The following is a 461,373-nucleotide window of genomic DNA, read 5'->3' on the forward strand; positions in this document are numbered from 1 at the left end:
TCGGCATCCGTTTGCATTTTGTCGTGCGGGAGACCGAGGCGGAAGCCTGGGACGCGGCCAACCGCCTCATCAGCCGGCTGACGCCCGAGATCATCGCGGCGGCGCAGGCCCGCATCGCCAAGCGCGTCGAGCAGTCGGAAGGCCAGCGCCGCATGGTCGAGCTGCATGGCGGCAAGACCGACAAGCTGGAGATCAGTCCCAATCTGTGGGCCGGCATCGGGCTGGTGCGCGAAGGCGCGGCCACGGCGCTCGTGGGCGATCCGAAGACCGTTGCCGAACGCCTGCGCGAATATCAGGCGCTCGGCGTCGATACCGTCATCGGATCGGCCTATCCGCATCTTGAAGAGGCCTATCGGGTCGCGGAGCTGCTGTTTCCGGCTCTCGGTCTGGGAGCCGGCGCCGCCACCGTATTCTCGAACGTCGAGAGGGCCCGCTCCGCGGGCTGAGGGTGTCGCGCCTAGCGTCGCGCGTGCGGGTCGTTGTCCGGACAGTCGGCGTCGTAGCCGTGCCATGGATGCAGCCGGGCGCGGTCGCCGGCCGCCGTCTCGTGGTGAGCCGCGTCGTCGCCGCCGCCATAGGCGCGGCCATAGCCGTCGACCCAGCCGCCGCCGTGCACCGCGCCGCCGCCATCATAAGCGCCGCCTCCGGCATAGGTGTGACCGCCGGTGATGTAGGAATGGCTGTCGCTGCGATAATCGTAGGTTGCGACCGAAATTTCGGAATACTCGCGCCGCCAGGCGTAGCCGTGCACGCCGTCATAGGCGTAACGGCGCCGGTGCCAGCGATGGCGATGGGTCGGCGGCGGCGCATAGTCGGGTTCGCCGGCGGTCGGCGCAGGCGGCGTCGCGACGGGCGGCGGCGTGCAGTTGCAGCCGACCTTCGCGTCTTTCGGCGTGCCGGTATTGACGTCGCAACCGGCGACCGTGAACACGGCCAGGGTCGCGGCCGCGGCCAGAAAAATCCGCATGACAGCATCCTCAACGGCGCGGGCAAACGCTCTTGTTCACCGCGATTATGCAGGAGGAGCCGTGCCGATGGCGCGCAAATCGCGTGATTGGGTTAACGCACGGCCTCGACGCGGACGAAATCGGCTTCGCGCCGCGCCAGGCTGGCGAGCTGGCTCGGCAGCAGGCGCAGATCGTAATAGGCCCGCACCATCTCGCGCTTGACGAGACGCCAGCTGAAGTCGCGCTGGCCGGCCCGCCATTCGTCGATGTCGGTCTGGCCGCCGATGTCCTCGGACTGCCGCGCGATCGCGGGCGTCAATTGATACGGGCGCAGGCGTTCCGTCAGCGGCGAATTGTTCGGATTGAACAGCATATGGTCGACCGGCAGGGTCCAGGGTTCCTGCCAGGCCAGCAATTGTGCGGCGACCGCGCGCGAGAGGATGTAGGCCGCGGCGCCGGTATGGCGAGACCTGAGCCGGCCGATCAATCGGCCGCCGCCCGCGTCCACGACATCGTCGAGCAGCACGCGCTGGTTCTGGGGGCCATAGCGCTCGATCTTCAACAGTCCGACGCCCTTCGGGATCCAGGAGGCATCGCTCAGCAAGGGTGCGGCGTCGCCGTCGATCGCGACGTCGTCCTCGAGGATCAGGCCGTGGCTGTCGCCGGTGGAGAGGAACATGCTCCAGGCGCGCATATGGCTGAGCGTGCAGCATTTGTCGCCTTTGGGAATGGGACCGAGCGGGCCGTCGCTCGCGAAGTTCCGGTCGGCGACGGCGTCCGGCATGTTCCGCGCGTCGATCGCGGCAACGAACTGGGCCGGTATCGCGAGGTCCGACAACTGCTTGGACATCTTGAGCAAACGGTCGGGACGGCGCGCCAGATTTATCAGATATGCTTGCATGAAATTGCGATACCTCTGACCCCGATTAGCAGAAGTCTCTTGTACGGTTCGGGTTCCTCAACCCTTCACGCGGATTTCGACATTTTGTATGTCGGCTTAATGTTGCGACAACTCGCGACAAAAACCTTTTCGGAATCGCATAGGGTTAGGGGAATTGGCGCGTCAAAAGGCACCGGCATACCTTTCCGGCCGGCCGGAATTGCAACCGTTCGCGAATCGCCTCTCTCACTCTCGACCCTGAAGACCGCATGCGCGTGACACGAACCATCACTTCTGCCGACATAAAGACGGCCCGCCGCACCGACCGCATCGCCATCTCGACTCCGGGCGACTTCCTGACATCCGTCGTCCGCCCGTTCGACGGCGCCGAAGGATTGTTTCCCTATTGCCTGGATTTTTTCCGGCGACGTTCGGTCTATGTCGGCGGCGTCGACGCCGAGGGTGCCCAGTCGGCGCCATTCTACTATCTGTACCTGCGCCGCAACGCGACGCGCGTGGTGTCGGTGCCCTGGGAGGCGGGGGCGCTCATGCCCGGCGCTCCGCGCGCGCCGATCTTCCTGTTCTCGCCGGGCCGCTGCGGCTCGACCTTGCTGAGCCGGCTGCTGTCCGGGGGCGGGGTCGCCAATGTGTCGGAGCCGGACTTCTACACCCAGGCGACCACGGCCGCCTGCGCGAGTCCGCTCAATCCGTTTCGCCGGACGGTCGCGGCGGCGGCGGCGGCGATGGGCGCCGATCTCGCCGCAACGCTCGATCCGGCGCAGCCGCCGGTGGTGAAACTGCGCGCCGAATCCTGCCGCGCGCCCGATCTGCTCATGCGTCCGCAAGAACGCCGTACGATCTTCATGACGCGCGGCTTCGAGGCCTGGGCGCGTTCCAACGGCCGTGCCTTCCGCAACGGGGCGCGAAAATCGGTGCGCAAATACCTGACCGCCATGTCGGGTTACGCATGGCTGAAGCGCAACGGCCTATGTCATGTCGTTCGCTACGAGCGGCTGCTGGCGGATCCGCTTGCCGAAGCCGCGTCGCTCGCGCGGTTTCTCAGCCGCGACATCTCGGCCGAAGCGGTTGCGGCAATAATGAAAGAAGATTCACAAGAAGGTACGCCGTTGCAGCGCGGCGCGCGGCCCGATCTTCCGGGATGGGAACGCCGGTTCGATGAGACTATGGCGCTGTGGAATTCTGCTAAAGTGCGGCGCGCGCGCGAAGCCCTTGGCGCCGAAGACCTTTGCACCGGCTGAAGGGCCGGATTTGAGCAGGAATTGCTGTGGCGGACAGTTCGGTCGATTCTGACGCGTTCGCCGGAATCCAGGCCGCGCATCCGCTCGCCGCCACGCCCGAGGACAAGCAGCGCAACCTCCGCCGCTCCATCGCCGGCAGCGCCGTCCTTCTGGTTCATGTCCTCGCCCTCCTGATCGTGGCCTACAGCGTCCACACGCCCATCGTGGAGCGCATCCGCGAGACCATCCCGGAAGCGATCCTGTGGGTCCCCGTGGCGGAACCCTTTCATCGGCCGAAAAAGGTCGAGCCGCCGGCGCCGGTCGAAACCTTCCCGTTCGTCACCGCCCCGATCACCTTGCCCCCGGAACCGAAGAAGGCCTTGCCGCCGCCGCCGACCGGCGGGCTGGAAGGCATCGGCCGCTCGCTCGCCTGCGGCGCCTCGAGCTATGAGAACCTGTCGGCCGCCCAGCGCGAGACCTGTCTTCGCCGCCCCTGGGCTTTCATCAAGCGCCCGGACGGAACGATCGTGCTCGACGTGCCGAAGGAAAAGCCGCCGCCGGCCTTCACCGCCGCCGATGTCACCCGGCATCAGATGGAAACTGCGCCGCCCTGTCCCTTGCTGGCGAATGTGCCCTGCTTGAGCAAAATCCTGCCGAATCACGACCCGGTCACCGGCGGCGGGCAATAGCCGGCCGCCTGCGGCGCGCCCGCCTTTGACGCCGCCCCGCCCCCCCGGCATTGTCCGGCCCATGAGCAATCCGGACTTCGAGGCGGCGCGCCTGACCGTGCGGTTGGACGCGATCGTGGCGAATTATCGCCTCTGCCAGCGGCTGGCCGGTCCCGCCGCCGTGGCGGGCGTGGTGAAGGCCGACGCCTATGGCATGGGCGCCGCACCGGTCACCCGGGTGCTGGCAGCCGCCGGCTGCGACACCTTTTTCGTGGCCCGCCTGGACGAGGGAATCGCCCTGCGCGCGGTCGTTCCGTCGGCCCGCATCTTCGTCCTCGATGGTGCCGCGCCCGATACGGTGCCGGCGCTGATCGGCCATCGCCTGACGCCGGTGCTCAATTCGCTGGCCGAGATCGCCGGCTGGCAGGCGGCGGCGCGCGAGACGCGCACCGTGCTCGAAGCCGCGATCCACATCGACACCGGCATGAACCGCCTGGGCCTTCCCGGAGACGAGCTTTCGGCGCTGTCGTCCGACTGGCGCCGGCGTCTCGAAGGCCTGCGCATCGTTCTTTGGGTCAGCCATCTCGCCTGCGCCGACGATCCCGAAGCGAAGATGAACCGCATCCAGCTCGACCGCTTCAAGACCGCGCTCGCCATGCTGCCGCCGGCGCCGGCGAGCCTGGCGTCCTCGGGCGGCGTCTTGCTCGGCAAGGACTACGCCTTCGACATGGTGCGGCCGGGCATCGGCCTCTATGGCGGCAATGTGCAGCACGCGCCGCAGAACCCGTTCGCCGTCGCCGCCGTCCTGAGCGCGCGGGTGCTCCAGATCCGCCGAATTGACAGGGGGGAGAGCGTTGGATACGGAGCCAGCTTCCGGGCGAAGCGGCCGACGGTGATCGCCACCGTGGCCTTGGGGTATGCGGACGGGGTGATGCGGGCCATCGGCAATCGCGGCGTTGCGGCCATCGCGGGCGTGCGGGCGCCGGTCGCCGGCCGTGTCTCGATGGACCTGGTGACGCTGGACGCGACCGACGTGCCGCTCGCCGCGCTGTCGACCGACGCGGAGGCCGAGTTCTTCGGCGACACGATCAGCCTCGAAGAGGTTGCCGGCGCCGCCGACACCGCGGCCTATGAAATTCTCACCGCGACCGCGCCGCGCGTGCCGCGCCGCTACACGGGGCAGGCGACATGAACATCTTCGCACCCATCGGCCGCGCCGTTCTCCTTCTCCTGGCGCAGATCGGCCGTCTCACCCTGTTCACCTGGTCGGCGGTCACCGGCATCTTCCGCCCGCCGATCTACTGGTGGCACATCCTCCAGCAGCTCCTGCGCATCGGCTATTTCTCGCTGCCCGTGGTGGGCCTCACCGCCTTCTTCACCGGCGGCGCGCTGGCGCTGCAGATTTTCCTCGGCGGCAACCGCTATGGCGCCGAATCCTTCGTGCCGCAGATCGTGGTGCTCGGCATCACGCGCGAGTTGGGGCCGATCATCGCCGGCCTGATGGTGGCCGGCCGCGTCGCCGCCGCGATCGCCGCCGAGATCGGCACCATGCGCGTGACCGAGCAGATCGACGCCCTGACCACGCTCGCCACCAACCCGATCAAATATCTCGTCGTGCCGCGGCTGATCGCGGCGGTGATCTCCATGCCGATCCTGGTCGCGGTCGCCGACATCATCGGCGTGATGGGCGGCTATGTCGTGGCGACTGAGACGCTCGGTTTCACCGGCGGCATCTATCTCAAGAACACCGTAGACTTCATGACCACGCAGGACGTGATGAGCGGGCTCTACAAGGCGGCGGTGTTCGGCTTCATCATCGCGCTGATGGGCTGCTACAACGGCTTCCATTCCAAGGGCGGCGCCCAGGGCGTCGGCGCGGCGACGACCAACGCGGTGGTGTCCGCCTCGATCCTGATCCTGGCCGCCAACTACATCCTCACCTCCATCCTGTTTCAGAAATAGTCCGCGATGACTCCCAAGATCGAACTGCGCGGCGTGAAGAAGAGGTTCGGACCCAAGGTGGTGCTGGACGGCGTCGACCTCGTGCTCGAGCCCGGCCAGTCGCTGGTGGTGATCGGCGGCTCGGGCACCGGCAAATCGGTGACGATCAAATGCGTGCTCGGCATCCTGACGCCCGATGCGGGGCAGATCTTCGTCGACGGCAAGGAGGTCACGCGCCTCTCCGGCCGGGCCCGCGACCGGATGCTGAAGAAGTTCGGCATGCTGTTCCAGGCCGCGGCGCTGTTCGACTCGCTGACCGTCTGGGAGAACGTCGCCTTCGGCCTGATCCAGGGCCGCGGCATGGCGCGCAAGCCGGCGCGCGACATCGCCATTCAAAAGCTCGCCAAGGTCGGCCTCGGGCCCGAGGTGGCGAACCTCTCGCCGGCCGAATTGTCGGGCGGCATGCAGAAGCGCGTCGGCCTCGCCCGCGCCATCGCCGCCGATCCGGAGATCATCTTCTTCGACGAGCCGACGACCGGCCTCGATCCCATCATGGCCGACGTGATCAACAACCTGATCGTCGACACGGTGAAGGACGTCGGGGCGACGACGCTGTCGATCACGCACGACATGGTGAGCGCGCGCAAGATCGCCGACAAGATCGCGATGCTCTACAAGGGCAAGATCATCTGGAACGGCCCGACCGCGCAGATCGACAGCAGCGGCAATCCTTACGTCGACCAGTTCATCCACGGCCGCGCGGAAGGGCCGATCAAGATGGAAGTGAAGGCCTGATGCTTTTCCTCCCCCGCGCTCGCGGGGGAGGTGGCACGCCGAAGCGCAGCGGAGGCGTGACGGAGGGGGCCCCCTCCGCCTCGCTGCGCTCGGCACCTCCCCCGCAACAGCGGGGGAGGAAAAGCAAAGCCTGAACGCCTCGCTTGACGCGCCTGCTATACTCGAATCATGGCCCGCTCATCCCCCTCCTTCGTCTGCCAGTCCTGCGGCGCCGTCCATTCCAAATGGTCGGGGCGCTGCGAGGCGTGCGGCGGGTGGAACACCATCACCGAGGAAGGCGCTCCCGTGCCCATCGGCGCCGGCGCCACCAAGCGCGTGCGCGGCCGCAAATTCGCGCTCGAGGACCTGAAGACCGAGGACGCCGCGCCGCCGCGCCGCGTCACCGGCATCGCCGAGTTCGACCGCGTCACCGGCGGCGGCATCGTGCCGGGCTCGGCGCTCTTGATCGGCGGCGATCCGGGCGTCGGCAAGTCCACGCTCATCCTCCAGGCGCTGGCCTCCTTCGCCGCGAAAGGCGGCAGCGCGGTCTATATCTCCGGCGAGGAGGCGATGGCGCAGGTCCGCCTGCGCGCCGCCCGCATGGGCGTCTCGCACGTGCCGGTCGCGCTCGGCGCCGCCACCAATATCGAGGACATCCTCGCCACGCTCGAATCCGGCAAGCGCCCCGACATCGTCGCCATCGATTCCATCCAGACGATCTGGACCGGCGCGCTGGAAGCTGCCCCCGGCACCATCGCGCAGGTGCGCACCGCGTCTTTCGATCTCGTCCGCTACGCCAAGGCCTCGGGCGCCGCCGTCATCCTGGTCGGCCATGTCACCAAGGACGGTCAGATCGCCGGCCCCAAGGCGGTCGAGCACCTGGTCGACGCGGTGCTCTATTTCGAGGGCGAGCGCGGGCATCATTTCCGGGTCCTGCGCGCGGTGAAGAACCGTTTCGGGCCGACCGACGAGATCGGCGTATTCGAGATGACCGGCAAGGGCCTCGCCGAGGTCGCCAATCCGTCGGCGCTGTTCTTAGGCGACCGCAATTCGACGTCGCCGGGCACGGCGGTGTTCGCGGGGCTGGAAGGCACGCGGCCCTTGCTGGTCGAGATCCAGGCGCTGGTCGCCGCCGCCGGCTATGGCAGCCCGCGCCGCGCCGTGGTCGGCTGGGACACCGGGCGCCTTGCGATGATCCTGGCGGTGCTCGACGCGCGGGGCGGCGTCGGCGTCAGCGCCTCGGACGTCTATCTGAACGTCGCCGGCGGCCTGAAAGTCGGCGAGCCGGCGGCCGATCTCGCCGCCGCCGCGGCGCTGATCTCGTCCCATGCCGGCCGGCCGCTGCCGCGCGAAACGGTATTTTTCGGCGAAATCAGCCTGTCGGGCGACGTCAGGACGGCGCCGCAATCCGAACTGCGCCTCAAGGAAGCCGCAAAGCTCGGGTTTTCTACCGCCGTGGTGCCGGCCGGCACCAAGCTCGAGGGCGCGGGCCTCGCCCTTCGCCCCGTGCGGGACGTTGCGGAGCTGATTGAGCTGGTTGGTACAGCGCCCGCATCCCCGCGCCGTGATAGAATGGGTGTATGAGTCTCGCCTTCTCCTTCGTCGATCTTCTGGTCGTGCTCGTGATCCTGGGATCGGCGGCCTATGCGGCCTGGCGCGGCTTCGTGTCGGAGACGCTCGGGATCGTCGCCTGGGCGGCCGCCGCCTTCGCCTCTCTCTATCTGGGGCCTTGGGTGGGGCGGCTGGCGCTGTCGCTGATCGCGACGGCCTGGATCGCGACCATCGTCGGCTATGCGATCGTCTTCGTCGCCATCTTCATTCCCATCCAGTTCGCGAGCCACCGCTTCTCCGAGGGCGTCAAGCGTTCGCCGGTCGGGCCGCTCGACCGCGTGCTGGGTGCGACCTTCGGCATCGTGCGCGGCCTCGCGATCCTCGGCATCGCCTATCTGGTGTTCACCGCCTTCGTGCCGATCCATTCCCAGCCGCGCTGGCTGACCGAGGCACGCTCGCTGCCGATGATCCAAAGTTCCGCCGAAGTGCTTCTCGCCCTGGTTCCCGACCGCGACCGCGCGTCGGTCACGCCCGTGGGAGAGCCGAAGCCCCGGAGCATCGACGATCTGCTGCGCACGCCGCCGCGCACCGTCCATCCGCCGGCCCATCCCGTGCCGAAACCGGACGGCCGGAAGAAGCACAAAAAGGGCTATGGCGCCCAGGACCGCCATGCGCTAGACCGACTTTTCGAGGCGACTGGCAGCAACGGTAGCGGCAACCGATGACCGGCCTTCCAAAAGGCGAAGCAGTTCAAGACGATAAGCTCCACGAAGAATGCGGCGTGTTCGGCGTGTTCGGCCACCCCGATTCCGGTGCGCTGACGGTTCTGGGCCTGCATGCGCTCCAGCATCGCGGCCAGGAGGCGGCGGGCATCGTCACCTATCATGACGGCCATTTCGTCTCGGAGCGGCATCCCGGTCTGGTCGGCGACATTTTCGGTGGCAAGAACGCGGCGCGCGCGCTCAATCTCAAAGGCTCCTTCGCCATCGGCCATAACCGCTATTCGACGGCGGGCGGTTCGGCGCCGCGCAACATCCAGCCGATGTTCGCCGACCTGACCGGCGGCGGCCTCGCGCTCGCGCATAACGGCAATCTCACCAATGCGCGCACGCTGCGCGCCGAGCTGGTGGGCGAGGGCCGCATCTTCCAGTCGACCTCCGACACCGAGGTCATCATCCATCTGGCGGCGCGCAGCCGCTACAAGCCGATCGTCGACCGGCTGATCGACGCCTTGAAGCAGGTCGAGGGCGCCTATTCGCTCGTCGCGCTGACGTCGAAGAAGCTGATCGGCGTGCGCGATCCCTGGGGCGTGCGCCCGCTGGTGCTGGGCAGGCTCGACCAGGCCTATATCCTGGCGTCGGAGACCTGCGCCCTGGACATCATCGGCGCCGAGCTGGTGCGCGACGTGGCGCCGGGCGAGATGATCGTCATCACCAAGGACGGCATCGAGAGCTATTATCCCTTCCAGAAGCAGCCGAACCGCTTCTGCGTGTTCGAATACATCTATTTCTCGCGGCCCGATTCGGTGGTCGAGGGCCGCAACGTCTACGAGCTGCGCAAGCGCACCGGGGCGGAACTGGCGCGGGAAGCGCCGGCCGGCGCCGACATGGTGATCCCGGTGCCCGATTCCTCCATTCCCGCGGCGATCGGCTACGCGGCGGAGGCCAAGCTGCCCTTCGAGCTCGGCATCATCCGCAACCATTATGTCGGGCGCACCTTCATCGAGCCGACCGACGGCATCCGCAATTTCGGCGTCAAGAAGAAGCACAATCCCAACCGTGCCACCCTTCAGGGCAAGCGCGTCGTGCTGATCGACGATTCCATCGTGCGCGGCACGACCTCCAAGAAGATCGTGCAGATGGTGCGCGACGCGGGCGCCGCCGAGGTGCATTTCCGCGTCGCCAGTCCGCCGACGGCGCATTCCTGTTTCTACGGCGTCGACACGCCGAACACCGCGGATCTCCTGGCGCACCAGATGGACGTGGAGGGCATGCGCCGGCTGATCGGCGCCGACAGCCTCGCCTTCATCACCATGGACGGGCTCTACCGCGCGATGGGCGAGGGCCGGCGCAACACCGCCGCGCCGCAATTCTGCGATGCGTGCTTCTCGGGCGCCTATCCGATCGAGCTGACCGACATCACCGGCGGCGCCGGCCGCGGGCAGCTCTCGCTGCTGGCCGACGTGGCTTAGAGACCTCCGCTGTCATCCCCGGCGGGCCGCGCGCAGCGTGGTGAGGGAAGGGGACCCAGGCGGTTCAACATTCGGAATGCCGGCATTTGATCACAGCTTGATTTTCAACAGCGCGTTGGTGTTTAGCACCTGGGTCCCTTTCCCCTCGCATCGCTTCGCGATGTTCGGCCGGGGATGACAGCAGTGGATCGAACGAACATGACCAAGCCTCTCGAAAACAAGATCGCCCTCGTCACCGGCGCCTCGCGCGGGATCGGGTATTTCGCGGCCCTGGCGCTGGCCAAGGCGGGCGCCCATGTCATCGCGCTCGCCCGCACCACCGGCGGGCTGGAGGACCTCGACGACGCGATCCAGAAGGCCGGCGGCTCGGCGACCCTGGTGCCGCTCAACCTGCGCGACTTCACCGCGCTCGACCGCCTCGGCCAGTCGATCCATGAGCGCTGGGGCCGGCTCGACGCCTTTCTCGCCAATGCCGGCACGCTCGGCGTGCTGACGCCGCTGTCGCATCTGGAGCCCAAAGTGTTCCAGGAACTGGTCGAGACGAACGTCATCGCCAATTGGCGGCTGATCCGCTCGCTCGATCCGCTCTTGCGCGCCTCCGATGCCGGGCGCGCGCTGTTCGTCTCCTCCGGCGCGGCGCGCAAGCACACGCCGTTCTGGGGCGGCTATGCGATGGCGAAGGCGGCGGTGGAATCGCTCGCGCTCACCTATGCCGCCGAATGCGCGACGACGAAGGTGAAAGTGAACCTGCTCAATCCCGGTGCGATGCGCACCGCGATGCGCGCCAAGGCGATGCCGGGCGAGGATCCCGATTCGCTGCCGCGGCCGGATGCGGTGGCGCCGCTCATCGTCGAACTCCTGTCGCCGTCGAACGCGAAGAACGGCGAGCTCGTGGCGTTCCGTGCCTAATCCTCCGCGTACGGATTCTTCCCGCCGCGCATCAGGAACCGCAGTGCCGTGCCTTTGAGGCCGAACCCCTCGCGCAACCCGTTGGTCAGGTAGCGGATGTAGTCCTCCGGCAGCGACTTCAGCTGGTTGCCGAAGAGGGCGAAGGTCGGCGGCCGCGCCTTGACCTGGGTCATGTAGCGGATGCGCACGCGGCGGCCGCTGATCGCCGGCGGGGCGTGGCGCTCCAGGGCCTTCTCCAGGAAGCGGTTCAGCGCCGAGGTGCTGATGCGCTTGGTCCAGGCGGTGTAGGATTCGATCACCGCCGGCACGATGCGGTCGAGGCCCTCGCCGGTGAGCGCCGAAATGCCGACCAGCGGCGCGCCGGTGAGCTGCGGCAGCGAATGGTCGAGGCGGTCGCGCAGATCGCCGACCGCGCCGGCGCGGTTCTCGATCAGGTCCCATTTGTTCGCCACGAAGACCACGGCGCGGCCCTCGCGCTCGATGAGATCGGCGATGGTGAGGTCCTGCTTCTCGAAGGCCTGGGTCGCGTCCAGGAGCACGATCACGCAATCGGCGAAGCGGATGGCGTCGAGCGTCGACGCCACCGACATCTCCTCCAGCGTGTGCCCGGCGGTGCGCGCCTTGCGCCGCAGTCCCGCCGTGTCGTGCAGCACGAAGTCGCGGCCGTCGGCGTGCCAGGCCGCGGCGATGGCGTCGCGGGTGATCCCGGCCTCGGGCCCGGTGAGCGTGCGCTCCTCGCCGAGAAGGCGGTTGAACAGGCTCGACTTGCCGACGTTGGGCCGGCCCACGATGGCAAGACGGATCGGCCGCGCCAGGGCTTCGTCGTCGGTCTCTTCGTCGGGCGCGTCTTCCTCGCCGTCCTCGGGATAGAGGGTGGGCGCGATATATTGCGACAGCGCTTCCTCCAGCGCGCCGAAGCCGAGCGTGTGCTCGGCGGAGACCGCGACCGGCTCGCCGAAGCCGAGGGCATAGGCCTCGTTGTAGCCGTCGTCGCTGGCGTGGCTCTCGCATTTGTTGGCGACCAGGATCACCGGCTTGCCGGATTTGCGCAGCGCCTGGGCGACGGCTTCGTCGCCGGTGGTCACGCCGGCCTTGGCGTCGATCACGAACAGCGTCGCGTCGGCGTCGGCGATCGCGGCCTGGCTCTGGGCGGTCATGCGCCCGGCCAGGGTCTCCGGCGCCTCGTCCTCGAAGCCGGCGGTGTCGATGACGCGGAAGGCGAGCGCGCCCAGCGACGCGTCGGCCTCGCGGCGGTCGCGCGTCACGCCCGGCGTGTCGTGCGTCAGCGCGAGCTTGCGGCCCACGAGCTTGTTGAACAGCGTCGACTTGCCGACATTCGGCCGGCCGATGATGGCGAGGGTGAAGGACATGGCGCCCTTGTAGCGCCCGCCCTAGCGCAATGCCACCAGTTGCGCGTCCGCGGTGTAGACATAGAGCGTGCCGTCGGCGACCACGGGCGAGATATAGGTTCCCGCGGGGATCGCCATCCGCCCGATGAGCTGGCCGGTATAGGGCGACAGCGCCGCCGCGACGCCGTTCGAGGACACCGCGATCAGCCGGTCGGAGACCAGCACGGGCCCGGCCCACACGATCGCGCCGTGCTTGTCCTCGGCATCCTCCCAGCGCTGGAGCTGGTGGATCCATTTCACCTTACCTTCCTTGCGGGTCAGGCAGATGATCTGCTCGTCGGTGGTCAGCACATAGACATAGTCGCCGGCGACCCAGGGCGTCTGGATGCCGCCGATGTCGCGCGACCACAGCCGGTCGCCGCTGTTCAGGCCGATCGCCGCCATGATGCCCGAATGGCTGATGGCGAAGACGATGTCGCGGTCGACCACGGGGCGCCCCGCGATGTCGTCGAGCTCCGACAGCGCGGTCGGCGCGCCGGAATGGGTCAGCATGTCGTTCCAGGCCGGGCGGCCGTTCTGCACCCTGAGGGCGTAGATCTCGCCGGAGGAGTAGGGCGCCATGACGTATTCGCCGGCCACCGCCGCGCTGGTGCTTTCCAGGATCGCGGCCGATTCCGAAATGCCCTGATGGTCCCACAGCCGGCGTCCTTCGGCCTGCGCCAGCGCGAAGAAATGGTTGTCGTAGGAGGAGACGAAGACGCGCCCGCCATTGGCCGTCGGCGCGTTGACGATCGGCACCGCGAGATCCTGCTTCCACAGCACCTTGCCGCTGCGCGCGTCCATCGCCACGACCTCGCCGAAGCCGCTGGTCGCGAAGACCTTGCCGTCGTCATAGGCGACGCCGCCGCCGAAGCCCTTGGACGGATCGACCTTGTTGCCGGCGCCGAAGATGCCCCACATGTTGAGCCAGTTGTAGTCGCGCTCGACCGGCGCGATGGAGCGGTCCCACAGGGGATTGCCGCTCTTGGCGTCGAAGGCGAAGACATGCGCCGCCGAATCGATGACATAGATGCGCCCGTTCGCAACGATAGGCGGCGCCGTCAGGCGCGACGAGGTGTCGGAGCCCTTGCCGGCGTCCTGCTGCCATTGCACGCGCAGCGGCCCCGGCGCATCGAGGTGATACATCGCGTTGGAGGCATAGCCGCCCGGCTCGGGCCAGTCCGCGTTCTTGTAGGGCGGCGGCAACACCACCGGCACCGTCTTGAGCGAATCGTCGATGCGCAGCGTCTCGTCGGCGGTCATGACCGAGATGCGCTCGCCGCGCAGCTTGGATTTCTTGCCGCCGGTGTCGAACCAGTTGCTCACCGTGTCCATGACCGTGCAGCTCGAGGCGAGCAGCGCGATCGCCAGGACGAGGGCGACGGTGCGGATATGTCTGGCGGTCATGGTTGAGGTGCACCGGTTGGCGGCGGCGCCGGGCCGCCGGCCGGCGGCGCGGCCGGCACGGGTTCGGGCACGGTGCCGAAGTTTCGCATGCCGCCTTCCTTGAGGAACGCCGCCATGGCGGCGGCGCGGCGGCGCATCGGCTCGGTGGCGTCCTTATCGTCGGCGATCGCCTGGAACTGCTTCTGCGCGGCGCCGATCTCGCCGGAATGATAGTCGGAGAAGGCCAGGATCTCCGCCGCCGCATGGCGCCAGGGATTGGCCGGATCGGTGAGGGGCGCCAGCAGGGTCGCAAGATCGTGCCGCGACATGGACTCGACGCTGGCCCAGCCGGCGCGGATCAGCGCCACGCCGCGCAGCGGGCCCGAATCCCCGGCGGCGACCGATTTGTAGATCTCCACGGCCTCGCCGCGGCGGCCGGCGCGCACCAGCGCGCCCGCTTCCGACAGGCGCGCCATTTCGGCATAGCCCCGGGGCGCATCCTTGGCGACGACGGCGAAGGCCGGGTTGGCGCGGGCGAAGTCGCCGCTTTCCGCGAGGTCCTGGGCCGCGATCAGGGTCTCGGACGCCTTCAGGCTCTGGTTCTGCTCGTAGCGCTGCCACAATTCGAAGCCGGCGATGGCGATGACGACCAGGGCCACGCCCGCGATCACATAGTCGCCGTACTGCTTCCAGAGCTGGGCGAAGCGTTCGCGGCGGACTTCCTCCTCGACTTCGCGGAAGATGTCGCTCACTGGGAAATCCTCGTTACGGGGGCGGCCGGCGGGCCGAAAAGGCCAAGATATTGACCGCGCGGGATGATTTAGCCGCTCGGCGCCGTGCGCGCAACTTGCCTGTTTTTCACCTCCCCGCATGCGGGAAGGCGCGGTCAGCCCGTCTTCTTCATCGTGTAGACGTTTTCCTTGCCGGGGAAGGACCGGTCGCGGACATCGGCGGCATAGGCCTTGACCGCCCGCTCGATCTCCGGCCCGAGATTGGCGTATTGGCGCACGAATTTCGGCGGGTTGGGGTTCAGCCCCAGCATGTCCTCCATTACCAGAATCTGGCCGTCGCAGCGCGGCGAGGCGCCGATGCCGATGGTGGGGATGGCGATCTGGCCGGTGATCTTGGCGGCGAGCGGCTCGGCCATGCCTTCGAGCACGATGGCGAAGGCGCCGGCTTCGGCAATGGCCTTGGCGTCGGCCTCGATCGCCGGCCATTCCGCCTCGGTGCGGCCCTGGGTCTTGAAGCCGCCGGTGACGTTGAACGCCTGGGGCGTCAGCCCGATATGGCCCATCACCGGAATGCCGCGCTCGGTCAGATAGCGCACGGTCTCGGCGAGACGGGTGCCGCCTTCCATCTTGATCGCGGTGCAGCCGGTTTCCTGCATCACGCGGGCGGCGTTGCGGAAGGCGATCTGCGGGCTCTCCTCATAGGAGCCGAACGGCATGTCCACGACGACGAGGGCGTGGCGGCTGCCGCGCATCACCGCCTTGCCGTGCGCGATCATCATGTCGAGGGTGACGCCGAGCGTGGTCTCCATGCCGTGCATCACCATGCCCAGGCTGTCGCCGACCAGCATGAGGTCGACGTGATCGTCGAGCAGGCGCGCCGTGTGGGCGTGGTAGCAGGTGAGGCAGACGACGGGCTTGGCGTTCTTGTGGGCGCGGATTTCCGGAACGGTGACGCGCTTGGTCTGGGCGACGACGGACATGGACGCGATTCCTCGATGGAAGGATGGGCTTTTCGGGAATGGGCCTGTCCACGACGCTGAGCGTCAGGTGGACGGCGGCGGTCCTTGACCGGTCGCGACGACTATAGCGGAAACCGGGTCGCGAGACGACGGCAATCTTGCCCGTCCGGGCAGTGCACCGGGCCGCGAGTTCCCCAACGCCGGACGTTTACCAGTTTCGCGGGATACCGATTGATGGACGCGATTACACGTTGCATGGCGCGCCCTCGTATAGGTTCGCCCCGATCCGCGAGGGCAAGGCGGGCAGAGGAATGCCTGTTGAACACATTTGTACTCGGACTTCTGGTCGTCATCGCACCGGCGATCCTGACCGCCCTGATCGTGCTCAGCGCCCGCCAGTTCCTGCATGAAAAGGTCCGCGAAGGGCACAACGACGTCCTGGTCCCGCTGTTCCTGACCGCGGGCACGATCTATGCGGTGATGCTCGGCTTCCTCGTGGTCGTGGTGTGGGAGGCCTATGGCGACGCGAAGGAGAATGTCGCGCTCGAAGCCTCGACGCTCACCACCATGTACCGCCAGACCAACGGCATGCCGGCGGACGAAATGAAGGCCATGCGCGAGCACATCCGCGGCTACACCGAGGCGGTGGTGAGCACCGAATGGGAGATCCAGGCCGCGACCGGCGGCGCGGCGCCGGAAGCCCGGCGCCAGATCGCGAACATCTACCGCGAATATGCGCACATGCCGCCCGACGTCGCGAACTCGTCGATCAACCGCGAATTCCTGTCGCAGTTCTCCCTCGTCACCGCGGCGCGCAACAAGCGCACGCTCCAGGCCGGCGAGGCCGTGCCGTGGGTGCTGTGGCTCGGGCTCATCGGCGGCGCGACGATCGTGGTGGCGATGAGCTGCATGCTCTACATGGATACGTGGTGGCCGCATGTCGTGACCTCGGCCGTGCTCACCCTCATGATCGGCATGCTGCTGTTCATCACCATCATCCTGAGCAAGCCGTTCCAGGGCGCGTTGGCGCTGGAGCCCGGACCATTCGAGCACTCGCTGTCGGTCTACAAAGCCGTCGACGGCGGAAATTAGGAACAGACCGATGCGCGTCAGCACTTTGCAGCACAAGGAGCCGAGCGACGTGGAGCTTGGCGTCGTCTATGCCAGCGTCGAAGGGGTGAATGACGCGTCGTACGACGAAGCGGTGCACGAATTGAAGGAGAAGGGCGCGAAGCTGGGCGCCACCGCGCTCATCGGCCTGCAACTGGTGCAGAGCCAGTTCCAGTGGAACCAGCGCACCAGCCTGATCGCCACCGCGATCAAGTAGCGCTTGCCGCGGCCGCGCGGCGGGTGCATGGACCGCCGTGCCCCAAGACGCGGATGTCATGCCCCATATCGCGCACGTCGCTCTCCTGGTTCGCGACTATGACGAGGCGCTGGCCTGGTTCACGGGCAAGCTCGATTTCGGGGTGCTGGAGGACACCGATCTGGGCGGCGGCAAGCGCTGGGTCCTTGTGGCGCCGAAGGGCGGCGGCGTCGCGTTGCTTCTGGCAAGGGCGGCGACGCCGGAGCAGGCGGCTTTCATCGGCAAGCAGGCCGGCGGGCGGGTCTTCCTGTTCCTGGAGACCGAGGATTTCGCGCGCGACCACGCAGCCTTCACGGCGCGGGGCGTGACATTCCTGGAAGCGCCGCGCCACGAACCCTACGCCACGGTGGCGGTGTTCGAGGATCTCTACGGCAACAAATGGGATTTGCTGCAGAGCGCGAAGCGGTCCTGAAACGAAAAGGGCGCGCCTCGGGGGCGCGCCCTTGGTTCGTTGACCGGTCGGGAGGATTACTCCGCTTCCGCGGCCTCTTCCTCGCCTTCCGGCTTGGGCGCGGCGCCTTCCTCGAAGAGCTCCTCGGCGGCGACTTTCGCTTCCTCGGCTTCGGTGCGCTCGGCGAGCACGTCCTCGCCGCGGGCCTGGCGCTCGGCCTCGTCCTCGCTGCGCGCGACGTTGATCGTCACCGAGACGCGGACTTCCGGGTGCAGGCGGACGCCGACCTTGAACAGGCCGATGGTCTTGATCGCGGTGTCGAGCGGCACCTGGGTGCGGTCGACGCTGACGCCGCCTTCCGAGATCGCGCTCGCGATGTCGCGGGTCGAGACCGAGCCGTAGAGCTGGCCGCGGTCGCCGGCCTGGCGGATCAGGACGAAGGTCTTGCCGTCGAGCTTCTTGCCCACGGCCTCGGCTTCCTTCTTCTGTTCAAGGTTGCGGGCCTCGAGCTGGGCCTTTTGGCCCTGGAAGAATTCCCGGTTGGTCTTGTTGGCGCGCAGCGCCTTCTTCTTCGGCAGCAGATAGTTGCGCGCGAAGCCGTCCTTGACGCGCACCTCGTCGCCCATCTGGCCGAGCTTCTCGACGCGTTCGAGCAGGATCACTTGCATCGTCGTCGCCCCTAGTTCAGCACATAGGGAAGCAGCGCCATGAACCGCGCCCGCTTGATGGCGTTGGCGAGGATGCGCTGCTTCTTGTTGGACACCGCCGTGATGCGCGACGGCACGATCTTGCCGCGCTCGGAGATGAAGCGCTGGAGCAGTTTCACGTCCTTGTAGTCGATCTTCGGCGCATTGGCGCCCGAGAACGGGCAGGTCTTCTTGCGGCGGAAGAAGGGACGGCGCTGTCCGCCCTCGCCGCCGCGCCCGCCGCCTTCGCGTCCGCCGCCCTCGCGGCCACCGCCGCCGGCACGATCACCACCATACGACATTATGCGGCCTCCTGCGTTTCGGCGCCTTCCGGCTTGCGCTCGCCCTCGGGGCGGTCATCGCGGCGGGCCTTGTTCGAGGAGACCTCGAACTGATCGACCTTCACGGTGATGTAGCGCAGCACGTCCTCGTTGATCTTGAGCTGGCGCTCGAGCTCGACGACGGCCTTGGACGGCGCGTTGATGTTGAGGAGCACGTAATGCCCCTTGCGGTTCTTCTTGATGCGATAGGCGAGCCCGCGCAGGCCCCAATATTCCTGCTTCTCGACCTTGCCGCCTTCGCCTTCGACGATGGTCTTGAGGTGGGTCGCCAGCGCGTCCACCTGCTGCGCGCTGATGTCCTGGCGCGCGATCAGGAGATGCTCGTAGAGAGCCATGTCCGTCCTTTCCTGGGCTTGCGGAACAGATCGGGGCGGACACCCGTCACTGCCTCGGATCGGCCGGAATACGCACCATGCGCACACCCGCCCCCATCTTCGATTTGAAAGAGGGCAGGTTCCGGCGACCGCAGCCGCTATGAAGGCGGGGCTTATAGGCGAAGGGGCGGGGGGAGGCAAGGGTGGTCGTCGAACGATCAGTATGGCGTTGAGTTCATCAACTAAGCGGCTTATTATAACAAGTAAGCCGCCTACTAAACCAAGTGAGGTCCATTTGGCAACGCCACGTACAGCTGAAGACTGGGATAGCCTCAACTATGAGGCGACAATGCTGTTTACGCCCTCTGCGCCTATCGACGAAAGCGATCTTTTTGCGGGACGGCAAACACAAATCCGCCGGCTCATTGAGGTCGTGCTCGAACGCGGCAAGCATGCCGTTCTGTACGGCGAGCGCGGGGTCGGAAAGACCTCGCTGGCGAAAGTCTTTCCCATGCTGTTCCCCAGCATCGTGAAAAAGGTCCTGCTGTTTCGAGAGCAAATCGACCCCACCGACAACTTCTCCTCTGCCTGGATGAAGGTCTTCAAGGACATTCCGGTGCAGGACATGGATGGGGGGACGCGGCATTTGGCCGACAACTACCAGACGCAGCTAACACCCGATGACGTAAGGCGGGCCTTGGAGCATGCATTCAAGGCATCCGATATTCCAGTCGTGGTGATCGACGAATTCGACAAATCCGAAGAACCGGATTTAAGGGCTCTGACAGCGAATGCGATCAAGAATCTCTCCGACTATGCCGTCAACGTCACCGTCATCATTGTCGGTGTCGCTGATGACATCGGCGAATTGATCGACAAGCATGAATCCATAAGCCGGTGCATCGAGCAAATTCCGATGCCGCGAATGTCCAACGACGAGATGAAGGAACTCTTGCAAAAGCGACTGCCTAGACTTGGGATGAAGATCGAGGCGGACGCTTTATGGAAAATAATCACGCTCGCACGCGGACTGCCTGCTTATGTACATCTTCTCGGCCTCCACGCCACGCAGGATGCCATTCGTCTTCGCCGTACGGTTGTCACCGTCTCGAATGTTGACTCCGCAATCCAGCGCGCCTTGGCCAAGTCTCAGGAATCCGTTCAGCGCGAATATGCTACGGCAACGCACACAAACAGGTCCGATACGCTCTTTCGGGAAGTGTTGCTGGCTTGCGCATTGGCGCAAACGGACGAGCGCGGATTATTTACACCCAACGCTGTCGTCGGACCATTGTCGAGCATTTTGAAGAGAGATATCGCGATCGCGAATTTTCAGAACCATCTCAAGAAATTCATCGGCGACGAACGCGGGAAAATCCTCATACGTCGTGGAAAGGAGCGCGCATACAAATTCCGCTTTCGGGATCCCATGATGCAGCCCTATGTCATCATGAAAGGCGTGGAGGCGGGCCTTATCCAGGCGAACGCGCTTGAGGTTCTTTCCGCGCCCGAGCAGCCCCAATTGCAGTTTCCGAGTACGCAACGGCCCGCCGGAAAGAACGGCGATGGCTGAATTGTGCCGAGATCAGCAACACGCTATTTGATTGGCGTCTCTTCGACCTGGGGTCGGATCGGCGTCAATTGGGGATGGTCCATGAAGCGCGTTCCACAAGCCTTGTTGATGACCGTGATGTGCGCGGTTGCAACTGCTGCCGCCACCATTCCCGCAGCCCCGCCGACCCCGGCGGGGAACACGGTCGACGTCGTGCAGGGCACAAGCGTCCTCGATCCCTATCGCTGGCTGGAGGACTGGAACGATCCCAAGGTCAAGACGTGGAGCGATGCGCAGAATGCCCGCACCCGCGCCTATCTCGACGCGCTGCCCTATCGCGGCGCGGTCGCGGCCCGGCTCGCCAAGCTGATCAAGGCGTCGTCGCCGGCCTATTACCATCTGGAGGCGCATGGCCCCCATGTCTTCGCGCTCTATTCCGATCCCGCATTCCAGCAGCCCATGCTGGTGACGCTGAACGCGGCGGCCGATCCCGCCTCGCGCAAGGCGCTGATCGATCCCAATGCGCTCGACAAGAAGGGTTTGACGTCGATCGACTGGTTCGCGGTCTCGCCCGACGGGACGAAGGTCGCCGTGTCGCTGTCGCAGAGCGGCAGCGAGGACGGCACGCTGCATGTCTACGACGTCGCGACGGGCAAGGAGATCGACAAGCCGATCGCCGATGTGCAGTTCCCGACCGCCGGCGGCAGCGCCGCCTGGACCAGGGACGCCACCGGCTTCTGGTACACCCGCTATCCCGGCGCGGCCGCGCCGGAGGCGGACCGCCATTTCTTCCAGGCGGTCTATTTCCACAAGCTGGGCACCGACGTGGCGAAGGACCCGCTGGTGCTGGGGCCGAAGAACGGCCTCGAGCGCGTCTCGGAAATCTTCCTCGACACCCGCTACGGCCGGGAGGAGGGCTTCGTGCAGGTGCAGCGCGGCGACGGCAACCAATGGGCGTTCTACGTCCTGCCCAGGTCCGGCGCGCCGATCCAGATCGCGACCTATGACGACCATTTCGCCTTCGCGACGCTGGGGCCGGACGGCGCGGTCTATGCGATCAGCCGCGACGGCGCGCCGAACGGCAAGATCGTCAAGCTGAAGCCGCCCTTCGCGCCGCTGGCGCTGGCCAAGGCGCCGGTCATCGTGCCGGAGAGCAATGTTGCGATCCTGTCGGGCGGGGCGGAAGCCCAAGAGCTCGACCTGGCGCTCAGCCGCGACCGGCTGTTCGTGCGCGACATCGTCGGCGGCCCGAACGAGGTCCGCGTCTTCGCGCTCGACGGCAAGCCCTTGGGCAAGCTGCCGCTGCCGGAGATCGCCGGCAACACCGAGATTGCGCCGCTCGGCAATGGCGACGTGCTGTTCAACGTCGCGACCTATTTGCGGCCGACCTATTACGCGCTCTGGCATCCTGCGACCGGCAAGGTCGAGGAGACGGGCCTGAAGATCACCTCGCCCGTGTCCTATGACGATGCGCAGGTCGTGCGCGGCTTCGCGACCTCGAAGGACGGCACCAAGGTCCCGGTCAGCATCATCGCCCGCAAGGGCGCCAAGCTCGACGGCACCAATCCGACGCTGCTCTACGGCTATGGCGGCTACGGCATCTCCTCGACGCCGTATTTCCTGGGACCGATGTGGCGGCTCTGGCTGGACGCCGGCGGCGTCTATGCGGACGCCAATATCCGCGGCGGCTCGGAATATGGCGAGCGCTGGCACACGCAAGGCATGCTGCTCAAGAAACAGAACGTGTTCGACGATTTCGCCGCCGTCGCGCAGTACCTGATCGACAAGAAGTACACCTCGCATGAGCGCCTGGCGCTGCTCGGCGGGTCGAATGGCGGGCTGCTGATGGGCGCGGAGATCACCCAGCATCCGCTTCTCGCGCGCACGGTGATCTCCGCCGTCGGCATCTACGACATGGTGCGGTGGGAGAACGATCCGAACGGCGCCTTCAACACCTCGGAGTTCGGCACGGTCAAGAATCCGGAACAGTTCAAGGTGCTCTACGGCTATTCGCCCTATCACCACATGGTGCGCGGGACGTCCTATCCGTCGGTGCTGCTGATGACCGGGGCGACCGACGGGCGGGTCAATCCGATGCACTCGCGCAAATTCGCCGCCGCCCTGCAGGCCGCGAGCGGTTCGGGCCTGCCGATCCTGCTCAGGACCTCGGCGAATTCGGGCCACGGCATCGGCAGCTCGCTGGACGAGCGGATCGCCGAGCGCACCGACGAGCTGACCTTCCTGTTCGACCGGATGGGCGTAACGCCCAAACCTTGAAACGATGGGCCCTGAACGGCAGGCCCTGAAAAGAAAAGGGGGCGCGAAGCATGGCTTCGCGCCCCGATCGAACCGATGTCCGGTGCTTACCAGCCCCAGCCGCGGCAATAGCGGTCATGGTGATGGTGATGCCAGCCCCAGCTGGTGCAGTGGCGGTGGCCGTGATGATGGCCGCCCAGATGGATCGTCAATGCGGCGGCCGGCATGGCCGAAGCGGCCAGCAGACCCAATGCGAACGCGGAAGCGATGATCTTCTTCAAAGTAATAATCCCCCTTTAGGAGTTGAACGGACTGTTACCAGCCCCAGCGACGGCACCAACGGTCGCGATGATGATGGCGCCATCCCCATGTTACGCAGTGGCGGTGGTGATGCCAGCCGTGAGGACGAGCGTCGGCCGCGGTGACCGAAATGCTCATGAGGCCAGCGGCGAGCACCGCCGCGGTAAGCAGAGTTTTCATGATGACTCCCTCTTGCAATGTTGGAAGCACGACAGGGTAAACGTACCTGCGCGCTTCGAAGTTCCCAACCCCTCGCAACCCGATGTTCCAACCTTTTTCCTGAACGCAGGATGAATGACGGGTGTGTCACGACGGTGGGAGGACAACTTTGCGATTGCACGCCGGCCCGTCATAGTCCGCCGAATACCGGGGGATTTGCATGGAACGCGCGGTGTTTGCGAAGGCCACATGGCGGCTGATGCCGTTCATGGGGCTGCTCTATGTTGTCGCCTATCTCGATCGGGTGAATGTCGGCACGGCGGCGCTGACGATGAACAAGGACCTCGGCCTGACGCCGGAGGTCTACGGCTTCGGCGCCGGCATCTTTTTCATCGGCTATTTCCTGTTCGAAGTGCCGTCCAACGTGATTCTCGCGAGGATCGGGGCACGGATCTGGATCAGCCGGATCATGCTGACCTGGGGCGTGGTCTCGATGGCGAACGCCTTCGCCACGGGTCCGGTCAGCTTCTACGTCGTCCGCTTCCTGCTGGGCCTCGCGGAAGCCGGCTTCTTTCCCGGCATGGTCCTCTATCTCACCTACTGGTTTCCCTCGCCGCACCGGGCGCGGCTGATCGCGCTGTTCCTGGCGGCGGTGCCCTTCGCCAACGTCATCGGCAGCCCCCTGTCGGGCGCCATCCTCGGGATGGAGGGCCTGCATCGCCTGCACGGCTGGCAGTGGCTGTTCCTCCTGGAAGGCGCGCCGTCGGTGATTCTCGGGCTGGCCGTGCTTTGGCTGCTGCCGAACGGACCGGCCGAGGCGAAATGGCTGAGCGACGACGACCGCGCCGAGATCGCCGGATCGCTCGACGCCGAACCGGCGCATGTCCACACCAAGCTCATGCCGATGTTCGCCGACCCCCGGGTCTGGCTGCTGGCCATTCCCGATTTCGGCATCGTGCTGGCGCTGTACGGCGTCAATCTGTGGCTGCCCCAGATCGTGCATGAGATGGGCTATTCGATCCTTCAGACCAATCTTGTCGTCGCCTTGCCCTATCTCGCGGCGGTGTTCGTGATGATCCTGTGGGGCATGTCGAGCGATGCGCGGCACGAGCGCATCTGGCACGTGGCGGTCGCCTCGCTGGTGGGGGCGGGCGGATTGCTGGCGGCGGCGCTGTTTCATTCGCCGCTGGCCGTGCTGCTGTCGGTGGGGGTCGCGGTGTGCGGCGTCTATGCGGCGCTGGCGGTGTTCTGGACCCTGCCGCCGTCCTTCCTGGGCGGCACGGCCGCGGCGGGCGGTATCGCGCTGATCAATTCGATCAGCAATCTCGGCGGCTTCTTCGGCCCGGCGATCATGGGTTTCCTCAAGGGCCATACCGGCGGGTTCACGGCGGGGTTCGGCGTCCTTTCCTTCGGCATGGTCGTGTCGGCGGTGCTGGTGGTGGCGGTCGGCCGCACCATCACCTTCGCCGGCCGCGCCGCGGCGCTGGAGCGCTATACGCGGCTGAATGCGTGACGTAGCGGCAGGCCCGCCTTGCGCGGCGGGTCCGCCCCGCTATCTTTCGCCGCCGGGAACGGAGGACGCGATGGGCGCGATCGAAGTGCGCAAATACGAAGGCGGCTGCGGTGCGGAAGTGCTGGGCGTCGATCTGCGGGCCTTGCGCGAATCCGACATGGCGGCGCTCGAGCGTGCCTATGCCGAGCACGGCGTGATCTTCTTCCGCGACCAGAATCTCACCGAGGACGACCACATCGCCTTCGCCAGGCGCTGGGGCGAGATCGACATCAACAGGTTCTTCCCGCACATCGAAGGCTATCGCGAGATCGCCGCCGTGAAGAAGGAGCGCGAGCAGAAGACCAATATCGGCGGCGGCTGGCACACCGATCACTCCTACGACCAGATCCCGGCGATGGGCTCGATCCTGGTGGCGCGCGTGCTGCCGCCCAGCGGTGGCGACACCATGTTCGCCGACATGGTCGCCGCCTACGCGGCGCTCGACGATGCGACCAAGGCGGAGATCGCGGACCTCAAGGCGGTGCATTCCAACGCCCATGTCTTCGGCTCGAAGGCCTATTACGACAATCCCGAGCGCCGGGAATTCGCCAACGACGCGGCGGTCGGCAAGGCGCTGCATCCGGTGGTGATCACCCATCCGCTGTCGGGCCGCAAATCGCTCTACGTCAATCCGGGCTTCACCATCCGCTTCGATGGACAGTCGACGGAGGAGAGCCGGCCCCTGCTGCACAGGCTGTTCGCGCACGCGATGCAGCCGCGCTTCCACAGCCGCTTCCAATGGCGTCCCGGCTCGGTCGCGTTCTGGGACAACCGCGCCACCTGGCACTTCGCGCTGAACGACTATCACGGCGAGGAACGCCTGATGCACCGCATCACGGTCAAGGGCGTGGCGTTACAGTAGCCCGCGCTGTCATCCCCGGCCGAACGTCGCGAAGCGACGTGAGGGGAAGGGGACCCAGGCGGCGAAGCTCACTCGATCTCGAAAATTAGCGGTGAAAGTAGGCTCGACTGATGACCTGGGTCCGCTTCCCCTCGCTTCGCTCGGCCGGGGATGACACGTTGAATCAATCCGTTCAATTCCAGCAGTTCCGGCACCAGACCGCGCAGCTTCTTGAGCAGCGATTCGAAAGATTTCGATTCGGTCGCCAGCCCCGGTACGTCGTCGCTCGGGGCGACCCAGACGCCGGCCTCGGCGTCCCAGATCGCCTTGACCAGGAATTCCTTGTCCGGTGCGCGGCGCATGCACCTGCTATGCGGCGGCGCCGTCGAAATATCAATTTGGCCGCGCGCCTTGACTTGGCCGTGCCCTTGGTCTTTTTCACCGCGCCATGACACGCGCGTTCATCTTTCCGGGGCAGGGCTCCCAGGCCGTCGGCATGGGCAAGGCGCTCGCCGAGGCCTTCGCCCCCGCCCGCGAGGTCTTCCAGGAAGTCGACGACGCGCTGAACCAGAAACTCTCGAAGCTGATGTGGGAGGGGCCGGAAAGCGACCTCGTCCTCACCGAGAATGCCCAGCCCGCGATCATGGCCGCCTCGATGGCCATCGTCCGCGCCTTGCAGAAGGACGCCGGACTCGATCTAGCGAAACACGCCCGACTCGTCGCCGGCCATTCGCTCGGCGAGTACACGGCGCTGTGCGCCGCCGGGGCCTTCACGCTGGCCGATGCGGCGCGGCTGCTGAAGGCGCGCGGGCAGGCGATGCAGTCCGCCGTGCCGGTCGGCGAGGGCGGCATGAGCGCGCTGCTCGGCGCCGAGATCGAACAGGCCGAAGAACTCGCAAGGCAATGCGCGGCGGCGGGCGGCGGCGTGTGCGTCGTCGCCAACGACAACGCGCCGGGCCAGGTCGTGGTCTCCGGCTCCAAGGCTGCGATCGACAAGGCGCCCGAGATCGCCAAGGCGCTGGGCATCAAGCGTGCCATGGCGCTCAACGTGTCGGCGCCGTTCCATTGTCCGCTGATGCAGCCCGCCGCCGACAAGATGGCCGAGGCGCTTGCGGCGGTGACGATCCGCCCGCTCGCCGTTCCGGTGGTCGCCAATGTGACGGCGGCAGAAACCGCCGAGCCGGAAACAATCCGCCGCCTGCTCGTTGAACAGGTGACGGCGCGCGTGCGCTGGCGCGAAAGCGTGCTGGCGTTCAAGGGCTACGGCGTCACGGCGACGGTCGAGTTCGGTGGCGGCAAGGTGCTCACCGGCATGGTCAAGCGCATCGACAAGGATCTTACGACCGTCACGCTCGACGCGCCGGCGGATATCGAAGCTTTCGTGAAAGGCCTCTGATGTTCGACCTCTCAGGAAAGACCGCGTTGGTCACCGGCGCGTCCGGCGGCATCGGCGGCGCCATCGCCAAGGCGCTGCATGCCCAGGGCGCCGGCGTCGTGCTCTCCGGCACGCGGGCCGAGGCGCTCGAAGCGGTGAAGGCCGAGCTCGGCGGCCGCGCCTTCGTCGCGACCTGCGACCTGGGCAACAAGGAATCGGTCGAGGCGCTGGTGAAAGCCGCGGAGGCCGCCGCCGGCGCGCCCATCGACATCCTGGTCAACAATGCCGGCATCACCCGCGACAACCTCTTCCTGCGCATGAAGGACGAGGAATGGGACCAGGTCATCGCGGTGAACCTCACCGCCGCCTTCCGCCTCTCCCGCGCCGTCCTGCGCGGCATGATGAAGAAGCGTTGGGGCCGCATCGTCTCGATCACCTCGGTGGTCGGCGCCACCGGCAATCCGGGGCAGGGCAATTATGCCGCCGCCAAGGCGGGCCTGGTCGGCATGACCAAGTCGCTGGCGGCCGAGGTCGCGTCGCGCAACATCACGGTCAACGCCGTGGCGCCCGGCTTCATCGCGACCGCGATGACCGACGCCCTGACGGACGCCCAGAAGGAGGCGATCTCGGCCCGCATCCCGGCCGGGCGGATGGGAACCCCGGCGGAAATCGCCGCCGCGGTGGTCTATCTCAGCAGCGAGGAAGCGGCCTATACGACCGGCGAGACCATCCAGGTCAACGGCGGAATGGCTATGATCTGACAATAAGTTCAAAGGCTTAACCGTGTTGTGGCGGGCGGCGAGCCTTTGTGTTACGAAACCCGCCGACCCCACATGCTTTATCAGTGAGGGCCCAACCTGCGGGCCGAAACCCAAACCCCGGCAGGCTATCCAAGGAGAGGCTTACAATACCATGAGCGATACGGCGGAACGCGTTAAGAAGATCGTCGTCGAACACCTCAACGTCGAGGCCGACAAGGTCACCGAGAACGCGTCCTTCATCGAGGACCTCGGCGCGGACAGTCTCGACACCGTCGAGCTGGTGATGGCGTTCGAGGAGGAGTTCGGCATCGAAATCCCGGACGACGCGGCGGAATCCATCGTCACCGTCGGCGATGCCGTGAAATACATCGACAAGTCGGCCACCGCCTGACGTCCCCCTCCTCACCCACCAGCATGCGTAGAGTCGTCGTCACCGGACTTGGCCTCGTCACGCCGCTCGCCTGCGGCGTGGAGGAGACGTGGTCGCGCCTGCTCGCCGGCAAGTCCGGCGCGCGGCCGATCACCAAGTTCCGGACCGACGACCTCGCCACCCGCTTCGCCGCCCAGGTGCCGCGCGGCGACGGGGCGGACGGCACGTTCAACGCCGACCAATGGGTGGACCCCAAGGAACAGCGCCGGATGGACGATTTCATCGTCTTCGGCCTGGCCGCCGCCAAGCAGGCGGTGCGCGATTCCGGCTGGGAGCCGAAGACCGAGGAGGAGCGCTACCGTACCGGCGTGCTCATCGGCTCGGGCATCGGCGGGCTTCCCGGCATCGAGGAAGGCGCGCTCCTGGTCGAGACCAAGGGTCCGCGCCGGCTCTCGCCGTTTTTCATCCCGGGGCGGCTGATCAACCTGATCTCCGGCTATGCCTCGATCGAGCACGGCTACAAGGGCCCGAACCATTCGGTGGTCACGGCCTGCGCCACCGGCGCGCACGCCATCGGCGACGCGGCGCGGCTGATCGCGTTCGACGACGCCGATGTGATGCTGGCGGGCGGCGCGGAGGCGGCGATCAGCCGGCTCGGCATCGCCGGGTTCAATGCCTGCCGCGCGCTGTGCACCGATTTCAACGATGCGCCGGAGAAGGCCTCGCGGCCTTACGACAAGGACCGCGCCGGCTTCGTGATGGGCGAGGGCGCCGGCGCGGTGATCCTCGAGGAATACGAGCACGCCAAGGCGCGCGGCGCGAAGATCTATGGCGAGGTGAAGGGCTACGGCCTTTCCGGCGACGCCTTCCACATCACCGCCCCGTCGGAAGACGGCAATGGCGGCTACCGTGCCATGCAGATGGCGCTGAAGCGCTCGGGCCTTGCGCCGTCGGACATCGACTATGTCAACGCCCACGGCACCTCGACCATGGCGGACTATATCGAGGCGGGCGCGGTGGAGCGCTTCCTCGGCAACGCCGCGGCCAAGGTCTCGATGTCCTCGACCAAATCCTCGATCGGCCATCTGCTCGGCGCCGCCGGCGCGGTGGAGGCGATCTTCTGCCTGCTCGCGATGCGCGACGGGATCGTGCCGCCGACCATCAATCTCGACAATCCGGACGGCCAGACCCAGCTCGACCTCGTGCCCAACACGCCCAAGAAGCGCGAGGTGAACGTCACGCTGTCGAACTCCTTCGGCTTCGGCGGCACCAACGCCGCGCTGATCTTCACCCGCGCGGACTGACGTGCGCGTCCTCGGCCGCCTCCTCGTCGTCCTCATCCTGCTGGCCGGTCTCGCCGGCGGCGCGGCCTTCTGGGAGGAGACCAATTTCGACGCGCCGGGGCCGGCGGCGAAAGCCGGCGCCGAGACCGACGTCGTGATCAGGCCCGGCATCGGGCTGCGCGGCATCTCCGACGCGCTGACGGCCGCCGGCACGATCGACAATCCCGACCTGTTCCTGTGGGGAGTCCGCCTGCGCCGCACCACGGCCGCGCTCAAGGCCGGAGAATATGCGATCCCGAGCCGCGCCAGCATGCGCGACATCATGGACATCCTGATCGCCGGCAAGTCGATCGAGCACAAGATCACCGCCGCCGAGGGCCTCACCAGCGACATGATCGCCAAGCTGATCAACGCCGATGCCGAGCTCACCGGCCCGCCCGTTGCGGTGCCGGCGGAAGGCACGCTTCTGCCCGAGACCTATCTCTTCCTGCGCGGCGCCACCCGGCAGGACATCCTGGACCGCATGGCGGCGGCGCAGAAGAAGCTGATCGCCCGGCTGTGGCCCAGGCGCGATGCCAACCTGCCCTACAAGACCGTGCGCGAGGCGATCATCCTCGCCTCCATCGTGGAGAAGGAGACCTCGCTGCCCGCCGAGCGGCGCCACATCGCGGCGATCTTCGTCAACCGGCTGCGCCTCGGCATGAAGCTGCAATCCGACCCGACCATCATCTATTCGCTCACCGGCGGCTATCCGCTCGGCCGCGGCATCCGCATGAGCGAGCTCACCCGCGTGACGCCCTACAACACCTATGCGGTGGCGGGGCTGACGCCGACGCCGATCTGCAATCCGGGCAGGGACGCGATCGCCGCGGTGCTCGACCCCGGCACGACGAACGACCTCTACTTCGTGGCGAGCGGCACCGGCGGGCACGTGTTCTCCCCGACCGTGGCCGACCAGAACCGCAACGTCGCCGCGCTGCGCGCCCGCGAGCGGCTCGAGAAGCTGAAGCCGGCGATGCCCGAGCCGACGGTTCCGCATTTGTGAAAAAATAACCGTCATGGCCGGGCTTGACCCGGCCACCCATCCGGCGCGCGTCTGCGCGCCGAAGAGAGTCTCATGCGCCCGCAGGCGCGGGCGCGATGGATGGGCGGCTCAAGGCCGCCCATGACGGGTGGAGGTATGAGAGCAGCGTTTCCGGCCTTTGCCGGTTGATCCCGCCGGGTCTATCTTCCGGACGGATTGGAGTCGCCATGACCATCGTCAGCATGACCGGATTCGCCGAGGCGCATGGCAGCCGCGACGGCACGCGCTGGCGCTGGGAGGTCAAGAGCGTCAACGGCCGCGGCCTCGACGTCCGCCTGCGCACGCCGCAGGGCTTCGACGGACTGGAGGCCGCCGCCCGCACCCTGGCCGGCGAGCGCTTCAAGCGCGGCTCGCTCCAGGCGGCGCTGACCTTCGAGCTCGGCGAGAGCGCCCGCGGCCTGCGCGTCGATCCCGCCGCGCTGGCCTCCGCCATCCGCATCGCCCGCGAGGTCGCGGCCGAGACCGGCCTGGCGCCGGCGCGCATCGACGGGATCCTCGCGCTCAAGGGCGTGATCGTGCAGGACGATGTCATCCCCACTGACGAGCGCGAGCGCGCCGCGCGCGACGCCGCCATCCTGGAAACGCTGGCGACTGCCCTGGACGCGCTCGCCCGCGCCCGCGCCACCGAAGGCCACAAGCTCTCCACCGTGCTGTCGGGCCAGATCGACGAGATCGCGCGGCTGACCGGCGAGGCCCGGGCGCTCGCCGCGGCGCAGCCGGCGGCGCTGCGCGACAAGCTCGCGGCGCAGGTCAAGGACATGCTGGCCGGCGGCACGCTGTCCGACGACCGGCTGGCGCAGGAGGTGGCGCTGCTCGCGGTGAAGGCCGACATCCGCGAGGAGCTCGACCGGCTCTCCGCCCATGTGCAGGAGGCGCGCGCGCTGATGGCGTCCGGCGAAGCGGTGGGTCGTAAGATCGATTTCCTGGCGCAGGAGTTCAACCGCGAGGCCAACACGCTGTGCAGCAAGTCGTCGGACATCGCGCTGACGCGGCTGGGCCTGGCGCTCAAGGCGGTGATCGACCAGTTCCGCGAGCAGGCGCAGAATGTCGAATAGGCTTGGCGAATGAGCGAGATCGCGCGGCGCGGCCTGATGCTGGTCCTGTCGTCGCCGTCGGGCGCCGGCAAGACGACGCTGGCGCGCCGGCTGCTCGAAAGCGATCCGGGCATCTTCATGTCGGTGTCGGCGACGACGCGCGCCAAGCGGCCCAGCGAGGTCGAGGCGCGGGACTATTTCTTCGTCGCGCACCCGCAATTCGAGGAGATGGTGAGGGCCGGCGACTTTTTCGAGCATGCGACCGTTTTCGATCACCGCTACGGCACGCCGAAGGCGCCGGTGATGGCCGCGCTCGACAGGGGCCGCGACGTGCTGTTCGACATCGACTGGCAGGGAACGCAGCAACTGGCGGAGCGGGCCCGGCAGGATCTCGTCAGCGTCTTCGTGCTGCCGCCGAGCCACGACGAATTGGAGCGCCGGCTGAAGGCGCGCGCCCAGGATTCCGACGAGGTCGTGGCGAAGCGCATGGCGAAGGCGGCGGCCGAGATCAGCCACTGGCCGGAATACGACTACGTCATCGTCAACCGCGAGGTCGACAAGGCGCTGTCGCAGGTCAAGGCGATCTTGGACGCCGAACGCGCCCGCCGCACTCGCCTCGTCGGCGTTGGCGATTTCGTTGCGGAGCTGACGCGATAGGACACCTCTCCCGCTTGCGGGAGAGGTCGGAAATGCGAAGCATTTCCGGGTGAGGGGAACCTCGCAACCGCTCGCCGGTTACCTCGTCATGTCCCTCATCCCGATCATCGGCACCCTCGCCGCGCTGTGTTCCACAATCAGCTTCGTGCCGCAGGCCTGGAAGATCATCCGCACGCGCGAGACCAAGGACATCTCGACCGGCATGTATCTCCTCACCGTGGTCGGCTTCGCGGCGTGGACGAGCTACGGCGTGCTGCTCGCGCAATGGCCGCTGATCGCCGCCAACAGCATCTGCCTGGTGCTCTCCGCCTTCATCCTCGCGATGAAGCTGCTGCCGGGGCGCGACAAGGATGCGGTCGCGGACCGCATCGAAGACGTCGTTCCGTAGCGGCGATCACCGCCGCATTTCGTGCGTCCAGCCTTCGGCCGCGACGCGCTCGAACGCCATCGCGTCCCAGAACTCGCCCGCGCCGGGCGGCACGGCGTTGCAGGTGAGGCGGCCGGCGGTTTCGAATCCGCGCGCGATCATGGCCTGGGCAAGCAGCCGCCCGACGCCATGTCGCCGCGCGTCGCGCAGGACATAGAGCCGGCGCATGCGCATCGCGGGGACGGCGGGCTCGATCTTCACGCAGCCGACGCCGACCAGCCGGGCGCCGTCGAAGGCGCCGAACAGGGCTTCGCCCGGCTTGCCGTAGCGTTCCGCGCCGCTCCGCCAGTCGGCGACCAGGATGCCCATGTTGCGGATTCCGTCCGCCGCCGCCTCGCTGCGCAGGATCTCGATATCCGGCGGCAGGTCGGTCAGGCGGCGGATGGCGATCATGCGATGGCCACGCGGTACACCCGCTTGGCCGTGCCGCCGAACAGCGCGGTCTTCTCGTCGGCCGAATAGTCCTTCGCCAGCCGCTTGAACGCGTTCCACAGGCTGGCGTAGTCGCAGCCGAAGCGGTCGACGGGGAAATTGCTCTCGAACATGCAGCGGTCGGCGCCGAACGCGGCGACGGTCGTCTCGACATAGGGCTTCCACTGCTGCGCCAGGATTTCCGACGGCGGATCGTCCTCGCGCATGCGCTTCTTCCAGCCGGCGAAGGGCATCGGCAGGCCGCCGACCTTCACCACCACGTTCGGGCAGGTCGCCAGCGCCTGGACGTTCTGCTTCCATTCGGCGAAGCGCTCGCCGCGCTTGCCCTCGAAGCGCCCGATGCCGAGCGGCGTGCCGACATGGTCGAGCACGATGGTCGTCTCGGGAAAGGCGCGGGCGAGATCGATCAGGTCGGGAAGCTGCGGCTCCAGGAGCCAGGCGTCGAAGGAGAGGCCGAGCCTGTGCAGCACCGCGAAGCCCTCGCGGAATTTCGGATCGAGGTAGAGCCCCGCCGTGTTGCGGCCCGACAGCGGCCCCAGCACGTTCGCGTCCTCGTCATAGGATGCCGAGTGGCGGATGCCGCGGAAGCGTCCGTGGCCGGCCGCGATGTGGCTGCGCAGCACGTCCTCGGCCGCGTCGGCGCCGATCCGCAGGTCGACATGGCCGACGATGCCGGCGCAGGCGCGGACCTCGCCATAGAGGCCGCTGGCGCTCATCGCCGCGACGCCGTTGACGAATTCGGTCTCGCCGACGCATTTCAGCTCCTGCGGCCCGTCGGCGCGGTACATCGCGCCGCACTCCATATAGACCGTGCCGCGGATGTTGTGGCCGCTCTTGAGGTCCTTCAGGAGCTCGTCGAACAGATAGCGCGGGATGTTGCGGATGATGTCCATGAAGCCGTGCTCGGACGGCGGCAGGTTCTGCAGGATCGCGGTAGGCCGGTCCCACAGGTGATGATGCGGATCGACGATCGGCAGATCGGGTTCGAGGATTGGTTCGCTGGGCAAGGCAACCTCCACCACTGTCATCCCCGGCCGAGCATCGCGAAGCGATGCGAGGGGAAGGGGACCCAGGCGTTGACGCTGCCCGGGTGCCGCCAAGTTATTCCGATCTCTTCGGCGAGACTATCCTCGTCATCGCCGCCTTCCCTCGGTGCGCTGGCGCGCACCTCGCCGGGATGACAGGCGGTGCTACGGCGTCAGCACCACCCGACCCGTGATCTTGCCTTCGCGCAAGTCTTCGAGCGTCTGGTTCGCGGCGCTCAGCGGCCGCTTGGAATAGGGGATCGGGTCGACCTTGCCGGCGCGGACAAGCTCCATCATCTCCTTGGTCTCGCCCAGGCTGCCGGTCATCGAGCCGCCGATGGAGATCGTGCGGAACGGGAACATCGGCAGCGGCATCTGCATCGCGCCGCCGAACAGGCCGACGATGATCACCTTGCCGCCGCGCCGCACCGCCTGGCTGGCGAAGGCGAAGCTCTTCTCCGAGCCCACGAAATCGACCACCGCGTAGGCGCCGCCCTTGGTGTCGGCCACCAGCTGCTTGGCCGCGCCGTCCACCTTGGTGTTGTAGACGGACGAGGCACCGGCCTTCTTCGCCGCTTCCAGCTTGGCGTCGTCGATGTCGGCGGCGATCGGTCCCTTGTGGAACATCGCCTTGGCGAACTGCACGCCCATCATGCCGACGCCGCCGACGCCCAAGACCAGCACCTGGTCGTCCGGCCCGAGCGCGCCGACGCGCTTCATCGCCGAATAGGCGGTCAGGCCCGAGCACATATAGGCCGCGCCCAGCGCCGGATCGGTCTTGCCGTAGTCGATGAGGTATTTGGGATGCGGCACCAGGACATGCGTCGCGTATCCGCCGGCCACGCCCGACGAGCAGCCGAGCTGGCGCGGGCCGCCGATGCACAGATTCTCCTCGCCGCGCAGGCAGGACGGGCATTTGCCGCAGCCGATCCAGGGGAACGCCGCATAGCGCACGCCGATGTCGACGCCCTTGGCGTCGGGGCCGACGGCGACGACTTCGCCCTCGATCTCGTGACCCAGCGTGTGCGGCAGCTTCATGTTCGCCATGGGAAGCTTGGCGCCGCCGCCCATGTCGAAATAGCCGTCATGGATGTGGACGTCGGAGTGGCACACGCCGGCGTTCAGGACTTTCAGCAGCACCTCGGTGCCGGTCGGCACGGGGGTCGGCGTCTCGATTTCCTGCAGCGGCTTGCCGAATTCGGTGATGGCCTGGCTCTTCACGCGGGCTCTCCCTTCGATTTCTGGTTCTGACTGGTTGTCAGTGTGGCATGGGCCCAGGGGTCGCCTCAACCGCAACCGGTGTCCCACCCTCCTTTGCGGAAACTGCGCCGCCTTCGACCGTCCGATGTCACGAGGCGGTTTCAACCCGCTCGGTTCGATGCCAACCCGATCGGAGCCATGACCGGACGCGCCCGATATGCGTTTCGAACGCGAGATAGAAGACGTAGCCCGCGAGCATGGCGATGGCGACGCGTCCTGCCAACAGGGCGCAATTGGCGAAGTCGATCCTGTGCACCGGCGGCAGATAGCGGCCGAGCACCAGCAGGACGGGATAGTGAATCAAATAGAGACTGTAGGAAAACGCAGCGAGGCCGCCGCCGAGGCGGACCAGTCGCGGCGACGACAAATCGCGGTTTGCGAGTTGGGGAAGAAGAAGCAGGCAGCCGGCGGAAAAACCCGTCGCACCCAGTATGGTCATCGGACCGAGAAAACTGCTTCGTGCGAAAGCCTGCGACATCGTCAGAAACGCCAGGGCGATCGCGGCTCCCGCGAAACCGCTGCGTCTGGATGCCAATCCCGTATTCGTCAGAAACGAAAGCACGCCCAAATACCAGCAAAAAAGGTATTGGAGCGCCAGAAACGAGAATGCGACCAGCGACGCCATCAGGAACCCGAAAGCGATGATCCGAACACCGCGCGACGGAAGCAAGAGGGAAAGCACGGCGCCGTGAAAGACATAAAACCACATCTCGTATCGCAACGACCAAAGCGGCACGTCGCTGAGCAGCGCCCCGGTCGGAAGTCCGAGCATCGCGGAAACGGGGTCCTGGAATCGGATCGGAATGCCCAGCCAAATCTGCAGAACGCTGCACAATGCGATTGCTGGGATAAGCGGAACGAAAATTCGCGCCGCCCGATCTAGAGCATATCCGCGGGGATCGAAGCGCCCCTCCAGGAACCGCTTCGTCGCCAGCCCGCCGACGAGGTATCCGCTCAGAACGAAGAATATCAGGACGCCGTGCTTTCCGAATCTCATAGTCGCGAAGATCAGGACGGCCGCTACGGTTCCCTTCGCGTGCGGGTCCAGATCTTGGTAGGAGCCGAAGGTGAACTGCCTGGCGTGGTCGAGGACGACCAGCAGGGCGGCGAAAAAGCGAAGCCAATCCAGCAGAGGCCAGTGCGACGTCTTGAGCATGGGTCGACAAGGCCCCCCCCCGGATCGACAGGTGTAACACGCGCCAGCAAACGCGGCGACCGGGGAGGCCCTGCCGATTTCTCCGGAACTCCAAGCACCTGTGCAGAAACCGTCCCGAACGTAAGGGGTCGCTGCCTCAGCGGGGAAGGGCATTCGCGAGCGCCGCGAACTCCGTCACGGAAAGGTTTTCCGCGCGGTTCGTCGGGTCGATGCCGGCGGCGCGGATCAGGCTTTCGGCATCCGGGCCGAGGCTCTTCAGGCTCTGGCGCAGCATCTTGCGGCGCTGGCCGAAGGCGGCCTGGGTCACGCGCTCCAGATCGGCGAGCCGCGCCGGCGCGACCGGCTCGGCCAGCGGCTCCAGCCGCACGATGCTGGAGGTCACGTTGGGCGGCGGCACGAAGGCGCTGCGCGACACGTCGAACAGGATCTTCGCGGTCGTCCGCCACTGGGCCAGGACGGACAGCCTTCCGTAGTGTTCGGTGTCCGGCCTGGCGACGATGCGCTGCGCGACTTCTCTCTGGAACATGAGCGTGAGGCTCGCCCAGAAGGGCGGCCAGGTTTCGCGCGTGAGCCACTTCACCAACAAGGCGGTGCCGATATTGTAGGGAAGATTTGCCGCGATGCGCACCGGCCCGGCGACGCCGCTATCGGCCAGCAGACGCGCTTCGTCGATCTCCAGCGCATCGGCGGAAACGACCGAAAGCCGATCCGGATAGGCGTCCGATATCTCCGCCAGCGCCGGCAGGCAGCGCTCGTCGCGCTCGACCGCGATCACCCGGCCCGCGCCCTCGGCCAGCAGCGCGCGGGTGAGCCCGCCCGGACCCGGGCCGACTTCATAGAACACGCCGCCTTCGTTCGCCCCCGCCGCGCGCGCGATGCGGCGCGTCAGGTTGAGATCGAGCAGGAAATTCTGCCCGAGCGATTTCTTGGCGCGCAGGTCGTGCGCCGCGATCACCTCCCGCAGGGGGGGCAGGTTATCCGGCCCGGGCATCGGCCATCTTCGCGGCCAGCCGGATCGCGGCGATCATGCTGCGGGCGTCCGCCTTGCCGGTGCCGGCGATGTCGAACGCGGTGCCGTGATCGGGCGAGGTGCGCACGATGGGCAGGCCGAGCGTGACGTTCACCCCGTCCCAGAAGGACAGCGTCTTGATCGGGATCAGCGCCTGATCGTGATACATGGCGAGCGCCGCGTCGTAGCGCGCCCGGGCCTCGTCGTGGAACAGCGTGTCGGCGGAAAGCGGCCCGCGCACGTCATGGCCCTTCGCCTTCAAGGCCGCGACGGCCGGCGCGATGACCGCGCTGTCCTCGCCGCCCAGCACGCCTTCCTCGCCGGCATGCGGGTTGAGGCCCGCGACCGCCAGCCGGGGCGCCGCGATGCCGAAGTCGCGCTTCAGCGCGGCCAGGATGATTTCTCCGGTCTCGACGATGGCGGCGGTCGTGATCGCGCGCGGCACCTGCGCCAACGGCACATGGATCGTCAGCGGCACGACGCGGAGCGCATCGCTCGCCAGCATCATCACGGCGCGCGGCGCGCCGGTCAGGGCCTGGAGGAATTCGGTATGTCCGGGATAGGGGAAGCCGGCGGCGGCCAGCACGGCCTTGTTGATCGGCGCGGTGACCACCGCCGCCGCGTCGCCGCGCTGCGCCATCGCCACCGCGGTCTCGATCGCCTCGATGACGGCCGCGGCGTTCACGGCATCCGGCTTGCCCGGAATGCGGCGGGCCCGCGCCTTGGTGGCGAGCGTCCCGCCGTCGAAACCGCAATCGGCAAAGACGCCGGGATCGCCGATGAGCCTGAGGGGATGACCGCCCGCCTTGCCCGCGAGCGCCTTATAGGCGGCGACCGCGATCTCCGGCCCGATGCCGGCGGGTTCGCCCATCGTGATCAGGATCGTCGCGGCGTTACTTGGTCTCGACATTGGCGTTGCGACGCAGATCGCGGATATAACGCCGCGACAGCATCGTGATCTGTTCGTCGAACAGGCTTTCCTCGACCTGTTGACGGCTCGGCAGGTTGAACTTGTGCTGTTCGGGCGCGCGCTTGTCGCAGCGGACCATCATCTCGATGCCGGCCGGGGAGCTGAAGGGCGGCGTCGCTTCGCCGGGGCCCGCCTTGGCGATGGCGGCCTGGATGTCGGGACTGAGATCGGTGATCTTCAGGCCCATCTTCTGGAGGTCCTGATAGACGAGGCCGCGCACCTGTTCCGCCATCTTCGGCAGGGTATCGCAGCCGCTGACGTGATCGTGGATCTGCACCGCCAGCTTCATGGCGTTTTCCTGATACGGCTTGGGCGCGTTGGGCGGCAGCGGCAGGAGCACGCGCGCCACGGTGAGCGGGCCGACCGGTTTCAGCGTCGCCGGATCGGGCAGCACGGCATTGGCGCCCAGCGCCTTGTCGCGCAGGCCCACGATGTAATAGCCGCCGGCCGAGCGGATCGGCTCGCTGACCTGGCCGATTTCCATCTTCTGCAGCGCCGTGTCGATCTCGGCGGGAAGCTGGCCCTGATACACCCAGCCGAGATCGCCGCCGGCCGCCGCCGTCGGGCTCTGGCTGAACTGGCGCGCCACGGTGCCGAAATTGGCGCCGCCGACGAGCTGGGCATGGATGTCCTGCGCGTCTTTCAGCACCTTGGCGTCGACGTCGGGATTCTCGACGCCGAGGAAGATGGAGGAGACGAGGAAGTGCGTCTTGTTGGCGCCTTCGTTCAGGCGCGCGATCTCCGCGTCGATGTCCTGCGGCGTGATGTTCACGCGGTCCTGGAACTCGTCCTGCACCGCCTTCTGCCAGGCGATCTGCACCGCGATCTGGGCGCGCAGCGTCGACATCTGGACGCCGCCCTTGGCGAGCAGTTCGGCGAGCTGGTCCTTGGTCATGTGGTTGTCGCCCACGATGCGGTCGATCGACTTGTCGACGTCGGTCGGCGACACCGTGATGTTCTTGCGCCGCGCCTCCTGGATCTGGAGCTGCTCGGTCTCGAGCTGCGCCAGGATCTGCGGCCGGAGCTTGACCAGGATGTCGGGCGTCGTCTGCTGGCCCGAGGTCGAGGCGTAGAGAAGGATGCGCTGGCGCAGATCGTATTCGGTGATGATCGCGTCGTTGACGATGGCGGCGACGCCGTCGCTCGGTCCCAGATCGGGCTGGAGCACCGCGCCGGGCGGCGGATTGGGCGGCGTTGCCGGCGGGGTTGCCGTCGCGGGCGGCGTCGACGGGGGCGTTCCGCCGGGCGGGCCGGAGAGATTTTGCGCCGGAGTCGGGACCGCGAGGAGCGCGGCGAACGCCCCGATGACGACAAGGTAAGCAGCTTTCCTGGACAAAGTTCGGACCTTCGGCAGCAATCTCAATGGTTTACGCGCCCGCCCCCGAACCGGCCGGGAGCATAAGCGAAAATGCTTTGGTTTCAAGGATGCGAGAACACGTCTTGTGGAAACAAGCTAAACGGCTCGATGGCCTGGTCCCCGGTTTTCAGGTTGAAGCGCAGGATGATGGAGGTCGAGGGCGGCACGTCGCGGTCGGTGGTGAATTTGCGCCGGTAGGCGACGGAGATGCCCAGGCATTCGTCCTCATAGCCCAGGCCGAGCTCGGTATCGAGCATCTGGCCCTGCAGGAGGTCGCGCCGCAGCGCGCCGAAGGCCTGCCAGTTCTCATAGAAATTGACGTCGGCCTGGGCGTTGATTTCCTCGCGCTGATCCAGCCCCAATGTGGCGGTTTCCGCCGGAAGCTGGACATAGCTCACCTGGACCGAGGTGCGCCCGAAGATGCCGGTCAGGTAGACCTCGTGCCGGCGCAATGTGCCGTTGGCGCGGTCGATGTCGATGCGGTCGGTGAGATCGATATAGGGCAGGAACTTCACGCTGACGCGCCCCACGATGTCGGACGCGGTTCCCGACTGGGGGGAATCCGGAGCGAAGATCGGATCGGGCTTCAGCCGGTAGGTCTCGCCCAGGACCGCATCGACCGAACCGGAGGCGAACACCGCGCGCGCATGCAGGCCGACATTCAGGCGCGGCCCGCTTTCCACCAGGTCGTAGCCGGGAAGCTGGTCGAAGGAGAGGATGTTGTTCTCGTCGAGCTCGAAGGCGGCCGAATCCTCGTCCGGGATGCCGGCGGGATTGCCGCCATAGGGCTGCGCGATGGCCTGCACGATCGGTTCGAGGATCAGCGAGCGGTCCTTGGTGAGGTTGGAGATGAACGGCCAGCGCCAGTCGAGCGCGGCATAGGGAATCCCGCGGCTGATGAACTTGTCGCCGCTGCCGGGCGTCCCCGGGTCGCTCACATGGTAGACGTCGCCGCGCGCGTCGAGCTGGAAGGTCAGGAGCTGGCCGCCGGGCAGCACGGTCGGCCAGCGCATGCGCGCCTCCATCGTGGCGCGCTGGTCGTTCTCGCCGACATTGCGGGTCAGCGCGATGGTGTTGAAGTCGAGGCGGAACTGGCTGCCCAGCACCTTGTTCAGCGGGATATAGTTGAACTCCACCAGCGGCAGCGCCAGCGGGATGATGCCGGGCGTGTCGGTCGCGCGCAGGCCCTGGAAGAAATAGCCGGTGACGGCGAAGCGCGTGCGTCCGCCCGTGCCTTCGACGAACACGTCGTTCACCAGGCGGTCGAGCAGCGTGAAGTCGTAGCGCTTCAGATAGGTGTCGTTGTTGGTGAGCTGCGCGTCGTAGCCGGTGCGCCACACCGTATCGATCGGAATGCGTCCCGAGCCGAACAGGCTCGAATAGAACTGGCCCTGGTGCCCGCTGAGGCCGCCGTCCGAATTGTAGCCGACGCTGCCCTGCAGCCACATGCCGCCGTTGTCCCAGCGTTCGCGGTATTCGCCGGCGATGACGTCGCCGCCGCGGCTGGAGATGATCGGCGTGATCGTGGCGTCGCGCGACGGCGACATCGAGATGTAGACCGGCAGGCGCAGGAAGTAGCCGATATTGGTCGAATTGCCGACATCGGGCGTCAGGATGCCGCTGGAATAGCGCACGGTGGGATCGGATTCGCGCAGATAGGGCGTGTAGAACAGCGGCACGCCGAAGAATTCGAGCCTGGCGTCGTGGAAGATGATGCGGTGGTTGAGCTGGTCGTAGCGCACATGCTCGGCGCTGACCTGCCAGACCGGCGTGCGCTGGCCGGGCTGGTTGCAGATCTTGCAGGGCGTGTAGCTGGCGTCGAAGGCCTCGATGAAGCGGCCCTGGCTGCGCGTCGCGCTGGCCGCGACCATGCGGCCGTTCTTGCCGATCAGCGCCGCGAAGCTGCGAAGCGCCCCGTCGCGCATCTTGTCGCGCAGGTTGACGTGGTCGGCGAAGGCGACGTTGCCCCTCTCGTCGGTCAGGCTGACATGGCCGCTCGCGGTCATCGTGTCGTGCACCTGGTCGTAGGCGACCTGGTCGGCGAGCAGGATGCGGCCGTCGCTGTCGATCTCGACATGGCCGCGCGCGGTGACGATGTGGGCGTCGACGTCGTAGTCCATCTCGTCGGCCTGGAGCAGCACGTCGCCCCGGACCGTCAGCGCCGGCGCGGCGGAGGCCGATGCGGCCGCGAACGCCGCGAGCGCCGCGATGAGGACGAGGCCGCGCGGCGGGATCATCCGTCCTCCTGGTTGAAGACGAGGGTCATGCCGATCAGGATCGCGGCGGTGGCCGGCGCGCCGGCCGCGAGCGCCACGGGCAGGATGCCGGTCTGGCCGAGCGCGCGCGCGAATTCGCTGAAGAAATAGATGCCGAAGCCGGAGAGGGCGCTGATCAGGACGACGCGGAGCATCCCGCCGCTGCGCCCCAGCCGGACCGAGAAGCTCGCGGCCATGAACACCATCGCGGCGAACAGCGCCGGCATCGCGAGCAGGGTGTAGAAATAGAGCTCGTAGCGCACCGCCGAGAAACCCGCATTCTGCGCCGCGTGGATGAAGCTCGGAAGCTGCCAGAACGACAGCGTGTAGGGCGGGGCGAAGCTCTCCTGGATCTGCACCGGCGTCAGCGTCGTGGTGAGATCGTAGGTCGCGTGATGCGCCGGCGAGCCGTCGGCGCCGCTGACCCAGGCGTCGGTCATCTTCCAGACGCCGCCCGCGAGCTCGGCGGATCGCGCGTCGACCCGGCCGGTGAAGCGGTCGCCGGCGCCGTAGAGGAACACCACGACGTTCTCCAGATGGACGCCCTGGTTGGTGACGCGCAGCGCATGGATGATCGATTGCTGGCTGGCATCGCCCTGGCGCAGGTAAAGGCCGTTCGGCGAGACCGAAAGCTGCGACGCCTCGCCCTTGATGTATTTCGCCTCCAGCGCGGCGAACTGCGCCAGCATCCGCGCCGAGATCGGCGTCACGATCAGGACGACGACGAAGCCGAGCCCGGCCGCCACCGCCAGCGGCGGCAGGAGGAAGTCCCAGGCCGACATGCCGGCGGCGCGCACCGCGACCAGTTCCTGGTTGCGCGACAGCCGCGCGAAGGAGAATACGCCGCCGAGCAGCACCGCGAAGGGCATCATCTTCTGGCCGAGATCGGGAAGCTGCAGCAGCGCCATGCCGATCACCACCAGCGTGCTGACATTGTGGCTGGCGGTGCGGTTGGTGAGATCGACGACGTCGATCGAGAAGGCGAGCATCAGCAGGGTGCCGTAGACGATGGCGATGCCGATGAAGAACTGCATCGCGAGATAGCGGTAGAGCGTCCAGGACCAGCTCATGGCAGCGCGTCCGCCGCGATCGGCCGCCGGAACCACGCGATCGGGTCGATGCCCGCGAGATTGCCGAGCGCCAGGCCCGCGCCGACGAGCGGGATCGCGTAGAACAGCGCGTTCAGCGCCGGATTGCCGATCGCCAGCCCCTGCACGCCATAGCCGGCGATGCGCACCGCCGCCACCGCGACGATGGCGAAGGTGATGCGCAGCGCGTTGGCGCCGCGCGCCCGGGAGCCGCGCAGGATCGCGGCCAGCGCGATCAGCGCGAACACGATGCAGTAGAGCGGCTGCGCCAGCCGGTTGTGCCCCTCGGCGACATAGGCGTTGCGGATCTTGGGCGCGAGGCCGGGATCGGGATGGAACAGCTCGGAGAGGTAGCGCTCGCTCGTGGCGCGGTCGGTGGCGCGCGCCGGGCCCGAGAACTGGTCGAGGTCGAAGACGTAGCGCTGGAACTTCAGGACCTGCAATTGCGCGCCGCCGCCGCTGGCGACCTCGATGGTGCCGTCGTCCATGATGAGTCGCGCGCCGACCGGGGTCTGGGCGAGCTGGCCGCTCTCGGCCAGATAGGTCACCGGATGCGCCTTGTTGCGGTTGTCGTGCACGAAGACGCCGCGGATCGTGCCGTCGGAATTGAGTTCGCGAATAAAGACGGTCAGCCCGGTCGCCGGCGTGTTGAACTCGCCCTCGTTGAGCAGCGCCGCGCCGATATCGGCGCGGATGTCGACCACCTTGTCCTTCATCGCCCGCTGGCCCGCCGGCATCAGATAAAGGCCGCAGGCATAGGTCAGCGCCATGATGATCGCGGCCGAGATGAAGACGGGGACGGCGATCTGCAGCCGGCTGAACCCGGCCGCCGCCATCACCACCAGCTCGCTGTCGGTGTTGAGCTTGGAGAGCGCGAACAGCGTCCCGGCGAAGAAAGCGATGGGCAGGATGATGACCAGGAGGCCGGGCAGGACGAGGAGGGTGAGGTAGAGGAAGGTCGGCGCCGACTGGCCGCGGTTGATCACGAGGTCGAGCAGCCGCAGCGACTGGCTGAGCCAGATCACGGCCGTCAGAAGGAAGGTAAAGAGCGCCGTCGGCCCGATGAGCTGGCCGAGCAGGTAGAGCGAAAGTCTGGGGAGTCTCACGCCTGGCAAGCCCTATGGCGCAGGGTCTTAAACCCTTTCGCCCCTTCCCTGATTCGACCTAAACTAGCATTCCCGCGCGGCGGCGCGGCAACCCCGCTGGGGCCGCCGCGCCCGATCTCGCATCCAGGCTCAATACCTCTTAAAGACACCGCAGCACCAGACCGGGAGAACCCTTTATGCAACTGTCCTTTACCGCGCCGGGCGATGTGCGTTCCGGCGCCTGGGTCGTCGGCGCATCCGACGGCGCGGTCCTCACGCCCGCCGCGCAGAAGGCCGACAGGGCCGCCGGCGGCGCGCTCAGCCGCGGCCTGAAGGTCAGCAAATTCGCCGGCAAGAGCGGCCAGGTGCTCGAAGTGCTGGCGCCGGCCGGCGTCGCGGTCTCCCGCATCGTGCTGGCCGGCCTGGGCAAGGGCTCCGAGTTCGGCGCCACGGCGGCCGAGAATCTGAGCGCCGCCGTCAACGGCCGGTTGAACGGCGCGGGTGAAACCGCCGTAACCTACGAGATCGACCTGCCCAAGGGTTCCAAGCTGAAACCCGGCGAGCTGGCGGCGCATCTGGCGTTCGGCGCGCGGCTCAAGAGCTACGGCTTCAACCACTACCGCACCAAGAATCTGGACGAATACGAGCAGCGGCTCCAGACCGTCGCCATCGCGACCCCCGCCCTGTCCGACGCGAAGAAGAGCTGGGCCGCGCTCGACGCCGTGGCGGGCGGCATGTTCTTCGCCCGCGACCTCATCAACGAGCCGCCCAACGTCCTCTTCCCGGCCGAGTTCGCGCGCCGCGTGAAGGCGAACCTGTCGAAACTCGGCGTGAGCGTCGAGATTCTCGGCGAGGCGCAGATGAAGAAGCTCGGCATGGGTTCGCTCCTGGGCGTCGGCCAGGGCAGCGAGCGCGAAAGCCAGCTCGTCGTCATGCAGTGGAATGGCGGCCGCAAGAAGAGGGACAGCCCCGTCGCCTTCGTCGGCAAGGGCGTATGCTTCGACTCAGGCGGCCTCTCGCTCAAGACCGGCGCCGGGATGATGGGCATGAAGGGCGACATGGGCGGCGCGGCCGCCGTGGTCGGCGCGATCCAGGCACTGGCGGCGCGCAAGGCGCGGGTCAACGCGGTCGGCGTGATCGGCCTGGTCGAGAACATGCCCGACGGCAAGGCGCAGCGCCCCGACGACGTGGTGCGGTCCATGTCGGGCCAGACCATCGAGGTCTTGAACACCGACGCGGAAGGCCGCCTCGTCCTCGCCGACGCGCTCACCTATACCCAGCGCACCTTCAGGCCGAAATTCGTGATCGATCTCGCCACGCTGACCGGCGCGATCATCATGGCGCTGGGGCCGGAGCACGCCGGCCTGTTCTCCAACGACGACCGCCTGGCGCATCGCATCGGCGAAGCGGGCAGGGCGGTGGGCGAGCCGGTGTGGCGCCTGCCGATGGGTCCCAATTACGACAAGCTGATCCGCTCCAAGATCGCCGACATGAAGAACATCGGCGGGCCGAACGCCGGCTCGATCACCGCGGCGCAGTTCCTCAAGCGCTTCGTGGAGGACGACCGCCCCTGGGCCCATCTCGATATCGCCGGCGTCGCCTGGCAGGACGGCGAGCAGAAGGCGCTGGCGCCGAGCTGGGGCACCGGCTGGGGCGTGCGCATCCTGAACGAACTGGTCGCGGCGCACTACGAGGATTGATGACGGAGACGCTGTTCTACCACCTCGAACGCCGCGCGCTGGACGAGGTCCTTCCCGGCCTCATCGAGAAGACGCTGGAGCGCGGCTGGCGCGCCGTGATCCGCACGGAATCGTCGGAGCGCGCCGATGCCATCGACAACCTGCTCTGGACCTACAACGACCAGACGTTTCTGCCCCATGCACAATCCGGCGACGGCAATCCCAAGCGCCAGCCTGTGCTGATCACCGTCGAGGACGAGAACCCGAACGGCGCCAACGTCCTGTTCTGCGTCGGCGGCGCGATGCCGGGATCATGGGACGCGGTGAGCGCTCTGACCCGCGTGGTCCTGATGTTCGATGGGCGCGACGAAGCCGCGCTCGGCAAAGCCCGCGCCGCCTGGAAAGACGCCAAGGCGGCGGGACATGACGTGACTTACTGGAAAGAATCCCCAAGCGGGAAATTCGAAAAGCAGGGCTAATGGTGCCGCGACGGCATGTCGGGACATATGAGCAGCCTCTTGGCGAGCTGCTCCAGATCCTCCGCGCCCCGGATCAGCTTGTCCGCAAAACCGGGCATCGTCGCGTGCGTCGCGTCGAGTCGCAGCGCCGCCGCAAGACGGCAGCACTTGTTCGACGTCGATTCGTTCGTCGCTATATGTTCCATGCAGAGGGAACGGACTGCGACAGCCGACGTTCCCCTAAGTTGCGTTAATAGATGGGGCCACACGGGCCGGGCTCAGTCTTTGCCCTTGCGGGCCGCCATCTTCTTCAGCAGCACGACCTGGCGGTGCCATTGCTTGACCGGCTGCGCCGGATAGCCGCCGACCGTCTCCCCCGCCGCCACGTCCTGCGTCACGCCCGCGCGGGCGGCGAGGCGCGCGCCGGCGCCGATATTGAGGTGATCCGCGATGCCGGCCTGGCCGCCGATCATCACGCCGGGGCCGATGGTGGTCGAGCCGGCGATGCCGGCCTGCGCCACCACGATGCAGAACTGTCCCATCTTCACATTGTGGCCGACATGGATCAGCCCGTCGAAGCGGCAGCCGCGGCCGATATGGGTGTCGCCGATGGCGCCGCGGTCGACGACGCAATTGGCGCCGAATTCGACATCGTCCTCGACGATCACGCGGCCGAGCTGCGGCACGCGCAGGAGGCCTTTCTGACTCGGCACGAAAGAGAACCCGGCATTGCCGATCGAATTGCCCGGCCCGAACACCACGCGGTTGCCGATCAGGGCATGGGTGATCGTGCAATTGGGGCCGATGATGCAGTTGTCGCCGATCTCGACGCCCTTGCCGATCACGACATTGGGGCCGATGGCGCAGTTGGCGCCGATCTTCGCATGGGCGCGGATCTCGCCGCCCTGGGCGATCTGGGTGCCGGCGCCGATGCGCGCGCTCGGATGCACCGGCAGGACCGGTTCGAGACCCTCATGCAGGGGCGGCGCGGGATAGAACAGATGGCCGACCTGCGCGAAGGCGAGCCGGGGATTGGCCGACAGCAGCAGCCAGGTGCCGTTGTGCTCATGCGCCGCCAGCTTGCGGTCGGTGATCACCACGCTGGCGCGCGTGCGGGCGAAGGCGGCCGCGTATTTGGCGTCGGAATAGAGGCTGATCTCGCCGGCCTCGGCGGTGTCGAGATTCGACACGTCGCGGACGGGAAAGTCCGCGGCGGAACTGTTGTCCATCTCCGCCCCGATATGAGCGGCGATTTCGCCGAGCGGGAAGGGTCCCGCCCGTTCGAAGAACCTGTCGTCCGTCATGCTCGTCCGCTGTTCGCCTGTCCTCGCTGGGCATCGCCCGAAGGGGCAAAGAGCCACAACTTCGCGCACGCCGCAAGGCGATGCCCGCGCCGCGTGCCGGAACCGGCGTTAACGCTTCAGGATTTCTTGTGGCCGGCCAGCTTTTTCAGCGCCACGGTCTGGCGGTGCCATTCGCGCACCGGCATGGCGGGATAGCCGCCGACCGTCTCGCCCGCCGCGACGTCGCGCGTCACGCCGGCCTTGGCGGCCAGCCGCGCGCCGGCGCCGATGGTCAGGTGATCGCTGACGCCGACCTGTCCGCCCATCATCACATAGGGGCCGATCGTGGTGGAGCCGGCGATGCCGACCTGTCCCGCGATCAGGCAGTGATGGCCGATCTTCACATTGTGGGCGATGTGCACCAGGTTGTCGAACATCGTGCCCTTGCCGATCACCGTGTCGCCGATGGCGCCGCGGTCGATGGCGCAATTGGCGCCGAGCTCGACATCGTCCTCGATGATCACGCGGCCGAGCTGCGGCACGCGGAGCAGGCCCTTGCCGCTGGGCACGAAGCTGAAGCCGGCGCTGCCGACGGTGACGTTGGGCGCCAGTGTCACGCGGTCGCCGATCAGGGCGAAGGCGATCACGCAATTGGCGCCGATCACGCAATCGTCGCCGATCACCGTGCCCGGGCCGATCACGGCGTTGTAGCCGATGGTGCAGCGCGCGCCGATCCTGGCATTGGCGCCGACCACGGCGCCGGAGCAGATCTGGGTGCCGGTGCCGACCAGGGCGCTGGCATGGACGGGGGTGAGGGCGTGCACGCCGGCGATGGGCGCGTCGGGCGGATAGAACATGTGGCCGACCTGCGCGAAGGCCAGGCGCGGATTGTCGGTCAGCAGAAGCCAGGTCCCGTTGTGCTCGTGAACGGCGAGCCTGCGGTCGGTGATCACCACGCTGGCGCCGGTATGGGCGAAGGCCTTGGAATATTCGCCGTCGCTGAACACGCTGATGTCGCCGCCGGCGGCGCTTTCCAGCGCCGCGACGTCGCGCACCAGGAAGTCCGACGACGAATTGTTGTCCATCTCCGCGCCGATATGCGCGGCAATGTCGCCGAGCGGGAACGGTCCCGCGCGGTCGAAGAATCTGTCATCGGTCATGAACGTTTCCTGGGAGTTTGCGCAGTCTAGCAGAAAAGACGCAAAGGACACACCCGGGGCTGGAGACAAGGTAACCGGGACGAGGTAACCGAAAGTCTGGTTGCATGATGTCGCGGCGCTGGGTATGGCGGTGCGGGATCGGGGCACAATCCCTGACTTTGCCGGGAAATATACGACGTGTTCGATCTGATCATCACGCTCCTGCCGCTCGCCCTGATGGTCGCATGCGTGGTGCATGCGATCCGCAAGGGGAACATCTTTCCTTGGATTTACGTCATCGTGCTGCTGCCCGGCATCGGCAGCCTGATCTATCTGTTCATGGAGATTCTGCCGGAGATGGCGCGCAGCCGTGCCGCCGCCAAGCTCGGCTCCAATGTCCGCCAGATGGCCGATCCGCATCGCAGCCTGCGCGAGGCGCACCGCGCCGCCGAGATGGTGGGCTCGGTCGATGCCAAGCGCCAGCTTGCCGAGGAATATATCGCGCGCGGCGCCTATGCCGACGCGGTCGAGCTCTACCGCGACGCGGCGCAGGGCCAGTTCAAGGACGATCCGGCGCTGCTTCTGGGACTTGCCCGTGCGCAGTTCCTGAACGGCGACCCGGCCGGGGCGCAGGCGAGCCTCGATGCGCTGCAGGCCGCCGATCCGAGTTTCGTGTCCGCCGACGCGCATCTGCTCTATGCCCGCGCGCTGGAAGGGCAGGGCAGGACGGACGACGCGCTCGCCGAGTACCGCAAGCTGGTCGGCTATTATCCGGGCGAGGAGGCGCGGGCGCGTTTCGCGATGCTGCTGGAGAAGACCGGCGCGCGCGACGAGGCGATGGAGGTCTACCGCCAGATCCTCAAGCTGCTCGATGGCGCGCCCGCGCGCTACAAGAAGGCGCAGAAGGAATGGGGCGACATCGCCCGGCGGGGGGCGCGGTAGTGTCCTGATTTAGAAGTTCGCGCTGCTTGGTGTCATCCGCCGCGAATGCGGCGGACCCAGGTGAAATCTGCACCACTGGAGCCGATTTCACCTGAGTGGCCGCAGTCGCGGCCGTGACATCTTTGTTTTGAATTCAACGAACTTCTGGCTCAGGACACCAGCGCCGGCGCGGCTTCAGGCGCTCGCCAGCGCGGTCTCGCATTCTTCCTGCATCTTGATCCAGCGCGCCTCGACGTCGGCGAGCTTTTTCGCCGCGTCGGCGCGCCGGCTGCTTGCCGAAGCGCTGCGGTTTAAAGAGCGGACCGTGAAATCAAATGAAGGCCGATCGTGCCGTCGTATTTGGCGAGCGAGATCGCGATGAACACGGCCCAAAGAATGCTGGTTAGCGAGCCGATCAGAAAATACTCGGCTGAAAGTTGTTCGTCGAGTTCCTTATAGCGGGCTACTGTCTTTAGCGCGATTACCGCGGTGACGATATCCCAGCTGTTCATCAATAGGCCGGCGACGATCAAGGACCTCTCCAAAAGCCCGATGTACCGGCCGGCCCGGGGGCTGACTGACGGGAGCGATGTCGGAGGATGGGCCTTCTTGGGAGTTTTCGGCACTCCGCTCCAAACCAGCAGGACGCGAACCACCTCATTGCCCGTTTGCCACAACAGTGGGACGGCAAACAGATAGATCAAAATCTGAAGTGCCGGAATCATGCCGCTCCGTTCTCCTGGTCCAATGATGAGAGCGCGAATTCGATCGCTTCTTTTTGTTTCTTGTAATACGCCCATTTTGCGGCCTCCAAGACTTTGTATACGGAGCGTATGCCGACCCCCATGTCTCTCGCCGTCTTGCCGATCGAGCTTCGTCGGTTGAGGCGAATGTACCGGCGTTGCGTCGGAGTCCATTCCTCCTCGATTGCCGTAAGCGAGAGCCCGACCGCGTCAAGGAGCCGTTGGCGTGAAGGATCGTCATAAAGGGAGAAGCGGTAGACGTTCGGCTCGCGCTTATCGTTGAGTTTGCTGCGCGCTTGCGCCAAGCCGTCGCCCATCATGTTCCACGCGTTCTCGGTGTTTATCTTTGTATCCAGTCTCGCGATCCCGAGCACAAACCGGCAATTGACGCTCTTTTCGAGTAGGTCGGAACGCAGTTTTGTAATTATCTCGAAGCCTTTGGCCATCTCCCTTACAAGCCCTTGAAACTCGTCGCCCAATGTTATGGTCAGGGGTGAAAGCAGGGCGGCGCGATACTTCTTGTTGGCGGCTCTTATGGCGGAATTGAATTCCCTGCTCAGGTCGCCGCCCGCTCGTTGGCCTTCGCTGTCGATGATGTCGCCCATGACGACCGCGAGCGTTTGGCGCGCGGTTCTCGATGTCGTTGCGCGCGCCATGGCTTGTCGTGCCTGTCCCGATAACGGTTCGTCGTGCAATATTGTACCAGTATTGGGTCATTTTACAACCGCCCGCAGTATGACCTTATATTGGGTCATTCGGCCGTGATGAACCGTTATTGGGACAAAACGAGGAGCGGCCGATTTAAGCCAGCGCCAGCGCCGTCTCGTACTCTTCCTGCATTTTGAGCCAGCGTGCTTCGACGTCGGCGAGCTTCTTCGCCGCGTCGGCGCGCTTCTTGGAAACCGCCCTGCCCTTCGCGGGATCGCGGGTGAAGAGCAGAGGATCGCTGAGCGCCTTGTCGAGCTTCGCCAGCTCGGCGTTCAGCTCGGCGATCTGGTGCTCGGCGGCGTCGACCTTGTCCTTCAGCGGCTTGAGCTGGCGCCGCCGCTCGGCCGCCTCGCGGCGCTGCTCGTCCTTCGACTTGACGGGCGCGGCTTGCGCCTTGATCGCTTCCGGCGCCGGCTCGTCCGCCAGCAGGAAGCGGCGATAGTCGTCGAGATCGCCCTCGAACGGGTTCACCTCGCCATTGGCCACCAGCAGCAGGCGGTCGGCCGTCGCTTCGAGCAGCCGGCGGTCGTGGCTGACCAGCACCACCGCGCCGTCGAAATCGTTCAGCGCCGAGAGCAATTCGCCGCGCGCGTCGATGTCGAGATGGTTGGTCGGCTCGTCGAGGATCAGCAGGTTCGGCTTGTCGAGCGTCGCCAGCGCCAGCATCAGCCGCGCCCGCTCGCCGCCGGAGAGGTTGCCGACCAGCGTGAGCTGCTTGTTGGCCGAGAAGCCGAAGCCGCCGAGCTGGGTGCGCACCTCCTGCACCGTCAGCCTGGGCCGCAGGTTCTGCAAGGTCTGGATCGGCGTGATGCCGCCCTGCAATTCCTCGAGCTGGTGCTGCGCGAAATAGCCGGGGATCATCTTGCGCGAACGGACGATCTCGCCCGCCATCGGCTCCAGCTTCTCGGCCAGGAGCTTGGCCAGCGTCGACTTGCCGTTGCCGTTCTTGCCGAGCAGCGCGATGCGGTCGTCGGGATCGAAGCGCAGCGAGATGTTGGAGAGCACCGGCTTGCCGGGCTCGTAACCGATGGCGACGCGGTCCATCGTGATCAGCGGCGGCGCCGCCTCGACCGCCTTGGGCAGGCGGATGGGCGCGACATGCTCGTCGAGCGGAATGTCGATGCGCTCCATCTTGGCGATCATCTTCATGCGGCTCTGCGCCTGGCGCGCCTTGGTCGCCTTGGCGCGGAAGCGGTCCACGAAGCTCTGCAGGTGCGCGCGCCGCGCCTCCTGCTTCTTCTGCGCCGCGGTGTCGAGGGCGCGCTGCAGCGCGCGGGTGTCGACGAAGGTGTCGTAATTGCCGGTATAGAGCTTCAGCTTGCCGTGCTCGAGATGCAGGATGAACTCGGCCGCGGTGTTGAGGAGGTCGCGGTCGTGGCTGACGATCAGGACCGTGCCGCGATAGCGCAGGAGGAAGTTCTCCAGCCACATCACGCCTTCGAGGTCGAGATAGTTGGTCGGCTCGTCGAGCAGGAGCAGGTCCGGGGCGGAAAACAGGATGGCGGCGAGCGCCACGCGCATGCGCCAGCCGCCGGAGAACTCCGCGCAGGGGCGAAGCTGGTCGGCCGCCGAGAAGCCGAGGCCGGCCAGGATCTCCGCCGCTCGCGCCGGCGCCGTATAGGCGTCGATGGCGTCGAGCCTGTGATAGATGTCGCCCAGCGCGTGCGCGTCGGCCTCGTGCTCGGCCTGGGCGAGCAGCCGCGTGCGCTCGGGATCGGCCGCCAGCACCGTGTCGATCAGGCTGACCTCGGTGCCCGGCGCCTCCTGCGCCACCGCGCCGAGGCGCCAGGCGCTCGGCCAGCTCACCTGGCCGTCGTCGGGATGAAGCTGGCCGAGGATGACCTTGAGCAGCGTCGATTTGCCCGCGCCATTGCGTCCCACCAGGCCGATGCGCCGCCCGGCGGGGAGGCTCGCGGTCGCCCCGTCCAGGATTTCGCGGCCCGCGATGCGGACGATGAGGTTGTCGATGCTCAGCATGGCGGCGGGCGTATAGCACGGCTTGCGCCCTAGCCAATCCCACGGCATAAGGCCCGCGATTTTCACGCATCCGGAGACGTCCATGGCCGTCGAGCGCACCCTTTCCATCATCAAGCCGGACGCGACGCGCCGGAACCTGACCGGCGCCATCGTCGACCGCTTCGAGAAGGCCGGCCTTCGCGTCATCGCGTCGCGCCGCATCCGGCTCTCCCAGGCCCAGGCCGAAGCCTTCTACGGCGTGCACCGCGAGCGGCCGTTCTTCGCCAGCCTCGTCACTTTCATGACCTCCGGCCCGGTCGTGGTGCAGGTTCTGGAAGGTCCGAACGCCATCGCCAAGAACCGCGAAGTGATGGGCGCGACCAATCCGGCCAACGCCGCCGCCGGCACGATCCGCAAGGATTTCGCCGAGTCGATCGAGGCCAACTCGGTCCACGGCTCCGACGCGCCCGAGACCGCGGCGCAGGAGATCGCGTTCTTCTTCTCCGGGCTCGATATCGTCCCCTGACAGGCAGCCAATGCCGGCGTGCCGCGTTCCCTACCGTCCAACCATGTGAGGGAATGCCATGTCCGTCGCCGCCGCAGCCGAGCTCGCCGAAGACCTCGAAGCCGACGCCTACGAAGCCATAGACGAAACCAAGGACGCGGTGATCCAGTTCGTCCGCGAACAGCCGATGACCGCGCTGATCGTGACCTTCCTGGTCGGCGTGCTGATCGGCAAGGTTATCCTCTAAGCCACGCGACAAGCCCTCCGCCAGGCGCTAGCCTCCCGCCATCCTGCGGGAGGACGCGCATATGCAAGGCAAGACCATCGTCGTCACGGGCGGCACCTCCGGCATCGGCGAGGTCGCCGCGATCCGGCTGGCGCAGCAGGGCGCCCGCATCGTCCTCGTCGCCCGCGACCGCGCCCGCGCCGATGCGACCCTCGCGAAGCTGAAGACGGCCAATCCCGCCGCCGCGCACACGGTGCATCTCGCCGACCTCTCCGCCATCGCCGAAATGAAGCGCGTCGCGGGCGAGATCGCGGCCGCCGAACCGGCCATCGACGTGCTGATCAACAATGCGGGGGCCGTATTCACGACGCGGCAGGAAAGCGTCGACGGGCTGGAGATGACCTTCGCCGTCAACCACATGGCCTATTTCGTCGTCACGAATGTCCTGTTGCCGAATCTGAAGGCGACGTCGGGCGCGCGCATCGTCTCCACCGCCTCCACCGCGCATCGCGCCGCCAAGCTCGATTTCGCCGACCTGCAGCTGAAAAAGGGCTTCAGCACCTTCCGCGCCTACGGCAATTCGAAGCTGTGCAACATCCTGTTCACCCGCGAACTCGCGCGGCGGCTGGACGTCACCGGCGTCACCGCCAATTGCCTGCATCCCGGCGGCGTCAATACGCGCTTCGGCTCCAACAATGGCGGCGTCACCGGCGTCCTTTTCAAGATCGCCATGGGCATTTTCGGCATCTCGCCGGAAGAGGGCGCCAAGACCATCATCCACCTGGCTTCGTCGCGCGACGTCGCGACGATCAGCGGCGAATATTTCTACAAGTGCAAGGTCGCCGAGCCGACCTTGGCGGCGCAGGACGACGACGCCGCGAAAAGGCTGTGGGACGTGTCGGCGAAGCTTGCCGGCCTGTCCTAGTCCCGCATCAGGGGGATCAGGCCGCGCAGCGCGGGCGAGCGCAGGAACAGCCCGCCCCAGACGAACAATCCGAGATAGACCCCGAACAGCACATGGGAGAACAGCGGCGCCTTGTGCTGAAGCTGCACCGCGATGGCGCCGCCGAGATAGCCGGTGACCAGGATCGCGCCCAGCAGCGCGGTGCGCGGAAAAGCATAGAGCAGCGTCGCGACGAGCAGGATCGCGCCCAGCGTCGTGACCAGCGCCGGATCGAAGCCGAGCCCCGCCGTCGCCTCCACCGAAACGCGCGCGCCCGCCACCTTCATCCCCGCATCCATCAGCAGGAACAGCACCGCCAGCGCGCTCAGCACATAGCCGGTCCAAAGCATTGCCGTGTTGTTCAACGGATCCCCCTAGCGACCAAGATAGATGTCGAGCCGGCCGAACGTGCTGCCCCAGCCATAGGTATGGCCCTCGGCGCTCGCGTCCGATTTGAGGCCCGTCTGCGTGAATTCCATCCGCGTGCGGCCATCCGCGGTCTCGCGCAGCACCACCGTCACCAGCGTGTCGACGCCCGGCCCGTCGGGATGGTTGGTGCCTTCCCAGCGGAAGCTGAAGACCAGCCGCTCCGGCGGCTCGACCGTGTGATAGCGGCCCGATTGCCAGAGCATCTCGGTGCCGCCGGCGGCGCGCAGCCCGGCCCGCCAGGCGCCGCCCGGCCGCACATCGGCCTCGACCTCGGCGGCCGGCCATTCGATCGGCCCGAGCCATCGCACGATGGCGCGCGGATCGGTCCATGCCGCCCACACCACGTCGCGCGGCGCATCGAATTCGCGCACGATCCGCAGCTCAGCGCCCATCGCGGCCCTCCTTGCGCGTGCGCGCGAGATAGGCGTCGAGCCGGTCGAAGCTGCCGCCCCAGAAGATGCGGTAGCGGTCCATCCAGGCCGCGATCTCCTTGAGCGCCGCCTTGTCGACGCGCGCCGGGCGCGTCTGCGCCCGGCGGCCGCGGCTCACCAGGCCGGCGCGCTCCAGCACCTTGAGATGCTTGGAGACGGCGGGCAGCGTCATGTCGAACGGCTTGGCCAGTTCGCTCAGCGTCGTCTCGCCAAGGGCGAGCCGCGCGAAGATCGCGCGCCGCGTCGGATCGGCGAGGGCCGACAATTTTGCGCTGAGAAGGTCGGCCAAGGATCAACCGATCGGTTTATTTACCGCAAGGTTTGGTAAGGGATGCGGCGAAACCTGTCAATCGCCGCCGTCATCGGTGCGGATTTCAGAGGCGGATCGCGCGGCCGTCGCGCAGCACGACCTTGCCTTGCGCCACCAGCTTCAGCGCCCGCGGATAGAGCTTGTGCTCCTCGCCCAGCACCCGCGCGGCCAGCGTCTGCGGCGTGTCGTCCGGCAGCACCGGCACCGCGGCCTGGGCGATGATCGGCCCCGCATCCAGTTCGGGCACGATGAAATGCACCGTGCAGCCGGAGATCGTCACGCCCGCCGCCAGCGCCTGCTCATGCACCTTCACGCCCTTGAATGCCGGCAGCAGCGACGGATGGATGTTCAATATCCGCCCCTCCCATTTGCGCACGAAGCCTTCGGAATGGATGCGCATGAAGCCGGCCTCGCAGACGAGGTCGATCTTCGCCACCACGAGCGCCGCGTCGATGGCCGCGTCGAAATCCTCGCGCGAAGCGAACGCCTTGTGCGAGACGACCTTGGTGGCAATGCCCGCGGCGCGGGCGGTTTCGAGGCCGCCGGCCGTCTCGACATTGGAGAAGACGAGCGCGATCTCGGCGGGATAGTCCGGCGCCTTCGCGGCCTCGATCAGCGCCGCCATGTTGCTGCCCCGGCCCGAGATCAGGACGGCGACGCGCGTCCTGGCGCTCACAGCTTGAGCGATCCGCGATAGGCGACCTTCGCCTCGCCTTCGCCGGCAACCAGCGCGCCGACGCGCCAGGCCTTTTCGCCGGCCTCCTGGAAGGCGTCGATGACATGGCCGGAGAATTCCGCCGCCACGATCGCCATGAAGCCCAGGCCGCAATTGAAGGTGCGCAGCATCTCGGCATCCGCGATCCCGGCGGTGCGCGCCAGCCAGCCGAAGACGGGCGGCGGCGTCCAGCAGGACAGATCGATCTGCGCGTCCAGTCCATCGGGCAGGGCGCGGGGCAGGTTCTCGGTGATGCCGCCGCCCGTGATGTGCGCGAAGCCCTTCACGCCGCCGGCATGGATCGCGGCCAGCCCGCCCTTGATGTAAAGCTGCGTCGGCGCCAGCAGCGCCTCGCCCAGCGAATGTCTGGCGTCGAACGGCGCGGGCGCGTCGTAGGAGAGGCCGGCATCCGCCACCACGCGCCGCACCAGCGAATAGCCGTTGGAGTGCACGCCGCTGGAGGCCACGCCGATCACCACGTCCCCCGCCTTCATCGCGCGCATATGAGGCAGGACATGGCCGCGCTCCACCGCGCCGACCGAAAAGCCCGCGAGATCGAAATCGCCCTTGGCATAGAGGCCGGGCATCTCGGCCGTCTCGCCGCCGATCAGGGCGCAGCCGCACTCTTTGCAGGCGCGCGCGATGCCTTCGATCACCACCGCCGCGTCGTCGACGTTCAGCTTGGCGCTCGCATAATAGTCGAGGAAGAACAGCGGCTCGGCGCCCTGCACCACGAGGTCGTTGACGCACATCGCGACCAGGTCCTGGCCGATGCCGCCGAGCCGCCCGGTGTCGATGGCGATCTTGAGCTTGGTGCCGACGCCGTCGGTCGAGGCGACCAGGACCGGGTCCTTGAAGCCCGCCGCCTTCAGGTCGAACAGCCCGCCGAAGCCGCCGAGGTCGGCGTCGGCGCCGGGCCGCCGCGTCGCCCTGGCCGCCGGCGCGATCCGCGCGACCAGCGCCTCGCCGGCGTCGATGTCGACGCCGGCATCCTTGTAGGTCAGTCCGTTGCGGGTTTGCGTCATCGGAATCGCGCTTCGCGCCTCTCGGCTCCGTTTACGCACGAGCCCTCGCGGCAGGCAAGCAATGGCGCCCGCGTCTTGCCGTTTTTCCGTGTAAGACAGGCGCTTTCGCGGGCAGGCTGCGCCCTTTATACTCACGGCGCTCATACAAGGTTCCAAATGTCACAGGCTTTTAACCGGCTCGTCCTGGCGCTGGCCCTCGCTTTGCTGTTGCCCGCCGCCGCCCGGGCGGTGGACCTGACCTATACGGTCAGCGGCATCCATGTGGACGCCACGGCCGCCTCGGCCAGCGCCGCGCAGGCCATCGCCATCGACCAGGGCCGGCCGAGGGCCTGGGACATCCTGTTCAAGCGAATCGCCAAGCAGCCGGACTGGCCGAAGGAGCCCAAGCTCGACACCGACGCCCTGCGCCGGCTGGCGCGCGGCTTCACCGTCGCCAACGAGAGACGCTCGACCACGCGCTATGTCGCGGACGTCACCTACAATTTCAGTCCCGAGGCCGTCGCCAAGGTGATGGCGACGATCTCGCCCTCCTATCGCCTCGCCAGCGGCGCGCGGCGCATCCTGCTCATCCCCATGGCGCCCAATTTCGACCGCGCCTCGGCCTGGACCAGCGCCTTCTCCAGCCCGCGCTTCGGCGCCAGCTCCGTGCCCTTCGCGGTGCCGACCGGCGACGCGCCCGACGTGGCGGCGCTGAGCCGGCTGCAGTTCGACGCCACCAACTGGGCCGATGTCGAGATCGTGGCCGCCCGCATCCATGCGACCGAGGCGGTGCTGGCGCTCGCCATTCCGCTGACCCAGGGCGGCACCTCCATTACCGACAAGATGACCGGCAAGGTCCAGGTCTGGCTGCGGCGGATCGGCGTCGCCGAGACGCCGAGCAAGACTTCCATTGACGTGCCCCTGATCAAGAACCCGGCGCAGACCTATCCGCTGGCCGCCGATGCCGCGGTGCACGCCATCGAGGTGATGTTCCAGCAGAAGCCGCCGATCGATTTCGGCCCGCGCGGCACGCTGAGCGCCGACGTGCACATCGACTCGCTGCAGCAATGGGCGGCGATACAGAATTCCTTCGGCCTCGTGGCCAATGTCCTGGCGGTGCAGATCGTCGCGATGGATATCGGGCTGGTGCGCATCAACCTGACCTATCAGGGCTCGACCGACCAGCTCCACGACGCGCTGGTGCCGGTCGGCATCGCGCTGTCGCGGGACGGCGACGCCGGCCAGTGGCAGATGGGCTATGCGCCGCCGCCCAAGCCCAACACGACGGCGTCCGCGCCGTGACCCCGCTGCTGCGCCAGATCCCGAACCTGCTGACGGCCTTCCGCACCGTGCTGGCGCCGCTGACGGCCTATCTCATCCTGCTCGACCGCAACCTGGCGGCGCTGTTCGTCTTCGCCTTCGCCGGCGCGAGCGACGCGCTGGACGGCTTCCTGGCGCGCCGTTACGGCCTGGTCTCGCGCTTCGGGGAGTATCTCGATCCCGCCGCCGACAAGCTCCTGATGCTGGCGTCCTTCGTGACGCTGACGATGGTGCACCAGGTGCCGCTCTGGGTGACGGCCATCGTGATCGGCCGCGACGTCGCCGTCGTTCTGGGCGTCGGGCTGGCCTGGGTGCTGACGCTGCCGCTGAAGGTCGAGCCGCTCGCCATCGGCAAGGCGAACACGGTGGTGCAGGTCGTCTATGTGGCGATGATGCTGTTGCTTCTCACCCTGAACGTCGACCTGCCGGCGCTGGCGATGACCGGCGCGGTGGCGGCGTCCGGCTTCGCGCTGGCCTCGCTCGCCGCCTATGGCCAGCTCCTCCTGCGCGCCTTCGCGCTCCGCCGCCGGCCGGCTTAAAAATAAAGTCATCATGGCCCGCGAACGCGAACCATGCCAAGACAAACGCTCCCTATAAATGCGGGGGAAGCGGAATTCCGCAACAATAACAACCCGTTAAAGAGTTGAGGAACGGATGCGATGGTTGACAATTCTCTTGTGGCCACTACATAGTGGCGTAGCTCGTTGGTGCTAATCGTTATGGATTGGCTTACCGTTTACGGTTCCAGCGAGCGACCAGAACAGCCCCGGCAACGGGGCTGTTCGTGTATTTGCACCATCTCAATTCGTTAGTGTAGATGCCCTCCTATGAGCACTTGGGCGCTTTATCTTGATGAATCCGGCGATGCTTACCCGCATCCATTGCCGCTTATCGGTCATTGCCCCGTCTTCACACTAGCGGGAGTTGCGCTTCCTCTCTCGGAATGGCGCAATTATCACAACGACTATAGCGCGTTAAAATTGCAATTTTTCCAGAACGAAATCGACAAATCTTCCAAAACCCAGCATCAATGGGAATACAAAGGCAATCGAACAATTGCGCCGAGAAATGCCGATTCCAAGCGCCTTGCGGATTTTACGCACAAGACGCTCGACCTAGCTGAGAACTACGCTGGCCGACTTTTTTCGGTTTCGTTCTTGAAGAGTCCATCAAATCCCACAAGCCATGCTTCTATGTATACCAAGGCGCTCCAAATTCTGGCGGAGACGTTCGACATCTTCTTGAGAGAAAAGTCGGATGATGCGCGCGGGATCACAATTTTGGATTCTCGCATGGCCCACCTTCAGAAAGGTTCGGGGCTTGACTACATCGTTGCCCTCAGTCTTCTCACTTACGTTTTCGGGAACGAGCAGGGGCGCCAGCTCAAGCGGTTACAAGAGGCTCCGCTCTTTGCGGATTCCACCATTATTAGCGGCGTGCAAATTGCCGATATCGTTGCTGGACTAATGTATGCGAACGCCTATCGGATGAATCTTTCTCCCGATGGAACGGATAAAGGTTGCGGATATCTCAACTACACTCACGTGGAGCGGTATTGGGCACATTTGGCGAAGCTAAAATTCCAAAGCAAGTCATTGTACAACGGGTATTACAAATCCGGCTTTCGCGTATTCGATCACCGCAAGGAAAAACCTTCCAACAATGACACAGAGATTGAAATCAAAGGCTAGTCGCAAAGTGCCAGATCATTTGTCTCTGTCGCAAACGCCCTGAGTGCGATCCTGGATGTAAAGACGTTCGACGCTAAGCTTGGGAAAATTGCGAAGGCGACGGATAAGATAAAAGGGAAATGAAGACGCTATACGAGTCGCCCAAATAAGGGTTCGAATTTGCCGTCGCAGTTGCCACTTCCGCTTGAATCGAACCCCGCCCTCGGCCGCGCCGACTTCATCGTCGCGCCGGCGAATGCGGAGGCCGTCGCCTTCGTCGATTCCTTCCCGCGCTGGGCGGCGCCGGCGGGGGCGCTCTACGGGCCGTCCGGCTCCGGCAAATCCCATCTCGTCGGCGCCTGGGCGAAGGCGGCGGGCGCGCTGATCGTCCCGGCCGCGGCGTTGACCGAGGGGTTCGTCGCTCTGCTCGAACAAGGGCGCGCCGTCGCGGTCGAAGACGTCGATTCGGGCGTGGACGGTCGCGCGAGCAATGCGCTGTTCGCGCTGTTCCACCATCCCGGCCCGCTGCTGCTGACTGGCCGGGAGCCGCCTGCCGCCTGGCCGGCCGCGCTGCCGGACCTCAAATCCCGCTTCGCCGCGCTCCTGGCGTTCCCGCTCTGGGCGCCGGACGAGGCGCTGCTGGCGCAATTGACGCGCAAGCTGTTCACGGACCGGCAACTCACCGTGCCCGATCCTGTGATCATGCGGATCCTGCGCTCCGTCGAACGCTCCCCCCGCCGCCGTCCGCGATTTCGTCGCCCGGGCGGATGCCCGCGCCCTGGCGGAAAAACGCCCGGTTTCCGTGGGCCTGGTCGGCGAGTTGCTGGCCGAGGACGGGCTGTCATGACAGAGTCTTGCGCCTGCGCTAGGCTGGCCAACTACAGGACAAGCGTTTGATGTCGAACCCGATTTTGAGCGAGGACACCGCCGCGGAGCTGGAGCATCTGCCGCCCGCGCCGGCGATCGATCCCGCCTCGCCCGACCGCTTCGTCAACCGCGAACTGTCCTGGCTTGCCTTCAACCGCCGCGTCCTGGAAGAGGCGCGCAACCGGCGCCACCCGCTGCTCGAGCGCATGCGCTTCCTGTCGATCTCGGCGTCCAACCTGGACGAATTCTTCATGGTCCGCGTCGCGGGCCTCAAGGGCATGGTCAAGGAAGGCGTCGCCACCCATTCCGCCGACGGGCTGACGCCGGCGCAGCAGCTCGCCCAGGTCGATGCGATGGCCAAGAGCCTGATCGAGGACCAGCAGGCGGTGTGGACGCCGATGTGCACCGAGCTGCGCGAGGCCGGCATCGCGGTGATCGAGGCCGACGAGATCACCGACGCCGACCGCGAATGGCTCGACGCCCATTTCCGCGAGCAGATCTTCCCCGTGCTGACGCCGCTCGCCATCGATCCGGCGCACCCTTTCCCGTTCATCCCCAATCTCGGCTTCACGCTGGCGGCGCGGCTGACGCGCACCGGCGACGGCAAGACCGTCACCGCGCTGGTGCCGATCCCGCCGCAGCTTCAGCGCTTCATCCGCCTGCCGGATTTCGGCAAGGCGGTGCGCTTCCTGCCGCTCGAGAAGGTCGTCACGCTCTATCTGCAGAAGCTCTTTCCCGCCCATGACGTGCTGGGCGCCGGCGTGTTCCGCGTGCTGCGCGACAGCGACGTGGAGGTCGAGGAAGAGGCCGAGGACCTGATGCTGCTGTTCGAGACGCTGCTGAAGCAGCGCCGCCGCGGCAGCGTCATCCACATGAAATGCAGCAAGTCCATGCCGGACGACCTGCGCGAATTCCTCATCGACCAGCTCGACCTCGACACGCCCGACCTCGTCATCATCGACCGCATGCTGGGGCTCTCCGACCTGCAGAAGCTGATCCTCGACGAGCGCCGCGACCTGCAATTCAAGCCCTATGTCGCGCGCTTTCCCGAGCGCATCCGCGATCACGGCGGCGACTGCTTCGCCGCCATCCGCGAGAAGGACATCATCGTCCACCATCCCTTCGAGAGCTTCGACGCGGTGGTGCAGTTCGTCCGCCAGGCCGCCGCCGATCCCAACGTCGTGGCGATCAAGCAGACGCTCTAACCGCACCTCCTCCGACTCGCCGATCGTCGCGGCGCTGGTGGAAGCCGCCGAGGCCGGCAAATCCGTCACCGCGCTGGTCGAGTTGAAAGCCCGCTTCGACGAGGCGGCGAACATCAAATGGGCCCGCGACCTGGAACGCGCCGGCGTGCAGGTGGTCTACGGCTTCATCGAGCTCAAGACCCACGCCAAGGTGAGCCTGGTGGTGCGGCGCGAGAGCGGCCAGCTCCACACCTATGTCCATTTCGGCACCGGCAACTATCATCCCAACACCGCGCGCATCTACACCGACCTGTCGCTGTTCAGCGCCGATCCGGCGCTGGGGCGCGACGCGGCGCAGCTCTTCAACTACATCACCGGCTATGCCGAGCCGTCCTCGCTGGAGAAGATCGCGGTGTCGCCGATCAGCCTGCGCGGCCGTCTGATCGACGCGATCCAGCAGGAGATGCTGCACGCCAAGGCCGGCCGCCCCGCCGCGATCTGGATCAAGCTCAACGCCCTCGTCGACCCGCACATGATCGACGCGCTCTACAGCGCCAGCCAGGCCGGCGTGAAGATCGACCTCGTGATCCGCGGCATCTGCTGCCTGCGCCCCGGCGTGCCGGGCCTGTCGGACAACATCCGGGTGAAAAGCATCATCGGCCGTTTCCTGGAGCATGGCCGCATCGTCTGCTTCGGCGCCGGCCACGGCCTGCCCTCGGCCCAGGCCAAGGTTTATATTTCCTCCGCCGACTGGATGCCGCGGAACCTGGACCGCCGGGTCGAGGCGCTGGTTCCCATCGAGAACCCCACGGTTCATCAACAGGTTCTGGACCAGATCATGGTCGCCCTGCTGAAGGACCAGGCCCAGACCTGGCATATGGCAGCAGACGGGTCCTATGCCCGCGATCCGGAGGCCTCGTCGCCGGACGCCTTTTCGGCGCATACTTACTTCATGACGAATCCGTCCCTCTCCGGCCGAGGCCGGGCGCTGAAGATGCAGTCTCGTCCGGTCACCGTCGTCGCGCGGCGGACCTGAATGACCGGCACCCAGGCCCCGTCCGCGGAGGTGCGCGCCCCGCAGCCCGCGCGCGCCCGCCCGCGTCCGCGCGGACCGGTCGCCGTGGTCGATATCGGCTCCAATTCGGTGCGCCTGGTCGTTTACGAATCGGAGACGCGCGCGGCGGCGACGCTGCACAACGAGAAATCGATCTGCGCCATCGGCCGCGACATGGTCACGACCGGGCGCCTGCACGCCGAAGGCTGCGCCATGGCGCTGGAGGCGCTGGCCCGCTTCAAGATGCTGGCCGACGGCCTGAACGTCGCGGTGCGCGAGGCGGTGGCGACCGCCGCGGCGCGCGACGCGACCAACGGCGCCGAATTCGTCCGCCGCGCCGAGGCCGCCTGGGGCGCCCCGGTGCGCGTGCTCTCCGGCGAGGAGGAGGCCCGCCTCGCCGCCGAAGGCGTGGTCGCGGGCATCCCGGCCGCCGACGGGCTGGTGGCCGATCTGGGCGGCGGCAGCCTCGACATGGTGAGCGTGCGCCAGGGCCGCACCGGCGACGCCTTCACGCTGCCGATCGGCCCGCTCCGCCTGATGGACGCGGCGCGCGGCGACGCCGACAAGGCGCGCAAGCTGGTCGACGAGGGGCTGGAGAAGCTGCACCTGATCGGCCTCAAGGACCGCGCGCTCTACGCCGTGGGCGGCATCTGGCGCAGCTTCGCCCGCGTCGACATGGAGGAGACCGCCTATCCGCTCCATGTCCTGCAGGAATACGAGATCCCGCGCCGCCGCGCCCTGCGCCTGTGCGAGGTGCTCGCCAACCTGTCGCGCAAATCGGTCGAGCGCATGAAAGTGGTCTCCAAGCGCCGCGCCGAATCGCTGCCTTACGGCGCCATCGTGCTCGAACGGCTGCTGCTCGCCTGCGATCTCAAATCGGTCGTCATCTCGGCCTATGGCCTGCGCGAGGGTCTGCTCTATGCCCGGCTGTCGCCGGAGGAACGGGTGCTCGATCCCCTGCTCGAATTCGCCGAGGCCGCCAACGGGCGGGCGGCGCGCGAGCCGGGCCATGCCGTGGAGATGTTCGCCTGGATGGCGCCGCTTTTCGCCGAGGAGACCGCCGAGCTGCGCCGGGTGCGCCAGGCCGTCTGCCTGTTCTCGGACGTCGCCTGGCGGCGCCATCCCGACGACCGCGCCCTGGGCGGCTTCGGCCAGGTCCTGACCGCGCCCTTCGCCGGCGCCAGCCACCGCACCCGCGCGATGATCGCCTCCGGCGTGTTCCACCGCTATTCCGGCGACGAGGATTTCCCGCGCGACATCGCCAATGCCGACCTGCTCGACCGCGACGACGAGGCCCGCGCCCTCGTGATCGGCCTGACCTGCCGGCTCGGTTTCGCGCTGTCGGCTTCTTCGGCGGGCGTGCTGCCGCTCTATCGCCTGCGGATGACGCCGGCCAAGATCGTGCTCGACCTGCCGCGCCGCCACGAGGCCATCGCCGGCGAGCCGGTGCAGAAGCGCCTGGGTGCCCTGGCGGCGGCGCTGGGCCGCAAGGGCGAGATTTTGATCGGCTGACCTGCGTTTCCTCCCCCGCGTTTGCGGGGGAGGTGGCACGCCGCAGCGCAGCGTAGGCGTGACGGAGGGGGCGGCCGCCCCGCACAAGCCCCCTCGCGCGTACGCTGACGCTACGCGCCGCTCCGCTCGGCACCTCCCCCGCCAAAGCGGGGGAGGAAACTCGGCGTGCTTGCGCTATCCGCCCCGAAAGGTCTTTAAGGGGCGCGACCGGGCTCTGGCCCGACCCGTTCGAGCGGGGAGAAGGAGAGTTTCATGGGTGGCCTCAGCATTTGGCATCTCCTGCTGTTCGCGGCGGTTGCGCTGCTGCTGTTCGGCGGGCGCGGCAAGATTTCCGACCTGATGGGCGACGTCGCCAAGGGCATCAAGAGCTTCCGCCAGGGCCTGAACGATCCGGAGGACGCCAAGACCATCCCCGGCACGCCCAACCCGCCGCCCGCGTCCACGCCGGCCAAGGACCAGACGACCGTCGGCCATTAGCGTCGTGAAAATCGCCGCACCGAAAACCAGGTGTCATGGCCCGCGAATGCGGGCCACCCAGTTGACGCCTGCGCCGTCCGTCTTGAAGGCCGTTAAGCCATGCTCGATCTGAGCTGGAGCCATATCCTCATTCTTCTCGTCGTGGCGCTCGTCGTGGTGGGGCCGAAGGACCTGCCGCGCCTGATGCGCATCGTCGGCCAGTGGATGGGCAAGGCCCGCAAGATGGCCGACGAATTCCGCAAGAGCTTCGACGACATGGCCCGCCAGTCGGAACTGGACGAACTGCGAAAGGAGATCGAGAATCTGCGCCATGAGCGCCCGCTGGCCGACGTCGAACAGGAGCTGAACCGGTCGATCCTGCCCGACGACATGCGCGCGCCCGTGATGACGCCCAAGGTCTCGGTCGAGGCCGAGCCGATCGAGATCGAAAGCGCGCCCGGGAGCGCGGACACGTCCTTCATGCCCGACCCGCATGCCGAGGAGGTCGTCCCGGCCGAGCCCGCCCAGCCTATCGCCGCCGGCGGCCTGCACCCGCCCGCGCCATGATGACGATTTCTGCAATCCTCCTTTCTGTCATGCCCGCGCAGGCGGGCATCCAGAGCCGCGCGCCCCTGGATGCCCGCCTGCGCGGGCATGACAAGTCTGGAATTGCGGCACGCGCGGACGCGCCCCGCCCATGAACAAGCCGACCGACGACGACGAAGCGGCCATCGAGGCGACCAAGGCGCCCTTGATGGATCACCTGATCGAGCTGCGCCGGCGGCTGATCTGGTCGATCCTCGCCTTCTTCGTCTGTTTCTGCCTCTGCTTCTTCCTCGCCAAGCCGATCTACGCCTTCCTGACGCAGCCGCTGTCGGCGGCGCTGCCGGTGGGCGACAGCCACCACCTCATCGCCACCGGCCTCGCCGAGACCTTCTTCACCTATGCCAAGCTGGGCGCCTTCGGCGGGCTCTGCCTCGCCTTCCCGATCATCGCGGCGCAGCTCTGGCTGTTCGTCGCCCCCGGCCTTTACAAGCACGAGCGCAACGCCTTCCTGCCCTTCCTGCTGGCGACGCCGTTCATGTTCGCGCTCGGCTTCTGCTTCGTGTTCTACGTGATGCTGCCCAACGCCATCCGCTTCTTCGTCAGCTTCGACACCCAGGGCACGGCGCAGACGCTCGGCATCCAGCTCCAGGCGCGGGTGAGCGAATATCTCGACTTCGTGATGACGCTGATCATCGCCTTCGGCCTGTGCTTCCAGCTTCCGGTGCTGCTGGCGCTGCTCGGCCGCGTCGGGATGATCACGTCCAAGCAGCTCCGCTCCATGCGGCGCTACGCCATCGTCGGCATGACGGCGGTGGCGGCGGTGCTGACGCCGCCCGACGTGTTCTCGATGGTGAGCCTGCTGGTGCCGCTGGTCGCGCTCTACGAGGTCTCGGTCCTGATCGTCTGGCTGATCGAGCGCGACCGGAACAAGAAAGACGCGGCGGCGGGCGCCGGCACCTAGGGTCCAAACCGCCCCGGCGTACGTTATGGTGCGGTAGCCGCCGGTGACACGCGCCATGCGCTTGCCGATTTTCGCTCTTGCTGCCTTTCTGCTGTGCACGCCCGCCGTGCAGGCAGCGCCGACCTGTCACGACCGGGTGGGCGACACGATCCGCTGCGGCGACCCGGCCGCGATGCCGGTGGGCTGGACCCCGGCGCCCGAGGTTCTGCTGGCGAAGAAGAACGCGGCGCCGGACGACACCGCCAACGCGCTGAGCGCGGCGGTCTTCGTCGCGCTGTTCCTGGCCCTGATCGCGCTCCTCCCCGAATTCGACGGCACCAAAGCCACCGACTGGGACCGGCAGGAGGGGGACGAGGAATAATTTCCTCCCCCATTGTTATGGGGGAGGTGCCGAGCGAGCCCCTTCGCGAGCGAGGCGGAGGGGGCCCGCCGTCTCGCTCAACCGCCCGGCAACGCCAGGGCCCGCCAGATCCCCTCCAGCACGCCGTCGAGGTTTTTATAGACCTCCAGATTGGTGACTCGCACCACCCGCCACCCGCGCGCGGTCAGGAACGCATCGCGCCGGCGGTCATAGTCCGCTTCATGCGTATCCCCATCGACCTCGACGACAAGCCACGCCTTCACGCAAGCAAAATCCGCGATGTAAGGACCGATGGGATGCTGTCGGCGGAATCGATTGACGCCATCGAACGATTTCCGCCGCAGCCGCGACCAGAGGATGAGTTCGGCCTCGGTCATTTTTTTGCGAAGCTGTTTGGCGAACGGTCTGGACCGTCTTTCGCTTTGACGCACCGCGGGCCCCCTCCGCCTCGCTGTCGCTCGGCACCTCCCCCATAACAATGGGGGAGGAAACCATATGACTTGCACTACCTTTTTCCTCCCCCGTGTTTACGGGGGAGGTGCCGAGCGAGCCCTTCGCGAGCGAGGCGGAGGGGGCCCGCCGCCCCGCACCACCGCCGCGCTTTGACGCCTCCCGCACCCCATGCCATTACCCGGCGCACAGGAGCGGTCCATGCACGACATCCGATTCATCCGGGACAACACCGACGCCTTCGTCGCCGCGCTGGCGCGGCGGCCGGCTTACGCGGACAGCGCGAAGTCCGAGACCCGTAACATCCTTTCCGCCGACGAGGACCTGCGCACCCTCCTGACCGAGCTGCAGCAGAAGCAGGCCCGCCGCAACGAGGCGTCGAAGCTGATCGGCCAGGCCAAGGCGAACCTCGCGCTCAAGCAGCGAAGCGGTAGCGCCACAAAAGAGGACGAGGCGGGCGCCGCTGCGCTGATGGCCGAGGTCGCTACCATCAAAGACGCGATCCAGGCCGGCGAGGCGAAGCAGCGCGCACTCGAAGAGGCCCTCAAGAACCTCCTCGCCGTCCTGCCGAACCTCCCGGCCGAGGACGTGCCGCAAGGCGAAGACGAGCACGCCAACGTCCCCGTCCCCGAGCGCGGCTTCAAGGCGGCGCATATCCCGGCCTCCGGCATCAACCAGCCGAAGGAGCATTTCGAGCTCGGCGAGAAGCTCGGCCTGATGGATTTCGAGCGCGCCGCGAAAGTCTCCGGCGCGCGGTTCGTCTATCTGAAAGGCGCTCTGGCGCGTCTCAATCGCGCCCTGGCGAGCTTCATGCTCGACAGCCACACGACGAATTACGGCTACGAAGAAGTCGTGCCGCCGATGCTGGTGCGAAACAGCGCCATGTTTGGTACTGGCCAATTACCAAAATTTGCTGATGACCTGTATCGGGTCTCCGGAAGCACCACGCTCGATCAAGTTACGCGAATAGAAACGAATGATCTTGATGCCCGAATAGAGAAGGGGGGCGCACAAGAAATTGTTGAGCTATATTGGCTCATCCCCACCGCCGAAGTCCCGCTGACCAACTACGTCAACGGCGAAATCCTCGCCGAAGCCGAATTGCCGATCCGCTTCACGGCCTACACGCCGTGCTTCCGCTCCGAGGCCGGGGCCGCCGGCAAGGACACGCGCGGCATGATCCGCATGCACCAGTTCGACAAGGTCGAACTCGTCTCCATCACCGCCCCCGAACAATCCAACGCCGAGCACGAGCGCATGACCGATGCGGCGCAGGCGATCCTGAAGGCGCTCGACCTGCGCCATCGCGTCGTCACGCTGTGCACCGGCGACATGGGCTTCGGGGCACGCAAGACCTACGACATCGAGGTCTGGCTGCCGGGACAGAACCGCTATCGCGAGATCAGCTCCTGCTCCAACTGCGGCGACTTCCAGGCGCGGCGGATGAACACGCGCTATCGTGGGCAGGACGGCAAGGTGAAGGGACCGATCCACACGCTGAACGGTTCGGGCCTCGCCATCGGCCGCACCCTGATCGCGATCCTGGAGAACTACCAGGACGCCGATGGCGCCATCGCCATCCCCGATGCGCTCAGGCCCTATATGGGCGGCCTCGAAAAGATCGCGGCGCGATGAGCGCGGTGGAGAAACTCTTCTCCTACGGCACGCTGCGCGAGGAGGCCGTGCAGCGCGCCGTCTTCGGCCGCCCCGTGCCGGGCACGCCGGACGCGATCCTCGGCTACCGGCTCGTGCCGTTCACCATCCGCGCCGCCGGCGCCATCGCGATCAGCGGCCATGCCGACCACACCATCCTGGATGCGACCGGCGATCCGTCCGACCGGATCGAGGGCCTGGTCCTCGCGCTGACGCCCGAAGATCTCGCGCGCGCCGACGCCTATGAGGATGCCGGCTACAAGCGCGTCAAAGCCGAGCTGCGCTCCGGGGCCGGCGGCGCCTGGGTTTATGTCCGCGCCTGACAAATCCTGGGCAAATTTCGAAAGGGGCGGCCTTGAACGGTCTGCTTTCGTTCCCATTTCATTGGGGTTCTGTGACATCTTGAATCCGGGCCCCGGCGGGCGGTTATCCCTGATGATCGCGCCGCAGAATCAGCTACTTGTCACACGGTTCGCCTATTCGAACCGTGATTTTTGCTTCCAATCTCCGCCCGCCGGTTAGGACATGACCATGCGCATCCTTGTGACCAATGACGACGGCATCCACGCCCCCGGCCTGATCGCCGCCGAGAAGATCGCCCGCGCCCTCTCCGACGACGTCTGGGTGGTCGCGCCCGAGACCGAGCAGTCCGGCGCCTCGCACTCGCTGACGCTCACCATGCCGCTGCGCCTGCGGGAGATCGAGAAGCGGCGCTTCGCCGTCACCGGCACGCCGACCGATTGCGTGATGATGGCGTGCGCCCATGTGATGAAGGACAACCCGCCGACGCTCGTCCTGTCCGGCGTCAATCGCGGCTCCAACATGGCCGACGATGTCACCTATTCGGGCACCATCGCGGGCGCGATGGAAGGTTGCGCGCTCGGCATTCCCTCCATCGCGATGAGCCAGTCCTACGGCCTCATCGAAGGCACGGAGGTGCGCTGGGATTGCGGCGAGGTCCAGGGACCGCCGCTGATCAGAAAGCTGGTCGATATCGGCTGGCCGGACGACGTGCTGATGAATATCAACTTCCCCGACGCGGCGCCGGGCGAGGTGAAGGGCATCGATATCTGCTCCCAGGGCAAACGCGACCTGCAGACGGCGGCTCTGGAGCGGCGCATCGACGCGCGGGGCAATCCCTATTTCTGGATCGGCTTCAAGCGCGTGCGCTCCAATCCGCCGGAGGGCACCGACCTGCACGCGATCTACAACAAGCGCATCGCGGTGACGCCGCTGCATCTGAACCTCACCGAGTTCGCGGTGCTGGAGAAAATGAAGCAGAAGTTGGGCAAGCTCCCGCCGGCGTGAGGTGCAGTGCCGTGACCGATCCGCGCCAGATCCAGCTCATCATGGAGCTTCGCGGCCGGGGCATCTCCGATCCCCGCGTGCTCGATGCGGTCGAGCGCACGCCGCGCGATCTCTTCGTCGACAAGCCGCTGGAATACGCGGCCTACAACAACACGGCGCTCCCCATCGCCTGCGGCCAGACGATCAGCCAGCCCTATGTCGTCGCCTATATGACCCAGCAGCTCGACGTGAAGCCGAACATGCGGGTGCTCGAGATCGGCACCGGTTCCGGCTACCAGGCCGCGGTGCTGAGCCCGCTATGCCGCCGGGTCTACACGATGGAACGCCACAAACCCCTGCTCGAGCAGGCGCAGGGGCGGTTCAAGGCGCTGAAGCTCCACAATATTGCGACGAAACTCGGCGACGGCTACCAGGGCTGGTCCCAGCAGGCGCCGTTCGACCGTATCTTGTTGTCCTGCGCGGTCGAAGCAGTGCCGCCGGTCCTTATCGAACAGTTAAAAATCGGCGGCATTCTTGTGGCGCCTGTAGGTAATGTTCCGCAAACGGGCGGAGAAGGCCGTCCGGAAAGGATTTCTCAACAATTAACGAAGATGATCCGAAACGAGACAGGCGTGACGGAAGAACTCCTCATCCCCGTCTTGTTCGTCCCGATGCTGTCGGGACTGCCTTGAGATGCGAGACTTGAGATGGATCGGAAATCCTCGTTGCAGCGGCTGGCCGCGGCCATCGCTTTTGCCATGATGTCATCCTTCGCCCTGTCCGGCTGCGTCGCCGATACGCCGAGGACCCATCTCGACTGGTTTCCGCAAACCGCCGTCCATCCCACGCCGAAGCCGCGCCTCGCCGAACGCGCGCCGCCGGCGCCGCGTCATGCGCGTCCGCGGCCGGTGCAGACCGCCTCGCTCGATTGCCCGGTGCCGCGCGCCAAGCCCACGACGCCGGCCTGGTACTCCAGCACGACGCCGCCCCCCGCGCAGCCCGCGCCGGTGCAGCCCGCGAGCTACACGCCGACCTTCGGCGCGCTCGCCTTCTCCTGGCCGCTCAACGGTCCGGTCGTCGCCGATTACGGCACATCGGTCAGCGGCCAGCGCAATGACGGAATCAATATCGCGGCGCCGTTCGGCACCCCGATCCATGCCGCCGCCGCCGGCCAGATCAGCTATGCCGGCAACGAATTGCGCGGCTACGGCAATCTGGTTCTCATCAAGCACGACGACGGCTATGTGACGGCCTACGCCCACGCCGAGCGCATCGTGGTCAACCGCGGCGACTATGTGCAGAAGGGCCAGATCATCGGCTATGCCGGCCAGACCGGCGACGTGACGAGCCCGCAGCTCCATTTCGAGATCCGCAAGGGCGTCGCTCCGGTCAACCCGCACACGCTGCTGGCGAGCGTGCGGGCGGCGTCCTAAAGCGTCTTCCCCAATTCGCCGCTCAGGTCCTGGATGAACTGCCAGGCGACGCGGCCGGAGCGGCCGCCGCGTCCCGCGGCCCAGGCCAGCGCCTTGGCGTAGAGTTCGTTCTTCTCCACGGCCAGGCCGTAATACGCCGTGTAGGCGTCGATCATCGCCAAATATTCGTCCTGGCCGCAATTGTGGAAGCCGAGCCACAGGCCGAAGCGATCCGAAAGCGAGACCTTCTCCTCGACCGCCTCGGACGGATTGATCGCGGTGGAGCGTTCGTTGTCCATCATCTCGCGCGGCATCAGATGGCGCCGGTTGGAAGTCGCGTAGAACAGGACGTTCTCGGGCCGGCCCTCGAGCCCGCCCTCCAGCGCCGCTTTCAGCGATTTGTAGCTCGTATCGTCCTTGTCGAAGGAGAGGTCGTCGCAATAGAGCAGGAAGCGCCGGCCGTCGCCGCGCAGGATACGCAGCAATTGCGGCAGGCTGGCGATTTCCTCGCGGTGGATCTCGACCAGCGCCAGACGGTCCTTGCCCTTCGCGCCGCGATTGACCTCGGCGTGCACCGCCTTCACCAGCGAACTCTTGCCCATGCCGCGCGCCCCCCAAAGCAGCGCGTTGTTCGCCGGCAGGCCGCTTGCGAAGCGGCGCGTATTCTCCAGCAGCGTGTCGCGCGATGCCTCGATGCCCTTGAGCAGCGACAGCGGCACGGCCGAGATCTTCGCAACCGCGATCAGGCCGCCATGCGCCGGCTCCCAGACGAAGGCGTCGCCCTCGGTCGGGGGGCTGGCGGGCAGCGCCGCCGGCGACAGCCGCTCGAGCGCCGCGGCGATGCGCTCCAGGATGGCCGTTTCGGCTTTTCCAGCGGGGGTCTTGGGTGGCGTCGCCATCGGCTAAATCCTTGTTTTCCCATGGTTGCAAAGGAGGGAAGCGTAGCTATATTCCCGCCCGATAAGCCGCGCCTTCGCGTCGCAACAGCCGTTTCGGACACAAGATGCAAGACCTTCTGGCCAATCCGCTCGTCATGCTTATCCCGATGGGGCTGATCTTCTATTTTTTGGTCATGCGTCCGCAACAGCAGCAGGCCAAGCAGCATCGCCAGGCGATCGACAATCTGCGCCGCGGCGACACGGTGGTGACGGCGGCGGGCATCGTCGGGCGCGTCGCCAAGGCGCCAGTCAAGGAGGATCCCGAGATCACCGTCGAGATCGCGGACAACGTCCAGGTCAAGGTGGTCAAGACGACCCTGTCCGAGGTGCGGGCCAAGACCCAGCCGGTCGATACCAAGTCCGACAAGAGCTGATCGGCCATGCTGCAGGTCTCCGCCTGGATCCGCGTCGTCGTCTGGACGATCATCCTGGCCGGCGCGGTGATCGCGCTGCCCAACGCGCTGCCGGATTCGGTGCTGGCGAAATTTCCCTCCTGGCTCCCGACGCGGGCGGTGTCGCTCGGCCTCGACCTGCAGGGCGGTTCGCATCTTCTTCTGGAAGTCGAATTCGACCAGGTCTCCAAGGACAAGCTCGAGTCGCTGACGAGCGACATCCGCCGCAGCCTGCGCAAGGCGCGCCCGGCGATCGGCTACAGGTTCCTGACGCCGCGCGCGGATTCGATCGCGGTGCAGATCACCGACCCGGCGCGGCGCGACGAAGCGCGGTCGCTGATCCAGGGGCTCAACCCGTCGATCGGCGGCGGCGTGCTGGCGGTGGGCGCCAAGGCCTATGACTTCGCCGACAACGGCCAGGGCCAGTTCACGCTCAAGATGACCGATGCCTACAAGGAGCAGACGCGGCAGGATATCCTCAGCCAGTCGATCGAGGTCGTGCGCAAGCGCATCGACGAGATGGGTACGCGCGAGCCGACGATCGAGCGGCAGGGCGACGAGCGGATCGTCGTCGAAGTGCCGGGCCTCAGCGATCCGCAGCGGCTGATCGACATCCTGGGCAAGACCGCGAAGATGACGTTCCAGCTCGTGGACGAGGCCGCCGACCGCAGCGGCGCGGCCCAGCGCGGCGTGGCGCCGATCGGCGACGACATCCTGCCCATGACGAAGGGCAAGAACGGCCTGCCGATCGGGCCGCCCGTCGTGGTCGAGAAGCGCATCATGGTCGCCGGCGACCGCCTGGTCGACGCCCGGCAGGGCTTCGATCCGCGCAGCGGCGAAGCGGTGGTCGAATTCCGCTTCGACAGCACCGGCGCCAAGCAGTTCGGCGACGTGACCAAGGCCTATCCGCCACAGACCCAGCGCTTCGCCATCGTCCTCGACAAACAGGTCATCTCCGCGCCGATGATCAACGAGCCGATCCTCGGCGGATCGGGCCAGATCACTGGCTCCTTCAGCGTCGAAAGCGCAAACGATCTGGCGACCCTGCTGCGCGCCGGCGCGCTGCCGGCGCCGCTCAAGGTGATCGAGCGCCGCACCGTTGGGCCGGGCCTCGGCGCCGACCAGATCAAGGCCGGCCGCTATTCGGCCCTGGCGGGCCTCGTCCTGGTGGCGCTGTTCATGGTCGCGCGCTATGGCCTGTTCGGGCTGTTCGCCGACATCGCGCTCGCCCTGAACGTGGTCCTGCTGCTGGCGGCGCTCACCCTGTTCGGCGCCACGCTGACGCTGCCCGGCATCGCCGGCATCGTGCTGACCATGGGCATGGCGGTCGACGCCAATGTGCTGATCTACGAGCGCATAAAGGAGGAGCAGCGCAACGGCCGCAGCATGCTGGCCTCCATCGATCAGGGCTTCCGCCGCGCCATGGCGACCATCATCGACGCCAATTCGACCCATCTGATCGCCGCCCTGATCCTGTTCCAGCTCGGTTCCGGACCGGTCCGCGGCTTCGCGGTGACGCTGGGCGTCGGCATTCTCACCTCCTTCTTCACCGCCGTGATGGTGACGCGGCTGGTTGTGGTGATGTGGCTCAACATCCGCCGCCCCAAGCGATTGGCCATTTAGAGAAAAGGGCTGAAATGCCCGAGAATTAGAGTAAAGTTCCGGCCGGACTCATACGGGAGGGACGGCCATGGCGGCCTTTTTTGGAAATCTGCGCAATGTGGTGATCGCCGGCTTCGTGCTGGCGCTCATCGTGCTCGTGATCCGCATTTCGCTCGGAAATGTGGACTTTGGAAGCGAGCTGTTCTGGGCCTTCATCATCCGCTGGGCGCATATCATCTGCGGCGTGATGTGGATCGGTCTTCTCTGGTACTTCAACTTCGTCGCCACGCCGACCATGCCGAAGATCCCCGACGAGCTGAAGCCGGCACTCGGCCGCTTCATCACGCCAGCGGCGCTGTTCTGGTTCCGCTGGGGCGCGATGGGCACGATCGTTTTCGGCATCCTGCTCGCCGGCATGAACCACTATCTCGTCCAGGCCTACACGCTGGATATCGTGGGCGATCCGGCCGGCGCCTTCGCGACGCCGTCCTGGCTGCTCATCGGCATCGGCATGTGGCTGGGCACCATCATGTGGTTTAATGTCTGGTTCGTGATCTGGCCGAACCAGCAGAAGGCGCTGAACATCGGCGGCAAGGGCGAAGGCCTCGACGCGGCGGTCAAGGCGGCTTCGGCCAAGACGGCGGGCATGTTCAGCCGCATCAACACGATGCTTTCGATCCCAATGCTGTTCTGCATGGCGGCGGCGTCGCACCTGCCCTGAAGGGTCTCGCGCAAAGGCATGCGACGGGCCGCCGGATCGCTCCGGCGGCTCTTTCGTTGGAGAGAGGATGAGCGGCGAAACGATCGCGGAACTTGTGCGGCGCGCCGATCCGGACCGCTATCTCTCGGCCCTGTTCGCGCCTGCGCAAAAGCGGCCGCTGCTGCACGCGCTCTATGCCTTCAACATCGAGATCGCCCGCGTCGCCGACACGGTGCGCGAGCCGATGATGGGCGAGATCCGGCTGGAATGGTGGCGCGAGACGCTCGAAGGCGCACGGGCGGGCGCGCCGCGCAATCACGCCGTGGCGCGGGCGCTGGCGGAATTGTTCGCCGCGGCCGAGCTGCCGGCTGAATTGTTCGAGGCAATGGTGGCGGCACGGACATTCGACTCGTCGTCGGACGTCTTCGCGGACCGCGCGGCGGTCGAAAGCTACTGCGATGCGACGAGCGGCAATCTGATGCGGCTGGCGGCGCGCATTCTTGGGCGGGAAAACGACGCTTTGGCGCGGGAAGCAGGCGCCGCTTATGCGCTGGCCGGCATCCTGCGTTCGATCCCGCATCAGACGGCGCGGCACAAGGCCTTTCTTCCGGCGAGCCTGATGCAGACCACGGGCTTGACGAAGGATGCCCTTTTCATCACTCACGAGCGCGATAAGGTGAAGGCTATCGCGGCGCAGATGGCGATCTGGGCGCGCGAGCATCTCGTTAAAGCGCGCACGCTGCGCACGGGTCGCGAGGAATTGCCGGCCTATCTTCCCGCCGCACTGACGCCGCTGTTTCTCCGGGGGGTAACGAAGCGCGGCTTCGATCCGCTGCACCACGCACCGCAGGTGCCGATCCACCGTCGCCAGATACGCCTGCTGGCGGCGGCGATGCGCGGACGGATCTGACTACTCCGCCGCTGCCTTCGAAGGATTCAGCCAGGATTCGAGGTCGGCCAGCGCGCGATGCGATTGCGCCCGCTTGCGGTCCTTGCCCTTGGTCTTGGGCGGCGGCTCGGGAAAGAGGCCGAAATTCACGTTCATCGGCTGGAAGGTCTTGGCGTCCGCGCCGCCGGTGATGTGGCCGAGCAGGGCGCCCAGTGCGGTGGTCGGTGGCGGCGTCACGACCTCGCCGCCGATGAGTTCGGCGGCGGCGAAGCGGCCGGCGAGAAGTCCGATGGCGGCGCTCTCGACATAACCCTCCACGCCGGTCACCTGTCCGGCGAAGCGCAGCGACGGACGCAGTTTCAGCCGTAATTGGCCATCCAGAAGACGCGGCGAATTGATGAACGTGTTGCGGTGCAGGCCGCCGAGCCGCGCAAAGGTCGCGTTCTGAAGACCCGGGATCATGCGGAAGATGCGCGCCTGTTCGCCATGCTTCAGCTTGGTCTGGAAGCCGACCATGTTCCACAGCGTGCCGAGCGCATTGTCCTGGCGAAGCTGCACGACGGCATAGGGGCGCTCGGTCTTGCGCGGATCGCTGAGGCCGACCGGCTTCATCGGGCCGAAGCGCAAAGTCTCAGGACCGCGCGACGCCATGACCTCGATCGGCAGGCAGCCTTCGAAATAGGGCGTAGAGGTCTCCCACTCCTTGAAGTCCGTCTTTTCGCCGGCGAGCAGGGCGGCGATGAAGCCTTCATACTGCTCGCGGTTCATCGGGCAGTTGACGTAGTCGGCGCCGTCGCCCTTGTCGTAGCGCGACTGCATCCAGCAAGTATCGAAATCGATGCTGTTGCGGTTCACGATCGGAGCGATGGCGTCGAAGAAGGACAGCGACTCTTCGCCGGTCAGCATGCGCACCGCTTCCGCCAGCCGCGGGGAGGTGAGTGGGCCCGTGGCAAGGATGGTCGAGCGCCAGGTCTCCGGCGGCAGGCCAGCGACTTCCTCGCGGACGATTTCGATATTGGGGTGATTGGAAAGCTCGCGCGTGATCGTTTCGGAGAACGGCACGCGGTCGACCGCCAGCGCACCGCCGGCCGGCAGCCGGTGCGAATCGGCCGTTCGCATGATCAGCGACCCGGCGCGGCGCATCTCCTCATGCAGCAGGCCGACGGCGTTGTTCTCCCAATCGTCGGAGCGGAAGGAGTTGGAGCACACCAGCTCCGCAAGTCCGTCGCCGACATGCGCCTCGGTCCCGCGGACCGGCCGCATTTCGTGGAGGACGACCTTCGCGCCGGCCTGCGCGGCCTGCCAGGCAGCTTCGCTTCCGGCCAATCCGCCGCCGACGATGTGCATTTTTTCATTCATGGCGCTGTCGATAGCATCCCGCTAAGCCCCTGAAAATACTGGACCGCCGCGTGCCCAGGTCGATTTTCTTGACATCAAGGCATCACATATTTGATGCTTTGATGCCATGGATAAGAAAACCGGCCCCAAGCGTCGAAATACGCTGACCATCGACGACGACAATGCGGTGCGGCTTGAACGCCTGCGCAAGGAGCGCGATCTCAGTTTCAAGCAGATCGTCAACGATGTGCTCCGTCGCGGCCTGAACGAAGCGGAGAAGCCGTTCCGGCCGGCCGAGCCATTCCGGACGCGGGTCTATGATCCGGGTCCACCGCTGAGACCCAATGTGAAGCCGGACGAAATATTGGACGAGCTGGATTTGGAGTACGCGCGCAAGAAGAAGCTCATTCCGGAATGATATTGGTCGATGTCAATCTTCTGGTCTATGCGCATTTCAGCAGCTATGCGGAGCATGAGCGGTCACGCGCATGGCTGGATGCGCAATTCTCCAACGGCATCCGCATCGGACTGCCTTGGGCCAGCCTGCTGGCGTTCCTTCGCCTGACGACCAGTCGCCGCATCTTTCCCAAGCCACAATCGATCGGAGGCGCTTGGTCCCAAGTGTGTTCGTGGCTCGAACATCCTTCGGCGTGGATACCCGAGCCGACCGAACGGCACGGCCTTGTCCTGGGCCGACTTCTGACGGAAACGCCCGCGACCGGCGATCTTGTCGGCGATGCCTATCTGGCGGCACTGGCAATCGAGCACGGACTGACCTTGTGCTCCAACGATCGCGACTTCCTCAAATTTGAGGGCTTGCGCTACGAGAACCCGCTCGCGTCCTAGTTCCAGATCGGCGGCTTGCGGTCGATCCAGGGCCGCGCCTGTTCGAGCTGGGCGGCGAGGCGGAACAGCGTCGCCTCGTCGCCATGGCGGCTCGAGAACATCATCGCCAGCGGAAGCCGGTCGCCCGACAGGCCCATCGGGACCGACATCGCCGGCTGGCCAGTCAGGTTCGCGATCGGCGTCAAGCCGAAGGTCTGGCCCTGGCGGCGGTTGAATTCGCGGGCGCGCACATTCATCGGATCGAGGAAGCCGAGCGGCGGCGGCGGCGTGATCTGGATCGGCTGCAGCAGCACGTCGAACTCGCGATAAAGGCCGAGGATCTGACGGCCGACCACGCGGATCGTCTGCAGGCCCCAGGCAACATCGCGCGGCGCCATTTCCTTGGCGGCGCGATAGCCGACCAGCGCCAGCCATTCGAGCGTCGAGATGTCGATCGGGCGCTGCATCCTCTCGGCCCATTCCTCGTAGCCGACGACCGCCACCGCGCCCGAAACGAAACCTTGGGCCTTGTAGAGCTTGCGCAGATTTGCATCGAGCGCCTTCTTCTCGATCATCGTGTGACCGAGTTCGGCGCATAGCTTCACGGTGTTCTCGAAGGTCGCCTGCACGTCGGGATGCAGCGGCGTGTCCTGGATCGTCTGGGCGCAATAGGCGATGCGCAGCCGGCCGGGTGCGGTCTGGATTTCGTCCATGTAAGGCCGCGCCTTCGGCACCGGCGCATAGGGCGCGTCGTCTTCCGGATAGCCGGTCCAGTCGAGCATCGCGGCGCTGTCGCGCACGGTGCGGGTCACGACGTGATCGACGATCAGGCCGTGGGCGCGGCCGCGGTCATCCGAGCCGCCGGGATTACGCGACTGCGTCGGCTTCAAGCCGAAGAGGCCGCATTGCGCCGCCGGAATGCGGATCGAGCCGAGGCCGTCCGAGGCATGCGCCATCGGCACGATGCCGGCCGCGACCGCCGCCGCCGCGCCACCCGACGAGCCGCCGGTGCTGTGGTCCGGATTCCACGGATTGTGGCAATTGCCGAGGAAGCGGCCCTCGGTTGTGCCCGGAATGCCGAATTCCGGCGTGTTGGTCTTGCCGGCGAGCACCATGCCGGCGGCGCGGTAGCGCTTCGTCAGCTCGGAGTCCTGCGGCGAGACATAGCCGGCGAGCAGCGCGCTGCCGTTCGTCATTGGCCAGCCGGCGACCTCCATGCCGATATCCTTGATCAGGAACGGCACGCCTTTGAACGGACCGTCGGGCAGTTTCGCCGCCGCTACGGCGCGCGCCTCGTCATAGGCCTTGTGGACCACGGCATTGAGCGTCGGATTGCGCTTCTCGATGCGCGCGATTGCTTCTTCGAGAAGCTCCAGCGGCGTGACTTCTCCCTGGCGCACGAGATGGGCCAGGCCCAGGCCGTCGAAATCGGCATATTCGGAAAACGCCATCGTCAGATCCTCGGTTTGGAATAGCGGTCGGCCCAGGGTGCCGCCTTTTCGAGTTCGGCGGCAAGCTTGAGCAGGACCATCTCGCCGCCGGCGCGGGCGGTGAATTGCACGCCGATCGGCAGGCCCGCCTTGCTCCAGTTGAGCGGCAGGTTGATGCCGGGCGTGCCGGTGGCGTTCTGCATGGAGGTGAACGGCACATAGCCGAAATTCGGCGCGAAGCCCTTCTGCACGTCGGTCTCGTCGATGTCGATCGTGCCGAGCTTCATCGGCGGCCGGCCGAGCGTGGCCGTCAGCCATACGTCGTAAGTCTTGTGCCATTGGGCGACGGCGCGCCCGGCCCGCACCATGGCCTGACGCGCCTCGGTGAGCTCCACCGCGCTGACCTTCAGGCCCATCTCGTACAGGCCGAAGGTGAGTCCCTCGACGACATCCAGCGACGGCGCGATGCCGGTCAGCCGTTCCAGCGCCTTGAGGCCATAGGCCACGTTGGCGCACCAGATCGTGGAGAAGGCGCCGACGAGCTCGCCGGCCTTCAGCGGCGGATCGGTCTCTTCGACGATGTGGCCGAGGCTTTCGCACAGCCCGGCGGTCTTCTTCACCGCAGCCGTCACCTCCGGATCGTGCGGCTTGCCGTTCAGCATCCTGGTGCTGACGGCGATCTTCAGACGCTTGCCCTTGCGCCGGATGCCTTCGAGGTAGGAACCCTCCGGCGGCGGCGCGAAATAGGGGTCGCCATAGTCGATGCCGCAGAGCGCATCGAGCGCCGCGGCCGTATCGCGGACGCTCTTGGTGACCACGCCGTCGATCGAAAGGCCGCTGGTCGCGTCGCCCGCTTCCGGCCCCTGGGTGACACGGCCGCGCGTCGCCTTGAGACCGACCAGGCCGCAGGCGGAAGCCGGGATGCGGATGGAGCCGCCGCCATCGGTGGCGTGCGCGATCGGCACGATGCCCGCGGCGACTGCGGCGGCCGAACCGCCCGACGAACCGCCGGTCGAATGCGCCGGATTCCAGGGATTGTGCGCGGGACCGTATAGCCTGCTTTCGGTGGTCGGCAGGATGCCGAACTCCGGCACATTGGTCTTTCCCATCGGCAGAAGCCCGGCCGCCTTGAAGCGCGTGACTGTCGTGGATTGTGCGGTCGCCGGCGTCGCCGGCACATAGTGCGAGCCCGACCGCGTCGGCCAGCCGACGACGTTGGCGCGCATGTCCTTGAGCAACATCGGCACGCCGGCGAAGGGGCCCTTGGCGAGCTTGCTCCGGGCGGCCGCGCGGGCGCCGTCATAGTCCGCGAAGACGATGGCGTTGAGCATGGGATTCAAGCGTTCGGCCTGCGCGATCGCCGCGTCCATCACCTCGGACGGCTTGACCTTCTTGTCTTTGACCAGCGCGGCGAGACCCAGGGCGTCGTAGGACGCATACTCCGTGAAGTCCATCTTCGGTTCCTGCTGTCGCGCAAGCCAATTTATCCGAGGCGTCTCGAATATGTCACGGCTTGCTTCGCGGTATTGCAACATGCCTTTACGTCAATTGCCGCGACAGGGCGCGGGCCCTAGTATGGCTTCGCAGCGGTGGGGCAGGCCATGAAAATTCCGTTCGAGCGTACGATCGCGGGTGCCTACCGTTTTGCTTTTACCAATGTGCTGTCCATCATCGGCATCGGCTGGTTTCCCTACCTTGTCGTAACCGCGCTTGGCGTCGGACTGGCTGTCCTCCTCTATCCGAGTGTCCATGGGCTGTGGCTCGACGATCGCAAGACGATAGACACCGCGAAGCTGATGACGACCATCGTCCCGCTCATCGGTGCCGTCCTGCTGGTCCTGCTGGCGCTCCTCGTCGCGCAGGCGATGGTGACCGTGGGCTTGATGCGCAAGGCCCTGGGACAGCATCCCGGCCCGGTGTTCATCTTCTTCTCCTTGGGCGGCCAGGTCTGGCGGCTGATCGGGTCTTATATCTTGATGCTGCTGCTCCTCTGCGGCGGCGTCATGCTGGCGGCATTGGCGATCGGCGTGGTCGGCGCCGTGCTCAACCAGTTTGCCCAGAAGGTGCAGCCCCTGGTGCTGGGCGTGCTGATCTTCGTCGCGGTCCTCGGTTACTTTTATTCGGTCGTGCGGCTGTCCTTCTTCATCCCGGCCGTCGTCGTCGCGGAGGACCACATCGGCCTCCGGCGGTCCTGGCATCTGGGCCGGGGCAATTTCTGGCGCATTTTCGGCATTTCGCTCATCGTCAGCCTGCCGATCCAGCTCGCGGTGTCGACGATCTCGTCGACCATGATGCAGATCGCGATGGTGCCGGGCCTGGACCTGCAGCCCGGACCGATGACGGACGCGCAGAGCCAGAAGTTCGTGGCCGACCTGTTGGATGCTTTGCGCCGCGTCGGGCCCTATTACGCCCTGCTGCAGATACTATATCTTGCCCTGCTGTCGGGTCTTACGACCGGGGCGGTGGCAAACGCGTACAAGGCAGTGACCGGCGACGGTTCGGCGGACACGAAAGCGGTGGCATGAACAAGATACCGGTCGGCGAGACCATCCGCTTTGCCTATGCGTTCACCTTCGGCGAAATCGGCACCGTCATCGGGCTGGTGTGGATTCCGCTGGTGATCAACGCCGTCGGAGCCTTCCTGGTCGAGCGCGGCTTGGGCGACGCCGAGCCCGCCGCCGGCGCGGCGCTCCCGCCCGGCTTCGGCTATTTCGCGCTCTACAGCGTCCTCGCGGTGTTCCTCGTCGCCATGGTCGCCGTCGCCATCACGCGACAGGCCCTGGGACTGCGCCAGGGACCCGCCATCGCCCATGTCTCGTTCGGCACGGCGGAGCTGCATGTGTTCGGCGGGATCGCAGGGCTTTATCTATTATTCTTCATTTTCGCGATGGGATTGACCCTGGCGGTGGTCGTCGTCGGCGGACTTGCCGCGACGCTCCTGCCTTCGAAGGCGGTGGGCGAGGCGGTGGCCGCGGCGGCGGGGTCGCTCGCGGCGTTGGCCGGGCTAGGCGCGATCTTCTATGCCCTGGTCCGTCTCAGTTTCCTGTTCGTCCCGTCCTGCGTCGGCGGCGGCGGGTTCGGTCTGTCGCGCAGCTGGGAGCTGACGCGGGGAAATTTCTGGCGCATCGTGGCGGTCGGCGCGGCGACCGCGCTGCCGGCGATGCTCGTCGTCTTCGTGGTCAACCTTCTGATATTGGGGCCGGATTACATCTCCAGCATCGCCGCGATGTTTCGCGATCAGGGGCATCTGGCGAAATACGCCGCCGAGCAATCGCGGATGACGTCGGCCAAGATGCCGTTGCTTCTCGGCGTCAGCCTTGTGCTTTCGCCGATAACCTACGGACTCCTGTTCGCGCCGGCCGCTTTCGCGTATCGTGCGCTGGCGGGCAAGAACGTCTTGCCGGGCTAGCGGTCGACATTCCTCGCGGCGGAGTTGCCGCATCCCGGAAACAGGGGTTTGCGCAATTTCCGCCTGATCCTGGTGCTGACGGTCGTCTATATCGACATGCTGGGCGTGGGACTGGCCTATCCCGTGCTTCCCAAGCTCGTGCAGCAATTCTTGCATGGGGACGTCGTGCACGCCTCCTATGCCTTCGGCCTGCTGGTCTCTGCATTTTCGCTCGCGCAGTTCTTCTTCGCGCCGCTGTTCGGTGCGCTGTCGGATCGCTATGGGCGTCGGCCGTTGATCCTCGCCTCGCTGGGCGGCTCCGCCTTGTCCTATCTGCTGATGGCCGCGGCGCCCGGTCTGGCGGTGCTGGCGGTGGCGCGGCTGCTGGCCGGCGTGATGGGCGGCTCCTTCACCACCGCGGGCGCCTATCTCGCCGACATCACCCCGCCCGAGAAGCGGGCGCAAAGCTTTGGGCTGATCGGCGCGACGTTCGGCTTCGGCTTCATCACCGGTCCGGCGATCGGCGGCGTTCTCGCGGGCATCGATCTGCACCTGCCGTTTCTCGCCGCCGGCGCGCTGTGCGCGGCCAATCTCCTGTTCGGGTTGTTCGCGCTGCCTGAATCGCTCGCGCCAGAGAACCGCAAGGCGTTCCGTTTCGTGCACGCCAATCCGATCGGGGCGCTGCGCGAGGTTGGACGCTATCCGTCCATCGCCGCGCTTCTCGCGATCTTCGTGCTGGCGACCTTCGCCAATCGCGTGGCGGAGATGATCTGGGTGCTTTACACCGCCTACCGCTTCCATTGGGGGACTACGGAGATCGGCATCTCGCTCGCGGTGGTCGGCGTGATCTTCGTCGTCGGGCAAGGCTGGTTCACGCGGGTCCTGATCCCGCGCATCGGGGAGCGTGGCGCCATCCTGACCGGACTGGCCGTGAGCGTGCTGGTGAGCGTCGGCTATGGCGCGGTGACGCAGGGATGGATGATATATGCCGTCATGCCATTCGCGATCTCAGGCTGGACCGTGGCCCAGCCCGCGGTCCAGGGGCTGATGTCGCGTGCCGTGCCGGCGAACGAGCAGGGCCTGCTGCAGGGCGCACTGGCGAGCGTGACAAACCTCACCAGTATCGGCGGGCCCCTGATTTGGACGGGTTTATTTGGTTACTTTGTAAGCGCTGACGCCCCGGTCGTCATTCCGGGGATGGCGTTCTACGTTTCCGCCGGGCTGTTTCTGATCTGCCTGCTTCTGGCCCTGCGCTGGCGTCACGAACGGGTCCCACAACCGGCTGTTGCATAAGCTTGCTCAGGACTTTTCGGTCTGTCGTATCGACTTCACGTGGCCGATATAGGATGAATCGTTGGCGGCCCGCAGGGCCGGGGTGTGGGGGTTTGGGATGAGCAAGGTTCCGGTCGGCGCAAGCATTGCGCACGCCTACGGGTTTTTGTTTGGCCGTTTTTTCCAGATCATCGGCACGGCCTGGGTGCCGGCGCTGCTGTACGGGCTGGGCTATTACGTCCTGCTGAGCGCGCTGCAATTCGCCAAGCCGATGCCCGGAAGCGCGGCCCTGGCGGCGGTCTCGGCGCTTGCCGGTTTCGCGTTCTTCATCATGATCCGCTCGGTGCTCGGCATTTCGCTGACGCAGGAAGCGCTGGGCGTGCGCAAGGATCTGACGCTGGCCCATTTCGTGATCGGTCCGCGCGAGCTGCGGCTGTTCTTCGGCTATCTCCGCTACTACATCGTCTTCATTCTTCTCTACGTCGCCGTACTGGCCGTGAGCTTCGGCGCGGTCTTCGCCGCGAAAAAATTCGGCGCGGGACTTCTGCCGGCGATGGCAGTAGGCGGCACGCCGATCGCGGTGGTCGCCGCCCTGGCCCTGACGGTCATCCTGGCGATCTGGTTCGTGCTGTCCATGCTGCGGCTTGTGTTCCTCCTGCCGCCCATTGCGTCCGCCGAGCATCGCACGCGGCTCGTGCGCGCCTGGGCGCTGACGCGCGGCAGCTCGTTGCGGATCCTCATCGTTCTCATCGGAACCTTCCTGCCGGCGGTGATCGTATTCGGCGCCGCTGCCTATTACCTGATCGGACCGGCGGACTTCGCGGCGCTCGGCCAGGCCCTCCATAATTTCAAGCCCGGCACGCCGCCGCCGCTGACGGCTTTTTTCTGGGCCCATGCCGACAAGCTGTCGCTGCTGACGGCGATCGGGACGGCGGTCAACGGCGCGCTGCTGGCGGGCGCCTCCGCCGCGGCCTATCGCACGGTCACCGGTCACGAGGACCCCGAACTGGAAGACGATGCCGCCCTCGTCGCGCCGCTGCTGGCGCCGGTCGAGGAGCACGGCCACCACGAGGAGCCGGCGGATCACGGCCATCATGAGGACCACGGCCACGGCGGGCACGAAGAGCCCGCCGGCCATGACGATCACGGTCACGGCGATCACGGACATGACGATCATGGTCATGGTGGACATGAGGACCACGGCCATGGCGGCCATGAAGAACCTGCCGGCCATGACGATCATGGACATGGCGGCCACGACGACCATGGTCATGACGACCATGGGAATGGCGGCGGCCACGGTCACGAGGACCACGGCCATGGCGGTCACGAGGATCATGACGATCACGGGCACGGCGGCCATAACGACCATGGCCATAGCGACGATCATGGCGGCGGCCACGACTCGCATGGCGATCATGGCGGGCATGGGCATGACAGCCATGGACACGACAACCACGGGCACGATCACGGCCATGGCGATCATGGACATCACGCCCATGGCAGGGCAGCCGCCGAATAGTGCGTCGATTACAAGCCGGACATCCGCGCAAACAACTTGTCCTGGGCGCGGCCGCGATGACAGTCCGCGACAGATTGCGCGCGCTTAACTGGCCCGGACGCGCCCGCCCGCCGATACCGGTGCTCGCGGAATTCGCGGGCGCGCTGCATGTCGTTCGAGCTCGATGCCGATGCGATAACGGCGCTGTTCACGCTGCCGCGCAGCGACGGGGCTTTCGATCCCGATCACACCGCCTATCTGCGTGCGCTCGGACGCCGCCGTCCGTCCGTCCTGCTCGCCTTTCCGCCCAAATGCGCCGGCACCTTCCTGCGCACCGCGGCGATCCACGCGGTTGACGGCCAGCTGGCGCGCGTCGTGCACGCCCAGGGTGGGCGGGATGCCACGCCGTACCTGCCGGTGTTCATCCGCTATCTCGCCGGCGGTTATCCGCCCGATCCGCTCGTGACGCATGTTCACATGCAGGCCCTCCCGGCCAACCGCCATTTCGTCGAGGCGCTGGATCTGAAGCCCGCGATCATGCTGCGCAGCGTGCCCGACATGCTGGTCTCCTATCTCGACATGCTCGATACCGAGCCGGCGAGTTCGAACCATTGGCTCAACATCGCCATTCCGCCGGACTTCGCGGCGATGAGCCGGACCGCGAAGGCCGATTTCCTGATCGACACGGTCATGCCCTGGTATGCGAGCTATTACGCGACCTGGCTCGCCTACGCCGCCGAGGCGCCGCAGCGCGTCCTGGTGCTGCGTTATGGCGATCTGCGCCGCGATCCCGCGGCCGTGCTGGGTGCGGTCTTGGAGCATGCCGGCCTGCCGCGCCCGGAGGAGATGTGCGAACTGGCGGTCGCGGCGGCGTGGCACAATCGCGCGGAGAACCGGTTCAACAAGGGCGAGGAGGGGCGGAGCGCAAGCCGCTTCACCGCCGAACAGCGAGACCGCATCGCGCGGCACCTGGGCTATCACCGCGAGCTGGAGAGCCTGCGAAGCGAACTCCTGCCCCCATAGCCGGGCGGCGGTCCCGGCACGACTCTTATTCCGCCGCCTTCAGCTTCTTCGCCGCGGTCTTCTCCGGCACGCGGTTCTTGAGCAGCGGCTTGAGATATTGGCCAGTATAGCTCCGCGCCACCTTTGCGACGTCTTCCGGCGTGCCGGATGCGATCAGCTCGCCGCCGCCGTCGCCGCCTTCGGGGCCGAGATCGATGATCCAGTCGGCGGTCTTGATGACCTCCAGATTGTGCTCGATCACCACCACCGTGTTGCCGTTGTCGACCAGTTCGTGCAGCACTTCGAGCAGCTTCTTCACGTCGTGGAAATGCAGGCCCGTGGTCGGCTCGTCGAGGATGTAAAGCGTGCGCCCCGTGGCGCGACGCGACAATTCCTTCGATAGCTTCACGCGCTGCGCCTCGCCGCCCGACAGCGTCGTCGCCTGCTGGCCGACCGAAATGTAGCCGAGGCCGACGCGGGTCAGCGTGTCCATCTTCTCGCGGATCGAGGGCACAGCCTTGAACAGGTCGGCCGCCGCCTCCACCGTCATGTCGAGCACGTCGGCGATCGATTTGTCGCGGAACTTCACTTCCAGGGTCTCGCGGTTGTAGCGCTTGCCCTTGCAGACATCGCACTGCACGTAGACGTCGGGCAGGAAGTGCATCTCGATCTTGAGGACGCCGTCGCCCTGGCACGCCTCGCAGCGCCCGCCCTTCACGTTGAACGAGAAGCGCCCCGGCTGATAGCCGCGCGCTTTGGCCTCCGGCAGTTCCGTGAACCAGTCGCGGATCGGCGTGAAGGCGCCGGTATAGGTCGCGGGGTTGGAGCGCGGCGTACGGCCGATCGGGCTCTGGTCGATGTCGATGACCTTGTCGAGATATTCCAGCCCCTCGATGCGGTCGTGCGGCGCGGGATGCTCGCGGCCTTGGTTGAGCTTGCGCGAGGCCGCCTTGAACAGCGTCTCGATGGTGAGCGTGGACTTGCCGCCGCCCGACACGCCCGTGACGCAGGTCAGCGTGCCGAGCGGGATCGAGGCGGTGACGTTCTTGAGGTTGTTGCCCTTGGCGCCGACGATCTTGAGCCAGCGGTCGTGCATCGCCTTGCGCCGCCGCGCCGGCACGGCGATCTGCTCCAGGCCGGTGAGGTATTTGCCGGTCAGGCTGTTGGGATTGCGCATGATCTCGTCCGGCGTGCCCTCGGCGACGATCTCGCCGCCATGGATGCCGGCGCCCGGTCCCATGTCGATGACATGATCGGCGGTGCGGATCGCCTCCTCGTCATGCTCGACCACGATGACGGTGTTGCCCATGTCGCGCAGGCCCTTGAGCGATTCGAGCAGCTTCTCGTTGTCGCGCTGGTGCAGGCCGATGGAGGGCTCGTCGAGGACGTAGAGAACGCCCGTCAGGCCCGAGCCGATCTGCGACGCCAGCCGGATGCGCTGGCTCTCGCCGCCCGACAGCGTGCCGGAGGCGCGCGCCAGCGTCAGGTAATCGAGGCCCACATTGTTGAGGAATTTCAGCCGCGCCCGGATTTCCTTCAGGATGCGGGCGGCGATCTCGTTCTGCTGCTTGTTGAGCTTCCTGTCGATGTCGCGAAACCAGGCGTCGGCGTTGCGGATCGACTGCTCGCAGACCTGGCTGATGTGCAGCCCACCGATCTTCACCGCCAGCGCTTCCGGTTTCAGGCGATAGCCCTTGCAGACGTCGCAGGGCGAGGTGTCCTGGAAACGTTCCAGCTCCTCGCGCACCCAGGCGGAGTCGGTCTCCTTGAAGCGGCGGTCCATGTTCGGGATGACGCCCTCGAAGCTTTTCTTCGTTTCGTAGCGGCGCAGGCCGTCATCATAGATGAACTTGATCTCGTCCTCGCCCGAGCCGTGCAGGATGATCTCCTTCGCCTTCTTCGGCAGATCGTCCCAGGCCTCGTTGAGCGAGAATTTGTAATGCCGCGCCAGCGCTTCGAGGGTCTGAAGGTAATAGGGCGAGGAGCCTTTCGACCATGGCGCGATGGCGCCCTTGCGCAGGGTCAGCGAGCCGTCGGGGACGACCAGGGCCGGATCGAAATAGAGCTGGGTGCCGAGCCCGTCGCAGGCAGGGCAGGCGCCATGCGGATTGTTGAACGAGAACAGGCGCGGCTCGATCTCCGGGATGGTGAAGCCGGACACCGGGCAGGCGAATTTCGACGACATAAGAAGCTGCTTCGGCGAGCCGTCCTTCTCCTTCTCGTCGGCGAATTCGGCGATGACGAGGCCGTCGGCGATGCCGAGCGCGGTCTCGATGGAATCCGGCAACCGGTTGCCGAGATCCTTCTTCACCGCGATGCGGTCGACCACGACTTCGATGTCGTGCTTCAGTTTCTTGTCGAGCGCCGGCACGGCGCCGATCTCGTAATACTTCCCGTCGACCTTGACGCGCTGGAAGCCCTTCTTCTGCAGCTCGGCGAATTCCTTGCGGTACTCGCCCTTGCGGCCGCGCACCATCGGCGCCAGCAGATAGAGGCGTGTGCCTTCGGGCAGGGCGAGGATGCGGTCGGCCATCTGGCTGACGGTCTGGCTCTCGATGGGAAGACCGGTCACCGGCGAATAGGGCACGCCGACGCGCGCGAACAGCAGGCGCAGATAATCGTAGATCTCGGTGACCGTGCCGACGGTCGAGCGCGGATTGCGCGAGGTCGTCTTCTGCTCGATGGAGATCGCCGGCGACAGGCCCTCGATGTGATCGACATCGGGCTTCTGCATCAGTTCGAGGAACTGGCGCGCATAGGCCGACAGCGATTCCACATAGCGGCGCTGGCCCTCGGCATAGATCGTGTCGAAGGCGAGTGAGGATTTGCCCGAGCCGGAAAGCCCCGTCATCACCGTCAGCGAGTCGCGCGGAATCTCGACATCGACGTTCTTGAGGTTGTGCTCGCGGGCCCCGCGGATGGAAATGTTCTTCAGCATCGGTCTTTCATCGGCCTGGTCTTGGCGAAACGCGCACTCTGGCTGGCGGGCTTCGCACCCGCAACCGCGTGCCTGTCATGATCCCCTGGAGTCTCCGCAGCGCCGGACAGGCCCGGGAGCGGGCTTATCTGGGTACGGAACCCGCAAAGCGCAAGCGCCGTGGGAATCTTCCGGAACATAACAGGAACACGAAGCCTGCGCCAGCATAACCCGTCCGTGGTCAGGAATTTGGCAGCAGCCTGCCCGCGCCCACAGGCGCTCAGATCACGCTCTGGGCGTGGTGGAAGAGGTTCTGCGGGTCGGCCTTCGCCTTGATCGCCTGCAGGCGCGGCAGGTTCTGGCGCCAATAGGCCTGCTGCCAATCGGCGAGTTCGAGGTCGCAATAGTTCACATAGGCGCCGCCGGACCAGGGGCGCAGCGCGGCGTAGAGGCGTCTCAGATCCGCGAGGCGGCGCAGGCCGGCGGCCGGGCTTTGCCAGCTCGTGTAGTACTGGATGCAGAACTCCGTGCCCGCGCGATAAGCGAAGGCAGTGTCGTCGCCGCCGACCCGCGCGATGGCGCCGCCATAGGCGTCGCAGATCGCGATCACTTCGTTCGCGGGCAGGGCGGCGATGCCGCCGAGCAGGGCCTCGATGCCGGCATCGTCGAGCGGCCTCACGATGTAGTCGGACTTTCCTTTCGAGTATTTGGACTCATAGCCCCAGCCTCCCGAGAAATGGTTGACGGCGGCGAGAAAGTTCATCGAGGAGAGGGTCGGGCCGTTCGCGGGCTCGGCGGCATCCGTCAGCGCGCGCAATTGACGCCGCAGGTCCGCGATGGACCCGGTCGATTGCCCGGCGGCGTGCAGCGCGATGCGTCCGTCGCCGCGTTTGGACAGTTTGAAAATACCCGTGATCGTGTCGGGCGCGCGCGGTGCCCAATCCTGCCAGGCCTTGAACAGGGAGACGGCGCGTGGAAGAGGCAGCGCCCAGGTCGCGGCATAGATTGCGATCGGGCCGATCGGCCGGACCGCGAAATGAAGCTGTGTCGCCGCGCCGAACGTGCCGCCGCCGCCGCCGCGACTGGCCCAGAACAGATCGGGGTTCGCGGATGCGTCGGCGCGCACGGTTCCCGCATCGGCGTCGACGAGATCGATGCCTACAAGGTTGTCGCAGGCCAGTCCGCGCTCACGCCCGATTAGGCCGAAGCCGCCGCCCATCGTATGGCCGGAAATCCCCACGGTCGGGCAGGAGCCGCCAGGAAATCCAAAACCGCGCGGGCCGACGAAGCGATAGATGTCGCCCAGCGACGTGCCGGCGCCGACCGAGAGCACGCCGGTCTTCGCATCGAGCGCGATCGCCTTCATCAGCCGCGTGTCGATGACGATGCCGGTGCTCTGCGAGAAACCCTCGAAGCTATGGCCGCCGCTGCGCAGGGCGAAGGGAAGGTTCTTCGCGCGGATCCAATCGACCGCCTGCGCCACGCCGCGCGCCGTCTTCGGCAGGATGCGCAGCGCGGGCTTCAGCTCGGTGCGAAGATTGTAGGCGGGCAGGGTGCTGTCATAGAGCGCCGTGCCTGGCATCGCCAAAACGGCATCGTCCGCCGCGATGGCGGGAAGCGGCGGGGGCGCCGCGCGCGCCCTGCGCAGGATGGCGGGCGCCGCGATCAAGGCAGCGGCAACGGCTCTTCGGCTCAGCATCATGCGGGAGCGGTGCTCGGTATCTGGTCAGCGCACGTCGAGTAGCGGCAGCACATGATCGCGCGTCAGCGGCGCCGGCGCCAGCACGGAGCCACATCAGGTATGATCCACGTAACCTCCTCGATCTCAGCGACCGGTTGAACCGGGACGGCAATTATGCGGGGAGGATGCCCCCTTGCTCAGGAACAAACCACGAACTAAGATGTGCACAGGCTCTGAGAACCGGCCCGATGGTTCTTGCGGGCATAGCGGCCTAGGTTCGGCCCAACGAGAAATGGAGACGGGTCATGGCGGGCAGCGTCAACAAGGTCATTCTGATCGGCAATCTGGGCAAGGACCCGGAAACGCGGCGCATGACGAGCGGCGATCCGATCGTGACGTTCTCGCTCGCGACCTCGGAATCGTGGCGCGACAAGTCGAGCGGCGAGCGCAAGGAAAAGACCGAGTGGCACCGCGTCGTCATCTTCAACAAGAACCTGGCCGAGGTGGCGGGGAAATATCTGCGCAAGGGCTCCAAAGTCTATGTCGAAGGCTCGCTGCAGACGCGCAAATGGACCGACAAGGACGGCGCGGAAAAATACACGACCGAGGTCGTGCTGCAGAACTTCCGCGGCGAGCTGACGATGCTGGACACGCGCGGCGAGGGTGGCGGACGCGAGCGCATGGGCGCCAGCGAGGCGCCCGCCAGCTTCCAGCGCGAAGAGATGGACGACGAGATTCCGTTCTAGGCCGGTCCGTCGGATGCGATTTTCAAGGGCGGCCCTATTCGCCGTGCTCGCGCTCGGCGGATGCGCCACGGGCTCGGGCGAACAATCGGCGAGCTTCGTCAATCCTGAAGTGGGGCGCGCCTACATTCCGCTCGAAGGCCGCAGCTATGTGGTGATGGAGAGCCGGGGCGCCGCCTTCATCATGGCGCCCGGTATCGCGGTTACCAATGCTCACAATAGCGATTTTCTCGGCGATGTTGCGGTCATCGGCACCTCGCGCAACTATGACCTGCTGTTCTTCCGCGTCGGTCGCGCGGCTTCGCCGGTCTATGGCACGCCCTCGGCCGGCGGGCGCGTCATTGCGTACGGCCAGGGACCGCATGGCGAGGTGCGCGAGGCGCGGGGCGTGATCAGCCTGCTCAATCGCGCGGTGGAGGCGCGCTGCGAAACTTGTGTCGTGCAGGATGCCTTTATATACGAGGGTAATGCCGGTCCGGGCTTCAGCGGCGGACCGGTCGTCGACGCGATCAGTGGCGCGATCGTCGGCATCACATTCGGCTACAACGACGAGAACGGTCATCGACTGATGTACGCCTATCCCATGAGCCGCGTGCGCAACGAGCTGGCGACGATCCAGGGCCGGCTTCCCACCGAGATCGACGGAGCCAGGTGATGGGCCGCGCGTTGCCGGTGTGCGGCTGATTGTCCATGGCGAACATGCAGCGAGGAACCACGACGGCGGCCGGCGCATCCAGCGCGCTCAGCCTGTTCCGTTTCTCGCTCGCCCTGATGGTGATGTCGGAACATCTGTCGGGAATTGTTCCGGCGCAGACCGGCCGGCTGGCGGTCGAGGCGTTCTTCTGCATCAGCGGGTTTTTGATCTCCATGGTCGCGACCACGCTCTATGCCGGCCGGCCGGCGGCGTTCCTCGCCAACCGGTTTCTGCGCATCTATCCGACCTACTGGGCGTGTCTCGCGGTCGGCGCCGCCGTCGTGGTGCTGGTGCCCACGAGCACGGCGCTGCATCCTTCGCTTCTCCTGCCGGCAACGACCGCCGACTGGTTCGCCAATCTCGCGGTGTTCGGACTGACGCAACAGACCGCCAGCCGGCTTCTGCCCGCGGCGTGGTCGCTGCACACCGAATTGTGGTTCTATCTCGTGGTCGGGCTGGTGACGGCGGCGCGGCCGCGGCTCACCTATGTCCTGCTGCCGGTGTCCCTTGCATTTTCCGCCTATTGCGCCTTCTGGTGGTCGCCGATCTCGTTCTACGGCACGCCGGTCGGCAACGCGGATGCCTTCTTCATCGGCTCGGGGGTGTTTCTGCTGCGCGATCGCCTGAGACCCGCGCGGCCCCTGCTGGTCGCGGGAACCGGTTTTTGCCTGTTCGAACTGCTCTCCTGGGGCCCGTTCATCGGATCGCAGACCGTCAATGAGTTCCTCGGTGCGCCCGCGGCCGGCATCCTCATGCTCGGCCTGTGGAACAGCCGGCTCGACGACGTGCTGCGGCCCATCAAGGGCCTGGCCGGCGCGCTCGGGCGGCTGTCCTATCCGCTCTTCCTGCTGCACTGGCCGCTGGGGGCGCTGACGATCCGGATCGCCGGGGTGGGGCAGAGCCTGGAATTGCTGGTGCTCGCCGGCACGCTGTCGCTTCTGGCATCGCTTGCGGTGCTCAAATTCGTCGAGGACCCGCTGGTGCGCGTTCGCGCCACGATCCGCAAATCGCGTCGGGAGCCGGTTCTTGCCGAACCCATGCAAGCGATCAGCGACTGACCGCATTTGCGAACGCTGCTATACAGGCGGCGCGCACGAGGTAGCGTCATGCGCTCGCAGAGCAACATGTGAAAGGTCCGCTGACGTCATGCGCCGCGCCACAGTCTTGATCGCCTTCGTCCTCCTGGCGCTTGCTCCGGCCGGCGCGGCGGCGCTTCCGAACGAGACCATCACCATCCGGGCCCGCAACGGTCCGCATGTCTTTCGCGTGGAAGTCGCGGCCGACGATGCCTCCCGCGAATTGGGCCTGATGCACCGGACCCATTTGGCGCCCGATGCCGGCATGCTGTTCGACTTCGGCGTTCCCGTGATGGCGACGTTCTGGATGAAGGATACGCCGCTGCCGCTCGATATGCTTTTCGTCCGGCAGGATGGGACGATCTCGACCGTTGCCCCCAATGCCGTGCCGTTTTCGACCGCCGAGATTGCGGCCGCCGAGCCGGTGCGGGTGGTCATCGAGATAAATGGCGGCCTTGCGAAGAAACTCGGGATCGGTCCGGGCGACCGCATCCAGGCGTCGATCTTCCCGAAGGTCCGATAGGTCTCGCGGCGCTTTTTATGGGACCGGCGCATCGTCGGACAACGTGCCGTCCATCATGCAAACGACCCGGTCGCACAGGGCGAGCGTTTCGGCGCGGTGGGCGATCATGACGATGGTGGGCCGCGGACGGACCTCCAGCAGGCGTCGCAGCAGGCTGCGTTCGCCGTCGACGTCGATCGCATTCGTCGCCTCGTCGAGGACGAGAAGCCTGGGTTTGCGCAGGAGCGCGCGGGCGAGCGCGATGCGCTGACGCTCGCCGCCGGACACCAGCGTGCCGCGCTCCCCGACGACGGCGTCGAGCGCGCCGTCCATGCGCTTCACGATGTCGTCGGCGCCCGCCAGCGCAAGCGCCTCCCACATGTCGCCTTCGCTTGCATCCGGCTTCGCCCAGAGAAGATTGCGGCGGACGGTGTCGTGAAACAGGAACGGATCCTGCGAAACGTAGCTGAGTTGGGAGCGCCAGGCCGGCAGCGTTGCCTCGTCGAGCATGGTGCCGGCCACCAGGATGCGGCCGGCCTGCGGGCTGAGCAGTCCGACCAGAAGATCGGCAAAGGTCGTCTTTCCGGTGCCGGACGACCCGGCGATACCGAGCACCGTCCCGGGCGCGACCGTCAGGGTCACCGCCCGCACGCCCTGCGACTGGCGTTCGTCCGCCTGCGGATGCCGGTAGGTCACGGCCTCGAATGCGATCGGACCTTCCGGCGGGTCCCGCCGCGCCACGCGTTGCGTGCCGGGACGAGGCCGCAGCTCGCCCAGAAGTTCGGTGATGGATTCGAAGGCCGGCAGGCCGTGCGCGAGTTGCTGGAATCCCTGCTGGATCTGCATCGCCGGACCGCTCATGCGCCCGATCACCAGCAGGAAGGTGATGAGCACGGGCGGCGACAGGTTCAACACGGTGAAGCCCACAAGGACGACGATCATCCCGACCAGCGCCGAAATCGTGACGAGGGCGGACCGCGCCGCCGACTGCCTGCTGAAATATTCGAGCTGAACGGACGAGAGATCGGCGAGCGTCGCCCGGAATTCGGATACGAAGCCGCCCTGCAGGCCCTGGCTGACGGCCAGCTTGAGGCCATTCAGAAACTGGCTGGCATTGTCGATCAGGGTCAGATTGGTGGCGCCGACGAAGCGACCCATCCTCCGGGCATGGCGTAGCGCCGGTATCATCGCGATCGCGCCGCCGACGAGAAGCGCCAAGGACAACAGCGCGAGCAGCGGCGACAGCGCAAAGGAAATCACGCACTGCGACAGCAGGATCACGCTCGCGATGGTGCTTTGGAGCAGGAAATTCAACGCGCCCGCGATGCGCTGGATGTCGTTGCTCATGACGGTAAGGACCCGCGCATGGCGCAGTCGCAGGACCTGGTCCCAGCCGGCTCCGGCGAGGGCCAAGGCGACTTCGCAGCGCAGATGCTCGACGAAGCCGATCTGCAGGGACATGACGGTTCGGTCGCGCAGCGCGATCACGACGCCGCGCACCACCATCAGGACGGCGAACCCGCCCATCAGGACCGCAAGCCGGCCCGAGGCCGTGGTCGTGCCCAGGACGCCGAACATCCCGGCGATCAGATGCTGAAAGCCGCCGGCGCCGCCGCCCATGCCCATGACGAGCGCCAGAAACGGAATGAGGAGAAGAAGCCCCACGCTCTCGAACACCGCGCCCAGCCCGATATAGAGCAGGGCGAGCAGACCCTTTGCCCCGGCGAAGCCGGCAATCGCGCGGACGAGCGACAAAAACGCGCGACCGCCGGCGCGTGCCGATGCGGGGTCTGTTTCCATGGCTCTATGGCGGTTCAAGGTCGCAGTGGAACAGTATACAGCGGACGCCGCGCGCGGAAGGGTTTGGCCACCGGCCCCGCCAATACCTTTGACACCGAGAGATCGCGTGGCGTAGGTCGGGCCGCCCCGTCCCAGCCGCCTTTGGATTGTCCGAGATGGATGTCGCGCAGTTCGATTTCGACCTCCCGCCCGAGCGCATCGCGCTTCGCCCGGCGACGCCGCGCGACTCCGCGCGCATGCTGGTGGTCCATCCCAACGGCCGGTTCGAGCATGCGCTGGTCCGGGACCTACCAGCCTTCCTGCGCGCGACGGACGTTCTGGTGGTGAACGACACCAAGGTGGTTCGCGCGCGGTTGCGCGGCCGCCGCAAGGGCCGCGGCGAGGCCGACCCGAAGGTCGAAGTGCTGCTGCACAAACGCGTCGCTCCCGACACCTTCCTCGCCTTTGCCCGCCCGGCGCGCAAGCTCGCAGCCTCCGATCTCCTGGTCTTCGGCAGCGACCTCGTGGCGCGAGTCAAAGGGCGGGGACCGGGCGGCGAAATTGAACTCGGCTTCGAAAAATCCGGCACGGCGCTCGACCTGGCGATCGCGGCGCAGGGCGAAATACCGCTGCCGCCTTACATCGCCGGCAAGCGGCCGGCCGACCGACTCGACGATGCGGACTATCAGACGATGTTCGCCGCGCAGGAGGGGTCGGTTGCCGCTCCGACCGCCGGACTGCACTTCACGCCGCGGCTTGCCGCCGATCTGCAGTCCAAGGGGATTTCGCGGGAGTCCGTGACGCTCCATGTCGGGGCGGGGACGTTCCTGTCGGTCAGCGCCGACGATACCGCGGATCACCGCATGCATTCCGAATGGGCGGCGCTCGACTTGGATACGGCCCGCCGCCTCAACCGGATAAGCGCGGACGGCGGCCGCATTGCGGCGGTCGGCACGACGTCGTTGCGGACGCTCGAAAGTGCCGCCGATGCCGATGGCACGATCCGTCCGCTCGAAGGCGAGACCGACATCTTCATCACGCCCGGCTATCGCTTCAGGACGGCGGACATCCTTCTCACCAATTTTCACCTACCGCGCTCGACCCTGTTCATGCTGGTCAGCGCCTTTTGCGGCCTGGACAGGATGCAGGCCGCATACGCGGAGGCGATCCGCGAGCGCTATCGCTTCTACTCCTATGGCGACGCCTGCCTGCTTTTCCGCGCCGCGGACGGTGGCCATGCCGCAAGCTGACGATGCGCCCATGACGGAGTTTTCCTTCGCGCTGCAGGCGACGTCCGGCACCGCCAGATCGGGCGTCATCCGCACGCCGCGCGGCGCGATCCGCACGCCCGCCTTCATGCCGGTGGGCACGGCGGGTACGGTGAAGGCGATGCTGCCGCAAAGCTTGCGGGAGACCGGCGCCGACATTCTTCTGGGCAACACCTATCACCTGATGCTGCGGCCGGGGGCCGAACGCATCGCCAGGCTCGGCGGTCTTCACAAATTCATGGACTGGGAGCGCCCGATCCTTACGGACTCCGGCGGCTTCCAGGTCATGTCGCTCTCGAAGTTGCGGAAGATCACCGAAGAGGGCGTGCGTTTCGCCTCGCATATCGACGGCCATGCGGAATTTCTTTCGCCCGAGCGCGCCATGGAGATCCAGCGCCTGCTCGGCTCGGATATCCAGATGGTGCTGGACGAATGCCCGGCGCTACCGGCGGCCCACGCAGACATCGAAAAGTCGCTGGCGCTCTCGATGCGCTGGGCGCGGCGGTCCAAGGCGGCATTCGGCGAGCAGCCGGGACGGGCCTGCTTCGGGATCGTGCAAGGCGGAACCTTCGCCGATCTGCGCGCGCGCTCCGCGCTCGAACTGACGACGATCGGATTCGGCGGCTACGCGATCGGCGGGCTCGCCGTGGGCGAGCCGCAATCGGCGATGTTCGAAACGCTCGAGGCGACGGAGCCGTATCTGCCGGGGGACCGGCCGCGCTATCTCATGGGGGTGGGGAAGCCCGACGACATCGTCGGCGCGGTCCTGCGTGGGGTCGACATGTTCGATTGCGTGATCCCGACGCGCTCGGGCCGCAACGGCCAGGCGTTCACGCGCCAGGGTCCATTGAACTTGCGCAATGCACGGCATGCGGACGATCCGGCGCCGCTCGACGCGTCGTGCGGATGCCCCGCTTGCCGCCGGTTCAGCCGCGCCTATCTGCATCACACGGTCAAGGCGAACGAGATCATCGCCTCCATGCTGCTCACCTGGCACAATCTGACCTTCTACCAGGACATGATGCAGGGTCTGCGCGACGCCATTGCGCGGGACGCCGCCGCCGGCTTCGCGGCGCGGTTTCTGGATACGTATAAGGGCTGAAAGCGCCCTCGAACCATCCGGTTCGGTTCCGTTCCGTTCGCCGTCGGCTCGTCAGCCGCTCAGGCTGCTCTGCACGGAAATCGTTGCCGGCGCTTCCTGGCCGTCCTCCAGCCAGGCATCGGTCGCGTCCCAAAAATGAAGCTCGCCGCATTCGGTGCAGCCGACGGCGTTCTTTCCGGCCAAAATCGCGCCCGGATCGATGCAAGATGCAAAGCGGCCGGTGAAGATCGACCGCGACGATTGAGGACACAGAATCATGACCCGTTTTATTGGCCGGTTCCCCATACAATTCCCCGCCTATTACCCAGGGGAAGACTATCAGTCCGGGTGTGTTTCGCCGGCAACGTTTTGTTTTTTTTGCGTTTGTTCGTCGGTCAAACGAAGCGGGGCGGATCGAATCATGCGCGCGATTCCGGTTGCGCAAACGGATGGGATGATGCACGCAGGCCTTGCCGCGTGAAACTATCGATCCGCACCGGTGCTGCGCGGGCGTTATTCGCGGCCATTAACCAGTCCGCGCGCCGAGGTCGGAGAGCGCCGGGAAGAAGCAACGTGGACCCGACTTATTGTCGCAGATGACACCGCTTTCAGCCGAATTCCGCCTGGTGGCCGCGTGCTGCATCTGGCCGCCGTCGCCGCGGCGGGACGACGCCATAGCAGTGGCGATGTCGACTGGTGTCGACTGGCCAAAGGTGGTCCAGGTCTCGAACCGGCAGCGGGTCGAGGGGCTGGTTGCGGACGGACTGAGAAGCGTGGGAGACGCGGTTCCGGCGCCGATCAAATCCGCCTTGGACGCAAGCGCCGCCGAGAATGCCCGCCTCAGCCTGTTTCAGGCCGCCGAATCCCTTCGTCTGCAACGGCTGTTCGAAGCGGCCGGCATCGGACTGACCTTCATCAAAGGCACGGCGTTGGCGCTTCTTGCCTATGGCAATATCGGCATCAAACATTCCTGGGACATCGACATCGTGGTGGAGGACGCCAACGTCCTTGCGGCTGCGGCGCTGCTCCGCACGGTCGGCTATGTCCGCGAGATACCTGATGAAGGCCTCGACGACGGGCGATTCCTGGAATGGTCGACGTTTGCGCATGAGTGCCTGTGGAAGCACCCCAGCCGCGGTTTGTGCGTGGAATTGCACTGGCGGCTGACGCAAAATTCTTCTCACCTGGCACACGTCTTCGCCTCGCGCCGCGTAGCGGTCTTGGACGGGCAGTTCATAAGCACCCTCGGCGACGAGGATCTCTTCGCCTATCTTTGCCTCCATGGCGCCCGGCACGGCTGGTCGCGGCTCAAATGGCTCGCCGATCTGGCGGCGTGGCTGGTCCAAATGCCGCCCCAGGACGTGGAGCGTCTCCATCGCGTGGCGCAATCGGCCGGGGTCGGCCGGGCCTCGGCGCAGGCGCTGCTCTTGTGCGAACGCTTGCTGGAATTTCCGCTCGCGCCCGGCTTGGCCGACGAGCTTCGGTCGGATCGCTCCACGCGTTGGCTTGTCGCGATCGCGCTCCATTCCATGGCCGGCGACGACAGGATGCGCCAGATCGAGGAACGACTGGCGAGCGAGGCCATGATACAGTTTTCGCACTTTCTGCTCGCGCCCAACCCCGGCGCCTGGGTCAAGGAATTGCAGTCGAAGTCGATCGGCTGGAACGAATTCAGCCGCGTGCGGCTGCCGCGGCCCCTGTATTTTCTCTATCCGCTGATGCGCATTCCGTCATGGCTATGGCGCCGCATTGCGCGGCTCGTAGGGCGGCCGTGAGGCGTCCGCCGGCTCGTGTCTTTTCTCCCGAGCGACCGGGACGGCACGAGTCGTCCGCAGCCTCAATACCGTCGGGGAACGCCCTGCGAAGGAACCTGTAAACTCTTTCTGCACAAGGGAAATTTCGCCCCGGGCGCGGCGACGATTTCCTGTGCGAATCGGGGCGCAAAATGCTACCTAGCGGGTCGGAATTGGGTCGCTCCTGACCCTGGATCAAGGAACCGGTTTTGAGCGATACAGTCCCGCCAAGCGGCGCGCAGCCGGGCGGCTCCAACATCAGCCCCATCGCGATCGAAGACGAGCTGAAACGCTCCTATCTCGACTATGCGATGAGCGTCATCGTGCAGCGCGCGCTGCCCGATGTGCGCGACGGGCTGAAACCCGTGCATCGCCGGATCCTCTATTCGATGCACGAGAACGGCCGCGACTGGAACAAGCCCTATCGCAAGTCGGCGCTGATCGTCGGCGACGTGATGGGCAAATACCATCCGCACGGCGACCAGTCGATCTACGACGCGCTGGTCCGCATGGCGCAGGACTTTTCGATGCGTGTCCCGCTGATCGACGGACAGGGCAATTTCGGCTCGGTCGACGGCGATTCGCCGGCGCAGATGCGCTATACCGAGGTGCGCCGCGCCAAGATCGCGCACCAGCTCACCGAGGACATCGACCAGGATACGGTCGAATGGAAGGACAATTACGACTCCTCCGAAAAGGAGCCGGTCGTCCTTCCCGCGCGCTTTCCCAACATCCTCGTCAACGGCGCCGGCGGCATCGCGGTCGGCATGGCGACCAATATCCCGCCGCACAATCTGGGCGAGGTGATCGAGGCCTGCCTCAAATACCTCGACGATCCGTCGATCGGCCTCGAGGAGCTGACCGAAATCGTGCCGGGTCCCGATTTCCCGACCGGCGCGCTCCTCATCGGCAAGCAGAATGCGCGCGCGGCCCTCGCGCGCGGCCGCGGCTCGCTGCTGATGCGGGCACGCTGCCATATCGAGGAACTGCGCAAGGATCGCGAGGCGATCATCGTCACCGAGCTGCCCTACCAGGTGAACAAGGCACGGCTTCAGGAGAAGATCGGCGAACTGGTGCGCGACAAGCGCGTCGAAGGCGTCTCCGACATCCGCGACGAGAGCGACCGCCACGGCATGCGCGTGGTGATCGAGCTCAAGCGCGACGCGTCGTCGGACGTCGTCCTGAACCAGCTCTACCGCTTCTCCGAACTGCAGACGACCTTCGGCGTGAACATGCTGGCGCTGAACGGCGGCCGTCCGGAGCTGATGAACCTCAAGGCAATGATCGGCGCCTTTACGACCTTCCGCGAGGAAGTGGTGACGCGGCGAACGCGCTTCGAGCTCGGCAAGGCGCGCGACCGCGGCCATACGCTGGTCGGCCTCGCTATCGCCGTCGCCAATATAGACGAGGTCATCTCACTGATACGCGCCGCGGCGGACGCCGCGACGGCGCGCGAGCAGTTAATGGCCCGCGACTGGCCGGCCCGCGACGTCGAGCCCCTGATCAAGCTCATCGCCGACCCGCGCCATCTGATCCGCGAGGACGGCACGATCCGCCTATCGGAGGAGCAGGCCCGCGCCATCCTCGATATCCGGCTGCAGCGCCTGACGGCGCTCGGCCGCGACGAATTGGGCGAGGAGGTCAAGAAGCTCGCCGAAGCGATCGCCGACTATCTCGACATCCTGCGTTCGCGCCCGCGCGTGCTGGAGATCGTACGCAACGAATTGAAGGCGATCCGCGACGAATTCGCCACGCCGCGAAAGACAGAACTGGTCGATGCCGATGTCGAGGTGGAAGACGAAGCGCTGATCGAGCGCGAGGATGTCGCGGTCACTGTCACCCATGGCGGCTACATCAAGCGCACGCCGCTCGACGAGTACCGCGTACAGGGCCGCGGCGGCAAAGGCCGCTCCGGCATGGCGACGCGGGAGGAGGACTTCGTCACTTCCCTGTTCGTCGCCAACAGCCATGCCTGGCTGGTATTCTTCTCCTCCACCGGCATGGCCTATAAACTGAAGGTCTGGCGCCTGCCGGAGGCCCGCATCCAGGGCAAGGGCAAGGCGATGGTGAACCTCCTGCCGCTGGCCGAAGGCGAACGCATCACCACCATCTTGCCGCTGCCGGAAGACGAGACGCAGTGGGACAAGCTCAATATCGTGTTCGCGACCAAGTCCGGCGACGTGCGGCGCAACGAGCTGTCGGATTTCGCCAGCATCAACCGCAACGGCAAGATCGCGATGAAGCTCGAACCCGGCGACGGCATCGTCGGCGTTCAGACCTGCACCGACGGCGACGATGTGCTGCTGACCACGCACAACGGCAAATGCATCCGCTTCGGCATGTCGGACCTGCGCGTCTTCGCCAGCCGCGCCTCGACGGGCGTCCGCGGCATCAGGCTGGCGCCGGGTGACGAGGTCGTGAGCCTGGCGCTGCTCCGGCATACCGACATCACGCCAGCCGAGGCCAGCGCCTATCTGAAGCAGTCGCGCGCCGCGCGGCGGGCCGCGCTGGGAGACGACGGCGACACCGACGCCCCGATCGACGATGCCGAGGACGGCGAGGAGAGCAAGGAAGAGATCGCACTCACGACGGAACGCTATTCCGAACTCGGCGCGCGCGAGCAATTCGTCCTGGCGGTGTCGGAGAGCGGATTCGGCAAGCGCACCAGTTCCTATGAGTACCGCGTGATGGGTCGCGGCGCGCAGGGCATCTGGGCGATGAAAAAGAACACCGCGATCGTCGCCGGTTTCCCGGTCGATGAGAGCGACGATCTGATGCTGATCTCCAACCAGGGCCAGACGATCCGCGTGCCGGTGTCGTCGATCAGCGTCCAGGGCAGGGGATCGGGCGGCGTCACCGTGTTCCGCGTGGACGAGGGCGAGCGCGTTGTCTCGGTCGAACGGATCGAGGACGTCTCGGGCGAAGGGGGCGAGTGACGTGAGCGAGTTGATCAGAAAGCCGCGCGTGGGTCTCTATCCGGGGACCTTCGATACCGTCACGCTTGGCCATCGCGACATCGCCAAGCGGGCGCTGAAGCTCGTCGACCGGCTGGTGATCGGCCTCGGCACGGGCGCGGGCAAGAAGCCCTTGTTCTCGCTCGAAGAGCGTATCGAGATGTGGCGCTTCGAGGCGAAGGATCTTACCGAGGACGGCGCCGTGATCGACGTCATCCCGCTTGCCGACAAGCTCCAGGTCGAACTGGCCCGCGAAGTGGGGGCGGCGATCATCGTGCGCGGCTTGCGCGCCGTGTCGGACTTCGAATACGAATTCCAGATGGCGGCGATGAACCAGCGCCTGGCGCCGGACATCGAGACCGTCTTTCTCATGGCGGACCCGCGCAACCAGGCGATCGCCTCGCGGCTGGTCAAGGAAATCGCCATGCTCGGCGGCGACGTGCGGGCCTTCACCAGCCCGCATGTGTCCGATCTTCTCGTGAAACGATGCAAGGAACAGGCAAAAAACTGATGGCCCGCGACAAGGAAAATACCCTGATCATGGAATTGAAGACCGGCCCGGTCGTGATCGCGCTGCGGCCCGATCTTGCCCCCGGTCATGTGGCGCGCATCAAGGAATTGACGCGCAAGGGCTTCTATGACGGCGTCGTCTTCCATCGCGTCATTCCGGACTTCATGGCGCAGACCGGCGATCCGACCGGCACCGGCTCCGGCGGCTCCGACCTGCCCGACCTGAAGGCGGAATTCTCGAATGAGAAGCACAAGCGCGGCACGGTCTCCGCCGCGCGCACCAACAATCCCAACAGCGCCAACAGCCAGTTCTTCGTCTGCTTCGCCGATGCGCCATGGCTCGACCGCCAGTATTCGATCTGGGGCGAGGTCGTCGAAGGCATGGAGCACGTCGACTCCATCAAGAAGGGCGGCGATCACAACAACGGGCAGATCAGCGGCACGCCCGATAAGATCGTGAAGATGCGCGTCGAAGCGGACGATTGAGCAGACGCGGATCGGTTGCGAAAAAAGTTGCAGCGCGGAATCGGCGCGGGCGGGAAGGCCCGCCCGCACCTGACGCAATCGGCAATATTTGTTGTTTCGCCTGTCTTTGCTCCACGGGGCTAGAACGCCTCGCTCTATTCGAGGCGCCGGCATGACCGCTCCCATTCCGTTCATCGATCTTCAGGCCCAGCGTCGCCGGCTCGGCGAGCCGTTGAACCGGGCCATCCAGGCGGCGGTGGAGGGCGGTCAATGGATATTGGGTCCGCAGGTCGCGGATCTCGAACGGCGCCTCGCGGCATTCGCCGGCGTGAAGCACTGCATCACATGCGCCAACGGCACCGACGCGCTGCTGCTGGTCTTGCGCGCCTGGAACATCGGTCCCGGCGACGCGGTCTTCGTGCCCGCCTTCACCTTTGCCGCGTCCGGCGAGGTCGTCGCCCTGGCCGGCGCCACGCCCGTCTTCGTGGACGTGCTCGAGGATACCTACAACATGGATCCCGCGAGCCTGGCGGACGCCATCGCACTCGTGCGCCGGCAGGGAAATCTGAACGCCCGGGCGGTGATGCCCGTCGACCTGTTCGGGCAGCCGGCGGATTACCGAGCGCTCGAGCCGATCGTGCGCCGCGCCGGACTGAAGATGCTGTGCGACACCGCGCAGGGCTTCGGCGGCCGTCTCGACGGTCGGGTGACCGGTTCGATCGGCGACGCGGCGGCGACGAGCTTCTTTCCGGCCAAGCCGCTGGGCTGCTTCGGCGACGGCGGCGCGATCTTCACCGAGGACGACGCGCTTAAGGACTTGCTTCTGTCCCTGCGCATGCACGGGCAGGGCGCGGATCGGTATGAAAATGTCCGCATCGGGATGAACTCGCGGCTGGACACGATCCAGGCGGCCATCCTGATCGAGAAACTCGGCATATTCGCCGACGAGATCGAAAAGCGCGACGCGATCGCGGCCCGCTACAGCAACAGGCTGGGCGCATCCAATCGCATTCGCGTGCCGCGCCCGATCGACGGTGCGCTGTCGACCTGGGCGCAATACACGATCCAGGTTCCGAACCGCGATGAATTGCAGACGGAATTGAAGGCGAAAGGCATTCCGACCGCCGTCTATTACCCGATACCGCTGTCGCACCAGAAGGGCTACGCGGCCTATCCGTCGGTGCCGATTCCGGTCAGCGAGTGCATCGCCAAGACGGTGGTGAGCCTGCCCATGCATCCCTACCTGGATGCCGCAACGCAGGATCGCGTGATCGACGCCGTTCTCGCCGCCGTGGCCTGAGCCGGTCGGGCGTATGGGCGGTTGACCCGCTCATGACGACCTTTTCGCATTTGAAGTGCGTACGGACCTAATAGGCGCCGTGGCCTGAAAAGACGATCCAGGCCGTCTGGATGAGAATGACGATGTCATTCCAGAACGTCCAATTCAGGATGTACCACTCGTCGAGCGTGACACGCTCGGCCAGGGTCGTTTCGTTTCGGCCGCTGACCTGCCAGAGCCCCGTCAGACCAGGCCTGACGCGGACATAGAGTTCGGCGGCGACGCCGTATTGCTCGCGCAGTTGCTGCTCGGGGATTGGACGCGGGCCTACAAGGCTCATTTCGCCGCGAAGGACGTTGATGAGCTGCGGCAGTTCGTCGAGGCTCGTCTTGCGAAGCCAGCGGCCGGGGCCGGTGATCCTGGGATCGTCCTTCAATTTGTACGACAGCAGGAACTCCGAATAGAGCTCCGGTTTCTCCTTGCGCCAGCGCTCAAGCCGCTCGTCGGCGTCCTGTTCCATGGTGCGGAACTTCATGCACTGGAACTGCTTTCCGCGCCGCCCGGTGCGGCGCTGCGAATAGAACACCGACCCCCCGTCGTTCCGCTTGATCGCGATCGCGATAACCAGGAACAGAGGAGAAAACATGATCAGAAAGCCGATCGAGCCCACGATGTCGAAGGCACGCTTGGCGAAGCGATGACGCAGCGCGCGCAAATTGTCCCGCATTTGAAACAGCAGGATGTTGCGGCCCAGAAAATAGCCAGACGTCATGCCCGCCAGAGGCAGGCGCCTGAGCGAGGGCACGAAGGCCACGCCCATATTGGCCTCCATCAGGCGCTGGATCATGTCCGAGACGGCCGGTGCCTGGATGTCGTCCGTGGCAATGACGGCCTGGACGCAGCCGCTGGCCCCCATCTTCAAGGCAACGTCTTCGGGATCGGGCAGATAGGCCACCTTGAGGTGCGAGAGCGACTCGGGAACCTCGTAGTCGTATTGCTCCAGCACCAGCCATTGTATGTCGAACCCGAGAGCGAGCGTGCTGCTCAACGCCGGATAGAGGTCGAGGGCGATGTTTCCCTTCGCGACAAGGGCCGTCGGGATCTGCCAGATGCCGGCTTTGCTCAAGGCAAAGCGCGCCAACTGCCTGAAGCTGGGAATGGCGAACAGGAGGTAGATCCAGCAGCCGATCGGCCAGAGCGCGGCGTAGCGGTTCCACCCCGCCACGAGGACCAAAATATCGGGGATGGAGGCGACAATCAGGGATACCGTGGTGGCGCGGGCACCGTCCCAGAAGGATTGCCGCTTGCCGTAGTCGCCGCTGAGGAGCCGGACGATCAAAAACAAGCCGGCAAGGATATAAAACAGGTCGATCGGCGCGGCGGCCTGACCGTTGCCGTAAAACGCGATCGAAGGCACGTCGCGCCCGGTCCGGAAGAGCAGCTCCGCGCTGCCCAGAGCGGCGATGTCGGCGAACAACAGCACCGCGATCGCGAACCAGTAGCGAAAGTTGCGCCGAGACGTCTTCGTGGCGATGCCATACCGCACCGCGCTGGAATTGGTAGCCGTCGTCCCCTCGTTCATCCCAGCCGCTCAGTCATAAGGAATATTCTCAGTCAGGCTGAAGCGCACCTCTTGGGAAGCATTGCTACCCAAAATTGGTTCCCCCCAGCCGACACCAGTGTAGACCGGATAGCGGGTTCAGATAACAGTATTTTGACTTTAACGGACGATGCGGCGAACTCCGCAACGGACGATGCGGCGAACTCCGCCGCGTGGGCGCCGAATCCGCCGATTAACCTTCTGCGCATTGCGAGCCCCGACGGTTTTTGGAGCATCCGAATATGTTCTCCCCTCGCCGCGCGTGCGGGCGGCGACGCGCCGTGAACGAGGACTGAAACCGGCAGAAATCCACGACTTGTTGCTGCTCTCTCGATTCAAGCATTTTTGCGGTGCCGCGGTTTTACCCCCAATTCGAGGCTGCCCCGATCATCCGAGCAGATAGCCCGTTGTAAGCCTGCGATCCCCCAACCGTCCTCGGCGATGTTCTAATCCCTATGCCCCGACAGTTCCGCCCAAGCAATCAGTGGGACGAGAGCGATGATTTGCCGCGGAGGACATACTCGGCCCGGAGATCAGCAAGTAGGCAATTTCTGAAATCTCAGCCAGTTCTTTGATCAATTCGGGCGCGGCCCCTACAGTAGAACCGAACGCCGATCCGATTCTGGGCGGGCTTCGGTCGCCGAGAGAATCCCGTGGACAGCGCGACGATGTCCCCGCCGCCTGCGCTAATGTCCATCCGCGAAGGCTGTTTCGTTCATGCGCTGTATGATGCGAACGGCGTTCTGCTTATACCAGCTTACGATGTGCGGCAGCTCCTGGCGCAGGCTCAGCTGCGGACGCCATCCCAGCTTGCCGATTTTTTCCCACGATATTGCATAGCGACGGTCGTTGAACGGCCTGTCGTTCACGTACTGTACGGCATCGTCGAATTTCGCGCCGAACTCCTCGCAGATGAACCGGACGACATCGACATTCGCGTATTCGTCCGGCGAACCGACATTGTAGATTTCGTTGATCACGCCGCGTTCGGCAAGCAAGGCTAGTGCATTGGCGAAATCCCGCGCCGCCAGATAGTGGCGGACGTTCTTGCCGCTGCCGTGCAACGGAATCTTGTTTCCCTGGATGAGCGACATGATGGCGCGCGGGATGAGCTTTTCGGGATACTGCCGGATGCCAAACACATTGTTGGCGCGAACGATGATCACCGGCAGCTTGAACGAGTGCCGGTATCCGTTGACGATCATTTCGGCCGCCGCCTTCGACGCCGAATAGGGATTTGTCGGGTTCATGGCGCCCGTCTCGTCGCATTCCTGCTCGAGAACCTCTCCATAGACCTCGTCGGTGCTCACATGAATGATGCGCGGAACCTTGGCGTCGCGGCACGCTTCCATGATCGTGTGCGTGCCGAGCGTATTGGCCTCGGTGAAACGAATGGAGGTGTGAAAGGAGCGGTCGACATGACTTTCTGCGGCCGCATGGACGACGAGATCGCATCCCTCAAGCGCGTTGCGGCAGAGGTCGTAGTCGCAGACGTCGCCGACGACGAGCTGGATTCGATTTGATGAAAGCAGGGGCAGCAGATAGTTCACGTCGGCCGCATAGGTCATCTTGTCCAGCACGACGACGTGCGCGTCGGGAAATGCCTCGCACATGCGTTCGGTGAAATGGGAGCCGATGAATCCGCTCCCACCGGTGATCAGAATTTTACGCATTGCAGATTTTGCCCCAAATCAAAGCAGTATTTCCGAAGTTGACCGGCTACTAATAGCGACCCGAAGAGGCCGTTCCAAGCCTCGGCATTCAAATAGAATTCATCGCGGATTTCGGGAACGTCAACCAAGAGATCCCCTCCGCCGAAGCCCTCTCGGAGCCAGTCGGCGAGCAGCCCGCAGGGCGTACCCACGCCGCTACCCAGATTAAGGACGCCGGTGGCGTCGGCGCGCAGCGCGCGGACCAGGGCGGACGCAAAGACCTCGGCGGGGAGAAAGTCCCGCCGGGTGTCGGGGTGCATGTCGAACCGGATGACGTTCTCTTCCTTCAGTGTACGAAGCATCCGTCCGAAGAAAGTACCGCGGCCGCTGCCGGGCCGATACTCCGGACCGAAGATGTTGGCGAGCCGGAAGATGGCGGCGTCCGGCGCCAGTGCGCGCACCGCCTGCTCGGTCCGGGCCTTGTTTCGGCCGTAATGCGTCTCGTCTCCGGTGGCGAGCGCGTCCTCGCGCGCGTTCCAGCGCGCTTCGGCGGGGTAGACGCGCCGGGTGCTGAGCATGACCACCCGTGCGCCGCACCGGACGGCCTGTCTTGCGACGGAGAGATCGCAATCCGCGTCCTCGCTATAGGGGCCGCTCTGATAGCCCGGACTTATCGCGAAATTCACGACGCGGTCGCCCGGCCGCAGATGGGCCGACATATCCTCGCTGCGGCCGAGCCACAGTGTCTCCACGCCTTCGGAAGCTGCTGCCTGGGAGACGTAACCCGCGAGGAAGCTCGTCCGACCGACCAGAACCAGCCGCATGTTCAAGGCATTTCCAATCGCGTGGGGGAACACGCCACCTAAGCGGCCGCACCGGCGATACGGGCAGGCCGTGCGGTGAAACAGCCGCCATCACCGCGTCGCTGTTCGAAAACGCTCAAAGCCAGATCGCAGGCGGTCATCGGCGTCAAAGTATTGTGGTCCCCAATTCTCTATCCATCTTGCACTCCGATGGGTTGCATTGCCAAGAGGCGGCCTCGTTTCACACCGGAGATCCCTATCGCCAGTGTGCGATGGCTAAGCTGCCGTCTCGCCGAAGGCGATCATTGTCGTGACGTCGGCTCCGCCGTGGAACATACCCTCGCCGATCAGTTGAAATGTCGGCTGTTTCCGGCCGAAGCTTTCCGAATACCAGCCTTCGATCGGGTCTTCGGCGCCTCTTGCGACGCGCCAATGCAATTGCGCCGGAAGCTCGACGGTTGCATGTCGGGCGCCGCCTTCCGCCATCCAATCCAGCAGCGCGGTGTTTTCGCGCAGCCGGCATTCGACGTGCGGTCCCAGAAGGAATGACAAGCGCCCGGGCGCATCGCCGCCCGAAATCGTATCGACGATGACAAGGCGCCGCGCGGTCCGGTCGAGACGGACGGTACGCCGATGAATCAGCGGCGCGTAACCGGAATGTTCGGCCGTCCAGGCCGCGACATTTCCTCCTTCGAGGCCGTCCAGAGCCAGCAGGCGGCTGACGGTGTGCTGGGACCACATAAAAGGTCCGCTCTGCGCCGCCTGATCCTTTCCGGCCAATGCGATCGTGTTGTGGGCCGCGGTCGAACGGAAGTAGCGCCGCCAGGGCGGGTCGGTGTGATAGCAATAGGTACCGGCGTCGGCGAATATCTCCACGCCGCCCGCGCGCAATTCGATGGACAGCGCATCGGCATGGGCGTGTGCCGCGGTGGACAGGAAGCCATGCGGGCCGCTGTCGCAGCGGCACCATATCTCGTCGCTGCCGCTGCCGGTTCGCAGGATCGCCATGCCCGCGTCCTGCGCCAGCGCGGCGAGCGGGTTCGGTCGCGGCGCGGCAAGCTCGGGCGCGTGCGCCAGGGCCGCCATCAAGCCGGTACGGGCGTCTTTCGTGCCCGGCGTCGGCCACCAGCCGGCAGGCCCGAAAATCCTGGTGCCGGTATGCAACAGGGATGAGCCGTGATCGAAGTCCGGCGCGTCGACCAGCAGTCCGATTCCGTCGTCGGCGTCGCCCTGCCGCGGCGGATGATTGTGGGCGTCGACGATGGCGGCCAAGGCATCCATCATATTGCGCAAGCCCAGCCAGAAATTGTCGGTGAGCGGATGAGAGGCGGCCTGACACTCCAGCGCCGCGACAAGGCCGAGGTCCAGGACGAAGCCGTGATATTCGGTCGCCAGTTCGCGGTTCAGCCCTGACGGAAAGGTCTGAAGCGCGAATTCGCGCTCGAGCAGCGCCGCCGACGTTCGCCGCCACGTCTCGGACCGGTCGAACAACGGAAAGGCGCACGCCGCGGCGAGCTGACCGGCGGCTTCCGCGAGGACATGGTTGTTGGCGGACGAATGCCCGCTGCGAAAGGCGTGAAGATATTGCTGATGACGGTAGAGCTGAATCTGAAAATCCGGATTGGCCTCGAACAACGCGGCCGCGTCCGGCCAGCCGTCCAGCAGCCGGCGGCACCACACCCACGCGATCAGCCGCAGGCCCAGCTCGATTCCGCTCAGCCAATGCGGGCCGGAGAGAAACGGATTGCGGCGCCACCAATCCTTCAGATCGGACGCCACGCGTTGCGCGAACCGATCGTCCTTCGTCAGGAAATAGGCGGCGGCGAGAACGGTCAGATGCTGGTGGCGCGATGCCTCCCAGACATATTTGAGATTTCCCACCCGCGCGGGATCGCGGTGCGGATATTTGAACGCGAACAGCGCGTCGGGGGCGCGGATTTGCGTCGCCGGATCGAGAAACCAGTCCGGGGATCGAAAATCGTCGCGCGCGATCGCAAAAGCCTGCCAGCGGCCCTGCAGCAGCCCTTCGGCCGCTGCGATGAGCGCCGTCTTCGCGGCGGGATCGATGTCCGCCACCGCGCCGAGCGGATGCGGGAAGGCCTGGCGCGTCACCGGCTCGGGAAGCCGGTCGGGCTCGCCAGGCCGGACCCATTGCCGGGACCAAGCCGCCTTTAGAGCGGTATCGCGCGCCCTGCTGGCGACCTCTGCCGGCGACATGCGGCCGAGGCGGCGGATATACCAGCCGAGCTGCATCTTATTGGGCGGCGTCCGCGAGGGCGGGCGAGGGCTGTGTCGCCAGGGTGAAATGCGTGGTCGCGACCAAGCTCTCGAACGCGATCGGCATCGGGCCGCCGGACTTCACGGCCGCGACAAAGGCCTCGACTTCGTTCTTTTGCCCCTTGTCGATCGCCCCGGCCTTGCCGCGCACGATCTTGCCGCCCTTCCACACCGAAAAGGATTCGAAATTGTGCAGCACCGCGTTGCGCGACTCTCCGGAAACCTCGATCAGTTCCTTCGGATAGTTCGAGGCGCCTCCGGTCAGGTAGGAAATGACGGCGACCGAATGATCCGGATAGGTGTACGTCGCGACGACGTCGTCGGGATCGCCGATGCCTGCGTAGTTCGTGACCGAAACCGGATCGGCGCCCATCCACCACGACAGCGTGTCGACGAAATGGCCGCCTTCGCCGGCGAAGCGCGAGCCTTCGCCCATCCGGTCGAGGTACCACGAGCCTTTTTCGAGCGCGCCCGCGTTGATGCGGTAGTTCACGACATGCGGTCCGCCGCGCGGGCCCCATGCGGCTTTCATCTCGTTGAGCAGGGGCGCAAAGCGGCGGTTGAAGCCGACCATGAGACGGGAGTTTCCGCTCTCGCGAGCCGCGGCCTGGACCGTCTCGATGCCGACAGCATCGAGCGCCAGCGGCTTCTCGACGAACACCGCCTTGTTGGCTCGGAGCGCCAGAGCCGCGAGTTCGGCGTGGCTGCTGTGGCGGGTGCCGATCACGACCGCATCGACGTCGGGATTGTCCAACACCGAACGCGCGTCGGTGGAGACGGACCGGAAGCCGAATTTGCGTTGGGCCTGGGCCGCCGACAGGCCGGTGTTGGTGACAACCTCCACAAGCTCGACGTCGGCGTTGCGGACAAGGTGCGGCATGAGCATCGAGGAGGTGTAGTTCCCGCACCCGATGACCGCGAGCCGCACTTTCGACTTCGCCGCCGCCACCTGGGTCGGCGTGGTTCGGATCGTGCGCGTGACCGCCGTGCCATCGCGATAGCGGAAGACGAAGCCGGTGCCCGCAAGCTCTCCCTTCCGCAAGGACTCGTAGGTCCCGAGCGCGTCCTCGAAGGCGATCTCGGCGGAGATCAGCGGCGCCAGATCGAGCTTGCCTTGTCCGATCATGTCGACCACGCACGCCATGTTGCGACGTTCGGTCCAGCGCACATAGCCGATCGGATAGTCGATGCCGTATTCTTCGTAGAGCGGATCGTACCGCCCCGGTCCGTAGGAACGCGAAAAGCGGACGTCGAGTTCCTTCTCGTAATAGGCGTTCCACGGCAGGTCGAGCTTGGTCTTGCCTACGTCCACCACGCGCGCGCGGTCGCGCGCCAGATCCGCGGCCATCTCGACCGGTTCGTTGGACTGGGTGCTGCTCGCCAGAAAGATGCAGTCGGCGCCGGCGCCCGCCGTGAGATCGCGCAGGGCCGACCGCAGGCGGACCATGTCCGCGCCGGCGGGCGTGGCGCCGCACGCCGCACCCATTTGCTCGGCCAGGCGGCACCTGGATTCGGATATATCCACTCCGACGACGTTGACGCCCGCCGCGCGCAGCAATCCGACGATGATCTGGCCCAGCAGGCCCAGACCGATCACGCAGGCCGTCTCGCCCAGATGGATTTCGGACTGGCGCACCGCCTGCAACGCGATGGCTCCCACCGTGGCGAACGCCGCCTGCTGCATGGGGACGGTTGGCGGCACGAGGACGCAGAGATTTTCGGGAACCCAATTGAATTCGGCGTGCAAGGCATATTTGTTGCCCGCGCAGGCGACGCGGTCGCCGACCTTGAAGCTGCTGACGCCCTCGCCGACTTCGATGACCTCGCCGGCCACCGAATAGCCCAGCGGCGTCAGCGAATCGAGCCGGTTCATCACCTTCTGATAGGTCGCGACCAGGCCCTGCTGCTGCACCGTCCGCAGGACTTTTTGAACCTGGTCGGGGCGGGCTCGTGCTTTGCCGACGAGAGACAGGCGGCTCTCCTTAACCTTCATGATCTCGGTGCCCGTCGAGATCACCGAGTAGGCGCTGCGGATAAGAACGCCGCCCGGCTGGCACGCCGGAACCGGCACTTCGAGAAGCGACAGTTCGCCGGATTTGTAGTTTTGCGCCAGTTGCTTCATCGGAAATTCGCGTTCTCGATTGCCCGAACCCGTACTACCCGGAAAGTCGCGGAGGAAACAATAGGCCCATCGACCGCAAGCGGACGGCTCGACAACAGTGTCGGCGACGATCGAATTCTTGAGAAAAGTTGACGAGAAAGGAGCGGTCTGCTCAATTGCCGACGTGTCGTTGGTTCATCGGCGAACATGAAATCCGGCGGGCCTTGGCAGGGGAAGGTGGTCGGCCTCGGATTGATCTGGCTGTCCAGCCCTGTTAGCTCACCGTGCTAGTACTCCCACAAAGTCGGGAGAACCGCCGTTGGCCGTGATACACGCGAAAGTCCAGTGCCAGAGATGGTAGACGCTCCCCACGACGCATCGGTCGAGTCCGGTACACCGCGCCAGACCGTGCGCATGCTCCAGGCAAATCCGTTTCAGAACCGCGAACTGAACAGGGAGGTCAAGCCGGCCGGTCGGTCGCCGTTGACGGGCCATATCCTGGAGGCGTTGAACCTCGTCGTCGTCTGGAAGGGATGGTTGGCGCTCGCGCTGCTGGTTGGCCTCGGGCTTGGGATTTTATACCTAAACGTCACGCCGCACACCTACCGGGCAAACATGGTGTTCGGTCCGGAGACCAACGACACCAATTCGCTGCTGCAGGCCATGAGCGGCTCTCCTCTCGCCGCTCTGGCGCGGGGTCCTCTCGGAATGGGCGGCCAGACCACGCCCTTCACGGCCTTTCGCCAAGCATTGATTTCGCCCGAGGTTGGCCAAGCGCTCCTAAACGATCCCGAAATCGCGGGTGAGATTTTCAACGCGGGCTGGTCGCCGACCGAGCGCAAATGGCATCAATCGCAAGGCCTGTCGACCACCGTCATCAACGGACTGCGCGGTGCGTTGGGGCGCGATCCGTGGGCTCCGCCCTCGGCGGAGACGATGATGACCTACATCGCGCAAAATGTGACCGTTTCGGAGATCGAAGAGACCCAACTCTATACGATGAGCTACGCGTCGGGCTCTCCCGAATTCGCGAAGAAGTTTCTTTATGCGTTGTATCGAGCGACCGACGGGACCATCAAGCATCGGGACCTCGACAAGGCCAATGCCTATATCAGTTATCTGGAAAATCAGATCCAGACCGTAACCAATACCGAGCAGCGCATGGGTCTCATCACGCTTCTGTCCGAGCAGGAAAAGAACCTGATGATGACGAGCGTCAATGTGCCTTATGCGGCCAAGATCATCAGCGAGCCGTCCGTTCAGACTTCGCCCGTTTCTCCGAGCATCATGACGGGGCTGCTCCAGATTCCCCTTGTCGTCGTGCTTCTGACGTTCGCCGGCTTGTACGTTTTCCGGATCTATCTGCCGCGAATGCGGCGCGGCGGGACATAAACCGTCCGCGCCGTCCGACGGCACCGCCCTATCCCGATGGACGATCGAATCCGTTACGAGTTGCGCCCGGCGGCGCGAATGCGCATGACGATCCGCGCGGCGCCGCGAAAATCATCGGCGCGAAAATCCGGCGTCGCGGTGCCGGCCTTTCCGTCCGGCTCGGAAGATTTCACCTGGATCGTGCGCACGCCGGCGTGCTGACCACTTTCGATGTCGGTGTCCCGATCCCCGATCATCCAGCATTCCGCCTTGGACAGCCCGTGTTCGCGGATCGCGGTTTCGATCAAGTAGGGGCTCGGCTTGCGCCTGTGGGCGTCTCCGGCAAGCGCCGGCACCACGCCTTTGGGATGCGAATAGGCGTAGAACGACCCATCCAATTCTACCCCGGCCGCCGCGAGCTGGCGCAGGAATTCGTCGTGCACGGCCTCAAGATCTGCAATCGTGCACTTGCCCAAAGCGGCGCTCGGTTGGTTGGAAACCACGAAAAGTCTGTACCCGTCAGCCGCCAGCGCGGCGAGGCCGTCCGCCGCACCCGCGCACAGGCGCAGGTCGGACGGATGAACGGGGGACTCCCATTGATCCGTCGAAGGATTGAACCAGTTGTGATTGAGGACGCCGTCGCGGTCGACGAATACGGCTCGGGACGCTACTTCGTCGCTTCCCATTTCATCTCGTTCTGCTTGAGCCCGGGATGAGAGACGATGAGGTGCCAGACCACGGCCTGGAAGGCCTCGGTGTGCGGCGTCACCGTATCCGAGCTCATCGTCGGAATCACTACGCAGGCGTCGGCGACCTTCTTCGTGTAGCCGCCGTCGCGGCCGACGACGCCGATGACCCGCGCGCACTTTTCCTTCGCGAGCTGGAGGGCGTTGACGATGTTCGCGCTGATGTTCTTCTCGAGATTTCCGCCGCCGACCGAGAAGACGAATACCGTATCGTCCTTGTCGATCTTGCTCACGCGCAGAAACGCGGCAAAGACCGTCTCCCATCCGTCGTCATTGGTTCGTGCGGTCAACTCCGACACGTTGTCCGTGGGAGCATACGATTCGATACCGGCAATCTTCCGGAAGTCGTTAACGGCATGCGCGCAATTTCCCGCGCCGCCACCGACGCCGAGGAAGAATATTCTGCCGCCTGTGTTGCGGGTGTCGGCGAGGATATCGACCATGCGGTCGATCTGTTCCTGGTCGATCTCGCCGCAAATCTTCGCGGCTTCGATCATGTAACGTGCCGTATAGGCCGTGGAACTCATTGCATCCCCATAGCGCGCGAGCAAAGTCCGATGCACATATTTAGACATGCCGACAACACCAGGGCAAGGGTAGTGGCAAGCCCAGACGCCGCAGTCGCGAGGCTCAGAGGCGGCGCAATTCCGCTTCCTTCTTCGCGCCTTCGGTCGTGCGTGCGGGATGATCCAGCACATGCATCGCGTACATCTGCCTGATCCAGACGGCGTTCTTGATGATGCGTTTTTCGCGTAAAAAGGTGTACAGCGAGATCTTGCGCATCGGCCACCGGTCGTTGAATTCGCGGATGACGAGCCGCTCGCCCGCCCATTCATTGTGCGCATCCAGGAAAACGTCGTCGAAATATAGCGGCGTGACCGGCAGGTAGTTCGCGCTCTGTTTTTCCAGAAGCTCCATGCAGGCCACTGCGGAGGAGTAGTAGTCGACGTCGATCGAGACGAATCCGATCACCCCTTCATAGGTCGCGGTGAATTGCGGCACCGTCTCGGAGACGTTTCCGAGGATCAGCTGCGTATGCGCGGGCAGGCGCTTGCGGAGGCCTTCCTGATCCATCGGGTAGTCGCCGGTCGAGTAATATTCGGGATGATCGCGGTAATCGACCGGCGGCGGCATGCCGCCTCCGGTATCGAAGCCGAAGACATCGATTCGCACGCCGGTATCCTTCGCGACCGCGGCCGCGATACGGCTCATCGACAGCAAGCCGTTGCCGGACGCCACGCCGAATTCGACGACGCCGATCCGCGGTATGCCGAGCTGCTTGGCCATGTCCGCCGCCGCCAGTATGCCGAACGCATAGGGGCGCTGCTCGAACATATCGAACGCGATCTTCGTGCGGGGGCTGCCGAACACAAGCGCGCCGAAGGCCAGAAGGTTGATCAGAAAGGGCTCGTTGAGACGGTCGGATAGATGCTTGTACCAGAAATGACCTGAAAGAAGTTTGGAAAACCGCGACACGCCCGTCCCCGCTGAAACAAATTGCGGGGGGATTATCAAGATTATCCTACAACTTACCAGCCCTCAGAGCCGGGAGCCAGCGGAGCGAGCCGAGCGGCAGATCGTACGATGGAGGAACGGCAAGGGCGGGCGTAACGACGATTTCCAAAGCGGATGACATGGCATAGTCTCGGCGTGAACGGTATGGAAAGCCGAGAAGCTTGCGGAATCACGGATGTCGACGTTTCGACAGTTGAACTCGGTTCAGTACCTGCGGGCCATCGCCGCGTTCGGCGTACTGGCCTATCATGCCTCGATATCGTTGCTCGACACGGTCGCGCGGATTCCGCTCTGGATCGGCTTGGGCGGCGTTGACCTGTTCTTTGTCATAAGCGGCTTCATCATGGCCTGGACGACATATGACGAGCCGCTGCCGCCGCAAGAGTTTTTTCGACGGCGCTTGATCCGTGTCGTTCCGCTCTACTTCATTTTGACGACCGTCTTTTTCGCGATGGTGCGCGTTTTCCCGTCTCGAAGCACGTCGGCAAGCGTGGTCGCTTATGCTCAATCCATACTATTCATCCCGTTTTATAACGACAAAGTGCATCTGGTATCGCCCGTGCTCGGGCAAGGGTGGACACTCAATTTTGAGATGTTCTTCTACGTCATATTCGCCGTCGCGCTTGCGCTTCCGCGTCGCGTGCGCCTCATCGCCGTTGTCCTATGCCTTGGGACTTGCGCGCTCGCCGGAGCGGTTTTCCACTTCACCAACGCGGTCGCCGTGACATATACGAGCCCACTGCTGCTCGAATTTTGCTTTGGTATTGGTATCGCATCGGTCGCACTAAGGTTCAGGGACGGCCGCTTACCTCACCTTCCGGCAATGCTGGTCGCCGCGTGGGTCGTCGTCTTGTCGCTCGCAGCCTCTATGTACTGGTTCACGGGCAGCATGGTCGACCACCGGGTCATTGAGATCGGACTGCCGAGCGCCATGCTCCTTCTGACGGCGGTATGGGCGGAGATGTCCGGCGTCCAGTTCAAATCCCCAACCATCCTTTTACTCGGTGCCGCGTCCTACAGCCTGTATCTGATGGACGGGTTCACGTTGGCCTTCATGCGCCGGGCATGGACTCATACTTTTGAGATCCAATCCTTATTATCCCACGCCGGATTCATCTGTGTGTCGCTGGCACTGGGCGGTATCGTGGGAATTGCGATCCACAAAGGCGTGGAACGGCCAATAACGAAATTATTCTCGCGGAAGCGGCACCATTCGCAGCCGTCAAATGAAGTGCTGAATAAATTGGCGCTCTGATGGATCAGTCTGCAACGATTGCTGCGCGACCGCAAGGATGCGCCTGTCCATCTGTTTTTGATCCGAAAGTCTCGCAGGCAGGTTCAAAAGCTCTGGTCGCAACCGTTTGCTGAGACACAAACGATCGCTGTTCCCGGCTTGTAGCCTCAGCAAGCTCTCCTCGCCGCCAACGGCTTGACGATCAAAAATGCCAACGCTAGCCTAATGCGCGTCGCGACGATGGCCGCCATGGCGCAGCGCCCTCTTCGCTTTGACGCTATGACCGACAAACCCAGCCCGATCGTACTCCACATGACATCGCCGAGCAGGCAATCGCACATCACCAGGCGACAATTCGGCGTAACTCAAGGGCCGGTTGCCTGATGGCCTGGAGACCTGATGCAAGAGCCGCGCAAATTCCATTCGGCCGTCCGGGCTATGTGCGGCATTCCGATCGGCAGAACAGCGGCGGCAACGCCTAACCCCACAACAACCCGCGCAATCGATTTTATCCCGCGCGCACGAGAGGATGACTGGAATGCCCACCTATGAATTCGATGGCCCTGTAGTTATCGCCGACACTCCCGGAACCTTTCCCGTTGGTAACTCGGCCCTTGTTCAGGCCACGACGAGTGCGGCATCTGGCGGTACCGGAACATTCGCACAGGGGCTGGCGGTCAGTATTACGATGACGGGCTCGTCGTCTCACGATGGCGATCTCATCGGAATTCAATCCGGAGCGACTTACTCCGGCACCGGAACGTGCGACGAGCTCCTGTGCATATTGAATTCCGCGGTTGCCAATAGCGGCAATACCGCCAAGGTTTTTGTCTCGGAGAATCAGCTCTACGTCTCTAACGGCGCAACAGTCGGCACCGCTTATATGTACGAGGCCAGAGCGCCCATCATCTCGGGCACGGGAACCGTTGCTGCAACGGGTGCTTTTCACGCCCCTCCGATGAAGCTTGCCGGCGTCACCACCGGCTATGGAATTCTTTGTGAAGGGACCGCCGACTACAACATCCTCGCCGGGTCGCTTAAAATTGGGGCCCTCTCCAATCCCGCCGCCGGCTATGCGCTGGATGTCACCGGGAACGTAACGATCTCGGGGGCGATCGGATCGGGCATTCACACGCTGGTGACCTCGAGCGATAACACCCCGCTCCTGGTTTTAAGCTGCTCGAGCGCTAACAGCATTGGCGTTAGCGCGACGATCAATAAGACCGGGGTCACCGGTCTGGCAACCAAAAACCTTGTTTTCGCCACCAGCAGTTCCATGGCGGACATCGTGATAGGTCCATCCACGGCGGCTCCTTTGGCCTTGGTCGTGAAGGGCAACGGCAATATCGGCATCGGCGTGACGACGCTCGGCACTTCCGCAGCCCGCGTCATCGGCATCGCCAATGGTGTCGCGCCCACCAGCAGCCCGGCGGGAATGGGACAGCTGTACGTCGAAAGCGGTGCACTGAAATATCGCGGCAGCAGCGGCACGGTAACGACGGTCGCGCCGGCGTAGACGGCGCTTCCCGCATCGACAGCAAGGCAAACTCCGTGAAGCACATAAGACTGGACGGCATCGTGAACGAGGAAACCGGCGAGCCCGTCGATGCGGGGGCCGTCATCGTTGAGGCCATCACGAAGACGCCGGCGGCCGGCAGCCAAGGCATCAATCCCATGGAGCAGCTACAGCGCATCCGCATCATCGACGCTGTGCTGAAGAGGAAAGACAGGGGAAGCCTCGACCTGGAAGACGCGGATTACGACCTCCTGGTGTCGATCTGGAAGGTCGTGCCCTTCCTGACCGTGCAGCGCGCGATCATCGAGCTGACGCGGCGCATCCTGGCTCCGGATGGGGCCTCATAAAGCTGGCTCTCGTTGAATGAACTGACGAAAGGCGTTCGGCCGATGGGCCGCCAATGCGCACCGTCGAAGTCAGGGATTTAACATCCTGGGCGCGGCCCGTCGCGCCCAAGATGCGAACGCTTCGGCGACCTTGCGACTGCCAGGCTCGGACAAGTGGGAAATGTCCCGCATATAAAGATCGGGCCCCGCAATCATCCGGCAGACGCCGGAATCGCAAAACACCGGCACGGGGTCGAAGACGCCCATGGCGGGATGCCTCAACTTGAGTCGTTCTACCAGCCTTCGGAAGGACGACTGCTCCCCGAGGACCGCTGCCGTCGAGATGAGGCAAGTCTCGGCCGGCGGCTCGAAGGGACGGGCCATGCACTTGCGGACGTCGTAGGCCAAATGCGGTGTGTCATAGAACAAGACCACTTTTACGCCACGGCGCTCGATAAAGGTGATGGTCCTGTCCAGGCCCACTTCGTAGGCCCGTTCGAGCGACAAACCCTTTGTTCCCGCTATGGACATGAAATCGTCCGGCATCATGCTGCCGTCGGTCCAATCGCGCCTATGCCCCTGTGCGTCCCAGATGGGCCACAATGCGCTGATGATGACGAGCCGCAGGTTCGGATCGTGTTCGACGATGCCTTGCCACATCGCCTGCTGCTTCGCGATCAGTTTTCCGGCGCACGGATTTTCGGCCAGGTCGACGCCAGGCAGCCGGGCAATGGCGTCGGTCAATGGTTCGCAAGTTCCGATATTGAGCACGGTCTCCTTCGGAAAGACCGCCGCCATGCCCGGATAAAGATGATTGGCGTGGCTGTTTCCCAGCAGAAGGATCGTTGGGGGGCGTGGCGAACTCTGCATGCAGAACCACCAGCCGCCCACCTCTGGCCAGGGGTGGACCGCCTTGCAGGTGTCGTTGGTCAAGTTCGCCCAGTTCAATTCGATGTTGGAAGGCGTCCTGGCGAGGCGTTGATAGGGGTAAGGCATCGCGACAGCGGCTACGGCGAGGCAAGCCGCCGCGGCTGACAGCGCGCCAATCACGCGCCGATGCAGCCATCGCCGGCGTACCGGCTTTTCGACCAGCTCGTAGGTGGCCGCGGACAGCGCGACGGCCAGCAGGACGAGGGCGAGCTTCAGCCAACGATTGGTATCGATGTTGAATGCTTCGATCCGCGTGAGCACAAGCAACGGCCAATGCCACAGATAGAGCGGATAGCTGATGCGGCCGATATAGGTCGCGAGCCGGTTCGAGAGCAGAAACCGGCTGGGCCAGGATGCCGGTCCGGCCGCGATCACGAGCGCCGCCCCTGCGGTCGGGAGTACGGCGTACCAGCCCGGAAAGGCGATCTGGTCGGAGTAAAGAAAGGCCGGAACCAGGATCAGCAGAAGGCCCGACGAAGCGGCGATGGCGGCCCGCGTGCCGGCGTGCGGCGCGGCCGCGTCGACGCGGCGATTGGCGAGAACCGCGCCCAGCACGAATTCCCAAAGCCGTGTCGCCGGAAGGTAGAACACCGCCGTCGAATAGGCGTGCACAAATTCGACATTGAGGGCGAAGGACGCCAGACCGACCAGCAGCATGATCGTCCAGCGCCGCTTGCGGAACCACCACAGCAGGAGCGGCCATACCGCATAGAATTGCTCCTCGACGCCCAGCGACCATAGATGCAACAGCGGCTTCAGATCGCGATCGATGTCGAAATAACCCGCGTCCAGCCAGGAGGTGATGTTCGGCACGAAAAACACCGCCGCCAGGACGTCGCGCTTCAGCCGGGCGAACTCATCGGGCAGGAACAGGATCGCGCCCGCCACGAACACGGCAGCGAGTACGATCAGCAGCGCCGGAAGAATGCGGCGGGCGCGGCGCAGATAGAACTCGCGCGCGCGGAAAGTGCCGTCGTCCACGCCCTCAATGATGATCTTGGAGATCAGGAAGCCGGAAATGACGAAGAAGACGTCGACGCCGATGAAGCCGCCGGGAAAACGGAACGGTACGGCATGATAGCCGACCACCAGCAGGACGGCCAAGGCACGCAAGCCATCGACGTCGGGCCGATAATGCAGCGCCGGCGCGCGGGACGCATCCATCTGTGTGGGTTCAGACAAATTCACCCGATGGCGATTCGGTCTTCCATCGCCGCAATCCCTCTTCCAGGTCTGTCTCGAAGCTATAACCAAGTTGCGTCAGGACGCTGGGTACGATGTTGGTGGAGCGGAAAAGCTTCATTACCCGTCCGCGATTGACCGATGTCTTCATGCCGATCGCCGCCAGCACTTCGAATGCGAGGCCGCCGAGCAGCATCAGCCACATCGGCACGATCAGGCGCGGCATCCGGTAGCCCGCGACGGCGGCGAAGGCCGCGCAGATGTCGCGTGTCGTATAGCGTGCCGGATAGGCGAGATTGTAGGTCGTTTCCTCGCGCCCCAGGTCGCGCACGAAGCCGATCGACCGGACCAGCTCGCCGACATAGGCGCAGGACTTCACGGTATCGGTGCGGCCGGGATAGACGAACCGGCCCCCTTTCAGCAGCGCCGCCATGCGGGTGAAATTGCCGCGCTCGCCCGGGCCGAATATGACGGCCGGGCGGACGATGACCAGCTGGCGCCCGGCAGCGACCCGCCGCCAGGCCCGATGAATTTCCTCGGCCTGGTATTTGGAGCGGCCATAGGCGGACTCCGGACTGAGCGTCCCGTCCTCGTCGAGCGGAGCTTCCGTCGGCCCATAGACCGAGATCGAACTCAGAAAGATCATCCGGTGCGCGCCGATCGCATCGGCGAAGGCGCAGATGCGCAGGGCGCCCAGCACGTTGGTCCAGAAATACTCCCAATCCTCGTGACCGGGCGTGGTGTGGACTGCGGCCAGGTTATAGACCTCGGCATCGGGGAATTCGCCCGGGATCGCGATCGGCTGGCGGACGTCGGCGCGGACATATTCGACGCCCTCCACCTTGCGGGCGACGTCGTTGAGGTCGGCCGAGACCAGCCGGCCATACTGGCCGGATTTGACCAGTTCGGAGAGAAGGCGGGTTCCGATAAACCCGGCGCCGCCGAACACGATCGCGGTTTTCGATGATCCTGGAGCCGGCACTTAGTCCCCCAATCGGCGCGGAATGATCAAGTTGCGCCACCAAACGTCATGTATTCGATAGGCCGCCGGATGAAAAGCGGTTCGCGCAGCGGACCTGTCCGCAGCGCCGCGGATCGCGTTTTAAGGCTCCATCGCCGCACCTCGGACCAGGTACATGCCACATCGCGGCTTGCAGATGACGGGGGTTTCGTAGGAAAAGAACAGCACAATCGAAAATGTTGGCATCGGGCGCCGGAGGCCCAGTCGTATGAGCATTCGTGGCGTGAAACACCCTGCGGCGTTCCTCGACTATCTGGCCGGGACCAAGTTCTCCGGGATGGACCGGATGGATTTCGACTTCGCACCGCCCGCTGACAGAATAAAGGTTATCGAAGATCTGGTTCGCGGGAAGTCCTGCCTGCACATAGGCTGTTGCGATCACATTCCGGCCATTCGGGAGAAGATCCAAACCGGTGAGTGGCTGCATGGGCGCCTCACCAAAGCGGCGTCATATTGTCTCGGCGTGGACATCAACGCGGAATCGGTCGCCATCGCGAAGAAGGAATCCGGTCTCGACAACATGATCATTGCCGATATCACAAACCCGACCCCGGTTGTCGAGATCGCCGATCGGCATTGGGATTATGTGGTCTTCGCCGAAGTCCTGGAGCACATCGGCAACCCGGTCGCTTTCGTACGGACATTTCTGGAAACCTATCGCGGCAAGGTGGACTATTGCGTGTTCACGGTGCCCAATGGCTTCAACGCCGGCAATATCCGCGGTGCATTCTCGGGCTCCGAGACGAACAACACCGATCATCGATTCTGGTTCACGCCCTTCACCATTTCGAAGGTCGCCTACGATGCGGGACTCGATCCTTTGTCCATCGAGCCCGCTTGCATCATCAAGCCCAACCCGATCAAGCGCGCGATCCTGGCGCTGTTTCCGATGCTGGCTTCGACTCTCATTTTCGTGGGCGCGACGAAGCAGCCGTGACGTCGGGCCGGTTTCGGACCAGGGGCAGAGTTGATGGCCGGTATCGCGGCGAGAGCCAAGGAATGGGGGATGCGGCAGCAATTCCTCCCCGGGCCGCTCGGCATTTTCGTCAACCCAGGCTATATTTCGCGACGCGGACTGCAATTGGCAATCGCGAAATATGCGCCGCAATTCAAAGGCCGTTTGCTCGATCTGGGTTGCGGCCGCAAACCCTACCGGCCGCTCTTCGCCAACGTTTCCGAATATGTCGGCGTCGATGTCGAGGTCTCCGGTCACGAGACCAAGCGCATGGAAGTCGACGTCTATTACGACGGCAAGACGCTGCCCTTTCCGGACGATCATTTCGACGGAATATTCAGCTCGGAAGTGTTCGAACATGTCTTCAATTTGCCCGCGATCCTGAACGAACTTCATCGGGTGCTGCGTCCCGGCGGAATCATGCTGATCACCGTTCCGTTCGCGGTCGAGGAACACGAGGTTCCCTACGATTTCGGTCGCTATTCGTCTTTCGGGCTCAAGCACATCCTCGAGACGGCGGGATTCGAAATCCGCATCCAGGAAAAACGCGGGACCTTCATCGCGGCGCTCACGCAATACGTGGTGTCCTATCTCGCGCGGCGCTGGCCCCTGTCGAAGAGCACCGCCGTGCGGTTGATCGTCACGCCGATCCTGTTCGCGCCGATCAACGCCATCGGCATGCTGTTCGCTGCCATCCTGCCGAAGGACCAAAGCCTATTCATCAGTAATGTCGTGGTGGCGTCGAAGCCGGGATGACATAGCGGATCGCATAGAGTAATGGACCGCCGGTTTGGGCGCCGTATTGCGATGCCGCTTTGCAGATTTCCTCAGGGGCTCAAGTCTTTGACTTCCCGGGCGCCGGTTTGTTATCGTGCTGGTGCATACCCCCACGAAATTCTCTGTCGAGCCGGCGGAGCTCGCTGTCGGACCGGATAAAATTGATGAACGTTGCCATCTTCGGCTTGGGTTATGTGGGCGTGGTTTCCGGAAGCTGCATCGCACGGGACGGGCATCGCGTCATCGGCGTCGATCCGGTCAAGGAAAAGGTCGACGCGATCAACCAGGGCCGCTCGCCCATTGTTGAGCCCGGCCTGGGCGAGTTGATCCAGACCTTGCGGCAAAGCGAGATGATATCGGCGACGCAGGACGTGCTGTCGGCCGTCAAAGCCTCCGAGCTGATCATCGTCTGCGTCGGCACGCCCAGCATGGTGAACGGCAATCTCGACCTCCGTTACGTGCATGCCGCCCTGGCGGAAATCGGCCGCGCGCTCGCCGAGGTCGATGCCTATCGCGTCGTCATGGTTCGAAGCACCGTTCTGCCCGGTACCGTACTCGGCGAGGCACTGGCGATTCTCGAGCGCGAATCCGGCAAGCGCGCCGGCGTCGATTTCGGCCTCTGCTTCAATCCGGAATTCCTGCGCGAAGGCACGGCGATCCAGGACTATCTGTCGCCGCCCAAGACCGTCATCGGCGCCATGGAAGGCGACGAGCGTTCGGTGGCCGTGGCCAAAGCGCTGTACGAGGGCCTCACCGCGCCCCTGATGGTCGTGACCATTCCGGTGGCCGAGATGGTCAAGTACATGGACAATACCTGGCACGCGCTCAAGGTGGCATTCGGCAACGAAGTCGGCTCGATCTGCAAGAAGCTCGGCATCGACAGCCACGAGGCCATGGCGATCTTCGTGCAGGACACGAAGCTGAACCTGTCGCCCTATTATCTGTGGCCGGGCTTCGCGTTCGGCGGTTCCTGCCTGCCGAAGGACGTGCGGGCGCTTACCTATCGCGGGCGCAGCCTGGATCTGTCGCTGCCGCTCCTCGAAAGCCTGTTGCCGAGCAACCAGTTTCATATCGACCGCGCCTTCGACATGATCGCGGCCGACGGGCGCCGTCGCATCGGCGTGTCGGGACTTAGCTTCAAGGCCGGCACCGACGATTTGCGTGAAAGCCCGATCGTGCAATTGGTCGAGCGCCTGATCGGCAAGGGCTATGAGCTTCGTATCTATGATCCGGACGTCCGCCTCGCCTCCATCGGCGGCGCCAACCAGCGCTATATCCTCGAACACATCCGGCACATTTCGCGCCTGATGGTGGACACGCCGGAAGATCTCGTCCGGGATTGCGACATCCTGATCTTGTCGAAAAAGGACGAACACACCGCGAAAGTCGTCGATCTGGCGCGTGAGGGCCAGGCGATCGTCGATCTCGTCCGGGCGGCGCCGGGACGGCGGCACGAAGAAAGCTATCATGGCATCTGCTGGTAAGCGCCCCGGCGTTCTGATCATCGTACAGAATCTGCCGGTGCCGTTCGACGCGCGCGTCTGGCAGGAATCGACGACATTGACCGCCGCCGGCTACGACGTCAGCGTCATCTGCCCCAAAGGCAAGGGCTATACCGCGGCCCACGAAGTGCTCGACGGCGTGAACATCTATCGCCACGACATGCCGTTCGAGGCCAACAGCGCGGTCGGCTTCCTAGTCGAGTACGCCGTGGCGCTGTTCCACGAGACCCGTTTGGCGTGGCGCGTTCTGTTCCGGCACGGCTTCACCGTGGTCCACGCCTGCAATCCGCCCGACCTGATCTTTCTGGTGGCGCTGCCCTTCAAGCTGCTCGGAAAGAAATTCGTGTTCGACCAGCACGACATCGTGCCGGAATTGTTCGAGGCGAAGTTCGCCCGGCGCGGCTTCTTCTATTGGCTGCTGCGGATGTTCGAGCGGATGACCTTCGCTTGCGCGAACATTTCGATCGCTACCAACGGTTCCTACCGCGAAATCGCGGTCGGCCGAGGCGGGATGAAGCCCGATCGCGTCTTCGTGGTCCGCAGCGGACCCAAGCTCGAGCGGTTGCGGCTCATGCCGCCCGATGCCGCACTGCGTCGCGGCCGGCGGTATCTGGTCGGCTATCTGGGCGTCATCGGAACCAGCGAGGGGCTTGACGGCCTGCTGCAGGGCATCGACCACATCGTCAACAAACGCGGCCGGAAGGACGTGCAATTCGTCATTGTCGGCGGCGGCCCCGAACTCGAGAATATCCAGCGCATGGCGGGCGAGATGGGTCTGGCGGACGACATCATCTTCACCGGCCGGGTATCGGACGAGGAGCTCCTGCGCTGGCTGAACACAGCCGATGTCTGCGTCAACGCGGACGCCGTGAACACGATGAACGACCTGTCGACCATGAACAAGATCGTCGAATACATGGCGCTGGGAAAGCCGATCGTGCAGTTCGATCTGCGCGAGGGACGGGTTTCCGCCGGCGAGTCCTCGCTCTACGCGAAGGCGAATGACTGGGAGGATTTCGGCGATAAGGTGATCGCCCTTCTGGACGATCCGGCCAAGCGGGAGGCGATGGGCGCGTTCGGCCGTCGCCGGGTCGAAACCGAACTCGCATGGCAATACGAAGCGCCGAAGCTGCTCGCGGCTTACGCGCGCGTTGCGCCGGTCGCGGGAACCGCCCGCACCCCGGAGCAACCCGGCCCTATCAAGAGTGAAGTGTCATGACCGCATCGGAAGCCGCCAGCAAGACCGCCGCCTATTTCGACAGCGAGTCGCCGACCTGGGACGACCGCTATGTGCGCCAGAGCCATTTTCGCACGCGCCTGGAGACCTTGCGCAATTGGCTGGCCGCGCTGCCGCCCAATCTGAGCGTGCTGGATTTCGGCTGCGGTACCGGCGTCGCATCGGCGCAGCTCGCGAGCTTGGGCCATCGCCCGACCGGCGTGGACATTTCCGAGAAGATGGTCGAGACCTCCCGCGCCGCGCTGCAGCGCTCGGGCATTCCCGAAGACCGGTTCACCTTCGAGCATATTTCGCCCGACGGCCGGGGCGCGTATCTCGAGAAGACCTATGACGGCATGGTGAGCCTCGGGGTCTTCGAATATACCGACGATCCCGCCGCGCTGCTGAAGCTGCTCACCACTCGCATCAGGCCGGGCGGATTTCTGATCATGTCGGGTCCGAACCGCCGCAGCCCGGTGCGCTGGATGGAACATTTCGTTTTTCGCCATCCGCGCTATTTCGCGGTGATCCCGGGGCTCAAACGGCTCGCCTCGCCGGACAGCTACAAGCACTATCAAAAGCACCAATTCGTGGCCGGCGAACTCGCCGCCTTGCTGGACAGTTGCGGGATGACCTTGGAGCGGACCTTCTATCACGGCGGTCCGTCGGTCCTGGGAGGGCTCGAGCATACGCCGTGGCTGGGCATGACGATGATCCTGCAGTTCAAGAAGCGGCCCTGATGGATCTGGCGGCTCGCCACGCGCCGCCGCCGGTTCCCGCCCGGCCTCTGTTGCAATGCGGTGGCCATTTGCTAATTAGAGGCCTTGTCTGGGGTGTTGGGGCTCTTGGGCCTAGGACGCGGCGCCGGAAGGTTGTCCAAATTCTCTTGCGTGGGCGTGAGGGATTGCTGCGCCGGCCGTCGCGCCGATCGCGGCCTTACGCCGGCGGCGCGGGTAAAAAGGGGTTTTGATGAAAGTCTTCATAGCGGGCGGAGCGGGCTTCATCGGAAGTCACTTCGTTGATCATTTCATGAATTCCACGGACGCGACCGTTACCGTGTTCGACAACTTCACCTCCGGCCAGATGTGGCATTTGAAGGCGCATGAAGGCAGCTCGCGTCTGCGCGTCGCGCGCGGCGACCTCAAGGAGCGCGAGCAGATCGTCGAAGCCTCGGCGGGCCACAATATCGTCTATCACTTCGCCTCCAATCCCGACATCGCCAAGGCGATGGCGCATCCCGATGTCGATTTCTGGGAAGGCACCTATCTCACCCAGAATCTGCTGGAAGCGATCCGGATCAACAAGATTCCCGCCCTGGTCTATGCGTCGGGCAGCGGCGTCTATGGCGACACCGGCGAAAAGTCGGTGACGGAGGACTATTCGCCGATGCTGCCGATCTCGCCCTATGGCGCGAGCAAGCTTTCATGCGAGGCGATGATCCACGCCTATTGCCACATGTTCGGATTGACCGCGCATGTGTTCCGGTTCGCAAACGTCGTCGGACCGCGGCAGACGCACGGCGTCGGCTTCGATTTCGTCAGGCGTTTGCAGAACGATCCGAGCTGGCTGCGCATCCTGGGCGACGGCACGCAGAGCAAGTCCTATATCCACGTCTCCGATATCGTGGCGGGCATCCAGCACTTCGCGGCCCGCGATCGGGAGAAGTTCAACTATTACCACCTCGCGACGGGCGATTATATCACCGTGAACGAGATCGCCGATCTCGCTTGCGAGATCATGGGCATCAGCAATGTCCGCTACGAATATTCCGGCGGCAACCGCGGATGGTCCGGCGACGTGCCGATCGTGCGGTTCGATCTCTCCAAGACGCATGCGCGCGGCTGGGATGCCAAATTCGGCACGCGCGAGGCGCTGCGGCGCTCCATCCTGGCGATGCTCGACGAGATCGGATTCAAGAGACAGGCCTGATGCAAGTCGCAATCCTCGCCGGCGGACTCGGCACAAGGCTCTATCCGTTGACGCAGGATATCCCCAAGGCGCTGGTGCCGGTGCTCGGCAAGCCCTTCCTGGTGCATCAGCTCGAGCTCCTGCGGCGCAACGGCGCCACGGAGATCGTGATGCTGGTGGGCCATTATGCGGCCCAGATCGAGGAATGTCTCGGCGACGGCGCGGCTCTCGGCCTCAAGGTGACCTATAGCGACGAAGGCGATTTGCGGCTGGGCACCGCTGGAGCGGTGAAATACGCCGAGTCCAAGCTGGCCGACCGCTTCTTCCTGCTGTTCGGCGATTCCTATCTGCCGGTCGATTATCAGGCGATCTGGAACGACTTCGAGAGTGCCGGCGCGGATGCCATGATGACCGTGTACCGCAATGAGAACGCACACGACACCAGCGATATCGCCGTCGAAGGCGGCTATGTGACGGCGTACCAGAAGACCCCGCCCTTGCCGAACGCGATCTACATCAACTACGGCCTGATGGCGCTGAAGCGCTCGACGTTAAGCGGAATGGTTCGCGGCCAGGCCGAGTCGCTCGAAGCCTTTCTGAAGCCGATCATCGCCGCGCATCAATTGAAGGCGCATGAAGTCGATCGGCGCTTTTACGAAATCGGTTCGCCGGCGGGACTGAAGGATTTCGAATCCTTTTTATTGGGCAATGGAGGAAACTCGCGATGATCATCGTCCGCGCGCCGCTCAGAATTCCATTGGGAGGCGGGGGAACAGATCTTCCCTCCTATTATGAGAAGCGTGGCGGTGCCCTGATCAGCGCCGGCATCAACAAATACGTCTACGTCTCGGTGAACAAGCGGTTCGAGCAGTCGATCCGCGTGAGCTACTCCAAGACCGAGATCGTCGACAAGTTGGACGAGATCGAGCATCCGATCGTTCGCGAGGCGCTGCGGCTTCTCGGCCTCGACCGGCAGATCGAGATCACGACCGTGGCCGACATTCCCGGAAATTCGGGCATGGGCTCGTCCAGCACGTTCGCGGTGGCGCTGCTCCTGGCGCTGCACACCTACAAGCGCGAGCATGTCGATCCGCGGCGGCTGGCGGAAGAAGCCTATCATATCGAGCGCGAGATTCTCCACGAGCCCGTCGGCAAGCAGGATCAGTATCTGGCCGCATATGGTGGCATCACCACGATGGACATCGGCCGCGACGGCGAGGTCGAGGTCGGCAATGTGGTCATGTCCGAGCAGACGCATGACGATTTCGAAAGCAATCTTCTGCTGTTCTACACCGGCATCCATCGCAAGGCGTCGGAAGTGCTCGCGGCGCAGGACAAGGGCGCCAAGGAAAGCGACGAGGCGATGTTGCAGCGCCTCGATACGATCAAGGACATCGGAATGAAGATCCGGTCCTGCGTGACTCAAGGAGACATACGCGGGTTCGGCGCGCTGATGCACACGCATTGGGAGATGAAGCGCAAGCTGTCCTCGAAGGTCTCGAATGCGGAGATCGACGAATGGTACGAACTTGCGAGGCGGAATGGCGCCCTCGGCGGCAAGCTGATGGGTGCCGGCGGCGGCGGGTTCCTGCTGATCTATTGCGACTCCGAAAAGGCGAGACTTCGAAGCGCATTCGCCGCGGCAGGGCTGCGCGAAGTCCGGTTCCATGTCGACTGGGAAGGCGCAAAAGTGCTGGCAAACGTCATATAGTATAGGATAGTCGGCTGCCGAGTTTGGGGTGCGACAGGCCGTTTTTCGAATTTGATTGACTTAGGGTGAGCCCCGCCGCAATGACTATTCAGGTGGGCATTTCCTTTTAGGGGACGGTGAGCAATGTCGCGTGTTCAGAATCTTAAGATTAAGATTTTTGCCGACGGGGCGAACCTGCAGGGCATCAAGGACCAGTCCGCCAATCCGATCGTGAAGGGATTCACCACGAATCCGACGCTTATGCGCGGGGCGGGCATCACCGATTACAAGGGCTTCGCGCTGGAGGTCCTCAAGGTCATTCCGGACAAGCCCGTGTCGTTCGAGGTCTTCGCCGACGATTTCCCCACGATGGAAGAGCAGGCGCGGGAAATCGGCTCCTGGGGCAAGAACGTCTATGTGAAAATCCCGGTCAGCAACACCAAGGGTGAATTCGCCGGTCCGCTGATCCGCACGCTCTCCCATGCCGGCATCAAGCTGAACGTGACGGCGATCATGACGCTGGATCAGGTGTCGAAAGTCGGCGACGCGCTGGACGAAAAAACGCCGGCCGTCGTGTCGGTGTTCGCGGGCCGCATCGCAGACACCGGCCGCGATCCGGTGCCGCATATGCGCGACGCCGTCGGAATCCTGAAAGGGCGCCCGAAGGCCGAGCTGCTGTGGGCAAGCCCGCGCGAACTGCTGAACATTTTCCAGGCCGACGAGATCGGCTGCCACATCATCACGGTCACCAACGACGTCATCAAGAAACTCGCTCTGGTCGACAAGGACCTCGACGAATATTCGCGCGAGACCGTCCTGATGTTCTACAAGGACGCGACGGCGGCCGGATACACCATTCCGACAACTGTGCCAGCCGCTTCTTGACAGGGATTTATGTCGAATGGCGCGGTCTATGACGTGCCCGGAGTGTGCGTCTTTGCGCCTACCGTTTCTCGGATCGGAATGGGCGCTGGGCGCAGGCCCGCGGCGCGTCCGATGACGATCCGGACGGCGAACGATCCGGCCGCTCCCGAATGAAGCCAAGAATTCTAATCGTCCATACCTTCTACCAACAGAAGGGTGGCGAAGATAAGGCTTTCGACCGGACTATCGAGGTGCTGGAGTCGCTTGGGTTCGGCGTCGAAACGCTCAAGTTCGACAATTACGACATGGACCCCCTGTCGAATTTCGACCGGTTTCGCGTCACGGTCTGGAATGCGCAGGCGGCGGCCCGGGTCGAGGCCGTGTGCCGTTCGGCCAACATTGCCGCGGTGCACTTTCACAACACCTTTCCCCTCGCATCTCCGGCGGTCTATGCGGGCGCACGCCGGGCGGGCGCCAAAGTCCTCCAATGGATTCACAACTATCGTCTGCTGTGCCCGAACGGCGCCTTCTTCCGGGACGGTCACGTCTGCGAATCCTGCCTGAACAAGACCTTCGGCTGGCCGGGGATCGTTCATGCCTGTTATCGCGGGAGCCGCGCGGCGACGACCGCCGTCGCCACGATGCAGTTCGTTCATCGCGTGAGAGGCACCTATCGGAACGACGTCGACCGCTATCTGGTCTATACCGACTTCGTGCGGGACAAGCTGGCCGAGGGCGGCATCCCCGCGGAGCGCATTCGGGTGGTGCCCAATCTGGCCCACCCCGATCCCGGGGCCGGTCCGGGCGGTGGTGGTTACGGCCTGTTCGTGGGCCGGCTCGCCTTCGACAAGGGCATATTGCTTCTTCTCGAAGCCTTGAAGCTCACGGCGTTCCGCCCCTTCAAGATCGTCGGCGGCGGGCCATATGCCGACCAGGTCCGGGCCTTTGCCGCAAGCCATGACGGCATCGAGTTCATCGAGAACGCCAGCGACGAGTCGGTTCGCGAGGCGATGGGCGCCGCGGAATTTCTGGTTCTTCCGAGCCTCTGGTACGAGGGCGGCGGCCCGCTGACGGCGGTCGAGGCCTTGGCCCGAGGCACGCCGATGGTCGTCCCGCGCCTCGGCAATCTGCCTTACTATGCGCCCGAGGGCACGATCGGCGTGCACTTCAAACCTGCAGATCCGGCGTCGCTGGCTGCTGCCATGGAATCGATGATGGCCGACATGGAGAAACGCGGCCGCATGCGGCACAATGCGCGAATGCGCTATGTCAGCACGTTTACGCTTGAAGCGCAGAAACAGGTCTTGCAGGACATCATGGGCGAGCTTCTTTGAAGGCGCGCCTGCGGGTCTTCGGCGGCCGGACCGGTTGCCGAAATACTGTTGATGGGGAAGCCAACGAATGGACAACGCCGTGACAGATACCTTTTCCGGACGCCAGATCATTGTGACCGGCGGCGGACGCGGCATCGGCAAGGCCGTCGCCCTTGCCTTCGCCAAGGGCGGGGGGGGCGTCCACACGATCTCGCATTCGGCCAATGCCGTCGCCGCGGCCGACGAGATCGCGGCGGCGGGCGGACGAGCGCACGGCCATGTCGGGTCGGTCGCCGACGAGGCTTTCTGCAAATCCGTCGTCGAAGGGATCGAGCGCGAGGCCGGCGCGGTCGATATTCTGGTCAACGCCGCGGCCATGCTTGGCCCGCACGGCAATTTCGCCGGTCTCTCGATGGACGATTTCCGCGACGTGCTGATGACCAATCTGATGGGCACTTGCAATCTCATGCGCTGGTGCCTGCCGGCGATGACGCGCAAGGGCTTCGGCCGCATCGTGAATTTTGCCGGCGGCGGTGCCGCCTATTCCTATCCGGAATTCAGCCCCTATGGGGTGTCCAAGGCGGCGGTCGTCCGCCTCACCGAGACTGTCGCCGATGAGGTGGCTGCCACCGGCGTCACGGCGAATGTGATCGCGCCGGGCGCCGTGGCCACGGACATGCTGACGGAAGTAAAGCGCCGCGGCGGCGAGGTCCGGACCGTCGTCGGCATTGAGGAGCCCGTCAATCTGGTTCTGTTCCTGGCGGGACCGGATGCCGGCCACATCACCGGGCGGTTCATCCACGCACGCGACAATTACCGCGACGCCACGCTCTTCGAAACCAAAGACATGCTGAAACTGCGCAGGACGGAACGGCGATGAGAGTCGGCTTCATCGGCCTGGGCCTGATCGGCGCCAGGCGGTTCAAGATCGTGCGCGCGCTGGGGCATGAGGTCGCGTTCGCGGTCGATCCGAAGCCGCCGGCCGATCCGGCACTGGCGCTGCACGAGCACCGGGTGGTCGACCGGCTGGAGGCTCTCACGCCGGACGATCTGGCGGGCGTCAAGGCGCTGTTCATCGCGGTGCCGCATGACATCGCCGCCTCCTATTGCCATTGGGCGATCGATCACGGGATGCATTTTTTCTGCGAGAAGCCGCTGGGCATTTCGCAGGCGGAGGCCGAAGGTGTGCAGCAGTCCGCCGAGGCAGCCGGGCTCACGACCTGCGCGGGATTCAACTACCGCTTTCTTCCCGCGATATCGGAACTGCGCAATATGCTGCGAGCGGGTCGTTTCGGCGATCTCTACCGTGCCAGGCTCCTGATGGGCCATGGCGGACGGCCGGGGATGGAGACTGAATGGAAGCTCAAGAAGGCCCGTGCCGGCGGCGGCGCCCTGATCGACCCCGGTATTCATCTTCTCGACCTCGTGCGTGATCTGTTCGGCGAGCCGGGCGAGGTCTCCGGGCGGCTGCAGAAGCGCTTCTGGGAAACCGACGTCGAGGACTATTGCTTCGTTTCCATGCTGTGCGGCGGTGCCGACGTCACCGTCGAGGTGAGCCTGACGAGCTGGAAAAACGAGTTCTCGATCGAAGTGTACGGCTCCGAGGGAATGGCCGTGCTCAAGGGCAGGGGGGGCAACTACGGCGCCCAAACCCTGGAATTCACGAACCGCTGGTTCTGGCGCGACGGCGACCATCGCGCGAGCGTGGATTTCGGCCAGGCCGATCCCTCCTTCGATGCGGAGACGCAGGCCTTCCTCCAGAAGGTGGAGACCGGGCGCAGCGATACGCCGCTTTCCACCGCCGAGGACGGCGTGAAGGCCTTGCGGATCGTGTCCGCGCTTTATGCCGCGCAACCCCGATAGGCCGGCATTGCTGCGGCTTGAGGCGGCGCGGTAGGATGAGATCCATTTCGAATCCGCCGACACGGCAGGAAGCTGGATGAGCGTTACCTATTCGGGTGAATTCGGGAACGCGCAGGCGAAGGGCGCGGCGATCAACGCCCGTTATATGACCCTGCTCTATTTCGTGCTTACCGGATACGCGGTTGCTGGCAAAGGCTTCGCCTATGTCGGTATCAAGCCCCTCTTCATCGGCGACGTGACGATGGTGATCGGAATCATCGTTTTTCTGCGCACAGCCAACCTGCTCGACCTGCTTCGCGACCGTCTTTTGCTATTCATCGCCCTTTACATGGCTTGGGGTGCATGGCGGACGATACCGGGCCTGCATTTCGGAATGGACGCGCTTCGCGATTCCGTCATCTGGGCATATGGGAGTTTCGCCTTCATCGTAGCCAATGCGTTGGCTTCGCATGAAAGAGAACCGCGTCGGCTGATCGATTATTTTCAGAGGCTCGCATATATTGCCATCTGGGCGTTTCCGGTCGTGTTCGTTTGCACGCAGTTCCTCCTGCCGGTGCTGCCGCAATGGCCCGGGACAGACGTTCCGATCATCTTCGCCCTCTTCGACCAGGAAATGGTCCATTTCGTCGGACTTTCCGTGTTCCTGATGGGGGGTGTCATTTCGCTCTCGCCCGCTTATGTCGTGGCGATCGTCATGTTTGCCGTGGCTTGCGCCGCGGAGTTGCGAGCGGCCGCCGTGGGAGCGATGGCGGCTCTCAGCCTCACGGCCGTGCTGGCGCCGGTACGGCGGCACATCATGAAGGCGGTGCTTCTTCTGGCCGCGATCATCGCCCTGCTATGGATTACGGACGCAAAAGTCACGCTGATCAACCGTCGCGAGATTTCCGTTGACGCCTTCGTGGCCCAAGTGACTTCGATCTCGGAAGGCTTCCACTTCGATTTGCGCCATATAAGCAGAGAGGACCGTAACAGCGGTTCGATTACTTGGCGCTTGATCTTCTGGGCCTTCCTCGTCGACAAAGTATGGACGGACGCGCCGGTTAACGGGCTGGGTTTCGGCGAGACCCTGGCGCTCAAGGGCCTTCCATTCAAGGTGGAAGAAGATCGAAGCCCCCATAATGGCACCGTGACGATCCTCGCGCGGATGGGCTTCGTCGGATTGGCTCTTTGGATCGCGATGCTGGGGGTGTGGTTCCACGGGATCATTTCCGCGCAACTGCGGGCGGTGCGCGAGCGGCGGTACATATGGGCATCGATTTTCATGGCTTTAGCCGCCTATGTGCTGGCGAGCCTTGCTTGCGCGTCGCTCGGTGTCTTTCTGGAAGGTCCCATGGGGGGTATCTGGTTTTGGTGTCTGATCGGAATGGGCGCGGCGATGCGCAGATGGTATTTGGCCTGGCCGGATTACTGGACGGAATCGGAGGCCGAAAGCGCCTAGGCCGCGGCGCCGTTGCAACGACACTGTCGGGTGGATTTCATCTCGCCGTCGCGGACTGTGACAATGCGGGCAGTCAGGCTGGACGGATTTCCGCCCCGGCCGTACCGATCGGACGTCGATGACCTCATCCAGCCGCATCCACCGCAACACGATCTGGCTTTTCGCCGGACGCACGATCTCCGTCGGGTCGCTGTTTCTGACATACGCCATCGTCGCGCGGCGCTTGGGTCCATCCGGATTCGGTATCGTCGCTTTCGCCATGGCTCTGTCGGCCTTTTTCATCGCGCTCGTGGCGCAGGGCTTTGAGGTCTATGGCACGCGCGACGTCGCGAAGGATCTGCCGAACGCGCATCGCACGACCGGGCAAATCCTTTCGGCCCGCATTCCGATCGCCCTGTTCAGCCTGCTGCTCTATGCGGCGATCGGTTATGGAAAAACGCGGACCTCGGGGTGGGAAGACGTTGCGGTCTTAAGTGTCTATGCGCTCACGATCTTCGGAGCCGTCATCAATCTCACTTTCGTGTACCAGGGCACGGAGAAGATGCGATTCCTGGCCATGCGCGAAGCCGGGGCTGCGCTTCTGTCGCTGTTCGGAGCCGCGCTTTTCGTCAGGTCCGCCGGCGACGTCGTCGTGACGGCCGTCGTTCTCGTCGCCGCCCAGGTCGTCAATTGGGGCTGGCTCTTTCTGAGCTATGTCTTCGAGAACGGGCCGCCCCGCATCACGCTTCGCGGTTCCATATTGCTGCAAATCTGGCGGCAGGCGCTTCCATTCATCGCCTCCACGTTTTTGATCTCGATCTATGCCGGCATCGACACGACCATATTGGGATTCTTCGCAGATCCGGCCACTGTCGGCCTTTACGCATCCGCCCTCAGGGTTCGCCTGTTGGTGAACACGACCATCGTCATTATTTCCGTAGCCTTTCTTCCCACGCTGGCCCGCAGCAAGGGCGATCGCGAACAAATGCAGGACGCCAGCTTCGCCTATGCCAGGACCATGAACCTCGTCGCAGTGCCTATGATTCTGTTTGTCTGGGTCTTTGCCGATGACGTCCTCACCTTCGCGTTCGGATCGGCTTTCGCCGGTGTCGCGACCATCCTTAGAATTCAGATTTTGGTCGTCTTTTTCGCTTCGCAGAATTTGCTCTACGGCAATCCGTTGCCGGTTTGGGGCAAGGAAAAGATTTATGTGACGCTGATCGGCATGGCAGCCGTCTTCAACACCGCGGGCAATTTGGTGGCGATATACTTTTTCAAGGGCGTGGGCGCCGCGGTGATCGATCTCGCAACGGAGGCTCTTCTGACCGCTTGTTACATCGTGCAATGCCGCAAGCTCGGCCTGCGAATGAATGCCGCGCCGCTTGGCCTTGCATTGGGCGGCGGCCTGGTCGCCGTGATCGCCGCACGACTGGCGGTCTTGCACCTGCCTTTCATGGCGTTATCCTTCACGCGCCTCGCGGTCGGAGGTTTGCTGGCTTGCGCCCTCTATTTGGCCGTGGCGCAGGGCATCGGGTTGCTCGATCTTCGTCAGGTCGGGGCCGTCGTGCGAAACCGCGCCAAAGAGAGGTAGCAGGAATGTCATTGCACCGAGCCCGCGCGAAGGCCGTAAAATATTACGGGACGAAGCCGAGCATGTTGCTCATGCTGTTGGCGCAGTTCGGCCTGATGCTTTTGCCTGCCTTACCGGCGTCCGCTGCTCCACCGTCTTCGTCGTATCTGCAATTATCCGATATTTCCAGCCTGCGATCGCCGGGCGTGGCTGCCGGCCCCGTCCAATTTGCCCATGTGGCATCCTACATGCCGGGCCGAGGCGTCGGCGGCGGAGACTTTCGCTTCGATCCTGCGTCAACCGCCCCACCGGATCGGTGCAATGTCTTCGCGCCGTCGGCCGGACCGGGGCGCTGGACCAGAGAGCAGGTCCAGCGGGGCGTCCAGCCGATCGAGAATTGTGGTGCCGACCCAACCGGGGAAGAGGACAGCAGCGTCGGCATTGCGGCAGCCGACACCGTTGCCGCCGCCGAATCGGGCGGCGTATATGGCGGGGCGGTCACGGCCGGAAGGGGAAGGTTCCGGCTGGACAGAGCCATATGTCTGCACAACAACGTCACGCTATCCGGCGTCTCGATGACGGCGACGCAAATCTTCGGCGGCCCGTCGCTCAACGCCGTCGACATGATCTCCAATTGCGCCGCCGGCCAGGAATTCTTCGCCCTGCGCGACATCGACATCGTCGGTGGCGGCAGCGTGTCGGACGCGCTCGTGCGGATGAATTCGGTGTTCGCAAACAGCAGTCTGCAGAACGTTCTTATCTATGCGTCGCCGGCCGTGGGCCTGCGAATCCACAACGCCAATGGCGGCGTTTCCGAAGGGATGGGGCCGATACTGTTCACGAACGTTTGGGTGAACCGCAGCGCCAGAGAGAACGTTCTGATCGACGAGGACCGCTCGCCGCGCAGTTCGGCCGCAAGTTTGAACTTCTTCCACTTGACGGCTGAGAACCAGGGCCTCGGCTATGCGAATATCGCGATCCGCGGGCAGCGCGATCTCGCGACTGTCGCCTTCTTCGGCCTGCACGAGGAGATGCAGGGTTGCGGTCCCAGGAATGCCATCGGAATCGATGTGGATGGCGTCTCCGGCCTGACCATCGAGGCGTGGGAATTCAGCAGCACCTGCGCGGATACAATCGGAATCCAGATCGAGGACAATCCGAACAATCAGCGCATCGCCATCCACAACGCAAAGAACTGGAACGGCGTCAAGGCATTCATAAGCGATCGACAGAATGGCTTTTCGACATACAGGAACATCGATTATCAGACGCCCGACCTGGGGGTCCTCGATCGCGGTCCCTTCAATTTGATCTTCGACAGCGCAGTAGTTTTCGATGGCGCGCAGGGAAGCTATGGAATTCTCGCGGTTCTCGATTCGAAGCCGATGGTACTGGCGAACCCAACGAACGTCTTGCCCGGTCAGAAGATTTACTTCGAGATCGTGAACGCTTCGAACGGATCGATCGGCGCAGTGACGTTTGGAACGCACTTTCTTTATGGCACCGGCTCGATTGTCTGGCCGCCCCGCGGTATGCGCACCGTCTTGACATTTTTCGATCGCGACAGGACAGGAAATCTGGTGTTCCTCGGGCAGAGCCCGGCATCCTGAGATCGCGGAGCGGGCCGCGTTCTGCCGAAGATGCGATCGACGGGCCGTCATTGCGCCGACAGGGGCGGTCGCAGGATTTCGATCTCCAAGGCTTCCATGCCGGGATGAACGTGCTGGATGGACCGCCACACCCAGCCCGTCGACCGGCTGACCCAATAGGTGTTGGCGTAAGACCAGCCGATGGCGTCGCTCCTGCACGTCTCGTCGACCCGAACGGTGTCGAGCGGCGCGCCGAGAATGGAAATCGTCTCGCGCTGTCCCGGCGTGTCCGTGCAATCGATCCGGACCGAATACTGCCCCATGTCCGCCAGATCCGCATGCCAGGCGAATGTTCGCGGCACGAGCCAGGAGTCCTGGTGATCTGCCGTCGTGTAGGCCGTCAGATTCCTCGGAAGGCCGGCGGTCGCCACAATGCGGCCGCGGCGCGTGCTGATGGCAACTCTCGACGACGTGGTCCAGAGCTGCTCGCCGTCGGTGTCGGTGGCAAGCACGAGCATTTGTTCGGGGTCGTCGCCGATGCGCACACCCATGGTCGCGTAGGGAATGTCCGCCACCGTGCTTAGCGGCAGGTGCGAATGGTCTTCCCAGGAGCTGCGGGCCAGTTCGAACAGCCTCGACCAATCCCCCGCGCCTTCGGAACTGCACGCGCCCAGCAACGCGCAGACGGCGATCGCCGCGCCGGGAAACGCGCGCCGGTGCGACCGCCGACCGGATGCTTTACGGAGCGATGACGTCGTCGGACTGGCCAAGGATTTCTCCATAACTGGTCGCGAGCGTCTCATCGTAGAGCGAATCGTCTCCATCGAGCCGCTGGCCGCCGTCGCGGGTGAGCGACCGTAGCGTCAGATTGTAGGCGGACTGGCTATAGAATGGCAGCGCCCATTCGAAGGGTATCTTCAAGATGAGGCCCTTGTCGAAACTTCCCTCTCCGAATTTGGAGAACGGCACGTTGGTGAAGGTCGCGAAGGCCCCGATCTCGACCCCGGTGTCGAACCGGCGCGTCACCTCGAACGTCGCGCCGTAGTCTCCGGCGAGGTAGCGGCCCATATGCACGTTGAAGTTCAGATCGTGCCACGGCGATTGGTAGTACACATTCACGCTGCCGGTAACCACATGATAGTCGTCCAGGCCGTAGAGGCGATCGAAATTGCGTTTCCAGACCTGATAGATGTCCGCACCGATGGAGAAACGCTCGCCGTCGGGCCGCCACAGCATCTGCAGACCCGCGCCCGCGAACATGCTCTCGAGATAGCCCACCCGCGCCTCGAAGTAGATGTCTCTGGCGAGACGCCGATGATAGTCGGCCTCGAGCTGCGCGATTCCGTTGATGCCGTGGCGATAGTACTGGACGATGTCGGTGCGGACATGCGGCAGCTGGCTGTCGGCAGGCGTCGTGAGATCGAAATTGTTGTAGACGTTGGCTTCGATGCTGCTCTGGAGCGTGATGGTCGGCGTCACGTCCAACGCCACGTTGAGCGCGGCAAAGACCTGAACCTCGAGCGGTCGGTTGGGATTGAATACGCTCTGACGCAGGCCCGGGCCGATCGCCCAATGAAGTCTGGGGTAGGTATCCTGCTGGCCGAGCGCCAGGATCGGGTTGGCGAGCGGCGGCGCCTGGAGACTGAGCGCGTGGCCGAGCTCGACGGAGGAGCCGTAGGTCGCGATCGCCCGCTCGAGGCTCGAGCGTGCGATCTGGAAGTCGCGTTCCGCCTCTCCGCGCTTGACCGAGACGATGTGAAACACTTCCACGTTTGGCGGAGCGTCCGCCATCAATACGCGCGCCATCCGGCCGACCGCCTCGTCCTCGACCCGATAGGTGTCGTTCGAGAAATACAGCCAGACCACCGAGCGCTCGACCGAAAGCGCTTCGACCCTGATCGCCTGGAGCGCCACATGCTCGCGGATCGCTCTCTCGGACTGGCCCGCGCCCGATGGCAAGGGACCGTCGTCGTCGATATCGCCGTCGGCGCGCTGCAATGTTCTGGCAAGCCGGCGGTAATCATGCGCGACCGCGCAGATGGTTACGTCGGCGCCGCCGTTGCCGAGATTCGTGACCGCCACGGAAGAGACCGGAACCTGGAAGTTCGCCGCGATCAGCGAATAGCGCTCGCACTGGCCGCCGAACGACCGGCTGTCGCGCGAGTCCACCATGAGGGTCTTTCCGACGACTTCAACGTCGTGAACCGATCGGTTTTCGCTGATGATGGCGCTCGTCAGCGCGGCGTCGTCGCGGTCGGCTGTCGCCGGAAGCTTCACCCAGGGAGCGCCCGCCGCGACGCCGGCGGGCTGCCGTGTCCGAGCCAGAAGCACGTCGAGGGCGCGGGCCTGATCCATGTCGGAGCGTATCGCCGGCGCGGGTACCTGCGGGCCGACTCTGAAGGGCGAAGCCGGTATCGCCGGATCCATGCTCAGGTTGACCGTCACGCCATAGGTCGTCCCGTAGAACCACCCGGCGGAAATCGTCGAAACGTCGAAGAGGTGATAGGCAAAGCCCACATTGACCGGGCTGGTCGCGTTCACGACGGTTTTGTGTTCGAGGGCGTAATTGTCGGAACTGTATTCGAGCAGGAAGTCCAGGTCGTCGATCGGCGTTTTCCAGACCACGCCGCCGAACAAGCCGACCTTCGGGCCGTGGAAGAATTGACCGAAGGCGACGGTGCCAGTGAGTGTGTTCAGGTTTTGTCGGACATTGAAGGATGGAAAGATGGCGCCGAACGGATTGTTGAACGCGGCGCGCCCGGCAAAACGCCCCCAGCCGGCGCCCAGCGTGAATTCGAGATCGTTGAAATGCTTGGAGGCGACGAGGTACTCGCCGCTGTAGATGCCCGTTCCCAACGCATCGCGGAAGCCGAGCGAAAGTTCGGGCAAGGACTCGGTCTCGCGCGAAAGCCTGACCTTGAAGCCGAAGCTTCGATCGTAATAGGCCGATGTCGAGCCGGGGAGCTTGCCCGCACGGCTGTAGCGGAAGGACACGTCCAGCCACGGCAATACCTGAAAATCGCCGTTGAAGTGTTGGATTCCGTTTCCGACCGCCGACAGCGTCAAAGACAGCTTGCCGTCATCGTCCATGAAGGCGCTCGGCATGTCCAATATGCCGACTTCGCCGAACGTGGTGCGCGTTGTAAAATCCCGCGACTCCGCCGCAGCGGACGCGCAATACAGGCAGTTTGCCGATAATCCCGCGGCGATGGCGATGGTCAGCCCGATCGCGCCGCGTCCTCTGGCGGGCCGGCGACGCCTCTGCCTTCGACGCGATTTCGATGGTTGCCGGCGGAGCGGATGTCCGATCGGCGCGCGCGCTCCCTTGGATCCAGTCACGTCTGGGATCGCTCCTCCGGAGGGCATCTTGGCGTGAGCAATCGTTGCACGCGAATCGCTAGTCCCAGGTTCAAATGACAACAGGCGGCCGCCGATGAGCCTAGTCAGGGATCGTCGACAGCGCCACATTGCGCGCAGTTGGTACTATGAATTCGAAAAAAAAGGCGACGGCAAACTTGATGCGATCCGGCTGCAAGCTACCATATCGGCTTGACAATTTGCTTGCGAATGGGCCCGCTCGTCAGTATGACTCACGCGCGCAATTGCAATAAGCTCGGCACTGGGGCGGGCACGTCGCGGGCTGTAGCTGCATGTTGAAGGTATTCATGATTCGGCTGAGGCGAGGCCGGGGCGTGTTGGTGCGTCCGGTGTCGGTCGTAGCCGCGATCGCGGCAATTTTGGCATTGCAGATTTTTCAGATTGCGGTGGCGCAGGACGCCGGCGCCGGCTTAAGTTCCGACGATCTGCGCGCCCTGCAACATCTTCCCTCGCGTGGTTCGACCGCGGACGAGCCGCCCAGGCCCGAGGTCCGTACCTACCAACCGGTCATTCCGCTCCAGCCGTCCTCGCCCCCTTCGCGTCTCGAAGAGTTGTATTCCAACCGCGCCGGCCGTCCCATGGTGCAATTCGGGTACGATTTTCTGGGTGTGCCGTCGCAAGTGTCGATTGCGCAGACCGGCGCGGTTTCGGACGACTTCGTTCTCGGGCAGGGAGACCGGCTTGAAATCGCGCTCCGCGGCCAGGAGAACGATAACTTCAAGGTCTATGTCGATCGCGACGGGCGGGTTCTGCTTCCAAAGCTTCCGCCCATCATGGCCGCCGGGCGGTCGTTCGGCGATTTTCGGCGCGATCTCAAGGAACTCGTCTCGCGTGCCTACATTTCGACGCAAGTCTTCGTGTCTCTCGGGGAATTGCACCAGTTCTCGGTCGTCGTCACCGGCGATGTGCGCTCACCGGGTCCCAGGATCGTGAATTCGCTTGCGACGCCGCTCGACGCGATCCTTCTCTCGGGCGGCATCGCAAAGACCGGCAGCCTTCGCAATGTGCAATTGCTGCGAAACGGCACGCGGCGGATTATCGACCTATACTCCATCATCGCGCAGGGATCGGCCGGCGGGCTCGGCCGCCTGATGGACGGCGACCGCATCTATGTTCCTCCGCTCGGGCCCACTGTCGGCATAGCGGGCTATGTCCGCAAGCCCGGCATCTACGAACTTGCGGGCGGAGCCGCGGGCGCGAGCGCGCAGGCGCTCGTCCGGCTGGCGGGCGGGGTCGAGATCAGCGGCTCCTTCGACCTGTCGAAGACCAGCCTTGACCGCGACGGCAGCACGACGCTTATCCCTGTGCAGCAGGGATCTTTCGTGCGGAGCGGCGAAGTACTGTTCGTCGAACTGGGCAGGAATGCCGGGCTCGGCAGGGTGATGCTCAGGGGAGCGGTCACCTTGGAGCAGATCCGTCCGATATCGTCGGCGCGCACCGTGTCGGATCTCGTCACCAGCACCAACGATCTTATGGCGAATGCATACGGACCGTTCGCTGTTATCGTGCGCCGCGAGCCGGTCACGAACGCGACAAGGCTGTTGCCGTTCTCTCTCATCGGCGCCATCGCCAGACGAGATTCGATCGCGCTTCAGTCATCGGACATGGTGTACGTCTTCACCAATGAGGATGTCAGGGCGCTCGCGCGAGAGGCCACGAAGAATTTAAATTCCGGATTCGATCCCTTCGCCAATCTGGACAATCTTCCAGGGCGTGCGCCCAACGCGGCTGGCGGCCGTGCGGTCGCACCGGCGACGCCAGTCACCCCGCTTCCCCCGACGACAACGGGCGGTCCGCCGTCGGCAGCCCGCGATTCCGACAGATCTTTGACCTTGTCGCCGGAGACGGCGGCAATCGCTCAGGCGGCGGACATTCAGCGCAAGCAGGGCGGCATAGATACGGTCACGACCGAGGAGCGCAGCGAGACGCCCGCGCAGGTCGCCCTGCGCCTGGCGAAGGCGCTGGGCGTCACATCCGCTGAACTGGTCTCATTGGCGGGCGACAACCTCGTCTGGGTGCTCGATCAGGTATACGCACCGGGGCCTTATCTCGCCGCCAAGGGCACGACGCTTTCGGACATGATCCAGAATGGCGGCGGCGTGACGCAGCGCGCGGATTTGTCAGCCGTCGAAGTGACATCCACGGAGGTGGACCAGCTCCAGGGGCGCACCCAAACGACCAGGCAGCTGCTTGCGATGAACGATGTGACATTCGCGAACACGCGCGTCCGGCCGATGGACGTCATACGTCTTCACCCGATCTTCTCCGATCGCGATAGTGGAACCGTCACCGTATCGGGGCAGGTGCGCTTCCCCGGTGTGTTCGACATCACGCGCGAGGAGCGGCTGTCGTCCCTGCTGCAACGCGCGGGCGGGTTGACCGAAGTTGCCTATCCCTATGGCGCCATTTTTACGCGCAAGCAGGCGGCCATAACGGAGCGTCAGGGAAACGACCGCGCCGCACGTGAAATCGAGAGCCAGTTGGCCATCTTGGCCACGTCGCCGAGACAGCAGCAGCAGCAGGATACGTCCACGGATCTCAACTTCCTGATTGAGCTCTCGGACCGGCTCCGCAACACTCCGACCCTGGGGCGCATCGTGGTGACGGCCGACCCGACGGTGTTGGCAGCCAAGCCCGAACTGGACGTCATCTTGCAGCCGGGCGACGCGCTCTTTCTGCCGAAGCGGCCGTCAAGCGTGACGGTATCCGGAGAAGTTCTGAACTCCGGTTCGTTCCAATACCAGTCGGGATTGACGGTCGACGAGTATATCCGGATGGCTGGCGGCACCACGCAGTCGGCGGACGCGGGCAGCACGTTCATCGTGCTGCCGGATGGGAGTGCCACGCCTCGCGGGGACAGCTGGCTTTCCTTCGGCAATGGCGGGCGCATACCGCCCGGTGCCACGATCGTCGTTCCCCGCGACCTGCGCCCGTTCGATTGGACAGAGGTCCTGAAGGATATTACCCAGATTACCAGTCAGTTGGCTGTCACGGCGGCGTCGCTCTCGATTCTGGGCAACAACAATTAGATTTGGCCGGCGTCGGCAAGCGGCCGGCAATTCGAACAGTGTCTGGAAAGATTGCTTGCCTGATTGCTCTCGTGGCGCTTCGCTGAGCCGGGCAGGCAGTGTCTTTTCCGGTTATCAGGGCGACGGACCCGTTTGCCGATGGGCTTGATCAGCCAGGAAGCTTGAGCGCCAGGCGCAATGCCGGCGCTATGTCCGGTCGGCTCAAGCCGACTTCGATATTGGCCTGCAGAAAACCGACCTTGTCGCCGCAGTCGTAGCGGGTGCAGCTTGTCTTCGCGGCATGGACCGGGACGCGGCCGATGAGGCGCACCATCGAATCCGTCAGCTGAATTTCGCCCCCGGAGCCTTTCTTGCGGCGCTCCAGCTCGGTGAATATCTCCGGCGGCAGGATGTATCGGCCGATGATGCATAGCTGCGACGGCGCCTCGGACGGCTTCGGCTTTTCGACCATTCCCTTGACCTCGACCGCACTGCCCTTAACCGCGCCGGGCGCGATGACGCCGTAGCGCTGGGTCTCCTCGAGCGGTTTCTCCTCCGCCGCCACGACGATGCCACCACCCACCTCGGAATAGACTTTCAGCATCTGGCTGAGGCCCCCCGGGGAGCCGACCAACAGATCGTCCACGAGCAGGACGGCGAACGGCTCGTCGCCGACGAGGTGGCGCGCGCACCACACCGCATGCCCCAGTCCGAGCGGCTTTTGCTGCCGCGTGAACGATACGGCGCCGCTGCTGGGCAGGCTCTCCAGCAGTCCCTGGAGCTCCTTGGTCTTGCCGCTGCCGCTCAACAGGGATTCGAGCTCGTATGCGTGATCGAAATGGTCCTCGATAATGTGCTTTCCGCGTCCGGTAACGAAGATGAACTGTTCGATTCCGGCCTCGCGCGCTTCCTCGACGGCGTATTGCACGACCGGCTTGTCCACCACCGGCAGCATCTCCTTGGGCACGGCCTTGGTGGCGGGCAGAAATCGGGTCCCTAGACCGGCCACGGGAAATACTGCTTTGCGAACAGGCTTGAAGCTTGCCATCTGGCACCGGACTCCGAGAGCTGATGTGGTAACCTTCTTCGCACAGAGTATTGGGAGCGTCCATATTTGCGGTTCTGGAATGCTGCCCACTGCGGCGGTTCGCCCGCCGGGGAGGAGTGCCAATGGGCGCGGCGCTGACGACTTTCGCGTCGGCGCCAAAGCGGGTGTTTGACCGGGGGTGAGAACCGAACGCGCGACGTGTAACCGCACGCTGTTTCAGCGGTGCCGCGCTTGAACCTGCCGTCTCGTTGCGACATCGTTGTTGATATTGCCGGTCTCGCTTGCCGTCCGTCGCGAAACCATCACGTGCACCCAAAGAATATGCCGTTCAGACTTTTTGTGCACTGCAGGATCGGTTAGGATCGCGGCATCTTGCGAATTTGGGGTTCGGAGAAGGGCGTGATGCGCGGAAATCATTGGCTCGTGCCCGTTTGCCTGCTTGTCTCCATTTTTACGGCCGTAGCGTCCCAGGCATCGCCCTGGGCCGAAGTCGGCGATTCCCAACTTCGTTCGGATATCGAGATATTGTCGGCGGCGCATGTCATCGACGGTATCACGACGCAGTGGCCGCTTCCCTGGGCCAGCATCCTGACGCGGCTGCGCGATTCCGATACGCTTGCGGATATGCCGGATTTTGTTCGCGATGCCGCGGATCGCGTGTCCCATGTGGCGCAAGCGCAGATGCGCTTCGGCGAAGTACGGTTTCAGGCTGACCTGGATGGAACGAACGATCCCAGCGTGGTGCGCGGGTTCGATGGGCTCGGACGCGAAACGGCCGTCGGGCAGTTGTCCGGCGAATACATGGATTCGACCACGGCGATCAGACTGTCGGCCGGCGCGGAGCTGCACGCGCACACCGGCCGCACCGCCTTTGTCCCGGACAACAGCTATATCGCCCAGAAGATCGGGGGCGCCGTCGTCTATGGGGGCTATCTGACCCATTGGTGGGGGCCGGGCTGGACGTCGGCGCTGTCGCTCTCCAACAACGCGCGCCCCATACCGCAGATCGGCATCGCGCGCGACGAGACCAGCGCCTTTGAATCGCCCTGGCTGTCGTGGATCGGACCGTGGCAGATGGAGTTTTTCGTGGGCTGGCTCGACGACAGCCGTATCGCGACCAACACGCTCTACAATGCGCTGCGCGTCACCTTCAATCCGCTGCCGGGTCTGGAAATCGGGCTTTCCCGCACCCAGGAGCTCTGCGGTGAGGGTCATCCCTGCGTCCCCTTGAAGTACTATTTCGAATTCTCAAACGACAACACCCATCTCAACCACACCAATGACGAGGGCGTTATCGACATCAAGTATAGCGGACTGCTGGATCGGTCGCCCTACGAAGTCTACATGCAGTTGATGAACGAGGATTCGAATCCGATCACGCACTCGACCACGAGCCACCTGTTCGGCGCCAGTTACTGGCTTCCCGTTGCGGGCACCACGGTTCGGCTGACCGCCGAATATGCGGACAGCGTTCCGACCTTGAACATCTTCAGTTTCGGCGACGTCGAACATGGCTTCGCTTACAACAACGGGGGCTATCCGGACGGCATGCGGTACCGCGGGCGGACGCTCGGCTTCAGCCTCGACAGCGACTCGACCCTGCTGACCTTGCAGAGCGCCTGGCGCGATTCCGACGGGTGGGACTACACGGTCTCGTTCCATCATGCAGCGGTGTCGAACCCCAACAACACCCTGGGCAATGTCGTGACGTCCGCACCGGTTCACATCAATTTGGGCGAGGTCCGCGTTGCCGTGCCGTTCCGCAATGTCGATTTCGTCCTGGCCGGTCGGCTCCAAGACGACCAGCCGAGGCCGGATCGCGGGTTCGAGGCTTCCATCGAACTCGCCGTCAGCTACGCGCTATAGGGACGAAATGTCCGTTTTTGGTTAAATCGAGCCACAATACGGCGTTCGTCGCCGCCGATTTCGCGATATGATATGAAAGGGCGCGCTTTCGGAACGGGCAAATGAACTCTGTCGTATCCCTATTTCCAGTCATTCTCTCTGGCGGCAGCGGCACCCGGCTTTGGCCGCTGTCCCGTGCGGCGCTGCCCAAGCAGCTCCTGGCGCTCAACGGCGCGCGCACGATGATCCAGGACACGGTCCTGAGGGCCCAGGTTCCGAACGCCCAGCCGCCGATCCTGCTGTGCAGCGAGGGTCACCGCTTCCTGGTGGCCGAGCAGATGCAGGTCATCGGCGTGGCGCCGAAGGCGATCGTGCTGGAGCCTTTCGGACGCAATACGGCGCCGGCTGCGGTGATCGCGGCGCTTCTGGTCTCGGCGGAGGATCCGTCCGGTGTGGTGCTTCTTCTCGCGTCCGACCATGTGGTTACCGACGAGGAAGCGTTTCGCGCCGCCGTGGCGCGCGCCGCCGAAGCCGCCCGCCAGGGCAGCATCGTCACCTTCGGCGTGACGCCTGAAGGTCCCGAAACCGGATACGGCTACATCCAGAGGGGCGAACACATCGCCGCCGGCGTCGACGCGGTCAAGCGCTTCGCCGAGAAGCCGGATCGCGAAAAGGCGCTGAGCTATCTCGCCTCCGGAGACTATCTGTGGAACAGCGGCATGTTCATATTCCGAGCCGACGTGCTGATCGCGGAGATGCGGCGTCTGGAGCCGGGGCTCGTCGAATCCTGCGAGGCCGCACTTGGCTCCGCCGGCCGCGATCTCGATTTCGTGCGGCTGGGAGCCGACGCGTTCGAGAAGGTCAAGGACATCTCGCTGGACTATGCGGTCATGGAAAAGACCGACAAGGCCGCGGTGGTGCCGTGCTCGTTCGGCTGGAGCGATGTCGGCGCGTGGTCGTCGCTTTGGGCGCTGCGCAGCCGCGACGAGAACGGCAACGTCCTGCAGGGCGATGTCCTGGTCCATGATGCTCGCGATTCCTTCGTGCGTAGCGAAAAGGGCCTGACCGCGCTCGTCGGCGTGAAGGACCTGGTCGTGGTCGTCACCGAGGACGCGGTCCTTGTCGCGGACAAGCGCCGGGCGCAGGACGTGAAGGCGATCGTCGATCAGATGAAGCTGGCCGATCGCGCCGAACTCCACGAGCACAAGGTCGTCTACAGGCCCTGGGGGAGTTATCAGGGCATCGACGCCGGCGATGGCTATCAGGTCAAGCAGATAATCGTGAAGCCGGGCGGCAGGCTTTCCTTGCAGAGCCATGCCAAGCGCGCCGAACATTGGATCGTGGTCCAGGGCACCGCAAAGGTGACCTGCGACGACAAGGTATTCCTTCTGCAGGAAAATCAATCGACCTTCATTCCGCTCGGCGCCAGGCATCGGCTCGAAAACCCGGGCAGGCAACCGCTCCGTCTCATCGAGGTTCAGTCGGGCTCTTATCTCGGCGAGGACGATATCGTTCGCTACGACGACGCCTATGGCCGCGCAGCCGACAGGCCGGCGGCGAATTCGTGAGCGTTCTCGTCACCGGCGGCGCCGGCTATATCGGAAGCCATACGGTCTTCGCACTCCTGGATCGCGGCAACGATGTCGTGGTTCTCGACAATCTTTCGACCGGCCTGCGCAGCCATGTCGGCGATGGCGCGACCTTCGTGCAGGGCGAAGCCGGCGACCAGGCGCTGGTGCGTGACCTGATCGCAACCCACAGGGTCGATTCCGTCATCCATTTTGCGGGCTCGATCGTCGTGCCGGAGTCTGTTTCCGAGCCGCTCTGGTATTACAAGAACAATGTTGTCGCCTCGCGCGACCTGCTCGAAGCCTGCGTCGCCGGCGGCGTGACGTCGTTCATCTTTTCCTCGACCGCAACGGTCTACGCGGACGATGCGGCCCAGCCGCTCGCGGAAGACGAGCGCAAGGCGCCGATCAGCCCCTATGCGCGCTCCAAGCTGATGATGGAGTGGATGCTCCAGGATGTCTCGCGGGCCACCGGCCTGCGCCACATCGTGCTGCGCTATTTCAACGTCTGCGGCGCCGATCCGGCGGGCCGGACCGGTCAGGTGTCGCGCGTGCCGACCCATCTCATCAAGCGCGCCTGCATGGTGGCGCTCGGCCGTATTCCTCATCTCGACATCTTCGGCACCGACTATCCCACGTCCGACGGCACCGGGGTGCGCGACTACATCCATGTCACCGATCTCGCCAGCGCCCATATCCTGGCGCTGGATTCCCTTAGGAGCGGGGCGGCGTCGACGTCGTACAATTGCGGCTATGGCCGCGGCCGCAGCGTGCGCGAAGTCGTTGCCGCGGTGGAACGGGTCACCGGTGCAAAGCTTCCGGTACGCGAGGGCCCCCGCCGGGCCGGCGATCCGCCCACCCTGATCGCCGATCCCACCCGCATTCGGACCACCCTCGGCTGGACGCCGCAACACGACGATATCGAGGAAATCGTGCGGTCGGCACTCGCTTGGGAGCGGCGGCTAAACAATTGACCCGTCATGTGGGACTGGGAAAATCGTTCCAAATCGTGGCGACGGCCAATGGAAATTCCGCATCTGTTGCACTGCCGCAACAGCCAAACTGGCGTTTAATGCGTTGATTTGATTGACTCACATCCGGGGTCACGGTATCCATTTATCACCTTTTGGTGGAGGACGGTTCATGTCGCAGAAGCTGGGCACTTTGGCACTGGCAGCAGCACTTCTTGTTTCCAGCTCGGTCGGTGCATTTGCCGCAGGCGCGGACCATCCTGCTCTCGCGCCGGGCAAGGCGGCGGGCGTCAAGGAAGCCGCTCTTCGCGCGCCTATTTGGGTCTGGGTTGCCGGCGTCGGTTTCGTGGCGCTTGGCGTTGGCCTTGTGGCGAGCGGCAATGGAAATGGCTCGTCGAGCAGCACGACGACGGCGACTCACCTCTGAGCCAATCGAATTCGTTTTGCGAGGGCGCGCGTCCGACATTATTGGCCGCGCGCCCTTTGCATTTTGAAACTCTCGGCCCGAAGATTTGATCTTGGGGCAATCCGGCGGAACCGCTGCCGGCATTCGTCGAAATGGGCCAGACGCGCAATTCCGACGACGGCAGCCGGCCGCGGCTTTCCGTCGTGCCGATGCAGCCGATCAAGACCGTCATCGCCTTTGCCCATCAGTATGAGCGGCATCTGTCGGCCGCGTCGCTGGTCGGCGGCTTTGCCTTCGACAGCTACAGTTTCGGGCGAATCGATCACGCGTCGACGCACATCGTTTTCCTTGCCTATCTCGCGGTGGCAGGTGTCGCGATTGCAACCTCGCATGCTCTCGAGTCGCGCCCGCCGGAGCGTCAGCCCTCCGAACGGACTCGCACCGTCCTGACCGCCGTCACGCAATTCGCGCTCGGCTGTCTGTTGAGCGGGTTCTGCGTCTTTTACCTGCGCAGCGCGTCGCTATGGGCCTCCTGGCCCTATCTTCTGGTGCTGGCGGGCATCTTCATCGGCAATGAGGTTTTCAAGCAGTACGCGACCCGCTTCGCCCTGTCGTTGCTGCTCTATTTCTTTGCGCTGCTGTCCTACGCGATCCTGCTCGTGCCGGTGGTGATCGCGACCATAGGAACGGTCCCCTTCATCGCCAGCAGCGTCCTGGCGCTCGCCACGTTCTGGTTCTACGCCGACGTCCTGCGCTGGCTCGGCCGCGACCGCTGGCGGTCCGTGCGCCTCTACGTGGCAGGCGGCGTGCTTGCCGTGACGGCGGCCGTCAACCTGTTCTACTTCGTGAAGATCCTGCCGCCCTTACCGCTCGCGCTCGCCGACGCCGGCATCTACCATTCGGCCAAGAAGGTCGGGAACGCCTACCAGGTCATGGAGGAGCCACAGCCCTGGACGACCTATTGGGGGGCGCCACCGATGCTGCATCTGACGCCCGGCGAAAAGCTCTACCTCTATGCCGCCGTCTTCGCGCCCGGGCGGCTCCAGACCACCATCGTGCATCAATGGGAATGGTTCGATCCCGTGAAGCGCCGCTGGATCCCGCTCTCTAGGGTCAGTTTTCCGATCCATGGCGGCCGGGATGCTGGCTATCGCGGCTATTCCATCAAATCCAAGCCTCGGGCAGGGGACTGGCGGGTCAACATCACGACCGGCGACGGGCGGTCGGTCGGCCGCATCCGCTTCGCCGTCGCGCTGGAATCGCCGCCCGAGCCGCTCCAGATCAAGACGCTGAATTAGGCGCCCTTGCTTTGGCGTCGCGCGCGGCATATTTCACACCAACTCCTTGGGGTCCAAGTTTTTGTCCACCAATATGCCTGTAATATCCCATTTGCGCCGCCTCGAGGCCGAGAGCATCCACATCATGCGGGAGGTGGCGGCCGAGTTCGCCAATCCGGTGATGCTCTATTCGATCGGCAAGGACTCTTCGGTGATGCTGCATCTGGCGATGAAGGCGTTCTATCCCAGCGTGCCGCCCTTTCCGCTGCTCCATGTCGACACGACCTGGAAATTCCGCGAGATGATCCAGTTCCGCGACGAGACGGCGAAGCGCCTCGGCCTCAAACTGCTCGTCCATGTCAACGAAGATGGCGTAAAGCGCGGCATCAATCCCTTCGATTCCGGCTCGTCGCTTCATACCCAGGTGATGAAGACCGAGGCCTTGAAACAGGCGCTCGACAAATACGGTTTCGACGCGGCATTCGGCGGCGCGCGGCGCGATGAGGAGAAATCCCGCGCCAAGGAGCGCATCTTCTCTTTCCGCAACGCCAATCACGCCTGGGATCCGAAGAACCAGCGCCCCGAGCTTTGGCGCGTCTACAACACACGCATCAACAAGGGCGAGAGCATCCGGGTTTTCCCGCTGTCGAACTGGACAGAGCTCGACATCTGGCAATACATCATGGCCGAGCGCATCCCGATCGTGCCCCTCTACTTCGCCAAGAAGCGTCCGGTGGTGGAACGTGACGGCACGCTCATTATGGTCGACGACGATCGGATGAAGCTCCGCAGCGGCGAGGAGGTCCAAAACCGGCTCGTCCGTTTCCGCACGCTGGGCTGTTATCCGCTGACCGGCGCGATCGATTCCGGCGCCGACACCCTGGAAGGCATCGTCACCGAGATGTTCACCGCGCGCACCTCGGAACGGCAGGGCCGGCTGATCGACTCCGACGAGAAGTCGTCGATGGAGAAGAAGAAGAAGGAGGGGTACTTCTAGTGAATACCCCCACCGACCTTTCGCAGTTTCTCGCCGCCCAGGAAAAGAAGTCGCTTCTGCGCTTCCTGACCTGCGGCAGCGTCGACGACGGCAAGTCCACGCTGATCGGCCGGCTGCTCTACGATTCCAAGCTGCTGTTCGAGGATCACCTCGCGACGCTCGAGAAGGATTCGCGGAAGCACGGCACCACCGGCGACGACATCGACTTCGCGCTGCTGGTCGACGGGCTCGAAGCGGAGCGTGAGCAAGGTATCACCATCGACGTAGCCTATCGCTTTTTCGCCACCGACAAGCGGAAGTTCATCGTCGCCGACACGCCGGGCCACGAGCAGTACACGCGCAACATGGCGACCGGCGCGTCGAACTCCGAGCTCGCGGTCATCCTGATCGATGCGCGCAAGGGTGTGCTGGTCCAGACCCGCCGCCACGCCTATATCGCCTCGCTGCTGGGGATCCGCCACGTGGTCCTGGCGATCAACAAGATCGACCTTGTCGGCTTCTCGAAAGAGAGGTTCGACGCCATCGTGCGCGAATTTTCGCTGTTCGCCGAACGCCTCGGTTTTTTCACCGTCGTGCCGATCCCGATCTCGGCGCGCTTCGGCGACAACGTGATCGCCAGAAGCGCGAACACGCCCTGGTACGACGGTCCCGTCCTGCTCGATCACCTCGAAACGGTCGATGTCGACACCGCGCTCACGGCCAAGCCGTTCCGCTTTCCGGTGCAATGGGTCAACCGCCCCAACCTCGATTTCCGCGGCTTCGCCGGCACGGTGGCGAGCGGACGCATCGCGCAGGGCGATGCCATCGCGGTCGCCAAATCGGGCCGCACCAGCACCGTCAAGCGCATCGTCACCATCGACGGCGATCTGACGGAGGCGATAGCGGGCGCGGCGGTTACGCTCGTCCTCGACGACGAGGTCGACATCTCGCGCGGCGACGTGCTGTGCGCTCCGGCGGCCCGGCCGGACGTGACCGACCAGTTCGCCGCCCATCTCCTCTGGATGGCGGAGGACGAATTGCTGCCCGGCCGCCAATACCTCCTCAAGCTGGCGACCACGATGGTTCCCGTTACGGTCACCACGCTCAAGCACAAGATCGACGTCGATACGCTCGATCAGCACGCCGCCAAGACGCTGCAGCTTAACGAGGTCGGCTACGGCAATTTCTCGACGTCGCAGCCTATCGCGGTTGATCCCTATCGCGACAACCGCGACATGGGCGGGTTCATCCTGATCGATCGCTCCACCAATGCGACGGTGGGCGCCGGCATGATCGATTTCGGCCTCCGGCGCGCCACCAACGTCCATTGGCAGGCGCTCGACGTCGACAAGCTCGCCCGTGCCGGCCAGAAGGGCCAGAAGCCGGCCGTGCTGTGGTTCACCGGCCTCTCGGGCTCGGGCAAGTCCACCATCGCCAACCTCGTGGAGCGCGCACTGTTCGTCGAAGGGCGCCACACTTATCTGCTGGACGGGGACAATGTCCGTCACGGCCTCAACCGCGATCTCGGCTTCACCGATGCCGACCGCGTCGAAAACATCCGCCGCGTCGGGGAGGCGGCGAAGCTGTTCGTCGACGCCGGCCTTATCGTCCTGGTCTCGTTCATCTCGCCCTTCCGCTCGGAGCGGCGCATGGCGCGCGAGCTTGTAGGCACCGGCGAGTTCATCGAGGTCTTCGTCGATACGCCGATAGAGGTGTGCATGCAGCGCGATCCCAAGGGCCTCTACCAGAAAGCCAAGGCCGGCGAGATCAAGAATTTCACCGGCATCGACAGCCCCTATGAGGCTCCGGAGAAGGCGGAACTGCACATCGAGACCGTGACCGGCGAGGCCGCGGCGCACGCCGCGGCGATCGTGAGCCATCTGCGCGAGCGCGGCTTCCTGACCTAATAGATGCGGGGCAGAAGCCGCGCCGTCCTGTCCCGGTAGGCGGAATAGGACGGGTAGGTTCGCGCGAGGATGTCTTCCTCGAAGGACATGCGGCGGATTTGAAGCACGATGGTGGCGAGCACGATCATCGCTGCCCAGGGCTGGCGAAAGCCGAGCATGATTCCGAGCATCGAGACGATCTCCGCCAGGTACAGGGGATGACGCACAAGCCGGTACGGTCCCGTGGCGACGAAGCCGCGAGCTTCCGGAAAGATGGCGAAGCCGCGCCCGAGCCAGGCCAGCACCGCGAAAGAGCCCACTATGCCGGTCATCGTCAGCGCGAAGGAAAGGCCTGCCCAGCCCGCGCCCAGTGCGACGTGGGGCAACAGTAGCAAGGTGAAATTGAAATTCGCTCCAAGGACCGCGACTGCGCGGGGCCAGAAATCTCGGGTCTTTGCGACGGGCAGCCGGCGGACGAGGAACAGGAACGCCTGAAGTCCGAAGAACAGCGAAGTCGCGACTTCGTTGGCGATCAGGAGCCCTTCGGTCGCCCCTTTGACGTGCGGCCATTGGCGCGCGACCAAGATGGCGTTTCCGGCCACCGCAAGGGCATAAAACATGGCCACCGGCGCGGCAAAAGCGAGGTCGTAGGCCCGCGAATGCGCGAAACCTTCGGCCGGAGCCGGTTCAGGAGCCGGTGGTGGCGCGCCCGACGCTGACATAGGTGAAGCCCGCTGCCGCCATCTGGGCGGGATTGTAGATGTTGCGGAGGTCGACCATAAGCGGCCGCTTGAGCAAGGATTTCATGCGGCCGACGTCGAGAGCGCGGAATTCGTTCCATTCGGTCAAAATGACGACGCCGTCGGCGCCGTCGAGCGCGTGATACGCGTCGTCGCACAATTCGATATTGAGCAGCTTGTGAGCTTCGCGCCCGCCCTGGGGATCGAAGGCGCAGATCGTGGCGCCCGCCTTCTGGAGCCAAGGAACGATGACGAGGCTCGGCGCGTCGCGCATGTCGTCTGTGTTCGGCTTGAAGGTCAGGCCCAGCACGGCGATCGTCTTGCCGGCGACTCCCGAGAACGCCTGCTCGATCTTTTCCGCCATCGCGAACTTGCGCGCGTCGTTCACGGCGACTACCGCCTCGACCAGGCGCGACGGCGCGCCGGCTTCCTGCGCCGTCTGCAGCAGCGCCAGCGTATCTTTCGGGAAGCATGAGCCGCCGAAGCCGGGTCCGGCATGGAGGAATTTGTTGCCGATGCGGCCGTCCAGGCCGATGCCGCGGGCGACATCCTGCACGTCGGCACCGACCTTCTCGCACAACGACGCCATCTCGTTGATGAAGGTGATCTTTGTCGCGAGGAAAGCGTTGGCGGCGTATTTGATGAGCTCGGAGCTTTCCCGGCTGGTGAATAGCATCGGGGTCTCATTCAAGTAGAGTGGCCGATAGACTTCCCGCATCACCTGACGCGCGCGATCGGTGTCGCACCCGACCACGACGCGGTCCGGTCGTCGGAAATCGTCGATCGCCGCGCCCTCGCGCAGGAATTCGGGGTTTGAGGCCATGTCGAACGCCGCCGCCGGATTGATGCCGCGGATGATCTTTTCGACCTCCCGGCTAGTGCCGACCGGCACCGTCGATTTCGTCACCACAACGGCATAGCCGTCGAGCGCGGCCGCGATCTCCCGCGCGGCAGCGTAGACATAGGACAGATCGGCATGGCCGTCGCCGCGCCGGCTGGGCGTTCCGACTGCGATAAACACGGCATCGGCACCCTGCACGGCAGCGCCGATCTCAGTCTCGAATTTGAGCCGACCGGCCCGGACATTGGCCTCGACCACATGCTCCAGGCCGGGCTCGAAGATCGGGATCTCGCCCCGCCTCAGTGCTGCGATCTTTTCCGCCACCTTGTCGACGCAGGTGACGTCGTGGCCGAATTCGGACAGGCAGGCGCCGGAAACCAGACCCACATAACCGGTGCCGATCATTGCGATGCGCATCGTTTACCTTTTGCTAAGCGACCAAATCCCGGGATGGAGCGCTATTATACCCGCCCCGGCGACAATTAGACGGCAATTCGAAGCTTTCCGGAACCACTTGTTAAGCACGTTTGGGGAGACTGCAAAGGTCGAAGAGGACCTTTTGCCATGAGCAAGCCTGCCGTCGCGCTGGCGCGCACGCAGATATCCCACGAAAGCCCGGCGCTGGCGGCCGAGCCTTCGGTAGCGTTCCGCGATTTCACCCAGCCCTGGCTCGATCTGAACGACAAGTCGGTGCTCGTCACCGGCGGCACGGGGTCGTTCGGCAAGCACTTCATGAAGACGGTCGTCGCCCGCTACAAGCCGCGGCGGGTCATCGTCTTTTCGCGCGACGAACTCAAGCAGTCCGACATGCAGCTCGAATTCCCGATGACGCAATATCCGTTCATCCGCTATTTCATCGGCGACGTGCGCGACCGCGACCGCCTCGACATGGCGCTGCGCGATGTAGATTACGTCGTGCATGCCGCGGCGCTCAAGCAGGTCACAACCGCCGAATACAATCCCTTCGAGTGTATCCGCACCAATGTATTCGGTGCCGAAAATATCGTCTACGCGGCGCTTCGGCGCAACGTGAAGAAAGTGATCGCGCTGTCCACCGACAAGGCGGCCAATCCGGTCAACCTTTACGGCGCGTCCAAGCTCGCCTCCGACAAGATCTTCGTCGCGGCCAACAACCTGGCCGGTTCGGACGGGACCAAGTTCTCGGTCGTGCGTTACGGCAACGTCTTCGGCTCGAGGGGCTCCGTCGTGCCGTTCTTCCGCAAGCTGGCCGCCGACGGCGCCGACAGCGTTCCGATCACCGATCCGCGCATGACTCGCTTCTGGATCACGCTGACCCAGGGGGTGAACTTCGTGCTGTCGAGCATGGAGATGATGCGCGGTGGCGAGATCTACGTCCCCAAGATCGCCTCCACGACCATCACCGACCTGGCGCGCATCATCAGTCCCGCGCTGGCGCAGAAGATCGTCGGGATCCGCCCAGGCGAGAAGCTGCACGAAACCATGATCCCAGCCGACGATTCGCATTGGACCGTCGATATGCAGGACCGCTACGTCATCCTGGCGAGCTTCGCCACGGCGGCGCGCGAGGCCTATCTGTCACGCGGCGCGGTACCGGTGCCCGAAGGCTTCTCCTATTCGAGCGACACCAATCCCGAGGCGCTCGACGTACGTGGCCTGCAGACGCTGCTGCAGATGGCCTACGCCTGAGCCTTACCAAAGCGACGGCGTCAGGACGACGTCGTCATCCAGCGCGCAGGCGGACCAATCGATGGCCGGTGCGGGCCGGGCGGCCGCGTCCAAAATTTCCTCGAATTCCCGTAACGATGTGACGCCGACCAGCGCGACGTCGATCTCCGGACGGCCGAGCGCAAAGGCGAGGGCGGCCGCCAGCGGGGTCGATCCTGCGTCGGCGATCCGCGCCCGTAAACCCGCCAGATGCGGCGCGGCGGCGCGCAGCTTCGGCGGGAACTTCTGGTCGCCAAGAAACAGCAGGCCCTGCAGGAAGATCGAGCGGGCGTGGATTTCGACGCCCATATCCTTGATGGCTGCCAGTGCGCCGGTAAGCAGCAGGCGCTGATCGAGCAGGCTGAACGGTATCTGCATCGCCGCGGGGTGGAAACGCCGCGCCAGCGCCACCGGGTCGTCCGAAACATAGGCGGAGATTCCGACCCCGCCGAACAGGCCTTCGTCACGCAGGCCGAGCAGAGCGCTCCACAGCGCGTCGCCGTCGGCACCGGCCAGATCGGCCGCCGCATGGACCAGAAGCAGGTCGACCGGCCTGCGCCGCAACTTATCGACCGATTGCCGCGCGCGCGCCACGACGGCATCGAGGCCGTTCTTGAGCGAGATCGTCTTTGTCACGATCCGCAGCGGCACCGCCACGTCCGCGAGCGCGCCGAGGACGCCCTCCGCTTCGCCGTAGCCGGCTGCGGTGTCGAGCGTGCGAAGGCCCGCTTCTGCCGCCCGGCGCAGGATGGCGGCGACGTCGTCGGCCGATACGCGGCCCGCCGCGTTGGATATCCCGTAAGCTTGACCGAACTGCACCGTGCCCAGTCCCAGTCTTTCGAAGATGTCGGCGCGAGTCATGCCGCTATTCCGTCATATTGACGCTCGATATGATAGGTCTTGTCCGTCTCCTGGGAATCGCGTTCGTCCATGATCGAAGTCGAGGACCTCGTCTACGAATACCCGACCGCGCGCGCCTTGAAGGGCGTATCGCTGAAGGTCGCCGACCGTACGATCACCGCCCTGGTCGGGCCCAACGGGGCGGGCAAGACGACGCTTCTTCGCTGCTTGGCGGCGCTCGAATACCCCTATTCGGGGCGGGTCCTGGTAAACGGCCTGGAGACGACGCAGGCGCCTCGCGACATCCACGCCGCCATGGGCTACCTGCCCGACTTCTACGGCCTCTACAACGACCTCACGGCTCGCCAATGCCTGACCTACGCGGCGCGCTCGCACGGCATCGCATCGGCGCTGACCGCGGCGGCGGTCGAGAAGGCCGCCGGTCGCGTCGGGCTGCTGGATCGGCTGGAATCGCGCGCCGGCGAGCTGTCGCGCGGCCTGCGCCAGCGGCTCGCCATCGGCCAGGCTATCGTGCACGAGCCCAAAGTCCTTCTATTGGACGAGCCGGCCGCCGGCCTCGACCCGCAGGCACGGCGAGACCTTTCCGCCCTGCTCATCGCGCTGCGCGACACGGACATGACGCTCGTCGTGTCCTCGCACATCCTGGCCGAGCTCGAGGATTACTGCTCGGAAATGATCATCATCGAGAACGGCCTGATCGCCGGCGGCAAGGCGATCAAGGTGCGCGACGACGCGCGGCCGCGCTACATGATCGAGCTCGCCACCGCGCGCAGCGACCTGAAGGACTTCCTTATCGCCAAGGGTGCCGACGTCGTCGAGGCCGACCAGAACCATGCGCTGATCGCCTTTACCCGCAACGCAGGGGCGCGCGCCAAGCTGCTGCGCGAGCTGGTCGGTGCGGGCTTCGATGTCGCCTCGTTTTCCGAATCGAGCAAGGCGCTGGAAGACGCCTATTTCGCACAAGTGGGCCGGACATGAACCCCGAATTCGAACGCAATGTCTGGCTCGAACTGACGCCTCGCCGCGTCCTTCTGATGATCGGATTGCTGGCATTGATCTTCTTCGCCGCGGCGCTGGTCGGGGACAACTGGACGCCGTCGGCGGCTGCATCCTGGCTCTACTATCTGATCGTGGTGGTGTGGGGCTCGCGCAGCGCCGCGCTGAGCGTGGTCGGCGAGATCCGCGACCGCACCTGGGACGGCCAGCGCCTCTCCTCCCTCGGCGCCGGGACGATGACCTGGGGCAAGCTGTTCGGATCGACGATCTACAACTGGCTCGGCGGCGCGATTTGCCTTGCGCTCATCCTCGTCAATGTTGTGACGCATCTGGGCCTCGTGACGGCCGTTCTGGAGCTCGCCTACTATCTGGGCATCGGCATCATCGCCCAGGCGGCGGCGCTTCTCGCGAGCTTGGTGGCGGTCGGCCGCGGCCAGAGCCATTCCCGCTTCGAGATCTTCGTCTACCAGATGGTCGGCCTCATCGCCGCGGCAGCAGTCTATTGGGTGTGGAGCGCGGCCGATCCTGTCGCCGCCTTGCTGACGCACAAGTCGGCGGTCGACTTCATCCTGTGGTGGGGCACCGGCCTCGATGCACGGGCTTTTCTGCTTGTCTCCGTCGCGATCTTCGCCGGCTGGACGCTAATCGGCTGCTACCGCGAGATGCGGCTCGAGCTCAAGATGCGCAACGGGCCCTTGGTGTGGCTGGCCTTCCTTCTGTTCATGGGCATCTATGTCGCCGGCTTCGACGCCTGGCTGTCGGCAGACATGGCGAACTGGGACGCGGTGGCGCTCCGGCTTCTGCTCGCCGCCTCGACCTTCGCCGTCCTGACCTATGTGATGGTGCTGCTGGAGCCCAAGGATCGCGTGCACTATCGCTGGATGGCGGCCCAGTTCGCGCAAGGCCATGTCGCCAACGCGCTGTCGGGCCTTCAGGCCTGGATGATGAGCTATGGCACGGGCGTCCTCATCGCGATCGGACTTTCGCTCTGGCTGCTGCGCGATCCTCTGACCGCGGCCTTCGGCCAACCGCTCGTAGTCGCGACCGCTGGCTTCGTGACCCGCGATGTCGCCCTGTTCGTGCTGATGCAGACGCTGCCCGGCAAGCGCCGGGGCGATTTCGGGGCGCTCGCGATTCTGTTCGCGCTCTATGTGCTGACACCGGCGATCCTGACGGGTCTGCACGCGAACGCGCTGCTGTTCCTGTTCTATCCGCAGATCCAATCGCCGAACTGGATCGGCGCGGCTGCGGCCTGGATCGAAGGCTTGGTTGTTGCGGGCCTCGCCGTGGGGCGGCTGGCACTCCCCGAGCGGGAAGCAAAGCCCCTCCTCGCCTAGTCGGCCAGAAAGCGCTTCAGCCCGCCATAATTCGGCTGGTCGATCACCACCTTATCGCGGGTCGTCAGGGCGAGATGCTCGGCGAGGCCGGGCGTCTCGAGCCCGACGCGTCCGTCGCGGATTTTCTTGCACAATTCGCGGTTCAGCGCGTCCAGCGCGCCGTCATGGCCAAGAAGAGACGCCAGTCGCGCGCGCTCCGCCTCGCCCGACACAGTGCCGTGCTCCAGCTCGCGCGCCACGATGCCCAGCGCATTTGCCGCCACCCGCGCATGGAAGGCGGTGTGGCCCTTGAGTTCGGGCATGGCGCGCTGCTCGATGAAATCGCGCACCGCGCTGACGAGTTCGAGCATCGAAGGCTGGTCCATCATGGCTCAGATCTTTCCGCGGATAATGAGGTTCACCAGATCGATTTCGTTCTCCGACGCACGCCGGCCGATCGCGGCGCGCTCGACCGAACGGTCGCGCACAAAGCCCTGATACATGCTCATGCACATCACGCCCCATTTGAGCGAGCCGTAGACGATCCAGGTACGGGCTTCTTCTTCCGTCACATGACCGCCGCCCGCGGCTTCATAGCCGGCGAGCAGATCGGCGAGGTCGCCGAAACCGCCGACAACCTTTTCCTGTATGCCGAAGCGCCAGGAATTGGTGCAGATCCAGCCGATGTCCTCCAGCGGATCGCCGATATGGACGAGTTCCCAGTCGAGCGCGGCCTCCACGCCCTTGGGCGAGATCAGGAGATTGCCGTGTCGGAAATCGCCATGGACCAGCGTCTGGCGGCGTGCGCCCGACATCCGCGGCTCCAGCCATTTAAACGCCATCTCGAACACCGGATGGGGATAGTCGTAGACATCGTAGGTGTCGCGGTAGCGGCGCAGCTGCGTGGGGCCATCCGTCACGGGAAGTACTTGGCGCAGCGCCGCCGTGAGTTCGACGGCGTGGATACGCGCGAGCGTTTCGCCGCATTGCCGCGCGAGGTCGGGGCGGACGGCATCGAATTCCTTGTCGCGCAGAATCTTGCGGGCGATCGTCTCGCCGGGCAGCCGGTCCATTACATAGCCTTCGCCGATGCCGTCGGACTCCTTGAGCACATAGCGCACACGCGGCGCGGCGACACCCGCCGCCCGGGAAGCTTCGATGGCAATGGCCTCGGTCTCGAGGGGTACGGACGTCGACGTCTCGCCCGCCGCGCGCGGTGCGCCACCCGGCGTCCGGCGCAAGATCAGTGGAACTATCCCGGCGCCGCATTCGGCATCCAGCGACCAGGTTTCCTGGCTTGCCCCTCCGGAGAGTCGCGTCAAGCCGGTCAGCCCGACAAAACCCGGAAGAACCGGGCGCAACGCTGCTTCCAATGCAGATGTAATATTGTTCATGGAGCGAATCCTACATCGTGTCGCCGCGTAACCCGCAATGGGTATCCGCGATTCATCGCACCGGCAATTCCGCGTTACTTCCCCTGCGTCATTGGATAGACTGCCGCTCGTCGAGGGGTCGACAGGGTATTCTTTTGAACAATATTTCTGCGTATGGCGTAGCGTCCGCGCGCCGTACAATCTTTTGTTTGCTGGTGATGCTCCCGATCGCCGCTGCCGATGGCGCGCGAGCGGACACCTTTGGCCGGCCATGGTCGGTCACGGTCTATGTCGGCCCGGCGACGACGAAATTCTTTGGTGCGGTATTCACCTCCGGCCGGATGCAGCCCAACGCCGTCATGGTGGGCTTGGCCGGCGATACGAGGCTGCTCTATCTCGGCCAAGGCGTCTCGCTGGGCGTCGAGGCGGAGATTACGCAATATGGCTTCGGCCATGCGAACACGACCTTTTCTCTCGGCTTGGGCTTTCAGGCCAACGCGCCATTCGGTCTCGAGCACACGCGCTTCTCGGTCTATGATGGTCCATCCTACGCGCTCGATCCGCCCTATACGTCGATCGGCTATCGCAGCGTCGTCTACAATTCCTGGCGCAAGAAGTTCGAGAATTACGTGACCCTCGAATACGCCGTCGCCCTGTCCAGCCGGTCCAACTGGGACGGCGTGATCCGCCTGTTCCACCGCTCCGGGGCCTGGGGCCTCTACACCGAAAGCGATGACGACGGACTGTCCTTCGGCCTGGGATTGAAATACGAGTTCTAGGCACGGCGCAGACCGCGTCACCGATCCGGGCGCGGGGCAATCCTTTCGCCGGCAGATCGGTTTCTGCCGTGGGAGCCAGAAGTTGACAGCAGGGCGCTAGGTTCGCCCAATTCAGGGAACCTGTGTTGTCGTCGGAGCGAGCGTCTGGTGCTGGGATATCCTATCGGGTTGAAGCTGATGGCCGCTATTGCGCTTTGCGCCGTGGCCCTGTCGCCCGCGGGCGCCGCGCCGCCGCCCGATGCCGTGTCGGCCGCTCTGCATGCGGGCAATGCGTCCGACGCGTTCGCACTGGCAACCAAGGCGCTGGACGACAAAACGCTGTCGCCGCGCGCCCGGGCCCGCGTTCTCATCGAACGCGGCCTCGCGCGCGAGATGCTGGGGGAAAGGGACGAGGCGCTGCTGGATTTCACCGAGGCTCTCGGCAGCCACGCCCTGCCGCCGTCGGAGATTGCGCTTGGCCTTTACGATCGCGGCGTCACGCTCGACGAGTTGTCGCGGACAGAGGATGCGATCGGGGACTACTCCGCGGCGATCAGGATCGAGCCGAACTTCCCTGCCGCCCTGAACAACCGGGCCAACGGGTTTCGCAGACTTGGGAAGCTCGAAGAGGCGCGCCGGGACTACGAGGCCTCCATCGCGGCCGGCAATCCCAATCGCGAATATCCCGATTTCGGGCTTGGCCAGGTCGCGGAGGCCTCCGGAGACATCAGGGCCGCGCGCAGCTATTACCGGGCGTCGCTCGCCGCCAATCCGAATTTCGGACCCGCCAAGGATCGGATGGCGGCGCTCGGCGCGGAGCCCGATGCCGGCGACGCGCCGATCGTGCTTCGTCCGCCGACGCAGGGCATCATTCACCTGAGGCCGCCAAGAGCCGGGCATCGCTCCGCGCCCGCTGCGCCGGACGCCCAGGCGCTTCCGCTGCGGTCGGCGCTGACCGAGGGCGCGCCGGGCGGAGCGGCGGGGATCGTCCAACTCGGCGCCTGGCGCAGCCAAGGCGAAGCCGCGATCGCTTGGAGTAGAATAGGGCGCGTCGCGGGTTCCGACCTGGCCGGGCTGACGCCGCAAGTGATCGCAGCCGATCTGCCGGGACGGGGTCGCTACTACCGGCTCCGGGCCGACTCCGGCGCCAAGGGTGCCGCCGCCCTTTGCGGTGCGTTGCGGGCGAAAGGACTTGCCTGCATCGTCGTCCGGGATTGACCACGGCTCGCGGCGCAAGGCTGGCGCGGCCGTTGTCGGCAGCGCGGTTCGGGTGCATCGTTGTCCAAAGCCGATCTGAGGGGAGCGAAGATGCCCTATGTCACGGGCCGCATTGTCCACGATGCGGATTCCCATCTGATGGAATTGCCCGACAGCCTCGACGCCTATTTCGACCCGAAATTCCGTCCCGCCTACGATGCGCTTCCAAAGCTCAAGAACAATCCGCGCGATGCGGGCTGGGTGCGCAAGGCGCGCGCGTTGCACGAAGACGCGCAATTCCGCTCCGGCGCTGACGACCAGGTGCTCCTGCGCAAGAACTACGAGGCGCATGGATCGTTCCGCCGCGAGGACCGGCCGCGCACCGTCGACAATCTCGGCTTCGCGAGCCAGCTCGTCTTCACGACCTGGTGCCTGGGCAATTTCGGACTGGACGAGAGCGGCCCGGCGGATCTCGCCTATGCCGCGGCGCAGGCCCACAACCGCATGATGGTCGATTTCTGCTCGGTCGATCGGCGGCTGCTGGGCACCGGATATGTCCCGCTGGTCGACTTCGAGATGGCGAAGCGGGCGGCGCGTGAGGCGATCGATCTGGGATGCAAAGCACTGCTCATCGCGTCCAAGCCGCCCAAGGGCCATGCGCCGAGCCACATCGCGCATGATCCCGTCTGGGCCATGGCGCAGGAGGCGGGTTTGCCGATCCTATTTCACGTCGGCGGCGAGCGGAAGCTCGACGCCGATTATTTCGAAAACGGCCTGCCGCGCGTGAAGGACTTCCACGGCGGCGAGGAGAATTTCACCTCGGTCAGCTACATACCCATCCCGCACTCCGTCGAGCTCACGCTGGCGGCGATGATCTTCGATGGCGTTCTCGACCGGTTCCCGAGGCTCAAATTCGGCGCCATCGAGCTTGGAGCGTCCTGGGTGCCGGGGTGGATGCGCAATATGGATTCGGCCGCCAAGGCTTTCGCCAAGAACGAGGAGCGCCTTCAGAAGCTCTCCATGGCGCCGAGCGACTTCGTGAAGCGCCAGGTGCGCGTGACGCCTTACCCGCATGAGGACACCGGCTGGATCATCCGCAACAGCGGCGACGGGATATGCCTGTTCTCGTCCGACTTCCCCCATGTGGAAGGCGGGCGCAATCCGCTGAAGCGGTTCGGCGAGTCGCTCGTCGGCTGCACACAGGAACAGATCGATCGCTTCTATTGCGACAACTTCATCGACCTGATGGGCGAAGGGTTGGCCGCGGATTTGCGGCGCCCGGCGCATCTGGCGGCCGCCTAGCCGGCGCGCAGATAGCGTACCGCCTCGTCGCGGCCGAACAGATAGAGCAGGGTGCGCAGGCGCTGGCCGCGCTCGCCTTGCAGATCGGGATCGCGCACCAGGACGAGCTGGGCATCGTCGCGCGCCGTCGCCAAGAGATCGGCATGGACGGCGAGATCGGCCAGGCGAAACTCCGGCATGCCGCTCTGGCGCGTTCCGAGCAGTTCGCCGGCGCCCCGCAGGCGAAGATCTTCCTCTGCGATGACGAAGCCGTCGTCTGTGTCGCGCATCGTCTTCAGCCGCGCCTTGGCGGCCTCGCCGAGCGGGCCGTGATAGATCAGCAGGCAACTCGACCGGCCCGAGCCGCGCCCGACGCGCCCGCGCAATTGGTGAAGCTGGGCGAGGCCGAAACGCTCGGCATGTTCCACCACCATGATGGTCGCCTCCGGCACGTCGACCCCAACCTCGATGACAGTGGTGGCGACGAGAATGGAGAGCCCGCCCGCCTTGAACCTCGCCATCTCGGCGTCGCGCTCGGCGCCTTTCATGCGGCCATGCACCAGGCCGACCGAGGGACCGAGCACGCGTTTGAGCATGCCGGCACGTTCTTCGGCGGCGGCGAGGTCGATCTTCTCGGACTCCTCGACCAGCGGGCAGACCCAATAGGCGCGGGCGCCGTTGGCGGTGGCCTTGCGCAGATGCTCGACGACTTCGTCGAGGCGCTCGTCGGAGATCGTCCGGGTCTCGACCGGCTTGCGGCCCGGCGGGCGACCGGTCAGGCGCGAGACGTCCATGTCGCCATAGGCCGTCAGCGCCAGGGTGCGCGGGATCGGCGTCGCGGTCATCACCAGCACGTCGGCGGGGCGGCCGCCCTTGCCCTGGAGCGCCATGCGCTGGTGCACGCCGAAACGGTGCTGCTCATCGATCACGGCGAGGCCAAGATCGGCGAAGGCGACGTCCTCTGAGAACAGCGCATGCGTGCCGACCAGGATGTCGATCCCGCCGGCGGCGAGCGCCGCCAGCGTCGTGTCGCGCCCGGAGCGTTCGCGGCCGGTCAACAGCGCCATGCGGACACCCGTCGCCGTCGCGAGCGGTGCAAGCGAAGCCATGTGCTGGCGCGAGAGGATCTCGGTCGGTGCCATCAGCGCCCCCTGGGCGCCTGCTTCCACCGCGTTCAGCAGCGCCAGGAAGGCGACGATGGTCTTGCCGGCGCCGACATCGCCCTGGAGCAGGCGCAGCATGCGACTGGGCGCCGCGATGTCGGCTTCGATCTCGGCGAGCGCGGCCAGTTGCGGCTCGGTCAGCGCGAAGGGCAGGGCGGCGATGGCTTTGGCCTTCAGCCGTCCGTCACCTTGCAGGGCGCGGCCCTTCTTGGTCTGGCGCATCTGGCGGCGGATCAGCAGCAGGGCAAGCTGGTTCGCCAGCAGCTCGTCATAGGCCAGGCGCATCCGGGCCGGCGTTTCGAGACCGAGATCGGCCTCGCTTGCGGGTGCGTGCGCGGCGAGCAGGCTTTCGTGGAACGGCTTCCAGCCGTGGGCTTTCAGGAAAGCCGGATCGTCCCATTCGGGAAGGTCCGGCACCTTGTCGAGCGCGCCGCGGATCGCCTTGGCGAGCGGCTTGTTGGTGAGCCCGTCGGTGAGCGCATAGACCGGCTCGTGCCGCGGCAGGCTTGCCTCATCTTCCGGTGCCACGATGTGATCGGGATGGTTGATCTGCAAGGTGTCGCGAAAGCGCTCGATCTTGCCGCTTACGATGCGCCGCGCCCCGACCGGGAGCATGCGGAGCAGGTAGTCGGCCTGGCCGTGGAAGAAGGCGAGTTCCAGCATCGATGTCTCGTCGGAACAGGTCACACGATAGGGCTGGCGCCGGTTCGGCGGCGGATGGTGGCTGAGCACGTTCACCGATACCGTCGCGATCCGCCCGATCTCGGCGCGGGCGAGCTTGGGGCGGTAGGAGCGGTCGATGAGCCCCACCGGCAGATCGAAGGCGAGATCGACCAGCCGCGGCCCCACCAGCTTCGAGATGAGCTTCTCCAGCTTGGGCCCGACGCCGGACAGCGTGCGGATTTCGGCGAAAAGCGGGAACAGAATCGCAGGGCGCATGGCACGGAAACAATATGGTCGCGGCCGGTTGTTCTCAACGGAAGCCATGCTATATCGCACCCCATGACGAGCGATGAAAACGGTGGGTCTTTCGGGGCCCGCCGCAAACGGCTTTTGTTCCGGGCCCAGCGGCGCGGCTTCAAGGAGGTCGACCTGATCTTCGGCGCCTTCGCGGCCGAGGAGCTGGCGACGCTGGACGACGCCGAACTCGATCAGTTCGAGGCGCTGCTAAGCGCGCCGGACCAGGAGGTTTATGCCTGGCTGCGCGGCCATACTTCACCGCCCAGCGAATTCGACACGCCGCTGTTCGGCCGCCTCAAGGCGGTCTGCGGCCGCAAAGATCCGAAATGGAACGTGTAGATTACATCGCCAGGCAGCCGGGCCGCTTCGCGGTCACCGGCGCGCCGTCGGGCTACGACGCCTGGCTCGGTGTCGAGGTGGCGCGGCGGACCGATGGCCTCGTCGTATTCGTAGCATCGGACGACGTGCATGCCGCGGCGGTGATGGAAGCGGCGCGGTTCTTCGCGCCCGACTTGGCCGTGCTGTCCTTTCCGGCCTGGGACTGCCTGCCTTACGACCGCGTCTCGCCGAAGCCGGACATCGAGAGCACGCGGCTGGCGACGCTGGCGGCGCTGGCGCGCGACGACGGCCCGCGCACGGCGCTGGTGGTGACCACGGTCAACGCGGTGACGCAGCGCGTGCCGCCGAAGGACTGGGTCGCCCGGGCAAGCTTCTTTGCCCGTGCCGGCCATGCGGTCGACCGCGAGCGCATGGTCACGTTCCTGGCCGGCAACGGCTATGTGCGCGCCTCGACGGTGCGCGAGCCGGGCGACTTCGCCCTGCGCGGCGGCATCGTCGATCTGTGGCCGCCGGGGATCGCCCAGCCGCTCAGGCTCGACTTCTTCGGCGAAGAGCTGGAGGCGATCCGCCGCTTCGATGCGGAGACCCAGCTTTCCAACGACAAGATCGACGCGATCGAGCTTCTGCCCGCCAGCGAAGTGCCGCTCGGCAAGCACGAGATCAGTCGCTTCCGCGCCGGCTATGTCGCGGCCTTCGGTCCGGCCAATGCGGACGACGTGCTGTACGAAAGCGTCAGCGCCGGGCGCAAGCACCCGGGCATGGAGCACTGGCTGCCGCTGTTCTACGAGCGGCTCGATACCTTCTTCGATTTCGTGCCGCGCGCGCTCGTCATGCTCGGCCACGAGACGGAGGAGACCAAGAACGCCCGCCTCGAACTGGTGAAGGACTATTTCGAGACCCGCGAGCAGTTCCGCCGCGCCGCGCGCAGCGAAGAGAAGACGGCGATCCAGGCGCCGCCCTACAAGCCGCTGAAGCCGGAAACGCTTTATCTCACCGACAAGGAATGGGCCGAGGCGCTGGCGCGGCACAAGGTGCGCGACCTGTCGCCGTTCCAGGCGCCGGAATCGACCAAATCCGTCGATGCCGGCGGCAAGCAGGGCCGCGACTTCCAGCCCGAGCGGGCGACGGGCAAGACCAATGTGTTCGAGGCGGCCGTCGCACATATCGATGCCTTGCAGGCGGCGAAGAAGCGGGTCGTGGTCGCCTCATGGAGCGCCGGCTCGTCGGAGCGCATGGGCGGCGTGCTGTCCGATCACGGGCTGGCGGCGATCCGGTCGGTGGCCAACTGGCCCGATGCGCAGAAGCTGCACGACGAAGCGGTCGGCATCGCGGTGCTGGGGCTGGAACGTGGCTTCGAGGCGCCGGATTTCGCCGTTCTCTCCGAACAGGACATCCTGGGCGACCGCATGGTGCGGGCGCAGACCCGGGCAAGGCGGGCGCAGAACTTCCTGACCGAGGCGTCGGCGCTGGCACCGGGCGATCTCGTCACGCATATCGAACATGGCGTCGGGCGCTATCTGGGCCTCAAGACCATCGATGCGCTGGGCGCGCCGCACGATTGCCTCGAACTGCAATATGACGGCGGAAAGCTGTTCCTCCCCGTCGAGAACATCGAACTCCTGACGCGCTATGGCGCGGAGGACAGCGGGGCGCAGCTCGACCGCCTCGGCGGGGCCGGCTGGCAGCTGCGAAAGGCGCGCGCCAAGGAGCGCGTGCGCGAGATCGCGGCCGAGCTGATCCGCATCGCCGCGGCGCGCGAGTTGAAATCGCTGCCCTCGGTCGATCCGCCGTCCGGCCTTTATGACGAGTTTTGCGCCCGCTTCCCCTGGCAGGAGACCGACGACCAGGAGAAGGCCATCGCCGACACGATGGAGGATTTCGCGCGAGGCCGCCCGATGGACCGGCTGGTCTGCGGCGATGTCGGCTTCGGCAAGACCGAGGTCGCGCTGCGCGCCGCCTTCGTGATCGCGATGAGCGGCCAGCAGGTCGCCGTGGTGGTGCCGACCACGCTCCTGGCGCGGCAGCATTTCCGCAATTTCTTCGAGCGGTTCCAGGGCTTTCCGGTCACGGTGCGCCAGCTTTCGCGGTTCGTGGACGCCAAGGAGGCCAAGCAGACCCGTGCCGAACTGGCGGACGGCAAGGTCGATATCGTGGTCGGCACCCATGCGCTGCTCGCCAAGTCCATCAGCTTCAAGAATCTCGGCCTGGTGATCGTCGACGAGGAGCAGCATTTCGGCGTCACCCACAAGGAACAGCTCAAATCGCTCAAGGCCGACGTGCATGTGCTCACCCTCACCGCGACGCCGATCCCGCGCACCTTGCAGCTTGCGCTGTCGGGCGTGCGCGACCTGTCGCTGATCACCACGCCGCCGATCGACCGCCTCGCGGTGCGCACCTTCGTCACGCCGTTCGATCCGCTGGTGGTGCGCGAGGCCCTGCTGCGCGAGCATTATCGCGGCGGCCAGAGCTTCTATGTCGCGCCGCGCATCGCCGACCTGCGCGAGGCGGAGGAGTTCCTGAAAGCCACCGTGCCGGAGGTCAAGGTCGCGGTCGGCCACGGCCAGATGTCGGCTTCGGTACTGGAAGAGGTCATGACCGCGTTCTACGAGCGCAAGGTCGACGTCCTGATCTCCACCAACATCGTCGAGAGCGGCCTCGACATCCCGACCGCCAACACCATGATCGTGCACCGCGCCGACATGTTCGGCCTGTCTCAGCTCTATCAGTTGCGCGGGCGCATCGGCCGCGCCAAGCAGCGCGCCTATGCCTATCTCACGACGCCGGCCGACCGGAAGCTGACCGACACGGCGGCGCGGCGGCTCGAAGTGCTGCAATCGCTCGACCAGCTCGGCGCCGGATTCTCGGTCGCGAGCCACGACATGGACATCCGCGGCGCCGGCAATCTCCTGGGCGAAGAGCAGTCGGGCCATGTGCGCGAGGTCGGCATCGAGCTCTATCAGGAGATGCTGGAAGACGCCGTCTCGCAGATGCGGCTGGGCGAAGGCGCCGCCGAGATCGCCGACCAGTGGTCGCCGACCATCAATATCGGCGCCGCGGTCCTCATTCCCGAATCCTATGTCGCCGATCTCAATGTCCGCATGGCGCTCTACCGCCGCCTCGCCACCATCGAGAGCCGCGAGGACATCGACCGCTTCGCCGCCGAACTGATCGACCGCTTCGGGCCTTTGCCCGACGAGGTGAAGCACCTGTTCGACATCGTCGCGATCAAGCAGCTCTGCCGCATCGCGCTGGTCGAGAAGATCGACGCCGGGCCGAAGGGCGGCACCATCGCGTTCCGGGGCGGGCAATTTCCCAATCCGCTGGCGCTGGTGAAGCTGATCAGCGCGCACGCCGGCACGATGAAGGTGCGGCCCGACCAGAAGGTCGTCGTGACCCGCGACTGGCCGTCGCCGGAGAGCCGGCTGAACGGGGTGAAGAATTTGATGAACCAGCTCGCCAAGCTCGCCGCGGCGGCGTGATTCGAACTGAAAATGCGGTTCGAATAGCGGTTTGCGGCTACGCGCGTCGCGTAAGGGCTTGGCGCGGCAGCGTTCTCCGCGCGGGCGCGGCATGGATAGCGGCTCCATTCGGGTCTTCCGTCTGTTCGTGGCGAATATTTTTTGCGGCGCCGGTGCGCCTGCCCCGCTCCAAGGCAAAAGCCAAGGAAGCGGCGCCTCTTTCGAGGGCCGCTTCGGCCTGCCTACACCTGTGGGGATTTAGCGGAAATGGTGCTTGGACCGACTCGGTTCAAGGGGCGGTAGTGCCCTAATTTGAATTCCGCCGCAGTCTGCTCACCTGATCCTCAAGTTCACTGACTCGATTTTTCCAGTGTGTCCTAATTTGACGGCGCTTCTGACTTCTTCTTCGGTTCGATCTTGCGGGACCTGTTGTAGGCGATCAGGGCCACACATGTAATTAACGCTCCCATGATCGCGGAGCCGGTATCACGACCAGCCTGTTCCACATGGTTTGCGATGGGGTGAGGGCCGGTGAATACCGAATAGGCAAACCCGATCACGAATCCCACGGGCGTGAAGACAAAGACGCTCCAATATCTCCTGAACCACGTAAAAAATCGCCTAGCGCGAAGTCTGCTCAACCAATTCCGTCAGTGTTCACAGCCTGTCTGAAACACCCGCGGGACAGTGGAAGATTTGCAATCGACTCTCGAACAATCTCTCCCGCTTGCGGGAGGGGGTCCGTAACGACGGCGTGCGGATAGGTGCGGCGAGCGGGTCGCCAAGCTTCGTCCCCTCACCAGCAAAAGCTAAGCACTTAGCTGCGCTTCGCTCCGCTAAGTGCAAGCTTTTGCGTCCTCTCCCGTAAACGGGAGAGGTAAGTCCCGCACGCTCAAAACAGCGCCCCCGCTTGAAATCGGCCGCGCGTTCCTTTATCAGCGCGCCTCGAAACCTCAGCCGGGAGCACGCATTGAATATCGTCGAATGCATCCCGGGTTCGCTCCGCGACATCTAAGGCTGTCCGGGGCCGACCCGGAATTTCCTTCAGATCCTTATCCATAGCGCCGGTCCGCCGGCGTTTGAGGCATTCCATGTCTTCGCAAATGCTGCGCGCGTCCCCGCGCGCGGGCGCGCCTTTCTTCGCGCGCATCCAGGCCATCGGCCGGGCGCTGAAACGCTTCGGCCGCAAGGCGCAGCCTGCCGCCGTCGCGCTCGCGCGGCGGCATCCGCGGCTGGCCGATCTCAGCGTCAGCTTTCCGGCGCTGCTGGTCGCGCTCGCCTGGCCGAACGGCCGCGCCGCGGCGCAGGCCGTCATCGACGGCGCGATCGCCGGGGCGCCGCTGGCGTCGCTGGCCGCGGCCGCGCGCGTACCGCTCTGGCTGCGCCGAATGGCGCCCGAGATGCTGCCCGCGCCGCTGCCGGAACTGCCGGACGGCGCCTTCGTGCGCCATCGCATCGCCAATCATCTTCCGACCCATGCGAAATTCGCGCCGCAGTGGTTCGAGGCCGTTGCCTTCGCGCATCGCTGGGCCGACCAGGATTTCGTGCTGTGGTGCGCGCGTGAGTTCGCGCACGCGCCGTCCGATAAGCGGAAGCGGCGCGACCGGCGGCGGGCGAACCGCGCGCGCCGGATACACCGGCTTGAACTGCTCGGCCTCTGGGCGTGGTTTTCGGCGCGGCCCGACACCTATGCCGCGTCGCTGATCCGCCGGCCCTGGCGGCCGCAGATGCCGTTGCAGGCGGCCTGGCGCCATGCCGACGACTGGGCGACGGCGGTCGAACTCGATCTCAACCTCGGCGGCCGGCCGATCCGGGATTGCTGGCTGAGCCTGCGCCGCTGGGAGGGTTACGAATTCGCGCCGCTGGCGAGCGCGGCGGAGATCGCGGCCGAGGCCGATGCCATGCGCAATTGCGTGCGGACCTATAGCGACGGGCTGGTCCATGACCGCCTCCGCCTGTTCGGCTTGCGCCGCGACGGCGCGCGGCTGGCGACGGTGTGCGTCGGCTGGGAGAACGGCGATCCTTATCCGGCGATCACGCAGCTTGCGCTCGCCGGCAACAAGGATGCGCCGGACGCGCTGTGGTGGGCGGCGCGGCAATGGCTGAACGCGCACGACCTGTCGGGTCTCGCCAAGCGCGACTTCGATTGGAGCTCCGTGCCGATCGATCGCAGCGCCTGGACGCGGCTGTGGAAGCCCTATTGGCTCGCGAAGGGCAAGGCGCCGCGCTGGCTGCCGCTGACGCCGTCGCGTCACGCGCTGCGGGATTTGTGAGCGTGCCCTTCACCAGCGAAAACTAAGCACTTGGCTGCGCTTCGCTTCGCCAAGTGCAAGTTTTCGCATCCTCTCCCGCAAGCGGGAGAGGAAAAGTCTCAAAACAGCGGCTTGCCCGTCGCCTGGGGCAGGGGGACGCCCAGAACTTTCGCCAGCGTCGGCGCGATGTCGATCATGTCGATCTCGCCCAGAGGACCCTTCTTCGCGATGCCGGCGAGAATGAACGTGGCGCGCATCTCCGGATGCGTCGGGAAATAGCCGTGCGTGCCCTTGTTGCTGCCGGCGGTGACAAGCGGGCCGGTCGTCTTGGAGCCGGTCTCGTAGCCGAGCTTGAAATCGAGCCAGAACGAGGGCTCGACGCCGCCGCCGGCCCTGGCGATGCCGGCGCGGTCGATCACCGCGCCGATGCCGTTCGCCGGATCGGCCGCGAGCCGGTCCAACAACGCCTTGACCTTGGCCTGCAGCGCCGCATCCTCCGGCCGTGCCAGCATGACCGCCGCCGAGCCGCCGGCATTCCACGGCTCCGCCTCCCACGCGGTCGGCTTGTGCGTCTCGGGATCGAGCGTGACCAGCCCCGCCTCGGCGAAGGCCGGCATCAGGTTCACGTCATGCTCGACCGAAGCGAAGCCGTGGTCGGAGACGAGCGCGATGACGGTGTCGGGCGCGGCGCGGCGCGCCGCGGCGACGACCTCGCCGATCTGGGCGTCGAGCTTTTCGAGCACGGCGTTCGCCTCCTTCGAGCCGGGGCCGTATTTGTGCTCGTTGTGATCGAGCGCGGTCAGATGCAGGGTCATGAACTTCGGATGCTTCAGCGCGAGCAGCGCCACCGCGATATTGGTGCGGGCCTGGTCGTTCTGCGGCTCCTCGCCGATGAGCGCTTCCTCGGGCGTGCCGCCGACGCGCGACAGCTCGTCCAACAGGCCGCGGGTCGACACCGCTTCGAGCAGCTTGGCGTCCTCCGGCGGATAGAAGGTGCGCCAGAACTCGGGAACGTTGTAATCGATGAAGTCGTCGCCGACGGTCACCGGCCAGTTGACGCTGGCCGTCTTGAAGCCGGCTTTGTGCACCTCTTCCCACAGGCCCTCGACCTTGACGTCGCGGGCGTACCAGTACCAGCCCTGCATGTTCTTCTGCAGCGGATCGAACACGGTGTTGCTCGTGACGCCGTGGACCGCGGGCCAGGCGCCGGTCACGAGCGTGGTGTGGTCGGGATAGGTCACGGTCGGCAGCGTGTTGCGCACGCCGCCGGCCCAGGCGCCGTCCGCCATCAGGGCGCGCAGGTTCGGCACCTGGAGGCCGCGCGCCGGTGCGTCGATGACATCGGCGGGACGCAGCCCGTCGATCGAGATCATCAGGACCGGCTGGGCCGCGGCGGGCATGGCGGCGGCGAGGAGCGCGCAAAAGGCGAGGGCAACGAGACGCATGGGCGAATCCGTTCGAGAGGCGCCGCATATCGGACCGCGAATGTGACCCTGCCGTGAAGGGCGGCGGAATTTCCAAGCGTGGAAAGGTCTTGCGGCGCTCGGCAATTGCCTCTCGCCTTGAGGTCAGTGCGGATTTGTCGCCGGCCGGGCCGCGGAACGGTCCAGCACGCCGGGCCGCTCCCAGCATCCTTCCGGGCGCAGCAGGATCATCGGATCGCTGTGCAGGTTGAGTTCGGTGTCCAGGGGTTCGAACTCGGCCAGCATCTCGCAATATTCATGATCGGAAAAGCACAACGTCCTGTTCTGGCCGGCAGGGCGGAAGCCGAGCCGTTCCCAGAACGGCACCAGCCGCTTCTGGACATGGGCATAGAGCCGCGCAAATCCCTTGTCGCGGCACAGATCGATGCCGAGCCGCGCGATCTCCAGACCCGTCCCGGTCCCCCGATAGGCCGGCAGCACGGCAAGCCGTTCGATTTTCGCGAAGCTCCCGAAATACCTGATCCTGAGCGACCCGATCGGCTCGCCGCCGGAGCGCGCGAGGATCTGCGTGGCGGTGAAATCGTTGCCGTCGAATTCCTCGTCGTGAGGGCAGCGCTGTTCGCCGCAATAGACGCGCGCGCGAACGGAGAAGACCTGCGCGAGTTCGTCGAGCGTCCGGACGACCGAGATTTCAAGGCTCATGCCGCCTTGCTCCGGATCCGGAACAAGGTGCCGATGGCCGGCGGGTCCATCGCTTCGGCGCCCGCGGACAATGCCTTCAGTCCGCCCATGCTGCCGGCGCGGCCGACGACCGGCAATCCGCCATAGGGGCCGGAATCGAAGCCTTGCGAAATCATGGGGAAGGTGACGCCCAGCATCTTCCGCGCGACGATGGCCCACATATAGACGAGCGCGGGCCGTTCGCCGGTCGGCACCAGATATTCCGGCGGCGGGTCGGTCGCGTCGAAGCTGCGCGTCTCGATGGCGCGGGCGCCGAGGGCATTGAGGAACAGGAAGGCATAGCAGCCGGCGATCTCGTCCCGGCCGTCGCGCAGGCGCCGGCGGACGATCGTCCAGAAGCTGTCGCGGTTGATCTCGCTCGCCCGGACCATGACGGGCAGGGAGGCGACTTTTCCGCCGATCTCCCGGGCGATGAGCGCGTGCAGCGTCGTTATCTCATGGGCAGACGCCCGGCGCAGGCAAACCGCGGTCTCGTCGTCCAAGCGGCCCCAAAGCTCCGTCTTCTCAGACGCCGGCACCGATGTCATCCTCTGTCTCCTTGTGCTTTCCTTCGCGACGCGAAGGTTTCATTCCGCGACCAATTTTTCTTTAAGGTTGGGCCGCGGGCCCGCGTCGGGGACAGTGGCGAAAAGAGAGACGGCATGAGCAAATTCGAGACGGCGGCGATCGATCCGGACCTCTGGCGGCTGCTGATGCGGATGCTGGCCGTCGCGGAAGCCGGAAGCCTGCGCAAGGCCGCGGCGCAGGTCGGAACGTCGCGCTCGACCTTGAGCCGCGAGATCCAGCAGGCCGAGCGGATATTGGGCAGCCGCCTGTTCGAGCGCGAAGCCGACGGCCTGGTGGTGACCGAACAGGGCGCCAAATTCCTGACCGATGCGCGGCGCCTGCGCAGCGCGACGGATCCCGTGCTGATGCGCGTGGCGCGCAAGGTGCGGGCCTATGCCAAGTGCAGCCTGGCCATGGGCGACGGCATCGCGACCTATTGGCTGCCGCGCTTCCTGGCGCAGTTCTATCGCGAGCATCCCGAGATCGAGCTCAGGCTGCTCTGCCAATACGAGCGCGAAATCGTCCGCGGCGAGCAGTTCGACATCGGCATCATGTACCGCGAGCCCGCCAATCTGGACCGCCTCGGCCGCAAGGTCGCGAGCCTGCACATCGTTCCGATGGCGACCGAGGACTATCTCGAGCGCTGCGGTATGCCGAAGACGGTTTCCGATCTCACCCAGCACAACGTCTTCGAGCTGCTTCAGTACACCGCGGCGGGCGGATCGTGGCTCGCGCTGTGCGAGGGCGGCAGCGAGGTCCGCACGCGGCTGTTCACCAACCAGAGCTCCGTGATGGTGGAGGCGGTGCGCAACGGCGCCGGGATCGGACTGCTTCCGACCTATGTCGCCGCGATCTATCCGAGCCTGGTGATGATCCCGCTGATCGAGCCCTGGCCGCTTCCGGTCTGGCTGAGCTATTCGCGCGAGGCGGCGCGCGAGGAGCATGTGCGCAAGACGATCGATTTCCTGGCCAGGCACGTCTTCGCGCCCGAGACGATGCCGTGGTTCTCCGACAGATTCGTCCGTCCGCAATCGGGCTGGGCCGAGCGCCGGACGGCCGCGCGGCCGCCCGCGGCGTGACGGCCCGACGGCGCGGGCCGGGGCTTGACGGCCGGCCCGTTTTGTCCGATATTTCTGTCATGACAGAAATAACAGTTTCCAACGACCTGCCGCCCGCGATCCGCCGCTTCGTCCTGCAATGGGGCGACATGGGCGGGCAGTGGGGGGTCAACCGCTCGGTCAGCCAGATCCACGCGCTGCTCTACCTCGCGGAAAAGCCGCTGACCGCGGAGGAGATCGCCGAGACGCTGGCGATGGCGCGCTCCAACGTGTCCAACTCGCTGAAGGAGCTGCAGGGCTGGGGCCTGGTGCGCCGCGTTCCGGTGCTGGGCGACCGGCGCGACCATTTCGAGGCCGACACCGACATCTGGTCCATCGCCGCCAAGATCGCGGCGGGGCGCAAGGAGCGCGAGCTCGATCCGGCGATCGCGGCGCTGGAGGCCTGCGTCGCGGAGGCGGCGGGCGATGCCAGGCTGTCGGCGACCGCGGCAGCGCGGCTGAACGCGATGCTCGATTTCACCCGCACCATGACCGGCTGGTTCGACCAGATGAGCAAGCTGCCCAAGCCGACCTTGATGGCGCTGATAAGGCTCGGGGCGCGGATCGCGGGCTTTCTGCCGGGTAAGAAAAGCAGATAGGGGAGGGCGGCATGGCGCGGCTGAACGTTCTGGAACGGACCCCGACGCCTTCGCCGGCCCTCGGCGATCTCAGGTTCCGCGCGCTGCTGACGCCGGAGGACTGGGCGGCGCTGCCGGCGCCGGTGCGGGCGCGGTTCTCCAAGCGGCTGAAAGGCGGCGACAGCGTCGTCTATGTCGGCGAAGTGGCGCAGACGCGGATCGCGCCTATGGGATGGCTGTTCGCGCAGGCCGCGCGGCTGATCGGCGGGCCGCTGCCGCTGTTCGACGAGGTGGGCATCCCGGCCGTCGTCACCGTGACCGAGGATGGCCCGAGTGGCGGGCAGGTGTGGACGCGGATCTATGCGCGCCGCCGCGGCTTCCCGCAGGTGATCCATTCCGCCAAGCGCTTCGCGGGCGACACGGGGCTCGAGGAATATGTCGGCTGCGGCGTCGGCATGGCGCTGACCGTGCATGTCGAGGAGGGCGTGCTCCTGTTCCGCAGCGCGACGTACTTCGTGCAGATCGGCGGCGCGCGGCTGGGTCTGCCCGCGTTTCTCGTGCCGGGCGCATTGACGGTGACGCACAAGGAACTGGGCGAGGGCCGGTTCCTGTTCGCGCTCGACGTCGTGCATCCGGTGTTCGGGCCCATCATCCACCAGACCGCCATCTTCCGGGAGGCAATTCCATGACCTCGACACTTCTGTGGACGCTCATCGCCGCGCAGGTCGCGCTCGGCGGCTTCGACACGCTCTATCACCACGAATTGACCGAGCGGCTGGCGTGGCGGCCGTCGCAGCGGCGCGAATTGAAGCTGCACGGCGTGCGCAACCTGATCTATGGCGCGCTGTTCGCGGCGCTGGGCTGGAGCGAGGTGCATGGCGCGCTGGCCTGGGCGGCGATCGCGTTCCTCGCCGTCGAGATCGTCATCACGCTCGCCGACTTCGTGGAGGAGGATGTGAGCCGCAAGCTGCCGGCGACGGAGCGCGTGACGCATACGCTGCTGGCGCTGAACTATGGTGCGATCCTTTATGCCCTGCTGCCGGTGCTGCTCGGCTGGGCGGGGCAGGAGACCGGCATGGTGCCGGCGTTCCATGGCGCGTGGAGCGTGCTTGCGGCGGCGGCGGCGCTCGGCGTGGCGGTGTTCGGGCTGCGCGATCTCGCCGCCTCGGCGCGCGCGGCACGGCTGGTGCCCAAGCCGGCGGCGGCGCTGGTGACGGCGCTGCCGCGCCATCGCAGCATCCTGGTGACGGGCGCGACCGGCTTCGTCGGCGCGCGGCTGGTCGAGGGGCTGACGGCGGCCGGTCATGACGTGATCGTGCTGACGCGCAAGGCGGAGAAGGCGCTGGCGCTCAGGCCGCCCTTCCGGCTGGTGACCGATCTCGAACAGATCGACGGTGCGACGCGGATCGACGCCATCGTCAATCTCGCGGGCGAGCCGGTGAGCGGCGGGCTGTGGACCGCGGCGCGCAAGCGGGCGATCGTCGAGTCGCGCCGGAGCATGGTGGCGGGCCTGCTGCGGCTCGCAGCGCGGCTGGAGCAGCGGCCGGCGGTGCTGGTCGGCGCCTCGGCCATCGGCTGGTACGGTTTGCGCGGCGACGAGGAGCTGGCGGAAGACGCCGCGCCGGCGCGGGATTTCTTCAGCCACGACTCCTGCGAGATCGTGGAGCGCGAGACGGCGAAGGCGCGGGGGCTCGGCCTGCGGGTGGTGGCGCTGCGCATCGGCCTGGTGCTGGGGACGGAGGGAGGCCTGCTGGCGCGCCTGCTGCTGCCGTTCGAGTTCGGGATGGGCGGGCGCATCGGGTCGGGCCGGCAATGGATGAGCTGGATCGCCCGCGACGACCTCGTGCGGCTGATCGCGCACGCGATTGCGAACGAGGAATTGGAAGGCCCCGTCAACGCGACGGCGCCGGCGCCGGTGCGCAATGCGGATTTCGCGCGGGCGCTCGGCCATGCGCTGCATCGCCCGGCGGCGATGCCGCTCCCGGCGCTGCCGCTGCGGTTGCTGGGCGCGTTCGGGAGGGAGTTGCTGCTGGGCGGCCAGCGCGTGGTGCCGAGGAAGGCGCTGGCGAGCGGGTTCGCGTTCGCCTATCCGACGCTGGCGATGGCGCTGGAGTCGATGCTGGGCGCGAAGCCTGCTCGCGAGCACGTCGCCCGCGCCGAAGCGGCGCATCGGCTGAGATTGGGCTAGTACGCGTGTCCCGACGCTTCGGTGACTACGCTCAGAAGTTGTTTCGCCAAAAGACGCTCAAGCAATGCTTCCATAACGTCGAGGCTTATCGTGTTGTCGAGAAGGCCGGCATCCGCCGCCTCCAATGCCGCGTAGTACGGTTCACGGTTCGTCGTGATTAGCTCCGGTATCGTCGGATCGCCGGGAATTTTCATCTTGAGACGCGCCGACAGAACCAAATACGACACTGCTCTGGCCGTGCGCCCGTTCCCATCGGTAAACGCGTGAATCCAGTTCATGCGCCACATGACATAGGACGCCAAGTGCGTGGCTCTTTGGGATTTCCAATTGTCGTTGACGTAGTCATACCAACGGCCTCAGTGGTTGACACATTTGGCCCATGATCTTTGGGTTATCGAGGCGATATTGTCTGGGTTTCTGAGGAAGCTTCGCCAAGCGTCGCAACAAGCATCGAGGATGGCGTCGTAGTCTTTGAAGACGCGGTTTGCGAGATGGTTCTGGCGCAGGAACTGCCAGACATTCTCGACCGGGTTGAGTTCGGGGGCGTATGCCGGCAACGTCAGCAGCGAGATGTTGGACGGCAGGTGGGTGATGGCTTTCTCGTGATAGCCAGCGCCGTCCATGACCAGGACAGCATGGGCGCCTGGCCTGACGGCCCGGCTGATCTCCTTGAGGTGCGCCGTCATCGCCCTGGTATTGGCGCAAGGAAGAACCAGACCGGCGGCACAGGCGCGCTCGGGACAGACCGCGCCGAAGAGGTAGGCCCACTTGTAGCGCTGATCGCGCGGCGCGGTGGGGCGTGTCCCGCGCCGCGCCCACATTCTGGTCAAGCTTCCCTTCTGGCCGATCCGGGCTTCATCCTGGAACCAGATCTCGACCGGCTTGGTTTTGGCGGCATCCGGCAAGGCGCGATCGACAAGCTGCGCGAAGTTTTTTTGAACGCCTCTTGGGCATCGGCGTCTGCTTTGGGATGGCGCGGGCGAACCGACATATGGCTGAAGTTGAGACGATCCAGCACCTTGCCCACGGTGCGCTCGTGAAGCGCAACGCCAAAGCGCGCGGCGATCACGTCGCGAAGATCGACGCGGCGCCAGCGCACCATACCGTCGTTCGCAAGATCGGGACCTTGCTCCACAATCTGGACAAGTTCAGCCTCCTGCTGCTCCGTCAGCCGGGGCGTTGGGCCTGGAGCCTTGCGGTCGACAAGACCATCGATGCCTGACGCATTATAGCGATGCACCCAGTCGCGCAGCGTCTGGCGATCCATGCCGCACGCCGTTGCCGCGTCCGTGCGAGACGTGCCTTCCAGCACCAGTGCCAGCGCCAGCAACCGGCGAGCCTGATCGGCGTGCCGCGTCTTGGCCGCCTCCCGCCGCAAATCCGAAGCACTGTGTTCCGAACGCAAAATCTTGATCGCCATCGCCGATCCCCTTCGCGAATCACCTCGCAAAGCGAATCACAGACAGCGGCCGCGTTGAATCCTCACGAGTCAGAAACTAAGGCCGTTGGTATCACACATATCCTCGACGAGCTGCGGAACCAGATGTGCGGCCGGCGGCTGATGCTTGCTTCCGGATATCGCTATCGATCCCGGCCGCCAATTTCCCGCAAAAGCATCGAGTCCTTCGATTGCCAGTCGATTCAATTCAAGAACTATCGAGGGGCGAAGACGAAAGGACGGTCGTTTTCCGCCGCCCAGTACTCGATCATCTCGATGACGCGCGCCGCTTGAACGAGAGCGTTTGCTGCTTCGCGTTCGGCGCGTTGCTGTTCCGAAAGGATTACATTCGGCGCCTCCGCCTTACTGTGGCGAACGCGACCGGTCTCGTCTCCCGTCATTTGTCGTGCTTGAGCTTTTCAGCTTCCTGCTCGACCATTTCCTTTGTGATCAGCGGATTTTCAAACGCGGCATTGCCGTAAGCAAAACTCTTGCGTTGCGCTTCGGTCTCGCTCGGGGTCATCTTGATGTTCCGCGCGAGCTCAATCAGGCGATCCAGCTCGGCCATGACATATCCTCGAAAAGGGTCGTTGCATCTATCGACTCGAGTGTAACAAATCCTGAACGTCGCGGAAGATTAATTTTTTCGCCGGCTTGACCGGAGTGCAACTTCGTTTCCGCTATCCGGCATGCGGTTCAGCGGCATGGGTCATGCGGGAACATTTCCACTCCGCCACAACGATGGGGTTTGTCGTCTTCTGTGGTCTATCGCCACCGCAAATACAACTTGTGCCCGCGAAACTCGAAGGACTGCATCCTTCGCAGGAAGGCCATGCCGAGCAGCGAGCCGTCCATCGGGGCTTGATTGACCGAGACCCGCAGGTTCTCGAAATGGATCGGGCCGAGCGTGAGGCTCGTCACCGTCGCGTCCGCGGTGTGGCCGATGCCGTTCGCGGTGCCGGTGTCGTGGATGTAGCTGAGCGCGCTCGGGTCGATGCCGGCGCGGCGGGCGTCTTCGGGCGACAGCACGATGTCGCTCGCGCCGGTGTCGATGGCGAAGCGGACGCGCACGCCGTTCACCGCGCCGGTGGCGCGGTAGTCGCCGGCCTCGGTCTCGGTCAGCACCACGGTATGCGCGTTGGCGGCGACCGGCTCGGTCGGGAGGAATTCGGCGCTCACGCGGTCGCGCACGGACATGAACGCGTCGCGGTAGCTGTAGCCGAGCACCAGGACGGCGGCGACGCCGAGCCAGATGGCGATGTTGCGGACGATCTCGCGGGCGCGGAAGCGGCGGCCGAGCAGGATGGCGCTGCTCGCGAGCGCGAGAACGCCAACCAGGCGCAAGAGCCAGGCGGCGTCCATGTCCGACAGCGAGACTTCCGGGAAGAGATGGAACAGCGCCCAGATGCCGACGCTGCACGCGATCAGGAAGCCGAGCCAGACATAGACCCGCGCCGGATGCGGCGGCGGACGCGGATTGCGCTCGCGCGCCCAGGGATCGTCATGGGGCATCAGAATAATGCCGCGTTGCTTCGCGGCATTCCCCGATTGGTATTCGCGCGAAGGCGGGCGTCCGGTCTCGCGGCCAAGACTGGCTGCCCGCCTTCGCGGGCATGACAATTCTCTTTACAATTCTCTTGCAGTTGGCGACGAGCCACGACGTCCGGCGCCTACTCGAACGCCATCACCGTTTCGCTGCCGGCCTGGATGCGTTCCAGCAGCATCGGGCATTCGGGGATCAGGCGCTCCATCCAGTATTTCGCGCAAACGATCTTGCCCTTGTAGAACGCCGCGTCGCCCTGGCCGGCCGCGAGCCTGGCGTTCGCCACCTTCGCCATGCGGCCCCACATCCAGCCCGTGACCACGATGCCCATCATGCGCAGATAATCGTAGGCGCCGGCACCGGCATTGTTCGGGTTGGCAAGGCCGTTCTGCGCCAGCCACAGCGTGGCGTTCTGCAGGTTCTCCAGCCCGCGCTTGACGCCCTTCACATAGGGCGCCATCGCCTCGTCCTTGGCGTTCTCCTTCAGCCAGGCGTCGATCTGGCCGAACAACGCGAAGGGCGCGGCACCGCCTTTGCGGCCGAGCTTGCGGCCCACCAGGTCCATCGCCTGCACGCCGTTGGCGCCCTCATAGGTCTGGTTGATGCGGCCGTCGCGCACGAACTGCTCCACGCCGTTGTCGCGGATATAGCCGTGGCCGCCATAGCACTGCATGGCGAGATTCGCCGCCTCGAACCCCATGTCGGTGCAGAACGCCTTGAGCACCGGCGTCATCAGGTCGGCGAGCAGGCCGGCGGCTTCCGCCTCCGGCCGCGCCGAGCGCGCGACGCCCATGTTCACCGTCGTCCACATCGCCAGCGCGCGGGCGCCTTCGACGAAGGCCTTGGCATGCAGCAGCATGCGCTTGACGTCGGGATGCACGATCTCCAGGTCGGCGGACTTGTCGGGCTCCTTCGGGCCGGTCAGGGCATGGCCGACGCGCCGCTCATGGGCATAGGCGTAGCCGTTCTGATAGGCGACGTCGCCGATGGCGATGCCCTGGATGCCGACGCCGAGGCGGGCGGCGTTCATCATGCCGAACATGCCCGCCATGCCGGCGGAGGAATGGCGTTTTTCGCCGGGCTTCGGCGGCGTCGGCTTGGGCCCGAGGCGCCAGGCCGTCGCCTCGTCGAAATTGAGCACGCAGGTCGCCTGCGCCTTGATGCCCATCTTTTTTTCGATGCCGCCGGTCGTCACGCCGTTGCGCGCGCCCACTGTGCCGTCCTCGCCGACGATGAATTTGGGCACCATGAAGAAGTTCACGGTCGACAGGTCGTCGTGGATCTGGCCGTTCTCGTCGGGGATCTTGGCGATGACCATGTGGATGATGTTGTCCGTCAGGTCGTGGTCGCCGCCGGAGATGAAGATCTTGGTGCCGGTGAGCTTGTAGGTGCCGTCGGGCTGCTCCACCGCTTTGGTTTTCATCAGGCGCAGATCGGTGCCGCAGCCGGGCTCGGTCAGGCACATCGTGCCGCTCCATTCGCCGCTGATCATCTTGGCGGCGATGTGCTCGCGCATCCAGGGCAGGCCGAGGCCGGCCAGCGCGCCATAGGCCGCCATGGTGAGGCCCGGATACATCGCGAAGGACTGGTTGGCCGCCATCGCCATCTCGCCGACCGCCATGGTCATGGTGATCGGCAGGCCGGCGCCGCCGAGATCGGCCGGCGCGCCGAGGGCGCCCCAGCCGGCCTCGGAATAGGCCTTGTAGGCTTCCTTGAAGCCCTTGGGCGTGCGCACCACGCCGTTCTCGAAATGCGCGCCCTCTTCGTCGCCGGACTGGTTGATCGGCTGAAGGACCTCCTCGCAGAACTTGCCGGCGTTGACGAGGATGTCCTCGACGAGGTCTGGCGTCAGCTCGGCATAGCCCGGCAGGTCGCGCTGCTTGTCGATCTCCAGAAGCTCGTTGAGGACGAAACGGTAATCGTCGAGCGGCGCGCGATAGATCGGCATGGAAGGCTCCAGAGCGAATAGCGGAATAGCGGGTAGCGAGCAGGGATAGTAAGCCAGCGGCCCCCTACTCGCCACTCCCTATTCGCCATTCGCTAGATCTGGTCGCGCAGCGTCACCGTGACCGTCTTGCCGCCGGCGAGCGTCAGCACGACCGGCGTGCCGGGCTTTTCGTTGCGCAGGCGCTGGCGGACGTCGGGCAGCAGACCGGGCTCGACCGGCTTGCCGTCGATGGCGGCGATGACGTCGCCGACCTTCAGCCCGGCGGTGTCGGCGGGGCCGCCCTTGGTGAGGTCGATCACCTTGTAGCCGCCGGTGTCGATGTTGAACCAGGCGCCGAAGCGGTCATAGGTGTCGAGATCGGCGATCGGGCCCGCGGCCGGCTTCAGGTACATCGTGTTGTTGGCGTAGTCGAAGGTGACGACGAAGCGCTTCAGGATGCCGCCGCCGATATTGCCGGCGATGGAGGGATCGGCGAAGGCGCCCGCCTTGTCGGTGCCCATGCCGACGACCGGATTGTCGACCTCGATGGACGGTCCGATCTTGAGCACGCCGCCGCGCAGGACGCGGCTGCGCGAGGGGCCGCCGACGCCCCAGCCATCGACCGCCTCGACCGTCTTGGTCGCGCCGTCGCCGATATGGTTGGCGGCGACGAAGGGCGCGTCGAGCGTCAGCGCGCTGCGCGCGCCGGTGTCGATCTGGAACTTGCCCGGGACGCCGCCATAGCTGCCGTCGACGATGACCGCGTTGCCGTTGAAGGCGATGCGGAGCGGGGTGCCGGCGATCTTGGGATCGAAGAATTTCGGATCGGTCAGCGTGATCGTCTTCGCGCCGTAGTCGACCGTCGTGACGAAGCGACGGAAGACCTCATAGCCGATCATGCCGGGCATGTGCGTGCCGTCGGCGGGATACATCGCGTCGAGATCGAAGGCGATGAAGAGCTGGTTGTCGACGGTGGCGCCGCCGATGTCGACCTTGTCGACATGGGTGAAGCTCATGTCCACCGTGCTCTCGCCGGCGCCGCGGCCTTCCGTGTGGCCTTCGATCTTCAGGCCTAGCGTCTTGGCCAGTTCCGGCGTGACGATGTTCACGCCGCCGGTGTCGAAGATGAATTCGTAGGGCCCGGTGCCGTTGATCTTCACCTTGGCGTGGATGTGGTTGGCGATGAGATCGAAGGGCAGCGTCACCGAATGGGCGCCGCCGGCGATGGCGAAGTCCGCCGCGGCGGATTTCGGCGGCGTATAGAGCGTGGGATCGGACTTGGCGAGGAACTCGACCTTGGTCAGCGTCAGGTGCTGGTCGTATTTGGCGTCGCCGGTGCTGGTGACGGTGTCGACCGGCTGCTGCACGCCGTCGAAGGCGCGGTAGTTCGAGAAGGTCGAGATGTTCGTCACGCCGCCCTGCACCTCGTCGATGCGATGCAGCAGGTGGGACTTCGCGTCGAACCAGGCGTCGAACGGCTTGCCGCCCTTAGGGGTCACCGTCAGCACGTCATAGACCGTGCCGTTCTCGGTCTTCTGCGGATCCTCGACGATGGTGGCGCCGCCGTGATCGGGCAGCCACCACAGATTGGCGTTGCGGTAGGCGTTGTTGACCGCGAGCGGGACGGCGTCGCCCGCCTCCTGCAGAGTCACGATGCCGGAATTGTCCTTGCTCCAGACATGCGCGCCGTCATAGCCGTTGGCGCCGGTCATCGGCCCGACCGCGAAGTGCTGCTCGAAGCGCCCGTCGGTCAGGTCGCTTGTGCCGTTGGCGGTGCCGGTGAGGCCATTGCCGGCATAGTCGAATTGCATCACAACGGCCGCCTTGCCCCGCGCGGCGTCGGCGCCGGTGGCGGCGCGGTTGGCGGCGAGGATTTCGTCCGGCGTGGCGGCCAGGGCGGTGGTGCAGGTGAGCACGAGGGTGAGCGCGGCGAGAGCGGATCGCATGGATTTATCCCGTATTGGCACGCGGCAGATAGGCGCTGCGGCGCGGCTCCGCAAGGGAGCCGGCTTCACGATGGCGTGCCGGATCGCGTCGGCCGCGCTAGTATTTTTCTGCACTAGCGGAAGTGTTGCAGCGGCGCCGCAGCGTGTCGTTTCGACCAACCTGTGCGCGGACGAATATGTCTTCCGCCTTGTGGATCGCAGACATATTGCTGCGCTGTCCTTCGAGGCGGGCGACCGCCATCCGGTGGTCTCGACCATCGCGGACAAGGTCGGCGGGATTCCCCAGATCCGCCCGTCCGCCGAGACGGTGCTGAACTACCGCCCCGACCTGGTGGTGCTGTTCGCCGGGACCCTGCCGAGGCTTCGGGCTGCGCTGGACGACCTGCATGTGCCGGTGCTGGAAGTGCCCTATGACGATTCGCTGGCGGCGATCCGGCGGACGACGCGCCGGCTGGGCGAGGCGCTCGGTGCGCAGGACAGGGCGGCGGCGCTGCTGGCGCATATGGACGGCGAGTTGGCGCGGGCGCGCCGGACGGCGCCCAGGCCGTCCGTCCGTACACTGATCTATGAGCCGAACGGCTATGCCACGTCGGGACCGGTGACGGAGGAATTGATGGCGATCGCCGGCCTCGCCGACGCGGCGCCGGGCTATGCGCCGACGCGCAGCGGGCGCATCCCGGTGGAGGAGGTGATCGCGGCGGCGCCGGAGCTGCTGATCTACAGCGGCCAGCGCGACGTCGCGGACGCGCGGGCCAATCTGGTGCTGCACCATCCGGCGCTGGCGGCACTGGACGGGCGCACCTATGCGGCGTGGGATCCGCTGGTGCCGCTGCTCTGCGCCGGGCCGTGGTCGGCCGACGCGGCGCCGGTCTTCGCGGCGCTGGGGCGCAAGGCGCGCGCGCTTGCGCGGCAGGGCCGCCGCCCCTAAAACCGACCCGACGCAACGGACAAGGGAACGCGGCCAGAGCCGCGGCTGCCCCCGCAACTGTGAGCGGCGCATACGCGCATCCTTCGTGCCACTGGGAAACCGGGAAGGCGGGTGCGCCAGCCGCGAGCCAGGAGACCTGACCGGGGCGTGTCGTCCGACGGGCGCCGGGGTTGGCGCACGGCATGCGAAGACCGCAAGCGGCGACTCGAAGGAGTGCGGCCGCGTGGACGGATCGGTTTTGGCGGTGACGGGCGTCGGAAGGGCGGCGCGTGCGCGCGCCACGACCTTCGTGCTGTTCGCGATCCTCGCCCTGGCCTTCGTCCTGTCGCTGCTGCTGGGGCCCTCGGACTTCACAGCCGGCGACATCGTCAGGGGCCTGTTCGACGGACAGGGCGCGGCGGGCATCGTCGCGCGCGAGCTGCGGCTGCCGCGCGCGGGGCTGGCCATCGCCGTCGGCGCGGCGCTGGGCGCGAGCGGGGCTGCGCTCCAGGGCCTGTTCCGCAATCCGCTGGCCGAGCCCGGCGTCACCGGCGTGACGTCCTGCGCCGGGCTCGGCGCGGTGGTGGCGATCTATTTCGGGCTCACCGTCGCGCATGCCTTGCTGCTGCCGCTGTTCGCGATCGGCGGCGCGCTGGTGTCGGCCGGCATCCTCTATCTGCTGTCGCGGCGGGGGGCTGGCGCGACAGCGCTGGTGCTGGCGGGCGTGGCGGTCGCGAGCCTGGCGACGGCGCTGACGGCGCTGGCGCTGTCCTTCGCGCGCAATCCCTATGCGATGAGCGACATGGTGTTCTGGATGATGGGATCGCTCAAGGACGCCAAGCCGGCCGATCTGTATTTCGCCGCGCCGCTGACCCTGATCGGCATTCTGCTGCTGCTGAGCGCCGCGCGCGGGCTGGACGCGCTGACGCTGGGCGAGGAGGCGGCGCGGAGCCTGGGCGTCGACGTCGGATCGGTGCGCGGACGCGTCGTGATCGGCGTGGCGCTGGCGACCGGGGCGGCGACGGCGGCGGCGGGCGCGGTCAGCTTCGTCGGCATGGTGGTGCCGCATGTGCTTAGGCGGTTTTACGGCTACGAGCCGTCGCGGCTGATCCTGCCCTCGGCGCTGGGCGGCGCCGTGCTGGTGACGGTGGCGGACGTCGCGATAAGGCTGGTCGCGCCGGACGGCCAGCTCCTGCTCGGCGTCGTCACCGCGATGCTGGGCGCGCCGTTCTTCTTCTGGCTGATCCTCCGCCTACGGAGGGAAGCGTGAGCGCGGCGGTCGTTTACGAAGCGGTGTCGGCGACCTATGGCGCGCGCCGCGTGCTCGACGGGGTGAGCGCCGGCTTCGCGCGCGGCGCCGTCACCGGGATCGTGGGGCCGAACGGCGCCGGCAAGACGACGCTCCTGCGCGTGGCGCTCGGGCTGATGAAGCCTAGCGGCGGGCGCGTGCGCGTCCTGGACCGGCCGCTCGAGGACTGGTCGCGCGGCGCGCTGGCGCGCACGCTGGCCTATCTGCCGCAGCAGTCCGATGCGCATTGGCCGGTGCTGGCGCGGGAGCTGGTGCGGCTCGGGCGCCTGCCGCATCGCGCGCCCTTCGCGCCGGTCTCGGACGCGGACGATCGCGCCATCGATGCCGCGCTGGAGCGCTGCGACGCGCGCGGCTTCGCAGGGCGCCGGATGGACGAATTGTCGGCGGGCGAGCGCGCCCGGGTGCTCTTCGCGCGGGCGCTGGCGACGCAGGCGCCGGTGCTTCTGGCCGACGAGCCGGCGGCCTATCTGGATCCCGCGCATCAATTGAGGCTGATGGGCCTGCTGCGCGAGGAGGCGGCGCGGGGCAGCGCGGTGGCGGTGACGCTGCACGATCTTTCGCTCGCCTCGCGCCATTGCGATGCGATCGTGGTGCTCAGCGGCGGCCGGGCGGCGGCGCAGGGCGCGCCGGAGGCGGCCTTGTCCGACGCGACGCTGGCGGAAGTCTTCGGCATCGCCGCGGAGCGGGGCGCGAAAGGCGCGGTCGGCGCCATCCGGCTCCTGTGACTTGCCCCGGCGGGGCTTCGCTCGTCTAATCCGCGAGCCGGAAGGGAACGCCCATGACCAAGCCGAAGATCGACAAGCGCGACTACAGCCGCGAGCTTCGCGAGCTGCAGATCGAGCTCGTCAAGCTGCAGCGGCACCTCTTGAAGGAGAATGCCCGCGTGCTCGTCATCGTCGAGGGACGCGACGGCGCCGGCAAGGACGGCACGATCAAGCGGCTGGTCGAGCATATGAGCCCGCGCGACACCCGCGTGCACGCGCCGGGCAAGCCCTCCGACCGCGAGGAGACGCAGTGGTATTTCCAGCGCTTCGTGCCCTTCCTGCCGAGCGCGGACGAGTTCGTGGTCTTCAACCGCTCCTGGTACAACCGCGCCGGCGTGGAGCGCGTGATGGGCTTCGCGAGCGGGGAACAGGCCGAGGAATTCCTCGAAGGCGTCGTGCCGTTCGAGAAGATGCTGGTGCGCGACGGCATCGCGCTGCGCAAATACTATCTCGACATCTCCAAAAAGGAGCAGAAGAAGCGGCTGGAGGCGCGGCTCGACAATCCGCTCAAGCAATGGAAGTCCTCGCCGATCGACGCGCAGGCGACGCGGAAATGGCACGCCTATTCGAAGGCGCGCGACGTGATGCTGGCGCGCACCAGCCACGCCAACGCGCCGTGGCGGATCGTGCGCAGCGACACGAAGAAGATCGCGCGGCTGGCCTTCCTGCGCGACCTGTTGGGATCGTTCGACTATCCCCACAAGGACAAGGCGCTCGCGCGGGCCGATCCGGAGGTGCTGTTCGTCTGGTCCGCGGACGCCAAGAACGACGGGAAGATCGCCAAATGAAAACGGCCGGCGCCAGGCGCCGGCCGCTGCCAGGTTCTGGCGGTCTTAGTGGCCCGCGTTCGGGTCGGGCGTGGTCGTCGACCCCTGGTCGCCCTTGTTGTCGGTCGGAGCCGGAGCAGGGGTGCTCGGCGCCGGCGCGGTGGTGGTGTCGGTCGAGGGCGGCGGCGGCGTCGAGGTGCTGGAATCGTCCGCGAAGGCGGGCGCGACAACCGCCATTGCTCCGGCGAACGCGACGGAGGCCATAGTCATACGAAACATGCGCATGGGATATTCCTTGTTGATGGTTGCAAGACCAGGCGCTCCGCCGCCGATTGTGCACGCGACGGCGGCCGAGACAAATTTTTTTTAACCGCGCCGTCAGGAAAATGCCGCTGACAGTACTTACTTATCGTTCCGTGCACGGATGAGCGGAACAATTCGTTCGCGAAATTTCGCGAACGTGCATTCTCAAGAAACTTGGCGACGAATGGACGGCAGGATGTTTACGGGCCGCCGACGGCGGACATCCGCCGCGCACCGCGCGGCCGCCGAATCGGCGAGCGCTGCGCCGGAGCGATGACGGCGGCGACTGGGTCTCGGACCGGACGTTCACAATACTCGATGTCATCCGCCGCGAATGCGGCGGACCCAGGTGACATCTTGTGGATCAAGCGTCACCTGGTTGGCGGGCATGCGCGGGCCATGACAACCCTTTTTGAATCCTGCGAACTTCCGGTCAGGTCGCCAGGGCCTTTCGGTCGGGCGACCCAATTTGGCCGCGAGAAAGACGGGTTGCCCGGACAAGCCGGGCCATGACGACGCTTATGTGGGTTGCGTCAGGTCGAACGATTCCGGGGCCACATTCGGCGACGGCGCGGGCCGCGCCGAAATGGTCCGTCTACGGATGATGCAGCGCCACGACGTTTGCCGTCCGCGGCGGCCGGCTGCGGGAGGCTTCGAGGAATTCCGCCACGAAGGGCGTCGCCGGCTTGGCACGCAGCACGGCCGGAGTGGCGACCTGCTCGATCCGGCCTTCGTTCATCACCGCCACGGAATCGCCGAGCTCGAGCGCCTCGTCCTGGTCGTGGGTGACGAACACGGTGGTCAGTCCCAGCCGCTCGTGCAGGCCGCGCAGCCAGCCGCGCAACTCCTTGCGCACCTTGGCGTCGAGCGCGCCGAACGGCTCGTCGAGCAGCAGCATGCGCGGCTCGATGGCAAGAGCGCGGGCGAGCGCGACGCGCTGGCGCTGGCCGCCGGAGAGCTGGCTCGGATAGCGCTTGCCGAGGCCTTCAAGCTGGACGAGCGAGAGCAGCTCCTCGACCCGGCGCCTGATCTCGGCGCGGGAGGGGCGGCTGCGGCGCGGCCGCACGTCGAGGCCGAAGGCGACGTTCTTGGCCACCGTCATGTGCTTGAAGAGCGCGTATTGCTGGAAGACGAAGCCGGCGCGCCGCTCGCGCGCGGGCAGGGTCAACCAGTCCAGCCCGGCGAAGGCGACATGGCCGAGATCGGCATGCTCGAGGCCGCCGAGGATGCGCAGCAGGGTCGTCTTGCCCGAACCCGAGGGGCCGAGCAGGGCGAGGAAGGTGCCGTCCGGCACCTCCAGGCTGACGCCGCGCAGCGCCTGGAAGTCGCCGAAGCGCTTCTGTATTTTTTCGATCACAAGCGACATTCGGAACTCCGTCAATGACGATGCGTCGCGGCGATCTCGTCCGCGTAGCGCCATTCCAGAAAGGATTTGAGCGTCAGCGTCACGAGCGCGAGCAGCGCGAGAAGGGCGGCGACCGCGAAGGCCGCAGCGTAGTGATAGTCGTTATACAGCGCCTCGATCTGCAGCGGCATGGTATCGGTCAGGCCGCGGATATGCCCGGAGACGACCGAGACGGCGCCGAACTCGCCCATGGCGCGCGCGTTGCACAGAAGCACGCCGTAAAGCAGGCCCCATTTGATGTTGGGCAGGGTCACGCGCCACAGCGTCGCGAAGCCGCCGGCGCCGAGCGAGACGGCGGCCTCCTCCTCGTCGCGGCCCTGGTCGGTCATCAGCGGGATGAGTTCGCGGGCGACGAAGGGGAAGGTGACGAAGATGGTCGCCAGCACGATGCCGGGCAGGGCGAAGATGATCTTGATGTCGTGCCCGGCCAGCCAGGGGCCGAGCCAGCCCTGGAGCCCGAAGATAAGGACATAGACGAGGCCGGAAACCACCGGCGAGACCGAGAAGGGCAGGTCGATCAGCGTCAGGAGGAAACCCTTGCCGGTGAAGTCGAACTTCGCGATCGCCCAGGACGCGGCGATGCCGAAGACCGCGTTCAGCGGCACCGCGATCGCGGCCGCGACCAGCGTCAGGCGGATGGCGGCATGGGTTTCGGGATCGGCGATAGCTTCGCGCGCCGCCTTCCAGCCTTCGCCCAGCGCGCCGTCGAACACGGTGACGAGCGGCAAAACGAGGAAAAGGCCGATGAAGCCGAGCGCGAGCAGCGTCAGCGTCCAGCGCATCAGGGGATGGTCTTCCGTCGGACCGCGGGTATGGACCGATGCGCTCATCGCCGCGACGCCGTCCAGGCCTGCAGGAGGTTGAGCGCGAGGAGCATCGCGAAGGACGCCGCCAGCATGATCACGCCGATGGCGGCGGCGCCGGCATAGTCGTTCTCGTTCAGCTTGATGACGATGAGGAGCGGCGCGATCTCCGAGATGCCGGGCAGGTTGCCGGCGATGAAGATCACCGAGCCGTATTCGCCGACCGCGCGGGCGAAGGCCATCGCGGTGCCGGTCAGCAAGGCCGGGGTGAGGGCCGGCAGGACGACGCGGCGGATCGCCTGGAAGCGCGTGGCGCCGAGCGTGGCGGCGGCTTCCTCCGCGTCGCGGCCGAGCTCGGCCAGGATCGGCTGCAGCGTGCGCACCACGAAGGGCAGGCCGATGAAGGTGAGCGCCAGCACGACGCCGGCGGGGGTGTAGGCGATCTTGATGCCGGCCGCCTCAAGGGGGGCGCCGAGCCAGCCATTGCGCGCGTACAGGGCGGAGAGCGCGATGCCGGCGACGGCGGTCGGCAGGGCGAAGGGAAGGTCGACCACCGCGTCGACGATCCGCTTGCCGGGGAAGCGGTAGCGGACCAGGACCCAGGCGACGACCAGGCCGAACACGGTGTTGATCGCCGCCGCGATGGCCGCGCCGCCGAAGGACAGTTTCAGCGCGTGCAGGACCCGGTAGTCGCTCAGGAGCTCGGCGAAGCCCGCCCAGCCGATCTGCCAGGGCCGGATGACGAGCGCCGCAAGCGGCACCAGAACGACGACCGACAGGTAGAAAAGCGTAAATCCGAGCGACAACCCGAAACCGGGTAGTGCGCTCGGATTACGCCATCGCCGAACCGGGAGGGAGGCGGCGATGCTGCTCATCACTGACCGGGCTTGTAGATCTGGTCGAACACGCCCTTGTCGGCGAAGTAGGTCGACTGCGCCTTCTGCCAGTCGCCGAACGTGTCCGAGAAATCGTAGAGCGTGATCTTCGGGAAGTCGGCGGCGTGCGCCGCCAGCACGCCGGCGTCGCGGGGACGATAGAAGTTCGCCGCTTCGATCTCCTGGCCCGGCTTGGTGTAGAGGAAGTTCAGATAGGCGGTCGCGACGTCGCGGGTGTGGTGCTTGTCGACATTGCTGTCGACCAGCGCCACCGGCGGCTCGGCCTGGATCGAGACCGGCGGATAGACGATCTGGAACTGGTCGCCGCCCTCTTCCTTCAGCGCCAGCCGCGCCTCGTTCTCCCAGGAGAGCAGCACGTCGCCGATGCCGCGCTGCGCGAAGGTCGTGGTCGAGCCGCGGGCGCCGGTGTCGAGGACCGGAACGTGCTTGTAGAGCGCGGTGACGAAGGCCTTCGCCTTGTCGGCGTTGCCGCCGGGGGCTTTGAGCGCATAGGCCCAGGCCGCGAGGAACGACCAGCGCGCGCCGCCCGAGGTCTTGGGGTTGGGCGTGATCACCTGGACGCCGGGCTTGATGAGATCGGGCCAGTCCTTGATCTTCCAGGGATTGCCCTTGCGCACCAGGAACACGATGGTCGAGGTGTAGGGCACCGAGGCGTTCGGCAGGCGGCTCGCCCAGTTCTTGGCGGTCAGGCCCTTGGCGGCGATCGCGTCGATATCGTAGCCGAGGGCGAGGGTGACGACGTCGGCCTCCAGACCGTCGGTCACCGCGCGCGACTGCGCGCCGGAGCCGCCATGGCTCTGGTTGATGGTGACGGTGTCGCCATGCTTGGCCTTCCAGTCGGCCGCGAAGGCGGCATTGACCGCCTTGTACAACTCACGGGTGGGGTCGTAGCTGACGTTCAGCAGCGTGATGTCGGCGGCCTGGGCCGTGCTGCTCACAAACAGGGCAGCCGCGGCCAGGGCGGTAAGGAGGCGCTTCATGAGGGGGAACTCCCTTTCCAATGGGGTGAACGATTTAGAGCGACAATTGGGTGCGCAGGGACACGGCATCCAGTTTGGCATCCAGGGAACCGCCGGCATTGTTCAGGCGCGACACCTCCGTGTGCTGGAAGTCGAGCACGAGACGGATGGCGTTATTCGGATACCAATTGAGGCCGACCGTCCAGATGCGCTGGTCGCCGCCGCGGATGCCGCTGGCCGTTTTCGCCGTGCCGGGCGCGCCGGCGTCGTAGTCGAGGTTAAGGTCGCTGTAGCGCGCCGCGACTTCCCAGGCGCCGATGCCGGGCTTGTCGAACCGGAACGCGTCGGTCGGCTTGGGAAGGGTGTAGCTGCCGGTGGCGGGGTTGTAGGCCTTGGACTCGCCGGTCAGGACCCAGCTTGCCTGGATATACCAGCCGTCGAAGGAGGGATCGAGCAGCGGCCCGGTGCGGCGGTCGACCTGATAGTTGAAATAGCCGCCCTGGGCATAAAGGTTGTGCCAGTTGCCGGTTGCCTCCAGGCCCCATTCCAGCAGGTCGCTTGCGTCCAGCGTGCCGGTGTCGACGAGGCGCAAGCCTTCGCTGTCGACGTTCAGTTCGGGGCGCTCGCGCAGACGGAGCGCGGTCGGCGAATTGGGGCCGGCCACGGTGTCGGCGGCCTTGAAGACATAGGTCGAGTCCGCGCCGACGGCGAAGTTCACGTCCGGCGCGAGGATGAAGCGATAGGCGGCGCGGTCGACGATCGCTTCCTGCTGGTCGAACACGGCGGCGTCGCCGACGAGGCCGCCGGTATAGGCGACGGAGACGAAATAGTTGTCGTCATAGGCGAAGATCGCCGCGGCCTTGCGCCCGTCGGAGCCGGCGATGGTGCGGGCCAGGTCGGTCGGCTGCGCCCGCTCGAGGAACAGCAGGTCCGATGCCGAGGTCGTGTCGTCGAAGCTTTCGGGCGGCGGGAAGGCGCCGGCCTTGATGTGCACGGGGCCGAGCCCGTTGTACTGGATGAAGGCCGAGCTGATGGTCGCGGCTTCGATGCCCGAGCCGCCGAAATCGTAGATGAACTGGTACGACCAGTCCTTGAACACGGTGCCTTCGACGCCGATCCGGGCGCGGCGGAAATCGGTGCCGCTGGAGAAATCGGTGCCCGCCGGCACATGGCCCTGGGCGTAATAGGCCGAGTCGAACTGGACCAGCGAGCGGATCGCGAGGGTGAATTCGCCGTCGGGCGTCGCGAAGGTCGGGCGGCCGTTGGAGAATTTGAGCGTCGGCAAGGCGGCGAGCTGGCGATTGCCGTCGTCGTATTGGCTCGACTGGCTGCGCTTCAGGTCGACGAGCTGCGCGTTGACGTTGGCGAGCTCGTCCTCGAGCGCGCGCAGGCGGTCGTCGGTGTTGCTGGCCGGCGCCGCGGCGGCAAAGGCCTGCGGGGCGGCGAGCGTCGCCGCGCCGGCGAGAAGTGCGGCGCCCAGGGCGCGAAGACGGATATTCATGCGGCTGTGTCCCTCCATTGCGGCGCTGCCCGCGCCGTGTCGGCGGAATATTGTTCGTAATATCTACCTAGTCAATAGAGATTATGTAGAATAACCACAGGCGGCGTGGGGAATCGCGGCGGCGACGGGGAATTCGGGTCGTGTCCGGTTCGAGATTTCGCGGCGTACGGAAAGCCGTTGCGCTATCCTGGATGCCGCAAGGCGGCATCCGCCGGGGGCCGGTCGATGGGCATCAGAAACTATCTGATCGAGGGCGTTTCCGGTGCCGGCAAAACCACGGTGGCCGAAGAGCTGCAGCGGCGCGGTTGTCACGTCATCCACGGCGACCGCGAGCTGTCGTATCGCGGCGATCCCGAGACCGGCGAACCACTCGACAGGCACGCCCGGGAGCGGGCGACGGACAGCGTCGCATGGGGACACGAGCACTGGATTTGGGATGTGGACAAAGTCAAATCCTTGGTCGCCGATCGACGCCATGCGGCCACCTTCTTCTGCGGCGGCGCCAGAAATTTCCGGCAGTTCATCGATCTGTTCGACGCGTTTTTCGTTCTCAGCGTCGATCTCGACACGCTGAATCGGCGGCTTGCCGGGAGGCCGGAAGACGAGTTCGGCGGAAAGCCGCGCGAACGGGAGATGATCCGGCGATTGCACGCGACGAAGGAAGACATCCCGCAGCGCGGCGTCGCAATCGACGCCACCCAGCCGATCGAACGCGTCGTGGATGCGATCCTGGAAAAGTGCGGCAGCGGGTCGCCCGCATAAGCGGGGCCGTCCCGGGCGCTACGCCCAGCCGGCCTTGCGGGCGTTGGCGGCGGCCTGGGCCAGGTTGCGGGATTCGAGCACGTCCGCCGTTGCGTCGCGCGCCGCCAGCAGCACCTTGCGGATCGAGCAGGTCGCCTCGTCCACGCAATCCTCGCATTTGTGATAGGCGGTGACCGAGACGCAGGGCGCCAGCGCCAGCGGCCCGTCGATGGTGCGGATGACCTCCGCGAAGCTGATGTCCTTGGGCGCGCGGCCGATGAAATAGCCGCCGGCGCGGCCGCGCTGGCTGCGCACGATGCCGCGCTTTTTGAGATCGACCAGGATCTGTTCGAGGAATTTGCGCGGCACCCGCGCCTCTTCCGCGATCGTGGCGATCTGCATCGGCTGCTCGACGGAGTGCTCGGCCAGGACGATCAGCGCGTGAAGCGCGTAGCGCGCTTTTTGCGACAGCATGGGGTTACCCGCGAATGCCCATTTGGCTTACGGAGTTTGGAGGGATTCCGTCAAGGCCCCGGATCGGCGGCCTTGGGGCGCGGGCGGCCAAGCTGTGTTAGACAGGGGCGGGGACAAGACCGATTTGAGCATGCGCAAGGGCACACTGGCCCGTCTCGAGATTTTCGTCAGCCTCGCCGTGGTCGCGCTGTTGCTGGTTCTGGCGGGATACGGGCTGGTGTCGGCGCTGGCCGACCGGCTCGACCCGAAGGTGCGCGCCTGCGTCGAGCGCAGCCTGCAGACCGCCGCAAACGGCGGACGGCCGGCGGATCGAGGCTATGCCGTCCGGCTCTGCAAGCATCTGGAAGAGATCGGCGCCTTGCCCTGACGGGGGCGGATTTTGCGCAATTGCCGTCTGGCTTTTGGCACCCCCGCCACGGTAACGTGTTTGTGTCCCCCGGGCGCCGCCCCAGGTGCCTATAAGCCTCTCCGACCAAACCGGGAATCATGATGCACCGTCTTGTGAAAATCGCCCTTGCCACCACTGCGCTCGGCGCGGTCCTCGCCGCCTCCAGCGCGGCTCCCGATGCTCCGGCCAATCCGTTCTCCGTGCCCAGCACGCTGCCGCTGCAGGCGCCGCCCTTCGACAAGATCAAGGACACCGATTACGAGCCGGCCTTCATCGAGGGCATGCGCCAGCAGCGCGCCGAGATCGACGCCATCGCGAACGATCCCAAGCCGGCGACCTTCGAGAACACCGTCGTGGCGATGGAGCGGTCGGGCCGGATGCTGGAGCGGGTCGGCATGGCGTTCGGCGCCGTGGTCGGTGCCAATACCAACGACACGCTGGACAAGGTGCAGTCCGCCGTCGCGCCCAAGCTGGCCGAGCACCAGGACGCGATCAGCCTCAATCCCAAGCTGTTCGCGCGCATCAAGGCGCTCTACGACAAGCGCGACACGCTCAAGCTCGATCCGGAATCGCTGCAGCTCCTGAGCGTCTATTACCTGCAATTCGTGCGGGCCGGCGCCAATCTTTCCGACGCCGACAAGAAGACGCTGATGGCGATCAACCAGCGCGATGCGACGCTGGAAACCGATTTCCAGCAGAAGCTGGTCGCCGGCACCAAGGCGGGCGCCCTGGTGGTCGACACCAAGGAGGAACTGGCCGGCCTCAGCGATGCGGAAATCGCCGCCGCCGCGTCGGCCGCGGAAGCCAGGGGCCTCAAGGGAAAATATCTCATCCCGCTGCAGAACACGACGCAGCAGCCGCTCTTGGTGTCGCTGTCCGACCGCGCCGTGCGCGAGAAGCTGTTCAACAATTCCTGGACCCGCACCGAGAAGGGCGACGCCAACGACACGCGCGCCATCATCTCGGAGATCGCGCAGCTGCGCGCGCACAAGGCCAAGCTGCTCGGCTTCGCGACCTATGCCGACTATGTGCTGTACGACCAGATGGCGCACACGCCGCAGGCGGTGCAGGCCTTCCTCGGCCAGCTCGTGCCGGCGACGGCGGCCAAGGCGGCGGACGAGGCCAAGCAGATCCAGGCGGCGATCGACAAGGACGGCCCGCATTTCGACCTCAAGCCCTGGGACTGGGAGCGCTATGCCGAGCAGGTGCGGCGCGAGAAATACGATCTCGACCAGAACGAGCTCAAACCCTATTTCGAGCTGAACAACGTGCTCGAGAACGGCGTGTTCTATGCCGCCACCCAGCTCTACGGCATCACCTTCAAGGAGCGGCACGACATCCCGGTCTACCAGCCGGACGTGCGGGTGTTCGACGTGATCGACAAGGACGGCTCGCAGCTCGGGATGATCTATTTCGACTACTTCAAGCGCGACAACAAGAACGGCGGCGCCTGGATGAGCAATTTCGTCAACCAGTCGCATCTGCAGGGCACCAAGCCGGTGGTCTACAACGTCGCCAACTTCACCAAGCCGGCGCCGGGCCAGCCCGCGCTGATCAGCTTCGACGACGTCACGACGATGTTCCACGAATTCGGCCATGCGCTGCACGGGCTGTTCGCGAACCAGCGCTACGAGACGCTGTCGGGCACCTCGGTGGCGCGCGACTATGTCGAGTTTCCCTCGCAGCTCAACGAGCATTGGGCGCTCTATCCCGACGTGCTGAAGCACTATGCGGTGAACTACAAGACGCATGAGGTCATCCCCCAGGCGCTGGTCGACAAGATCAAGGCGTCGCAGACCTGGGACCAGGGCTATGAGCTCGGCGAATTGCTGGCGGCGTCCGAGTTGGACCTGCAATGGCATGCGCTGCCGGCCGATGCGCCGCGGCAGGACGTCGACACATTCGAGACCCAGGCGCTGGCCGCGACGCACACCGACTTCCCCAACGTGCCGACGCGCTATCGCTCGAGCTATTTCCTGCACATCTGGGGCAACGGCTATGCCGCCGGCTACTACGCCTATCAGTGGACGGTGATGCTGGACGACGACGCCTTCGCCTGGTTCACGGACCATGGCGGGCTGACGCGGGCGAACGGCGACCGCTTCCGCGACCTCATCCTGTCGCGCGGCCATACCGAAGATTATGGCCCGATGTTCCGCCGGTTCTACGGCAAGGATCCCGATATCGGGCCGATGCTCGAGCATCGCGGACTGGTGCCGCCGCCGAAGTGATTTCCCAACCGACCGCAGGAAAGGTGCACAGGCATGACGCGCGAGAATATTGGGCGGTGGGCGACCATCGCGGCGGCCCCTGTGGTGGCCGTGCTGGTGGCGATGGTGGCGTTCGCGGCGGACAAGCCGACGCCGCCGGACCGCACGGACCAGTATTCCGGCAAGTTCTTCAAGGCGGAAGAGTCGGTCACCGAGGGATCGGCGAACGGGGTGCCCTATCAGGCGATTGCCGGCACCATCGTTGTCCATCCCGACGACTGGAACGACGCGGCGCAGAGCGGCGGCGCGAAGAACCCCGATGCGAAGGCCGACGAGTCCTCGCCCGAGGCGTCGATGTTCTTCGTCTACTATGCCAAGCGCGGCGCGGCCGCCGAGCAGCGGCCGATCACCTTCCTCTACAATGGCGGTCCCGGCTCTTCGACGGTGTGGCTGCACATGGGCGCGTTCGGGCCCAAGCGCGTCGTCACCAATGACGACACCCACACCGCCGCGGCGCCCTACAGCCTGATCGACAATGCCTCGACCCTGCTCGACGCCAGCGATCTCGTCTTCATCGACGCGCCGGGCACCGGCTTCAGCCGCATCGCCGGCAAGGACAAGGAAAAGGCGTTCTACGGCGTCGACGTCGACGCCAAGGCCTTCGCCAATTTCATCAAGCAGTTCCTCGCCAAGTACAGCCGGTGGAATTCGCCGAAATACCTGTTCGGCGAGAGCTACGGCACGCCGCGCTCGGCGCTGGTGGCGAACTATCTGGAGTCGAACGACAGCATCGACCTCAACGGCGTGATCCTCCTGTCGCAGATCCTGAACTTCGACCTGTCGGTCGACGGCGCGGAGGCCAATCCGGGCATCGACCTGCCTTACGAGCTGGCGCTGCCGACCTATGCCGCGACGGCGTGGTATCACCACAAGCTGCCGGGCAAGCCGCCCGCCGACCTCGTGCCCTTCGTGCAGTCGGTCGAGCGCTTCGCGATGGGCGAATACGCCTCGGCGCTGTCGACCGGGCTCAGCCTGTCGCCGCAGCGCCGCGCCTATATCGCCAGCAAGCTGCACGACTATACCGGCCTGCCGGTCGCCTACATCCTCAAGGCCAATCTGCGCATCGAGGGCGGCGAGTTCGAGAAGACCCTGCAGGACGACAACGGGCTGACCACCGGGCGGCTCGACACCCGCTTCTCCGGCCCCTCGCTCGATCCCCTGAGCAAGGAGTCGGAATACGATCCGCAATCGGCGGCGATCAGCTCGGCCTATGTCTCGGCGTTCAACGACTATGTGCGGGCGAAGCTGAACTACGGCCTCGGCAGGCGGTTCCTGCCGGGGATCGACGTCTTCAAGTTCTGGGATTTCAAGCACCAGCCGGCGGGCGTTCCCTTCCCGCTGCCCAGCGCGCCCAACGTCATGCCCGACCTCGCCAGCGCGATGAAGCAGAACCCGAACCTGAAGGTGATGGTGAACGGCGGCTATTACGACCTGGCGACGCCCTATTACGAAGGCTGGTACGAGATGCATCACCTGCCGATGCCGACCAATCTGCAGGCGAACATCACCTATCACTACTTCCCGTCGGGCCACATGGTCTACGCGCATGAGGAATCGCTGAAGGCGCTGCACGACGCGGTGGCGGACTTCATCCGGCAGACGGACAATTTGAAATAGGCCCGCCTTAAGGCGCCGGACGCTTCCGGCCGTTCGAGGGCGCGCGCGGCGCCCGCGGCTTGCGCACGCGAGTCCGGGCGCGGCCGCGGCCCGTCCGCAGGAGCGGTTCGCGCGACAGGATCTCGTAGAAGAGCGCGACGCAGATCTCCAGGACGCCGGCCTCGCTGGTGCGGCCGCCCTGCAGCCAGCCCAGCAGGATCTCGCCCTGGCAGCCGAGCCAGGCGCGGCCGAGCAGCAGTTCATGTTCCGTCGGCGGATCGGGCGAGAAATAGCCGAGGACTTCGCGGACGCCGGCCATGCGGACCACCTCGGCTTCCGCCACCAGCTTCGCCGGCGCGCCGCCGCGCAGGAGCAGGACATGCGACCACGGCCATTCGCGCAGATGGTTCATGTGGAATTCGACGAAGCGGCGGAGACGCTGGTCGGGCGTGCCGCGGCGGGTGACCTCGGCGCGGCGGCACCGCATGTCGTCGCGGTCGACGTGAAAGACGTAGAGATAAAAGTCGAGCTTGGACTTGAAGTAGTGGAACAGAAGACCGTGCGCCACGCCGGCCTCGTTCGCGATGTCGTCGATCGCCACCTCGTCATAGGGCTTGGAGGCGAACAGCTTCTTGCCGGCCGCGAAGAGCCGGTCTTTCGTCGGATTGCCGTCGGCGGACCTGCGTTTCATCGGTGGAGAAACATCGCGATAGACGGCATTGGTCAAGATGCTGTGGAAATCGACGATGTCGTAACAAATCCCGTGCCGTCTTAGTAGGGACAGGGGCTTGTTTTTTTGAATACGCGTCGCGAATACTGGTCGCGCGCATATCCGTCGCATGCTCGGCCCGCGCCGACGCGACGCCTTCGCGGTTCATGGGATCAGCAGCAGCTTGCCGGTCGTGGCGCGGCTTTCCATGTCGGCATGGGCCTTCGCCGCATCCGCCAACGGATATTCGCCGCCGATCCTGATCTTGAGCTTGCCGTCGACGATCCAGTCGAAAAGCCGGGCCGAACGGGCGCGGAACAGCTCGGGCGTGTGAATGTGATGGAAGAAGACGGCGTATCCGATCTTGATGCTCTTCGGGAGCTTCAGGATGTCGAGCGGGCCGGGACCGCCCAGGACGGGACCGTACCAGCAAAACGCGCCTGATACCCGGAGCGCGTCCAGCGAGCCCTGGAAGGTCTTGGGGCCGGAGCCGTCATAGACGACGTGCACGCCTTCGCCGCCCGACAGGCGAACCGCTTCCTCGGCGAACCGGCCTTCGGTGTCGACGATGACGTGATCGGCGCCGGCGTCCTTCGCCGCGGCGATCTTGTCGGCCGAGGAGACCCGGCCGATGACATGGCCGCCCCGCAGCTTGACGATCTGGGTGAGCAGCAGGCCGACGCCGCCGGCCGCCGCATGGACCAGCGCGATGTCGCCCGGCTGCACGGGATAGAAATCCGTCGCGAAATGGCTGGCGGTCAGTCCCTGCATCATCACCGACGCCGCGGTCCGGTCGTCGATCGCATCGGGCACCGGCACGAGCGCGGCGGCCGGGATCGCGACCTTCTGGGCATAGCTGCCGGGCGCATAGACCCAGGCCACGCGCTGACCCGGACGGAAGCCGTCGACGCCGTCGCCGACCGCCAGAACGCGGCCGGCGCCTTCGACGCCCAGGATCTTCGGATCGGGAATCTCGCGCCATGCCATGCCTTGCCGGACGCCGACATCCATGAAGTTCACGCCGGCGAAGGCGACCTCGACCAGCACCTGGCCGGGGCCCGGCACGGGGTCCGGGCGTTCGACATACGCGATCACCTCGGGCCCGCCGGTTTTGGTCATTGCGATGGCTTTCATAGAGAGTCTCCTAATTCTTGAACGGACATTCCAAAATTGGGCAAGAACCTACCGCAAGGCCCGCAGGGCAAGGCGGCCCAGGGCGCGCAACTCCGCGTCGCCGGCGCCGCCGCGCGCGGCGAGCCGGATCGCGGCGACGTTCGCGAGGAGGAAGCCCGCCGCCTGTTTCGGATCGAGGTCCGCCGCCACATCGCCATCGGCCTGCGCCTCCCGAACCTTGGCGATGACGGCGGCCCGCAGCGCGCGGCCGGCGGCGTCGCGCGTCTTCGCCAGATCCTTGCGGCCGTCGCCGAATTCGCCGATCGAGCCGACGCCCAGGCAGGGCTTGCGCGCCGCCGCGACCACGCGTCCGATCATCCGGCGCAGAGCCTCGATCGCGGTCGCACCGCTCCGCAAGGCGGCGAGATGCGCCTGCATCTCCGCCACGCCGTAGCGCTCGACCGCGGAGCAGTAGAGCTGCCATTTGTCGCCGAACGTATCGTAGAGGCTCTGCCGCCCGATCTTCATCGCATCGGTCAGCATGTCCGCCGACGTGCCGGCGAAGCCGTGCGCGCCGAACACGCCGATCGCCGCCGCGAGCGCCTCGTCCCTGTCGAATTCCTTGGGCCTTGCCATGGGGGCTAGCTATGCATTCTGGAACGAAGAGTCAAGAACGGCTTGCGGCGCGGTCCGCCGACGATACTCTCGTCCGACATAGGCGTTCGACGGCTGTCGTTTCCGAACCCATAAGCCGGCATGCGCCGGACACTTGCCGCCTTTTCGGGCAGTGTTTCGATGGGATGGGCGGCGAATGCGGGGGCGGACGAACCGCGATGCCGCGCCCAACGCGCAACCGGCGCGAACGTTCCGGATGGATGACGACGGAGGCGGCGAAATAAGCCTTGTAGGCCCCGCAAAACGGGCCGATAGCTCGGGTCCGGATCGTCGTGGCCGGCAACGAAGGTCGGGAGCCGAATGCGCACCGGATTGGCAAATTCAAGCTAGACCGCCTCGCGGATTCTTTCGTTTCCTCCCGCTTCGTTCGTATCCCGACGCCCGACGCGAACGTCTTTCGATTAGCGCCCAAAGATGAGTCAAACCGATCAAGAGGAGCCAGGCACATGCAGATAGGAATCATCGGACTCGGGCGGATGGGCATGGGCATCGCCCGCCGCCTGTTGCGCGGCGACCACGCATGCGTGGTCTATAACCGCCATCCCGAACCGGTCGAGACATTGGCGAAGGACGGAGCCGCCGCGGCCAAGGACATCGGCGATCTCGTCCGCCAGCTCAAGGCGCCGCGCGCGGTCTGGATCATGCTTCCGGCCGGGCAGGTGACCGAAGAGACCATCCTGGCGGTGAGCGCTCTGCTCAGCCCGGGCGACACGATCATCGACGGCGGCAATACGTTCTATCGCGACGATATCCGCCGCGCGAAGGCGCTGAAGGACAAGGACATAAATTATGTCGATATCGGCACGTCGGGCGGCGTCTGGGGTCTCGAGCGCGGCTTCTGCATGATGGTCGGCGGCGACAAGCGCGCCGTCGACGCGCTCGATCCGGTTCTGAAAACCCTGGCGCCGGGCGTCGGCACGATTTCCCGCACCAAGCGGGCGACGGACGCCGATCCGCGGCCCGAAGCGGGCTACATCCATGCCGGTCCGGTCGGCGCCGGGCATTTCGTCAAGATGGTGCATAACGGCATCGAATACGGATTGATGCAGGCCTATGCCGAGGGCTTCGACATCCTGCGCAACAAGGATTCGAAGGATCTGCCGGAACACGAGCGCTTCACGCTGAACATGCCCGATATCGCGGAGGTGTGGCGGCGCGGCAGCGTGATCTCGTCCTGGCTGCTCGATCTTGGCGCATCCGCATTGGCGACCGATCCCCAGCTCGACAGCTTCACGGGCTTCGTCCAGGATTCGGGCGAGGGCCGCTGGACCGTCGAGGCCGCGATCGAGGAGGCGGTGCCGGCGAATGTGCTCACTTCGGCGCTCTACACACGTTTCCGTTCGCGGCAGCAGCACACGTTCGGCGAAAAGATGCTGTCGGCCATGCGCTTCGGCTTCGGCGCGCATGTCGAGGGCGGCGGGCCCGCCGAACCGAAATCGAAATAGGCTGCCGATACGCATCTCGCGCCGCGGCGGACTCGAAAGTATCTTGCGGTCGGCGGATCGTTGCAGGCCGGATCGTAGTCCTTGTGGAACGAGCCCGCGCTTTACAGCGGCGCGTTCACGGTGCCGTCCACTTCCAGGATCTTGAGCGTGGCGATGAGCGCGACGATATTCGGCATCGGCGAGTTCAGCGCGAATGGCGTGCCGCGTTCCCTGCCGCTGACGGTGCCGTAGCCGGCCTGCAGCGCCCAGCGCGGCGCCTAGCCAAGGCCTCCCAACAGGACGTATTTGGTTTCGAGATAATCCTCGATGCCGTATTTCGAACCTTCGCGGCCCAGCCCCGACTGTTTCATGCCGCCGAACGGCGCGACTTCCGTCGAGATCAATCCCTCGTTCACGCCGACGATGCCGTATTCGAGCCGGTCGGCCACGCGCATCACCCGCGCCATATCGCGCGCATAGAAATAGGCGGCGAGACCGTATTCGGTGTCGTTGGCGATTCGAACGGCCTGATCCTCGCTCTCGAAGCGACAGACCGCCGCCACAGGACCGAAAATCTCCTCGCGCGCGATCGTCATCGCGACCGTGGCGCCGGAAATCACCGTCGGCTCGAAAAAGGTGCCGCCGCGGGCATGGCGCCGGCCGCCCGTGACGATCCTGGCCCCTTTGGACGCGGCGTCGGCGATCAGCCGTTCGATCTTGTCGACCGCCTTGGCGTTGATCAGCGGCCCCTGCAGGATGCCGGCATCGAAGCCGTTGCCGACCGGCATCGCGGCCACGTGCGCCGCGAGCTTCTCCACGAACGCATCGTGGATGCCCGCCTGCACCAGGAAGCGGTTGGCGCAAACGCAAGTCTGCCCCATGTTGCGGTACTTGGAGATCAGGGCGCCGGCGACCGCGGCGTCGATGTCCGCGTCGTCGAACACGATGAACGGCGCGTTGCCGCCGAGCTCCAGCGAGACCTTCTTCACCGTCCCGGCGCACTGCGCCATCAACTGCCGCCCGATCGCGGTCGAGCCGGTGAACGAGAATTTCCGCACCAGCGGATCCTCCGTCAGCACGCGGCCGACCGCCGCCGGCTGTTTCGACGGAACGACATTGAACACGCCTTTCGGCACGCCCGCCCGATGGGCGAGCTCGGCGAGCGCGAGCGCGGAGAGAGGCGTTTCCTCGCTCGGCTTGATCACGATGGCGCAGCCCGCGGCGAGCGCCGGGGCCGCCTTGCGCGTGATCATGGCATTGGGAAAATTCCACGGCGTGATCGCCGCGACGACGCCCACCGGCTCCTTGAGGACAAGGATGCGCCTGCCGGGCTGCGTGGCGGGGATGACGTCGCCATACACGCGTTTTCCTTCCTCCGCGAACCATTCGATGAAGGCGGCGCCATAGGCGATCTCGCCGCGGGATTCCACGAGCGGCTTTCCCTGCTCCGCCGTCATGAGGGCGGCCAGGTCGTCCTGGGCCTGCATCGTCAGCTCGAACCAGCGCTTCAGGATCGCGGCGCGTTCCTTCGCCGTCCTGGCGCGCCATTGCGGCTGGGCCCGGGCTGCGGCATCCACCGCGCGTCTGGCATCGGCATCGTCGCAATCGGCGACGCGCGCGATGGTTTCGCCCGTCGCGGGATCGTCGACCGCGAAGGTCCGGTCGCCGGCCGCGGCCATCCACGCGCCGTCGACATAGGCGCGGCTCTTCAAGAGCCCATCGTCGCGTAGTTTCACGAGAATATCCGGGAGGTCAGGCGGCGGCGAACGATGGCGGCTTGCGCTGCGCCCAGGGCTGGGCCGCTTCGAGTTGCCCGGCCAGGCGGAAGAGCAGGGCATCGTCGCCCGTGCGGGCCGCGAACTGGATGCCGATCGGCAGGCCGTCCCTGCTCATCGCCAGCGGAACCGACATCGCGGGCTGGCCCGTCGCGTTGAAGACCTGCGTATTGGGCGCGAAATTGGCATGCTTTGCCGCCAGCGCTTCGATGTCGGAGATCCCGTCCTTCAAAAGTCCGATCGGGATCGGCAGATCGCCCAGCGTCGAGAGCAGCAGCACGTCATAAGGCTCCATCCACCTGGCCATGATCCGTCCGGCGGCGTGGGTTGCCTGGATCGCCTGCGCGTATTGCACGCCGGTCATCGTCTTGGCCTGTTCCAGCACCATGCGCGTCAAAGGCTCGACCTCGCCGTCGGCGATGGCGCGTCCCCGGCGGTCCGCCTCGCGCTGCAGGTTCGCGGCAACGGTCGTGGCGACGATCACCATCGCGGATTTCAGAAGATCGCCGATGGCGACCGGCAGCGTCGCTTCCTCCACGCTGTGGCCCAGCGACCGGCAGAGCTTCGCCGCCTCGCGCACCGCCGCGGCGCATTCGGGATGCTGCACGCTGCCGTTCAGGTTGCCGACGATCGTGGCGATGCGCAGCTTGACCGGCGTGCGCCCGGCTTCTTGCAGGAACGGCGTTTGCGGCGGCGCGAGATAGTAGGGGTCGCCCGGAACGGGCCGGCAGCTCGCATCGAGCAGGGCGGCGCTGTCGCGCACCGAATGGGTGACGGCGTGCAGGACCGTCAGCCCGCCCCAACCCTCGCCCTGCGGTGCCATGGAGACGCGCCCGCGCGACGGCTTGAACCCGAACAGCCCGCAGCACGCCGCCGGAATGCGGATCGAACCGCCGCCGTCGCTCGCCTGGGCAGCCGGCACGATGCCGGCCGCGACGGCCGACGCCGATCCGCCGGACGAGCCGCCGCAGGTGCGCTCCAGATTCCAGGGGTTGAGGGTCGGCCCCCACAATTCCGGTTCGGTGATGCCCGCCAGGCCGAATTCCGGCGCGTTCGTCTTGCCGAAGATCACGAGGCCGGCCCGCTTATAGGCGGCGACCAGCGCACTGTCCTCGAGCGCGACGGCGTTGGCGAACAGACGCGAGCCGTTGGTCGTGATCGTGCCCGCCATCTGCGTCGTCACGTCCTTGAGAAGATAGGGAACGCCGGCCAGAGGCCCCTCCGGCATGCCCTGCGCGATCGCCGCGGAGGCCTCGTCTTCGAGGAGGCGGACGACCGCGTTGAGCTTGGGATTGACCTCGCGAAGGCGGGTGAACGCCGCCTTCAGCAATTCGGCGGGCGTAACGTCCCGCCTGGCGACGAGTTCGGCGAGGCCCACGGCGTCGTAACGCAGATATTCCGAGACTTGCATTGTTCGTAGATCCTCTCGGCGCCGTGGGCCCCGTTTTACCAGCTATAGTTGACTTCGATGCGCCAGTTTCGCGGCTGATTGTAGAGATGCATGTAGCTGCCGGCGCTGTCGCGCGTCGCCACGGTCCAGAAATGCTCGTCGGTCAGGTTCTTGCCTTCGAGCGCCAATTCCCATCGGCTTGCAGTGCTCGCCAAGGACAGGCGACCGTCCAGAGTCCCGTAGCTCGGGATATGGTAGATCGCGTAGGTGACCGCGCTGTTGGCCGCGTAGTTGAGCGCCGGATTGGGCGAGCGCCGCCAGGCATAGTTGAGCGAGATGGCGCCGATGAGGTCGTCGGTGACGGGATGCTCGTAGCGGGCCGAGGTGGTGTAGCTCCACATCGGCGCGTTGATCGGCAGGCCCTGGAGCGAATAGAGCGTGCCGGTGATCGTATAGGACGTCGCCGTCGAATCGACGATCTGGCCCGTCAGATAGGCCGGCGAAAAGCCCAGCGTGAGGCCCGGCACCGAGGGCGGCGACCAGTCCAGATCCAGTTCGCCGCCCTTCATCGCGACGTCGCCGACATTGCCGAGGCGCGCGACCGGCGTGAAGGTGATCGGATTGAGGATGTTCAGATAGCCCTGGCGGTCCGAATAGTCGTAGTAGAACGCCGCCAGATTGGCCACGAGCTGGTCGGCCCAGACCGATTTCACGCCGACCTCGTAGGACCAGATCGATTCTTCCTTGTACGGAAGAAGATCGACCGGATCGGCGGCGATGCCGCCGAAGAAGCCGCCGGACTTGTAGCCCCGCGTCGCCTTGGCATAGAGCATCACATCCTTGGTCGGATGGTAGTCGACGCCGGCGTCGCCCACCCAGTGGGTGTGGAGGTTCAGCGTCTGGGTGACGTTCTTGAAGAGATACAGGTTGATCGCCGGAATGAACGCATAGGCGTCGTTCATCACCTTGTGCTCGTCGGTATAGCGGATCGAGCCGTGGATCTTCACCTCATCGGTCAGGTTGTAGCCCGCGCTGGCATAGACCGCCCAGGCGCGGGTGGATTGATGATAGCCGCGCCTGACGAAATTGACCGGCGGCGGCGCCGCCAGCGTGTTGTCGGCGAAGTCGAAGGTGCGCGCATCCGCTATGAAATCCGCGTTGTACGATGCGCCGGCCAGCCAGGTGAACGGCCCGTCGTCGTCCGACACAAGCCGCAGCTCCTGCGACCACACGTCGAACTTCACGCGGCTGCTCTCGTGGCCGAGCACGAGCTGCGAGCCGTCATAGTCGAAGGGCTGGCGGTCGAGATAATGCATCCAGCCGGTGATGGAGGTCAGCGTGGCGAAGCCCAGATCGGCGCTTGTCTGCAGGTTGAAATCGTACCAGCTGTTGTCGAGCTTGTTGATCGGATTGGAAAGCACGACGCTCGCGCTGTCCGACTGGTTGATCGCGCTGGGCGAGGGCGCATGGCCATGCAGGATGTTGTTGCGGTCCGCCCAGGTGCCGCAGCTTGCGTCGTCGAGATGGCCGGACAGCACCGCGGCGCAATAGCCGGACGGCGCCGCGAGATTCTCGGTGCCGACCGCACGCCCAAGCTCGGTCTCCGATCCGTCATGGCCCCATTCGGCCTTGAACAGGACGTCGATCGAATCGCTCGGCTTGAAGCGGATCTGGCCGCGCACCGCGGTGAAGTCGTGATCGCCCCAATGGTCGTTCTTCGCGGTGGCGAGGCTGTCCTGCCATCCGCCGCCGCGGTCGATCATGCCGGCGAAGCGCACGGCGACCGTGTCGCTCAGGGGAATGTTCACCGCGCCTTGCGCCTGGGTGCGATCCCAACTGCCGTAGAAGCCGTCGACCGAGCCGGAAAATCCGTCGAAGTCGGGCGTGTTGGACAGCACGCGCACGGCGCCGCCCGAGGTGTTGCGACCGTAAAGGCCGCCTTGCGGCCCCTTCAGCACCTCGATGCGCTGGATGTCGTAGAGGCCGACGCCCGCCAGTTCGTTGGACGGCAGATAGAACTCGTCGTCGAACACCGCCGCGGTCGGCGTGTTGTTCGGATTGAAATCGGCCAGGCCCACGCCGCGGATGACCCAGGTCGGCTGCCCCGCGCCGCGATCGTCATAGAGCGTGACGTTCGGTATGTCGCGAACCAGGTCCTCGAGGCGGTCGGCGCCGAGCTCGCGGAGCTTCGTCTGGTCGAAGGTCGCCGCCGCGATCGGCACGTCCTGGATCGATTCGGCGCGGCGCTCCGACGTCACGATCACGGTTTCGATCGTGCTGGGCGCCTGCTGGGCCCAGGCTGCGCCGCCCCCGGCGGTCAGGGCCGTCGACGCGAGAAGCGCCGTCAGAAAAAATTCGCGAATCCGGCTATGCCCTTGGATAGTTTGAATATTCATTGATTGGTTCCCCTCTTACACACCCGCACACCCCGGGCCGACACATAAGCGACGTGATCTTTGATCAAAACGAGTTGACTTTTGATCACGAATTCCAGAGAAACGCAAGACGGTCGCGAAGCCGGCCGAGAGGAGACGACATGCCAGACGTGCTGAAACGCCCGTTATCGGTTCTGACATTCGAGGATCACGCGGCGGAAGGCGAACTCGGCGCTCTCGCACCGGTCGAACGCGAGACCTTGCAGGGCCAGGTTTATTTGCAATTGCGCGAGGCGATCATGGCCGGCCGTTTCCGGCCCGGTCAGACGCTCACGCTGCGCTCGGTGTCCGAGGCGCTCGGCGTCAGCCACATGCCGGTGCGCGGCGCGCTCCAGCGCCTGGAGGCCGAAGGCGCGATCGGCAGCCCCGCCAACCGGCGCACGCTCGTGGTGCCGGAATTGCGCGTCGGCGAGCTCGACGAATTGCGCGACATCCGCGTCGAACTGGAAGGGCTGGCGGCCCAGCGTGCCGCGGCCCGCGTGACGCCCGAGGAACTGCTCACGATCGGCAAGCATGCCCGGCTGATGCAGGACGCCGCGAATGCCGGCGACGTGGAAGCCTATATCCGCGAGAACTGGGCGTTCCACACCGCGGTCTACAAGGCGAGCCGCATGGAACGCCTGTTGTCGCTGGTCGAGATCCTGTGGCTGCGGATCGGTCCCTATGTCCGGCTGATGATGCCAGACCGCGCGGCGATGCTCGAATCGATGCCCAACCATCACGACGTGTTCGAAGCCTTGCAGCGCCACGACTCCAAGGCCGCCCGCAAGAGCATCGCAGCGGATATCGCCGACTCCGCCGATCATCTTCGAACCGTGCTGCGGCCCTGACGCGGCGCGGATGTGGTTTTCGGCCGACCATGTGTCTATCGCTTTGATCGAGAAACGAGAGGGGCCGTTCACGCCCCTTCCATCCGCCCGGATCGTTCGCATGCCCTTAAACGTCAATCCATCCGGTAGTTCTTCTCTCATGTCCGACGCAGCACCCGTCTCCAACGAGCAGGCCTCCCGTCTTGCTGAAAAGCTTTTCGGCGCGGCGGGCTCCGCGCAGCCGCTGAAAAGCGAGCGCGACCAGAATTTCGTCATCCGCGGCGACGAGGGAAAATTCGTTCTGAAGATCACCAATCCGGCCGAAGACCGCGGCGTGACCGATTTCCATACCAAGGCGCTGCTGCACATCGCGCAGGTCGATCCGTCGCTGTCCGTTCCGCGTCTGCTGCCGACCCGGGAGGGCGGCTATGAGGCGGAGTTCGTCGACGGCGACGGCCGCACCCGCGTCGTCAGGCTTTTGTCGTTCCTGCCCGGCGTCATGGCGGCGAGCCTGGAGCCGTCGCGCGATCTGCGCACCGGCATAGCCCGGGTGCTCGCGCGCTTCGACCGCGCGATGGCCGATTTCACGCATCCCGCGGCGGATCACGAAATCGCCTGGGACATCACGCACGCCGCCAATCTGCGCAAGCTGCTTCCGGAGATCGCCGACGCCGCGAACCGGGCGCGCGCGGAACGCGCGCTCGACCGTTTCGACGCGGTTGCGCCCCTGTTGGGGAACTTGCGCCGGCAGGTGATTCACAACGACCTCAATCCGTTCAACGTATTGTTCAGCGAAGACACGCCGTTGCGCGTTCTCGGCGTGCTCGACTTCGGGGACATGGTGCGCGCGCCCCTGATCAACGATCTGGCGATCGCGGCGTCCTATCACGTCGGCCCCGCCGCCGACCCGCTGCAGCCCTTGTGCGAAATGATCGGTGCCTATAACGAGGTCGTTCCCATCGAGGCGGCCGAATGCGATCTGATCGCCGATCTGATCGCGACGCGCCTCGCCATGACGGTGCTCATCACCGAATGGCGCGCCGGCCTCTTCCCGCAGAACCGGAGCTACATCCTGAAGAACCATCCGGCGGCGACGCGCGGCCTCGACCTGCTGGCCGGCATTCCCCGCGACAAGGCGCAGCGCCGTTTCCGCGGCGCCTGCGGGCTGGAGCGCTGAGATGGCGATGATCAACGCCTATGCCGGCAAAGGCGCGGTCGCGGCCGAGGACCGCAGGCTGATCGCGCGGCGCGAGGCGGTGCTGGGTCCGGCCTATCGCCTGTTCTACGAAACGCCGGTCCATTTCGTGCGCGGCGAAGGCGTCTGGCTCTACGACAGCAACGGCGACGCCTATCTCGACGCCTACAACAATGTCGTTTCCGTCGGCCATTGCCGGCCCGAGGTCGTCGAGGCGATCGCGCGGCAGTCCGCCGTCCTGAACACGCATACGCGCTATCTGCACGACGGCATCGTGGCGTATTCGGAGCGTCTGCTCGCGAAATTCCCGTCCGAGCTCTCGCATGTCATGTACACCTGCACGGGCAGCGAGGCGAACGACCTGGCGCTGCGCATCGCCAAGAACGTCACCGGCGGCACGGGGTTCGTCGTCACCGAACTCGCCTATCATGGCGGCACCGACCTGATTGCCGGCCTGTCGCCCTCGCTGGGCCCGGCGGTCGATCTCGGCGAGCACGTCCGCACGGTTCCCGCGCCCGATACGCTGAAGGTGCCGGCCGGCAAGCTCGGCTCCTATTTCGCCGACGGCGTGCGCGCCGCCATCGCCGATCTGAAGCGCCATGGCATCAAACCCGCGGCGCTGCTGGTCGACACGATCTTTTCCAGCGACGGGGTCTATTCCGATCCGCCGGACTTCCTGCGCGAGGCGGTGGCCGCCGCCCGCGATGCCGGGCTGCTGTTCGTCGCCGACGAGGTTCAGCCGGGCTTCGGCCGCACGGGCGATGCGATGTGGGGCTTTCTCCGCCACGACGTGGCGCCGGACATCGTCACGCTCGGCAAGCCGATGGGCAATGGCTATCCCATCGCCGGACTCGCGATCCGGCCGGAGGTGGTGGAGGCGTTCGGCCGCTCCTCGCGCTATTTCAATACCTTCGGCGGCAGTCCGGTGGCTTGCGCCGCGGGCATGGCGGTGCTGGACGTCCTCGAGAAAGAGCGGCTGCAGGAGAATGCGCGCGAGGTCGGCGCCTATCTGCGTTCGCAGGTAAAGGGGCTGTCGTCCAGCTTCGTCGCCGATGTGCGCGGCGCCGGCCTCTTCATCGGCGTCGAGATCGCCGCGAACGACAAGTCGCGCACCGACGGCGAGATCACCGCGCGGATCGTCAACGGCTTGCGCGAGCGCCGCGTCCTGATCAGCGCCACCGGGCCGAAAGCCAATGTGCTCAAAATCCGTCCGCCGCTGGTCTTTTCGAAAAACAATGCGGACCAGCTCGTCGACGCCCTCCGCGCCGTCCTGAATTCGCTGTGACCCGAGAGGCTCCATGACGTTCGAGGAATATGCGAAATACGACGCCGTCGGTCTCGCCGAACTCGTGGCCAAGCGTGACGTGACGCCGCGGGAACTGCTGGACGCCGCGCGCACGCGCCTCGCCGCGGTCAATCCCGCCATCAACGCCGTCGTCACGATGCTCGACGCGCAGGCCGAAGCGACGCTGGCCGATCCCTTGCCGCAAGGGCCGCTGGCCGGCGTGCCCTATCTGCTCAAGGACATCGGCGCCCTGATGAAGGGCGAGGTCACCAGCGCCGGTTCACGCCTTTTCGCCACCGCGCGCGCGGAAGACGACAGCGCCATCGTCCGCGCCTATCGCAAGGCCGGTCTCGTCGTCTTCGGCAAGACCAACACGCCGGAATTCGGCCTCGCGGCGACGACAGAGCCCGTCCTGTTCGGTCCGGCGCGCAATCCATGGAACCTCGAACGCTCGACCGGCGGCTCGTCCGGCGGCGCGGCCGCTTCCGTCGCCGCCGGCATCGTGCCGGCCGCCCATGCCAGCGACGGCGGCGGCTCGATCCGCACGCCCGCCTCGTGCTGCGGCGTCTTCGGCATGAAGCCGTCGCGCGGCCGCGTCTCGATGTCGCCGGCGGGCGAGGGGTGGGGGAGCCTCTCCGTGCAGCACGCCGTCACCCGCACGGTGCGCGACAGCGCGGCGCTGCTCGATGCCGTGTGCCGGCCCGAGCCCGGCGATCCCTATTGGGCGCCGCCGCCGGAGCGGTCCTTCCTCGAAGAGACGCGGCGCGAGCCGGGCCGCCTGCGCATCGGCTTCACCACTGCGGCGCTCACCTGGGGCGTCCTGGATGCCCCGAATTTGCGCGGCGTGCGCGATGCGGCGCGGCTTTGCGAGACGCTCGGCCACGACGTCGAAGAAGTCGTGCTGCCCGGCAATTTCCAGATGATGGCGCTGGCGGTGAACGTGCTCGTCTCCTCCAACATCGCCGCGATGCTGGAACGCGAAGCCGAGCGCCGCGGCGCCGCGATCCGCGAAGACGAGATCGAGAAGCTGAGCTGGGCCAGCTACCAGGAAGGCAAGCGCCAGACCGCGACCGCCTATGCCGCCGCGATGCAGACCGTGCACGCCTTCGGGCGGACCTTCAGCAAGGCGTTCTCGCGCCACGATGTCGTACTGTTGTCCACCAACGCCAAGCCGGCGCTTCCGCTGGGCTGGATGGACACCAACGCCGCCGATCTCTCCAGCTATGGCGAGCGCCTCTACAGCTTCATGCCCAACACCCAGCCCTTCAACGTGAACGGCTCTCCCGCCATGTCGATGCCGCTGGCGTGGAGCGACGAGGGGCTGCCGGTCGGCATCCAGTTCGCCGCGGCGCACGGCAACGAGGCGGTCCTGTTCCGCCTGGCGGCGCAGATCGAGCAGGCGCGACCGTGGCGCGACCGGCATCCGGCGATACCGAAGAGCTGACCTTCATGCACCCGCGGAGCGAACGATGACTGCGACGGACACCGCCTTCGAGCCGGCCGCCGCGGCGGCGCCCGCTCCCTCCGGAGACGCCAAGTCGAACCCCGCGCCCGACGTCTCGAATTGGCGCCTGGCGCTCTATGCGCTGCCGTCGCTGCCGATCGCCTTTCTCTATCTGCCCGTGACGCTGATGATGCCGGCCTTCTATGCCAGCGCCCTGCATCTCAGCCTGACCGCGATCGGCGGCTTCCTGCTGATCTCGCGCGGCGTCGACGTCGTGCTCGATCCCATGATCGGAAAATGGTCCGACGGCACCCGCTCCGCCATCGGGCGCCGCAAGCTCTGGATGCTGGGGGGCACGCCGCTGCTGATGTTCGGCGCCTATCTTCTCTTCATGCCGCCGCTCGAGCCGAGCGGATGGTATCTTCTGATCGCATCGTTCGTCATCTACGCCGGCGGATCGAGCGTGGGTCTTCCCTATTCGGCCTGGGGAACCGAGATCACCGAGACCTATCACGGCCGCTCGCGCATGGCGGGCTTCCGCGAGGCGGCCGGCGTGATCGGCGGCCTGTCGGCGGCGATCATCCCGGCGGTCACGGGCCTCTACGGCCATGGCGTCGACCGTTTCACCATGAGCCTCATGGGCCTGGCGATCATGATCCTGACGCCGCTGACCGTGCTGATCGCGGTCACGACGGTGCCCGAGCCGCCGCAGCGCGCACATGTGACCGTGCGCTGGCTGCCCGCCGTGCGCGATCTGTTCCGCAACGGACCGTTCCGCATATTGTGCGGCGCCTATGTGCTCTTCAACATCGGCGGCAGCGTCGTCAACGCGACGATGGTCTTTTTCATGAGCGACTACCTGAAGATGCCGACGATCGTGGGCATGGCGCTGCTGACCTCGGCGCTGACCACCGTCGCGGCGGTGCCGGCCTGGCTCTGGATCAGCCGGCGGATCGGCAAGCACCGGGCGATCTCTCTTTCGCTCGTTCTGGCGGTCGGCATCTTCGCGGTCGTGATGCCCTGGATCGGGCCCGGCCAGCAGGCGGTCTTCCTGGCGCTGATGTGCGTGCTGGGCGCCGCCAGCTCCGGCTATGTCACGCTGCCGCTCAGCATCATCGGCGACGTCATCGACTTCGATACGCTGAAGCACCGCATACCGCGCGGCGGGCTCTATTGGGGCGTGTGGTCCTTTGCGCAGAAGGTGACGCCGGCCCTCGCCATCGCCGTCACCATGCCGCTGCTCAAATGGATGGGCTTCAATCCCGGCGGCCACAACAGCGTCGAAGCCCTAATGGTCCTGAAATACACGTTCTGCTTCGGGGCCGTGCCGTTCTTTCTCGCCGGCGGCGCGCTCCTGCTGCTGTTCCCCATCAATTCCCGGCGTCACGCGCTGATCCGGCGCCGTCTCGAGTCGCGGCAGCGGCGGAACGCGGCCTGACCGGGCGCCGTTTCAGGCGCGGGGCGCGATTCCGTTCGTCACCAGCGTGACGAAGGCATCGGCGATGTCGCTTGCCGACGCCGCATTCCGCTCCAGCAGCTGCGGCACGCAGCGCAGCGCATTGATCGCGAAATTGTAGACCAGGACGGGATCGCACGCGCCGACCGATCCGTCCGCGATGCCGCGCCGCAGAATGGCGGCCGCCATTTCGATGACGGGTTGTCCGGCTTCGACGAAATCCTTGCGGACGTCGTCCGGAAGCTGGTGCGGATAGACCGTGAACAGGCAGGCGCCCACGTCATCGCTGATCACGCGTATGCACCGCCGCAGGAAACGCTCGAAGCGCTGCGCGCCGCTCAGGCCGTGCGTCTCGGGATAATCGTCCGGATGGTCCCCCGGATCGAGCATCCGCGCGACCGCCAGCTTCATCAGCTCGCGGACGATCTGTTCCTTGTTGCGGAAGTAGTAATAGACGGTGGGCTTGGCGACGCCCAGATCGACGGCGATGTCGGCCAGCGACATGGAATCGTAGCTGCCGTTGCGCAGCAGGCGCGCGGCGCTCAGCAGCACCGCCTGCCGCTTGAGCTCGAATTTCTCCTCGCGATTCTGGAAGCTCGCGCCCCACGCCCGCGGGTTCATCGGCAAGGTCCTGCGTCGTCTCGAATCATCGCGGGAAGCATATTTCAATCGCGGTTGCGCCGCAGGCGCCGGCGGCCTCAATTCACCTGCCGCTCGCGGCCCTCCCAGAACGGCTTGCGCAGTTCGCGCTTCAGGACCTTGCCCGTGGCATTGCGGGGCAGGGCGGCGACGAAGTCTATGGATTTTGGCATCTTGTAGCCGGCGATGCGGGTGCGCGTGAAATCGAGGATCGCGGGCGCGTCGGGCGCGGCGCCCGGCTTCAGCACCACGATCGCCTTGACCGCCTCGCCCCATTTGGCGTCGGGCACCGCGATCACCGCGACCTCGGCGATCGCCGGATGGCCGTACATCGCGCTCTCGACCTCGGCGGGATAGATGTTCTCGCCGCCCGAGACGATCATGTCCTTCACGCGATCCTGGATATAGACATAGCCGTCCTCGTCCATGTAGCCGGCATCGCCCGAGCGCACCCAGCCGTCGGCGGTCATCGTGCTTGCGGTGGCATCGGGCAGGTTCCAATAGCCGTTCATGCTGGTGTCGGAGCGTATCCAGATCTCGCCCTCGCCGCCGGGCGGAACGGCGCGGCCTTGCGCGTCGCGGATTTCGATCGTCGATCCGGTGATCGCCTTGCCGGCCGAGCGCATGCGCTTGAGGCTTCGCGGACCGTGATCCTCCGCGGGCAGATAGGTCACCGCACCGGCGGTCTCCGTCATGCCGTAGAGCTGGATGAAGCCGCATTTGAACATCTCGACCGCCTCCTTGAGCAGGTCGAGCGGGATGGGCGAAGCGCCGTAGAGCAGGAACTTGATCGCCGAGAAATCCGTCTTTTTGCAATTGGGATGCTGCAGCAGCATCTGGATCGCCGCCGGCACCAGCACCAGCTTCGATACGCGCTGACGGTCGATGGTATCGAGCACGAGGCCCGGCTCGAACTGCGCCAGGACGATCGATTTCGCGCCGTTGTAGAGCCCGACAATGCCCCAGCCCGTGCCGCTGATGTGGAAGGTCGGCATGGTCACGAGGCTGACGTCGTCGGCGTCCCATTCGTTCCAGGTGAGCTGGGGATCAAAGCGGTCCGTCAGCAGCGCGCGGTTGCGGTCGTGCGCATAGAGCGCGAAATGCGAAAGCTCCACGCCCTTCGGAACGCCCGTGGTGCCGGAGGTGTACATCTGCACGATGGTGTCCCGGGGCGAGCCGCGGAAATCGGGATCGGCGTCGCTTTGCGCGCCCAGCCATTGCTCGTAGGACGGCCAGTCCGCCGTGCGGCCGTCGGTGACCACGACGTGTTCCAGATGCGGCAGCGCCCCGAGCAGAGGGCGCAGCAGATTCTCGAATCCCTTCCCGACGAAGCATATCTCGGCGCGCGCATCGTCGAGGATATAGGCGATCTCCGGCGGCGCGAGGCGCCAGTTCACCGAGACGAGCACGGCGCCGACCTTGGCGGCGCCGAACAGGATCTCGAAATAGCGGTCGGAATTCTGGTCGATCGCCGCGATCCGGGTGCCCGGCTTGGCGCCCAGCGCCAGCAATCCGTTGGCGACGCGTGCCGTCCGCTCCTGGAAGCGGGCATAGGTCGAAACGCGATCGCCGTCGATCATCGCGATGCCATCCGGCCGCACCCGCGCGTGATGCCTCGCGACGTCCGCGAGCGTCTCGATCTGCGGAATGAACGTCATGTCGCCACCCTGGTTTGTCGTCTTCTGTTATTCCGCCGCCATGCGCGACAGGCGCCGCACCTGGCTCCGCCGCGCCTGTTCCGTCGCAGGCAGGCGCGAATCGAGCACGTCCAGCCTGGGATCGCGGTCCATTCCGGGGTCGGTCAGCAGGGAACGGCAAATGTGTTTGCCCTTGCCGACATGCTTCTCGACGGTCGAGACCGACAGGCGCATCGATTTCGACATCTGTTTGAAGGAAAGCTCGTCCACCACGCGCAGGACGAACGCTTCGCGGCAACGCGCCGGCAGTTCGTCCAGCAGGCGCCGGCAGGCGGCGGCTTCCTCCGACGCGATGATCTGCTCTTCCGCCGTCGGATCGTGGCGCTGGAAGGCCTCGTCGATCCGGGTCCGCGCCGCATCCGAATTGCGCACCTTGCCGTTGCGGACGTGATTGAAGGCGAGATTGCGCGCGGCGCGGAACAGAAAGGCGCGCGGACAATCGATCGCGCCGCTTTCGAGGGCCGACCAGGCGCGCAGGAACGTCTCCTGCACGATGTCTTCCGCATCCGATGCATTGCCGACGATTCGCCTGACGAATAGCAGAATGGCGCCGGCTTCCTTGCGATAGAGCCGATCGACCGGGCTTGCTGTGGCGAGGGAAACCCCCGCGGCGGCCGGGCGGGCGGGGGAAACGCTCCGCGCCGCACAGGCCCGCTTCGGTTCGAATTGTCCCCCCATTGTCGCTGGCAATGGATCCCTCGCGTTCGCCCGGAAAATCCTTGGCTTTTCCGGTTTCGCCGGCTATTACTACTGACTAGTCAATCATTCGTCCGACTAGTAAGTCATATGCTTATGCGCCGGTTCGACCAAGTCAAGCGGGAAGGCAGAAATGGCGGATACCGCCGATCGACAGCAGAAGGGGCCGATGCGTGCTACCAAACGGCAGCCGCAGTCGGGGAGTGCGGAGGGCATGCAAAAGTCGATTTGGCGGGGCGCGATCCAGACCCAGAACGACCAGTTCGAGGCCAAGCGGCAGGTCGTGCTGCGCACCGCGGCGCGAATCTTCAGCCGGCAGGGCTTCCATCAGACGACCCTGGCCGACGTCGCCAAGGCCCTGAACGTCTCCAAGCCGACCCTCTACCACTACTTCAAGAGCAAGGACGAGATCCTGCTGGACGTGCAACAGGCGGCGATCGACCAGATTCTCGACGCGCCGATCGACACCGGTGCTTCCGGCTACGACCAGCTCGTCGCGTTCCTGCGCCGCTATGTCGAGATGATCGTGGACGATTTCGGGACCTGCCTGATCACGACCGGCGTGCTGCCGCTGGAGGCGGAGAACCAGAAGCTGGTCCGCAAAGGCTCCAAGCGGATCGAGATGCTCCTGCGGGAGATGCTGAAGCAAGGCATCGCCGACGGGTCGGTCGTGCGCTGCGGCCCCCGGATCACGGCCAAATTCATGTTCGGCGCGCTCAACTGGATACCCAATTGGTACCGCAGCGAAGGCGAATTGGACGTCGAAGCGCTGGCGGCGCGCGCGATCGAATTCCTGACACGCGGATTGCGGGCCCCTTCCGGGTCGTAATGCCGGCATCGGCGCGGCGGGCGCGGCAAAGGAGAACAGCATGCAGATCGGCGATTGGAAGGCCGTTGCGGGCATGGCCCGGACCTACAGGCAGGCGCGGGAGCTGGGCCTCGAGACCAACATCGCGGAGTTCGAAGCCTTCGGCTTCACGGTTATCGAACCGGAAAAGACCGGCATGCCGGCGGATTTCGCCGCCCGGCTGTTCGGCGCCACGCTCGGCATCGCCGGCAGCGAAGACGCCAACGTCGTCGATCTCAACAAGCAGGCGGTGCGCCCGGCGCAGGGCCGCCAGCTCTTCCACCTGATCAACAAGGACCCGCTGTTCGTCGACGCGCTCATGGCGCCGGCGGTGCAGGCGATGGCGAAATATGTCATGGGCGCGAGCTACCGGCTCTATTCGACCGTCGCCTTCCTGAAGGACGGTCCGGCCGTGCCGACGCCGCTGCACAGCGATTCGACCGGCGTGCCGCCGCCGATCCCCTTTTACGGCAATGTCTGCAATATCAGCTGGGTGCTGACCGACTACACGCCGGAAAGCGGCACGCTCTGCATGGTGCCGGGCAGCCATCGCCTGTGCCGCCATCCGACCATGAGCGAGGTGCCCAAATTCATGGGCGGCAGCGGCGACGACGATCTGGTCGTGCCGGTGCTGGCGAAGCCGGGTTCGCTTGCGGTCTTCCACGGCAACACCTGGCACGGCACCTATCCCAAGACGACGGCCGGAACGCGCTGCCACATCGCCCTGGCGATGTGCCGCAACTATGTGAATCCGGCGGAGGATTATTCCGACACGCCGGAGGAGCTGCTGCAGCGCGGCGGCCCCGAATTCGCGCGCGCGCTGGGCAAGACCGCCTGGCAAGGCTATGGCACGGAAGGTCCCAAGCTCGAACGCATGGCCCTTGTCCGGGCCGCGCACGGCACGGCCTACGGCTGATCGGCCGCGGGCCGTTCGAAATCGCGAGTGGCGGAATCCCGCCGCTCCGGTGTCGTTGCTTGGCGTCTTTCCTTGAAGCACGATGATCCGTTCGCGCCACTACACGTCCGCCCATGAGGATTTCCGCGCGACCGTGCGGCGCTTCCTGGAGAAGGAGTGCGCCCCCCATCGCGAGGCGTGGCAGGCCGCCGGCCGCACGCCGCGCGAGCTTTGGCGCAAGGCCGGCGAGGCGGGCATCCTCTGCACCAAGATGGATCCCGCCTATGGCGGCGGCGGCGGCGACATTCTGCACTGCCTGATCGTCCTCGAGGAACAGACGCGCATCTGCTTCAACGAGCTGACCTTCTATCTGCACAGCGATATCATCGCGCCCTATATCGAACTCTACGGTACCGAGCAGCAGAAACGGCACTACCTCCCGAAGATGGCGACCGGCGAATTCGTCGCGGCCATCGCGATGACCGAGCCGGGCGCCGGCAGCGACCTGAAGGCGATCCGCACCAGCGCCCGGGCCGACGGCAATGGCTATGTGCTCAACGGGCAGAAGGTGTTCATCTCCAACGGCCAGGTGGCCAACCTGGTCGTCGTCGCGGCCAAGACCGATGGCGGCGCCGGCGCCAAGGGCATCAGCCTGTTTCTGCTCGAGACCGACAGGAGCGAGGGTTTCGTTCGCGGCAAGAACCTCAGGAAGATCGGCTGCAAGGCACAAGACTCCTCCGAGCTGTTCTTCGACGACGTGCGCCTGCCGCCGGAATCGCTCCTGGGCGGCGTCGAAGGGCAGGGCTTTCCGATGCTGATGCGCCGGCTCCCCGAAGAGCGACTCATCATGGCGATGGCGGCGGTCGCGAACAGCGAGGAGACCGTGGCGGAGACCGCGGCCTATGCCGGCATGCGCACCGCATTCGGCCAGCGTCTCTTCGACTTCCAGAACACGCGTTTCAAGCTCGCCGAGTGCAAGACCAAGGCGGTCCTGGGCCGCGTCTTCCTCGACCACTGCATCGACAGCTTCATCGACGGCACGCTCGATACGACGACCGCGGCGATGCTGAAATGGTGGACGACAGAGCGCCAGAGCGAAGTGGCCGACGAGTGCCTGCAATTGCACGGCGGCTACGGCTATATGCTCGAATCCGACATTGCGCGGCGCTTCGCCGATTCGCGGCTCGGCCGCATCGCCGGCGGCACCAGCGAGATCATGAAAGACATCATCGGTCGGACGCTATGAGCCAGGCCACGCTGCCGTCCTCGCTGCCCTTTACCGAGGAACACGCGATCTTCCGCGCTTCGGCGCGCCGGTTCTTCGAGAGCGAGGTCGCGCCGCTCCAGGCGGAATGGGAAGCGGCAAGGATCACACCGCGCTCGATCTGGAAGCGGGCGGGCGAGTTCGGCTTCCTGTGCCCCAGATTGCCCGAAGCCTATGGCGGCATGGACGCCGATTTTCTCTACACGCTTATCCTCGCCGAGGAACAGACCCGCGTCGGCGCGATCGCGCCGATGCTGACGCTGCAGTCCGACGTGGTGGCGCCGTACCTGCTGCACTACGGCACCGAAGCGCAGAAGCGGCGCTACCTGCCGGCCATGGCGGCGGGCGACTGCATCGGCGCCATCGGGATGACGGAGCCCTCGGCCGGCAGCGATCTTCAGGCCATCCGCACCGTCGCGAAAAAGACGGGCGACGGCTACGCGATCGGCGGCCAGAAGACCTTCATCTCCAACGGCATCAACGCCGACCTCGTGATCCTCGCCTGCAAGACCGATGCGAGCGCCGGCGCGCGGGGCGTGAGCCTGTTTCTTGTCGACACGACGACGCCGGGATTCTCGCGCGGGCGGAACCTGAAGAAGCTCGGCCAGCATGCGGCGGACACGGCGGAATTGTTCTTCGACGACATGCGCGTGCCGGACGATGCGCTGCTCGGCGGCGTCGAGGCGTGCGGCTTCGCCCAGCTCATGGACCGGCTGGTCGAGGAGCGGCTGATGACGGGCATCGCCTCGGTTGCGATGATCGAGCGCGCCCTGGCGCTGACCGTCTCCTATGTGCGGGACCGCAAGGCGTTCGGCCAGCGCGTGCTGGACTTCCAGAACACGCGGTTCAAGCTGGCCGAGGCGAAGACCGAAGCCACCGTGCTGCGGGTCTTTCTCGAACGCTGCGTTCTGGATTTCATGGCCGGCGCGCTCGATCCCGTGTTCGCCGCGATGCTGAAATACCGGTCGACCGAGCAGCAGAACGCGATCGTCGACGATTGCGTGCAGTTGCACGGCGGCTACGGCTATATCCTCGATTATCCGATCGCCCGCATGTGGCTCGACGGGCGCGTCACCAAGATCTATGGCGGCGCCAACGAGGTCATGAAGGAGATCATCGGCCGCTCGCTCGGCGGCCGCGCGAGATGACGGCGCGCGTCCTGCTCCAGATCGCCGACGGCGTCGCGGCGATCGTGCTCAACCGGCCGGAGAGCGGCAATGCCATCGACCGCGAACTGGCACGCGAATTGATGCTGGCGACGCATGCCTGCGAGAAGGATCGCGGCGTCCGCGCCGTGGTCCTTCGCGGCAACGGCAGGCTGTTCTGCGCCGGCGGCGACCTCAAGGCGATCCAGGGCGAGGGCAACGCCGCCGCGGCCTATGTGCGCGAACTGCTCGCCTATCTGCACGAGGCGCTGTCGGCGATGGCGCGCATCCCCGTCCCCGTGATCGCGGGCATCCACGGTGCTGCGGCCGGCGCCGGCTTCTCGCTCGCCTGCGCGACCGATCTTGCCGTCGCGACGCGCTCGGCGCGCTTCGTGATGGCCTATGCGACGGTCGGATTGACGCCCGACGGCTCGTCGAGCTGGTATCTGCCGCGCCTGGTCGGCCTGCGCCGCGCCTTGCAGCTTTCGTTGCTCAATCGCGAACTGACGGCGGAGGAAGCGTTTGGCTGGGGTCTCCTCAATGAGATTGTCGACGACGACGCGCTGCCTGAAGCGGTGACGGCACTGGCGCGGCGACTCGCCTCCGGCCCCACGGCGGCGCATGGCGGTGCCAAGCGGCTGCTCCGGATGTCGCTGGACAACACGCTCGAGACCCAGTTGATGGAAGAGATGCGCACGATCTGCGCCGCGCTGGATGGCGGCGAGGCGCGGGAAGGCCTCGCCGCCTTTATCGCCAAGCGGCCCGCGAATTTCCGCTGATCAAGCCCTGCTAGGTCTTGGCCTTCTGGCGCCAGGGCTCGTCGCCCTTGGCATAGCTCGATTGCACGCCTTTGTGCACGCCGGTGGGATCGACCGGCACGCCGAACACCTCCATGCAGTGGCTATGCGCGATATGGTGCATGGCGAAGGCCGCCATATGGGCGGCGACGCGACCTTGCGCGTCCTGTGCGGCGTTCACCGCCTGCTTGGCGAGCTTGAGGGCGAAGGACGGGCGCTGCGCGATCTGGAGCGCGAGTTCGAGCGTCGCTTCCGCGAGCTCGGCGCGCGGCACGACGCGATTGACCATGCCGCATTGGCGCGCTTCCTCGGCGTTGATCTGCGCGCCGGCGAACAGCATCTCCTTGGCCTTGCGCGCCCCAAGCTCCCAGGGGTGGGCGAAATATTCGACGCCGGGAATGCCCAGCATCAGCGTCACGTCCTCGAACAGCGCGTCGTCGGCGGCGACGATGAGATCGGACGGCCAGCACAGCATGAGGCCGCCCGCGACGCAGCGCCCCTGCACCGCGGCGATGGTGGGCTTGGGGATGGCGCGCCAGCGTTCGCAGAAGCCGGTGTAGAGTTCTTCCTCCCGCGCCATGCGGCCTTCCGCGCCCGGCCGGCGATAGCCGGTGGCGCCGGTGACGGGCCGGTATTTGTCCTGCGTATCGAGGTGGTCGCGCTCGCGCAGATCGTGGCCTGAGGAGAAGTGCGGCCCGTTCGCCGCGGTGATGATCACCTTCACCGCCTCGTCCTGGGCGGCGCGTTCATAGGCGTCGTTCAGCGCGTAGAGCAGGCGCGTATCCTGCGCATTGCGGGCCTCGGGACGGTTGAGGACGATGCGCGCGACGTTCGGCGCCGCCATTTCGTAGAGGATGGAATCCGCCATGATCTTCTCCCGGATGGCCGCCTAAAGCGTGCGCACGGCCAGATCGTTGTGCAGGCCGACGAAGTTCGCCGGCACCTTTGTGCGGTCGCGGCTGGTCGAGACCGAGCGTCCCTCCGCGATGCCCTTGGCCATGTAGGCTTCGACCTCGGCCATGGTTTCGGGGGTGTAGACCATCCGCGCGACCGGCACGACGAAGTCGTAGTCGTGCTCGGTGCGGACGTCCGCCTCGGCAATCGCGGTCTCCTCGAATTTCACCAGCTTGCCGTTCTCGACGATGCAGTGCCAGGCGATGGTGCCGGTGCCGTTCTTGTCGAGGTGCTTGGGCACCTTGTTGAAGACCTCGCAGATGCTGAGACTGGCGGCGGGGCCGGCTTCGGCGGCATATTTCGCCAGCCGTTCCTTCAACGCGGCGATCCAGGCGGGGCTGGCGAATTCGAACTTGTCCATGGCGGTCTCCCTGCGGCGCATCGATCCGACACGGCCGACGGCCGAATCCGCCATGTCGTCAAACCGAAAAAGTCCTGAATTCACAACGATGTGGCGGGCCCGACGCGATGTGCAGCCTGGGCCGTTCCGCGTCCAGCTCGAAGATGCAGCAGGCGAGGGTGAAGCCGATATTCTCGTCTTCCTCGTTGCGGCCGCCGCCGCGGGACACCGGATAGTCCGGGTCGTCGTGCCCCGAAAGGATTTCCTTGATCGCCGGGATGCCGAGGGGCGCATCCAGGGCGCTGAAACGTTCGTGCAGGGCCGCGAAGCGCAGATAGGTGCTGCGTCCAGGCTTGCGGCCCACTGCGCCGGCGACGTCGCAATTCTTGAGCGGATGATTGGTGTGGTAGACGGGCTGCGACGGATCGTCGGGGCCGTATTTGACGATCGTGCCCGCCGAGCGCTCATACATCGCCACCGCCTCGGGATCGCCTATCACCCAGTTGAGACCGGAGGCGTGCGGCAGCCGCTCGATCAGCGCGACGGCCTGCGGGAGGCTGGTCGATTCCAGGAGCAGGCGGTAGATCGCGAAGATCGGCACGCCCGCGATGTCCGTCCGGAGCCGGGTCAATGTGTTGTCGCATACGGCGAAGCCGTGGCTGTTCATGCCGTTCAGGCTGATCATGCCCGGCACGCTGGGCGCCAGGATGCGGCCGTCGGAATTGTCGCAACGATACCGCAGCAATAGCTGATAGCCGTCGAGATAGGCGTCGAGATCGAGGTTCTGTCCGATCAGCGCGGGCTGCGTGCCGGTCGGGCCCAGCGCCATCGTGCTGCACGCCTCGCCGGGCGGCGCCGCGGAGGGGGCGAACCAGAACTCCTCGTTGATATGCTGGAACGCGAGCAGGGTGGGGTAGTCGACCGCGGCGCCCTCCGCGATGCCGCGGATTTCTTCGAGCACGCTAGGCGCATGCGCCTGCAACGCCCGTTCGAATTTCGTTTCGGCGAAAAACCGCTCGACATGGCGCGCGCGGGTCACCTTGTAGACGCGCCGCAGCGCCTCGTCCCAGCGGTCGAGCAGCGCGTGGATCCGGGGGCGCAGCATCTCGCCATGCTGGCGGCCGCGCGCGGTCGGGCCGCCCTCCAGCGTGATGATCTCCAACGCACTCGTCTCCATCGTCGGCCTCGGCGAAATATCCCATGACAAGACACTCGCACGCGATCGATCCGCCACTCCCGCCGCGTCGAAATCCGCGCCATCATCGCGCGGGCAATCGGGCGCATCGCATGACCGAAGACGAAAAACTCAAGATCGAAGCGGCCTGCATCCGCCTTCAGACGCGTTATGGCACGCTGGCCGACCGCCAGGATCCGAAATTCGCGGACCTCTTCATCAAGGATGCGACGATCACCTTGCCCGAATATCCGCCTTTCGCCGGTCTGGACGCGATCATGCAGGGGCAGGCGGATTGGAAGGCGAGCGGCGTCGTGATGCGCCATATCGTGACGAATTGCACCATCGAGGTGAAAAGCGCCAGCCACGCCACCGGGATTTGCTATCTGACGGTCCTCGCCCATGACAGGCCGCTTCCGCCCGGCACGCCCTTGCCGGCGCCGCGGGTGACGTTCGGCGAATTCCACGATCACTTCGTCAAGGTCGGCGGCGCCTGGCTGATCCAGAGCCGCCGGCTGCACCGCATGTTTCGCGGGTTCGGGCCGGCCTAGCGGCATCGCGCGCGTCTGGTCTTCCTATCGCCGTCCGTTTCGGTGCGCGCGGCGGGCCGGATGGAGGATAGACCCGTCTTGCGTGTCTGTACCGGGAGGCGCGTGCAAAGTTCTTCGCCCTTGTAGGAGGCGCATTCGACGATGCCCGGTCTTCATATTTCCCGGATTGGCGCGCACCCCTTCGGCGGCCAGGACATCCGTTCGCTGTTCGAACACCAGGCAAAGGTACGCCGCGATCATCCCTTCCTGATCTGGTCGCCGTTCACCGGTGAAGACCGCATCTGGACCTATGGTGCTTTTCGCGACGCGATCGCGTCTTTCGCGGCGGGCCTTCACGCCCGCGGCGTCCGCCCCGGCGAGCGCGTGATGATCCATCTCGACAATTGTCCCGAGAGCGTGATCGCCTGGCTCGGAACCGCCTGGGCCGGCGCCGTCGCCGTCATGTCCAACACGCGGTCCAGCGCGGACGAGGTCGCCTATTTCGCCTCCCACAGCCGGGCCGTCGCGGTCGTCACGCAGCCGAAATATCTGGACACCGTGGGCGACGCCTGCAAGGGCGCGCGATGGATCGCGGTCACCGGGACGGATGGCGGCGAACCGGCGTCGGATTCCCCGCCGGCATGGGCCGTCCGTTTCGAAGAGATCGAGGGAGACATTTGGGCCTTGCCGGAAAGACCGCACGACCCGGCGGCGCCGTTCGGGATTCAGTATACGTCGGGCACCACGGCGCGGCCGAAGGCCGTGTCCTGGACGCATGCCAATGCCCTGTGGGGCGCGCGCATCTCGTCGCAGCACGAGGATTTGCGGCCGGACGACGTCCATTGGGCGGCGATGCCGCTGTTCCACACCAATGCGCAGGTCTATTCGCTTCTGGCCGCGGCGTGGGTGGGCGCAAGCTGCGTGCTGCAGCCGAAGTTCTCGGCCTCGCGGTTCTGGCCGGTGTCGCTCAAATACGGCTGCACCTGGGCCTCGATGGCGCCGTTCTGCGTGCGTGCGCTGCTCGATCTTCCGGTGCCGGATCACCGTTATCGTCTCTGGGGAAGCGCGGTCTGCGACATGCCGTTCGACGCGCATTTCCGGGTGCGGACGATCGGCTGGTGGGGCATGACCGAGACCGTCACGCATGGCATCGTCGGCGCGGTACACCAGGCCAACACGCCGCTGGCGATCGGCCGCGTCGCGCCCGAATATCGCATCAGGATCGTCGACGAAGAAGGAAGGCAGGTGCGGCCCGGCGAGACCGGCGATCTGCGCATCTTCGGTATCCGCGGGCTCTCGCTGTTCGAAGAGTATGTCGACGATCCCAAGGCGACGGCGGCCGCGTTCGACGAGGACGGATTCATGATCACCGGCGATCGCGTGCGCGTCGGCGCGGATGGTTCGATATTCTTCGTCGACCGCGCCAAGGACATGCTGAAAGTGGGCGGCGAAAACGTCGCGGCATCGGAGATCGAGCGCGTGATCATGGACGTTGCGGGCGTTTCGGAAGTCGCCGTCGTCGGGCGAAGGCACCCGATGCTGGACGAGGTGCCGGTGGCGTTCGTCATCCCGCTGGACCCGGCGCGAACGGCTCTTCCGGACGAGATATTGGCTGCGTGTCGGCAGAAGCTGGCCGATTTCAAGGTCCCGCGGCAGGTGCGGCTCGTGCCGTCCCTTCCGCGCAGCACGCTGGAAAAGATCGCCAAGGCCGAGCTGCGCGGGATGCTGGAGAGGGAAGAGCCGGCTCACTAGACCGCGGTTTCGATAGCGGTTTATCGGCCGAGCCGTGTCTTTTCCGGTACGCGACCGCTTCCGGCGGGTTTCATCTGGAGCATCAAAATGGATCGTAAGGCGCTGGTTGCCGGCGTGGGGATGACGCCCTTCAAAAAGCCGGGTCAGAGCGAGACCTGGGACGTGATGGGCGCCGAGGCAGCGCGCCGCGCGCTCGCCGACGCGGGGCTAGCCTATTCCGACATCCAGCAGGCCTATGTCGGCTATGTCTACGGCGATTCCACCTGTGGCCAGAGCGTCCTCTACAAGCTCGGCCAGTCGGGCATCCCGATCTTCAACGTGAACAACAACTGCTCCACCGGTTCGAGCGCGCTGTATCTGGCCCGCCAGGCGGTCGAAGCGGGCGTCGCCGACGTCGCGCTGGCGCTCGGCTTCGAGCAGATGAATCCGGGCGCGCTGGGCTCCGTCTACAACGACCGCAAGCCCGCGATGGAGCTGTTCGCCGATGCGATGGCGCGGGCGCAGGAATTCGACCCGAAGGCGCCGGGGGCCGCGCAATTCTTCGGCGGCGCCGGTCTCGAGCACCAGAAGAAGTTCGGCACGCAGACTTCGACCTTCGCGCGGATTTCCGAGAAGGCCCGCAAGCACGCGGCGAACAATCCCTACGCCGTGTTTCGCGACCCGCTGTCGCTGCACGACGTCCTGCAGTCGCCGCACATCTACGGCCCGCTGACGCGCTTCCAGTGCTGCCCGCCGACCAGCGGCGCCGCGGCGGCGGTGATCGTGTCGCGTGAATATGCGAAGAAGAAGGGCCTGACCCGCCTGATCGAGATCGCAGCCCAGGCGATGACGACGGATACGCCGTCGTCCTTCACCGAGCCGCCCAGCATGATGCGCGTCGTCGGCTACGACATGGCGAAGGACGCCGCACGCCAGGTGTACGAATCCGCCGGCATGGGGCCTGAGGACGTCCAGGTGGTGGAGCTGCACGATTGCTTCACGGCGAACGAACTCATCACCTACGAAGCGCTCGGACTGTGCCCGGAAGGCGGGGCGGAGCGCTTCATTATCGACGAGGACAACACCTATGGCGGCAAGTTCGTCACCAACCCGTCGGGCGGCCTGCTCGCCAAGGGACATCCGCTCGGCGCGACCGGCCTTGCGCAGTGTTCGGAGCTTGTGTGGCAGCTGCGCGGCGAGGCGGAGAAGCGCCAGGTCGAGGGCGCCAGGGCGGCACTGCAGCACAATCTTGGACTGGGCGGGGCGTGCGTCGTGACGCTCTATCGGCCCGCGGCGCTGTGAGCAGAAGGAGAGAACGATGGAACTGAAGCCTTGGAAGACGACGGCGGGCGTCAACGAATCCTACAAGCTCATCCGTGAATTGGGTCTGGAGCAATATGTCGCCGAACTCGACACGTTCGGCTTCACGATCGTGCCGCCCGAAAAGGCGGCGCCGCCGGGCTTCACCGACAAGCTCTGCGAGGCGGTCTGGAAGCATTCCAAAGCCGCCGACAAAAACGTCGCGACGCTGAACGTCGTCGACAAATCGCAGCGCTCGGTCGACGGCGAACATCTGTTTCACACCGTGAAACGCGATCCGATCTTCCGCGAGGCCACGGTCTCGCCGGTGGCCTATGCGCTCGCGTCCTACGTCGTCGGCGCGAGCATGCGCATCTATTCGAGCGGCTCCATCCTGAAGTCCGGCCAGATCAATCCCGTGTTCCTCCACTGCGACTCGGTGTCGGTGCCGCCCCCGCTGCCGCCATGGGGCATGTTCTGCAATGCGACGTGGATTCTCAGCGAATATTCGATGGAGACGGGGCCGCTGTTCATGGTGCCCGGCAGCCACAAGCTCTGCCGTCATCCGACCGCGGCGGAGCAGCCCAAATGCATCGGCGGCCCGGGAGACGACGACATCGTCCAGCCGGTGCTGGCCAAGCCCGGCTCGCTCTGCGTCTTCCACGGCAACACCTGGCACGGCGCAATCGGCAAGGACAACAACCACACGCGCGTGACCTATGTCACGCTGTATTGCCGCAGCTTCGTGATGCCGGCGGAAGACTTCAGCGACATCACGCCGGAGATGATGGAGCAGCATGGCGAGAAATTCGCCAAGCTCGTCTGGCGCGACAAGTGGCAGGGCTACCGCGAGGAAGGGCCATCGCCGGCGAAGCTGGCACTGACGCGCCCGTCCACGGAAAACCAGTACGGTTGAGGGCGCCGGCGCGGCGGTCAGGGGGCGGCGCGCCGGAGGCTCCGCATCACGAAGTGCACGCAGGCCTCGGCCACATCCTCCTTCGCGAGGTCCGTGTCCTTCAGCCAGAGCGGGATGTACCTGAGCACCCCGATCACAAAGCGATACGTCATCGCGATATGGGAGCGTTCGAGCGAGCCGTCGTCGAACCCGGCCTGCAGAATCGTCTCCCCCATCTCGTCGAACGGACGCTGAGCCGCGACGAAGAGCACCCTTTGCTCGCCTTCGAAATTGCGCGCCAGCCAGCTCGCCGCATCGCCTCCAAGCTCGCCGAAAAAAAGAATGCGCAAGGCCCGGCGCAGGAACCGCTCGAGCTGATCGGCGCCGCTGAGACCTTCGACGAGCGGAAAGTCCTCCGGATACTTGCTCCTGTCCAGGAACTCCGCGATGCCGGTCTCGACGAGCGCGAGCAGCACCTGGTCCTTGTTGGCGAAATAATAATAGACCGTCGGCTTGGAGATGTTCAGCTCGACGGCGATGTCGCCGAGCGACGTGTTCTCCACGCCCTTGGTGCGGAACAGGCTGGCGGCCGTGTTCAACAGCGCACGGCGTTTCAGTTCGAACTTCTCTTCCCGGCTCTTGATCGTTGCGCCCCAGGCTTTGTCGCTCATCGAATCCTGCATGCCTCAATTGCCGCGAATCATGTCGATCGGCGTAGTTGGTATAGGCGGCAACGTGTACATTACAACGCCTCGACTTTGGAGGCTTGGCCGTTGCGCAGCGGCCCTTCCGGCGGCCGGCGCGCGTCCCACGGCCGTGCGCGCTCGATTTCTCCGGCCAGCGCCAGCAACGCCGCCTCGCCGGCCGGCTGCCCCACGATCTGAACCCCGACCGGCATGCCGGTCTCGGTCCACATCAGGGGAAGCGACATTGCGGGCTGGCCGGTGATGTTGAAGATCTGCGTGTTGGGCCCGAAATCGTAGAACCGGGCCGAGACGGCATCGAGATCGAACGAGCCGCCGCCCATCACCTCGGCCAGGGTCGCCTTCACGGGCATCCGGCCCAGCGTGCCGGTCAGCAGCATGTCGTATTTCTGGAACGCCGGCGCGATGCCGCGCGCGAGAAACTGCATCTGCACCAGCGCGCGCGCGAATTCGCGGGCCGAATATCGGCCGCCGCGCTCGTAGACCATGCGCGTCACGGTTTGCAATTCGTCGTCCCGCAGCGGCCAGCCCCGGCGTTCCACTTCCGCGTCGATCCCGGCCCTGACCGAGCTGGAGAAGAGGATGCCGGCGATCGCCGTCACCTGCTCCAGGTCGGCGAGCGGCGATGCCACCTCGACCGCATGGCCGAGATCTTCGAGCAGCCGGGCCGTCTCCTTCACCGCGTCGACGATCTCAAGGTCCATGGCGCCGCCATAGACGTTGGTGAGCAGCATGCCGAACCGGAGCTTTCCGGGGCTTCGTTCGACCTCGCGGGCAAAGGGCGTGGGCGGCGGTTCGATGGCGAAGAAATCGCCCGGCTGGGGCGCGCAGCTCAAATCCAGGATCGCGGCGCTGTCGCGCACCGACCGGGTGACCACATGCGACGTCGTGAGACCGCCCAGTCCTTCGACCATGGGCGCCATCGAGACGCGTCCGCGGGACGGCTTGAACCCGAAGCAGCCGCAGCAGGCTGCGGGAATGCGGATCGAGCCGCCGGCGTCGCTGCCGTTCACGGCAGGTGCGATCCGCGCGGCGACCGCGGCGGCCGACCCGCCCGACGATCCGCCCGGCGAGCGCTGCAGATCCCATGGATTGCGCGTCGTCCCGAACAAATCCGTATCGATGACCCCCAGAAGCCCGAATTCGGCCGTGCTCACCTTGCCGAACGTCACGAACCCGGCCTGCTTGTAGGCGGTCGTCAGCGCGCTGTCGAAGGGCGAAACGAAATCCTTCATGAGGCGCGAGCCGCTCGTCATGCGCGTCCCCTTCAAATGGGCCGTAAGGTCCTTGAGGAGAAACGGAACGCCCCGGAACGGGCCGTCCGGCAGACCGTCGGCGATTGCCCGGCGCGCCTCGTCTTCCGTGCTGATGACCATCGCGTTGATCGCGGGATTGACCTGTTCGACGCGCGCCAGGGCGGCTTCGAAAAGTTCGGTCGGCGAGACGTCCTTGCGTGCGACGAGCTGCGCCAGGCCCGTGGCGTCATAGCTCTGATATTCGTCGGTGTTCATCGGCCAGCCTCGTGCTCTCGGATTGTGGTCCACCGTGCCGCCGACAAAGAACGCCCGGGACGTCTTGCCGGGGAAAGCCCTCGGCTCCGGTACGGCGCGCATTGCTATTGGCGGAATGCCGGCAATCTAGAAGACACGAGCCGCGCCGAAATGCGCTACGCCTCAGATCGGCTTTCAAAACGTCTTCTCCCGCAGTAGCGCGTTTTTCGACATCGAAGTGTCTTCAAACGTCCAGTACTCCGCGGGGGCATGTTCGATTTGCGGGGGTGTTTAAGTCTGTAGGGGGACTTGAAGATGGCATCGCCGCTTGCAAGCAAGATCAACTCGGGGGTCGGCGCCTTGATGCTGGCCTTGTTGGCCTCGACGGCCCTGGCCGTGCCGGCTTTCGGGCAGTCCGACGGCGGCGGAATCGAAACCGTCGTGGTGACGGCCGAGAAGCGCAGTGAAAACCTCATCGACGTTCCGCTGTCGATCACGGTCAACGACGCCCGCGACATCAAGGACAAGAACATCGGAGACCTGACCGAACTCGGCCAGAAGATCCCGAACGTCAATGCCGGCGGCACGCTGTTCGGCTCGGTCACCATCCGGGGCATCTCCTCGAATTCCGCCGGCGCGGGCATCGGCGCGGGTTTTCCGCCCGATGTCGGCGTCAATGTGGACGAGGTCTTCCAGGGCCGCGACCGCGCGTTCGACAGCGTGCTGACGGACGTGTCGAGCGTGGAGGTCCTGCGCGGACCGCAGGGCACGCTCTACGGCAAGAACACCGTGGCGGGCGTGATCAACATCACGACCGAACGTCCGACGAACGAATATGAAGCGCTGGGCGATTTCCGCGCGGGTAACTACGATTATTATCAGCTGCGCGGGACGATAAGCGGTCCGGTGGTCGAAGATACGGTCCTGGTGCGCGCCTCCGGCTTCCTGCAGAAGCGCGACGGCTATATCGACATGACAAACCTCGGCGAAAAAGGCGGCAGCCTCAACCAGTGGGGCGGTCGCATCATGGTCGTGGTGAATCCCGTCGATCGCCTCACGCTGGAGTTGCGCGGCGATCTGAGCGGCGAATCCGACAGCAACGGGCTGCGCGAGACGCAGTCGACGATCGGCGGCGCGATCGCGCCGTTTCCGCCGTTCAACACCGTGCCGCCGCAGAACCCGACCGACCGCATCGTCAACATCAACACGCCGCCGCTCGCCAAGCGCAACATCTGGGGCACGTCGGGAAAGGCGGAGTACGACTATAACGGCTATGCGCTGACATCGATCACGGCGTGGCGTCACTACAACAGCGACTGGGACTGGGATCAGGACGGCGGCCCGCTCGACGGCTTCGACACCGGCATGCAGGAAGGCATGGACAGGTTCAGCCAGGAATTCCGCTTCACCTCGCCGGGCGACGATCGTTTCTCATGGATCGCCGGCGCCTACTTCGATCACGAACTCGACAGGTCGATGTACCATATCGGCATCGGCGACGGCTTCCCGACGTTTCTGCTGGGGGCGCCGTTTCCGCTGGTATTGCCCACGGGTTACCGGGAAACGGCCACGACCAATGCGCGCATCTCGAACACCAGCGAGGCGGGCTTCATCAGCGCCAAGTACAACATCACCGACGCGCTCATCGTCAGCGGCGGCGTCCGCTACACGCACGAACACAAGGACCTGAACTATTCGCAGCTGCCGACGACGCTCGACCCGGACCTTGCGCCGCTGCACGTGATCTACGCCTTCGCGCTGCCGATCCCGGGCGTGATCGATCACTACGACCAGGGGGCGATAACCGGCGACGCGAATCTTTCCTACAAGTTCACCGAGGACCAGGTCGGGTATCTGCGCTTCTCGCACGGGTTCAAGGCCGGCGGCTTCAATGCCGACGTGATTTCGCCTCCCTTCGATCTGTCGGGCGGGCTTGCCTTCAAGCCCGAAACCCTGAACGCCTACGAGGCCGGCTTCAAGTCGGTGCTGTTCGACCATACGCTAAGCGCCAACATCTCCGCCTTCTACTACGATTTCTCCGACAAGCAGGAGCAGGTGGTCGTATCGGTGGGCTTCCGCGTGGCCAACGCCGCAAGCGCCACCAGCAAGGGCGTCGAACTCGAGCTCAATTGGGCGCCGATCGAAGGTCTCTCCCTGTTCGCCAATGGCGGGTATCTGGATGCGCGCTACGACAAATTCCCCAATGGCGGCGGCATCGGCGTCGATTTCGACGGCCACCAGCTGGCCGGCGCGTCGAAATGGTCGTCGAGCTGGGGCGGCAGCTGGACCCGGCCCTTCGACCTGATCGAGGGCACGAACTATGTGCTGGCCACCGACTGGGACTACCGCGATCCGCAGTTCACGGAGCCTTCGAACATGCTGGCGCTGCGCGTCGGGGCCTTTCTCATCGCGAATGCGCGCCTCGGAATCGAGGACTCGGAGGGACGCTGGGGCGCCTATGTGTGGGGCCGCAATCTGACCGACAAGACGGTGCTGGGCGGCGGCACCAGCGTGCTGGGCGGGCTTTACACGACCCGCTCGATCAACATCGGTCGCACGGTCGGCGTCGAACTGCGCGGGCATATCTAGCCCTTCGGTTCGGAAAGATGCGGTCCGGCCGCATCTTTCCGCCCGTGTGCGTCATCCATGACGGAGAAGACGTTTGGACAAGTTCGAATTCGGCGGCCGCGCCTGGATGGCGGCGCTCAGGGAATTGCTCGTCGCCTATACGCAAGGCGCCGGAACGAATTTCGAAGTAAGCCTCTGCGAGGTCTTCACCAACGTGCCGAAGCATCTCGATCCGTCCGGCGACGGCACGCTCGCATGGCACGGCGTCGTGAAGAACGGCGTCGTGCACTTCGACGAATCCGAACTGGCCGACGCCGACATCCACTCGACCGTGGACTACGATTTCGCCCTGCCGCTGGCGCGCCTGGTCCTGTCTCCGGAAACGGCCGGGCAGCTGCAGGCGGCCGCGGCAAGGGGCATAGCCGAAGGCAAATTGAAACTGGCCGGACGCGACAGGTCGAAAATGCCGGCGGCCTTTCAAGGACTGCACAACGATATGGCGGTGCGAACGCTCTAGCGGTCGGTTTGTCCGGAATCGCGAGCAGTTTGACGATGAAGTTAAAAGGTTTAGCCGGAATGTTGGACAGATCCCTCATCGGTTCGGAAACGGAGATGCGTTCCGTCGAGGTGGAAAAAGGCCGGCTCGAATTCTTCGCCGAAGCGACCGGAGAGACCAACCCGGTCTATTTCGACGAGCAGGCCGCAAAAGCCGCGGGTCATCGGTCTCTGCCCGCCCCGCCGACGTTTCTTTTCTGCCTCGAGAGTTTGGCGGCGGGCCCGGACGGAATCATGGCAAGGCTCGGCCTCGACATAGGCCGCATTCTGCACGGAGAGCAGCGCTTTCAATATGGCAAGGCGATCTATGCGGGAGACCGCATCGCGCTGAAAACCAGGATCTCGGACATCTACAGCAGGAAGGGCGGCCTGCTGGATTTCATCGTCCAGGAAACGACCGCGACCAACCAGAACGGCGAAGGCGTCGGCGTTTCGCGCACCGTCATCGTCGTCAGAAACGGCTGATCGCGCATGACGCCGGCCTATGACGCCGTCGATATCGGCGACGAGATTCCGATCCACGAAAGCGCCGCGATCTCGCGCCACACGCTTGCGCTTTATTGCGGCGCGTCCGGCGATCACAACCCCATGCACGTCGACAGCGATTTCGCCAAAAGCTCCGGCATGCCGGACGTCTTCGCGCACGGCATGCTCACGATGGCCTTTCTCGGGCAGCTTCTGACCAGATGGGTGCCGCAACAAAACATTCGGCACTGGAGCGTCCGCTTCACGGCAATCACGCCGGTCCATGCCAAGGTGGTCTGCACCGGAAAAGTCGTCGCCAAGTTCGAGGCCGGCGGCGAAAAATGCGTCCGGCTCGAGATCAATGCGAGAACGCGGTGCGGGCTTCACACGGTCGTGGGCGACGCGGTCGTCGCCCTGGCGTAACCCCATTCGGAATTTTCGGAACCATGGCAAAGCTCAAGGACAAGGTCGCGCTCATTTCCGGCTCGGGCCGCGGCATCGGACGGGCGCTGGCTCTCAAGCTCGCGTCCGAGGGCGCGCGGGTCGTCGTCAACGACCTGGATGAAGGGTCCGCCGCCGACGTCGTCGACGCGATCCGGAAAGCCGGGGGTCAGGCCGTTGCCTGCGTCGGCAGCGTCACCGAACCCGGCTTCGCCGACCGCTTCGTCGCCACGGGCATCGAAGCGTTCGGCGGCTTGGATATCATCGTCAACAATGCCGGATACACCTGGGACGGCGTCATCCAGAAAATGACCGACGAGCAGTTCCAGGCGATGCTCGACGTCCACCTCATAGCGCCTTTTCGTATCCTCCGCGCCGCGTCCGAGCCGATCCGCGCGCTGGCGAAAAAGGAGGCGGGGGAGGGGCGTGAGGTGTTCCGCAAGGTCGTGAACATATCGTCCATCGCCGGGACCAATGGCAGCGTCGGACAGGCGAACTACGCCTCGGCCAAAGCGGCTCTCGTCGGCCTCACCAAGACGTTGGCAAAGGAGTGGGGACGCTACAAGGTGAATGTCAATTGCGTCGCTTACGGCTTCATCGAAACGCGGCTGACGCAAGCCCTGGATGCGCCGGAGTCCAGGATCTCGATCGACGGCCGGGAAATGCAGGTCGGCGTACCGGCCGCCACGCGGCAGAGATTGCCGATGATGGTACCGCTCGGCCGGCCCGGCACGCCGGACGAAGCCGCCGGCGCCGTTTATCTCTTTTGCATCCCCGAAAGCAATTATGTGAACGGTGAAGTCCTTCTGGTCGGCGGCGGCATCGCCTACTAGGTGGCGCAGGCGCCGGCGGGCGATTTCAATCGCGACAACCCGCGCCTTTTTGGACCTTTTCACGAACCGATAGGGCCGATCCGCGTCGGCGCTCCGGCGCTTCGCGCCGGCGTCGCGCCCGCGCGTTTGTCGCTCGGCAAGACGCCGCCTCACGACGGGACTTGACAGATAGCACCCTTCGCATAGCCTGATATTCGTCCAGTCAGTAAAATGACTGACTAGTAGTAGATTTCTATGGTGCCGCAATAAACTTGCGCATAGTGAGGATGCAGATTCCCAAGGAGGGGTGCGTGACGTTTGAGACGCAAGATATTGGAAAGATTCGGAATTCTTCCGAGCAGGCGGAGGATCCTTTGCCCCCGGATTGGTCGAATCCGGCTTTATCGTCAGCGACGGCGGCTATCGAGGCCCTTTACCGTGAGCAGGAGCCAGCGCTGCGGCGGTTCGTTCGACGCATCCTGCGCAGCAACACGGACTGTGACGACATCGTGCAGGACGCTTTTGTGCGCACATGGCGTGCACTGGCCGCGGACAGGGCGCGGTCTCCGAACGCCGTCCTGTTTAGGACCGCTCGAAATCTGGCCTTGAATCATATTCGAAACCGTCGTCTCCGCAGTTCGGACGTTGTGCGCAACGCGCTGAACGTCGTTTTCACGCATGCCACGCCGTCCGCCGAGGACCACATGATCCAGTCCGAGCGGGCGGAGGGCTGCCGGCAGCTCATGGATCAATTGCCGGCGCGATGCCGGGAAGCATTCGTGCTGCGTGTCGTGGACGGGCTTTCCTATGATGGCGTGTCCATGGAGATGGGCGTATCCCGCAGCACGGCGGAAAAGCATGTCTTCAAAGGAAAGCGACTTTGCCAGACCAAGCTGATCGCGGCTCATGGCGACGGCAATTCCAAGCTCGGCGCGATTCTTTTCGGTGCCCCCCAAACGACAATGGAGCGGCTGGGCCAGGACGCCAAGATGAAATCGCTGATCGCCGCCGAATCGGAGTAGTGAGGGCGTGCGCGCAACGCCGGCCGCCTGAGTCTCTCCCGTCGACGACCGATCGCGACGATCCGCGCCCCTCGCACGTGGCGCGCCGGCTTGACTGCGATCGTCACCGAACCTCTTTTGCTTGTCGCCAATCGATCACGACCAGCTCACGGCGCCAGCGCGCCTTTGGTGAGGTCGATGACGTCGTCGCCCCGTCCCGCAAGGATCGCCTTGGCCGAATAAAGCGCGGTGCCGAGCACCTGGCCGGCTTCGATCTTCGGCGGCAGGACGAGTTCGCTGCGCGCGACGACCACGTCGAGCAGGGCCGGTCCCGGCGCGGCCAGCCATGCCTCTACCGCGCCCGCGACATCGTCCGCCTTTTCCACGCGCCGCCCCCACATCCCGATCGCCTCGGCAACGCGCGAGAAGTCGGGATTGTGCAGATCGGTATAGGCGTCGAGCAGGCCTTCGACCTTCTGCTCGAGCTCCACGAAGCCGAGCGCGCCGTTGTTGAAGACGCAGACCTTGATCGGCAGCTTCTCCTGCACGGTCGTCAGCAGATCGCCCAGCAGCATCGCAAGGCCGCCGTCGCCGGAGAGCGAGATCACCTGCCGGCCGGGATAGGCCGCCTGCGCCCCCAGCGCCTGCGGCATCGCATTCGCCATGGTGCCGTGGCTGAGGCTGACGACGGTGCGGTTGGCGCCGGTGGACGGCACATGGCGCAGGCACCAGACCATCGGCGAACCGCCGTCGGCCGTATAGACGGCGTCCGGCGCGGCATGGGCCGCGATCGTCTCCGTCAGATATTGCGGGTGGATCGCGCCCAACCCCGCGACGGCCCGCCGGTCGAGCTTCGCCTCGGCTTTGCGCGCCTCGGCCAGCGCGGCATCGAGAAAGCCGCGATCGTCGCGCGCGTCGATCCGCGGCAGCAGCGCTTCCAGGGTCGGCGCGATGTCGCCCACCGCGGCGACGTCGACGGGATGGCGGCGGCCGAGATGCGCGCCCTCGATGTCGATCTGGACGATCTTGGCGTGCCGCGGATAAAATTGCCGCCAGGCGAAATCACAGCCGAGCAGCAGCAGCGTGTCGCATTCCATCAGCGCGTGGTAGCCGCCCCGCGTGCCGAACACACCGGTCATGCCGACGTCGTAGGAATTGTCGTGCTCGAGAAAGTCCTTGGCGCGCGAGGTGCGGGCGACCGGCGCCTGCAGCCGCGCGGCGAGCGCGACCACCTGATCATGGGCATGGGCGCAGCCGGAGCCGCCATAGATCGCGACCCGCTTTCCGGCATTGAGCACCGCGGCGATGGCGTCGAGTTCCGCATCGCTCGGCCGGACGACCGGGCTGGCGCGATGCACGGCGAAATCCGGCTCGTCGGGGGCCGCGGCGTGGGACACGTCGACCGGCACGATCAGCACCGCGACGCCTTTGCGCGACAGCGCGGCCTGGGCCGCCATCGCGGTCATGCGGCGCGCCTGGGCCGGCGTGCGGATCTCCTCGCAGAAGACGGTGCCGGCGCTGTAGACCGCGTTGAAGTCGACCTCCTGCGGGAAGTCGAAGCCGAGCTCGTCGCGCGTGATCTGGCTCGCGATCAAGACGACCGGCGCGCGGTTGCGCCCGCTCTCCCACAGGCCGTTGATAAAGTGAAGGCTGCCGGGCCCGCACGAACCGGCGCAGAGCGCGAGCTCGCCGGTCAGCAGGGCATCCGCGCCGGCCGCCATCGCGCCCGCCTCTTCGTGGCGGACATGAACCCAGCGCAGATCGGAGCGGCGCACCGCGTCGGTGAAATAATTGAGGGTGTCGCCGGGCACGCCATAGCAGCGCCTGGCGCCCGCCTTGGTCAGAACCTCGACGATCACATCGGCGACTCTGCGTGTCATGCCGGCCTCCATCCGTCTCTTGCGTTGGACTTGAAATCGTCGGTAGGCGCGGCAGCGGCCGGCATGGTTGCATTTCCTATCGCCATGGCGCCTCGACCCGGCCGGCGGCCATCCATGCTGCAGATAAGCTCCGGAACGGTGGTGAGTTCCCCGGCGCTTGTCTATCGGTTCGTCTTCCGGCCGCTATGGCCCACCTTCGCGACGCCCATCCGCTAGAGCATCGTAAGATTGTCTTCGATATGCCAGTTGTCGGTGATGCGGCCGCCTTTAGGAAACCGTTGCTCTATCCTGTTGAGCTACGGGGTCGTGTGGAAAATTCCGGCAATCGCTGTCAGTCCTTCCGACTTTTGCCCCATGTTTGTTCCGGTGGGCAAGCCTTTTCGCTCAGGTCGTTTTCATCGAATGTGACAACCGCCCATCTGCACCGGCGGCCGGGCTTTGCGCTATGCATTGCGGCGGCGGGCGCGCTCGTGTAGCGCCGGGCCGTCGCCTCGGCAGATTTTGGGAGCCCTTTTTTGGAAGCCATAACGATCATCCTGCTGCTTCTGGCCGCCGTCGTCGCGAGCAGCGCCATCGCGCGTGCGTCGCCGATCCGCGTGCCGCTCCCGTTCGTCCAGATCGCGCTCGGCGCCTTGATCGCCTCCACCTTCGACTTCCGGATCGCGCTCGATCCGGAGATATTCCTGCTGCTGTTCATCGCGCCGCTGCTCTTCCTCGACGGCTGGCGCATCCCGAAGGAAGGGCTGTTCCGCGACAAGTGGACGATCATCGCGCTCGCCCTCGGCCTTGTCGTATTCACCGTCGTCGGCGCCGGCTTCTTCATCCATTGGATGATCCCGGTGATGCCGCTGCCGGTCGCGTTCGCGCTCGCCGCGGTCCTGTCGCCGACCGACGCGGTCGCCGTGTCCGCCATCGCAGCGCGGACGCCCATCCCCAAGCGGCTGATGCACATCCTCGAAGGCGAGTCGCTGCTGAACGACGCATCCGGCCTGGTGTGCCTGCGCTTCGCGGTCGCCGCCGCGGTGACGGGGAGCTTCTCCGTCGGCGAGGCGTCCGGCATCTTCCTCTGGCTGGCCGCTGGCGGGATCGCCGTCGGCGTCTTCGTCAGTGTACTGACGAATTTGGTGAAGGACTGGATCTCCCGGCATTTCGGCGAGGAGACGGGGACGCAGATCCTGGTCAGCCTGCTCATCCCGTTCGCGGCCTATATCCTGGCCGAGGATCTGAAGGCATCCGGCATCCTGGCGGCGGTCGCCGCCGGGATCGTGATGAGCTACGAGGAGCGGACCGGCCGTGCGCTGGCGATCACGCGCATCCGCCGCACCGCGGTGTGGGACGCCGTGCAATTCGCCGGCAATGGCGCGATCTTCGTGCTGCTCGGGCAGCAGCTTCCCGGCATCGTCGCCGGCGCGCGGCAGGTGATCCACGAAACGGCGCAGCAGGGCCGGATGTGGCTGCTGATCTATATCCTGGCGATCAGTTGCGTGCTCATTGCCCTGCGGGCCTTATGGGCGTGGGCGACGCTCGGCCTGATCCTGTTTCGCGCAGGTTCCAGCCGGCGGACCATAGAGACGCCCGGCTGGCGCGTGATCGCGGCCATGTCGTTGGCCGGGGTGCGCGGCGCCCTGACGCTGTCCGGCGTGATGACGCTGCCCCTGACGCTGCTGGAGGGCCAGCCCTTCCCGGCGCGCGATCTCGCCATCATCCTGGCGGCCGGCGCGATCCTGGTGTCGCTGATCGCGGCGAATCTCGGACTGCCCTATGTGATGAAGGGCATGACGCTGCCGCCGGACACGCGGTACCAGAAGGAAGAGGACGAGGCGCGCCTTGCGGCGGCGCAGGCGGCGATCAAGGCGATCGAACGCGATCTGCGCCAGACGGGGAAGGAAAGGGAGGACGCCGATCTCTATATGCAAACCGGCGCGCAGCTCATGGAGAGCTACCGGCAGCGGATCGAGACCCGGCTGAAGGCGAGCCAGGACGCCGATCTCGCCCAGAAGGTCGATGCGATCGAGCGCAAGCTTCGCATCGTCGCCCTCGACGCCGAGCGCAAGGAGCTCTATCGCATCGGCCGATCGGGCAAGCTGGCGGAGGAGCTGACCCGCAAACTGGTCCGCGAGGTCGACCTGCAGGAATCGCGGTTCAGCGTGCGCTAGGATTGTTTCGGTCTGGATTGAATCGCCGCATATCCCCTCGTCATCGCCCCTTTCATGCGGGCGATCCAATTCGGTCCGGAGAAAAACAGGTTGCCCGGACAAGCCGGCAATGACGACTCCTATATGGAAAAGTCCAAACCGAAACGACTGGACGCGATGACGGTCAGTTGCCGCGCTCGGGCGTCGCGGTGGGGTCGATCCACAGCCAGCGCGAGCGGTTGAAGTCGCGGATATTGGGGACCCAGCCCTTCACATAGGGCTCGACGATGTCCTGCGTGACCAGGAAGCGTCCCGGGATCACCGCCACGTCGTCGAGCGCGGTCTGTTCGGCCTCGCGCAGGAGCTCGCCGCGGGTCTTGAGGTCGAGGGTCAGATAGGACTTCGCGAGCAGCGCGTCGAATTTCGGGCTGTTGTATTTGCCGTAATTGTTGCCGCTCTCCGACTGCAGCAGGTCGAGGAAGGTGCCGGCGTCGTCGAAGTCGCCGATCCAGGCGCTGGTCGCGACGTTGAACTGGCCTTCCTGCAATTTCTTGTAGAAGAACTGGCCGTCCGAGGTGACGATCTCGATGTCGACATAGACCGCGCGCAGCATGGATTGCAGCACCGCGGCGGTGCGCTTGGAGTCGGGCGTGGTCGAGGTGTCGAAGGTGGTGTGGAAGAGGTTGTTCGGGCCATAGCCCATCTGCGCCATCAAGGCGCGGGCCTTGGCGAGGCGCTGCTCCCGGTTCAGGGACTGGAAATCCAGATGCGCGCCGCCCGGATAGTTCGCCACGCCCGGCGGCACGAAGTGATAGGCCGGGACGTCGCCCAGCCGCAGGATCTTGTCGCACAGGACCTCGCGGTCGAGGGCGAGCGCCAGCACCTCGCGCATGCGGCGGTCCTGGAACGGCTTGCGCTGGAAATTGACGACCAGGTATCCCACCGACAGCGTCGGATGAAGCTGCAGCGCGTGCGGAATGTTGTGGCGCATCCAGGCGATCTCGGCCGCGGGAATGAGATACTGCGTGTCCAGCTCGCCGGCGCGGATCGACTTGAGCGCCGCCAGCGTGTCCGTGGTCGGCTTGTAGATGACGGTCTTCAGCCGGACGTTCGCCGCATCGTAGAAGCGCGGGTTCTTGACCAGCGTCAGATGGTCGTTCGGCACCCATTCCTTCGGAACGAACGGGCCGTTGGCGACGTAGTTCTCCGGCCTGGCCCAGGCATCGCCCTTCGCCATCACGACGTGGCGCGGCACGGGAAACACCGCCTGGTGCAGCAGGTATTCGAGCATGTAGGGCGCGGGATGTTCGAGTTCGACGACGAGGGTCTTGTCGTCCCTGGCGGTCACGCCGAGGGCCTCGGTCGGCAGCTTGCCCTCGCTGATCGGCTTGGCGTTCTTGATCAGCCAGAGATAGTAGGCATAGGGCGCGCCGCGCGCCGGCTCGAGGATGCGGCGCCAGGCGAACACGAAATCCTCCGCCGTCACTGGCACGCCGTCGGACCAGACATGGTCGCGGATATGGAAGGTCCAGGTCTTGCCGTCGGGGGAGGTTTCCCAGCGCGTCGCGGCGCCGGGGATCGGCGTGCCGTCGGCGGCGTCGGTCGTCAGCCCGACCAGGATATCGCCGACCACGAAGGCTTCCCAATTGCCGTCGATATAGTGCGGGTCGAGGCTCTTGATCTCGATGCCGTTGCCGCGCACGAGATAGTCCGGGGAATGGATCGTCCGGCTCGCCGTGCCGAATTTGGTGCAGGCGCCGAGCAGGATCAGGAGGGCGATGGCGGCGAACCGCGCTGCGGGCATGTACAAAGGTCTCTTGCTCGATTCACAACGTGTATAGCGGATTTTCCGGCGCCCGCTGCTGCGGCTCATTGGGCCGGTCTTTCGAGCCACAGCCAGCGGGTGCGGTGCAGATCGCGGGGATTGTCCACCCAACCCTTTACGTAAGACTGAACGAGATACTGGCTGGTGCGGAAGCGCGTCGGGATCCAGGGATAGTCCTTAAGCGCCAGGCGCTCGGCGGCGGCCAGGAGTTGGCCGCGCCTGGCGAGGTCCGGCTCCTCCTGGGCCCGATTCAGCAGGGCGTCGAAGGCCGGATTCCGGTAGCGGCCGTAATTGTTGCCGGCGTCGGAGCGCAGCAGGTCGAGGAAGTTGCTGGCGTCATTGAAGTCGGCGAACCAGGACGCGGCGCCCAGGTCGTAATTGCCCTGGACCATGTTGCGGCCGTGCACGGCGGCGTCGATGGCGTCGATGTCGACATAGACCCAGATCGCGCGCAGCATCGCCTGGAGCACGGCAGCGACGCGCTTGTTGTTGGGCTCGTCATAGGTCTCGAAGACGAGGCGCAAGGGTTTGTCCGGCCCATAGCCGGCCTGGGTCATCAACCACTGGGCTTTCTTGAGGCGCTCGGCGGCGGGCAGCGGGCGGAAGTCGTAGGACTGCTCGCCGGGGTAGTTGGCGGTGCCCGGCGGCACGATGCCATAGGCGGGCGGCTCGCCCAGCCGCAGGACTTTTTCCGTCACGATCTCGCGGTCGAATGCCAGATTCAGCGCCCGGCGCACCCGCAGGTCGTTCAGCGGCGGATGCTGCAGATTAATCGAGATGTAGGAGAGGGCCAGGAGCGGCGTGGTGTGGACGAGCGCGGGCATGGTCCGCCGGAGCCAGCCGATCTGGGTCAGCGGGATCGGCGTCTGGGTGTCGAGCTCGCCGGCGCGGAACTGGCGCAAGGCCGCGTTGCTGTCGGCGATGGGATAGAAGTTCACGACGTCGATGCGCACATGGCCGGCGTCGTAGAAGCGCGGATTCTTCACCAGCGTCACATGGTCGTTCGGAATCCATTCGCGCGGGACGAAAGGCCCGTTGCCGACGAAGCTGCCGGGCCGGGACCATCCGGCACCCCTGGCGAGGACGACATGGCGCGGCAGGGGATAGGTCGTGTCGTGGGTCAGGAGCTGGGGCAGATAGGCCGCCGGGTGCTCCAGCGTGACCACCAGGGTCTTGTCGTCGATGGCCTGGGCGCCCAGGGCGGCGGGCGGCAGCTTTCCCGTGCTGATCGCATGCCCGTTCTTCACGACCCAGAGATTGTAGGCATAGGAGGCGCCGGTCCGGGGATCGAGCAGGCGGCGCCAGGCGAACACGAAGTCGGCGGCGGTCACCGGCCGCCCGTCCGACCAGAGATGATCGCGCAGATGGAAGGTCCAGGTCTTGCCGTCGGGCGAGACGGTCCAGCGCGCGGCCGCGCCGGGAATCGGCTCGCCCGCCGCGTCGATCGTCGTCAGGCCGACCAGCAGGTCGCCCTCGATGGCGGATTCGTTGATGCCGTCGATGAAATGGGGGTCGAGGCTCTTGATCTCCGAGCCGTTGCCGCGATCGAGCACCGTCAGGGCCGATGCGGGGCCCGCGGCGAGGCCTGCGAGGATGATGGCGTAAACCCATCCGATCTTTGCCATGCCGCTCGAAGCCCTCGCAGAGTGACCGTCGATACCATATTCTTCGCACGCCCGACCGTCGGCCGGACCCGGGCGCCTCACAGACGGATGACCATCGATGACATTTCCCCGCCTCGCGGCCGCCGCCGCGCTTCTGTTCGTCCCGCTGGCCGCACAGGCCGATCCCCGCCAGGATCTGGTGGACGGCATGGCGAAATGCGCCGTCGTCAACGACAGCGTCGACCGGCTCTCCTGCTACGACGCGCTCTATCCGCAGCTCAAGGCGGCACGGGACGAGGCGCCCCAGGCCGCGACGGCCGCGCCGCCGCCTTCGGTCGCCGTCCTGCCGCCGGCATCCGCGCCGGTTGCCCCGCCGGCGGCGCCCGCCGCGCCGCTTGCGGCCGCGCCTGCGCCACCCCCGCCGCCGGTCGCCGACGACCGGCCCTGGTACGATCCCGGGCGCATGCTGGGCGTGTCGCCGCGCGAGCAGACCACGCCGGAGCAGTTCGGCGGCGAGAATCTCATGCCGCCGAAGCCGCCGCCGGGCCAGGTGGCGGTGAACCAGCCGCCGCGGGAGCTCGACAGCATCACCGCCAGCGTCCGCGACTGGTCCTTCAACTCCCACAACAAGTTCATCGTGGTGCTGGACAACGGACAGATCTGGCAGCAGATCGAGAGCGACGCCGGCAGGGCGCATTTCATGAAGAACGCGAAGAACAGCGTCACGATCAGCCGCGGCTTCATCGGCTCCTACGACCTCGTCGTGAACGACGCGTCGGTCCTCTACAAGGTGCGCCGGCTGAAGTGATCAGGCGGAGTCGAACTCGGCCACGAGGTGGCCGGGGCCGACCTCCATCAGCCTCGGCCGGTACTGTTCGGCCTCGGGATCGTCGACCAGCTTGGACTTGAGGAAGTTGAGCTGCGCCCGCGTGTCGAGCGGCGAGGGCAGGTCGCCCGAGAGCTTCACCCGCGTCTTGGCGCGCTCGATCTTGGGATCGGGGATCGGCACGGCCGAGATCAGCGCCTTGGTGTAGGGGTGCCGCGCGTCCTTGTAGATCGCGTCGCGGTCGGCGAACTCCACGATGCGGCCGAGATAGAGCACCATCACGCGGTGGGAAATCTGCCGCACGACCGACAGGTCGTGGCTGATGAAGATCAGCGACATGCCGAAATCGGTCTGCAGCTTCACGATCAGGTCGATGATCTGGGACTGGATGGAGACGTCGAGCGCGCTCACCGCCTCGTCGCAGATCACCAGCTTGGGCTCGACGACCATGGCGCGGGCGATGCCGACGCGCTGATTCTGGCCGCCGGAGAATTCGTGCGGATAGCGGTTGATCCAGCCCGGCTCGAGCCCGACCTGCTGCATCATGGCGCGCACCTTGGCCTTCACCTGCTCGCGCGACAATTCGGGGCTGAGGGTGCGCAGCGGCTCGGCGATCGACTGGCCGATGGTCATGCGCGGGTCGAGGCTCGCGAGCGGGTCCTGGAAGACGATCTGCAGGTCCTTGCGCAGCCGGCGCTGCTCGGCCGGCGAGATCGTGCCGAGATCGCGCGTCATCCAGACCGCCGTGCCGTCCGTCTTGGGCAGGAGCTTCAGCACGGCGCGCGCCAGGGTGGACTTGCCGCAGCCGGACTCGCCCACGATGCCGAGCGTCTCGCCCTCGCGGAGCGTGAAGCTCACGCCGTCGACCGCGCGCAGCGACCTGGGCTTGGCGAAGAGGCCGCTGCCGCGCACCGGGAAATAGACTTTGAGGTCGCGCACGTCGAGGACCGCCTTGTCGCTCTTGGGCGCCGGCGCATGGGTGTGCCCCTCGCGCTCGGGCCGGTCGAGACGCGGCATCGCGTTCAGCAGCATCTTCGTATAGTCGTGGCGCGGCCGGTAGAAGATGTCGTCGACCGCCCCGCTCTCCACGATCTCGCCCTGGCGCATCACCTGGACGCGGTCGGCGACGCCGGCGATCACGCCCATGTCGTGGCTGACGAGCACGATGGCGGTCTTCAGCTCGGTCTTGAGGTCGCGCATGATCTCCAGGATCTGCGCCTGCACCGTCACGTCGAGCGCGGTGGTCGGCTCGTCGGCGATCAGAAGGTCGGGGCCGCAGGCGGTCGCCATCGCGATCATCACGCGCTGGCGCATGCCGCCGGACAATTCGTGCGGATACTGCTTCATGCGGCGACGCGCTTCGGGGATGCGCACCAGTTCGAGCACTTCGACGGCGCGCTTCTCGGCCTCGTCGCGCGGCAGGCCGGAATGGACGCGCAGCGCCTCGATGATCTGCGCACCCGCCGTCATGTGCGGCGTCAGGCTGGTCAGCGGGTCCTGGAAGATCATGGTGATCTTGGAGCCGCGGAAGCGGTTCAGGCGGTGCTGGCCGACATTGAGGATCTCCTGGCCGCGATATTTGACGCTGCCGGCCGCCTTGCCGTTGCCGGCCAGAAGGCCGATCGTCGCCATGAAGAGCTGGCTCTTGCCCGAGCCGGACTCGCCGACCACGCCCAGGCATTCGCCTTCGTCGATCGAGAAATTCGCGTTCCTGACGGCGTGGACCTCGCCGTCGGGCGTGGCGAAGCGGACGTCGAGGTCCTTGACTTCCAGGATCGGGCCGGCGGGCATCTCAGCGGTCCTTCGGATCGAGGGCGTCGCGCAGCCCGTCGCCGATGAAGTTGAAGCAGAACAGCGTCACCGCCATGAAGGCGGCTGGGAAGATCAGCATCCAGGGCGCGGTCTCCATCTGCGCGGCGCCTTCGGAGATCAAGACGCCCCAGGATGTCAGCGGCTCCTGGATGCCGAGGCCGAGGAAGGACAGGAAACTCTCCGCCAGGATCGAGGCCGGAACCGTCAGCGTGACATAGACGATCACCGGTCCGAACACGTTGGGGATGATGTGGCGGGTGATGATGCCGAAGCCGCCGACGCCGCCGGCGCGCGCCGCCTCGACGAATTCCTTCTGCTTGAGCGACAGCGTCTGGCCGCGCACGATGCGCGACATGGTGAGCCATTCCACCGCGCCGATGGCGACGAACAGAAGGTAGAAATTGCGGTTGAAGATCACCATCAGGATGATGACCAGGAAGATATAGGGGATCGAATAGAGCACGTCGACGAAGCGCATCATCAATTCGTCGACCCGTCCGCCGATATAGCCGGCGGTGGCGCCATAGGTGACGCCGATCACCAGGCTGACCAGCGTGGCGATCAGGCCGACGGCGAGCGACACGCGCGCGCCCACCAGGGTGCGCGCCAGCAGGTCTCGCCCGAGGGAATCCGTGCCGAACCAGTGGGCGGCGCCGGCGCTGCACAACACGGCGCTGTCCGGCCACCAGTCCGGCGCGCAGGAGACGATGTCGTAGTTCTGGTAGGCATAGTCGTAGGCGAGCAGGAACGGCCCGAAGATCGCGGCCAGCGCGATGAGGCCCAGGACCGCGATGCTGACCACCGCCGCGCGGTTGCGGACCAGGCGGCGGAAGGCATCATCCCACAGACTGCGGCCCTGCACGTCGAGCGTGCGTTCCATCACCTCCTCGATGCGGTCGGGCGCGAAGGGAACGCTCATCGCGCATACCTCACGCGCGGGTCGAGCACGGCGTAGACGAGGTCGGCCAGCAGGTTCAGGAGGATCACCGCGACCGCGTAGTAGATGAGCACGCCCATCACCAGCGTGTAGTCGCGGTTGAGCGCGCCCTGCACGAAATAGCGGCCGATGCCGGGGATGCCGAAGATCTGCTCGACGATCAGCGAGCCGGTCAGGATGCCGGCGATGGCCGGCCCCAGATAGGACACCAGCGGCAGGATGGCGGCGCGCAGCGCGTGGCGCACCACGATCATGAAGTTCGACAGGCCCTTGGCCCGGGCGGTGCGGACGTAGTTGGAGTGCAGAACCTCGACCATGCTGCCGCGCGTCAGCCGCGCGATATAGGCGATCTGCGGCAAGGCCAGCACGACGACCGGCAGGATCATGTTGCGCAGGGCCCCGCCGCCCCAGCCCGCCACCGGCAGCGACAGGTCGTAGCCGAACAGCGTGATGCCGTAGACGCCGAACAGAAGGGTCAGGATCGGGGCGGTGACGAAGGTCGGGATCGTGATGCCCACCATCGCGGCGGACATCACCGAGTAATCGGCGATCCTGTTCTGCTTCAGGGCCGCGACGGTGCCCAGGAGCATGCCGATGAAGATCGACAGCACGATGGCCGAGAGGCCGAGGCGGACGGTCACCGGCAGGCCGTCGGCGATCAGCTCTGTGACGGTGAAATCCTTGGTCTTGTACGACGGTCCGAAATCGCCATGTGCCAGCTTGCCGAGATAGATGAAATATTGCTGGTAGACGGGCTTATCGAGGTCATACGCCGCCTCGATATTGTGCTTGATCTCGGGCGGGAGCTGGCGCTGGCTGTCGAACGGGCCGCCCGGCGCCAGGCGCATCATGAAGAACGACAGGGTGACGATGATGAACAGGGTGGGAATGGCGCCCAGCAGCCGCCGGATAGCATAAGAGAACATCGCTTGCTGCCGGCCCCACACCCTTTGCTTCGGCGTTAATCAAACTCTGCGACGGTTAAGGCGATGTCAATGCGCGATTGCGCGCCACGCGATGGACGTCGCGGAAGATTTCAGCAAATCGTGCGTGCACGTAATATTCGCAAAAGCTGCCTCATTGCGAGGCCATCCAGACCTCCCAGCGCGGATCGATATCGGCGCCGTGGAGCTGCCACCACTCGTCGTCCACCGCGAAGGCCGTCGCGAAGTGCGCCGGCGCGGTCGGAAGGTAGGGCGTCATGTCGGTCCCGAGCTCCGGATTCCTGACGACCAGGGGCAGGGCGGACCGTCGCGCCGGCCCATAGGGCACCCAGCTCGCGACGCCCGCGAGCGCTTGCGGGGCGGTCGCGAACCGCACGAACTCCATCGCCACGTCCTTGTGCGGATTGCCCTTGGGCACGCCGAAGACGTCGAGCTCGTAGAGCTGGTCGTCCCAGATCACGCTCACGGCCCGATGGTGCTGGGCCGCGTCGTAGACGTCGCCGTCGAGCACGGTGGCGAAGGCGGCGCGGCCGTCGTTGAGCATGGCGATCGCGTCGGCCGAATTGCTCCACCAGACCAGCGAACCCTTGAGCGTCGAAAGCTTGGTCAGGGCGCGGTCGATCCCGACCGGCGTCAGCAAGGCATCGTAAACATCCGCCGGCTTCAGGCCGTCGGCCAGGAGGGCGAGTTCGAGGTTGAATTTGGCGCCCCGGCGCAGCGCTCTCGGACCGGGAAAGCGCTTCAGGTCGAAGAAATCGGCGGCGGTCTGCGGGTGCGCCTGGCCGTAGCGGCGGGGCGAATAGGCGATGACCTGGGAATAGACCACGCTGCCGACCCAGCACGGTCCGATGGCGTTCTTCACGAAATCCTTCGCGGCCGGCGTTCCGTCCGCGCCCGGCAGAAGGCTGGCGGCGTCGATATGCTCGAGCAGGCCCTGGCGGCAGGCGGCGATGGCGTCGGGAAGCTCGAAATCCATCACGTCCCATTCATAGCGGCCGCTGCCGATCATCTGCTGCAGCTCCCTCAGGCCCCCGTCATAAAGTGCGATGCGGACGTCATAGCTTTTCGCCTCACCGAAGGTGCGGAACATGGCGTTGGCCTGGGCCCGGCTATAGGGGCCGGACCAGGTGGCGACGGTGAGGACGGGCAGGGTGCGGGTCAGCCAGAAATAGGCGCCCACAAGCACGACCAGCACCGCGCCGGCCACGCCCAGGATGATGATGGTCCGTCTCTTCATGCCGCGCCTCAGTGAATGCCGAACATGCCCTTTAGCGTATCGCCGACCGATTTACTTTTCTTCTTCGTGTTCGCCGGCGGTCCGGTCAGGCCGTTCAGCAGGCCGGCGATGGGGGCGGTTCCGGTGTTCAGGAGGCCGCCGATCAGGCCGGTCACGGCACCCGCGAGGTCGGGCACATAGCGCACATGGCGCCACGGCCCGGTGATCGCGAAGGGCACGCCGACATCCAGAAGCTTCAGCTTCCCGCCGATCGAGGCCTTGGGCTCGATGCGATAGACGATGGTCTGGTTGCCGAGGTCGAGGGCGCCGGCGCCCGTCATGTTGACGAAGGCGCTGGAGAGCTTGAGGTCCTTGTTCGTCAGGATGCCGTTCGCGATCGTGAAGCTGCCGCCGAACCTGTCGAAATCGGTGACGGCTTCGGTCGCCGTGGCGCCGGCGCTGAGGATGGTGGCGACCGAGCGCGCCACCATGCCCATGTCGACGCCGCGGACGCTGCCATGCCCGATGACGACGGACCCCTTGCCGGACAGGCCGCGCATGATCGCATCGGGCGAGGCGCCGCTGGACACGACATCGAGCACGATCGTGCCGCGGCCGTCGATCTTGTCGACGCCGATCGTATCGGCCAGGAACGGCCCGAACGCGATGTTGGCGAAGGCGAGCTTGTTGGCGATGCGCGGCACGGGCGGGCGGGTATCGACGCTCAACGTCGCGGCGCCGGTGCCGCCATAGAGCTGCATCGGGTTCATCGTCGCGGTCATCGCACCGCCGTCGAGCGCGGCGGCGATGACGGTTTTCCCGAGCTTGAGATGCAGGACGTCGAGCCGGCCCGCGTTCAGCGTCAGGCGGCCGTTCAGCAGCTTGAGCAGGTCGAGCTTGATCGCGGCTTTGCTCCAGCCGCCGCCCGGCGGCCCGGCCGGCGGCGCCGCGTTCGGCATATGCGGCCCCGGCGGCGCGCCGCCGAGATAGGTGTTGAGATCGAGCCGGTCGATCGAAAGCACGCCGTCGACCGCCGGCACGGCGGCGCGCAGATCGGCGTCGAGATAGCCGGAGACATTCATCCCGTCGAGCTTCGCGGTCATGTTCGTGAGCGAAAGGCTCCTGTCGTGCGCCGCCACCGCGGCGCGAATGTCGAGCGCGCCCAGGCCATGTCCGGCGGCGATGGGATGACCCAGCCACGCCGCGACATCCTTCAGTGAGGGCGTGCGCAGCGAGCCGGTGCCGCCGATCAGCCCGTCGCCGCCGATCGTGCCGAAGAAGCCGGCGTTCAGGAAATCCGAGGCGACGGCGACCGTGACGCGGGTGCCCTTGCCGGCCAGCAGCGTCTGGATCGTCGTGGCCGACAGGCTGTAATTCAGGCGGCGGCCGCGAAACGCGAACGTGCCGCTCACGCCGGCGGGGCGGTCGAGCCGGGTCAGCGCCACCTTGGCGCCGAGATGGTCGATCTCGCGGCTGATGCCCAGCCTGGCATTGTCGTAGGCGACCGTGCCGTCCGCGACCGCGATGCCGGCGAACGCCGTCTTGGCGGCGACGCCGGTGCCGGCGGCGGCGCCGTGTCCGGGCGTCAGCTCCCAATTGGCGCGGCCGTCGCGCGCCACCTCGAGCGCGAGCCGCGGCCGGTCGCATTCGATTTGGTCCGCCTCGATCCGGCCGGACAGCAGCGGCAGAAGCTTGATGCCGATGCGCAGGACGTCGATTTCCGCGAGATGCGGCGCGCGCCCGCCGGGCATGTTCGCCAGCGTCACGCGGTGCGCGGTGAGGCCCAGCGTCGGAAACAGCGAGAAGGCGAGATCGCCCTCGATGCGGAAGGCGCGCCCCGTGGCCTGGCTCACGCGCTGCTCGATCTGATCGCGCAGCGTTCCGGTCGGCACCACGAACGGGACCGCGAGGACCGCGAGGACGATCAGCACGGCCAACCCGCCCAGAAAACTCAGGAGAATGCGACGATTCATGGCGCGGCGAGCATAGCGTGCCCGCCGGGGTTTCGCAGTCCGGATCGCGGGGCGGAAAGCCTTGCTTTTGCGGGGGGCGGGCCATATTTTCCCGCTCCCCGCGCGGGACCGTGCAGTTGTAGCTCAGCTGGTTAGAGCGCCGGATTGTGGATCCGGAGGTCGGTGGTTCGAGCCCACCCAACTGTACCATTCCGACTACACCCGGCTACGGGCCGAAGGTTGTCTTCGCGGCGGCGTCCGCCGATGTCTCGAGCGTGGTCGCCTGCGGGCGGAGATGTCTGGACGCGGCCCAGAACAGCAGGACGGGCAGAACGAACAAGATGGACGAAAGCGCGAGCGCCATGCGCAAGGCTTCCGGGCCAAGCCGATGCGTCAGCGCATCGCTCAGGATGCCGACGACCTGCGGCCCTAGGCCCAATCCGATGAGGTTCACGGCGAACAGAACCAGCGCGGTCGCGGTCGCCCGCACGTTCAGCGGCACGAGGACCTGAATCGTCGAGAAGGCGGGCGCCACATAGCTGGAGGCGAGAAAATAGGTGAACCCATACAGCGCCAGCGCGACGACCGGCTGGTGTATGACGAAGGTCAGCGCCGCCGCGGGCAGGGCGATGAGCGCCGCGCAGGCCGGCAGCCACAGCGCCCAGCGCGCATCGCGCCTTGAAAGCCTGTCCGCGAAGTAGCCTCCCAAAAATATCCCAAGGGCGCCGCCGATCCCCAGGATGGGCGCCAGGATGAGGGCGATGTTCGCCGGCAGGTAGCCGTAACTTCTAACGAAGAAAGACGGTATCCAGGTCGACAGGCCGACGCTGCAGAAGCTGAACGACGCGCAGGCGAACATCAGGAATCGGTAAGCCCGGATGTTCCACAGCACCGGAAGGCTGCGGATCAGGGGCGGAGGCGATTGCGGCGCGGGCGACACCCCATCCGACATGCCGCGCGACGGTTCGCGAACGGTCAGGAAGAAGACCGCCGCGAACAGAAGGCCCGGCGCGCCGGCGATCATGAAGGCGCCCCGCCACCCTATGTAACGAAGCGCGACGCTGCCGATGAGAAATCCCAGCAGAAGTCCCAGCATCGGTCCGATGTTGGCGATCGCGAAGGCGGTCGCGCGTTTTTCCTTGGGGAAATAGTCGGCGAGGATCGACATCGCGGCGGGCGTGAAGCCGGCCTCGCCGATCCCCACGCCGAACCTCGCCAGCAGAAGCTGCGCGGTGTTCTGCACGAAACCGCACAGCGTCGTCATGAGGCTCCACACGGCGATGGAGAGGCTCATGATGATGCGGCGCGAACCCTTGTCGGTCTGCCGGGCGATCGGCAAGCCCAGGGTGGCGTAGAACAGGGCGAATGCCAGGCCGGAAAGAAAGCCGAGCGCGCTATCCGACAGATGCAGGTCGTTCTTTATCGGCTGCAGCAACACGCTCACGATCTGCCGATCGACGAAGTTGAGCGCGAAGCCGACCAGGACGAGCGCCAGTATGTAGCCCCGGTAGGCGCGCGCGGGACCCAGATCGGCGCCGTCCGGTTGTGCCGCGGCGGAAGTCGCATTCTCGGTATTCGCGTCCAAAGACTCTACTCGCCGATTCTGCAGCGGCATTGCGGCAGCGCGCCTGCCGCAATGCCCGATTGTTGCATCAGAAGTTTGTCGTCAGCCGGATTCCGTAAGTGAGCGGCTCCGCCGGCGAGCCCTGAAATCCCAAGGTCGATGTCTTCATGTTGGTATAGTAATGCTCGTTCAGCAAGTTGTTGCTGAAGACGCGGACGCCCCATTTCGTGTCGGAGGAACTCCAGCCCAGCGAAAGGCCGACGAGCTGGTAGGACGGCTGGCGCAGGACCTTGTCGGGACTGAAGTTGAAGCCGTCATTGTACGAATAGCTGAGGTCCGCGGCCAGCTCGCCCCACGAGACGGGATGGGTATAGGACAGCAGCGAGCTGAAGGTGAACTTCGGCGTATCGACGGTCGGAAAGCCGGTCGCGTTGATGGACGACAGGGTCGCGCCGCCTGCCGGGTTCAGGACATAGGTCGGGGCGTTCGGAAACGAGGTGTAGGTCCCGTCCAGGATCGAGAAGCCGCCCGATGCGTGAAGATTGTCGGTGAGGACGGTGTCGAAATCCGCATCGATGCCCTTGATCTCCGCGCGGGCCGCGTTGATGAGGATGGATGTTCCCGCAAGGATCTGCGCCAACTGAATGTCGCGGTAGTCATAGTAGAACGCAGACACGTTGAGCCGGAGTCGGTGATCGAACAGTTCCGACTTCAGGCCGATCTCATAGGCCTTGATGTTTTCCGGCCGCACGGGCTTGGCGCTGTAGACAATGGTGTTGAAAATGCCGCTTTTGAACCCGGTGTTGAACGACGCATATCCCATGATGTCGTCGGTGAAGTGATGATCGAGCGAGAGGCGATAGGTGACGCGCTCGTAATGCGTCTTCTGGAAAATGGGGACGCTCATGCCGGCCAGCGTCGTGGTCGTGCCGGACACGTCCTTGTTGTCCCGCGTGAAGCGGATACCCGCGGTCAGGTTGGTGTCGTAGGGCAGGGGCGCCGTGGCCTGGCCGAAGGCCGAGTACGAGCCTGTCCCCTGCCGCGAGTTGATGATGGAGGCGGAGACGGCGTTCTTGTTGATCACCGGCCGGAACGTCGTGGTGTCGCCGAAATAGTATCCTCCGATGATCCAGGTGATCTTGCTGTCGGTCGGCGACAGCAACTGCAGCTCCTGCGTGAACGTCGCCTCCCGCTGCTGCGAGTTGATCTGGGCGATGGTCGGCGGCGTCGCGTCCTGATCGTAGTTTTCGCGGACTGTGAGCAGGCGATAGGCGCTGATGCTCTTCAACTGCGCGAACGACAAATCCTGGTCGATGTTGAGCGACACGCCGCCCTGCTGGGTTCTCGCATCGTCGTTCGGCGAACCGGCGGTATCGTAGAAACTGGTGAACTTCGTGACGTGGTCGGCCGCAATGGTTCCGGGAAGCGGGTGATAGCCCTGGCCCAGTTCGTTCCGCGCCTGGCTGTAGTCGACCGCAAGCGTGGCGCTGGTCTGGTCAGAAATGTTCCAGAGCAGCTTGCTGCGGACGGAAAGATTGTCCTGGCTGAACGCATCCTTCCCGGTCGTGAGGTTCTTGCCCCAGCCGTCGAGCTGGCTGTTGCCGTAGACGGCGAGATCGGCCGCGACGCCGTCCGCGAGGCCCGCCGTTCCGTAGAAGGTGCCTTCGATCGTGTTGTAGTTGCTGTATCCGATCGTCGCCTGGCCGGAGGCATCCTGCGACGGCGTGCGGGTGATGACGCGCACGACGCCGCCCGTCGCGTTGCGGCCATACAGCGTGCCTTGCGGTCCCTTCAGGACTTCGAGCCTGTCGATATTGTTCAGCGAAAAGAGCGTGCCCGACGGCGCCGCGATGTAAACGTCGTCGACGTAGACCGCGACCGACCCTTCCTGGCCAGTCAGCGCGCTGGTCGTGCCGACGCCGCGGATGAAGGGCGTGCCGCCGGTCAGGTTCTGGGTGAACTCAAGCCCCGGAACCGCCGCGGTGATGCCGGCGATGTTGTCGATCCCGCTGTGCAGAAGCGTGTCGGCGGAAAGCGCAGTGAGCGTCACCGGAACCGATTGGGCGTTTTCCAGTCGCCTGTCGGCGGTCACCACCACGGTCTCGACGGCGCTCGTGTCGGGCACCGCCTGCTGCGCCTGCACGGCCTGCGTGGCGAGCACGACCGACGACACTGACGCAAGCAGGAGGCGCAGCGCCTTCTGTCCGCCGCTTGCCGGCCGATATGTGAATTTCCCCCGAATATGCGTACTCATACCAAATGCCTTTCCCTGGAAGTTTTTCGAAGCAGTGTTCTTGACCCACCGGCACGTTCGACGATCGATCGTTCCGAAGCGGCAGGTATTTGTTGGCGGCGGCAGCGCCGCCACGTTGCGTCAATCGTCCCGCAATGATTGATTGGTTAAGCATCCCCCCGTTTGCGGCGCCGTCGATGATTGTTCCGACGGCATTTCTTAGCGTCGATTAGGAGATCAGCGATGGCAGCGGTCAATATGTGGCTGCCTATCAATCAATCCATCGCGCAAATAGCGATTGCACTGCGAGGCTCGCGGAGGATGGCGACTGAATCGCCGCGCCGCGAAGCCCGATGTCGGCGCATCGCCGATTGTTCGGTGTAGCCTCGGAAGTAATTACTTCCGCCGTCCTTGTTCGTCGCGGCGATGTGTTGAATGTTGCGCTCGCCGGTGCCGGAAAGATCGCGCCGGCGCAACGGCTGGGACAAGGATTCTATGGCGGACGAAATATCGGAAGACTGGTTGACGCGCGGCCGCGCCTTGTCGTCGGCGACATTGCACGAGGCCGCGGGCCGCGCGGGCGCCTTGCCTTGCGCGCTCAAGCCCGTGTCGCCGCGGATGACCGTATGCGGACGGGCGTTTCCGGTCCTGTCGCCGGCGGGCGACAATCTTTGGCTCCATCGGGCGATCGAGGCAGCCGGTCCGGGCGACGTGATCGTCGCCGATGTGGGCGATGGCGACGAGTTCGGCTATTGGGGCGAGATCATGGCCGTCGCCGCGCGCCAGCGCGGCATCGAAGGATTGGTGATCACCGGCGGGGTTCGCGACAGCCGGCGCCTTGTCGCGATGGATTTTCCCGTGTTTTCCAGGACGATCTGCATCCGGGGAACGGGAAAGGATCCCGATGGCGCGGGTTCTCTGGGCGAACCGGTCCGTATCGGCGATATCGACATTCATGCCGGCGACTTCGTGTTCGGCGACGCCGACGGCGTTGTGATCCTGCCGAAGACGCGGGCCCCGGAGGTCATCGCGCTGTCGGAAGACCGCGACCGGCACGAAGCGGTTCTCATCGAGGCGCTGCGCGGCGGAAAGACGACGATGGAGATCTACAATCTTCCGCGTCTTCCGGCCGCCGGGCGGTCCATCGGCAAGGCAGGTGCAATGTGAGCGCGACGCGTCGAAGCATCGAGGTCGCGGGCCTGAGCCATGGGAATCTGCCGATTCCGACCGCCTCGCGCGTCGGTCCGTTCATCGCGACGGGCGGCATTCGCGGCGTGGACCGCCGGTCCGGTGTCATGCCGCCGGACGTCGCGGACCAGGTCCGGCATATGTTCAGCAACCTGCAAGCCATCGTCGAAGCGGCGGGCGCCGACAGCGCCTCGATCCTCAAGCTCACGATCTGGATCAAGACGCAAGAGGCCAGGCCGCTCATCAACGAGGAGTGGGTCAAGATGTTCCCCGATCCGCATGCACGCCCGGCCCGCCATATCCTGAATTACGAATTGGGCGGCGCAATGTTGGTGCAGTGCGAAGCGCTGGCGGTGGCCGCGGCGTGACGTTGACTGACGCCGCGGAATGTCCGGCCCGGCCGGCCATTCATCGGAGTTTCTGATCCAATAATCCGCCCTGCCTTGTTGTTCGGTCATGACCAGCATCCGATAAAAACAGCGGCTCTCGCGGCCGGAATCCTCCGATGGAATATTGGAGGCCGGGCGAGGTCACGGGCTTGGATGCGATGAACAAACCAGAGTTGCACGTGGAACCCTCGCCGACCCTGGCCGATCAATTGGCGGGTTTTGCGCTCGACCTTTCCTGGGACGCGATCCCGGAAGAGGCCGTCGGGCTGGCCAAGGCCCATTTCCTCGATGCGCTGGGCATCGCGCTCGCATCGTCGGTCACGGATTTCGGCAAGTCGGTGCTGAACGCGGCCATGTCCATGGGCCAGGCGGACCAGGCGACGGCGGTCGGCTCGGGCGTTCGCCTGCCGGCCACCTCGGCGGCGCTGGTGAATGGCACGCTTGCGCATGGCCTCGATTTCGACGATACGCATATCGCTGCGATCTATCACGCCAGCGCGCCGGCGCTTGCCGCGGCGCTGGCGGCCGGCGAGGCCGGCAAAGTCGACGGCCGCACGCTGCTCACCGGCTTCGTCGTGGGCCTGGAGATCGGATGCCGGCTTGCCGAAGCGGCCAACGGCGCTTTCCACGACCGGGGGTTTCATCCGACCTCCCAGTGCGGAACCTTCGCGGCCGCGGCGGTGTCGGCGCGCCTGCAAGGCGACAGCCGCGAGTCGCTCCGAAATGCCTTGGGTCTTTGCGGCAGCATGGCGTCGGGCGTTCTGGAGCTGCGCGAGTCCTGGTTGAAGCGGCTGCATCCCGGCTGGGCAGCGCATGCCGGCCTGTCGGCCGCGGCGCTGGGACGCGCCGGCTTTCGCGGTCCCGCGACGGTGCTGGAAGGGCCGCACGGCTTCTACATGGCCCATATCGAACGCGTCCCGGAAGGCACGAGTTCTCCGGTCTTCGCCCTGGGCCGGCGATGGACGGCGCTCGGGCTCGCCTTGAAGCCCTATCCTTGCTGCCATTTCATCCACGCCTTCGTCGATGCGGCGCTGTTCCTGCGGGACAAGCTCGACGTCGACGACATTGCGCGCATCGATTGCCCCTTGACGGCGCGCCTGCATTCGATGGTCGCCGAGCCCAGGTCGCGCCGGATCGTTCCGCCGACGATCTACGACGCGCTTTTCAGCGTCCCCTACATTGTCGCGGTCGCGCTGGTGAAGGGCCGCGTCGATCTGGCGGCGTTCTATGATGAGCCGCTGGACGACCCGCAAATCCTCGACCTTGCCGCCAGGATCCATTGCAGCGACGATCCGGCGAGCGACTATCCCCGTCACTTCCCGGGCGAGTTGCGCATCATCCTGAAGGACGGGCGCGAGCTTCGGCGCCGGGAGGCGACCAGCCGCGGCACGCCCGAGCGGCGGCTGAGCCGGGCGGAGGTCGAGGAGAAGTTTTTCTCGCTGGCGACGCGCGCCATCGCTCGCGATGCGGCCGCGGCCATCGCGCGCGCGGTATGGAACATCGAGCGGCTGGAGGACGTCGGCTCGCTGCTCTCGCAATGCATCGGTGGTGGACGGTGACGGCGATCAAACGCGTTCACCGGGGGACCTATTTCGAGGAATTCACCGAAGGCCGCGTCTTCGTCCACCACTGGGGCCGGACCTTCACGGCGCATGACGGAATTTCCTACAGCGCGATGACGATGCAGTACAACCCGCTGTACTTCAACGAGGTCTATGCCAAGGAGCTCGGCTATCGGGCCATTCCGGTGAACCCGCTATTCGTCTTCGCCACGGCCCTCGGCTTGTCGGTCGAGGACCTGTCCGAGGCGGGCGGGCCGTTCCTCGGGGTCGACGATCTTGCCTTCCATGCCCCCGTCTATCCGGGCGACACGATTTGCGCGCGATCCGTCGTTCTGTGGAAGCGATTGTCGGCGTCGCGCCCCGGCTGGGGGATCGTCGAATGGAAGACGAGCGCCGCCAACCAGCAGGACCAGCCGGTCCTCGATTTCGTGCGGCGCAATCTCGTGCGCCTGCGTCCGCAACCGAACGATCATTGAAGGAGCGTCTGGATGTCGTTGCCGCCGGACATCGCGGAGTTGAAAGACGTCGCCCGCAACTTCGCCACGCGCGAGGTCCTGCCGCTGGCGGGCCGGCTGGACATCGAAGACCAGCAGATACCGCAGGAACTCATCGCCAAGATGGCGGAAATGGGATTCTTTGCGGTTCTCGGTCCGAAAGAGCATGGCGGCTTGGAATACGGCGCGATGGGCGTCGCCGTCGTCTCCGAAGAACTGTCGCGCGCCTCGCTTTCGGTCGGCAGCCTTCCGGCCCGCAATTGGATGTGCGGCCATATCCTGGCCAATGCCGGGACCGAGGCGCAGAAGAAGAAATATCTTCCCTTGCTGCTCTCCGGCGCCCTCCAGACGGCATCCGCCGGGACCGAGCCCGAGGCGGGCTCGGACGCGGGCAATATCAAGACCGCGGCCGTCAGGCGCGGCGATCGCTATGTCGTCAACGGCACGAAGATGTGGTGCACCTTCGCCAATCGCGCCGACATCCTCTTCACCTATTGCCGCACGGACAAACAGGTGAAGCATGGCGGCATCAGCCTTCTGATGGTGGAGAAGGAACCGGGCGACGCGTTCGTCCCGCCGCGCCTGACCGGCGAGCGCATCCGCACGGTCGGCTATCACGGGATGAACACCTATCAGCTCTTCTTCGACGGCTTCGAGGTGCCGCAGGACAATCTGGTGGGCGGCGTCGAAGGCCAGGGCTTCAAGCAGCTCATGAAAGGCTACGAGATGGTGCGGGTGCAGTTCGCATTCCGCTGCATCGGTCTTGCCCAGGCGGCCTACGAAGCCTCGCTCGACTACGCCAAACAGCGCGTGCAGTTCGGCCAGCCGATCGCCAAATTCCAGACCATCCGCGGCAAGCTGTCGGACATGGCGGCTGAGATCGAAGCGGCGCGCCAGCTCGGCTATCTGGCGGCGGCGAAGGTCGATCGCGGCGAACGCGCCGACCTCGAGGCGGGCCTCGCCAAGCTCTTCGCCTCCGAAATGGCGCAGCGCGTCTGTCGCGAGGCGGTGCAGATCCACGGCGGCAACGGCTTCGCCTACGAACAGCCCGTCAACCGCTTTTGGCGCGACTCCGCGCTGCTGACGATCGGCGAGGGTACGAGCGAAATCCAGCGCGAAGTCATCGCCCGGCGCATCCTGGGGGAGCGGTGATCATGTCCGTCACGGGCAGCGGAAACTACTTCGAGGATTTCCGGGTCGGCGACACCTATGAGCACCAGCGCGGGCGCACGGTCGAGCAGTTCGACAACTATCTGCTGACGCATCTGTCGATGAACACGGCGCAGGCGCATTTCAATCTGCCCTATTCGCAGGCCCTGCTCGACGGGAATTTCCGCGAACGTCTCGTACCCGGGCCCTGCACGCTGGGCATCGTCATCGGCCTGACCAGCGAGGACATGAGCGAGAACAGCTTCGCCGATCTCGGCCTCACCGCGGTGAAGATGCCCCATCCGGTGTTCGCGGGAGACACGCTCCATGCGGCCAGCGAAGTCCTCGAACTGAAGGCGGAGAGCGAGCGCCCGGGCGCCGGCTTCATGCGCTACCGCTTCGTCGGGACAAACCAGGACAAGAAGGTCGTCGTCGAAGGCGAGCGGCTGCTGCTGCTCAAGAAGAAATCACATTTCAACCGGGAGAAACGCGCGTGAGCGTTGCGCTTGAAGGCATTACGGTACTCGATCTCACCCAGGGCGTATCGGGCCCGTTCGCGACGCGGCTGCTCAGCCAGATGGGGGCGCGCGTCGTCAAGGTCGAGCGGCCGGGCGGCGGCGACATCGTGCGGTTCTGGGACGACATCGTACTCGGCATGTGCTCGGGCCATGCCTGGGTCAATCCGGGCAAGGAAAGCCTTGCGCTCGATCTGGGCACCGCGGACGGCAGGGATATCCTTCTGTCCCTGGTCGAGAAGTCCGACATCGTGATCGAGAATTTCGTTCCCGGCACGCTCGAGAAATGGGGCCTGACCTACGATATATTCCGCGCCCGCAACCCCAAGGTGATCTTCTGCCGCATTTCCGGCTTCGGGCAGGAGGGACCTTATAGAGACCGCGCCGCGCTCGACCTGATCGTGCAGGGCGAGGCGGGCCTCATTTCGACCAACGGAACCGAAGACCATCCCGCCAAGCTGTCGCTTTCGGTCTGCGACATATCGGGCTCGATGTATGCGACGATCGCGATCCTCGAAGCGCTCTACCATCGCGAACGGACGGGCAAGGGCCAGCGGATCGAGATCGCGCTGCTGGACGCGGTGCTGACCTGGACCGGCTATTTCCCCTACATGTACTGGTACAAGGGCGAGCTTCCCAAGCGCGTTGGCCTGCATCATCACACCATGACGCCATATGGGCCTTATGTCGCGAGTGACGGCCTTGCCGTCATCCTGGCGGCCGGTTCGGGGCATCGCGCGATGTGGGAGCGCTTCTGCAACGCCATCGAGCGGCCGGACATCGTCGATCATCCCGATTTCGCCTCGAACGCGCTGCGCATGGCGCATCGCTCCGAGGTCGACGCGGTCGTGTCGGCGGCCATCGCGCGGCACGATCGCGAATACTGGCTGGCGCGCTTCCACGAATTCGGCATTCCCGCCGGCGCGCTGAACGATCTGGCGCAGGCGCTCAACCATCCCCGCGTGACGTCCCGCGGCTTCGTCAAGGACGTGCCGAGCGCGGTCGGCCCCGTCAAGGTGTTCGACTTTCCGCCGCAATTCTCGGAGATCGAGTCCGTCAACAAGCTCGGGCCGCCAGCGCTCGGCGAGCACACCGCGCGCATCCTGAGGGAACTGGATATCTCGGAAAGCCGCATCGGGGATCTCGAACGGCGCGGCGTCGTCGAATGCGCGCCGGGTGGATGAGATGGCGCCGTCCTCCGGAGAACACGCGACCCAGAAGCTGGCGGACTTCGCGGTCGGGGTCACGTATGAAGCCTTGCCGGCGCGCCTGACGACGCAGCTTCGCGCCAGTGTCCTCGACTTCATCGCGGTATCGGCCTATGCGGCCGTCGCGGCCGATGGAAGCGCCCAGCTGCGCCGCGCGGTGCGGCAGCTCAATCCGGAAGGCGGCGAGATCACCTCAATCGGCGAAACCGGCGGCTACGCCCCGCAATATGCGGCGCTGCTGAACGGCACTTATGCGCACACGCTGGATTTCGACGACACAAACCAGCTCGGCCTGATCCATCCGGGCGCGGTCGTCATTCCGGCGGCATTGGCCGCTGCCGAGCACACCGATGCCGGTGGGCGCGCGTTTCTGACGGCGCTTGCGGCCGGCTATGAGGTCGCGTGCCGGGTCGGTGCCGGATTGGGCAAGACCCTTTACGACCGCGGCTTTCATCCGACGCCCATCGCGGGCATTTTCGGCGCGGCGGCGGCCGCGGCGCGTCTGTTGGGGGTCGATGGCGCCACGCTCGCCAGCGCCTTCGGATTTTGCGCGAGCAAGGCGGCCGGATCGATGCAGTTCCTCGAATCGGGCGCACTGAACAAGCGTCTCCATGCGGGCTTCGCCGCACATGACGCCTGGCTGGCGCTGGCGCTGGCAAGGGTTGGGCTGCGCGGGTCGTCGGGTGCGATCGAGGGCGCGAACGGTCTCCTCGCCGGCTACAGCAACGCGCCGTCCGCGGCGCTTGTCGCGGCCGCGCTGAACGAACGCTGGCTGGCGGCCGAGACGGCGATCAAGCCCTATCCCTCCTGCCGGTTCACGCATGCGGCGATCGACGCGGTGCTGGCGCTGCGCCAGCTCGACGCGGGCCATGCGCGCTCCCCGGTGCATTTGCGGATCCGCCTGTCGCCCGGCGCGCTGCGCATCGTCGGCGAGCGATCCGAGCAGAAATTGCGGCCCAGGGGCGTGGTGGACGCGCAGTTCAGCGTCTTCTTCCAGGCGGCCATCGCCTGGCTCGAAGGCAATGCCGACTGGGACAGCTATCGCCGCATCGGCGACGCCGCGGTCGAGGCGATGGCCGCGAACGTCACGGTCGAGCCCGACCCTGGTCTGGCGCTGAACGCGGCGGAGGTGCGGATCGAGGGCACGGATCGCGTCGAGCGGGTCGACTTTCCCCTGGGCGAGCCCGAACATCCCCTGGATTGGCGTCATGTCGAGGCCAAATTCGCCTCGCTGGTCGGGAACGTATTCGAAGGCCCGGTGGCGGCCGAGATCGCGCGGGCCACTGCGGCGCTGGAATCGGTTTCGTCCATGCGGGCTTTTGCGCGCCGCTTGAGGAGCGTGCGGTGACGGCGGCGCGGACGAAGCGGATGCCGCTGCGCTGCCAACTGGTCACGCCGGGGGCTTCGGTCAAGATGATCGAGAAGGCGGCGGCACTGCGGTGCGACGGACTGGTGCTCGACCTGGAGGATTCGGTCACGCCTGCGATGAAACCGGCGGCCCGCGATGTCGTGCGCCAGGCGTTGCAGGGAACCGATTTCGGCGAGACCGAGGTCGCGGTGCGCGTCAACGCGGTGGGCACGGCCTGGTTCGGCGAGGATGTCGCGGCGTTGCAGGATGCCGATATCGACGCCCTCGTTCTGTCGAAGGCGGAGACCGCGCGCGACGTTCATGTCGCCGATTATTTCCTCGAACGGATGGAGTGCAGGAGGGGCCAGGGAATAGCGCTCTACCTTCTGATCGAAAGCGGCGCTGCCTTGGAGCGCATCTCGGACCTTATCGACATTTCGCCGCGCTGTGCCGGCGTCATCTTCGGCGCGGCCGATTTCGCGGCGAGCACGGGCGTTGCCTTCAACGCGCGCGGTCTCGCCTATGCGCGGTCCAGGCTGTCGGCCGCCGCCGCCGCGGCGGGCATCCAGGCGCTGGATCAGGTTCATCCTAAGATCGACGATGACGCCGGCCTGGAGGTGGAGGCCCGTCACGCGCGCGAGATCGGCTACACCGGCAAATGGGCCATTCATCCGCGCCAGGTCGAAATCATCGCCAAAGTCTTTTCGCCCACGCCGGAGGAGATCGAGGAGGCGCATCGCATATTGCGCCTGAACGATGCGATGCTCGGCGCGGGCAGGGGAGCGGTCGCCGAGGATGGGATGCTGGTCGACGAAGCTGTCGTCAAGATCATGCGGCGCAGGCTGGCGGCCGTCGCGGGGCCGGCAAAGGGAGAATTGCCATGAGCAGGATCGTGCTGGGCATCGGGACGTCCCACAGCCCGTTGCTGATGCTTTCGCCGGAGATGTGGCAGGTGCGCGCCCAGGACGATCTGCGCAATCGCAAGCTCACGCTGTCGGATGGCCGCGTGCTCGCCTATGACGCGCTTCTCGCCGAGACCGGCGGCGTTCACGCGGGCGACGCGACGATCGGGACGTTTCGCACCCAGTTGGATGGCGCCAATCGCGCCTTGGACCGGCTTGCCGACGAACTGGAACGCGCCAGGCCCGATGTCGTCGTCATCATCGGCGACGATCAGGACGAATTGTTCCGGCTCACGCATATGCCGGCGATCGCCGTCTATTACGGCGCGGAGCTGACGATGCTGGCCAAGGGCGCGCAGGCCGCGGAGATTCCGGAATGGCGGCGCCGGGCGCTGGTCGGCTACAAGATGGATGCCGCCCATGCGTTCCCCGGCTGCCCCGAGGTGGCGCTCGCGCTTATCGAGGGGCTGATGGCGCGCGACGTGGACGTGGCGGCCGCGTCGCATGTCGAGGATGCCGGCAAGGCGGGTTTCGGCCATGCCTACGGCTTTGTGGTGTCGCGGCTGTTCCGGGGACGGAGCATCCCGATCGTGCCGGTGCTCCTCAACACCTATTTCCCGCCGAACGTTCCCTCGCCGTCGCGCTGCTATGCGATCGGCCAGGCGATCGGCCAGACCTTGAAGCAGATGCCGAAGGATCTGCGCATCGCGGTCGTTGCCTCCGGCGGCCTCAGCCATTTCGTCACCGACGCGGTGCTGGACCGCCGGGTCCTGACGGCGCTCGCCGAAGGCGACGCGGCGACGCTCCGCGCCCTGCCGGCCGCCGCGCTCCGATCGGGCTCGTCCGAGATCCTCAACTGGGTCACGGCCGCCGGCGCCCTGGAGGGCCTGCGCAACGCCTGGATGGAATATCTTCCGGTCTATCGCACACCGGCCGGCACCGGGATCGGGCTGGCGTTCACGGCCTGGCACGGCGACCAAGCCGCGTCCCGCTGACGAATACGAAAACATGCAAGGGAGAACGCAATGATAATCGACTCGCACGCCCATGTGGTCATGCCCGACGACATATTCAAATTCATGGCCGAGCTGGTATCGAGCCGCGCCAACCCGCCGTCGCGCGAGCGCTACACGATCACCGACGAGGCGGCGCTGCGCAGCGTCACCCAAGGCCTGGTCAATTCGATGGACGAAGTCGGCACCGACATCCAGTTCCTGTCGCCGCGCCCCTACATGATGATGCACTCGATCAAGCCGGCGAAGGTCGGGCATATGTGGACCCAGGCGATCAACGACGTCATCCATCGGCAATGCCAGATGTTTCCGGACCGCTTCCGCGGCGTCGCGGGCCTGCCGCAATATCGCGACACCAGCCCGGAGAATTGCCGCGACGAGTTGGAGCGCTGCGTGAAGGAACTCGGCTTCGTCGGCTGCCTCATCAATCCCGATCCCTGCGAGGGCGACATCGCGCCGCCGCCCGGCCTGGGGGACCGGTTCTGGTATCCGCTCTATGAGAAGATGGTCGAGCTCGGCGTGCCCGCTTTGATCCATTCGGCGAGCTGCTGCAATCCGCGCGAATCCTACACCCTGAAATTCCTCAACGAGGAAAGCACGGCGATCATCTCGCTCCTGGAATCGGACGTGTTCACCGATTTTCCCGACCTGAAGATCGTCATCTCGCATGCCGGCGGCGCGATCCCCTATCACATGGGCCGCTTCCGCGCCTGGAATCTGCGCCGCAAGCGGCCGCTGGATTTCGACCAGATGATGCGCCAGCTCTATTTCGACACCTGCAACTATTCCAAGGAGGCGCTGGACTTCCAGTTCCGTACGCTGGGCACCGACAATTGCCTGTTCGGGACCGAACGCCCCGGCACGGGCAGCGTCCACAATCCAGTCACCGGCAGCACCTTCGACAATCTCAAGCCGGTGATCGAGAGCATCGAATGGCTGACCGCCGAGGACCGGCGCAAGATCTTCGAGCTCAATGCCAAGAAGGTGTACCAGCGCGCCTTTCCGGCCCGCTGATCGGCTGGAGCGGAACATGCTGGACATCGTCAAGCGGCTCGAAAGCCTGAGCTGCACAGATCTGAGCGATGCGCTCGACAGGCTGGGCATCGCCGGGCAATGCGTCGGCATCATGCCGCTCGACCGTTCGTTCCGGCTGGCGGGCAGAGCCTGGACCTTGCGCTACGGTCCCGTCGGACAGGAACCGGGCACGGTCGGCGACTACATCGACGATCTCGGGCCGGGCGAGATCGTGGTGCTCGACAACCAGGGCCGCCCGGATGCCACGGTGTGGGGCGATCTTCTCACCTCGACGGCCGCGCGGCGCCGGGTGGGCGGCACCGTCATCGACGGCGTCTGCCGGGACGTCGACCGGTCGATCGAGCTTGCTTATCCGATCTTTTCCAGGGGCAATTGGATGCGGACCGGCAAGGATCGCGTGCGGGTCGAGGCGACGGCCGTACCCGTCTCGATCGGCGGAATCCGCATCGAGCCGGGCGATTGGCTGCGCGGCGACGGCGACGGTCTGGTCGCGATTCCGGCCGGCCGGATCGGCGAGGTTCTGGACGTGGCCTTCGAAGTTCATGCCGCGGAGGATCGGATCAGGGCGGCGATCCTCGAGGGCCAGCCCCTGCGCGCGGCGCGGGCGGCACAGGGTTACCATGCGCTGCAAACCCGGCGCGGATAGCGCCCAACCGGCGCCTTTGGGGGTGAACATCTTGACCGGACTGGGAAATCATCGTGCACAGGGCTAGGAGTAAGCCGCGCGGCGGACGTTTGGCGGCAAAGCCTGCCCGCGGCCGCGGCGCGAACCCGCCGTTTGCCCCGGAGGAAGATGATTCGCCCTACCATCGGTCCGCACAGATGAACCGGCTCAATGTCACACTGGAGGAGCTTGAAACCTTCCTGATGATCGTGCGTCTGGGCAGCTTCAACCAGGCCGCCGAGGCGCTCGCCGTCAGCCAGCCGACCGTCACGGCGCGCATCAAGAAGATCGAGGCCTCGCTCGGCACCCGCCTGTTCCTGCGCACGACGCGCAAGGTGCTGACGACGCCGGCGGGCTCCAAGCTGCAGGCGGCGAGCGAGCCGCTGATCGCGAAGCTGCGGTCGCTCAAGGTCGAATTGCAGCAGGACGCCAAGCTGACCAAAGGTTCGGTGTCGCTGGCCGTCTCGCCCACCGTGGCGGCGGTGACGCTGCCGCCGATCATCGCCAAGTTCAGCAAGATCTATCCCGATGTCGTCGTGAAGCTCCGGGACGAGCAGCTCGGCCAGGCCCTCTCCGACCTGACCGCCGGCCTGGTCGACTTCGCGATCTGCGGCCAGGAAGACGGCATCCGGGGACTGGCGTTCGAGCCGCTGTTCGCCATCGAGTATTACCTGATCGTTCCGCGCGACCATGCCTTGGCGAAGATGGATTTCGTCTCTTACGAGGAGCTCGCCAGATATCCGTTGATCACGATGCCGTCGCACGTCTCCATCTGGAGCACGATCGCCGCCGACATCGCCGGCAAGGGCCTCTCCTTCCATCCTTCCTACGAGGCGTTCAGCGCCTTCACGATGCTGGGCATGGTCGAGGCCGGGCTCGGCGTCACGCTGCTGCCCAGCATCGCCTTGTCCTTCATCGACATGAACCGGTTCGTGGCGCTGAAGCTGGCGGGGCCGGACCGCTTTCTGCGCACCATCGGCATCAGCCGCGTGCGCGACCGCGCGTTGTCCCAGGCGGCGGAAGTGTTCTGCACCTTCGCGCGGAACTGGATCCGCGATCAGATCCGCCAGCAGACCAAGATGTACTTCCCGCCGCATTAGCTGCGGCGCTCAGCAGGCGACCTCGCGCCGCTCCGCCGCCGAGCGCTGGATGGCGAGGCATATCCTCAGCGTCTCCCGGCCGAAGAGGCCGTCCTGCTGCGGCGGGACGCCGTCGTGAACCGCGGCGCATAGATCGTCGAGCACCAGCCGGTGGCCGGGCCGCCGCCCGCCGGCAAGCGCGACGTCCCGCACGCCGTCTTCGGCATACAGCGTGACGCCGTCGCGCGACGGCTTCAGATCGCCTTTTTCACAGCTCACGACGAGGATGCCGAAATGCGGCTGATGCAGCGGCTCGTCGCGCGGCGCATGGGCTCCGCCGCCATAGCCATAGCGGACCCGCCGCAGGAGCGCCTCTTCGCCGCCCGAAACTCCCGCCAGCGCGCGCCGCGCGCGGCCTTGATCGGCAACCTTCTCACGCCCGTTCTCGGCCACCCAACTGTGGAATTCGTCGCTGTCGAAATGATCGTAGCCGCTGTAGACGATGCTGGCGCCGAGGCCGCCGCCGAAATCGATCAGGGCCGTGCAGCTTCCCTCGGTGGGCCGGCGCGGGTCGAGCACATGGGTCATGGCGCGGACGCGCTCCGCCGGCCGCCCCGCCAGCAGCGACGCCACCGCCACCTGATGCGGAATCTGGTTGAACAGGATGCCGCCGCCGCGCGCCGTATCCAGTTCCTCCGGCCGGCGCGGCCGATAGAGGAAATCGGTGAAGGTCCACATCGATATCATGGACGGCGAGCCGAGATCGCCGCGCCGCACGATCTCGCGGATGTATCTCACCGAAGGGTCGTAGGCATGCGTATGTCCGACGATCAGCATCCGCTTCCATCGGTGCGCTTCCGCGATCATGGCATCGCAATCGGCCAGCGACAGCGCCATGGGCTTCTCGACGATGACGTGCTTTCCGGCCTGGAGGGCGGCGACCGTGTGCGCGCGGTGGAACTGATGCGGCGTCGCGATATAGACCGCGTCGATGTCGGCGCGGCGAAACAGCTCCGCCGCATCGCCATCGACCGCGATTGCGTGATCCTGCGCGAAGCGGCCGCGAAGCTCGGCATCGCGGTCGGCGCCGCCCGCCAGGATCACCCCGGGATGGTCCAGGATCGCCGAGATCATGGCGCTGCCGGCCAGGCCCAGTCCGGCGACGCCGATGCGCAATGCGGGGCCTGTCGTCACGAGCCTGACGATGCTCCGGTCATGCTATTCGGCCGGGGCATCGGCGGGGGGCGGGACCACCATCTCATGGCCGTGCTCGCGCAGCAGGTCGTCGAGTTCGGCGTGCGGGGAGACCCGGCTGATGGCCCGCACCGCATAGCTGGCGGGCCGGCCGGGGGCGATGGGTTTCTCGCCCTTGGCGATGGCGCGGGCAAGCTGGATCAGCTTGGTGCGCGCCATGGCGGTCGGTGCGTCCGAGGCGACGAGATGTTCGCGGGCGCGGTCGACGATGCCCGGACGGCCGCCGTCCGCCGAGACGGCGTATTCCTGGAGCGCGCGATCCTGCTCGTTGACGCCCCAGATGCCGGTGAAGTTTCCCTTCTTCTGGAATTCGCGGTCGATCAGGTAGTCGTTCTCCTTGTTCGCCGCAGGCAGGAACGTGTCGATGACATAGCCGTGCGGCAGCGCGAACGTTCCGCGCGCCATGCGGGGCGGAAAGGCGTCGCCGCGCTCGATATCCGCGATCTCCTGCGGCGTGAACGGCCGGTCCAGCCGATAGCGGTAGGCGAAGGCCGTGGTCAGGTAGTCGTCGATCGGCACCCAGCCGCGGCCGGTGAAGATCGGCGTCGTGATCGAGCGCGGCGGAATGGCGCTCCACATCGGCAACATCCATTGGGTGACGCGCCAGTAGAAGCTCGTCTCGTCCTCATAGCGGCGCGCGCCGTAGACGAAGCCGTAATCGGTGTCCCGGATGGTGATCTTCGGCGCGCCGTCCTTGGCGAGCCGGATGAGGTCGGGAACGATCTTGCTCTCCGCCGAGCTGTGCAGGAAGCTGATATGGGAGGTGTCGATCTCGCCTTCGAGGCCCTGCACCCAGTTGGAGCGATGCAGCCAGCGCGAGACATGGACATGGCCGGGCGGCAACGTCATCCATTCCATCTGCGGCAGTTCGGGCACCTCGCCCTTCGGTCCCATATAGACCCAGACGATGCCCGCCGCCTCGCGGGTCTCGTAGCCGGTCACCGACAGGCGCTTCTTGATCTGGTCGAAATTGTCCGGCGGCACGATGTTGGGCATGTCGACGCATTCGCCGGTCACGTCGAACTTCCAGCCGTGATAGACGCAGCGCAGGCCGCATTCCTCGTTTCGCCCGAAGAAGAGGGGAGCGAGCTTGTGCGGGCAATAGGCTTCCAGGATGCCGACACGGCCCTTCGTGTCCCGGAAGGCCACGAGATCCTCGCCCAGGATGCGCAGGCGCAGCGGCGCCCCGTCGCGCTCCGCCAGCTCCGACGACAGCAGCGCCGGCAGCCAGAACTGCCGCAGGACATCGCCCATCGGCGCGCCGTTCTCCACCCGGGTCAGCAGATCGAACGGCTTCATATTTTGCTGCGTCATGGGAGCCTCCCTGTTGGCGTTCCATCCCGGATTTTGTCGTGCGATCCGCGGCCGTGCCGTCGGTCCATGACCGCCATGAGCGGACGGAACTTTCGTCTGGCGCAGGACGCCGTCCGCCGGGTGCGGTTCGGCGCCAACTTTGTCCAACTTTGACCGCCGCGCCCCGTGAGGAGCAAGCCCGCGTTGCGGATCAATCGATTGGCCCGTTCGATAAAACGCGGGATGCCCGGATACGGAAGGAAATCAATATGTTGTCAGCATATTCTCGTAGTCCGTTCCCATCACGTCCGAGATCGGTTTGCCCGCGCACAGGTCGGCGGCCATCAGGCGCTCGCGCTCGGCGATCCGTTCGGCGGTCTTGAGGACCTCTTCGGCGGACGCCGCCCGGACGAAGACCACGCCGCTGCCGTCGGCGATGACGAAATCGCCCGGCTCGACCTGGATGCCGCGTATGTTCACCGGGACATTCCACGCCGTTTCGACAATCCGCCCCCTGGCGGTCGTCGGCACGCCGGCACGCGCATACAATGGGAACGCGAGCTCGCGGCTTTCGTCGACATCGCGGCAGGCGCCGTCGATGATCGTTCCCTCCACGCCCCGAAGCGACGCGCCCAGCGACAGGAGCCCGCCCCATCCCGCAACATCGAGCCTGCCGTTATGGGCCACGACGATCACATGCCCGGGTCCGCCCGCCTCGACGGCCGCGGTGCAGAGATGTCGCTTGCGCGTATTCCCATCGTCGGGGGCCAGTTGCACCGTGATGCACTGGCCGACGATACGTTTGACCGTTGTCAAGGCGACCAGGCCGGCGGCCGTGCCCGGAACGCCGAGACGGTCCAGGGAGTCCGAGATCGCGCACGTGTCCAGGCGCGCCAAGCGGTTCGTTACCGACAAGCTCATAACCTTCCTCCGATCTTCGATCGGAATGTGCCGCGTCGTGCCGGAGAGATCCCGCGCAGGATCAGCGCCGGCTGGAGCGGACTCCGAACTACTCTAAGATGCAACCCTGTAGCAGATCGGCAGCCGCTTGAGACCGCCCATGAACGTCGTGCGCGTGTTTTCGGGTTCGCCATTGAGACTTATATCGGTGATCCTGGCGAGAAACTCGCGATAGAAAACCTCCATCTCCGTCCGGGCGAGAACCTGACCCAGGCAATTGTGAGGACCGATACCAAAGGCGAGGTGACGGTTCGGCTTGCGGTCAACCCTGAATTCGAACGGATTGTCGAATATCGTCTCGTCCCGGCATGCCGACGGATAGCACATCAGAAGCGTATCGCCCGCCTTGATGGCTTGTCCCGCCAATTCGTAATCCTCGACCGCCGTTCGGAAAAAGTGGCGAACCGGCGCAGTCCAGCGAATCATCTCACCGACCGCCGTAGGAATGAGCGAGAGGTCAGCACGCAATTTTGCCATCTGGTCCGGATATCTGATCAAGGCGAGCAGACCGCCTGCGATCGACGCGGTCGTCGTATCGTGGCCGGCGATGGTGATCGTCTGATAGTACGAAAAGACTTGAGACTTCGTGAGCGGCTTGCCGGCTATCTCCGCGTTTGCGATCACCGATGCGAGATCGTCGGCGGGATGGCGGCGGCGTTCGTTCATGATCCCGCCGAATATCGCGTAAAAATCCTGAAGCACTTCGACCGTGTGTTCGGCCCGGTCGCCCGATCGTTGAAACTCCGGATCCTCGCCGCCGGTGCGTTCCTTCGACAGGCGAAAAAGGGTGGGAGCGTCATCCTTCGACATCCCGAAGATCGCCATGATGGTTCTCAGAGGAAACCACGCGGCAACATCCTGTACGAAGTCGCACGCGCCACCCAGGCTGACCATATTGCTGATGTATTCGCGCGCGATACCCGCAATCGACTCCTCGAGCTTGGCGATATTCCTTGGCAAGAACCACTCGCGCGTCACATTGCGCACGGATGTGTGCTCGTCCCCGTTGATTTGGATGATGTTGTTCTGAAGCGTCTCGTCCACCTCCCTGTGGCTCGAAATGGCCTTTTCCACGTTCGCCGGAGCCAGAATTGTTCGCCCTCCGCTGAGGAACAAGGACGGCTGGGTTTGGACTTTGACGATGTCCTCGTAGCGGCTGACCGTCCAGAAGGGGTCGTAGCCGTCGGGCGCCGTCCATCTGACGGGACAATCGGCTCTCAGCCTCCTGAACAACGCATGATATCGCGCATCGTCTTGATATACGGACGCGTCGACAATGGCGTTGTCGATCTCTTTCTCGTTCATCTCAGCCCCGCATCCATTTCAAGCAGCACCATCGCGACCGCCACCGGACTATGAGGCGTTGAAATCATCCGAAAACCGGATGATCGGCTTGATCGTCGCACCGGAGCGGGAATCCGCCGCCGCTCGGCTTATTTCCGACATGTCGTAGAATTTCACCATGCGTTCGAAGGGCAGCTTTCCCTGACGATGGAATTCCACGAGCTCCGGAATGAAGGTGCGGGGATTTGCGTCCCCTTCGATCACCCCGAAAACATGCCTGCCCATAAGCTGAGCGATTGGAAGGGTTACCGTCGAGCCGCGGCCTCCGCTGGAAACCAGGCCGCAAGAACCGTTTCGTTTGAGGCACTCGATTGCCGACGTGACGCCGGCGGCGGACCCGGACGTATCGAGCGATATGTCCGCGCCGCCGGCATTATGAATTATCGTCTTTGCGTCCTGCTGTGTGACGTTGATGAGGTCCGTCGCGCCCAGTTCGCTCGCCAGGTCGAGACGGTGTTGCACCGGGTCCACCGCGAATATTCTTCCGCATCCGACAATTCTGGCAGCCATGATCGCCGACAATCCCACCGCGCCGGTCCCGAATACCGCGGCGGTCGATCCCGGCCACGGTCGCAGCATGTTGATGACAGCGCCGGCTCCCGTTTGCACGCCACAACCCAGCGGTCCCAGCAGCTCCAATGGCGCATCTCGCGGAACAGGTACGACCGAACGTTCGTCCGCGAGCGCGTGCGTGGCGAAAGACGATTGGGAGAAAAACGAGCCATGCACGACCTCCCCGCCGCAACGCAAGGTCGTGGAACCGTCGATACGGCAGCCGGACAGATTGAGCGCCGAGAAGGAATGGCAATAGGCTTGATGTCCGGTTTCGCAGGAGCGGCACGCGCCGCAGCTATTGAATGTCAGTACGACGTGATCACCGGTCGCTACGCTCGTGACACCGGCGCCAACGCGTTCCACGATGCCGGAACCTTCGTGCCCCAGCACAAACGGCAGCGGAAACGGAAAACTCTGATCGACGACTGCAAGATCGGTGTGGCACATTCCGGCCGCCACGACGCGGACGAGGACCTCATGGTTCCCCGGCGCATCCAGTTCGAGAGCTTCCCGACAAAACGGACCGCCGGGCTGTCGTACCACCATTGCCTCTATTTTCATTTTGCTCTCGCTCATACGTGCCGCGCGACGTCCCGGTCTTGCCAATAGGGCCGTACCGGACGTGCCATGCAATTCGATCGCCGCGGGGCGCCGCAAATCCGGTACGATTTGCAGAGAGCTGTTTCAGAAATGGCTTTTGTATCCCGGGAGAAATTCCCACCCGTCGAATATTTTATGAACCCGGGGGCGGCTGAACAATAAGACCGAACAAATCGTTTAATCGGCTCTGCCGATAGCTGGTCCGGGTGATCGCGCTTATATTGGCTCTACGCTTTGCACGGTGCGCGACAAGGCCAGGGACGAACTTTGGGGGGGCGATAATGGACGCGCAATTCGTTCGAAATGACGCCGCAATCGCCATCGCGGACTTTCTGGGAAGACCTCAGCAGCTCTTCATCGACAACAAGTGGATGGACGCGCGATCGGGCGAGACAATTGAAATATTCAACCCCGCCACGGCGCGAGTCCTGTCGACCGTAGCCGCCGGGGGCGCCTCGGACATAGACGCGGCAGTGACCGCCGCCCGCAAGGCATTCGAATCCGGGCCGTGGGCAAAAATGCGCGCAGCCGAGCGCGCCCGTCTCATACACCGTTTGGCGGATGTGACCGAAGCCCGGAGCGACGAAATTGTGCTCTTGGAAAGCCTGGATGGCGGCAATCCGCTGGGATCGGTTCGTGCGGTCGATTTCACAAGAGCGGTCGAAAGCCTGCGCTACCATGCCGGCTGGTGCACGAAGCTCGCGGGCGAAACGCCCATGTCCGCTCCCGATATGCCGGGCTTTTCCTACACGCTCCGGGAACCGCTCGGCGTGGCGGGGCTGATCACGCCCTGGAATGCGCCGTTCTTGATGGCGGTGAACAAGCTCGCCACCGCGCTCAGCGCCGGCTGCACCTGCGTGCTGAAGCCGGCGGAACTTGCTCCGCTCAGCGCCATACGGCTTGGCGAACTGGTTCAGGAAGCGGGTTTTCCGGACGGCGTCGTGAATATCGTCACGGGGTTCGGTCCTGCCGCCGGTCAGGCACTGGTTGACCATCCCGGCGTCAACAAAATTTCCTTCACGGGCTCGACGCTCGTTGGGAAGTCGATCCTGCGGGGCGCGGCCTCCGGCATGAAACGGGTTATCCTGGAACTCGGCGGCAAATCGCCTGTGATCGTATTTGCCGATGCCGACCTTCAGCGGGCAGGCGCCGCCGTTGCGAACGAAATCATCTTCAAGACGGGCCAATTTTGCGCCGCTGGCACACGCCTCTTCGTGCATAAAAACGCATTCGACATCGTGGTGAATGATATCGCAGACCGCTTGCGGAAGGTGAAGGTCGGGCCCGGCACCATGCCTGATGTCGAGATGGGGCCGATCATTTCGCAGAAGCAGCTAGACCGGGTCATGCATTATATGGCGGCGGGTTCGGACCAAGGTGGGGAAATTCTCGCCGGCGGCCGACGTATCGAAAGCGAAGGTTACTTCGTGCAGCCGACACTCATGGTCAACACAAAGCCAGGCATGAGCGTGGTGGAGGATGAGATTTTCGGACCGGTGCTCTGCGCCATGCCGTTTGGGGACGAGGACGAACTGGGCGGACTTGCGGCAATGGCGAACGACACGTGCTACGGGCTGGCGGCGAAGCTGTGGACGCGCAGTCTCGGCACGGCCCATCGGATGGTGGGCAAGCTCCACGCCGGCTCGATTGTTGTCAATGGCGGCGGCGGCGAGGGTCCTCTGCCGTTCGGCGGTTATAAGCAATCCGGTCTGGGACGGGAAAATGGACGCGAAGGCGTACTCTCCTATACCGAGCTGAAATCCGTCTCCATAGGCTTTTAGGAAGCTGGATCGCCATGGTGCGACGCGCATGCTCGGTATGGACTGATCGCACGAGAGCATAGTCCGTCATCTTCTTTGCGCTGTACCAGCCCGTCTCCGGCAAATGCCCTGCTCTTCCAGATCTCGCGAATGCCGTCGATATCGGCGCAATTCGCCGGCTTCCTCGACATGCACCGGGCGTAGAGACACGCCTCATCCTCAATTTTCGCCCGCCCGGCGCGCCAGTCTCCAATTCGCCAAGCGCTAGCTAGTCCCGATTCACGCCGAAGCGGGGGTTGAAGCTTTTCATGACGGCCCGCGGCCAAATTCGAACTTTGCTCTGACCGGCTGATTGCGGGTCTCTGAGATGATGCCCTTTATGTCGGCAATCTGTTGTCGGTCACGCCGCGCGCGTTGACCGTCAGCGCCGACGCGCTCAGCCGGATCTATGGCGACGCCAATCCCGCGCTGAGCTACGCGGCCAGCGGCCTCGTCAATGGTGATGCGCTCGACGGCCGATTGTCCACGTCGGCCACGGCCGCGAGCAATGTCGGGACCTATGCGATCGGGCAGGGCACGCTGGCTGCGTCGGCCAACTACGCTTTGGTTCGGAACGGGCCTGCTCACCAGCGAGCTCGGCATGGCGCGCGGCGGCCCGATCGATTTCGGCGTGCTGACGACCGGTCTCAATGTGCTGAACCGCAATCCGTTCCGCACCGTCAACGTCGTGCTGGAGCGCAGTGACGAGGTCGGCGCCGCGGACGTCGCGCTCAAGGTCGACGAGCGGTTTCCGGTGCGGATCTATGCGGCGGTGGACAACACCGGCGTGCCCGTCACCGGCCGCGACCGCTACAGCATCGGCGTCAACTGGGGCAACGCCTTCGGGTTCGACCAGCAATTCTCCTATCAGTTCATCACCAGTCCCGATCTGTGGCGGACGCGCGACCGCGGCCCCGGCCTCTCCAACGATCCGCGCTTCCTCGGCCACTCGGTCAGCTATCTCGCGCCGCTGCCCTGGGGAGACATCGTCTCCCTGTTCGGATCCTATGTGGCGCAGGTGCCCGATCTCGGGCCCGATTTCGGCCAGGTCGGCCACGGCGTGCAATTCGGCGCGCGCTACCAGACGCCGCTGTGGGGCGGCGCGGCGTTCTCCCAGCAGCTTCAGTTCGGCTTCGACTACAAGCGCGCCGACAACAACCTCGCCTTCGGCGGCGTCAACATCTTCGCCAGCGCCACCAACACCGAACAATTCGTTCTCGCCTATGACGCGACGCTGAACGACGCCTATGGCCAGACGGCGGTCGAAAACACGCTGTATTTCAGCCCCGGCGGTCTCTCGGACGGCAACACCACTGCGGCGTTCGCGGCGTCGGGCGTCAACGGCGCCAAGGCCCAATACCTCTACGACAATCTGCGGCTGACGCGGCTCGTCTTTCTGCCCGGGCATCTCAGCCTGGTCGGCCGTCTCGACGGCCAGCTCGCATCCGCCGAGCTGCTGCCGGGCGAGCAACTCGGCGCGGCGGCATCGACAGCGTGCGCGGCTACGACGAGCGCGCCGCCAACGGCAGCCAGGACTTTCTCGCCAGCCTTGAACTGCGCAGTCCGACGGTCTCTCCGCTGCGCGATTTCGCCGGGATCGACGACCAGGGCCAGGCGCTGGCGTTCTGGGACTGTGGCGAAGTCGCCTATCGGAATTTGCAGCCGGCCGGCCCCGCTCGACCGAACTGCAAAGCGCCGGCGTCGGCTTGCGCTACAGCGTCGGGGCGTTTCGTCGACATGCGTTTCGACCATGGCTGGCAGCTCGAACGTCTGCCGGTCGCCGGCGCGCGGCTCGGCAATCTCGCCACGCTCTCGGTCACGCTGGGCTATTGAGCCAGCGTCCCGACCCAACACTGAGCGGATGCGGGCCTTGCGAAGGTGCGTTTCTGCCTGTCGCGATCGCGCCTCGCCCCGCGTCTCAGTCGGCAAAATCCGCGCCGCGCCGAACCGCCGATGCCTTGCGGCCGTTCACCTTGGCCGGCTGTTTCGTCATGGGACGCAGATTGAGCTCCTCGATGCGGGTTTGCGGTGCCCGGCTGTAGACGTTGAGCTCGGTGACCAGCCTGGCGAGCTGGGAGAGAAATACCGCGCGCTCCGGCGCGGACAGCGGCTGCAACAGCTTCTCGTCGACGACCGAAAGCCGGTCGCGCATGGCGTGATAAAGGGCCCGGCCGGATCCGGTGACGTACAACGCGCCCGTCTTCCGGTTCCGGGATTCGCGCCGGACCAGTCCCTTGTCGATGAGCTTGTGCACGACGGTGCTCACCGTCTGGCGGTCGAGCGCGACGGCGCGGCCAAGACGGCTCTGGTCGATGCCCGGAAGCGAGTCGATGACGACCAGCGACACATACTGAAGCTGGGTCAGGTCGTACTTCTTTGCTTCATGCAGGAAGATGGAGACGCTGATCTGATTCAGGCGGCGAATCAGATGGCCGGGATGGCTGAACAGCTCGTCCTGTGCGCCGCTCCGCTCGCTGCCGCCGATCGCGTCCTTTGGCTGGGCCATCTTCCGTCACGTATCCGCCGTTTGGTAAACCTCATCGTATCGCGCAATGGACGGAAAGGAAATCGAAGCGGACGACGGACCGTTTTCCATATCGAAAACGACGCCCGACTGATTCGCACTTGCGCCGGACGGCCGTCCGGCGCCGGCCGCTAGACCCTGGCGGCGGCGACCCGGCGCCGCCAACCGCCGTCGTCATACACTTCGCGCGCCGCCTTGGCGTAGGGCGCCGGGTGAACGACCGCACCGATTTCCATCTGGATGTGGCGCTCCACGCGCGGCTTGGCGGTGCCGCCGCCCTCCTCGCCCCATACCAGGGTCACTTTGGTCCCGGGCTCGGCGAACGCTTCGTCCACCATGGCGAGCGTCAGCATCTTGGCCTCGTTGGAGCTGTAGCCGACCCAGGTGGAGATGCCGACCGTGCGTCCGCCCGCCGTGACCTTGTCGTAGGGATACATGGCATAGACCGCCGAGGGGAATTCGATGAACTTGCCTCTGCCGTCCTTCTTGAAGATCGTTCCGATCACGCCCAGGACATCGTCATTGTCGAGCGCCAGCGTCACTTTCCTGCGATGGGGCCGATCGGCCATCTTTTCCAGGGCCTCGCGGCCGATGAAATCATGGTCGAATTTGACGAACGGGCCGTATCCGATGTCCCAGGGCGTGATGTAGCACTCGTCGATCGTTTTCGGCGTGAAGCTGCCGCCGAGCGATGCCCGGCCCTCGAAGCTGTCCTCGGACAGCCACTGGCGATAGGGCTTCATCTTCTCGCCGGTATAGATGGCGGGAAGCGGGCAGGGGATCCAGCCGGACTCCAATGTGTTGGAGCCATAGGCGCGGCCGCCGGACTGGTGCAGCCCGAACTCCTCCCCGGCGCGGAGCAATGCGTCCAGCACGGCTGCGCCGTCGGCCCAGGCGCCGAACAATTCGAAGCCCTTCTGCCCGGCCATGCCGTGGCGCAGCGCCCCGACGTCCCTGCCGGCGATCGTGGTCCAGCCCATGTGGAAGAATTTCACGTCGGGTGCGGGGCGGCCGCTCGCCTTTTCGAGCACCTGCAATGCATTCGGGCCCTGGATCTGGAAGCGGAACGTCTTGCGGTCGAAGGGGTCTGCGCGTTCGGCCGAACGCTCGTCGTACTCGGCCGTGAGATCGTACCTGCCGCTCTTGGCGTGGAATTCGGCCCAGTGCAGCGCCGGCTCGCGGCCGACCAGGTTGAAGGTCTGCTCGCCGAGATAGAACAGGATCGCATCGCCCACCACATGGCCGTCATGGCCGCAGGCGACGAACTGCTTCGCCGCGCCCGGCGCGAAGTTCTTGAACGTGTTGACGCCGAGGTCCGAGAACAGCTTCAGTGCATCCGGTCCGGTCACCGCCAGGTCCGCCATGTGATAGGACTGGTTGAACAGCACGCAGGTTTCCTGCCACGCCCGTTGCTCGTCGCGCCAGTTGGTGAATTCGGCCGGCACGCCGGGATAGACGTTGGGACCGGTCTGCCGGTTGCGGAGCAGCGACACCGGATCGTCGGCGGCGTTCAGCAGATCCTCGAGCGACTTCGAGGAGGCGGGCTTCTTCAACTGCTCTTCGAACGACTTCGATGACATTCATGCTCTCCTGTGAACTGGTCAATGCCGTGCGGCCGGCCGAGCCGCCGCTTTTCGTGCGCGCCGCGGCCGCGCTGTGCTGCCCGCGATCATTCGGCGGCGCGTATATTCGGCGGCTCGGCGGCCCGCGCTCCTGCGAGGCTGCGCGCCACCAGCCGGCCGGAGGTGAAGGCCCAGCCCAGTCCGTGGCCGTGGCCGCTGAGCGTCATGGCGCCCTGCGCCACCTGGCCCACGGCATAGAGGCCGGGAATCGCCGCGCCGGCCTCGTCGAGCACCTGCAGCCTTGTATTCACCGAAAGGCCCACCGGCCCGATCAGCACCCAGGTCTTCACAGGACCGAGCGCATAGAACGGTGCCTCGAGCAATTGCATCTCCGGCTCGCGCGCCCGGTTGGTTTCCGCGATCGTGCGCGCCAGCCCATCGGGGGGCATTCCCAGTCGCGCCGCCAGCGCTTCGATCGAGGGCGCGCGGTTGAACAGGTCCGGCCGCGCCGCCCGGTAGTCGTCCAGATAGGCGAACGCCACGCCGGGTGCGGTGGAGATGAAATACGGCCAGCGCCTGAACTTTTGCGCGAAGCGTTCGTCGAATACGAGATAAGCAAGGCCGTCCGGCTGTTGCGGGATCAGGACGTTCGGCGCGTTGAGTTCGTCGGCAAAGCGCTCGCCCCGCATGTTCACCAGGATCGCGCCCTGCTGATACATGATGCGGTCGGGCCCCAGCGTCGTCGTCAGGAATTTCATCATGAAGGGGCGGATCAGCCAGTCGGGCAGCACCTTCATCGCCAGGATCAGGGCGCGGGTGACGCTCGGGTAGGGTGGAATTTTCTGGATAAGAGAATCGCGCGGCTTGACGAAGCGGATGGCCGCCGACATCTCGGCGCCCAGATCCTTGCGCGGGACGATATGCCCGCCGACCGCGGCGGCGGCGACATGGCCGTCGCCCGTGTTGTTCGGATTGTAGACCTCGATCCCGGGCACCCAGTTGCGCAGGTATTTGTGCATCAGCTGGTTGTTTCCGCCGAGGTCGCCGCTCGCCAGGACGACACCGCGCCGGGCCGTCAGGCGGATATCGCGGTTGCCGGACCGCGCCTCGATGCCGCCGACGCGGCCGTTCTCGACCACGATCCGCGTCAGCGGCGTGCCGAGACGGATTTCGACGCCGAGCTGCCGGCAAAGCCGGTGCAGCCGCTGGACGTAGGCGCGCGACGTCGGCATCACCTGATGCAGCCGGGATTTGGTGTGCGGCGGCTGCGGCAAGGGCGCCAGGAAGTTGACGCCGATGGATCTTAGAAACTCGACGGTGTCGGCGACGTTCTCGGTGAGCAGCGCGCGCAGCTCGGGATCGTCCTGTGCGCCCATCGTGGTGCGGATGGCGTCGAGATCGCGGGCGTGGTCGGCGGGAGAGTCCTCTATGCCGGCGCGTTTTTGGAAAGCGCCGCCGGCCGCCATGATCGAGCCCACCGACAATCCCGTCGTGCCGCCGACCTTGGCATCCTTTTCCACCACGATGACCTTCAGGCCGAGCGCGGCCGCGCTGGCCGCGGCGGTCATGCCCGAGCCCCCGGCGCCCACCACGATCACATCGGCGACCGCGTCGCCCCGCCGTTCCGAATCTGCCAGCGTCATCCTGCCCCCGACATGCGTTGCCCGCATCGATTTTGAGAGTTTGATAGTATTATGATCATTTTTTGCAGGCTGCAACCCACTATCTCTCGCGACGGCGATGCCGATCGCCGCGGACACGTTAAACGCCGCCGGCATATAGTATAATCGAGAATATCGAGACACGAATCCGCGCGAAATCTCGTGCCGCGCCGGTCCGGACGGGGTGCCGAAACAGATAAAATAACACTAGTCTGACGTAATGCCGGATGTTACGTTTTTCGCGATCCGGCCGGCCGCCGCGATCGCAAACCTGGCACCGGAGAATATCATGGTTCACCTCGATCAGCCGCGCCCGTCGCTCGACCACATCCTCAACCGGCGGCACAAGATGCTGATCGGCGGGGCATGGGTCGATGCGCGCGACGGCGGCCTGATCGACGTCGAGGATCCCGCGACCGGCGAGATCATCGCCCATGCCGCGGCCGGCGAAAGCGCGGACATCGATGCGGCGGTGAAGGCGGCGCGGCGCGCCTTCGAAGGCCCATGGAGCAGGCTCGCGCCCATGCAGCGCACGGCGCTCATGCTCAAGCTGGCCGACATCCTCGAGGCGCATTCCGAGGAATTCGCGCACATCGAGACGTTCGACGTCGGCCAGCCGCTGGCCATCTCGCGCCCGAGCACGCTGGGCGCGCCCAATACGCTGCGCTACTTCGCGGGCTGGGCCAGCAAGCTGACCGGCGAGACCATGACGCCGCTGGTTCCGGGCAATTGGCACGCTTATACGCTGCGCGAGCCGGTCGGCGTGGTGGGGCTGATCGTTCCTTGGAACGCACCCTATACGAGCACGCTCAACAAGCTGGGCGCATTGCTGGCGGCAGGCTGCACGGTCGTCATCAAGCCGGCGGAGCAGACGCCGCTGGCCACCGTGCGCATGGGCGAGTTCATCCAGCAGGCGGGCTTCCCCGACGGCGTCGTGAACATCGTCACGGGCTACGGACATACCGCCGGCGATGCGCTGGTGCGCCATCCCGACGTCGACAAGATCTCGTTCACGGGCTCGACGGAAACGGGCAAGCTGGTGCTCAAGACCGCGGCCGAGACCATGAAGCGCGTCACGCTGGAGCTGGGCGGCAAGTCTCCCATCGTCATCCTGCCGGACGCGGATCTCGACAAGGCGATCGAGGCGGCGGCGCTCGGCATCTACCGCAATTCCGGCCAGATCTGCGTCGCCGGATCGCGCTTGTTCGCGCATCGCGACGTGTTCGACCGCGTCGTCGACGGCGTCGCCGCCTATGCAGACCGCATGAAGGTGGGGCCGGGTCTCGAGCCGGGCGTCGAGATCGGCCCGCTGGTGTCGCGCGTCCAGATGGACCGTGTGGTGCGCCTGATCGGCGAGGGGCGCTCCGACGGCGCGCGCGTCGTGACCGGCGGCGACCGGATCGGCGACAAGGGCTATTTCGTCCGTCCGACCGTGCTGGTCGATACCACGCCGCAGATGTCGGTGCGCCGCGAAGAGATCTTCGGCCCCGTGCTGTGCGCCGCCTCGTTCGCCGACAACGACCTCGAAGCCATCGCGCGCGACGCGAACGACACGAGCTTCGGCCTGGCGGCGACCATATGGACGCGCGACATCTCCGCCGCGCACAAGCTCGCGAAGATGATCAAGGCGGGATCGATCAAGATCAACTCCCGCGAATTCCCGGAGCAATCGATGCCGTTCGGCGGGCTCAAGCAATCCGGCATCGGACGCGAGCGCGGACGCGAGGGCGTCGAAGAGTATACCGAGCTCAAATCCGTGATCGTCGGGCTGTAGAGACGGCGCGGCGGTTCATCGGCCGGGCGCGGGGTGCCGCCGCGGGCTCGCTGTCGGGTAGTCAGTATTCTGTGATTGCGCCCGGTCGCGGCGGCTGCGTTCGCCGCTCGCGCGCCCAGGGCTCCGATGAATCGTCCATCGCGGCAAGAGTTTATGCTTTTCGTGCTGTCTCGCGCCGGCGTGATCATGTCCGGGCAATTCGCGACGACGTTCGCACGCCGATTAATTGACAGCACTATGATAATCCACTTATCCTGACCGCCTTATGCAAGGGCAAGAGGGTGAAAATGGAATTCGGCCTGCAGTTCTTTCCAAACGTCACGCCGGAGGAGATCGGCCCGGCCCAGTATTTCGACAATTGCATCGCCCTTTCGCGCGAGGCCGAGACGCTGGGATTCACGCATACGCGCATGGTCGAGCATTATTTTCACCGCTATGGCGGCTACAGCCCGAACCCGCTGATGTTTCTCTCCTCGCTGGCGCAGCACACCAAGACGATGCGGCTGGTGACGGGCGCCATCCTGCCGGTGTTCAGCAACCCGCTGAAGATGGCCGCCGAAATCGCGATGGCGGACGCGCTGTCCCATGGACGGCTGGATGTGGGCTTCGCGCGCGCCTTTCTGCCGCACGAATTCCGGCGGTTCGGCATTTCGCAAGATGAATCGGTCGGTCGCTTCCGCGAAGGGCTGGAGCAGATCGAATTGCTGCTGACCCAGAAGAACGTGACGCATGAGGGCCAGTTCCACCGCATCGTCGACACCACCTCCTATCCGCCCGTGGCGCAGCGGCCGAAATTCTACATCGCGGCGACGCAGACGCCCGAGTCGTTCGAGTTCGCCGGCCGCAAGGGCTACTGCCTCATGGCCATGCCGATGGGGCAGGGAATCCGAAAGCTGTTCGACATCTACCGCGCCGCCTGGCGCGAGGCCGGGCATCCCGGCAAGGGCGAGATCATGGTGGCGTTCCACATGTTCTGCGACGAGGATTCGGCGCGCGCCCGCGAGATCGCGCGCGGCCCGTTCGACGCCTATTTCAGGACCATCGTCGAGGTGACCAGCGATTTCGCCACGACGCCGGATTCCTCGAACTATCGCGGCTACAAGGAATCGATGTCGAAGATGGACACGATCACGCTCGAGAAGAACATCGCCGCGGCGACGGCGTGGATCGGGACGCCGGGCGAAGTGAAGCTCCTGATCGAACGGATGATCGAGGAGACCGGCGGCTTCGAGCATGCGTCCATGCAGGTCCAGTTCAGCAATATGGAGCTGTCCGTTGCCCAGAAATCGATGCGGATGTTCGCCAGGGACGTGCTTCCGGCCTTCGCCGAGCGGTGATGCGGATGTGCGGCGTTGGCCGCCCGGGATAGTTCGGCGGCAAGGCCGGAGGTGAGGTAGACATGTCTCAGACGGCATCGATCGGGGTGGCAGACGGCGCCGTGCGGCGCGAAGACATGGACGCGGCTTCCATCAAGCCGCTGTGGGAAAGCCCGACCGCGCACAGGCCGCCGCCCAAGCCGCGCGCGGCGCATCTGTGGAAATGGGAAGAACTTCGTCGTTTCGCCCGCTACGCCGCCACCCTGACGTCTCCGGCGGCGGTCGAGCGGCGGGTTCTCCAGCTCATGAACCCGCAGCCGGCTTCGCCCACCGACGAGTCCACGGTCGGAAACCTGGCGGCCGCTCTGCAGATATTGCTGCCGGACGAGGCGGCGCGGCCGCATCGTCACTCGATCAATGCGTTGCGCTTCGTGCTCGAGGGCGACGGCGTGACGACGATCGTCGACGGCCAGGCGGTTCCGATGCACGTCAACGACATGCTGCTCACGCCGGGAAATTGCTGGCACGAACATCGCCACACCGGCGACAAGCCGATGATCTGGCTGGACGCGCTCGATGTGCCGTTGCACGCGGGACTGGGCACCATCACCTTCCAGCCGGGGCCGGTCGACAACGTGCCGGCGATGCTGCCGCAGGGCGCGTTCGCATCGCCCGGCGTGCTGCCCGCCGAGGGCGGTCCGGCCGTGCCCTATTCGCCGGTCTTCCGCTATCCCTACAAGGATGCCGTGTCGGCGCTGGAACAGGTGTCTGTCGGGCCCGACGGCACGCGCACGGTTCGCTACGTCAATCCGCTGACGGGCGGCGCGCCGATGCCCACCATCGACTGCCGGCTGGTGGGGCTGGAGCCGGGCCGTCGCACGAAGCGCTATTGCAGCAATGCGAGCGCCATCTTCCTCGTCGTCGAGGGCGAGGGCGAAAGCTGGGCCAATGACGTGCATTTCCGCTGGCAGGCGCGCGACATCTTCATCATGCCGCCGGGCAATTGGCTGCAGCATCTGGCGCAAACGCGGGCGCGGCTGTTCGTCGTCTCCGACCGGGAAGCGCTGAGCCGCCTGGGCATCCTCAAGGAAGAATACCGAAACTGAGCCGTCCGCCGGCGGCGAGGGATTTCCTCAGGACTCGACGTCCCCCGTCCAGGCCGCCCAGGCGCGACCGACCTGCAGCTCGGCCGTCGCTTCGGCGGCCCGCGCCTCCGCCGCGGTCAGGGACGTTACGGCACCGAACGCCGCGGCGCTCGTCTGCACTCTCGCATTCACCTCGGCATAGACCGCCCGATAGACGGCGTGCGGCACCGACGTGCCGACGACCGTCGAGCCATGGCCGCGCATTAGAACGACGCTCGCATCGCTGAGAGATTGGGCGAGCGCCGCGCCCAGCTCGCGCGAGCGGACGAGAAGGTCGGTGCCGTCGCCGGCGACGTCCCGGATCTCGAACAGCGGGACTCCGTCGCTCAGGAAGCCGCAGGTGTGGCAGACCGCGCGAAGCGGGTTTGCCTGCGCGATCCCCATCGCGACCATGGCGGGTGAATGGCTGTGAACGACGCCGCCGACGTCGGGGCGGGCCGCATAGACGGCGCTGTGGATATACCTTTCGATGAACGCCGGCGCGCCTTGCGCGGACGTGGTCTCGCCACGCAGGTCGAACTCGCAAATGTCGTCGTCGCACACGAGGCCGGGCGGCTTGCGCCTGGCGAGAAGAAAGCGGTCGGGACGTTCGGGGTGCCGCGCGCTGACATGGCCGAAGCCGTCCAGAACCTGATGCTGCAGCAAGATGGCGTTCGCCTGGATCATCTGCCGTTTGACGGCGGCGAGGGCCTCGCTCATGGGACGCTCCTTGCAATCGCGGCGCGGCCGGCGACCGCTATTTGAAATTGCTGCTCCCGGGCGCCGGCGCGATGGCGATGCCGCGGGCGATGCCCGGCCTCGCCGCCACGCGGTCCCGCCAGCGGCGGATGTTCGGATAGGCGCCGCCCTCGTCGATCATAGCCGCGACCACCGGCAGGATGACATTGGGATAGAGCGCGATGTCGGCGATCGACAGCGCATCGGCCACGAACGCCCGGCCCTCCAGCCTGTGTTCGAGCACGTCGAGAAAGCGCTTTGTGCGCGCCAGGAAGAAGCTCTGCGCCGCGTGTCCGGCTCCGAGGGCGCGTCCGACCTGGAAGGCCGACGCGGAGGCGCAGGCCATGTCGCTCATCGCGAATTGCAGCCACTCGATCGTCCGCAGCCGGGCTTCGCCCGCACCCAGCAGCATTCCGGATTTCTCGGCGAGATAGAGCAGTATGGCGCTCGACTGGCTGAGCGCCAGCGGCCCGTCGCTGCCGTGATCCACGACGACGGGAATGGCGCCGGCGGGATTGATCGCCAGAAAGGCGGGCGTGCGATGCTCGCCGCGCGCGATATCGATCCAGATCGGTCGATAAGGCAGGCCGGTCTCCTCCAGCATGCAGACGACGCGCTGTCCGTTGGTGGTGCCGCAACTGTAGCAATCGATCATGTCGTCACCCGGCGACCTTGGCGCCGACGAACGCCTCGAAATATCTGACGATCGCGGTAACGTCCTGCGCCGGGCCGATCTGGTCCGCGGCCTTCGCCGCCAGCGCACGGGTCTCGGCGACCACGCCGGCCGGTATGCGGACGCCCGCCGCTTCGTCCAGATAGAGATCGAGCTTGCCCAGGGCGTCGCCCAGCGACTCTCCCGACCCGAAAGTCCGCGTCAGAACGTCATGCGGAAGCAGGTCCGCCGTCGCGCTGTTGCGGCCGGTGCCGGCATCGATCACATCGACCAGCACGCCCGAGGCGATGCCCGCGGCGGTTCCGACCGCCACCGCCTCGCAGGAGGCCGCGAGGGCCGTCAGGCCGAGCGCATCCCCGATCAGTGCGCAGATCTGCGCCTGGCCGGGGCGTTCGCCCATTTTGGAGATCCGCGACGCGAAAGCCGCGGCGATTTTCTCGACCCTGTCCAGGTCCGCCGCCGCGCCCGACAACACCAGCCGCAGCGTGCCCCGGTCCGCCTCTTTCGGCGTGCCGGACAGCGGTGCATCCACCAGCCGTATGCCCGTCGAACCGAGCACCTCTTCCAGCACGCGGATCGCGGGCGGACCGATCGTGGATATATTGACGAAGATGCGCGCCGCCTGGCCTTGCGCGACGGACCGCGCCAGCGGCGCGGCTTGTTCGCCGGTCGGCGCGCCGAAAACGAACTCGGCGCAATCCGCGACCTGGCGCGGCGATTCCAGCACCCGTGCGCCGAGCCGGGCGAGGCGGGACAGGGCGCCGTCGTCGGCGTCGAACACGGCCAGCCTCGTGCTCTGCGTCAGCAGCCGCCGCGCCACTGCTTCGCCCAATTCCCCCAGCGTCGTGAAACCGAGCATATCAGCCATTCCCGTGCCGCCTCCGTGATTTCATAGTACTGAATAAGATGGCGCGATCAATGCGCAGGCTCCGCGACCGCCGGAGGGCCGTTCCGATCCGGAGCCGCGCCGGCCCCGCATGAACTCACCGGCGCGGGGCGGGGTATTGCGCAAACGGCCGGTCGACGGGCGGCAGGTCGTTCGGCGCCAAGCCGTCTCCGGACACGGCGAGGATCAGGGATATCGTCGCATATTGGCCGAGCATGAAGACGAAATCGGTGACGCCGCGCTCGCCCAGCAAGTCGAACGCGCTGCGGAAGGTCTTCTCGTCCACGCGGCGGAAGAGTTCGAGCTCGGCGGCATAGCGGAACACGATCTCTTCGTCCGGGGCCAGCGCGGCGGGAACGTTCCCCAGGCGGATGGCGTCGATGACCGGCGGCGAAAGCCCCGCCTTTGCCGCACGGGGCGCATGGAGCGACCATTCATATTCGTCGTTCCAGACCCGCGCATGCACCAGGATCGCCAGTTCGACCAGGTGCTCGTCCAGACCGGTGTGAAACCGCAGATAGCTGCCCATGGCTTGAAACCTGGCGGCGGCTTCGGGGCTGCGAAGCATCATGTTGAACGGACCGCGTATGCCGTTCAGCGAAAAGGCGCTGATCGCCTCGGCCAGGCGCCTCTGGTCGTCGGACATCGTCTCCGGCGTCAGCGGCGCAAACCGGGACGCCGGCTTTGCGGGTTCGCGGGTATTGGAGATTTCGTCCATCATCGGCTCCGTCTTCGGCAGCATCGGCCGCCGTCGCCACGCATTGGCTTGCCGCTTGACCTCCGCGGCGAACATGATCAGCATTATGTATATCGCCGGGGCCCGGCCGGCAACGCCGTCGCGGCCCCTACAGACGAGACGGACAATCATGGCAAACGCAGAAGTCGGCTTCATCGGTCTGGGCAATATGGGCGGGGCGATCGTGCGGCGCATGCTCAAGACGGGCGTGGCGGTGACGGTGTTCGACATCGACGCCGAGACGATGCGGGCGTTCGTGGCGGCCGGCGCCACGGCGGCAAGCTCGGTGAAGGATGTCGCGGACCGGGCCTCGCTGGTGCTGGTGTGCCTGCCGACCGGCGGGTTTCCGGGCATCGCGCGCGAAGCGGTCCAGGGGGGCGCGCTGCAGGTCTATGGCGAATTGTCGACCATGCGGCCCGCGACCATGCAGGAGATCGAAGACATCGTTTCGGCGCGGGGCGTGGCGCTGGTCGATGCGCCGGTGAGCGGCGGCGTCACCATAGCCGAGCGCGGCGAGCTCAGCCTGATGATGGCGGGCACGGCCGAGGCGACCGGCAGGGTGGCGGCGGCGCTGAAATCCGTGACGGCCCATGTGTTCCACGTCGGCGCCAAGCCGGGGCAGGCGCAATTGTGCAAGCTCGCCAACAATGCCATCGGCTTCACGCTCTTCATCGCCAGCTGCGAGGCGCTGGTCGTGGGCGCCGCGGCGGGCATCGCGCCCGCGGTTCTTCTCGAGGCGGTCGACGCGGGCCGAGGCCGCAACAGCTGGACCGCCGACAAGTTCGGCCCTCACATCCTGTCGCGCACATTCGACGCCGGCGGCAAGCTCGGCGGCGGGCCGAAGGCGCTCGACCTGTATCTCGCCGAAGCCGAAATCCTGGGAATGCCGCGCGCGCTCGTGGCGCGGGCGCGCGACGTCTGGGCGAAAATCGCGACGGTACTGGACCCCGCCAAGGACTTCACGACGATCATCCGGTATTTCGAGCAGTTCGCGGGCGTCGAATTGCGAGGGCCCTGGCCGGCCGGCCAGCCCGCCGGCCGGGCATGAGCCTTCTGGGCGCCGGCGCCTTGATGATGTGGTGCGACTATCCGCGGTCGCGTTCCGCCGAACAGGGCGCCTGGCACTCCAAGGAGCATTTGCCCGAGAGGCTCTCGGTGCCCGGATTCCTCCGGGGCCGCCGCGGCATCCGGGAAGACGGCGACAACGCGGCGCTGTTCATCCTGTACGAGTTGACCGACCTGTCGGTGATGACATCCTCCGCCTATCTCGCCCGGCTGAACGCGCCGACGCCTTGGACGGTCCGCGTGAACGCCGCGACGTCGAATTTCAACCGCTCGCCGGGGCGCGTGATGAAAAGCTGGGGCCTGGGGGCCGGCGGCGTCATCCTGACGGCGCGTTTCGCGGCTCCGGCGGGCCATGAAGCGCAGACGATTCGCGAGGCCGAGGCGTGGTCGACCGGTCTTGCCGAAGAGCCGGCGGTCACCGGCGCCCATTTCATCGCGACCGAGCCGGACTGGGTGGTCGCCACGCGCGAGCAGGAGCAGCGGGGCCGGCCGGACGCGCTCGCCGCTCTCGTCGTGATCGCGGAAGGTTACGATCCGGAGAGCCTGGGGGACGCCTGCAGGCGATGCCGGCCGCCGTCGTTGGATTGCGACGTCGCCTTCGACGGCTATCGGATCGTTCACCTCGCCTGAATCGCGCTTGCCCAAATGCTAGCGGACGCGAACGTCCATCGCGCCGATCTTCTCGATCTCGCAATGCATGACGTCGCCGGGACGGACCGGGCCGACGCCCGCGCAGGTGCCGGTCATGATGATGTCGCCAGGCCACAGGGTGTAGAATTGCGAAGCCCAGGCGATCTGCTCCGCGATGCCCATGATCATCAGCCGCGTGTTTGATCTCTGGCGCATCTCGCCATTGACGGCGAGCGAGAAGTCGAGGTCTTGCGGGTCGCCGATCTCGTCCGGTGTCACCAGCCAGGGCCCGGCGACGGCATAGCTGTCGATCGACTTGCGGAAGCTGCGGTCTTCCGAGCCGCGCACCACCATGTCCAGCGCGATGGTGTATCCCGCGACATGGTCGAGCGCGTCGGCCGGCGCGATATCCGATCCCTTGCGCCCGATCACGACGCCCAGTTCCATCTCATGATCGTTGCGCCGGTCGGGAAAGCGCAGCGTCACGCCCTGCGACGGACCCACCAGGGCGCTCACGGCCTTGAGGAACATGCCCTGTTCGCGGATGCTCCCCGCATAGCGCTTGGTAAAGACCTCGGCCTGCGCGTCGGCTTCCTCGACATGCTCATGATAATTCGCCGGCGTTCCGATGATCTTGGTCGGCCGGCCGACCGGGCTTAGGAAACGGGCGTCGGCGAGCTTTCGAACCGGACCGGCCGGCCGTGCGCCGCCGATCGCGGCGACAAGCGTCGACAGATGCGTGATGACCGGATCGCCGCCGATCGCCGGGTAGCTCGCCGGCGGAAGCGCGCCCAGCGCCGCGGTCACGTCGCGCACCGCGTCTTCCGCGACCAGTCCCAGACGGCTGTCGTCGAACCACCCCAACCTCATGGCCGTCCCCTTCCTGCGTTCGCCGAGCCTGAACTCAGTATACTCACAAAACGACTATCGCGCGGGTGTCGCTTCCGCGCAACGGTCCTGACGGCGGGGCGGCGGCGCGGGGGCCGCCGCCGGCGACCTTAAGCCCGGGCCGGAGCGCCGCAGCCGGGCAAAGGAAAACGGAGAAACAGGCGCGTGTTCAACGGGCATCGCGAACGACGAGAGAAAGACCGACGGCACGAATACCATGCAAAATAAGACGTAAAATGCTGATTATATGGCGCAAGCTTGGCCGAACACCGCCGGCATCGCATCTAGGTGCGGCGAGGATAGGGCGTCGTCGACGCTGGAGTTTGCTTGGTCTGTCGGGGGGCGGTTCTTCAGTGGATTTGCATCGCCCGGCCGGCCCGTCTTTCCGCCGATTATCGGGGAAACCGGGGCCGCTTTTCCCGTGCCTCGATCGTCAGTACTAGGATTGACAGTATTAGGATACGAAGCAAGACTTCCGCCTGTACGAACCGTCCCCGGAGAGGGTCGGCGACAGCCGCGTCGGAGCGGCAATATCACGGCTCGCCTCGGCGGGCCGGTCACGGGAGGGCTACCTAGTGGGCGTCAATCGCTTTTCTCATTCGCTGCTTTTTGCGGCATCCGCCGTCGCCCTGATCGCCGGTGCACCGGCGAGGGCACAGGACGCGGCCGCGCCGCCGCGGGACGCCGGTCCGTCCCAAGGCGCTGCGACGGTCGAGACCGTCGTCGTCACGGCCGAGCGCCGCTCGCAAGACGTCCAGACCGTGCCGATCGCGATCACGGCGGCGTCCGCCGAGCGCCTTCAGGCCGTGGGGATCACCAACACCCAGCAGCTGTCGCTGATCGCGCCCAGCCTGAACGTCAGCAACATCGCCGGCGGCGTGAGCTTTTTCATCCGCGGCGTGGGCACGACGGCCTCGCAGGTCGAAAACCAGGTGGTCACCTATCTCGACGATGTCTATGTGCCCGACCAGCGCCATGTCGGTCTCGACCTGATCGACGTCGATCAGGTCGCCGTGCTCAAGGGCCCGCAGGGCACCCTGTTCGGCCGCAACGCGACCGGCGGCGTGATCCAGGTGTCGACCCGCGATCCCGGCGACACGCCCGAAATGGAGGTGCGCACCAGCCTCGACAATTACTTCACCTCGCGCAGCGGCATCTTCGTCGGCGGTCCGATCACCGACAGCATCCGCGGCAGCTTCACCGGCGGCTTCACGACGCAGGGCAATGGCTGGGGCCACAACCCGATCGCCAATTACGACACGTTCAAGATCAGCGACGACCTCAACCTGCGCGGCAAGCTCATTTTCGACTTCGGCAACGACGCCTCGCTCAAGCTCATCGCCGACTACAAGAACATGGACGACACCGCCGCGATCATCGAGGTGCCCTATCCCGGAACGGTGCTGGCGTTCGAGCCGGGCGTGGTCGGCCCCGACAATTACTACAATTCCCGCGGCAACTATCCGAACGTGCAGCACATGACCGACGGCGGCCTCTCCGCCGATCTGCGCTTCAAGGTAGGCGATCTGTCGGTCCGCAGCATCACCGGCTACCGCGCCGGCATCGACAACTTCCAGTTCGACGCGGATCGCACGCCGGTGCCGGCCTTCGACATCAACGTCAAGGAACGCGACCACAATTTCAGCCAGGAAGTGCAGGTGCTCTCGCCGGAGGACGGCCCGTTCAAATGGGTGCTCGGCGCCTACTATTTCCACAACTACAACGGCGCTCTTCCGTTCACGCTCCACTTCCAGGGCCCCTTCGCGCCCGGACCGACCGATCTCGGCCACGAGTTCATCTCGGCCGTCGAGACGACCAACTCCTTCGCCGGCTTCGGACAGGCGACCTGGGAGATCCTGCCGGGAACCCATCTGACCGGAGGCCTGCGCTACACCACCGAGAAGCGGCAGCTCTTCGGTTCGGATACCGGCACCCTGAACGACGGAACGCCGGAGACGTTCTCGACCGCGAACGGCACCGGGCCGCACACCATCACCTTCGGCAATTGGAGCTTCCGGGGCGCCCTCGATCATCAGTTCACGGACGATATCATGGGCTATATCTCGTTCGACCGCGGCTTCAAGAGCGGCGGCTACAACATTTCGTCGCTGACCAATCCGGCGTTCAAGCCCGAGCAACTCGACGCCTATCAGGCCGGCCTGAAGACGGAGCTGTTCGATCACCGTCTGCGCCTGAACGCGGCCGCGTTCTATTACGACTACAGGAACGTGCAGGTGGTGACGTTCACGTTCGTCTCGCAGATCACCAATGGCGCGGCGGCGGAGATGTACGGCATCGATGCCGATTTCGAAGCGCAGATCGACGACCATCTCAGCCTGACCGGCGGCCTGTCGCTGCTGCACTCGGTATTCACCAACTACAAGAATGCCGTGTTCACCGTGCCGCTCGGCGGCGGCGCCTATTCGCTGATTTCGGGCGACGCCACGGGCAACCGCACGCCGTTCTCCGAGCCGGTCCAGGCCTCGCTCGGCGTCGACTACACCGTCGATACCGACATGGGCGGCCTTCTGTTCAACGTGACGGATTCCTACAACTCCGACTATTACTACGAAGCGGACAACAACATGCGGCAGCCGGCGTACAACATGCTCAACGCGTCCGCGACGTTGACGCTGCCGGGCGACAAGTACAGCGTCAAATTGTGGGGCACCAATCTGCTCGACAAGCGAGTCGGCACCTACGCGGCCAGCCAGGCGCTGGGCCTCCTCGTCAGCTACGGAACCGCGCCGCGTCTGTTTGGTATCACGCTCGATGCCAAGCTTTAGCGACGGTGGGAGCGGCGGCCGTCTGCCGCCGCTCGTCCCTTGAAGAGCGTTGCGAGTTGAGTTCGACAAGAAGCTTGCGGATGGAAGGCTAGAGGCATGTCTCTTCAGAGCGGACGGATCACCGTTCAAAAGGTCGACGAACTCGGGGCTGTGCTGCTGCCGATGACGCGGGCCTTTCCGGACGTGACGCGCGAGGACTTGCGCCATACCCGCGAATGGTACACCGAAGGCTCGACCGGCGACGACCCCGCCACGGCCATCGTCGGCGTCCCCTTCCACAGTTTCGTGCTGAAGGTCGAGGGCAAGAACATCCTCATCGACACCTGCAACGGCAACCACAAGACCCGCAGCGATGCGACGCCCTGGAACAACGATCTGAACCTGCCCTATCTGGAGAACCTCGAGGCCGTCGGGCTCGCGCCGGAGGACATCGACGTGGTGCTCTGCACCCATCTGCATTTCGATCACGTCGGCTGGAACACCCGCCTCGAGAACGGCAGATGGGTTCCGACCTTTCCCAAGGCGCGCTATCTGTTCACGCGCGCCGATTACGAATTCTTCGACAAGAACCACGAGGAGCCGCTTCATCTGGCCTCGTTCGAGGACAGCATCCTGCCGGTCGTGGAGCATGGGCTGGCGGATCTGGTCGAGACGGATCACGTCGTCGAGCACGAAATCGGAAACGGCGTGTGGCTCGAGGGAACCCCGGGACATTCTCCGGGAAGCTGCGTCGTCCATGCCAAGCGGGGCGGCGACCAGCTCGTCTTCTCGGGCGACACCTTCCACCATCCGCTGGAACTGACCCGGCCGGACATTCTGTTCTTCGGCGATCTCGATCACGGCCTGGCGGCGGCGACGCGCCGAAAGATGTTCGAGCGCTATGCGGACACGTCGACGCTGTTTCTGCCCGCGCATTTCGGCGGCGCGTCGGCGGGACGCATCCAAAGGCATCGTCACGGATTCAAGTTCGACTATCTCGATCCGGCGACTTTCAAGGCGACGTGAGCGTGTCACCGCGGGTGATCGTCACGGGCGCAGCGTCGGGCCTCGGCAGGGCCGTCTGCATGGCTTTCGCCGCCGACGGCGCCTGGGTGCTGGCCGTCGACCGCAACCGCGACATGCTGGAAGAGACCTGTCTTCTGGCCGCTTCGGCGCCGGGCGAGATTTGCGCCATGGCATGCGACCTGCTGGAAGGCGATTGCGGCCAGCGCGTGGTCGACGCCTGTGTGGCGCTGGGCGGGCGACTCGATCATCTGATCAACAATGTCGGTCAGGGCGGCTCGCCACCGCTGCATCTGACGCCTGACGATCGGCTTGCCTATTTCCTGGAGGTCAACTTCATGGTGGCATTCCGCCTCTGCCGCGCCGCGATCCCGATCATGCGCCGGGCGGGCGGCGGCACCATCGTCAACATCGCGTCGGGCGTGGCCTTGCGCGGCTCCGTTCCCGGCAATACGGCCTATGTGGCCGCGAAAAGCGCCGTCATCGGCATGAGCCGGCAGATGGCCGCGGAATACGGCCGCGACGGCATACGGGTGAATGTCGTCGCGCCCGGCATCGTGCCGACCCCGGCAAACGCCGAGCGCATCGCCGGCGGCGCGTTTCAGGGAGACATCGACGCGATTCCGCTCGGCCATGTCGGGCGTCCGGAGGACGTCGCCAATGCGGTGGTTTTCCTCGCGGGTCCCAAATCCGCCTTCATCACCGGCGAAGTGCTGGCGGTGGATGGCGGATGGAGCGCAACGAAGTACAACGTCAACACCCATCCACCCTATCGCGACGCCTGACGGCCGCCCCGAAGGGCACGGCATGACCGGCGGACGACGTTGGGCAAAGACGGCGGAAGGACCAGCGCTTGGCACGAGACGGACAGGACTATCCCGGCGATATCTTCGACTATGTGATCGTAGGTGCGGGCTCCGCCGGCTGTGTGCTCGCGAACCGGCTGTCGGCCGACCCGGCGATCAGGGTCTGCCTGCTTGAGGCCGGTCCGAAGGATCGCAGCCCCTATATCCACATACCGTTGGGATTTATCGGGCTCATCCAGCATCCCGAACTGAACTGGCGCTTCATGGCGGCGCCGCAGAGCGAAATCAACGGCAGGCAGATCTACGTCCCGCGCGGACGCGTGCTGGGCGGCACGAGCTCGCTCAACGGCATGGTCTATATACGCGGCCATCCGACCGACTACGACGATTGGGCCGCGGCCGGCAACACCGGCTGGTCCTTCGCCGACGTCCTTCCCTATTTCAAGAGATCGGAAAACAACGCCAATTGGCGCAGCTCGCCGTTTCACGGTACCGACGGACCGCTCGCGGTCACCGATCACGGGCGCACCAGCAAGATGGGGCGCCTGCTGATCGAGGCCGCACAGTCGCTGCAATTCCCGGTCAATTCCGATTTCAACCAGGGCGACAAGCAGGAAGGTTTCGGCTTCCGCCAGGTGACGCAGCGGAACGGATTGCGGCAGTCTGCGGCTGCGGCCTTCCTCGCGCCGGTCCGCACGCGCCCCAACCTGAAGATCATTACCGGATGCAGCGTCGACCGGATTCGCTTTCGGGATGGCCGCGCCGTCGGCGTCGATGCCCATATGCGGGGCGAGACGACAGCCGTTCGCGCCGCACGGGAGGTCATCGTTTCGGCGGGCGCCATCGCCTCGCCGCTCATCCTCCTGCGCTCCGGCATCGGCGACGGGGACGCGCTGCGCCGCCATGGCATCGGCGTGCAACGGCATCTGCCCGGCGTCGGCCACAACCTGCAGGACCACACCTGCATCGGCATCGACGTATGCGCCCCCAAGGCTCCGTCCTACGGGATTTCGCTTCGTGCCATTCCGGCGCTGATCGCGAGCGCCTTCGAATATGCGCTGACGCGGCGCGGCATGTTCGCCAGCAATATCGTGGAGGCCGGCGGCTTCGTGCGGACCGACCCCTCTCTGCACCGGCCCAATCTGTCCTACACCTTCATGTCGGCGCGCCGGAACGTGCTCGGCGGCAGGATGGGGCGCGGACATGGCTATGCGCTCATCCCGCAGCTTCTGCGGCCGCGCAGCCGGGGCCAGGTTGCCCTCGGCGGACCGGGCTTCGACGCCCCCCCCTGGATCGACATGGGGCTGCTCAAGGACGCGGACGATCTCGAAGTGTTGCTGCAGGGGTTGAAGCTGGGACGGAGGATATTGGATACGCCGGCCTTCCGGAATTACGGCGGATTCGAAGAACTGCCGGGCCGCGAGGTCATGAGCGACGATCAGCTGCGCCGCTATATCCGGCAATTCTGCGCCACGGCATTCCACACCGTTGGAACGTGCCGCATGGGCACGGACGAGATGGCCGTTGTCGATCCGACGCTGCGGGTTCGGGGCATCGACGGCTTGCGGGTGGTCGACGGGTCCGTCATGCCGAACATCGTGGGCGGCAACACGAACGCTCCGATCATCATGATCGCCGAAAAGGCGTCGGACATGATTCTGGGACGTCCCGGGCCGGCGCCGCAGTTGGACAGATAAGGCGCGCGCGGCTCCCGCTCCGATTTTTCGATCGAACGGAGCAGAGTTGGACGCTAGCGACGCCCTGTACCAGCCCATTTTCAAAAAAAAACGCCGCCCCCCCCACTCGCTCGTGCGGTTATCACCGAATGCGGCAGCACTGGGCGCATGTCCGGTCTCCGGCCGTGCCGTAGAGACCCGCAGATCAGGTATTTTCGCGCCGCCTGGCCGCCAGTCTCCAACGCCAGATCGGAGACCACCACTTCGAGCCCCAATTAGAGGTTGGAGCTTACGCCTCGGGCTGACCGATCGAACTCTGTTTCCCTCAGGCACAGGATATGTCGGACAGTTTCCGGTATCGGCGCCCGGGCCCGACTCAAACTCGGCCGATCAGCTTCCTGGCCGCCAGAAGGTCGATGGTCGTGGGTTCATCTTCGAAATGGTCGACGATCGGGCGCAGCAATGCGCGCGCATCGCTTCGCCTTTTTTCGGCATCCCACGATTCGCAGATGGTCAGCGCGGTGCGAAGCTCCCAAAAGACGGCGCCAAGCTCGCGCGCCATCGAGATCGACGATTGCAAGATAATCGCGCCGGAATCCCGATCGATGCATTGCGACACCAGCTTGCCTTTCACGCGTAGAACTTCGGGCTTGCACCAGTGCATGGGGCTGCGCTCCGACGCTTCGAGGGTCGCCATCAGGTCCGTCGCAGCGCCGGTCTGGCCGGAATCGAGGAGGGCCTCGCAGAGGCAGGCTCGGATGATGGGATGGAAGACCTCATAGTCTCCCGCGGCCAGTTCGCGCAGTCCTTCGTTCACCAGCGGCATCCCGCCGTCGAAATCGGCGCGCCGGATCTGGCAGAGCCCCAGCAAGGCGAGGCCGAGACCCGCATAAACGCTGATACCGTGGCTTCTGCAGTGATCCAGGAGATCGACGACCTCTCGCTCGACCGTGTCGAGATCGGGCTGCGACAGGAACGCGTTGAACGCGGCCCAGGTCAGCGCAATGCAGTTCGGCATGGCAAGGTTGAGCTTTTGCGCTTCGAGCATTGCCTGCTCTTCCCATCGGCGCGCTTCTTCCGGGCGGCCTTGCATCAGCGCAAGATTCGACATGAGGCCGAGGCAGTCGGTGCGTCGATCGAAACCGATCTGTTTCACCTGCGTCAGCCGGGCGCTCTCAATGTCTTCATCCAAGGACCGCTGAAAATGCATACGAGCTTCGTCATGTCGCCCAAAGTAATGCTTGGTGAGCCCCAGCATCCAGTCGCTCATGGCGCATGCACCCGGATCGCCCAGCGCGTCGGTCACGGCGGCGCATTGCTCAGCCAGCGCAAGTGCCTTGGTCAGGTGCGGCGACCGGAGCTCCTGCACCCAAAGCGCAAGATAGGCCGCAAGCCGGCCCGCCGTGTCCTGCAAGGCGGTTGCGGTATCCAGTGCCTTTGTCCAGGTGGATACGACCTCGCCCGGCAGGCCTTGGGTAAGGACCAGGGCGCTGGCAGTCGCCAATTCGCACAGCAGCTGTTGCCGCGTCGGCGCTTCGCGGGTCCGCGCCTTCTCAGCCGCTTTGCGCGTCCATACCTGGCACTCCGCAAAAAGCGCCTTGCCGAGGAATAACGGCGCGGAGAACGCGGCCAGGTCGATGCCCAATTCTTCGTCGCCACCGACTTCGAAGGCCCAGCGCAGCGCCGCGCGGATGTTGTCGAGATCGGCGTGAGGCAAGGGCTGCCCGGCCAGGCCGCCCTCGCCGGAGGACGCACCAAGCAGAACGTCGCGATAATAAACGGCATGACGCCTGCGCAGCCGCCGCCACTCGTCCGCGTCGATCAACTTCGAGGCAGCATAGAGGCGCGTCGTGTCGAGCAATCGATGCCGCAGGCTCTCTCCGGCGATATCCGTCGAAACCAGCGATTTCGAGCATAGGCGGCCGACTGCGACGAAGACCTGCTCGCTGCCGACACCGTCATCCGAACTTACGGCATGTGCGGCCTCCAACGTGAAGCTGCCCGCGAAAACGGAAAGCCGCTGCAGCACGATGCGTTCGTGTTCGGAAAGAAGCCCATAACTCCAGTCGAGCGTGGCATTCAGGGTCTGATGCCGCTGCGGCGCAGTTCGCCGCCCCGGCCAGCGCAACGAAAATTGACTCTCAAGAAGTGCCGCGGTCCCGCGTATGCCTTGGAGCGCCACATGCGCGGCTGCGAGTTCGATGGCAAGCGCAATCCCTCCAAGTTTGCGGCACATGCCTGCCACGAGCAGCGCTTCGTCGTCGCTTTGGCCCGGGCGCACGCCGCTGCTTTCCATGCATTGGGTGAACAGCTGGACGGCCGGAAAGGTGCGAGCCGTGTCGGCAGACATCTTGGGATCGTCAGGCGGGCTCCCGAGCGCGGGAAGCTGCATCACGGTTTCGCCCGGGACCCGCAAGGCCTCACGGCTCGTGACCAGGAGATGCACATCGGCAAGCTCCTGAAACAACCGCCGCGCAAGCGGCGCCGCCGCGTCGATGAGATGTTCCGCACCGTCGAGCACAAGCAAAATGCGCTTGCCGCGCAACCGCGCGACGATGCTTGGGATGGGATCGTCGGACTGGACCGACAGCCCGAGGGCCGACGCGACCGCGCCCGCGAGCAGGCGCCGGTCCGCGAGCGGCCCGAGTTCCACGAAGCAAACGGCGCCCCGGAATTCCTGGATCGCCGCGTGTGCGACCGTAAGAGCCACCGTTGTCTTGCCGATTCCGCCGGCGCCGACGATCGTTACGAAGCGGCTGGACTTAAGCGCTTCTTGAATCTTGCCCACCGTGCCGTCGCGGCCGACCATTCGTTCGAGACGCGGCGGAAGCGGATAGTCGGCCGCCAAGGGCGGCGGCGTCCGCTCGGCCGCGGCGATCGCCTTGCGCGTGACCGAAGCGGTCAGACAATAGCCGCGACCCGGGACGGTTCGCAGATAGCTCGCCGCCTCGCCGTCCATGTTCAGCGCCTTGCGCAACGCGGCAATATGAACGCGCACCGTGATCTCTTCCACGAAAAGGCCACGCCAAACCTTCGCCAGCAATTCCTTTTGACTAACGATCTCGCCGGGACGCTCGAGCAGCGCGCTCAGGATGTCGAACGCACGGCTACCGAGCCGGATCGGCTCACCCGCTTTTTCAAGGACGCGCTCGGCGGGAAATAGCCGGAAGGGCCCGAAGGCGATGACCTCTGGCACAACCTTGGTACTTTCGAGAACATGCTGCATCGGTGTCAAATCTCGGCGTCGGCCGCAATTCGAACGATACGACGCGATACGCAATATCGGCGGGAAATTATCATAAAATCGAAGAATGTTTCTCAAAACCGGCAAAAAGGCTTGCGGAGTCGAAGCGGCAATGCCGTCGGGAAAATGCGCCGATCACTCTCCCAAGATTTTGTGATTTTTCGTCAAGCTCGCGGCGAAATACGGACTTTTCGACAAGACGCACGCCAAATAACTTCGGCTCGGAATTTCCGCGCCTTCGACCTACTGTCCGAATTCAGCGAGCAGTTCTTTCGCGGCTCGAAGGTCGGGTGTTTCATAGTCTTTTGCATAGCGCTCATATGCCGACAGAAGCAGAGCCCCGGTGTCCCGTTGCAGCCCGGTCCGATCGAGCCGCGCAAGTCCCACCGCCGCACGAAGCTCCCACGCGAGCGCCCCCTGTTTGCGCGCCACGGCAAGCACGCGCTCATAGGTTTTTCGCGCCTCGTCGAACGCGCCCCGGGCCGCGAGAAGATCGCCTCTCAGACGGATATATTCGGCGCGATACGCGCCGGCTCCTTTTTGCTCCATGGCATCGATCATCCAGCCGATATGATGATCTGCATCGTCGAAACGTTCGGCGCGTATGAGCGCTTCGATCACACCGATCCCCTGCTGGAAAGGGTTGTACTGCGCCCTGACCACCTTTTCGAAGGCGGCTTCCTGAGCCGGTAAAGTATCCTTCGCACCCATGCGAAAGGCGAGCTCGGCTCCGTAAGCCGAAGCCAGCATCGGGAAGGGCTGTATCGAGTGTTCGCTGGCGACCGCGCCGGTCAACGCGATGACATCCCCGGCCCAGGACCAGTCGCCGCAAAGCAGAGCGGTTTCCGTCGCGAAATAAGCGGCCATCACGATCCCGATCGGGGCGCCGGCTCTCTGGGCAAAATCCAGAACGTCCCTGGCGGTGCGGATCGCCTGTGCCGGCTGCCCCCGCAGGAAATGAAGCTTGGAAGCGACGTTCATAGACCGCACCCTGTGGTCTATGCCGTATCGCATCGTGTTGATTTTCCGGTTGAGCGGGGCGTATTCCAGCGCCGCCTTGTTGTTCATCTCCGCCTCGATCTGGTTTCCGGAGGCGTGATGCGTCAGGCACAGCATGGCGTGCGCCATGGCGAGCGCATCGGGCTCGTTGATCTCCCGCGCGACTTCCGCGGCGCGAACGGCGATGGGCATGGCCTTCGTTACATCGCTCGTGCGATTGATGACGATGTGATAGCCGCCCAGGATCCGCAGTTCGAGATCCTGCTCTCCGACCGCGTTCGCAAGCTCGATCGCCTTTTCGATGGCCCGATCGGATGCTTCGGCGTTCCCGCTGACGACCGTGAAACAGTGGGCGTGGACATATTGCAGCATCGCTTCGTACCGGGTTCCCCGCAGAGAGGAATCCATCGCCTTGAGCGCGCGTTCGCTCCAATTCTTGGCCTCGATGGTCAGGCCGAGATCCATGAGGCAGAAGCAGGCGCTGGCGGCGAGCTTGATCCCGATCTCTTCATCGCCCTCCGGCGAAAAGCACCATTGCAATGCCGCGCGCAAATTGCCGATCTGATCCTTGAAGGTTGCATAGCCCCCCGCCTCGAAAAGCTTCGTCCTGTCGCGCCAGGCTTCGTGCAGGATATCGCTGAAATACGCCGCATGCCGCCTGACGACGGCTTCGAACTCGTCCGCCTCACGCAGCTTTTCAAGCGCGTAGACGCGGGTCGTCTCCAGGAGGCGGTACCGTGCCCCGCTTCCGCTGGTGTCCGCCGCAACGAGCGATTTGGAAACGAGGTTTGCGATGATGTCGAGCACCTCGGGCGTGCCGACGGAGTCGCCGGATGCGAAACGTATCGCCGCGTCCAGCGTGAAAGCGCCCGCAAAGGTCGAGAACCTACGCAGCGCGGCGCGCTCCGGCTCGCTGAGGAGCGCATAGCTCCAATCATGCGCCGCGCGGAGAGTCTGATGGCGTTCGGACGCCGACCGCCGCCCTGCCGAGAGCAGCCCGCTTTCGAGCAGGGTCGCAAGGTTATGGACGCCGAGCGTGCCGCCGTACGCCGCCGCAAACTCTATGGCCAGCGGGATTCCGTCGAGTTTCCGGCAGATATCGGCGATCGCCGGGATATCCGCGTCTTTCAACTCCAGATCGTTGGCTATGGCGCGTTCGATGAACAGCTCGACGGCCGAATATTTTCTCAGGCGATCGGGATCGGCAGCCGCCAACTCGTCGGGACATTCGAGCGGACGGAGGCGGTGGACGTTTTCCCCTTCCACGCGGAGCGGCTCCCGGCTCGTCGCGAGCATTCGCACGTGCGAGGTACCGCTCATGATGCCGGCGGCGAGCCGCGCCGCGCCCTCGATGACATGCTCGCAATTGTCGAGCACGACAAGAACTTTCCTGTCGCGAAGCGCATGGACGAGGCTGGGCAGCATGTCGTCGTGCTTCGCTTCGACCCCGAAGATCGCGGCGACGGCGTTCGGCACGAGCTCGGATTTCGAGGTTTGCGCGAGATCGGCAAGCCAGACGCCGTGCTCATACGCGCCGATCAGTTCTTTCGCGGTCGCCAGCGCGACGCAGGTCTTCCCGGTCCCGCCGGCGCCCACGATCGTCAGAAGGCGATGACGACGAAGATGACCCATGAGAACCGTCAGGCTCTCCTGCCGTCCGACAAGCCTGGTCGGGGAAATCGGCAAATTGTGCCGATGGCTTTCGCGCTTCGGCAAAGCCGAAGCATCGGCATTTTCGACAAGGACCGGCGCGACAAACGCATAACCCCGGTTCGGCACGGAGACGATAAATCGGTTGCCTCCGCTTCTGTCGCCCATGACACGTCGCAGCGTGGCCATGTGGACCCTGAGATTTATCTCCTCGACATGGGTGTCGGGCCACACACGGTTCATGAGCTCGATCTTGCTCACCACTTCGCCTTGCCGTTCGACGAGCGCAATCAGGATATCCAGCGCCCGGCTGCCCACGCGCAGGGGCGTGTTGCCCTCGGCCAGAAGCCGCTGACGCGGAAACAAGCGAAAAGGCCCGAATGAAATCGGCTGTTCGAGAGAGGACGCGCTCCCCATCGATATCCCCCGGCAAAGAAGCGATTTTGACCCGGCCCCTTTCCGCATACAACTGGCGGCGGGAACGCGAACGTCCGTGCACAGGACCCGCTGCCGGATACGGCTTCGCCCCTATTGCAGCCTCCGACGGAACTCTCTTGGGGATATGCCGACGATCTTACGGAAGCTTGCGGCAAACGCCGAGGGTGTTTGATAGCCGACGCAGAGTGCAATCTCGGTTATCGGCAGCACCGAATTGGCCAGCAGCCCTTTCGCCCGCGCGATCCGCAGATTGGTCAGCCAGAGATAAGGGGATTGCCCGGTCGCCTGGCGGAAGGAGGTACAGAAATGGAAGCGGCTCAGATCGACAAGGGCAGCAAGCTCGTCGAGGCCGATCGCTTGCTCCATCCTGTCGGTCATGTACGCGGTGACGCGTTTCACATGCCGATCCGCCAGCCCGCGCCTGGGCGTCGCGTCCGGCAACGCTCCGAGGCTCGAATGGGCCCGCACGAGCTGCATGCACAGAAGATCGACGGCCTGCTCCAGGAACAGTCGCGCCGACGGATCGTTCGTCGCCTCTCCACACAGAATGGCGAGAATGCGCGAGATCGTCTCGTCCGCGAAACTAACGCGATCCAACAGCTCGACGGGCCGGCCGCCCAGGAGCGACTCGGCGCCGGACAGCAACCGGCTGTGCGTCAGATAGGCGTGCGACGTCTCGGTGGCGCCGACGATATCCCAGCGTCCGTCGTGGTCGGCGGGGATCAGGACGATCGTCCCCTTTCTGGTGTAGGATCGTAGCTGCAGCCTCCCGGCCCGCCTCAGGGTGATTTCCGAGTCGCCGCCATAGATCGCGCAAATCGTATGCGCGGACATGGCCGGCAGGCTGTCGTGCACCGGGCCATGCGTCCAACGTCCCGTGAGCCGGGTGCCGTCCGTCAGGCGCTCGGCCAAGGGGACAGGCGGCCGGTCGAGGATCCGGCTCATTTCCTGGAGCGGACCAAGGCTGTTCTGGGCGCCCAATTCAATGGAAGATGTATACACCGCTCACGCATCCTCCCTTTGGGGCTATACGACTTTTGCGGCGGGCAGACAACATCGCAAACCTGAGACAATGGCCGCAAGATTCGAGCGGCATCACGGGGTGCGGTCGGCTACTCTCGAGACCGCGAATACAATCGATTAGGTCCGAGTTTGAGGCTCAGATTATCGATGGTCGGTCTAGCTGCCCTGTGTGGTCCCGTTGTCCGGCTCGTGCGGTGTCGGCAATGAGCTACGCACAACAGCGCGAGACAGACGAGGTCATCGTTGTCGGGGCGTTTCATCTTTTTCCGAGGGAACGCGTGCTCAAGATGGGCGACGGCGAGGTAAAGCTCGGCAGCCGTGCATTCGATATTCTGCTGGCGCTGGCGGAAACGCCCGGGGAGATCGTCTCCCACAGAGATTTGCTCGCCAAGGTCTGGCCGAATGTCTTTGTCGAAGACGTCAGCCTTCGCGTTCACATAGCCGCGCTGCGCAAGGTCCTCGAAGACGGGGACATGGGCCAGACCTATCTGACAAGCGTGCCGGGGCGTGGCTACAAGCTTGTAGCCCCTACGTCGAAGCAGGCCGTCGCGGCAAGGGCCCCGCTTCGGTCTTCGCAATCGACTCCGCGGTTGCCACGGACCGTGCAGGACATGGTCGGACGAGAAGACGAAGTGCGGACGATTTGCGGGAACGTTCTCAGCCGGCGATTTGTGAACATCGTCGGGCCTGGCGGCGTCGGAAAGTCGACGGTTGCGCTGAACGTCGCGCATGCGCTGCTCGACGAGTTCGACGGCGCCGTTCATTTTGTCGATCTCAGCCCCGTCGGCGAACCGCACCTGCTTGCCGCGGCGATTGCCATGGCGGTCGGGCTCACCGCGGACCTGCCCGATTTGGCGGCCGGCATCGTGAAGCATCTGCGCGGCAAGCGCCTCCTGCTCGTCATGGACAGCTGCGAGCATCTGATATCGGACGCTGCTGGAATTGCGCATCAGCTCTTCGCGGAACTGCACGATCTTCACATCCTCTGCACAAGCCGGGAAGCCCTGAGAGTTGGAGGCGAGCATATCTGTTTCTTGCCGGCTCTTCTTTGTCCTCCCGAGGATGCCGAACTCGGTGCCGCGGAGGTTTTGAAGTATCCGTCGGTTCGGCTTTTTGTGAATCGCATGACCAGTGCCGGGGGAAGCATCTCGGACCTGGGCGACGGCGATGCAAGAACGATCGGCGAAATCTGCCGGAAGCTTGGCGGGATTGCTCTCGCCATCGAGCTGGCCGCCGGCAGCGCCGCGAAACACGGCGTCAAAGACACCGCATCGATGCTCGACACGGAATTCACGCTGCAGTGGCCGGGAAGGCGGACGGCTCCGCCGCGGCATCGGACATTGGGAGCGACACTGGACTGGAGCTTCAATCTTCTATCCGAAACCGAGCGTGCCGTTCTCCAGCGGCTTTCCGTGTTTCCCGGCAGTTTCGCCCCGGAGGCGGCACAATTTGTCGCCCGCGCCGACATCAGCGAAAGCGACATATTCGAAGCCGTGAATGGCCTGATTGCGAAATCCCTGGTCGCTCCGGAGGCTTCGGGTCCGGCGATCCGCTTCCGGCTTTTGGACACGACCCGGGCCTACGCCAGGAGCAAGCTTGAAAATTCCGGAGAATTGGACGGCGTCCATGGCCAGTTCGCCCGTTATGTCCGCGAAAGGCTTCGCGCCGCAACGGACTCTCGATCGGACATGAGAGCGCCCTCCAACAGCGAGTTCGACGATGTCCGCGCGGCCTTGCGATGGGCGTTCGGACCGCGGGGCGAGGTGTCCATCGGGATCGACATCGCCGCCTACGCCGCCCCCTTGTGGCTGGGCAAGGCGCTTCTGACCGAGTGTCGCGATTGGTTGGCCAAGGCGGCGGCCGCGGTCGGCGAAATGGCGCCGGAACAGGAATTGCGGCTGCAGATCGCCCATGCGGCGGCGGAGCTGTTCTCGCGGGGCTTCACGAACGAGACCGAAGCCACCTGGCAGCGGACCCTGGAGCGCGCGCAGGCCATCGACGACCGCCCGGCCCAATTCCAGTCTCACCTGGTCCTCTGGGGATCGAGAAAACGCGCGGCGCAGTACCGTGAAGCGCTCGACACCGCCGAGGCGTGCGCCGAACTCGCAAAGGCAACCGCGGACGCGGGCGCCGTCGCGATGGGAGAGTGGATGCTCGGCCGCTCGCTTCACCATGTCGGCCGCTTCGACGAGTCGCGATTGCGCCTTCTGCGGTATTTTTCGCTCGAGACCGAAAGCGCCCATCTCGCGAGTATCCGCGCAACCGGATATGACCGGAGCGTCGATGCGTCGGCGGTGCTTTCCAGCACGCTTTGGATACTGGGATATCCCGATCAGGCCAAGGTCTGGGCCAAGCGCGCCGTGACGGACGCGCTCGCATCCGGACTTTCGATGCCCCTCGGCGTTGCGATGTCCTGGGTCTGTCTCAACACCTATTTGTCCGAGGCCGATATCGGCGAAATAGAGCGCGTTTCCGTTGCCCTCCTCGAGCAGGGGCGGGCCCATTCCATCGACAGCGATTCCGGGTTCGGCCTTTGCCTCGTCGGGTTTTGTCGCGCGATGCGCGGCCAGTTCGACGAGGCTTCGCTTCTCATAACCGAGGGTCTCGGGTTGCTGGCGCAGGCGCATATGGAGGCTTTCAGTGTCCTGGTTCTTGCGCATGTTTGCGAGCATGCGATCTGGCTAAGGCGCGCCGACGAAGCCATGCGCTGGATGGTTGCGCTGGAGGACAAGGACAAGAACTACGAGCATTGGTGTTCTTCGGAGGTGCTCCGCGTTCGCGGCCTCCTCGCCGAACTGAAGGGCGATCGCCGCACGGCCAAGGCCTATTTCACGCAGGCCATCGATCTGGCCCGGCGACAGCAGGCATTGGCCTGGGAACTTCGGGCCGCGCTCGGCCTCAGCGCATTGTTGCAGAAGCAGAACCGCGACGACGACGCCTTGCGTATCCTGGAACCGGTCTACAAACGGTTTCAGGAGGGGTTTGCAACGCGCGATCTGCGAAGCGCCGAACAGCGCATTGCGCAAATCAAGAGCCGAACCGGGATGCGGGTTACGTGATTGCGGGTGCTGAAGCCGCATCCGCCGTCGCGGAAGGACGCGCGCGTGACGGCGGCATTCACATCGGCCAGCGCGCGGGGATCAAGCTATGACTGCATGCGCATGACCTGATCCATCGGCATCATGTTGTGGTTGAGGTTCGCCATGATCCAGAGCGATCCCGCGACGACCAGGAAGACGATCAGGACGCCGAACGCGAGCGCGAGCACATTGTTGGTGTTGTCCGGGCCGGTGGTGATGTGCAGGAAGAAGACGAGCTGAACGCCCATCTGGGCGATCGCCAGCACGCAGAGCCCGATCGGAATCCCCGGCGCCCAGAGGATATGCGATTGCGCCACCCAGAACGCGGTGGCGGTCATTCCCAGCGACAGCACGAGGCCGATCGCGTAGGTAGCGAAGCCTGCGAGAAAGCTGTCGCTTTCGTCGCCGGGCGCGGTGTCGCCGGTAGGTGTCGAGGGATGGAGATTGCTCATGGCAGCGTCCCGAACAGATAGACCACGGTGAAGATGGCGACCCAGATGATGTCGAGCGCGTGCCAGAACAGGCTGAAGCACATCAGGCGGCGCAGGATGCCGGGCTGAAAGCCGCGCGTATAAAGCTGCGCCATCATCGTTCCCAGCCACAGCAGGCCGGCGGCGATGTGAAGGCCGTGACATCCCACCAGGGCGAAGAAGCCGGACAGGAAGGCCGAGCGGCCGGGGCCGGCGCCCTGCGCGAGCAGGCTGGCGAACTCGCGCAGCTCCAGCGCCAGGAAGACCGCGCCGAGCAGGCCGGTCAGCGTCAGGAAAATATAGGTGAGCGATGTCCTGCCGCCCCGAACCGCGAGCATGGCGAGACCGCAGGTGAAGCTGGAGACGAGGAGGCAGACGGTTTCGACCGCGACGGTCGGCAGGCTGAACAGGCTGTGGCTGCCGGGTCCGCCGTCGGTCGCATCGTGCAGCACGGCATAGGTGGCGAACAGGGCCGAGAACAGGATGATGTCGGACAGCAGGAAGATCCAGAAGCCGAAGCCCGCGACGATGCGCTTGTCGGCCGGGCCCGCATCGCCTGGCGGCAAAGCGTCGTCGGCGGCGGCACGATGGCCGAGCCGGTGGGGATCGGGGTCCGCCGTGAGAACCGCCGCATGCGCATCCTCCGTCCGCCGTGCCTCCAGTTCCAGAAGCGCCGCCGACCGGACCTGCCGCCTGTCGCGGTCGAGGCGCGCGACCTCGGCCGCCGGGATGGCGTATTCCTCGTCACGCCGCCAGGCGAAAATCACGAAGGCGGCATAGGCGCCGGCGAGCCCGACGACGACCAGCCACCAGATGTGCCAGATGAGCGCGAAGCCGGTGGCGGTGGCGAAGAAGGCGGTGACGAAGCCGGTGGGCGTGCTCCTCGGCAGTTCGATCGGCACATAGTCCGGCTCCGCCGCGAGCTGCTGCTGGGCGATGGCGCGCTGCTTGATGCCCCAATAGGCCTCTTCGCCGCGCACATCGGGCAGCACCGCGAAATTGAAGGCCGGCGGCGGGGACGTCGTCGCCCATTCGAGCGAGCGGCCGTCCCAGGGATCGCCGAGCGTGTCGCGCAGGCTCGCCCGGTTGCGGATCGACACGACAAGCTGGGCCGCCTGGAAGACGACGCCGAAGAGGATCAGCAGGGCGCCGACCAGCGCGACCCCCATATAGGGCTGCCAGCTCATGTCGTCGTAGTGCTGCATCCGCCGCGTGGCGCCCATCAGGCCGAGCGCATAGAGCGGCACGAAGGCCAGGTAGAAGCCGAAGAACCAGCACCAGAAGGCCGCCTTGCCGAGGCCGCTGTGCAGCCGGAAGCCGAACGCCTTGGGGAACCAATAAGTGTAGCCGGCGAAGATGCCGAACACGACGCCGCCGATGATGACGTTGTGAAAATGGGCGACGAGAAACAGCGAATTGTGGAGCTGGAAATCGACCGGCGGCACCGCGAGAAGCACGCCCGTCATGCCGCCGATGACGAAAGTGACCATAAAGCCGATGGACCACAGGATCGGGACCTCGAAGCGGACACGGCCGCCATACATGGTGAAGAGCCAGTTGAAGATCTTCACGCCCGTCGGCACCGCGATGATCATCGTCATGATGCCGAAGAAGGCATTCACATTGGCGCTCGCGCCCATCGTGAAGAAGTGATGCAGCCACACAAGGCACGACAGGATGCAGATCGCCATCGTCGCGATCACCATCGTGCGGTAGCCGAACAGCGGCTTGCTCGAGAAGGTGGAAACCACTTCGGAATAGACGCCGAACGCCGGCAGGACGAGGATGTAGACCTCCGGATGGCCCCATATCCAGATCAGGTTCACGAACATCATGGCGTTGCCGCCGCCGTCATTCGTGAAGAAATGAAAGCCCAGATAGCGGTCCAGCGTGAGCATCGCCAAGGTGGCGGTGAGCACCGGGAACGCCGCCAGGATCACGAGGTTCGAGGCCAGCGCCGTCCAGCAGAACACCGGCATCCGGCCATAGCTCATGCCCGGCGCGCGCAGCTTCAGGATGGTCGTCACCAGGTTGATGGCCGACAGCAGCGTTCCGACGCCGGAGATCTGGATCGACCAGAGATAATAATCGACGCCGACGCCCGGCGAGAATTGCAACTCGCTCAAGGGCGGATAGACCAGCCATCCCGTCCGCGCGAACTCGCCGACGAACAGGCTGATATTGATCAGCAGCGCGCCCGAGGCGGTGAGCCAGAAGCTCACGGAATTCAGCGTCGGGAACGCCACGTCGCGGGCGCCGAGCTGCAGCGGGACCACGAAATTCATCAGGCCGACCACCAGCGGCATGGCCACGAAGAAGATCATGATCGCGCCATGGGCGGAGAAGATCTGGTCGTAATGGTCGGGCGGCAGGTAGCCCTGCGCCGCGCCCGCCGCCAATGCGAGATGCGAGCGCATCAGCAGGGCATCGGAAAAGCCGCGCAGCAGCATGACGAGGCCGAGCAGGCAGTACATCACGCCGATGCGCTTATGATCGACGGAGGTGATCCATTCGCGCCACAGATAGGGCCAGAACCCCTTTACCGTGATCCAGGCGAGGATTCCCGCGATCGCCAGGACGATGACCAGCGAGGTGATGAGCGGGAGCGGTTCGGCGAAGGGGATGGCGTCCCAGGTGAGCTTGCCGAGCATTGCTCAATGACCTTCGTTGTGGGCGCCGTGCGGAACCGCGGCGGGGCTTTGGTTGCCGGGCAGCGACGGCCCGAGACTCGAAACTCTCATGGCGACGATCTCGCCGAACAGCTCGGGATCGACGGCGCTATACGTTCTCGGCGCCACATATTTGCTCGGCCGGAACAGCGCCGCGTAGCTTTGCGTATCGAGCGGCGCATTGGCCGCGCGCGCGCCCGCCACCCAGGCGGCGAACTGCGCCTGCGGCACCGCGTCGACGGCAAAGCGCATGCCGGAGAACCCGTCGCCGCTGAACTGCGCCGACAGGCCCGGATATCGTCCCTCCCGATCCGCGAGCAGGTTCAGCTGCGTGGTCATTCCCGCCATGGCGTAGATCTGGCTTCCCAGTTGCGGGACGAAGAAGCTGTTCATGACCGTCGCGGATGTGATCTTCAGCAAGACCGGCGTCCCTGTCGGCACCACCAGCCGATTGACGCTCGCCACCCCTTGCTCCGGGTAGATGAAGAGCCACTTCCAATCGAGCGCCACCACGTCGACCTCGATCGTGGGCGTGTCCGACGGGATCGGCCTGGCCGGATCGAGTTCGTGGCTGCCGATCCAGGCGATGCCGCCCAGGAGCAGGATGACCATTGCCGGGATCGACCAGATGACGATCTCGATCCTGCCGGAATAGGCCCAGGTCGGGAGGTAGCGGGCCTTTGTGTTGGACGCGCGGAACCACCAGGCCACGACGAGCGTCGTCACAATCACCGGAATGACGATGCAGAGCATGATGGCGACGGAGTCGAAGAGAATCGATTGTTCCGCCGCCGCTACGGGCCCATGCGGGTCCAGAATTCCCTGCGAGCGGCCCGTGGCGGGCAGCGCAAGAAGCGCCGCGACGATTGTCCAGCCGAGCGGTCGACGGATGACGGGCAGGCGGCCAGGGGCCGACGTCCGGCCGCTTGCCGTGAACGGCTTTGCCGGGATTTTGCTTCCCTTCCGCACGCGACCCACCGCTCCTTTCCAAAATGCAGTCCCGCCACCGATTGAGGGGGCCGCAAGACAAGAAATGTTTTCGACGGGCCGCAAACGTGCAAACGGCGGCGTCGACCCGTCATGGACGAGCGTAGTTGGGACACCACGTCGATGATTGCGGTGTGTTGCACCGGTTTGATCCGAATTGCCCGTGAGATTTGACCGTCCACCGGTGCCGCGGAAGCGCCGATCCGCAAATCGGTGCGCGCCGTCGATTTGCAACAATCGCGGTTCGCCATTCCCAACGCATCGCGGCGGTATCCACCAGGACAATCCGGCGCCAACGCGGCTAGCCACACACAATCCTTGGCCGTAGCCGCTCCACTACTCTTGCATTGGCGGTCAGGAGCCGTCGCGAGCAACGGTCCGGTGCATGGAGGACGCAACTATCGCCTAGTCATCTTTCCGGTCGCCAGATCGAACCTGTGTTCGGCCTGGTCTTCGATACTGCCCCGTCCTTGCAGCTCCCCCGAGATCGCAAACCCCGTTCTGAAAACTGGAGAAAACCGCATGAACAATCGCACCATGTCCACGCTCGTCGCCGGCGCCTTCGCCAGCGCGTTGGGCACTCTTTCCGTCGCGCCGGCCAGCGCGGCCGACTTCACCCCGGCGCAAAAGAAGATCCAGGCGGACAACACGGTTCTCGTGAAGTCCGGCAAGGTCGAACCTTGTTTCGGCGTCGCCCTCAAGGGTCAGAACGACTGCTATGCGGGCCCGGGCACGACCTGCGCCGGCACGAGCACTGCCGACTATCAGGGCAATGCGTTCAAGCTGGTGCCCACCGGCACCTGCGCCACGATCACGACACCGAAGGGACACGGCAGCCTCAAGCCCCTCACCTGAGGATTGCCGAACGGCCGGACCTCCCCCGCCAGGTCCGGCCGACTCTTCGCAGAACCAGACGCAAAGGCTTGCCGTGCCCGGATCGCTTCACGAAGCCGCCGATTGCGATATTCCCCGGCGCGCCGGCGTCGGCCTGAAGGCCGAACACTATCGCGCAATCCTCGAAACGCAGCCCAGCATCGGGTTCTTCGAGGTTCATGCCGAGAATTATATGGGCGCTGGCGGCCCGCCGCATCGCTACTTGTCCGCCATCCGGGAGCGCTATCCTCTTTCGCTGCACGGCGTCGGATTGTCGATCGGATCGGACGGGCCCCTGGACGGGGAACATCTCGGGCGCCTGAAGGCGCTTGTCGCGCGTTATAGACCGGTTTTGTTCTCGGAACATCTCGCCTGGTCGAGCCACGACGCCGGTTTTCTGAACGATCTGCTCCCCGTGCCCTATACGGCGCGGGCCTTGCGGCGGGTCGTCGAGCACATCGACGCGGTTCAGGACGCGCTCGACCGCCAGATGTTGCTGGAGAATCCGTCCACCTATCTCGCCTTCGCCGAAAGCACCTATTCGGAGACGGATTTCATCGCCGAGATTGTGCGCCGGACCGGCTGCGGTCTGTTGCTCGACGTCAACAACGTCCATGTCGCGTCGACCAACCAGCAATGGGACGCCTTCGGCTATATCGACGCCTATCCGCTTGCCGCGGTGCGGCAGATCCATCTTGCCGGTCATGCGCGGGACGCCGACGAACGGGGACGACCGCTTCTGATCGACACGCATGATCGTGCCGTCGCGGACATCGTCTGGGACCTTTTCGCCCATGCGATAAGCCGGACCGGCCCGCTCCCGGCGCTGATCGAGTGGGATGCCGACGTGCCGGATTGGCCGACGCTCAAGTCGCAAGCGGATCGCGCCGATGCGATCCTGCGGACGACGGCGTCCGGAGCGCCGGGCGCAATCTTCCCAGGCTCGCAATCGTTGCTGTCGGTCGAACCTCGACATCGTCGAGCGAGGGTATGATGGCGGGTCGCAAGGTCGTTCTTTACTATGCCTGGAGCCGGGTCGGCGAGATCGGGGCGCCGCTCGCGGTCATCGAGAACCGGTTTCCGGCGCTCTTCGAAAGCCGCAGGATGGGGTTTCCGCGCTTCGCGGAATTCTCCGATGCGTCCCGCTTCGACCAAAGCGTCGCCGGTTTTCTCGATCACATCATGAAACACAACTTCACCGCCTTCGTGGCGTTGGCAAGCGCGCTGACCGGCCAGCCGGTCGCGCAGATCGAGCGCGGCGCCGATGACGGCAGCCTGACGCCGCTAGGCCGGAATGTCCTCGATGGTGCCGACACGCTCATCGTCATCGGTTTCGACTCGATGCGCACCGGGCAGACTGCGAGTGATGTGGAAGTGAAGGCCGTCCGCCAGTTCCTGTCCGATCCCGACCATCTGGCCTTCATCTGCCCCCATCACGACATCGGCGACGGGCAGGGCCTTTCCCACGACGAGCGCCTGGAGCGTCAGGTCGCGGAGTTCCTCCACCATGGCGACAGGACGATCCCGCCGCAGCAGCGCTTCGGCGGGTATGCGCGCGCGCTGCTGGCCGGCCTCGGCGTGCCGGTGGAGAATCGTTTCGGGCTGCATCCCGCCGCCGAGGCGGACGGATCGCCGGCGAAGATCGAGATCGAGGCGGCGCTCGACCGGCGTCACCTTCTGGAGGGCGTCGATACGTTCAATCTCCATCCGCATTTGCCGCATTTCGAATGTCTCGGGGACGCCGGGCTCGACGTGCTGGCGCGCCAGAGGATCGATCCTGCCGCGCCGCCGCATCCGTTTACCGGCGGCGGCCGCTGCACATTCGACGCTCTGCTGCAATCCCGGCCCGAGACGTTCGCCGGCACGCTGCTCGTCGGCGACGCGACGCTTTGGAGCTCGACCGCCGGCGGCGTCGACGCCCTCAGCCGGCTCTGGACCAACGTCGTCGAGCGACCCCATCGATCGTGAGCCCCCGATGCGACATAGTCCTTCGTATGTAGAGACAATGAGCGGCCTGGGCCGCCGTCAGGCGGAATTCGCCGCGGCGATTCTGGATCCGGCCCTTCCGGTACCGGCCGGATTGATCGGTCCGGATGGCGAACCCAGCGCGAAGCGCTTCGCGGTCTACCGCAACAATGTCGTCGCCGGCCTGTGCGAGGCGTTGAAGGCCGCCTTTCCGGCGGTGCGCCGCATCGTCGGCGACGCATTCTTCGCCGCCATGGCGCGGCTCTATGTACCGTGCGAACCGCCGAACTCGCCGATCATGCTCGATTATGGCGCGGGCTTCGCCGGTTTCGTGGACAGGTTCGAGCCCGCGGCCGCGCTGCCCTATCTCGGCGACGTCGCTCGCCTGGAGCGGGCTTGGGCCGAAGCCTATCACACCGCCGAAGCCGAGCCGCTCGATCCGATGGAACTGGCCGCAATCGCTCCGGGCAGGCTGCCCCATATCGGCTTGTTGCTGCATCCGTCGCTGCGCATGGTCCGATCGCCGTTTCCCGCCGTCACGATCTGGCAGATGAATGTCGACGGCGGCGTGCCGGTCCCGGTGGATTTCGACGGCGGCGGAGAGGATGCGCTCATCGTACGGCCCGCCGCCGAGGTCGAGGTGCATGTGCTGCCGCCCGGCGCGGCGGCCTTCATCGCGGCGCTCGGCGACGGCGCGCCCGTCGTCGGGGCTCTGCACGCGGCGCTGCTCGACGATTCCCGTTTCAAACTGGACGGCGTGCTTGCGGGCCTCATGGAGGCCGGCGCGATTGTCGGCTGGGCCGAAGCGCCGGTCGGCAACAGGACTGGAGCACCGGCATGAACACATCAGCACCTTCGCCGCTCGCGCGCGTCGAGCGCTTCGTCCGCAAGGTTCTCGAAAAACTGGAAGCGGTCGCGCGGCTGGTCGCGCCGCCGGTGTTGCGCGTCGCGCTGGCGCTACCTTTCTTTCGCTCCGGCCTTACCCGTTGGGACGGATTCCCGTCGCTGTCGGCGGGCACGCTCTATCTCTTCGAGAACCAGTTCAAGCTGCATGTCTTCGGCGGGGTCCATGATTTTCCGGCGCCGGATACGCTCGCCTTTCTCGTGGCCGTCGCCGAGATCGTGCTGCCGGTCCTGCTCGTCCTGGGACTGGCCACGCGGTTCGCGGCGCTCGGGCTTCTGGTCATGACCGGCGTGATCCAGCTGGTGTTTCCGGACGGCTGGGCGAATTTCCATCTCTATTGGGCGAGCCTGGCTGTCGCGATTCTCGCGCTTGGACCGGGCGTGCTCTCGGTCGACCGTCTGATCGCGCTGTGGCTGGGGACCGAAGCGAGACCCATGGAATCCCGATCCGGGAATTGAAGGCGCGCGCCTCGCCGTCGACATGCGCAGCCGGTCTTGACCGTATCTGGAGGCAAACGAAGGCAAGATCGCGCAAGCCATTCCGGCGCGGCTTGGGGAAGTTGGACCCGTCATAGCCGGATCAGACGATGAGAAACGCCAGGCGATCCGCCAGACTTGAGACGGCCGTTGCACTGCTCGGCCTGGTTGCCCCGCTGGGCGGCTGCGCCAGCCGGGGCGCGCCTTCGCTCATCCTGTTCGGCGCCTATTTCCCCGGATGGATGCTCTGCGGCCTCTTCGGAATCCTTGCAGCGATCGGGACGCGCGCCGCGATGGTCCTGTCGGGCCTTTCCGACGTCCTGCCGTTTCAACTGTTCGTCTGCGTCTCCGCAGGGTTCTTCTTTGCCGCACTGGCGTGGCTGTTCTGGTTCGGACGCTAGCGATGCGGGCGGCGGGGATAAAACGCCATGGTCGCGTGGCGGTGCTGATCTCCGTGCTGATCGTTGCGGCCGGTATCGCGATCGGCGGCTATGTGCTGCATCGGCGGACGCTGCTGCCATCGACCGACGACGCGACGATCGATGCGGATGTCGTCCATGTCGCCGCCGCGGTCGGCGGCCGGATCGTCGCCATCCCGGTCGCCGAAAACATGCCCGTCGCCAAAGGCGATCTTCTGTTCCAGATCGATCCGGTTCCCTACCGGCTCGCCGTCGACCAGACAAGGTCGGATCTCGATCTGGCGAAAGCCGCGCTCGATACGCAGCGGCGCGTACTCTCGACGCAGCGCTCCGCCGCGACCGTCGCCGCCGACCAGGTGAAGCGGGCGCTGGCAAATCTCGATCTCGCGACGCGCACGGTGGAGCGGCTGCGCCCGCTTGCCGCCAAGGGCTATGTGCCCCGCCTGCAGCTCGATCAGGCCGAGACGGCGGCGCGGGATGCGGCGACGTCGCTGCTGCAGGCGCGCGAGCAGGAGACCGCCGCCGCCCGGGCCGTCGACACCGAAGCCGGCGCGGCGGCCACGGTCCGCGCCCGGCAGGCGGCCCTGGCGATCGCCGAGCGCGCGCTGCAGGACACCACCGTGCGCGCGCCGCATGCCGGTCGCGTCGTCGGGCTCACGGTCTCCACGGGAGAGATGGTGATCCCGTCGCAAGCCCTGTTCACGCTGGTGAACAGCGACGAATGGTTCGCCGTCGCGAATTTCCGCGAGTTCGATCTCGGCACCATCGCGGCGGGCGATTGCGCGACCGTCTACTCGCTGATCGACCGCAGCGTTCCGATTCCGGGCGTGGTGCAGGGGATCGGATCGGGCGTGCTGGACGAGGAGCGGGTCAACCTGCCGCGCTCCGTCCCTTACGTCGAACGCTCGCTGAACTGGGTGCGGGTGGCGCAGCGCTTTCCGGTGCGCGTCCGGTTGACGTCGCCGCCGTCCGCGCTGATGCGGCTGGGCGCCAGCGCCGTCGTCGAGGTGAGGCATGGCGATGCCTGTTTATGATCGTCGGCCGTCCGGCGCGACCCGCGAATGGCTCGGCCTGCTGGCGCCCGCGCCGGGCCGGCTGGAGTTCGCGACGCGGCAGGCTCTGATCTGCGCGCTCACCGCGCTCGTCGTCGAGATCTATCAGACGCCCGATGCGGCGCTCACCATCTACCTCGTCTTCTTCCTCAACAAGGCGGACCGGGCGACGAGCCTCGTCATGAACGTCGTCCTGTTGCTGCTCGTCACCACGGTCATCGCGCTGGTGATCGGCGTCGCGATGCTTGTGATCGACGCGCCGGCTTGGCGCGTTGCGAGCATCGCCGCGCTGTCCTTCGGCCTGCTGTTCCTGGCGTCGGCGAGCAAGCTGCGCCCCGTCGGCGCGATCATCGCGCTCATCATCGGCTATGCGCTCGATCTTTTGGGCACCCTTCACATCGGCGAGATCGCGACCCGCGCGCTTCTCTATGCCTGGCTGTTCGCCGGCATCCCGGCCGGTGTTTCCATGGCGATCAACCTTTTGATCGCGCCGTCGCCGCGCCGGCTCGTGGAACGCGCACTGGCCGAGCGCCTGTGCGCCAGCGCCGCCATGTTGCGGTCGGCCGATGCACGCGCCGCCTTCGCGGCGTGCCTGGAGGAGGGCCTGGGCGAAGTGCCGGAATGGCTCAATCTCGCCGGCCTGGAGAGGAGCTCGCCGCCGCGCGACGTCGCCGCCTTGCGCAAAGCGGCGCAGGCAACGACCGCCGTCCTGCTGTTGACCGATCTTGCGACCGGCGAGCCGTCGTTCCCCGCGGCGTTGCGCGCGCGCATCGCCGGTCTCCTGGACGAGATGGCGGCGATCTTCGAGGCCGGCGGATATCCGGTCGACATCCGCCTGGAGCCGGGAGAGGACGAAGCCGGATTGACGCCGGCATCGTCCGCCGTGCTGGACGATTTGCGTTCGACCCTGACGCGGTTCGCCGAGCCCTGGACGCTGCCGGAGACGCCGGCGCCCGCCACAAAAGCGTCGGGCGGGTTCTTCCTGCCGGATGCCTTTTCCAATCCCGAGCACGTCCAATACGCGCTCAAGACCACGGCGGCGGCGATGTTCTGCTACGGCCTTTATACCGTGCTCGACTGGCCGGGGATCCACACCTGCTTCATCACCTGCTACATCGTCGGGCTCACGACGGCAGCGGAGACGATCGAGAAGCTGACGCTGCGCATCCTGGGCTGCCTCATCGGCGCCGGCGCGGGTTTGGCGGCGATCATCTACGTCCTCCCATGGCTCACCTCGATCGGCGCCTTGATGGGGATCGTCTTCGCAGGCGCCTTCGTCGCCGCCTGGATCGCCGCGGGCAGCCCAAGGATCGCCTATGCCGGCTTCCAGCTCGCCTTCGCGTTCTTCCTCTGCGTGGTGCAGGGGCCGGCGCCGGCCTTCGACATGGTCGTGGCGCGCGACCGGGTGGTGGGCATCCTCATCGGAAACGTCGTCTCCTATCTCGTGTTTGTTTACGTCTGGCCCGTCTCCATCGCGGGACGGATCGATGCGGCCGTCGCCGCCATGCTGCGAGGCTTGAGCGCGCTTGCCGCATCGCCGAATCTGTCGCGCCGCCGCGATCTCGCGGCCAGCGCGCTGGCGGCGCATGGCGCGATCGGCAGGGACATCGGCCTCGTCGCCTACGAGCCGCGTCGGGTTCGGCCATCGCCGGACTGGGTCCGCAGCCGGTCGCAAGCGCTGGGCGGCATCGCCGCGCTGACCGCACCGTTGCTGCTGGCCGCCGATCAGGCCCCGGAATCCGCCGGCGGCTTCGCGACCCGGCTCTCGCGCCTGGCGAGCCTGTTCGGTCCTCCCGAAACCGCAGCGCCGGACGAAGGGCCGATCGCGCCCGCGGCCGATCGTTCGTCCTCCGCCGCCTGGGGCTTGGCCGACCATCGTCTCGCGGACCTCGAACGCGCGGTCGCTACGGGCACGGAAGGGGGGATGCGCCATGCGACGGTTTGAACGCGCCGCCGTACTCCTCCTCGGATCGGCGTTTCTCGCAGGCTGCGCCACGTCGGCGCTCGACATGGCGCCCGAAAGGCCGGACCGGCCCTGGGTTCCCGCCATGACGCCGGACGGCGATATCCTTGCCGGCGCCTCCGGCACGGGGTCCGGGGCAGGGGGATATGTGCTGCCACCCAATCCCGCCCTGGCGAGCGTCCCGCCGCAGCCGGCCGTGAACGGGTCCAAGATATATGCGCTCGCCGACCTGATCGATCTCGCGGAGTCGAACAACCCGGCGACGCGCATTGCCTGGAACGACGCGAGACGCGTGGCGCTGGCCGCCGGCATCGCGGAGAGTTCCTATCTGCCCAGCGTCACGGCGAGCGTTATCGGCGGCTATCAGGGCAGCAGCGGACATAACGGCGCCCTCGGCACCAGCCTGCTGGGCAACGGATCGGCGAGCGGCGCGGTCTCGGCGGTCTCGCTGCAATGGCTGTTGTTCGACTTCGGCGAGCGCGAGGCGGTCGTCGACGCCGCCAGACAAGCGTCCGTCATTTCGAATATCGCCTTCACGGCGACCCACCAGCAGATCATCTACAACGTGACCTTGGCGTTCTACGCGCATGCCGCGGCCCAGGCCCGCCTCGTCACCGCCAACCGGTCGCTGGAAAATGCCCGTGCTGTGCAGGCCGCCGCCGAGGATCGTTACAAGCACGGCATCGGAACGGTGATCGAGACGGCTCAGGCGCGCCAAGGCACGGCCCAGGCCGATCTCGCCGTGATACAGGCGACCGGCGGCGCGCAGGATTCCTATTTTGCCTTGATCACGGCCATGGGGGTGTCGCCGCTGACCAAGATAAGGATCGCGGACGTATCGGGCCGCAAGCTCTCGCCGTCCTTGTCGGCGCCGGTCGAGATCATCATCGCCGAATCGCTTTCCCCGCCGCCCGGACGTGCAAAGCGCCTATACCGCCGAAAAGGCCAGCCTTGCGAATGTCCGCGCGGCGCAGGCCGAATTCCTGCCGAAACTGTTCCTATCCGCGAACGGCACCTACAATTCCGGCGGCCTGGACGTCACGGCCCTTCCGTCGGCCGGCAACCTGCCGCCGACGCTCAACATCGGCGGCAATCGCCTCGGCGGCAGCGTCTTCGCCGGCATCACGGTTCCGATCTTCGACGGGGGTACCCGCGACGCGGCGCTGGCCCAGGCGCGCGCCGAAGCAGACAGCGCCGAGGCCAGGCTGACGCGCGTAAAGGAAGAAGCCGTTCGTCAGATCGTCCAGGCCGACAACGCGCTGCGAACCAGCCTCGCCGCCTACAGCGCGGCGCAGACTCTCGCGGCGGCCGCGCAAACCACGTTCGACGCGGCGCTCGCGGCTTATCGCAGCGGCGTCGGCTCCATCACCGATGTCACCGTGGCCGACAGCCAGCTCCTTCTAGCCAAGAACGCGGCCAGCGACGCATACAGCACGGCCTTGTCTGCGGCCGCGACGGTGGCGCTATCCACCGGCGTCCTCGGCGGCGTACCCCCCGGCTGATCTGTTTTTCGCAGGATCAAAAAATCGAAAAGAACGCCCTGATCTTCAGGAGCAATTGTCCTCTGGGGCCCGCGTCCTCCGTCGCCCGCGCCGCCACGTCGCGTCGCACCAGCGCCAGTCCCCGCCTCGCCGATTTCTCGAAGGCCGAGGCCAGGTCCCGGTTCTCGGCCAGCAAGGGCGCGATCGCTTCGTGCGACAGCTCGTAGATGTGCGATGGCACAAGCGCCGTGGCCGTCGCCGCATGCGGCGCGCCGGTGAGCAATCCAATCTCGCCGATGTAGTCGCCGGCGCCCAGATTGCCCAGCGCGACGGCGGGGCCATCCGTTGCGCGGGAAATCTCCAGAATACCATCCGCAATGACGTAAAGCGTCGCGTCGATCGTTGCCTGGGCGAAAAGAACCTCACCCGTCTCAAGGCTGCGCTCCCTTACTTTGCCGGCCAAACCGGCGATTTGTGAGTCGAGAAGCGGTTCGAACAGAACGACACTCCTGAGGAGCTCGCAGGCCGAAAGCGCGCGGCAGGTCGTGAACTGGCCCGGAGCCGCTCGCGATGTCAGATACCCGGCGCAATTGAGCTGCTGTCTTCCGTGGCGCAGCAGCGCGTCTTTGGTTGCGCCCAGAAGGATGGTGTCCGCGACGGAAAACGTGACGGAAAAGGTGTTTCGCTCGAATCCGATTCGCGTCAGCGTCACGGCGGGCGTCGGCGACTGCAGGATCGTCGGGCAAAGCAAGGTGGCTTCCAGCAGCTTTTCGATCACCCGCTCGGGTGGGGCGAATGCCGAACAGAACAACTCGACGGAAGCCGCGCGCCGTTTGGTCGGAGAGCTCCGGTTCACGATCTGCGCCTTGGCAATGAGGCTGTTGGGAAGAACGGCCACGTCGTCGTTGTCCGTATAGATTCGAATCGAGCGCCAGTCCGCCTGGCCGACAACGCCCTCTATCGCGTTATCGATCTGGATCCGATCGCCCACGTTGAAGGGAGCGTCGATTCGCACGGCGATGCCCGCGAAGACGTCCGAAAGCGTGTTCTGCAATGCCAGGCCGAGAACGATGGCGATGACCCCCGACGTGGCGAGCACGCCGGCAATCGGAACCGAGAGAACGGAATTGAGAACGACAAGGCCGGTGCCGATATAGATCACGGCCGTGGTCAACTCCGAATAAAGGCGCGAGTCGCGCGAGGCCTCCCTTGGCGGCCGGATGAGCCAAAGAATCGCAACGACGGTGCGCGCGGCAAGGAACCACCACGTACCGACAAGCACGCGCAGCCAGATCGCCGCGTCGCCGGCCGTCGCGGCCGCGATGGGAAAAAAGGGCGAAATGTCCCTTTCGACGAGAAATCCCGTGACCGCCACGAAAAGCGCGGCGTCGAGACAAATCCGAACGAATTGCGGGAAAGGCCTCAGGCTGACGAAGCCCAATACGGCGACGGTGAGAAGTATGCCGGCCGACAGGAATATCGTAAGCATGCTCGCCCTCATTGTGACGCCGGCGTTCGGCTCGACAAGCCGTCTTCAGAGCGACCCGCCGAAGCCGTTTGCCCGATAACGCCCAAAGCCCGATGCGGCGCATGTTGAGGATTTTGCGTGCTCGCAAGACAAACTCAAGCTGCCGCGTCGACCCGCACGCCGCGAAGCCTGAATTCGGTTCGTTCCCGACGCCATGTGGCCGGGGTCTGGGAATGCTTTCGACGGAAGGTTCTGCAGAAATGCGCCTGATCGCCAAGCCCGCAACGAACGGCGATCTCGCTCAAAGGCAGATCCGTCGTCAGCATCAGCATCTCGGCCTTGTCGATCCTGCGCCGCAAAATATATCTTTGAGGCGTTTCGTGAAACGTGCGCTTGAACACGCGGCAGAAATAGGTCGGACTCAGCTTCAGAGCCGCGCTGAGTTCCTTTAGCGAGATGCGCCGCTCCAGTCGGACGTCGATATAGGCTTTCAGCCGGCGTATCTGCCATGTCGCCAGGCCGCCGGCTTTCATTTCGGGCGCCCCGCCGACGCGCTGGCGGTCGATCTCGACCCGGATCAGGGACGTGGCACGGATCAACAGGAATTTGGCGTTCTCGCGATCGCCGTCCAAATCCTGACATGCCCCATCGAGGAGCCGTACAAGGCTTGGAAGAAGATTTGGTTCCTCCGCCCGCTCCGGAACCCTCGTCGCACATTCTTCGATTTGCATCTTGCCGTCCACGCTTCGCAGGATAGGTCTGCTCCAGCCTCGACTATGGACGAGCGCCGGCGACGCGGGTGTTGTGACTTGTTAAGCCTTGTTGCGCGCCGACAGCGGCGTCGTTCCGGCCCTTTGGGCGCTCCGGTCAAGGCCCCGACCCGGGCCCGAAAGTGAACGAAAGGACAAATCAGGGCTCTCCCGCGAAATCATTTCGCCGGCTCCGTCGCCAATCTCGGCATCACCGACGCCGCCTCCGTGGCCGTCGATCACGAGAAGGGTGGACAACATGGCAGCTCGGGCGACAACGAGTGTCGAAAGGCGCCTTCCCGCGCCGGACAGCGACTTTTACCTCCACGTCGAAACCCTCGATCCGGAGGACCTGGCCCTGGTGCGGGCGGTGCGGACCTTCATGGAAGAGAAGGTGGCGCCCGTCATCGACAAATATTGGGCCGACGATGCGTTTCCGTTCGATCTGCTGCCCGCCTTCAAGACGCTCAACATCGGCGGCCTCGGCCTCGAGGGTTACGGATGCCGCGGCGGGAGCCAGAAACTGTTCGGCCTCGTCGCGATGGAGATGGCGCGGGTCGATGCGTCTTTCTGCACCTTCTTCGGCGTGCATGATGGGCTTGCGATGGGCTCCATCTATCTGGCCGGCTCGGAGGAGCAGAAGCAGCAATGGCTCCCGCCGATGGCCAGGCTGGAGAAGATCGGCTGTTTCGGCCTGACAGAACCGCTGGTGGGCTCGGGTTCGGGCGGCGGATTGACGACGACGGCGGTGCGCGACGGGGACGGCTGGGTCCTGAACGGCCAGAAGAAATGGATCGGCAATTCGACCTGGTGCGACGTCTCGATCATCTGGGCCCGCGATGTCGCGGACAACCAGGTGAAGGGCTTCATCGTCGAGAACAAGACGACAGACGGCTTCAGCGTCGAGAAGATCGAGCACAAGACGTCGCTGAAGGTCGTTCAGAACGGCCTCATCACCCTTTCCAATTGCCGGGTCTCGGAAGCGAACCGCCTGCAAAAAGGCAATTCGTTCCGCGATACGGCGCGCGTCCTGCGCATGACGCGCTACATGGTCGGCTGGGCATCGACGGGGTGCCAGATGGGCGCTTACGAAGCGGCCCTGGGCTACGCCCAGACGCGGCTTCAATTCGGAAAGCCGATCGCCTCCTTTCAGCTCATCCAGGATCTCCTCGCCAAGATGCTGGCCAATGTCACGGCCTGCCAATGCATGATGGTGCGGCTCGCCCAATTGGACGATGAGGGCAAGCTCCTCGATCACCATGCGGCGCTGGCCAAGGCCTTCTGCACCGCGAAGATGCGCGAGACGGTGTCTTGGGGCCGGGAGATTTTCGGCGCGAACGGTATCGTCGTCGACTCCAAGGTCGGCCGCTTCTTCGCCGACGCGGAGGCCCTCTATTCCTACGAGGGCACCTATCAGATGCAGAATCTGATCGTCGGAAAAGCCGTCACCGGCTTCAGCGCCTTCGTCTAAGCGGCCGCGCACACACGGGCCGCTTGCCCGCAAGGAGTCCAACAATGGCATCCGATACGACCATCCCGCCGACCCTCGAGAACGTCCTCTATGAGGTGAAGGGGGCCATCGCGCATATAACCTTGAACCGCCCCAAGGTCTTGAACGCCCTCAACACGCCGACCTGGATCGACCTGCGCACGGCGTTCGCGGCCGCGTGGGACGACAAGGCGGTGCGCGGCGTCATTCTCACCGGCGCCGGCGACCGGGCGTTCATCGCGGGCGCGGACATCGCGGAGCTCGCGAAAGTTTCGCCGATCGAGGCGCAGCAGGCGAGCCGGCTCGGCCAGGGTGTGCTCGACAGCATCGAGAATCTCGGCAAGCCCGTCATCGCCGCCATCAACGGCTTTGCGCTCGGCGGCGGCTGCGAGACGGCGCTGGCCTGCACCATCCGGATCGCCGTCGCGACCGCGAAGTTCGGCCAGCCGGAGGTGAAGCTCGGCCTTCTGCCTGGCGGCGGCGGCACCCAGCGCCTGCCGCGCGTCGTCGGACGGTCGCATGCCGCAAGGATCATCCTGTCGGGCGACATGATCGACGCGCAGGAGGCTTATCGGATCGGCCTCATCGACGAGATCGTCGCGCCGTCCGAGCTCATCGCCCGCGCGGAGGCGATCCTTCACAGCATCGCGGCAAATCCTCCGCTCGCGGTCACGCTGGCCCTGGATGCCGTCAACAAGGGCGCGGATTTGGGCCAGAGCGCGGGACTGCAGCTCGAGGCATCCTATTTCGGCCTCTGCGCCGCGACCGAGGACAAGAAGGAAGGGACCGCGGCCTTTCTCGAAAAACGCGCCCCAAGGTTTCTCGGACGCTGAAGACACCAACCATCACGGGAAAACGGCAATGGCAAACGACAACATATTCTCCGGTTTGAAGGTCGTGGATTTGGCGAGCTTCATTGCGGGACCGAGCGCCGCGGTGATCCTTTCCGATTTCGGTGCCGACGTCATCAAGGTCGAGCCCCCGTCCGGCGACATGTGGCGGCACGGCCACCAGATCGCCCCGCAGCCGCAGGCGAAAGATCCCTATCCCTGGCATCTGGCCAACCGCAACAAGCGCGGCATCGCCCTCGATCTCAAATCGCCGGCGTCGCGGCCGATCATCGAGAAGCTCGTGCAATGGGCCGACGTCCTGATCGTCAATACGCCGCATCCCGCACGCAAAAGGCTCAAGCTTGAATATGACGACGTCGCGCCGTGGAATCCGCGGCTCGTCTATGCCGACATCACGGGTTTCGGAGAAAAGGGTCCCGACGCCGATCTCCCCGGCTTCGACATCACGTCTTATTGGGCGCGGAGCGGGCTTCTCTCCATGACGCGCGACGCCGGCCTGCCGCCGACCTGGCCGGTGGCGGGAAGCGGCGACAATGCCACGGCCGTCGGCTTGTACGCGGCCATCGTGACGGCTCTGTACCGGCGCGAACGCACGGGCCAAGGGTCTTACGTCACCACGTCGCTCCTCGCGGAGGGAGTCTGGGCGGCGAGCGTCTCCATCCAGGCGGCACTCTGCAACGCGCAGTTCTACGGCCGGCACGACCGGTCGAACCCGGCGAATGCGGCCATGAACGTCTATCGATCCGCCGACGATACGTGGTTCGTGCTGCTCGTCACGCATGAAAAGCTTGCGGCCGTCGCGGAGGCCATCGGCCGCCCGGATCTTCTGACCGATCCCAGATATTCCGATCCGGCGAAACTCAAGGCGAACATGCCGCAACTGACCGCCACGCTCGACGAGGTCTTCTCGGCCCAACCCATGTCGCACTGGCACGACGTGCTCAGCGGCATCCATGTGACGTTCGGCGCCGTCCGCGGTCCGCAGGAGGTGATCGACGATCCGCAACTGCGCGCAAACGGCATCGTCGTGCCGATCGAGGGCGTCGGTGGCGCGCTGACCTCCACGATCAGCAGCCCGATACAGATACACGGCGTCGCGAAAGAGCCTGCGCGGCGCGCGCCGGAGATCGGCGAGCACAACACGGCGGTTCTCGAGCTACTGGGTTTCGACGCCGCCGAAATCGCGAAGCTGCTCGCGGCCAAGGCCGTTGTGGCGTGACGCAGCTGCAAGCACGGCGCAGCTGAAAGACATCAAGCGAGATTTGGGAGATGAAGGTGACCGAAAAGCAGGGAACGGACTCGAACGGATACCTTTTCGTCCTGGAACTGAGCGGCGGCCGCATCCATTCGATGAAAGCGGATGGCTCGAACGGCGGGGTCGTCGTCGCGGACTGCAAGCTCCCGGACGGGATCGCGATCGATGCGAAGGCCGGCCACATCTATTGGACCAATATGGGCGTGCCGAATCTGAACGACGGCTCGATCGAGCGGGCCGATTTCGACGGCAAGAACAGGACGATCATCGTCCCCGTGGGCGGAACGCATACGCCGAAGCAAATCCATCTCGATCGCGCGAACGGCAAGCTCTACTGGTGCGACCGGGAAGGCATGCGCGTGATGCGCGCCAATCTCGACGGCAGCGCGGTCGAGACGCTGGTCCAGGCCGGGCAGGGCGATAGCGATAGCCGCGATCAGACGAAATGGTGCGTGGGTATCACGCTGGATCACGCGCGCGGTCATATCTACTGGACGCAAAAGGGACCGGACAATGGCGGCGTGGGCCGCATCTTTCGCGCCGGTATCCAGATGCCGGCGGGCAGCACGGCGACCAACCGGCCGGACATCGAAATCTGGCTCGACGATCTTCCCGAGCCCATCGACCTCGAGCTCGATGAAAGGACACGGCTGCTTTATTGGACGGACCGCGGAGACCCACCGCGCGGCAACACCGTCAATCGCGTTTCGGTCGATGCGGCGGCCGGGCAACGGACCGCCGAAGTCATCTTCACGCATCTGATGGAGGGCATCGGCATCGCACTCGATATCCCCGGCGGCAGGATGTTCATGACCGATCTCGGCGGATCCGTATACGCGGCACGTCTCGACGGATCGGCGCCGCGCGTGTTGCGGTACGCGCAGGGCAATCTCAGCGGTATCGCCTATGTCGATTTGGCAAACAGGGAGACGTGAACATGACGATGGACAGACCCATTCGGCAGGTTGCAATCATCGGGACGGGTGTCATCGGCGCGAGCTGGGCGGCTCTTTTCCTGTCCAAAGGCCTTAAGGTCGTCGCGACGGATGTGGCGCCGAACGCCGAGGCAAATCTGCGGCACTTCGTCGACGCCGCTTGGCCGGCGCTGGAACGACTAGGGCTTTCGCAGAACGCGTCGCGGGACAATCTGAAATTCACGGCGGCGCTCGCGAGCGCGGTCGAAACCGCCGATTTCGTCCAGGAGAACGGGCCGGAAAAGATCGACTTCAAGAGAACGCTGTACGGACAGCTCGACGAGCTTCTGCCGCCGGACGTCATCATCGCGTCGAGTTCGTCCGGCCTGACAATGAGCGAAATCCAGGCCGGATGCGGCCGTCATCCCGAACGGTGCGTCATCGGGCACCCCTTCAATCCACCCCATCTGGTTCCGCTTGTCGAGATCGTCGGCGGCACGCGCACCTCCAAGGAAACGATCGATCGCGCCATCGAATTCTATACGGCGCTGGGCAAGCGTGCCGTGCGCCTGCGCAAGGAAGTGCCCGGCCATGTCGCGAACCGCCTGCAGGCCGCGCTGGCGCGAGAGGTCTATCATCTCGTCGCCGAGGATGTCGTCAGCGTCGCCGACGTCGATACCGCTCTGTGCTGGGGGCCGGGATTGCGTTGGGGCATCATGGGGCAAGTGCTGCTCAATCACCTGGGCGGTGGCGATGGCGGGATCGAGCATTTCTTCCACCAGTTCACCGGCCCGATCACGGCGTGGTGGAAGGTCCTGGGTTCGCCGCAGCTTACGCCCGAATTGCAGGCGAAACTCATCGAGGGTCTTCATGCCGAGGTGGGCACGCGCACGATTGCCGACCTGGCGGCGGAACGCGACGAAATCCTTCTCGGTCTGCTCGAGCTTCGCGCGTCGCGAGGATGATGCGGTGGACATGACGGTAGCCGACCAAGGGGTTTCCGCGCCGGCCGGTTCGCTGCCGCGGGCGGTAATCGTCGGCGGTGGATTCGGCGGAATGGCCGCGGCCAAGGCGCTGGCGCGCGCCGCGGTTCACGTCACGCTGATCGATCGTCGCAACCATCATCTCTTCCAGCCCCTGCTGTATCAGGTTGCGACCGCGGGACTTTCGCCGGCACAGATCGCGGCGCCGATACGCGCGGTCCTCCGGCATCAGCAAAACGCAAACGTCTTGCTGGGCGAGGTTGTCGGCGTCGACTTGGATCGACGGGAGGTCATTTTGTCCGACGGGCGCATCGGGTTCGACTTCCTGGTCCTCGCCACCGGCGCGCGGCATTCCTATTTCGGACACGAGGATTGGGAAGCGTTCGCGCCCGGGCTGAAATCCATCGAAGACGCGATAGACATCCGCGGCCGCATTCTCCTGGCCTTCGAGAAGGCGGAACGGAACGGCGACGCGGATGCCAGACGCGCGCTTCTGACATTCGTCGTGATCGGCGGAGGGCCGACCGGCGTCGAACTGGCCGGCAAGATCGTCGAGATCGCCCGGCGCGCCATGCGGAAGGATTTTCGGAAAATCGATCCCGCGGATGCGCAGGTCGTTCTGGTCGAGGCCGGCGATCGCCTGCTGCCGATGTTTCCCCGGGAGCTTTCGACGGACGCAAGAGAACGGCTGGAAAGATTGGGCGTGACCGTCCGGCTCGGACAGCCGGTCACGACATGCGACGCAGACGGCGCGGTCATCGGCGGCGAGCGCCTGGCGGCCCGGACGATCGTCTGGGCGGCGGGCGTCGCGGCCTCGCCGGCGGCGCGGTGGCTCGGTGTGACTGCCGACCGGGCGGGACGGGCGATCGTCGGCGCGGCACTGTCGGTACCGGGGCACGAGAATGTTTTCGTGATCGGCGATACGGCGAGCATAAAGAATCCCAACGGTGCGGCGGTCCCGGGGCTGGCCGCTGCGGCGAAGCAGCAGGGGGCATATGTCGCGGGCGTCATCGCGGCGACCGTCCGCGGACGCCGTCGGCCGAAGCCGTTCGTCTACGCCAATCTCGGCAATCTCGCCACGATCGGGCGGAACGCGGCGGTGATCGATTTTGGACGGGTGAAATTGACCGGATTTCCCGCCTGGCTCTTCTGGTCGCTGGCGCATATTTATTTCCTCATCGGATTTCGCAATCGGCTTGTCGCGATTCTCGACTGGCTCTGGACCTATCTGACATTCGAGCGCGGCGCGCGCCTGATCACGAATGAACGCGTCATCGAGAAACGGCCGCCGGTGGCGAGCGCCGGCCCCGCCGAGAGCTAACGCGATGCGGCTTTTAATTCGTCCATAAAGGCCTTGGCCCGTATCAAATCCGCGCTCTCGCGGCCCTCGACAAATCGCGCATATACCGGTTCCAGAGTTTTCAGCGCTTTGCCGGGGCCGTGTCGCTCGTTCAACAGCCTGCTCAAACTGTTCGCCGCGCGGAGTTCCCACGACATCGCATCCTGCCGGCGCGCCAGTTCGAGTGCCTTGTGCATGCAGTCTTCCGCCTCGGCGGGATTGCCGCGCGCGTTCGCAAGCAGACCGCGAACGCGAAGGACCTCCGTGGAACACCAATTTTCGTAGCTCTTGTCCTTGCTTTCGAGCTGGTTCATCCAGAACAGGGCATCGTCGAGACGCCCCGCATCGAGCGCGTGCTCGCAGAAATGGGCGAGAACCAGGACGCTGAACGCCTCCATGCGGGCATTGGCCAGCAGGCGGAGTCCTTCCGTAACCAGCGGCACGCCCGCGTCGAACTGGCCGCGCCGGGCCTGGCACAGTCCCATGACGCAGAGCGCGAATCCGCTGTCGCTGTCGATCGAATGAGGCCGGCTCTGCTCCAGCAGATCGACGGCGTCGCGCTCGACCAGGTCGACATTGGGTTCGGACAAATGCGCGTTCAGAACCGACCACGACATCGCCAGACCGACGGGAATCGCAAGGCCGGAGGATTGCGCTTCGGCGACCGCGCGCGCCGCCCATGTCGTGGCCTGAGCCGGCTGGCCGAGGATCCACAGCGTGTTGGACATGACGCAGAGCGCGTCGACATGGCGGTCGAAACCCGTAGCTTTGACGCTCGCGAGACGCGCCGCCTTCTTCTCAAGGCCGAAATACCGTTGAAGATGGGCCCGGGTCTCGTTGAAGCGTGCGGCGTGATGCATCGAATGGCCCAGCATCCACGCGCTCATCGCCAAGCCGTCGGCATCGGAGACTTCCTGCGCGAGCGCCGCGCATTTCTCCGCGGTCTTCAGGGCCTCGGCATACTGCGCCGCGCGTATTTCGCCGGCCCACAGCGCGAGATAGGACTGAAACTGGGCAGGAAAATCGCCCAGCGCCCGCGCTCGCTCGAGCGTCCCGCCCCAGGCCTCGATCGTCTTCTCCGAGAATCCATGGATGAAGAGTTCGGCTGCCGCCGACGCGAGCTGTATGCGCAACCGTTGCTGCACGGCGGTATCGCCGGTGTCGACCGTTGCCGCCATCGCCTTGTCCAGCCATTCGTGACATTCGGCAAGGAGCGCCCGGCTCAGCCAGATGGGAGCCGAATATGCGGCGACATCCACGCCGATGAGCGCATCGCCATCGGGGCCAAATGCCCATCTCAGGGCCGCGCGAATATCGTCGATGTCGGACAGCGAGGCCTCGGGTTTGCCCGGAGCGATGGCGTTTGCGGCCGTCGCGCGGAGCAATTCGCGAAAATACAGCGCATTTTGACGCTGGATCGCGTTCAACTCGCCGGCTTCTTCGAGCTTCGTCCTCGCATAGGCGCGGGTCGTATCGAGGAGGCGATAGCGGGTGACGGCACCGGAGGTATCGATCGACGCGAGAGATTTCGAGAGAAGACCGAAGATGGCATCGAGCCCCGCGGCTTCGCCCACATCGCTGCGAACGAGATGCTGGGCGGCATCGAGCGTGAAGGTTCCCGGAAAGACCGACAGGCGGCGAAGCATCACACGTTCGGTCTCGGAGAGCAGGTTGTGGCTCCAATCGAGCGTGGCGTACAGAGTCTGGTGCCGGGGCGGCGCGGTTCGCCGCCCGGGCCAGAGCAACGCGAACTGGCTGTCGAGCAGCGCTGCCGTATCCCTGATGCCGAACGTGCCGACGCGTCCCGCCGCCAACTCGATCGCCAACGCGTTTCCGCCAAGCTTGCGGCACATTGCGCCGACAAGCTGCGCGTCTTCGTCGCTCAGATTGACGTCGCCCGCGCCGTCGCTCGCCATGCGATTGGTGAAGAGCTGCGTGGAAGGATAGGTCAGAGCTTCGGCCGCGGTGAGCTGTGCATCCGCCGGCGGGCTGATGAGCGAGGGCAAGATATGGATGTGCTCGCCTTCGACTCGCAGCGCCTCCCGGCTGGTCGCGAGCACGTAGAGTTCATGCCCCGCACCGAAGAGACGCTGCGCGACGATCGCAGCCTCGGCGATCAAGTGCTCGCAACTGTCCAGGATGAGCAGAACACGTTTGCCGCTCAGATAGGCCACGAGGTCGGGAATCGTGTCCTTGGCCTGCACCGGCAGGCCGAATGCGGATGTGATCGAATTGGCGAGCAGACGGGGATCCCCGACCGGGCCAAGTCCGACGAAACAAACGGCGCCGGCAAACTCCTCCAGAAGGGCGTGCGCGACCGAAAGGGCCACCGTGGTCTTGCCCACGCCGCCGGGACCGACGATCGTCACGAATCTGCGAGCCAGCACTTTTTCGCATATCGCGCGAACCTCCTGGTTTCTGCCGACCATGTCCGCCAGGGGCTGGGGCAAAGGATACGAGGCCTGCAATACGCGATCGGCGTCCGCCACTCTGGCAATCGTCGTTCGCGACGTCGGCGCGCCGAGCCGATAGCCTCGTCCGGGGACGCTGGTAATATAAGTCGCGCCTTTGTCTCGTTCCTCGAGGGCTTTGCGAAGCGCCGCCACATGGACACGAAGGCTGACGTCTTCCACGAAAACGTTCGGCCATACCTTCGCGATCAATTCCGTGTGGCCGATGGTTTCCCCAGGGCTGTCCGCGAGCGCAAGGAGGATATCGAACGCGCGGCTGCCGAGCTTTATGGACTCGCCGTCCTTCTTCAGAATGCGTTCAAACGGAAAGAGCTGGAAGGCGCCGATCGATATGGCTTCGCGGGTGTCGCGATTGTGCTGGCGACGCATTGCTGACACCGACCGTGATCACAAATGGTCAGTCTAGTCCCGTTTTCCGGTCGGGCAACCCAATTGTTTCGCCGGAACGACAACGTCAAACGCTTGCCGCCGGAGAGACCGGAATATGAAGCGACGTTGCTCAGATTGCCCGAAATTGCCTTGTGCGACGACGCATGCGATGCGCCATCGCGCCCGACGACCTGATAATTCATCAGACAGCCTCCATGTGCAAAACGAATCGACCGGATTTGAAACGCATTCCGGTCGGAATTGACAATTCGTCGGTTCTGGGGGGAGCCGGTCGGCCGCCGAGATATCGTCCCGTCCCCGCCGAACTCAACGAGGCCGCGAATTTAACTGTGCTTAACATGCAATAACGTGAGCTTTTGGCAGACGCGGCCCATCGTGGACACCGCGAAATAGTCCGTCGACGAAAGACCGGAGCGAAAAATGTCTGCACCAGCCGCATTGGAAACCCGGGCGACGGATGTTATGGCGCCGCGCCCGCCCTGGGGCACGGAAGGGACCGTATCGAAACAATTGGTCGTTGAATTGCTGAATGCCGGCCTTGAAGCGCTTCACACGAACCCCGCCGTCGCCAAGGGCTATTTCTCGCGTGCCCGCTCCGCCATGCTTGACGGCCTGGAACTGCCCGGAGTTGACGGGAACGCCAGATATTCCACGGCCGGCGGACTGGTTGCCTGGCGCGCAAAACGGGTCGAGGCCTACATCGAGGCGAATCTCGCAAAGCACATCAGCGTGCGCGAACTTGCTGCCGTCGTGCGACTCGGGCCGCGCCATTTCCAGCGCGCGTTTCGCACATCCTTCGGTGTCGGCCCGCATGCGTACCTCATGAGCCGTCGCATCAAACGCGCGCAAGAAATCATGTTGCAGATGGACGCGCCATTGAGCCAAATCGCGCTGGCCGTCGGTTTTTCCGATCAGGCGCATCTTACCACGCGCTTTCGTCGCCAGGTCGGCGTCACACCGGCCCTCTGGCGCCGCGAGCGAAGCGTCTGCTTCGACGCCGCTGGCCGCGGCAATCCCTATGCCGGCTCGGCGAATCGCCCAAAAGCGCTTCAGGCCGCGGAAGGACTATCGGCGCACTAGCGTCAAGCGTATTCCGTCACCGGCACCGTCTCGGGATACGAGACGCCGCGATGTCTCGCGTCTGCTTGCGGTCAGCCGCATCGTGGGCGACAGCCGGATACAGCGATTGCAGAACCTTGGCCGCGAACTGGACCTTTGTAAAACCGGGGCGACCGAAACCGAGATCAGGCTCGTGCGGCACAAACAGCCAGACCAGCAAGATGGCGAAGAGCAGGCGGAAGATCATCTTTGTTACCTTGACGCGTTTCGCGCGCCCATCGTTCTACCGTTTGCATTATCAAGACGGCACGAACCGACCCTCCGCACCCGTAGCCGTCGCACAGGCATATAGGCCGGTGGCGGCGGACCCGCTTTCACGATCGCGGAAGAATTTCTACCGCAGCGACACGAGTTGGGTGGAGATCGGACTCTTTGGGCAAGCATCGGCAAATCGCGTGCAAATCGCTCAAGCGGTCGGCGATCCTGCGGCGCATTCTGTCCGCCGGAAGCGATGAATAGGCGCTTCAGCGCAAGCCCGACCTTCCAGCGAGCACGGCACAGGCGATGCTTACTAGGTCCTAAGCCGCCTCTCCACCGCGGCTAGGACTGCGACTTGAGCAATGTCCTGATCCTGTCCGCGTCCGCCGACGTCGCGGGGTTGTAGATCACCATGTTGAGATCGGACCGGCCATCGACGGCAAAGGCCGAAAACTCCATCGAAAGCGGCCCGGCGATGGGATGATGCAGGACTTTTACGCCATCGCCATGCGCCAGAACATCGTTGTCACGCCACATCGCCGCGAATTCGGGACTTGTCGCGCACAATTCATCGACAAGCGATTGCACGTTCCGCGCAGCACCCGCGCGCGCCACATCGGCGCGGAACGATGCCACGACAAACCGCGCAACGCCTAGCCAGTTGGACTGCGCCGCGCGAATCCGCGGGTCCTGGAACATCATGCGCAGCACATTGCGTTGCCCTTCCGCCAGCATGCCGTAGTCGATCAACACCGCGGCAGCGGCTCTATTCCACGCGATCACATCCCATGTGGCGGTGCGAATGAAAGCCGGACTGTATTCCAGTGTATCGAGCACGCGCTGCAGGCGCGGCGTGATACCGTCGGGCGCGCGATAGCGGACTTCGGGCGGGCGGCCCAAACCGAGCAGAAACAGATGCTCGCGCTCGGCGTCCGTCAGCATCATGGCGCGCGAGATGCGGTCCAGCACATCGGCGGACGGCGCGCCGCCGCGTCCTTGCTCCAGCCACGTGTACCAGGTGGCGCTGACATTGGCGCGTTGCGCCACTTCTTCGCGCCGAAGCCCCGGCGTTCGCCGCCGCGTCAACGGAAGGCCGAACGACGCCGGATCGAGTTTCGCGCGGCGGTCCTTCAGATACGTCCCAAGTAAATTGCCGTTTGCGGCGGACATCCTGTTAGCGATCTTACCGGTATAATGTCACTACTTTACCAGCATAGCGTATAGGTTGAGAACCCTCCGGGCAATTCGAAAAGGCGATCCGCGATGACACTGAAAGACCAACGCGTGCTGGTGATCGGCGGCGGCTCCGGCATCGGATTTGGCATCGCGCAGGGCGCGGCGGCCGAGGGCGCGAAGGTGATGATCGCCTCGCGCCGGGCCGAGAAGATCGCCGAAGCGGCGAAGCGCATCGGCGGAGCATCCGCCGTCCTCGATGTCAGTGAGGAAGCGAACATCGCGGCGTTCTTCAAGGACCATACCGGCTTCGACCATATCGCGTTCACCGCAGGCGACACCGACGGCCTCAGTCCCGGCATGCTTGGCGATCTCGATCTGAAGCTGGCGGCGCAGCGGTTCAACACGCGGTTCTGGGGCGTGGTGGCGGTCGCCAAACACGGCGCGATTCATCTGCCGCCCGGCGGGTCCTTCACCCTCACCAACGGCATGCTCGCGCATCGGCCGCTCAAGGGCATGCCCATCGTGACGGCAAGCGCCATGGCCGCGGAAGGTCTGACGCGCGGCCTAGCGCTCGACCTGGCGCCCGTGCGTGTGAATTGCGTGTGCCCGGGCCTGATCGAAACCGAATTGTTCGACCGCTTTGGCGCCGGCCGCCGCGAAATGCTGATGGCGCTGTCGCAGAGACAGTTGATCCAACGTCCCGGCACGCCGGCCGAAGCCGCGGAAGCCTATCTCACCTGCATGCGCAACACCTTCATGACCGGACAAGTCCTCAAGATCGAAGGCGGCATCGCGATCGCCAACTGATCGCTCGTGCGACAACGACAAGGAGAGTTCACATGCGCGTATTCATGACCGGCGCCGCCGGATTCATCGGCACCGCCACGACCAAGGAACTGATCGCCAACGGCCACAAGGTGGTGGGTCTCGCCCGCTCCGACGCGAATGCCGAAGCCATCAGGAAAATGGGTGCAGAGGTTCACCGCGGCTCGCTTGAGGATATAGAAAGCCTCAAGAGCGGCGCAAAGGATGCCGACGGCGTCATCCATCTTGCCTTCATCCACGATTTCTCGAAATTCGCGGAGAACGGACAGATCGACAAGCGTGCCATCGAGGCGATGGGCGATGTGCTGGCGGGCACGAACAAGCCCTTCATCGTCACCTCGGGAACGGCCCTGATCGCGCCGGGCGTGGTGGTCACCGAAGACATGCGGCGCGACGCCAGCGCGTATTCTCCGCGGGTGTCGGAAGAGGCCGGTCTGGCTTATGCATCGCGCGGCGTGCGCGCGATGGCGGTACGCCTGCCGCAGGTGCACGGTGAAGCCGGCAAGGCCGGCCTGATCACCTATCTGCTCGAAGGCGCGCGCCGGAAAGGGTCTGCCGCCTATGTCGGCGACGGCCACCATCGTTGGTCTGCGGCGCACAGGCTGGATGTCGCCCCCGTTTACCGGCTTGCGCTGGAGAAAGGCGCGGCGGACGGAATCTATCATGCCGTCGGCGAAGAGGGCGTGCCCATGCGCCAGATCATCGAGGTGATCGGCCGTGCGCTGAACGTGCCTGCGGTCTCGATAAAGCCGGAAGAAGCCGGCGACTATTACGGTCCGCTCGCGATGTTCGCCGGTCTCGACATGCCGGCGTCCAGCGCCTTGACGCAGCAGCGGCTGGGATGGAAGCCCAAGGAGATCGGCCTCATCGCCGATATCGGCCAGCCGAACTATTTCGCGGGCTGAAAGGCCGTGCCGGTGCCGGCGATAGTCCGCCGACACCGGCAGGCGGAGGCGAGCCGTCCGCGATCGCGCCGAGCGCCTCGCCGCGGGCGTCGATGGGGCGTCACGTGCGTACTTCTCTAGCTGTCGATGTCCTGCGTCAGATTCTGAAGGTTCAGCAAGGCTTGCGGTGTCGGTGGCGGCTGGAGGGCCGGATCGGCGTAGCTGTAGACGAGCACATCCATCACCCATAGCGCCGGCGACGACGCAACCACGCCCATCGCCGCCGCGTTCGCTTGGATCGTCGCAGCCAGCTGCTCGCAGAAACCGTTGCCGGTCAATTGCCAGTCGGTGCTGACATCGAAGGCATAGACGGGCAGCAGCACCAGCGGATTGCGGAAGGACAGCGGCGTCTGCGTGGGGTCGCTGATGCCGTCCGCCGATTGCCAGTAGGACACGCCGATCCGCATATTGCGCGTGGTGCCGGGCAGCACCGCGTTCTGCGCCGCGACGAGCGTTTCGAAGAACTCCGACAACGCCTCGGCCAGCGTCTGGTCGGTCCGGCCGGTCATCGGCTCGGGAGTGCTTCGGACGATCAGCGGCGTGATCTGGGTGGGGAATGAGACGGGCGGCGTCTGATAGATGAAGTCCGTGTTGATCGTCTGGCCCTGAAGCAGGTTGGCGTTGCGCGAAACATAGGAGCTGCCCCAGGCATCCTGCAGCAGGAGCGCGTTCAGCCGGTAATAGGCGAAATCGAGCGCCAGCGGCGATGTCAGATACGCGGCCTCGTCGGGCAGGTCGAACGCCAGGCTCGTCCCCATCTGGAGGCCGTTCAGCCACTTGCCGGCATATTGCAGGGCGGGCCAGAGAAGCTGCCGCCAGATCTGAATGGCATAGGGCGCCTTGTCGGTATTCTGCTGCAGCAGGCGATAGGTCTGCGGCGCGACCACCGTATTGTCGAGCGCCTGGCTCGCCGCCTCGTCGAACAGCATCCAGTCGGTGTTCGTCGCGGGCGCCGCGGGATTCTTGAGCGTGAGGTTGGTCTCCTGGCTCAGAGCGAAGCCGTTGGCGGCGAACAGCGCCGCCAGGCCGGACGGCACGGTCTTGCCGTTGAGCGCGGCAAGGTCGGCGTCGGTCGCCTCGTACTGGAACAGGAAATCGTCCGGCGGCGTGGCGAAATCGATCGTCTGATCCGGCCGCTCGAGAATGACGCTGGTGTAGTAGGGCGGCGTGCCCTGGGACAGCAGCGACATCCGGTAATTGTAGGTGCGCGGCGGCAGCCCGGCCGCCAGGGCGTTGGTCCGGATCGTCGCCCATGCCTGTTCGACGAGTTGTGCGAGCTGCGCCAGCGCACTCACGGCGTTCTGCGCTGCCTTGGTGGCTTGCCCGTTCTGGATGTCCGGCACCTGGGTCAGATCGTTGGAAATCGCCGGCCAGACCGACGAGAACGCCGCCAGCGCCTGGATCACCGCCGCGTATTTCGCGGTGGCGGGCGCGGCAGTGCCGTTCGTGCTGTTCTGGTTGAACAGGATCGAGAGGGTCAGCTCGTCCTGCGCGGCGAACTGCCGGCTGACGGTGAAGTCGTAATTCCACTGCGCCAGGGTCTTCGTCGGATCGCCGCCCGGCTCCGGCGGCGTCGCGCTCTGGCTCGCGATGAGCGCCGGGCTGGGGTAGCCGCGCAGCGGAATCGGAATCTGCGCGATACCGACAGCGCCGTCGGTGGTGCCGCCGTTCTCCAGCGCGATGATGAAGGACAGCCAGGACGAGCTTTGATAGCCCTGCACGCCGGCCACGGAATGGATGTCGAACTCGATCTGGTTGACCTGGTAGTCGAGCGACAGGATCGCCGATTTCTGGATCGCGGGGTCCTTGACGCTGAACAGGCTGGTTAGGCGCGACTCCGTCGAGGAGAGCGGCGCCTTGGCCGTGGTGAAGCCCAGCTGCGGCACGACCTGCAGCCCGTGCGGAGGATCGGCGGTGTTCAGGCTGTAGCCGCCCGGTTCGCTGCCGGCGTCGACCGCGGCGATCTGCCTGGCGAAGTCGTCCATGCCGCCGAAATGGCCGGCGATTTCCATCAAGGTGTCGGTCGAGGTCGGTGCGTAAGACGACGTTCCGAGTGTCACCGTGGAGCCGGGCGCGAAGAAGTCCGTGCGCTCGGCATTGGCGGACAGCAGGCCCGGGATGTCGCTGTCCATCCAGCCCGCCGCGAGCGTGATCGTGGCGAGGTCCGCGGGAACCTGGAAGGGGGTGACGTTGATGGCGGTGGCGCCCAGGAAGAGGGCGTTGTCGCCCGCGGCCAAGGTCATGGTCGTCGCCAGCGCGCTCACCGTCGTGCCCAGCTTGTCCGCCAGTGTCGAGACCGTGTCGCTCGACAGCGTGGTGGAGGATTTCCCGCCGGCGCTCGCGGTGAGGTCCGGCCGGACGATGCTCGGCATGCCGGCGATGACATTGGCCAGGTAGACCTGCGAGACCCCCGCCACGGCCGCCAGCGGCGCGAAGGGATGGCCGGGATCGACCCAGCCCACCGGTTGTGCGCCGTCGTCGGGCGTGACGATCGTTCCGGCGACCAGCTTTCCGGAAAGCCGCGGCTGGGCGGCCGGATCGCCGCTCGCGCCGCTACCGGTCACCACGACGTCGGTCTGCACCAGTGTCTGCACGCTATAGGCGCTGGAGAGCGTGATCAGCAATTGCTGCTCCATCGCGTCGACTGCGTCCGTCAGGCCGTCGTCGTCGCCCTGCACGATGGAGCGCATCATGTTCGCCTGTCCGGTGGCGATTCCGGACTTGGCGCCGATGATGGCGGCCAGCGAGGCGGTGATCGTGTCGTCGGTCGCGCCGGGCACCGCATAGGCCGGCGACAGCATGAGATCGATAGCCGCGAGGAAGGTCTGATTCCACTGATCGGGGTCGGCCGAGCGGAAGTCCGAGGTCTGGCCCGGCGGCCAGGTCAGGCCGGATGCGCCGTCATAGCTCGGCACCGCGATGCGGTTGCCGTCCCAGGCCTGGGTCGACAGCGGCGGAATGGCGAAGTAGCGCAGCTGCGGCTCGATCCGATACGCGAAGCTGGCGCCCTGGCCGCTGAAATTGACGACCCACAAGGTCTTGGTGCCGCCGCCGGACGCGCTGCCGCCGCTGCCGGAGACCGCGGCCTTCAACGAAGGCGTGTTCAGCACGCTTGCGCCCTGAACCTGGCTCGGACCGGTCGCCAGCTTGAGGCCGGGGAAAGCCGCCTCGAAATCGGCGGCGAATTGGGTGAGCGATTGCGTATCGGAACCGGCCGCGACCGCGAAAGGCTGTGCCGCCACGGCGGTGCGGCTGGACACCACCTGCGGCGCGTTGAGGAAGCCGGTGGCGACGCAATCGGGATCGCGGCTCACCGTCAGGGTCACGCCGAGGTCGAGGATGGCCGTGGCGTTGGCCGGCGTGACATCGGCGTCGAGGGCGAGCGTCAAGGGCGGCGCCAGCACGGTGCGCGCCTGCAGGACGAGCGCCGCGGCCGCAGCGCCGACGTCCGAGACCGACAGCGGCGTGCCGTCGCGCTCGGCATTGATGCGCGCGGTCAGGAGCCCGAACGTGTCCTTCGGATAGACGGTGTAGGGCGTGCCGCCGACCGTCACGCTGCCGCCCGCAGGCAGCAGGTTCGGAAGCGTGGCATTGGCGGCGGCGAAAGTACCGGCGTCGTAGCCGTATTGCGCGGCGACGGCGCCCAATGTCTGGCTGCCGGTGGTCGCCATCGGCGTCGTGACGAGCGCCGCGCGGGGCTGGAGGATGCCGGTGATGTTCGCGGCCTGGGCGGCGAAATCGTCGATGCTCAGTCCGAGCGCCCCCGCGACGCCGGCAATGGTCGAGGCCGGGCCCGGCGTGGTCGTCTTGCCGTTCAGCGCGATCGGCGTTCCGTTGAACGGGCCGGCGATGTCGGCGTTGGTGTTGCACAGGGCGGCGACGCTGAGGCCGGGGAATTTGCCGGCGATGCCGCCCAGCGTGTTGGCGGCCTGGATCGCATAGAGCGCGGCGCTCAGGCCGGCGACATCGGCGACATAAGGAATGGCCAGCGCCGCGGCGTCTACGAAGGCAAGGCCCGGATTGCTCTCCAGGATGGCTGCGACGGTCGCGCCATTGGCCAGCGCGAGATTGCCCAGGGTGTCGCCGAGCGCGATGGGCTGGGGCTCGGTGGCGATGAACAGCGGCGTGCTGATCGGCCAGAGGCCCGGGACTTCGGCGTTGCCGAGCAGCATTTGCTGCGCAGGCGTGCCGGTCTGGCCGGCGGGCGGACCGAAATCGGCGGCAAGCGAATCCAGCGTATCGGTCACGACCGTCAGCACGCTGGCGACCGTGAGCTCGGTGCCGGCCGGGAAGAGGCCGTCGAGATATTGGTTCGCCATCGCGGCATCCGTCACGGTGACCGGATCGCCGGTGGCCTTGGCAAAGGCGCCCGCGGCGTCGGTCAGGCTCTGGCCGGCGGTCACGACGAGGCTGACGGTGTCGTAGGTCAGCGTCAGGCCTGCCGTCAGCGGCACCGCGGCGTTGCTGGTTGCAAGACCCGGGACGCCCCCCGTGCCGTCGGGGATCTGCGCGCCGACCTGCTGCGCGATCGCCGACAGGGACAGGCTGCTGGTGTCGGACACGGTGTAGATGCGGGCCGCCGTGGCGACCGACACGCCGCCGGCGAGCGGCACGCTGCCGTTCTGCGCGGCGAGCTGCGGCACGCCGATCTTGATGCGCGCGCGGCCGACGATGGACTGCGCCGTATCGGCCGACGCGGTGAGGTAGTCATAGGGCACAGTGAGCGCCGTGCCCTGGCCCCACAGGAGATCGGCGCGTGCATTGCCGTTGATCCTGCCGAGGCTTGCGGGCGGCACGGCAAAGCCGCTGGCCGGATCGCTCAACTGCTGCAGGTTGAGGAACGGCGTGCCGGGGCCGAGCTGCGCCACGTCCGGATAGATATTGCCGAGGCTCGTCAGATAGACATAGGCCGAGTTGGCCGTGCCCAGGAGGTATTGCCGGGCGAGCACGCCGACGGTGTCCGGCGCGGCGATCGGGCCGAGCGACGTCCCCAGGCTGCAGGTGACGTCCTCCTGCTGCAATTGATAGGACGCCGTCTGGTACTGAAGCGCGGCCTTGCCGGCGCGCAGGGCGGCGGCGGTCGGGTTGCCCGGATTGGGAACGCCGGCCGGCATGTCGAGCGCCGCGTCGTCGGGCAGATACTGGCCCATGGCCAGGCTCATCGCGACATGGAGGTTGCCGCCGGCGGCGGCCGCGAAGCGATAGGACAGCGTCGCGGACGGCCAGGAGGTCAGTGCCATGATCGAATCGGTGTAGCCGACGAACTGCTGCAGGGGATTGAGCACGGAATTGACCGTGCGGTTGCCCAGCACGTCCTGCAGCGCGAGGTCGATCGTGGCGCCCGAACCGATGCCGATGCCGGCATAGGGATTGGCGGAGGGCGGCGGCAGCCCCGCGCAATCGACGGCGTCGTTCCTTGTGGCGAAGGCCACCAGCGAGAAGATCTGCTGATAGTCCCAGGGCGTGCCGGCCGCCGCGTCCGGCGGCGTGGTGGGGCCGGCCGGCAGGCCTTCATTGCTCGCGGTGTAAGCCGCGGTCTGCGCGAGCTGGAATCCGAGCAGGTTGAACAGCGTGCCCAGCGCCTGCTGCGGCGTCTCGCTGCCGGGATCGGGGGCCTGCGGATCGGCGCGGGTGACGGCGAAGCCGATATTGCCGGACGGCAGGTTGGCGCCCAAGAGCAGCATGTTGTCGCCGATGAGGATGGAGGCGCCGGCGGCGAGGATCGCGCCGTCCGCATTGGCCAGCGCCAACACCGACAGGTCGACCGAATGGCTGCGGGCGATGCTGGCGAAGGTATCGCCCGCCTGGATGGTGTAGTCCGCCTGGCCGGGGACGATCATTATGGCGCCCGCGGCCAGCAGGCCGGCCGCCGTCGCGTTGAGCGCGGCCAGCGACTGCGGATCGAGGAAGTCGTAAAGCTGCGAGATCGAGGCCAGCGTGTCGTTCACCGCCACGACCTGCGCCGGCGTGCCGGCGAGCTGGAGCAGGCCGTTCGGTTGCAGCAGGCCCGTCTGGTTGGCGATCTGCGTCCCGAGCGCCGCCGGCGTGAGGCCCGCGCGGGTCGCCAGCGCGGCGAAGGTGTCGCTGGGCAGCACGGTCTGGCCGGCCGCCTGCGTCCCCGGGATCATCGTGCCCATGATCGTCTGGTTGATCACCGCGAGATCCGACGCATTCAGGCCGAGATAGGCATAGGCGCCGGCGATGGACGCCAGCGTATCGCCGCCGGCGACGGTGTGGGTGACGGCCTGGAAGGCGAGATCGTAGGCGCCCGCGTCGACCGCGTCGCCGACCAGCATCGCGTTGTTGAACGCGAGCGCGACCGCATCGCCCGCGGCTTGCGCGTCCAGCACGCAGACGATCTGGATCGTGGCCTGCTGGCCGACGGAGAACAGAGTGCCGGGCAGGCCCAGCGTATGATCGGCTTTGGCGTAGTTGAGATAGTACCCGCCGGTCTTGACCACGCTCACTTCCCACAGCATCTGAAGGAAATCGAGCGCATCCGCCGGCGCGAGCGTCGCGATCGGCGATTCCGTCAGGCTGGCGGTGCGCAGCGCGACGGCGAGACCGGCGGAGCTGACCAGCTGGGGACCGTGGCTCTCGGTGGAGAGATTGGTCTTGATCAGGAACGTCTCCGAACGATCGAGCGCATCCGATACGACGATGCCCGACGAATTGGTGGAGGATTGATCGGGATAGGCGATGTAGAGCGTGGCTCCGGCGCCGTTCGCCTGCAGATAGCTCCACAGGGCCAGCAGCCGCGCCGTGCCGTCCTGGTCCGCGCCGAGCACGAGATAGGTGCCTTGCGCGGCGGTCTGCGGGATCTGGATGTCGATATCGATGACGGTGGCGTAGCGCGTCGCCGACAGGACGGAATACGTCACCGAACCGTCCGACTGCGTGGTTCCGGCCGCGGCCTGATAGGGCAGCTGGCCGGTCGGGCTGGCGGCCAGCGCATCGTTCATGGCATTGGGGATCGACCAGAAGACCGCCTTGGCCACTTTCTGGCCCTGCGGCACCAGGCCGGCCGGCAGGTCGGGCGAATTCCACGGGATCAGCGCCGATGGCGGCTGGCGGTCCGGGCTGTAGGCATAGATCGGTACCGGCAGGATCGCGGTGACACCGTTGTCCAGCGTCAAGGTCGAGAAGTCGGTGATCCGCGCGATCTCCGCGGCGTCGAGCGGCATGACCAGGCTCGCGCCTTGCAGCGACAGCCATGCCGGCGTGCCGTTGGTGGTGAGCGTGAAGCCATAGCCGTCCGGCAATGGCAGGCCGAGCGGAAATTCCTGCCCGGTCAGCGCGTACATCGGATAGGCGGCCGGCGGCGGCGGGGGCGCGGGCTCGCCTTCGAATTGCGGCGCCGGCAGGCGCAGGCCGCTCAACATGAAGCGCGAGGTCATGTTGAGGGCGTTGGTGAAGTTGCCCGAAACGGCCATCGCATCGATCAGGGCGTCGAAGTTCATGCCCGGAATGGCGTTGATCGTGAGCTGTACGCCCGTGCCGGCGAATAGGTTGGCGGCGAGCGCGACGCGGTCGGCAAGCTGCTCGACCGACAGATCATAGTCCTGGGCGATCTGGCTGAGGCTCTCTCCGTTCGCGACGACATGGCTCACGGACGGAACGGTCAGCGGGGCGCGGGGCGCCAGCAGCGAGGACTGGCTCCAGACCGCGGCCGGCAGCGCCGCCAGTTGCGCCAGCGTGACGCCGTACTGACGGGTCAGGTTGGCGAGCGAGCTGATATAGGGGACCGTGATCCAGGTGCCGGCGGTCAGCGGCTTGGCGGGATCCAGGCCGCCATTCCATTGCTGCAGGCTCTGGACCGCGGCCGCCTGCGTCGCATCGCCCGGCGCAAAATAGAGCTGCGCGATCGCGGTGAGCGTGTCGCCGGCTTTCGCGGTGTAGGTGAAGAGATAGCTCGCGCTGGTCAGCGGCGAAACGTCGGGCAGGCTCACGGCCTGGCCGGCGACCAGCGTGACGAGCGGATTGTTGGCCAGCAGAGACGATAGCGTGACGTCGGGATATTGCGCGGCGATGCTTGCGACGGTCGCGCCGGCCGCGGTGGTGATGCTGGTATTGGGCTGGCCCACGACGGGAAGCGACAAGGTTTGTCCGGTCGCCAGCACCAGCCCCGGATTGGCCTTGTCGAAGGCATCGGGATCGATCGGGATCGCCTGGCCGTACCAATAGGCGAGAAGGCCCTGGAAGGAATCGCCGTCGCGGGTCGCGGTGGACAGCGTCCCCAGCGGGATCGCCTGCCCGGCATTGAGCAGGGTCTCGCTCTCGCCGTTCGCGGTCATCAGGGCGAGCAGCGACACGCCGAACTGGCTCGCGAGGCCGGAGAGCGAGTCGCTGCCCTGTGCCGTCAGCGCGATGTCGCCGAGCGAAAGCGCCGTGCCGGGCTGAAGGATGGTGCTGTCGGCCTGGTTGGCGACCGCCACGCCTTCGATGCTGAGCGACAAGGGGACCAGCAGCACGGTGCCCGGCTGCAAGTCCTGGAACGAAACGGTCGGATTGGCCGCTTCGAGCTGTGACAGCGACACGCCATAGGCCTGCGCGATCGACAGCCCCGTCTCGCCCGCCACCACGTCGTGCAGCACGCGCATCCCGGGGATGTTGAGCTTCGTGCCGGGCTGCAGCTGGTCGAAATCGATCGACGGGTTGGCCTGTTGGATCTCGGCCGCGCTGAGCCCGAAGCACGCGGCGAGGCCGGCCAGGGTGTCGCCGGCGATGGTGGTGTAGACCACGCCGGTCGCCGGGATGAAAACGATCTGCCCGGCGGTGGGCTCCCGGTCTTGATACTGCGGATTGGCGGCGGCGAGCTCGGCCGCCGTGAGCCCGAACAGGCCCGCAATGCCAGCAAGCGTGTCGCCGCCGCGGGCGGTGTAGTCGTTGTTGAAGCGGTTGGCGACGCTGGTCAGCGTCGCGGTGGCGACGTCGGTCTGCGACAGATCGAGCGTGTAATCGCCCAGAAGCGTCGTCGCGGTCTGGACGAGATTCTGGCAGAGCATCAGGAAGTAGTAGCGGAAGATGAAGACGCCCAGCGTGTCGTTGACGACGTCCGCCGCCGCCCTGGCGCCGCCGGTGTTGCGGGCGGCGAATTGCGCGGCCAGCGCCGCGAAATAACTCTGGATCTGCGCCTCGTAGTCGCCGACGGGCCGGCGGTTGTTCCAGAACTGGATCGAATAGCCGGGCACGCTCATCTGGATTTCGGGCGGCATCGCCAGGATCGCCGCCGGAATCTCGCCGTCGCTGTCGGTCACGGGACGCGGCGAGACGGTGAAGACGAGGTTGTTCGCGGTGAACAGCGATTGCAGCGCCGCGTAGGAGAACACCGAATCCGCCACGCCGGGCTGCTTCAGCGCATCTTCCACTTCGGACAGCAGCGCCGCCGACACGGAGGGATGGGAATGGCCAAGCGCGTCGACCACCCATTCGAGCAGGAAGCCCATGAGCACATTGGCGCCGTAAGCCGGATCGCTGGAGGTCGGGATGCCCATCAGCAGCGCCAGCACCGGCGCATCGGCGCCGCTCATGGCCGGAGCTCCGGGAAATCCGAAATCGCTCGCGAGCGCCTGCGAGATCAACGGAATGGCGGTGACCGGGATGACGGTCTGCGCTGCGGCGATACCCGCGCCGAGCTTCTTCTGCCGGCGCAGAAGGCGGCCGCGCTTGGCCAGGGCGCGCGGCGGGCGCGCGCGCAGGCGGGAATAGGCCGGGTGGCGCAGCAGCGTCGCCGGGCGGCGCCGGCGATAGCGATTGCTGCCCAGGGCCGGCGACCGGCCGGTACTGTCCACGATCCACGGCGTCGTTTGATCCGATCCGATGGTGAAGCTCTCGGTGATCGTCGCGCTGAAACTGAAGGAGATGCGCACGAACAGGATCTTGATGCTCACGCGCACGCTCACGCCGGCGCTGATCGAGAGCAGCACGGCCTTGTAGCTTTCGGCGTCCAGCGTGATCGAGGCGTAGACGGTCAGGCTGACGCTGGCCTGGATGATGCCGAAATCGACCGTGGCATAGACGATGCCCACCACGGCGACCGTGCCGGTCATGTGGAAGAAACGTTCCGACGGCAGGTTCTGCTGGGACGGATTGTACCAGGCGAGCACACCCTGCAGCATGCCGCCGACGGTGATGCTGATCCCGCCCGACATGATGCCGATCGAGATGGTCTTGCCGACGCCGACCTGCAGGGCGAAGCCCAGCTCCAGCACCGGGCTGAAGCTGCCATTCGTGATGACCGGGACCGAGGTGGAGGTCTGCCCGTCGAGCACCGCGAAGTAGAAGCCGCCATAGCCGATGAACGGGAACACCTGCACGGAGAACGAACGCGAGAAATCGGTCAGGCTCGGCGGGAAGCCGACGTCGACCTTGAAATTGCCGTTGGTGTAGATGTCGAGCGTCACGATCGGCAGCGTGATCGACACCTCGCCGAATTCGAGATGCCGCATCGCATCGGGCAGGGTCAGCTCGATGTGGTAGACGCCGAGATTGTCTGCGACCTTGCGGTACAGGATCTCGAATTGCAGGCCGGCGAAGATGCCGGCCTTCTCGCCGGACAATTTGATCAGCAGGCCGTATAGATTGGGATCGTTGAAGATCACGCTCAGACTGACCGTCGACATCGCGGTGAAGCGCGTGCCGATCAGCCAGGAGCTGCTCGCGTCGTAGGTCAGGCCCGGCAATTGGGTGGCCGGGTTCTGCGTCGGATTGCCGACCGGGACCATCGCCTTCTCGAGCGCGGTGATGACCCCGTTCATGGTGGCGGGCATCTCGCCGCGCAGCGTCATGTGCTGGCCGAGGCCGAGATATTCGAGATCGAAGAGCTGCGTGCCGGCGCCCGGCACCACGGGCGGCGCCTCGTTGAGCGGATCCCAGGTCAGCGGCGCGGCGCCGTTCTTGCCGTAGTCCTGGCCGAGGAAATTGCCGGTGAGCTGAAGGCTGAACTTCGCGTTGCCGTATTGGCGCGTGTAGACGAGCTTGAAGTTCTCGATATCGATGAAGCCGAGGTTGATCGAGACGCCCATGTCCACCTCGATCGCCTTGGTATTGAGGTGGACCTTCACGGTCAGGTTGGGGAGCGCGATCTTCTGCAGGGCGTCCCAGGGCGAGGAGAGGCTGATGGCTTTCCCGGGCTCGGCGAAGGACAGCAGGAAGATGAACAGGTCGCCGATCGTGCTGTTGTCCAGACTGATCGCCACGTAGGGATCGGCGGGATCCTTGTGATAGGTGATCGAGAGCTGCCGGTAGGAGAAGGTGATGTCCGTCGTCGTCGGGCTGAAGACGTAGGAGACCTGAAGGACGAGGTTGTTGATGTCGAGCGTGCCGATCACCGAACCCGAATAGGTCACCGGACCGTTGGCGGCGGCGCGCTGCGATTGCAGGCTGAAATCGGCGGTGATGGTGACGGGCAGGATGTCCATCGCCCATTGCGCCTTGGCTGCCAGCGCGTAGGTGTTCTGCGAGGAATCGAAGGTGCAGGCCAGCGCCAGCAGATCGATCTGCGGCAAGGCCTGGCACGGGAACGGCAGAAGCTTCTGGACGATGGTGGTCAGGCTGACCGATTGCGCGTTCAGCATGCCGCTGAAGATCCAGCCGCTGCTTCCCGACGTGGTCACCGCGGTGATGCTGAGCGGCAGGTCCAGGAAGACCACGTCGGCGCCGATGCTGACCGACGACAGCGATGAGCTCTGCGAGAGGCCGAGATAGAGATTCTCGAGCGACAGGAGCGTCAGCCCCGGCACCAGCGAGATCGACCAGCCGCTCGACGCGCTGACGGCGCCGTTGAACTGATAGGTCATGTCGTAGGGCGACAGCGTCAGGCTCAAGGTCTCGACCGTGAGCCCGGTTTGCGGCAGCTGGGGGACGCCGGGGATGATGGTGATCAGCTCCGAGACGTCGAAGGTGGCGGCGTTGTAGGCCTGCACGATCGCGCCCGGCAGCGTGAAGGTCGTGGTGCATCCGAGGGACGATCTGCCGTTCAGCTCGAATGTGCCCTGGAATACGACGAGGAACTGGTCGGGCAGATTGAAGTTGAACGTCACGGCTATGCCGCTCAGGTCGGCCAGATTGAGCGGCAGCAGCGGGATGGTCGGCCGCGCCGACACCGTGATCTCGGTGAAGGCGGTCTTGGTGCCGTTGGCGGCCACGCCCACGCGGACCGAGGTCAGGTCGAACAGGTTGCCGATCGGGAAGCGGCTGGGCACCAGGTTGGCCAATTGCTGACCGAGGAACAGCGGCGCCAGCTGCGACAGGTCGGTGAGCGCGGCGGAATAGCCGTCGGTCTCGAATGTCGGGCTGAAAGGCGTCGCCACCGGCAGCGCCATCGCCAGCGGTATGGCGCCCGTGCCCAGACCGTTGATTGGGACGACTCCGTTGACCGCTCCGGAGCCGCCCGCGGTGGCGTCCGACGCCAGCGCGTATTGGATCTCCAGCGGCAGAAGGCCGGCCTGGATCGTCGCCGTCTGCGACGGCGCTTCGAACGCGAAGACCGGCGGCGTCGTATCCGGCGCACTCCAGCCCGTGATCGGTCCCGCGAGCGTGCCGGGATTTGTCTTCCACAGTCCGGCGATGGAGGGATCGGGCACCGGGATGCCGCTGAAGGCCATGGTGGGACCGGCGTCGGCCGACGCCACGTCGAGCACGGCGGCCGTGAAGGCCTGGACGCCCACGGCGTTCACCGGGTCGGTGTCGAAGCAGGGGAAAGCGCTCGTCAGGACGGTGCCGTCGGGCAGGCCGACCGCGACGTCGAGCTGCGCCACGCCTTGCCCATCGACGGTGAAGGTGGCCTTGACGGCGGTGTCGGAGAACACGCGCACGATCGTGCTGGCCTTCGCGATGGTACCGGCCATGACGATCGCGGTGTCGGTGGTGCTGAACTGGCCGATCGCGATGACCAGTTGCGGCAATGGAAACAGCACCGTGTTGCCGAGCAGGGCGCTGAGCGGCGCCGAGCCGAGCTGGTTGTCGGCCGGCAGGTCGAGGCTGGTGTTGTCCTTGCTCAGATAACCGTCGGCGTAGAGCGCGGCGAGCAACTCCTGGAGCGTCATTCTGGCTTTCCTTCCGGTCGATCGGTCAGGAAAAGGCGGGACGGCTGCTGCAATTTCCCCTTGCCGCCGCCGCTGCCGGCGCCGTTCTTGACATAGGCGGCGTACCAGCCCAGCGCGCCGCTGGTCTCGGCATTGGGGTTGCCGAACATGACCATGTTGATCTGGCCGTTGGGCGGGAACGTCAGGCTCAGGAGCTTCAGCGCGATGTTGCTGAATTGGAGGATGTAGGTCGGCGCCTGCACGACGAACATCACGTCGCCGAAGGCAAGGCTGAGAACGCCTTCCAGTGAGATCGCGCGCTGGCCGCCGCTGACGCCGGGCAGGCCCAGCCCGACATAGAGCGTGGGCGTTGTGAGGTTCGGCGCCCAGCCCAGCAGGATGCGGGCGGTGAAACCGATCTGCGCCGCCAGCGCGCCGGGCGAGCCGAGATCCATGTCGAACTGAAGCCCGAACCACGGCGCGTTGAGCTGGCTGCCCTGCAGGGGCGAATCGACGGGCATGTATCCCAGCGAATCCGGCGTGTCCGTGCCGGTCGACTGGATCAGGCCGGTCAGCTTGAGCGGGAAATGCGCGACCAGCGAGGCAAGACGGGTCAGGCTCGCGCTGGCGTCGAGCGCGATCGTGCCCGCATCGAAGGCGAACGTCTTGTAGCTCGGCGTCGCCTGGTTGAAATCCATGTCGATCGCGAGGCTGCTGAAGGTAAGGCCCACGCCGACCCCGTTCGCGCCGATGACGGCCTGCTCCGGGCCGTAGGAGAACAGATCGAAGCCGGGTTGCGCGAGAAACGAGAGCGATCCGGTGATCTGAAACTGCGAGGTGACCCGGGCCGAGGTGTCGTCGTCGGTCAGCGTCACGAAGAATGCCTGCGAGATCAGCACCTGATAGAGGATCTGGCTCGTCATCTGAAAGACGGTCGCGCCGGCGGTGACGAAGGTGTAGGAGCCGAGGCCGCCGGTGTTCTGGTAGGTGCCGTTCAGCACAAGCACGTTGTCGGGCGCGTTACGCTGCGTGCACGGTTCGCCGAACAGCCGGTTGACCAGCAATTTGATCGTGCTCGAAAACGAGGTGATCTCGGAGTTCGCCAGCAGCACCTTCAGCAGGCTGACCTTGAACATATAGGGGTCGGTGCCGACGAGCGGCGAGTCGTCCTGGTAGTGGATCAGGCCGAAGGCCGAGCTGGGCAGGGCGGTGTAGGCCGCGGCGCCGGTCTGGATCGGCGTCGCGGTGATGCCGATATGATGGGCCTGGAACTGCGACGGATCGATGCCGGCCGCGATGCCTTCCATCTGCGGCGGCAATCCCGAAAGGGGCACCAGCGCGTTCAGTGCCAGGATGCCGTTCCAGTTCGGATCGTTCATCACCGTGTTGACGAAATAGGCGAAGTCCGTGTCGCCGTTCGCATAACGTGCCGCGGCGTCCTGAAGGATCGTCGCCAGCATCTGCTGGGTCGCCGCTTTCGACGGGTTGAAGGCGTCCGGGTTCGCCCATTGGCTCGTATCCTCGACGAGCTGCGTGAGCTGCTTGGAGCAGAACTTGAAGATCAGGATGGTCTTGTGGTCGACCCAGCGCCACGGCGACAGGTTGAATTCCCACCCCGCCACGAACAGGCTGAACGCTCCGCAATAGGCGCGAATGGTCGTCTGCCATGCCGTGTATTGCGTATCGGTGAGCACGGCCTTCAAGGCAGCGTCCATCGCCGCTTCGTTCGGCCAGCGCACGAAATAGTCGGGCGGCGGGAGCAGGGTCTTCAGGCGCGCGATCACGTCGGGGTCGGGGATCACGGTGGCGAGCTCGCCGAGCCGCTCTTCGTTGAGAAGATACGCCATCTGTGCATTCGACATGAACAGATCGGCGCCGGTCGCGACCAGGAACAGCTGGTTGGTCTGCAGCGCGGACTGCAGATTGCCCGTGACCGACTGCAGCACCACGCCGCTGTCGCGGTTCGGCGGGACCGAGATCGGGTCGGACACCGCCAGCGTCATCTCCGCCCAGTCGGTCGTGTCCTGGCCGAAGTGCAGCAGCAGCCCTTGCGGCGTGGTGCCGTAAGGCGGATTGGGCACCGCACCGCCGCCCGCGAACACTTTCGCGCGGGGTTTCGCGGTGGCGGCATCGACGGCCTTTTGCAGCAGGTTGCGGCGCTGCGGCGACCAGACCTGTGCTTCGAACTGCGCCAGATCCTCGCGGGTCAGGCCCGTGCCGACCGACGCCGTCGCGTAGGGCAGCAGCGGCGTGGCGGGCGCGCTGGCCGCCTCCACCTGCCCCAGATCCAGCGGCAGGAAGCTGAGCATTGCCCGGTTGCCCTGGAACAGCACCGATCCATTGGGCTGCGCGGAATAGATGCTGGATTGCGGGTTCTTGACCTGCACCCAGGCGGTGCTGCCGGCCGCGGTGAGCGGACCGAATACCCGTCCGCTATTGGTATCCGTGGAGGCCGCTTTGAGGGTCTGCGCGAAAGCCGACTGGTCGGGAACGAAGGAGAGCGTCGTGCCCTCGGCCAGGCTGAGATATTCCACCGCCGAGAGGCCGCACATCAGGTTGGCCGTCAGGTCCGGCGTCGCGGTTGCCGTCGCCTTGGCCGCGGCCGGCGGCATATTGAGCGTGAAATCCCCGCTCGGCACGACATACAGGATCTGGTTGGTCGGCAGGATGATGGGGTTGCCGTCCTTGTCCACCGCCGTCAACCGGTTGGCGAACACCAGCGCGGCCGTGTCGGCGACCGTGAGCGCGAGCGTCGCGCCGACCGGGTTGCGGAAGGCCGACGGCAAGGTCAGGCCGCTCTGCTTGAAAGTGAAGCTGGACCGCTGGTGATCGAGCGGCGCCAGGGGATCGATCACCGCGTGGAGCGGCGTCCCGGCGGAGAGGCTGGAGAGATCGAACAGCGGATAGAGCGCGGTGTTGGTATTCCCGCCGCCGACCGGCGCGGTGAAGGACCGCAAGCCCAGATCGAGCGCGCCGGCCACGCTCTGCGTCAGGGTCAGGTCGAAGGCCAGGCAGCCCGCGCTCCCGGGCGCGCCAAGGATCGACAAGCTCGCGGCGACGGTCATCGGGATTTGCACCGGCTGGCGCTGCCCGAATGGGGTGACCGACAGCGAGTTGGCGGCGGTGCCCGTGGTGGTGATGGCCAGCGCCGTGCCGTCTCCGCTCACGGTCACTTGCGCGCCGATCTGGAGGACGATGGAGAAGTTGGCGAAATTGATCTGCGCGGTGCGGGTCAGCTTGAGATCGGGCCGCGGCGCATACATCACCCAGCCGGTCAGCCCGGCGGCCGCGTCTGCGGCATTGGTGAACCAGACCGCGAGGGCGCCGTTGCGGGCCGAATTGGTCAGATAGATCTCGGCGCTCTGCACGAAGGCGGGAATGCCCGCATCGGAAACGCCGGACAGCATGACGAACCAGCCGGGATAGGTGCCGAGCGCGTCCTGCAGGCTGAACGAATCCGGCGCGCCGGCGCCGGTCGGCAGCAGATAGCCGGCCGTGACCGGATTGGCGCCGCGATCGGAGGGAACGAAGAGCTGCGAACCTGCGGCGAAGCGCGTGAGCGTGCTCATGGCCGTCAGTCCGCGGGTTTGGCGATGCCCTCGCCATTGCTGTTGAACGTGATCTGTGTCGCGTAGAGAATATTGTGGTTCGGATCGAGCACGGTCGCCGGCGTCCCCCCGACAAAGGGGACCGTGAGGCAGTTGATCGTCACCATCGCGTTCTGATCGGCCTGCATCGTATAGGGCGACGAGCCGTCATAGTCCGGCGCCAGCTCGATATAGGCGTTCGGGATCAGCTTTCCCGAACCGTCCTGTATCTGGATCTGAACCGTCGCGAACTTCTTCTGGTAGTTCCAGCCCGGAGGCGGCAAAGCAAACGGCTGGCGGGTGCTGGAGCTGACCTGCATGTAGCTCTGGAGGAACGGCGTGTAGGTGGTGGTGACCAGGTAGTCGTCCCGGTAGGCCGGCAGCGCCACGCTTGCGAACCAGATCTTGTCGGTGTTCACGGTCAGCGTCACCACCGAGGTGACTTCCTGCTTTCCGGAATTGTAGGTGATGGTCACGACCGGCGGCTCGCCCGCCTCGGCCTCCTCGGAGCCGGTGACGCCGGTGCTCTTGCACATGTCAGGCACCTGGAAATTCGGATCGGCCATGGCCGCGGCGGGCAGGAGGCAGATCGTCAAGGCCAGCGGCAGGAGGGTCTTCATTGGATCGTCACCTCCGCCCCGGCGCCCAGATGATCGGAAACGTCGCGTCGCCAGTTCGGCCAGTCCGTGTTGTTCGGAGGATTGAGCGTAACGCTGCTCAAGGTGACGCCGGTCCCCGAGGTCAGCAGGGTGTTGTAGAGCATGTGGTCGTAGGGGCTGCTGCCGGCCCCGGCGCGCGTGAGGCTCGTGACCGTGTTGGTCGGCAGTCCCCACGCGTTCACCGTGCTGGCCTGAAGCCAGGTGAAGCCGGCGTTCACGGTGGTGCCGGCGCTGTCGGTGATCGGCAGGTTCCAGTCGCCCGCGACGATCGTCGCCCAGCCGCCCGTGGGCGGTGTTTGCGTGCCCACGGTCATGCCGCGCAGGGACTGGAAGAACGTCCCGGCCTGGGTGGCTTCGTATTGCCGGCCCGACACGGTCTTTCCGAAGATCGAATGCATGTTGCCGATCCAGACATAGTGGACCTTGCCGGCCGTCGTGGTCACCTTGAAGAACATCGCGGTCGGCGGACGAATGAAGACGCTCTGCGACGCCTGCTGGGAGTACGACGTTTCCGCGATCACCGGATGGCCGGTGGACGCCGTGGAGCGCCACAGGAAGCCGTAATATTCCTTGTAGGAGCTGGTCCCCAGCGGGCCGAACCCCCGGAACGAAAAGCCTGCGGGGACCGAGGTGCAGGGATAGGCGGGGACCATCAGCTCCTGGATCAGGATGATGTCGACCGAGGCGGAGGCGTTCTCCATGGCCTGGCATTTGTTCGCCGTCCTGCTGCCATGTCCGAAGCGCAGCAAATTCTGCGTGTACAGAACGAAATCCGCCGCACATGCCGGCGCGCCGGCGGCAAGAGACGACAGCAGCACGACAATCGAGAAGGCGGCGCGCGGTTTCATGGGCAGCCTTTCCGTCAGCTTGGCGGTGCGGTCGTCGTGAGCACGTCGCCCTTTGCCAGCGGCGCGTCGTAGGAATCGCCCAGAGGCCCGACCGGCACGGTCTGCTGCGCCGCGGTCATGAACGCGAAGTTGGCCAGTGAATAGGCGTTGCTCTGCGACGAGACCGGGATGCCGGTCACCTGCGACCAGCGCCGAAGCTTCGCGCCGACATTCGTGGTAGTCGCGTTGTTGCCGTTGAACTGATAGGGCGCCGGATCGGAGATCTGCTGGATCAGGTTGCGCACCGTGCTGCCGAGCGGCGTCGGGATCATCTGGTTGTTGAACATCACCGGCAGAAGCGGGATCACGGCGACGCGGCTGTTGAAGGCGATGCTGACGATGGGATTGTTTCCGGCCGCTGCCTTGCCGCAGCCGCTGTTGCCCGCCAGCACATCGGCAGTGGCGGCGTCGAGATCGGCGAAGGTGTCGGCGCCCAGGACGAGCGAGCTGAGACTTGTCGAACTGCCCTGATTGTCGACATTGCCCGAGCCGGCGATGGTGGACGGCAGGATCACGCGCCAGCGGCGCCGCGCATTGCCCTGCACGCTCCAGTCGAGCGGGCCGGCGGCGAAGGTCGGGCAGGTCGGCGGCGGGTTGAGATTGTAACCGGGCGCGAGGCTGGCGAGGAACGTATCGAGCGCCAGCGTGAAATCGGACCGCTGCGCGATGGGATAAAGGCCGGTGCCGCTGTTCACGAAGGAATTGAGCGCATTGCCCTGTCCACCGGGCGCGTCGCAATACTGATAGCCCGCCCATTCGACGCGCAGCATCATGCCGCCCACAAGGTCGAAGGTCTGGTTGCCGGGGTTGAAATTGTAGAGATAGGGCAGGATTTCATCGAAGCGCAGCGGCATATTGGTCGCCACGCGGTTGAGCAGGAGCGGCGTGCCGCCGGGAATGAGGCCGCCCTTTGCGGCGGTGGCGGGCGTCACCTCGAGCGCCTCGACCTGCGAGCGGAAGACGTTGAAATACTGCGCCATGCGCGCGCGGGTCGCGGCATCGGCGCTCCAGACATAGCTCGCGGCGATCGAGACCTGGGCGAAGTAGAGGCTTGCGTTGAAGCCGGCCGCGGTCCAGGTCAGCGTGAAGGCCGGTTGCGCTTCGCTGGTCGCGATGCCCGGCGACGCTGTGCTGGTGTTGGCTGCCGCCAACGCGCCGATATAGAGCACCAGCGGCTTGGTCGTATCGACCTGTCCGCCGGTGGCGGGCAACAGGTAAGGACCGGCCGGCGTTCCGGGCGTGCTGCCGGGCGGAAAGGTCGTGTCGATGGTGTAGGACGACGGCATGCGGCGAGCCCGGCGGTTGCGTTCGAACCGTTACGTGAGAGGAATGACCGTGAACTGGACGGCCCCGTTGTTGCTCAGGTTGTTGTAAGTGCTGTAGATCATGGTCAGCGTATTGCTGTAGGCCGACGCGACGGCCGACAGGCCCTGATTGTCCGGCCAGATCCAACTCATGGTGAGCGTCCCGCCATCGGCGGGATTGAAGGTCAGTGTGCCCGCGACAGGGCTGAAAGCGTTGTCGGCTGCGTTCACCGGCATGATCGTGCCGCCGGGCTGCATCGTCCAACCGACGGGCGGTGGCGGCGATTGCCAATGGCCGGCGGTCAGGATCGCGCTGACCAGCGTCAGCGAAATCGGGCTGCTGTTCGTCACGGTTATCGTGACGGTCTTGCCGGCGGAATCCTGCGCCCGTGCCGAAGCTTCAGCATGAGTCATGGCATCCCCTCGCGGCCCGGATTCTCCGGCGCGCCATTACGGCGCGCCGGACTATCCGAGGAAGGATCAGTGCTTGGGCTTGTGGACGCCGGCCAAAGCCGCGGTGGCCGCCGCCTGGAACGTCGCGGCATTCGAGATCACGACTTGCAGGGTCGCGAAGCTCGTCTGCGTGCCGGTGATCTGGCTGGCCACGCCGATGCCGCTCAAGCTCGTCCCCGTCACGGAGCTGCTATAGCCGGAGCCCGAGGCCCAGCCCCAGCCGACCGTGATCGAACCGCCGGACGCGGGATAAAGCACGAGCGTGCCGCCCAGCGCCGAGAAGGCGTCGTTGGCGCCGTTGACGAAATTGGTCGGCGGGCCGCCGGGCGTGATGGGCTGTCCAGGCACGGGGGCGGGGTCCCATGTGCCGCCGGTCAAGGTGCTATAAGCAACGTTGACGGTGGCGCCGCTGGCATCCTGTATGGCGAGCGTAATCGACCGGGCAAAGGCCATGTTCGACCTCCTCATGTTCAGTTTTTCGGGTTGAGACGCGTTACGCTTTACGCAGAAACTTATGCGCACGAACGTCGTGACTTGCAAATTAAACTACAGATGGCGCTTCCGGGCAACCAAAGAGTCTAGGTTATATATTTTTGTTCATTCTTATTCTTATTACCATGAATTACATTCAATTTTATTGCAGGTATTTCAAAGTTATATTGACAGAAATGGTAAAATCTAGGTTGGCGTATTATGGATGTGTCCTCACGAATGCTCGGTAGCTTTGTCTTGTCGGCGGAGTCCCGGTTAGAGCATCCTCACAAGAAGGTCTCTGAGTTCGTGCTGTTGCGCGGTGCTTAAGCGGTTCAGGTATGGTTCAAATGCACGCGCCAGAAGCTTCGTGCCCTGGCGGACAACCGTCCGCCCCAAAGGGGTCAGCTTCAGCCGGTGCCGTCTCAGATCGCCCGCGTCGATCTCGCGCGCCAGATATCCGGAAGCTTCCAGACGCTTCACGTATAAGGTGATGGTGGCCTTGGGCATGTTCAGAGCCTCCGCGAGCTCGGCCGGATAGGGATGAGCGTCGATCTCGGCCAGAACGAACAGTTCCTTGGCCTCGATGCCAAGGCTTTCTATGCCAGGCGATGCCGCGGCAATCGCCGACATCAGAAGGCGGTAATTCAGGCCCCAAGTCTCGGCGGCATCGATTTTTGCCATTGCCCCCTTGTTGCTCCCCCAGCGCCATCCTAAATTAGTGCAGAACTGAACTATCTCAGATATGTACCAAAACGAGGGTTAGCACATGGCGCTTGAACATTACATCACCCTTGGCCGTTCCGGACTTCGCGTCAGCCCGTTCTGTCTTGGCACCATGACCTTCGGCGAGGATCTCGGATGGGGATCGTCGGTCGAGGACTCCAAACGGATCGTCGACCGCTATATCGAGCTCGGCGGCAATTTCATCGACACCGCGAATTTCTACACCAAGAGCCATTCGGAGAAGATCCTCGGCGATCACATCGGGAAGGACAAGGCGCGCCGCGACCGGCTGGTGATCGCGACCAAGTTCAGCGGCAATCTCTATCCCGGCGATCCGAACGGTGGCGGTTCAAGCCGCAAGGCCATCGTCAACGCGGCCGAGAATTCCCTCAGGCGCCTGCAGACGGATTATATCGACCTCTATTGGCTGCACATATGGGACCAGAACACGCCGATCGACGAGACCATGGCCGCGCTCGACGATCTCGTGCGCGCCGGCAAGGTCCGCTATATCGGCGTCTCCGACACGCCGGCCTGGAAGATCTCCCAGGCCAATACCATCGCGCAGTTTCGCGGCTGGTCGGCGTTCGTGGCGCTGCAGATCGAGTATTCGCTCCTCGAACGCAGCGTCGAGCAGGAACTCGTGCCGCTCGCTCTGGAGTTCGGCCTCGGCATCACGCCCTGGTCGCCTCTCAAGAGCGGCGCCTTGAGCGGCAAATACACCCGCGCCAACGCGGGAACGGTGAAGGGCGATCGCGGCGCGTTCCTTGAGGCATCCCTCAACGAGAAGACTTATGCGGTGATCGACCAGCTCGAGATCATTGCCAAGGCCCACGACACGTCGGTGGCCGCGGTCTCGCTTGCCTGGCTTTCGGCCAAGCGGGGCGTGACATCGCCGATCATCGGTGCGCGGCGCCTCGATCAGCTGGAGGACAATATCAAAGCGCTCGACGTCAAACTGACAACCGGCGAAATCGCAAAGCTCGATACGCTGACCCAGCCCAAATTCGGCTTCCCGCAAAGCATGCTGCCGATGGCGCCGGCGATCCTCAATGGCGGCACAAGCGTGAACGGCGTTTCGGCGCCTATATCGGGCTTCGTTATGCTGAAGGGCGACAAGCCATACTGACAATCAGGGCGGAAACCTAGGACGACGCGACTTCGATCTCACCTCCGCCATCCGAATTTCCGCATTTGTGCACGAGCATCGCATATGCCGGCATCCGATGACGGGCGTCATCCATCGTGCCACGTCGTCTTCACTGGGGGATTTGCCAACCGGAGGCGTCTAGCAGCGGGTGTGCGCGAAGACATCGGGAGCGGGCGACATGAGGAACCACAGGTGGATCGCAATTGCCGCAGGGCTCGCCTCCCTGATTCTCTCCGTCATGCAGAGCCAGGCGGCGGTCCTGAAGCCGCAGGACGCGCTGGACCGAGCCTGGGCCTATAAGCCGCTGTTTCTCACCGAAAATCTCATTCCGTCCTGGATTCCGCACAGCCATCATTTCTTCTACAGCAAGATCGCCGACGGCAAAGGCACGCTTATCGACTTCGATGCGGATACCGGGCGCGAGATTGTTCGTGGCGCGGGACAGGGCGCTACCGTCTCGCCGGATGGCGGCAGCGTGCTTTTCCTTGCGCCCGACGCTGCCGGGAAGGGGACGGTGCTGTGGATGATGCACGCCGACGGAACGGGACGTCGTCCGGTCGATACGACGGGCGGCGTGGAGGCCGAAGGTTCGCAATATGCGGCCTGGGCGTCCTATCGCTGGTCGCCCGACGGCAAGCACTTCGTGCTGTCCCAGTTCGCATTGAACCAGTACGCGAATGTGAAGCCTTCCGGCGAAGCGTCGACGGTCCACGCCTATCCGGCGGACGACCTGCAGGACGCGCGGCTCGTCTCGAAGGTCACCATCTTCTCCGCCGACGGAACGCTGCTGCGGCAATGGACCGTCCAGCAGGCGGTGACGAATGTCGGCTGGCTGGGCAATGACGCGCTCCTCTACAGCCACACCGACGGACGGTCGGTCTTCACGGCCCATGCCGCGGTCTATTCCTTCGACATCCAGAGCGGCACGGAAACCAAGCTGTTCGACGGCTATGGCCGGCAGTCGACCTACCGGCCGGTGGGAAGTCCGGACGGCCGGCACATCGCATTCATCGCCGATCCGGGCGAGCCCGTCTTCACGCCGTCGCGGCGCGAGCTTGCCATGTTCGATGTCGCGACGCATGCGGTCAAAATCCTGACGGAGAATGCCGCCGTCAACGGCCTGCGCTGGTCGGTCGACGGCCGGACCTTCTACTTCGCCGACGGCATGTCGACCGAGCGGCAGTTGAAGGCGCTTCTGCCCGACGGGCGGATCGTCGTCCTCGACAGCGAACTCGGACAGACGCAGGGCATTTCGGAATCGGACGACGGCAAATGGGCCGCCTGGCTCGTGCACAAGCCGTTCGAAGCCTTCGTCATCCACGTCGCGCCGCTGGCGCTTCCCGCTCCGCTTAACGCGAGCCGCAGCATCGAGATGCAGCAGGCATCGTTCGGCCCGGAGTTCGGCACCACGACCCGCATGACGTGGAAAAGCCCCGACGGCACCCTGATCGACGGGCTTCTGACCGTTCCGCCGGGGTTCAGTGCCCACCGGAAATATCCGCTCATCGTGCAGGTTCATGGCGGGCCGCTGGGCGGCATCGAGATGACCGATTACGGCTGGCCAGGCGACGGCTATTTCGATGCGTTGCTGGCTTCGCGCGGCTATGTGGTGTTGCGACCTGACTACCGTTCGAGCGGTCAACTGGGCTGGGACGCCTATGCGCGGGCCAAGGCATCCGGACAGATTCTGGCGGCCAACCGCGCCGATATCGAAAGCGGCGTGCAGACGCTGATCGACGACGGCTCGGTCGATCCCAAGCGCATGATCCTGATCGGCCTGAGCTATGGCGGCCTGATGACCGACTATATCGCGACCCATTCCAAGATGTTCGCCGCCGCCATCTGCTATGAGGGCTTCGACTACCTGATCGACTGGGCCGGCCGGCCGGAATGGCCCGACCACAACGTCTCGATGGAATGGGAGATGGGCGGAACGCCGTTCGACCGCTTTTCGACCTACGAGGCCAATTCGGTCTTTCCGATGCTGCAGACCGCCACGACGCCCATGATGCTGATCAATGGCGAGCACGGGATAAACACCGGGTCCTCGCCGCTGATCTACAACAGCCTGAGGATGCGGGGTATCGAGGCGCAGTTCCTCTACTATGACGGCGAGGGCCACGGCATCCAGCAACACCCGAACCAGGTCGATCTGCTCGCCCGCGTCCTGGCCTGGATCGAGAAATACGCGCCCATCAAGCGGTAGAACGCGCGCCTCGGCCACATTGGACGCTTGAGCAGGGGATTTCCCCCAGCCGTCCGCGCGACCGATTTTCGAATGTGCGTCCTTGCCGCCACAGCGGGCAATTCGTCGCTTGCAATCGCACACCCGATCACATTTGCTGGAGGCATGTACCGCGTATCCGACGAGCGTGCGCGTTGGCTTGCACGCAATGTCCTGCCGATAGAGCCGGCTTTGCGCGCCTGGCTTCGTCGCCGCCGTCTTTCGGAGTCGGAGATCGACGATCTGGTGCAGGAGACCTACGCCAAGCTCATCACATTGGAATCTGTTGAAAATATCCGCGATCCCAAGAATTATTCGTTCCAGGTGGCGCATTCGATCTTCGCAAGCCGGATCCGCCGGGCCCGGATCGTGCCGATCCATGCCGGCATCAATCTCGGCGAACTGACGATTCCGGCCACCGACGGGACGCCCGAGGACATCGTCCAGGCCCGGCAGGAGCTCCTCGAGTTGGCGGACGCGCTGACGAGTCTGCCCTCGCGCTGCCGGACGGCCTTCCTGCTGCGCAGGGTCGACGGAATGTCTCAGCGGGAGGTCGCGCAGCACCTCGGGATCAGTGAGAAAACCGTCGAAAATTACATGGCCCAGGCGGTCCGGTTCCTGATGGATCGTTATGGCCGTGGGGGAAAATCGTCCCTCCGAGCGTCCAAGGACAAAAGGGAAGAAGCTGCAAAGCGAAATGCCGTTAAGAACCAAGAGCCAGGAGATTGACGACCGGGCGGCCGAATGGGTTGCCAGGATCGACACCGGCCCGCTCGGGCCCGCCGAGGAGCTGGGGCTGAACGCCTGGCTTGAGGCGGATGTGCGCCATCTCGGCGCCTTCGCCCGGGCCCGGGCCGTGATGCTGCACAGCGCCCGCGCACGCGCGCTCGGACCGAACTTCGATGCGGATGCTTTCGCCGCTGCCCGCGCGCTGGAGGGGCCCGCGTCCGTCTCGCGGCGGCGTGCGCTTCGGTTCGGCGGCATCGCCGCGGGCACGGCGGCGCTCACCGCCGGCGGCGGGGCGGCCTTATTCCTGATCGGCCGGTCGGATTTTTCCACGCGGATCGGTGAAACCCGGGTCGTGCCCCTCGATGACGGCTCGATCGTCACGCTGAACACGGATTCGGAGATTTCCGTTCATTTCAGCAAGGACACGCGCCTCGTCCGTCTCGTCCACGGCGAAGCCCTGTTCGATGTGGCCAAGAACAGGAAGCGTCCCTTTGTCGTCGACGCGGACGGCACCTGGGTGCGGGCCGTGGGCACGAGCTTCACGGTCGAACTGCTGCCGGGACGGCCCGTGCAGGTGCTGGTGCGCGAAGGCATCGTCGAGGTGAAACGCCCCGAACAAGCCGCGATCCTTCCCGTGACTCTCGCCGCGAACACCCGGGCGATAACGCCCAAGGATGCGCCGATCGTTGCCCAGAAAGTGGCCAGCGCCGAGGTGACGCGCGCCCTGTCCTGGCGGGTCGGCCGGCTCGCCTTCGAAGGCGAATCCCTGGCCCAGGCTGCTTCGATCTTCGCGCGCTACAGCGAGACGAAGATCGTCATCGACGATCCCGCCATTGGCGCGAAAACCATCACCGGACTGTACGTCTCCAACGATCCCGTCGGCTTCTCGCGCGCCGTCGCGCTCTCGCTCGATCTGCATTGCGAGATTCACGGCGACGAAGTGCATATCAAGCCGTGAAGTTTCTGCGTCGCTCCTGTAGGGGATTTGCGACGCACCGCACGTCTAGCCGGTAGAGATTTGCGCGAGGGGCGCGGGTCCGGCTGAGGGGCAGCGAATGACGGGGCGTAAGCGTAGACTTCTGGCATCAAGTGCCATTCTTGTTGTTCTTGGTTATGGCGGACCGGCGTGGGCGCAAGTGCGGACGTTCGACGTTCCCGCCGAAGACGCGGTCAAGGCGATTCCCGAATTCGCGCGGCAGGCCGGCATCCAGATCGTCGCGCCCGCCGATCAGCTCAAGGGCGTCCACACGCCGGCCATCGCCGGTTCCATGGATGTGCATGCCGCGCTCGACAAGCTCCTGGCGGGCACGGGCATCGGGATCGCATCGGACGACGGGCAGACCATCATCCTGCGAGGTGGCTCAAAAAACGCCGAAGCCGCCCCTTCTGAAGGGGCGGCCACCATCGAGACCGTGACGGTTACCGGCACCCATGTCGCCGGTGTCGATCCGATCTCGCCGCTGATCTCGATCGATCGCACCGCCATCGACAATTCGGGCTATTCCAACACGGCCGAATTGATGCGGACATTGCCGCAGAACTTCGGCGGCGGCATCCAGCCGACCACGCTCGGCACGCGCGGCGAGTCGACCAACAACATCTCGAGCGCGTCCACATTGAACCTGCGTGGCCTGGGCGCAGAATCGACGCTCACGCTCATCGACGGACACCGGATGGCGTCCGACGGCTTCGTCGGCGGCGTCGTCGACGTCTCCGCCATTCCGCTGGCCGCCGTCGAGCGCGTCGAAGTCGTGACCGACGGCGCCTCGGCGATCTACGGCGCCGACGCGGTCGCGGGCGTGGCCAATTTCATCCTGCGCAAGGACTATGACGGTTTGCAGTCCAGCGTGCAGATCGGCGCGCCCACGCAAGGCGGCGGCGGATCGCAGATCACGGCATCGCAGCTCGCCGGCATGAACTGGGGCTCGGGCGGCGCGATGGTGAACTACGAATATTCCCGGCAGAACATCCTGATCGGCCGCGATCGCCCGTTCGACGCGGCGACGGCGCAGCCCTTCACGCTCGTTCCGGAAGAGGACCGCAGCTCGGTCTTCGGCGCCGCGCATCAGGATATTGCCGCTGGCGTCACGCTCTCCTTCGAGGGTCTCTACACATTCCGCACCGCCAACGACATCGAGACGATTCCCGGTTATTTTTCGTACTACAACAAGTACCGGTCGCAGATTTACGCTTTCAACCTCGGCGCCGATTGGCAGATCGACGACAATTGGCACGCCAACGTCACCGGCACCGTCTCGCATGACCACGTCAATACCGTGGCGTATATGAATGTCGGCGGGCCGGTGATCTCCGACACCAACTTCGACAACGGCATGTACGCGGTCGAAGCGCTCGTGAACGGCACGATCGCCGAGCTGCCGACGGGCGATGTCCCGGTTGCGTTCGGCGGCGGTTACCGGACGGAGGATTACAAGGACCATAGTTCGCCGGCCGATGGCTATAACCGCGACGTCTACTACGCCTTCGCCGAGGCACGCGTGCCGCTGGTGGCGGAGTCCGAAGACCGCACCGGCCTGCACAAGCTGGAGCTGTCGGTCGCCGGGCGCTACGAGCACTACAGCGATTTCGGGGACGCGACGAATCCGAAGCTCGGTCTGCTCTACATGCCGGTCCACGGTCTGGCGCTGCGAACCACCTGGGGCACGTCGTTCCGCGTGCCGGGCCTCCAGATCGAGGACGGGCAGCGCCAGCTCGTCGTCTATCCGAGCTATTTCTTCCCAGGCGCGCCGGCCGGCGCGCAGGTGCTGTTGACGGGCGGCTCCAACCGCAACCTGGTGCCGGAAAAGTCGGAGACCTGGACCGCCGGCGCCGACATCAATCCGGATTTCCTGCCCGACCTGAGAGTCGGCGTGACCGCCTTCGGGATCGGCTATCGCGACCGGATCATCCAGCCCGTGGCCAATCTGACGTCGGCCTTCGCCGATCCGGTGTATGCGCCCTTCCTGCTGCTCCATCCGACGCCGGCGCAGCAGACGGCGTTGATCGCCGCCTCGGACAGGTTCAACGACTTCAGCGCGGCGAACGGCCCTTACGATCCGTCACGCGTCTATGGCGTGATCTTCAACCAGTACCAGAATGTGAGTTCGCAGAACGCGTCGGGCGTCGACCTGACCGCGAACTACCATGTCGCGGCCGGCGACGGCGGATTCGACTTCTTCGGCAACGGCTCATGGCTTCGCTTCGCCCAGCACGTCACCAAGACCTCGCCCACGCAGCTTCTGAGCGGCACGATCTTCCACCCGGCCGAATTCAAGGCCCGCGCCGGCGTGACTTGGTCGGACACGTCCTGGTCGGCCACGGCCATCGTGAACCATATCAGCGCCGAGACCGATCCCAGTTCGGGGACTGCCGTGCACGTGGCGCCCTGGACCACGCTCGATGTCCAGGTCGCCTACAACACGAGCGGCTGGACGGGCTTCATGCAGGGCCTTCGTCTCGGCCTTTCGGTGCACAACCTGTTCGACACCGATCCGCCGGCGCTCGCGAACACCGGCTTTCAGGCGCCGTACTACTCGGCCGGTTACGACTCGAACAACGCCTCGCCGTTCGGACGTTTCGTCACCCTGTCGATAACCAAGGACTGGTGAGCGCTTCCTGAGGTATCATCGCGGAGGCGGGCGATGTTGTCCGCCTCCGTGCCGCGAGTCCTCATGCCGTCCGCCGCCACGCCTGCGCTCGAAGAGGATATTCGCCGCCTGCGCGATCTGCAGCGGGCCGGCCGTCATGCGGAGGCGCTGCGGGACGCAAACGCGCTCCTGCAGACCGCGCCGGCCAACCGCGATCTGCGGCTGATTGTTGCTATTGCGCTTCGCAACCTCGGCCGCGTCGCGGAAGCACTTTCGGCGCTGGAGACACTGGAGGTCCGCGAATCGCATTTCGGGCGCCTCCATCAGGAGCGCGGCCTATGCCATCTTGCGCGGCGGGAGGCTCCCCATGCCATCGCGGCCTTTCGGCGGGCGGTGGGCATCAACGCGGCGCTTCCCGCGTGCTGGGAGATGCTCGAAAAGCTTTGCCGTGAGGCCGGCGACATGCAGCAGGCAGCGACGGCTGCGCGCCGCCTTACCGGGCTTCGGCGCCTGCCGGCCGAAGTGGTCGCGGCGACCTCGCTCTTTTCCGACGGCGACCTGGCGCCGGCGGAAACGGTCATTCGGGGTTATCTGACGCGTCAGGGCGATCATCCCGAAGCGCTCCGGCTGCTGGCGCGGATCGCTCTCGCCCATGACGTTCTCGACGACGCCGAGCGCCTGCTCGAAAAGGTTCTCGCGCTTTCGCCCGGCCATCGGGAGGCGCGCTACGACCTCGCCGACGTGCTCGTGCGGCGCCACAAATACCTGCCGGCGCGGGCCCAGGCGACGCAGTTGTTGACGGCCGAGCCGGACAATCCGGACTATCGGATCCTGGCCGCGACCATCGCCACGGCGCTCGGCGAGAACGACATCGCGATCGCGGACTATCGCGACCTGATCGCCGATGGGCATGCCACGCCGGAGGTCCATCTGTGGCTCGGCCATGCGCTCAAGACCGTCGGCCAAAGAGAGCAGGCGATCGAGGCCTATCGCGCAGCGGCCGATGCTCGGCCCGATTTCGGCGACGCCTATTGGAGCCTGGCCAATCTCAAGACCTATCGCTTCGGCAAGGACGAGATCGCGCGCATGCGCCGCCAGGAGGCCGCGCCGGCAACGCCGACGGTTGACCGCGTGCATCTGTGCTTCGCGCTCGGCAAGGCCTTCGAGGACGGCGGCGAGATCGCGAATTCCTGGGAATATTACGCGCGCGGCAACACGCTGATGGGCGCGCACAACCCCTACCGGCCGGAGACGATCGAGGCCGCCGCGGCGGCGCAGACGAATATCTGCACCGCCGACTTCTTTGCGCGGCGGGCGGGATGGGGCAGCGCACGCCGCGATCCCATCTTCATCGTGGGGCTGCCGCGGTCGGGTTCGACTCTGCTGGAGCAGATTCTCGCCTCGCATTCGCAGGTCGACGGCACGCAGGAACTGCCCGATATCCCGCGGATCGTCCGCGACCTGCAGGGCCGAGGCTCCGCCGCCGCCGAGACGCGCTATCCGGCCGTGCTGAGAGATATGACGCAATCGGAGGCCGCGGCGCTGGGCGAGAGATATCTGGCGGATGCCGCTGTCCATCGCACGGGCAGGGCGTTCTTCGTCGATAAAATGCCGAACAATTTCCGCCACATCGGCCTGATCCATCTCATCTTGCCGAACGCCCGCATCATCGACGCTCGACGCGAGCCGCTCGCGTGCTGCTTCAGCAATCTGAAGCAGCTCTTCGGCGACGGCCAGGAATTCGCTTACGGCCAGGAGGATGTGGCGCACTATTACCGCTCCTATCTGACGCTCATGCAGCATTGGGACGATGCGTTGCCGGGCCGCGTTTTACGTGTTCATCACGAGGATGTCGTCGCGGATCTGGAAGGCAGTGTCCGGCGGCTTCTCGACCATTGCGGTCTCGATTTCGAACCGGGCTGCGTTTCGTTCCACACGACCCGGCGCAGCATCAGCACACCGAGTTCGGAGCAAGTGCGTCAGCCCATTTTTGCCGACGGACTGGAGAGCTGGAAGAAATACGAAGCCTGGCTCGCTCCGCTTAAGGCGGCGTTGGGCGATGCCGTCACGCAATATCGCGATTAGCGTCATCGACTTGTGCATGTAGGCCGATCGGCTTGGGCTGACGCGCGGCGGCCACTTCCAGCGTCTGAGTCGGGAACCGTCGCCATTTGGGAGCCGAAGTTTGAAGGCGCAGCCCAAATGATAGCCCGCGCGTGTGGACGCGAGCGATTAGCGTCTTCGCACAAAACGCGGCGTATTCCCTCAAATCCGTGGTGGCGGCTGGTTTGGGCCGGGCGGGGAGCAATTGCAAAGATCGAAATTCGATGAGTACTATACCCGCAATCCGGGTAAATTCTCGCAGTATTTTTGAGAGACGCGTGTTCGGCGTTGAACGGCGAAATTGCATATTGAGTAGTATATATCGGCACATATCCAAGGGGGCGAATTTGGATGTCAGCATAGTCTACGTGAATCCGGCGGATGGCGGCGACGATCTTTCATTCTACAGTCGGTTGCAGCAGCGCGCATCCCAGGTCGAGGGGCAGGGCAGCGGGACACGGTTTTTCCTCTATAGTTTTCCAGGCTGGCCCGCGGATCCAAAAGCATCGGCCGAGTCTTCGGCTCTGGTTTCGGCGACGCATCCGGCTTTCAACGCGGACCTGCTGATCGCGGTCCTGAATTTCCAATTTGACAGCCCGGCCATTGTGGACGGCCGGTTCCATCGCTCCGTCGTGACGTATTTTCTGGAACGGGCTCTCGAAATTCCCACGATGGGAGTCGCCGCATTTCAAAGAGATCGGATCCCGGAGTCACTTCGCCTCGACGACGTCTTGACCCGGCCGGCAGACGAGATCGCGCGACGATCGAACAGTCTCCTGCGGCTAAAGGAGCAATTCGACGCCGCGCATCGGAGCTTTCAGGAGATGTCCGGCCGAAACCCGCGCCTCCGTGTCGGCGCGTATGGCGACATCGACGACCTCGTCGGCAAGCTTGACGATATCATCGCGAATTCGGCAAGCGAGGCGGCGCCGAAACCCGTCGGCACGCAGAGGCGGCCGGCGGCGGTGCAAGACGCCGTGCCCGATCCGCTTGAGCATCTGGATGCGTTCAAGAGCGACATGCACAAGCTTTTTACGTTTCTTGTCTCGCAACGGGGCGACAGGTTGTTTTGCGACGAGGTCCGGGTCGCGCCGGAATGGGCAAGCGAGTCCTTTTCCGCACAGGTCATCGCGCCGCTCGCGGAGCGCGGATATTTGTCCGTCTCGCGGCAGACGGCGGAGGACGGCTCGGTATCGGAAAGCGTGTCGCTCAGCCATCCGGCATTGTTCGAATGCTGGGAACGGCTCAGGCAGTGGACGAAGCAGTTTCGCTTTGGTCTCGTCCTGCAATCGGAAATCGCCGATGACGCCGCGCGATGGTTTCGCGGCGGCCGGCGCGATTGGGATATTCGGGTTTCCGAGGGTCTCCTGGCGGAGCTCGAAGGCCTCGATCCGGAAACGAGCGCGGTCGTCATGGCCCTTGAAAGCAATCGCGCTTACATCGGCGCGGCCGAACATCTTCGCCAGAAACGAAATCTCATTTTGAGTCTGAAGGGCGCGCATCTTTCATCCGCCCTGAAGGCCATCAAGAAGGGTGCGACGATCGGCGAACACGATCGTGGTGATGACCCGCACCAGCTGCGCCCGGCATTTTATGCCGCAGCGACCAGCAACGACGAGCCCGAGCCCGGACCGCCGCAGACGGGAGACGCCACGACCGATGCCGCGGCGCGCCGGTCGGTCTACGATGACGCAGAGAATATGCGCGATAGCTTGTCGAGAGGGTTCACGCCCCTGAGGCTGGCGGCGTTTTCCGGGCATATGAACATCATCAACGACCTGGTCGAACGGAGCGCGGACATAAAGGCGACCGGTCCGAACGACTCCGGTCCCTTGCACGATGCGGCTTATGCCGGTCACAAACGCGTCGTCGAGCAGCTCGTGGAAGTCTATGGCTTCGATCCCCAAGTGAAGGACAGCGCCGGCACGCCGCCGGTGCTCTGGGCGATCCAGCAGCGCCATCGCGACATCGTCGACTATTTGCTGTCGAAGGGCGCGACGCTCGAGTTTCAGACGAACCAGGGATGGAATCCGCTGACGGAAGCCGTGCGCTCGGGCGACGTCGAATTTGTCACCACGCTGCTCGATCGCAAGATTTTCGACGTCAACCATGCGACCTCGGCAGGCGGCATCACGCCCTTGATGGTGTGCGCGATGGGCGAATGGTCGGACGGAACGGAAACGGAGATGGCAAAACTCCTGATCGATCGCGGTGCCGACATTGCGAGGAGCGATGATGTCAATGCGCGGACGCCGATCCATTTCGCTGCGCATATGGGTTCGCCGCAACTTCTGGCGGTCCTGCTCGAAGACGGGCGCGGTCTGATCGACCGGCCGGATCGTCACGGCGCGGCGCCGCTGCATCTGGCTGCGACGCGCAGTTCCATGAGCGCGGCCAGGTTGCTGCTGGAATCCGGCGCGTCACCGAACGTCGTCGACGACAACGGCACAACGCCGTTGATCATGGCCGCGTCGAGCGGACGTCGCGAGTTGACGGAGTTGCTTCTTGCTCGCGGCGCGGACCCCTCTCTTCGCCGCGGCACGGCCTGGACGGCCCTTCTTTGGGCTGTGAATGACGGCGATATCGCCCTGGTCCGGTTGCTGGCCGATGGCTCGCCACGGGACGCGTTGAATGCCACGACCGATACCGGCCAAACAGCCCTGATGCTTGCCGTGCGTATGGGGAATCTGGAAATCATCCGGCACCTGATCCTGCGCGGCGCCGACCCGGGCATCGCCGATGACGACGGAATGACATCGCTGCATCTGGCATGGAACGGCCCGGTCACGGAGGTGCTGATCGCTCACCAAGCCGATGTCCGTGCCGTCGACAAGGGCGGCGATACACCGCTGCATATGGCGGCTTTGCGAGGCGACGTGGCAAGCACCAGGCTTCTGCTCAAAGCGGGAGCGCGGCCGGACGCGCTCAATAACAATCTGCAGACGCCGCTCGATCTGGCCGTTCGGAACGAGCAAAGAGAGACAGCCAAGCTTCTGGTCGAGGCGGGCGCGAAATGGCCGTGATCCGGCCGTGGCAAAATCTTTCGAGCGCTCCGCCGCGCGATTGAGGCCCTTCAGCATAGCCGGACAAGCCGATGGACAACAGAATCCTGAACGACCTGATTTTCTGGTTGTACGAGAGCTTGGCGCCACCGCGCCGAAAACTGGTGGCGCAGGTCAAGCGCTATCAGGAAAGATATTCGGGTTTGTCCGACGATGCTTTGCGAAAAGCGACCGACAAGGCGCTGGATGCGATCGAACAGGAACCGAGCAGATCGCGCGTTCTGCGCTGGGTTCGTACAACGGCTTCGCTGTTCTCCTCAAGGCCCGGCGATGGATTGCTCAACGCCATCGCCGCGCTCGCCGAGGTGTTTTCGCGCGCTCCGGCCGATCTGGCAGAGACAGCCGGCGATGCACCCCGGGCACCGATCTTTCTTTTTCCGGAGCAGATATCGGCGGCGATCTCCCTGTTTCTCGGGAACGTCGTCCAAATGGATACCGGCGAGGGCAAGACATATGCGATATTGCCGGCCTCGGTCTGCCTTTTGCGCAAGCACGGCAAGGTCGTCATCATCTCCGCCAATGCCTATCTCGCCGAAAGAGACGCGCGGCGGACACAGAATTTCTGGCAGTTCCTCGGCATCACCGCGGATTTCTACGTCGAAGGATCGGCCCGGACCGCGCTGCGTTCGCAGATCGTCTACACGACACTGAAGGATTTCGTCTTCCTGTCGATGGCGGAAGACACGCAGCGGGCGATCGGCCCGGACGTCATGATTTACGGCGCGGTCATCGTCGATGAGGCGGATGCCGTCTTGATCGACCAGGCCTTCGAGCAGTTCACAACGGTGGCCCAGATCAAGCGCGGCAAGTACGACTGGGAAACGGCCGGACAGGTCGCCATGCGACTGGTCGCGGGCGATCACATAGAGGAAGACTATGCGAAAATGGACGCGACGCTCACGCTCGACGGCGAGCATCTTCTTCGGGAATTCCTGACAAAGCGGGGAATCGCGCCGGAACGCTTCCTCAACTTCAGGCACGCGGTCGAACTCGCATATGTGGGTCTCAAGATGGCCCGACCGGGAGCGCACTATATCGTCATGGGGCGAAGCTTTGTCGCCGTCGATCTGACAACCGGCTTGCTCAATCGCAATCAGCGGCCGGACTGGCTTCGCGCCCTCGAAGGATTGAAATCGGGCGAGGGCACGTCGCCGGTCGAGCTCGACAACACATCCGCGATCCTGACGCTGCGGAGGTTTGCGCATATTTGTGGCTTGTCGGGGACGATCCGTGACGACGCGCTCGAATATGCCCTGGTATATGGCGTCCCCCTTTCGGCGCTTCCACCGAGGAAGGCGAGATACAACACCGTCCCGCAGGACCTCGTATTCGTGTCGAAGCCGGAAGCCCTCGAGGCGGCCTGCGCTCGCATTCTGGCCGATCAGGCGTCCGGCCGTCCCGTGCTCGTCGGCACCCAGGAGGTCGGCGATGCGGAGGAACTATACAGAATGCTCCGCAGCCACGCGCCGCCGGACAAAGGGCACGTTAACCTGCTCACCGGGCGCAACGACTTCGAAACGGCGGAGCTGCTGCGCAATGCGGGCGAGGCGGGCAATATCACCATCTCCACGCAGCTTGCGGGACGTGGCGTCGATATCCGCCTTTCGGATGACGCTCGACGGGCTGGCGGGCTAAGCCTTGTCGGCATAGGACGGCACCGCACGCGTCGCGCCGACCGGCAATTCCTCGGTCGTGCCGGGCGGCAAGGCGATCCGTTCACCGCCATATTCTTCATGTCTTTGGAGGACATGCTTTTCAAGATGGTCGGGGGCCAAGCCATGCGGCCCGTTCTGCATCGCATGGGGATAGAAAGGGGCGAACCGATAGAGCATCCCTGGCTGACGAATGCCATCGCGCTGGCGCAATCCAAGATCGCCTTCAACGAATGGCGCCGGCGTTGGACCGCGATGCAAGTCAGCGACTCGCGCGAGACGATGCGCAAGAGGATGATCGTCTGGTACTCGGCGGTCATGCTCGACGCAAAGGTGCCCGGACCGTTCAATGTGCCTCCGCTGGGATTTCTGCATGCGGTCGCAGACTCGTTTGTGGAATTGCGCATTGCGCCGAGCATCGCGGGACGTCGGACGCTTCGTGGTGCCGACGCCGACGAAATCTATAACCAGCTGCAGCAGGTCGTCGGCGCCGAGGCGATGATGATCGGCGCCGATGTCGAGGGCCGCGACGCCGAGGGCGCGCTCCGCCTTGTCGCGGAGCGTCTCTGCCAGCTCTTGGAACGAAAGGTCGCGGACTATCAAAAGCGCGCCGGCGCCCTTCTCGGCGAATTCCTGAACGCGCCGGCATCGGAATTGACGCAACGCGGCCAGGAGCTAGGACTGATCGCCCGTCGCGGACCTCTGGACTGCGTGCGCGAGGTCTTGAAAGTGGCCTGGATGGATGCGCTCGATGAAGTTAAGCGCCGCACGGCCGTCCTTTTGCACCGGCAAATGGCGACATTGGAATACTATCGCGCCGTCAGCGAGGAGATTTCGGCGATTTCCGAACGATTGCAGCTTCGCCTGACCGAAACGTTGGTGAAGGTCCTGCTCGTCATCGATCGGCCGGAAGGGCTCGACGAGCTCTTCGCGCTCTCGTACCAAATGGTCAACGCAAGTTCGGAAACGCCAAAGCAGCGTCCGCAGGGGCCTCAGGTCCATGCCCTGCTACTGACCTCACATCAACGGCTCGCCCAAGCGGAGCAGACCGAGAATACGAATCGCATCATCGCGGAATTTCTCGACAGTGCGTCGGGCAAATTGTTCGAAGGGGATAAGGAAAGGCGGCGCATCGAACCCAGTCTGCGCGTGTTTCTCGATCAATTCCCCCTGGCCAACCTGCGCAGCGGAACGCAGGTGGTGAAGGCGATCCAGTGGTGGCAGGAGGCTGCGATCGGCCCCAGCGATCGCAGCAAGCGGCAGCGCGTGCTCAATCAATTTCTCCGCTTTCTCGAAGCGCGTCGGCTCATTCCACAGGCACCGCGGGTTCGTCACTTCGTCCGCGATCTCGGTGCCGGCGTGGTTGGGACGCTCGGAAATGTGCGGAAGGCCTCGGCGTTCGGCATTCTCATCTTCTGCGGATTGGCAATTTGGGGGCTTTCAGCGGTGCACTTCGGGCGGCCGCTCGCCGTGCTCACGCCTTGGCTGCACCTGCTCGACACGCTTGTCTTCGGCGGCCTGCTTTCGAATGCCAGCTATGCGGCACCGGCGATATGCGGACTTGCGCTTGCGACGGCATTCATGAACCTGATGCGCTCGCGAGCGACCCCTGAGGACAATCTGCGCCAGCTGGGGATTGTCGTCTGGATTTCGGTCGGCGCGCTTGCCGCATTCATGATTCTGCTGAATGCCACGCCCTGGGACTGGCGCCTCGTTCCGGAGGCGCTGGGATTTATCGTCGTCAATGTCGTCCTTTGCCAGTTGGGACGCCTGGCGCTGTCGACGGCCGCCGACGAGATTGGGATTTCCGGCCTCTACCTCTGGTTTTCCTATTGTTCGCTCCTGTTCGTGGTTCAGGAGGCGCAGGTGGCGGTTTTCCCGCTTTGGGCTGCCGCCGCGATCGCGGGGATTTCGGTGCTCTATGAGCTTCGGACTCGCTGGCTGAGATTTTCGCTGCGCACCAGCTTCGAGCGGACCGTAAGCATAGATTCGATGCAAGCCGAGCTTCTGGAGGGCGATCTCAGCATAACGCCTGGCCGCTCGGCCTTTTTCCATCTTGCGGCCGCCGCCGCCGTCCTTTTGGCGGCGGGACCGCTCCTGAATGCGCTGGACCCGCTCCTTGCCGAGATCGCCATTGCCGGAATTTACTTTCTGGTCGCTTCGTTGCTGATTGGCCTGGGCATTTTTGCGCGCACCAATGTTGCAGTTTGGCGCAAATATCTGCTTCAAAATCGCGAGCAGATCGCGGGCGATACCGATCTGAAAAGCGAGTTACGCCGTGCCCGAATCTATCTGATCGCGCTTGAACTCTTGCTTCTCGCCTTCGTGGTCGTCGCGCTATCGCTGCTCCAGTGGTATATGCGGCTATGGCCCGCTGCTCAGTTGCTCGGGGCCGTTTCGCCTCTTCTTGCAATCGCCGGAGCTGTCGTCCTCTGCGATGCGTGGTCGGTTTCATTGTCGCAGATATATCGCTTCCTGATCAATCGTAACGTCCGGGAGATCGAGCCTTATGAAGCCGCGTCCAGCGCGAACGATGAGGAAGGCTCCAGGCGGGAGCGAATTATGCGTTTCGTCGAGCGCTGGCTCCTTAGCGCTATCGGACTCACCGTTTTCGCCTGGAAGATCTTCGAAGCCATCAGCGAGGCGCTTGATGCGGTTTGGAGCCATCATTAGCAGCAGATAAGAGTCTTCTGCCGAGGTTCCAATCGTTCAAAAATCCGTGCGATAGTTCCAACTCGCCAAGACGGTACGGACATCTGATATGCCGACGAGCAGCGCGGAGCATCTGAAAGCGGCGTCTGCGCATTGGAAAGCGAATAGGCTCGGGGCTGCGCATGCAAGTGTGTGGAGGGCCTACGACGCAGAACCGGAAAGTCGGGCGGCCAAGCATATGCTCGCGCGCTTCCTTCGCGCGAGCCCTAAGTCCATTACAGCGGACCGAGGGCCGGCTCTGCTGCCATTGCTGCGAGACCGCAACGTCGATCCGGACGCCATCGCTTCGGCGGGTTGGCAATGTCTTCTGCGCTTTTATGGCATCTTCCCTGCGGATGTATCGGCCAATCCGGTCGAGACGGCGAAGCATCTCGAAGCCAATGAACTTGTTCTCGAATTGTTGAAGACGGCTATCGTCACGAACCTCGAGGTGGAAGTTCCGCTGACCGGATTGCGCCGTCGGGTGTTGCTGTCCGATGCCTGGCGCGACTTTCCGCTATTGGTCGAGGCATTGACAACGCAGGCAGCGCTCAATGGCGGGACGTGGATTTTCGATAGCGAAGAGCAATCGCGGCTGGAGGCGAGTGGTTCGGCGACGATGGTTCGAACCTATCTGCCCGATCGGCAAAGTGCCAGGTTTCCCGGCCATTTCCGCGAGCCGGTCACATGCCGTCGCCGGACAGTACGAGGCGTGGCCCTATCCGCCGTGGACACGCGTGACGGCGCCGATACCGACGACCGTTCGGGAGGTCGTCAGGCGGTATGATCCCGATGGCCCCGACACCATCTCGCCGCGGGCCGAGATCCTCGTCGCCGGCTGCGGCACCGGGCGCAACGCAGCGCTATGGTCGATGCGTTATCCCGACGCCAGGATTGCGGCGATAGACATCAGCGAAGCGAGTTTGCGGTACGCTGCCGCGCGCTGCGCCGAAGCCGGGTTGGCCGGAATAACGTTCCAAGCGCTCGACCTTCACCGTGTCCGCGAGCTTGGCGTCAAATTCGACGCCATATCGTGCGAGGGCGTGCTGCATCATCTTCCCGATCCGGAAAGGGGTTGGGCCGCGCTCACCGGGGTTCTCAAGCCCGGCGGCGTGATGCATGTGATGGTCTACAGCGAGATCGCACGCCTTCAGGTTCGGGCACTTCGCCGCCATTTGGTCGGGCTCCTCGATCGTGCAGTGGACGACGATCTGCTGCGCGCGATCCCGCTGCCGACAAGCGACTGGTGGAGTTCTGTCTCGCCGCGCCCATGGAGGAGTATCTCTCGGAGGGCGTGCCGCGCGCGCTCGCCAAGCGCGCGTTGGCCGATCGCCTGCCGACGCAGGTGCTCCGCGAGCGCGGCAGAGGTCTTCAGGCCGTCGACTGGCACGAGGGCCTGACGGCGGCGCGGTCCGAAGCGCGCGCGATGGTCGAGCGGATCGCCTCTTCGCGTCCTGTCACGCATCTCCTCGATGTCGCAAGGCTGCAGAGGCTCGTGGACGACTGGCCCACTGGCGGCTGGGAGCGCGACGACGTGGTGCAAGCCTATCGCCTGGCGCTGTTGCGGGGGCTCTCGGTAGGACATTTCTTGACGAAGGCGAGCGGGGCGAATTAGCGACCGCAGCCGTTTCGGCGTCTAGGCGAGCGCGCGCAGGATCGACAGCATCACTTCGATGTCTGGCATCGGGCTGACCGCCGTGATCTGGCCGGGCATGCGCCCCTTGATGCGCGGGTCGGTCTCCGCCCCGACCGAGCCGAGCGGCCCGCGGAACCCATGGTCCTGCCAGGCAATCGTCTGAAGTGCCGGCGACATCATGGCATCGATCAGCCGCTCCGCATCGGGCACCAGCGCAAGCAGCGGATGGGCCGAAAAGACCGTGGGCCTCGGATAAAGCGTGACGGGCTTGGCGGGTCCCGCCGCCGCCTCGACGCGCGACCAGCGATCCGGATCCTGCAGGATCCATTCGACGAGTTGGTTCTCATAGCCGACGACCAGCGGATCGGCGCCGGGGCCGCCGGCGATATAGTCGTCGAAGACCTTGCCGGACGAGTCGGGCTTGTAGCCCATGCCGTGAAAGAGCTCGCCGAGCCTGGGCAGCAGCCCCGCGAGATTGTCGACCGTCGCGACGTCGCCCGTCAGCAGGTTCGCCGCCAGCCCGGCGAACATGAAACCGGAATTGGACTTGTTCGGATCGGTCGAGATCAGGCGGAGCGCGCCGTAGAGATCGGGATGGCCCAGCGTCCGCCATGTTTTGCGCGCCAGGACGGCGTCGATGAGGCCCTTCGCGTCGACATAGTAGTGCTCGTGCTCCTTGGTTGCGAGGCCCGCCCGCGCCAGGGCTTCGGCGTAAGGCGTCCAGGAATAGATGACGATCGGCGAATTGAAGATCACCTGGTCGCGCAGGACCTTCGCGTTCTTGCGCGCGAGCTCGACCAGCGGGCTGGAACTCGGCCACAGGAATTGCGGCTTAGTCCCCAGAAGCTGCGGATCGCGCACCTGGTCGACCGATCCCGCGCGCTCGGCGTCCAGCGCCAGGCCGAAATGGCGCAGCGCAGCGACCGTCTTGGGGTTCTCTATGAACGCCATCTTCTCGCCGCCGGCATAGCCGCGCAGCGTGGTCACGTTTCCCAGCACGCCCCGCAGGGCAGGGCTGTCCTTGAACAGCACGGCAGCGCCGGTAATCGCGACGCTGGTTCCGAGCAAGCCAATTCCCAGGGCGGCACGGCGGCTGACCGTCATACGGTCTTCTCCAGATCCGACTTGAGGGAATCTTTCACGACTTTGAGGCTGAGGTCCAACTCGCTGAGCTCCGGCGCGTCGGCTTCGCCGGCGTATTTTGCTGCGGCCTCGTTCAGCAATGCGATGACGTCGCGCGCCTGTTGCATGCGCTGGGGCGTCGAGCCGGCGCTGCTTTCCAGCACCTGCCAGCCTTCCGCGATGCTGGCGGCGTTCGGCAGGTAGAAGGTGAGGAAGCGGCGGACCGCCATGGCGCGCGAGGTGTCGCCCTGAACATGCGCGACGATCTGGTCGCCGGTCTTCGCCAGCGTCCGCAGCGAGGCCTGCATCGCCGTATCCTTGATCGCCGGTGCGATCCGCTTGATGCGGCCGAGGGCGGCGGTGCCGTCGCCGATCAGGCCGCGCACCGTATCGGACTGCGCCTCCGTCATGGCGTCGAGATTGAGCCCGAAGCCGCTCGGCCGCAGCATGAGCAGCAAGCCGCCGAAGATCGCGAGCGCCACGATCAGGCTGAGCCATAGCGGAAGCCCCAGGACGAGCGCCAGCAGCGGGAAGGCGAGTCCTCCCGCAATGCCCGCGATCAGCGTGGAAGTACCCCGGTCCATGCCCATCAATTGTAGCCGCGCACCGAACGGAAGGCCTGGGTCAAGTCCGCCCGGCCGTCGAACACCCGCGCCCGGGTGAGCGTCGCAAGCTCCTCAAGCTGGCTCTTGTCCGCGTCGCCAAAGGTCACGCCGAAGATCGGCACCTCATGCCCCTCGCCGCGCCAGGCGTCCTCGAATCCGGAATGCTTGTCCGATCTTCCATCGGTCATGATGACGATGGCCGGCAGATATTGCTTGGTCGCGAGGAACGGCTTCATTTCGGCCAGGGCGCGCGCGGCGCAACCATACATGTCCGTACCGTCATTGGCCTGCTGGTTCATGACGTCGGCCAGAAGCTTGGCCTGCGATGCGATCGTGCCGTCTCCCTGGTCGACCTCGCGGACCGTGCCGTCGAACGGGATGATTAGGATACGGTCGTTCGGCGTCCATTGGATGAGGCTGTGCGCCGTCTGCGCCGGATCGAACAGGGTCTGCATCGCGCTCTTCAGCTGGGAGACGCCGTCGCCCTCCATCGATCCGGAGAAGTCCAGGCAAATCGCCGTCAGCGAGGGCCGCCGCAGCACCTCTTGATAGAGCGTGAGTGCGCGCGCGATGACCTTGGCCTCCGGCAGCGCGATGGAGGGAATGACGCGGGAGGGATCGAAATTCCAGTCCTTCTCCGGTGGTGCCGGCTCGGCCATGCCGAGCGCCGTGCGCCGTCCGAAACCCGCGATCTTCGCCTGCACGTCCGCGCTCAGCAGATAGGCCTGCAGCGCCTCGAAGAACGCCTTGGTGTCCTTGTCCTGGCCGTGCTCGACATAGCCCAGCGGCGCATCGGCATAGCTGGTGCCGTCCGCCGGATAGACGGCGTAGAGCAACTCGCCGCCGCGCCGGCGCAGCACGTCGTTGGTCTCCTTCAGCAGCGCCTCGTAGTTCCACATGCCGTCATAGGCGTGTCCGTCGGCCGCCGCGGACAGATAGAGATCCTTGAGCCAGCCCGAGGATCCCGAGGAGCGGGCCACGCCCTTGAGCAGCGCCTTCACCTTGGCGCGGGCGTTGGGATCGTCGAGCGCGCGCGGATCGAGCTGGGCGGGCGTTCCGAACGACGCAGCGAGCATCGCCAGATAGGCCGAGGCGCCCGAATTGGACTGCGTCGCCGACGTCATCAGGAACGTCAGCTTGCCGGCCGAAACGGCGGCCAGGATATCGTCCATGTGCACCGGCTTGCCGATCCAGCCGAGCTCGCGTGCCTTGGCCATGCGCACGCCCAGGATCACGGGGCTGGAGGCGATCGACTTCAGATCCTTGACGCGGCGATGCGCGTCGTAGATTTCGAGCCACAGGCTCGATGCCGGCCACACCGCATCGATGTCGGGAGCGTCACTGCCTTCGAGCATCAGCCCGATGTCGAGAGAGCCCTTGTAATCGATGACACAGGTCACGCGCTGGCTGGCACAGAATTCCCGGACGATGGGTTCGAAGGTCTGCTCCTCGGACCCGGCCACGATGTGGAATGTCCGCTGCGATCCGCCGCAGCCGCCCAGCAGCAGAGCGACCGCCGCCAGTACGAGCCAGGGTTTCATGGCGCGGGCGATTGCGCCAGCGCCGCCTTGAGCGCGGCGGTCTGCCGGTCCATCTCGGTTTCGATCTCGGCGCGCTTGCGACGGCCCTCGGATTGGACCTTCAGCACGCCCTGGATGGTGTCGATCAAGTCCTGGTTGGTCTTCTGCAGCGTGTCGATGTCGACGATGCCGCGCTGCGACTGGGTTTCGATGTCGATCGCCTGGGTCTTCATCATTTCGGACGCCTGCCGGAGCATCGTGTTGGTCGCGTCGGTCACCGTCTTCTGCATTTCCAGCGCCTCCTGCTGGCGCGTCAGACCGAGCAGCAGAACCATCTTCTGCTTCCACGCCGGCACGGTCAGCGTGACCGAGGCCTGCAGGCTCTCGATCAGCGTGGTGTCGCCGCTCTGGACAATCCGGATTTGCGGCATCTGCTGGATGGCGATCTGACGCGCCTGCTGCAGATAGAGTATGCGCTTCTCCAGCCGGTCGAGCGACTGGAGGGCATCCTGGTATTGCTGCGCGGCCATCACGTCGGTGGTCGTGTTGCCCGAACGGCCTTTGGCCCCGGTTTCGAGATCAGCGATCGGGCCCTTGCGGTATTCGTCGGCGAACGCCTTGCCGGCGGCGATATAGGCGTCGAGGCCGGCGATCGAATCCTTCGTCTGGTCGTGCAACCCGTCGAGCATCGTCACGTCGCGCCGCAGGATGTCGATCCGCCGCTCAAGCTCCACTGTGATGTGGTCGATCTGCGCCGCGACCGTCTCGAAGCGCGACTGGAAGCGGAATATCCGGCGCCGCAGGCCGCCGAACAGGCGCGTGAAGACATCTTGCTTTTGCAGCTGCGCCGGATCCAGGCCCTTGGCTTTCGCGATGATGTCCGACAGCAGCGCGCCTGTATCGCCCAACTCGCGATTCTTGGTCTGCGCCAAGATCCTGTCAGCAAAGCCCGCGACCTCGTTTTGCGCCCGTTCACCGAACGCGGTGATCTGCGCGGTGTCGGCGATATTGATGCCCGACTTGATGGCGGCGACGCGTGTGGGATCGGCCACGACGGCCGGCAAGCTGGCGTCGATCGACTGGGCTTCGCTCATATGTGATTCCCCTGTGGCCGCGTCTTGTTCCAGCCTCGGTGCGACACGATTGTGACGTTCCAAGCAACCCGCATCTCCAGAAGGTGAGGATGCGCATGTCCGACTGCAAGGGAAACAGGAGAGGTTCTACGATCGAAACACGGGGCCGGTCGCGGGCCATCGACGCTATCCTATTGATATATTTTTTAATATCCGGATTTATGACAATCTTTTCCGCGGCCAAGGCGCTCGCGGCGGCCCAGGGGCGTGGGAAATTCGTCACCCTTCGCCAATTTCCTGTGGGGCGCGCTCAACTTGAGCATCGGCATATTTCTGTTGTCGCGGCATCCGATTGCTATCGGGCTGAACGATGATGTCCTCGCGCTGACGGCGGGAGTCCTGGTGCTCGGACCTATGTGTCCATCCATTTCGGCAGGGTCCGAAACGATCGAAGCGATGGCGCGGTCGAACCTTGAACTTGCTCCGCCGCGGCGGCCGGCGGGCTGCTCGGTGCGTATGTCTATTCCGACCAGTAGATCGATACGGGTACGTCGCTCTGATGCAGCACCGCGCGCACGGGCTGCAGCAGGGCGTCGTGTCCGGCCAGGGCGCGCTTGTACGCCGCCAGCTTCGCCTCGCCCCGGATCAGCAGGACGATCCAGCGCGCGTCCAGGATCGCGCGCAGCGTCAGTGTCAGGCGTTCGCCCATCGCGGTGACGTTCGGCGGGTTCACCGCGCGCACCAGGGCGGGATCGTGCCTGTCCAGGGCCTGCGCCAGTCCCTCGGAGCCCGGAATGAGCGACGCGGTATGACCATCCGTGCCCATTCCCAGCAGCACGACGTCGAAGGGCCGCGGCATCGCCGCGACCGCGGCATCGACATCGGCCTGCGCCGCGCGCGCCGTTTCGTGGCGTGTCTTGAACGGCACCAGACGGGCCGCGGCGGCCTTGTCCCGCAACAGGCGCGTGCGCGCGAGGTGCTCGTTGCTGCGATCCGTCGTCGGCTCGGTCCAGCGCTCGTCCGAAAGGGTGATCTCGATGTCCTTCCAGGGCACATCGCGCATCGCCAACACGTCGTAGAAATCGCCCGGCGTCGTTCCGCCCGAGATGACGAAGCCCGCGCGTCCGCTGCACTCCACGCCGCCGGTCAGGCGCGACGCAATCTCGCCCGCCAGGGCGTGGTGAAGATCTTCCGCACGATGGAATCCGACGAAAGATGGCCTCGTCGTATAGGCCGTCGCATCACTCATACCAGCTATGTCCATTGCGTTCGGCCAGGGCGATGGCCGATGACGGGCCCCAGCTTCCGGCGGCGTAGGGCGCGGGCGGCGTGCCTTGCCGCTGCCAGCCCGCGACGATGTCGTCGATCCATGTCCACGCCGCTTCCGCCTCGTCGCGGCGCACGAACAGCGTGCTGTTGCCGTTGAGCGCCTCCAGCAGCAGCCGCTCATAGGCGATGCGCCGCCGTGTGCGCTTGAACGTATCGCTCAGGCTCAGGTTCAGTCCCAGCGGCCGCAGCCGCATCTGTTCGAGATCCGGCGTCTTGTTCATCAGCAGAAGCGCGATCTCTTCCTCCGGCTGCAGGCGGATCGTCAGCCGGTTCGCCAGCAGCTCGTTGCCCGGGAAGATCGAGTGCGGCACCTCGCGGAACTGGATCACGATCTCGGAGCGGCGGCGCGGCAGGCGCTTGCCGGTGCGCAGATAGAACGGCACGCCGGCCCAGCGCCAATTGTCGATATTGGCCTGGATCGCGACGAAGGTTTCGGTGCCGCTGGCGCGTCCGCCGGCCTCGTCGGCATAGCCTTTGACTTCGCGGCCTTCTGCGAAGCCCGCTTCGTACTGGCCGCGCACCGCCCGCTTGGCGATGTCGCGGTTGTCGATCGGGCGCAGCGAACGCAGCACCTTCACCTTCTCATTGCGCACCGAATCCGGATCGAGGTTGGCCGGCGGCTCCATCGCCACAAGACACAGCAGCTGGAGAAGATGGTTCTGCACCATGTCGCGTACCGCGCCATACTCGTCGTAATAGAACCAGCGGTCCTCGACGCCCACAGTCTCGGCGACGGTGATCTGCACCTGCTCGATGCTGACCTTGTTCCACAAGGGCTCGAACAGCGTGTTGGCGAAGCGCAGCGCCAGCAGATTCTGCACCGCTTCCTTGCCGAGATAGTGGTCGATGCGGAAGATGTTTTCCTCGGCGAAGGTCTGCGCCAGCGAGTCGTTGATCGCGCGGCAGCTTTGCAGGTCGCGCCCGATTGGTTTTTCGACGACCACGCGGCTGCGCGGCCCCGCGAGCCCTGCGCTCTTCAGATTGCCGCAGATCGCGCTGTAAAGGCTGGGCGACGTTGACAGATAGAACAGGCTGTTGCCGGTTTCGCCCAGCACATCGCGCAGATTCGCGAACGAGGCGGCGTCCGTCGCATCGACCGCCGCGTGCCGCAGGCGCCTGCTGAGCCCTTCCCATGCCGTATCGCTGTAACGATCGCCGGAACGGTCTCTGACCCATTCCCGCACCCGCGCGGCGAAGGCTTCGTGCGTCAGCGCGGAGCGGGAACAGCCTATGATCGCCAGATCGTCCGGCAGCAGTCCTTCGGACTGCAGGAAATAGAGCGACGGGAACAGCATGCGCTGCGCCAGGTCGCCGGTAGCACCGAAGATCGCGATGGCGCGGCTTTGAGCCATCAGCAGACCCTTGCGCCGTCGATCCAGGTTTCCAGAACGCTGAGCGCGTCGTCCATCACGGCGAAATTGGCCCGCTGCCCGGTTGCGATCGTGCCCATTTCCTTGCCAAGCCCAAGAAAAGCCGCCGGGTTCCGGCCGGCCATGCCGACCGCCCCCGCGAGATCAACGTCCATCAGCGTCATAGCGTTGCGCACCGCGCCCGCCATGTCGAGATCGCAGCCCGCCAGCGTGCCGTCCGGCGCGATGCAGACCCCGTCCTTCACCGTGATCGTACGGCCCTGGAGCGTGAACGTCTTGGCCGCAGCGCCCACGCTCGGCATCGCGTCGGTGACCAGCATCAGCTTGTCCAGGCCCTTGCAGGCCAGCGCGATCCGCAGCGCCGCGGGATCGACGTGACGGCCGTCTGCGATGATGCCGCACCAGCTCGCCTTGTCGTCCAGCGCCGCGCCGACCGTTCCGGGCTGGCGCGCGCGCAACGGCGACATCGCGTTGAACAGATGCGTGAAGCCCGTGAGCCCATGGTCCAGCGCGGCGCGGATCTGACCGTAAGCCGCGTCCGTATGTCCCGCCGATACGATCACGCCCGCCTTGGTCAGCGCCGCGATCATATCGGGCGTGGTCTGCTCGGGCGCCAGCGTGACCAGTGTCTTGCCGCGCTTGAACGACGTGAGCAGATCGAAAGCCTCCCTGTCCAGCGCGCGGAAATTCGCCGCGTCATGGATGCCCTTGCGCTCGGGATTGAGGAACGGTCCCTCGATATGGATGCCGAGCACGCCCGGCACGCCTTCCCGCATCGCCGCGTCGACGGCGGCAATGGCGGATCGGATGAGCGCCAGATCGCCGCTGATCAACGTCGGCAGGAAACCGGTCGTGCCGAATTGCGCATGCGCCTGCGCGATGATCCGCAGCGTCTCGACATTCGGCGCGTCGCCGAACAGAACGCCGCCGCCGCCGTTCACCTGGACGTCGATGAAGCCCGCCAGAAGCAGACGGCCGCCCAGATCGTGGCTGGCTGCATCGGCCGGCATGTCGTTCGGCCGCACGACGCCGGCGATGCGGCCGTCCTCGATCACCACCGCGCGCTCCGCGAGCGCGCCGCGGTCCGTCATCACCCGGCCGTTGGTCAAAGCGGTTCGCATGTCAGAGGGTCTCGGTGATCTTATTCAAGTTCGGCGGTCGATCCGGATCGATGCCGCGTTCCAGCGCCAGCGCGTCGAGCATCCGGTAGAAGCTCTGCGTCAGGACGATCGGCTCGAGCGCCGGATGCGCCGCGACGAAGGGCAGGGCGGTCGCGCCCTTCTGTTCGAAGCCGGCAACCAGGACACTCGCGCCCGTCGCGACGAGCTTGGCGGCAAGCTCCTGCAATCCCGGCCGCGTCTGGTCGTTCTGTGCCAGCAACAGGACGGGAAAGCCCGCCTTTACCAGCGCCATCGGGCCATGCCGGACTTCCGCCGAACTGAACGCCTCGGCGTGCAGGCCGCAGGTCTCCTTGAACTTCAACGCCCATTCCTGTGCCGCGCCGAAGCCGAGGCCCCGGCCGATGGTGTAGAGATCGCGCGCCGGTGCCAGTTGCCGGACGGCTCCGGTCCAGTCGCAGGTCCAGGCCTCGCGCATCAGCGCGGGCAGGCCGCCCAGCGCCGCGTGCAGCTCGGCATCGCCGGTCCATTCCGCGACGAGATCGGCCACCGCGGCGACCGATGCGAGATAGGTCTTGGTGGCCGCCACGCTCGCCTCCGGGCCGGCATGCAGCGGCAGCACCGAATCCGCCAGCGAGGCCAGCGGACTCGCATCGTCGTTGACGAGCGCCACGACATAGGCGCCGCCCGCCTTCGCCGCCGCGACGGTGGCGAGCAGGTCCGGGCTCTTGCCCGACTGCGAGATCGCCAGGAACAGCACGCGATCGAATTTCGGCCGCGTCTCGTACACCGAGCTGATCGACATCCCGGTGGAGGAGGTGATGATGCCGGTCTTGGTCTCGATCAGGTATTTCGCGAAGGTCGCGGCGTGATCGGAACTGCCGCGCGCCCCGGTCACGACGGCCCGCGGGTTCAGGTCGCGCAGCCGCGCGCCGATGGTCCGCGCCGCCGCGCGGTTGCGGGCGAACTGCCGCGCCACGACATCCGGCCCCTCCGCCGCTTCGCGAAGCATCCGCGTGGGCGCGTGCGCGGCCGCCATCACTTGTCCTGCTCCGACGTATTAAGCTCCGCCACGAAGTCGTAGGTGTCGCCGCGATAGAAGGACTGCGAGAACTCCATCGCGCGTCCGTCGGGCAGGAAGCCGCGGCGCTCCACCAGCAGGCCAGGATCGCCTTCCTGCGCGCGCAGAAGTCCGGCCTGTTCGCCGGTGAACAGCACGGCGCGCAGGCGCTGCAACGCGCGCGTCGGGCGATAGCCCGCCCTGGCCAGCGCCGTGTAGAGCGAGGATTCCACCGCGTCGACCGACGGCAGGCAGAAGGCCGGCACGGTGCAGAATTCCAGCGCCATCGGCGCGTCATCGGCGAAGCGCAGGCGGTGGAAGCGGTAGACTGGCGTTCCGGGCGAAAGGCCCATGGTCAGGGATTCTTCCGGCGTCACGGTGCCCTGGCTCTTGCGAAGCCATTGGCTCGTCGGCACGCGTCCGCGCGCGATCATGTCCTCGGTGAACGAGGTGAGCTTGGAGAAGTTCTTCTCGACGCGTCCCGCGACGAAGGTGCCCGAGCCCTGCTTGCGCGTCAGCAGGCCTTCCGCGACCAGCCCGTCGATCGCCTTGCGCACCGTGATTCGCGAGATCGAGAATTCTTCCGCAAGGTCGCGTTCCGGCGGCAGCGCATCGTCGGGCGCCAGCAGCTTGTTCTCGATCGCGTTGCGCAAACCGCGTTGGAGCTGCTGGTAAAGCGGCTGGGCAGCCGTCTCGTCCAGCCGTCCGATGACCTTGAGCAGCGCCACGTCGCTCTCCCTGAGCTTTCCGCGCAACAGGCGGAAGAATTCGTTCTGAGTTTATATAACCAATCTAGTACCACATGTATAGCGTTTCACGTCAACGGCGGAAATACGACAAATTTTCGGCTTGACAGTGACAGCCCAACCGAGAAATGGTTCTACATTGGACTTGGATTGGGCTTCTGCCGTTTTCGGACGCAGGCCCTTCCGAGTCGCGGGGATTGTAGCTCAAGGAGGGATATCGCATGTCATTTCGGGGGATGCTGGCCGGATCGGTCAGCCTGGCGGCGCTCACGGCGGCAGCGCCGGCATTCGCGGCCGACGCGACCGAGGCGCCGGAAATCGTCGTCGTGACGGGTATCCGCGCGTCGATCGATCGGGCGATCAACATCAAGCGCGATTCGACCACCATCGTCGACGCGGTGTCGGCCGAAGACATCGGCAAATTCTCCGACAAGAACGTCGCCGACGCGCTGCAGCGCGTGCCCGGCGTGAACACGGTCTCGGCGGCGAGCGGCGAGGGCGGCTTCGACGAGAACGACCGCGTCTCCATCCGAGGCACGAACCCCTCGCTGACCCAGACGGTGGTCGACGGCCACACCATCGCCAACGGCGACTGGTTCATCCTCGACCAGTACGCCACCATCGGCCGCAGCGTCAGCTTCACGCTGCTGCCCTCCGAAATCGTCGACACCGCGAAGGTTTACAAGAGCCAGCAGGCGGACCTCGTCGAAGGCGGCGTCGCCGGCGTGGTCGATATCATCACCCGCAGCCCGCTCGCTTTCAAAGAGAACCTGACCTTCGAAGGCAGCGCCGAAGCCGCCTACACCACGCTGCGCGGCAAGACCACGCCGCAGGTGAACGGCCTGTTCAACTGGAAGAACGATTCCGGCACGTTCGGCGTCATGGTCCAGGGCTTCTACGAGGCGCGCGACATCCGCCGCGACGGGCAGGAATTCCTCGGCTATTCGACGGTGCAGCCCTGGGTCTGCGTGGCGGCGACGAATTCCTGTTCGGGAAATCTGGCCGCGCTCTCCCATCCCGACCTGGTCGGCAAGGCGTATCCGACCCTGATCGGCTCGGCCCTGTTCGAGCAGCAGCGCGTGCGCCAGGGCGGCGACATCACGGCCGAATGGCAGCCCAACGACGCGTTCGACATCAAGCTGTCGGGCTTCTATTCGCATCTCTCGGCCAGCAACATCAATGACAACAACATGTTCTGGGGAACGAACGAATTCGTCACCATGAACAATGTGCCGACCAGCTATACCGTCAAGAACGGCACGATCGTCTCGGCGGCGTTCCCGGCGGTCGCGCCGGCCTATACGCTGCCCGACGGCACGGTCGTCGCGGCCCGCCCGACCGCGCCCTTCGTGACCGACTTCATCCAGCGTCCGGGCGGCGGCGCGGAGACCTACTACTTCAACGCCGATGCGCATTGGACGCCCACGGATTCGCTGACGGTCGGCGTCAAGGGCGGCTACAGTCACGGCGTCGGCAAGACCGACCCGCAGGTCGCCTGGGAAGGCGAGATCGGGATGGGCACCGGCGCGCCCGGCACCTACGACTTCTCCAAGGGCGTGGCGGTTGTGACCATCCCGGGCGTCGACACCTCCAATCCCGCCAATCTCGTCAACGACTGGGCCTGGACTGCGGTATCCACCGCGGTCGACAGCGAGTGGTACGGCCAGCTCGATGCCGAGCAGCAGATCGCCATCGGCCCCATCACCTCGTTGAAGGCGGGCGTGCGCTATGCCGAGCACACGCGCAAGAACGACCTTTACAACGGCGGCGTCTCCTATGGCGGCTCGATCGGCAGCGACGTGTCGACCCAGAACTATCCGAGCGACTTCGCCGATGCGTTCAAGATTCCCGGCATGCTGACCGATCTGCCACAAGGCGACACGGCGCTGATCGAGAAGCTGCTCTTCAACAACAACAGCTGGCGCCCCTATCCGCAGACGCCGGAAGCGGTCTCCAATCCCGCCAATGGCCGCTTCGACTGGCCGGCCAGCATGCATCTGAGCGAGCAGGACTTCGCGGCCTATGCCATGGCCAATATCGGCGGCGACCACTGGAAGGGCAATTTCGGCGTCCGCATCGTCAACACGCGCGAGGACATCGATCAGTACATCAACGTGCCGGGCGGCCTTGCCAGCGACTTCGGCACCTACGGCATCAACAAGATCAATCACAGTTACTGGGATGTCCTGCCCAGCGCCAATCTGAGCATGGACCTGAACGACGAGATGGTGCTGCGCTTCGCGGCGGCCGAAACCATGGCCCGTCCGGACTATTCGGCGCTCGGCGGCGCGGTGCAGCTCACCGACACCAACCTCACAGGCCAGGGCGGCAATCCGAACCTCAAGCCCGTGAAGTCGGCGAACTACAACCTCTCCTATGAGTGGTATTACGGGCCGCAGGCGCTGTTCTCGGCCAGCATTTTCTACATGGACCTGTCGTCCTACATCTCCTACGGCAACACCAACGCCAGCTATGTGAACATGACGCTGACCGGCATGAAGCCCGTCCCGGTCTACTCCACCTACTCGATCACATCGCCGTTCAACTCCAGCGGCCATGACGAGGGCATGGAGCTGTCCTGGCAGCAGCCGATCTGGGCGGGCTTCGGCGTGATGGCGAACTACACCTTCGCCAGCGGCGTGGACGACGGCGGCGGGCCGCTGGTCGGCGACTCCAAGCACACCGCGAACCTGGTGGGCTACTATGAGAACGATTGGCTGAGCGCGCGCCTGTCCTACAATTATCGCTCCAAGATGCTGGTCGGCCTCGACCGCAGCTCCGCGGAAGTCCAGAACGCCTACAACACGCTGGACGCCTCGGTTCAGTTCACGGTCACGGACTGGGCCTCGATCACCTTCGATGCCCTCAACCTGACCAATCAGACGCTGAAATACTACGCGGCCGACGAGACCCAGCCGCGCGCGCTCTACTCCAACGGCACGCAGCTCTACGGCGGCATCCGCGTGAAGTTCTAAGAGGGGAAAGGTGCGTCTTACCCGTCGCACTGCTACTGTCGGGGGCGGAGAGCCACACTCTCCGCCCTCTCTTTTTTCGAGCACGCTATGATATCCGCCCGCCGCCATCTCTCGACGCTTCTGGGCTTGGCGGTGCTTGTTCTGACGCCGGCCATGGCGAGTGCCGCGCCGTCGCTCGTGCCGCTGCCGGCGCAAGTGACGCCGCTGGCTGGTGAGTTCACCGTCACGGGCGCCACGCCGCTCGCTTTCGACAAGCGGGACGCCCGCACTGCGGCTTATTTCACACAGCTCCTGCGCGACACGCGCGGCATCGTGCTCCATCGGCTCGGCGGCGCGAACGCCATCACGCTGCGCCGCGATCCGAGCATTCGCGGGGTGGAAGCCTATCGCCTCGACGTGACGCCCCATGGCGCAGTCATCACCGCGAGCCATGACGGGGGATTGTTCTATGGCACGATCACGCTGTGGCAGCTCCTGATGCAGACGCCCGGTGCGTCGCCACGCGTGACGATCCCCTCTGTGCATATCGAGGACGCGCCGCGCTTCGCCTGGCGCGGGTTGCTGCTCGACTCGGCGCGGCATTTCCAGTCGGTCGCCTTCATCAAGTCGTTTCTCGACGCGATGGCGCGCGAGAAGCTCAACGTCCTGCAATGGCACCTGACCGATGACCAGGGCTGGCGGCTGGAGATCAGGAAATATCCGCGCCTGACGCAGATCGGCGCCTGGCGCGTGCCCGCCGGCGGGCAGGGCGACATCGATCCGAAAACCGGCAAGCCGCGCCTTTACGGCGGTTTCTACACCCAGGCGCAGGTGCGGGAGGTCGTTGCCTACGCCGCCGCGCGCCATATCACCATCGTGCCGGAGATCGAAATGCCCGGCCACGCCCTGGCCGCCATCGTCGCCTATCCGCGCCTGGGCTCGGTCCCCAATCCGCCGGACGCCGTGTCGAGCGATTGGGGCGTGTTCCCCTACCTTTATAATGTCGACGACAAGACCTTCGCCTTCCTCGAAGACGTGCTGACCGAGACGATGGCGCTGTTTCCGGGCACCTATATCCATGTCGGCGGCGACGAAGCGATAAAGGATCAGTGGAAAACCAACCCCGCGATCCAGGCGAAGATGCACGCGCTGGGGCTCGCCAATGAAGACGCGCTGCAAAGCTGGTTCATCGCCCGCATCGGCAAATTCCTGAAGGCGCATGGCCGCCGCCTGATCGGCTGGGACGAGATCCTGCAAGGCGGCGTGCCGCCCGACGCCGCCATCACGTCTTGGCGCGGCATCGACGGCGCACTCGCCGCCGCGAAGGCCGGTCATGACACAGTGCTGTCGTCCGCGCCGGTGCTCTATCTCGACAACCGCCAGGTCGAGGGCGCGAACGAGCCTTCCGGACGCGGCGCCATCATCTCGCTCGGCGATGTGTACGATTTCGATCCGGCGCCCGCGGCACTGAGCGATGCCGAGCGCGCCCACATCGTCGGCGTGCAGGCCAATATCTGGACCGAGCATATCCGTGAAGCGCGCAACGTCGACTACGCCGCCTTTCCGCGTGCTGCGGCGCTGGCCGAGCTCGGCTGGTCGCCCGCCGCCGCGCATGACCGGGCGGATTTTCTCGCCCGCATGCCTGCAGAGCTGGATCGCTATGACGCGCTCGGCCTGTCGCACGGCCCGCTGGTGGCGGAGACCGCGCCTTTGTCGCTGACGGTCCGCGACAGCCACGAACTGGCCCTGTGCGGCAACGCCATCGTGCTCTCCGTCGAAGGACCGGAGCCGTTCGTTGGGCCGCGCCCCGTGTTCCTGCACGACGTCATGAACCCCTGTTGGATATGGAAAAGCGCCGACCTTGTAGGCATCACGCAGATCGCCCTCACCGCCGGCCGGTTGCCGTTCAATTTCCAGATCGGGGCGGACGCCGAAAAGATCGCCAAGCGCCCATCCGCGACGCCCGATGGCGAATTCGAGGTCCATCTCGACACCTGCGACGGCGCCAAGATCGCGACCATTCCCATGTCGCCACCGGCCTCCGAGACCGGCCTCGCCGCCGCGCGCGGCCCGCTCGCGACCGAGACCGGCGCGCACGATCTGTGTTTCGTCTTCACGCGCCCTGCGCTTGATCCATACTGGGCGCTGCACACGGTCGAACTGGTCCACTAGAAGAAGGGACGCATGTCCAATCTCACGCTTGTCGCGCCGATCAAGGGATGGGTGGCGCCGCTGGACGAGGTCCCCGATCCGGTGTTCGCCGAGCGCATCCTGGGCGACGGCCTCGCCATCGATCCCACCGGGGCGGCGGTGCACGCGCCTTGCGACGGCGTCGTCATCGCGCTGGCGCGCCACGCCGTGACATTGCGCGCCGCCAACGGCGCGGAGATCCTGATCCATGTCGGCCTGGAGACCGTCGCGCTGCACGGCCGCGGCTTCGTCGCCCATGTCCGCGAGGGCGCCATGGTGCGCACCGGCGATCCCCTGATCGCCTTCGACCTCGATTTCCTCGCAACCAACGCCAAGAGCCTGATCTCACCGGTGGTCGTCACCAACGGAGACGCCTTCGCCATCGTCCGCCGCAGCACCGGCCGCGAGACCGCTCTCGGCGAGTTCCTGATGGAGCTGCGCCCGCTCGCCGTCGAAGCCGCGTTGGCGCCGGGACCGCAGGAGGCGACACGCGAGATCGTCGTGCGCCTCGCCCACGGCATCCATGCGCGTCCGGCCGCGCAGATCTCGACCGCCGCCCGGGGCTTCGCGTCGGAGATCGAGCTCTCCGCCCGTGCCCGCCGCGTCAACGCCAAGAGCATCGCGGCGCTGATGTCTCTGGGCGTCCGCAAGGACGAGGCCGTCGTGATCACCGCCCGCGGCGCCGATGCGCAAGCCGCCGTCGTGGCGCTCGCCGAGCTGATCGCGCACGGCATCGAAGAAGCCCCCGACCTTGCGCCGCCGCCCGCGCCCGTCGCCGCGCCGCCGACGGCCGGTCTTCCGCCCAACGCGCTGCGCGGCGTCTGCGGCGCGCCGGGCCTCGTCATCGGCAAGGCGCTGCAGATGCGGGCCGCCGACTTTGCCGTGAGCGAGGACGGCGGAGACACCGCGCAGGAATGCGCCGCGCTCATCGATGCGCTCGCCGCCGTCCGCGCCCGGCTCGACCGTCTCGCCGCCGCCGGCAATCGCCAGCGCCGCGAGATATTGGGCGCGCATCTCGCGCTGCTCGACGATCCCGAACTGCTCCGGCAGGTCCGCGCCGGCATCGACGACGGCAAAAGCGCCGCCTTCGCCTGGCGGCAGACCATCCGTGGCTATGCCGATGCCTTCCGCGCCGTCGATGATACGCGCCTGCGCGAGCGGGTCGGCGACCTCGTCGATCTGGAACGCCAGGTGCTGGCTGCGCTGCAGGGCGACGCCAGCGCTGGGGGCAGGGCGCTTGCCCCCGACACCATCCTTCTTGCCGACGAGTTGATGCCGTCCGAACTCGCTGGGCTCGACGCCATCGCCGGATTCGTCACCGCCGGCGGAGGTCCCACCTCGCATGTCGCGATCATCGCCGCCGGCATGAACGTGCCCGCGCTGGTCGGTGCCGGCGCGGGTGTCCTCGCCATCGCCGACGGCACCACGCTGCTGCTCGACACCGAAGCGGGTTTGCTGCACGTCGATCCGGATGCGGTGCAGCTTGACCGCGCCAACGCCATCATCGCCGAACGCGCCGCCCGCGACGGCGCGGCGCGGACGCGCGCCGTGCAGGACTGCCACACCGCCGACGGCACGCGCCTCGCAGTCGTCGCCAATCTCGGGGCGGGCGCCGGCGAGGCCGCCGCCGCTGTGGCAGCGGGTGCTGAAGGCTGCGGCCTGCTGCGCACCGAATTTCTCTTCCTCAACCGCGACACGCCGCCCTCGGAGGACGAACAGGTCACCGCCTACCAGGCCATCGCACAGGCGCTGGACGGCAGGCCGTTCAAGATACGCACCTTCGACATCGGTGGCGACAAGCCATTGCCCTATCTGCCGATGCCGCCCGAGGAGAATCCGGCGCTTGGCCTGCGCGGCATCCGGGCGGCGCTCTGGCGCAGCGATCTCCTCAGGACCCAGCTCGCCGCCATCCTGCGCGTCACGCCCGTGCCGCGCATCATGCTGCCGATGATCGCGTCGCTGAGCGAACTGCGCGCCGTCCGCGCCGTGCTGAATGAGCTGGGCGCGCCGTCCACGACGCAGCTTGGCATCATGATCGAGACGCCTGCCTCCGCGGTGATCGCCGCCCGCTTCGCCCGCGAGGCCGATTTCTTCTCCATCGGCACCAATGATCTGACTCAGTATACGCTCGCGATGGATCGCGGCCATGCCCAGCTTGCGCCCCAGATCGATGCGTTCCATCCCGCCGTCCTGTCGCTGATCGCCCAGGCCGCTGCAGGCGCGGCTACCCGGGACAGGCCGGTCGCCGTGTGCGGCGGTCTGGCCGGCGACCCGCTCGCTGCGGCGCTGCTGATCGGGCTTGGCGTCCGCGAGCTTTCCATGCCGGCCGGTGTCGTCGCGCGACTGAAAGAAACCGTCCGCGCCCTCGATCTGGATCGCTGTCGCGCGGCAGCGGCCGAAGCGTTGCAGCAGGATTCGCCGGAAGCGGTGCGCGCCATTGCCGCGACCTACCTTCCCGAGACGGGAGCACAGCCATGAACATCGCCGAACGACTCCAGCCGCTGGGCCGCGCGCTGATGCTGCCGATCGCGGTGCTTCCCGCCGCCGGCCTGCTCCTGCGCCTCGGCCAACCCGACCTGCTGAACATCGCCTTTATCGCTTCGGCCGGCGATGCCATCTTCTCCAACCTGGGGCTCCTCTTCGCCATCGGCATCGCCGTTGGGCTGGCGCGCGAGAACCACGGCGCCGCCGGCCTCGCCGGCGCGGTCGGCTTCCTCGTCGCGACCAAGGGCGCGCAGGTCCTGATCGCCGTACCGCCAACGGCGCTCGCCGAGGTCCCCGCCGCCGCACAGGCGCTCGCTGCCGACGCGTTCAAGGTCGCGGCCATCGCCAAGCTCAGCGTGCCCGCCGGCATCGCCTCGGGCCTGATCGCGGGCTGGCTCTATAACAAGTATCGCGACATCAAGCTTCCCGAATTCCTCGCCTTCTTCGGCGGCCGCCGCTTCATCCCCATCGCCTCGGGCGCGGCGGGCGTCGTGCTCGCGGCGCTGATCGGCTTCGGCTATGCGACCATCAACAGCGGGATGGACGGCCTCAGCCATGCCATCCTCGGCGCCGGCGACATCGGCCTTTTCGCCTATGGCGTGCTCAACCGTCTGCTTATCGTCACGGGCCTGCACCACATCCTCAACAATCTCGCCTGGTTCATCATCGGCGACTATCACGGCACCACAGGCGACCTGAAGCGCTTCTTCGCGGGCGATCCCGACGCCGGCAAGTTCATGAGCGGGTTCTTCCCCGTGATGATGTTCGGCCTGCCGGCCGCGTGCCTCGCCATGTACCGCGCCGCGCTGCCGTCGCGCCGCCCGGAGATCGGCGGCATGCTGCTGTCGATGGCGCTGACCGCTTTCCTCACTGGTGTCACAGAGCCCATCGAGTTCACTTTCATGTTCCTGGCGCCGATGCTCTACGCGATCCATGCCGTGTTGACCGGCGCCGCGATGGTGATCATGAATCTTCTCGGCGTTCGCCTCGGCTTCGGCTTCTCCGCCGGCCTGTTCGACTATCTCATCAATTTCGGCAAGGCGACCCGGCCGTTGTGGTTGCTTCCGGTCGGCGCGGTCTATTTCGCGCTCTACTATGGGCTGTTCAGCCTCTCGATCCGCGCCTTCAACCTGAAGACGCCGGGCCGCGAGGAGGAAACCGAGGCGCCGGCCGCAGCGCCGGCCGCGACTTCGCGCGGCGAGGCCTATGTCATCGCCCTCGGCGGCGCGGACAACCTCGTCAGCGTCGATGCCTGCACCACGCGCCTGCGCCTCGTGCTCGCCGACGGCCGGGCTGCCGACGAGAAGGCGCTGAAAGCGCTGGGCGCCCGCGGCATCGTGCGTCCGTCCGCCAATGCGCTGCAGGTGGTGCTAGGTCCGGTCGCAGATCAGGTCGCCGGAGAAATCCGCGCCGCAGTGCCGACCGCGCCGCGCACCGCTCCGGCTTCCGTCGTCGCGGCCGCGCCGCCACAGACAGCGGCACCGCAAATCGGCGACACGCAGGCCTTGCTGCGCGCGCTCGGCGGCCCCGCCAATGTGCTCAAGGTCGAGACCTGCTCCAGCCGCCTGCGCGTGACCGTCGCCAGCGGCGAGGACATCGACGAAGCGACCCTCCGCGCTCTGGGTGTGCGCGGCGTCGTGAGCCCCAAGGCCGGCAGCATCCATCTCGTCATCGGCCCCGGTGCCGATGCCGTCGCGGCGAAATTGCGCAGCGAACTTTCCGTCTAGCGGAGCGCCGCGATCAGCGGCCCCAGGTGCTTCTCATAGTGCCGCCACCGCCCGATGGAGCTGGCGAACAGCGGCTGGCGCACCTGCGCCTGGCTGAGCGTCCGCACCGGCCGCTCGGTCCGGGAGAAATCCAGGCAGCGCGCATCCCATTCCAGACCGCAGAAGGCAACGATCCGGCGCGCCTGCGCCTCGAAATCGCCGACCAGCGTCTCATATTCCACGTCGAGCAACGCATGCTTCGGCAACACTGCGCGCCAATGCGCCATCAGCGCCTCGACCATCTTGTGATAGCGGCCCAGCTCGCCGAGGTCGTAGGCGAAGTTCAATCCGCCCAAGAACAGCTTGGAGTAGCACGAGAGGCAGGTGTCCATCGGATCGCGCCGCACATGTACGATTTTCGCATTCGGCAGCACGAGACGGATCATCCCCAGATGGCGGAAATTCGCTGGCAGCTTGTCGACGATGCGCTTCGCGCCGGGCGCCAGCGCCCGCACCTGCGCGACATATCGCTGGCCGAACCTGCCGAATGCAGCATCTGACATCGAAGCGATCCCGGCAGGATAATTCGGCAGGTCGGCAACCAGGTCGTTCATGACCAGCAATTCGCCGGCGCCGTGCACATCCGGGTGGCTGGCGAGGATCTGTTCGACCATCGTCGAGCCGGAGCGCGGCATCCCGACCACGAACACCGGCGTATCCGAGGGATCGCCGGCGTCAACTCTTTCAGGCATCAGGCTAGAGGAGAAGGCCTGCGCAATCTCCCGGAAGAAATCCGCAACAGCCGCCTCGTCGTAGGAAACCAGCGTCCGCTTGAGCGTATTGCCGGATTGCAATTGCGTGAACGCGTCGTCGTAGCGCGCTAGATCGTCATAGGCCTTGGCCAGCGCGAAGTGCAGTTCGACCTTCTGGGCGTCGCCCAGATTCCGCGCCTCGCGCGCGAGGGTTTCCAGCGCATCCAGCCTTGTGTCGCCCGCCACGAAACGCGCCGTCTCGGCCAGGGCGCGATGGTAGGCGGCGTGCTTCGGTGCGCAGGCGATGGCACGCTCGAAAGCCGACCGAGCCTCCGCCATCCGGCCCGTCTGCGCCGCGATGCCGCCCAGGCCGAAATGTGCGGCGCCGTTCCTGGAATCGGCGGCCAAGACCTTTTGGAACGCGGAGCGCGCCGCGTCGACCTGGCCGAGCACACTGAGCGCGTCACCGAGTCCCAGCAGGGCCTGCGCGTCGTCCGGCCGGGTTTTGATCGCCGCCTCGAAGCTGCGTGCCGCCTCTCCATAGCGGCCCAGGGCGAGATAGGCGCTGCCGAGATCCCGTCGGATCGCGCCGTTCTGCGGCGCCGCGGCGGCGGCGCCCGACAGCATCGCCGCAGCCTCTTCGGGCCTGTCGGTCCGCAGACAGATCAAGCCAAGACCGTGCAGAGCTCCGGGGTGACCCGGAAACAGTCGGCGCACCGCCTGATAGTGCCGTTCGGCCTCGGCAAGCGCGCCCGCCCGGTGAAAGGCGACCGCCGCCTCGTAGTTTTTCCGCGCGGCTGCGAGCCGCTCGGTTTCCGTCTTTGTTGCCGCCACGACCCGTCCTCGCCGCCGCAATCCTAGACGTTCGACCGCCGAGCCGAAACACCTCCGCGCGGGCGTTCTTAAGGTACGGGTTCAGACAAGCTCTATCGCCACGTTGATGTTGCTTCGTGTCGCCTTGGAGTAGGGACAAATCCGATGCGCTTCTTCGACCAGGGCTTTCGCGGCATCGCGCTCCAGACCCGGCAGCCCGACGGTGAGCCGAGCGCCGAGAAAGTAGCCGTCGATCCCAAGGTTCAGGTCCACTTCGGCATGGATGCTCGTTTTCGCCGGCAAGGCGATCTTCGCTTTGCCGGCCGCAAGCGCGATCGCGCTTTCGAAACAGGCCGACCAGCCGGCCGCAAACAACTGCTCCGGGTTGGTCCCGATGCGCGCCGAACCGGGGGTTGAGAACCGAACGTCCAGAACGCCGTCGGAGCTGCGCGCGGTGCCATGGTCGCGACCGCCGGAGATTTCGACCTTGGCCGTGTACACGACCTTCGAAGTCTGGCTCACGGTGCGACCCTTCTTTTCCTCGTGCCTGCGCGAAGGAGCCACGCGTGCGATCAGGCTCGGGCGACGTCGATGACGGCCTTGGCGAAGGCCTTTGGAGCTTCCTTGGGAAGATTGTGCCCGATCCCGCCCGTGACGAGCCGGTGCTCGTAGCGGCTGGCGAATTTCGCGGCATACAGCTTCGGATCTGGGTGCGGCGCGCCGTTGGCATCGCCTTCCAAGGTGATGGTGGGCACTGCGATCGCCGGACTCCCGGCAAGTTGCCGCTCCAGGGTATCGAATTTCGCCTCGCCCTCGGCGAGGCCGAGGCGCCAGCGGTAATTGTGGATCACGATGGCGACGTGATCCGGATTGTCGAACGCCGTGGCGCTGCGATCGAAGACGGCGTCGTCGAAGTTCCACTTCGGCGAGGCCAGCTGCCAGATCAGTTTCGAAAATTCGCGCCGGTATCTTTCATAGCCGAGACGTCCGCGCTCGGTCGCGAAATAGAACTGATACCACCATTCGAGCTCGGCCTTCGGTGGCAATGGCGCCTTGCCGGCCTCCTGGTTGCCGATCAGATAGCCGCTGACGGAGACCATCGCCCTGCACCGCTCCGGCCAGAGCGCGGCGACGATGTTCGCCGTGCGGGCGCCCCAATCGAAGCCGGCGAGGACCGCCTTGTCGATCCTGAGGCTGTCGAGCAGCGCGACGGCGTCGACGGCGAGCGCTGAAGGCTGGCCGTTGCGCGCCGTTCCGCCCGAAAGAAACCGCGTCGTGCCGTAGCCGCGCAGATAGGGAATGATCACCCGATAGCCCGCCGCGGCCAGCAAAGGCGCGGCCTCGTCGAAGCTGTGAATGTCGTAGGGCCAGCCATGCAGTAGAAGGACGGAAGGACCGCTTTGGGGGCCCGCTTCGGCGTATCCGACATTCAGGACGCCGGCGTCGATCTGCTTCACCGCTCCCAGGGGTGCGCCTGTTCCCTGCTTGATGGCGGGCTCCCGTGTCGCCGGCTGGCGTGTCGATGCGGAGGCGATCGCACCTAACTGGCTGGCGGCAACGGTCATGGCGGCGGCACCGAAGAAACGGCGGCGATGCTTGTCGATATCCTCCATGATCTCGGCCTTATCCGTTGGGCACCTGGACGGCAGCGCGCGCGACGCCGACTTGTTCTCAGGCCGATTTGCGAAGGGAGCGGAACGAGTCGCGAAGCTCCGCGGTGAATTCCGCCGGTTGTTCCCAGGCCGCGAAGTGTCCACCCTTGGGAAGCTTGTTGTAGTGGATGAGATTCACATAGGCCTTCTCAGCCCAACTCTTGGGCGCGGCGTAGATCTCGTCGGGGAAGGCGCTCACGGCGACCGGAAGCTTGACGCCCCGAACATCGAAGAAGCCGCCGGGCGGCAGATTGTGCGTGGTGTCCCAGTAAAGCCGCGCCGACGAAATCGCGGTGTTCGTCAGCCAATAGAGCGTGATGTTGTCGAGGACATCGTCCCGCGTCAGGCCCTCCGGCTTGCCGTCGAAGACGCGCGCAATCATTTCGTAGCTGCGGATGTCGTGATCGAGAATCCAGGCCGCGAGACCGACCGGCGAATCGGCGATTCCGTAAAGCGTCTGCGGGCGCAGCGACATCTCGTTCGCGTAGCCCAGCCCGTTCCTGTAGAAGTCGTCGAGCTGGTCCCAGGCGTGCTTTTCCTCGGGCGACAGGCCGGCCGGCGGCGGGCCGCCGGCGGATAGCGCCTTGGAGACGTCGGCCGGAACCGTGGCTGCCATGTTCGTGTGAATGCCGAGCAATCCCGGCGGCTGCTGCAGGGCCATGACCTCCGAAACGGCGTTGCCCCAGTCGCCGCCCTGCGCGACGTATTTCGCGTAGCCGAGACGCTGCATGAGGGTTGCCCAGGCACGGGCGATGGTCACCGGGTTCCAGCCGGGCGCCGTCGGTTTGCCGGAAAAGCCGTAGCCGGGCAGCGACGGGATCACGATGTGGAAGGCATCGGCCGCGCTTCCGCCATGCGCCGTCGGATCGGTCAGCGGACCGATGATCTTCATCTGCTCGATGATCGAGCCGGGCCAGCCATGCGTGACGATGAGCGGCAGTGCGTTGTCGTGCTTCGAGCGGACGTGAATGAAATGGATGTCGAGACCGTCGATCGCGGTGATGAAATGCGGCAGGGCCTTCAGCCGCGCCTCACACTTGCTCCAGTCATATTCGGTCGACCAGTATTTCGCGAGCTTCTGGGTGGTCGCGAGCCGCACGCCCTGCGACGGATCCGCAACCTGTTCGCGGTCCGGCCACCGCGTCATGGCGATGCGCCGGCGCAGCTCGGTGAGTTCGGTTTCGGGGAAGCTCACCCGAAACGGACGGATGGCGGCGTTTCCGGTCATGGCGTGCTCCTTTTGCGGGTGGGATTCGGTCTGAGTCGCGGCCAGGGCGGAAGCCGGCAGCAGCGATGCCACGAGGCTTGCCGCGCCGAGCTGGAGGCCGTTGCGCCGGCTGATCGGCGCGGGCTCTGCCTTCTCTGTCATGAAATCGAACTCCGTCGTGAATTGGGGCGACGTGCCATCTGGTGGCATCGGCCGGCTCTGCGAATGCGGCGCCCGATAGCTAGACCCGTGCGCCGGGAATTGCCCGTTATGGGTTGTGAGACCTTGTTAGCCGCGGCGCCGCTCCGGTTTTTCCGAGCAGATTCAGGGGCGTCGGGCGGTCGAAAAGACGCCTGCGCTCCGTTGTGGTGCGCCGGCGCCCGTTGACCTAAGCTGCTTAGCGGGAACGGGCGGCTCCGAACAAAGACGCCATGGCGACATCGACGGCGGCAGGTCAGGCCAAGGACGGATTGTCATTTGGCCCCTTTCATCTTGTTGCGAGCGAAAGGCTCCTCACAAGAGAGGGCGCGCCCGTGGAGATGGGCTCGCGGGCACTCGATATCCTGATTGCTCTGATTTCCACGCCGAACGCGATCGTCAGCAAAAAAGACCTGATGGCGCGCGTTTGGCCCGACGTCATCGTCGAAGAGGGCAGCTTGCGGTTTCACATGGCCGGCCTGCGCAAGGCGCTCGGCGATGGAAAGGACGGGGCGCGCTACATCACGACGCTTTCCGGGCGGGGCTATTGCTTCGTCGCGCCGGTCTGGCGGCCGGGCCTTACCGGCGACGATCCGCCCATCATCGCCGCCGGCTTTCCGCATGCGAATCTGCCGAACCGCCTCAGCCGAATGCTCGGACGCGACGAAGATATCCTCAAGCTGTCGGCCCAGCTCAACGCGTCGCGCTTTGTCACGATCATAGGGGCCGGCGGCGTCGGCAAGACGACGGTCGCGGTCGCGGTGGGACACCACCTGGTCGAAGCCTTCGCGGGCGCCGTGCTGTTCGTCGATCTGGGAATGCTCGGCGATCCCCGCCTGGTGACGACGGCCGTGGCCTCCATGCTGGGCCTGCCAGTCCAGTCAGACGACGCGACGCCCAATCTGATCGCCTATCTGCGCGACAGGCGGCTCCTCCTGATCCTCGACACCTGCGAGCATCTCGTCGAAGCGGTGGCGGGTCTCGCGCAAAGCATCGTGGACGTGGCGCCACAGGTCCACATCCTGGCGACCAGCCGCGAAGCGCTTCGGGTCGAAAGCGAACATATCTACCGGCTGGATGCGCTGGCCTGTCCGCCCGACGACCCGGAGCTCACGGCCGCGGTCCTTCGAACCTTCCCGGCCGCGCAGCTCTTCGTGGAACGCGCGGCGGCGAGCGGCGCGCGATTGGATGTCGGCGACGCGGAAGCCCTGATCATTGCCGGCATCTGTCGCCGGCTCGATGGGGTGGCGCTGGCCATCGAACTGGCGGCGCGGCGCGTCGAATCCTATGGACTGAAACAAACCGCCGCGCTTCTCGACCAGCGCCTGACGCTGCTATGGCTGGGATCGCGAACCGCACCGCCGCGCCAAAAGACATTGCAGGCCACGCTGGACTGGAGCTTCGGGCTCCTTACGGAGCTGGAACGCGTGGTCCTTCGCAGGCTCGCCGTGTTCGTCGGCCATTTCACGCTCGATGCGGCCCTGGAAGTCGTTACCAGCGCGACGCTCGACAGATCGACGGTCTTCAGCGCCGTCGACAGCCTCGTCGCCAAGTCGATGGTGGCGGCGCGTCCCGTGGGCGCGATGATGCGCTACCGGCTGCTCGACACCACGCGCGCCTATGTCGCCGACATCGCGGTCGACGACGCCGAGGCGGCCGACCTGGCCGTGCGCCACGCAGCCTATTATCGCCGGTGGCTGGAGCAGACCGGAGTCGACTGGCCGAGCCTGGCGAGCGGCGAGGAGCGGATTCCGCACTTCGCCGCCCTCAACAATGTCCGCGTCGCGTTGGAATGGTGTTTTTCCGCGCAAGGAAACGTCGGTATCGGCGCGGGTCTCGCCGCGGCCGCCGCACCGGTCTTTCTCGCGATGTCGCTGCTGCCGGAATGCCATCGCTGGTCGGAGCGTGCGATCTTCGCGCTCGACGCCGCCGCGCGCAGCGGCCGCAGCGAGATGCATCTTCAGGCCGCCCTCGGCGTATCCCTGATGTTCATGCGGGGCGGGCACGATGCGGCGCGCGTGGCCCTGGAGAGAAGCTTCGCGATCGCGGAAGAGCGCGGCGATGCGCTCGACCAGGTGCGGCTGCTCGGTCCGCTCAACATGTTCCATCTGCGCATGGGCAATTTCGCGACCGCCCTGCAATGCGCGAGACGTTGTTCCACGGTGGCCGCGACCGTGGAGGATTCCGTCGCGGTTGCACTGGCACACTCCATTTTGGGAATCTCGCTCCATCTTCGCGGCGATCTTGGCGCCGCTCGCGCCGAACTCGAGGCTGCGCTGGATCGCGGACCGCAGCGCACCACGACGATCTATCTCGGCTTCGAAGGACGGATTCTGGCCAGAGCCATTTCGGCGCGGAATCTGTGGCTGCAGGGCTATCCGGACCAGGCCATCGCCTGTGCCCGGCTGGCCGTCGAGGAAGCGGCCGCCATGGATCATTCGCTGACCCTGGCCATCGCGCTGATCTGGGCCATAACGGTGCTTCTGTGGACCGGCGAATTGCAGAGCGCCGAAGCCTATATCGACAGGCTCATGTCGCGCGCCGAGTCCCATTCCCTGGCGCCCTATCTCTTGGTCGCCCGGGGGTTCAAAAGCGAAATCGCGATCCGTCGCGGCAAGGCCGCGGATGGAGTCGCAGGCCTGCAGAGTTCTCTCCAGAAGCTCCACGCCGCGCCTTACGAATTGCTCACGGCCGAGCTCAACCTCTCGCTCGTCGGCGGATTGTCCGCGGTGGGGCGCGGCGATGAAGCGATTTCGCTGATCGACGAGGCCCTCGCCGGGGCCGAAACGAGCGGCGGCCTTCTGCACAGTCCCGAACTGTTGCGGATGAAGGGCACCATCCTTGCCGGGCAGCCCGCATTCAATAGCGACGACGCCGAGGCCTGCTTTTCGCGGGCGCTGGAACTCAGCCGGCGCCAGGGCGCGCGGGCCTGGGAGCTGCGCACCGCGATCGACGCGGCAAAGCTGATGGCGAATCGCGGTGATGTCGACAGCGCGCGCGGACTTTTGCGGCCGGTGTTCGACGGTTTCGCGGAAGGCCTGGGCACCGCGGACATGAAAGCCGCCAGAAGCCTGCTTGCGACGCTGGGCTAGATGGCCGCGCCGATCGGCACGACGTCGACGCCGACTTCGACGATGTGATCGCCTCCGCCCGTGACGATGCCGTTGAGCGGCGCGACGTCGCTGTAGTCGCGTCCCCAGGCGAGTGTGACATGGCCCTCGCCGCAGCGCATGTCGTTCGTGGGATCCAGATCGATCCAGCCGAAGGGCGGCGCCCATGCCGAGAACCAGGCGTGACTGGCATCGGCGCCGAGCAGGCGCTTCTGGCCCGGCGGCGGCTGCGTCAGCAGATAGCCGCTGACATAGCGGCCGGCGAGACCGATGGAGCGCAGGCAGGCGATCCCGACATGCGCCAGATCCTGGCAGACCCCCGAGCGGATCTGGAACGCGCGGTCGACCGGCGTGCTCGCGTCGGTCACGGTGGTGTCGTACTGGAAGTCCTTGTGGATGCGGGTCATCAGGTCGAGGGCGCCGGCCAGGATCGGCCGGCCGCGCGGGAAGCTCTGGGCGGCATAGACGGCGATCTCGTCGCGCGCCGCCGTCAAGGGCGAGTCGAAGAGAAACGGGATGGCGTCGCGCGCCGCGCCGTCCTGCGTGTATCCCAGGCTCGCCCGGACCTGTTCCCAGGGCAAGCTGCCCTCGGCCGCCGGCACGGCCACCGGGCCGACGCCGACCCGGCTTTGCGTTTCGACCTCCAGCACGGTGTGCGCCTGATCGATTGCGAACCACTCGGTCTTGTTGCCGAAGGCGTCGGTCACCGCATAGCGCCGGGCCGGCGCCAGGGAGATCTTCAATTCGCTCGCGGCGACGCGCTGCGTCGGCGTCTCCCGTGGCGTCAGATGGGCCAGGTGGCAGGAATAGGACACGCTCTGCAGATAGCGATAGGTCGTGCGATGGCGGACCGCGTATTCCATCACGAGGCCTCGCGCGAGGGCGCGGCGCCGGTGCGGCGGCGCGTCGTGTGCTGGAAATAGGCTTCGGCGATCGTATCGGTGAGATGCGTCATCGTGCTCTCGACCTTGCTCGAGAAATCGGCCAGCGCCGTGCGCTTGCCGGTCTCGTCCGCCTCGGCCAGCACGGGAGAATGGACGCCGCCGATGGCAAGGCGCAGCGCCGCGGCAATGGCGTTCGCGCTTTCGTGCCGCTGCGCCTGGGTGATGCGCGGGAGCTGATTCAGATTGCGGACGATCGCCTCGAGCTGGAAAGCCAGGCTGCGCGGGTTGGTGTCGTCGAGCAGCAGCAGGTCCACGAAGGGGGGGGTGTCGAACAGGTTCAGATAGCGCGAACGATAGGTCATCGCGCTGTCGGCGATTTCCAGCACCGCGCGCATGCGCGGAACCTCCGCCTCCGTCGCCTCGCCGGCTGCCTGCCGCACCAGCCATGCCAGGTCGGTGGCGCGTTCGATGCGCCGGCCGAGGTCGACGAAAAGCCAGTTCGGTCCGCGCGTCATGTTCTCGGCGCAGAGGCCGGAAAACGCCGCGGACCGGCGCACGAGCTGGTCGAGATAGGTCTGGGCGGCCGGCGCGTCGAAGGTCTGCTCGGCGGGCGCGGCTTCCTCCTCGGTCAGGATGCGGATGGTGCGCCAGGTGTCGAGCGACAGCCGGTCGCGCGCCGACCATGCGGTCCGCCGCACGCGGGCGAGAAGGCGCGGCAGGCCGTCCGGCGAATTGCGATTATAGAGCAGGGTGCGCAGTTCGGCAAGCAGCTTCTCGTCGTCGCCAGCCGCGGCGGCGCGGATGGCCGCGGTGCCGGCCGGCGAGGCGCGAAACAGGAAGCGGTCGGCGGTATCGGCCACGACCGCGGCGTCTTCGCCCAACCGCGCGGTCACGGCCCTGAGGACGCGGACCGTACGTTCGGCGCGCTCGGTGTAGCGGCCCAGCCAGAACAGGTTGTCCATCGCGCGGCTCGGCGGCGCCTCGCCGGTGCGGCGGATCTCGATCGTGCGGTCGTCGCCCTTGAGCAGGCTGAACGTATCGGCGGGTCCGCGGCCGCACACCCAGACATCCTTGCTCGCCGCGCCGGACTGGATGGAGAGCGACCTTGCGTGATCGTCCTGCGCCACGCGCACCAGGCCGCCCGGCATCGCGATATAGCCCCGCGGCGTCCAGGCGGCGAAGACGCGCAGGTTCACCGGCCTGGTGCCGAACTTTCCGTCCTCGAACACCGGCGCCAGGCCGAGCGGCACGGCGTCCTGCGTTACAATGGTGGCGCCGCGGCGCCGGATGCGGTCCTTGAGCGTGTCGATGTCGCTCAGCGACAGCTCCGCGCCGAGCCTGGCGCTCGACTGACGGGAAAACAGCGGCCTTGCGTCGAAGGCGTCGCGCACGACGACGCGTTCGAGCCGCGACAAGGCTTCCTTGCGGCCCCATTCGGTGCCGCACCACACGGTCGGGATGTCGGGCATTTTGAGATCTTCGCCGAGCAGCGCGCGCGCCAGGCCCGGCAGATAGGCGTCCATCGCGGGCGATTCCATGACGCCGCCGCCCAGCGCGTTGGCCAGCACCACGCTTCCGGCTCGGACCGCGTCGACTAGGCCGGGAATGCCGATCGCCGAATCGCCGCGGAATTCGAGCGGGTCGCAATAATCGGAATCGATGCGCCGGAAGATCGCCGCGACGCGCTCCAGCCCCATCAGCGTCTTGAGGAACACCTGTCCGTCGCGTACCGCCAGATCGTCGCCCTCGACCAGCGTGAAGCCCAGATAATGCGCGAGATAGGCGTGCTCGAAATAGGCCTCGTTGTGTGGCCCCGGCGTCAGAAGGACCGCGCGGCCCTTGCGCTTCTGCGACAGCGCAAGAATGTGCTCGCGATAGGCGCCGAAGAACGAGGCCAGCCGCCGGATATGCATGTCGTCGAAGAGGTCGGAGAACGTCGCGCCGACGACGATGCGGTTTTCCAGGGCGTAGCCGATGCCGCTCGGCGCGTCGGCGCGGCTTGCGAGCACGCGCCAGGTGCCGTCGGGCATGCGTGCGAGATCGGCGGAATACAGATGCACATGAACGCCGTGCGGCGGCGTCAGGCCGACCAGCGGCCGCAGGAACTGGGGATGACCGTGCACCAGATGCGGTGGTAGATGGCCGGCGGCCATCAGCTTCTGCGGCCCATAGATGTCCTGCAGCACGAGGTTGTTCAGATGGGCGCGTTGTATGACCGCGGCCTCGATGCCGCGCCATTCGTCGGCGCCGATGACGAAGGGCACGATGTCGAGCTGCCACAGCCGCGCCTGGCCATCGGCGTCGTCGTACACATTATACGTCACGCCGTTGTCGCGGATCATCGCCTGCGCCGCCGCGCCGCGCCGCGCATAGTCCTCCGCCGGCATCGCGGTCAGCGCGTCGGCCAGCGGCTTCCAGGCGGGCCGCACCGCGCCCGCCGCGTCGCGCAATTCGTCATAGCGCGGCAGGCTTCCGGCGGCGGAGGCGACGTCGACTTGGCTCATCGGCGATTGGCTGCCCGCCGAAGGTCGAGGGTGTGCGGAAAGTCGGGGTTGGGATCTTCCGGCGGCGGCTCGAAGATGCCGCCAGTGAAACCGAAGGGCTCGAAGCGCGCCAGGCGGCGGCCCTCCGCCTCATAGCCGTTGACGGGAAACGTCACGTAATTCCGCCCGCCCGGATGGGCCACGTGATAGGTGCAACCGCCCAGCGACCGTTTGCGCCAGCCGTCCCACACTTCGCAGACAAGCGGCGCGTGACTCGGGACGGTCGGATGCAGTGCGCTCACCGGCTGCCAGGCGCGGAAGCGCACGCCGCCGACATGCTCGTCGAGCGAGACCGGCTTCAGCGGCACCGCGCGTCCATTGACAAGAATCTTGTGACGTCCCGCCACCAGGCCCTTCGCTTTCACTTCGAGCCTTTCGACCGAACTGTCCACGAAACGCACCGTGCCTCCGACTGTTCCCTCCTCGCCCATGACGTTCCAGGGTTCCAGGGCTTGGCGCAGCTCGAGGCCGACGCCGCCATATTGCACCTTGCCGGCGAGCGGGAAGCGGAACGCCCAATGGGGGCGGAACCAGTCCGCGTCGAAGGCAAAGCCATTGGCGTTCAGGTCGGCGACCACGTCCGCGAAGTCGGCCCATACGAAGTGCGGCAACATGAAGCTGTCGTGCAGCGCCGTGCCCCAGCGCACGAGCCTGGTCTGATAGGGCGCCTGCCAGAACCGCGCGACGAGGGCGCGCAGCAGCAGGCCCTGCGCCAGGCTCATCTCGGGATGCGGCGGCATCTCGAAGCCGCGGAATTCGACAAGGCCGAGCCGGCCGGTCGGCCCGTCGGGCGAGTAGAGCTTGTCGATGCAGATCTCGGTGCGATGCGTGTTGCCGGTCACGTCGATCAGCAGGTTGCGGAAGATGCGGTCGACCAGCCAGGGCGGGATGTAGCCCGCGTTCGGCTCGGGCACCTGCGCGAAGGCGATCTCCATCTCGTAGAGCGTGTCCAGCCGCGCCTCGTCGATGCGCGGCGCCTGGCTGGTCGGCCCGATGAACATGCCGGAGAAGAGATAGGACAGCGACGGATGGTTCTGCCAATAGCCGACCAGGCTGCGCAGCAGATCGGGGCGCCGCAGGAACGGGCTGTCGGCCGGCGTGGCCGCGCCCAGCACGATATGGTTGCCGCCGCCGGTGCCGGTGTGGCGGCCGTCGAGCAGGAACTTCTCGGTGCCCAGCCGGGTCTGCCGCGCCTCGTCATAGAGCGCTTCGGTGATCGCGACCTGGTCGTCCCAGGATTTGGCGGGATGGATGTTGACTTCGATGACGCCGGGATCGGGCGTCACCTTGATGACGTTGATGCGTGGATCGTAGGGTGGGCCATAACCCTCGACATGGATTGCGGCGCCGAGCTCGGCAGCGGCGTCTTCCACCGCAGCCAGCAGGTCGAGATAGTCCGCCGCGGTTTCGGTCGGCGGCAGGAAGACGCTGAGGCGCCCGCCGCGTGGCTCGACCGTCAGCGCGGTGCGCACGCTGGCGCCTTCCAGCGGCGGCTCCTGTTCGACTTGCGCCCGCCGCGCCTCCCAGGCCGCGTCGCGCAGCCCGCCAGAGAGATAGGGCTGGCGATAATCGTCGCGCTCGGGCAGCAGCGGCAGCTTCTCGAACGGATCGGGCGGCGGCACGAAGGGCCGCGCCGTTGCCGGCAGCCAGGGCAGCGCCTCGAGCGGCAGGCGGTAGCCGACCGGCGAGTCGCCGGGCACCAGATGGAGCCGGCCGGCGCGCGTCGGCCAGCGCTCGGAGCGCCAGCGCCGCTTGTCGGCCGCGTTCCAGCGCTGCACCGGCAGCACGAATCCCGTCGGCTTGTTCAGCCCGCGCTCGAACACCCGCGCCAGACGGGCGCGAATTTCCGGGTCGTCCAGCTTGGAGTCGAGTGGATCGACATTGACGGGCAGGCCCCGCTCCTTGCCGAGATAATGCCAGGGGTCCTCGTAAGCCTCCATCGCATGGCCGGGATGGATGTCGAGCCGCCGCGCGATGCCGGTGGCGAGATTGCGCGCGTCGTCCACGGTCGGCTTGTAGTCGTCGCGCTCGCGCGCGATTCGATTGGCGTCGCGCCATAGCGGCACGCCGTCGCCGCGCCAGTAGAGCGCGAAGGCCCAGCGCGGCAGGCTCTCACCGGGATACCATTTGCCCTGGCCGTAATGCAGGAAGCCGCCCGGCGCGAAGCGGTCGCGCAGGCGGCGGATCAGCGTGTCGGCCAGGCCGCGCTTGGTGGGGCCGACCGCCGCCGTGGTCCATTCCGCGCCGTCCATGTCGTCGATCGAGACGAAGGTCGGCTCGCCGCCCATGGTGAGGCGCACATCGCCTTCCTTCAGCAGCGTATCGATACGGTCGCCCAATCTGTCGATCGCACGCCATTGCTCATCCGAATAGGGCTGGGTGACGCGCGGCGGCTCGACCACGCGACGGATCGACATCTCGAATTCGAAGCTGACTTCGCATTCTTCGAGTTCGCCGCTGATCGGCGCGGCGTGGGTCGGATTGGCGGCGCAGGCGAGTGGGATATGGCCTTCGCCGGCGAACAGGCCTGAGGTCGGATCGAGCCCGACCCAGCCCGCGCCCGGCAGATAGACCTCGCACCAGGCATGCAGGTCGGTGAAATCCTGTTCGGCGCCGGACGGACCGTCCAGCGACTTCTGGTCCGGTTTGAGCTGGATAAGATAGCCCGACGCAAACCGTGCCGCGAGGCCGAGATGGCGCAGGAGCTGCACCAGCAGCCAGGCGGAGTCGCGGCACGAACCTGCGCGGCTCTCCAGCGTGAAATCCGGCGTCTGGATGCCGGGCTCCATGCGGATGAGATAGTTGATGTCGCGCTGAAGCTGCGCGTTCAGGTCGAACAGAAAACCGGTCGTCGGCTTTTCGATGCGCGGCACGGCGGCGAGATAGGCTTCGAAGCGCGGCCCGACCTGAGCCTTCTGGAAAAAGGGCTTGAGGTCTTCCAGGACCTCCGGCGCATAGGTGAAGGGGAAAACCTCGGCTTCCGGCTCCAGGAAGAAGTCGAACGGGTTGATGACGTTCATCTCCGCCGTCAGGTCGACCGTGACCGTCAGGTGGTCGGTCTTCTCGGGCACGACGATCCGCGCCAGCCAGTTGGACTGCGGGTCCTGCTGCCAGTTGAGGAAGTGCTGCTCGGGGCCGATCTTCAGGCTGTAGGCCAGGATCGGGGTCCGGCAATGGGGGGCGGGGCGCAGCCGGACGAGCTGGGGGCCGAGGGTGATCGGCTTGTCGTAGCGGTAGCGGGTGGAGTGGGAGAGGGCGACTTGGATGCTCATGGCCACACCATGCCGCAACTGCGAAATGGCCGCTACCCATCCCGGAAAGCGCCGTCGGGGCGGCGGGAGCCGCCCGCCAGCCGGGATGGTTAGTGCGCCGTCTGGGCGCCGTCGATGACGAAGGTCTGGCCGGTGGCAAAGCTCGCCAGGTCCGAGCACAGATAGAGCACCAGGCCGGTGATCTCCTCCGGCTTGGCGGCTCGGCCGACAGGGCTGTGGGCCAGAAGCGCGGCCCGGAACGCCGGATCGTCCAGCCAGCGCTGGGTCATCGGCGTCTCCACGAAGCCCGGCGCCAGGGCGTTGATGCGGATGTTCTGCTTGGCGTAATCCAGCGCGCCGGCCTTGGTGAGGCCGATCACGCCGTGCTTGGCCGCGACATAAGGCGCCATGCCGGGATCGGCGACCAGGCCGGCGATCGAGGCGGTGTTGACGATCGCCCCGCCGCCCGCTTTCAGCATGTGGCGGATCTCGTATTTCATGCACAGGAACACGCCGAGCAGGTCGACCGCCAGGATGTCGTCGAAAGTGTCGTCCGCCATGTCGGCCAGCGGCAGGGTAGGCGGCAGGATCCCGGCATTGTTGAAGGCGCAGTCCATGCGGCCGAACGTGGCGACCGTGGCGTCGACGAAGGCGGAGACCTGATCGGCCTTGCGCACGTCGCAGCGCTGGAAGAAAGCCCGTCCGCCCGCGTCGTTGACGAGCCTGGCGGTCTCCTCGGCGCGATCGTCGACATCTGCGATGGCCACGCTCGCGCCCTGCCGACCGAGGGCCAGCGCGGTTGCTCGGCCGATGCCGGTCGCACCGCCCGTGATCAGAACGGCCTTGCCCGTGAAGTCCAGCAGGCGATCGCTCATGTTTCTCTCCATCCGGCGGTTGGGCGCGACAGCGGATGCCGGGCGCCCATTCGAATCCGTTCTGTCATCGAGACCATATACTTGAGGCGGTGTTCCGTGCTCGAATCGGCGCTCCCACTCCGAATGACGATGTGATGTCTTCTCAGATGTTCGATCTCGCCGTGGTCGGCGGCGGCGTTATCGGCCTTGCTCATGCTCACATGGCGGCAAAGGCCGGCAAACGGGTCGCGGTGATCGAGCGGAACGCCCGCGCCGATGGCGCCTCGATCCGCAATTTCGGGTTCATCACAGTCACAGGCCAGGAGCGGGGCGACAGTTGGCGGCTTGCCCGCCGCACCCGCGACGTCTGGGCCGAGGTGGCGCCGCAGGCGGGCCTGCGCATCGAGCAGCAGGGCCTGGTGCTCTCCGCACGCTCCGACGAGGCGATGGCGGTGATCGCGGCGTTCCTCGAGACGGAAATGGGCGAGGGCTGCCGGCTGCTGGCGCCCGAAGAATTCCGGCGTCTGGCCGGCGGCCTCGGCGGTCCCGACCTGAAAGGCGCCCTGTTCAGCCCGCACGAGGTCCGCGTCGAATCGCGGACGGCTATCCCCGGCCTGACCAAATGGCTGAAAGAGGCCGCCGGCGTCGTTTTCTTCAACGAGACGGTGGTCTTCGAAGCGGCGCCGCCGCGCCTGCGCACGTCGCGCGGCATTGTCGAGGCTGCGGCAACGGTGGTCTGTCCCGGCGACGACTTCGTCACGCTTTATCCCGAGACGATCGCGCGCTACGCGCTGCGGCGGTGCCGGCTGTCGATGGTCAAGCTCGCCGATCCCGGCGTGCGGCTGCCGCATGTCCTGATGTCGGATCTCGGCCTGGCGCGCTATCGCGGCTATTCCGCCTTGCCAGAGGCTCGCGCACTGGAAGCCAGGCTGCGCGCCGAGCATCCCGGCTGCTTCGAGCACGGCGTGCATCTGATCGCGGCGCAGGGCGCCGATGGCGGGCTGATCGTCGGCGACAGCCATCACTATGACGGGCTTCCAGAACCCTTCGCGCCGGCCGACGCGGAGCGCGAGATCCTGGACGAATACGCCCGCGCCACCGGTCGGCCGCCGCCGCCGGTGCGCGAACGCTGGACCGGAACCTATACCGTTGCCGACGACCGCACCTATCTGGTCGACACGCCGGAGCCGGGCGTCCGCCTCGTGATGATCACCAGCGGCAACGGCGCCTCGACCAGTTTCGGCATCGCCGAGCGGGTCGTCGGCGATCTGCTCGGTCTGAAAGCGGAGGACATGACGTGACGTTTCCCGTCAAGGCTGTGGTGTTCGATTGGGCGGGCACCATGATCGATTTCGGCTGCATGGCGCCGGTCCGGGCGCTGACCGATACGTTCGCGGAGGAGGGGATGACGCTTTCGGCCGCGGAAGCCCGCCGCGACATGGGCAAGGCGAAGCTCGACCATCTGCGGGCGCTTCTCGCCGATCCTGCCGTAGCCGCGCGCTGGACCGCGCTGAAGGGCCGTCCACCGGAGCAGAGCGACATCGACCGGCTTTATGAAAAGCTGGTGCCCGCGATGACGCGCGCCGCCGCCGAGAGCTCGCTGCTGATTCCGGGCGCGGCCCGCGCCGCCGAGCAGTTGCGGGCGCTGGGTGTCCGCATCGGTTCCGGCACCGGCTACACGCGCGACATGATGGCAGACATCCTGCCGCGCGCGGCGGAGCAGGGTTATGCGCCGGAGGTCGTGGTCTGCGCGGGCGAAACACCGAGCGGACGGCCGGCGCCGCTGATGACCTGGAAGGCGCTTATCGCGCTGGATGCCTGGCCGGCCCGCGCCTGCATCAAGGTCGACGACGCCCCGGTCGGCATCGAGGAAGGCCGGCTGGCGGGTTGCTGGACCGTCGGGCTGTCCGCTTCCGGCAACGAAGTCGGGCTGGATCGAGACGCCTTTTCCGCCCTGCCGGCACAGGATAGGCGCGCGAGACTCGATAGGGCCGAGTATGCGCTGCGGGCGGCCGGCGCCGATTTCGTCATCGAAGACGTGTCGCAGTTCATTCCCGTGGTGCACGAGATCGCGCGGAGGATCGCCGCATCATGAGCCTTGCGGCCGCTTCCAGTGGAACCTCCGTCTTGGAACGCGTGCGCGGCTGGCTTTCGCATCCTTGGGCTGATCGGCGCCGCCGAGGTCGCCCTGGTCCTGTTCGGCCTCATACCCGCGCCGTGGAATATCGTCTGCTTGTTCGCCGATGGCTTGGCGCTGGGCATGATCTGGGGACTCGTTTTCGGCTTTCTGAAAGGACGGCGCGTGTCCGAGGCTCTGGGCGCCATGCTGTGCGCCAGCTTCATCGTCTCCTCCGGCATGGTCAAATCCGCCGGTGTGAGCGTGATGCTGCACGGCTGGGCGAACGAGTACTGGATGCCGGCGGTGACGGGCCTGCTGTTTACCCCGCTCTTGCTGGTCTGCGTGTTCGGCCTCGCCGCCCTGCCGCCGCCGACGGCGCAGGACGAGCTGCAGCGTGTGGCGCGGGCGCCGATGGACGGTGCGTCGCGGCGGGCGATGTTCGCGGCCTTCGCGCCGGGCCTGATCGCATTGATCGTCATCTATGTCGGACTGACGGCCCTGCGCGATTTCCGCGACAATTTCGCCGCCGAGATCGGCCTGGGCTTCCGCAACGACGCCGAGATCTTCACGCTGTCCGAACTGCCGGTGGCGGCGATCGTCCTGGCGACCCTCGCCCTTCTCATGTTCATCCGCGACAACCGCCGCGCGTTCCTGGCCAATCTTGCCTTGGTGGCGATCGGCCTCGCGCTTGCCGGCCTGTCTTCGGTCGCCTTCCAGGCGCATGCGATAGGCCCGGTGACCTGGATGATCGCCCTCGGCGCCGGGCTCTATCTCGCCTATACGCCGTTCAACGCGCTGCTGTTCGACCGATTCATCGCCGCCAGCGGGCGCACCGGCACCGCCGGATTCCTGATCTACGTCGCCGATGGCTGCGGCTATCTGAGTTCGGTCATCCTGCTGGTCTTCTACAATTTCGTCGGCGTGCGCATTCCGTGGGTTCCGTTCCTTTGCAACATTTCCTATGTCGCAGCCTTGGCCGGGCTCGTGTTGATCGCCGGCGCGGCGATCTATTTCCGCCGGCATCTCGTGGCGGAGGCCCGATCCGCGGATACCCCGGCTAAGGCGTAGGCTCCAGCAACCGGTCGGCGGCTTTTCTGAAGGAGCGCGGCGCCGGCACCGCATTGGTGCCGACGGCGTGAATCGGCAAGGGACTCATGGCGCGAAGGCCGGCCGCGGCATCCACCACCGAACACAGCAGCGGCGTTCGCCGTCTTTCGTTGAGGCAGACGACATAGCCGGTGAGGCGGGATGGGCCGACATCCACGTCCAGCGGCAAAAGGCTGATCCGATTGTCGGGCGGACAGTCGAGCGAGAAGAAGATGCCGAGCCCCAGCCCGATCGCGACGCCCTCGCGGATCGCCTCGCGCGTGTGAAGCTCCATCACTTCGATGGGCGCGATGTCGAAGGTCTGCAGGAGCTCTTCCATGGCCATGCGGGTCCGAGACGTCGGCTCGCGCACCAGCAGGCGCTCATGCGCCAGCGCAGCGAGCGGGAAGACCGGCTGCTTGGCCAGCGGATGGTCCTTGGGCACCGCCATGACGAGCTTGTCGCTGAACAGCGGCTCGTAGGCGAAGGCGTTGTCGCCCGGCGGATCGCTGACTATGCCGACATCGATCTGCCTGTCTTTTAGCCAGGAAAACGTTTCCACCGCATTGCCGATGCGTACACGTATCGCAATCGCCGAATTCCGGACGCGAATTGCGGCTGCTAGCCGCACGGCGAAAAAGGGCGAATCCGATCCGAGGCGCAGCTCTGCTGTCACGCGTCCGTCAGGATCGCGCAGCAGGTCGTCGATGTCCTGCGAGGCCACGAACAGCTTGCGGGTCAGGTCGAACAATTGCTGTCCGAACGCGGTCAACCGCAGCGGCGGCTTGCGACCGTCGAAAAGTTCGGCCTGGTGACGTCCCTCGAGCGCCTTGAGTTGTTGAGACAATGTCGGCTGCGCCACGTTCAGCCGCCGCGCCGCGCGGCTGATGCTGCCTTCGGTCGCGATCACGTGAAATGCGCGCAAATGCTGATGGTTCACGCCCACGCGTCGACTGCCCCGCCGTTCGTCGAATAACGAAACAAGCTACTCGGCGAAGCCAACGAATTTGTGACGCGCGACGCGCCATAGGATTCTTCTATGGCGCGCATTCAAGCGAAGTATTGGCCGCTCCCGCTTCGTCGGAGGCATGTATCGCTGCATCGCACCAAGCAACGGTCGCATCCCGGCACATGTCCGGTCGGCGCGCAGTTTGGTGCCTCTTTGGGTGTCATAGATTTCCGGGGGATTAACTTCATGAAAGCCAGTTACAAGTTTTCCTGCGCCGTAGCGGCACTGCTGAGCGGATGCAGCGCTGCTCTCGCCGCCACCGACACGGCCACGCAGCCAAACGGAATCGAGACGGTCGTCGTGACGGCCGAGCGCCGTTCGCAAAGCGTGCAGGACGTTCCCTCGACCATCCAGGCCTTCACGGGACACGACCTGGCCGATCTCAACGTCTTCAACGTCCAGGAGCTTCTGCGCTACACGCCCAACGTCACCTACGGAAACAACGGTCCGGGCCAGGGCGAAATCATCATGCGTGGCCTCAGCAACGGCTTCCGCGGCAACCAGTCCAGCGGCACGATCGGAAATTTCCCGAACGTCGCGATCTACCTGGACGACCAGTCGATGCAGTTCCCGGCGCGCAACGTGGACATCTACATGGTGGACATGGACCGCATCGAGGTGCTCGAGGGTCCGCAGGGCACGCTGTTCGGCGGCGGCGCCGAAGCCGGCGCCATCCGCTATATCACCAAGAAGCCGGTGCTCGACACGCTCGAGGGCAAGGCCGAGGCGATGTACGGCTTCACCGCCGAAGGCGCCGACAATTCGGGCGCGAACCTGACGCTCAACGTGCCGATCATCGACGGCAAGCTGGCGGTGCGCGCGGTGATCTATGACGAGCGCCAGGGCGGCTATATCGACAACGTGCCCAGCACCTTCACGCGCTCCAACGAGGATCTCGGCAACTTCTATTTCAACATCCATCCCACCGGCGGCGTCTGCCCCAACGGCCTGCCGGCCGGCGCGGCGACGGGCCTCTGCACGCTGCCGCTCTCCAAGGCACCTCAGGCCAACAACCAGTCGATCGTGGCCCAGGACTTCAATCCGACGACCTACAATGGCGGCCGCATCTCGGCGCTGTATCAGGTCAACGACGACTGGGACGTGCTGATCGCCGAAAGCCTGGAGAGCCTGGAGACCGACGGCCTATCGGTCGAATATCCGACCGGCTCCGACTTCCAGCCGCTCCAGCCGCTGCAGGTCACCTCCTTCGCGCCGTCGTTCAACAAGGACCGCTACTCGAACACCTCGTGGACCGTGAACGGCAAGATTGCGGATCTCAAGGTCGTCTACACCGGCGGCTACACGGACCGGCACATCAAGGAGCAGATGGACTACACCAACTACTCCCGCTCGGGCGGCGGCATGTATTACCAGTGCGTCGGCGGCAGCACCGGCTGGGGTATGGGCGCGCCGAGCTGCTATTCGCCGATCGGCTACTGGCAGGACACGATCGATAGCACGCATCTGAGCAGCGAAGTCCGCGTCAGCACGCCCGACGACTGGCGCCTGCGCGTCATCGCCGGCGCGTACTGGGAACAGTTCCGCATCTACGACGACATGAACTTCAATTATAAGACGATCCCGGCCTGCGGCCCGGCCCAGCTGGCCGAGGCGCTCGCCGGCGGACCGGTCTGCGCCGCCGACGTCCGTACGGCGCCGGGCTCGACCGCCAACTTCCCGGGCATCCGCAGCGACTCCACCGCCTTCGGCGAGGATACGCAGCGCGGCTATGACCAGACGGCGTTCTTCGCTTCGGCCGATTACGACATCATCCCCGACACGCTCACCGTCACCGCCGGCACCCGCTGGTACCAGTACCGCGAGTTCGAAGTGGGCTCGCAATACGGCACCAGCACCGGCTGCATGAACGTGCCGAACGGCGCCTGCTCGGGCGGCCTCGTCAACATCGACGCCGCGAACGACCGGAAGACCTATGCCGGCTTCAAGAGCCGCGCCAACGTCACCTGGCACGTCACGCAAGACCTCATGGCGTACTACACCTTCTCGCAAGGCTTCCGTCCCGGCGCGTTCAACCGCTCGGTCAGCAACGTGGCGCCCGGCCCGGGCGGCATACCGCAGTTCACCAAGCCCAACGGTTATGGCCCCGACTCCCTGCAGAACCAGGAAATCGGCGTGAAGGGCACGTTCCTGGACAATCGCCTCCAGGTGAACCTGTCGGCTTACCTGATGCAGTGGAACAACGTGCAGTTCCTCTTCTTCAATCCGCCCTATCTCGGCAACACGACCTTCGGCATCAACGGCCCGGACTATCACGTGAAGGGCGTCGAAGGGCAGGTCGAGGCGCTGATCACCGACGGGCTGTCGGTCGAGGGCTCGGGCTCGTACAACGACGACACCCAGGCCGGTTCGCCGTGCTTCATCAGCAACGTTCCGGCCTCGCCGACCTTCGGCAGCTGCATCACGCAGATCATTCCGAAGGGCGGCACGACGCTCCAGCCCTTCGTCAACCCCTTCGGCGCGCCGGGCACCGTTCCCGCCTTCTCGCCGAAATACCAGGGCAATATCCGCTTCCGCTACGACTGGAAGGCGTGGACCTACGACATGTTCGCGATGGTCGGCGCCAGCTACACCGGCAGCATGTTCAACCAGCCGGCGACCTACACTTCCGGCGTGGGCATCCTCGTGCCGAACACCACGTTCCTGCGCTATCTCCAGCCTTCCTTCACGACGTTCGACGCGTCGATCGGCATCTCGATGGACAAGTGGTACGCGCAGATCTTCGGTCAGAACCTGGGCGACAGCCATGCCAGCACCTTCACGTCGTCGGCGCAGTTCATCAAGGCCGAAACGCCGCTGCGTCCGCGGGTCATCGGTTTGAAGCTGGGCTACAATCTCTGACGCGGATTTCCTGTTAGAGTGATAGGCGGACGGCGACGTCCGCCTATTTTTTTGCAACCGGACCCATGGAACCTATCGCCGCCATCGCGCCGTCGACCGAGCAGAGCGTCCGCCGCCTGCGCGAATGGCAGAAGGCGACACGTCATGCCGACGCGCTGCGCGAGGCGCAGGCGCTTCTTCGTGAGCTGCCGGAAAACCGCGATCTGCTCCTGATCGCCGCCGTCAGCCTGCGGCACCTCAAGCGCGTCCCCGAGGCACTGGCGATGCTGGAGCGCCTGGAACGACTTCAGCCGCGGTTCAGCCGCATGCATCAGGAACGCGGCCTCTGTTTTGTCGCGCAGAAAGACGCGCCGCGCGCGATCGATGCGCTGCTGCGCGCGGTGAACATCAATCCGGCACTTCCGGCCGGCTGGAGCATGCTGGAGGGCCTCTATCGGCTCATGGGCGATACGCAGAGCGCCGCCATGGCCGCCGCCCATGTCGCCACGCTGAAAAACCTTCCGCCGGACGTCGTGACCGCGACGTCGCTGTTCTCCGACGGCGACCTCGCGCCGGCCGAGCAGATCGTCCGCGCTTTTCTCCTGACCCATGGCGATCATCCCGAGGCGATGCGGCTTCTGGCCAGGATCGCCGTCGCCCGCGACGTTCTGGACGATGCCGAACTGCTTCTGGCGGGAGCCCTGACGCTCGCGCCCGATCATCGCGGAGCGCGCTACGACTACGCGGATACGCTGGTGAAGCGGCACAAATATCGCGAAGCCCGCGAGCAGATCGATGCGCTGTTGAACCTGGACCCGCGCAATCCGGACTATCGCTCGCTTGGCGCGACCGTGGCTGTGGGCCTGGGCGAGCAGGACGAGGCGATCGCGCTCTATCGCGGCCTGCTTGCCGATCTTCCCGGATCGCCCGATCTCAATCTATGGCTCGCGCACGCGTTGAAGACCGTCGGCCAGGTCCCCGAAGCGATCGACGCCTACCGCGCCGCGGCCGCGGCGCGCCCGGATTTCGGCGACGCCTATTGGAGCCTGGCGAACCTCAAAACCTATCGCTTCGACGACGACGAGATCGCCCGGATGCGCGCGGCGGAGGCGGCGCCCGCGACGGCGCCGGTCGACCGCTATCATCTCTGCTTCGCCCTGGGCAAGGCGCTGGAGGACCGCGGCGCCTTCGCCGAGTCGTGGCAGTTCTACGAAAGGGGCAACGCGCTGAAGCGGGCCGAGAGCCGCTATCGTCCGGAGATCATCGAGACAAACACCGCCCGGCAGATCGCGGTCTGCACGCGCGATTTCTTCCGCCGCCGCGCCAGTTGGGGCGCGCCCGATCGCGACCCGATCTTCGTCCTGGGGTTGCCGCGTTCGGGCTCGACGCTGATCGAGCAGATACTGGCCTCGCACTCGGAGGCCGAGGGCACCGAAGAACTCGCGGACATCCAGAGGATCGTCCTGGAGATCCAGGGCCGCGATCCCGACCTGGACGATCCGCGTTATCCCGGCGCGCTGGCGGACATGACGGCGCAGGATTTCCGCCGCCTGGGCGAGCGATACCTCGCGGACACGCGCATCCACCGCACCGGCAGGGCCTTCTTCATCGACAAGATGCCGAACAATTTCCGGCATATCGGCGTGATCCATCTGATGCTGCCGAACGCGCGTATCATCGACGCGCGGCGCGATCCGATGTCCTGCTGCTTCAGCAATCTCAAGCAGCTTTTCGCCAATGGGCAGGAATTCACCTACAGCGCCGTGGATATCGCGCGCTACTACTGCACCTATCTCGACCTGATGGAGCACTGGGACGCGGTGTTGCCGGGACGGATCCTGCGGGTGCGGCACGAGGACATGGTCGCGGACATCGAAGGCGGCGTGCGCCGTCTCCTGGATCATTGCGGCCTCGCCTTCGAACAGGCCTGCGTCGATTTCCACAAGACGAGGCGCAGCGTTCGGACGCCGAGCTCCGAGCAGGTCCGCCGGCCCATCTTCCGCGACGGGCTGGAGCAGTGGAAGGCGTATGAGCCGTGGCTCGGCCCCTTGAAGGCGGCGCTCGGCGACGCGCTTGTCCGCTACCGGGACTGACCGGTCAAACGCCGTCCCGGCCGATCGCCGGATCGCTGACGCTGGGCCGGCCGGTCTCGCAATGGCCGGCGAAACGCCAGACGGCATCGCCGCTGCGCGCTTCGAGGTCGTACCAATGATCGCTGGCGGCGATGGGCCAGCGATCCTCCGCAACGCCGCCGGGCGCCAGGCGGTGAGAGTGGGAGGGCGCCCGCGAATAGTCGCGTGGCGCGACGGTAACGTCGCAAGGAGCGTCGCCGCGATTTTGAAGACCGAGGACGAGGCTTTCTGTTGCCGCATCATAGCGCGGCGTGACGGCGAAGGATGCGTAGGGCGCACGTGCGGAGAATTCGCGCAGAAAGCCGTTCGGACCGTGAACGGCAAAGGCGAAGCCGTCCTTGCCCAGCGGCAGGCTGTCCGACACGCTCTTGCCGGCGCCGACGGTGTAGTACCAGGGTCCCGCCGCGCCATCCTTCGCGTAGACGGTGAGGCAGGCGCCGACGCTGCCGCGATTGTCGATCCGCAGTGCGAAACGGCCCGCCTCGGCGCCACCGGCGACTTCCAGCGCATAGGGCAGGGCGCGTGCCGGGCGACGTCCCGGCTCCTGTCGGGGCAAAGGACTTGTTTGCGGGCGCTTGACAGGCGGCAGTGTCGACGCCGCATCGCCCTGCGCATTGTAACCGGCGGTGTCCGGCAAGCTCGCGCTCCAGCCGCCATCGGCTGCGGCGAAGTCGAAGGCGGAGGTCAGGTCGCCGCACACGGCGCGCCGCCATGGCGTGATGTTGGGCTCCAGGACGCCGAAGCGCCGCTCGAGGAAGCGGATCACCGAGGTGTGGTCGAACAACTCCGAATCGACGAAGCCGCCTTTGGTCCACGGGGACACGATCAGCAGCGGCACGCGCGGGCCGAGGCCGACCGGCTCGCCCTTGTAGCTCTCGCCCTGCAGCGGAACGGTGCTGACGCCCATGCCCGGCGGCACCGGCGGCGGCACATGATCGAAGAAGCCGTCATTCTCATCATAGTTGAGGATGAACGCGGTCTTCGCCCAGACGTCGGGATGCTCGGCGAGCACGGCGAGCAACTGCGCGACGAACTGCTCGCCATAGGCGGGGCAGGCGGCCGGATGCTCGCACAGGATATAGGGCGCCACGATCCATGAGACCTGTGGCAGCCGGCCGCCCGCGACGTCGTCGGCGAAGCGACGCACAAGATGTTCGCCGCGCGATTGCTTGGCATTCGCAGCGTTGGAGGTCGCCGCCCAGCTCCGCGCCCGGTCGTACATCTGCGACGCCGGATCGAGGCCGCGAAAGGCCGCGAAATAGGCCAGCGCGTTGTCGCCGTAATTGTCGTACTCCTGATAGACGCGCCAATCGATGCCGGCGGCCTGCAGCCTTTCGGCATAGGTGGTCCAGCGATACGCCCCGAAGGCCGGCGCGTCGTTCTTCGGATCGGCGCTTTCATTGACCTCGTCGGGCGGATTTTGGATCGCCTGGAGCCCATCATTGCCGACCGCCAAGCCGTTGGTTCCTGTAAACAGGAACATGCGGTTCGGATTGGTTGGCCCGAACAGCGAACAGTGATAGGCGTCGCAGATCGTGAAGGCGTCGGCGAGCGCGTAGTAGAACGGGATATCCTCGCGCGCGAAATGGCCCATCGTCAGCGGCCCTTTCGTATCGATCCAGGCGTCGTGGTTCTTCCACTGGGCCTGCGAGCCCTTCCAGCTATGGTCGAGGCTGCCCATGCTCTGCGCCGCGGTGTTCTGGCTGTCGAGCCGGAAGGGCGTCACTGGCGGCGAGTCCGCCGAAGACTGATGCCAGACCGACTCGCCGGACGGCAGCATGAGCGGCCGGGGATCGGAGAAGCCGCGCACGCCGCGCAGCATGCCGAAATAGTGGTCGAACGAGCGGTTCTCCTGCATCAGGATCACCACATGCTCGATGTCCTGGATGGTGCCGGTCCTGCCGCGCGCGGGAAGGGCGAGCGCCTGGCGAAGCGGCAGCGGAAGCGCCCCGGCGGCGAGACCCGCCATCGCCTGTTTCAGGAATGTCCTGCGCTCGCTTCGCGTCATCAAGCACCCTAGCGACTATTGTCCGTGACGGCCCTGGGTACAGGACGATCGTGACGGAGACGACACAAAATCCCGTTTTTGGTCGAATTGCCCTATCTTCCGATAAACCACGCGGCGAGGAAACGGCGATGACGATCATGCGGCTTGCGCGCGCCTGCCTCATGCTGATCGCAGCGTCTCTGTGCCTTTCGGCACGGGCGGCGGCGGACGAGCCGCGCGCGACGCTCGATCTCGCGCAAGGCTGGCGCTTCAAGCAGGCCGGCGGACTTGCGGGCGTCGAGGCCGGCACCTTCGACGACAGGACGTGGTCCACGGTCGCCGTGCCTCATACCTGGAACCGGATCGGCAATGCCGGGACGGTGCGCTCGCCGCGATCCAACAGCGTGCAGGGCGTCGGCTGGTACCGCCTGCGGTTCGCGGCGCCCGCCTCGGCGCGCGGCCGCCGCGCCTTTCTCCAGTTCGACGGCGTGGGTTCGGTGGCCGATGTCTGGCTCAACGGACGCTATCTCGGAAAGCACCAAGGCGCCTTTTCCCGGTTTCGGTTCGATGCGACCGATGCGATCCATCCGTCTGGGACCAACCTGCTGGTCGTGAAGGCGGACAACAGCCGCCCGCAACCCGGCTCGACCACGGCGGATGTATTGCCCTTGGCCGGCGACTTTTTCGTGTTCGGCGGTATCTATCGAAACGTATCGCTGATCGTGACCGATGCCGTGCATATCGACATGATGGATTTCGGCGGTCCCGGCGTTTACGCGCACGCCGTCGGCATAGATGGCAGTACGGCAACGGTTCAGATCGTGGCCCGGCTGGCGAATGACGGTGGGCCGCGCAAGGACGTCCGGGCGGAAACGACCATCGAGGACGCGGGCGGCAGGGTCGTCGCGACGTCGAGCGCGGCCGTCGACCTGACCGAGCGCGCATTCGCGAACACGGAAAATCTGCGAGTCGCGCATCCGCATCTGTGGCAAGGCGTCGAGGACCCATATCTCTATCATGTCGAGGTCACGCTTCGCGCGGGGAACGGCGCGGTGCTAGATCGCGTCAGCCAGCCGCTCGGGCTTCGGACGATGCACTTTGATGCGGACAAAGGCTTCTTGTTGAACGGCCGGCATGTGTTCCTGAAAGGCGCCTCGCACCACCAGGACAGGCCCATGAAGGGCTGGGCGATCTCGCATGCCGATCAGGACGAGGATTTCGCTATCCTCGCCGACATGGGCGCCAATGCGGTTCGCCTGCCGCATTACCAATACGATCAATACGCCTACGATCTCGCGGACCGCCAGGGCCTCGTGGCGTGGACGGAGATTCCGCTGGTCAGCGAGGCGTCGCTCGACGGCCAGGCGCCGAGCCTGGACCTCGCGGCCAATGCGCGCCGGCAATTGACCGAACTGATCCGCCAGAACTTCAACCATCCGTCGGTCGCCCTGTGGTCGATCGCCAACGAGATCGACCTGAAGACCGTCAAGCGCAGCGGTCCGAGCAAGGTCGGCGGCCTGCTGCACGACCTCAACGATCTCGCGCATCGCGAAGACCCGACGCGGCCGACCACCCTGGCCGATTGCTGCGAGCAGCCCGGCGGGCCGGAACGCAACGTCGTCGCCGATGTCACCGACACGCTTGGCTACAACCGTTATTTCGGCTGGTACTACGGCAAGCCCGCCGATTTCGGCGTGCTGCTTGACCGCGCCCATCTGGCGCACCCGCAAAGCCCCATCGGGGTTTCGGAATATGGCGCGGGCGCCGCGCTGACCCAGCACACGGACGATCCGACGGGCGGCCCGATCAATCCCCGCGGACGGCCGCATCCCGAAGAGGTGCAGGACTGGTATCACGAAAAATCCTGGGACCAGCTCGAGGACCGCACCTATGTCTGGGGTGTGTTCATCTGGAACATGTTCGATTTCGCCAGCGTCGAGCGTCAGGAAGGCGACCTCACCGACATCAACGAGAAGGGGCTTGTCAGCTACGACCGGAAAACCCGCAAGGATGCGTTCTATTTCTACCGCGCGCTCTGGAACCCGCGGCCGACGCTGCACCTCGTCGGCCGGCGCTATGTCGACCGGCCTTATGGGGTGATCGACGTAAAGGCCTATAGCAACGCCGCGGCCGCGCATCTTTGGCTGAACGGCCGCGACGCCGGCACAACGCCTTGCGCGGGCGGCATCTGCCTGTGGCCCGCGGTTCATCTGGATCCCGGGCATAATACGGTCCTCGCCAAGGCGGAATTCGCCGGCGCGACGGTGAGCGACACGCTGCAATGGAATTACGCCGGCACGCCCGGCATCGTCCGCATCAAGGCCGGCGACCTCACCGGCCGCGTTGCCGCCGACGGCAGCCGTTACGGTTCCGATCTCTATTTCGTGGGCGGCGAGGGCAGGGGCATCAATCCGCCCGACACGGCGGAAAAGGACCGCATCGCCGTCGCCAGTCCGGACGGCGCGCTCTATGACAGCTTCCGCGAAGGCGATTTCTCCTACAGCATTCCGGTGCCCGACGGCCGCTATCGCATCGCCGCCAGATTTGTCGAGCCTTCGGCGAGTGCGGCCGGTCAGCGCGTCTTCGCCGTCATCGTCAACGGCAAGACGGTGCTTGATCATCTCGACGTATTCGCCGCGGCCGGCGGTAAGCTCAAAGGCCTCGAGCGGACGTTCGAAGCGCAGGCGGTCGGCGGCCGGATCGACATCCGGTTCTTGCCCATCAAGGGCAAAGCGGTCGTCTCGGCGCTTGCCGTGACGGCCGCCGGCACCCATTGATGTCTGGGCCGACGGCGTCTATCCGATCGCGCATGCGACGGTGGACGTCCCGATGCCGCGCTACGTGCCGGCCGGCTTTTCCGGGCCGGGCTGGTTTCGCGTCCGGCCAAAGCCACCGCGCACGATCTCGTAGAACAGCGGCACGAAGAAAATGGCCAGTGCCGTTCCCGTCAGCATGCCGCCGACCACGCCCGTGCCGATGTCGTTCTGGCTGGCCGCGCCGGCGCCGGACGAGACCGCGAGCGGCATGACGCCGGCGATGAAGGCCAGCGACGTCATCAGGATCGGACGCAGCCGCAGCCGCGCGCCCTCGAGCGCGGCGTCGCGCACCGAATCGCCGCGCTTCTGCGCGTCGACCGCGAACTCCACGATCAGGATGGCATTCTTGGCCGAAAGTCCCATCGTGGTGAGCAGTCCGACCTGGAAATAGATGTCGTTGTAGAGCCCGCGCAGGCTCGCCGCGAGGATCGCGCCGACGATGCCGAGCGGGATCACCAGCATCACCGAGAGCGGGATCGACCAGCTCTCATAGAGCGCGGCCAGCAGCAGGAACACGACCAGCACCGAGATACCGAAGAGCAGATAGGTCTGCGAGCCGGCCTGACGCTCTTGGTAGGAAAGGCCGGTCCACTCCAGCCCCACGCCGGCGGGAAGCTGCTTGAACAGGCGCTCCACCTCGTCCATCGCGGCGCCGGAGCTTTGTCCCGGCGCCGGCGTGCCCTGGATCTCGAGCGAGCCGACGCCGTTGTAGCGTTCCAGCTTGGCCGGCCCCAGCGTCCACTGGAACGTCGCGAAAGCGGAGAACGGCGCCATGTCGCCGGACGCGCCGCGCACATACCAGCGATAGAGATCCTCGGGCAGCATGCGATAAGGCGCGTCGGCCTGCATGAGCACCTGCTTGACGCGGCCGCGGTCGACGAAATCGTTGATGAACAGCCCGCCCCAGGCGGAATTGAGCGTGTTGTTCACATCGCCCAGCGAGAGGCCGAGCGCCGACGCCTTGTCCTGGTCGATGTCGATGTGAAGCTGTGCCGTGTCGTCCAATCCGTTGGGCCGCACGCCGGCCAGCAGCGGGTCCTTGGCGGCGAGGGCGAGGAACTGGTTGCGCGCCGCCATCAGCCCGTCATGGCCGAGATTGCCGCGGTCCTCCATCTCGACGTCGAAGCCGGACGATTGCCCAAGCTCCTGCACCGCGGGCGGCACCAGTGCGAACACCTGGGCGTCGCGGTACCGCATGAAGCTAGCCATGGCGCGCTGCACGATGGCCTGCGCGCTGTTCTTGGCACCGGGGCGCTCGCTCCACGGCCTCAAGAGCACGAAGGACAGCGCCGAATTCTGTCCGGCGCCCGCCAGGCTGAAGCCGGCGACGATGAAGGTCGTCGCCACATTGGCCTTCTCGTCGACCATGAAATGGTGCTCGACCTGCTTGGCCACGGCGAGCGTGCGGGCCTGGGTCGCGCCCACGGGCAGGGTGATCTGCGTGAGGACGGTGCCCTGGTCTTCTTCGGGCAGGAATGCCGTCGGCAGGCGCAGGAACAGCAGCACCAGCAGGACGACGATGCCGAGATAGATCAGGAGCGCGGGACGCACCCAATCCAGGAAACGCCCCAACGCCTCGCGGTAGCGGGCGCGTCCGTGCTCGAACGTGTCGTTGAACCAAGTGAAGAAGCGGCCCCGGCTTTCATGGGCGTCGGGCGGGATCGGCGCCAGCAGTGTGGCGCAGAGCGCCGGCGTCAGGATCAGCGCCACGATGATGGATAGGACCATCGCCGACACGATGGTGACGGAGAACTGGCGGTAGATGACGCCGGTCGATCCGCCGAAAAAGGCCATGGGCAGGAAGACCGCGGAGAGCACGAGTGCGATGCCGATCAGCGCGCCGGTGATCTCGCTCATCGATTTCTTGGTCGCCTCTTTGGGCGACAGGCCTTCGTCGCGCATCAGCCGTTCGACGTTCTCCACCACCACGATGGCGTCGTCGACGAGAAGGCCGATGGCCAGCACCATCGCGAACATGGTCAGCGTGTTGATCGAATAGCCGAAGGCGGCCAGCACGGCGAAAGTGCCGAGGAGGACGACCGGCACGGCGATGGCCGGGATCAGCGTCGTGCGCCAGTGCTGCAGGAACAGGAACATCACGATCACGACCAGGAAGGTCGCCTCGACCAGCGTCTTGATCACCTCGGTGATCGAGAGGCGGATGAAGGTCGTGTTGTCCAGCGGGAAGGCGAGCTGCACGCCGGGCGGGAAGGTCGATGCGAGGTCGCGTGCCTTGGCCTTGACCGCATCCGCCGTGGTCAGCGCATTGGCGCCCGGCGCGAGTTGGATCGCGATGCCGGCGGCGGGGTGCCCGTTCATGCGGCTGACGGTGGAATAGCTTTGCGCGCCCAACTCCACGCGGGCGACGTCGCGCAGGCGCACGATGGCGCCGCCCTGGCTTGCCTTGAGCACGATGTTGCGGAACTGGTCCGGCGTCGTCAGCCGCGACTGGGCGGTGACGGTGGCGTCGAGCTGCTGGCCGGGAACCGTGGGCTGCGCCCCGAGCTCGCCGGCCGAGACCTGGACGTTTTGCGCCAGCACCGCGTTCTGCACGTCGCCCGGTGTGAGGCTGTAACTTTTGAGCTTGTAGGGATCGAGCCATATCCGCATCGCATAGGGCGAGCCGAACACCTGAGTCTGGCCGACGCCGGAAATGCGGCTGAGCGGGTCCTGCAGCTTGCTCGCGATGAAGTCTGAGATGTCGATATTGGTATAGCGGCCGCTGACGTCGTAGAGCGCAACGACCAGGAGAAAGCTGGACTGCGATTTGAGGACCACCACGCCCTGCTGCTGCACTTCCTGCGGCAGGATGGGCAGCGCCTGCTGCACCTTGTTCTGGACCTGCACCTGGGCGATGTCCGGATTGGTCCCGGCCGCGAAGGTCGCGGTGATCTGGACCTGGCCGTTCGAGCTCGAAGACGACGAGAAATAGAGCAGGTTGTCGACGCCGGTGAGCTGCTGCTCGATCACCTGGGTGACGGAATTCTGCACCGTCTGGGCGTCGGCGCCGGGAAAGGTCGCGACGATGCTGACGGCCGGGGGGGCGATCGTCGGATATTGCGTGACCGGCAGGGTGCTGATCGCCAACAGCCCCATAAGGGCGATCACGATCGCGATGACCCAGGCGAAGACGGGCCGTTCGATGAAAAATTGCGACAAGCCCATCAGTGCGACCCGGCCGCCTTGGCATAGGATGCCGGCACCGCGGTCACCGGCATGTCCGGCTGCACCCTTTGCAGGCCTTCGACGATCAGCTTGTCACCCGGCTTGAGGCCGCTGGTGACCAGCCATTTGTCGCCGATGGCGCGTGACACCTTCAGCAGGTGCAGCCGCGCGATGCCTTTTGCGTCGACCACCAGTGCGGTCGGATCGCCCTTCTCGTTGCGGCCGATGCCCTGCTGCGGCGCCAGGATCGCATTGGGCTCGACGCCCTCGACGATCGTGGCGCGTACGAAGGTGCCGGGAAGAAGCAGGCCGTCGGGATTGGGGAAGATGGCGCGCAGCGTCACGCTGCCGGTCGTCTCGTCGACTGTGACTTCGCTGAATTGCAGCGTGCCGGCCAGCGGATAGGGGCTGCCATTGTCGAGCGTCAGCATCGCCCGCGCGGAGGACGGCCCGTTGTTCGTCAGCCTTCCGCCCTGCATCGCCTGTTTGAGATTGAGCAGCTCGACATTGGACTGGGTGATGTCGACATAGATCGGATCGAGCGTCTGGATGGTGGCGAGCGCCGTCGTCTGGCCGGTGGTGAGGAGTGCGCCCTCGGTGACCGACGAGCGGCTGATGCGGCCGCTGATAGGCGCCCTGATCGTCGTATAGGCCAGGTTGATGGCCGCCGTCTTCACGTTCGCTATCGCCTGTTTGTAGCTGGCGACGGCGTTGTCATAGTCCTGCGCCGCGACCGCGTTCGCTTTCCGCAGCGCGCCGAAGCGCTCGGCCATCGCCTTCGCCGCTGGGAGCGTCGCGGCGGCGTTGTCATAGGCGGCGCGAAAGGGCGCCGGATCGATCTGATAGAGCGGTTGGCCGGCCCGCACATTGCTCCCTTCGACGAACAGCCGCTTCAGGAGGATGCCGCCGACCTGCGGGCGCACGTCGGAGACTTCGTAGGAGTCGGTGCGGCCGGGAAGATCGGCGGTCAGTTGCACCGGCTCGGTCCTGATGACCACGACGCCCACGGTGGGCGGCGGCCGCTTCGGCGGCGCCCCCCCGCCGCACGCGGCGGCGAACAGGCACGACACCATGACGAGGCTTAAAGTCCGAGCGGTCTTGAGAGGAGAAAACATGCTTGCGGGTGAACTCTGGGCGGGGCTGGCAACCAATCCCTAGCCTTCGCAACTGCAATAATCTAGGCGGAGAATGCCCTTATAGGCACGACGTTCATGCTGCCACACGCACCATTGCGTGTGCCCGACATAATATGTCGCGATGAAGCTCTCGTCGAGCGCCCGAAGGCAACCTTACGAGAAAAGCGCGAACAGCTGGTCGATCGCCATCTTCAGGCAGGGGATTGCCGCCGCGATGATCCCGAACACGACCAGAACCAACCCGACAACCGCCAAGTCGTGCGTTCTATGGGGATGCGGGTGATGAACCAATGCCATGGTTGTCTCCCAGTGTCGGATTCTACGATCCGTTCCGCGTATGTTGCTACGGATCAGTCCGCGGCGCCAGAAAAATCGCCCTTCGCACTTGCAAAATCGTGATGCCTGACAGGGTAGGATTTCCGCCACCCGGTCGAGGCCGATTCGCGATCGGAGGGTTTCCCGCGACCAAAGGGACGCGCTGGCACGGCGGGGGGTGATGCGTTAAGTGCGTGTATCGCCTTGACGAAAAGCGAGTTTTCCACTGCCCGCGGCCAGCGCATCTTCCGGACAGTCCTCCGAGGCCGTCAAACGGCTGTTGCCGTGGCTGGTCGCGGTCGCGTTTTTCATGGAATCGCTCGACACCACCATCCTCAACACCGCCGTGCCGGTGATTTCCAAGGCGTTGGCCGTTTCGCCGCTCAGCATGAAATCCGTGCTGGCGAGCTATACGCTGAGCCTCGCCGTCTTCATCCCGATCAGCGGCTGGATGGCCGACAAGTTCGGCACCCGGCGCGTCTTCGCCTCGGCCATTGCCGTTTTCACGCTAGGCTCGTTCTTGTGCGGGCTGTCGAGCGACATTCATGTGCTCGTTGCGTGCCGCATCCTGCAGGGCTGCGGCGGCGCGATGATGGTGCCGGTCGGACGACTCACCCTGGTGCGGACCTTCCCGAAATCCCAGCTTGTGCGTGCGATGAGCTTCGTCGCCATTCCGGGTCTGATCGGCCCGATGCTCGGCCCGCTCGCCGGCGGCCTCGTGGTCGACTATTTCCACTGGCGGGCGATCTTCTTCCTCAACATCCCGGTCGGCATTATCGGTCTCGTGCTGGTCTATCTGCACCTGCCGGACTATCGCGAGCCGGACACCAAGCCGCTCGACCTCCTCGGTCTCATCCTGTTCGGCTCCGGCATCGCGCTCCTCTCCTATGTGCTCGAGATATTCGGCGAGCACACGCTGACCATGGGCGAGATTCTCGGCCTGCTGGCGATCTCGTTCGCTTTGATCTTCGGCTATGGGCTGCATGCGCAGCGGGCGCGCTATCCGCTGCTGGATCTGGGGCTCTTCCGCATCCGGACCTTCGCCGCGGCGGTTAGCGGCAGCTTCGTGACCCGCCTGGGCATCGGTGGCGTGCCGTTCCTCTTGCCGTTGCTCTATCAGGTCGGGCTCGGGCTCACGCCGATCCAGTCCGGCCTTCTCATCATGCCGCAGGCGATGGCGGCGATGAGCACGAAGGTCTTCATGCCGGCGGTCCTGAAGCGGATCGGCTATCGCGGCGTGCTGGTGTCGAATACCGTCGCGCTCGGCGTCCTCCTGATGCTGTTCGCGACCATCGTGCCCGGAACGCCGATCTGGCTGATCGTGGTGCAGGCCTTCCTGTACGGAGCGCTGACATCCACACAGTATACGAGCATGAATACGCTGGTGTATGCCGATGTGGGGCCGCGCGCGGCGAGCAATGCCAGTTCCATCGCCAGCACGATGCAGCAATTATCGCTCAGCTTCGGCGTCGCGGTGGCCGGCCTGACGACGGTGTTCTTCATTCCGCAAAGCCTGCGCGCGAATCCCGCCGACCTGATCCGTGGCCTGCACGAGGCCTTCCTCGTGCTCGGCGCCTTCACCATCCTGTCGACAGTCGTCTTCAGCCGGCTGAAAGCCGACGACGGCGCGGACGAGACGCAGCAGTCGGACATCCATCTCGGATGACGCGCCGCGGTGCCGCCGCTCAGGCGGCCGCGAGGAAGTCGGCCGCGATCTTGCGCGCCCGCGGCGATTCGTCGAGCAGCAGGTGGCCGGCTTCATCGATCATCGTCACGGTCGATCCGGGAATGGCTTGCCCCCAATGCCGCGCCAGGCCGGGCAACAGGATGTGATCCTTGCCGCCCCAGAGGATCAGCGTCGGCACGCCGAGGCGGGGCAAACGGCGGCGCATCTTGCGGTCGGCCGCTTCCATGTCGGCCAGCACCCGCCCGGTCGAGACGCGTTCGCGGGCGCGCTCGGCCATGAACGCGGCGTCCGCATCTTGCGGCCACCAGCGCGCGATGACGGCCGGATCGGCGACCAGGAGCTTGGGCACGTCCTCAGGCCGGATCGCGGCCCAATCCGGCGGTGGACATTCCGGCGCCAAGAGGCCCGCCGGCGCCGCCAGCACCAACCGGTTCACCATGGCGCGATGGGTCAGCGCGAACTCGGTTGCGAGCCTGCCACCGAGCGATGCTCCCGACAGCCCGAACCGTGTGAGGCCGAGCGCGGCGAACAGCGCGGTATAGTGCATCACATAATCGGCCGAGGACCCGATGTCCGGATCGTCGGCGCTTTCGCCGAAACCGGGGTGATAGGGCAGGATCACATGGAAACGGTCCAGCCAGTCGCGCGCCCATTCGAAGCCATGGAACGTGCCGCCGCCATGGAAGAAGACCACGGTCGGTCCCTTACCCGCGCTGTGGGCCACGCTGCGCACGCCGTCGACCACATATTCGTCGCGGGTGAATCCCTCGGTGCTGTAGCCCGTCATGGTTTTCGCCTCATACCGGCATGGGACTGCCGAAGATCAGTTTGCTCAAGGAGGTCGAGGTCACCGAATTGTCGACCTTCTCGGCATTGGCGCGGAACCCCGCCCGGTCCGCTTCGCGCTTCACCGGGTCTTTCTCCGACAGCGTGCGCTTGAAATTGGTGGCGAGCGGCGAGGTCACCTCGTGGAAGACGCGCTTGCGCTCCCTGGCATAGAAATCAAGCACATCTTCGCCGGCCCGCCCCTCGATGACCGCGGACAGAACGGCGCTGAGGCTGTCGGCGTCGATGATGCCGGTGGTAAGGCCGAGGCCGCCGCACGGGTTGCAGGCATGCGCCGCGTCGCCGGCCAGCAGCGCGCGCCCGACGCGGAAGCTCGGCGCGCAACGTTCCTGCACGCGATAGGGCGACCAGGCGACGATGCGATAGGGCTCCTTGCCGGGGAAGATGGCGGCGTAGTGCTCTGGGATGCGGGCGAAGACTTCGCCCTCCGCAAGCTCGGCGTCCTCGCCGTAGGTGACGCGCCAGAGATTCTCGCGCCCCAGTCGCGCCACCACCGCCCAGTTCACCGGATCGGCGATCATGTTGGCGAGCTCGAAGCCGTATTTCTCGAAGTCATATTCGACATTGGTGGCGACGAAGCGGTCGGGCCAGGTGTGTCCCTCGAACGGCAGGCCAAGCAGGGTGCGCACCGAACTGCGCGCGCCGTCGGTGCCCACCACCCAATCGGCGTGCAGCGTGCGTGGACCGTCCGGCGTCGCGACGTTCAGCGTCACGCCGCCCGCATCCTGCGACAGGCCGACGACCTTGTGGCTCCACAAGACCCGCGCGTTGCGCAGGCGCGCGAGATGGTCCGATACCAGCTTGGCCAGGATGTGCTGGCCGAAATGCAGATTGTGGTCATATTTGCTGCCGGGCGGCAGCGTGTTGCGCAGATCGGAGCGGATGATCTCGCCGCTGTCGAGAAAGCGCATCGAGAACCCCGTGCTGGGGAGCCCGATGGCTTCGGCATCCTCGAGTAGGCCGAGGCGGTCGATGAGCTCCAGAGTCGTCGGAAAATAGATCGCCGCGCGGGGCGAATTGTTGATGCCGGCTTCCGCCTCCAGCAGCGTGACGCGGATGCCTTTGCGCGCCAGGCCGAGCGCGGTGAGGAACCCCACCGGCCCGGCGCCCACCACGACCACATCGCTCCGCTCGGCCATCCGCTCCTCCCGTTATCTCTTGCGCGCCAGATAGGCGGCGATGGCGTTCAGTTCCGCATCGCTGATTTCCGTCTTGCGCATCGACGGCATGACGCTGATCCCATGGCGCACGGTCGCAATCACGAAATCCGCCGTCAGGTCGGTGCGCTGGTCGAGCCTTGCGGGCGGCTCACCGTGATACTTCGCCCGCAGCGCCAGCGTCCCCGGCGTGTCCGGCCCGTCGCCATGGCACTCCCAGCAATAGCGGCGGAAGACCTGTTCGCCGCGGGTGCCCGGAACGGCAATGTGCGCCCAGCCAGCACCGGGCACGGCACGCTGCGGCGTAGGCGCCAAGTGAGCGGCCAAAGCGGGCACGCCCGCCAGTGCCGCGAGCAGCACAGTCAGCGTCGCGCGCCTCACGACTTCTTCTCCCGCAGATGCTTCGGCCACACGCCATAGCGGCCGGCGGACAGGATGCCGTTGCGATCGATTGCGTCCTTCACCGCCTCGTGGAAGCGCAGCAGCGCGTGGTTGTTGAAGCTGTAGGTCGCCATCACGTCGTCCTGGAACGCCGGCGCCGTGCGGTATTCGCCATAGCCGTGCGCGGCGAGAATCTTGATCATCTCGCGGAAGCCGGCGCGGGTGCGCTTGTTCTTCTCCGGATCGTGGCTGACGGCCATCATTACCAGGATCACGAAGGTTCGCGCCCAACAGCCGATCGGCGGCGTCAGCACCGTGACCGGCAGTTCCAGGCGCTGCGCCGTCTTCTGGATCAGCTCATAGGCCTCGGTGATGCCTTCGCCGGTGCGCGGGATGATCGGCGAGCAGGTGATATGGCCTTCCGTCGGATCGGAATGCTCGCCGCGCGCTCCGATGGAGAAGATCGCCAGCGCCGGAATGCCGAAGGGCGACTTGCTCAGCATCCCCGTCAGGTCTTCGGCCTTGGGCGGCATGGCGATCACATCGCCGCCGGTGAAGCTGGCGCCCGCGATCGCGGACGCCTTCTTCTTGGTGTACTCCCACTGGGCCTTCACGACTTCGGCCGGGCCGTAATAGGACACCGTTACGGTCCAGAACGGCGTGTTGGTGCGTGCGGCATAGGCTTCCTGCTCAGCCACGCTCGCGTCGCTGGACGGCATGCCGGGCGGCCGCGGCATGGCGAAGCCGAGCGGCAGGAAGGGACTCGCGAACACCGGCATGCCCTGCATGGTCACGGTGTTCTCGAGATAGTTGATGACGTCGACCAGCGCGTTGATGTCGGCCTTTTTCGGCACGCCGATTACGCCGGCGATATACGCCTCCGGCGCGGGATAGAGCCAGATCCCCATCTTGGTGACGACGCCGAGGCTGGACTGCTTGAACAGCCCGTCCAGGAACGGCCCATAGCCGTATTTATTCTGCTGCCAGGTCCTGGCGCCGGGCAGCGCGCCCATGCCGGTTCGCAGCACCTCGCCGTCGGCCAGCACCACCTCCATGCCGCAATGGGAATCGAAGTGGTTGCGATACGAGGAATGCGTATAGCCGCCGCCATAGTCGAGCGCATTGCCGATCACGCTGCCCCAGCCCGGATCGGGACAATCGATCCAGAGGTTGAGCCCCCTGTCCTGGATGGCGCGGTAGAGGTCGAAATAGGTCACGCCCGGTTCGACCAGCGCATAGGCGTTGCGCTCGTCGATCTCCAGGATGCGGTTCATCCGCTTGAGGTCGAGCACCACGCTGCCCGACAGCACCGGCGCCGCGCCGCCATAGCCGAGATTCTTGCCGGTCGAGATCGGATAGATCGGAATGCGCTTCTCGTTGGCGATGCGCATCACAGCCTGGACCTCTTCCGCCGTGAACGGCGCGACGGCGGCGGACGCGATCCGCTCGTCGGGTTCGCTCCAGAGGATCGAATAGGCGTCACGATAGGGTTCGAGGTCCTCGTCGGAGGCGAACACCCAGTCCCGGCCCACGACCGCCTGGAACGCGGCGATGGCGGCGGCGAAATCCGCGGCGCTCATGCCGGGCGGCGTTCTCATGCGGCGACTCCCCGGCGTCCCGGCCTGGGCGCGATCGCCCAGGAGATCAGCAGGGACGCGCCGGGATGCTCTCGCTTGAACGCCACGCGCAGGCCGCGATCCATCGCCAGCCTTTCGAGGCAGAAGAACGCGCCATACGCCGTCAAACCGGAAACGGCGATCTTCTCGCGGCGCCACAGGAGATCGAGTTCGTTGTACGCGTTCGTGACGTCGCCCTCGATCCACGCGACGTATCGCCCGCCGCGCGCCGCCGTGGCGGCGAAGGCGCGGCTTGCCGCGAAGCGCCTGTCGGCGACGGCGATACCGGAAGACGGGACGGGTCCCGCTTCGGCGGCGACCACCGCCAGGCCGGCGATGGCCCCCCCGGCCGCGAGGACGTCGCGTCGGTCCCAAAGGTTCGCCCCGCGTCTCATGGCCTTCTGTCCCGCACGGTTCTTTGCCTGAGGAGATTTGTACTTTGCGGCGGCAGCGATTTCGCGCACGCTATACTTGAATCGGGCAATATTTGCGCCCAATATGGGCGATCATTCATCGTGTACATTGCGTCTCGTTCGTCCGCGTTGGGGCGGCGTCTGAACCGGATCCCCTCGGCGTCGCGGAAGATGGTACCGACATTTTCCGAGAGGGATGCACTATGAGCGAACTCGATACGCCCAACCGCGATCTTTCCTTGCTCGCCCCGAAATTCGCGGCCGTCGTCACGGCCGCCATCGCGGACTGCGCGACCAAAGGCCTGCCCGTGAAGATCAATGAGGGTTTCCGAAGCCAGGCCCGCCAGTCCTATCTCTATGAGCAGGGCCGCAGCCGGCCGGGCGACATCGTGACGAATGCGCCCACCAGCCTTACGAGCTGGCACGGCTACGGACTGGCGGTGGACGTGATCCATCAGACCAAGGCTTATTGGCCCTTCGGTCAGGGCGCGGCACACGCCGCGCAGAACGAGGACTGGTTCCGCCAGGTGGCGCAGGTGTTCAAGACGCATGACTGCTCGTGGGGCGGCGACTGGACGAAGCCCGACACGCCGCACATGCAATGGGGGCGTTGCCCCGCAAGCCCGACCGCGCATTTCAAGGAACTGTTCCAGACGAGCGGGAAGGAGGCCGTGTGGCGCGAACTCGGGGCGAGCGACGACGCCGCGCCGGCGGGACCGGCGCCGTGGATGACCTATCAAGGCACGCCGATCGTGCGGGTGGGAACGGCTTATAGTTATGTCACCAGCCGCGTCGCGATCGATGCGGACGGTTCGGCGCGGGCCTACCACCCGAACGACACCGGCCTCGACGCGCTGGCCAATGCCGGCTATCCGGACAAGGGGTGGCGCTCGGTGCTGGTCGTCGATCCGAACGATGCGAGCAGGCCCTTTGTCCAGCCCGGAGGTCCGACCGCTGGCTACTTCGTGAGCAAGACCTCGTTGCAGGATTCGACGCTGAAGGAGATCGATCCCCGGCGCTATGTGGATTCGGAAACCATTCCCTATGTCGTGTTTCCTGGCGCGTTCTACCGGATCACCGGCACGGGCCATTGGGGCGATCTCGTCATGGCGCGCAACCTCGACCGTCCCGGTCACGAAACGGCGGCGCTGGTCGCCGATGGCGGTCCGACCGACGACCCTTTGGGCGAGATGTCGATCGCGCTCGCGACGCGGCTGGGCGGCACCAATCCCAATCCGCGCAACGGCGCCGGCGCGCCGACGGGACGCATGCAATATGTCGTCTTTCCCGGATCGCACAACACGCCGCCCTGGCGGCGCGACCTCGCCGAGATGGAGACGGCGGCGCAGGCGCTGCTGGCTGGGATCGGCGGCTGGCCCGCGGTCTGAGTCCGGCTTACGGTCTGGCTTCGGCCTCATATTCGGCGATGGCTTCCTTCGCGATGCGAAAGGAGTCGACGCCGGCTGGGATACCGGCATAACAGGCGACCTGAAGGAAGATTTCCGCGATCTCGGTCTTGGTGAGGCCGTTGCGCAGCGCGGCCTTGACGTGGATCTTCAGTTCGTGCGGGCGGTTGAGGACGCTGATCATGGCGAGGTTGACGACGCTGCGGTCGCGGCGGGGCAGACCCTCGCGGCCCCAGATATAGCCCCAGCACGATTCGGTGGCCATCTCCTGCATCGGCATGGAGAAGGCGTCGGCGTTGGCCAGCGACTTCTCGACATATTCGGCGCCGAGGACCTCCTTGCGGATTTTGAGGCCCTTGTCGAACAGTTCCTTGATCATGTCGGATTTCCTTTTGTGGTTTTGCTGGAATCGAGCCCGGCCCAGCTTTCGACCAGCCGCGCCATCTCGGTGAAGTCGCTGTCGGGTCCGTAGACATTGTTGGCGATGGAGAGCATCTGGCGCACCGCGCTGCCGACGACCATGGGCACGCCCATGGCTTCGGCCTCCTCGACGCAGAGCCGCACATCCTTGAACGACAGGCCGGTGGCGAAGCCGAAGTCGAAGGTCCGCGGCAGGACGGACTTCGGCCATTTGTCCTGCGTCGCGCTGCTGCGTCCGCTGGAGACGTTCAGCACGTCGATCATCAATTTGGGATCGAGGCCGGCCTTGATGCCCATCGCCATGCCTTCCGCCGTGATGGCGATGGCGCAGGCGCCCATCAGATTGTTGGCGAGCTTCATAGTCTGTCCAAGGCCGGGCGTCTCGCCCATGAAGAACAGCTTGCCCAAATTCCGGAGGATGCTTTCGATCCCGTCATAGGTCGCGCGGGGGCCCGACACCATCACGGCGAGAGTGCCCTGCTCGGCGCCCTTGATGCCGCCGGAGACCGGCGCGTCGAGCATGACGATATCCTTGGCCGCGAGCGCCGCCGCGACGGCGGCCGTGACGCGCGGGCCGGTGGTCGAAAGATCGACGAAGGTCTTGATCGTCTTGCCCCTGGCGACGCTCGATGCGACGTCCTGGACGATGGCGGGGGAGGGCAGGCTGGCGAACACGAACTCCGCCGCATCGGCGACAGCGGCCGGCGTGGGCGCGGACGTCGCACCGCGCCGAACGAGCGACGCGACGGCCTCTTCGCTGACATCGTAGACCGTCACCTTATGCCCGGCATCGACCAGCCGCCCGCACATGCGCGAGCCCATCCGCCCCAGTCCGATGAATCCTATGGTTTCGCTCATATCTTCAGCCCTTCGGTTCGGCATCGAGACGCACCACGCCGGCGAGACCGTCCCTGGCCAGCGGATAGCGCGCGAGCACCAGGGGATCGTGGCCCGGCACGATATGCGCCTGCGAGCTCGCGAGCTTTCGGATGGTCGAGAATGCCTCGAGATAGTCGTCGACGTCGACCACGATCGGGAAGGGGTGGGCGCGCTCCATATTGGCGTAAAGATGCGCGGCATCCGACGCCAGTACGACGAAGCCGCGCCGCGTCTTCACGCGCGTCACCTGCAGGCCTTTGGTGTGGCCGCCGACCTTGTGCAGGGTGATCCCCGGCGCCAGCTCGGACGCACCGTCATGGAACCGCACCCGGCCGTCGAAGACGTTATGCACCATCTGCGCGGCGTGCTCGGCTTCGAAGGCGCCGCGCAGCGCGGCGTGGCACATCGACCGGCCGGTGACGTAAGCCATCTCCGCGTCCTGGATGTGGAAGCGCGCCTTGGGGAAGAGCGGCAGGTTGCCGGCGTGGTCGTAATGCATGTGCGACAGGATCACGTCGCCGACCGCGGCGGGATCGACGCCGATCGCCTTCAATCCGTCGGCCACGGGGCGCGTGATCTGGCGGCCGCGCTTCTTCGCCATATCGGGGGCGAAGCCCGTGTCGAGCACGAAAGTCCGATCCTCGCCGACGATGGCCCAGACGTAATAGTCCAGCGGCATGTCGCCGTCCTCGTGAGGATCGCCGCCGAGGAAGTTCTCATGGGCCTTGCGGTCGTGATGGCCGTAGTGGATGGCGTAGATATCGTAGCAGTCCGACATCGCTTCACGCTTCGACGATGCGGATCGGGACCTTTATGGGTCCGTGTCCGATGGTGGTCATCCAGGGCTCGGGCTCGCCGGCCGGTTCGATCCGCCCCACGCGTCTGACGATCGCGCCAAGGAGCGCGTCGGCTTCAGCCTGGGCGAGGGCCTTTCCGACGCACATATGGATTCCCTGGCCCCATCCCACTTGTCCGCGCAGGTCGCGTCGGATGTCGTAGCGTTCGGGGTTGTCCCACTTGCGCGGATCGCGGTTGGCGGCGGAGAACATCAGGCCGCAGCGTGTGCCTTCGGGGATGACGTAATCGTCGATCTGCACATCGGTCTTGGCGATGCGTCCGGCCATGCGCGACGGGGAATCCCAGCGCAGGGCCTCGTCGAAGGCGTTGCGCAGGAGGGAGGGATCGGCGCGCAGGGCCTGGTACTGCTCGGGGAATTGCGCGAAGGCGTTGAGCGCATTGGCCATGGTGATGACGGTGGTGTCGGCGCCGGCGGAGAGGATGGTGAGGGTCAGGAGCTTGGCGTCCTGCTCGCTGATCTCGCCGCGGTCGGCGGCGGCGTACATCTCGCCGCCCAGGCTGTCGGGTCTTATGCTCTCGCGGCTGCAGGCTTTATCGACCCATGCGAAGCTGTCGCCGGCCTGTGCCATGGCGGCATCGAAGAGTTCGTTGGCGGGCCCCATCGTGGCCCACACCGCGTTGCCGAAAGGCGTCATGGCCTCGCGGCCTTCCTGTGGCAGGCCCATGAGATCGGGCAGGACCTTGTGGACATAGCGGGCGGTGATATCGGCGACGGCGTCGACGGTCTGGCCGGCGCGGGTCATGAGGTCGTCGACCAGGATCTCGGCCTCGCGGCTGAAGGCGTCTTCCATCTGCTTCATCGCCTTGGGCGACAGCGCCCGGCCGATCACGGCGCGCACCCGGGTGTGACGGGGCGGATCGTCGGTGAGGAGGATCTCCGGGCGGACCGAGTTGGGATCGTGCCAGGGGCGCGAGGTGCTGGAGAACGCCTTCCAGTCGACCAAGCCCTTGGCGACATGCTCGTGGCGGCCGAGCATCGCGATGTTTTCGCGTTCGAGATAGACCACGGGAGCCATCTCGCGGATGGCGTCGTCGACGGCGCGGGCATTGCGGACGGACTCGGCGCTGAAGAGGTCGATATCGGTGGAGGGGAGGGCCATGGCGCTATCTCCGGAACGGGAAGGTCAGCAGGAAGAGGACCAGCTTGAAGTCCAGCAGTCCGAGACCTTTGCGGAACTCGGCGGGGGAGAGCTTGGCGGTCATCGGCATGGCGCCGAAGATCTTGCCCTTGATGACGAGAAGATCGCCGTCGCGCTCGATGGCGCTGACGTTCATGAGCTCGGATCTGTCGGCAGCGGTGAGCTTCATTTCCGCATGCCGATCTTGTCGAAATCGATCTTCAGGTCCTCGCACATCCGCATGGCGGCAGCACGTCCGGCGCCGAAAACGCCGCCGCCGGGATGCTGGAAGGGTCCGACGAGATAGAGCCGCTCGCAGCCCGGCACCACGTTCATGCCCAGATCGGGCGTCGGTCGATGCGCGCCGGACTGGTAGGTGGTGGAGGCGACGCCGTGCAGATCGCCATGCTGGAAGCTGGCGGAAGTGCGCTCCATGTCGAGCGGGCTGTCGCATAGATAGGCGATGATGTTCTCCGGCCCGACATTCGAGATGTAATTGCCCATATGCGCCAGCATGCGCTCGGCATAGGCCTTCTTCGCGCGGTCCCAATCCAGGCCGTCGGCGCGCTTGTAGGGGACATAGTCCCAGACATGCATGGTCGCCTTGCCGGCGGGAGCGCGCGACGGATCGTGCATCGAGATCGAGCCGAGGCCGATCAGCGGCGGATCGGTGAAGCCGCCATAGCGTAGATTGTCGAAGCTCTTGCGCAGGGCGTTGTAGGAATTGGGCAGCAGCTCGATCATCACCGCCTTGACGTGGTCGCCGGCGCGGAACTTCAGCGGCTCGTTGAGGGCGGCATGGACGGTGATGCAGCCCATCTCGGAGATCTGGGTGGCCTCGGCGTCATGAATCACCGTGGGATCGAGACCCGAGACCATCTTGCCCAACAGGTGGGGATGGATGGCGCCGATGACGCCGTCCTTGGCCCTGTACTCGCGGCCGTCGCGCGTTGCGATGCCGTTGGCGCGGCCGTTCTTGGTCGTCACCGTGGCGACGTCGACATTGGCGAGGACTTCGCCGCCATTGGATTGGATGGAGGCGATGAGGGCCTCGGTGAGCTTGCCGGAGCCGCCGAGGGGCACGCCGATGCCATAGGCTTCGAGGAAACCGACGAAGACGAAGGGTCCCATGCCGGTGGCCTTCTCGTCGGGCGAGACGAGGTTCTCGCCGGCGATCCTCCCGAAATGCATGATGACCTTCTCGTTCTCGAACAGGCCGGTGAGCAGGTCGTGGCAGGAGAGCTGCATGATGCGCCACATCTCGCGGCCCTCGCGGCTCTGGTCCATCATGGCATAGGAGGCGCCGAGCGGCACCGGCGGGGAATAGAGCTGCGACTGGATCATCGGCAGGAACGTCTTGGCCATATCGGCGAAGCCTCGGAACGCTTCGGCGTCCTTCTTGGAGAACTTGGCGATGTCGGCGACGGTGCGCTCGCGGTCGCGGTACATGCCGAGCGTGGTGCCGTCCTCGAACACGCTGACCATCGGCATGTCGGGGAAGACGTAGCGCAACCCGAACTTGGATTTGAGGCCGAGATCGTCGTTCTTCAGCAGCGGATTGCCCTGGATGAAGATGTGGGCCATCGAATGCTGGTCGTGCCGGAAGCCGGGCACGGTGAGCTCGCGGGTGACGACGCCGCCGCCGTGCCAGGCGTTGCGCTCCAGGACCAGGACCTTTTTGCCGGCCTGGGCCATATAGGCGGCGGCGACGAGGCCGTTATGGCCCGAGCCGATCGCTATGACGTCGTAATCCTTGGCCATCGTTCCCTCAGCTCGTGATCGACGCGATATACGCCGTGTCCATGTACTCGCGGATGGCGAAGATCATGTTGTCCCTGATCTCGACGATCCAGGCATAGCGGTTGTCGTAGGTGCGTCCGTTGCGGAAGGTGCCGGTGCCGTGGGTCTCGACCGCCACGAAATCGCCTTTGCCGAACAGGTTCTCGACCGAGTTCTTGGGATCGCCGTCGACGAACAGGCCGCGCACAGGGGCGAGGAATTCGTCGACGATGCCGGTGCGGCCGCGATGAACGCCGGCGCCGGGGATACCCGGCTTGGCCATCGGGGTCCAGGTTGCGTCGGGGTGAAAGCACGGGCGGATTTTTTCCAGATCGCCGGTGTTCAGGACGTCCTCGAAGAAGCGGCGGACCAGCTGTTCATTCTTGCTCTCGGTCATGGCGGTTCCTTTGCTATCGCGGCGCCGGCTTAGCGCTCTGTTCGGCGTAGATTGGCACGTCGTAGAGGACATGGGAGGACTTGGCGCGGCCGGCCGGCACCGGCTCGTCGGGCAGGGCGGCGAGCAGGGCCTTCATCCGCGCCTCGATGGTGGCGCGGATCTCGGTGTGGGTGATGATGTAGAGATCGTTGCGCCTGATGCCGCGCATCACCTTGGCGCCGACCTCTTCGATGGACATGGCGTCGGCGAATATCTCCTTGGAGACCGGATCGGTGTCGTCGATCTTGACCAGATGGGCACCGGTATCGCTCAAGTCCTTGGGCCGGACGGCGGGGGTGCTGTTGAAGAGGTCGGAGCGGACGGCGCCGGGGCAGAGGATCGAGACGCCGATGCCGTGGGGGGCGAGGTTCATGCGCAGGCACTCGCCGATGGCGGTGGTGGCGAATTTGGAGGCGGTATAGGGCCCGACGCCGCCGCTGGCGAACAGTCCGTTGATGGAGGAGGTGAGCAGGATATGGCCGCCTTCCTTCTGCGCGATCATGCGCGGCACGAAGGTGCGGACGCAATTGACGGTGCCGCCCAGGTTCACGCCCAGGCAGAAATCCCAATCGTCATAGGTGGCGTCCTGCGTCGGCCCGCCGAGGAAGATGCCGGCATTGCTGACGAGGATATGGACCGTGCCGGCGTCGGCGGCGGCGCGGGCGAAGGCGTCGCGGTCGGTGACGTCGAGGCGGAGGGCGCGGACGCGGTCGCCGCCGGCCAGGGCCTTGACCGCCTTGTCGAGCGCGTCCTGGCGGATGTCGGCGATCACGACGCGCGCACCGGCGGCCAGGAGCTCCTGGGCGATGGCGAGGCCGATGCCGGCCGCGCCGCCGGTGATGAAGGCGGTCTTGTCCTTGAAGTCGTCCATATGCGTTCGCTCCGATTGGCTAGCCGGCGGCGGCGATACCGCCGTCGACATGCAGGATCTCGCCATTGACGAAAGAGGCGGCGGGCGAGAGCAGGAAGGCGACGGCCTGGGCATTGTCCTCGGCGCTGCCCAGCCTTCGCAGCGGGATCGTTCGTGTGCGGCGGGCGTACTCCTCTTGCGTATTGAGGCCGAGCGCGCCCGGGGTCGGCACCGAGCCGGGCGCCACCGCGTTGACGCGCACCTTCCTGGGGCCCAGCTCCGCCGACAGGGTCTTGGTGAGGGTGACGAGGGCGCCTTTGACGAGGGAGTAGACCGCCGTGTTGGGAAAGCCCTTCTCGGCGACGGGCGAGGCCATGTTCACGATGGCGCCGCCTCTCTCAGCGTCCATATGGGCGAGCAGGGCCTGTACCCCCCAGAGCGATCCCTTGATGCCGACGCCCAGCATGCGGTCGACGACGTCCTCGCGCACATCCTCGATCGGCTCGTAGCGCAGCAGCATGGCGTTGTTGACCACGGCGTCGATGCGGCCGGTGTGCTGCGCGAATTGGGCCGCGGCGGCATGGAAGGCATGGCGGTCCGCGACGTCGAAGGCGAAGTCCGCGGCGCGGCCGCCGCTTTCCCGGATCGCCTCGACCGTCTCCGCGCAACCGACGGGGTCGATATCGCAGGCGCCGACGCGCGCGCCGCAGCGCGCCAAAAGCTCCGCCGTGGCGCGGCCGAGGCCGCGGCCGGCACCGGTGATCAGGATCGCTTGGTCTTTGAGGTCCCAGTCCATCACTGCGCCTTCAGCTTCCAGTTGGTGGTGTCGCGGACGACATAGCCCGAGGACGGATGGGTGAAATGCGTGCCGATGACGAGGATATTCTTGTCAGCCACCCGGTCGATGAAGGCGCGGCGCGATGCGATGCCGGCGTCCTTGTCCATGTCGAAGTTCACGGGCCGCGCCCATTCGGCGAGCTGGATGGGATGGTGCATCATGTCGCCGGTGATGACGGCCTCCTCGCCCCTGGAGCGGATCGCGACGCTGACATGGCCGGGGGTGTGGCCCGGCGTCGGGAAGATGCTGACCTCGTCGGTGATCTGAGCGGTCGGACCGACAAGCTCGACCAGGCCTGCGTCGAACACCGGATTGATCGAATCGCCCATATGGGTGAGGTCGTGATAGTTGCCGGTGCGTTCCAGCTCCTTCCAGTGGTCGTATTCCGCGCGCCCGAAATAATAGCGCGCGGTGGGGAAGGTCGGCACCCATTTGCCGTCGACCAGCATGGTGTTCCAGCCGACATGGTCGAAATGCAGGTGGGTGCAGAGGACCTTGGTGATGCTCTCGCGGGGAAAGCCGGCGGCCGCGAGGTCTTCCAGAAAAGTCGTGCGCATATTGGTGAAGACGTCGAACTCGCGGTGGCGGCCATTGCCGATGCACGTGTCGATCATCACATGGTCCTTGCCCGAGCGCAGGACGAAGCATTGGAAGGATATCTTCATCCGCCCGTCGGGCGTGATGAAGTTGGGCTGCAGCCAGTCGTGGCGCAGGGCGTCCTCGGCGGTGAGGTCCTTGGACAGCATGCTGAAGGGGTCGGTATGGTCGTTGACCTCGACGATGCGGGCGATCTCGACATCGCCGACCTGCCATTTGCGGATATGTTCTGCGGCCATCGATGCCTCCGATAGGCGTTAGTGTTGCGACAAGGCGAGCGGCGCCGGCGGCGCCTTGCCCAGGATCATGTCGGCCGCCTTCTCCGCGACCATCACGACGGGGGCGTTGGTGTTGCCGCCGATCAGCTTGGGGAAGATCGCGGCGTCGGCGACGCGCAGGGCCGCGATGCCTCGGACCTTCAGCTCCGGCGTCACGACGGCGTCGTCGCCCGTGCCCATGCGGCAGGAACCGGCCGGATGATGCACCGTGGCGGCGGTGGCGCGGATATAATCCGTCCACTGATCGTCGTTCTCGACCGCGGCACCGGGCAGGAATTCGGTGGCCCGATAGGGCGCGAAGGCCGGCGCGGCGAAGATGCGGCGCGCGAGCTTAAGCCCGCGCAGCAGCGGCGCGACGTCCTCCGGCGCGCTCAGCAATTGGGGATCGATCAGGGACAGGGCGCGCGGATCGGGGCTCGCGAGGGTGAGCCGGCCGCGGCTCTTGGGATGCAGCAGTACGATGCTTATCGCAAAACCGTGACCGAGCGGCAGGGGGAAGAGGTTCTGGTTGCGCCGCGCCGGCTGGAACACGACCTGGAGGTCGGGGCGGTCGAGGTCGGCGGTGGACCGCAGCACGGCGTGGGACTCGAACACATTGCTGGCGAAGGGGCCTTGCCGCGCCAGGAGATATTGCAGCACGTTCCACACCCCGCGTGGGAACGCCTTTGCCGAGATGCCGTAGGACTGCGGATTGTCGGTCCACATCTGGATATTGGCGGCGATGTGATCGTGATAGTTCGCGCCGACCGCGGGCAGGTGGTACTGCACGGCGATGCCGAGCTTCTGGAGTTCGGCGCCGTCGCCAATGCCCGACAGCAGCAGCATCTGCGGCGAGCCCACCGCGCCGCCGCTCAGGATCACCTCGCGCCGCGCGTCGATGCGCGTCGTGCCGCCGTTGATCAGGACCTCCACGCCGGTGGCGCGTTTGTCCTCAACGATCACGCGCGCGATCGGCGCGCCGGTCATCACCGTCAGGTTGGGGCGGTTCATCGCCGGCTTCAGGAATGCGGTGACGCCGGACTCGCGGCGCCCGTTCCTTATCGCCCCCTGGCGCAGGCCATAGCCTTCGGGGTTCGGACCGTTGAAGTCGTCGCAATGCCGAAACTGCAGGGACTGCATCGCCTGCGCGAACACCGCGTTGAGCGGATTGGGACCCCGGATGTCGCCGACATGCATCGGGCCGTCATGGCCGTGGAAGGGCGAGCTCGGATATTGCGCATTGTTCTCCGAGCGCAGGAAATAGGGCAGCACCTCGGCGAAGGACCAGCCGGTGTTTCCGGCGGCGGCCCAGTCGTCATAGTCCTTCGCGTGCCCCCGGAAATACACCATGCCGTTGACCGAGCTCGACCCGCCCAGTACCCGGCCGCGCGGCACCGGAATGCGCCGGCCGTTGAGATGCGCCTGCGGCACCGTCTCCAGACCCCAGCTCAATTGCTTGAGCGTCAGCGCCGCACCGACCAGCGCCGGCACATGGATGAAGGGGTGGGAATCCCTGCCGCCCGCCTCGACCAGACAGACGCGATTGTTGGGATCTTCCGACAATCGATTGGCCAGCACGCAGCCGGCCGTGCCGGCGCCCGCGATCACATAGTCGAAGGCGTGTGCGCTCTGCCCCTGGGCCATGGTGCGGCTTCTAGGTCGCCGCCGAGACGGCGACGTCCGACAGCCGCCGCCAACGCAGGTAATTGGCGTCGGCGTTCATCACCCCGGTCATCAACCCGACGAAGGTCAGGTCGCGCTCCGGATCGGTCCACCAGATCGTGGTGCCCGCGCCATAGCCGCCCATCGTCTCGGGCGAGGTCAGCGAGCCGTAGAGATTGACTCCCACCGTCTCGCCGCGCAGCGGAAAGCCCAGTCCGATATAGGCCGGGATCACCGGCCAGCCGCGGTCGATGCAGAGCTTCTTGAACACCTCATTGGGCTTCTCGCCGGTCCAGTTGCGCCGCGCCAGCTCCACCATTCGCGGCGACAGGATGCGCACGCCATTGCCTGTGCCACCGCCCCGGAACATTTCGGCGAAGCGGTACATGTCCAGCGCGGTCGAGACGATGCCGACCCAGGGCATCTCCGCGTCCTCTTCCTCGAATGCCCCGTTCGGCCCGAAATTGCTGTGTCCCAGATGCTGGGTCGGCGAGTTGCCGCGGAACTCGGGCACCAGGTGCCGCTCCTTGAGGTCGCGCCGGCGCCCGACCGAAGTGTCCTTCAGCCCCAGCGGGAACAGCAAATCCTCATTGGCGATGTCGCGGTAGCGTCGTCCCTTCGGATCGGTCTTGACCAGCATGTAGCCGAGCATCGAATGGCTCACCAGCGCCGAATAAGCCACCACCTCGTTGGGGCGATGCTCCGCCGCGATCCGCTCGCAGATCGTCATCACCATGTCCTCGAGCACGTCGATATACATGCCCTCGTTCGGCGTGTAGATCGGCGGCATCCCCGACGAATGCGTCAGCAGATGCAGCACCGTGATGTCGTCGCGCCCCTTGCCCGCGAACTCAGGGATCACGTCCTTCACCTTGGTGTGGAACGCGAACCAGCCCAGCTCGATCGCCCGCAAAACCAGCACGTTCGTGAACGATTTCGTCACCGAGAACAGGCTGAAAACCGAATCCTTGCGGACAGGCCGCGTCTTCTTCGAATCCGCGTGCCCGAACGCCTCGTAGAACCCGATCTCCCCATGACGCGCGACGATCACCGCGCCGCCGAAATACAGGTCCTTCTTGATGTCGTCCTCGATGATGGATTTGAGATGCGAAAGACGATCGACGTTCAATCCGTGACTCAAAGAGGTGTTCTCCCTGTTGACGATCGCGCCCGCGCGGCAACGGCGCGCGTTTTTCGGAGCGTTCGATCGGCTGCTTATTCGCAAAAAGAATTTAAGGACGGCGGCAATCGCCTGTCCAGCCGCCATTGCGCGTGCGCGCGCACGGAGCGCCGTCTACGCAACGATTTCGTGTCGCGGGGGGAAGCGGTTCGCGCATTGCAGCGAAGTATTGCGCGCAAAGTGCAGGATGCGGGCGCCGCCGCACCCGTCTTGCGTCAAAGTGCGAAGCGGATTTGCGCGCCGACCGACATCGACACCGGCGTATCGGGCGCGCTGGGCGGGTTCATGTCCAGCACGGCGAAGCCGTCGACCGCGCCGCGGCCTTCCAGCACCGGCACGTCATAGGTCGTTTCCATCCGATATTCGCGCTTGCCCGCGATGTTCCAGGTCTGGGTCACCGGGCCGAGCGTACCGCTCTGCCGGTCGACGACCTGAAGCGAGGTGTAATTGAGCGCGCCGCTCTCGACATGCAGCGGCTGGGTCAGCGAGAAGCGCAGGCTGTCGTCTTCCGAAAGTACGCCCAGCTTCGTCGCGGCAAGCTCATAGGCGGTCGATTGCAGGCCGGCTTGCGACAGCGACAGGCTCGACACCGCCGATTGCGGTGCGTTGGTGCGCGCCAGCGTGCCGGAGCCCGAGACGGTCCATCCGTCCGACAGCGCGGCCGTCGCACCCAGCGTCGTGCCCTCGGTATGCGCGCCGCCGGCGAAGGCCAGCGCGCCGCTGCCCTGCGAGCCGAGCAGTCCGTCGTCCTCGGTCAGCTGCGTATAGCTGGCGTTGATCGTCAGGTCCCTTCCGAGCGCGTAGCTCAGCCCCGCGACCGACGCCGAGGCGCGCGCCGTCGCGAGCGGAAGCTCCTTGAGCGGGCCGAAGGTCGGATCGACATAGATGTGATCGTCGGACTTCTGGCTGAAGCCAAAATTCAGCTTGAGGTCGCGCGTCACGGAATACCCGCCGCTCGCATACATGCCGCCCGACGCGAAGCCGAGCACCGGATTGACGCCGCCGGTCGAGGGATCGAAATCGGACCGCAGCGAGAAGGCGCCCGTCCCCATCATGGAATAAGCGGCGCTGCCTTCGCCCATGTGCAGCTCGATTCCCGCCTCGGGGTTGGACGCGACGAACTCGGCGTGGAACGGCCCTTCGCCGCGGTCGGTCTCGTCGGGTGTGGACTGCGTCGTCACGATGCCGAGTCGCCAGTCGCCCTGGGCGAGCTGGGTCGACTGCGATTCGAAGGACAGCGAATTCTTGCCGTGCGCCCAATCGATCAGGCGCTGATAGAGATAGGTCTGGAACGGATTGCTGGTCCCGTTGACGTTCTGGTTCTTGCCGACGAGCAGGCTGCTCAAGGGGATCGTGAAGTCGCGATAGGTCGAGCCGATGGACTCGAAGGCGACCAGGAACGCGCCCTTCTGCTGCCACAGGTTGAGCTGGCCCGTATTCAGCACCGAATATTTGAGCGAGGTCGGCGACCAGGTCGGAAGCAGGAACGACGTCCCGACCGGCCGTCCGCTGTAGGTGAAGGGCTGGTAAATGGTGAGATCGTTGAAATCGAGCGGCGACTGCGACGCCTGGATGTCGAGCTTGCCCCAGCCATAGATCGGATCGACGCCTGGCGCGCCCAGATCGTCGGCCGACTGGAGGATGATCTGCACCGTCTCTTCCGCATGCTGCTGCAGCCACGGCCAGCGGTCCTGCAGGAGCGCGACGGCGCCCGTCACCAGCGGCGCGGCGAAGGAGGTTCCCGTCATGCGGGTGACGCCGCCGTGATTGTCGGACACCAGGATCAGTTCGCCGGGCGCGACCAGATAGCGGTATTTGAGCTTGTTCTGCTCCCGGCAGATGCCGTTGACCAGGATGCAGGATTCGCCCGGCGTGTTGGAGAACCAGGAGATCTGGTCGGTCGGACCGACGGAGCCGACCAGGAGAAGGTTGTCGGGCGCCTGGCCGCCGGTCCACGGCACGTTCGCGGTCTGCGTGATGCCGTCATTGCCCGCCGCCTTCACCAGGACAAGGTCGTGATTGCGGTTGCTGAGCTGCGGGCTGTTCAGGATCTTGGCCCAGTCGCTCGACAGCACGCTGCCCGGCACGCCGAGCGAGGCGTTCACGACATAGGCGCCCTTCTTGTAGAGCGTGTAGATGCCTTGGCTGACGTCCGCCCAGCTCGCGGTGCCGGTCTGGTCGAACGGGTTGTAGACCTCGACGGTGGAATTGGGCGCGATGCCCATGATGGCCTGGCCGTCATGCTTGGCCGCGATCAGGCTGGCCACGGCGGCGCCGTGATCGTTGGAATAGTTCTGGTAGCCGCCGGCGAATATGAGGTTCGCGACGCCGCTATTGTCGCTGGTGAAATTGGCGTCCAGCACGCCGATGACGGAGTTCGAGCCCAGGCCCTGGATCTGTGTCAGCGCCGGCGACCAGTGCACGGAGGCCATCCACCAGTCGACATGGTCGACCCCGGTATAGGACATCAGGCCGTCATACCAGTTGAGGAAGAACAGCGAGCGCGTATCGACGCTGGTGTTGGCCAGCGAATTGGGATCGTTGGGATCGATTCCGTATTTGGCGAACATCGGCGCGGCGAAGCCGTCGTAGAAATTCTTGCCGGTCGCCCGCTGCACGGCGGCGCCCCAGAAATTCGCGCTGGTGCCGACGAAGGCGTTCAACTGCTTCTGCAGGTTCGCATAGTTGTGCGCATTGCTGGACTGCAGCAGGTTCCAGGTCTGGTTGATGTCCCCCCATTGCGGACCGGCATTTTTCCAGAACGGCTGCACCGTTTTGAAGAAGCTGTTCCCGACGAAGGGATTCATGGTGCCCCAGAACGGATCGTTGCTCCCATAGAACGGGATGATCGTTCCGTAGAACGGCTGGATGTCGCCCCAGAAGGGCTGGATATCGCCCCAGAACGGGCTGATGTCGCCATAGAATGGGTTGATATCGCCATAGAACGGATTGATGTCGCCGTAGAACGGGTTGATATCGCCGTAGAACGGGTTGATCGAGCCGTAGAAGGGGTTGATGTCGCCGTAGAGCGGAGTGATCGGCCGGTCGGTCGCGGCCGCGCCGGTGTCCGCCAGGGCCCCGTGGCCGGCAAGCAGGCACCCGAACGCGGCGCCGGCAAATAGCCATTTCCGAACCATTGATATCCCCGCCGACGCAACCAGGCATTCCTACATCGACGATGGGCGCGGGAGCTTAAGCAGGGGTAAACCCGATCCCGTACGCTCACGCTTTGCTAAGGTCCGCTTAATTTTCCGTATACGGATCGCAGCCAATGCGATGCAGTTGGCCGCGCCTAGGACGCGACCGCGGTTTGGTCCAGCCGGAACGCGCCCAGAACCCGCTCCGCCGGCAGATGGACCCTTGCGATCGTGCCCTCGTCGACTTCGCTCATCAGCGTGAAGCGCCCGCCGTGCAAGCGGACGAGCGACTTGACGATCGGCAGGCCCAGGCCGACGCCGCCATGCAGCCGGGCATAGGTGCTTTCCGCCTGTCCGAACGGTTCCATGACCGTGGCGAGCTTGTCCTCAGGGATTCCGACCCCGTTGTCGCGCACCACGACGTCCACGCCGTCTTCGACCCATTCCGTGCGGACGGCGATCGCGCCATCCCGGCCGGTGAACTTCACGGCGTTCGACAGCAGATTGACCAGGATCTGGCGCAGCCGCTTGTCGTCGCCGCGCACGCGGACGTTCCGGGCGCCGTCGTCCACCCGGATCGTCTTTCCGGCGGCGGCCGGGCTGCCTTCGATCTCGCTCACCGCGCTTTCCACGATCTCGCCGAGCAGCATCTCGTTTTCGGCGAGCGTGACGGTTCCCGCATCGATGCGCGCCATGTCAAGAATGTCGTTCAGGATGCCGAGCAGGTTCTGGCCGCTGACATTGATGTCGGCGGCATATTCCCTGAGCTTGGTTCCGGTGATCGCGCCATGCGCCATCAGTTCCGAGAACCCGATGATCGCGTTCAGCGGGGTGCGCAGCTCGTGGCTCATATTGGCCAGGAAATGGCTCTTGGCGCGATTGGCCTCCTCGGCCGCCTCCATGGCGAGGCGCAGATGCTGCTCCACCTCATTGCGGCGCGCGATCTCGACGTCGCGCTCGGACAGGGTCCGCGTCAGCTCGACATTCTTCTGCGTGATCGCGGTGCGGTGGCGGCGCATCAGCAGGTGGCGCCAGCCGATCCAGAGCATCAGGATCACCACGCCCAGCAGTACCGCCGCGAAGGCCACGGTCTGCGTCGTGGCGCGCGATTCGCGCAGCGAGATGTCGCGCTTGAGCTGTTCGGACCGGAGGTGCTCGATCTCCAGCTGCTGCGTGGCGAAATCGAACTGCGCGCCCAGCAGCGCGAGGTTGGCGGATGCCGCGAGCGAGCCGCCCTGGTCGTTCAGCCGCTTGAAGGCCTCCAGATGCGCCAGGGCGAGCGGATAATTGCCCTGGGCGCGATAGACCTTGTAGGCGATCTCGTGCATGTCGCGGAACGGCGAGATCGTGGTCTTCAGGTCGATGCCGCGAAACGCCTTGTCGAGGTCGCGGGCCGCGAGTTCGGGCGCGCCGCGCTCGAAATCGATCTCGGCCTTGACGCCCCACACGAACGGGGCGGAGCCGCTTTCGTCGCCCCCGGTCAGAAGCCGGAGCGCCTGGTTCACCGTGTCCGTCGCGGCGCCGAAATTGTGCTGCTTGGCGTAGACCGCGGCGAGATTGGGCAGGATGCTCAGTTCGAGGAATTCGCTTTTGAGCTTGCGGCTGATGTCGAGCGCGCGCTGGAAATTCCCGACCGCCTCGTCGTAGCGGCCCATCTGCTGCAGGGCGAAGCCCAGATTGTTCGCGATGGACAGCTCGACCGCCGGATCGGCGGAATAGATGCGCTGGGCGTCGTTGTAGTAGCGGATCTCGCGCGCGAAATCGTGCGCCTCGTCGTAGATGCTCCCGAGCCCCTGGAGTGCGATCGACTGGCTGCGCGCCTCGCCGAGCCTGGCGAAGATGTCGTGCGCCTTCTGGAAGCTCTTCAGGGCATGGGCGACGTCGCCGCTGATGTCCGCGATGCGCGCGTCCGAGAGCGCGAGATCGCCGTCGAGCTTGGTGAT

381 protein-coding genes, 1 tRNA gene, 2 pseudogenes and 1 riboswitch (2 of these 385 cut by a window edge) are annotated in these 461,373 nt (G+C 65.6%); of the genes and pseudogenes, 208 read left to right on the top strand and 176 right to left on the bottom strand.

Annotation, left to right across the window (positions count from 1 at the left end; all coding sequences use genetic code 11):
• On the top strand, positions 1-446 hold the 3' end of the coding sequence (ssuD, locus tag WDN01_00575) for an FMNH2-dependent alkanesulfonate monooxygenase (protein ID MEJ0024492.1). 679 nt of this gene lie to the left of the window's left edge; 446 of the gene's 1,125 nt are visible here — the last part of the coding sequence; its start codon lies beyond the left edge, outside the window; its stop codon occupies positions 444-446.
• An 11-nt stretch (positions 447-457) separates the two neighbouring features.
• On the opposite strand, the gene WDN01_00580 is transcribed toward ssuD, so the two are convergent.
• Both WDN01_00580 and WDN01_00585 read right to left on the bottom strand, forming a co-directional pair.
• Entirely contained in the window at positions 458-967 is a 510-nt protein-coding gene (locus tag WDN01_00580) for a hypothetical protein (GenBank protein ID MEJ0024493.1), read from the bottom strand.
• A gap of 92 nt (positions 968-1,059) precedes the next feature.
• The gene (locus tag WDN01_00585) at positions 1,060-1,848 is read right to left on the bottom strand and encodes a glycosyltransferase family 25 protein (GenBank protein MEJ0024494.1); all 789 of its coding nucleotides are present in this window, start codon (positions 1,846-1,848) and stop codon (positions 1,060-1,062) included.
• A 248-nt stretch (positions 1,849-2,096) separates the two neighbouring features.
• On the opposite strand from WDN01_00585, the gene WDN01_00590 reads away from it, so the two are divergent.
• From WDN01_00590 to WDN01_00630, 9 genes are all read left to right on the top strand, one after another.
• A complete protein-coding gene (locus WDN01_00590) occupies positions 2,097-3,086 on the top strand; it encodes a hypothetical protein (protein ID MEJ0024495.1) in 990 nt (329 codons plus the stop codon).
• Between the two features lie 26 nt (positions 3,087-3,112).
• The gene (locus WDN01_00595; protein ID MEJ0024496.1) at positions 3,113-3,754 is read left to right on the top strand and encodes a hypothetical protein; all 642 of its coding nucleotides are present in this window, start codon (positions 3,113-3,115) and stop codon (positions 3,752-3,754) included.
• 61 nt (positions 3,755-3,815) lie between these two features.
• On the top strand, positions 3,816-4,925 hold the full coding sequence (gene alr, locus WDN01_00600) for an alanine racemase (protein ID MEJ0024497.1): 1,110 nt from the start codon (positions 3,816-3,818) through the stop codon (positions 4,923-4,925).
• The gene (locus WDN01_00605) at positions 4,922-5,695 is read left to right on the top strand and encodes an ABC transporter permease (GenBank protein MEJ0024498.1); all 774 of its coding nucleotides are present in this window, start codon (positions 4,922-4,924) and stop codon (positions 5,693-5,695) included. The genes alr and WDN01_00605 overlap by 4 nt, the downstream gene beginning before the upstream one ends.
• Before the next feature lie 6 nt (positions 5,696-5,701).
• The gene (locus tag WDN01_00610; protein ID MEJ0024499.1) at positions 5,702-6,469 is read left to right on the top strand and encodes an ATP-binding cassette domain-containing protein; all 768 of its coding nucleotides are present in this window, start codon (positions 5,702-5,704) and stop codon (positions 6,467-6,469) included.
• A gap of 168 nt (positions 6,470-6,637) precedes the next feature.
• Entirely contained in the window at positions 6,638-8,032 is a 1,395-nt protein-coding gene (radA, locus tag WDN01_00615) for a DNA repair protein RadA (GenBank protein ID MEJ0024500.1), read from the top strand.
• Positions 8,029-8,724, top strand: coding sequence for a CvpA family protein (locus WDN01_00620; GenBank protein MEJ0024501.1), 696 nt, complete (start codon positions 8,029-8,031; stop codon positions 8,722-8,724). Before radA ends, WDN01_00620 begins: the two co-directional genes overlap by 4 nt.
• A complete protein-coding gene (gene purF / locus WDN01_00625) occupies positions 8,721-10,190 on the top strand; it encodes an amidophosphoribosyltransferase (GenBank protein MEJ0024502.1) in 1,470 nt (489 codons plus the stop codon). Before WDN01_00620 ends, purF begins: the two co-directional genes overlap by 4 nt.
• Before the next feature lie 198 nt (positions 10,191-10,388).
• A complete protein-coding gene (locus WDN01_00630; protein MEJ0024503.1) occupies positions 10,389-11,099 on the top strand; it encodes an SDR family NAD(P)-dependent oxidoreductase in 711 nt (236 codons plus the stop codon).
• Here the strand turns inward: WDN01_00630 and der are convergent.
• The 4 genes from der to panB form a co-directional block, all read right to left on the bottom strand.
• Complete coding sequence (gene der, locus WDN01_00635) at positions 11,096-12,469, bottom strand: ribosome biogenesis GTPase Der (protein ID MEJ0024504.1); 1,374 nt, start codon at positions 12,467-12,469, stop codon at positions 11,096-11,098. The genes WDN01_00630 and der overlap by 4 nt on opposite strands.
• A gap of 21 nt (positions 12,470-12,490) precedes the next feature.
• Positions 12,491-13,894 carry a PQQ-binding-like beta-propeller repeat protein gene (locus WDN01_00640; GenBank protein ID MEJ0024505.1) on the bottom strand — a complete coding sequence of 468 codons (1,404 nt, stop codon included), beginning with the start codon at positions 13,892-13,894 and terminating at the stop codon, positions 12,491-12,493.
• Positions 13,891-14,625 carry a tetratricopeptide repeat protein gene (locus WDN01_00645; GenBank protein MEJ0024506.1) on the bottom strand — a complete coding sequence of 245 codons (735 nt, stop codon included), beginning with the start codon at positions 14,623-14,625 and terminating at the stop codon, positions 13,891-13,893. Before WDN01_00645 ends, WDN01_00640 begins: the two co-directional genes overlap by 4 nt.
• 134 nt (positions 14,626-14,759) lie before the next feature.
• A complete protein-coding gene (panB, locus tag WDN01_00650) occupies positions 14,760-15,584 on the bottom strand; it encodes a 3-methyl-2-oxobutanoate hydroxymethyltransferase (protein ID MEJ0024507.1) in 825 nt (274 codons plus the stop codon).
• 297 nt (positions 15,585-15,881) lie between these two features.
• On the opposite strand from panB, the gene WDN01_00655 reads away from it, so the two are divergent.
• From WDN01_00655 to WDN01_00665, 3 genes are read left to right on the top strand one after another with little or no spacing between them, the layout of a single operon-like run.
• Entirely contained in the window at positions 15,882-16,655 is a 774-nt protein-coding gene (locus tag WDN01_00655) for a hypothetical protein (protein ID MEJ0024508.1), read from the top strand.
• Positions 16,656-16,665: 10 nt separating this feature from the next.
• A complete protein-coding gene (locus WDN01_00660; GenBank protein ID MEJ0024509.1) occupies positions 16,666-16,890 on the top strand; it encodes a hypothetical protein in 225 nt (74 codons plus the stop codon).
• A gap of 58 nt (positions 16,891-16,948) precedes the next feature.
• Positions 16,949-17,341, top strand: a complete 393-nt coding sequence (locus tag WDN01_00665; GenBank protein MEJ0024510.1) for a VOC family protein — start codon at positions 16,949-16,951, stop codon at positions 17,339-17,341.
• A gap of 56 nt (positions 17,342-17,397) precedes the next feature.
• On the opposite strand, the gene rplI is transcribed toward WDN01_00665, so the two are convergent.
• From rplI to rpsF, 3 genes and pseudogenes are all read right to left on the bottom strand, one after another.
• Positions 17,398-17,988 carry a 50S ribosomal protein L9 gene (gene rplI / locus WDN01_00670; GenBank protein MEJ0024511.1) on the bottom strand — a complete coding sequence of 197 codons (591 nt, stop codon included), beginning with the start codon at positions 17,986-17,988 and terminating at the stop codon, positions 17,398-17,400.
• A gap of 11 nt (positions 17,989-17,999) precedes the next feature.
• Positions 18,000-18,221 (bottom strand): annotated as a pseudogene (gene rpsR / locus WDN01_00675) (30S ribosomal protein S18).
• 86 nt (positions 18,222-18,307) lie between these two features.
• Positions 18,308-18,682, bottom strand: coding sequence for a 30S ribosomal protein S6 (gene rpsF / locus WDN01_00680; protein ID MEJ0024512.1), 375 nt, complete (start codon positions 18,680-18,682; stop codon positions 18,308-18,310).
• Between the two features lie 328 nt (positions 18,683-19,010).
• Between rpsF and WDN01_00685 the strand changes: the two genes are divergently transcribed.
• Together WDN01_00685 and WDN01_00690 are read left to right on the top strand one after the other, a co-directional pair.
• Complete coding sequence (locus tag WDN01_00685; GenBank protein ID MEJ0024513.1) at positions 19,011-20,234, top strand: AAA family ATPase; 1,224 nt, start codon at positions 19,011-19,013, stop codon at positions 20,232-20,234.
• Between the two features lie 81 nt (positions 20,235-20,315).
• Complete coding sequence (locus WDN01_00690; protein ID MEJ0024514.1) at positions 20,316-22,490, top strand: prolyl oligopeptidase family serine peptidase; 2,175 nt, start codon at positions 20,316-20,318, stop codon at positions 22,488-22,490.
• Positions 22,491-22,576: 86 nt separating this feature from the next.
• Here WDN01_00690 and WDN01_00695 read toward each other — a convergent pair whose 3' ends face one another.
• A complete protein-coding gene (locus WDN01_00695) occupies positions 22,577-22,750 on the bottom strand; it encodes a hypothetical protein (GenBank protein MEJ0024515.1) in 174 nt (57 codons plus the stop codon).
• Between the two features lie 398 nt (positions 22,751-23,148).
• On the opposite strand from WDN01_00695, the gene WDN01_00700 reads away from it, so the two are divergent.
• Positions 23,149-24,441, top strand: a complete 1,293-nt coding sequence (locus tag WDN01_00700) for an MFS transporter (protein ID MEJ0024516.1) — start codon at positions 23,149-23,151, stop codon at positions 24,439-24,441.
• A 70-nt stretch (positions 24,442-24,511) separates the two neighbouring features.
• Entirely contained in the window at positions 24,512-25,342 is an 831-nt protein-coding gene (locus WDN01_00705) for a TauD/TfdA family dioxygenase (GenBank protein MEJ0024517.1), read from the top strand.
• Between the two features lie 68 nt (positions 25,343-25,410).
• On the opposite strand, the gene WDN01_00710 is transcribed toward WDN01_00705, so the two are convergent.
• Entirely contained in the window at positions 25,411-25,683 is a 273-nt protein-coding gene (locus tag WDN01_00710; GenBank protein ID MEJ0024518.1) for a DUF1902 domain-containing protein, read from the bottom strand.
• Positions 25,684-25,769: 86 nt separating this feature from the next.
• Here WDN01_00710 and fabD point away from each other — a divergent pair, with 86 nt between their 5' ends.
• From fabD to WDN01_00750, 8 genes are all read left to right on the top strand, one after another.
• Entirely contained in the window at positions 25,770-26,717 is a 948-nt protein-coding gene (gene fabD / locus WDN01_00715) for an ACP S-malonyltransferase (GenBank protein MEJ0024519.1), read from the top strand.
• A complete protein-coding gene (gene fabG / locus WDN01_00720) occupies positions 26,717-27,457 on the top strand; it encodes a 3-oxoacyl-[acyl-carrier-protein] reductase (protein MEJ0024520.1) in 741 nt (246 codons plus the stop codon). Before fabD ends, fabG begins: the two co-directional genes overlap by 1 nt.
• Before the next feature lie 151 nt (positions 27,458-27,608).
• Positions 27,609-27,848, top strand: a complete 240-nt coding sequence (locus tag WDN01_00725) for an acyl carrier protein (GenBank protein ID MEJ0024521.1) — start codon at positions 27,609-27,611, stop codon at positions 27,846-27,848.
• Between the two features lie 23 nt (positions 27,849-27,871).
• Positions 27,872-29,131, top strand: coding sequence for a beta-ketoacyl-ACP synthase II (fabF, locus tag WDN01_00730; protein MEJ0024522.1), 1,260 nt, complete (start codon positions 27,872-27,874; stop codon positions 29,129-29,131).
• 1 nt (position 29,132) lies between these two features.
• The gene (mltG, locus tag WDN01_00735; GenBank protein MEJ0024523.1) at positions 29,133-30,155 is read left to right on the top strand and encodes an endolytic transglycosylase MltG; all 1,023 of its coding nucleotides are present in this window, start codon (positions 29,133-29,135) and stop codon (positions 30,153-30,155) included.
• 206 nt (positions 30,156-30,361) lie between these two features.
• The gene (locus WDN01_00740) at positions 30,362-31,249 is read left to right on the top strand and encodes a YicC/YloC family endoribonuclease (protein MEJ0024524.1); all 888 of its coding nucleotides are present in this window, start codon (positions 30,362-30,364) and stop codon (positions 31,247-31,249) included.
• A gap of 9 nt (positions 31,250-31,258) precedes the next feature.
• A complete protein-coding gene (gene gmk / locus WDN01_00745) occupies positions 31,259-31,885 on the top strand; it encodes a guanylate kinase (GenBank protein ID MEJ0024525.1) in 627 nt (208 codons plus the stop codon).
• 88 nt (positions 31,886-31,973) lie between these two features.
• A complete protein-coding gene (locus WDN01_00750; GenBank protein ID MEJ0024526.1) occupies positions 31,974-32,273 on the top strand; it encodes a SemiSWEET transporter in 300 nt (99 codons plus the stop codon).
• A 6-nt stretch (positions 32,274-32,279) separates the two neighbouring features.
• Here the strand turns inward: WDN01_00750 and WDN01_00755 are convergent, their stop codons facing one another.
• The 10 genes from WDN01_00755 to lptF all read right to left on the bottom strand — a co-directional run bounded on the left by WDN01_00755 (position 32,280) and on the right by lptF (position 43,970).
• Positions 32,280-32,705, bottom strand: a complete 426-nt coding sequence (locus tag WDN01_00755; GenBank protein ID MEJ0024527.1) for a GNAT family N-acetyltransferase — start codon at positions 32,703-32,705, stop codon at positions 32,280-32,282.
• The gene (locus WDN01_00760; GenBank protein MEJ0024528.1) at positions 32,702-33,751 is read right to left on the bottom strand and encodes an amidohydrolase family protein; all 1,050 of its coding nucleotides are present in this window, start codon (positions 33,749-33,751) and stop codon (positions 32,702-32,704) included. The genes WDN01_00755 and WDN01_00760 overlap by 4 nt, the downstream gene beginning before the upstream one ends.
• A gap of 183 nt (positions 33,752-33,934) precedes the next feature.
• A complete protein-coding gene (locus WDN01_00765; protein ID MEJ0024529.1) occupies positions 33,935-34,990 on the bottom strand; it encodes an alcohol dehydrogenase in 1,056 nt (351 codons plus the stop codon).
• A gap of 127 nt (positions 34,991-35,117) precedes the next feature.
• Complete coding sequence (locus WDN01_00770; protein MEJ0024530.1) at positions 35,118-36,185, bottom strand: acyltransferase; 1,068 nt, start codon at positions 36,183-36,185, stop codon at positions 35,118-35,120.
• A gap of 136 nt (positions 36,186-36,321) precedes the next feature.
• The gene (rsmA, locus tag WDN01_00775) at positions 36,322-37,176 is read right to left on the bottom strand and encodes a 16S rRNA (adenine(1518)-N(6)/adenine(1519)-N(6))-dimethyltransferase RsmA (GenBank protein MEJ0024531.1); all 855 of its coding nucleotides are present in this window, start codon (positions 37,174-37,176) and stop codon (positions 36,322-36,324) included.
• On the bottom strand, positions 37,160-38,104 hold the full coding sequence (gene pdxA / locus WDN01_00780) for a 4-hydroxythreonine-4-phosphate dehydrogenase PdxA (GenBank protein ID MEJ0024532.1): 945 nt from the start codon (positions 38,102-38,104) through the stop codon (positions 37,160-37,162). The genes rsmA and pdxA overlap by 17 nt, the downstream gene beginning before the upstream one ends.
• A complete protein-coding gene (locus tag WDN01_00785; protein ID MEJ0024533.1) occupies positions 38,088-39,500 on the bottom strand; it encodes a peptidylprolyl isomerase in 1,413 nt (470 codons plus the stop codon). Before WDN01_00785 ends, pdxA begins: the two co-directional genes overlap by 17 nt.
• Positions 39,501-39,583: 83 nt before the next feature.
• Positions 39,584-41,758, bottom strand: coding sequence for an LPS assembly protein LptD (gene lptD / locus WDN01_00790; protein ID MEJ0024534.1), 2,175 nt, complete (start codon positions 41,756-41,758; stop codon positions 39,584-39,586).
• Positions 41,755-42,846 (bottom strand): LPS export ABC transporter permease LptG, encoded by a 1,092-nt coding sequence (gene lptG, locus WDN01_00795; GenBank protein ID MEJ0024535.1) that lies wholly within the window; start codon positions 42,844-42,846, stop codon positions 41,755-41,757. Before lptG ends, lptD begins: the two co-directional genes overlap by 4 nt.
• Positions 42,843-43,970, bottom strand: coding sequence for an LPS export ABC transporter permease LptF (lptF, locus tag WDN01_00800; GenBank protein ID MEJ0024536.1), 1,128 nt, complete (start codon positions 43,968-43,970; stop codon positions 42,843-42,845). The genes lptG and lptF overlap by 4 nt, the downstream gene beginning before the upstream one ends.
• Before the next feature lie 176 nt (positions 43,971-44,146).
• Here lptF and WDN01_00805 point away from each other — a divergent pair, with 176 nt between their 5' ends.
• The gene (locus WDN01_00805) at positions 44,147-45,649 is read left to right on the top strand and encodes a leucyl aminopeptidase (protein MEJ0024537.1); all 1,503 of its coding nucleotides are present in this window, start codon (positions 44,147-44,149) and stop codon (positions 45,647-45,649) included.
• Positions 45,649-46,107 carry a DNA polymerase III subunit chi gene (locus WDN01_00810; GenBank protein MEJ0024538.1) on the top strand — a complete coding sequence of 153 codons (459 nt, stop codon included), beginning with the start codon at positions 45,649-45,651 and terminating at the stop codon, positions 46,105-46,107. The genes WDN01_00805 and WDN01_00810 overlap by 1 nt, the downstream gene beginning before the upstream one ends.
• On the opposite strand, the gene WDN01_00815 is transcribed toward WDN01_00810, so the two are convergent.
• From WDN01_00815 to lpxD (WDN01_00825), 3 genes are all read right to left on the bottom strand, one after another.
• Complete coding sequence (locus WDN01_00815) at positions 46,104-46,292, bottom strand: hypothetical protein (GenBank protein ID MEJ0024539.1); 189 nt, start codon at positions 46,290-46,292, stop codon at positions 46,104-46,106. The genes WDN01_00810 and WDN01_00815 overlap by 4 nt on opposite strands.
• A gap of 72 nt (positions 46,293-46,364) precedes the next feature.
• Positions 46,365-47,390, bottom strand: coding sequence for a UDP-3-O-(3-hydroxymyristoyl)glucosamine N-acyltransferase (gene lpxD / locus WDN01_00820; protein MEJ0024540.1), 1,026 nt, complete (start codon positions 47,388-47,390; stop codon positions 46,365-46,367).
• A 116-nt stretch (positions 47,391-47,506) separates the two neighbouring features.
• Entirely contained in the window at positions 47,507-48,529 is a 1,023-nt protein-coding gene (gene lpxD / locus WDN01_00825; protein MEJ0024541.1) for a UDP-3-O-(3-hydroxymyristoyl)glucosamine N-acyltransferase, read from the bottom strand.
• Between the two features lie 177 nt (positions 48,530-48,706).
• Here lpxD (WDN01_00825) and WDN01_00830 point away from each other — a divergent pair, with 177 nt between their 5' ends.
• The gene (locus tag WDN01_00830) at positions 48,707-49,450 is read left to right on the top strand and encodes a tetratricopeptide repeat protein (GenBank protein ID MEJ0024542.1); all 744 of its coding nucleotides are present in this window, start codon (positions 48,707-48,709) and stop codon (positions 49,448-49,450) included.
• A gap of 290 nt (positions 49,451-49,740) precedes the next feature.
• Here the strand turns inward: WDN01_00830 and WDN01_00835 are convergent, their stop codons facing one another.
• The 3 genes from WDN01_00835 to WDN01_00845 form a co-directional block, all read right to left on the bottom strand.
• Positions 49,741-50,154 carry a hypothetical protein gene (locus tag WDN01_00835; GenBank protein MEJ0024543.1) on the bottom strand — a complete coding sequence of 138 codons (414 nt, stop codon included), beginning with the start codon at positions 50,152-50,154 and terminating at the stop codon, positions 49,741-49,743.
• Entirely contained in the window at positions 50,151-50,828 is a 678-nt protein-coding gene (locus tag WDN01_00840; protein MEJ0024544.1) for a SatD family protein, read from the bottom strand. The genes WDN01_00835 and WDN01_00840 overlap by 4 nt, the downstream gene beginning before the upstream one ends.
• A gap of 145 nt (positions 50,829-50,973) precedes the next feature.
• The gene (locus tag WDN01_00845) at positions 50,974-52,857 is read right to left on the bottom strand and encodes an ABC-F family ATP-binding cassette domain-containing protein (protein ID MEJ0024545.1); all 1,884 of its coding nucleotides are present in this window, start codon (positions 52,855-52,857) and stop codon (positions 50,974-50,976) included.
• Between the two features lie 82 nt (positions 52,858-52,939).
• Between WDN01_00845 and ndk the strand changes: the two genes are divergently transcribed.
• From ndk to WDN01_00860, 3 genes are all read left to right on the top strand, one after another.
• On the top strand, positions 52,940-53,362 hold the full coding sequence (gene ndk / locus WDN01_00850) for a nucleoside-diphosphate kinase (GenBank protein ID MEJ0024546.1): 423 nt from the start codon (positions 52,940-52,942) through the stop codon (positions 53,360-53,362).
• Between the two features lie 58 nt (positions 53,363-53,420).
• Positions 53,421-53,588: a hypothetical protein gene (locus WDN01_00855; GenBank protein ID MEJ0024547.1), complete on the top strand. Its 168-nt coding sequence runs from the start codon at positions 53,421-53,423 to the stop codon at positions 53,586-53,588.
• Between the two features lie 61 nt (positions 53,589-53,649).
• The gene (locus WDN01_00860) at positions 53,650-54,492 is read left to right on the top strand and encodes an SDR family oxidoreductase (protein MEJ0024548.1); all 843 of its coding nucleotides are present in this window, start codon (positions 53,650-53,652) and stop codon (positions 54,490-54,492) included.
• On the opposite strand, the gene WDN01_00865 is transcribed toward WDN01_00860, so the two are convergent.
• The 5 genes from WDN01_00865 to purM form a co-directional block, all read right to left on the bottom strand.
• The gene (locus WDN01_00865) at positions 54,489-54,875 is read right to left on the bottom strand and encodes a DoxX family protein (protein MEJ0024549.1); all 387 of its coding nucleotides are present in this window, start codon (positions 54,873-54,875) and stop codon (positions 54,489-54,491) included. The two genes, WDN01_00860 and WDN01_00865, sit on opposite strands and share 4 nt — an antisense overlap.
• 9 nt (positions 54,876-54,884) lie before the next feature.
• On the bottom strand, positions 54,885-55,331 hold the full coding sequence (locus WDN01_00870; GenBank protein MEJ0024550.1) for an SRPBCC domain-containing protein: 447 nt from the start codon (positions 55,329-55,331) through the stop codon (positions 54,885-54,887).
• A complete protein-coding gene (locus tag WDN01_00875) occupies positions 55,321-55,659 on the bottom strand; it encodes a metalloregulator ArsR/SmtB family transcription factor (protein ID MEJ0024551.1) in 339 nt (112 codons plus the stop codon). Before WDN01_00875 ends, WDN01_00870 begins: the two co-directional genes overlap by 11 nt.
• Before the next feature lie 85 nt (positions 55,660-55,744).
• Positions 55,745-56,356 (bottom strand): phosphoribosylglycinamide formyltransferase, encoded by a 612-nt coding sequence (gene purN, locus WDN01_00880; protein MEJ0024552.1) that lies wholly within the window; start codon positions 56,354-56,356, stop codon positions 55,745-55,747.
• The gene (gene purM, locus WDN01_00885; protein MEJ0024553.1) at positions 56,353-57,420 is read right to left on the bottom strand and encodes a phosphoribosylformylglycinamidine cyclo-ligase; all 1,068 of its coding nucleotides are present in this window, start codon (positions 57,418-57,420) and stop codon (positions 56,353-56,355) included. The genes purN and purM overlap by 4 nt, the downstream gene beginning before the upstream one ends.
• 156 nt (positions 57,421-57,576) lie before the next feature.
• Here purM and WDN01_00890 point away from each other — a divergent pair, with 156 nt between their 5' ends.
• The 11 genes from WDN01_00890 to WDN01_00940 all read left to right on the top strand — a co-directional run bounded on the left by WDN01_00890 (position 57,577) and on the right by WDN01_00940 (position 67,330).
• Entirely contained in the window at positions 57,577-58,701 is a 1,125-nt protein-coding gene (locus WDN01_00890) for a hypothetical protein (protein ID MEJ0024554.1), read from the top strand.
• Positions 58,698-59,258 (top strand): CDP-alcohol phosphatidyltransferase family protein, encoded by a 561-nt coding sequence (locus tag WDN01_00895; protein MEJ0024555.1) that lies wholly within the window; start codon positions 58,698-58,700, stop codon positions 59,256-59,258. The genes WDN01_00890 and WDN01_00895 overlap by 4 nt, the downstream gene beginning before the upstream one ends.
• 288 nt (positions 59,259-59,546) lie before the next feature.
• Positions 59,547-60,410 carry a DUF3800 domain-containing protein gene (locus WDN01_00900; GenBank protein MEJ0024556.1) on the top strand — a complete coding sequence of 288 codons (864 nt, stop codon included), beginning with the start codon at positions 59,547-59,549 and terminating at the stop codon, positions 60,408-60,410.
• Positions 60,411-60,581: 171 nt separating this feature from the next.
• Positions 60,582-61,286 (top strand): hypothetical protein, encoded by a 705-nt coding sequence (locus WDN01_00905; protein ID MEJ0024557.1) that lies wholly within the window; start codon positions 60,582-60,584, stop codon positions 61,284-61,286.
• Positions 61,286-62,461, top strand: coding sequence for a hypothetical protein (locus tag WDN01_00910; protein ID MEJ0024558.1), 1,176 nt, complete (start codon positions 61,286-61,288; stop codon positions 62,459-62,461). Before WDN01_00905 ends, WDN01_00910 begins: the two co-directional genes overlap by 1 nt.
• On the top strand, positions 62,427-63,476 hold the full coding sequence (gene ppk1 / locus WDN01_00915) for a polyphosphate kinase 1 (GenBank protein ID MEJ0024559.1): 1,050 nt from the start codon (positions 62,427-62,429) through the stop codon (positions 63,474-63,476). The genes WDN01_00910 and ppk1 overlap by 35 nt, the downstream gene beginning before the upstream one ends.
• Positions 63,477-65,006 carry a Ppx/GppA family phosphatase gene (locus WDN01_00920; GenBank protein ID MEJ0024560.1) on the top strand — a complete coding sequence of 510 codons (1,530 nt, stop codon included), beginning with the start codon at positions 63,477-63,479 and terminating at the stop codon, positions 65,004-65,006. It abuts the gene before it with no gap.
• A 252-nt stretch (positions 65,007-65,258) separates the two neighbouring features.
• Positions 65,259-65,483 (top strand): twin-arginine translocase TatA/TatE family subunit, encoded by a 225-nt coding sequence (locus WDN01_00925; GenBank protein MEJ0024561.1) that lies wholly within the window; start codon positions 65,259-65,261, stop codon positions 65,481-65,483.
• A 99-nt stretch (positions 65,484-65,582) separates the two neighbouring features.
• Positions 65,583-66,029, top strand: a complete 447-nt coding sequence (gene tatB / locus WDN01_00930) for a Sec-independent protein translocase protein TatB (protein ID MEJ0024562.1) — start codon at positions 65,583-65,585, stop codon at positions 66,027-66,029.
• Positions 66,030-66,159: 130 nt separating this feature from the next.
• Complete coding sequence (gene tatC, locus WDN01_00935; protein MEJ0024563.1) at positions 66,160-66,969, top strand: twin-arginine translocase subunit TatC; 810 nt, start codon at positions 66,160-66,162, stop codon at positions 66,967-66,969.
• A gap of 55 nt (positions 66,970-67,024) precedes the next feature.
• Entirely contained in the window at positions 67,025-67,330 is a 306-nt protein-coding gene (locus WDN01_00940) for a hypothetical protein (protein MEJ0024564.1), read from the top strand.
• Between the two features lie 77 nt (positions 67,331-67,407).
• On the opposite strand, the gene WDN01_00945 is transcribed toward WDN01_00940, so the two are convergent.
• A complete protein-coding gene (locus tag WDN01_00945; GenBank protein ID MEJ0024565.1) occupies positions 67,408-67,836 on the bottom strand; it encodes an endonuclease domain-containing protein in 429 nt (142 codons plus the stop codon).
• A 145-nt stretch (positions 67,837-67,981) separates the two neighbouring features.
• On the opposite strand from WDN01_00945, the gene serS reads away from it, so the two are divergent.
• The 5 genes from serS (at position 67,982) to WDN01_00970 (ending at position 72,153) form a co-directional block, all read left to right on the top strand.
• Positions 67,982-69,415 carry a serine--tRNA ligase gene (gene serS, locus WDN01_00950; protein MEJ0024566.1) on the top strand — a complete coding sequence of 478 codons (1,434 nt, stop codon included), beginning with the start codon at positions 67,982-67,984 and terminating at the stop codon, positions 69,413-69,415.
• Positions 69,412-69,756 carry a gamma-glutamylcyclotransferase family protein gene (locus tag WDN01_00955; GenBank protein ID MEJ0024567.1) on the top strand — a complete coding sequence of 115 codons (345 nt, stop codon included), beginning with the start codon at positions 69,412-69,414 and terminating at the stop codon, positions 69,754-69,756. Before serS ends, WDN01_00955 begins: the two co-directional genes overlap by 4 nt.
• A gap of 208 nt (positions 69,757-69,964) precedes the next feature.
• Positions 69,965-70,741, top strand: coding sequence for a 5'/3'-nucleotidase SurE (gene surE, locus WDN01_00960; GenBank protein ID MEJ0024568.1), 777 nt, complete (start codon positions 69,965-69,967; stop codon positions 70,739-70,741).
• Between the two features lie 11 nt (positions 70,742-70,752).
• Entirely contained in the window at positions 70,753-71,412 is a 660-nt protein-coding gene (locus WDN01_00965; GenBank protein ID MEJ0024569.1) for a protein-L-isoaspartate(D-aspartate) O-methyltransferase, read from the top strand.
• Between the two features lie 15 nt (positions 71,413-71,427).
• Positions 71,428-72,153: a M23 family metallopeptidase gene (locus WDN01_00970; GenBank protein ID MEJ0024570.1), complete on the top strand. Its 726-nt coding sequence runs from the start codon at positions 71,428-71,430 to the stop codon at positions 72,151-72,153.
• On the opposite strand, the gene WDN01_00975 is transcribed toward WDN01_00970, so the two are convergent.
• The gene (locus WDN01_00975) at positions 72,150-73,031 is read right to left on the bottom strand and encodes an ATP-binding protein (protein ID MEJ0024571.1); all 882 of its coding nucleotides are present in this window, start codon (positions 73,029-73,031) and stop codon (positions 72,150-72,152) included. The genes WDN01_00970 and WDN01_00975 overlap by 4 nt on opposite strands.
• 104 nt (positions 73,032-73,135) lie before the next feature.
• Here WDN01_00975 and yajC point away from each other — a divergent pair, with 104 nt between their 5' ends.
• The 4 genes from yajC (at position 73,136) to WDN01_00995 (ending at position 76,674) form a co-directional block, all read left to right on the top strand.
• Entirely contained in the window at positions 73,136-73,444 is a 309-nt protein-coding gene (gene yajC / locus WDN01_00980; protein ID MEJ0024572.1) for a preprotein translocase subunit YajC, read from the top strand.
• Between the two features lie 6 nt (positions 73,445-73,450).
• On the top strand, positions 73,451-75,085 hold the full coding sequence (secD, locus tag WDN01_00985; protein MEJ0024573.1) for a protein translocase subunit SecD: 1,635 nt from the start codon (positions 73,451-73,453) through the stop codon (positions 75,083-75,085).
• Positions 75,086-75,152: 67 nt separating this feature from the next.
• Entirely contained in the window at positions 75,153-75,785 is a 633-nt protein-coding gene (locus WDN01_00990; protein MEJ0024574.1) for a urate hydroxylase PuuD, read from the top strand.
• Between the two features lie 67 nt (positions 75,786-75,852).
• Positions 75,853-76,674 carry a squalene/phytoene synthase family protein gene (locus WDN01_00995; GenBank protein MEJ0024575.1) on the top strand — a complete coding sequence of 274 codons (822 nt, stop codon included), beginning with the start codon at positions 75,853-75,855 and terminating at the stop codon, positions 76,672-76,674.
• Here the strand turns inward: WDN01_00995 and trmFO are convergent, their stop codons facing one another.
• On the bottom strand, positions 76,675-78,000 hold the full coding sequence (gene trmFO / locus WDN01_01000; GenBank protein ID MEJ0024576.1) for a methylenetetrahydrofolate--tRNA-(uracil(54)-C(5))-methyltransferase (FADH(2)-oxidizing) TrmFO: 1,326 nt from the start codon (positions 77,998-78,000) through the stop codon (positions 76,675-76,677).
• Positions 78,001-78,118: 118 nt separating this feature from the next.
• On the opposite strand from trmFO, the gene WDN01_01005 reads away from it, so the two are divergent.
• A complete protein-coding gene (locus WDN01_01005) occupies positions 78,119-78,409 on the top strand; it encodes a hypothetical protein (protein MEJ0024577.1) in 291 nt (96 codons plus the stop codon).
• Positions 78,406-78,837, top strand: coding sequence for a TA system VapC family ribonuclease toxin (locus WDN01_01010; GenBank protein MEJ0024578.1), 432 nt, complete (start codon positions 78,406-78,408; stop codon positions 78,835-78,837). Before WDN01_01005 ends, WDN01_01010 begins: the two co-directional genes overlap by 4 nt.
• Here WDN01_01010 and WDN01_01015 read toward each other — a convergent pair.
• Positions 78,834-80,267, bottom strand: coding sequence for an amidase family protein (locus WDN01_01015; protein ID MEJ0024579.1), 1,434 nt, complete (start codon positions 80,265-80,267; stop codon positions 78,834-78,836). The genes WDN01_01010 and WDN01_01015 overlap by 4 nt on opposite strands.
• 2 nt (positions 80,268-80,269) lie before the next feature.
• Positions 80,270-81,700 carry an amidase family protein gene (locus WDN01_01020; protein ID MEJ0024580.1) on the bottom strand — a complete coding sequence of 477 codons (1,431 nt, stop codon included), beginning with the start codon at positions 81,698-81,700 and terminating at the stop codon, positions 80,270-80,272.
• 147 nt (positions 81,701-81,847) lie between these two features.
• Between WDN01_01020 and WDN01_01025 the strand changes: the two genes are divergently transcribed.
• The 5 genes from WDN01_01025 to WDN01_01045 all read left to right on the top strand — a co-directional run bounded on the left by WDN01_01025 (position 81,848) and on the right by WDN01_01045 (position 87,430).
• Positions 81,848-82,771: a hypothetical protein gene (locus WDN01_01025; GenBank protein ID MEJ0024581.1), complete on the top strand. Its 924-nt coding sequence runs from the start codon at positions 81,848-81,850 to the stop codon at positions 82,769-82,771.
• The gene (locus WDN01_01030; protein ID MEJ0024582.1) at positions 82,768-83,655 is read left to right on the top strand and encodes a hypothetical protein; all 888 of its coding nucleotides are present in this window, start codon (positions 82,768-82,770) and stop codon (positions 83,653-83,655) included. Before WDN01_01025 ends, WDN01_01030 begins: the two co-directional genes overlap by 4 nt.
• A gap of 48 nt (positions 83,656-83,703) precedes the next feature.
• Complete coding sequence (locus WDN01_01035) at positions 83,704-84,927, top strand: TCR/Tet family MFS transporter (protein ID MEJ0024583.1); 1,224 nt, start codon at positions 83,704-83,706, stop codon at positions 84,925-84,927.
• A gap of 97 nt (positions 84,928-85,024) precedes the next feature.
• Complete coding sequence (locus WDN01_01040; GenBank protein MEJ0024584.1) at positions 85,025-86,428, top strand: hypothetical protein; 1,404 nt, start codon at positions 85,025-85,027, stop codon at positions 86,426-86,428.
• Between the two features lie 147 nt (positions 86,429-86,575).
• On the top strand, positions 86,576-87,430 hold the full coding sequence (locus tag WDN01_01045) for a sulfotransferase domain-containing protein (GenBank protein ID MEJ0024585.1): 855 nt from the start codon (positions 86,576-86,578) through the stop codon (positions 87,428-87,430).
• A gap of 25 nt (positions 87,431-87,455) precedes the next feature.
• Here the strand turns inward: WDN01_01045 and uvrA are convergent, their stop codons facing one another.
• The gene (gene uvrA, locus WDN01_01050) at positions 87,456-90,347 is read right to left on the bottom strand and encodes an excinuclease ABC subunit UvrA (GenBank protein MEJ0024586.1); all 2,892 of its coding nucleotides are present in this window, start codon (positions 90,345-90,347) and stop codon (positions 87,456-87,458) included.
• Between the two features lie 259 nt (positions 90,348-90,606).
• A complete protein-coding gene (locus tag WDN01_01055) occupies positions 90,607-91,995 on the bottom strand; it encodes an FAD-dependent oxidoreductase (GenBank protein MEJ0024587.1) in 1,389 nt (462 codons plus the stop codon).
• A 317-nt stretch (positions 91,996-92,312) separates the two neighbouring features.
• Between WDN01_01055 and ssb the strand changes: the two genes are divergently transcribed.
• The 4 genes from ssb to WDN01_01075 all read left to right on the top strand — a co-directional run bounded on the left by ssb (position 92,313) and on the right by WDN01_01075 (position 95,043).
• Positions 92,313-92,753, top strand: a complete 441-nt coding sequence (ssb, locus tag WDN01_01060) for a single-stranded DNA-binding protein (protein ID MEJ0024588.1) — start codon at positions 92,313-92,315, stop codon at positions 92,751-92,753.
• Between the two features lie 43 nt (positions 92,754-92,796).
• The gene (locus WDN01_01065; GenBank protein MEJ0024589.1) at positions 92,797-93,405 is read left to right on the top strand and encodes a hypothetical protein; all 609 of its coding nucleotides are present in this window, start codon (positions 92,797-92,799) and stop codon (positions 93,403-93,405) included.
• 35 nt (positions 93,406-93,440) lie between these two features.
• The gene (locus tag WDN01_01070) at positions 93,441-94,502 is read left to right on the top strand and encodes an acyltransferase (GenBank protein ID MEJ0024590.1); all 1,062 of its coding nucleotides are present in this window, start codon (positions 93,441-93,443) and stop codon (positions 94,500-94,502) included.
• Positions 94,503-94,590: 88 nt separating this feature from the next.
• Positions 94,591-95,043: a DUF192 domain-containing protein gene (locus tag WDN01_01075; GenBank protein ID MEJ0024591.1), complete on the top strand. Its 453-nt coding sequence runs from the start codon at positions 94,591-94,593 to the stop codon at positions 95,041-95,043.
• Positions 95,044-95,058: 15 nt separating this feature from the next.
• Here WDN01_01075 and WDN01_01080 read toward each other — a convergent pair whose 3' ends face one another.
• The gene (locus tag WDN01_01080) at positions 95,059-96,822 is read right to left on the bottom strand and encodes an ABC transporter ATP-binding protein (GenBank protein ID MEJ0024592.1); all 1,764 of its coding nucleotides are present in this window, start codon (positions 96,820-96,822) and stop codon (positions 95,059-95,061) included.
• 155 nt (positions 96,823-96,977) lie between these two features.
• On the opposite strand from WDN01_01080, the gene queA reads away from it, so the two are divergent.
• Both queA and tgt read left to right on the top strand, forming a co-directional pair.
• Complete coding sequence (gene queA / locus WDN01_01085) at positions 96,978-98,051, top strand: tRNA preQ1(34) S-adenosylmethionine ribosyltransferase-isomerase QueA (GenBank protein MEJ0024593.1); 1,074 nt, start codon at positions 96,978-96,980, stop codon at positions 98,049-98,051.
• Positions 98,052-98,061: 10 nt separating this feature from the next.
• Positions 98,062-99,171, top strand: a complete 1,110-nt coding sequence (gene tgt / locus WDN01_01090; protein MEJ0024594.1) for a tRNA guanosine(34) transglycosylase Tgt — start codon at positions 98,062-98,064, stop codon at positions 99,169-99,171.
• A gap of 51 nt (positions 99,172-99,222) precedes the next feature.
• On the opposite strand, the gene WDN01_01095 is transcribed toward tgt, so the two are convergent.
• Positions 99,223-99,429, bottom strand: a complete 207-nt coding sequence (locus tag WDN01_01095) for a hypothetical protein (GenBank protein MEJ0024595.1) — start codon at positions 99,427-99,429, stop codon at positions 99,223-99,225.
• A 317-nt stretch (positions 99,430-99,746) separates the two neighbouring features.
• Between WDN01_01095 and WDN01_01100 the strand changes: the two genes are divergently transcribed.
• The 5 genes from WDN01_01100 (at position 99,747) to WDN01_01120 (ending at position 106,172) form a co-directional block, all read left to right on the top strand.
• Complete coding sequence (locus WDN01_01100) at positions 99,747-100,925, top strand: nucleotidyltransferase family protein (protein MEJ0024596.1); 1,179 nt, start codon at positions 99,747-99,749, stop codon at positions 100,923-100,925.
• A 227-nt stretch (positions 100,926-101,152) separates the two neighbouring features.
• On the top strand, positions 101,153-103,879 hold the full coding sequence (gyrA, locus tag WDN01_01105; protein MEJ0024597.1) for a DNA gyrase subunit A: 2,727 nt from the start codon (positions 101,153-101,155) through the stop codon (positions 103,877-103,879).
• 1 nt (position 103,880) lies between these two features.
• A complete protein-coding gene (gene coaD, locus WDN01_01110; GenBank protein ID MEJ0024598.1) occupies positions 103,881-104,408 on the top strand; it encodes a pantetheine-phosphate adenylyltransferase in 528 nt (175 codons plus the stop codon).
• A complete protein-coding gene (locus WDN01_01115) occupies positions 104,408-104,893 on the top strand; it encodes a peptidylprolyl isomerase (protein MEJ0024599.1) in 486 nt (161 codons plus the stop codon). The genes coaD and WDN01_01115 overlap by 1 nt, the downstream gene beginning before the upstream one ends.
• Before the next feature lie 151 nt (positions 104,894-105,044).
• A complete protein-coding gene (locus tag WDN01_01120) occupies positions 105,045-106,172 on the top strand; it encodes a DegT/DnrJ/EryC1/StrS family aminotransferase (protein ID MEJ0024600.1) in 1,128 nt (375 codons plus the stop codon).
• A gap of 67 nt (positions 106,173-106,239) precedes the next feature.
• Here the strand turns inward: WDN01_01120 and WDN01_01125 are convergent, their stop codons facing one another.
• The 5 genes from WDN01_01125 to WDN01_01145 all read right to left on the bottom strand — a co-directional run bounded on the left by WDN01_01125 (position 106,240) and on the right by WDN01_01145 (position 114,605).
• Positions 106,240-107,733 carry an exopolysaccharide biosynthesis polyprenyl glycosylphosphotransferase gene (locus tag WDN01_01125; GenBank protein ID MEJ0024601.1) on the bottom strand — a complete coding sequence of 498 codons (1,494 nt, stop codon included), beginning with the start codon at positions 107,731-107,733 and terminating at the stop codon, positions 106,240-106,242.
• A 704-nt stretch (positions 107,734-108,437) separates the two neighbouring features.
• Complete coding sequence (locus WDN01_01130; protein ID MEJ0024602.1) at positions 108,438-109,424, bottom strand: dTDP-glucose 4,6-dehydratase; 987 nt, start codon at positions 109,422-109,424, stop codon at positions 108,438-108,440.
• Entirely contained in the window at positions 109,409-110,227 is an 819-nt protein-coding gene (locus tag WDN01_01135; protein MEJ0024603.1) for an NAD(P)-dependent oxidoreductase, read from the bottom strand. Before WDN01_01135 ends, WDN01_01130 begins: the two co-directional genes overlap by 16 nt.
• 255 nt (positions 110,228-110,482) lie before the next feature.
• Positions 110,483-112,459 carry an alginate lyase family protein gene (locus WDN01_01140; GenBank protein MEJ0024604.1) on the bottom strand — a complete coding sequence of 659 codons (1,977 nt, stop codon included), beginning with the start codon at positions 112,457-112,459 and terminating at the stop codon, positions 110,483-110,485.
• Position 112,460: 1 nt separating this feature from the next.
• Positions 112,461-114,605 carry a bi-domain-containing oxidoreductase gene (locus WDN01_01145; protein MEJ0024605.1) on the bottom strand — a complete coding sequence of 715 codons (2,145 nt, stop codon included), beginning with the start codon at positions 114,603-114,605 and terminating at the stop codon, positions 112,461-112,463.
• A 333-nt stretch (positions 114,606-114,938) separates the two neighbouring features.
• On the opposite strand from WDN01_01145, the gene WDN01_01150 reads away from it, so the two are divergent.
• Positions 114,939-115,976, top strand: a complete 1,038-nt coding sequence (locus tag WDN01_01150; protein ID MEJ0024606.1) for a hypothetical protein — start codon at positions 114,939-114,941, stop codon at positions 115,974-115,976.
• 53 nt (positions 115,977-116,029) lie between these two features.
• On the opposite strand, the gene WDN01_01155 is transcribed toward WDN01_01150, so the two are convergent.
• The 3 genes from WDN01_01155 to WDN01_01165 form a co-directional block, all read right to left on the bottom strand.
• A complete protein-coding gene (locus WDN01_01155) occupies positions 116,030-116,641 on the bottom strand; it encodes an HAD-IIIA family hydrolase (GenBank protein MEJ0024607.1) in 612 nt (203 codons plus the stop codon).
• The gene (locus WDN01_01160; GenBank protein ID MEJ0024608.1) at positions 116,623-117,198 is read right to left on the bottom strand and encodes an SIS domain-containing protein; all 576 of its coding nucleotides are present in this window, start codon (positions 117,196-117,198) and stop codon (positions 116,623-116,625) included. Before WDN01_01160 ends, WDN01_01155 begins: the two co-directional genes overlap by 19 nt.
• A gap of 133 nt (positions 117,199-117,331) precedes the next feature.
• Positions 117,332-117,988, bottom strand: a complete 657-nt coding sequence (locus WDN01_01165; protein ID MEJ0024609.1) for a hypothetical protein — start codon at positions 117,986-117,988, stop codon at positions 117,332-117,334.
• Positions 117,989-118,391: 403 nt separating this feature from the next.
• Between WDN01_01165 and WDN01_01170 the strand changes: the two genes are divergently transcribed.
• The 3 genes from WDN01_01170 (at position 118,392) to WDN01_01180 (ending at position 121,313) form a co-directional block, all read left to right on the top strand.
• Positions 118,392-119,471 carry an acyltransferase gene (locus WDN01_01170; protein MEJ0024610.1) on the top strand — a complete coding sequence of 360 codons (1,080 nt, stop codon included), beginning with the start codon at positions 118,392-118,394 and terminating at the stop codon, positions 119,469-119,471.
• A 517-nt stretch (positions 119,472-119,988) separates the two neighbouring features.
• Positions 119,989-120,966 carry a hypothetical protein gene (locus tag WDN01_01175; protein MEJ0024611.1) on the top strand — a complete coding sequence of 326 codons (978 nt, stop codon included), beginning with the start codon at positions 119,989-119,991 and terminating at the stop codon, positions 120,964-120,966.
• A gap of 35 nt (positions 120,967-121,001) precedes the next feature.
• Positions 121,002-121,313, top strand: coding sequence for a hypothetical protein (locus WDN01_01180; protein ID MEJ0024612.1), 312 nt, complete (start codon positions 121,002-121,004; stop codon positions 121,311-121,313).
• Between the two features lie 69 nt (positions 121,314-121,382).
• On the opposite strand, the gene WDN01_01185 is transcribed toward WDN01_01180, so the two are convergent.
• Positions 121,383-123,386, bottom strand: coding sequence for an acyltransferase family protein (locus tag WDN01_01185; GenBank protein MEJ0024613.1), 2,004 nt, complete (start codon positions 123,384-123,386; stop codon positions 121,383-121,385).
• Positions 123,387-123,396: 10 nt separating this feature from the next.
• Positions 123,397-124,386: an NAD-dependent epimerase/dehydratase family protein gene (locus tag WDN01_01190; GenBank protein ID MEJ0024614.1), complete on the bottom strand. Its 990-nt coding sequence runs from the start codon at positions 124,384-124,386 to the stop codon at positions 123,397-123,399.
• A 247-nt stretch (positions 124,387-124,633) separates the two neighbouring features.
• Between WDN01_01190 and WDN01_01195 the strand changes: the two genes are divergently transcribed.
• From WDN01_01195 to WDN01_01265, 15 genes are all read left to right on the top strand, one after another.
• Positions 124,634-125,362, top strand: coding sequence for a methyltransferase domain-containing protein (locus WDN01_01195; GenBank protein MEJ0024615.1), 729 nt, complete (start codon positions 124,634-124,636; stop codon positions 125,360-125,362).
• Positions 125,363-125,431: 69 nt separating this feature from the next.
• Positions 125,432-126,136: a methyltransferase domain-containing protein gene (locus tag WDN01_01200; GenBank protein ID MEJ0024616.1), complete on the top strand. Its 705-nt coding sequence runs from the start codon at positions 125,432-125,434 to the stop codon at positions 126,134-126,136.
• Positions 126,137-126,321: 185 nt separating this feature from the next.
• Complete coding sequence (locus WDN01_01205) at positions 126,322-127,641, top strand: nucleotide sugar dehydrogenase (GenBank protein MEJ0024617.1); 1,320 nt, start codon at positions 126,322-126,324, stop codon at positions 127,639-127,641.
• A complete protein-coding gene (locus WDN01_01210; GenBank protein MEJ0024618.1) occupies positions 127,625-128,878 on the top strand; it encodes a glycosyltransferase family 4 protein in 1,254 nt (417 codons plus the stop codon). The genes WDN01_01205 and WDN01_01210 overlap by 17 nt, the downstream gene beginning before the upstream one ends.
• A complete protein-coding gene (locus WDN01_01215; protein ID MEJ0024619.1) occupies positions 128,875-129,615 on the top strand; it encodes a methyltransferase domain-containing protein in 741 nt (246 codons plus the stop codon). Before WDN01_01210 ends, WDN01_01215 begins: the two co-directional genes overlap by 4 nt.
• 229 nt (positions 129,616-129,844) lie before the next feature.
• Complete coding sequence (locus WDN01_01220) at positions 129,845-130,804, top strand: NAD-dependent epimerase/dehydratase family protein (GenBank protein MEJ0024620.1); 960 nt, start codon at positions 129,845-129,847, stop codon at positions 130,802-130,804.
• On the top strand, positions 130,804-131,511 hold the full coding sequence (locus WDN01_01225; protein MEJ0024621.1) for a sugar phosphate nucleotidyltransferase: 708 nt from the start codon (positions 130,804-130,806) through the stop codon (positions 131,509-131,511). The genes WDN01_01220 and WDN01_01225 overlap by 1 nt, the downstream gene beginning before the upstream one ends.
• A complete protein-coding gene (locus WDN01_01230) occupies positions 131,508-132,494 on the top strand; it encodes a hypothetical protein (protein MEJ0024622.1) in 987 nt (328 codons plus the stop codon). Before WDN01_01225 ends, WDN01_01230 begins: the two co-directional genes overlap by 4 nt.
• Before the next feature lie 123 nt (positions 132,495-132,617).
• Positions 132,618-133,358: a transaldolase gene (locus tag WDN01_01235; GenBank protein ID MEJ0024623.1), complete on the top strand. Its 741-nt coding sequence runs from the start codon at positions 132,618-132,620 to the stop codon at positions 133,356-133,358.
• A gap of 149 nt (positions 133,359-133,507) precedes the next feature.
• Complete coding sequence (locus tag WDN01_01240; protein ID MEJ0024624.1) at positions 133,508-134,671, top strand: glycosyltransferase family 4 protein; 1,164 nt, start codon at positions 133,508-133,510, stop codon at positions 134,669-134,671.
• A gap of 79 nt (positions 134,672-134,750) precedes the next feature.
• Positions 134,751-135,530 (top strand): SDR family oxidoreductase, encoded by a 780-nt coding sequence (locus WDN01_01245; GenBank protein ID MEJ0024625.1) that lies wholly within the window; start codon positions 134,751-134,753, stop codon positions 135,528-135,530.
• Positions 135,527-136,513, top strand: a complete 987-nt coding sequence (locus WDN01_01250; GenBank protein MEJ0024626.1) for a Gfo/Idh/MocA family oxidoreductase — start codon at positions 135,527-135,529, stop codon at positions 136,511-136,513. The genes WDN01_01245 and WDN01_01250 overlap by 4 nt, the downstream gene beginning before the upstream one ends.
• 76 nt (positions 136,514-136,589) lie before the next feature.
• Entirely contained in the window at positions 136,590-137,951 is a 1,362-nt protein-coding gene (locus WDN01_01255; GenBank protein MEJ0024627.1) for an O-antigen ligase family protein, read from the top strand.
• 118 nt (positions 137,952-138,069) lie between these two features.
• Positions 138,070-139,521, top strand: coding sequence for a flippase (locus WDN01_01260; GenBank protein ID MEJ0024628.1), 1,452 nt, complete (start codon positions 138,070-138,072; stop codon positions 139,519-139,521).
• A 62-nt stretch (positions 139,522-139,583) separates the two neighbouring features.
• Positions 139,584-141,110 carry a hypothetical protein gene (locus WDN01_01265; protein ID MEJ0024629.1) on the top strand — a complete coding sequence of 509 codons (1,527 nt, stop codon included), beginning with the start codon at positions 139,584-139,586 and terminating at the stop codon, positions 141,108-141,110.
• Between the two features lie 47 nt (positions 141,111-141,157).
• On the opposite strand, the gene WDN01_01270 is transcribed toward WDN01_01265, so the two are convergent.
• On the bottom strand, positions 141,158-141,859 hold the full coding sequence (locus WDN01_01270; protein MEJ0024630.1) for a YjbF family lipoprotein: 702 nt from the start codon (positions 141,857-141,859) through the stop codon (positions 141,158-141,160).
• A complete protein-coding gene (locus WDN01_01275) occupies positions 141,828-144,557 on the bottom strand; it encodes a YjbH domain-containing protein (GenBank protein MEJ0024631.1) in 2,730 nt (909 codons plus the stop codon). Before WDN01_01275 ends, WDN01_01270 begins: the two co-directional genes overlap by 32 nt.
• 182 nt (positions 144,558-144,739) lie before the next feature.
• On the opposite strand from WDN01_01275, the gene WDN01_01280 reads away from it, so the two are divergent.
• A complete protein-coding gene (locus WDN01_01280) occupies positions 144,740-147,496 on the top strand; it encodes an SLBB domain-containing protein (protein ID MEJ0024632.1) in 2,757 nt (918 codons plus the stop codon).
• Between the two features lie 148 nt (positions 147,497-147,644).
• On the opposite strand, the gene galU is transcribed toward WDN01_01280, so the two are convergent.
• Together galU and WDN01_01290 are read right to left on the bottom strand one after the other, a co-directional pair.
• Complete coding sequence (gene galU, locus WDN01_01285) at positions 147,645-148,523, bottom strand: UTP--glucose-1-phosphate uridylyltransferase GalU (GenBank protein MEJ0024633.1); 879 nt, start codon at positions 148,521-148,523, stop codon at positions 147,645-147,647.
• A gap of 216 nt (positions 148,524-148,739) precedes the next feature.
• Complete coding sequence (locus WDN01_01290; GenBank protein ID MEJ0024634.1) at positions 148,740-149,372, bottom strand: hypothetical protein; 633 nt, start codon at positions 149,370-149,372, stop codon at positions 148,740-148,742.
• Between WDN01_01290 and WDN01_01295 the strand changes: the two genes are divergently transcribed.
• The 7 genes from WDN01_01295 (at position 149,265) to cysN (ending at position 157,473) form a co-directional block, all read left to right on the top strand.
• Complete coding sequence (locus WDN01_01295) at positions 149,265-150,389, top strand: capsule assembly Wzi family protein (protein ID MEJ0024635.1); 1,125 nt, start codon at positions 149,265-149,267, stop codon at positions 150,387-150,389. The two genes, WDN01_01290 and WDN01_01295, sit on opposite strands and share 108 nt — an antisense overlap.
• Before the next feature lie 101 nt (positions 150,390-150,490).
• Entirely contained in the window at positions 150,491-151,936 is a 1,446-nt protein-coding gene (locus tag WDN01_01300; GenBank protein ID MEJ0024636.1) for a mannose-1-phosphate guanylyltransferase/mannose-6-phosphate isomerase, read from the top strand.
• Positions 151,933-152,910, top strand: coding sequence for a UDP-glucose 4-epimerase GalE (gene galE / locus WDN01_01305; GenBank protein MEJ0024637.1), 978 nt, complete (start codon positions 151,933-151,935; stop codon positions 152,908-152,910). Before WDN01_01300 ends, galE begins: the two co-directional genes overlap by 4 nt.
• A gap of 169 nt (positions 152,911-153,079) precedes the next feature.
• A complete protein-coding gene (locus WDN01_01310) occupies positions 153,080-153,334 on the top strand; it encodes a hypothetical protein (protein MEJ0024638.1) in 255 nt (84 codons plus the stop codon).
• A 131-nt stretch (positions 153,335-153,465) separates the two neighbouring features.
• Entirely contained in the window at positions 153,466-154,611 is a 1,146-nt protein-coding gene (locus tag WDN01_01315) for a DUF2914 domain-containing protein (GenBank protein MEJ0024639.1), read from the top strand.
• 73 nt (positions 154,612-154,684) lie between these two features.
• Positions 154,685-155,587, top strand: a complete 903-nt coding sequence (gene cysD, locus WDN01_01320; protein MEJ0024640.1) for a sulfate adenylyltransferase subunit CysD — start codon at positions 154,685-154,687, stop codon at positions 155,585-155,587.
• Positions 155,587-157,473: a sulfate adenylyltransferase subunit CysN gene (cysN, locus tag WDN01_01325; protein ID MEJ0024641.1), complete on the top strand. Its 1,887-nt coding sequence runs from the start codon at positions 155,587-155,589 to the stop codon at positions 157,471-157,473. Before cysD ends, cysN begins: the two co-directional genes overlap by 1 nt.
• Here the strand turns inward: cysN and WDN01_01330 are convergent.
• Both WDN01_01330 and WDN01_01335 read right to left on the bottom strand, forming a co-directional pair.
• Positions 157,470-158,174 (bottom strand): isoprenylcysteine carboxylmethyltransferase family protein, encoded by a 705-nt coding sequence (locus WDN01_01330; GenBank protein ID MEJ0024642.1) that lies wholly within the window; start codon positions 158,172-158,174, stop codon positions 157,470-157,472. The genes cysN and WDN01_01330 overlap by 4 nt on opposite strands.
• A complete protein-coding gene (locus WDN01_01335; protein ID MEJ0024643.1) occupies positions 158,140-159,450 on the bottom strand; it encodes a UDP-glucose/GDP-mannose dehydrogenase family protein in 1,311 nt (436 codons plus the stop codon). The genes WDN01_01330 and WDN01_01335 overlap by 35 nt, the downstream gene beginning before the upstream one ends.
• A 147-nt stretch (positions 159,451-159,597) precedes the next feature.
• On the opposite strand from WDN01_01335, the gene pseB reads away from it, so the two are divergent.
• Entirely contained in the window at positions 159,598-160,701 is a 1,104-nt protein-coding gene (gene pseB / locus WDN01_01340) for a UDP-N-acetylglucosamine 4,6-dehydratase (inverting) (GenBank protein MEJ0024644.1), read from the top strand.
• 3 nt (positions 160,702-160,704) lie between these two features.
• Here pseB and WDN01_01345 read toward each other — a convergent pair whose 3' ends face one another.
• The gene (locus WDN01_01345; protein MEJ0024645.1) at positions 160,705-161,580 is read right to left on the bottom strand and encodes an aldo/keto reductase; all 876 of its coding nucleotides are present in this window, start codon (positions 161,578-161,580) and stop codon (positions 160,705-160,707) included.
• 69 nt (positions 161,581-161,649) lie between these two features.
• Here WDN01_01345 and WDN01_01350 point away from each other — a divergent pair, with 69 nt between their 5' ends.
• On the top strand, positions 161,650-162,558 hold the full coding sequence (locus WDN01_01350) for an ABC transporter ATP-binding protein (GenBank protein MEJ0024646.1): 909 nt from the start codon (positions 161,650-161,652) through the stop codon (positions 162,556-162,558).
• Positions 162,555-163,913 (top strand): hypothetical protein, encoded by a 1,359-nt coding sequence (locus tag WDN01_01355; GenBank protein MEJ0024647.1) that lies wholly within the window; start codon positions 162,555-162,557, stop codon positions 163,911-163,913. Before WDN01_01350 ends, WDN01_01355 begins: the two co-directional genes overlap by 4 nt.
• Here WDN01_01355 and WDN01_01360 read toward each other — a convergent pair.
• Together WDN01_01360 and WDN01_01365 are read right to left on the bottom strand one after the other, a co-directional pair.
• Positions 163,910-164,278 carry a DUF6285 domain-containing protein gene (locus tag WDN01_01360; protein ID MEJ0024648.1) on the bottom strand — a complete coding sequence of 123 codons (369 nt, stop codon included), beginning with the start codon at positions 164,276-164,278 and terminating at the stop codon, positions 163,910-163,912. The two genes, WDN01_01355 and WDN01_01360, sit on opposite strands and share 4 nt — an antisense overlap.
• A 6-nt stretch (positions 164,279-164,284) precedes the next feature.
• Positions 164,285-165,466, bottom strand: coding sequence for a phosphotransferase family protein (locus WDN01_01365; GenBank protein ID MEJ0024649.1), 1,182 nt, complete (start codon positions 165,464-165,466; stop codon positions 164,285-164,287).
• Between the two features lie 8 nt (positions 165,467-165,474).
• Here WDN01_01365 and WDN01_01370 point away from each other — a divergent pair, with 8 nt between their 5' ends.
• From WDN01_01370 to WDN01_01380, 3 genes are all read left to right on the top strand, one after another.
• Positions 165,475-166,044 (top strand): hypothetical protein, encoded by a 570-nt coding sequence (locus WDN01_01370; protein MEJ0024650.1) that lies wholly within the window; start codon positions 165,475-165,477, stop codon positions 166,042-166,044.
• Positions 166,045-166,191: 147 nt separating this feature from the next.
• Positions 166,192-167,241, top strand: a complete 1,050-nt coding sequence (locus tag WDN01_01375) for a tetratricopeptide repeat protein (protein MEJ0024651.1) — start codon at positions 166,192-166,194, stop codon at positions 167,239-167,241.
• A gap of 90 nt (positions 167,242-167,331) precedes the next feature.
• A complete protein-coding gene (locus WDN01_01380) occupies positions 167,332-168,522 on the top strand; it encodes an amidohydrolase family protein (GenBank protein ID MEJ0024652.1) in 1,191 nt (396 codons plus the stop codon).
• Here WDN01_01380 and recG read toward each other — a convergent pair.
• The gene (recG, locus tag WDN01_01385) at positions 168,519-170,603 is read right to left on the bottom strand and encodes an ATP-dependent DNA helicase RecG (GenBank protein MEJ0024653.1); all 2,085 of its coding nucleotides are present in this window, start codon (positions 170,601-170,603) and stop codon (positions 168,519-168,521) included. The genes WDN01_01380 and recG overlap by 4 nt on opposite strands.
• 63 nt (positions 170,604-170,666) lie before the next feature.
• Here recG and WDN01_01390 point away from each other — a divergent pair, with 63 nt between their 5' ends.
• The 3 genes from WDN01_01390 to WDN01_01400 all read left to right on the top strand — a co-directional run bounded on the left by WDN01_01390 (position 170,667) and on the right by WDN01_01400 (position 176,694).
• Positions 170,667-170,963, top strand: coding sequence for a succinate dehydrogenase assembly factor 2 (locus tag WDN01_01390; protein MEJ0024654.1), 297 nt, complete (start codon positions 170,667-170,669; stop codon positions 170,961-170,963).
• Positions 170,951-174,442, top strand: coding sequence for a transcription-repair coupling factor (mfd, locus tag WDN01_01395; protein MEJ0024655.1), 3,492 nt, complete (start codon positions 170,951-170,953; stop codon positions 174,440-174,442). Before WDN01_01390 ends, mfd begins: the two co-directional genes overlap by 13 nt.
• Positions 174,443-175,512: 1,070 nt before the next feature.
• Entirely contained in the window at positions 175,513-176,694 is a 1,182-nt protein-coding gene (locus tag WDN01_01400) for a hypothetical protein (GenBank protein ID MEJ0024656.1), read from the top strand.
• Between the two features lie 98 nt (positions 176,695-176,792).
• Here WDN01_01400 and WDN01_01405 read toward each other — a convergent pair whose 3' ends face one another.
• The 3 genes from WDN01_01405 to WDN01_01415 form a co-directional block, all read right to left on the bottom strand.
• Entirely contained in the window at positions 176,793-178,118 is a 1,326-nt protein-coding gene (locus WDN01_01405; GenBank protein ID MEJ0024657.1) for an ectonucleotide pyrophosphatase/phosphodiesterase, read from the bottom strand.
• 123 nt (positions 178,119-178,241) lie between these two features.
• Positions 178,242-178,799, bottom strand: a complete 558-nt coding sequence (locus WDN01_01410) for a GNAT family N-acetyltransferase (GenBank protein MEJ0024658.1) — start codon at positions 178,797-178,799, stop codon at positions 178,242-178,244.
• Positions 178,796-179,365, bottom strand: coding sequence for a hypothetical protein (locus WDN01_01415; GenBank protein MEJ0024659.1), 570 nt, complete (start codon positions 179,363-179,365; stop codon positions 178,796-178,798). Before WDN01_01415 ends, WDN01_01410 begins: the two co-directional genes overlap by 4 nt.
• 114 nt (positions 179,366-179,479) lie before the next feature.
• On the opposite strand from WDN01_01415, the gene WDN01_01420 reads away from it, so the two are divergent.
• The 4 genes from WDN01_01420 to WDN01_01435 are packed head-to-tail and all read left to right on the top strand — an operon-like array spanning position 179,480 to position 183,247.
• A complete protein-coding gene (locus WDN01_01420) occupies positions 179,480-180,463 on the top strand; it encodes a LysR family transcriptional regulator (GenBank protein ID MEJ0024660.1) in 984 nt (327 codons plus the stop codon).
• A 59-nt stretch (positions 180,464-180,522) separates the two neighbouring features.
• Positions 180,523-181,080 (top strand): MarR family transcriptional regulator, encoded by a 558-nt coding sequence (locus tag WDN01_01425; protein ID MEJ0024661.1) that lies wholly within the window; start codon positions 180,523-180,525, stop codon positions 181,078-181,080.
• Between the two features lie 11 nt (positions 181,081-181,091).
• Positions 181,092-181,748 (top strand): DUF4166 domain-containing protein, encoded by a 657-nt coding sequence (locus WDN01_01430; protein ID MEJ0024662.1) that lies wholly within the window; start codon positions 181,092-181,094, stop codon positions 181,746-181,748.
• A complete protein-coding gene (locus WDN01_01435; protein ID MEJ0024663.1) occupies positions 181,745-183,247 on the top strand; it encodes a TIGR01777 family oxidoreductase in 1,503 nt (500 codons plus the stop codon). Before WDN01_01430 ends, WDN01_01435 begins: the two co-directional genes overlap by 4 nt.
• On the opposite strand, the pseudogene WDN01_01440 reads toward WDN01_01435, so the two are convergent.
• The 6 genes and pseudogenes from WDN01_01440 to WDN01_01465 form a co-directional block, all read right to left on the bottom strand.
• Positions 183,244-183,585 (bottom strand): annotated as a pseudogene (locus tag WDN01_01440) (Fic family protein). The gene WDN01_01435 and the pseudogene WDN01_01440 sit on opposite strands and share 4 nt — an antisense overlap.
• Positions 183,586-183,603: 18 nt before the next feature.
• A protein-coding gene (locus WDN01_01445; protein MEJ0024664.1) for an IS630 family transposase occupies positions 183,604-184,667 on the bottom strand; the annotation gives its coding sequence in 2 pieces (ribosomal slippage) (positions 183,604-184,187 and positions 184,187-184,667; 1,065 coding nt in all).
• Between the two features lie 415 nt (positions 184,668-185,082).
• Positions 185,083-185,253: a hypothetical protein gene (locus tag WDN01_01450; GenBank protein MEJ0024665.1), complete on the bottom strand. Its 171-nt coding sequence runs from the start codon at positions 185,251-185,253 to the stop codon at positions 185,083-185,085.
• Between the two features lie 197 nt (positions 185,254-185,450).
• Positions 185,451-186,197: a TIGR02281 family clan AA aspartic protease gene (locus WDN01_01455; protein ID MEJ0024666.1), complete on the bottom strand. Its 747-nt coding sequence runs from the start codon at positions 186,195-186,197 to the stop codon at positions 185,451-185,453.
• Positions 186,198-186,355: 158 nt separating this feature from the next.
• The gene (locus WDN01_01460; GenBank protein MEJ0024667.1) at positions 186,356-188,176 is read right to left on the bottom strand and encodes an acyl-CoA dehydrogenase C-terminal domain-containing protein; all 1,821 of its coding nucleotides are present in this window, start codon (positions 188,174-188,176) and stop codon (positions 186,356-186,358) included.
• 92 nt (positions 188,177-188,268) lie between these two features.
• Positions 188,269-190,101: an aspartyl protease family protein gene (locus tag WDN01_01465; GenBank protein MEJ0024668.1), complete on the bottom strand. Its 1,833-nt coding sequence runs from the start codon at positions 190,099-190,101 to the stop codon at positions 188,269-188,271.
• Between the two features lie 190 nt (positions 190,102-190,291).
• Here WDN01_01465 and WDN01_01470 point away from each other — a divergent pair, with 190 nt between their 5' ends.
• From WDN01_01470 to ppk2, 4 genes are all read left to right on the top strand, one after another.
• The gene (locus WDN01_01470) at positions 190,292-191,029 is read left to right on the top strand and encodes an ABC transporter substrate-binding protein (protein MEJ0024669.1); all 738 of its coding nucleotides are present in this window, start codon (positions 190,292-190,294) and stop codon (positions 191,027-191,029) included.
• Between the two features lie 21 nt (positions 191,030-191,050).
• Positions 191,051-191,167, top strand: a riboswitch (cobalamin riboswitch).
• 85 nt (positions 191,168-191,252) lie between these two features.
• On the top strand, positions 191,253-192,278 hold the full coding sequence (locus WDN01_01475) for an iron ABC transporter permease (GenBank protein MEJ0024670.1): 1,026 nt from the start codon (positions 191,253-191,255) through the stop codon (positions 192,276-192,278).
• Positions 192,275-193,042 carry an ABC transporter ATP-binding protein gene (locus tag WDN01_01480; GenBank protein ID MEJ0024671.1) on the top strand — a complete coding sequence of 256 codons (768 nt, stop codon included), beginning with the start codon at positions 192,275-192,277 and terminating at the stop codon, positions 193,040-193,042. Before WDN01_01475 ends, WDN01_01480 begins: the two co-directional genes overlap by 4 nt.
• 53 nt (positions 193,043-193,095) lie before the next feature.
• Positions 193,096-193,869: a polyphosphate kinase 2 gene (ppk2, locus tag WDN01_01485; protein MEJ0024672.1), complete on the top strand. Its 774-nt coding sequence runs from the start codon at positions 193,096-193,098 to the stop codon at positions 193,867-193,869.
• Positions 193,870-193,914: 45 nt separating this feature from the next.
• Here the strand turns inward: ppk2 and WDN01_01490 are convergent, their stop codons facing one another.
• The 6 genes from WDN01_01490 to WDN01_01515 all read right to left on the bottom strand — a co-directional run bounded on the left by WDN01_01490 (position 193,915) and on the right by WDN01_01515 (position 199,715).
• Positions 193,915-194,127, bottom strand: a complete 213-nt coding sequence (locus tag WDN01_01490; protein MEJ0024673.1) for a hypothetical protein — start codon at positions 194,125-194,127, stop codon at positions 193,915-193,917.
• Between the two features lie 619 nt (positions 194,128-194,746).
• On the bottom strand, positions 194,747-195,517 hold the full coding sequence (gene cysA, locus WDN01_01495) for a sulfate ABC transporter ATP-binding protein (protein ID MEJ0024674.1): 771 nt from the start codon (positions 195,515-195,517) through the stop codon (positions 194,747-194,749).
• A gap of 11 nt (positions 195,518-195,528) precedes the next feature.
• Positions 195,529-196,386, bottom strand: a complete 858-nt coding sequence (gene cysW, locus WDN01_01500) for a sulfate ABC transporter permease subunit CysW (protein MEJ0024675.1) — start codon at positions 196,384-196,386, stop codon at positions 195,529-195,531.
• Complete coding sequence (cysT, locus tag WDN01_01505; GenBank protein MEJ0024676.1) at positions 196,383-197,234, bottom strand: sulfate ABC transporter permease subunit CysT; 852 nt, start codon at positions 197,232-197,234, stop codon at positions 196,383-196,385. Before cysT ends, cysW begins: the two co-directional genes overlap by 4 nt.
• Positions 197,234-198,235, bottom strand: coding sequence for a sulfate ABC transporter substrate-binding protein (locus WDN01_01510; protein MEJ0024677.1), 1,002 nt, complete (start codon positions 198,233-198,235; stop codon positions 197,234-197,236). Before WDN01_01510 ends, cysT begins: the two co-directional genes overlap by 1 nt.
• Before the next feature lie 34 nt (positions 198,236-198,269).
• Positions 198,270-199,715 (bottom strand): porin, encoded by a 1,446-nt coding sequence (locus WDN01_01515; GenBank protein MEJ0024678.1) that lies wholly within the window; start codon positions 199,713-199,715, stop codon positions 198,270-198,272.
• Between the two features lie 225 nt (positions 199,716-199,940).
• Between WDN01_01515 and WDN01_01520 the strand changes: the two genes are divergently transcribed.
• Positions 199,941-200,477, top strand: coding sequence for an AAA family ATPase (locus WDN01_01520; GenBank protein MEJ0024679.1), 537 nt, complete (start codon positions 199,941-199,943; stop codon positions 200,475-200,477).
• 18 nt (positions 200,478-200,495) lie between these two features.
• Here WDN01_01520 and WDN01_01525 read toward each other — a convergent pair whose 3' ends face one another.
• Entirely contained in the window at positions 200,496-200,930 is a 435-nt protein-coding gene (locus tag WDN01_01525; protein ID MEJ0024680.1) for an Rrf2 family transcriptional regulator, read from the bottom strand.
• A gap of 130 nt (positions 200,931-201,060) precedes the next feature.
• On the opposite strand from WDN01_01525, the gene WDN01_01530 reads away from it, so the two are divergent.
• The 3 genes from WDN01_01530 to WDN01_01540 all read left to right on the top strand — a co-directional run bounded on the left by WDN01_01530 (position 201,061) and on the right by WDN01_01540 (position 205,205).
• Positions 201,061-201,297: a hypothetical protein gene (locus WDN01_01530; protein ID MEJ0024681.1), complete on the top strand. Its 237-nt coding sequence runs from the start codon at positions 201,061-201,063 to the stop codon at positions 201,295-201,297.
• A 122-nt stretch (positions 201,298-201,419) separates the two neighbouring features.
• Positions 201,420-203,549, top strand: coding sequence for a M3 family metallopeptidase (locus WDN01_01535; protein ID MEJ0024682.1), 2,130 nt, complete (start codon positions 201,420-201,422; stop codon positions 203,547-203,549).
• Between the two features lie 33 nt (positions 203,550-203,582).
• A complete protein-coding gene (locus tag WDN01_01540; protein MEJ0024683.1) occupies positions 203,583-205,205 on the top strand; it encodes a hypothetical protein in 1,623 nt (540 codons plus the stop codon).
• A gap of 7 nt (positions 205,206-205,212) precedes the next feature.
• Here WDN01_01540 and WDN01_01545 read toward each other — a convergent pair whose 3' ends face one another.
• The 3 genes from WDN01_01545 to WDN01_01555 all read right to left on the bottom strand — a co-directional run bounded on the left by WDN01_01545 (position 205,213) and on the right by WDN01_01555 (position 207,642).
• The gene (locus WDN01_01545; GenBank protein MEJ0024684.1) at positions 205,213-205,875 is read right to left on the bottom strand and encodes a TetR/AcrR family transcriptional regulator; all 663 of its coding nucleotides are present in this window, start codon (positions 205,873-205,875) and stop codon (positions 205,213-205,215) included.
• 183 nt (positions 205,876-206,058) lie between these two features.
• Positions 206,059-207,027: a quinone oxidoreductase gene (locus WDN01_01550; GenBank protein MEJ0024685.1), complete on the bottom strand. Its 969-nt coding sequence runs from the start codon at positions 207,025-207,027 to the stop codon at positions 206,059-206,061.
• Positions 207,028-207,075: 48 nt separating this feature from the next.
• Positions 207,076-207,642, bottom strand: a complete 567-nt coding sequence (locus WDN01_01555; GenBank protein ID MEJ0024686.1) for a TetR/AcrR family transcriptional regulator — start codon at positions 207,640-207,642, stop codon at positions 207,076-207,078.
• A gap of 311 nt (positions 207,643-207,953) precedes the next feature.
• Here WDN01_01555 and gnd point away from each other — a divergent pair, with 311 nt between their 5' ends.
• Together gnd and WDN01_01565 are read left to right on the top strand one after the other, a co-directional pair.
• Positions 207,954-209,126 (top strand): decarboxylating 6-phosphogluconate dehydrogenase, encoded by a 1,173-nt coding sequence (gnd, locus tag WDN01_01560; protein ID MEJ0024687.1) that lies wholly within the window; start codon positions 207,954-207,956, stop codon positions 209,124-209,126.
• 81 nt (positions 209,127-209,207) lie between these two features.
• Entirely contained in the window at positions 209,208-209,357 is a 150-nt protein-coding gene (locus tag WDN01_01565) for a hypothetical protein (GenBank protein ID MEJ0024688.1), read from the top strand.
• A 26-nt stretch (positions 209,358-209,383) separates the two neighbouring features.
• Here WDN01_01565 and WDN01_01570 read toward each other — a convergent pair whose 3' ends face one another.
• Genes WDN01_01570 through WDN01_01580 form a run of 3 tightly spaced genes read right to left on the bottom strand, consistent with a single transcriptional unit; the run spans position 209,384 to position 214,666 of the window.
• Entirely contained in the window at positions 209,384-210,841 is a 1,458-nt protein-coding gene (locus WDN01_01570; protein ID MEJ0024689.1) for an NAD-dependent succinate-semialdehyde dehydrogenase, read from the bottom strand.
• A gap of 16 nt (positions 210,842-210,857) precedes the next feature.
• Positions 210,858-212,291: an amidase gene (locus tag WDN01_01575; protein MEJ0024690.1), complete on the bottom strand. Its 1,434-nt coding sequence runs from the start codon at positions 212,289-212,291 to the stop codon at positions 210,858-210,860.
• 35 nt (positions 212,292-212,326) lie between these two features.
• Positions 212,327-214,666, bottom strand: coding sequence for a TonB-dependent receptor (locus WDN01_01580; protein ID MEJ0024691.1), 2,340 nt, complete (start codon positions 214,664-214,666; stop codon positions 212,327-212,329).
• Positions 214,667-214,806: 140 nt separating this feature from the next.
• On the opposite strand from WDN01_01580, the gene WDN01_01585 reads away from it, so the two are divergent.
• The 5 genes from WDN01_01585 to WDN01_01605 all read left to right on the top strand — a co-directional run bounded on the left by WDN01_01585 (position 214,807) and on the right by WDN01_01605 (position 220,876).
• Entirely contained in the window at positions 214,807-215,535 is a 729-nt protein-coding gene (locus WDN01_01585) for a GntR family transcriptional regulator (protein MEJ0024692.1), read from the top strand.
• 139 nt (positions 215,536-215,674) lie between these two features.
• Positions 215,675-216,691: a phosphotransferase gene (locus tag WDN01_01590; GenBank protein ID MEJ0024693.1), complete on the top strand. Its 1,017-nt coding sequence runs from the start codon at positions 215,675-215,677 to the stop codon at positions 216,689-216,691.
• A 1-nt stretch (position 216,692) separates the two neighbouring features.
• Positions 216,693-217,994, top strand: coding sequence for an aspartate aminotransferase family protein (locus tag WDN01_01595; protein MEJ0024694.1), 1,302 nt, complete (start codon positions 216,693-216,695; stop codon positions 217,992-217,994).
• Positions 217,995-218,007: 13 nt separating this feature from the next.
• Complete coding sequence (locus tag WDN01_01600) at positions 218,008-219,438, top strand: amidase (GenBank protein MEJ0024695.1); 1,431 nt, start codon at positions 218,008-218,010, stop codon at positions 219,436-219,438.
• Between the two features lie 25 nt (positions 219,439-219,463).
• Entirely contained in the window at positions 219,464-220,876 is a 1,413-nt protein-coding gene (locus WDN01_01605; GenBank protein MEJ0024696.1) for an MFS transporter, read from the top strand.
• Between the two features lie 12 nt (positions 220,877-220,888).
• Here WDN01_01605 and WDN01_01610 read toward each other — a convergent pair whose 3' ends face one another.
• From WDN01_01610 to WDN01_01620, 3 genes are all read right to left on the bottom strand, one after another.
• Positions 220,889-221,515 (bottom strand): TetR/AcrR family transcriptional regulator, encoded by a 627-nt coding sequence (locus WDN01_01610; GenBank protein MEJ0024697.1) that lies wholly within the window; start codon positions 221,513-221,515, stop codon positions 220,889-220,891.
• Between the two features lie 77 nt (positions 221,516-221,592).
• A complete protein-coding gene (locus tag WDN01_01615; protein MEJ0024698.1) occupies positions 221,593-223,191 on the bottom strand; it encodes a fatty acid--CoA ligase in 1,599 nt (532 codons plus the stop codon).
• Between the two features lie 27 nt (positions 223,192-223,218).
• Entirely contained in the window at positions 223,219-223,908 is a 690-nt protein-coding gene (locus tag WDN01_01620) for an RNA polymerase sigma factor (protein ID MEJ0024699.1), read from the bottom strand.
• Positions 223,909-224,140: 232 nt separating this feature from the next.
• Between WDN01_01620 and WDN01_01625 the strand changes: the two genes are divergently transcribed.
• From WDN01_01625 to WDN01_01645, 5 genes are all read left to right on the top strand, one after another.
• The gene (locus WDN01_01625) at positions 224,141-224,755 is read left to right on the top strand and encodes a TetR/AcrR family transcriptional regulator (GenBank protein MEJ0024700.1); all 615 of its coding nucleotides are present in this window, start codon (positions 224,141-224,143) and stop codon (positions 224,753-224,755) included.
• Between the two features lie 40 nt (positions 224,756-224,795).
• Positions 224,796-225,689 (top strand): phytanoyl-CoA dioxygenase family protein, encoded by an 894-nt coding sequence (locus WDN01_01630; GenBank protein MEJ0024701.1) that lies wholly within the window; start codon positions 224,796-224,798, stop codon positions 225,687-225,689.
• 82 nt (positions 225,690-225,771) lie between these two features.
• Positions 225,772-226,914, top strand: coding sequence for an acyl-CoA dehydrogenase family protein (locus WDN01_01635; GenBank protein MEJ0024702.1), 1,143 nt, complete (start codon positions 225,772-225,774; stop codon positions 226,912-226,914).
• Positions 226,911-228,080, top strand: a complete 1,170-nt coding sequence (locus WDN01_01640; protein MEJ0024703.1) for an acyl-CoA dehydrogenase family protein — start codon at positions 226,911-226,913, stop codon at positions 228,078-228,080. The genes WDN01_01635 and WDN01_01640 overlap by 4 nt, the downstream gene beginning before the upstream one ends.
• A complete protein-coding gene (locus tag WDN01_01645) occupies positions 228,077-228,856 on the top strand; it encodes an enoyl-CoA hydratase-related protein (protein ID MEJ0024704.1) in 780 nt (259 codons plus the stop codon). Before WDN01_01640 ends, WDN01_01645 begins: the two co-directional genes overlap by 4 nt.
• Positions 228,857-228,866: 10 nt before the next feature.
• On the opposite strand, the gene WDN01_01650 is transcribed toward WDN01_01645, so the two are convergent.
• From WDN01_01650 to WDN01_01660, 3 genes are read right to left on the bottom strand one after another with little or no spacing between them, the layout of a single operon-like run.
• A complete protein-coding gene (locus WDN01_01650) occupies positions 228,867-229,742 on the bottom strand; it encodes an enoyl-CoA hydratase (protein ID MEJ0024705.1) in 876 nt (291 codons plus the stop codon).
• Between the two features lie 21 nt (positions 229,743-229,763).
• The gene (locus WDN01_01655; protein MEJ0024706.1) at positions 229,764-230,189 is read right to left on the bottom strand and encodes a hypothetical protein; all 426 of its coding nucleotides are present in this window, start codon (positions 230,187-230,189) and stop codon (positions 229,764-229,766) included.
• A gap of 58 nt (positions 230,190-230,247) precedes the next feature.
• Complete coding sequence (locus WDN01_01660; GenBank protein MEJ0024707.1) at positions 230,248-231,345, bottom strand: C45 family peptidase; 1,098 nt, start codon at positions 231,343-231,345, stop codon at positions 230,248-230,250.
• 110 nt (positions 231,346-231,455) lie between these two features.
• Between WDN01_01660 and WDN01_01665 the strand changes: the two genes are divergently transcribed.
• The 4 genes from WDN01_01665 to WDN01_01680 all read left to right on the top strand — a co-directional run bounded on the left by WDN01_01665 (position 231,456) and on the right by WDN01_01680 (position 235,818).
• Positions 231,456-231,893: a nuclear transport factor 2 family protein gene (locus WDN01_01665; GenBank protein MEJ0024708.1), complete on the top strand. Its 438-nt coding sequence runs from the start codon at positions 231,456-231,458 to the stop codon at positions 231,891-231,893.
• A 141-nt stretch (positions 231,894-232,034) separates the two neighbouring features.
• Positions 232,035-233,624, top strand: a complete 1,590-nt coding sequence (locus WDN01_01670; GenBank protein ID MEJ0024709.1) for an AMP-binding protein — start codon at positions 232,035-232,037, stop codon at positions 233,622-233,624.
• A gap of 87 nt (positions 233,625-233,711) precedes the next feature.
• Positions 233,712-234,905 carry a lipid-transfer protein gene (locus tag WDN01_01675; protein MEJ0024710.1) on the top strand — a complete coding sequence of 398 codons (1,194 nt, stop codon included), beginning with the start codon at positions 233,712-233,714 and terminating at the stop codon, positions 234,903-234,905.
• Positions 234,906-234,921: 16 nt separating this feature from the next.
• Positions 234,922-235,818: a phytanoyl-CoA dioxygenase family protein gene (locus WDN01_01680; protein MEJ0024711.1), complete on the top strand. Its 897-nt coding sequence runs from the start codon at positions 234,922-234,924 to the stop codon at positions 235,816-235,818.
• A 17-nt stretch (positions 235,819-235,835) separates the two neighbouring features.
• Here the strand turns inward: WDN01_01680 and WDN01_01685 are convergent, their stop codons facing one another.
• Both WDN01_01685 and WDN01_01690 read right to left on the bottom strand, forming a co-directional pair.
• Positions 235,836-236,468, bottom strand: coding sequence for a TetR/AcrR family transcriptional regulator (locus tag WDN01_01685; protein MEJ0024712.1), 633 nt, complete (start codon positions 236,466-236,468; stop codon positions 235,836-235,838).
• 71 nt (positions 236,469-236,539) lie between these two features.
• Positions 236,540-238,012, bottom strand: a complete 1,473-nt coding sequence (locus WDN01_01690) for an amidase (protein MEJ0024713.1) — start codon at positions 238,010-238,012, stop codon at positions 236,540-236,542.
• A 294-nt stretch (positions 238,013-238,306) separates the two neighbouring features.
• Here WDN01_01690 and WDN01_01695 point away from each other — a divergent pair, with 294 nt between their 5' ends.
• From WDN01_01695 to WDN01_01720, 6 genes are all read left to right on the top strand, one after another.
• On the top strand, positions 238,307-240,580 hold the full coding sequence (locus tag WDN01_01695; GenBank protein ID MEJ0024714.1) for a TonB-dependent receptor: 2,274 nt from the start codon (positions 238,307-238,309) through the stop codon (positions 240,578-240,580).
• A gap of 73 nt (positions 240,581-240,653) precedes the next feature.
• A complete protein-coding gene (locus WDN01_01700; protein MEJ0024715.1) occupies positions 240,654-241,076 on the top strand; it encodes a hypothetical protein in 423 nt (140 codons plus the stop codon).
• A gap of 35 nt (positions 241,077-241,111) precedes the next feature.
• Entirely contained in the window at positions 241,112-241,579 is a 468-nt protein-coding gene (locus tag WDN01_01705; protein ID MEJ0024716.1) for a MaoC family dehydratase N-terminal domain-containing protein, read from the top strand.
• 6 nt (positions 241,580-241,585) lie between these two features.
• Complete coding sequence (locus tag WDN01_01710; protein MEJ0024717.1) at positions 241,586-242,002, top strand: MaoC family dehydratase; 417 nt, start codon at positions 241,586-241,588, stop codon at positions 242,000-242,002.
• 23 nt (positions 242,003-242,025) lie between these two features.
• Complete coding sequence (locus WDN01_01715; GenBank protein ID MEJ0024718.1) at positions 242,026-242,853, top strand: SDR family oxidoreductase; 828 nt, start codon at positions 242,026-242,028, stop codon at positions 242,851-242,853.
• Positions 242,854-243,143: 290 nt separating this feature from the next.
• Complete coding sequence (locus WDN01_01720; protein ID MEJ0024719.1) at positions 243,144-243,854, top strand: RNA polymerase sigma factor; 711 nt, start codon at positions 243,144-243,146, stop codon at positions 243,852-243,854.
• Between the two features lie 146 nt (positions 243,855-244,000).
• On the opposite strand, the gene WDN01_01725 is transcribed toward WDN01_01720, so the two are convergent.
• Positions 244,001-245,713, bottom strand: coding sequence for a thiamine pyrophosphate-dependent enzyme (locus WDN01_01725; protein MEJ0024720.1), 1,713 nt, complete (start codon positions 245,711-245,713; stop codon positions 244,001-244,003).
• A gap of 515 nt (positions 245,714-246,228) precedes the next feature.
• Here WDN01_01725 and WDN01_01730 point away from each other — a divergent pair.
• Positions 246,229-247,869: a Na+/H+ antiporter gene (locus WDN01_01730; protein ID MEJ0024721.1), complete on the top strand. Its 1,641-nt coding sequence runs from the start codon at positions 246,229-246,231 to the stop codon at positions 247,867-247,869.
• Between the two features lie 163 nt (positions 247,870-248,032).
• Here WDN01_01730 and WDN01_01735 read toward each other — a convergent pair whose 3' ends face one another.
• A complete protein-coding gene (locus tag WDN01_01735; GenBank protein ID MEJ0024722.1) occupies positions 248,033-249,652 on the bottom strand; it encodes a peptide ABC transporter substrate-binding protein in 1,620 nt (539 codons plus the stop codon).
• A gap of 65 nt (positions 249,653-249,717) precedes the next feature.
• Complete coding sequence (locus WDN01_01740) at positions 249,718-251,298, bottom strand: peptide ABC transporter substrate-binding protein (protein MEJ0024723.1); 1,581 nt, start codon at positions 251,296-251,298, stop codon at positions 249,718-249,720.
• A gap of 97 nt (positions 251,299-251,395) precedes the next feature.
• Here WDN01_01740 and WDN01_01745 point away from each other — a divergent pair, with 97 nt between their 5' ends.
• Positions 251,396-252,085: a hypothetical protein gene (locus WDN01_01745; protein MEJ0024724.1), complete on the top strand. Its 690-nt coding sequence runs from the start codon at positions 251,396-251,398 to the stop codon at positions 252,083-252,085.
• Here WDN01_01745 and WDN01_01750 read toward each other — a convergent pair whose 3' ends face one another.
• The 5 genes from WDN01_01750 to WDN01_01770 all read right to left on the bottom strand — a co-directional run bounded on the left by WDN01_01750 (position 252,086) and on the right by WDN01_01770 (position 258,985).
• Positions 252,086-253,894 carry an ABC transporter ATP-binding protein gene (locus tag WDN01_01750; protein ID MEJ0024725.1) on the bottom strand — a complete coding sequence of 603 codons (1,809 nt, stop codon included), beginning with the start codon at positions 253,892-253,894 and terminating at the stop codon, positions 252,086-252,088. It abuts the gene before it with no gap.
• A gap of 1 nt (position 253,895) precedes the next feature.
• Positions 253,896-254,834: an ABC transporter permease subunit gene (locus WDN01_01755; GenBank protein MEJ0024726.1), complete on the bottom strand. Its 939-nt coding sequence runs from the start codon at positions 254,832-254,834 to the stop codon at positions 253,896-253,898.
• Positions 254,831-255,778: an oligopeptide ABC transporter permease OppB gene (gene oppB, locus WDN01_01760; GenBank protein MEJ0024727.1), complete on the bottom strand. Its 948-nt coding sequence runs from the start codon at positions 255,776-255,778 to the stop codon at positions 254,831-254,833. The genes WDN01_01755 and oppB overlap by 4 nt, the downstream gene beginning before the upstream one ends.
• A 151-nt stretch (positions 255,779-255,929) precedes the next feature.
• Positions 255,930-257,033, bottom strand: a complete 1,104-nt coding sequence (locus WDN01_01765; GenBank protein ID MEJ0024728.1) for an extracellular solute-binding protein — start codon at positions 257,031-257,033, stop codon at positions 255,930-255,932.
• 8 nt (positions 257,034-257,041) lie between these two features.
• A complete protein-coding gene (locus tag WDN01_01770; GenBank protein MEJ0024729.1) occupies positions 257,042-258,985 on the bottom strand; it encodes an AsmA family protein in 1,944 nt (647 codons plus the stop codon).
• Positions 258,986-259,097: 112 nt separating this feature from the next.
• Between WDN01_01770 and WDN01_01775 the strand changes: the two genes are divergently transcribed.
• Positions 259,098-259,174, top strand: a tRNA-His gene (locus WDN01_01775).
• 16 nt (positions 259,175-259,190) lie between these two features.
• Here the strand turns inward: WDN01_01775 and WDN01_01780 are convergent.
• The 3 genes from WDN01_01780 to WDN01_01790 form a co-directional block, all read right to left on the bottom strand.
• Positions 259,191-260,549 carry an MFS transporter gene (locus WDN01_01780; GenBank protein MEJ0024730.1) on the bottom strand — a complete coding sequence of 453 codons (1,359 nt, stop codon included), beginning with the start codon at positions 260,547-260,549 and terminating at the stop codon, positions 259,191-259,193.
• 67 nt (positions 260,550-260,616) lie between these two features.
• Positions 260,617-262,782, bottom strand: a complete 2,166-nt coding sequence (locus WDN01_01785; protein MEJ0024731.1) for a TonB-dependent receptor — start codon at positions 262,780-262,782, stop codon at positions 260,617-260,619.
• Between the two features lie 254 nt (positions 262,783-263,036).
• On the bottom strand, positions 263,037-263,363 hold the full coding sequence (locus tag WDN01_01790; GenBank protein ID MEJ0024732.1) for a hypothetical protein: 327 nt from the start codon (positions 263,361-263,363) through the stop codon (positions 263,037-263,039).
• Between WDN01_01790 and WDN01_01795 the strand changes: the two genes are divergently transcribed.
• The 13 genes from WDN01_01795 to WDN01_01855 all read left to right on the top strand — a co-directional run bounded on the left by WDN01_01795 (position 263,257) and on the right by WDN01_01855 (position 275,328).
• Positions 263,257-263,928: a hypothetical protein gene (locus WDN01_01795; GenBank protein MEJ0024733.1), complete on the top strand. Its 672-nt coding sequence runs from the start codon at positions 263,257-263,259 to the stop codon at positions 263,926-263,928. The two genes, WDN01_01790 and WDN01_01795, sit on opposite strands and share 107 nt — an antisense overlap.
• A complete protein-coding gene (locus WDN01_01800; protein MEJ0024734.1) occupies positions 263,925-264,317 on the top strand; it encodes a RidA family protein in 393 nt (130 codons plus the stop codon). The genes WDN01_01795 and WDN01_01800 overlap by 4 nt, the downstream gene beginning before the upstream one ends.
• Positions 264,318-264,517: 200 nt before the next feature.
• On the top strand, positions 264,518-265,897 hold the full coding sequence (locus tag WDN01_01805) for an MmgE/PrpD family protein (GenBank protein ID MEJ0024735.1): 1,380 nt from the start codon (positions 264,518-264,520) through the stop codon (positions 265,895-265,897).
• A complete protein-coding gene (locus WDN01_01810; protein ID MEJ0024736.1) occupies positions 265,894-266,376 on the top strand; it encodes a MaoC family dehydratase in 483 nt (160 codons plus the stop codon). The genes WDN01_01805 and WDN01_01810 overlap by 4 nt, the downstream gene beginning before the upstream one ends.
• Positions 266,377-266,388: 12 nt before the next feature.
• Positions 266,389-267,546: an acyl-CoA dehydrogenase family protein gene (locus WDN01_01815; GenBank protein ID MEJ0024737.1), complete on the top strand. Its 1,158-nt coding sequence runs from the start codon at positions 266,389-266,391 to the stop codon at positions 267,544-267,546.
• 2 nt (positions 267,547-267,548) lie between these two features.
• Positions 267,549-268,040 carry a MaoC family dehydratase gene (locus WDN01_01820; GenBank protein ID MEJ0024738.1) on the top strand — a complete coding sequence of 164 codons (492 nt, stop codon included), beginning with the start codon at positions 267,549-267,551 and terminating at the stop codon, positions 268,038-268,040.
• Positions 268,037-269,242, top strand: coding sequence for a CaiB/BaiF CoA-transferase family protein (locus tag WDN01_01825; protein ID MEJ0024739.1), 1,206 nt, complete (start codon positions 268,037-268,039; stop codon positions 269,240-269,242). Before WDN01_01820 ends, WDN01_01825 begins: the two co-directional genes overlap by 4 nt.
• Before the next feature lies 1 nt (position 269,243).
• Positions 269,244-270,614: an MmgE/PrpD family protein gene (locus WDN01_01830; protein ID MEJ0024740.1), complete on the top strand. Its 1,371-nt coding sequence runs from the start codon at positions 269,244-269,246 to the stop codon at positions 270,612-270,614.
• Complete coding sequence (locus WDN01_01835) at positions 270,611-271,498, top strand: CoA ester lyase (protein ID MEJ0024741.1); 888 nt, start codon at positions 270,611-270,613, stop codon at positions 271,496-271,498. Before WDN01_01830 ends, WDN01_01835 begins: the two co-directional genes overlap by 4 nt.
• Complete coding sequence (locus tag WDN01_01840) at positions 271,495-272,511, top strand: hypothetical protein (GenBank protein MEJ0024742.1); 1,017 nt, start codon at positions 271,495-271,497, stop codon at positions 272,509-272,511. Before WDN01_01835 ends, WDN01_01840 begins: the two co-directional genes overlap by 4 nt.
• Before the next feature lie 30 nt (positions 272,512-272,541).
• The gene (locus tag WDN01_01845) at positions 272,542-273,543 is read left to right on the top strand and encodes an amidohydrolase family protein (GenBank protein ID MEJ0024743.1); all 1,002 of its coding nucleotides are present in this window, start codon (positions 272,542-272,544) and stop codon (positions 273,541-273,543) included.
• Positions 273,544-273,559: 16 nt separating this feature from the next.
• Positions 273,560-274,210, top strand: coding sequence for an RraA family protein (locus tag WDN01_01850; protein ID MEJ0024744.1), 651 nt, complete (start codon positions 273,560-273,562; stop codon positions 274,208-274,210).
• 176 nt (positions 274,211-274,386) lie between these two features.
• The gene (locus tag WDN01_01855; protein ID MEJ0024745.1) at positions 274,387-275,328 is read left to right on the top strand and encodes a LysR family transcriptional regulator; all 942 of its coding nucleotides are present in this window, start codon (positions 274,387-274,389) and stop codon (positions 275,326-275,328) included.
• A 9-nt stretch (positions 275,329-275,337) separates the two neighbouring features.
• On the opposite strand, the gene WDN01_01860 is transcribed toward WDN01_01855, so the two are convergent.
• The 5 genes from WDN01_01860 to WDN01_01880 all read right to left on the bottom strand — a co-directional run bounded on the left by WDN01_01860 (position 275,338) and on the right by WDN01_01880 (position 281,289).
• The gene (locus WDN01_01860; protein MEJ0024746.1) at positions 275,338-276,501 is read right to left on the bottom strand and encodes a Gfo/Idh/MocA family oxidoreductase; all 1,164 of its coding nucleotides are present in this window, start codon (positions 276,499-276,501) and stop codon (positions 275,338-275,340) included.
• 24 nt (positions 276,502-276,525) lie between these two features.
• Complete coding sequence (locus WDN01_01865) at positions 276,526-277,875, bottom strand: Rieske 2Fe-2S domain-containing protein (protein MEJ0024747.1); 1,350 nt, start codon at positions 277,873-277,875, stop codon at positions 276,526-276,528.
• Between the two features lie 243 nt (positions 277,876-278,118).
• A complete protein-coding gene (locus tag WDN01_01870) occupies positions 278,119-278,775 on the bottom strand; it encodes an RraA family protein (protein MEJ0024748.1) in 657 nt (218 codons plus the stop codon).
• Between the two features lie 93 nt (positions 278,776-278,868).
• Positions 278,869-280,119 (bottom strand): cytochrome P450, encoded by a 1,251-nt coding sequence (locus WDN01_01875; GenBank protein MEJ0024749.1) that lies wholly within the window; start codon positions 280,117-280,119, stop codon positions 278,869-278,871.
• 48 nt (positions 280,120-280,167) lie between these two features.
• A complete protein-coding gene (locus WDN01_01880) occupies positions 280,168-281,289 on the bottom strand; it encodes an NAD(P)-dependent alcohol dehydrogenase (protein ID MEJ0024750.1) in 1,122 nt (373 codons plus the stop codon).
• Positions 281,290-281,594: 305 nt separating this feature from the next.
• Here WDN01_01880 and WDN01_01885 point away from each other — a divergent pair, with 305 nt between their 5' ends.
• Together WDN01_01885 and WDN01_01890 are read left to right on the top strand one after the other, a co-directional pair.
• Positions 281,595-283,094 carry an aldehyde dehydrogenase family protein gene (locus WDN01_01885; protein ID MEJ0024751.1) on the top strand — a complete coding sequence of 500 codons (1,500 nt, stop codon included), beginning with the start codon at positions 281,595-281,597 and terminating at the stop codon, positions 283,092-283,094.
• Between the two features lie 619 nt (positions 283,095-283,713).
• Entirely contained in the window at positions 283,714-285,771 is a 2,058-nt protein-coding gene (locus tag WDN01_01890; GenBank protein ID MEJ0024752.1) for a ShlB/FhaC/HecB family hemolysin secretion/activation protein, read from the top strand.
• Here WDN01_01890 and WDN01_01895 read toward each other — a convergent pair.
• Both WDN01_01895 and WDN01_01900 read right to left on the bottom strand, forming a co-directional pair.
• Positions 285,768-287,216, bottom strand: coding sequence for a hypothetical protein (locus WDN01_01895; GenBank protein MEJ0024753.1), 1,449 nt, complete (start codon positions 287,214-287,216; stop codon positions 285,768-285,770). The genes WDN01_01890 and WDN01_01895 overlap by 4 nt on opposite strands.
• A gap of 89 nt (positions 287,217-287,305) precedes the next feature.
• The gene (locus WDN01_01900; GenBank protein ID MEJ0024754.1) at positions 287,306-288,841 is read right to left on the bottom strand and encodes an FAD-dependent oxidoreductase; all 1,536 of its coding nucleotides are present in this window, start codon (positions 288,839-288,841) and stop codon (positions 287,306-287,308) included.
• Between the two features lie 307 nt (positions 288,842-289,148).
• Between WDN01_01900 and WDN01_01905 the strand changes: the two genes are divergently transcribed.
• The 3 genes from WDN01_01905 (at position 289,149) to WDN01_01915 (ending at position 293,055) form a co-directional block, all read left to right on the top strand.
• On the top strand, positions 289,149-290,633 hold the full coding sequence (locus WDN01_01905; protein ID MEJ0024755.1) for an aldehyde dehydrogenase family protein: 1,485 nt from the start codon (positions 289,149-289,151) through the stop codon (positions 290,631-290,633).
• Between the two features lie 287 nt (positions 290,634-290,920).
• Positions 290,921-291,970 (top strand): LLM class flavin-dependent oxidoreductase, encoded by a 1,050-nt coding sequence (locus WDN01_01910; protein MEJ0024756.1) that lies wholly within the window; start codon positions 290,921-290,923, stop codon positions 291,968-291,970.
• A gap of 62 nt (positions 291,971-292,032) precedes the next feature.
• A complete protein-coding gene (locus WDN01_01915) occupies positions 292,033-293,055 on the top strand; it encodes a cupin domain-containing protein (protein ID MEJ0024757.1) in 1,023 nt (340 codons plus the stop codon).
• Positions 293,056-293,082: 27 nt separating this feature from the next.
• On the opposite strand, the gene WDN01_01920 is transcribed toward WDN01_01915, so the two are convergent.
• From WDN01_01920 to WDN01_01935, 4 genes are all read right to left on the bottom strand, one after another.
• On the bottom strand, positions 293,083-293,793 hold the full coding sequence (locus tag WDN01_01920; GenBank protein ID MEJ0024758.1) for a class II aldolase/adducin family protein: 711 nt from the start codon (positions 293,791-293,793) through the stop codon (positions 293,083-293,085).
• Between the two features lie 37 nt (positions 293,794-293,830).
• Positions 293,831-294,466 carry a glutathione S-transferase N-terminal domain-containing protein gene (locus WDN01_01925; GenBank protein MEJ0024759.1) on the bottom strand — a complete coding sequence of 212 codons (636 nt, stop codon included), beginning with the start codon at positions 294,464-294,466 and terminating at the stop codon, positions 293,831-293,833.
• Between the two features lie 4 nt (positions 294,467-294,470).
• Positions 294,471-295,352, bottom strand: a complete 882-nt coding sequence (locus WDN01_01930) for an NAD(P)-binding domain-containing protein (protein MEJ0024760.1) — start codon at positions 295,350-295,352, stop codon at positions 294,471-294,473.
• Between the two features lie 115 nt (positions 295,353-295,467).
• Entirely contained in the window at positions 295,468-296,172 is a 705-nt protein-coding gene (locus tag WDN01_01935) for a carboxymuconolactone decarboxylase family protein (GenBank protein MEJ0024761.1), read from the bottom strand.
• 64 nt (positions 296,173-296,236) lie between these two features.
• Here WDN01_01935 and WDN01_01940 point away from each other — a divergent pair, with 64 nt between their 5' ends.
• Positions 296,237-297,154 (top strand): NAD(P)-dependent oxidoreductase, encoded by a 918-nt coding sequence (locus WDN01_01940; GenBank protein ID MEJ0024762.1) that lies wholly within the window; start codon positions 296,237-296,239, stop codon positions 297,152-297,154.
• Positions 297,151-297,801 (top strand): hypothetical protein, encoded by a 651-nt coding sequence (locus tag WDN01_01945; protein ID MEJ0024763.1) that lies wholly within the window; start codon positions 297,151-297,153, stop codon positions 297,799-297,801. Before WDN01_01940 ends, WDN01_01945 begins: the two co-directional genes overlap by 4 nt.
• An 18-nt stretch (positions 297,802-297,819) precedes the next feature.
• Here the strand turns inward: WDN01_01945 and WDN01_01950 are convergent, their stop codons facing one another.
• A complete protein-coding gene (locus WDN01_01950) occupies positions 297,820-298,671 on the bottom strand; it encodes a fumarylacetoacetate hydrolase family protein (GenBank protein ID MEJ0024764.1) in 852 nt (283 codons plus the stop codon).
• 593 nt (positions 298,672-299,264) lie between these two features.
• On the opposite strand from WDN01_01950, the gene WDN01_01955 reads away from it, so the two are divergent.
• The 4 genes from WDN01_01955 (at position 299,265) to WDN01_01970 (ending at position 304,980) form a co-directional block, all read left to right on the top strand.
• Positions 299,265-301,475, top strand: coding sequence for a TonB-dependent receptor (locus tag WDN01_01955; GenBank protein MEJ0024765.1), 2,211 nt, complete (start codon positions 299,265-299,267; stop codon positions 301,473-301,475).
• Positions 301,476-301,571: 96 nt separating this feature from the next.
• Positions 301,572-302,480 (top strand): MBL fold metallo-hydrolase, encoded by a 909-nt coding sequence (locus tag WDN01_01960; GenBank protein ID MEJ0024766.1) that lies wholly within the window; start codon positions 301,572-301,574, stop codon positions 302,478-302,480.
• On the top strand, positions 302,477-303,262 hold the full coding sequence (locus tag WDN01_01965; protein MEJ0024767.1) for an SDR family oxidoreductase: 786 nt from the start codon (positions 302,477-302,479) through the stop codon (positions 303,260-303,262). Before WDN01_01960 ends, WDN01_01965 begins: the two co-directional genes overlap by 4 nt.
• A gap of 68 nt (positions 303,263-303,330) precedes the next feature.
• Entirely contained in the window at positions 303,331-304,980 is a 1,650-nt protein-coding gene (locus WDN01_01970) for a GMC family oxidoreductase N-terminal domain-containing protein (GenBank protein MEJ0024768.1), read from the top strand.
• 355 nt (positions 304,981-305,335) lie between these two features.
• On the opposite strand, the gene WDN01_01975 is transcribed toward WDN01_01970, so the two are convergent.
• The 3 genes from WDN01_01975 to WDN01_01985 all read right to left on the bottom strand — a co-directional run bounded on the left by WDN01_01975 (position 305,336) and on the right by WDN01_01985 (position 312,292).
• The gene (locus tag WDN01_01975) at positions 305,336-308,185 is read right to left on the bottom strand and encodes a winged helix-turn-helix domain-containing protein (protein MEJ0024769.1); all 2,850 of its coding nucleotides are present in this window, start codon (positions 308,183-308,185) and stop codon (positions 305,336-305,338) included.
• Positions 308,186-308,446: 261 nt separating this feature from the next.
• Positions 308,447-311,269: a winged helix-turn-helix domain-containing protein gene (locus WDN01_01980; GenBank protein MEJ0024770.1), complete on the bottom strand. Its 2,823-nt coding sequence runs from the start codon at positions 311,267-311,269 to the stop codon at positions 308,447-308,449.
• A 111-nt stretch (positions 311,270-311,380) separates the two neighbouring features.
• On the bottom strand, positions 311,381-312,292 hold the full coding sequence (locus WDN01_01985; protein ID MEJ0024771.1) for an AraC family transcriptional regulator: 912 nt from the start codon (positions 312,290-312,292) through the stop codon (positions 311,381-311,383).
• A 224-nt stretch (positions 312,293-312,516) separates the two neighbouring features.
• Here WDN01_01985 and WDN01_01990 point away from each other — a divergent pair, with 224 nt between their 5' ends.
• Positions 312,517-315,372: a winged helix-turn-helix domain-containing protein gene (locus WDN01_01990; GenBank protein MEJ0024772.1), complete on the top strand. Its 2,856-nt coding sequence runs from the start codon at positions 312,517-312,519 to the stop codon at positions 315,370-315,372.
• A gap of 86 nt (positions 315,373-315,458) precedes the next feature.
• Here WDN01_01990 and cyoD read toward each other — a convergent pair whose 3' ends face one another.
• From cyoD to cyoA, 3 genes are read right to left on the bottom strand one after another with little or no spacing between them, the layout of a single operon-like run.
• Positions 315,459-315,845 carry a cytochrome o ubiquinol oxidase subunit IV gene (cyoD, locus tag WDN01_01995; protein MEJ0024773.1) on the bottom strand — a complete coding sequence of 129 codons (387 nt, stop codon included), beginning with the start codon at positions 315,843-315,845 and terminating at the stop codon, positions 315,459-315,461.
• On the bottom strand, positions 315,842-318,514 hold the full coding sequence (gene cyoB / locus WDN01_02000) for a cytochrome o ubiquinol oxidase subunit I (protein ID MEJ0024774.1): 2,673 nt from the start codon (positions 318,512-318,514) through the stop codon (positions 315,842-315,844). The genes cyoD and cyoB overlap by 4 nt, the downstream gene beginning before the upstream one ends.
• A 3-nt stretch (positions 318,515-318,517) precedes the next feature.
• Positions 318,518-319,756, bottom strand: a complete 1,239-nt coding sequence (cyoA, locus tag WDN01_02005; protein ID MEJ0024775.1) for a ubiquinol oxidase subunit II — start codon at positions 319,754-319,756, stop codon at positions 318,518-318,520.
• A gap of 285 nt (positions 319,757-320,041) precedes the next feature.
• Between cyoA and WDN01_02010 the strand changes: the two genes are divergently transcribed.
• The 8 genes from WDN01_02010 (at position 320,042) to WDN01_02045 (ending at position 327,153) form a co-directional block, all read left to right on the top strand.
• A complete protein-coding gene (locus tag WDN01_02010; GenBank protein MEJ0024776.1) occupies positions 320,042-320,374 on the top strand; it encodes a DUF2282 domain-containing protein in 333 nt (110 codons plus the stop codon).
• Positions 320,375-320,447: 73 nt separating this feature from the next.
• Positions 320,448-321,386 carry a DUF692 domain-containing protein gene (locus WDN01_02015; protein MEJ0024777.1) on the top strand — a complete coding sequence of 313 codons (939 nt, stop codon included), beginning with the start codon at positions 320,448-320,450 and terminating at the stop codon, positions 321,384-321,386.
• A complete protein-coding gene (locus WDN01_02020; GenBank protein MEJ0024778.1) occupies positions 321,386-322,360 on the top strand; it encodes a hypothetical protein in 975 nt (324 codons plus the stop codon). The genes WDN01_02015 and WDN01_02020 overlap by 1 nt, the downstream gene beginning before the upstream one ends.
• 37 nt (positions 322,361-322,397) lie before the next feature.
• Complete coding sequence (locus WDN01_02025) at positions 322,398-323,198, top strand: DNA-binding domain-containing protein (GenBank protein ID MEJ0024779.1); 801 nt, start codon at positions 322,398-322,400, stop codon at positions 323,196-323,198.
• On the top strand, positions 323,195-323,719 hold the full coding sequence (locus tag WDN01_02030) for a DoxX family protein (GenBank protein MEJ0024780.1): 525 nt from the start codon (positions 323,195-323,197) through the stop codon (positions 323,717-323,719). The genes WDN01_02025 and WDN01_02030 overlap by 4 nt, the downstream gene beginning before the upstream one ends.
• A 128-nt stretch (positions 323,720-323,847) precedes the next feature.
• The gene (locus tag WDN01_02035) at positions 323,848-324,138 is read left to right on the top strand and encodes a hypothetical protein (GenBank protein MEJ0024781.1); all 291 of its coding nucleotides are present in this window, start codon (positions 323,848-323,850) and stop codon (positions 324,136-324,138) included.
• 35 nt (positions 324,139-324,173) lie between these two features.
• Positions 324,174-325,190: a multidrug transporter subunit MdtN gene (gene mdtN, locus WDN01_02040; GenBank protein MEJ0024782.1), complete on the top strand. Its 1,017-nt coding sequence runs from the start codon at positions 324,174-324,176 to the stop codon at positions 325,188-325,190.
• Entirely contained in the window at positions 325,171-327,153 is a 1,983-nt protein-coding gene (locus WDN01_02045) for an FUSC family protein (protein MEJ0024783.1), read from the top strand. Before mdtN ends, WDN01_02045 begins: the two co-directional genes overlap by 20 nt.
• A 381-nt stretch (positions 327,154-327,534) precedes the next feature.
• Here the strand turns inward: WDN01_02045 and WDN01_02050 are convergent, their stop codons facing one another.
• Positions 327,535-327,690 carry a hypothetical protein gene (locus WDN01_02050; GenBank protein MEJ0024784.1) on the bottom strand — a complete coding sequence of 52 codons (156 nt, stop codon included), beginning with the start codon at positions 327,688-327,690 and terminating at the stop codon, positions 327,535-327,537.
• A 398-nt stretch (positions 327,691-328,088) separates the two neighbouring features.
• On the opposite strand from WDN01_02050, the gene WDN01_02055 reads away from it, so the two are divergent.
• Entirely contained in the window at positions 328,089-328,673 is a 585-nt protein-coding gene (locus WDN01_02055; protein MEJ0024785.1) for a TolC family protein, read from the top strand.
• A gap of 16 nt (positions 328,674-328,689) precedes the next feature.
• Here WDN01_02055 and WDN01_02060 read toward each other — a convergent pair whose 3' ends face one another.
• Both WDN01_02060 and WDN01_02065 read right to left on the bottom strand, forming a co-directional pair.
• Positions 328,690-330,093: a mechanosensitive ion channel family protein gene (locus WDN01_02060; GenBank protein MEJ0024786.1), complete on the bottom strand. Its 1,404-nt coding sequence runs from the start codon at positions 330,091-330,093 to the stop codon at positions 328,690-328,692.
• A gap of 182 nt (positions 330,094-330,275) precedes the next feature.
• Complete coding sequence (locus WDN01_02065) at positions 330,276-330,851, bottom strand: AraC family transcriptional regulator (GenBank protein ID MEJ0024787.1); 576 nt, start codon at positions 330,849-330,851, stop codon at positions 330,276-330,278.
• A 277-nt stretch (positions 330,852-331,128) separates the two neighbouring features.
• Here WDN01_02065 and WDN01_02070 point away from each other — a divergent pair, with 277 nt between their 5' ends.
• From WDN01_02070 to WDN01_02095, 6 genes are read left to right on the top strand one after another with little or no spacing between them, the layout of a single operon-like run.
• Positions 331,129-332,340, top strand: coding sequence for an acyl-CoA dehydrogenase family protein (locus WDN01_02070; GenBank protein ID MEJ0024788.1), 1,212 nt, complete (start codon positions 331,129-331,131; stop codon positions 332,338-332,340).
• A 44-nt stretch (positions 332,341-332,384) separates the two neighbouring features.
• Entirely contained in the window at positions 332,385-333,191 is an 807-nt protein-coding gene (locus WDN01_02075; protein ID MEJ0024789.1) for an enoyl-CoA hydratase-related protein, read from the top strand.
• Between the two features lie 28 nt (positions 333,192-333,219).
• Positions 333,220-334,428 carry a CoA transferase gene (locus WDN01_02080; protein MEJ0024790.1) on the top strand — a complete coding sequence of 403 codons (1,209 nt, stop codon included), beginning with the start codon at positions 333,220-333,222 and terminating at the stop codon, positions 334,426-334,428.
• 56 nt (positions 334,429-334,484) lie between these two features.
• Entirely contained in the window at positions 334,485-335,399 is a 915-nt protein-coding gene (locus WDN01_02085; GenBank protein ID MEJ0024791.1) for a hypothetical protein, read from the top strand.
• Positions 335,400-335,407: 8 nt separating this feature from the next.
• Positions 335,408-336,343, top strand: coding sequence for a 3-hydroxyacyl-CoA dehydrogenase NAD-binding domain-containing protein (locus WDN01_02090; protein ID MEJ0024792.1), 936 nt, complete (start codon positions 335,408-335,410; stop codon positions 336,341-336,343).
• 10 nt (positions 336,344-336,353) lie between these two features.
• Positions 336,354-337,682, top strand: coding sequence for an NAD(P)/FAD-dependent oxidoreductase (locus tag WDN01_02095; GenBank protein MEJ0024793.1), 1,329 nt, complete (start codon positions 336,354-336,356; stop codon positions 337,680-337,682).
• Here the strand turns inward: WDN01_02095 and WDN01_02100 are convergent.
• On the bottom strand, positions 337,679-340,540 hold the full coding sequence (locus WDN01_02100) for a winged helix-turn-helix domain-containing protein (GenBank protein MEJ0024794.1): 2,862 nt from the start codon (positions 340,538-340,540) through the stop codon (positions 337,679-337,681). The genes WDN01_02095 and WDN01_02100 overlap by 4 nt on opposite strands.
• 441 nt (positions 340,541-340,981) lie before the next feature.
• Between WDN01_02100 and WDN01_02105 the strand changes: the two genes are divergently transcribed.
• Positions 340,982-341,641, top strand: a complete 660-nt coding sequence (locus WDN01_02105; GenBank protein ID MEJ0024795.1) for an AraC family transcriptional regulator — start codon at positions 340,982-340,984, stop codon at positions 341,639-341,641.
• Positions 341,642-341,657: 16 nt separating this feature from the next.
• Here the strand turns inward: WDN01_02105 and WDN01_02110 are convergent, their stop codons facing one another.
• On the bottom strand, positions 341,658-341,867 hold the full coding sequence (locus WDN01_02110; GenBank protein MEJ0024796.1) for a hypothetical protein: 210 nt from the start codon (positions 341,865-341,867) through the stop codon (positions 341,658-341,660).
• A 353-nt stretch (positions 341,868-342,220) separates the two neighbouring features.
• On the bottom strand, positions 342,221-343,048 hold the full coding sequence (locus WDN01_02115) for a helix-turn-helix transcriptional regulator (GenBank protein MEJ0024797.1): 828 nt from the start codon (positions 343,046-343,048) through the stop codon (positions 342,221-342,223).
• A gap of 93 nt (positions 343,049-343,141) precedes the next feature.
• Between WDN01_02115 and WDN01_02120 the strand changes: the two genes are divergently transcribed.
• Both WDN01_02120 and WDN01_02125 read left to right on the top strand, forming a co-directional pair.
• Entirely contained in the window at positions 343,142-343,861 is a 720-nt protein-coding gene (locus tag WDN01_02120) for an SDR family oxidoreductase (GenBank protein ID MEJ0024798.1), read from the top strand.
• 32 nt (positions 343,862-343,893) lie between these two features.
• Positions 343,894-344,784, top strand: a complete 891-nt coding sequence (locus tag WDN01_02125) for an SDR family oxidoreductase (protein MEJ0024799.1) — start codon at positions 343,894-343,896, stop codon at positions 344,782-344,784.
• Positions 344,785-344,900: 116 nt separating this feature from the next.
• On the opposite strand, the gene WDN01_02130 is transcribed toward WDN01_02125, so the two are convergent.
• The 8 genes from WDN01_02130 to WDN01_02165 form a co-directional block, all read right to left on the bottom strand.
• Positions 344,901-357,869: a LysM peptidoglycan-binding domain-containing protein gene (locus tag WDN01_02130; GenBank protein MEJ0024800.1), complete on the bottom strand. Its 12,969-nt coding sequence runs from the start codon at positions 357,867-357,869 to the stop codon at positions 344,901-344,903.
• Complete coding sequence (locus WDN01_02135) at positions 357,866-361,417, bottom strand: hypothetical protein (GenBank protein MEJ0024801.1); 3,552 nt, start codon at positions 361,415-361,417, stop codon at positions 357,866-357,868. Before WDN01_02135 ends, WDN01_02130 begins: the two co-directional genes overlap by 4 nt.
• A gap of 5 nt (positions 361,418-361,422) precedes the next feature.
• Positions 361,423-362,055 (bottom strand): hypothetical protein, encoded by a 633-nt coding sequence (locus WDN01_02140; GenBank protein MEJ0024802.1) that lies wholly within the window; start codon positions 362,053-362,055, stop codon positions 361,423-361,425.
• Positions 362,052-362,942, bottom strand: a complete 891-nt coding sequence (locus tag WDN01_02145) for a hypothetical protein (protein MEJ0024803.1) — start codon at positions 362,940-362,942, stop codon at positions 362,052-362,054. Before WDN01_02145 ends, WDN01_02140 begins: the two co-directional genes overlap by 4 nt.
• A 14-nt stretch (positions 362,943-362,956) precedes the next feature.
• On the bottom strand, positions 362,957-364,267 hold the full coding sequence (locus tag WDN01_02150; GenBank protein ID MEJ0024804.1) for a hypothetical protein: 1,311 nt from the start codon (positions 364,265-364,267) through the stop codon (positions 362,957-362,959).
• Between the two features lie 30 nt (positions 364,268-364,297).
• The gene (locus WDN01_02155; GenBank protein ID MEJ0024805.1) at positions 364,298-364,699 is read right to left on the bottom strand and encodes a hypothetical protein; all 402 of its coding nucleotides are present in this window, start codon (positions 364,697-364,699) and stop codon (positions 364,298-364,300) included.
• Between the two features lie 66 nt (positions 364,700-364,765).
• Positions 364,766-365,191: a hypothetical protein gene (locus tag WDN01_02160; protein ID MEJ0024806.1), complete on the bottom strand. Its 426-nt coding sequence runs from the start codon at positions 365,189-365,191 to the stop codon at positions 364,766-364,768.
• 294 nt (positions 365,192-365,485) lie between these two features.
• Positions 365,486-365,893 carry a MarR family transcriptional regulator gene (locus tag WDN01_02165; GenBank protein MEJ0024807.1) on the bottom strand — a complete coding sequence of 136 codons (408 nt, stop codon included), beginning with the start codon at positions 365,891-365,893 and terminating at the stop codon, positions 365,486-365,488.
• Positions 365,894-365,978: 85 nt separating this feature from the next.
• On the opposite strand from WDN01_02165, the gene WDN01_02170 reads away from it, so the two are divergent.
• The 9 genes from WDN01_02170 (at position 365,979) to WDN01_02210 (ending at position 383,920) form a co-directional block, all read left to right on the top strand.
• The gene (locus tag WDN01_02170; GenBank protein MEJ0024808.1) at positions 365,979-367,064 is read left to right on the top strand and encodes an aldo/keto reductase; all 1,086 of its coding nucleotides are present in this window, start codon (positions 365,979-365,981) and stop codon (positions 367,062-367,064) included.
• A 199-nt stretch (positions 367,065-367,263) separates the two neighbouring features.
• Positions 367,264-369,291, top strand: coding sequence for a prolyl oligopeptidase family serine peptidase (locus WDN01_02175; GenBank protein ID MEJ0024809.1), 2,028 nt, complete (start codon positions 367,264-367,266; stop codon positions 369,289-369,291).
• 72 nt (positions 369,292-369,363) lie between these two features.
• Positions 369,364-370,038, top strand: coding sequence for a sigma-70 family RNA polymerase sigma factor (locus WDN01_02180; GenBank protein ID MEJ0024810.1), 675 nt, complete (start codon positions 369,364-369,366; stop codon positions 370,036-370,038).
• Entirely contained in the window at positions 369,941-370,996 is a 1,056-nt protein-coding gene (locus WDN01_02185) for a FecR domain-containing protein (GenBank protein ID MEJ0024811.1), read from the top strand. Before WDN01_02180 ends, WDN01_02185 begins: the two co-directional genes overlap by 98 nt.
• Positions 370,997-371,174: 178 nt before the next feature.
• Positions 371,175-373,646: a TonB-dependent receptor gene (locus tag WDN01_02190; protein MEJ0024812.1), complete on the top strand. Its 2,472-nt coding sequence runs from the start codon at positions 371,175-371,177 to the stop codon at positions 373,644-373,646.
• Between the two features lie 33 nt (positions 373,647-373,679).
• On the top strand, positions 373,680-375,710 hold the full coding sequence (locus tag WDN01_02195) for a sulfotransferase (GenBank protein MEJ0024813.1): 2,031 nt from the start codon (positions 373,680-373,682) through the stop codon (positions 375,708-375,710).
• A 365-nt stretch (positions 375,711-376,075) separates the two neighbouring features.
• A complete protein-coding gene (locus WDN01_02200) occupies positions 376,076-378,751 on the top strand; it encodes an ankyrin repeat domain-containing protein (GenBank protein ID MEJ0024814.1) in 2,676 nt (891 codons plus the stop codon).
• Positions 378,752-378,822: 71 nt separating this feature from the next.
• Positions 378,823-383,115, top strand: coding sequence for a DEAD/DEAH box helicase (locus WDN01_02205; protein ID MEJ0024815.1), 4,293 nt, complete (start codon positions 378,823-378,825; stop codon positions 383,113-383,115).
• A 217-nt stretch (positions 383,116-383,332) separates the two neighbouring features.
• Positions 383,333-383,920: a hypothetical protein gene (locus WDN01_02210; protein ID MEJ0024816.1), complete on the top strand. Its 588-nt coding sequence runs from the start codon at positions 383,333-383,335 to the stop codon at positions 383,918-383,920.
• A 76-nt stretch (positions 383,921-383,996) separates the two neighbouring features.
• Here the strand turns inward: WDN01_02210 and WDN01_02215 are convergent, their stop codons facing one another.
• Entirely contained in the window at positions 383,997-384,308 is a 312-nt protein-coding gene (locus WDN01_02215) for a hypothetical protein (GenBank protein MEJ0024817.1), read from the bottom strand.
• On the opposite strand from WDN01_02215, the gene WDN01_02220 reads away from it, so the two are divergent.
• On the top strand, positions 384,209-384,748 hold the full coding sequence (locus tag WDN01_02220) for an asparagine synthase-related protein (GenBank protein ID MEJ0024818.1): 540 nt from the start codon (positions 384,209-384,211) through the stop codon (positions 384,746-384,748). The genes WDN01_02215 and WDN01_02220 overlap by 100 nt on opposite strands.
• A 21-nt stretch (positions 384,749-384,769) precedes the next feature.
• Here the strand turns inward: WDN01_02220 and WDN01_02225 are convergent, their stop codons facing one another.
• The 9 genes from WDN01_02225 to WDN01_02265 form a co-directional block, all read right to left on the bottom strand.
• Complete coding sequence (locus tag WDN01_02225; protein MEJ0024819.1) at positions 384,770-385,873, bottom strand: hypothetical protein; 1,104 nt, start codon at positions 385,871-385,873, stop codon at positions 384,770-384,772.
• Complete coding sequence (locus WDN01_02230) at positions 385,870-386,475, bottom strand: 5-bromo-4-chloroindolyl phosphate hydrolysis family protein (GenBank protein MEJ0024820.1); 606 nt, start codon at positions 386,473-386,475, stop codon at positions 385,870-385,872. The genes WDN01_02225 and WDN01_02230 overlap by 4 nt, the downstream gene beginning before the upstream one ends.
• A 5-nt stretch (positions 386,476-386,480) precedes the next feature.
• Positions 386,481-388,037, bottom strand: a complete 1,557-nt coding sequence (locus WDN01_02235; protein ID MEJ0024821.1) for a substrate-binding domain-containing protein — start codon at positions 388,035-388,037, stop codon at positions 386,481-386,483.
• Positions 388,034-389,110, bottom strand: coding sequence for a toxic anion resistance protein (locus tag WDN01_02240; protein ID MEJ0024822.1), 1,077 nt, complete (start codon positions 389,108-389,110; stop codon positions 388,034-388,036). Before WDN01_02240 ends, WDN01_02235 begins: the two co-directional genes overlap by 4 nt.
• Positions 389,111-389,609: 499 nt before the next feature.
• Positions 389,610-390,338: a 6-phosphogluconolactonase gene (gene pgl, locus WDN01_02245; GenBank protein MEJ0024823.1), complete on the bottom strand. Its 729-nt coding sequence runs from the start codon at positions 390,336-390,338 to the stop codon at positions 389,610-389,612.
• Entirely contained in the window at positions 390,331-391,770 is a 1,440-nt protein-coding gene (gene zwf, locus WDN01_02250; GenBank protein ID MEJ0024824.1) for a glucose-6-phosphate dehydrogenase, read from the bottom strand. The genes pgl and zwf overlap by 8 nt, the downstream gene beginning before the upstream one ends.
• The gene (gene nagA / locus WDN01_02255; protein ID MEJ0024825.1) at positions 391,770-392,909 is read right to left on the bottom strand and encodes an N-acetylglucosamine-6-phosphate deacetylase; all 1,140 of its coding nucleotides are present in this window, start codon (positions 392,907-392,909) and stop codon (positions 391,770-391,772) included. The genes zwf and nagA overlap by 1 nt, the downstream gene beginning before the upstream one ends.
• 1 nt (position 392,910) lies before the next feature.
• Complete coding sequence (locus tag WDN01_02260) at positions 392,911-393,945, bottom strand: SIS domain-containing protein (GenBank protein ID MEJ0024826.1); 1,035 nt, start codon at positions 393,943-393,945, stop codon at positions 392,911-392,913.
• Positions 393,945-394,694 (bottom strand): GntR family transcriptional regulator, encoded by a 750-nt coding sequence (locus tag WDN01_02265; protein ID MEJ0024827.1) that lies wholly within the window; start codon positions 394,692-394,694, stop codon positions 393,945-393,947. The genes WDN01_02260 and WDN01_02265 overlap by 1 nt, the downstream gene beginning before the upstream one ends.
• Before the next feature lie 239 nt (positions 394,695-394,933).
• On the opposite strand from WDN01_02265, the gene WDN01_02270 reads away from it, so the two are divergent.
• The 4 genes from WDN01_02270 (at position 394,934) to nagE (ending at position 404,067) form a co-directional block, all read left to right on the top strand.
• Positions 394,934-397,687, top strand: a complete 2,754-nt coding sequence (locus tag WDN01_02270; GenBank protein ID MEJ0024828.1) for a TonB-dependent receptor — start codon at positions 394,934-394,936, stop codon at positions 397,685-397,687.
• 87 nt (positions 397,688-397,774) lie between these two features.
• Entirely contained in the window at positions 397,775-399,838 is a 2,064-nt protein-coding gene (locus WDN01_02275; GenBank protein ID MEJ0024829.1) for a family 20 glycosylhydrolase, read from the top strand.
• A gap of 12 nt (positions 399,839-399,850) precedes the next feature.
• Positions 399,851-402,334, top strand: a complete 2,484-nt coding sequence (gene ptsP / locus WDN01_02280) for a phosphoenolpyruvate--protein phosphotransferase (protein MEJ0024830.1) — start codon at positions 399,851-399,853, stop codon at positions 402,332-402,334.
• Entirely contained in the window at positions 402,331-404,067 is a 1,737-nt protein-coding gene (gene nagE, locus WDN01_02285; GenBank protein MEJ0024831.1) for an N-acetylglucosamine-specific PTS transporter subunit IIBC, read from the top strand. Before ptsP ends, nagE begins: the two co-directional genes overlap by 4 nt.
• Here nagE and WDN01_02290 read toward each other — a convergent pair.
• The 4 genes from WDN01_02290 to WDN01_02305 all read right to left on the bottom strand — a co-directional run bounded on the left by WDN01_02290 (position 404,064) and on the right by WDN01_02305 (position 408,632).
• A complete protein-coding gene (locus tag WDN01_02290) occupies positions 404,064-405,632 on the bottom strand; it encodes a sulfotransferase (GenBank protein MEJ0024832.1) in 1,569 nt (522 codons plus the stop codon). The genes nagE and WDN01_02290 overlap by 4 nt on opposite strands.
• Positions 405,633-405,713: 81 nt before the next feature.
• Positions 405,714-406,133: an organic hydroperoxide resistance protein gene (locus WDN01_02295; GenBank protein MEJ0024833.1), complete on the bottom strand. Its 420-nt coding sequence runs from the start codon at positions 406,131-406,133 to the stop codon at positions 405,714-405,716.
• Positions 406,134-406,183: 50 nt separating this feature from the next.
• Positions 406,184-407,224, bottom strand: a complete 1,041-nt coding sequence (locus WDN01_02300; GenBank protein MEJ0024834.1) for an alpha/beta hydrolase — start codon at positions 407,222-407,224, stop codon at positions 406,184-406,186.
• A 58-nt stretch (positions 407,225-407,282) separates the two neighbouring features.
• Positions 407,283-408,632, bottom strand: a complete 1,350-nt coding sequence (locus WDN01_02305) for an epoxide hydrolase (GenBank protein MEJ0024835.1) — start codon at positions 408,630-408,632, stop codon at positions 407,283-407,285.
• Positions 408,633-409,009: 377 nt separating this feature from the next.
• Here WDN01_02305 and WDN01_02310 point away from each other — a divergent pair, with 377 nt between their 5' ends.
• Complete coding sequence (locus tag WDN01_02310) at positions 409,010-411,760, top strand: winged helix-turn-helix domain-containing protein (GenBank protein MEJ0024836.1); 2,751 nt, start codon at positions 409,010-409,012, stop codon at positions 411,758-411,760.
• On the opposite strand, the gene WDN01_02315 is transcribed toward WDN01_02310, so the two are convergent.
• The 4 genes from WDN01_02315 to WDN01_02330 all read right to left on the bottom strand — a co-directional run bounded on the left by WDN01_02315 (position 411,757) and on the right by WDN01_02330 (position 419,331).
• The gene (locus WDN01_02315; GenBank protein ID MEJ0024837.1) at positions 411,757-412,641 is read right to left on the bottom strand and encodes a transglutaminase family protein; all 885 of its coding nucleotides are present in this window, start codon (positions 412,639-412,641) and stop codon (positions 411,757-411,759) included. The two genes, WDN01_02310 and WDN01_02315, sit on opposite strands and share 4 nt — an antisense overlap.
• Entirely contained in the window at positions 412,641-415,166 is a 2,526-nt protein-coding gene (locus tag WDN01_02320) for a circularly permuted type 2 ATP-grasp protein (protein ID MEJ0024838.1), read from the bottom strand. The genes WDN01_02315 and WDN01_02320 overlap by 1 nt, the downstream gene beginning before the upstream one ends.
• A complete protein-coding gene (locus tag WDN01_02325; GenBank protein ID MEJ0024839.1) occupies positions 415,163-418,477 on the bottom strand; it encodes a transglutaminase family protein in 3,315 nt (1,104 codons plus the stop codon). The genes WDN01_02320 and WDN01_02325 overlap by 4 nt, the downstream gene beginning before the upstream one ends.
• 89 nt (positions 418,478-418,566) lie before the next feature.
• Complete coding sequence (locus tag WDN01_02330) at positions 418,567-419,331, bottom strand: glucose 1-dehydrogenase (protein MEJ0024840.1); 765 nt, start codon at positions 419,329-419,331, stop codon at positions 418,567-418,569.
• A 134-nt stretch (positions 419,332-419,465) separates the two neighbouring features.
• On the opposite strand from WDN01_02330, the gene WDN01_02335 reads away from it, so the two are divergent.
• From WDN01_02335 to WDN01_02345, 3 genes are read left to right on the top strand one after another with little or no spacing between them, the layout of a single operon-like run.
• Positions 419,466-420,611, top strand: coding sequence for a TIGR03364 family FAD-dependent oxidoreductase (locus WDN01_02335; protein ID MEJ0024841.1), 1,146 nt, complete (start codon positions 419,466-419,468; stop codon positions 420,609-420,611).
• On the top strand, positions 420,608-421,405 hold the full coding sequence (gene phnX / locus WDN01_02340; protein ID MEJ0024842.1) for a phosphonoacetaldehyde hydrolase: 798 nt from the start codon (positions 420,608-420,610) through the stop codon (positions 421,403-421,405). Before WDN01_02335 ends, phnX begins: the two co-directional genes overlap by 4 nt.
• Positions 421,406-421,423: 18 nt before the next feature.
• Positions 421,424-422,497, top strand: coding sequence for a DUF5690 family protein (locus WDN01_02345; GenBank protein MEJ0024843.1), 1,074 nt, complete (start codon positions 421,424-421,426; stop codon positions 422,495-422,497).
• Here WDN01_02345 and WDN01_02350 read toward each other — a convergent pair.
• Positions 422,487-423,461 carry a LysR substrate-binding domain-containing protein gene (locus WDN01_02350; protein ID MEJ0024844.1) on the bottom strand — a complete coding sequence of 325 codons (975 nt, stop codon included), beginning with the start codon at positions 423,459-423,461 and terminating at the stop codon, positions 422,487-422,489. The two genes, WDN01_02345 and WDN01_02350, sit on opposite strands and share 11 nt — an antisense overlap.
• Positions 423,462-423,710: 249 nt before the next feature.
• On the opposite strand from WDN01_02350, the gene WDN01_02355 reads away from it, so the two are divergent.
• Both WDN01_02355 and WDN01_02360 read left to right on the top strand, forming a co-directional pair.
• On the top strand, positions 423,711-426,383 hold the full coding sequence (locus WDN01_02355; protein ID MEJ0024845.1) for a TonB-dependent receptor: 2,673 nt from the start codon (positions 423,711-423,713) through the stop codon (positions 426,381-426,383).
• A gap of 65 nt (positions 426,384-426,448) precedes the next feature.
• Positions 426,449-428,455: a sulfotransferase gene (locus WDN01_02360; protein ID MEJ0024846.1), complete on the top strand. Its 2,007-nt coding sequence runs from the start codon at positions 426,449-426,451 to the stop codon at positions 428,453-428,455.
• 4 nt (positions 428,456-428,459) lie between these two features.
• Here WDN01_02360 and WDN01_02365 read toward each other — a convergent pair whose 3' ends face one another.
• Positions 428,460-430,502, bottom strand: coding sequence for a phospholipase C, phosphocholine-specific (locus tag WDN01_02365; protein ID MEJ0024847.1), 2,043 nt, complete (start codon positions 430,500-430,502; stop codon positions 428,460-428,462).
• A 128-nt stretch (positions 430,503-430,630) separates the two neighbouring features.
• Here WDN01_02365 and WDN01_02370 point away from each other — a divergent pair, with 128 nt between their 5' ends.
• Positions 430,631-433,258, top strand: coding sequence for a glycoside hydrolase family 2 TIM barrel-domain containing protein (locus tag WDN01_02370; protein ID MEJ0024848.1), 2,628 nt, complete (start codon positions 430,631-430,633; stop codon positions 433,256-433,258).
• Positions 433,259-433,318: 60 nt separating this feature from the next.
• Here WDN01_02370 and WDN01_02375 read toward each other — a convergent pair whose 3' ends face one another.
• The 3 genes from WDN01_02375 to WDN01_02385 all read right to left on the bottom strand — a co-directional run bounded on the left by WDN01_02375 (position 433,319) and on the right by WDN01_02385 (position 437,895).
• Positions 433,319-436,462: an efflux RND transporter permease subunit gene (locus WDN01_02375; protein ID MEJ0024849.1), complete on the bottom strand. Its 3,144-nt coding sequence runs from the start codon at positions 436,460-436,462 to the stop codon at positions 433,319-433,321.
• Complete coding sequence (locus tag WDN01_02380) at positions 436,462-437,577, bottom strand: efflux RND transporter periplasmic adaptor subunit (GenBank protein ID MEJ0024850.1); 1,116 nt, start codon at positions 437,575-437,577, stop codon at positions 436,462-436,464. The genes WDN01_02375 and WDN01_02380 overlap by 1 nt, the downstream gene beginning before the upstream one ends.
• Positions 437,578-437,751: 174 nt before the next feature.
• Positions 437,752-437,895, bottom strand: a complete 144-nt coding sequence (locus tag WDN01_02385; GenBank protein ID MEJ0024851.1) for a hypothetical protein — start codon at positions 437,893-437,895, stop codon at positions 437,752-437,754.
• A gap of 298 nt (positions 437,896-438,193) precedes the next feature.
• Between WDN01_02385 and WDN01_02390 the strand changes: the two genes are divergently transcribed.
• Positions 438,194-439,579 carry a DHA2 family efflux MFS transporter permease subunit gene (locus tag WDN01_02390; GenBank protein MEJ0024852.1) on the top strand — a complete coding sequence of 462 codons (1,386 nt, stop codon included), beginning with the start codon at positions 438,194-438,196 and terminating at the stop codon, positions 439,577-439,579.
• Between the two features lie 19 nt (positions 439,580-439,598).
• Here the strand turns inward: WDN01_02390 and WDN01_02395 are convergent, their stop codons facing one another.
• The 5 genes from WDN01_02395 to WDN01_02415 are packed head-to-tail and all read right to left on the bottom strand — an operon-like array spanning position 439,599 to position 443,995.
• Complete coding sequence (locus tag WDN01_02395; protein MEJ0024853.1) at positions 439,599-440,387, bottom strand: alpha/beta hydrolase; 789 nt, start codon at positions 440,385-440,387, stop codon at positions 439,599-439,601.
• 10 nt (positions 440,388-440,397) lie between these two features.
• Entirely contained in the window at positions 440,398-441,585 is a 1,188-nt protein-coding gene (locus WDN01_02400; protein MEJ0024854.1) for an FAD-dependent oxidoreductase, read from the bottom strand.
• Positions 441,586-441,597: 12 nt separating this feature from the next.
• Complete coding sequence (locus WDN01_02405) at positions 441,598-441,984, bottom strand: c-type cytochrome (GenBank protein MEJ0024855.1); 387 nt, start codon at positions 441,982-441,984, stop codon at positions 441,598-441,600.
• Positions 441,981-443,582 (bottom strand): FAD-binding oxidoreductase, encoded by a 1,602-nt coding sequence (locus tag WDN01_02410; GenBank protein ID MEJ0024856.1) that lies wholly within the window; start codon positions 443,580-443,582, stop codon positions 441,981-441,983. Before WDN01_02410 ends, WDN01_02405 begins: the two co-directional genes overlap by 4 nt.
• On the bottom strand, positions 443,579-443,995 hold the full coding sequence (locus WDN01_02415; protein ID MEJ0024857.1) for a hypothetical protein: 417 nt from the start codon (positions 443,993-443,995) through the stop codon (positions 443,579-443,581). Before WDN01_02415 ends, WDN01_02410 begins: the two co-directional genes overlap by 4 nt.
• Positions 443,996-444,216: 221 nt before the next feature.
• On the opposite strand from WDN01_02415, the gene WDN01_02420 reads away from it, so the two are divergent.
• Positions 444,217-445,401 (top strand): M15 family metallopeptidase, encoded by a 1,185-nt coding sequence (locus WDN01_02420; protein ID MEJ0024858.1) that lies wholly within the window; start codon positions 444,217-444,219, stop codon positions 445,399-445,401.
• 7 nt (positions 445,402-445,408) lie between these two features.
• Here WDN01_02420 and WDN01_02425 read toward each other — a convergent pair whose 3' ends face one another.
• The 14 genes from WDN01_02425 to WDN01_02490 all read right to left on the bottom strand — a co-directional run.
• Positions 445,409-445,798, bottom strand: coding sequence for a carboxymuconolactone decarboxylase family protein (locus tag WDN01_02425; protein MEJ0024859.1), 390 nt, complete (start codon positions 445,796-445,798; stop codon positions 445,409-445,411).
• Positions 445,795-446,697: an NAD(P)-dependent oxidoreductase gene (locus WDN01_02430; protein ID MEJ0024860.1), complete on the bottom strand. Its 903-nt coding sequence runs from the start codon at positions 446,695-446,697 to the stop codon at positions 445,795-445,797. The genes WDN01_02425 and WDN01_02430 overlap by 4 nt, the downstream gene beginning before the upstream one ends.
• A gap of 4 nt (positions 446,698-446,701) precedes the next feature.
• Entirely contained in the window at positions 446,702-447,496 is a 795-nt protein-coding gene (locus WDN01_02435) for an N-acyl homoserine lactonase family protein (GenBank protein ID MEJ0024861.1), read from the bottom strand.
• Positions 447,497-447,500: 4 nt separating this feature from the next.
• On the bottom strand, positions 447,501-448,676 hold the full coding sequence (locus WDN01_02440; GenBank protein ID MEJ0024862.1) for a cytochrome P450: 1,176 nt from the start codon (positions 448,674-448,676) through the stop codon (positions 447,501-447,503).
• Between the two features lie 4 nt (positions 448,677-448,680).
• The gene (locus tag WDN01_02445; protein MEJ0024863.1) at positions 448,681-448,884 is read right to left on the bottom strand and encodes a hypothetical protein; all 204 of its coding nucleotides are present in this window, start codon (positions 448,882-448,884) and stop codon (positions 448,681-448,683) included.
• The gene (locus WDN01_02450; GenBank protein ID MEJ0024864.1) at positions 448,881-450,455 is read right to left on the bottom strand and encodes an NAD(P)/FAD-dependent oxidoreductase; all 1,575 of its coding nucleotides are present in this window, start codon (positions 450,453-450,455) and stop codon (positions 448,881-448,883) included. The genes WDN01_02445 and WDN01_02450 overlap by 4 nt, the downstream gene beginning before the upstream one ends.
• A 7-nt stretch (positions 450,456-450,462) precedes the next feature.
• Positions 450,463-450,870, bottom strand: a complete 408-nt coding sequence (locus tag WDN01_02455) for a nuclear transport factor 2 family protein (protein MEJ0024865.1) — start codon at positions 450,868-450,870, stop codon at positions 450,463-450,465.
• A gap of 13 nt (positions 450,871-450,883) precedes the next feature.
• Positions 450,884-451,780 (bottom strand): SDR family NAD(P)-dependent oxidoreductase, encoded by an 897-nt coding sequence (locus WDN01_02460; GenBank protein MEJ0024866.1) that lies wholly within the window; start codon positions 451,778-451,780, stop codon positions 450,884-450,886.
• Between the two features lie 19 nt (positions 451,781-451,799).
• Positions 451,800-452,555: an SDR family oxidoreductase gene (locus WDN01_02465; protein ID MEJ0024867.1), complete on the bottom strand. Its 756-nt coding sequence runs from the start codon at positions 452,553-452,555 to the stop codon at positions 451,800-451,802.
• The gene (locus tag WDN01_02470; GenBank protein MEJ0024868.1) at positions 452,555-453,433 is read right to left on the bottom strand and encodes an MBL fold metallo-hydrolase; all 879 of its coding nucleotides are present in this window, start codon (positions 453,431-453,433) and stop codon (positions 452,555-452,557) included. The genes WDN01_02465 and WDN01_02470 overlap by 1 nt, the downstream gene beginning before the upstream one ends.
• An 18-nt stretch (positions 453,434-453,451) precedes the next feature.
• The gene (locus WDN01_02475; protein ID MEJ0024869.1) at positions 453,452-455,095 is read right to left on the bottom strand and encodes a GMC family oxidoreductase N-terminal domain-containing protein; all 1,644 of its coding nucleotides are present in this window, start codon (positions 455,093-455,095) and stop codon (positions 453,452-453,454) included.
• 10 nt (positions 455,096-455,105) lie between these two features.
• Positions 455,106-456,254: a serine hydrolase domain-containing protein gene (locus tag WDN01_02480; GenBank protein MEJ0024870.1), complete on the bottom strand. Its 1,149-nt coding sequence runs from the start codon at positions 456,252-456,254 to the stop codon at positions 455,106-455,108.
• Between the two features lie 254 nt (positions 456,255-456,508).
• Positions 456,509-459,430 carry a S8 family peptidase gene (locus WDN01_02485; GenBank protein ID MEJ0024871.1) on the bottom strand — a complete coding sequence of 974 codons (2,922 nt, stop codon included), beginning with the start codon at positions 459,428-459,430 and terminating at the stop codon, positions 456,509-456,511.
• A 155-nt stretch (positions 459,431-459,585) separates the two neighbouring features.
• Positions 459,586-461,373, bottom strand: partial view of a tetratricopeptide repeat-containing sensor histidine kinase gene (locus WDN01_02490; protein ID MEJ0024872.1) — the 3' portion only. It continues 351 nt past the right edge of the window; 1,788 of the gene's 2,139 nt are visible here — the last part of the coding sequence; its start codon lies beyond the right edge, outside the window — the gene reads right to left on this strand; the stop codon is at positions 459,586-459,588.

This window comes from Rhizomicrobium sp. (assembly GCA_037200985.1).
Classification (GTDB): Bacteria; Pseudomonadota; Alphaproteobacteria; order Micropepsales; family Micropepsaceae; genus Rhizomicrobium.

What these genes read in the sequence shown, in the direction of transcription:
- WDN01_00580 (MEJ0024493.1), bottom strand. Translation starts at nt 967, where the DNA reads ATGCGGATTTTTCTGGCCGCGGCCGCGACCCTGGCCGTGTTCACGGTC.
- WDN01_00585 (MEJ0024494.1), bottom strand. Translation starts at nt 1,848, where the DNA reads ATGCAAGCATATCTGATAAATCTGGCGCGCCGTCCCGACCGTTTGCTC.
- WDN01_00590 (MEJ0024495.1), top strand. Translation starts at nt 2,097, where the DNA reads ATGCGCGTGACACGAACCATCACTTCTGCCGACATAAAGACGGCCCGC.
- alr (MEJ0024497.1), top strand. Translation starts at nt 3,816, where the DNA reads ATGAGCAATCCGGACTTCGAGGCGGCGCGCCTGACCGTGCGGTTGGAC.
- WDN01_00605 (MEJ0024498.1), top strand. Translation starts at nt 4,922, where the DNA reads ATGAACATCTTCGCACCCATCGGCCGCGCCGTTCTCCTTCTCCTGGCG.
- WDN01_00610 (MEJ0024499.1), top strand. Translation starts at nt 5,702, where the DNA reads ATGACTCCCAAGATCGAACTGCGCGGCGTGAAGAAGAGGTTCGGACCC.
- radA (MEJ0024500.1), top strand. Translation starts at nt 6,638, where the DNA reads ATGGCCCGCTCATCCCCCTCCTTCGTCTGCCAGTCCTGCGGCGCCGTC.
- WDN01_00620 (MEJ0024501.1), top strand. Translation starts at nt 8,029, where the DNA reads ATGAGTCTCGCCTTCTCCTTCGTCGATCTTCTGGTCGTGCTCGTGATC.
- purF (MEJ0024502.1), top strand. Translation starts at nt 8,721, where the DNA reads ATGACCGGCCTTCCAAAAGGCGAAGCAGTTCAAGACGATAAGCTCCAC.
- WDN01_00630 (MEJ0024503.1), top strand. Translation starts at nt 10,389, where the DNA reads ATGACCAAGCCTCTCGAAAACAAGATCGCCCTCGTCACCGGCGCCTCG.
- der (MEJ0024504.1), bottom strand. Translation starts at nt 12,469, where the DNA reads ATGTCCTTCACCCTCGCCATCATCGGCCGGCCGAATGTCGGCAAGTCG.
- WDN01_00640 (MEJ0024505.1), bottom strand. Translation starts at nt 13,894, where the DNA reads ATGACCGCCAGACATATCCGCACCGTCGCCCTCGTCCTGGCGATCGCG.
- panB (MEJ0024507.1), bottom strand. Translation starts at nt 15,584, where the DNA reads ATGTCCGTCGTCGCCCAGACCAAGCGCGTCACCGTTCCGGAAATCCGC.
- WDN01_00660 (MEJ0024509.1), top strand. Translation starts at nt 16,666, where the DNA reads ATGCGCGTCAGCACTTTGCAGCACAAGGAGCCGAGCGACGTGGAGCTT.
- WDN01_00665 (MEJ0024510.1), top strand. Translation starts at nt 16,949, where the DNA reads ATGCCCCATATCGCGCACGTCGCTCTCCTGGTTCGCGACTATGACGAG.
- rplI (MEJ0024511.1), bottom strand. Translation starts at nt 17,988, where the DNA reads ATGCAAGTGATCCTGCTCGAACGCGTCGAGAAGCTCGGCCAGATGGGC.
- rpsF (MEJ0024512.1), bottom strand. Translation starts at nt 18,682, where the DNA reads ATGGCTCTCTACGAGCATCTCCTGATCGCGCGCCAGGACATCAGCGCG.
- WDN01_00685 (MEJ0024513.1), top strand. Translation starts at nt 19,011, where the DNA reads ATGCTGTTTACGCCCTCTGCGCCTATCGACGAAAGCGATCTTTTTGCG.
- WDN01_00690 (MEJ0024514.1), top strand. Translation starts at nt 20,316, where the DNA reads ATGAAGCGCGTTCCACAAGCCTTGTTGATGACCGTGATGTGCGCGGTT.
- WDN01_00700 (MEJ0024516.1), top strand. Translation starts at nt 23,149, where the DNA reads ATGGAACGCGCGGTGTTTGCGAAGGCCACATGGCGGCTGATGCCGTTC.
- WDN01_00705 (MEJ0024517.1), top strand. Translation starts at nt 24,512, where the DNA reads ATGGGCGCGATCGAAGTGCGCAAATACGAAGGCGGCTGCGGTGCGGAA.
- WDN01_00710 (MEJ0024518.1), bottom strand. Translation starts at nt 25,683, where the DNA reads ATGCGCCGCGCACCGGACAAGGAATTCCTGGTCAAGGCGATCTGGGAC.
- fabD (MEJ0024519.1), top strand. Translation starts at nt 25,770, where the DNA reads ATGACACGCGCGTTCATCTTTCCGGGGCAGGGCTCCCAGGCCGTCGGC.
- fabG (MEJ0024520.1), top strand. Translation starts at nt 26,717, where the DNA reads ATGTTCGACCTCTCAGGAAAGACCGCGTTGGTCACCGGCGCGTCCGGC.
- WDN01_00725 (MEJ0024521.1), top strand. Translation starts at nt 27,609, where the DNA reads ATGAGCGATACGGCGGAACGCGTTAAGAAGATCGTCGTCGAACACCTC.
- fabF (MEJ0024522.1), top strand. Translation starts at nt 27,872, where the DNA reads ATGCGTAGAGTCGTCGTCACCGGACTTGGCCTCGTCACGCCGCTCGCC.
- WDN01_00740 (MEJ0024524.1), top strand. Translation starts at nt 30,362, where the DNA reads ATGACCATCGTCAGCATGACCGGATTCGCCGAGGCGCATGGCAGCCGC.
- gmk (MEJ0024525.1), top strand. Translation starts at nt 31,259, where the DNA reads ATGAGCGAGATCGCGCGGCGCGGCCTGATGCTGGTCCTGTCGTCGCCG.
- WDN01_00750 (MEJ0024526.1), top strand. Translation starts at nt 31,974, where the DNA reads ATGTCCCTCATCCCGATCATCGGCACCCTCGCCGCGCTGTGTTCCACA.
- WDN01_00755 (MEJ0024527.1), bottom strand. Translation starts at nt 32,705, where the DNA reads ATGATCGCCATCCGCCGCCTGACCGACCTGCCGCCGGATATCGAGATC.
- WDN01_00770 (MEJ0024530.1), bottom strand. Translation starts at nt 36,185, where the DNA reads ATGCTCAAGACGTCGCACTGGCCTCTGCTGGATTGGCTTCGCTTTTTC.
- rsmA (MEJ0024531.1), bottom strand. Translation starts at nt 37,176, where the DNA reads ATGCCCGGGCCGGATAACCTGCCCCCCCTGCGGGAGGTGATCGCGGCG.
- pdxA (MEJ0024532.1), bottom strand. Translation starts at nt 38,104, where the DNA reads ATGTCGAGACCAAGTAACGCCGCGACGATCCTGATCACGATGGGCGAA.
- lptD (MEJ0024534.1), bottom strand. Translation starts at nt 41,758, where the DNA reads ATGATCCCGCCGCGCGGCCTCGTCCTCATCGCGGCGCTCGCGGCGTTC.
- lptG (MEJ0024535.1), bottom strand. Translation starts at nt 42,846, where the DNA reads ATGAGCTGGTCCTGGACGCTCTACCGCTATCTCGCGATGCAGTTCTTC.
- WDN01_00805 (MEJ0024537.1), top strand. Translation starts at nt 44,147, where the DNA reads ATGCAACTGTCCTTTACCGCGCCGGGCGATGTGCGTTCCGGCGCCTGG.
- WDN01_00810 (MEJ0024538.1), top strand. Translation starts at nt 45,649, where the DNA reads ATGACGGAGACGCTGTTCTACCACCTCGAACGCCGCGCGCTGGACGAG.
- WDN01_00815 (MEJ0024539.1), bottom strand. Translation starts at nt 46,292, where the DNA reads ATGGAACATATAGCGACGAACGAATCGACGTCGAACAAGTGCTGCCGT.
- lpxD (MEJ0024540.1), bottom strand. Translation starts at nt 47,390, where the DNA reads ATGACGGACGACAGGTTCTTCGAACGGGCGGGACCCTTCCCGCTCGGC.
- lpxD (MEJ0024541.1), bottom strand. Translation starts at nt 48,529, where the DNA reads ATGACCGATGACAGATTCTTCGACCGCGCGGGACCGTTCCCGCTCGGC.
- WDN01_00835 (MEJ0024543.1), bottom strand. Translation starts at nt 50,154, where the DNA reads ATGATTCCGGCACTTCAGATTTTGATCTATCTGTTTGCCGTCCCACTG.
- WDN01_00840 (MEJ0024544.1), bottom strand. Translation starts at nt 50,828, where the DNA reads ATGGCGCGCGCAACGACATCGAGAACCGCGCGCCAAACGCTCGCGGTC.
- WDN01_00845 (MEJ0024545.1), bottom strand. Translation starts at nt 52,857, where the DNA reads ATGCTGAGCATCGACAACCTCATCGTCCGCATCGCGGGCCGCGAAATC.
- ndk (MEJ0024546.1), top strand. Translation starts at nt 52,940, where the DNA reads ATGGCCGTCGAGCGCACCCTTTCCATCATCAAGCCGGACGCGACGCGC.
- WDN01_00855 (MEJ0024547.1), top strand. Translation starts at nt 53,421, where the DNA reads ATGTCCGTCGCCGCCGCAGCCGAGCTCGCCGAAGACCTCGAAGCCGAC.
- WDN01_00860 (MEJ0024548.1), top strand. Translation starts at nt 53,650, where the DNA reads ATGCAAGGCAAGACCATCGTCGTCACGGGCGGCACCTCCGGCATCGGC.
- WDN01_00870 (MEJ0024550.1), bottom strand. Translation starts at nt 55,331, where the DNA reads ATGGGCGCTGAGCTGCGGATCGTGCGCGAATTCGATGCGCCGCGCGAC.
- purM (MEJ0024553.1), bottom strand. Translation starts at nt 57,420, where the DNA reads ATGACGCAAACCCGCAACGGACTGACCTACAAGGATGCCGGCGTCGAC.
- WDN01_00890 (MEJ0024554.1), top strand. Translation starts at nt 57,577, where the DNA reads ATGTCACAGGCTTTTAACCGGCTCGTCCTGGCGCTGGCCCTCGCTTTG.
- WDN01_00900 (MEJ0024556.1), top strand. Translation starts at nt 59,547, where the DNA reads ATGAGCACTTGGGCGCTTTATCTTGATGAATCCGGCGATGCTTACCCG.
- WDN01_00910 (MEJ0024558.1), top strand. Translation starts at nt 61,286, where the DNA reads ATGTCGAACCCGATTTTGAGCGAGGACACCGCCGCGGAGCTGGAGCAT.
- WDN01_00920 (MEJ0024560.1), top strand. Translation starts at nt 63,477, where the DNA reads ATGACCGGCACCCAGGCCCCGTCCGCGGAGGTGCGCGCCCCGCAGCCC.
- WDN01_00925 (MEJ0024561.1), top strand. Translation starts at nt 65,259, where the DNA reads ATGGGTGGCCTCAGCATTTGGCATCTCCTGCTGTTCGCGGCGGTTGCG.
- tatB (MEJ0024562.1), top strand. Translation starts at nt 65,583, where the DNA reads ATGCTCGATCTGAGCTGGAGCCATATCCTCATTCTTCTCGTCGTGGCG.
- tatC (MEJ0024563.1), top strand. Translation starts at nt 66,160, where the DNA reads ATGAACAAGCCGACCGACGACGACGAAGCGGCCATCGAGGCGACCAAG.
- WDN01_00940 (MEJ0024564.1), top strand. Translation starts at nt 67,025, where the DNA reads ATGCGCTTGCCGATTTTCGCTCTTGCTGCCTTTCTGCTGTGCACGCCC.
- serS (MEJ0024566.1), top strand. Translation starts at nt 67,982, where the DNA reads ATGCACGACATCCGATTCATCCGGGACAACACCGACGCCTTCGTCGCC.
- WDN01_00955 (MEJ0024567.1), top strand. Translation starts at nt 69,412, where the DNA reads ATGAGCGCGGTGGAGAAACTCTTCTCCTACGGCACGCTGCGCGAGGAG.
- surE (MEJ0024568.1), top strand. Translation starts at nt 69,965, where the DNA reads ATGCGCATCCTTGTGACCAATGACGACGGCATCCACGCCCCCGGCCTG.
- WDN01_00970 (MEJ0024570.1), top strand. Translation starts at nt 71,428, where the DNA reads ATGGATCGGAAATCCTCGTTGCAGCGGCTGGCCGCGGCCATCGCTTTT.
- WDN01_00975 (MEJ0024571.1), bottom strand. Translation starts at nt 73,031, where the DNA reads ATGGCGACGCCACCCAAGACCCCCGCTGGAAAAGCCGAAACGGCCATC.
- yajC (MEJ0024572.1), top strand. Translation starts at nt 73,136, where the DNA reads ATGCAAGACCTTCTGGCCAATCCGCTCGTCATGCTTATCCCGATGGGG.
- secD (MEJ0024573.1), top strand. Translation starts at nt 73,451, where the DNA reads ATGCTGCAGGTCTCCGCCTGGATCCGCGTCGTCGTCTGGACGATCATC.
- WDN01_00990 (MEJ0024574.1), top strand. Translation starts at nt 75,153, where the DNA reads ATGGCGGCCTTTTTTGGAAATCTGCGCAATGTGGTGATCGCCGGCTTC.
- WDN01_00995 (MEJ0024575.1), top strand. Translation starts at nt 75,853, where the DNA reads ATGAGCGGCGAAACGATCGCGGAACTTGTGCGGCGCGCCGATCCGGAC.
- trmFO (MEJ0024576.1), bottom strand. Translation starts at nt 78,000, where the DNA reads ATGCACATCGTCGGCGGCGGATTGGCCGGAAGCGAAGCTGCCTGGCAG.
- WDN01_01005 (MEJ0024577.1), top strand. Translation starts at nt 78,119, where the DNA reads ATGGATAAGAAAACCGGCCCCAAGCGTCGAAATACGCTGACCATCGAC.
- WDN01_01010 (MEJ0024578.1), top strand. Translation starts at nt 78,406, where the DNA reads ATGATATTGGTCGATGTCAATCTTCTGGTCTATGCGCATTTCAGCAGC.
- WDN01_01015 (MEJ0024579.1), bottom strand. Translation starts at nt 80,267, where the DNA reads ATGGCGTTTTCCGAATATGCCGATTTCGACGGCCTGGGCCTGGCCCAT.
- WDN01_01020 (MEJ0024580.1), bottom strand. Translation starts at nt 81,700, where the DNA reads ATGGACTTCACGGAGTATGCGTCCTACGACGCCCTGGGTCTCGCCGCG.
- WDN01_01025 (MEJ0024581.1), top strand. Translation starts at nt 81,848, where the DNA reads ATGAAAATTCCGTTCGAGCGTACGATCGCGGGTGCCTACCGTTTTGCT.
- WDN01_01030 (MEJ0024582.1), top strand. Translation starts at nt 82,768, where the DNA reads ATGAACAAGATACCGGTCGGCGAGACCATCCGCTTTGCCTATGCGTTC.
- WDN01_01040 (MEJ0024584.1), top strand. Translation starts at nt 85,025, where the DNA reads ATGAGCAAGGTTCCGGTCGGCGCAAGCATTGCGCACGCCTACGGGTTT.
- WDN01_01045 (MEJ0024585.1), top strand. Translation starts at nt 86,576, where the DNA reads ATGTCGTTCGAGCTCGATGCCGATGCGATAACGGCGCTGTTCACGCTG.
- uvrA (MEJ0024586.1), bottom strand. Translation starts at nt 90,347, where the DNA reads ATGCTGAAGAACATTTCCATCCGCGGGGCCCGCGAGCACAACCTCAAG.
- ssb (MEJ0024588.1), top strand. Translation starts at nt 92,313, where the DNA reads ATGGCGGGCAGCGTCAACAAGGTCATTCTGATCGGCAATCTGGGCAAG.
- WDN01_01070 (MEJ0024590.1), top strand. Translation starts at nt 93,441, where the DNA reads ATGGCGAACATGCAGCGAGGAACCACGACGGCGGCCGGCGCATCCAGC.
- WDN01_01075 (MEJ0024591.1), top strand. Translation starts at nt 94,591, where the DNA reads ATGCGCCGCGCCACAGTCTTGATCGCCTTCGTCCTCCTGGCGCTTGCT.
- WDN01_01080 (MEJ0024592.1), bottom strand. Translation starts at nt 96,822, where the DNA reads ATGGAAACAGACCCCGCATCGGCACGCGCCGGCGGTCGCGCGTTTTTG.
- queA (MEJ0024593.1), top strand. Translation starts at nt 96,978, where the DNA reads ATGGATGTCGCGCAGTTCGATTTCGACCTCCCGCCCGAGCGCATCGCG.
- tgt (MEJ0024594.1), top strand. Translation starts at nt 98,062, where the DNA reads ATGACGGAGTTTTCCTTCGCGCTGCAGGCGACGTCCGGCACCGCCAGA.
- WDN01_01095 (MEJ0024595.1), bottom strand. Translation starts at nt 99,429, where the DNA reads ATGATTCTGTGTCCTCAATCGTCGCGGTCGATCTTCACCGGCCGCTTT.
- WDN01_01100 (MEJ0024596.1), top strand. Translation starts at nt 99,747, where the DNA reads ATGACACCGCTTTCAGCCGAATTCCGCCTGGTGGCCGCGTGCTGCATC.
- WDN01_01115 (MEJ0024599.1), top strand. Translation starts at nt 104,408, where the DNA reads ATGGCCCGCGACAAGGAAAATACCCTGATCATGGAATTGAAGACCGGC.
- WDN01_01120 (MEJ0024600.1), top strand. Translation starts at nt 105,045, where the DNA reads ATGACCGCTCCCATTCCGTTCATCGATCTTCAGGCCCAGCGTCGCCGG.
- WDN01_01125 (MEJ0024601.1), bottom strand. Translation starts at nt 107,733, where the DNA reads ATGAACGAGGGGACGACGGCTACCAATTCCAGCGCGGTGCGGTATGGC.
- WDN01_01130 (MEJ0024602.1), bottom strand. Translation starts at nt 109,424, where the DNA reads ATGCGTAAAATTCTGATCACCGGTGGGAGCGGATTCATCGGCTCCCAT.
- WDN01_01135 (MEJ0024603.1), bottom strand. Translation starts at nt 110,227, where the DNA reads ATGCGGCTGGTTCTGGTCGGTCGGACGAGCTTCCTCGCGGGTTACGTC.
- WDN01_01140 (MEJ0024604.1), bottom strand. Translation starts at nt 112,459, where the DNA reads ATGCAGCTCGGCTGGTATATCCGCCGCCTCGGCCGCATGTCGCCGGCA.
- WDN01_01145 (MEJ0024605.1), bottom strand. Translation starts at nt 114,605, where the DNA reads ATGAAGCAACTGGCGCAAAACTACAAATCCGGCGAACTGTCGCTTCTC.
- WDN01_01150 (MEJ0024606.1), top strand. Translation starts at nt 114,939, where the DNA reads ATGGTAGACGCTCCCCACGACGCATCGGTCGAGTCCGGTACACCGCGC.
- WDN01_01155 (MEJ0024607.1), bottom strand. Translation starts at nt 116,641, where the DNA reads ATGGGAAGCGACGAAGTAGCGTCCCGAGCCGTATTCGTCGACCGCGAC.
- WDN01_01160 (MEJ0024608.1), bottom strand. Translation starts at nt 117,198, where the DNA reads ATGATCGAAGCCGCGAAGATTTGCGGCGAGATCGACCAGGAACAGATC.
- WDN01_01165 (MEJ0024609.1), bottom strand. Translation starts at nt 117,988, where the DNA reads ATGGCCAAGCAGCTCGGCATACCGCGGATCGGCGTCGTCGAATTCGGC.
- WDN01_01170 (MEJ0024610.1), top strand. Translation starts at nt 118,392, where the DNA reads ATGTCGACGTTTCGACAGTTGAACTCGGTTCAGTACCTGCGGGCCATC.
- WDN01_01175 (MEJ0024611.1), top strand. Translation starts at nt 119,989, where the DNA reads ATGCCCACCTATGAATTCGATGGCCCTGTAGTTATCGCCGACACTCCC.
- WDN01_01185 (MEJ0024613.1), bottom strand. Translation starts at nt 123,386, where the DNA reads ATGGATGCGTCCCGCGCGCCGGCGCTGCATTATCGGCCCGACGTCGAT.
- WDN01_01195 (MEJ0024615.1), top strand. Translation starts at nt 124,634, where the DNA reads ATGAGCATTCGTGGCGTGAAACACCCTGCGGCGTTCCTCGACTATCTG.
- WDN01_01200 (MEJ0024616.1), top strand. Translation starts at nt 125,432, where the DNA reads ATGCGGCAGCAATTCCTCCCCGGGCCGCTCGGCATTTTCGTCAACCCA.
- WDN01_01205 (MEJ0024617.1), top strand. Translation starts at nt 126,322, where the DNA reads ATGAACGTTGCCATCTTCGGCTTGGGTTATGTGGGCGTGGTTTCCGGA.
- WDN01_01210 (MEJ0024618.1), top strand. Translation starts at nt 127,625, where the DNA reads ATGGCATCTGCTGGTAAGCGCCCCGGCGTTCTGATCATCGTACAGAAT.
- WDN01_01215 (MEJ0024619.1), top strand. Translation starts at nt 128,875, where the DNA reads ATGACCGCATCGGAAGCCGCCAGCAAGACCGCCGCCTATTTCGACAGC.
- WDN01_01220 (MEJ0024620.1), top strand. Translation starts at nt 129,845, where the DNA reads ATGAAAGTCTTCATAGCGGGCGGAGCGGGCTTCATCGGAAGTCACTTC.
- WDN01_01225 (MEJ0024621.1), top strand. Translation starts at nt 130,804, where the DNA reads ATGCAAGTCGCAATCCTCGCCGGCGGACTCGGCACAAGGCTCTATCCG.
- WDN01_01230 (MEJ0024622.1), top strand. Translation starts at nt 131,508, where the DNA reads ATGATCATCGTCCGCGCGCCGCTCAGAATTCCATTGGGAGGCGGGGGA.
- WDN01_01235 (MEJ0024623.1), top strand. Translation starts at nt 132,618, where the DNA reads ATGTCGCGTGTTCAGAATCTTAAGATTAAGATTTTTGCCGACGGGGCG.
- WDN01_01240 (MEJ0024624.1), top strand. Translation starts at nt 133,508, where the DNA reads ATGAAGCCAAGAATTCTAATCGTCCATACCTTCTACCAACAGAAGGGT.
- WDN01_01250 (MEJ0024626.1), top strand. Translation starts at nt 135,527, where the DNA reads ATGAGAGTCGGCTTCATCGGCCTGGGCCTGATCGGCGCCAGGCGGTTC.
- WDN01_01255 (MEJ0024627.1), top strand. Translation starts at nt 136,590, where the DNA reads ATGAGCGTTACCTATTCGGGTGAATTCGGGAACGCGCAGGCGAAGGGC.
- WDN01_01260 (MEJ0024628.1), top strand. Translation starts at nt 138,070, where the DNA reads ATGACCTCATCCAGCCGCATCCACCGCAACACGATCTGGCTTTTCGCC.
- WDN01_01265 (MEJ0024629.1), top strand. Translation starts at nt 139,584, where the DNA reads ATGTTGCTCATGCTGTTGGCGCAGTTCGGCCTGATGCTTTTGCCTGCC.
- WDN01_01275 (MEJ0024631.1), bottom strand. Translation starts at nt 144,557, where the DNA reads ATGTGGCGCTGTCGACGATCCCTGACTAGGCTCATCGGCGGCCGCCTG.
- WDN01_01280 (MEJ0024632.1), top strand. Translation starts at nt 144,740, where the DNA reads ATGTTGAAGGTATTCATGATTCGGCTGAGGCGAGGCCGGGGCGTGTTG.
- galU (MEJ0024633.1), bottom strand. Translation starts at nt 148,523, where the DNA reads ATGGCAAGCTTCAAGCCTGTTCGCAAAGCAGTATTTCCCGTGGCCGGT.
- WDN01_01300 (MEJ0024636.1), top strand. Translation starts at nt 150,491, where the DNA reads ATGAACTCTGTCGTATCCCTATTTCCAGTCATTCTCTCTGGCGGCAGC.
- WDN01_01310 (MEJ0024638.1), top strand. Translation starts at nt 153,080, where the DNA reads ATGTCGCAGAAGCTGGGCACTTTGGCACTGGCAGCAGCACTTCTTGTT.
- WDN01_01315 (MEJ0024639.1), top strand. Translation starts at nt 153,466, where the DNA reads ATGGGCCAGACGCGCAATTCCGACGACGGCAGCCGGCCGCGGCTTTCC.
- cysD (MEJ0024640.1), top strand. Translation starts at nt 154,685, where the DNA reads ATGCCTGTAATATCCCATTTGCGCCGCCTCGAGGCCGAGAGCATCCAC.
- WDN01_01330 (MEJ0024642.1), bottom strand. Translation starts at nt 158,174, where the DNA reads ATGTCAGCGTCGGGCGCGCCACCACCGGCTCCTGAACCGGCTCCGGCC.
- WDN01_01335 (MEJ0024643.1), bottom strand. Translation starts at nt 159,450, where the DNA reads ATGCGCATCGCAATGATCGGCACCGGTTATGTGGGTCTGGTTTCCGGC.
- pseB (MEJ0024644.1), top strand. Translation starts at nt 159,598, where the DNA reads ATGAGCAAGCCTGCCGTCGCGCTGGCGCGCACGCAGATATCCCACGAA.
- WDN01_01345 (MEJ0024645.1), bottom strand. Translation starts at nt 161,580, where the DNA reads ATGACTCGCGCCGACATCTTCGAAAGACTGGGACTGGGCACGGTGCAG.
- WDN01_01350 (MEJ0024646.1), top strand. Translation starts at nt 161,650, where the DNA reads ATGATCGAAGTCGAGGACCTCGTCTACGAATACCCGACCGCGCGCGCC.
- WDN01_01355 (MEJ0024647.1), top strand. Translation starts at nt 162,555, where the DNA reads ATGAACCCCGAATTCGAACGCAATGTCTGGCTCGAACTGACGCCTCGC.
- WDN01_01360 (MEJ0024648.1), bottom strand. Translation starts at nt 164,278, where the DNA reads ATGGACCAGCCTTCGATGCTCGAACTCGTCAGCGCGGTGCGCGATTTC.
- WDN01_01380 (MEJ0024652.1), top strand. Translation starts at nt 167,332, where the DNA reads ATGCCCTATGTCACGGGCCGCATTGTCCACGATGCGGATTCCCATCTG.
- recG (MEJ0024653.1), bottom strand. Translation starts at nt 170,603, where the DNA reads ATGCGCCCTGCGATTCTGTTCCCGCTTTTCGCCGAAATCCGCACGCTG.
- WDN01_01390 (MEJ0024654.1), top strand. Translation starts at nt 170,667, where the DNA reads ATGACGAGCGATGAAAACGGTGGGTCTTTCGGGGCCCGCCGCAAACGG.
- mfd (MEJ0024655.1), top strand. Translation starts at nt 170,951, where the DNA reads ATGGAACGTGTAGATTACATCGCCAGGCAGCCGGGCCGCTTCGCGGTC.
- WDN01_01400 (MEJ0024656.1), top strand. Translation starts at nt 175,513, where the DNA reads ATGTCTTCGCAAATGCTGCGCGCGTCCCCGCGCGCGGGCGCGCCTTTC.
- WDN01_01405 (MEJ0024657.1), bottom strand. Translation starts at nt 178,118, where the DNA reads ATGCGTCTCGTTGCCCTCGCCTTTTGCGCGCTCCTCGCCGCCGCCATG.
- WDN01_01410 (MEJ0024658.1), bottom strand. Translation starts at nt 178,799, where the DNA reads ATGAGCCTTGAAATCTCGGTCGTCCGGACGCTCGACGAACTCGCGCAG.
- WDN01_01415 (MEJ0024659.1), bottom strand. Translation starts at nt 179,365, where the DNA reads ATGACATCGGTGCCGGCGTCTGAGAAGACGGAGCTTTGGGGCCGCTTG.
- WDN01_01420 (MEJ0024660.1), top strand. Translation starts at nt 179,480, where the DNA reads ATGAGCAAATTCGAGACGGCGGCGATCGATCCGGACCTCTGGCGGCTG.
- WDN01_01425 (MEJ0024661.1), top strand. Translation starts at nt 180,523, where the DNA reads ATGACAGAAATAACAGTTTCCAACGACCTGCCGCCCGCGATCCGCCGC.
- WDN01_01430 (MEJ0024662.1), top strand. Translation starts at nt 181,092, where the DNA reads ATGGCGCGGCTGAACGTTCTGGAACGGACCCCGACGCCTTCGCCGGCC.
- WDN01_01435 (MEJ0024663.1), top strand. Translation starts at nt 181,745, where the DNA reads ATGACCTCGACACTTCTGTGGACGCTCATCGCCGCGCAGGTCGCGCTC.
- WDN01_01450 (MEJ0024665.1), bottom strand. Translation starts at nt 185,253, where the DNA reads ATGGCCGAGCTGGATCGCCTGATTGAGCTCGCGCGGAACATCAAGATG.
- WDN01_01455 (MEJ0024666.1), bottom strand. Translation starts at nt 186,197, where the DNA reads ATGCCCCATGACGATCCCTGGGCGCGCGAGCGCAATCCGCGTCCGCCG.
- WDN01_01460 (MEJ0024667.1), bottom strand. Translation starts at nt 188,176, where the DNA reads ATGCCGATCTATCGCGCGCCGCTCGACGATTACCGTTTCGTCCTCAAC.
- WDN01_01465 (MEJ0024668.1), bottom strand. Translation starts at nt 190,101, where the DNA reads ATGCGATCCGCTCTCGCCGCGCTCACCCTCGTGCTCACCTGCACCACC.
- ppk2 (MEJ0024672.1), top strand. Translation starts at nt 193,096, where the DNA reads ATGACCAAGCCGAAGATCGACAAGCGCGACTACAGCCGCGAGCTTCGC.
- WDN01_01490 (MEJ0024673.1), bottom strand. Translation starts at nt 194,127, where the DNA reads ATGTTTCGTATGACTATGGCCTCCGTCGCGTTCGCCGGAGCAATGGCG.
- cysA (MEJ0024674.1), bottom strand. Translation starts at nt 195,517, where the DNA reads ATGTCGCTTGTGATCGAAAAAATACAGAAGCGCTTCGGCGACTTCCAG.
- cysW (MEJ0024675.1), bottom strand. Translation starts at nt 196,386, where the DNA reads ATGAGCGCATCGGTCCATACCCGCGGTCCGACGGAAGACCATCCCCTG.
- cysT (MEJ0024676.1), bottom strand. Translation starts at nt 197,234, where the DNA reads ATGAGCAGCATCGCCGCCTCCCTCCCGGTTCGGCGATGGCGTAATCCG.
- WDN01_01510 (MEJ0024677.1), bottom strand. Translation starts at nt 198,235, where the DNA reads ATGAAGCGCCTCCTTACCGCCCTGGCCGCGGCTGCCCTGTTTGTGAGC.
- WDN01_01515 (MEJ0024678.1), bottom strand. Translation starts at nt 199,715, where the DNA reads ATGAATATCCGTCTTCGCGCCCTGGGCGCCGCACTTCTCGCCGGCGCG.
- WDN01_01520 (MEJ0024679.1), top strand. Translation starts at nt 199,941, where the DNA reads ATGGGCATCAGAAACTATCTGATCGAGGGCGTTTCCGGTGCCGGCAAA.
- WDN01_01525 (MEJ0024680.1), bottom strand. Translation starts at nt 200,930, where the DNA reads ATGCTGTCGCAAAAAGCGCGCTACGCGCTTCACGCGCTGATCGTCCTG.
- WDN01_01530 (MEJ0024681.1), top strand. Translation starts at nt 201,061, where the DNA reads ATGCGCAAGGGCACACTGGCCCGTCTCGAGATTTTCGTCAGCCTCGCC.
- WDN01_01535 (MEJ0024682.1), top strand. Translation starts at nt 201,420, where the DNA reads ATGCACCGTCTTGTGAAAATCGCCCTTGCCACCACTGCGCTCGGCGCG.
- WDN01_01540 (MEJ0024683.1), top strand. Translation starts at nt 203,583, where the DNA reads ATGACGCGCGAGAATATTGGGCGGTGGGCGACCATCGCGGCGGCCCCT.
- WDN01_01545 (MEJ0024684.1), bottom strand. Translation starts at nt 205,875, where the DNA reads ATGAAACGCAGGTCCGCCGACGGCAATCCGACGAAAGACCGGCTCTTC.
- WDN01_01550 (MEJ0024685.1), bottom strand. Translation starts at nt 207,027, where the DNA reads ATGAAAGCCATCGCAATGACCAAAACCGGCGGGCCCGAGGTGATCGCG.
- WDN01_01555 (MEJ0024686.1), bottom strand. Translation starts at nt 207,642, where the DNA reads ATGGCAAGGCCCAAGGAATTCGACAGGGACGAGGCGCTCGCGGCGGCG.
- WDN01_01575 (MEJ0024690.1), bottom strand. Translation starts at nt 212,291, where the DNA reads ATGCAAGTCTCGGAATATCTGCGTTACGACGCCGTGGGCCTCGCCGAA.
- WDN01_01580 (MEJ0024691.1), bottom strand. Translation starts at nt 214,666, where the DNA reads ATGAATATTCAAACTATCCAAGGGCATAGCCGGATTCGCGAATTTTTT.
- WDN01_01585 (MEJ0024692.1), top strand. Translation starts at nt 214,807, where the DNA reads ATGCCAGACGTGCTGAAACGCCCGTTATCGGTTCTGACATTCGAGGAT.
- WDN01_01590 (MEJ0024693.1), top strand. Translation starts at nt 215,675, where the DNA reads ATGTCCGACGCAGCACCCGTCTCCAACGAGCAGGCCTCCCGTCTTGCT.
- WDN01_01595 (MEJ0024694.1), top strand. Translation starts at nt 216,693, where the DNA reads ATGGCGATGATCAACGCCTATGCCGGCAAAGGCGCGGTCGCGGCCGAG.
- WDN01_01600 (MEJ0024695.1), top strand. Translation starts at nt 218,008, where the DNA reads ATGACGTTCGAGGAATATGCGAAATACGACGCCGTCGGTCTCGCCGAA.
- WDN01_01605 (MEJ0024696.1), top strand. Translation starts at nt 219,464, where the DNA reads ATGACTGCGACGGACACCGCCTTCGAGCCGGCCGCCGCGGCGGCGCCC.
- WDN01_01610 (MEJ0024697.1), bottom strand. Translation starts at nt 221,515, where the DNA reads ATGAACCCGCGGGCGTGGGGCGCGAGCTTCCAGAATCGCGAGGAGAAA.
- WDN01_01615 (MEJ0024698.1), bottom strand. Translation starts at nt 223,191, where the DNA reads ATGACGTTCATTCCGCAGATCGAGACGCTCGCGGACGTCGCGAGGCAT.
- WDN01_01620 (MEJ0024699.1), bottom strand. Translation starts at nt 223,908, where the DNA reads ATGGGGGGACAATTCGAACCGAAGCGGGCCTGTGCGGCGCGGAGCGTT.
- WDN01_01625 (MEJ0024700.1), top strand. Translation starts at nt 224,141, where the DNA reads ATGCAAAAGTCGATTTGGCGGGGCGCGATCCAGACCCAGAACGACCAG.
- WDN01_01630 (MEJ0024701.1), top strand. Translation starts at nt 224,796, where the DNA reads ATGCAGATCGGCGATTGGAAGGCCGTTGCGGGCATGGCCCGGACCTAC.
- WDN01_01635 (MEJ0024702.1), top strand. Translation starts at nt 225,772, where the DNA reads ATGATCCGTTCGCGCCACTACACGTCCGCCCATGAGGATTTCCGCGCG.
- WDN01_01640 (MEJ0024703.1), top strand. Translation starts at nt 226,911, where the DNA reads ATGAGCCAGGCCACGCTGCCGTCCTCGCTGCCCTTTACCGAGGAACAC.
- WDN01_01645 (MEJ0024704.1), top strand. Translation starts at nt 228,077, where the DNA reads ATGACGGCGCGCGTCCTGCTCCAGATCGCCGACGGCGTCGCGGCGATC.
- WDN01_01650 (MEJ0024705.1), bottom strand. Translation starts at nt 229,742, where the DNA reads ATGGCGGATTCCATCCTCTACGAAATGGCGGCGCCGAACGTCGCGCGC.
- WDN01_01655 (MEJ0024706.1), bottom strand. Translation starts at nt 230,189, where the DNA reads ATGGACAAGTTCGAATTCGCCAGCCCCGCCTGGATCGCCGCGTTGAAG.
- WDN01_01660 (MEJ0024707.1), bottom strand. Translation starts at nt 231,345, where the DNA reads ATGGAGACGAGTGCGTTGGAGATCATCACGCTGGAGGGCGGCCCGACC.
- WDN01_01665 (MEJ0024708.1), top strand. Translation starts at nt 231,456, where the DNA reads ATGACCGAAGACGAAAAACTCAAGATCGAAGCGGCCTGCATCCGCCTT.
- WDN01_01670 (MEJ0024709.1), top strand. Translation starts at nt 232,035, where the DNA reads ATGCCCGGTCTTCATATTTCCCGGATTGGCGCGCACCCCTTCGGCGGC.
- WDN01_01675 (MEJ0024710.1), top strand. Translation starts at nt 233,712, where the DNA reads ATGGATCGTAAGGCGCTGGTTGCCGGCGTGGGGATGACGCCCTTCAAA.
- WDN01_01680 (MEJ0024711.1), top strand. Translation starts at nt 234,922, where the DNA reads ATGGAACTGAAGCCTTGGAAGACGACGGCGGGCGTCAACGAATCCTAC.
- WDN01_01685 (MEJ0024712.1), bottom strand. Translation starts at nt 236,468, where the DNA reads ATGAGCGACAAAGCCTGGGGCGCAACGATCAAGAGCCGGGAAGAGAAG.
- WDN01_01690 (MEJ0024713.1), bottom strand. Translation starts at nt 238,012, where the DNA reads ATGAACACCGACGAATATCAGAGCTATGACGCCACGGGCCTGGCGCAG.
- WDN01_01695 (MEJ0024714.1), top strand. Translation starts at nt 238,307, where the DNA reads ATGGCATCGCCGCTTGCAAGCAAGATCAACTCGGGGGTCGGCGCCTTG.
- WDN01_01705 (MEJ0024716.1), top strand. Translation starts at nt 241,112, where the DNA reads ATGAAGTTAAAAGGTTTAGCCGGAATGTTGGACAGATCCCTCATCGGT.
- WDN01_01710 (MEJ0024717.1), top strand. Translation starts at nt 241,586, where the DNA reads ATGACGCCGGCCTATGACGCCGTCGATATCGGCGACGAGATTCCGATC.
- WDN01_01715 (MEJ0024718.1), top strand. Translation starts at nt 242,026, where the DNA reads ATGGCAAAGCTCAAGGACAAGGTCGCGCTCATTTCCGGCTCGGGCCGC.
- WDN01_01725 (MEJ0024720.1), bottom strand. Translation starts at nt 245,713, where the DNA reads ATGACACGCAGAGTCGCCGATGTGATCGTCGAGGTTCTGACCAAGGCG.
- WDN01_01735 (MEJ0024722.1), bottom strand. Translation starts at nt 249,652, where the DNA reads ATGCCCGCAGCGCGGTTCGCCGCCATCGCCCTCCTGATCCTGCTCGGC.
- WDN01_01740 (MEJ0024723.1), bottom strand. Translation starts at nt 251,298, where the DNA reads ATGGCAAAGATCGGATGGGTTTACGCCATCATCCTCGCAGGCCTCGCC.
- WDN01_01745 (MEJ0024724.1), top strand. Translation starts at nt 251,396, where the DNA reads ATGACATTTCCCCGCCTCGCGGCCGCCGCCGCGCTTCTGTTCGTCCCG.
- WDN01_01750 (MEJ0024725.1), bottom strand. Translation starts at nt 253,894, where the DNA reads ATGCCCGCCGGCCCGATCCTGGAAGTCAAGGACCTCGACGTCCGCTTC.
- WDN01_01755 (MEJ0024726.1), bottom strand. Translation starts at nt 254,834, where the DNA reads ATGAGCGTTCCCTTCGCGCCCGACCGCATCGAGGAGGTGATGGAACGC.
- oppB (MEJ0024727.1), bottom strand. Translation starts at nt 255,778, where the DNA reads ATGTTCTCTTATGCTATCCGGCGGCTGCTGGGCGCCATTCCCACCCTG.
- WDN01_01765 (MEJ0024728.1), bottom strand. Translation starts at nt 257,033, where the DNA reads ATGAAGAGACGGACCATCATCATCCTGGGCGTGGCCGGCGCGGTGCTG.
- WDN01_01770 (MEJ0024729.1), bottom strand. Translation starts at nt 258,985, where the DNA reads ATGAATCGTCGCATTCTCCTGAGTTTTCTGGGCGGGTTGGCCGTGCTG.
- WDN01_01785 (MEJ0024731.1), bottom strand. Translation starts at nt 262,782, where the DNA reads ATGAGTACGCATATTCGGGGGAAATTCACATATCGGCCGGCAAGCGGC.
- WDN01_01795 (MEJ0024733.1), top strand. Translation starts at nt 263,257, where the DNA reads ATGGCGGACGAAATATCGGAAGACTGGTTGACGCGCGGCCGCGCCTTG.
- WDN01_01815 (MEJ0024737.1), top strand. Translation starts at nt 266,389, where the DNA reads ATGTCGTTGCCGCCGGACATCGCGGAGTTGAAAGACGTCGCCCGCAAC.
- WDN01_01820 (MEJ0024738.1), top strand. Translation starts at nt 267,549, where the DNA reads ATGTCCGTCACGGGCAGCGGAAACTACTTCGAGGATTTCCGGGTCGGC.
- WDN01_01830 (MEJ0024740.1), top strand. Translation starts at nt 269,244, where the DNA reads ATGGCGCCGTCCTCCGGAGAACACGCGACCCAGAAGCTGGCGGACTTC.
- WDN01_01840 (MEJ0024742.1), top strand. Translation starts at nt 271,495, where the DNA reads ATGAGCAGGATCGTGCTGGGCATCGGGACGTCCCACAGCCCGTTGCTG.
- WDN01_01845 (MEJ0024743.1), top strand. Translation starts at nt 272,542, where the DNA reads ATGATAATCGACTCGCACGCCCATGTGGTCATGCCCGACGACATATTC.
- WDN01_01850 (MEJ0024744.1), top strand. Translation starts at nt 273,560, where the DNA reads ATGCTGGACATCGTCAAGCGGCTCGAAAGCCTGAGCTGCACAGATCTG.
- WDN01_01855 (MEJ0024745.1), top strand. Translation starts at nt 274,387, where the DNA reads ATGAACCGGCTCAATGTCACACTGGAGGAGCTTGAAACCTTCCTGATG.
- WDN01_01865 (MEJ0024747.1), bottom strand. Translation starts at nt 277,875, where the DNA reads ATGACGCAGCAAAATATGAAGCCGTTCGATCTGCTGACCCGGGTGGAG.
- WDN01_01870 (MEJ0024748.1), bottom strand. Translation starts at nt 278,775, where the DNA reads ATGAGCTTGTCGGTAACGAACCGCTTGGCGCGCCTGGACACGTGCGCG.
- WDN01_01875 (MEJ0024749.1), bottom strand. Translation starts at nt 280,119, where the DNA reads ATGAACGAGAAAGAGATCGACAACGCCATTGTCGACGCGTCCGTATAT.
- WDN01_01880 (MEJ0024750.1), bottom strand. Translation starts at nt 281,289, where the DNA reads ATGAGCGAGAGCAAAATGAAAATAGAGGCAATGGTGGTACGACAGCCC.
- WDN01_01885 (MEJ0024751.1), top strand. Translation starts at nt 281,595, where the DNA reads ATGGACGCGCAATTCGTTCGAAATGACGCCGCAATCGCCATCGCGGAC.
- WDN01_01890 (MEJ0024752.1), top strand. Translation starts at nt 283,714, where the DNA reads ATGGCGCGCGGCGGCCCGATCGATTTCGGCGTGCTGACGACCGGTCTC.
- WDN01_01895 (MEJ0024753.1), bottom strand. Translation starts at nt 287,216, where the DNA reads ATGTCATCGAAGTCGTTCGAAGAGCAGTTGAAGAAGCCCGCCTCCTCG.
- WDN01_01900 (MEJ0024754.1), bottom strand. Translation starts at nt 288,841, where the DNA reads ATGACGCTGGCAGATTCGGAACGGCGGGGCGACGCGGTCGCCGATGTG.
- WDN01_01905 (MEJ0024755.1), top strand. Translation starts at nt 289,149, where the DNA reads ATGGTTCACCTCGATCAGCCGCGCCCGTCGCTCGACCACATCCTCAAC.
- WDN01_01910 (MEJ0024756.1), top strand. Translation starts at nt 290,921, where the DNA reads ATGGAATTCGGCCTGCAGTTCTTTCCAAACGTCACGCCGGAGGAGATC.
- WDN01_01915 (MEJ0024757.1), top strand. Translation starts at nt 292,033, where the DNA reads ATGTCTCAGACGGCATCGATCGGGGTGGCAGACGGCGCCGTGCGGCGC.
- WDN01_01920 (MEJ0024758.1), bottom strand. Translation starts at nt 293,793, where the DNA reads ATGAGCGAGGCCCTCGCCGCCGTCAAACGGCAGATGATCCAGGCGAAC.
- WDN01_01925 (MEJ0024759.1), bottom strand. Translation starts at nt 294,466, where the DNA reads ATGATCGATTGCTACAGTTGCGGCACCACCAACGGACAGCGCGTCGTC.
- WDN01_01930 (MEJ0024760.1), bottom strand. Translation starts at nt 295,352, where the DNA reads ATGGCTGATATGCTCGGTTTCACGACGCTGGGGGAATTGGGCGAAGCA.
- WDN01_01935 (MEJ0024761.1), bottom strand. Translation starts at nt 296,172, where the DNA reads ATGCTGATCATGTTCGCCGCGGAGGTCAAGCGGCAAGCCAATGCGTGG.
- WDN01_01940 (MEJ0024762.1), top strand. Translation starts at nt 296,237, where the DNA reads ATGGCAAACGCAGAAGTCGGCTTCATCGGTCTGGGCAATATGGGCGGG.
- WDN01_01945 (MEJ0024763.1), top strand. Translation starts at nt 297,151, where the DNA reads ATGAGCCTTCTGGGCGCCGGCGCCTTGATGATGTGGTGCGACTATCCG.
- WDN01_01950 (MEJ0024764.1), bottom strand. Translation starts at nt 298,671, where the DNA reads ATGAGGTTGGGGTGGTTCGACGACAGCCGTCTGGGACTGGTCGCGGAA.
- WDN01_01960 (MEJ0024766.1), top strand. Translation starts at nt 301,572, where the DNA reads ATGTCTCTTCAGAGCGGACGGATCACCGTTCAAAAGGTCGACGAACTC.
- WDN01_01975 (MEJ0024769.1), bottom strand. Translation starts at nt 308,185, where the DNA reads ATGCAGCATGTTCTCGAAAGTACCAAGGTTGTGCCAGAGGTCATCGCC.
- WDN01_01980 (MEJ0024770.1), bottom strand. Translation starts at nt 311,269, where the DNA reads ATGGGGAGCGCGTCCTCTCTCGAACAGCCGATTTCATTCGGGCCTTTT.
- WDN01_01990 (MEJ0024772.1), top strand. Translation starts at nt 312,517, where the DNA reads ATGAGCTACGCACAACAGCGCGAGACAGACGAGGTCATCGTTGTCGGG.
- cyoD (MEJ0024773.1), bottom strand. Translation starts at nt 315,845, where the DNA reads ATGAGCAATCTCCATCCCTCGACACCTACCGGCGACACCGCGCCCGGC.
- cyoB (MEJ0024774.1), bottom strand. Translation starts at nt 318,514, where the DNA reads ATGCTCGGCAAGCTCACCTGGGACGCCATCCCCTTCGCCGAACCGCTC.
- WDN01_02010 (MEJ0024776.1), top strand. Translation starts at nt 320,042, where the DNA reads ATGAACAATCGCACCATGTCCACGCTCGTCGCCGGCGCCTTCGCCAGC.
- WDN01_02020 (MEJ0024778.1), top strand. Translation starts at nt 321,386, where the DNA reads ATGGCGGGTCGCAAGGTCGTTCTTTACTATGCCTGGAGCCGGGTCGGC.
- WDN01_02025 (MEJ0024779.1), top strand. Translation starts at nt 322,398, where the DNA reads ATGAGCGGCCTGGGCCGCCGTCAGGCGGAATTCGCCGCGGCGATTCTG.
- WDN01_02030 (MEJ0024780.1), top strand. Translation starts at nt 323,195, where the DNA reads ATGAACACATCAGCACCTTCGCCGCTCGCGCGCGTCGAGCGCTTCGTC.
- WDN01_02035 (MEJ0024781.1), top strand. Translation starts at nt 323,848, where the DNA reads ATGAGAAACGCCAGGCGATCCGCCAGACTTGAGACGGCCGTTGCACTG.
- WDN01_02045 (MEJ0024783.1), top strand. Translation starts at nt 325,171, where the DNA reads ATGGCGATGCCTGTTTATGATCGTCGGCCGTCCGGCGCGACCCGCGAA.
- WDN01_02050 (MEJ0024784.1), bottom strand. Translation starts at nt 327,690, where the DNA reads ATGACGGACGCTTGTCTGGCGGCGTCGACGACCGCCTCGCGCTCGCCG.
- WDN01_02065 (MEJ0024787.1), bottom strand. Translation starts at nt 330,851, where the DNA reads ATGCAAATCGAAGAATGTGCGACGAGGGTTCCGGAGCGGGCGGAGGAA.
- WDN01_02070 (MEJ0024788.1), top strand. Translation starts at nt 331,129, where the DNA reads ATGGCAGCTCGGGCGACAACGAGTGTCGAAAGGCGCCTTCCCGCGCCG.
- WDN01_02075 (MEJ0024789.1), top strand. Translation starts at nt 332,385, where the DNA reads ATGGCATCCGATACGACCATCCCGCCGACCCTCGAGAACGTCCTCTAT.
- WDN01_02080 (MEJ0024790.1), top strand. Translation starts at nt 333,220, where the DNA reads ATGGCAAACGACAACATATTCTCCGGTTTGAAGGTCGTGGATTTGGCG.
- WDN01_02090 (MEJ0024792.1), top strand. Translation starts at nt 335,408, where the DNA reads ATGGACAGACCCATTCGGCAGGTTGCAATCATCGGGACGGGTGTCATC.
- WDN01_02095 (MEJ0024793.1), top strand. Translation starts at nt 336,354, where the DNA reads ATGACGGTAGCCGACCAAGGGGTTTCCGCGCCGGCCGGTTCGCTGCCG.
- WDN01_02100 (MEJ0024794.1), bottom strand. Translation starts at nt 340,540, where the DNA reads ATGCGTCGCCAGCACAATCGCGACACCCGCGAAGCCATATCGATCGGC.
- WDN01_02105 (MEJ0024795.1), top strand. Translation starts at nt 340,982, where the DNA reads ATGTCTGCACCAGCCGCATTGGAAACCCGGGCGACGGATGTTATGGCG.
- WDN01_02110 (MEJ0024796.1), bottom strand. Translation starts at nt 341,867, where the DNA reads ATGATCTTCCGCCTGCTCTTCGCCATCTTGCTGGTCTGGCTGTTTGTG.
- WDN01_02115 (MEJ0024797.1), bottom strand. Translation starts at nt 343,048, where the DNA reads ATGTCCGCCGCAAACGGCAATTTACTTGGGACGTATCTGAAGGACCGC.
- WDN01_02120 (MEJ0024798.1), top strand. Translation starts at nt 343,142, where the DNA reads ATGACACTGAAAGACCAACGCGTGCTGGTGATCGGCGGCGGCTCCGGC.
- WDN01_02125 (MEJ0024799.1), top strand. Translation starts at nt 343,894, where the DNA reads ATGCGCGTATTCATGACCGGCGCCGCCGGATTCATCGGCACCGCCACG.
- WDN01_02130 (MEJ0024800.1), bottom strand. Translation starts at nt 357,869, where the DNA reads ATGACGCTCCAGGAGTTGCTCGCCGCGCTCTACGCCGACGGTTATCTG.
- WDN01_02135 (MEJ0024801.1), bottom strand. Translation starts at nt 361,417, where the DNA reads ATGAGCACGCTCACGCGCTTCGCCGCAGGTTCGCAGCTCTTCGTTCCC.
- WDN01_02140 (MEJ0024802.1), bottom strand. Translation starts at nt 362,055, where the DNA reads ATGAAGACCCTCCTGCCGCTGGCCTTGACGATCTGCCTCCTGCCCGCC.
- WDN01_02145 (MEJ0024803.1), bottom strand. Translation starts at nt 362,942, where the DNA reads ATGAAACCGCGCGCCGCCTTCTCGATTGTCGTGCTGCTGTCGTCTCTT.
- WDN01_02150 (MEJ0024804.1), bottom strand. Translation starts at nt 364,267, where the DNA reads ATGCCGTCGTCCTACACCATCGACACGACCTTTCCGCCCGGCAGCACG.
- WDN01_02155 (MEJ0024805.1), bottom strand. Translation starts at nt 364,699, where the DNA reads ATGACTCATGCTGAAGCTTCGGCACGGGCGCAGGATTCCGCCGGCAAG.
- WDN01_02160 (MEJ0024806.1), bottom strand. Translation starts at nt 365,191, where the DNA reads ATGGCCTTTGCCCGGTCGATTACGCTCGCCATACAGGATGCCAGCGGC.
- WDN01_02165 (MEJ0024807.1), bottom strand. Translation starts at nt 365,893, where the DNA reads ATGGCAAAAATCGATGCCGCCGAGACTTGGGGCCTGAATTACCGCCTT.
- WDN01_02170 (MEJ0024808.1), top strand. Translation starts at nt 365,979, where the DNA reads ATGGCGCTTGAACATTACATCACCCTTGGCCGTTCCGGACTTCGCGTC.
- WDN01_02175 (MEJ0024809.1), top strand. Translation starts at nt 367,264, where the DNA reads ATGAGGAACCACAGGTGGATCGCAATTGCCGCAGGGCTCGCCTCCCTG.
- WDN01_02180 (MEJ0024810.1), top strand. Translation starts at nt 369,364, where the DNA reads ATGTGCGTCCTTGCCGCCACAGCGGGCAATTCGTCGCTTGCAATCGCA.
- WDN01_02185 (MEJ0024811.1), top strand. Translation starts at nt 369,941, where the DNA reads ATGGCCGTGGGGGAAAATCGTCCCTCCGAGCGTCCAAGGACAAAAGGG.
- WDN01_02195 (MEJ0024813.1), top strand. Translation starts at nt 373,680, where the DNA reads ATGTTGTCCGCCTCCGTGCCGCGAGTCCTCATGCCGTCCGCCGCCACG.
- WDN01_02205 (MEJ0024815.1), top strand. Translation starts at nt 378,823, where the DNA reads ATGGACAACAGAATCCTGAACGACCTGATTTTCTGGTTGTACGAGAGC.
- WDN01_02210 (MEJ0024816.1), top strand. Translation starts at nt 383,333, where the DNA reads ATGCTCGCGCGCTTCCTTCGCGCGAGCCCTAAGTCCATTACAGCGGAC.
- WDN01_02215 (MEJ0024817.1), bottom strand. Translation starts at nt 384,308, where the DNA reads ATGGCGGCGAAGTGCCCGAACCTGAAGGCGTGCGATCTCGCTGTAGAC.
- WDN01_02225 (MEJ0024819.1), bottom strand. Translation starts at nt 385,873, where the DNA reads ATGACGGTCAGCCGCCGTGCCGCCCTGGGAATTGGCTTGCTCGGAACC.
- WDN01_02230 (MEJ0024820.1), bottom strand. Translation starts at nt 386,475, where the DNA reads ATGGACCGGGGTACTTCCACGCTGATCGCGGGCATTGCGGGAGGACTC.
- WDN01_02235 (MEJ0024821.1), bottom strand. Translation starts at nt 388,037, where the DNA reads ATGAAACCCTGGCTCGTACTGGCGGCGGTCGCTCTGCTGCTGGGCGGC.
- WDN01_02240 (MEJ0024822.1), bottom strand. Translation starts at nt 389,110, where the DNA reads ATGAGCGAAGCCCAGTCGATCGACGCCAGCTTGCCGGCCGTCGTGGCC.
- pgl (MEJ0024823.1), bottom strand. Translation starts at nt 390,338, where the DNA reads ATGAGTGATGCGACGGCCTATACGACGAGGCCATCTTTCGTCGGATTC.
- zwf (MEJ0024824.1), bottom strand. Translation starts at nt 391,770, where the DNA reads ATGGCTCAAAGCCGCGCCATCGCGATCTTCGGTGCTACCGGCGACCTG.
- nagA (MEJ0024825.1), bottom strand. Translation starts at nt 392,909, where the DNA reads ATGCGAACCGCTTTGACCAACGGCCGGGTGATGACGGACCGCGGCGCG.
- WDN01_02260 (MEJ0024826.1), bottom strand. Translation starts at nt 393,945, where the DNA reads ATGGCGGCCGCGCACGCGCCCACGCGGATGCTTCGCGAAGCGGCGGAG.
- WDN01_02270 (MEJ0024828.1), top strand. Translation starts at nt 394,934, where the DNA reads ATGTCATTTCGGGGGATGCTGGCCGGATCGGTCAGCCTGGCGGCGCTC.
- WDN01_02275 (MEJ0024829.1), top strand. Translation starts at nt 397,775, where the DNA reads ATGATATCCGCCCGCCGCCATCTCTCGACGCTTCTGGGCTTGGCGGTG.
- ptsP (MEJ0024830.1), top strand. Translation starts at nt 399,851, where the DNA reads ATGTCCAATCTCACGCTTGTCGCGCCGATCAAGGGATGGGTGGCGCCG.
- nagE (MEJ0024831.1), top strand. Translation starts at nt 402,331, where the DNA reads ATGAACATCGCCGAACGACTCCAGCCGCTGGGCCGCGCGCTGATGCTG.
- WDN01_02300 (MEJ0024834.1), bottom strand. Translation starts at nt 407,224, where the DNA reads ATGGAGGATATCGACAAGCATCGCCGCCGTTTCTTCGGTGCCGCCGCC.
- WDN01_02305 (MEJ0024835.1), bottom strand. Translation starts at nt 408,632, where the DNA reads ATGACAGAGAAGGCAGAGCCCGCGCCGATCAGCCGGCGCAACGGCCTC.
- WDN01_02310 (MEJ0024836.1), top strand. Translation starts at nt 409,010, where the DNA reads ATGGGCTCGCGGGCACTCGATATCCTGATTGCTCTGATTTCCACGCCG.
- WDN01_02315 (MEJ0024837.1), bottom strand. Translation starts at nt 412,641, where the DNA reads ATGGAATACGCGGTCCGCCATCGCACGACCTATCGCTATCTGCAGAGC.
- WDN01_02320 (MEJ0024838.1), bottom strand. Translation starts at nt 415,166, where the DNA reads ATGAGCCAAGTCGACGTCGCCTCCGCCGCCGGAAGCCTGCCGCGCTAT.
- WDN01_02325 (MEJ0024839.1), bottom strand. Translation starts at nt 418,477, where the DNA reads ATGAGCATCCAAGTCGCCCTCTCCCACTCCACCCGCTACCGCTACGAC.
- WDN01_02330 (MEJ0024840.1), bottom strand. Translation starts at nt 419,331, where the DNA reads ATGAGCGATCGCCTGCTGGACTTCACGGGCAAGGCCGTTCTGATCACG.
- WDN01_02335 (MEJ0024841.1), top strand. Translation starts at nt 419,466, where the DNA reads ATGTCTTCTCAGATGTTCGATCTCGCCGTGGTCGGCGGCGGCGTTATC.
- WDN01_02355 (MEJ0024845.1), top strand. Translation starts at nt 423,711, where the DNA reads ATGAAAGCCAGTTACAAGTTTTCCTGCGCCGTAGCGGCACTGCTGAGC.
- WDN01_02360 (MEJ0024846.1), top strand. Translation starts at nt 426,449, where the DNA reads ATGGAACCTATCGCCGCCATCGCGCCGTCGACCGAGCAGAGCGTCCGC.
- WDN01_02365 (MEJ0024847.1), bottom strand. Translation starts at nt 430,502, where the DNA reads ATGACGCGAAGCGAGCGCAGGACATTCCTGAAACAGGCGATGGCGGGT.
- WDN01_02370 (MEJ0024848.1), top strand. Translation starts at nt 430,631, where the DNA reads ATGACGATCATGCGGCTTGCGCGCGCCTGCCTCATGCTGATCGCAGCG.
- WDN01_02375 (MEJ0024849.1), bottom strand. Translation starts at nt 436,462, where the DNA reads ATGGGCTTGTCGCAATTTTTCATCGAACGGCCCGTCTTCGCCTGGGTC.
- WDN01_02380 (MEJ0024850.1), bottom strand. Translation starts at nt 437,577, where the DNA reads ATGTTTTCTCCTCTCAAGACCGCTCGGACTTTAAGCCTCGTCATGGTG.
- WDN01_02385 (MEJ0024851.1), bottom strand. Translation starts at nt 437,895, where the DNA reads ATGGCATTGGTTCATCACCCGCATCCCCATAGAACGCACGACTTGGCG.
- WDN01_02395 (MEJ0024853.1), bottom strand. Translation starts at nt 440,387, where the DNA reads ATGACGGGCTACAGCACCGAGGGATTCACCCGCGACGAATATGTGGTC.
- WDN01_02400 (MEJ0024854.1), bottom strand. Translation starts at nt 441,585, where the DNA reads ATGGCCGAGCGGAGCGATGTGGTCGTGGTGGGCGCCGGGCCGGTGGGG.
- WDN01_02410 (MEJ0024856.1), bottom strand. Translation starts at nt 443,582, where the DNA reads ATGAGAACGCCGCCCGGCATGAGCGCCGCGGATTTCGCCGCCGCCATC.
- WDN01_02415 (MEJ0024857.1), bottom strand. Translation starts at nt 443,995, where the DNA reads ATGAGACGCGGGGCGAACCTTTGGGACCGACGCGACGTCCTCGCGGCC.
- WDN01_02420 (MEJ0024858.1), top strand. Translation starts at nt 444,217, where the DNA reads ATGAGCGAACTCGATACGCCCAACCGCGATCTTTCCTTGCTCGCCCCG.
- WDN01_02425 (MEJ0024859.1), bottom strand. Translation starts at nt 445,798, where the DNA reads ATGATCAAGGAACTGTTCGACAAGGGCCTCAAAATCCGCAAGGAGGTC.
- WDN01_02430 (MEJ0024860.1), bottom strand. Translation starts at nt 446,697, where the DNA reads ATGAGCGAAACCATAGGATTCATCGGACTGGGGCGGATGGGCTCGCGC.
- WDN01_02435 (MEJ0024861.1), bottom strand. Translation starts at nt 447,496, where the DNA reads ATGTCGGACTGCTACGATATCTACGCCATCCACTACGGCCATCACGAC.
- WDN01_02440 (MEJ0024862.1), bottom strand. Translation starts at nt 448,676, where the DNA reads ATGGCCCTCCCCTCCACCGATATCGACCTCTTCAGCGCCGAGTCCGTC.
- WDN01_02445 (MEJ0024863.1), bottom strand. Translation starts at nt 448,884, where the DNA reads ATGAAGCTCACCGCTGCCGACAGATCCGAGCTCATGAACGTCAGCGCC.
- WDN01_02450 (MEJ0024864.1), bottom strand. Translation starts at nt 450,455, where the DNA reads ATGGCCAAGGATTACGACGTCATAGCGATCGGCTCGGGCCATAACGGC.
- WDN01_02455 (MEJ0024865.1), bottom strand. Translation starts at nt 450,870, where the DNA reads ATGACCGAGAGCAAGAATGAACAGCTGGTCCGCCGCTTCTTCGAGGAC.
- WDN01_02460 (MEJ0024866.1), bottom strand. Translation starts at nt 451,780, where the DNA reads ATGGACGACTTCAAGGACAAGACCGCCTTCATCACCGGCGGCGCGGCC.
- WDN01_02465 (MEJ0024867.1), bottom strand. Translation starts at nt 452,555, where the DNA reads ATGGACTGGGACCTCAAAGACCAAGCGATCCTGATCACCGGTGCCGGC.
- WDN01_02470 (MEJ0024868.1), bottom strand. Translation starts at nt 453,433, where the DNA reads ATGGCCGCAGAACATATCCGCAAATGGCAGGTCGGCGATGTCGAGATC.
- WDN01_02475 (MEJ0024869.1), bottom strand. Translation starts at nt 455,095, where the DNA reads ATGGCCCAGGGGCAGAGCGCACACGCCTTCGACTATGTGATCGCGGGC.
- WDN01_02485 (MEJ0024871.1), bottom strand. Translation starts at nt 459,430, where the DNA reads ATGGTTCGGAAATGGCTATTTGCCGGCGCCGCGTTCGGGTGCCTGCTT.